This is a genomic window from Bifidobacterium choladohabitans, assembly GCF_016102005.1.
In the GTDB taxonomy this organism is placed as follows: domain Bacteria; phylum Actinomycetota; class Actinomycetes; order Actinomycetales; family Bifidobacteriaceae; genus Bombiscardovia; species Bombiscardovia choladohabitans.
In genome coordinates, this window is record NZ_JACFPL010000002.1 from 173,015 (window position 1) to 619,257 (window position 446,243).

Here is a 446,243-nt window from a genome sequence, read left to right on the forward strand (position 1 = left end):
GGAAGGAAGCGATGTCCTTGGTGGGGATGCCGGTCATGATGGCCAGCTCCCGCAGTCCGGCCCGGGGACCCACCCAATATTCCCCGTACTGGGCGGACCGGTAGTAGTCGCGAGTGGACTGGTCGGCCCGGGGATGGACGAAGAGCTCAGGGGTATGGGTCAGGCCCTTGGCGGCCTCAGGACTGTCGGGGTCCACCGGGTCCAGGACCAGGATGGCTCCGGGTTCATAGTCCTCGCCCAGGCCCGTGTAGTAGGCGAAGGTGGTATCTGGGCGAAAGGCGTAATCGTTGTCGTTGTTACGGGTCTTGTAGGAACCGGCGGGAATGACCAGGCGTTCGCCAGGGAAGCGTTTACCCAGTTCACGCAGACGGCGCTCGGTGTATTTGCTGGACTCCAGCGGCTCGATCTGCGGCTCCTGGGCCTGCCAGCCGGTGGTCATGAACTTCTGGAAGGCGGGGGAGTTGGGGCGCAGGGTGCGGTTGTTGACCCGGTCCTCCATGTTCTGCTCATCCAGGTCCACGTTCTTGGGATCGGTGTCTCCTTGTAGATGCTCCTGAGCGGATGCGGTCACGTCCAGCCTCCTTGAAATTCCGGTGCTTACTATGTTGGTTCCATGGTAGTGCGTTCGGCCGATGTGACAGTCGGCTGTTTCGGCCTTCAATCGGGGTCGGTCGCGCATAGAATGGGCGGGAAGCATCCACAGCCAGCAGGAGGCGCAGGCAGAATATGTCATTCGAACACCCCAACAGCAAGGGTCAGAATATTCGCGATGTCGAGCGGGCCATCATGGCGCGTCCCGCCGAGCATGACAGCCCCAATCTAGACTTGGACAGGATGGGGATGATGCTGGACCTGCTGGGCCACCCTGAGCACAGCTTCCGGGTCATCCACGTCACCGGGACCAACGGCAAGGGGTCCACGGCGCGGATGGCCGAGGCTCTGGTGAGGGCCTATGGTCTACGCACCGGGCTCTATACATCGCCCCACCTGGAGCGGATCAACGAGCGGATCGCCATCGACGGCAAGGAGCTTTCAGACGAGGACTTCGTAGACCTATACCAGCAGATCGAGGATTTCATCGCCATGGTGGATGACCGCTTCGCCCGGCAGGGCAGGGCTCCCATGAGCTTCTTCGAGGTCCTGACCGCCATGGCTGTCTGGGCCTTCGCCGACGCCCCCGTGGACGTGGCCATCGTCGAGGTTGGGATGGGCGGCCGCTGGGATGCCACCAACGTCCTCGACGGGGATGCCTCCATCATCGGGCCGGTGGACATGGATCACATGCAGTGGCTGGGGGATACGGTCGAACAGATAGCGGGGGAGAAGGCTGGGATCATCAAGCCCAAGTCCACGGTCATCGTCGGCGCCCAACCCCATGAGGATGCCGTCATGCCCATCATCGAGCAGGCTGTACGCGAGCAGGGAGCCCCAACTCTTTTAAGGGACGGCAACGAGCTGGAGGTAGTCTCCCGCATGCCCGCAGTGGGCGGTCAGGTGGCCACCTTGCGCACGCCTCAGGGACTCTACAAGGATGTGCCCATCGACAAGTTCGGCGAGCATCAGGCCCACAACGCCCTTGCAGCCCTGGCCGCGGCCGAGACGGTCATCCCCGTCAACGGGGCCCTGGACCAGGATCTGGTGGCCGAGGCCTTGAGCCAGGTGCGCATCCCCGGACGGATCGAGCAGGTGCGCACCTCGCCCACCATCATCATCGATGGCGGGCACAACCTGAACGCGGCCCAGTCCCTGCGCTCGGCCATCGAGGAGAACTACGACTTCAAGCAGCTGGTGGGCGTGATCTCCATGATGGCCGACAAGCAGGTGGAGGACTATCTGGGCATACTGGAGCCCGTGCTGGACAGCGTCGTGGTCACCGAGAACTCCTGGAAGGGCCGGGTCATGCCGGCCGAGGATCTGGAGCGGGTCGCCGTGAGGGTATTCGGGCCAGACCGGGTGGTCCGGCGCGACCGGATGCCCGACGCCATCCAGACCGCCGTCGACATGGTCGACAGCGAGGACCAGACCGGCGTGGGCTATGGCCGGGGGGTGCTGATCTGCGGCAGCTTCGTCACTGCCGGCGACGCCCGCACCCTGCTGGCCGAGCGTCCCAATCCCGATCTGGCCAAGCCTAAGGCGGAGCGCGCCTGATGTATCTCAAGGAGCTGACCCTCAAGGGCTTCAAGTCCTTCGCCTCGGCCACCACCCTGCGCTTCGAGCCGGGCATCACCGCTGTGGTGGGCCCCAACGGATCAGGCAAATCCAATATCGTCGACGCTCTGGCCTGGGTCATGGGCGAGCAGGGGGCCAAGAGCCTGCGTGGCGGATCCATGGAGGACGTCATCTTCGCAGGCACCTCCTCCAGGCCGCCGCTGGGCCGGGCGCAGGTCACCCTGACCATCGACAACACCGACCGGACCTTGGACATCGACTACACCGAGGTGACCATCAGCCGGACCATCTACCGCAACGGAGGATCCGAATACGCCATCAACGGGTCCGACTGCCGCCTGCTGGACATCCAGGAGCTGCTCAGCGACACCGGGCTGGGCCAGCAGATGCACGTGATCGTCGGCCAGGGGCGGCTGGATGCCATCCTTCGGGCTGATCCGGCCGGCCACCGGGCCTTCATCGAGGAGGCGGCCGGCATCCTCAAGCACCGCAAGCGCAAGGAGCGGGCCCTGCACAAGCTGGCCAACACCGAGGCCAACCTGTCCCGCCTGGACGACCTGATCGGCGAGATTCATCGGCAGCTGGGGCCGCTGGGCCGCCAAGCCAAGGTCTCCCGCCGTGCCGACATGATCCAGGTCAGCCTGCGGGACGCCCAGGCACGCCTTCACGCCGACGACGCCCTGACCTCGCAGAAGAAGCTGGAGGATCTGCGCTCGCGGATGGTTCAGACCCGTGGGCGGCTGGCCAGGGGGCAGGAGGACCTGACCAGGGTCAAGCTGCGCATCGAACAGCTGGAGGGGCTGGACCGCCAGTCCAGCCCGGCCCTGGAGGCGGTCAACCAGCAGTGGAACGACCTGACCAAGCTGGCTGAGCGGGCCGGGTCCCTGGCATCCTTGGCCAGGGAGCGCAGCCGTTCGCTTGAGGCCGGCATGGTGGCCGACCAGGGACAGGACCCCGGGGTGCTCAGGCGGCGGGCCGACGAACTCAAGGGCCAGGCCGACCAGGAGGAGGGCCAGGTCGGAGCCGACCGGATCGCCCTGGATGGCTGCGTCCAAGCCCGTGCGGATCTGGAGAGGCGGCTGGCCGCCCACCGGCAGACCATGACCGAGCTGCGGCAGGCGGCCAGAAAGCGGCAGGCTAGGCTGGGCGACCTGGCGCAGTTGGTGGCCAAGGAGGAATCAGCCCTGGAACTTTCCAGGCAGCGCGAGCGTGACCTGATCCGCCAGCAGGATCAGGTAAGGGAGGGTCTGGAGCGTGCCAGAAACCGGGTGCGGGACCTGGATGACCGGGAGGAGAGCCCTGACCAGGACGGCAGACAGGCCCTGGACCAGGCGGGCCAGGTTAGGGATCAGGCCCGCGGCAGTCTCAACGATCTTCAAGAGCGGGAACGTCGCATCCAGTCCGATGCCATCTCGGCCCAGGCCAAGGCTGATGCCCTGGCGGACACGCTGGACCATCGCGGCGCCGGCGAGGCCCTGTCCCAGGCTGGAGACCCAGCCCTACTCGGTCAGCTGACCGACTTCGTCCGCGTGGAGGAGGGCTGGGAGGAGCCCCTGGCTCAAGCCCTGCACGACTATGCCTCGGCCCTGGTGGCCAAGGATGACCAGACGGTCGACCAGGCCCTGGAGCGGGCCCGCCGGGACCGTCTGGGACGCGCTGCGCTGATCTCGGCTTCAGGCCCGCTCAAGGGGGCGGACATCAAGCCCGGAGACGACCAGTGGAGGTCGGCCGCCGACCTGGTTGCCCTGCGGGAGCATCCTGCCGATCCTGACCGGGCCCAGGGGGTGCTGGCGGCTGTCCGCAGCCTGCTGGCCTCCACAGCTGCCGTCGATGACGCTGGCCAGGCCCGCCGTGCCCTGGAGGACGGATGGCAGCAGGCGCTGACCCGCTTTGGCGACCTCTATGACCGGATCGGTGCTGTTGGCGGATCCGCCCCGGCCACCAGCGACCTGGCTTTGACCGCACGCAGGGACAAGGCCCTGGCGCAGGTGGAGGCCCTCCAGGAGGAGTCGCAGACCCTGCAGCCGCAGATGGAAGCGGCCCGTGCCGCACTTGAGCAGGCCGAGCAGCAGCTGCAGGAGGCGCGCAATCAGTGCACCGAGGCCCGGGTCAAGGCCGAGCAGGCTGCCCGGGAGCTGGCCGCTGCCCGCAAGGAATCGGATCGGGCACAGGCCGGGGTCAAGGATCTGGATGACCGGCTGGCCCAGGTGCGCGACCAGGTGCGCACCCACGAACTCAAACTGGAGGATCTCAGGGCCGGCCTGGCCCGCGCCCAGGAGGACGGAGGGTCGGACCCTGACGACCCGGAGGGCATGGAAGACCGGCAGCATGAATTGGAGACGGCCTTGGACCAGGCCCGCACGGCCGAGATGGAGGCCAAGCTGACCTGGACCGAGAGCGACCGGCGGCACGCCTCCCTGCTGCGTCAGATCGATCTGCTGCGGGATCAGGCCGACCAGGCCGAACGCCATCGTCAGCGAGTTGGAGAGGAGAACCGTCGTCGCAAGGCCGGCATGGCCTCCCTGGGACTGATCGCGCTCAGGGCCGACCTGCTGGCCCAGCTGATCAAAGGGAGGATGGAGCACGCCGCCCGCCGCCGGGAGCAGCTCAGGGCCAAGGCTTCGGCCCACGATAAGGAGCTGACCGATCTGCGGGCAGACAGGGACGCTCTGGAACCCAAGGTAGCCGGTCTGCGCCAGGATGAGCACGGCCTGGATCTGGAGCGGGAGCGCCTGGCCGGTGAGGACGGCCGCCTGCGTCAGCGCATCCAGGATGACCTGGGCATGGAGCCCGAGGAGCTGATCCGCGAATACGGCCCCGATCGTCCGGTGCCCGTCCTGGACGACGAGGGCAACCCGGTGCCCCTGGACCAGGAGGGGACGGAGGAAGACGGGGATACGCCAGCCTTCAAAACAGTGCCTTACCAGCGCGGTGAGCAGGAGAAGCGGCTGGCCAAGGCCAAGCGGGACCTGGCCGCCCTGGGCAAGGTCAACCCTCTGGCCACCGAGGAATACGAGGCTCTGGAATCCCGCAACCGCTACCTGCACGAGCAGCGTCAGGATGTGATAGGTTCCCGGGACGATTTGATGGCCCTGGTCAAGGATCTGGATTCGACCATGGTCACGGTCTTCAAGGAGGCCTTCGACGACACCGCCCAGGCCTTCGAACGCATCTTCGCCACCCTCTTCCCCGGCGGGCGCGGACGGCTGCGGCTTGAGGACCCGGACGACCTGCTGACCACAGGCGTTCTGGTCGAGGCCAGTCCGGCCGGCAAGAAGGTCCGCAGGCTCTCCCTGCTTTCGGGTGGTGAGCGCTCGCTGACGGCCCTGGCCCTGCTCCTGGCCATTTTCACGGCCCGGCCCAGTCCCTTCTACGTCATGGATGAGGTCGAGGCCGCCCTGGACGACGTCAACCTGACCCGGCTGCTCAAGGCCTTCGAACAGCTGCGGGAGCATGCCCAGCTGATCATCATCACCCATCAGCAGCGGACCATGGGCATCGCCGACGCCCTATACGGGGTCACCATGCGGGGGGACGGGGTGACGGCCGTCATCTCCCAGCGGTTGAAGGATCCGGATCGTTCCGGTCGCGAAGAGCCCGAGCCCGATCAAGGGTGACCTGCGCCAAAACGGCCTGGGAGTCCACGATGGGCAGCTGCGGCATGGGGTAGGCCTCGTTGAGCACCGAGAGCTCGGTGCAGCCCAGCAGGACCGAATCGCAGTGGTAGTCCTTCAGGAAGGCATCAAGGACACCCAGGTAGCGGTCCCGGTCCAGTCGACCTTCCTTGACGTCGTCGTAGATCAGTGCGCTCACCCGGTCCTGCAGGGCCCGGTCCGGGTCCACCAGCCGGTAGCCGGCGCTGTCGGCCGGGCCCTGGTAGATGGCGGCATGGCGGGACCCCTCGGTGCCCATGTACCCCATGCGCGGATGGGTTTTCGCCGGATAGTGCCGATCGGCCCAGTCGATGGTGGCCTGGGGCATGCTCAGAATTGGCACCGGGGTCAGGGCCTGGAGCCTGGGCAGAATCTGATGGGCGGTGTTGCAGGCCATGACCATGAAGGAGGCGCCCATGGCTGTGGCCTGGCGCACGTCCTCGGCCAGGTAGGGGAAGGGGTCATCCTTGCTGCGGCCCAGGATGAAGTCGGTGCGGTCGGGCACGGTGGCGTGGTTGAAGACCACGTAGTCCAGAAAGTCCTGGTCCCGGTGCGCCCCGGTCAACCGGTCCAGCACCCGTACGAAACTCTCGGTGGCCAGCGTGCCCATGCCACCCAGGACGACGAAGAAGTTCCTCATGCCAGTGTCCTCTTGTCACGGAAGTAGCGCCGGTACCGACGCCGGTAGATTGCGAACATGTGTCGGATCAGCAGCCAGCGCTTGAAGTTGCGGTCCTTGCCGTACTCCAGGGTGGTGCCCCAGTCCCCGCGGCGGATCATGGCCATGGCCTGTCGCTTGTCCTCGGAATCGGCGCAGTATTTGCGGAAGATGTCCTTGGGGATCTCCATCCAGAGGCGATGTCCCCGACCGAAGACGGTGCGTCCGTTGAAGGGGGTGTCCAGGACCAGGTCGTCCACGAAGTAGCGGGCCAGGTTGAAGCCGTTCAGGGTGACCACGTAGCTGCTGCGGCCCTGGCGCAGATTGATCTCGAAGAGTTTGTAGACGCCGTCGCGCGGGTCGTACTTCATGTCGAAGTTGGCAACCCCGCTGTACTTGATGTCCTCGAGGAAGGCCTTGATCCGGTCGAAGATGTCCTGGTTGTAGTCGGGGATGATGGCCGCGTAGTTGCCCACGGCCTCGGGCGCGGGATCCTCCAGCAGGGGATGGCCCAGGAACATCATGCGCACCCGGTGGTGACGGTCCACGTAGGCGTTGAGCACCCTCATATTGTCATCGCCCCCGGGCACGAAGTCCTGGATGACCATCTGCGAGGTGTACCCGGCCTGGTAGGACCTGCGGATCATGGTGTCCAGCTCATCCGGGTTGCTGAAGATGAAGGCCTTCTTCCGCCCGGGGAAGTCGATGCCCAACCACTCGTCGCTGTCCGCGGGCTTCATGGCCACCGGGTAGTCGAAGGGCAGGTTGCGGTGGCGGCCGGCTTTGACGTCATCGGCATCCACCGAAATAGTCTTCGGATGGGGCAGGTCATAGCGGTCACAGAGTTCGTAGAAGGAGGATTTCAGCGAGAGGGACCGGTTCAGTTCCTTGTCGATGGCGTTGAAGACGAATCGTTCTCGCAGGGGCTCGCCGAACTCGTCCAGCAGGTTGGCGTAGGTGTCCCCGCAGGGCAGCAGGAGCAGGGTGGACCCAGGGTGGTCCCGGTGATAGGCATCGGCCCAGTCGTTCAGGGTGGACACGAAGACCTCGGGATTGGTGAAGTCGTGGACCAGGTGCAGGTCCAGGATCCTGCTGTACTTGGTGGGGGAGAGCTGGTAGTGGCCGAATGCGGTGGAGACCAGGCCGTAGGCCTCGTGGAAGGCTCGCGCCATCCCGTAGGTGTTGATGTCGGTGCCCAGTATGACCGGTTGGAATTCTTTCATGTTTCTGAAACCACCTACCATGTGCTCGTGCGCCCCACCCTGCAGCGGGGCATTCGGCTTTCCATCTTAGAAACCTGTCGGGATCGTCAGACCTTGGCTGCGCCGGTGGCTCCCAGGTCGTAGCTTTTTGTGCCCAGCAGACGTGCCACCACGTGGTCGTCGCCCTCGTAGGGCACGTGGCGGCCTTTGTTCTTGAACCAGCGTTCCTCGCCCTTGCCGGTGACCAGAATGATCCGCAGACGATCCCCCGGCTGGCCTGGTTGGCCAAGACCCTGTTCGATGGCCTGGGTCCTGTCCAGCACCATGCTGGTCTTCAGGTTGGCGTTGGTGACGAAACTCAGCATCTCCTGGTCCACATGTTCCGAGCTTTCCTCGTTTTCGTCGTCAGCGGTCAGGATGAGCCGATCGATACGGTCCTGGGCTGCCTGGACGATGCCCTTTCGGCGGTCGATTCCCCTGCCGCCGGTTGCTCCGCAGACCAGGGTGATCTCAGGTTTGCGCTCGCCGTAGCGCTCATCCACAAAGTCCAGAAGGGCCTTCATAGAGGCGTAATTATGGGCGTAATCGACATAGACAATCCGGTTGTCGGCTTGGAAGCATTCCATCCTGCCTGCGATGCGGATCTTCTCCATGGCGTGGAGTGCATCGGCATCGGGTTCCAGCCCCAGCCGGTTCAGCATGGCAAAAGCGGCTATGGCGTTCAGGGCGTTGAAATCACCGGCTATGGACAGGCTGATCGGGGTCATGGGACCACTGGAGGGGCCGATCAGATAGTCGTTGCCCTTGCCTGGAGCCTTGCGAGCCACGAAGTCGGCCTCTTGTTGGCCGAATCCGAAGGTGGTCACTGGAATGCCGGCGGCTCTCGCATCCTGACGGATCAGGTCGGCCCTCTGGATGTCGGCTCCCATGACCAGCTGCCTGCTGTTGTAGGCTATGCGGCGCTTGCAGTAGAGGTAGTCCTCGAAGGTGGGGTGCTCCATGGGACTGACGTGGTCCGGGGAGATGTTCAGGAAAGCACCCAGGTCAAAGGTCAGTCCATAGACACGATCCACCTTGTAGGCCTGGGAGGAGACCTCCATGACCAGGTAGCGCATGCCGTCATCCACTGCCTGGCGCATCATGCGGAAGAGGTCCAGCGACTCGGGCGTGGTCAGCTGGGATTCTACGTAATGGCGGCCGTCCAGGCAGTTGTCCACCGAGGAGAACAGGGCCGCCCGACCTCCGGAGAGTTCGCCCAGCATGGCGTGCAGGTAATAGGCGGTGGTGGTCTTGCCCTTGGTTCCGGTGATTCCCACCAGGGTAAGCTGGTTCTGGGGGTAGCCGTAGAAGGCGGCCGAGAGCAGGCTCATGGACTTGCGCACGTCATTGACGATGATTCCCGGGGCGCTGGTGTGAGCGGACAGGTCCTGCTGGGCCACGTAGGCCGCCGGACCTTCGGGACCACAGGCATCCATGTACTCGGGCAGGAAATGCCCCTTGCAGAAGAGCAGGCTGCCGGGTCCCGCCTGGCGGGTGTCGTAGGTGACGTCGGTGAAGGGCTTGAGCAAATGGTGATCCGCGGGCTGATCCAAGGTCCATCGATCACCCTGAATTACCTCGCGCAGCTGATCGTGTTTGCGCAGCAGCTCCAGGGCCGAAGCCATCGTCAGCGCCATGCCGTCTTCCTCCTCGTCTGATGGGATTCTTTCAGCCCGACTGCAATCCGGTCAAGGCCAGGTCCAAGTCTATAGTCCCGGCCAGGCAGGCACAGAGGAGTCCTGCCACCCCTTGACCGAAAATATACATATGCCTCGGGTCCCATACAGGAAGTGACCGGGTCCGGTGATGAAGGCTCAGAGCCAGGAGTCGGTGACCGGGCGGCGGCCCTGGGAGATCAGGTGCTGGTTGAAATGTTCCCGCCACTTGGCCTGTGCCTGCCGCTGCCAGTCCATGAGGGAATCCATGGTGATCCGGGCCACCTGGGGGAAGAGGGTGGTCATGGGCTTGATCAGGTCCACGGCCGCCACCGTATCCGCCGTGGCATTGTGGAAGTTGCCATGGGGGATGACGCCGTAGTACTCGCTGGTCAGACCCAGGGTGCGGCGGCCGGACCGGTGGGAGATCTCCCTGTCCAGGACCAGAGGGTCCACCACCAGCAGATCGCCCTCGCTCAGGGGCTTGACCGAACCCGCGCACCAGCGGGCGATGTCTCCGTCCAGCATCTGCACGTCGAAGGGGGCGTTGTAGGCCAGCAGGGGAATGCGCTTGTCCTGGGCGCGGGCAATGAACCCGGCCATCTGTGCTGTGGCCTGCTCAGGCTCCATGCCTTCGGCGGCCAGCTGCTGATCGGTGAACCCGTTGACCCGACTGGCCCCCTTGCTGATATGCCGGTGCGGATTGACTATCCAGGTGGCTACCGCATCCCCTGAGTAGCCCTTGGCCGGGTCGCGCAGAACCAGGCTGGCCGAAACAATGCCGTCCTTGCCCGGTCTGGTGCCCGTGGTCTCGGTGTCGAACCCCAGAAGCCAGGAGTCCCCCAGGCGTGTCGACCCCTCCTGCTGCGGGGCGGACGCAAGCGCCTGCTCCATGCTTGTGTGCTCGGTGTTTTCCATAAGCGATTTCTCCTCTGGCATTATGGTAACCGAGGAGCGACCTGCCCGCGACCGGGTCGGAACCGCAACGGGCGAGGGGGGATGGCACAATAGGGGTGTGGCAGATACCAGCGAACTCGAAAGCAGAAAACGTCAATTCGAGGCCCTGGCCATGCCTGCGGTGGATGTGCTTTACCGACAGGCCATGCGCCTGACCAACAACCCGGACGACGCCCAGGATCTGGTCCAGGACACTTTCGAACGCGGATTCAAGGCCTTCGACCGCTTCCAGCCCGGCAGCAACTTCGAGGCCTGGATGACCACCATCGAGCGCAATGCCTACTTCAACCAGTACCACAAGGCCAAGCGGCGCCCGCAGAGGGCCAACGACTCGACCGGCGAGTACAACGACTGGGACATCTATTCGGCCTCTGAACATGGGTCCGAGGGGCTCAAATCCGCCGAGCAGGAATACATGGAGACCTTCGCCCCCGAGGAGATCATGGCAGCCCTGAACCGGCTCAGTCCAGAACGCCGACGGGTCTTCATCGACGCCGCCATCGACGGCAAGAGCTATCAGCAGGTGGCCGATGAGGAGGGCATCAAGATCGGCACGGTCATGAGCCGGCTGAACCGTGCGCGCTCGCAGCTACGCCAGGAGCTGGAGCGGTATGCCCAGGAGCGCGGCTACCAGCAGGGGCGCGGTGCTGCAGGCAAGCCCTCAGCGGAACAACATGGTGCCGGTGCTGCCAGGCCTAGTATAAAAAAAGAGATCAGCAGCAAGGGGCACTGAGGGCCCCCGAAGATCGGGTATCAGGAAGCGGGCAGGAGCATGGACGGACGCGTGGAGATGAGTCACTACGCCTACGATAACGGCGGCTCCGTCAGGGTGTCCCATACCAGCCTGCGCATCTACCAGGATGCCTCCTGCGTGGATCCCAACGACTGCTTTGATCCGGAATCCTGCTGCGACGAGCGGGAGCGCATGGTCATCGAGGAGCTGCGCCGGTATCTGCGTCCCGAATGCGCGCCGGACTGTCTGCTGGATCGGCTCAGGCACATGTTTGATCAGATGGATGAACTGGAGCAGGGGACACCGGATCGCGCCACGGACAAGTAGATAACGCCAAGCAGGCCCGGTCGGCTTCTTGGTAGAGCAACGGTTCTGTCCGGCTGTCTCGGTAGTAGCAGGAACCAGGGTCATGCCTATGCAGCCATGGTTTTCTTTTTTATGTATATATGCAAAACCCCGGCACCGTTGGTGCCGGGGCAGACGATCAGGTGTTCGGCCTCTTGCCGTGATTGGCGGCCTTCTTGCGGCGATCCCTGCGCTTGCGTCCGCGCATGCCCATGATTGGACTCCTTTGCTACTGATGAACCTATAAGCCTTGCCGATTATCGCACACCGGGCTGACCTTTGTCGACCAGCCAGGCTGCTCAGACCTCTTGCGCCCGGTATCCCACCTGGGTGGTGTAGACGGCGGCAGGCTGCAGAATGACCAGGTTCCGACCAGTTCTGAAGGCGTTGGCATAGGCGGTCATGGGTTCCACGGCAACGCCGGCCGGACGCATGCCTGCGTCGAAGCCTGTCCCGGTGCAGACCTGCCAGGAGGTGATGGTTTCATCGCCCCAGAGCTGAATGCGGATGCCATCCGGCCGGGTGAACCAGGCCGAGCAGGTGCCGTCATCGTCCCGCTCCACATCGGTCCAGGCATCGTCGAATTTCGCATCCTCGCCCAGCACAGGGCCCTGGCGCAGATCGGTCCGTCCCTGGACGGGTTCGGTGCCGGTGGGCAGCAGCCTGTCCGGATCGACCACCACGTGGGTGCGGCAGGGGATGGACAGGGTGCAAGGGGCGTTGTCCTTCTGGATCTGGTCACCGACGCCCTGCTTGCCATTGGCCAGCCAGGGGTGGATGCCGAAGGCCCAGGGTGCGGCTTCGTCGCCCAGGTTCAGGGCCCGGGTGGTCATGGTCAGCCCCTGGTCGTCCAGGGTGTAGGTGACGGTGACCACCACGTCGAAGGGGTATCCGCCCATGTCCGGTACCCGCCAGGAGAGGCTGACGGAGTCCTCGGTCAGGGCCTGCAGCCCCCAGTAGGCCCGGTAACCGTAGCCGTGGATGGCGGTGTTCCGGTCGTGCTCGTCGATGGGCAGGGTGTAGGTGTGGCCCTGGAAGTCGTAGGTGCCGTCCTCGATCCGGTTGGGGAAGGGGACCAGCACGTTCCCGTTGCTGCAGGGTACGGTTCCATCCGGGTCGAATGAGGCCAGCAGGTCCTTTCCCCGGTATTTCAGGACGCGCAGGATGGCTCCCAGCTCGGTCACCACCGCCTCGTAATCCCCGTGACGGATGCTGTACTGCTGTCCTGTCCGGGGCACGGCCCCGCCCATCATCTCGTTCGTATGCATGCTCCCACTTCCATAGTGCCGTTGATGCTTGGTACGTCACCATCCTAGCGCCTGGACGGTCTTGGCTTCTTGGTGAAAGAGTGGCGGATGGACTACCGGGGGCCGCTCCGGCTTTCTACCATGGACTTGCAGCGTCCGGGATTGTCCGGATTGACATCGATAAGGAGCGGCAGTGGCAGGATTTCGGACCACCGTGTGCGAACAGCCGACCCCGCAGGGGCATGGGCGGGTCATCCTGGCTGATCCACGCGGGTTCTGCGCGGGGGTGGACCGAGCCATCCAGACCGTGCAGACCATCCTGGATGCGGACAACCCCCACCAGGATCAGGGTCTGCCACCGGTCTATGTGCGCCGGCAGATAGTCCACAACCGGCATGTGGTCGAGGACCTGTCCCGGCGGGGGGCCGTCTTCGTGGACGAACTGGACCAGATTCCCGACCAGGCCGTCCGTGCCGGGGTGCCCGTGGTCTTCTCGGCCCATGGAATCGCCCCCTCGGTCGTCAAGGAGGCCCAGCGGCGGGGGATGCGCGTGGTCGATGCCTCATGCCCACTGGTCAGCAAGGTCCACCGGGAGGTCCAGCGCTTCGTTCGTGACGGCTACTCGATTATCTACATAGGCCACCGTGGGCACGACGAGGCTGTGGGAGTCATGGGGGAGGCCCCGGACCGGGTTCACCTGGTCGAGCATGAGGCCGATATCGAGGCCCTGGACTTCGGGCCCGACACCCCGCTGGTCATGCTGACCCAGACCACTCTGAGCCTTGATGAGACCGCCGACCTGGCCGCGGCCCTGCGCCGACGCTTCCCCTGGATTCAGGAGCCACAGGGTTCAGACATCTGCTATGCCACCCAGAACAGGCAGCAGGCGGTCAAGCTGGTGGCCGGTCAGGCGGACTGCATGATTGTGGTGGGGTCGGCCAACTCCTCCAACTCGGTGCGCCTGGTCGAGGTGGCCCGTCAGGCCCTGGATACCCGGTTTCCCGGTCAGGGCGAGCAGAGGGCCCATCGGGTCGACGATGCCGGTGAGCTGGACCCGACCTGGCTGCAGGGCATGGACTCGGTAGGACTCACCTCGGGTGCCTCGGTTCCTGAAAACCTGGTTCAAGGGGTGCTGGAGACCCTGGCTGCCCGAGGGTTCACCCAGGTGACCCGGGCCCGGGCGGTCGACGAGCACATGCACTTCGTCCTGCCTGCCGCCCTGCGCCCCGCACGGGCATCCAGGAAGGTTCCACAGCCGCAGGGCTAGACCCCACGCTAAAATCTCTCAGTCGGTGGCCAGAGGGGCGGTCTTGGCCTTGAGAACGCGGATCAGATCCCGAGGGTCCAGGCCCAGGCTGATGCCGCGCTTGCCGCCGGAGACCATGATGGTGTCGAATTCCAGGGCGCCCTGGTCCAACACGGTGATATGTGCGGTGCGTTGGCCGAAGGGCGATATGCCGCCCAGGACGTACCCGCTCTCACGCTCGGCCTGGGCCTTGTCGGCCATGCGGGCCTTCTTGGCGCCCACGGCCGCCGCCAGGTGCTTGAGGTTCAGGTGGCCGGTCACCGGCACAATGCCGATGACCCGCTCCTTGCCCGTGTCGGCCATCAGGGTCTTGTAGACCGTGCGCGGGTCCAGGCCCAGCTTTTTGGCTGCCTCGATACCGTACCCCTGGTCCATGTGGTCCGCGTTGTGATGATACTCGTGGATGGTGAAAGGAACCCCCAGACGCTTCAGCTGGGCCATGGCCGGAGTCGAGGCATCCGAATCCGGCCGATTCTTCTTGCTCATGACTCCATGCTAAGGTACTGACCGTTTAGGGAGGCTGAGGGGTGTCTTTGGCGCAATCGCGCGGAAAGGGTGGTCCATGACCGCTGTCAATGCCTGGCTGCTCGATGCGGTGACGGGCGGCTGGGGGCTGGCTGTGCTGTTCCTGGCCGCCTTTCTGGATGCCCTGATCATCCCCATACCCACGGAGCTGATGGTCCTGGCCACGGCTTCGGCCTTCCGGGCCACAGGAAGACCCCTTCCCGTCCTGGTCTTTCTGGTATGCGCCCTGGCCTTCGCAGGCGGCGATGCCTGCACCTATGGGCTGGGACGGCTGGTCCCGCTGAATCGTCTGGCCGTCTTCCGAGGTGCCGCAGGCAAGGCTGTGACCTCGTGGGCCCATCGGGCCCTGCTGCAGGGGGGTGGCTTCTTCACACTGGCCTCGCGCTTCGTGCCCTCGGGCCGGACCGTGGTCAATCTGACGGCCGGCGCGGCGCGGTATCCGCTGAACCGTTACCTGCCCCTGGCTGCCCTCGCCGGCCTGCTTTGGTCGATTTATATGTGGACCCTGGGGTATCTGGCCGCCTCCTGGCTGGAAAACAATCCTCTGGCCGTCATGGCCTTCGGCTTTCTGGCGGGGATGGTCGTCGGCCTGGTCTGCGACCTGGCCATGCGGGCGCTCACCCGGAGGCGCTGATTACAAACAAGGGGCCCGCCCCACGTAGGGAACGGACCCCGAAATCGTTATGGCCGGAGGAGCCGGTCGGATGCTCAGTCGCCCAGCTTGGCGAAGTAGAGCAGGGTGCGGATCATGTTGCTGGTGAAGCCATACTCGTTGTCGTAGAAGGCAACGGTGCGGACCAGCTGGTCGTCACCGTGGGTGTTGACATCGGTCTGCGTGGGATCGAAGATGCCGCCGTGGGTGTCGCCGATCACGTCGGAGGAGACGATGCCCTCGTCGTTGTAGCCGTAGTAGTCCTTGCCCTCGAAGGCCTTCTTGGCGGCGTCGTTGATCTCGTCGACGGTGACCTTCTTGTCCAGGACGCAGGTCAGCTCGGTGACGGATCCGGAGGGAACGGCCACGCGCTGTGCATGGCCCTGCAGCTTGCCGTCAACGGAGGGAACGACCTTGCCGATGGCCTTGGCGGCACCGGTGGAGTGCTCGATGGTGTTGATGGCGGCGGCGCGGGTGTTGCGCGGCTTGTTGCCCTTGGGGCCGTCCAGCAGCATCTGGGAGCCGGTGTAGGCGTGGATGGTGGTCATGTAGCCGATGCGGATGCCGAAGTTGTCATCCAGCATCTTGACCATGGCGGCCAGGGAGCCGGTGGTGCAGGATCCGGCGGAGATGATCTTGTCGGAGGACTTCAGGGTCTCCTCGTTGACGCCGTAGACCACGGTGGGCGTGGTGTCGTCCTTGGCGGGGGCGGAGATCAGAACCTTCTTGGCTCCGGCGTTCAGGTGGGCCTGGGACTTCTCGGCCGAGGTGTAGAAGCCGGTGCACTCCAGCACGTAGTCCACGCCGTCGTTCTTGACCCAGGGGATGTTGTTGGCGTCCTTCTCGGCATAGACAGGGTACTCCTTGCCGTCCACCACGATGGCGGTGTCGGTGGAGGTGACCGAGACAGGGGTGCCGTCGTCGTGACGGAAGGTGCCCTGAGTGCTGTCGTACTTGAGCAGATAGGCCAGAATGGCCGGGGTGGTCAGATCGTTGATGGCGGCAACCTCGATGTTGGAGGCGTCGCCGCCACGGGCCTGGAGCTCAAAGATGCGCCGGAAGGCCAGACGACCGATGCGTCCGAATCCGTTGATGCCAATCTTTACTGTCATTCAATTCTCCCTTGGAGATTGGCCGTATACAGCACAAAAATTACCGGACCGTATATGGCCGATTACTGATAACATCTCATAGTTTATAGAACCCTGTGTACTTATAGCAAGCGATTACGCGGGTTCTGCCAAGGAAAAAACGAACAAAAAAATTGGTAGGTTTTGTTGTTTGTTTGCGCAACAAAACGATCAGGAATTGTGAGGATTTTCGTTCGTATCGGCCAGCCAATCCTTCCACTGCTGCTGGTGGAATCCGACCAGGACATGCCGGCCGTCCAGCAGGATGGGACGCTTGACCAGCATGCCGTCGGTCGACAGCAGTTGCAGAGCCTGCTCCGTATCCATCTGCGGCAGGCGCTTGCTCAGGCCCAGGCTGCGATAGGCCTGACCCGAGGTGTTGAAGAATCGCCGAACGGGCAGGCCGCTCATGTTCAGCCATTCGGTCAGTTCCTCCTGGGTGGGTCGGTCCCCCTTGATGTCTCTCTCGGCGAAGTCCACATTGTGGTCACGCAGCCAGGTGCGGGCCTTGGCGCAGGTGGAGCAGCGGCTGTAGCAGATGAAGAGCGGGTGCTCGGCTGTAGGTGTTGCTGTCATAAATTTTCCTTTCAAGGTAGGGTTTTCAAGTCAAACGAGGCTCAGGCCAGCCGTCGGGAAGGCCGGGTCTCCAGGGAGCCCAGGTCGGCCTTGGGCACCAGGCTGGTGCTCCAGATCGGCTCGGGCGCCGAAGCGGGGTAGGTGACGAACACAATTCCCTGCTTCAAGGCTATGTGTGCGGGCTTGCCGGGCAGGAACTCGTTGCTGACGCCGGTCACCTGCTGGTTGGTCATGGTCATGCCGTCCGTCTGGTATTTGAGACCCTGCTCGACCACGCCCAGGGCCTGGTCGTCGGCAGCCAGGACGGAGACCATGGACCTGGGCGGGCAGTCCCAGGCGGGGAAGTCCAGACTTCCGGGGCCAAGTGCCGTGACCAGCATCCCCTGGCCCCAGAGTTCGGCCCGGCCCCCGCTGGCTGCAATCAGATGGATCAGATTCAGGTTGGCCAGTGTGTGGTCCATACGCCCGCCCAGGCCACCATATATAAGGAATCGTTGGCAGCCTCGCTGCCAGCCCACCTTGACCGCAGCCAGCAGGTCCGTGTCGTCTTTTTCAGCAGGCAGGACCCGGCGGGGGATGTCTGCACGTAGCTTTCGGCTCCCAGCGGGCAGGGAGTCGAAGTCACCCACGACCAGGTCGGGCTCGTCACCATGCTCTAGGGCCGGCTCCAGTCCTCCGTCCGCCGCGATGACCAGGGCCTGTCCTCCGCGTGCCACCTCTTCGCCAAAGTATTGTCCGGCGCCCCAGATCCGGCAGAGCGGTGCCTGAACAGACTGACCGTCATCCTGCATAAGACTCTTCTTTCTGCGCTCGCCCATCGGACGCGCCCCCATCATCCCAGACCAACCAGACCGACCAGGAAGGCCAGCCAACCCTGCACCAGGGCCATGTAGGTCAGGGTCCCGCAGGCGATGCTGACCATCATGTTCCGCCAACGCAGGTGAACCAGGGCCGTGACCAGCAGGGCCAGGGCCTCGTAGAGCCCATGGTCGCCTCCCATCAGGTTGGTGTGCCTCAAGGAATAGACCACCAGCAGTCCCATGACGGCGGCGGGCAGCAGACGTCCCAGCCGGGTCACCAGTGCCGGCGGCCGACGCCCCTCCGGCCAGATTATGAAGGGCAGGAATCTGGTGGCCATGGTTCCCATGACCACAATGCCTATGGTGATCAGTTGCTGTGCAGTGGTCATGAGGCCTCCCTCTGGCTGTGGAAGTCCAAGAGGATGAAGATGGCCAGGATGACCACCATGGACGGGATGATGAACCGGTCGGGTCCGAAGACCAGCAGGCAGGCCAGGGAGGCCAGCAGACCGATAAGGGCCGGCACGCGGGCTTCGGCCTGCCGCCACTGCTCCAGAAAGAGGACCAGGAACATGGCGGTCAACACGAAATCCAACCCCTTGGTGTCGAAGTTCGCCAGGTTGCCCAGCACAGCGCCCAGGGTGGCGCCGCCTACCCAGTAGATCTGGTTGAGCAGGGTGACGAAGAAGAGATACCAGCCCTTGTCGGTCCCGGCCGGGTGGGGGTCGGCGGACTCCAGGGCGAAGGTCTCATCGCACATGCCGAAGATCAGGTAGGGCTTCTTTCGGCCCGTCCCTCGGAAGACCGGCAGCATGGCCAGGCCGTAGAAGAGGTGCCGCGCATTGACCATCAGGGTCAGCATCAGCGCGCCCCAGGGATTGAAGGTGGACATGAGCAGGTCCACGGTCACGAACTCCATGGACCCGGCATAGATCAGGGCACTCATGGCCAGCGGATAGATCACCGGGAATCCGCGGCTGGTCATCAGAAAGCCGTAGGAGATCCCCAGCACAAGGAATCCGGCCATGATGGGCAGGGTCCTCGGGAAGGCCGCAGCCAGGGAGCCCAGGATGGTCCCGGAGGACCCCGCATCTTCGTTCACCTCTTCCTGCGTTCGCTGCATGACCCGCCTCCTGGCCTCGTTTTGGAGATGGTCATATGATAATCGCCGCTTGCGCCGCATGGGCAAGCCGGTCGACAATGTGAGAAGGCTGTCAAGAGGCGAGGGTGGCGGAATAGGTGCTCTCCGGCTCCTGTTGAACCTAGCGATAGGCACCGGCATGTGAGGAGGAATCATGGACAAGAACAAGATTTCAACCAACAACCCGGCCACGGTCGTCCTGGCGGGGGGTTGCTTCTGGGGCATTGAGCGGTTCTTCCAGGAGGTGGACGGAATCATCGACACCCAGGTGGGATACGCCCAGTCCACAGTGCCCAACCCCAGCTATGAACAGGTCTGCAGCGGTGTCACCGATGCCGTGGAGAGCGTGCGGCTGACCTATGATCCCCAGACGGTCAGTCTGCGGACCCTGACCCTGCTTCTGCTGGATGTGATCGACCCCTTCTCGGTGGATCGGCAGGGCAACGACCGGGGCAGGCAGTATCGCAGCGGCCTCTACTGGAATCCCGAGCATCGCGAGCAGGAGGAGCCCGTCTTCCGGCGCGCCCTGGAGGAGCTGGAGCGCAGGACAGGCCGTCATCCCGCTGTGCAGGTGGAGGCCCTGATCAACTTCTATCCGGCGGAGGAGTCCCACCAGGACTACCTGCTCAAGAACCCCGGCGGTTACTGCCACATCCCGCTGGAGGCCATCGCCAACGCCGCCTCCCGCCAGCGCTACATCGAACGCATCTGGTCCCTGGACCCCGAAAGCTACGAGGTCACCCAGCATTCGGCCACCGAACGGCCCTTCACCAACGCCTACGACGGCGAGTTCCGCCCGGGCATCTATGTGGACGTGGTCAGCGGGCAGCCGCTCTTCTCCTCGGCGGACAAGTACGACTCGGGCTGCGGCTGGCCCGCATTCACCAAGCCCATCGATCCCCGACTGCTGGTCAACCGCAAGGACTACAAGCTGCTGGGTCGGCCCCGGATCGAGGTGCGGACGGCACAGACCGGCATCCATCTGGGACACGTCTTCGACGACGGACCAGCTGACCGTGGCGGGCAGCGCTACTGCATGAACTCCGCAGCCCTGCGGTTCGTACCGCGGGATCGGATGGAGCAGGAGGGCTACGGCGACTACCTGCCCCTGGTGGACGGCGCGACCTCCTGACGGGGCCTGGTCCTGAGGGCTGTGCTATACTGCTACTCGGCTTGAGAAATCAAGAAAGCGGATGATCCCACCTGGGAGCCTTCCATGGCTTCGGGTTCGACCTGCACCGGTGACGGTTGGCCGTCATCATATACGGTACAGGCATTGGTTGTTGCGTTGCCATACGGCTGCGACGGTCATGTTCGAAACCTATGGGTTCTTCGCCGGGCAGTGGATGTTGTGGTATTTGAGAAGGAGTCATCATTAGCGACGAACCAAGGATTAACGACGATATACGAGTGTCTCAGGTACGCCTGATCGGGCCCAACGGCGAGCAGGTGGGAATCATTGCGACCTCCGTCGCCCTCAACCTGGCCAAGGAGGCCAACCTTGACCTGGTCGAGGTTGCACCCAAGGCCAAGCCTCCGGTCGCCAAGCTCATTGATTACGGCAAGTTCAAATACAACGAGAAGATCAAGGCTCGTGAGGCGCGCCGCAACCAGAGCATGTCGGAGATCAAGGAGATCCGCTTCAGATTGAAGATCGACGATCACGACTTCGAGGTCAAGGAGGGGCACGTGCGCCGCTTCCTGTCCGCCGGAGACAAGGTCAAGGTCACCATCATGCTGCGTGGGCGCGAGCAGTCCCGGCCCATCGGAGGCGTGGAGCTCCTGCGCAAGCTGGCTGACGACGTCGCGGATCTGGGCTCCATCGAGTTCGCCCCCAAGCAGGAGGGGCGCAACATCATCATGACCCTGTCGCCCAAGGGCAAGAAGGTCCACACCCAGTCCGAGCAGCGTCGGCGGGGCGGCCAGGCCCGTGCCGAGCGCAAGGCCCGCCAGGCGGCCCATCTGGCTGCCAAGGCCGACAACAATACTTCTCCCAAGCAGATGAAATCCAAGGAGGGCAGCAATGCCGAAGATGAAAAGTAACTCCGCCGCATCCAAGCGCGTCCGGACCACGGGTTCGGGCAAGCTCATGCACGCCGGGACCGGTATGCGCCACAATCTGGAGCACAAGTCGGCCAAGAAGCGTCGTCACCTGTCCACTGACGAGGTGCTCGCTCCGACCCAGTCCAAGAACATGAAGAGGATGCTGGCCCGCTGAGCGGGTGCAGTCGCGTCGAGTGAGATTTTAGAAAGCTGAGGAATATCTATGGCACGAGTCAAGCGGGCAGTCAACGCGCATAAGAAGCGTCGGGTCGTCCTGGAGCGGGCGTCAGGCTACCGTGGCCAGCGCTCCCGTCTCTACCGCAAGGCCAAGGAGCAGCTGCTCCATTCATATACATACAACTTCCGGGACCGCAAGGCCCGCAAGGGTGACTTCCGCAAGCTGTGGATCCAGCGCATCAACGCCGGATGCCGCGCCCAGGGAATCACCTACAACCGCTTCATCCAGGGTCTGCGCCTGGCCGGGATCGAGCTGGACCGTCGTGCCCTGGCCGACCTGGTCGTCAACGACATCGACACCTTCAACGCCATCGTGGCCGAGGCCAAGAAGGCCCTGCCTGCCGATGTGAACGCCCCGGTCGCTGCCTGATTCACTGACCTGAACACCGTATTGCAGGAACCCCGCCTTTCGCGGGGTTCTTTGCATATTTGACCATTCCTCGGCGGGACGGTAAGTTGATTGACGACAACGATGCCGGGAGCCGCCATGAACGATGATCACAGCGTAGACGCATGGGCTGTCTCGGCAGAATCGGCGGATCAGGTCAGTCCATCATCGGGCAGCGGCACTGCCAAGCGGGCCGGATTCAGTCAGCCGCGCCCTATTTTGCGGTCGCGGGTTTTTCTCTATGTGACGGAGTTCTTCTCGGGTATGGCCGTCATGGCCGCCGAGCTGGGGGCCTCCCGCCTGCTGGCTCCTTACTTCTCTTCCTCCCAGATCGTGTGGACCATCATCATCGGGACCATCATGATCGCCCTGGCCCTGGGCGCCGTGGTCGGCGGCCGCTGGGCCGACAGGAACCCCGACCCGGACAGGCTCTACCTGTGCATTATGGCCGCGGCCGTCTGGATCGCCCTGATCCCCCTGGTCGGCAAGTATCTGATCATCCTGATCTCGGGACTGCTGATCGTGGCCGTCTCGACCAACTTCCTGGTCCTGGCGGCCTTCATCTCCTGCCTGATCATCTTTGTTCCGCCCCTCTTCCTCCTGGGCACCATCACCCCCGGCCTGGTCAAGAGCGCCACCGATTCCCTGGACGACAACGCTTCGGTGGTCGGTCGGCTCAGCGCCTGCAACACCGTGGGGTCCATCCTGGGCACTTTCCTGCCCACCTTTGTGACCATCCCGGCCGTGGGGACCTTCGTCACCTTCCTAATCTTCTCCGGGATACTACTCCTGGTGGCCTTGGTCTACTTCCTTTCCTCCCATGCGCACCGCCTGGCCTGCCTGATCGCCACGGTGGCCTTTGTGGTCTCGGCCGCCCTGTCACCGATGACGGGGTTCGCCTTCTGGGAGAAGGGCCTGGCCTACGAGGGCGAGTCCATCTACAACTACCTGCAGGTCAAAACCCTGGCGGACAGAACCATCCTTTCCACCAACGTCCTCTTCGGCGTTCAGTCGGTGACCATGAAGCACCCTGGGATGACCGGCATGTACTACGACACGGCCCTGGCGGCGCCGCTCATGGCCGATCAGGCCCGCTCGGCCCTGATCCTGGGCATGGGGACGGGGACCTACGCCCGGCAGCTGAGGCGGTACTATCCTCGGATGGCAATCCAGGGGGTTGAGATCGATCGGACCATCAGCGACCTGGCCATCAAGTATTTCGTTCAGCCCAGCGATATTCCGGTTTCCACCTACGACGGGCGAGCCTGGCTGGCAGCCAGCGCTCAGCGCTATGATCTGATCATGGTCGATGCCTATCAGGACATCACCATACCCTTCCAAATGAGCTCCACCGAGTTCTTCAACCTGGTCAGGAAGCACCTGAATCCGGGCGGGGTCATGGTGGTCAACATGAACATGATCGACGACGGTCAGGGGTCCATCAATGCAGCCCTGACCAATACCATCACCAGGATCTTCGGATCCGATGCCATTTTGACGGCCGACGTGCCACAGACCACCAACCGCGAGCTCTTTGCTCGTCGCCCAGTTTCCGAGGCTTTTGCGGAATCTGGGGGACTCAAGAAGGCAGCGATGCGGGACTATCCTGGTTCTGACCTGCTGGCAGAAGCTGCCTCCAGGGTCAGTCCTGATCCGGATCTGTCCCAGATGATGGAGCAGGTCAGCTTCCGTTTGAGCACGGTTGGGAATGCAAAGGGGAGGGTATTGACCGATGACAATGCGCCGGTGGAGCTGCTGGGCATGCACGCCATCGACGGCATCATCAGCAGGGAGGCCGGCCCCTACCGACGGATTCTTCAGCAGGAGGGGATTCAAGGGCTGATCCGGGAGGTCTCCTGAGTGTTCGCCCCAATCCCAAGCGCGTTGGAAGCATGGAAACAGGGGATCATAGCGTTAGACTATGGCCTGAGACCAGCACTGATGAAGAGAACCGGAGGTTAAGCGGTAGTGGACGGTGATCATCAGGAGGGGCTGACCGCATTGTTGGATCAGTTCCTGGCCTACACCGGTCTGGAGCGGGGTCTTGCACCCGCCACGGTCAAGGCTTATAAGTCCGATCTGACCATGTATATCAACTGGTTGTCCGGCCGCGGCATCACCAGCCTGGAGCAGATCCAGACCGCCGATGTGGAGGGCTTTTTAGCCCATCTGGCCGATGAGAGCCCAGCCAGCCGCTCGCGGAGGATGGCCGCCGTCCATGAATGGCACCGGTTCGCCCTCAAGCAAGGGGTGACCGACCAGGATGTCTCCCGTACCGTCAAGGCTCCCAAGGGAACCTCGGCCCTGCCGGATGTGCTGGACGTGGACCAGGTGACCCGGCTGCTGGATGTGGCCGCCATGGGCGGGTCCAAGGATCCGGTGGTCCTGCGGGACAAGGCCCTGCTGGAATTCATGTACGCCACTGGCTGCCGGGTCTCGGAGGCCGTAGGCACCAACCTTGAGGACATGGACCTGGATGAGCGGGTGGTCCGTTTGACCGGCAAGGGCGACAAGCAGCGTCTGGTGCCCATGGGATCCTATGCATGCCAGGCCATGCAGACCTACCTGAATCTGGGACGGGCCAGCCTGTGCAATCGGGCCACCAAGGGCAGGGAATTGCGGGCTGTCTTCCTCAACAAGCGCGGCAAGCGGCTGACCAGGCAGACGGTCTGGCAGGTGGTCAGGGATGCCGGTCGCCGTGCGGGCCTGAACAGGCCCCTGCACCCTCACACCCTGCGGCACTCCTTCGCCACTCATCTGCTGGAGGGAGGCGCCGATGTGCGTTCGGTCCAGGAGCTGCTGGGCCACGCTTCGGTGACCACGACACAGATCTACACTCATGTAAGCCCCCAGGCCCTGATGGAGACCTACCAGACGGCCCATCCTCGCGCTCGCTGACCCGCCAACCCGCGAATGCGGTCGGAAACTTGATAGGGTAGAGGCATGCCTACGGATTTGTTAGGGCGCGAGTATGAGACGTTCGCTGCCCCGGAGCCTTTGAAACAGCACGGCCCGGCCCGTGTCCTCGCCATGTGCAACCAGAAGGGCGGCGTGGGCAAGACCACCTCATCGATCAACATCGCCGGGGCCATGTGCCAGTATGGGCGACGCGTGCTGATCGTGGACTTCGACCCCCAGGGCGCGGCCACCGTGGGCCTGGGCATCAATGCCAACAGCGTGGACAACACCATTTACACCGCCATGTTCGACACCTCCCTGGATGTTCACGAGGTGGTCAGGCACACCCGTTTTGACGGTCTGGACATCATACCGGCCAACATCGATCTGTCGGCCGCTGAGATTCAGTTGGTCACCGAGGTCGGCCGGGAGCAGGCCCTGGCGGCAACCATCCGGCCCCTGCGGCAGGAGTATGACGCCATCATCATCGACTGCCAGCCCTCGCTCGGTCTGCTGACCGTCAACGCGTTGACTGCTGCGGACGGGGTCATCATTCCTGTGGCGGCCGAGTTCTTCGCCCTGCGTGGCGTGGCCCTGCTCATGCAATCCATAGAGAAGGTCCGCAGCCGCATCAACCCCGACCTGCAGATCTACGGGGTGCTGGTCACCATGTACACCAAGACCCTGCATTCGGACGAGGTGCTTCAACGCATCTACGAGGCCTTCAAGGGCAAGGTCCTGCACTCCATCATCAGCCGGTCCATCAAGCTGCCCGACGCCACGGTGGCCGGCGAGCCCATCACCATGTTCGCTCCCGAGCACAAGACCGCCAAGGAGTATCGGGAGGTCGCCCGGGAGCTGATCGCCCGCGGCATCGTGGCGTGAGCGGATCAGCGGACGGCTTCGCCGTCGACCTGGATGTCTACCAGGGGCCCTTCGACCTGCTGCTGGGCATGCTGGCTAACCGGAAACTCTCCCTGACGGAGGTTTCGTTAGCCTCCATCACCGGGGAGTTTCTGGACTATGTGCGCACCTTGGACTTCAGTCAGGGACTGGACCAGGCCAGCGCCTTCCTGGATGTGGCCTCGGTGCTGGTGGAGGCCAAGAGCGCCGCCCTCCTGCCTGTGGAGGACGAATCCATGCGCGACCAGGCCTCCATGGACGCCCTTCGGGAGCGTGATCTGCTCTTCGCCAGGCTGTTGCAGTATCGGGCTTTCAAGCAGGCTGGACAGGACTTTCGAGCCAGGCTGGCCGCCAACTCGGGCCGCTACCCGCATCCCGGCCATCTGGAGCCCCAGCTGGCTCATTTGCTACCTGATTTGGTCTGGACCTTGAAGCCGGAGGATCTGGCCCTGCTCTGCGCCAACGCCCTGGTCAACGCTCCGGCCTCAGAAGTTCGGCTGGACCAGCTGCACGTGCCTTTGGTTGATCTGAACAAGGAGGCTGACCAGGTTCGCCAAGCCTTGCTGGCAGAGCCCGGTCAGCCTGTGGCTTTCGCCGATCTGGTCGCTTCCTCCAAAGGCCGGGCGCAGGTGGTGGCCCGATTCCTGGCCGTGCTGATTTTCTTCAGGCAGGAATTGATCCAGTACCGTCAGGATGGTCCATACCAGCCGCTCTACCTGCGCTGGATAGGGCCGACCCAGGAGCCGGAAAAGGCCTTGATCAGTGAGGGGGACTTCGCATGAGCCAATCCTCGGCTCCCGACACCCGTCCCGAATATGTGGACTTCGATGTGCAGGACTTTCCCGGCGGGCTGGCCGCCTGTCTGGAGGCCATTCTGGTGGCCACGGACCGGCCGCTGACCGCAGAGGACTTCTCCCGGGTGCTGGCCGTGGACCCGGCACCTGTCAATGCCGCCCTGGAATCGCTGGCCGAGTCCTACAGCGACCGAGGATTCGAACTGCGTCGGACCGCCCGGGGCTGGCAACTGACCAGCCGGGCCGCCTACCAGCCCGTTGTGGCGGCCTTCGTCAAGGACGGTCAGACGGCACGTCTCTCCCAGGCGGCCCTGGAGGCCCTGGCCATCGTGGCCTACCGCCAGCCCATGACCCGTGCCCAGGTGGGTCAGATCCGCGGGGTCAACTCGGACGGGGTCATCCGGGCCCTGCTGGTGCGCGGCCTGGTTCGCGAGGAGGGCCTGGACGAGCAGACCCATGCCGCGCTCTTGGTCACCACCGACCTCTTCCTTGAGCGGATGGGTCTGCAATCCTTGGAGGATCTGCCCTCCCTGGCCCCCTTCCTTCCCGACGAGGACTCGGCCCTGGCCCAGGCCCGCCAGGAGTTGTCCGGCCAGCTTCAGTCCCCGGATCCGGCCCAGGGTTCGCCCCAGGGCAAGGAGCAGTGATCGTCTGTCACACAAGGCGGTTACACTTGTCTCTGTTTGTCCAATTCCTGGACCACGCCAACCGGCAGACAGGCCGGTGGGGGCATGGATAGCATTCACGAGAATGAGGTTTTGATGGCGGTACGCGGCGATATACGAAATGTGGCGATTGTGGCACACGTTGACCACGGCAAGACCACCCTGGTCAACGCCATGCTGCAGCAGTCGCACGTCTTCTCCGAGCGGGAGGAGGTGCCCGACCGGGTCATGGACTCCAACGACCTGGAGAAGGAGAAGGGCATCACCATCCTGGCCAAGAACACCGCCGTCAAGTACACCGGCCCCCTGGCAGCCAAACTGGGCCAGCCCGACGGCATCACCATCAACGTGGTGGACACCCCCGGCCACGCCGACTTCGGAGGCGAGGTGGAACGCGGCATCTCCATGGTCGACGGGGTGGTCCTGCTGGTGGACGCCTCCGAGGGGCCCCTGCCCCAGACCCGCTTCGTCCTGCGCAAGGCCCTGGAGGCCAAACTGCCCGTCATCCTGGTCATCAACAAGACCGATCGGCCCGATGCCCGCATCTCCGAGGTGGTCTCCGAGTCCACCGATCTGCTCCTGGGTCTGGCCCAGGACGTGAGCGAGGAGGGAGTGGACCTGGACCTGGATTCCCTCCTGGACCTGCCTGTGATTTACTGTGCAGCCAAGGCCGGCAAGGCCTCCGTCAATCAGCCCGCCGACGGCGCTGTGCCCGACAACGACGATCTGGAGCCCCTCTTCGAGGCCATCCTGAACAACATCCCCGCCCCGGAGTACGAGGAGGGCGCCCCCCTGCAGGCCCACGTGACCAACATCGACGCCTCCGACTACCTGGGCCGTCTGGGCCTGGTGCGCATCTACAACGGCACCCTGATCAAGGGCCGCCAGTACGGCCTGTCGCGCGTGGACGGATCCATCGAGAACTTCAAGCTGACCGAGATTCTGCGCACCAAGGGCCTGCAGCGTTCCCCGGTGGACGAAGCCGGCCCCGGCGACATCGTGGCTGTGGCAGGTGTGGAAGACATCATGATTGGCGAGACCATCGTCGACCAGGACGATCCCCGCCCCTTGCCTCTGATCCATGTGGACGACCCGGCTGTTTCCATGACCTTCGGCACCAACGATTCGCCCCTGGCCGGCACCGAGGGCAAGGACCACAAGCTGACCGCCCGCATGCTCAAGGACCGTCTGGACCGCGAGCTGATCGGCAACGTCTCCATCAAGGTGCTGCCCACCGACCGGCCCGACGCCTGGGAGGTTCAGGGCCGTGGCGAGCTGGCCCTGGCCATCCTGGCCGAGCAGATGCGCCGCGAGGGCTACGAGCTGACCGTGGGCCGCCCCCAGGTGGTCACCAAGACCGTGGACGGCAAGCTTCAGGAGCCCATGGAGTCCGATACCATCGACGTGCCCGAGGAGTACATGGGCGCGGTCACCCAGCTCATGGCCGATCGAAAGGGCCGCATGGAGACCATGACCAACCATGGCTCCGGCTGGGTCAGGATGCAGTTCACCGTGCCCTCCCGTGGCCTCCTGGGCTTCCGCACCGCCCTGCTGACCGCAACCCGCGGCACCGGCATCTCCTCGTCGATCTCCGCAGGCTATGCCCCCTGGGCGGGCGACATCAAGACACGGCAGAACGGATCCATGGTCTCCGACCGCTCGGGCAAGGCCAGCCCCTACGCCATGCAGAAGCTCCAGGCCCGCGGCGAGTTCTTCGTCAAGCCCCAGTCGCCCGTCTACGAGGGGCAGATCGTGGGCATCAACAACAAGCCCGGCGACCTGGACATCAACATCACCCTGGAGAAGCACATGACCAACATGCGTTCCTCCACCGCCGACGTGCTGGAGACCCTGACCCCGCCCATCGACATGAGCCTGGAGGAGTCCCTGGACTTCGCCAACGATGACGAGTGCGTGGAGGTGACCCCCGAGTCCATCCGCGTGCGCAAGATCATCCTGGACAGGGATGCCTGGTACAAGTGGAACGCCCGTCAGCGCAGGGCCAACAAGAAGTAAACCTTCCCTCATAATCGGTCTTGGTCCGACCCGGCCGCCCCACGGTGACCGGGTCGGACTAGTCTGGAACCCATGAAGTCTCAGGTTTCCAAATCCAAGGACCAAGCCCCCTCCCGTTCGACGGGGGAGTCTGGCAAGGCCAGTGCCTTTCGTTGCCTGCTGGGCCTGCCCATCGGCCTGGCGGTGGGGGTGCTGGGGACCCTGGTCCAGCGCTCCGGGGCCGCTCAGGGTCTGCCTTGGGGGATGGTCCTGGCCTATCTGCTGGTGGCCCTGGCCGCCTGGTGGGTCCGTTGCGACAGCGGCACCATGGGGCTGGCCCTGCATCTGGTGGCCTCGACGGTCACGGTCTGGCTGCTCTCCATGAGGGGGCCGGGCGGCGACGTGCTCATGCCCTATGCCAACTTCCCTACATTCTTTGCCAAGTATGCGGTCTTCCTCTGGATGGGCGGGCTGGTCCTGATACAGACCCTGGCCATCTGCCTGCCGGCCTCCTGGTTTGCTGACGGCCCCCTGCGTCGTCAGGGGCGATCGGCATGAGCCAGGTTCCGTCAGTATCACCTGTGACTCCGCCCGACCGTATTCCCCTGCACTTCCTGGGTCCCGAGGGGACCTTCACCCATCAGGCCGCCCTTGAGGCCGCCAACCTCATGGCGACAAGGCTGGGTTGCCAGACGGATCTTAAGCCCTGCACGGATGCGGCTGCCATTGTGGAGGCCGTGGAGGAGGGCCGAGGCTGGGGGGTGCTGGCCTGGGAGAACAATGTGGAGGGCCATGTGGTGCCCAACATGGACGCCCTGATCGACGCTCAAGCGGTGGCGGGCTTCGGCATGGTCCGCCTGCCCATCGTTTTCGATGCCTTCGTCCGGGCCGACCATGGCCCCCTGCGCCAGGTCGGCGCGCATCCCCACGGACTGGCCCAGTGCAAGGGCTTCATCAAAGAGACCGGTCTGAATCCGGTGACAGCCAACTCCAACGCCGCTGCCTGCCGTGATCTGGGCCCCGATCAGGTGGCTCTGGGTCCGGGCATCTGCGGGAGCCTCTACGGGCTGGAGACTTACCGGCGCGAGGTGCAGGACTATCAGGGGGCCCGCACCGACTTTCTTATGCTGGCACCCCGGGATCAGGCAGCCCGGCTGGCACGCCGCCTGGCGCCGGGCGGGGATTTCGAGTCCATCGTCACCTTCATTCCCCTGAATACCGGGCCGGGCGTGCTGGCCAACCTGCTGGACCGTCTGCGCGATGCGGGCCTGAACATGACCTCATTCATGTCCCGGCCCATCAAGGGGCACGACGGAACCTACAGCTTCGTAGCCAGCATCGACGCCGCACCGTGGCAGAAGGGTCTGCATCAGGTGCTGGCCGACCTGCTGGAAAGGGGGGACTGGCTCAAGACCCTGGCGGTCCATCCGCGCACCCCGCATCCAGCGCCCCCCATCCGTGAATGGATGCTGCCCAGGGCGGGGGCCTTCCGGGGTGAGGACCCCGATTCCGAGACAATCAGCAAGGAGTTGTTATGGTAGATGAATCCGCGCCCTTCCCACACATGGATCTGTCCGGGCCCGAACACATGCACCCGATAGCGGGCATGGCCGCCTCACCGGTGCTGACCTCGGCCCACAAGATCGCCGTTGCGGGACTGGGTCTGATCGGGGGATCGTTGGCCCGCCGCCTGGCCGCCCGGGGTCGGTTCGTGATCGCCTGGAACCATAACGACCGTCCCTATGAGCAGGCCCGCAGCCAGGGAATCCATTGCGTGGACACCCTGGAGGAGCTGGCCAAGGGCAAGGCAGACGTGCTGGTGCTGGCCACCCCCTTGCGGGCCATGCCCGACGTGCTCCAGGCCCTGGCCCCGGTACTGACCCGTGGCACCACCCTGACCGACGTGGGCAGCGTCAAGGGACCTGTCCGCAGGCAGGTCGAACAGGCCGGTCTGGCCGATCGTTATGTAGGCGCCCATCCCATGGCCGGCAGCGAGGGCTCCGGCTATGAGGATTCGGACCCGGCCCTCTTGGAAGATGCCGTCTGGGCCCTCTGCGTCGATGAGCATACGGATTACAGCCGCTTCCTGACCGTGGCCGATATGGTCACCCAGGGGCTGGGCAACCGGCTGATCGCCCTGGACGATGCCACCCACGACCGGGCTGCGGCACTGATTTCGCACATGCCCCATGTGGTGGCCACCGCCCTGGCCAATATGCTGACGAGGTCGCCCGACCGTCGTGTGGCCTCGGCTTTGGCGGCCGGGTCCTGGCGGGACATGACCCGTGTGGCCCTGACCGATCCGGAAAGGACCCGGGCCATGGTGGAGGAGAACGCCGACCAGGTGGCCGACCTTCTGGATGCCCTGGTCGAGAATCTGCAGGGCATGGCTTCCCTTCTGCGGGACCAGGAGCCGGAGGCCGACGAAAAGCGTCGGAGCTTCTTCCTCCAGGCGGACCCCTTCCGACGCTACAAGGCTGCCCTGGGCGACCGGGAGCAGATGCCCACAACTGATCTGGAACTGGATCCGCAGGGGGGCAACTGGCGGCAGGAGCTGATGGATTCGGCCCTGCGTGGCGAGCAGGTCTCGGCCTTCCTGACCACCAGCCGGGCCCGGGTGCTGCACCCGCCTGTCATCGACTGAAATCAGGAGGGTCCGGTCTGGGCGAACGGCGTTCCGGGACGGGCTTCAACGCCACCATGTCTGCCGCCTTAAGGGTCACGCGCTCCCCGGGACGCGACCCATTGGCCGCCGGATCCCTGTCCAGAATCAGCCGATGCCCGTCCCAGTCGACCACATGCCCTACGTAGTCGCGGAATTTGGGCCTTCCGTCTTCCGGGTCCTGTCCCAGGTCAATCCTGACCACCAGCCGTGCCCCGGCCGGTATGGTTGCTGGCAAACGCATGGCCATCCACCTCCTGGGTCAGTATCGCCTGTGGCTGCGACGAGGGTGTAAGCGCCTAGACTGTATTGCACAGCCAAGTGAAGGGAGTGCCCGTAGTGGACCAGGATCTGCAGGACTTCACCGACTATCTTTCCCGGGTGGCAGGCAAGAGTCCCAACACCGTGCGTTCCTACCGGGCCGATCTGGCGGGCTTTCTGCACCTGATGCACCTGCATGGCATCGATGACCCAGCGCAGATCGACCTGGCCACCATCAGGTCCTGGCTGGCTCACGAGGCAGCCACTCACGCCCGCTCGACCATGGCCCGGAAGACGGCCGCACTGAGGTCCTTCTTCGGTTGGCTGAGCAGGCATGGCCGGATTGAGACCGACCCCACCCTGGCCCTGAGCAGTCCCAAGCAGTCCGAGCACCTTCCACGGATCCTGACGCACGACCAGGCCCGCACCCTGATGGATACTGTCGACCAGGATCCGGTCGAGCACCGGGAGGACGAGAAAGTTCAGGCGGCCCTGCAGGTGCGGGACGCGGCCATGCTGGAGCTGCTGTACGCCACGGGCATGCGTGTGGCCGAGCTGTGCGGGCTGGACCTGGATGACGTGAACAGGCGCAGCCGCACTGTAAAGGTCCTGGGCAAGGGTTCCAAGGAGCGGGTCCTGCCCTATGGCCTGCCCGCCGATCGAGCCTTGGATCGCTGGCTGGGGGAGGGGCGGCCGGTCCTGGCGGGCGCAAGGGCCAAATCGGCCCGCAAGGCAGGTCAGGCCCTCTTCCTGGGTCAGCTGGGCGGCAGGGTTGGCCAGCGCCAGGTCCGCAAGGTGGTCCACCAGGCGGCCGGTCAGGCCGGTGTGCCCGACATCGCCCCCCACGCCCTGCGGCACTCGGCCGCCACGCATATGCTGGATGGGGGAGCCGACCTGCGCGAGGTTCAGGAGATGCTGGGCCACTCCTCCCTGCGAACCACCCAGCGCTACACCCACGTCTCCATCGAGCAGCTGCGGGCCCGGTACAGGCAGGCGTTTCCCCGGGCCTGAGATTCGGCAAGTGAGACGAGACCTGTCCTGTGAAACATACTGGTATCAGAGTGTGGCGTATCGCAGCCTACACGTCGGTCAAGCAACGGCGGTCAAGAACCTTCCAAGTGTATGCGCGAGAATGAGAATCGGCTAAAGGGGAGCAGCAGCAATGAAAAAGGGATCACAGCTTACGCTCGTATCCGCGACCATCTGTGCCTTGGTGCTCTTGGCAAGCGGCTGCGGCAGTGGCAGCGGCACCAACACCGAGGGCGCCGAACAGTCGTTCGGCAGCCAGGCCAGCAACAACGCCGTGGTCTCGGTCCACGGCTGTGAGCCCGCCCAGCCGCTCATTCCCAGCAGCACGGCGGAGAGCTGCGGCGGGCAGGTCGTAAACGCCATCAACTCCAGACTGGTCCGCTTTGACGACCAGGGCAAGGCCCGTAACGATCTGGCCTCGGAGATCAAGGGCAACGACGACATGTCCCAGTACAAGATCACTCTGGCTGACGGGCGCAAGTTCTCGGACGGCACCCCCATCACGGCCAAGTCCTTCACCAGGGCCTGGTCCTGGAGCGCCAACGTGACCAACGGCCAGCTGAACGCCAGCTTCTTCGCCAACATCAAGGGCTTCGACGACCTGCAGAAGCAGGGTGTGCCTGCGGATGCCCAGTTCTCCGGATTGAAGGTCGTCGACGACAAGACCTTCATCGTGGACCTCAGCTCGCCCTCGTCCACCTTCCCCATCCAGGTGGGCTACATGGCTTTTGCGCCGCTGCCCGGGTCCTTCTACAAGGACCCCAAGGCCTACGGGGAGAACCCGGTCAGCTCGGGCCCCTACAAGTTTGAGTCCTGGCAGCACAACGGCATGATCAAGCTCCGCAGGAACAGCGACTACGAGGGTGAGGTCAAGGTCCAGAACGGCGGCATCGACTACAAGGTCTACACCGACCTGGGTTCCGCCTATTCGGATGTGCAGGCGGGCAACCTGGATGTGATCGACAGGATTCCCACCTCTGCCGTCAAGACCTTCATGACCGACAGCATGGTGCAGAGCTACAACAAGCCCGGCTCCGGCCTGCAGATGTTCACCATCCCCACAGCCATGGAGCACTTCGGCCAGGATCAGGAGGGTCATCTGCGCCGTCAGGCCATCTCCATGGCTCTGGACCGCAGGATGCTGATTGACAAGGTCCTGGGCGGTCTGGGCGTGGAACCAACGGACTTCACGGCACCTACCATCCCCGGCTACTCCAAGAACCTCAAAGGTTCGGACAACATCAGGTACAACGCCAAGAAGGCCAAGGAGTACTGGGCCAAGGCCGACGCCATCAACCAGTGGCCGGCTGACAGGACTTTCAGGATGCTCTACAATGCAGACGGCGGTGCCAAGGACTTCTATGACGGCATGGCCAACTCCATCAAGAACACACTGGGGATCAAGGCCGAGGCCACCCCCGTGCCCACCTTCAGCGAGTTCCGTGGCAACATCAAAAAGCGCCTTTACAATGATGCGGCCTTCAGATCATCCTGGTCGCCCGACTACCCATCGCCTGAGACCTACCTGATGAGCAACTTCGCCAGCTCGGCGGCCGACGGCAACGGGTCCAACGACGGCGACTACAAGAATCCCAGGTTCGACGCCTTGCTGCAGCAGGCCGCCAAGGCCCAGGACACCGATGAGGCCAACAAGTTCTTCCAGCAGGCTGAGGAGATCCTTCTGCAGGACATGCCGGCGGTGCCGCTCTACTACGCCAACAACACCGGCGCCTCCGCCAAGAGGGTCCACGGTATGCGTCTGGGCTGGGACGGCTTCCCGATCTTCGCGGAGCTGTCCAAGGACCAGTGATGTCAAGCAGCTGCGGGTTCCGAGACCGGCAAATGAGATGAGACTTGCTTTACGAAACATCTTCGTACCAGAATATGGCGTATTGTGGCTTACACGTCGGTCAGGGATCCTTGAGGTTCGGTCATCCCGGTGTCCTTGGTTGCAGACGTGACGTTGACACTCAGTAAATATTATAAAAAGGGAGCAACAGCAATGAAGAAGGGTTCACAGCTTACGCTCGTGTCCGCGACCATCTGTGCCTTGGCGCTTTTGGCCAGCGGTTGCGGTGGTGGTTCAGGCACCAAGGGCGCACAGCAATCGTCCAGCAGCCAGTCGGGCAACAATACCGTCGTTTCGGCCCATGGGTGTGAGCCGGCCAAGCCGCTCATCCCCAGCAACACAGTCGAGAGCTGTGGCGGGCAGGTGGTGGACGCCATCAACTCGAAGCTGGTCCGCTTCGACAATCATGGCAAGGCCCACAATGATCTGGCTTCGGAGATCAAGGGCAACGAAGACATGGATCAGTACAAGGTCACCCTGGCTGATGGGCGCAAGTTCTCGGACGGCACCCCCATCACGGCCAAGTCCTTCACCAAGGCCTGGTCCTGGGCGGCCAATGTGAACAATGGTCAGCTGGGATCCAGCTTCTTCGCCAATATCAAGGGCTATGACGATCTGCAGAAGCAGGGCGTGCCTGCGGATGCCCAGCTGTCCGGCCTGAAGGTCATCGATGACAAGACCTTCACCGTGGATCTGAGCTCGCCCTCGTCCACCTTCCCCATCCAGGTGGGCTACACCTCTTTTGCGCCGCTGCCCGAGTCCTTCTACAAGGACACCAAGGCCTTCGGGGAGAACCCGGTCAGCTCGGGTCCCTACAAGTTCGATTCCTGGCAGCACAACACCATGATCAAGCTTCGCAAGAACACCACCTACAAGGGTGATATCAAGATTCAGAACGGCGGCATCGACTACAAGGTCTACACGGATGTCGCCTCGGCCTACGCCGATGTGCAGGCAGGCAACCTGGACGCAATCGATACCGTCCCCACCTCGGCCCAGAAGACCTTCATGAAAGACAGTCTGGTCAAGGGCTACAACGAGCCCGGCTCCGTCCTGCAGATGTTCACCATTCCCACCACCATGGAGCACTTCGGCCAGGACGAGGAGGGTCATCTGCGCCGTCAGGCCATCTCCATGGCTCTGGATCGCAAGATGCTGATCGACAAGGTTCTGGGCGGTCTGGGCGTGCAGCCCACCGACTTCACCGCACCGACCATCCCTGGCTACTCCAAGAATCTCAAGGGGTCCGATAACCTGAAGTACGATGCCAAGAAGGCCAAGGATGCTTGGGCCAAGGCCGATGCCATCAGCAAGTGGCCCGCTGACAAGAGCTTCCAAATGGTCTACAACGCCGATGGTGGTGCCAAGGACTTCTATGACGGCATGGCCAACTCCATCAAGAACACACTGGGGATCAAGGCCGTGGCCACCCCTGTGCCCACCTTCAGCGAGTTCCGTGGCAACGTCAACAAGCGCGCCTACAAGGATGCGGCCTTCCGGTCGGCCTGGTCGCCCGACTACCCCTCTCCTGAGAGCTACCTGCTGAGTAACTTCGCCAGCTCGGCGGCCGACGGCAACGGGTCCAACGACGGCGATTACAAGAACCCGAAGTTCGACGATCTGCTGAAGCAGGCTGCCAAGGCCAAGAACACCGACGAAGCCAACAAGCTTTTCCAGCAGGCCGAGGAGATCCTCCTGCAGGACATGCCGGCTGTGCCGCTCTACTACGCCAACAACAAGGGTGCGTCAGCCAAGAATGTGCAGGGATTGACTCTGCGCTGGAACAGCTACCCGAACTTTGCGGAGTTGTCCAAGAAGCAGTGATGATCGTGCCGGAAACGGCATAATCCGTCGTCGCTGACCCGGACGGATCCGCACCAAAGCGGATCCGCGCCCGGGTCTTATGCACTGGCGGCGGATTCGGGAAACCAACCAAAGGAAAGAGCAGTATATATGAAGAAGCAATCGGCCCTGACCATTGCTGGCGCCGGACTGTGCGTCATGGCGCTCACGCTGGGCGCCTGCGGGGGATCCGGCGGATCCGACTCCTCTGCCAAGGGGACCAACGGCAGCAGCTCGAACGCCGTCATCTCGGTCTTCAACCCTGAGCCGGCCAATCCACTCATTCCCAGCATGACCAACGAGGTGGGCGGTGGCAACCCCATCGACGTCATGTTCTCCAAGCTGGTCCGCTTCGACGACAAGGGCAAGCCAGCCAACGAGATCGCCAAGCAGATCAAGGCCAACGAGGACAACACCCAGTACACCGTGACCATCAACGACGGCTGGAAGTTCTCGGACGGCACCCCGGTCACCGCACAGTCCTTCACCAAGGCCTGGTCCTGGGCGGCCAACATCGCCAACAAGCAGCTGGGGTCCAGCTTCTTCGCCAACATCAAGGGCTATGACGACATGCAGAAGGAGGGCACACCTGGCGATGCCCAGCTGTCGGGCCTCAAGGTCATCGACGACAAGACCTTCACCGTGGATCTGACTTCGCCCTCGTCCACCTTCCCCATCCAGGTGGGCTACACCGCCTTCGCACCCCTGCCCGAGTCCTTCTACAAGGACACCAAGGCCTTCGGCGAGAAGCCGGTGACCGTGGGACCCTACAAGTTCCAGTCCTGGGAGCACAACAAGTCCATCAAGCTGGTCAAGGATCCCGCCTACAAGGGCGGCATCAAGGTCAGGAACGGCGGCGTTGAGTTCCGCGCCTACACCGATGCCACCGCAGCCTACCGCGACGTGCAGGCCGGCAACCTGGATGTGCTGGACACCCTGCCTGCCTCGGCTCGCAAGACCTTCCAGACCGACAACACGGTCCAGGCCATCAACGACCCGGGCTCGGTCATCCAGATGTTCACCATCCCGACCTACATGAAGCACTTCGGCCAGGATCAGGAGGGCAAGCTCCGTCGTCAGGCCATCTCCATGGCCATCGACCGGCCGACCATCATCAAGAAGGTGCTGTCCGGAACCGCCAAGGAAGTCCACGACTTCACCGCCCCCGTCATCCCCGGCTATTCGACCAGCATCAAGGGATCCGACGTGCTCAAGTACAACCCGTCCAAGGCCAAGGAGCTCTGGGCCGAGGCCAACAAAATCTCCCCCTGGGGCGAGGGCGACACCTTCAAGATCGCCTTCAACGCCGACGGCGCCCACAAGGAGATCTACGACGCCGTCACCAACTCCATCAAGAACGCCCTGGGCATCCAGGCTGCGGGCAACCCTCTGCCCACCTTCAGCGAGTTCCGCTCCAACGTGCAGAACCGCAAGTTCACCGACTCGGCCTTCCGCTCCGGTTGGCAGCCTGACTACCCCTCGCCCGAGAGCTACCTGTCCAGCAACTTCGCCAGCTCGGCAGCCAATGGCAACGGGTCCAACGACGGTGACTACAAGAACCCCGAGTTCGACGGCCTGATGGACAAGGCGGCCTCCGCCAAGAACATCGACGAGGCCAACAAGATCTACCAGCAGTCCGAGGAGCTGCTCTTCCGCGATCTGCCCGCGGTCCCGCTCTACTACCAGAACTCCAACGGCGTGGCCGCCAAGAACATCAAGGGATTCTCCTTCACCTGGAAGGGAACCCCCGCCTACTACAACCTCAGCAAGTAAGGTGACGGGAGTCTGAATCCCGCACCTTAAAACCGACACCGCCCGGGCCGGCGCGGAGTGGATTCTTCCGCGCCGGCCTTGGCGTTCTTGCACCCCTGTTGAGGTGTGCTGGTAGACTCAAACAAGAATTTTTGCGGCGGCCCCGATCCCATGCCGATCCCGGTCGCGGATGACAAAGGAGAATAGCCGATGGGAAAATATCTTCTGCGACGTATTCTGCAGATGATCCCCGTCGTTCTCGGCACGACACTGCTGATATACGCGCTGGTCTTCGCGCTCCCTGGCGACCCTGTGGCCGCCATGTTCGGAGACAAGCCGGTCAACCAGGCCGTTGCCGCACAGATACGCTCGGAATACAATCTCGACAAGCCCTTCATCGTGCAGTACGTGCTCTTCCTGAAGAATGCGCTGACCCTGAACTTCGGCAACACCTTCGCCGGCCAGCCCGTGATCAGCGTGATCGGCAGGGCCTTCCCGGTGACCATCAAGCTGGCCCTGATGGCCTTCGTCTTCGAGGGCGTCTTCGGCGTGATCTTCGGCATCATCGGCGGCCTGACCAAGGGCAAGTGGTCGGACAACATCATCCTGGTCCTCTCACTGCTGCTGATTTCGGTGCCCACCTTCGTCACCGGCTTCATCCTGCAGTACCTGTTCGGCGTCAAATGGCATCTGCTGCCAGCCACGGCCGGGGCCAATCCGGGCTTCATTGACCTGCTCATGCCGGCCATCGTGCTGGGATCGGTTTCCATGGCCTCCATCATCCGGCTGACCAGGACGGAGATCACCTCCAACATTTCCGAGGACTACGTGCGCACGGCCCGGGCCAAGGGCATGAGCAACCGGTCCGTCATCGTACGGCATGTGCTGCGCAACTCCCTGATCCCCGTGGTCACCTACCTGGGCGCCGACATCGGCGGGCTGATGGGCGGGGCCATGATCACCGAGCGCATCTTCAACATCCAGGGTGTGGGCAACACCCTCTACCAGGCCATCCTCAGGGGCGAAGGCACCCTGGTGGTCTCCATCGTGACCATTCTGGTCCTGATCTTCGTCATCACCAGCCTCCTGGTCGACCTGCTCTACGCAGTGCTCGATCCGCGGATCCGGTATGCGTGAGGGAGAGGGACCGACTATGAGTGAAACGGCAATGAACGAGTCAAGCGAACAGAACGAAAGCCAGGCCCGCGTCTACTTCCCCGACCCCTTGCCGGGGCAGGAGCGGTTCGTGGCCCCCATCGACGAGACGCCCCTGCGCGAGGTGGACTCGGTGGATGAGGACGTGCCGCCCACCAGCATGTGGGCCGATGCCTGGAAGACCCTGAGGCGCAACCCGCTCTTCATCATCTCCGCAATCCTGGCGATTGTGGTCATCCTGGTGGCCCTCTTCCCCAACTTCTTCGCCAAGCAGGACCCCATGGCTTGCAGCTTGTCCAACTCCCTGGAACCGGGCAGGGCCGGTCATCCCTTCGGCTTCGACCTGCAGGGCTGTGATGTCTACAGCCGCGTCATCCACGGGGCCCGGACCTCGGTGGCCATCGGCATCATGACCACCATCCTGGTCACAGTCTTGGGCGGCCTCGTCGGCGCAATCGCCGGATTCTTCGGGGGCTGGGTCGACGCTGTGCTCAGCCGCATCACCGACATCTTCTTCGCCATCCCCATGATCCTGGGCGCCATCGTGCTCCTGCAGATGTTCCGTACCTCCACCTCACTGTGGAAGATCATCCTGACCCTGACCCTCTTCGGCTGGGTCAACATGGCACGTATCACCCGAAGCGCCGTCCTGGAGGCCAAGAACCTGGAGTTCAACACCGCATCCACGGCCCTGGGCTCCACGCCCCTGCGCAACCTCTTCCGGCACATCATCCCCAACTCCCTGGCCCCGGTCATCGTCATGGCCACCATGTCGCTGGGCACCTACATCGTCTCTGAAGCCACGCTGAGCTTCCTGGGCATCGGACTGCCCTCCACCGTGGTCTCCTGGGGCGGTGACATCTCGACGGCCCAGAATCTCCTGACCACCAACCCCTCGGTCCTCTTCTATCCCTCCGCAGCCCTGGCCATCACCGTGCTGGCCTTCATCATGATGGGCGACGCGGTCAAGGATGCATTGGATCCCAAGAGCAGAACGGCCTGAGTGGAGGAAGCATGACTGAAGCAGACAAGAACATGACCACCAATCAGGAGAATCAACCCCTGCTCGACGTTCGGGACCTGCAGGTGGATTTCACCGCCGATGGGCGCACCGTCCACGCGGTTCGCGACGCCTCCTTCAACGTCTACCCCGGCCAGTGGGTGGCCATCGTGGGGGAGTCCGGCTCGGGCAAGTCCACCTCGGCCATGGCTGTGCTGGGTCTTCTGCCCGGTACCGGCAAGGTGACCGGTGGCAGCATCCGGCTCAAGGGCCGCGAGCTGGTGGGCCTGGACCGCAAGGACTACGAGGCGCTGCGAGGCTCCCAGGTGGGCCTGGTCCCGCAGGACCCCATGAGCAATCTGAACCCGGTCTGGCGCATCGGCTCCCAGGTCAAGGAGGCGCTGACCGCCAACCACATGGACGTCTCCCGGGAGAAGCGCTCCCGGCTGGCCAAGGCCCTGGCCGGCGACGAAGAGGTGAAGGTAAAGAAGTCCGACGACGAGCTCTTCATCTCCTCAAAGGACCTGCCCGGTCTGCTCGAGGCCGCCCGTCAGGCCCTGAGCGATGCCGGGGTCGCCGACGTGGACAAGACCATGGAGGCCATGAAGGCCGAGTGGGATGTGGGCTCCGAGACCCGCTGGGGCGTGGCCAAGTCCCTGATCGACGCCGGTGTGGATGACGACGCGGCCTGGGCGCTGGCCAAGGAGCATGTGACCGGCTCGGATATGGACGACCGCATCGCCGGCCTGCTGTCGGAGGCCGGGCTGCCCGAGGCCGCCACCAGGGCCCGGCAGTATCCACACGAGTTCTCCGGCGGTATGCGCCAGCGTGCACTGATCGCCATCGGTCTGGCCTCCCGGCCCGACCTGCTGATTGCGGATGAGCCCACCAGCGCCCTGGATGTGACCGTCCAGAAGCGGATTCTGGACCACCTGCGCAGTCTGACCGAATCCCTGGGCACCGCCGTGCTCTTCATCACCCACGACCTGGGCCTGGCGGCCGAGCGCGCCCAGCACATCGTGGTCATGTACCGGGGCCAGGTGGTGGAGTCAGGGCCCAGCCTGGAGGTCCTGCAGCACCCCCAGCATCCATACACCAAGCGGCTGGTTCAGGCTGCTCCCTCGCTGGCCTCCCAGCGCATCATCTCCGCCAAGCAGCGCGGTCAGGATGCCGAGGGCCTGCTGGAGCACCACGTCAAGGGTGAGAGCACCCTGGAGCGCAGCGAGCATGTCATTACCGTGGAGCACCTGACCCGCGAGTTCAGGCTGCCCCGGCGCAAGGAGATGTTCAAGGCCGTGGACGACGTCTCCTTCTCGGTCAAGCGGGGGACCACCCTGGCCATCGTGGGGGAGTCCGGCTCGGGCAAGTCCACCGTGGCCAACATGGTCCTGCACCTGCTCAAGCCCACCTCGGGTCGGGTGACCTACGAGGGCCAGGACATCGCCGGTTTCGGCAGCCGTCAGCTCATGGAGTTCCGCCGGCACGTGCAGCCGGTCTTCCAGAACCCCTACGGCTCCCTGGACCCCATGTACTCCATCTACCGTTCCATTGAGGAGCCCCTGCGCATCCACAAGATCGGCAACGCCAAGTCCCGGCAGAAGCGGGTCAAGGAGCTGCTGGACATGGTGGAGATGCCCGAGTCGGTCATGGGGCGCTACCCCAACGAGCTCTCCGGCGGACAGCGTCAGCGCATCGCCATCGCCCGGGCCATGGCCCTGAATCCGGATGTGATCATCTGCGACGAGGCCGTCTCCGCCCTGGACGTGCTGGTCCAGGACCAGGTGCTGCGGCTGCTCAACGACCTGCAGGCCGAGCAAGGGCTCAGCTACCTGTTCATCACCCACGATCTGGCCGTGGTCAGGCAGATCGCCGACGAGGTGGTGGTCATGCAGCACGGCCGGCTGGTGGAGCATGCCACCACCGACGAGGTCTTCGACCACCCCCAGCGCCAGTACACCAAGGATCTGCTGGACGCCATTCCCGGCGGTAAGCTGCGCCTGGGTCTTGACTAGTCATCCTTTGCACAGACTCACAAGGAAATGAGGCATCATGGGATTGTTCGGTTTCGGCAGGAAACGCGCCAAGCAGCGGGCCGAGGAGGACCTCGAGGATCAGAAGGACCAGTCCAAGAAGCTCGACGAGTCCGAGGGCGCTGAGAAATCCGACCAGACTTCGCAGACCTCTCAGGAGGACCGCGATGAGACGGCTGCGGAGCAGGACGAGGCCGAGCAGAGCGGGAAGGGTCCCTGGGACAGCCTAGATCCCGAGGCCCCCGACACCGATGAGTACCTGGACATCGGCGCCCTGATGCTGCCCTTCCTTGAGGGCAGCGAGCTGAGGCTCAAGGCGAATTCGCAGACCGGCGACGTGCTGGGAACCACCATCACCTACAAGTCCTCCAGTCTGGAGCTGGAGCCCTTCGCGGCACCCAAGTCCCTGGGGCTCTGGGATGAGGTCCGGGCCGATCTGCTCAAGGCCAACCCCTCCTGCAAGGAGGTGGACGGCGTCTTCGGCAAGGAGCTGACCCTGCCCGTCAAGGTCAAGGGCAAGAACCTGCTGACCCGGGTGGTGGGTATCGATGGACCCCGCTGGATGCTGCGAGGCATCTTCTCCGGCCCGGCAGCCAAGGGCGGCAAGGAGAAGGATGTGCTCGACGGCTATCTGGCCGACCTGGTGGTGGTCCGTGGCGATGAGCCCCTGGCCCCCCGTGACCTGGTTCCCATGCATGCGCCCATCACCCCCAACCAGCGCCGGGGAGAAGCCGAAGACTCGGAGTCCAAGGACCATGAGGGAGCCCAGATCCCCGGCAGGCCCGAAGGCCCCTTCGACTCGGACCAGCAGACCGAGGTGAAGACCACACTGTCGCGCGGACCCATGTTCTCGGAGGTCCGCTAAGGCAGTGAAGCAGAAGCATTCCGGGCTGGCAGCGCTGGCCGATGACGATTTCTCCGTCATGGAGGCCATCGGCGGATGGCGGGGGATCGTCGAGTCCCTGCTGCCAGGGCTGGTATTTCTGGTCTTCTTCCTGGTGACCGGCCGTCTGGGGCTGACCGTGGCGGTTTCGGCGGCCCTGGCCCTGGTGCAGCTGATGATCCGCCTGATCCAGCGGCAGTCCTTTCTGGGGGCGCTGACCGGCCTGCTTTCGGTGGGCATCTGCCTGGTGGCCGCATGGCTGACCCGGGATGCCCGCAACTATTATCTGCCAGGATTCCTGACCAACGGATTCTGGATCATCGTGCTCGCCGCCTCGCTGCTGGCACGGATGCCCGGCATCGGCCTGCTGGTGGAGTACCTGCGCCGGCCCGTCGTCTCCGGGTGGAGGCAGTGGCTGGACTCTTGGCGCAGTGAACCGGACCTGGTCCGGGCCTATACCCAGGCCACTCTGGTCTGGATCGCCGTCTTTGCGCTGCGCCTGCTGGTTCAGGTGCCGCTCTACCTGGCCGGTTCCGTAGGGTTGCTGGGCGCCGCACGCCTGATTTTGGGCCTGCCCCTGTTTGCTCTGGGCATCTGGATCAGCTGGCTGCTGATCGGCGGCCCCTACCATCGTCGCCAGGCCGACCAGGCTCAGACCGACCAGGAGGTCCATACCGATCATGACTGAAACCAGGGTTCGTCTGCGCATCGAACGCTACGCCGACCAGGGCCGTTGCGTGAGCCACCTGGAGGACGGCCGGGTGGTCTTCGTCCGCTTTGCCCTGCCCGGGGAGCTGGTGGAGGTCCTCTTGGATGAGCCTCACGGCCGGGCCGGCAGATTCGCCATGGGCGAGGTCACCCAGGTGCTTGAGGCCAGTCCTGACCGCCGCCAACCCGTCTGGCCTCTGGCTGGACCCTTGGCCTGGGGAGGAGGCCTGGGCGGGGCCGATCTGATTCATGTCAGCCTGCCCGGTCAGCTGACCTGGAAGGCTGATCTGATCAGTCAGCAGATGTCCCGCCTGGGCGGGATGGACGTCCAGGTGCCGGTGGCCCGGGTTCCGGGTGATGAGGAGCTGGGCGGCCTGCACTGGAGGACCCGAATCGAGCTGGTGGCCGACGAACAGGGCCGCCCCTCCATGCGCCGTCGGGGTTCGCATGACCGCCTGCCGATCCAGACCATGCCCCTGGCCACCCAGGAGCTGCTGGACCTGGCCGACGACCTGGGCATCTGGGAGGGCGGCCTGCCCGCCGGTGCCCGCATACGCCTGGCCGTGCCCCAGCCGCGCGACGGGGGACCGGTCGGCGACAACTACGCCCTGCTGGTGGAAGGCCGCCTGAGCCAGGGGAGCCGCCTGCTGACGGAGCGGCTGGAGGCCGGAGCAGGACCTGTCTACCAGGTTCGGGCCGACGGATTCTGGCAGGTCCACCGCCAGGCACCGGTCGTGCTGACCAAGGCGGTCCTGGACCAGGCCAGGCAGGCCCTGGACGGGGTCGCCGAACCGGTCATCTGGGACCTCTACAGCGGATCAGGACTCTTCACCCTGCCGCTGGCCGCTCTGGCTGATGGACGTGCCCGGCTCCTGGCCGTGGAGGGGTCCGCCGGAGCCCTTGCCAGCGCGAAACACAACGTGAAGCAGGCCGGACTGGACCGGGTGGTCCTGCGTCGAGGGGACGTGGCCAAGGTCCTGGCTGGCGGTGCGCCCAAGGGGCTGGGCCATCCCGACCTGATCCTGCTGGATCCACCCAGGGCCGGCGCCAAGGCTCAAGTCTGCCGACTGCTGGCCGCCAGCGGGGCGGGGACCATCATCTACGTGGCCTGCGACCCGACCAGCCTGGCCAGGGATACGGCCACCCTGATCTCCCTGGGTTACAGCCCCAAGCATCTTGAGGCCTTTGACATCTACCCGATGACCCACCACGTGGAGACCGTGGCGGTCTTCACCCGCACGGCGGGAAGGCAGCGCTGACATGAGCCGCGCCGGGCGGATCGTGGCAGTGGTCAGGCGGCTGGCGGGTCTACTGCTAGCGGTCGCCCTGCTGGCGTGCCTGCCCATGCTGACCGGTTGCGCCCCCAAGGACAGGGCTGTGGGCGACTCCTGGCACGAGGGCACCGTGCCCCACGACGGCGTGGATCGCTCCGACACACTCGTGGCTTTGATTGGCTGCCCGCAGAAGGGCGAGAAAGACCCGGATGCCGGTCTGGACAGCCGCATCCTGGCATCCTTGAAGGCCGAGCGCATGAAGGGCTATTTCTCCTCAGCGCAGTCCACCAGCGATCAGCAGGATGGGGTGCAGGATGCCATCAACCGGGGTGTCAGCCTGATTCTGATCCGTCGGCCCGGCGCCGGCGACTGGACCCCCGCCCTGAAGGCAGCCCGGAAGGCGGGCATCCCTGTGGTAGAGTTCGCTCAAAGCGCCAAGGCTTGGACCCCTGACCCAGGTAGGCTCTACTATGCGGCTACGGTCCACCCGGTGGATCCTGCCGGGCATTCGCATACGCCCTTGCTGGCCGATGCCCTGCAGACCATAGTGGACGACGGACCGCATGCCAGGATCATGGCCGTGCGCCTGAGCGCCGACTGAGAGGGGGCCGAGAATGAGCACAGGAAGTGAGCAAGAGCAGACAGCGAGCACAGGCTTTCCGGACACCGACCGGCCGGGGCTGAGCCCCCAGGAGGTGGAGCGGCTGAAGGCCCAGGGCCTGGTCAACGTCTCCCAGGACCAAACCTCCCGCAGCCTGGGCCAGATCATCCGCGACAACGTCTTCACCCTCTTCAACGGAATCATCCTGACCGCCATGGTGGTGGTCCTGCTGACCGGGCAGTGGAAGGACGCGGTCTTCGGCCTGATCATCATCATCAACACCGGCATCGGCGTGGCCACCGAGCTCAAGGCAAAGCACACCCTGGACGGGCTGTCCATCCTGGTGGCCTCCGACTACACGGTGCGCAGGGATGGGCGCAACCTGACCGTGCCCCACGATGCCATCGTCAAGGGGGACCTGCTCTGGATCCGCTCCGGGGACCAGGTGCCCGCCGATGCGCAGATCATCGACACCTACGGCCTGGAGCTGGACGAGTCCATGCTGACCGGCGAATCGCGCACGGTCAAGCACAAGCCGGGGGACCAGGTCTACTCGGGCTCCACGGCCGTGTCGGGCATGGCCCTGGCCCAGGTAACCGCCGTGGGGGCCGACTCCTACGCCGCCACGCTGACGGCCAAGGCCAAGGTCTACAAGAAGGTCCGCTCCGACCTGAACGAGGGCATCAACACCATCCTCAAGGTCATGACCGTGGTGGTCATCCCCCTCTGCCTGCTGCTCATCTTCACGCAGATGCGGACCGTGGGCGGCTTCCAGACTGCCTTGGCCACCGGAGCCTGGCGGCAGGCCGTGGTGTCCGCCGTGGCCGGGGTGGTGGGCATGATCCCCGAGGGTCTGGTCCTGCTGACCTCCCTGAACTTCGCCCTGGCCGCCATCCGCCTGGCCCGGCATCAAACGTTGGTCCAGCAGATGGAGTCCGTGGAGACCCTGGCCCGGGTGGATGCCCTGAATCTGGACAAGACCGGCACCATCACCGACGGGGGCATCGTCTACGACGACCTGCACCCGCTGGCCGAGAATCTGCCGGCCCAGCAGATGCGGCAGGCCCTGGTGGACGTCTGCGCGGAGGAGAGCCCCAACGCCACCGGCCGGGCCATCCTCAAGGGGATGGACGACCTGCACCCGGGCAGGGCCGTCAGCCGCCTGCCCTTCTCCTCGGCCCGCAAGTGGAGCGCCGTGGCCGACCAGTCCGGCAGAATCTGGTACTTCGGCGCCCCGGAGGTGCTCCTGGCATCCCAGGCGGGCAGCTGGCCCCGGGTGGACCGGCAGGTGGCCGACCTGGCCGACCGCGGCTACCGGGTGCTGATGCTGGCCGCCCCCGACGGGTACCCGAGCACCGACCAGCCTGACTACTTCACCGGCAGCCCCGACCTGCCCGGGAACCTGAAGCCCCTGGCCCTGATCACCTGCTCGGAGCACATCCGCGACGACGCTGCCGAGACCCTGGCCTGGTTCCGCCAGCAGGGCGTGCGCTGCCGGGTCATCTCGGGCGACAACCCGGCCACGGTGGCGGCCATCGCCAACAAGGTGGGCCTGACCGGCGACCGGGCGCCCCGGGCCATGGATGCCCGCCAGCTGCCCGAGGACACCGCAGCCCTGGCCGAGGTCCTGGAGGACGTGGACGTGCTGGGCCGGGTCCTGCCCGACCAGAAGAAGGCCATCGTCCAGGCCCTGCACCTGAAGGGCCACACGGTGGCCATGACCGGCGACGGGGTCAACGACTCCCTGGCCCTGAAAGAGGCTGACCTGGGCATCGCCATGGGCAATGCGGCGGCCGCCACCAAGGCCGTGGCCCAGCTGGTCCTGGTGGATTCGCGCTTCTCCCACCTGCCCGACGTGGTGGCCCGGGGCCGGCAGGTCATGGCCAACATGGAGCGTGTGGCCGGCCTCTTCCTGGTCAAGACCGTCTACTCGGCCCTGATCTCCCTGGGCGTGGTCCTGACCGGCATCCCCTTCCCCTACCTGCCCCGGCACATCACCTACATCGGCGCCCTGACCATCGGCACGCCGGCCTTCTTCCTGGCCCTGGCCCCCAACACCAGGCGCTACCGGCCCGGCTTCCTGAAGCGTGTGGTCACCTTCGCCCTGCCCTCGGGCATCGCCACGGCTTTGATTGTGCTGGCGGCGGCCTGGAGCCTGCCCGGCCTGCTGGGACTGGACCTGGCCCGACCCGTCGACCTGGGGCGTTGGCGTTCGGTCTGCGCCATCGTCCTCTTCTGCATGGGCGTGCTGGTCCTGACCCAGGTGGCCCGGCCCCTGCGCTCCTGGAGGGGCCTGCTGGTCCTCTTCTTCGGCGCAGCCGGGGTGATCGGGGCCCTGATTCCCGTTGTGGCGCGGTTCTTCGCCATCAGCCTGCCCACCGGTCCGGCCCTGGCCGCCACCGTGGCCTTCGCCCTGGCGGGTGCCCTGCTCATGGTCCTGGCCGTCCTGGGCTATCCGGCATGCGCACGTTACATAGGCCAGGTAACACATAGGCGCTAAGAATGAACCTCACAAGCACAGATAAGCGTCACTGACGGCCTGGGGTCCTCCCGCCGCCGGTCCACATGGGCGCAAGGGCAGTGCCTGAGCGTCCAAGGAAGGGGTGGTGCATGTCAGAATCCGCACAAGATGCCGGTCGTTCCAAGCTCAAGGTGGGCTCCGAGGAGTTCGAATACTACCGGATCAGCGACCTGCCGGGCATCGACCACCTGCCATACAGCCTGCGCATCCTGGCCGAGAATCTGCTGCGGCACCAGAACGGGACCACGGTGACCCGGGACCAGCTGGACCAGCTTCTGGACTGGGACCCCAAGGCCCAGCCCGACAGGGAGATCCAGTACAGTCCCGCCCGGGTGCTCATGCAGGACTTCACCGGCGTGCCCTGCATGGTCGACCTGGCCACCATGCGCGATGCCGTCAAGGCCCTGGGCGACGACCCCTCCCTGGTCAACCCGCTCATCCCCGCGCAGATGGTCATCGACCACTCCGTCCAGGTGGACAGCTCCGGCGTGCCCGGCGCCCTGGAACACAACATGGACATGGAATACCGGCGCAACAGTGAGCGCTACCGCTTCCTGCGCTGGAGCCAGCAGGCCTTCCGGAACTTCCGTGTGGTGCCCCCGGGCACCGGCATCATCCACCAGGTCAACCTGGAGTACCTGGCCCAGGTGGTCATGCGCAGGGACAGGACCAAGGGGGAGGGGCCGGCCCTGGTCTACCCTGACTCCTGCGTGGGCACCGACTCGCACACCACCATGGTCAACGGCCTGGGCGTGCTGGGCTGGGGCGTGGGCGGCATCGAGGCCGAGGCGGCCATGCTGGGCCAGCCCATCTCCATGCTGGTCCCACAGGTCCTGGGCTTCAAGCTGACCGGATCCATCCCCGAGGGGGTCACTGCCACCGACGTGGTGCTGACCGTGACCCAGATGCTGCGCGAGGTGGGCGTGGTCGGCAGGTTCGTGGAGTTCCACGGCAAGGGCCTGGCCCAGGTCCCCCTGGCCAACCGGGCCACCCTGGGCAACATGAGCCCCGAGTTCGGCTCCACCTGCGCCATCTTCCCCATCGACCGAATCACCCTGGACTACCTGCGTCTGACCGGCCGTAGCGACGAGCATGTGCGCCTGGTGGAGGCCTATGCCAAGGCCAACGGCCTGTGGATGGACCCGGAGGATGCCGACTGCCCCGAGCCCGAGTATTCCCAGGTGCTGGAGCTGGACCTGTCCACGGTGCGTCCCTCCATTGCCGGCCCCCGGAGGCCCCAGGACCGCATCCTGCTGGACCAGGCCCAGCAGACCTTCCATCGGGACCTGAAGGATTACAGCGACCAAGGCAGGGACGCAGACGGCCAGGCCGTGCCGGTCAGGAAGGCCGACGGCAGCGAGTTCAGCCTGCGGGACGGGGATGTGGTCATCGCGGCCATCACCTCATGCACCAACACCTCCAACCCCTCGGTCATGGTGGCCGCCGGTCTGCTGGCCCGCCAGGCCCGGGCCCGGGGCCTCAAGCCCAAGCCCTGGGTCAAGACCTCGCTGGCTCCTGGCTCCCAGGTCGTGACGGACTATCTGAACCGGACCGGCCTGAGCAAGGACCTGGACGCCCTGGGCTTCGAGCTGGTCGGCTACGGCTGCACCACCTGCATCGGCAACTCCGGACCCCTGGACCCGGCCATCCACCAGGCCATCGCCGATCACGACCTGACGGTGACGGCCGTGCTCTCGGGCAACAGGAACTTCGAGGGGCGCATCAGCCCGGACGTGAAGATGAACTACCTGGCCTCGCCGCCCCTGGTGGTGGCCTACGCCCTGGCCGGCAGCATGGACTTCGACCCCTGGAGCGACCCCCTGGGCCAGGACAGCCAGGGCAAGCCGGTCATGCTGGCGGACATCTGGCCCTCCCAGGAGGCCATCGAGTCCGTGGTGGGCACCGCCCTGGACCGGGACATGTACCTGCGCGACTATGCGGACGTCTTCGGCGGGGACGAGCGCTGGCGGAAGCTGGAGGTGCCGGAGGGCGAGCTCTTCCACTGGGATCAGGATTCCACCTACATCCGCCGCCAGACCTTCTTCGATGGCATGAAGGCCCAGCCCGACCCCCTGGAGGACATCCACGGGGCCCGGGTGCTGGCCCTGCTGGGGGATTCGGTCACCACCGACCACATCTCGCCCGCAGGGGCCATCAAGGCCGACGCACCGGCCGGCCGCTACCTGCAGGAGCATGGCATAGCCCCCAGGGACTTCAACTCCTACGGCTCCCGGCGCGGCAACCACGAGGTCATGGTCCGGGGCACCTTCGGCAACATCCGCCTGCGCAACCAGCTGCTGGCCTCGGTGGGACTGGATGTGCACCCGGGAGGGTTCACCTACGACTTCCTGAACGGCCAGGAGACGACCATCTTCGAGGCGGCGCAGGACTACGCCAGGAAGGGCACGCCCCTGGTGGTGCTGGCCGGCAGCGAGTACGGCACGGGCTCCTCCAGGGACTGGGCGGCCAAGGGCACCCGGATGCTGGGCGTGCGGGCCGTCATCGCCAGGTCCTTCGAGCGCATCCACCGCAGCAACCTGATCGGCATGGGCGTGCTGCCGCTGGAGTTCCCAGCGGGTCAGTCGGCCCAGAGCCTGGGGCTGGACGGCCAGGAGACCTATGACCTGGTTGGCATTGATGAGCTCAACAGCTCCCTGCCCGAGCAGGTCCAGGTGCTGGCCCAGCGGCCCGACGGCAGCAGGGTGGAGTTTGCGGCCAAGGTGCGCATCGACACCCCTGGCGAGGCTGAGTACTACCGAAACGGCGGCATCCTGCAGTACGTGTTGCGCGGGTTGCTGGCCAGGGCCGACCAGGAGGCCTGAAGATATAAAACATCCCCGCTTACAAGGTCAGGGGCGGGGATGTTCTTTTATCAGTTGCGATCGCCGACCAGGTTCAGGATGTAAAGGAAGAGGTTGACGAAGTCCAGGTAGAGGTTGAGGGCGCAGAGGATGGAGACCCGCTTGATGGCCTCCGGCCCCTGGCTGCGGTAGGTGGCGAAGATGACCCTGGTCTGCTGGGCGTCGTACATGGTCAGCCCGGCGAAGAGGATGATGCCGATGGCCGAGACCACGCGCAGGGCCGTGTCGGAGGGGGCCAGGAAGAGCATGACCACCTGGACCAGGATCAGCATGAGCAGGCCGGCCATGAAGATGGACCCCATGCCCAGCATGTTGCGCCGCGTGGTCAGCCCCAGCATGCTGAGGACGAAGAAGAAGCCCGCGCTGATCACCAGGGTCAGCATGATGGAGGGCAGTGAGTAGGTCATGAAGATGGTGCTCAGGGTGAAGCCCATCAGGGCCGCATAGAGGTAGAACATGACCCGGGCGGTGGAGGTGCGCATGCGCATGACCCGGACGCTCAGAATCATGGCGAAGGCCACCTGGACCACGGCCATGCCGATCCAACCCAGGGCGCCCGTGGCCTGCATGAAGGCCAGGAGCAGTCCGGTCCGGGCGGTCAGGTAGGCCGTCAGGGCGGTGACCAGCAGGCCGACCGCCATCTCCGCATAGGCGCGGGACATGGAGACCCGCTCCGCCTTTTCAAAGCTGTATGCTGCGTTGTTGTCGATGGGCGAACCCATACCGTAGGGCTCACCACCCTGCATGGTCGGCATCGGCTGCTGTGTGTACTGACCGTATGGGGCCTGCGGCCGCGGATTCCCGTTGAAAGCCATCTGCTCCTCCTTGTCTTCCCGCCTGTGGCGGATGGTCGTCTTGTTCAATTCTACATGGCCGATTTGGCGGTATAAAGAGTGTTTGCTCTGGCTGGAATCAGGCAGGGACGGCCGCCATGGTGGGGTGGTTGCATGCCCACATCCCGCCGTGGCGGTTGCCCCCTCTCCTGATGTGCCGTCCAGACTTTGCAGGCTGGGCGGAGTGTGGTGGGGGTGCGGGAGGGAAGTGTCGGCTCTCTTGGGGTTTGAGCCTTGATTGGCACGTTTCCTCCCTGCTCCCCCTAGGTGGGCCGGGGGCGGGGGGATTGATACGCCGCCCGGCCGCTCTTACTCGTGCGAAGCGTATAGCAGTTGGTGTTGTTCCCTGCGGTGGCGGCGGGATGCGAGGACCCCGCCCATGCCGGTCATGCCGGTGGCCAGGGCGAGCAGGATGCCCTCCCCTCCGGCCTTGGGGAGCACGCCTGCAGGCAGGTATGTGTATCTGAGGGAGGTGTCGGTCAGGATGCGTCCTGCGCCGCCCATCGCATAGTCGACGCTGACTGTGACCGTACCTGGCTGGTGTGCGGGTGTAAGCACGGTTACGCTGTTACCGTTGCTGACAGGAGCCAGGTTCGTGCCTGGGTCGGTGTCGAATCTGGCTGCAGTGATCACCGGCTGCAGGTTGAACAACACTGACACAGGAACGTTTGAGTCGTCGGTAGTGCCGTCGCCGAGCTGGCCATAGCTGTTTTCTCCCCAGGCGTATGCGTATCCGTTGCTGCCCACGGCCAGCGAATGATGGTCTCCGACGCTGAACCGTGTGGCTTGTAGCCCTTTGCTAGCGTCGGCTGGACTGGTGGGGTCGCGTACTGGCACAGGAACACTTGAGTTGCGGGTAGTGCCGTCGCCGAGCTGGCGATACAGGTTCCATCCCCAGGCGTATGCGTATCCGTTGCTGCCCACAGCTAGTGAGTGCTCGCCTCCAGCGTTGATCGCTGTGGCTTTGAGCCCTTTGCTCGCGTCCTTGGGGCTGGTGGGGTCGCGTACGCGCACAGGAACTGTCGAATCTACTGTGTTGCTGTTGCCGAGTTGGCCATAGTTGTTTAATCCCCAGGCGTATGCGTATCCGTCGTCGCCCACGGCCAGCGAATGAGAGTATCCGGCGCTGACCTGTACGGCTTTCAGTCCTTTGTTTGCGTCATTGGGGCTGGCGAAGTCTCGCACGCGAACAGGAAAAGACGAAGCGTTTTTGTTGCTGTTGCCGAGTTGGCCATAGTTGTTTAATCCCCAGGCGTATGCGTATCCGTCGCCGCCCACGGCCAGCGAATGGTGCCATCCGGCGCTGACCTGTACGGCTTTGAGTCCTTTGTTCGGGTCAGTGGGACTGGCGGGGTCGCGTACGCGCACGGGGAAAGATGAATCTGCTGTGCTGTTGTTGCCGAGTCGGCCATTGTCGTTCCATCCCCAGGCGTAGACGTATCCGTTGCTGTCCAAGGCCAGTGAATGCTCGTCTCCGGCGCTGACCTGTATGGCTTTGAGTCCTTTGTTCGGGTCATTGGGGCTGGCGGGGTCGCGTACACGCACAGGAACAGAGGAATACGTTGTGGTGTTGTTGCCGAGCTGACCATGCTGGTTGCTGCCCCAGGCGTATACGTATCCGTCGCTACCCACGGCCAGCGAATGCCATTTTCCTGCGCTGACCTGCACATAGGTGAAGTTGGTCGGCACGCCTGCAGGTTTCCTCACTATGTTCGGCGTACTCCGGCTGTTAGTCGTTGCGTCGCCGAGCTGACCATAGGTGTTGTCTCCCCATGCGTAGGCTTTCCCGTCGCTGCCCACCGCCAAGGAAAAAACATAGGTATAGTATTTTGCTCCGCCGACCTGGCTGAACCTGATACCGCTGGTGCTGTCTGGCGGGGTGATGGTGGTGGTTTCGTGGCCGAGCTGGCTGCCCTTGTCGGGGTTGATTCTCCAGGAGGTGTTGGGGGTTTTGCTGGTCCATTTGGCGGTGAGGGTGAGATTTTCGGTGACGGGCTTGCTGAAGTCGTAGGCGACTTCGTTGATAAACCATCCGTCGAACTGGTAGCCGCTGCGGGTTGGGTCGGGTGAGGGCCGTTGGACTCTCCCGTAGGGATAGGTAACTTGCTGGTCTCCGGGTTTGGGGCTTCCTCCGTATGTCTTGAAGGTGACCGTGGATGTGGAACTCTGTCGGATGTCCTTCAGAAGCGTTTGGTCTACCGTGTAGTTGAAGCTTCGGGTGAAGGGCTGGCCGTCCTGCCTGCCAGTCAGTGTGATGGTGACTGGTCCGGGCTGGCTTGCGGGCATTTCCGCCTGCCAGGAGCCGTCTGTTTTGTTGAGTGTCAGCGGCTGCCCGTCCAGGCTGGCTGATTCGAGAGTGGCCGCCTGGGTGGTGTTGACTTTTGCTGGCTTGTCTGGCTGGCTCTGGGTGTTGATGCTCCACTGGTATAGGCTGCCCTGCCTGTCTAGGGCGGTGATCCTGCTGCCTGTAATGGCGGCCTGTGTGTAGGGCTGGCTCCCCTTGTCTGCGCGCGTGGGTGTTTCTCCGGGCTTCCAAGTCCAGATGTGGCCGTCCGTGCCGGTGATGACGGCCTGGTTCTTGTTGGCGGTGATCCGGCTGGCTTTCATGTTTTCCGACAGGCCGGTGGTTGCGAGGCTTGTCTTGCCGTCGGCCAGGTAACAGGCCTGCCCGGTTGCGCCCAGGAGGAGACCCTGGTTGAGGGCTTGGGCTTGGGTGATGCGCATGCCCTGGTCTTGTCTGATGCGTTCGGGCTTGACGTTGGCGGTCTTGCTTGTGTTCCAGGTCCAGGCCTGCCCGTCCGCGTCCAGGGCGAGGGTCCGGCTGGGGGAGGCGACGGCCAGTGTTGCCTGGGCCTGTCCGGGCAGGACGGTCGTGGCTTGTTCCGTCAATTTTTCGTTCTGGCTGTCGGTCTGGCTGGCCTGGAAGATGTGGACATGTCCCTGCCGGTCCACGGCCAGCAGCAGGTCGTCGTTCATGCTGATGCTGGTGAACCTGGTGTTCTGCTTGGTGTCGAGGATGGTGGGCGTTGTTTGTCCGTTGGTCCAGGTGTAGATCTGCTGGTCGGATCCTATTGCGGCCTGCCATTGGTCGCCGGTTGCGGTCTGCTGGTAGCGGAACCCGTCGGGGGCATGGGCGGGGGAGGGAACCTGCTTGGGTGTGCCGTCCTGTGCCCAGGTGTAGATGCGGCCGTCGCCGGTCAGACCGGTAAACTGGTCCCCTGCGGCTTGGACGCTGACATAGTAGGGCTCTTGCAGGCTGGGTGGGCTGATGGTCACCCGGGTGCCGGAGGCGGGTCCGTGGTCCGGGCTCAGCGTCCAGTCCGTGGCTTTGCTCCATTTGGCTTTCAGGGTTGTGTCCTGCAGGATGGGGGTCTGAAAATCGAAGGGTTGGCCGTCACGTGTCCACCCGTCGAACCGGAAACCCTCACGTTGCGGGTTCTTTTGCGGAGGTGAGGCAAGCGTCCCGGCTTTCACGGTCGCCTGGGTAGGAGTGTTGCCGTCGTCTGGGTCGAAGCGCACCGTGTGCGAAGCTTGACCGTCCGTCTTGCCGGATGGCTTGGCTGTAGAGGAGCTTGTGCTGTTGGTGGCGTCCTTCGGCGTTGACGGGACTGGGCTTGGTGCCGTGGGGTTCAGGGGTGATGCGGTTTGCAGCGGCGAGGGTGAAGGCAGGGGAGTGCTGGTTGCGCTGTTGGGGAGTGTGCCGGGGGTTTGCTCAGCTACGCGAGGGATCTGACGACCCCCCCCCCCCCGCTAAATACAGGAGTGTCCGCCGGACTGGCGGACACGACATCGTCCGCGTTGGCGGACGCGACACCCAGGCCTGCCAGCAGGCCCAGCAGGACGATCGCCGTCGCCGATGCGCGACGCAGATGAGTACCCAGATGCATGAAATCAATCCCCTTCACCAATGCCAAGCGGTATCAAGGCCTCCTGCCTATCAGCATTAACGTCTTTCAAAGTTGATGAACCGACGCTACTGTGGGCGTTAATCGCCCATAAAGTAGAAGCCAGCTATCTCCCAACAACCCCAATTTTCACTTTACCACCAAGCCAACAGAGAACGCACGAAATGCAGAAGCGCGACGGTAGGCCTTAAACAAGAGCTGATCCCATCTTGCCTGGCAGATAGAATGAACACACAACACGTCACGGCCGTTGATTGGCCGATAAGGAGCATGACTATATGACAGGAAACGTCACCGACACCGTCATCACCCTCAACAATGGGGTCAGCATTCCCCAGCTGGGTCTCGGGGTCTTCCAAACACCTGATGGCGAGGCCACCAGCCAGGCCGTCACCTGGGCCCTGCAGGCGGGCTATCGCCATATCGACACCGCCATGATCTACGGCAACGAGCAGTCCGTGGGGGAGGGTCTGCGCCGCTCCGGGGTTGACCGGCGGGATGTTTTCCTGACCACCAAGCTCTGGAATGACGACATCCGTGCGGGGCGGACCAAGGAGGCCTTCAAGGAGAGCCTGGACCGGCTGGGCGTGGACTACCTGGACCTCTACCTGATCCACTGGCCCGCCCAGGGCTGGCAGCAGGCCTGGGAGGACATGGAGGAGCTCTACACCCAGCGACGGGTGCGGGCCATCGGGGTCTGCAACTTCCAGAAGCACCACCTGGACGAGCTGCACACCATCAGCGGCACCAAGCCGGCCGTTGACCAGATCGAGTCCTCGCCCCAGTTCGTCAACGACGACCTGATCGACTACTGCCACGGCACCCTGCGTGTGGACGTGGAGGCTTACAGCCCCTTGGGCGGCACCGGCGGCAACCTGCTGGCCGACCCCAGGCTCAAGGCCATGGCCGAGCATTATGACCGCTCCCCGGCGCAGATCGTGCTGCGCTGGCACCTGCAGCGCGGGGTCATCGTCATCCCCAAGTCCACCCACAAGGAGCGGATCGAGCAGAACGCGCAGGTCTTCGACTTCGAGCTGAGCGATGAGGATATGAAGGCCATCACCGCCATGAACAGGGACGAGCGCACCGGTGCGGATCCCGACAACTTCGACTTCTAAGGGATGGTGGTACAGGAGGAGACCCGACCTTGAAGGCGAAGCCTCCTCCTGGGACCCGGCGGAAGCCCCAACCCTTCCACCTGGCCTGGCTTCTATGGTAAAGGATTTGTGATGATTCAGCTAATCGGCATTGCCGCTGATGGCTTCGTCGTCGGCCTCCTGCTCCTGGGGCGAACCTGAGATGTCGCGGTGGATGGACTGCATCTGCACCTCGATGTTCTGCAGGGAGCGGGCGCAGTCCAGCAGGGTCTGCGAATGCTCGGCCAGGCGGGCGTCGGGCAGGTCGGACTTGTAGCGCAGCTGGTGCTCCAGGGAGGCCCAGTAGTCCATGGCGATGGTGCGGAACTGCACCTCGACCGGCGTGTAGTGGGGGCCCGAGGTCAGGAAGACCGGCACGGCGTAGATGACGTGCAGGCTGCGGTAGCCGTTCATCTTGGGGTTGCGGATGTAGTCCTTGACCCTCAGCACCTGGATGTCCGACTGGTCGGAGAGGTAGCGGGAGACCGAATAGACGTCGTCCCGGTAGTTGCAGATGACGCGCACGCCGGCCACGTCGAAGATGTGATCGCGCACCGAGGGAATGGTGACGGGCAGGTTCTTGCGGTGCAGCTTGCCGATCAGGGAGTCCACGCTCTTGAGCCGGCGCTCCATGTGGTGGATGGGGTTGTGGCTGAACCGGACCTGGAATTCCGTGTCCAGCACGTCCAGCTTGGTCGAAATCTCGTACATGGCCCCCTCGTAGGTCTGCATGAGATTGACGAATTCCGTTATCTCGTCGATGTCCAGCTTGGGACGGTCCTTTTCGTCCAGGTCGGACAGTCGCTGCTTCATTTCGGATGCGCTCATGGCACTGTTACGGTCGAGTATCACATGAACCTCCCATGCCGCCGTTCGTAACCATGACTTATGGTACGCACAGGCCCCGATGGCCGCGGGACCCGACCTGCGCATACAATCAGGGTTTATGGAAGCAGGCGAGGGCATGAGCGTGACCGCTCAGCGTAAGGACAGCAGGGGTGTCTACTATGTGCGGACCCTGGGCTGCCAGATGAACGAGCACGATTCCGAGCGGATCGCCGGGGTGCTCCGGGCCCAGGGCTACCAGCAGGCCACGCCCGAGCAGGTCCGCGCGCGCGAGGTGGACGTGATGGTGCTCAACACCTGCGCCGTGCGCGACAACGCCACCCAGCGCATGTACGGGACCATCGGGCGCTGGCACAGGTTCAAGCAGCACAAGCCCGACACGCGCATCGCCGTGGGCGGCTGCATGGCCCAGAAGGACCGGGAGTGGATCGTGAAGGCGGCACCCTGGGTGGATGCGGTCTTCGGCACCAGGGACATCGGCTCGCTGCCCGGGCTTTTGGACAAGGCCCGCAAGGACGGGCGGCCCCAGGTGGGGGTTACGCAGGAGCTTCGGGATCTGCCCGGGCGGCTGCCGGCGGTCAGGGCCTCGCGCTCGCAGGCCTGGGTATCCATATCGGTCGGCTGCAACAACACCTGCACCTTCTGCATCGTGCCCTCGGTGCGCGGGCGGGAGCGGGACCGGTCCATGGACGACATCCTGCAGGAGGTTGAGGACTGCGTGCGATCCGGGGCCCGCCAGGTGACCCTGCTGGGGCAGAACGTCAACTCCTACGGCTGGTCCACGGGTGACCGCTACGCCTTCGCCCGGCTCCTGCGCGCCTGCGGACGGGTGCCTGGGCTGGAGCGGATCCGCTTCACCTCGCCCCATCCGGCGGCCTTCACCGACGATGTGATCGCCGCCATGGCCGAGACGCCCACGGTCATGCACCAGCTGCACATGCCCCTGCAGTCGGGCTCCGACCGGATTCTGCGGGCCATGCGGCGCTCCTACCGGTCCCAGCGCTTTCTGCAGATCCTGGACAAGGTGCGGGTTGCCATGCCCGATGCCCTGATCACCACCGACATCATCGTGGGATTCCCCGGGGAGACCGAGGAGGACTTCCAGGCCACCATGGATGTGGTGCGTCGGGCGCGCTTCTCGTCGGCCTTCATCTTTGAGTATTCTCCCAGGCCCGGCACGCCGGCCGCCCGCATGCCCCAGCTGCCCAAGGCCGTGGTCCAGGACCGGTTCGAGCGGCTGCAGGCCCTGCAGGAGTCCATCACCATGGAGCATATGCAGGACTTCCTGGGCAAAGAGGTGGAGGTGCTGATCGGCGACGGGCACGGCCGGCACGACGGCAGCACCCACCGGGTGACCGGGCATGAGCGCACCGGTGTACTGGTCCACGTCGGGGTCCCCCAGGGAATGCCTGCGCCAAAGCCCGGGGACCTGGTCACCTGCACCGTCACCCAGGCCGGGCCCCACTATTTGATTGCCGATCCGGATCCCCGGGCGGGGCAGGTCTATGACATCCGCTGAACCCCGCATCGTCTCCATCGTGGGTCCCACAGCCTCGGGCAAGACCGCCCTGGGCGTGGCCCTGGCACAGGCGCTCCAGGCGCGCGGGCAGGAGGCTCATATCGTCAATGCCGATGCCTACCAGATGTACCGGGGGATGGATGTGGGCACGGCCAAGCCTTCGGCAGGGGAGCGGCAGGCGGTGGTCCACCACCTGATCGACATCATCGAGCCGGAGGAGGCCATGAGCGTGGCCCGCTTCCAGGCCATGGCCCGGTCCCTGATAGCCGACCTGCGGGCGCAGGGAATCCGGCCCATTCTCGTCGGCGGCTCCGGGCTCTATACCCGGGCGGTCATCGACGATCTGTCCTTCCCCGGCACCGACCCGGCGGTCAGGGCCAGGCTGGAGGAGCGGGCCCAAGAGGAAGGCCCCGGGCTGCTTTTCCGCCAGCTGCAGGAGCGGGACCCGGAGGCTGCGGCCCGGATGGATCCCCGGAATGTGCGGCGGACCGTGCGGGCCCTGGAGGTCATGGAGATCACCGGACGGCCCTATTCGGCCAGCCTGCCCCGATACCGCTACCTCTTGCCCGCCCTGCAGCTGGGGCTGGATCTGCCCCGGGAGGAGCTGGACCGTAGGATCGACCAGCGCACCCAGGCCATGCGCGACCAGGGGCTGGTCGGCGAAGTGAGCAGGCTGCGAGACCGCCTGGGGACCACGGCTTCACGCGCCCTGGGCTATCAACAGATTCTTGACTATCTGGACGGCCGCACCGATCTGGATGACGCCTTCGAGCTGATAGCGCAGAAGACCAAGCGCCTGGCCCGCAAACAGATGGGCTGGTTCGGCCGGGATCCGCGCATCCACTGGTTGAACGCCCTGGCCCCGGACCTGGCACAGCAGGCCCTGAATCTGGTGGACCAGGCCGACCAAGGCCGCTTCGACCAGGCGGATGCCCAGGCCGACCAATCGGACCAGGGGAGGGTGACCAGACACTATCTGGGTGCGCTTTGACTTCAAGTACTTGAAGTTCCTAGGCTGGACGGGTATGACCACCATCATGCAGCCCCAGGCTGAAACCCAGACCGCCCAAACCCAAGCCGACCAGGAATCCGGGCCCTGGTACACCATCCGCCAGGCCTCGCTCATGTCGGGGATGCCGGAGACCACCCTGCGCTACTACGAGACCATCGGCATCATTCCGCCCGTCGCCAGGGACCCCTCGAGCGGCCACCGTTGCTACAGCCAGGAGGATCTGGACCTGCTGGAGACCATCTCCTGCCTGAGCGCCACCGGTATGTCCCTGGAGCACATGCGGGAGTATCTGGGCAACCGTGCCGGGGGAGCCGAGGCCGCCGGACGGCAGATCGAGCTCCTGGCCGAGCAGGGACGACGGCTGGACCAGCGGATGGCCGACCTGCGGGCGCGGAAGCGGTATGTGGAGCTCAAAATACAATACTGGGGGCACGTGCGCGACCACGACCAGGCCGGGGCGACAGAACTGATCAGTCAGAGTGCCCAGATCATCCAGGATGCTAAGCGCAGCGGCAACGAGCGGCTGGCCAGCTGAGACTGTCGGGCTGAGGCTGTCGGCTCAGTGGGCTGGACCTTGGTCCCATCCGGCTATCAGAAATATTCTGGTTGGGTTGACCGGGCGGACCATGCCTGCAATCAGGGCCTGCAGGTCGTCGGTCTTGCCCCGGAGCGCTTGCTGAATGGCCCGGCGGTGGGCGGTCGGATCGGCGCGTCCCCAGTCCAGGTCCCAGCCCGCATCGTGGGACAGGCGTGAGAGGAAGATGCGCAGGGTCATGCCGTCGCAGTCGGCAAAGGGATGCAGGTAGGAGAGCTCGTCGTAGTAGTGGGCCAGACGGTCAACGAAGACCGGACGGTCCAGGCTGGCCAGGTTGCGTTCGGCAGCCAGCTCCTGGCCGATGGCCGCGGCTCCCTGCTCCAGCATGGCCGCCGGATACAGGCTGGCCTCGTCCCCCGGTTGAGGTCGCCGCAGCACCCGCTCTTCCGGCAGGCTGGGCAGCAGCCGGCGGTGGATGGCTTGCAGCTCTTCAAGATCGCCCTCGGTCGCCCAAGGCCGCTGACAGATCAGGATGGTCCGCAGAAAGAGGGCATCCACATTGGCGTTCGTACTATTGCTCTGGGCTTCCAAATGCCGGGCCTGGTCGGACAGTGCTTCGGCCTGCCTTCTGCCCGCCATAAAGTCGCTTGCCGCCTGCAGGGCCGGAGGGCCGGGCTGACGGTCATCAAGAAGCAGGTTGCGCAGGGCGAAGGCTACGGCGCTCTGACGTTCGGCTGGTGTCATGCCAACGATGCTAGCCCTGGCGGCCCCCGTCTGAAAGAGTTGTGCACACTGACCCGGCAGGCCCGATGCGGACCGGGGTTTTGGGTAGGCTGAAAGGGTTATGACACGTAAGCAGCAAGCAGACGCACGCGGTCGCGGCCGGACCGCATCCAAGGACAGTCAAGACCCGGAACCCTTCTGGCACAAGGCCCTGCTGGCCCTGCCCCGGGGCCTGGGATCCCTGGTACGTGCCGTGGCCGGCAAGAACGGCGACGACTCCGCCTACCGTAAGGACGGGCTCTGCTTCGTGCTGGTCATCCTGGCCGTGCTCTTTTGTGCCAGCGAATGGTTCCGTGTGAACGGCTTCCTGGGGCGGGGACTGCACGCCATGGCTGCGGGCGTTCTGGGGCTCTGCAGCATCATCCTGCCGGTGGTTCTGCTCTTTGCGGCCTTTCGGCTGGTCTGCTACACAGGGCGCGAGGCGGGCAACCTGCCTGTGGTGGGCGGCCTCATGGTGGTGCTCTGGTCGGTCTGCTCCATTCTGGATGTGCTCATGGCCTCGGATTATCGCGGCTTCGACATGAAGGCCATCAGCGACTCAGGTGGCCTTTTGGGGTTCTTTCTGGGTTCGCCCCTGGCCTGGGGGCTGTCCAAGGTCTTCGCCGTCATCATCTTCGTCCTCGTGGCCATTTTCGGCCTCTTCATAACCTTCAGATTCCATATGAGCGACCTCATGGCCTGGTTGCGCGGGAAGAGGACCCATGCCGCCAGCTCGGCTTCGGCGCAGACCGCCCCCAACGAGGTCCGGCTGGGGGACGACACCCTGCCCTTGGCGCCCGGCGTGCCAACACACGAGGAGCAGGACCAGGAGGATGCCCAGAACCCCGGCAAGGGCGGGGTGGCCGGCTGGTTCAGTCGGCTGCTGCATGGCCGCATCGGCAAGGATACGGACACCCATCTGGAACGTTACGAGGCTGACGAGCCATTCTCCCAGGCGGCTTCTCTTGAAGGGGCTGACCAGGGTGATCGGTCGGCGCAGGATGCCGAATCTGACCAGGTGTCCACGCAGAACATGCCTGCGGTGGAGGCCCCGGCCACGGCCGCTCTCCTGGATGCCAGGGAGCAAGGACACCCCAAGGTGGATCCAGCTGCCCTGTCCGGCGTGGGGGCTTCGGACCCCTGGGCCGCTGCCGCAGCTGCGGCGGACACTGTGCAGATGGATGCCCAACCCGCTCCGGGAGCAGGTAATCACACGGCCGGAGCCCAGGGTACCGACGCCTCAAGCTCCTCAGATGATCGCGAGGTGGACGAGAGCCGACCCTATGTGCTGCCCAGCACGGATCTGCTGGTCAAGGGCAAGCCCCACGCGGTCAGGACCTCGGCCAACGACGCGGTCATCAAGGCCCTGCAATCGACCTTTCAGCAGTTTGACGTGGACGCCAAGGTGGTGGGCTTCCTGCGCGGCCCTTCGGTCACCCAGTACGAGGTGGAGCTGGGCCCGGGTGTCAAGGTGGAGAAGGTAACCAACCTTCAGCGCAACATCGCCTACGCGGTGGCCAGCTCGGATGTGCGCATCCTGTCTCCCATCCCCGGCAAGTCGGCCATCGGCATCGAAATTCCCAATGTGGACCGCGAGATCGTCCACCTGGGCGACGTGCTGCGCTCCGACAAGGCCCAGCAGGACGACAACCCCATGATGACCGCCGTGGGCAAGGACGTGGAAGGCCACTATGTGACCGCCGACCTGACCAAGATGCCCCACCTGCTGGTGGCCGGCGCCACAGGTTCGGGCAAGTCCAGCTTCATCAACTCCATGCTGGTTTCGCTGATCATGCGGGCCACGCCGGAACAGGTCCGCCTGATCATGGTGGACCCCAAGCGTGTGGAGCTGAGCGCCTACGCCGGCATTCCCCACCTGCTCACGCCCATCATCACCGAACCCAAGAAGGCCGCCCAGGCCCTGGAATGGGTGGTCAAGGAGATGGACTCCCGCTACGACGACCTGCAGTTCTTCGGATTCCGGCACATCAAAGACTTCAACAAGGCTGTCCGCGAGGGCAAGGTCCACGCCCCCGCCGGCTCCAACCGCAAGGTGGCCCCGTACCCCTACCTGGTCGTGGTGGTCGACGAGATGGCCGACCTGATGATGGTGGCCAAGAACGACGTGGAGAGCTCCATTCAGCGGATCACCCAGCTGGCGCGTGCCGCCGGCGTCCACCTGGTCCTGGCCACCCAGCGACCCTCGGTGGATGTGGTCACCGGCCTGATCAAGGCCAATATTCCCTCCAGGCTGGCCTTCGCCACATCCTCCTCGACGGATTCCCGGGTCATTCTGGATGCCACCGGAGCCGAGACCCTGATCGGCCAGGGCGACGCCCTCTTCCTGCCCATGGGCCAGGCCAAACCCACCCGCGTCCAGGGCGCCTGGGTCTCCGAGTCCGAGATCCGCAAGGCCGTGGATTATGTGCGCACCCAGCGCAAGCCCCACTACCGTGAGGACATCGAGCAGATGGCCGACAAGGCCGACCACAAGAACGAGATCCAGGAGGAGATCGGCGACGACATGGACGAGCTGCTCCAGGCGGCCGAGCTGGTGGTGACCACCCAGTTCGGATCCACCTCCATGCTCCAGCGCAAGCTGCGTGTGGGCTTCGCCAGGGCAGGGAGGCTGATGGACCTGCTGGAGTCGAGGGGAATTGTGGGGCCGTCGGAGGGTTCCAAGGCCCGCGAGGTGCTCATCCAGCCGCCGCAGCTGCAGCAGGCCCTGGCCTTCATCCGAGGCGACGCCACCTCCATGGATCCCGCCCCGGATGAGCAAGCGCAGGGCTGAACATCGGCCCAAAAAGCTGGGCCTGGTCTACCGTTATGATGAAACTGCCGCCCGGCATCTCTTGTTGGACGGCCCGAGCGCACGAGTATCGCGTATAAGGAGTGGCAATGCAGGAGCATGCCGAGTCAGAGACCGGTCGTGAGAGGCGCAGACTTCTCGAAGGATGGAATTCACCCCCAAACCTGGTCACCTACACCCGTATCCTCCTGGTCCTGGTCTTCATCGCCCTGGATCTGATGGCCGGTCCCTGGGGCGAACGCAGGCCTGGCATGCGTTGGACCGCCGCCGTGCTCTTCGTCCTCGCCGCCTCGACCGATAAGCTGGACGGGTGGCTGGCCCGCCGGTACAACCAGGTGACCGAGCTGGGCAAACTCATGGACCCCATCGCCGACAAGCTGTTGATCTGTTCGGCGCTGATTGTGGCCTCCGTCTTCGGCGAGCTCTGGTGGTGGGTCACTGTGCTCTTCCTGGTGCGGGAACTTGGCATCACCCTGCTGCGGGTCCTGGTCATCAACAAGCAGGGCCGGGTCATCGCCGCCTCCCAGGCTGGCAAGTACAAGACCTTGTTTGAGTGCATCGGCCTGGGCATGCTCATGGTGCCTTTGTCGACGGTCTGGCCCTGGTACCTGGTGGCCACCCGCGTGGTCATCCTGGTGGCCCTGGCCCTCTGCCTCTACTCGGGAGCGGAATACGTGATGGGGATGCGGCGATGATCGGCAAGAGCGTGCAGGGCCGTTGCGACGACCTGGCTGGACGGATCATCGACACCTGCCGTGATTCGGGCCTGTTCCTGGCCGCCGCCGAATCGCTGACCGGGGGGCTGTTGGCCGATGCCTTCGTCAGGATCCCCGGGGCCTCAGACGTCTTTCTTGGATCGGCCGTCACCTACGACATCGCTGCCAAGGCCGCCATCCTCAAGGTGGACCAGGACCTGCTGGCCACCCAGGGCGCGGTCCATCCACGGGTCGCCCAGGAGATGGCCGAGGGCACGGCCAGGCTCTACACCAGGCCGGGGCACGAGGACACGGTCATCGGCATGGCCACTACCGGTGTGGCCGGTCCGGGCCCTGACGGGGACGATCCTGCCGGGCTGGTCTACATCGGTCTGGCCCTGCCTGTTCGTGTGCTGGGTCGACGTATAGAGACCGGCCTTCAGTCCCATGCCTACCGCACCTATGCCTATGAGCTGCATCTGGACGGCGATCGCGAACAGGTGCGCCGGGGTACGGTCATGCGGATTCTGGACCAGCTGGATCGGGCCCTGCACTCGCTCGGCTGACGGCCTGATGCGGTGAGTCGCTTCTACTAACCGCTGTCGGCCTTGCGCATACGTGACCTTGGTCACAAAGCAGGCCTTTCGGGTTCCTCCCCTGGAATAATCCAGCGGCCTGTCTGTTGGTCACTGTGTAAGAAGTTGAACACGATAATGGCGAAAGGGGCTGCTATGGCCAGCACCGAGACCGTGATGACTCGAACCAACGATACCTATGATGTCAAGCCGGCCGCACCCGGAGTGGAGCGCAACGCGCGGGTTCGTGATCTGACTCCCGCCCAGCGTCGTGCCGTCGTCTTCGCCCAGCAGCAGGTGATCCGTGCCAAGGCCGCCAAGAAGGCCAAGGAGGAGCGCCAGGCCAACCTGAACAAGATGTGGATGGAGGAGGACGGCATGGAAGCCAGCCGTCAGCGGGCAGCCTCCAACAACGACGGCCGGGCCGTCACCCATACCGTCTCCCTGCGCGAGGCCCTGGGCCACGTGCTGCGCGAGCTGAGGACCAACGATCACAAGACCCTGCGTGAGGTCAGCGAGAAGGCCGGTGTGTCCCTGGGCTACCTGTCCGAGGTGGAACGCGGCCAGAAGGAGGCCAGCTCCGAACTGCTGAGCTCCATCGCCGACGCGCTGGGCCTGGGTGTGCCGCAGACCCTGCGGATGGTGGCGGACTACCTGGAGTCCACTCAGGAGTAAGCATGTCAGGTTCCGCCGGTTGAATCGGCGGACCGTTCTTGAGGGCGTCCGGTTCTGAGGAACCAGGCGCCCTCTTCTGCTGACTGTCGGTTGCTACCGTAGAAGGGGTGTGACAGGGTGGGTCTTGGACGAAAGGTGATGTCGGGTGCGTGAACGGGAATTCTGGCAGCTGCTGGAGGAGGTCTTCGGCCGGGTCTACGGACGCAGTCTGGCCCGTGACCAGAGGCTGACCGCCCTGGATGCCATGACCGTAATAGAGGCCCTGGATGCGGGTGTGGAGCCGCGCGTGGTCTGGAATGTGCTCTGCGATCAGATGGAGATTCCCGACTCCCGGCGCTGGGGGAAGGACCACAATGCGCCGCCCCTGCCGGCAGCCTGATCGGCGGGTTTTATCCTCCGCGAATTTATTGCCCATTCCAGGTGATTTTCGAACATTTGTTCGCATAGTCGGGTATACTGATACCCATGGTCCGGTGACCATCGGCACGTTCGACCACATCGGGCGCCGGGACCGCAGACGGGTTCCGACGGCGGATAGGCTGTCAATCGTGAGGTCATCAATCAGGATGTCGTCATCGTGAGGTCGGTTACGAAGAAGGAGAGCCATATGGCACGTCAGAGCAACAGTGGCAAGGCGAAGAAGGAAGAGGAGGGCGGGATTGATCCCCGTCGCCAGGCAGCCTTGAACACGGCCCTCGCGCAGGTGGAGAAGAGCTTTGGCAAGGGTTCGGCCATGCGTCTGGGTGACAAGCCCGCCCAGGACGTGGAGGTCATTCCCACCGGGTCCCTGGCCTTGGACATGGCCCTGGGCATCGGCGGACTGCCCCGCGGCCGCATCGTCGAGATCTACGGTCCCGAATCCTCGGGCAAGACCACCCTGGCCCTGCATGCGGTGGCCAATGCACAGGCCGGTGGTGGAGTGGCTGCCTTCATCGATGCTGAGCACGCTCTGGATCCCGAGTACGCCAAGAAACTGGGCGTGGACACGGACTCCCTGATCGTCTCCCAGCCGGACAACGGCGAGCAGGCGCTGGAGATCGCCGATATGCTGATCAGGTCGGGTGCCCTGGATGTCATCGTCATCGACTCGGTGGCCGCCCTGGTGCCCAAGGCCGAGATCGAGGGTGACATGGGCGACAGCCACGTGGGTCTGCAGGCCCGTCTGATGAGCCAGGCCCTGCGCAAGATGACCGGTGCCCTGTCCCAGGCCAACACTACGGCCATCTTCATCAACCAGCTCAGGGAGAAGATCGGCGTCTTCTTCGGCAGCCCGGAGACCACCACCGGCGGCAAGGCCCTGAAATTCTACGCCTCGGTCCGCTTGGACATCCGCCGTATCCAGACCCTGAAGAACGGCGACGAGGCGGTGGGCAATCGCACCAAGGTCAAGGTGGTCAAGAACAAGATGGCTCCGCCCTTTAAGGTGGCCGAATTCGACATTCTCTACGGGGAGGGCATCTCCAAGGAGGGTTCGGTTCTGGACATGGCTCTGCAGACCAACATCGTCAAGAAGTCGGGCTCCTGGTTCACCTACGAGGGCGATCAGCTGGGTCAGGGCAGGGAGAACGTCCGTCAGTTCCTCAAGGACAACCCCGGCCTGACCAAGGAGATCGAGGACAAGGTCAAGGTTGCCTTCGGCCTTATTCCTGCTCCCTCCGAGGACGACAAGGCCGATCAGGCTGAAGCTGGCCAAGACAGCAAGGAAGACGACTCGGCTCCTGTAGATATCGACAGCACTGTGCCCACGGCCCAGGCTGCATGACCCGATGATCTCGGCCGAGGACTTCCTCAAGGAAAATCCGGTCCGACTGGCGCAGACCGAGGATCCTGCCGACTCCATCACAGAATCGGTCGATTCCCGGTCGGACCGGTTCCAGGCAGAACCTGCTGGTGCGTCTGCTCCAGCCAACTCGAGAGGGTCAGTGAGTATTGGAACGGCTTTTGATTCCGCTACTGATTCGCGGTCTGCCTCAGGCTCTCCGCATACCTTAACCTCTCTGCCAACTACGGATGTTCGCCCAGCTGCTATCCAGAAGGATGGCAGCTACAAGGAAGACAGCCGCCCGGTGCAGGCCGCTGCCCTGGGTCTGGGACATGGCGCCCAGTTCGGAGGCAGTCTGGAGGATATTGACAGTCATGCCAATGCTGATATGGGTGAGGATTCCCTGGCAGGTTGCCATTCCCATGGTCGCCGTTCTGCCCGGGGTTCCGACAGAAGGACCCGCCGCCGTGGCCGTCGTCCACGTGCTGGCGGCTTTGGCGGAGGTTCCGCGCCTGCAGCCCCTCGAGCGGATGCGGATGATGCGGATGCTTGCCGGGAGGCTGCCCTGACCCTGCTGGATGCAGCGGCCCGTTCCAGCGGAGCCCTGGCCCGTCGTCTGGTCGACAAGGGGTTTGACACGAACGTGGTCGATCAGGTGATCGATCGGTTGACCAAGCTGGGCCTGGTAGATGACCAGGCCTATGCCCAGGATCTGCTGCGTTCCTGCCTGCATCGCACCATGGGGGAGCGCGGCGTGCTCTCGGAGATGACCCGTAAGGGACTGGATCCGGGACTGGCTGCACAGGTAGTGGCCCAAGCCTCTCGTGAGGGACTCTTCGTAGACTCCGCCTACGAGCTCGGTCGCAAGGTGGCCCGGAAGACAGCCGGACTTGATCTCAAGGTGCGCAAACGGCGATTCTGGAGTGCTGGATCCCGCAAGGGCCACTCTCCCGGCCTCCTCAACCAGGTGGCAGCAGACCTTTTCGTCTCTGACGACCCTCTCGATTGAGCCGATCGCTGTCAAGGAACCACGTGATAAAGGGGAAGAAAATGAGACCTCTCATATACCCCGGGTTCTGTCATCGACCGGATGAAAATCCGGACGACGGATGGCCATCCATCTCGACCTGACGTTGCCGCCAGGCTCTAGCGGCCTACCCGAAGGCGGGACGAGCAGCCCCTGAATGCCTTCTGCTTGGCCTTGCTCCCGATGAGGCTTGCCATGCGGTCGGCGTTACCGTCGACCCGGTGGTCTCTTACACCGCCGTTTCACCCTTGCCCACCTTTACCAGGCGAGCGGTCTGTTCTCTGTTGCGCTATCTCTCAGGTCGCCCTGGGCGGACGTTATCCGCCATCGTGCTCTGTGGAGCCCGGAAGTTCCTCAGCCCTTCCCAGGAGGAGGGGCCGCGGCCATCCGAGAGGTCTCGGGGATACAGCATAGCGGAACTGAACGACCTGACCAGCGGATAGGAACCCGCTCTGGCCTCAAGCTCAATCAGTGAGTCAGCCCTGCTCTTCGGATACAATCGGAAGCACAGTCGATGGTGACCAAGTCCGCCATCGCACAAGCGGTTCATCCGCTCACGAGTGCAAGGAGATTCCCATGGAGATCGTCATTACCGGTCGACATACCCAAATCAAGCAGCGGTTCCGCGATGTTGTGGACAGCAAGATGAACAGGGTGACGGCCATCGCCCCCGATGCCCAGCGCATCCAGGTCGTTCTGACACATGAAGGCAATCCCCGCCAGGCTGACAGCGCCAAGAGGGTGGAGCTCACGGTCCAGGCCGGCAAAACCGTAATCCGCGCCGAGGCTTCCAGCGCCGACGAGTTCAGTGCACTGGATATGGCCTTGGACAAGTTGACCCAGCGTCTGCGCCGGGTCCGCGACCGCCGCAAGGACCACCGCCGTGGACTGGAGCATCCGCCCCTGCCCGCCGATTTGCCCGTGGATGAGCAGGCAGGCGATGAGGGCGATCAGGGCCAGGAGTCCAACCCGGACAACAGCGCCCAGAGCGCCGTGGCTTCGGACCTGGCACCGGGTCAGTCGGTCGAAGTGCAGGTGGGAGACACCCCCATCGTCATCCGCCGCAAGCTGCACATCGCAGAGCCCATGAGCATCGACGAGGCCCTCTACGAGATGGAGCTGATCGGCCACGACTTCTTCCTCTTCGTCAACAAGGAGACCCAGCGGCCGTCGGTGGTCTACCGTCGGCACGGTTGGAGCTATGGCGTCTTCGAGATTGATACGCCTGAGCATGTGGGCCAGAAGAAGTAACAGTAAAACGGATATTGAACTGCGGGGCGATTCCCCGGCGGCAGGTTGGCCTGGCCTCCGGAGGATTGCCCTCTTCAATGCCCGGTCCGGCTGCCAAGGCCGCAGCCGGGTTTGCGGAACCATCGGTTTCGAGAAAATCGGTGCATTCGCGTAAGATAATCAAGGTCTGGGCCTACGTCAGCTGAGGGCGTGCTAGGGCCATAAAAGAACGGTAGGGAGCGCAACGTGGTAGCAGTCTTGGACAAGGTCCTCCGTATGGGCGAGGGTCGTCAGATTCGCAAGCTTCAGGGGGTGGCCAAGGCGACCAACGCCTTCGAGGATCAGATCTCGGCCATGAGCGACGAGGAACTCAAGGGTCAGACGCCTAAGTTCAAGCAGCGACTTGAGAACGGCGAATCCCTCGATTCCCTGATGCCAGAGGCCTTTGCCACGGTTCGCGAGGTTTCCAAGCGCACCCTGGGCCAGCGGCACTTTGACGTCCAGCTGATGGGCGGCGCGGCCCTGCACTGGGGCAACATCGCCGAGATGAAGACCGGCGAGGGCAAGACCCTGGTGGCCACCCTGCCCAGCTATCTGAATGCCCTGGAGGGCAAGGGCGTGCATGTGGTCACGGTCAACGACTACCTGGCCTCCTACCAGAGCGAGCTCATGGGGCGCATCTTCCGCTTCCTGGGCATGAGCGTGGGCTGCATCATCACCGACCAGCGCCCAGCCGAGCGCCGCAAGCAGTACCAGGCGGACATCACCTACGGCACCAACAACGAATTCGGCTTCGACTACCTGCGCGACAACATGGCCTGGGACAAGGACGAGCTGGTCCAGCGTGGCCACCACTTCGCCATCGTGGACGAGGTGGACTCCATCCTGATCGACGAGGCACGAACTCCTCTGATCATCTCCGGACCCGCCGAGGGCGACGTGACCCGATGGTACCGGCAGTTCGCCAAGCTGGTCCCCAGGCTCACCAGGGATGAGGACTATGAGGTCGACGAGAAGAAGAAGGTCGTTGGCATCCTGGACCCCGGCATCACCAAGGTGGAGGACTACCTGGGCATCGACAACCTCTACGAGCCCGCCAACACCGCCCTGATCGGATATCTGAACAACGCCATCAAGGCCAAGGAGCTCTTCCTGCGCGACCGCGACTATGTGGTCCAGAACGGTGAGGTCCTGATCGTGGACGAACATACCGGCCGTCTGCTCAAGGGCCGCCGCTACAACGAGGGCCTCCACCAGGCCATCGAGGCCAAGGAGGGCGTGGAGGTCAAGGCCGAGAACCAGACCTTCGCCACCATCACCCTGCAGAATTACTTCCGCATGTACGACAAGCTGGCGGGAATGACCGGAACGGCCGAGACCGAGGCCGCCGAGTTCATGAACACCTACAAGCTGGGCGTGCTGCCCATTCCCACCAACAAGCCCATGATCCGCAAGGATCAGCCGGATCTGATCTACCGCACCAAGAAGGAGAAGCTGACCGCCATCGTCCGCGATGTGGCCAAGCGGCATGCCAAGGGCCAGCCCATCCTGCTGGGCACCGCCTCGGTGGAGTCCTCCGAGGTGGTCTCCTCCCTGCTGGACGTGGCCGGCATCGACCATCAGGTCCTCAACGCCAAGCAGCATGCGCGCGAGGCTGCGGTCGTGGCCGTGGCAGGGCGCAAGGGGGCTGTGACCGTGGCCACCAACATGGCAGGGCGTGGCACCGACATAATGCTGGGCGGAAACGTGGAGTTCCTTGCCGATCAGAAGCTCAAGGAGCAGGGTTACTCCTCCGACGACACTCCTGAGGAGTATGAGAAGCGCTGGCCCAAGATGCTGGACTCCGTCAAGGAGCAGGTCAAGGACGAGCATGAGGAGGTCGTCAAGCTGGGTGGCCTGTACGTACTGGGCACCGAGCGGCACGAGTCCCGCCGTATCGACAACCAGCTGCGCGGCCGCTCAGGCCGTCAGGGCGATCCTGGCGAGTCCAGATTCTACCTGAGCCTGGAAGACGATCTGATGCGCCTGTTCAATACCGGGATGGTGGCTCAGCTCATGTCCAAGAGCCTGCCCGAGGGTCAGCCCATCGACAAAAAGAGCGTCTCCAAGGGTGTGCGCAACGCACAGAAGTCCGTGGAATCCCGCAACTACGAGATCCGCAAGAACGTGTTGAAGTACGACGATGTGATGAACAAGCAGCGTCAGGTCATCTATGGCGAGCGTCAGGCGGTGCTCAAGGGCGAGGACATCCACGAGGACATTCTCCGCTTCATCAGCGAGACCATCACCTCATACATCCGGGGTGCACAGAAGGGCTCGGACAAGCCCGAGGACTGGGATGCCGACGGGCTTTGGAAGGCGCTGGCCTCCGTCTACCCGGTCAGTCTTGACCAGGATGAGACCATGGACTCCCTGGAGGGTCTGAAGGGTGACAAGGCCGTCAAGGCTCTGGCGGACAAGTTGGTGGAGGATGCCGATTCCATCTACCAGCAGCGTGAGGACGAGCTGGGCGAGAAGGGCTCCAGGCAGCTGGAGCGCCAGGTGGTCCTCTCCGTCCTGGACAGCAAGTGGCGTGAGCACCTCTACGAGATGGACTACCTGAAGGACGGCATCGGCCTGCGCGGCATGGGTCAGCGTGACCCCCTGGTCGAGTACCAGCGCGAGGGCTACCAGATGTACAACTCCATGATCGACGCCATCAAGGAGCAGACCGTGCAGCTGCTCTTCAACGTGGACCTCAAGCAGATCGCGGCCAGCCAGGAGAACGAGCGGCGGGCCCGCGAGGAGCGTAAGGAGAACGAGGAGAGCCAGTCCGAGCCGGTCAACTACCAGGCACCTGAAGAGCCTGATGCCGAGGACGAGACCACCGACATCGACGAGACTGCCGAGGAGCATGACGAGGGTGCTCCGGCTGGCAGCATCCAGGAGGATTCAGAGGAGGATGCCTCTGAGGATGCCGCTGACGAGGGTGCTCCGGCCCCGGTCGGGCCTGCCCCTATCAGCCATGCCGAGGGCAAGGTCCCTGCCAACAAGAGGCCCAAGGCTGTAGAGGATCACTCGCCTTGGTCTGATGGCCGCACCTTCCCGGGCACGCCCCGCAACGCCCCCTGCCCCTGTGGTTCCGGACGCAAGTACAAGATGTGCCACGGCCAGAACGAGAAGAAATGACAGGTTCGCATAATCACTAGCGGCTTCTGCAGATAAGGTTGCCGATACATTTAGGGTTGCCGATCTGACTGACGGCCATCGCTCATAAGGGCGGTGGCCGTTTCCATATATTGGATTGCTTACTTTCATATATTGGTAGCAAAGTGACCAGAATATGGGATTGCCTTGTGCAGGGGAGGGGCAGGGCAGTAAACCTAGAGCAAACAGCGGGGCATCCAGCCCCGCTTCTTCAAAGGAAAAGAGTCATCATGCGGCCACTTAGCTGGAAATCCGTCCTGAACTCCTTGGTGTCCGGTCGGCACCTGAGCGCGGATGAGGCCGAGTGGTGCATGAACGACCTGATGGACGGAAATGCCGACCCGGTGCAGGTGGGCGCCGTCCTGTCCATGCAGTCCACCCTGGGGCTGACCAGCCCAGAGGTCGAAGGGGCTGCCAAGGCCATGGTGGGTCATGCGGTGCCGCTGAAGGTCAGGGGTGACGTGACCGACATCGTCGGCACCGGCGGCGACGGGGCAGCGACAGTCAACCTGTCGACCATGGGTGCCATCGTGGCTGCCGCAGCAGGTGTCAGGATCGTCAAGCACGGCAACCGAGCCGCATCCAGCAAGAGCGGCACCGCCGACTGTCTGGAGCAGCTGGGCCTGCCTCTGGATCTGCCGCCGCAGGAGGTGGCTGCCATGGCTGACCGCTACGGCATCACCTTCGTCTTCGCCAAGACCTTCCACCCTGCCATGCGATTTGCAGGCCCTGTCCGCTCGTCGCTGGGCATCCCGACCGTCTTCAACCTGCTGGGACCCCTGACCAACCCGGTCAACCCGCGATATGTGGCCATCGGATGCGCCCAGCGCCAGCTGAGTCCCATGATGGCCCAGGTCTACGCCTCACGCGGCCAGGAGGGCATGGTCTACACCTCGGTCGAGGGCCTTGACGAGATGGCTCCGACCGGCCCGGTCTCCATCTGGGAGATCCACCAGGGCAAAGTGGAGGAGCGGTCCTTCGATCCGACTCGTGAACTGGGTCTCGACCCGGTTGATTTGGATGACCTGCGCGGTGGCGATCCCGCCTTCAATGCCAGCGTCGTCAGGGATTTCCTGGCTGGAAAGTCGGTTCCCTCCCGTTCCACGGCCCTGCTCAATGCCGCCTCGGCCATCGTGGCCGACGGCACACGGATTGACGCCGGTCCCGAGGCCGATCTGAGCGTCCGGTTTGCCCAGGCCTACCAACTGGCTACCGAGGTTGTGGACCAGGGCAGGGCCGCCGACCTGCTGGCAGCCTGGATTCACGGAGCCCAGGAAGCGCAGTCCCGCTGTCAGCAGGAGGAACGGACACGCCGTCCGGTCCTGGTCTAGATTCGCGGCTGCCAAACCTGTTCGGGCCCCACTGGCTGATGTTTCCTGCCAGTGGGGCCCGAACGTATCCTCGGCTTATATATGGCGGCACACGACATCATCGCCGGTAGTGCCGTTCGTCGTCATCGAAGAGTCCACTTGAATCGTCGTGGAAATTCTTCCGATCGATGATCAGTCCCGCGATGCCTATCAGCAGGAGCAGTCCCGCCAGCAGGCCGGTCAAGCCGGACCAGCGGGGAATGAAGATGGTCAGGAAGAAGCAGACCAGGCCCAGCACCGTCATGATCATGAAGGCCACCCGCCTTCCGCCCAGGTCGCTCAGGTCAGGGTTGGGCGGCACAAAGTTCGACGACTGGTCCATGACCTGGTCGGTGTCCAGCCAGCTGCTGCCTTGGAAGTCGCGAGGTCCGGAGCCGCCGACGAAGGAGTCCCGCTTCAAGTCCTCGGCCCTCAGCGCCGCCTTCTTCTCGGACTTTCGAGCCTTCTTTTCGAATTCCTTGGCCGTCCTGGACGATTCCAGGGAACCCAGCTCGTCAGCGTGCGAATTCAGGAAGTCCGCCCACTCCTCGTCCCCCTGTGAGGGCCCGGTTCCCGCCTCGCTGTTATACTGATTCCCGGCGTCGTTATGCTTGTGCTCGGTCATAGAACCATCGTAACCTCGGCCGCACGCATTCGCTACCAAGGAGTCTCTGTGCTGTACTGGTTCTTCGTCAAACTGCTCGGTCCGTTGGCGCGTACCTGGTTCAAACCGACCGTTGAAGGCACGGAGAACATTCCCAAGCAGGGGGCTGCCATCATCGCCTCCAACCATCTGGCCGTCATCGACGACGCCCTCCTGCCCATCACCTGCCCCAGGATGATCCACTTCATGGGCAAGGCCGAGTACTTCAACGGCAAGGGGATAAAGGGCAAGTTCAAGAAATGGTGGTTCAGCTCGGTCGGAGTCTTCCCCGTGGACAGGTCGGGTGGCTCCAAGTCGCTGGGGGCCATGGAAACGGCGCGCTCCATCCTTGAGCACGGTCACATCTTCGGCATCCATCCGGAGGGCACGCGCAGCCCTGACGGCAGGCTCTACCGGGGGCACACCGGGGCGGCGCGGCTGGCCTTCGAGACCGGAACGACAGTGGTGCCCACCGCCATCATCGGCACCCGGCAGCTTCAGGAGCCCGGGCATGTGCTTCCGCATAAGGGCAGGACCAAGGTCATCTTCGGCAAGCCCATTACCGTGCCCTACGTGCCGGTCAACAGCCTCACCCATGAGGAGATCCGCAACCTGACCGACAGGATCATGCAGGAGATCCAGGAGATGAGCGGGCAACGCTACGTGGACGTGTATGCCCAGGTCATCAAGGCGCACGAGAACAAGGAAGAACTGGGCTGACGACTTCAGACCACAGTCAGGGTCACGACGGCCGGTGAACCGTCATCATTGACCACCTTGACCTGGGTACCGGGGTTGGGGTCCTGGATTCGCACCGTGTGGGTCAGGTTGCCCAGCGGCGCGGAGATGTTGACCTTGAGTCCGTATCCCTGCAGGATCTGGGTGGCCTCGTCCTGGCTCTTGCCCTTCACGTCGGGCATGCTGATGAATTGCGGCCCCTTGGAGATGACCACGTTGACCGCATCGCCCCAGTGCAGCTGCTTCTGGGCCTGGTGGGAGGCGGAGATCACCTGGTTGCGGGGCACCGTGTCCGACCAGTCTTCGCTGTAATTGACCTTGAGCCGGAGCGCCTCCAGGGCCGCCTTGGCATCGTCCCTGGCCTTGCCGATGATGTCGGGCATGGCCACCGGCATCCGACCCTTGGAAAGGACCAGGCTGACCTTGGTGTCGTGCCGGGTCCTGGTCCCTGGGGCCGGCTCCACCGAAATCGCCGCTCCCTCGGGTATGTCCATGGAGTACTGGTCCTTGGAGGAGTCATGGTCGATCTTGTCGAACCCAGCCGCCTTCAGGGCTTGCACGGGGTCCTTGCCGTTGGAGGTGTCCGGCGTGAGGATGTCCTTGGGCACTGTGGCCTGGCGAATCCCCTTGGAGACCGTCAGGCTGAGGCTGCCGCCCCGCTTGCTGATATGGGCTCCGACGGTGTCGGGATCCGCGGCCATGATGGCCCCCTTGGGTACCTGGTCGCTGAAGTCGTAGCCGGTGTGGACATCGATGCCTGCGACCTTGAGCGTGCTGGTGTACTTGGAGTAATCGGCGCCGATGACCCTGCACTCCTGATTCTCGGGGCAGGAGATGTCATCCGGCTTGGGCAGGGCGATATAGCTGCCCGGACCCAGGTAGTACCACCAGGCACCACCGCCGCCTCCGGCCAGGGCCAGCACCAGCAGAACCACCAGCGCGATGATCAGGCCCCGATGCCGGTGCTTGGGTTTGGCCGTTTCGGCACCTTGCTGCATGGTCTGGGCGGAAGCCGGAACGAGGCCTGCATCAGCGGGGGATGCTGTCGGGTCCTGAGGTTGCAGGACGGTTGTGGTTTCTGCCCGTGAGGGGGTGTCCACGTCGTTGAGCCGATAGCGCCTGGTCGCTGCGTCCGCATCGGTTTCGGGCGGGGCGGGCACATTCAGGACCGTGTCCGAATCCTCCGGTTCGGGTGCTGCAGCGATGGTCTGTGTGGCTGCGTCTTCGGCATCGTCGCTGGGTGCCGTGGCTGCCTGCCTTGGCGGTTCGGGCATCTCAGGGTCGTGTCCAGAGGTTCCGGCGATGTCAGACTCGGGCTGTCCGCTGGCTGAGGCTGCTGCAGCCGCTGTGCCTGTCGCAGGCAGCACGTAGTCCATGGCCTGCCGGTCCAGCCCCCTGACCACCTTCCTCAGGCCCTCCAGGGCCTTGCCTGCGTCGTCCGGGCGGTTTTCGGGGGAGCGGTCGGTCAGCCCGGAGACCAGTGCGGCCACGGATGGGTCGATTCCCGGGCAGACGCTGGCCAGGGAGGGGACATCCTCGTGGACGTGTTTGAAGACGATGGTCACCGGATTGTCGCTGGCGAAGGGGACCGTGCCGGTCAGCATCTCGTAGGCGATGATGCCCACGGCGTAGAGGTCGCTCTGGGGGGAGGCCTCATTGTTCTCGATGGTTTCGGGGGCCAGGTAGGCGGCCGTGCCCATGAGCATGCCCGTCGAGGACAGGGTGGCCTGGGCGGCGGCGCGGGCCAGGCCGAAGTCGGTGATCTCCACGTGGCCGCGGTCGTTGATGAGGATGTTTTCCGGCTTGATGTCGCGGTGGATGACGCCGGCTCGGTGGGCGGAGGCCAGGCCGTCCAGTATTTCGCCCACGATCCGTAGGGTCTCCTTCAGGGGATAGACGCCCTGCCGGGCCATGTCCCGCCGCAGGCTGATTCCGTGGACATACTCCATGACCAGGTAGTCCAGCCCCTGATCGATGCCGGTGTCGTAGACCTGGACGATGTGGGGGTTGGCGATGGCGGCCGCCGACCTGGCCTCCCGGCGGAAGCGCTCCTCGAACTGGGCCCTGTGCGGCCCCTGGGCCAGCATGGTGTGCATGATCTTGACCGCCACATGCCTGGACAGCCGCAGATCCAGGGCCTCGTAGACCGTGGCCATGCCACCTTGCGCAATCTCGCGCAGAATGCGGTAGCGCCCGTCAATGATCCGGTCGCTGGTCCTCTCGTCCGCTTCACTCATGCTCGTCTTGTCCGGCCCTCTGCACCTCGGAGGCCTGACCGGCCTCGGCATCAATGGAAGATACACGTTTATGATACCCGGCGGTGGTGGCAAGCGGGAGGAAGCGTCGGCAGGCATTCAGGAAGATGGTTCGGCCCTCTGTCGACAGCTGCAGATCATCGGCCAGGGCCTGGGCTCGTGCCTGGGCTCGGGAGGACAGGCCGGCAATGCGTCGACGACTGGCTTCCACGGCCCCGCAGGAGCGCATCAGGTCACGGACCATATTTACCTGGGCGTCCTTGCGGCGTTCGGTCGGGGAACCGTAGAGTCGGCGGACCTCCTTGGCCTGGTCAGGATCGGCCATGGCCAGGGTGTCGGCCAGGAGGACGGTTCGCTTGCCCTCACGGATGTCGCCTCCCACAGGTTTGCCGGTGTGGCGGTCGTCGCCTGTCACATCCAGCAGATCGTCCTCCAGCTGGAAGGCCAGACCCAGATCCAGGCCCAGGGTGCGTACCGAATCTTTGTGCCCTTCCAGGTCCGTTCCGGCAGCCAGCAGGCCCAGGGCCAGGGGGGCCATGGTGGTGTAGGAGGCGGTCTTCCAGGCCATGGTGTGCAGGGCCTGACTGCGCAGGCGTTTCGGATCGTCCAGTGGAGCCTCTTCCATACCCATGTCCAGGATCTGGCCGGTGACCACGGCCGTCTGCATGGCTTGAAAGGCTCTGCCGATGGCCGATTCCTGAGGCAGGCCGGCAGCCGCCTGGAGGGCCATGGTTGTGCTCAGTGATGCCAGCAGGTCGCCAAGGAGGATGCCCAGGCCGGTGCCACGGGCATCGGGGCCTGCGGGGAGACGGTCGCTTGGATCGTTTCCGGCGGCCGACCGGCTCAGGGCCAGATGGGCGGCAGGACGGCCCCGACGACGGGGGGAGCCGTCGATGATGTCGTCGTGGACCAGGGCGCTGGTCTGATAGACCTCCAAGGCGCAGGCAAGGTCCACTGCCGCCTGTTCACGGTCCGGATTCTGCTCGGATTCCAGAGCCCGCCAGACATCGCAGAGCAGGAGGGCGCGCAGTCGTTTGCCGCCACGGCCTGCCTCGATTGCCTGGTGGATGACCTCCTGCAAAGCCCCCTGTGAGGGGTTCTGATCCAGGGGATGGTCAGGTCCGGGCTCTGGAGCAGTCAGGTGGTCGCATTGACTCCGGAGCAGTTCCTCCATGCGTTGTTCGACCCGTGCTGCAGTCACGCTCTTCATGTCTTAGAGCCTATCCGCATATCTGCCCAGCAGGCAGGCTGCAAGGCCCCTGGTGGATGGGTGACCCCACTTGACCACATGATCGGCTGTGGCCTTCCTAACGGTTCCAGCTGGTTCAGGATGGTGCCCAGGCTCCCCGGACCACAGACCGGGAGCGGATGGGAGGCGATGACGGCATGAACGATTCATATGAACACGGCATGACAAAACTGGTGGAGAACTATCGAGAGGGTCGACGACGATGGGGCGTGGAAGATGCTGACAGGCGATGGCTCCAGCAACCCTTGACAGACTGGACTGTCGGCTTGAGGGGTCGGCAGCAGGCTCACCCGCCTCTGGACTCCGACTCGGCGGACCGTCTGGCTGTGGCCATCAAGGAAACCCTGGCCATACGCGACGGGCTGATTCTGTCAATCCTGGCGCCTGAGCCTGGTCTGCACGCTGACCGGCTGCTGGACCTGTGTGTGCGTCCCAACGATGCGTCCAATGTGACGGTGCTCTGCAACATTCTGGATGCGGTCTTCAAGGACCCTGCCACGCGGCCGGACCATCCGCGTTGCCGGGCCGGGCTGGCCATGCTTGAAGCCATAGCTGATCAGGTTCCGCCGGGGTTTCGGTCCCAGCCCCTGGCGGTCGCGGCCTACGTCGACTGGTGGAGTGGGGGATCCCGGGCATCCGGGTTCGCCGAGGAAGCTCTTTCCGACGACCGCTCATGCAGTCTGGCCGCCATCGTCCTGGCTTTGATCGGCCGCGGCATCGAACCGGCCTGGAGGCAATCGGGCTGAATCGGGAATAATCGTCCCCCTGGGGTGGTTCACTTAGTGAGTCTAAGATTTGACCTTGCCATAGCTGTGCCTTGAAAGCAGTGTCGGCGGGTGGGATGATCCAGGAGGAGAATTTGGCCACGAAGGACACCAAGTCAGCCAAGACAGCCGCAGTGGATACCGGGAAGGGCCGGACCAGTTCAACCGCCGGCAAGACCAAGACCGCCACCAGGTCCAAGACCAGCAGCAGCAAGGCGTCCCGCAAGACCGCAGCCCGCAAGACCGCAGCCCGCAAGACCGCCACTGCCAGCACTTCGACGGCCAAGACCAACCGTCGCCCGGCCTCCAAGACCAAGAAGAAGGTCGAAGAGGAGCCCATCCTGCAGCCGGAGGAGCAGGAGCCCGACGAGGACCTGCTCAAGGACCAGGAGGACGACGACCAGCTGGACAAGAGCGAGGATCAGCTGGAGGACGAGCCCGACGAGGATGATCAGGAGGAGGACGAGGCCCACCAGGTCGAGGATGAGGCCGAGGAGGACCGCAAGGCCGCCCATGCCCTCGCCGCCAAGGTCAAGGGCGCCTTCGTCGTCGACGATTCCGATGACGATGAGAATGTCACTCCCTCAGGCAACCCCAAGCGTCGTGTGGTCACCGCCGGCGCCACTGCCGATCCCGTCAAGGACTACCTCAAGCAGATCGGCCGCGTCAGCCTGCTGAACGCCGAACAGGAGGTGGACCTCTCAGAGCGTATCGAGGCCGGCCTCTATGCCCAGCATCTGCTGGACACCGAAGGCGAGGGCATGGACTTCAAGCGCCGCCGCGAGCTCAAGTGGGCCGCCAACGACGGGAAGAAGGCCAAGGACCATCTGCTGGAGGCCAACCTGCGACTGGTGGTCTCCCTGGCCAAGCGATACACCGGCAGAGGCATGCTCTTCCTGGACCTGATCCAGGAAGGTAACCTGGGTCTGATCCGTGCGGTGGAGAAGTTCGACTACACCAAGGGCTACAAGTTCTCCACCTACGCCACCTGGTGGATTCGTCAGGCCATCACCCGTGCCATGGCCGACCAGGCCCGCACCATCCGTGTGCCCGTTCACATGGTCGAGGTCATCAACAAGCTCTCCCGCGTCCAGCGTCAGATGCTGCAGGACCTGGGTCGCGAGCCCACCCCCGACGAGCTGGCCCGTGAGCTGGACATGCCCGTCGAGAAGGTCCAGGAGGTCCAGAAGTACGGGCGCGAGCCCATTTCCCTGCATACCCCTCTGGGCGAGGACGGTGACTCGGAGTTCGGCGATCTGATCGAGGACACCGACGCCATCGCCCCCTCGGATGCTGTGGCCTTCTCCCTGCTGCAGGAGCAGTTCCAGCAGGTGCTTGAGACCCTGAGCCCCCGCGAGGCCGGCGTCATCAAGATGCGTTACGGCCTGGAGGATGGGCAGCCCAAGACCCTGGACGACATCGGCCGCGTATACGGGGTCACCCGTGAGCGCATCCGCCAGATCGAGTCCAAGACCATGTCCAAGCTGCGGCATCCTTCGCGCTCGCAGACCCTGCGTGACTTCCTGGATCAGTGACCTCTGCGCCCGGCGGGGAGGTCCGGATGCTGTCGAGGCCTCCTTGCTAGAAATGGTCATCGGTGCGTAAGCGACCGCCCATGCGAGGACCCGTGTCCCCTGGGCGCCAAGAGGTGAACGGCGAGGAAAATGGTGGCGAAAAAGCCTGAAAAGGGAAAGTCCTATGGTGCCGGCAGTCTGACGGTCCTGGATGGCCTGGACGCAGTGCGCAAACGTCCAGGCATGTACATCGGGACCACGGACAGCCAGGGGCTCATGCACTGCCTTTGGGAGATCATCGACAACGCCGTGGACGAGGCCCTAGCCGGCCAGTGCGACCACATCAAGGTCATTCTGCACAAGGACGGCTCCATCGAGGTGGACGACAACGGCCGAGGCATCCCCGTCGATATTGAGCCTCGAACCGGGCTGACCGGCGTGGAGGTGGTCCTGACCAAGCTTCACGCGGGCGCCAAGTTCGGCAACTCCTCCTACACGGCCGTGGGCGGCCTGCACGGCGTGGGCTCTTCGGTGGTCAACGCCTTGAGCTCCCGACTGGACGTGGAGGTGGACAGGGATGGCAAGACCCACCGGATGCGCTTCCACCAGGGTCATCCCGGCACCTACCAGGACCCAGATCCGGAGCGGCCCTCGCCTGACTCGCCCTTCAAGCGCACCAGGAAAAACCGGCCTACACCCCTGGAAGTAGTGGGCAGCGTGCCCAAGTCCCGGACCGGGACCAGGGTGCGCTACTGGGCCGACCCAGAAATCTTCAACCCCACGGCCCGGTTCAGCTACGCCCAGCTGATCGACCGGGTGCGCCAGACCAGTTTCCTGGTGCCCGGCCTCAAGATCACCGTGATTGACGACCGCATCCCCGCCACAGGAAGCGCCGAACAGGACCTGCGCCTGGAGGTTGACGGCGAATCCGCTGCGGAGCCGGACAATCAGAACGTTCAGGACGATCAGGAAAACCTTCATGGATCTTCCAACAGCGACGATCTCTCTGAAGAAGGCACCGAAGGCGAACGTGCCGAGGACGCGCAGCCGGATGATGCCGACCTTTCGGCCACCGAGCGGGCCGACCGGGCCATGCTGCAGCCGGAGGACGAGTCCGGCCATCAGCGCGTGGAGGAGTTCCTGCACACCGGCGGGGTGACGGACTTCGTGGACTTCCTGTCCAAGGGCGAGCCGGTCAGCGACATCTGGCGGATCAGCGGCCAGGACACCTACCAGGAGGAGACCCAGCGGGTGGGCTCGGACGGTGAGTTGCACGCCGAGCAGGTGGAACGCGTCTGCGGGGTGGATATCGCCCTGCGCTGGGTCAACGATTACGATTCAGTCGTTCGCAGCTTTGTCAATGTGGTGGAGACGCCCGGCGGAGGCATGCATGTGGACGGGTTCATGAACGCCATGACCCGCCAGGTGCGCAAGGCCGTGGAGGCCAACGCCCGCCGCCTCAAGGTCAACCTCAAGGATTCCCACACCAAGGTGGAGCGAGACGATGTCCTGGCCGGGCTGGTGGCCGTGGTCACCGTGCGTATCGCCGAGCCGCAGTTCCAGGGCCAGACCAAGGACGTGTTGGGTACGGCCCAGGTCAAGCCCATCGTCACCCGGATGACCGACGACCAGTTCGGCCAGATGATCAGCGGCTCCAAGCGTGGCTTCAAGGAGCAGTCCGGCCAGGTGCTGGAGAAGATCGTGGGCGAGATGCACGCCCGCGTCCAGGCACGCAAGACCAAGGAGGTCACCAGGCGCAAGAACGCCCTGGAATCGGCCTCCATGCCCTCCAAGCTCTCGGATTCCATGCCCGGCAATGACGACATCGCCGAACTGTTCATCGTCGAGGGCGACTCCGCCCTGGGTACGGCCAAGGCAGCCCGAAACTCCATGTTCCAGGCCCTGCTGCCCATCCGTGGCAAGATACTCAACGTGCAGAAGGCCTCCCTGTCCCAGATGCTGACCAACAAGGAGTGCGCCTCCATCATCCAGGTGGTCGGCGCCGGCTCGGGAGCCAGCTTCGACATCGACCAGGCCCGCTACAACAAGGTCATCATGATGACCGACGCCGATGTTGACGGCGCCCACATCCGCATCCTGCTGCTGACCCTCTTCTACCGTTACATGCGCCCCCTGATAGAGAACGGACGGGTCTACGCAGCCGTGCCGCCCCTGCATCGAATCGCCCTGGCAGGCAAGAACAAGGGGAAGTTCATATACACCTATTCGGACGATGAGCTGGAGGGCAAGCTGGCCGACCTGCAGGCCAAGCACATCGACTACAATCCCGATGTGCAGCGCTACAAGGGTCTGGGCGAGATGGATGCCGACCAGCTGGCCGACACCACCATGGATCCCCGGACCCGCATGCTGCGCCGCATCCGCATGGAGGATGCCGCTCAGGCGGCCGGCATCTTCCCCCTGCTCATGGGCGACGACGTGCCGCCCCGCAAGCAGTTCATCGTGGACAATGCCGACGATTTCGACCGGAGCAAGATCGACACCTGATCGACCTTCAGCCAGGCCCAGAATGGGGGAGAGGAGTATGGCGCATATGGGCGATCCCCTGGGTAATTTCTCCCCGCAGACGGCAGACTGGTTCCGCCGGACCTTTCCCGAAGGGTCCACGCCGACCCAGGTGCAGGCCTGGCCGGCCATCCGCTCAGGCGGCGATGCGCTGATCATTTCGCCCACCGGGTCGGGCAAGACCCTGGCCGCCTTTCTTTGGGCCATCGACGAGCTCATGACCAGGCCCCAGCGATTTCGGAAACCTGGGGTCGCCGTGCTTTACATCTCGCCCATGAAGGCCCTGGGGACGGATGTGGCCCGCAACCTGCAGGCTCCGCTGGACGGCATCGCCGAGCGATTTGAACAACAGGGACGAAAAGCACCCAAGGTCCGGACGGGCGTCCGCACCGGAGACACCGACGCCCGCGGCCGCAGGGCCCTGGCCGCCCATCCCCCGGATATTCTGGTCACCACCCCCGAATCCCTCTATCTGATGTTGACATCCAAGATGGCCAGCACGCTGAAGAATGTGCAGACCGTTATTGTGGACGAAATCCACGTTTTGGCGGGCAACAAGCGCGGTGCCCATCTGGCCCTGAGCCTGGAGCGGCTGGACGACCTGGTCGGAGGGCCCGTGCAGCGGATCGGCCTGTCGGCTACGGTCCGGCCGCCCGAACAGGTGGCACGTTTCCTGGGTGGCAGCCGTCCGGTCAGCTTGATCCAGCCCAAGTCGGCCACAGCCATGGACCTGCGGCTGATCGAGCCCCTGGAGGACATGGGCGATCTGACAGCGCCACCCGGCGAATCCGGCGAAGAGGGTCAGGGGGGCGACCAAAGAAGCGGGTCCATCTGGCCTGCCGTCGAGCGGGCCATTCTGGACCAGGTCCTGTCCCACCAAACCACCCTGGTCTTCGTCAACTCACGAGGTCTTGCCGAGCGTCTGACCGCCCGGTTGAACGACCTGCACCAGTCCGATCTGCAAGCGTCCAACCACCGTAGCCGAGGCAGCAGTGGGCAGGACCAGCCAGGGTCACGTCCTGAAACAGACCAGTCCACGGGCAGGGTTGCGCAGGCCAGGGAGCCCGCTCACTACGATTCGGCCACCGGGTCCACCTCCGAGAGAACTTCCGGCCTGATTCTCGACCGACCCATTGCCATGGCCCACCATGGTTCGGTGTCCAAGGAGCGCCGCCGCCAGGTGGAGGACGACCTCAAGGCCGGCAGGCTGCGGTGCGTGGTCGCCACCTCCAGCCTGGAGCTGGGCATCGATATGGGCTCGGTCGATCTGGTCATCCAGGTCAATGCTCCGCTGTCGACAGCCTCGGGACTGCAGCGGGTGGGCCGGGCCGACCACCAAGTGGGCCGGGTATCGCAGGCCAGGCTTTTTCCCCTGACCCGCGAGCAGATCCTGGAATGCACCGCCAGCATAGAAAGCATGGTCCAGGGTGATATCGAACCCACCGTCATGCCCAGCAGTCCCTTGGATGTTCTGGCCCAGCAGACGGTGGCCGCGGCCGCCATGGGACCGCTCAAGGAGCAGGATTGGCTGGCCACGGTCAGACGGGCCGCGCCCTTCGCCCACCTGGACCAGCAGGTCTACCGGGCGGTGCTGGGCATGCTCAGCGGCGCCTACACCTCGCAGGACTTCACCGCCTTCCGCCCCATCCTGGTCTGGGACCAACAGACAGGCACGCTGACGGCCCGCCCCGGCGCGCAGCGACTTGCGGTGACCTCCGGAGGCACCATTCCCGACCGCGGCTCCTATAGTGTGGTCATGCCCTCGGAGGCCGCCGGCGGCAAGCCCCGCCGAGTGGGGGAGCTGGACGAGGAGATGGTCTACGAGTCCCGCAAGGGGGATGTGATCACCCTGGGCACCACCTCCTGGAGGATCCAGCAGATCACCCGCGACCGTGTGGTGGTGGTGCCCGCTCCGGGACGCTCAGCCAGACTGCCCTTCTGGCACGGGGAGGGCACCGGTCGTGACCCCGCCTTCGGCCGTCGTCTGGGCAGGCTTGCCAGGGAGTTGTCGCAGGGCCTGATACCGGCGGTCCAGACTGCCTCCGGTCGGCCGGGCTTCACTCAATCCGTCTGTTCTCGTCTGTTGGAGGACGGCCTGGACCGTCCTGCCATCAACAATCTGGCCGCCTTTCTGGCCGAGCAGCAGGCCTCCACCGGCCGGGTGCCCGACGATCGACACCTGGTGGTCGAGCGTTGTCCCAACGAGGAGGGCGACCTGAGGCTGATCCTCCATTCGCCATACGGTCGCAGGGTCAACGAGCCCTGGGCCCTGGCCATAGCCGCCCGGCTCTCCCGCGAGCGCGGCTACGACGGTTCCGTCTGGGCTGGGGAGGATGGCATCGTCGTGCAGATCCCGGGCACCGATGCCTTCCTGGAGGATCAGCGGATATTCGGATTCACCCCCGATCAGGTGGAGCGCGAGGTCCGACGGCATCTGGTTGGCTCTGCGCTCTTCCAGGCCCGTTTCCGCCAGTGCGCAGCCCGCTCGCTCTACATGCCCAGGATGGAGCCGGGCCGCAGGGTTCCGCTCTGGCAGCAGCGTCTGCGGGCCTCCCGTCTGCTGGACGCGGCCCTGAAGGAGGATGACTTCCCCCTGGTTCTGGAGACCATGCGCGAGTGCCTGCAGGATGTCTACGACATGCCTGCCCTGCGCGAGCTTATGGCCGATCTGGAGCAGGGGAGCGTCCGTCTGGTCCCGGCCTCCACCAAGACCCCCTCACCCATGGCCTCAGGACTGCTCTTCGGCTACCTGGGCACCTTCATGTACCAGTACGACATGCCCAAGGCCGAGCGCGACGCCGCCATGCTGGCCATCGACTCCGACCTGCTGGAGCAGATGGTCGGCCGGGTGGACATGGCTGACCTTCTGGACCAGGAGACCGTCAACCAGGTGACCGCGGATTTGCAGCGGCTTTCGCCCAGGACCCGGGCCAGGGGTGCCGAAGGACTGGCCGACCTGCTGCGCACCCTGGGTCCCATGGATCTGGCCGGGATTCGTCGGCGCATGCGTGGTCAGGAGGACGAGCCGGTGACGCAGGCACAGGTCCGGGCCATGCTCAAGCAGCTGCAGGCCCAGTCCAGGGTGGTCCAGGTCAGACTGGGCACCCGCGACTGCTGGGTATGGGCCGGTCAGGCGGGGCGGCTGACGGCGGTCCTGGGGCCCGGCATCATCCATCCATCCGCCCAGCCGACAAAGCAATCGGAATCGGACAGCGAGGCCTTCGACCAGCTGGTCAGGCAATACGCCGCAGTCCATGGGCCCTTCACCACCGAGGACCTGGCCGGCCACCTGGGACTGGGCAGTGCTCTCTTGGAGGACAGGCTGCGTTCCCTGGTCGCACGCGAGCTGCTCATGACCGGGGTCTTCCCCCGTCCCGACCTGACAGTCTATGACGAGCCCGGATGGGAGGGAGGTGAACCCCGCCGAGGATGGCTGGATCCCGAGGTCTTCCGTCGGCTGCGCTCGCGGTCCCTGGCCAAGGCCAGCAGGGCCGCCAGTCCCGTTGCCGGTCATGTCTACAGCGACTTTCTTCTTCATCGACAGGGTCTGGCGCCTCTGGGTCAGGAACCCTTGATGGGCACCGAGGGACTGCTGGAGGTCGTTGCGCAGCTGGAAGGGCTGGCTCTGCCGCCCGAACTCTGGGAGTCGGCCATTTTCCCGGCCAGGGTGCGTGATTACGGTCCGGCATTGATGGACGATCTGCTGGCCTCGGGTCAGGTGGTCTGGGTGGGGTCCGACCAGGGGGAGGGCCCGCTGGGCGCCATGACTTTTTATCTGGCCGAGGACCTGGACGAGGAGCTTCCAGCACAATTCGCCGGCCCTCCGTCAGTCACGAATGGGGTCGGCAAGTCGGGCAACCCGGGCAAGGCGGGTGATCTGGAAGCGACCCTGCTGGGTGTTTTGGCAGATGGGGGAGCCTACCGCTTCGATCGGCTTCTGCGCGCCTGTGCCAGTCGGGGCAGGGGCGACATCGAGCCCCCTGTTTCTGAGGCCCCCGACCAGGAGGCCATGGCCCGGTCGCTCTGGGGCCTGGTCAGGCGTGGACTGGTCACCAATGCCTCCCTGGCTCCGGTTCGGCGCCTGGTCCGAGGATCAGGCTCACAGACCTCGGGTAGGACGCGCCGTTTGCCCCATGGTCTACGTGGACGCGGCAGGCCCTTGAGTCGCGCGGCCTTGACGCGGACGGCCGGCTCATCAGCGCTGTCAGCGGCGACGGAGGGATTCTGGACTCTGGTTACGGATGAGCGCGGAGCAGCGGGGATTGGCATGGCCGATTCAAGCGACAAGCCCAGAAGCAGCCAGGACGATGACCGGCAGCGGACCGTCCGCCTGGTCCACCAGGGGCGGGCCATCCTGGACCGTTATGGGCTCCTGGCCCCGGTCCTGCCCGAAGTGCGGTCACTCCCTGGTGGGTTCTCGGCCCTCTATCAGGTCTGCAGACGCATGGAGGAGGCCGGCCAGCTGACGCGTGGAGTCATCGTGGACGGTTTCGGCGGCGCCCAGTTCGCACCCCGGGAGGTGATCGACCAGCTCAGAGACTTCCAAGAAGGTGAGCGCAATGATGATGGTGAAGGCGGATCGAAGCAGCGGCCGCCCGAGCCCGTGCTCATGGATGTGACCGATCCCGCCAACCTCTATGGTACGGCCCTTGCCTGGCCGACCACATCAGGGGATGCCGGCGGTCGTCCCATTCGGCGGATGGGGAACCTCCTGGTGCAGAATCGAGGCCGCGCCCTGGTCTATGCGGCGCCCAAGGGTCATCATCTGCTGGTCTTCGGTGAGCCCGAACGTGGATTGCTGGAGGCCGCCTTCGCCCAGCTGGCCTCATGGCTGAGGCGGGGCGGGCAGGGGCGCATCCTCTTCAGTGATGCCAATGGCCGGCCCCTGACCATGCGCGAACCGGTGGGCATGGCCCTGGCCGCCGCCGGATTCACGGCCGGACCAGGCGGCATGGCCCTCTACTGAGTCTTTGTTGAGCGCCCTCAGGCCACGAAGGCGATGGGCGCTGCCAGCTCCTGGCCGGAGGCATCCCGACGCATGTCCACATCGGGCAGTTCGACCGGGGAACCGGCAGCGGTGCTGGCGTGCAGGGGCCAGGCGCCCACCCGGGCCAGCAGCAGGGTGTCCTGTCCCTTCAGGAAGCGTTGGGAGCGCACGCCTTTCGCTCCACGGCCCTTGACCGGATACATCTCCAGCGGGGTCAGCTTGGCCGAGCCGTTCTCGGTGCCGGGCAGGGCCTCGGAGTCGCCGGCCACGGTCAGGACCACGGCCCCGGCCTGGGTGCTCATGCCATCCTCTCCGGTCTCCTGGTAGGTCCAGCCGATCTCCCCGGCTGGCACGACCGCGAAGGTGGCGACCTGGCAGCCCTGGGCCAGACGGATGCCAGCCATGCCTGCCGCATTGCGGCCCTGGGGTCGGACCTTGTCACCTGTGAAGGTCAATAGGCTGGAATCCGAGGAGATGAGCACCATGCGGTCCCCGTCCTGGCAGGGGGCTGCGAAGACCACCTGGTCGTCATCCTTCAGGTCGATGACCGACCAGGAGTCCATGGTGGTAGGGGACTCGCGGTTCCAGCGCTTGACCGTGCCCAGGCGTGTGCCCAGGGCCAGAGGTCGGGAGTCGGCCATGTCGATGACGGTGACGGCGTGCTCGTCGGCCTGGGGTTCGGTGCTGGCGGTTCCGCCCAGGAGTTCGTCGGCCACGATGCCCCCGCCCAGGTTGGGGTTGGCGGTGGCCGGGATCAACGGCAGGTCGGCCACAGGTGCGGTGATCAGCCGTCCAGCCGTGGTGACCAGGCCGTAGGTGGCCAGGGTGGTGGTGGCGAATATGGCGATGATCTGGTCGTCGCGCCCCCGGTCCTGGTTGCGCGGGCGGGACCGCCAGGCATCCAGGGCGCCCGGGGTGCTGCGTGCCAGCAGGCCGGTGGCGCTCATCATGACCGTGCAGGGCTTGTTCTCCATGTGCAGGTCGCCGCCGTCGCCACCGCTGCCGCTTCCTCCGCCGGCCAGCAGCGCAGCCTGGGAGCCAGCACCCACTTTGCCTGAGGTTTGCTGAGTGGTCTGCTGATCGCCGGCCGCCGACTGCACGGGGGCCAGGTCACCGGAGGGCTCCTGGTCCAGGATGACCGTGCGCCTGGGCGTGCCCCACTGGGCCACCGCCTGATCCATCTCCTGGATGACGACCCGGTCCAGCTCGGCCGAGGAGCCCAGAATCCGCTCCAGTCCCTCCAGCTGCTTGTTCAGGTCGTCACGCTCGCCCTCCAGCTCGATCCGGCTCATCTTGGTCAGCCGCCGCAGCCGCAGGTCAAGAATGTACTGGGCCTGGATCTGATCCAGGTCGAAGACCGCCATCAGCCTGGTCTTGGCCGCATCCGCATCCTCCGAGCTGCGAATGACCTGGATGACCTCGTCGATGTCGACCAGGGCCAGCAGGAGCCCCTCGACCAGGTGCAGACGCTCCAGGGCCTTCTTGCGGCGGAACTCGCTGCGCCGATGGATGACCGTGCGCCGGTGCTCCACCCAGACCTCCAGCAGCTCCTTGAGCCCCATGGTTCTGGGACGTCCATGGACCAGGGCCACGTTGTTGATGGTGAAGGAGTCCTCCAGGGGCGTGTACTTGAAGAGCTTGCCCAGGACCTTAGCTGGGTCGAATCCCGTCTTGATCTCGATGACCAGGCGGGTCCCGTTGTGCCGATCGGTCAGGTCGATGGCGCTGGAGATGCCCTCCAGCTTGTGGTTGCGCACCCCATCCGAGATGCGTTCCAGAACCCGCTCTGGGCCCACCATGAAGGGCAGTTCGGTGACCACGATGGCCTTCTTGCGGGCGGTCACGTTCTCCAGGTGGGTGACGGACCTGGTCACGAAGGCACCCCGGCCGTGCTCGTAGGCCTTGCGGATGCCGTCCCGTCCCACGATGATTCCGCCGCCGGGCAGATCCGGACCGGGTACGTAGCGCATGAGCTCGTCCAGGCTTGCGTCCGGGTGGGCCATCAGATACTTGGCGGCGGCCACCACTTCGCCCAGGTTGTGGGTGATCATGTTGGTGGCCATGCCAACGGCGATGCCCGAGGCCCCGTTGACCAGCAGGTTGGGGATGGCCGAGGGCAGGACCTGGGGCTCCTTGAGCTTGTTGTCGTAGTTGGGGGAGAAGTCCACCGTGTCCTGGTCGATGTCGGCGTTCATGCCCAGAGCGGCCGGGGCCAGCCTGGCCTCGGTGTAGCGGGAGGCCGCCGGTCCGTCGTCCAGGGATCCGAAGTTGCCGTGGCCGTCGACCAGGGGCAGGCGCATGGCGAAGGGCTGGGCCAGGCGGACCATGGCCTCGTAGATGGATGAGTCGCCATGGGGGTGCAGCTTGCCCATGACCTCGCCCACGGCCCTGGCGGACTTCATGTAGGGGCGGTCGGGGTTGAGGTTCATCTGACCCATCTGGTAGATGATTCGCCGCTGGACCGGCTTGAGTCCGTCACGGGCGTCGGGCAGGGCCCTGGCGTAGATGACCGAGTAGGCGTATTCCAGGAAGGACTTGCTCATCTCCTCGTTCAGAGGGGTTTCGACGATGTGCTCCTTGACCTGCCTGGGGTCGTACCCCGCCGCCTTGCTCCTGCGATGAGTTGCCATGCTCCAGCTCCTGCTCCTTCACGTTCCGCCTTATGATAACCGGACGGTCCGCCAAAGCATTCACAGCAGGGATGCAGTGTCGGCCTGGGGTCTGACCGTGCTTGAATGGAAGGCATGGGTCTGGATACACCTGACATGAAGGAACTGCTGCGGCCGAGTCCGCCTATCCGATACGGGGACCGGGCGGGGGACAGGCAGGTTGGCGGGGCCAGGCATCTGTCCGCCGTCCTGCCCGCCCTGAGCGCCTGTCTGGGAACGCCCGTGTCCACTGACGTCCATCCGTCTGCCAAGACCCTCCAGGAGGCCCTGGGACTGCCGGAAGCCCGGTCGGTGGTCGTCGTCCTGGTGGACGGCTTGGGATTCTGGAACCTGGTCAGCCGCCAGGGCCATGTGCCCTACCTGCGCTCGCTGCTGTCCGAGCCCATCAACCAGCGTCCCCTCTACACCAGCCTGCCCTCGACGACCGTGGCGGCCATGGGGGTCTTCGGCACCGGAACCAGCCCTGGACTGACCGGCATGACCGGCTACACCCAGCTGAATCCGGACACCGGCCAGCTGGGCCAGATGATCCAGTTCAAGGGGGCTCAGGATCCCGAGCGTCTGCAGCGCCGCCCCACGGTCTTCGAGACCCTCCAGGCGCAGGGTGTCCGGGTGACCTCGTCGGGTATGCCGCGTTTTCGTAATTCCGCCCTGACACGGGCTGCTCTGCGCGGCGGGGAGTACCTGGCCCACAACCACTCCCGTCAGCGTCTCCTGGCCGCCTGCGAGGCTGCCCGCAAGCCGGGGCTGACCTACCTCTATATCCGCGATGTGGACAAGGTGGGCCACCACAGCGGTTGGGAGGGCGAGGAATGGGTGGCCGCCCTCGAAGTGACCGATGCACAGCTGGCCGAGCTTCATCACCGCCTGCCCGCCGGGACGCTGACGGTGATCGTGGCCGATCATGGCATGGTCGAGGCTGATCCGGACCAGCGCATTGACATCGCCCAGGACCCGGAGCTGAACCGGGATGTGCGACTGGTGGGCGGTGAGCCCAGGGCGGTCATGCTCTACCTGGACCAGGGGGCGGATCCCCAGGTGGTGGCTGCACGCTGGCACCAGCGTCTGGGGGAGCGGGCCTGGGTGCTGACCCGGGATCAGGCCATACAACGGGGCATCTTCGGCCCTGTGGACACCCGGGTTCGACCCATGATTGGCGACCTTCTGGTTCTGGCCGGCGACCGGGTCACCCTGGTGAATTCTGCAGATCAGACTGATGCCGCAACCAGACTGCCTGGTGTGCATGGCTCATGGACCCGTCTGGAGACGCAGATCCCCTGCCTGATCGATCTGGTCTGACTGCTTGCCTCTGACTACTTGCCGAAGAGGATCTCGTCCCAGCTGGGTACGGCCGACCGCCCGGAGTGCTTTTTGGCCCGCTTGCTGCGGCGGCCCTCCCTGGGCTCGTCCTCCTGCTCGTCCTGATCGGCATCATCGTCTTGTTCCGGCTGCTGGCTCTGCCCATGGTTCTGTACGGGCAGGACCATGGTGGATTCATTGTCTCGGATGGGAGGATGCTCGGCCGTGTCGGGGTCCTCGGTCAGTTCCGCACTGGGGTGGCTGGGCTTTCGCTCGGCTGTCCGCTCCTGGCCTTCCTTGGGCTTGCCATAGAGCCAGGCTGTGAGTGCCGCTTGGCGCTCGCCGTCCTCCTGGTCGTCCGAGCTACGGTCCTCTTCCTCGATTCGGGCAAGGGCATCCTCCTGGTTTGGAGGTCGCCTGTCGGTCTGGTCGTCGATCTCTTCGGCGGGACCCTGGTCCCAGCCGGGACGCTCCTGGCCATGGTCGTCTTCGGAATCGTCCAGCAGCATCCTGGCCGCCCCGTTCATGCAGGTCACGGTGTTGTCATGCATGTTCCAGGCCCAGCGGGCGTTGAAGATCCGCTTGTCCAGCGTAAACACGCCGTTGATGTTCCAGGGTTCGTACCCTCGTCTGGTGGCCTGCCAGGAAACCTGTGACAGGCTGACCCCGGCACGGGCCAGCACCTTGCCGATCAGTTCCTGGTAGTTTCGCCCGCCCGACCCCTTGGGCGCCGGCATGGTCAGGAACTGCTCGATGGCGTACTTCTTTTCGGTCTCCACAGGGGCCGCGAAACGCCGTACCAGCGCTTCGTTGACAGCGTATTGCTGAGCCACCTGCTCTGGGCGGGCGCCGGCGCGCACAGCAGCCTGAATGGCTGATACAGGCAGTGGCTTGGACTTGCCGGTCTGGGGGTCCACGTCCTCTTCCTCCTTGACCTGCTTGGCCTCAAGAATGGCGCGATCAAGCGCATCGTCGACCCTTACGGCGAAGTGCCGGTGGTCACAGACGAAGACCAGATCGCCCCTGTCGTCGACATGGTCAAAGCTGGCCACCCTGGTCCCATTCTCAGACATGCACGCCCCTATCCTCTTACGGTTCCTTTACACGGCCTTAGGTATTTCCATTGTGCCCTACGGTTGGTATTTTACGTGCTTTTGAAATCGTGTATCCTATGCGCAGTACATATCGTGTGAAATGACCGGCATACGAGGTGGCTGGTCGAACAAGGAAAGGGTACACGATGGCACAGGATTACGATACCCCGCGCGACAAGGACGAAGACGAGGAATCCCTGCAGGAGCTTGGCAAAAACGGCCAGGATGCCGGGGCTGACCTTGACGACGACGAGAACGCCATCGCCGAGGACTACGAGCTGCCTGGCGCCGACCTGAGCAATGAGGACTCTTCGGTGACCGTCATCCCCATGCAGGGCGATGAATTCATCTGCTCCAACTGCTTCCTGGTCAAGCACCGGAGCCAGCTGGCCTACACCACCCCCGACGGCAAGCCCGTCTGCAAGGAGTGCGCCGCCTGATGGCCTATGACGAGTCCTACAACGAGCCCGAAACGGTCGAGGTCCTGTTCCAGTCCCTGGATGGGGCCGAGGTGCCGGAATACGCCATGCCCGGCGATGCGGGGGCCGATCTGCGAGCCAGTGTGGCTGTGGATCTGGCCCCCTTCCAGCGGGCCTTGGTACCCACGGGAGTGGCACTGGCCCTGCCCAACGGCTACGTCGGCCTGGTTCATCCACGCTCTGGGCTGGCGGTCAAAATGGGGGTGACCGTGCTCAACGCGCCCGGGACCATCGATGCCGGCTACCGGGGCGAAATCAAGGTGCCGCTGATCAACCTGGATCCGCATGAGTCGGTCCACTTCGAGCCCGGGGAGCGCATCGCCCAGCTGGTCATCCAGCGCTACGTGCAGGCCCGTTTCGTGCCCGCCGAACGCCTGCCCGGCTCGGTGCGTTCGGATGGCGGATTCGGCTCGACCGGCCGTTGAGGCACCCTTCGGACACGGGCGGCCTGAATGGGCCAGGCGCAAGTGTAGGATTGGTGCATTATATCAGGACATTGGAGGCTTGAATGGTCACTCAGGAGGGCAGCGTCTGTAGCAATGATGTCGGCGATCAGGCCCCTTCCGGCCTGTCCTCCAGAGCCTTGGGCTGCGAGGTCAGCGACGACCCGCTCAACCCCCTGATGCCCATCTGGGAGATTTGCTCCGCCCATCATCCCGGTGAGGATCTGTCCATGCTTCAGCGCGCCTATGACCGGGCCGTGGTTCAGCATGCCGACCAGAGGCGCAAGTCCGGCGAGCCCTACATCATCCATCCACTGGCTGTGGCCCAGATTCTGGCAGACCTGGGCATGGGGCCCACAGTGGTTTCGGCCGGTCTGTTGCACGACACCGTGGAGGACACCGACTACACCCTGGAGCAGTGCAGGGACGAGTTCGGCGACACGGTGGCCGGTCTGGTGGACGGGGTCACCAAAATATCCAAGATGGACTACGGCGATTCGGCTCAGGCCGAGACCATCCGCAAAATGATCGTGGCCATGAGCCGGGATGTGCGCGTTCTGGTGGTCAAGCTGGCCGACCGGGTCCACAACGCACGCACCTGGCGCTACGTCAAGGCTTCATCGGCCCAGCGCAAGGCCCGCGAGACCCTGGACGTCTATGCGCCCCTTGCCAACCGGCTGGGTATGAACGCCATCAAGACCGAGCTGGAGGAGCTTAGCTTCAAGACCCTCTATCCCAAGATCTACAACGAGATCGTGGTCCTGGTCTCCCGCAGGGCCGGCCAGCGGGAGGTCTACCTGAAGCAGATCCTGGACGAGATCCACGAGGATCTGGACGCCCAGGGCATCAAGGCCCAGGTGACCGGGCGGCCCAAGGACTACTTCAGCATCTACCAGAAGATGATTGTGCGCGGGCACGATTTCGCCAACATCTACGACCTGGTCGGGGTGCGCATCATCGTGGACACCATCCGTGACTGCTATGCGGCCCTGGGCGCCGTCCATGCCCGCTGGAGCCCGGTGCCCGGGCGGTTCAAGGACTACATCGCCATGCCCAAGACCAACCGCTACCAGTCCCTGCACACCACGGTGGTGGGCCCGGGCGGCAAGCCGGTCGAGATTCAGATCCGCACCTGGCAGATGCACCGTCGTGCCGAATTCGGGATCGCCGCCCACTGGAAGTACAAGGAGAACGGTTCCGCCGGCCGCGAGCTCTCCCAGCCCGACAAGTCCGATGTCAAGCGTGAGCGCCAGGAGGGGGAGCTGAGCCAGGAGGACAACCTGACCTGGATCCAGCAGCTGGCCGACTGGACCAGCGAGACCCCGGACTCCAATGAGTTCCTGGGCTCCCTGAAGGACGATCTGGGTTCGGCCGAGGTCTACGTATTCACGCCCAAGGGAAAGATCATCTCCCTGCCGGCCGATTCCACGCCGGTGGACTTCGCCTATGCCGTCCACACCGAGGTGGGCCACAGAACCATGGGCGCGCGCGTCAACGGCCGCCTGGTCCCCCTGGACACCAAGCTGCGCAACGGGGACACGGTGGAGATCCTGACCAGCAAGTCGGACACCGATGGACCCTCGCGCGACTGGCTGAGCTTCGCCAAGAGCCCCCGTGCCCGCAGCAAGATCCGTCAGTGGTTCAGCAAGGAACGCCGTTCGGAGACCATCGAGGAGGGCAAGGACGAGCTGATCCGCGCAATGCGCAAACGGAACCTGCCCGTGGCCACCCTGCTGACCCCCGAAGCCATGGTGGGAGCCGCCGACGAACTCAACTATCCCAACGAGAAGGCGGTCTACGCCGCCATCGGCGACGGACAGGTCTCCACCCAGAACGTGATCTCGCGCCTGGTCCATGACGCCGGCCGGTCAGCCCTTGAGGACGAGGTTGAGCAGGAGGCCATTCCCCTGCAGCGGGTGGCCAAGTCCAGTCGGCCGGAGACTTCCCAGGGGATCTCGGTCAAGGGCGTGGACGATGTCTGGGTCAAGCTGGCCCGTTGCTGCACCCCAGTACCGGGAGACCCCATCACCGGGTTCATCACCCGCAACCAGGGCGTTTCGGTCCACCGGTCCGACTGCCAGAACCTTCTGGAGCTGCGCAAGAAGCAGCCTGAACGGATCATCGAGGTCTCCTGGACGGGCAAACAGGGCACCTTCATGGTCCAGATCCAGGTGGAGGCCCTGGACCGGCCCCATCTGCTCTCGGACATCACCCAGGTGTTGTCCGACCACGGCGTCAACATCCTGTCGGGCAGCCAGTCCACAGGCCGGGACCGGGTGGCGGTCAGCCAGTTCGTCTTCGAGATGGGTGACCCCCAGCATCTGAATACCCTCCTGTCGGCCGTCAGGAAGATCGACGGGGTCTTCGATGCCTACCGGCTGACAGGAGCCAAGGGTTCGGCCAGTCCCCATATGCGGGCCATCTGACCTTCCCCTGGAACCACCACTATGTGTGCTTTTCCTCCAGAGTGTTGCGACGGCATCCTCCCCGCTGTTCCGTCGAAGTGATCACTTGCTTTCAGCCCTGAAAATTCGCCGGGCCAAGGTCTGAGAAGACGGTCGTCAACGGTGGTTACAGAAGGACCCTCGGTGGCCAATGACCAGCCCGGGGGTCCTAGCGGGAACGGCTGCGATCAGCGCACCGCGTTCATCCACTGCTCCTTGGTGGCCTTCTCGGCCTCCAGTTCCTGCTTCTTGGCTGGATCCTGCTCGGCGGCGATACGACGATCCAGGTCCTCGAGCTGGGCGGCCAGCTGCTGCTCGAAGCTGGAGACTCGGGCATCGGCCTCGGGGTCGGACTGGTTCCAGGCCGCATCCTCCACGGCCTTGATCTGCCGATCCACGGCATCCATCCTGCCCTCGATCCGGCGCACGTCGTCACGGGGGACGAAGCCGATGGCATCCCATTCCTCCTGGATCCTGGCCAGTTCCTGCCGGGCCTGCTTGGCGGCCTTGGTGTCCTTGACGGGCAGCAGGGCCTCGGCCTTGGCCACCAATGCCTCCTTCTTGGTCAGGTTCTCGCGCTCGTTGACCGAGGTCTTGTCACGGTCGGCCTGACGGGCGTTGAAGAAGACATCCGCGGCCTGACGGAACCGAGCCCAGAGGGCGTCGTCATCCTGGCGTCCCGCCCGTCCGGCCTGCTTCCAGCGGTCCATGAGCTCGTTGAACTGGCGGGATGTGGGTCCCCAGTCGGTGGAGTCCTTGATCTGCTCGGCCTCGGCGATGATCTCCTCCTTGATCCGCTTGGTCTCGGACCGCTGGGCGTCACGCTGCTGGGCCCACTTGCGGTGTGCCTGGTTGAAGGTGGTGCGGGCGGAGGAGAAGCGCTTCCAGAGCGCGTCCGCGTCGGCCTTGTCGATGCGGATGGTGGTCCGCTGGTGGTGCTGCCACTGCTCGAAAAGTGAACGGAACTTGTCCGAGGTGGAACGCCAGTTAGTGGAGTCGCCCAGGGATGCGGCCAGTTCCTCGGCCTTCTCCACGATGGCGGTCCGCTCCTTGATGGCCTTGGCCATGGCGTCCTTGCGGGCCTGCGCCAGCTCAGCCTTGCGGGCCTGGCCCTGTTCGGCCAGCTGGTTCAGCTGCGTGCGCAGGGCGGCCAGGTCGCCCACGGCCTCGGGCTGGCCGGTCTCTTCCTTGAGTGAGGCTATGGACTCGTCTATCTCGTGGGCCTTGATCTTGGGGCTGCGCAGCCGGGTTGCGAAGAGGTTCAGCTTCTCCTTGAGGTCCAGGTATCGGCGGGCGTAGAGGTTCAGGGCCTCCTTGGCATCAGCGTTGGGGAACTGGCCTACCTGGCGATCCTGGTCGCCCTCGCGGACGAAGACGTTGCCCTGCTCGTCAACCCGGCCAAAGGCTTCCGCCTTGTCGATCTCCTCCTGGCTGTAGGTGGGAGCGGCCGGAGCGGCCTTGACGTGAGGGGCCTTGTGGGCCAGAGCCGCAGGGGAGGGAACCGCCTTGGGCTTGGGCGCGGCAGGCGCTTCGGCAGTTGCAGGCTTTGGCTCAGCCGGTACCGGTGTGCTCTGTGTCTGCGCGTCCTCGGTTGAAGCGGTCTGTCCGGGGGCAGCCTGTTCCTGTCCGGCTTCGGGTGTCGTCGCAGCGGCGACCTGGCCCTCCGCGTCCGCGGTGTGTTCCTCCTGCGGTGTCGAGGTGTTCTCGGGTGTGATGGCGGTGTTGTCGGCCATGGCCAGCTCCTTAGGCTTGTGTGTTGGAGAGATCGCAAAATATGGCAATACCATTTTCCTTGACCTCCTATAGTATAGGTTCTTATGGCAAAAGGCACATCTCTATCCGGTTTCCCTGAATGGCTTCCTTCACAACGAGTGGTGGAGCAGCGCATCACCGACACGCTCCGCAAGGTCTTCGAATTGAACGGCTACATCGGCATTGAGACCAGGGCCGTAGAAGAGGGATCCAGCCTGCTCAAGAAGGGGGAGACCAGCAAGGAGATTTACCTGCTTTCCCGTCTTCAGGACCTGGGGCAGGAAAAGGATGTGCCGGTGGAGCGCCGGCTGGGCCTGCATTTTGACCTGACCGTGCCGCTGAGCCGCTACGTGGTGGAGCACAGCAACGATCTGACCTTCCCCTTCAAGCGCTGGCAGATCCAGAAGGTCTGGCGTGGGGAGCGCCCCCAGGAGGGACGGTTCAGGGAGTTCGTCCAGGCTGATATCGATGTGATCGGCAACGGTGAGCTGCCCGACCACTACGAGGTCGAGGTGCCACTGGTCATGCTGAGCGCCTTGGAGCAGCTGCGGGCCTTCGGCCTGCCCAAGCCCACCGTGCACGCCAACAACCGCAAGCTCTCCGAGGGATTCTACCGGGGTCTGGGCTTGGAGGACGTGGAGGGTGTCCTGCGCGAGATCGACAAGCTGGACAAGATCGGCCCTGATGAGGTGGCCAACCTGCTGGTCGGTGAGTGCGGCGCCAACCAGGACCAGGCCAGGGCCTGCCTGGATCTGGCCGAGCTGACCGCCGACGATGGCAAGCAGCTGCGCCAGCGGTTCGACGCCCTGGTCGACAAGGTTGGCATCGACAAGCAGTCTCCTTCCTACGCTCTGGCCATCGAGGGGCTGGAGACGCTGGCCATGATCATCGACGAGGCCGCCCGCATCCGGCCAGGTTCGGTCATCGCCGACCTGAAGATCGCCCGCGGTCTGGATTACTACACCGGCTCGGTCTACGAGACCTTCCTGGAGGGGGCGCAGTCCCTGGGCTCCATCTGCTCCGGCGGCCGCTATGACAACCTGGCCAGCCAGGGCAACCGCACCTATCCCGGTGTGGGGCTGTCCATCGGGCTTTCACGGCTGCTCTCCTACCTGCTGGCCCAGGGGGTCCAGGCCTCCCGTGTCTCCCCGGCGGCGGTCATGGTCGCTGTCTGGGACGAGGAGGATCGCACCGCCAGCAACCACATCGCCCAGGACCTTCGGGCCAGGGGGATCGCCGCCGACGTGGCTCCCACCGCAGCCAAGATCGGCAAGCAGATCCGCTATGCCGACCACCTGGGGATCCCCTACGTCTGGTTCCCGGCCAAGGAGGGCCAGCAGGAGGGCGACCAGGTCAAGAACATCATTACCGGCGAGCAGATTCCGGCTGATCTGGTGTCGTGGACGCCGGATAGCCTGTATGCCCGGCAGAGTGTGGAATACCAGGCCTGACGCAGGGGCAGGCCGAGCATTATGGAGGTACAGGAAAGCATGGGCCAGTCGGCTTACAGAACGAGCTACGCCACGGATGTCACGCAGGATATGGTCGGTCGCCAGGTGACGGTGGCCGGATGGGTGGATCGCCGCCGGGATCACGGAGGCGTGGCCTTCATCGATCTGCGTGACCGCTCCGGTCTGGTCCAGATCGTCATCTACGACGAGGAAGAGGCCCGGCCCCTGCGCAGTGAGTACGTGATCCAGGTCACCGGCAAGGTTCGCGAACGCCCCGAGGGCAATGACAACGAGCACCTGTCCACCGGGCACATCGAGATCGTGGCCGACAAGATCGAGGTTCTGGCCAAGTCGGCCGCCCTGCCCTTCCAGGTGTCCACTGCCCTGGAGAACGAGGCCGAGAACAAGCTGCCAGGCGAGGATGTGCGGCTGCGCTACCGTTATCTGGACCTGCGTCGCCCCTCCATGCAGCGCAACATCCGCCTGAGGGCCGCCATGAACAGGGCCGCCCGTGCCGCCCTGGACAAGATGGACTTCTGCGAGATCGAGACGCCGACCCTGATCAAGTCCACCCCCGAGGGCGCCCGCGACTTCCTGGTGCCTGCCCGCCTGGTGCCCGGATCCTGGTACGCCCTGCCGCAGTCCCCCCAGCTGCTCAAGCAGCTGCTGATGGTGGGCGGCTTCGAGCGTTACTACCAGATCGCCCGCTGCTACCGCGACGAGGACTTCCGTGCCGACAGGCAGCCCGAGTTCACCCAGCTGGACATCGAGATGAGCTTCGCCTCCCAGGAGGACGTCATGGCCATGGCCGAGCAGGTCATCGCCGAGGTCTGGAAGGCTGCGGGATTCGAGGTCACCCTGCCCATCCCCAGGATCAGCTGGCAGGAGGCCATGGACAAGTACGGCTCCGACAAGCCCGACCTGCGCTTCGGCAACCCAATCGTCGAGCTGACCGAGTACTTCAAGGACACCCCCTTCCGGGTCTTCCAGGCCCCCTACGTGGGTGCCGTGGTCTACCAGGGCGCGGCCAACCTGCCCCGCCGGCAGTTCGATGCCTGGCAGGAGTGGGCCCGCCAGCGGGGTGCCAAGGGTCTGGCATACGTCCAGTTCACCGGCGACGGCACCCTCAAGGGACCCGTGGCCAAGAACCTGTCCGATGCCGAGCGCCAGGGCCTCAAGGAGGCCGTGGGTGCCTCGGACGGGGATGCCGTCTTCTTCGCAGCCGGACCCCGCGAGGCCTCGCAGACCCTGCTGGGTGCGGCCCGTGTGGAGATAGCCCGCCGCCAGGGGCTGCTCAAACCCGACGAATTCGCCCTGACCTGGGTGGTGGACTTCCCCCTCTTCAAGCCCACCGACGACCCGGATGACGACGATGTGGCCGTGGGCCATTCCAAGTGGACCTCCATGCACCACCCCTTCACCATGCCCTCGGCCGACTGGATCGACCGCTTCGACAAGGATCCCGAGCACGCCATGAGCGACTCCTACGACATCGTCTGCAACGGCGAGGAGATGGGCGGCGGCTCGGTGCGTATCCACCGTGACGACATCCAGGACAGGATCTTCAAGGTGCTGGGCATCGGCCCCGAGGAGGCACAGGAGAAGTTCGGCTTCCTGCTGGATGCCTTCAAGTACGGCGCTCCGCCCCACGCGGGCATCGCCTTCGGCTGGGACAGGACCGCACAGATCCTGACAGGGGCCGATTCCATCCGCGATGTCATCGCCTTCCCCAAGTCCGGCGGCGGCCAGGATCCCATGACCGGTGCTCCTGCGCCCATCTCCGACCAGCAACGCGCCGAGACCGGCGTGGACTGGGTGCCGGATCAGGAGGATGCCGACTGAGCGCATTCCGTCACTGATCGGCGAGAGACTACAAGGGCTGGAATCCTGCGGGGTTCCGGCCTTTATTGTTTATGACCTCTAATGTGCTGCGGACCGACCGGCTAGGGTTGGCCCTTGCATCTGCTTTCCAAGAGAACCGTTTCTATGGCCGTTCCGCAACAAAGGATGAGTAAACTGCCCAATATGAGCGAAACAACCAAACATCCGTCGGAGCGGATTCTGCCGGAGAAACCGGCCTCGGATCGCCCCGTCAAGGACAAGTCCGGGCCGCTGGTAGAGCTGGCCCACGTCGAGAAGCATTTTGGCAGCCTGCACGTCCTCAAGGACATCAACCTGCAGGTCGACACCGGTGAGGTGCTGGTGGTGGTCGGACCCTCAGGCTCGGGCAAGTCCACCATGTGCCGGACCATCAATCGTCTGGAGTCCATCGACTCGGGTGTCATCAGGATCGAGGGGGAGCCCCTGCCCCAGGAGGGACGTGACCTGGCCCGGCTCAGGGCCGAGGTGGGCATGGTCTTCCAGTCCTTCAACCTGTTCGCCAACAAGACCATCCTGGAGAACATGACCCTGGCGCCCATCAAGGTGCGCCACATGCCCAAGAAGGATGCCGAGGACCTGGCCATGGACCTCCTGGCCCGGGTGGGCGTGGAATCCCAGGCCTCCAAGATGCCCTCCCAGCTCTCAGGCGGCCAGCAGCAGCGTGTGGCCATCGCCCGCGCCCTGGCCATGCAGCCCAAGGTCATGCTCTTCGACGAGCCCACTTCGGCGCTGGACCCGGAGATGGTCAACGAGGTGCTGGACGTCATGATCCAGCTGGCCCAGGAGGGCATGACCATGATCTGCGTGACCCACGAGATGGGCTTTGCCCGTCAGGCCGCCGACCATATCGTCTTCATGGCCGATGGGCGCATCCTGGAGAAGGACGACCCCGACGACTTCTTCGACCATCCCCAGACCCAGCGGGCCGCCGACTTCCTGTCCAAGATTCTGACCCACTGAAGCAGGAGGGAGGCATATCCGCATGAATGCAAGCATGCATGGCATGGGCCGGCCGCTGAAACGGCTGGTCAGGAATCTGACTGCAATCCTGTGCGCCCTGGGTTGCCTGGTCTCCCTGGCGGCCTGCGGTTCTGACAAGGAGGCAGGCAAGATCCGCGTGGGCATCAAGTTCGACCAGCCCGGCCTGGGCTTCAAAAAGGCCGGGACCTATGTGGGCTTCGACGTGGATGTGGCCACATACATCGCAGGAAAGCTGGGCTACAGCGCCGACGACATCGTCTGGAAGGAGGCCCCCTCCAAACAGCGTGAGGCCATGCTCCAGAACGGCGACGTGGACATGATCCTGGCCTCTTATTCAATAACCGACGAGCGCAAGCGGGCCGTCTCCTTCGCCGGACCCTACATTGTGGCCGGCCAGGACCTCCTGGTGCGCAAGGAGGACCATCATATCCGCGGCCCCGAGGACCTCAACGGCAAGAGGCTGTGCTCGGTGACCGGATCCACCTCGGCCGTCACCGTCAAGAAACGGTTCGCCAAGGAGGTCCAGCTGATGGAGCAGCCGGGCTATGCCGAATGCGCCACCGCCCTCTTCTCCGGCATCGTCGATGCAGTCACCACTGACGACATCATCCTGGCCGGGCTGGCCTCCGCCTCCCGTGGAAGGCTGCGGCTGGTCGGTAAGCCTTTCACCCAGGAGTACTACGGCGTGGGCATCAAGAAGGGCAATACCGAGCTGGCCCACAAGATCAACGCTGCTCTGGCTGAGATGGAAGCCAACGGCTCCTGGCAGCGGGCGTTGGAGAACAACACCCGGGGCACCCACTACAAACCCGATCCGCGCTACAACCCGCCCAAGCCCAAGGAAGGGGAGTGAGATGTCAACCATCATCGAACTGTTTTCCGACTACGACATCCCGGCGGCCTTCTGGGTCAATATCCAGCTGACACTCTGGTCGGCCCTCTTCTCGCTGATCCTGGGCATCATCCTGGTGATCATGCGCATCTCGCCCATCTCCTCCCTGCGGGCCGTCGGCCGGGGGTATGTGGAGTTCTTCCAGAACATGCCTTTGACCATCATCATGGTCTTCATGGTCTTGGGGGCCTTCGCCCAGCTCAAGATCAGCTTCTCGCCGGAATTCTCCGTCAACTTCTTCTGGCTGGCGGTGACGGGCCTGTCCCTGTATACGGCGGCCTTCGTCTGCGAGTCCCTGCGCTCTGGCATCAACACGGTGCCTCTGGGCCAGGCCGAGGCGGCCCGTGCCCTGGGGTTGAGCTTCTTCCAGTCGGCCTCGCAGATCATTCTGCCCCAGGCCTTCCGTGGGTCGGTGGCGCCCCTGGGCAACACCTTCATCGCCCTGCTGAAGAACTCCACCGTGGCTGCAGCGGCCTCCGTGGCCTCGGAGAGCTCCTCCCTGATGAGCGAGATGATCGAGTTCCACGCCAACGCCATCGTGGCCATCTTCCTGATCTTCGCTCTGGGATACGTGATCCTGGTGCTGCCCATCGGGGCGCTGACCACGTACCTGTCCAACAAGCTGGCAGTGAGGAGGTGAGCGGCCATGGCACAGGACAATGAGAGCTCGCTGCTCTTCGATCAGCCCGGTCCCAAGGGCCGGCGCACCATACGAATCGTCAACTGGATAGCCGCTGTCGTCTTCGCCATAGTGGTCATCCTGGTGCTGATGCGACTGCACAACCCCCCGGACGGTGAGAACCAGCTGAGCTGGGAGCTCTGGCGCCCGGCCCTGGACTATGAAGCCTGGTCGGACTTCTACCTGCCCGGGCTCTGGCTGACCATCAAGGCATCTGTGGTTGCTGTGATCGGCTCGGTCGTCTTTGGGTTCATCTTCGGCATAGGCCGTCTGTTGCCCAACGGGCTGGTCAGGGCGGTCTCAGGCGTCATCGTGGAGTTCTGCCGGGCCGTCCCGGTGCTGATGATGATGATCTTCTTCTGGCGCTGGTTCGCCTTTGCCGGAGTCAGTCAGGCCTCCTACTGGGCCGTCGTGCTGGGCCTGATCCTCTACAACGGCTCCGTGGTGGCCGAGCTGATACGTTCGGGCGTGGGCAACCTGCCCAACGGCCAGCGCGAGGCCTCCCTGGCCCTGGGACTGACCAGGACCCAATCGCTGATGCAGATCGAGGTTCCCCAGGCCGTCTATGCCATGTTGCCGGCGGCCGTGACCCAGCTGGTCGTGGTCCTCAAGGACACGGCTCTGGGCTCCATCATCATGTACACGGATCTGCTGCAGGAGTCCCGTCGTCTGGGCTCCATGTACTTCAACATCCTGCAGACCCTGGTGGTGGCCTCGGTGGTCTACTTCTTCGTCTGCTTCCTGCTGTCCCACTTCGCCCGCTGGCTGCCCAAGAAGATGCAGGAGCGCACCGCCGCCCCCGCCGACTTCGTGGAGCCGGCCGCACCCGTGGCCATCATGGATCCCTCCAATGTCAACCAGATAGCCGTGGCCAAGGAGGTGGACGAGGACCGGTACGGCGGCGCGCCATTGCAGTACCACGCCCACCACCGTGGATCCAACGCCTCCATCCAGCACTGGAGGAAGACCCGTTACATCCAGGGCTATGACCGGACCCAGCCCGACACGCTGGTCGATCCACACAAGGCGAGCCTGGAGATTCCGGACTTCCTCAAGCCCGGCCGTGGCAGCCGCTCCGGTGGCGATCAGAAGGCCGAGGGCAAGACCAGGAAGGATAAGAAAGGCGGCAGCGACAAAGACGGCAAGAACAGGAGCTGACAAAGATCTCCCGGCTGCTTTGTTGCCCGGCCGCTTGTCCGTTTTATGGACTTAGGCGTTAGGTGACGAAGCCAGTCTCCGGCCGGACTTGTGTGCCTGGCCGGATAGACTGGTGGACATGGTCCAAGAACATGCTGATTCCTCAACCGCCTCAACCGACCGGCCAGTCTCCCTGGGCGACCTGGTCCCCGAGGCGGGAGGCCCCCGCAACCTGACCGAGGATCAGATCTACGACCGTTTCTTCTCCTGGGTGGCTTCCCGGGGCATCACCCCCTGGCCGCACCAGGAGGAGGCTGTCCTCTCCCTGGTTTCAGGCGACCATGTGATCCTGTCGACCCCGACCGGCTCGGGCAAGTCCATGGTGGCCCTGGCCATGCACTTCATTGCCCTGTGCACCGGACGGCGCTCCTACTACACAGCCCCAATCAAGGCACTGGTCTCTGAGAAGTTCTTCGACCTGGTCTCGGTCCTGGGCCGCGACCGGGTGGGCATGATCACCGGCGACACCCACATCAACACGGATGCCCCGGTCATCTGTTGCACGGCCGAGATCCTGGCCAACCAGGCGCTCAGGGAGGGCAGGCATGCCGACATCGGCTGCGTGGCCATGGATGAGTTCCACTATTACGGGGATCCGGACCGAGGCTGGGCCTGGCAGGTGCCTCTGCTGACCCTGCCCGATGTGCAGTTCCTGCTTATGTCGGCCACCCTGGGCGACGTGGATCAGATCGCCGTGGACCTGGAGCGCAAAACCGGGGTGGGTGTGGACATCGTCGCCGACGCCCCACGACCGGTGCCTCTGGACTACCGCTATGTGGACACCCCCTTGCCCAACACCGTGGAGTCCTTGCTGGCCGATGGTGATTCGCCGGTCTACATCGTCCACTTCTCACAGGATGCCGCCCTGGAGACGGCCCAGGCCCTGTCCAGTACTGGGGTCTCCGACCGGGGCCAGCGCGACCGGATCAAGGAGGCCATGGCCGGCACCCGCTTCACCACGGCCTTCGGCAGGATTCTGCAGCGGTTGCTGCGCACCGGGGTCGGGGTCCACCATGCGGGCATGCTGCCCAGGTACCGGCGCCTGGTGGAGCAGCTGGCCCAGGATGGCCTTCTGCCGGTCATCTGTGGCACGGATACCCTGGGGGTCGGCATCAATGTGCCCATCCACACGGTCCTGCTGACCGGGCTGACCAAGTTCGACGGCTACAGGATGCGCCGCCTGCGGGCCCGGGAATTCCACCAGATCGCAGGCAGGGCCGGACGCATGGGTTTCGATACCAGCGGGCTGGTCGTGGCCGAGGCCCCCGAATACGAGATAGAGAACGCCAGGGCCGTGGCCAAGGCCGGCAACGACCCCAAGAAGCTCAAGCGGATCAAACGCAAGAAGCCCCAGGAGGGGTTCGTCACCTGGGGCAAGGGGACCTTCGACAAGCTGATCGAGGCCCGTCCCGAGACCCTGACGCCGCACCTGAAGATCTCCCACGCCATGGTGCTCAACGAGGTCGACCAGGGCGGGGATGCCAGGAGACGGGTCGAGGACCTGATCGAGGACTCCCGTCAGACACCTCAGCAGAAGGAGCATCTGCAGGACCGGGCCGACGAGATCTTCCAGACCCTGACCGACACCGGGGTCATCGAGACCGAACGGAATCCCGACGGCGGCCTGGACTACTTCACGACCGTGGACCTGCCCGAGGATTTCGCCCTGGACCAGCCCCTCTCGCCCTTCCTGCTGGCCGCCCTGGAGCTGCTGGATCCCGAGGACCCTGACTACGACATGAATCTGCTCTCCATGGTCGAGGCCACCCTGGAGGATCCCCGGCAGATTCTCAAGGCCCAGCAGCGGCAGGCCCGTGACGCGGCCATCCAGCAGATGAAGGAGGATGGCCTGGAGTACGAGGAACGGATGGAGCGTCTGCAGGAGGTGACCTGGCCCAAGCCCCTGGAGGAGCTGCTGGGGGAGGCCTTCGACCGCTACCGTCGGGATGTTCCCTGGGCCAACGACTATGAGATCCACCCCAAGTCCGTTCTGCGGGACATGATCGAGACGGCCTCGGACTTCAACGGCTACATCGCCCGCTACGGAATATCCCGGTCGGAGGGGACCCTGCTGCGCTATCTGTCCGATGCCTATCGGGCGCTCAGCAGGACGGTTCCCGAAGAGTTCATGGATGAGCGGCTGGAGGACATCCTGGCCTGGCTGGGACTTATTGTGCGCTCGGTGGATTCCAGCCTGGTGGATGAGTGGGAGGCCGCGGGCAGGGCTGAAAATGGCGAAGCCGCAAGCGGCCTGGATGCCGCTCCGCCCAAGGTGGAAAACCAGGTGGTGGCGGACCGGCGTGGGTTGACCCTGCTGGTGCGCAATGCCATGTTCCAGCGGGTGGAGCTGGTTGCCGCCGACCGGCCGGAGGCCCTGGCCGAGCTGGATGCGGACTGGGGCTATGGCCTGCGGGCCTGGAGCGACGCGCTGGACGACCTCTACGAGGCTCATGAGCAGATTCTGACCGATGCCCAGGCCAGGTCCTCGGACTTCTTCAGCCTGGATGACCGTGACGAGTACCAGGGGCACACCTGGCGGGTCCAACAGATCTTCGACGACGTCGAGGGGGAGCGCGACTGGGGCATCGCAGGCATCGTGGATCTGGATGCCACCCAGGAGAGCGGCCAGGTGGTCTTCAAGGAATACCGGGTGGGTCCCATCGAGGAACTGATGGAACTCTAGCCCCGAGGCGTTACAGGACCTTGGAGAGGAAGGACTGCAGCCGAGGGCTCTGCGGGTGGCCGAAGATCTGTTCGGGCGTGCCCTCCTCCTCGATGATCCCGGCATCGGTGAAGATCACCCTGGAGGAGACCTCCCGGGCGAAGGCCATCTCGTGGGTGACCAGAATCATGGTCATGCCACCCTCAGCCAGGGAGCGTATGACTTCAAGCACGTCGCCCACCATCTCCGGATCCAGGGCCGAGGTGGCCTCGTCGAAGAGCATGATGTCCGGGTGCATGGCCAGGGCGCGGGCGATGGCCACACGCTGCTGCTGCCCGCCTGACAGATCCGTGGGCCGCGCGTCCGCCTTCTCCTGAAGCCCTACGGTCTCCAGCAGGTCCAGGGCCTGCTGCCGGGCATCCTCCTTGGGCGTCTTGTGTAGCATATGAGGGGCCAGCATGATGTTGTCGGCCACACTCATGTTGGGGAAGAGGTTGAAGTGCTGGAAGACCATGCCCACGTGCTCGCGCAGCTTGTCGATGTTGGTCTTTGGATCGGAAATGTCGATCCCGTAGACGCTGATGGTGCCCGAGGTCGGCATCTCCAGGGCGTTGATGCAGCGCAGCAGGGTGGACTTGCCCGCGCCGGAGGGGCCGATGATGGAGATGACCTCGCCCGGCTTGACCTCCATGTCGATCCCCTTGAGGACCTCGGTGTCGCCGTAGCGCTTGTGGAGGTCGCGGATGGATACGGCCATCTGGGACTCTCCCTGGTTGCGGCGACTTTGGTTCTGGCGGATGCGACGGGTCAGTCGTCTGGTGTCCATGTCCGGGTCCTCGAAGTTCATCGATGCAGCCTCCTATCGAGCATATTGGCCATCCAGGTCAGGGCGCTGATGGCGACGAAGTAGATGACGCCCACCATGAACAGGGTTTCGGTCACGCGGAAGTTGGCCGCGTAGATCTGCTGTGCCTGGTAGAGCAGTTCGCCGAAGCCGATGGCCAGCAGCAGGGAGGAATCCTTGAGCATGATGACCAGCTGGTTGATGATGGAGGGCGTGGCGAACCTTACGGCCTGGGGCAGGATGACCCGGCGCAGGGCCATGCGTCGGGTCAGTCCCAGGCTGCGGGCCCCCTCCATCTGCCCGACGTCCACCGAGTCGATGGCCCCGCGCACGATCTCCACCAGGTAGGCTCCGGAGTTAAGGGACAGTGTCAGCGCGCCGGCCAGCCAGATGCTGATGCGGTGGCCGATCAGCTGGGGGACACCCAGGTAGAAGAAGAAGGCCCAGACCAGGACTGGTGTGCCCCTGAAGACCGCCACGTAGATGCGGGCAATCCAGGACAGGATCCGGTTGGGGCTGATTCGCCACAGTCCCAGGATGATGCCGATGGCCAAGGCGATGACAAATGATATGGCTGTGATGGCCAAGGTGTTGCGCAGGCCCAGCATCAGGGAGGGGAAGGCCTGGCGGACCAGCTCGAAGAATCCTGGCCGGGAGGCGGGGGCACCCTTGCTGGAGTGGCCCACATAGGAATCGACCAGCTTCTTATAACTGCCATCGGCCTTCATCTTGGCCAGGCCCTCGTTGAAGGCGGCCACGAACTCCTTGTTCTCGCCCTTGCGGACGGCCGCCCCGTAGGAGGCGCCAGGCTCCTTCTTGGTCACGGTCTTCAGTCCGTTGCCCTGGGCGATGCCGTAAGCCAGGACCGGGTAGTCGTCGATGACCGCCTGGGCATTGCCGGACTTGACCATCTCATACATGGTGGAGGACTGGTCCACCGCCTTGACCGTGAAGCCGTATTGGGCCGCACGCTGCTTGGCGAAAGCCTCGCCCTCGCTGCCCGTCTTGACGGCCACTACCGTGCCTTGCAGATCCTTGTAGCTGTGGATCTGGTCGTTGTCCTTGGCGATGGCCATCTGCACGCCGGAGTCGAAATAGGGGTCGGTGAAGTCGTAGACCTGCTTGCGCTGGTCGGTGATGGTCATGCCGGCTATGACCACATCGGCCTGCTGTGAGTTCAAGGCCTGGAGGGCGGCGTTGAAGCCCAAGGACTGGATCTGCACCGAGAACCCCTCGATGTCGGCGATCTTGCGGATCAGATCCATATCGATACCGACCAGCTTGCCGGAAGAATCCCTGAATTCGAAGGGGGCAAAGGTGGTGTCGGTGGCGACACGAAAGGTGCGTCCATGGACCGCTTGAGCGGCGGGGGAGTCCTCGGCCGCCTGCGCCGGCGTGGCCAGGGGGGCGACGATCAGGGCTGAGAGCCCCAGGACCAGGGCGAGCAGGCCAATGGCCCACCTGCCTGGACCCGATGTCCATCCCTGGCGAACATGCTTGGCGATCACTGGCGATTCTCCTTATTGTTCCGACTGTGCCGGTCCCGGTTTTTTTAGGCGGCAGGCCTTGCTGCCGTCCATGGGCCTACCTGAAGATATTCAGGCTGATGACCAGTAAACTGTACACAAACCGTGTTTCCGGGACCCAACTACGCGCTGGGCGATACGGCCATATGGGTTTCCAGTCTAGCGCGTTCGTCCTGCTGTTTGTGGCAGGCACAGGCCTATGCTGGTGAGGGCAGGGAGCCACAGGGGCCCCGAGGAATGAGGTAGTGCATATGGTTGATGATCTCTTCCAGGCGGCGGATCCCCCCGAGGAGCACACCCTGCCCTTGGCGGTCAGGATGCGGCCCAGAAGCCTGGACGAGGTGGTCGGCCAGGACAAGGTCACGGCTCCTGGAACCCCCTTGGAGCGACTGGCCCGTTCGGACCCGAACAACCGTCTGACGGCTCCCAGCTCGGTCATTCTTTTCGGCCCTCCCGGGGTGGGCAAGACCACCTTGGCCTACATCGTGGCCCGACAGTCCGGGCGGCATTTCGAGGAGCTTTCGGCCGTCACCTCGGGGGTCAAGGAGGTGCGGCAGGTCCTCGCCCAGGCGCGGGAGCGGCTGGTCAGCCAGGGGCGGGAGACGGTCCTCTTTATCGATGAGGTCCACCGCTTCTCCAAGTCCCAGCAGGATGCCCTGTTGCCCAGCGTGGAGAACCGGGATGTGACGTTTATCGCAGCCACCACGGAGAATCCCAGCTTTTCGGTCATCTCGCCCCTGCTTTCGCGCTCGGTGGTGGTCAAGCTGGAGGCCCTGGACGACCAGGACCTGGCCAAGCTGGTCCGCAGGGCCGTCAAGGACCAGCGTGGGCTCAAGGACCAGGTGCGGCTGGCTCCAGAGGCCCTGGAACAAATTGTGCGCTTTGCCGGAGGTGACGCCCGTCGGGCCCTGACCATTCTGGAGGCTGCGGCCGGGGCGGTCACCGAGGACGGGTCTCGCGCCAAGGGTACGCGTCGCCCGCTGATCAACGCCAAGGTGGTCTCCTCGGTCATGGACGTGGCCACCGTCCGCTATGACAAGAAGGGCGACGATCACTACGATGTGGCATCGGCCTTCATCAAATCCATGCGGGGGTCCGACGTGGATGCGGCCCTGCACTACCTGGCTCGGATGATCCGGGCCGGCGAGGATCCGCGCTTCATCGCCCGACGCATCATGATCGCCTCCGCCGAGGAGGTGGGCATGGCCTCTCCTGAGGTGCTGGAGATCACGGTCGCGGCTGCCCAGGCCGTGGCCATGGTGGGCATGCCTGAGGCCCGTCTGATTCTGGCCGAGGCGGTCATCGCCGTGGCCACCGCACCCAAGTCCAACGCGTCTTACCTGGCCATCAACCAGGCCCTGGAGGACGTGGACGCCGGGCATATCGGTCAGGTTCCCCTGCATCTACGCAACGCTCCCACCAAGCTGATGAAGGCCTGGGGCAACCACGAGGGCTATCAGTATGCCCACGATGCGCCGGATGCAGTGGCACCCCAGCAGTACATGCCGGACGAACTGGTCGGACGGCGCTACTATCACCCCAATGATCGGGGCTATGAGCGTCAGCTGGGCCCACGTCTGGAGGCGATCAGGGCCATCCTGGACAGGGCCGTCGGGCCGGATGGAAACGCCGGGTCTGGGCAATGACCGTCCGGACTCCTATACTGGTCACCCAATAGACGTTGAGTAGCCACACAATGACCGAAACGCCGCAGGGTCCAGGCCTTCCATATTGACGGTCGCCATGCTCCCAGAAGGAGCCTGTCGCCGTCGGCAGGTCTGGCATGGACGCATGGGGCATGCCTGCCTCATACACGGGCGCGAGGGTGACGATGTCGACAGCGGTCATTGACAATGCAGACATATCCGAACAATCCAAGAATCTTGGCATGGCCGAGGACGACCTGGCGGTCCGAGAGATTACCCGGCGAGTAGACAATGCTCGTGAATCGGCTACTTTTTATAAGATCGTGGCCCTGGTAGCCGCGGGAATGCTCATGGACAGCATCGATGTCTATGTGGGCAGCGCAGTAGCCAGTTCGGCATTGAGCACGGGATGGTCCACGGTCGCCCAGAATTCCCTCTTCCTGTCGGCCGGTTTCCTGGGGCTCCTGGTGGGCTCGCTGCTGGCCGGTTTCATCGGAGACCTGCGGGGGCGCAAGACCGCCTATCAGATCAACCTGCTGCTCTTCGGAGGCTTTACCCTGCTGGGCGCTTTGGCGCCGAACATGGCTGTCCTTTCAGTCTGCCGGCTGGGGGCCGGCCTGGGGCTGGGCGCCGAGATTGTCACCGGATTCTCCATGGTCAACGAATTCGCTCCCATCAGGCACCGCGGCCGCTGGAGCGCCATCGTCTCACTGGTGGCCAACACCGGAGTGCCCCTGGCCATGCTCCTGTGCGCCTGGATCATTCCGCGCTGGTCCTGGCGGCCGCTCTTTGTCGGCATTGGCCTGGCGGCGGCGCTGATCTGGTATCTGCGGCGTGACATCCCCGAGTCCCCTCGCTGGCTGGCCCTGCATGGGCGGATGGACGAGGCCATCCAGGTGGTTGAGCTTCTGGAGGCCGGCAATGGTCGGCGAGGGTCAAGCTCCGATTCTGTCAGCGGTTCCGCACTTGCTGGCAAGGATGAGGGCCTTGAGGCACCCGCCAAGGCATCGGGTAGCGTGGTTCGCGGACTGATTGTGGCCACCGTGGCGGTCTCGGCCACCAACGTCTGCTCCTACGCCTTCACCTCCTGGGTGCCCACCATCCTGCTCAAGCGGGGCATAAATCTGAGCGGATCCCTGTGGATCAGCACCCTGATGATGCTGGGCGCCCCACTGGGCTGCCTGATCGGATCCCTGCTCCTGGACCGGATCGGCCGCAAGCGGATCATCGTCACGGCCTTCCTGCTGACGGCGGTCTTCGGCCTGCTCTACGCAGCGCAGACCAGCCAGGTCATGGCCATTCTGGTGGGCATCCTGCTCATGGCCAGCCTCTATGTCCTCATGTCTTCGGTGGTGGCCGTCTACGCCCCCGAGCTCTTCCCGACCACGGTCCGCTTCCGCTGCGTGGGCATCGCCAATGCCGTCGCCAAGCTCTGCAACGTGCTCATGCCAGTGTTGATTGGTGCCATGCTCAGCCAGTGGGGGAGCACTTCGATCTTCGTCACCATCAGCCTGGTGGCCCTGGCCTCCATGCTGGTCGTGGGCCTGATGGGCTGGGAGACCTCCGGTCGTTCGGTGGGCTGATAGAGGCCGATCCAAGGTCGCAAGGAATCTGAAGATCAAGGGGCCTGGCCTGAGCCTGGAGCCGTCCAAGGGCGGCGAAAGGTTCGGCCAGGCCCCTTTCTCAGTAAGAGATATCAGAGCTGGTTGGCCAGCAGCCGGTTGTAGACGCAGCGCAGTTCGCTCTGGAAGGTCTCGGGGTCGATATCGGGATTCTGCTTGAACAGATCGATCCACCAGTTGTTGACCGACCTGATTCTCCTGCGGGCTATGTCAGCGCCCGACCTGGTCAGGGCGATGATGTTGACCCGGTGATCGGCGGGGTTCTGTTCACGGCTGACCAGACCCTGGGCCTTCAAAGCCTTGAGATCCCGGGCCAGCAGACTGGGGTCTACACATAGGTCCCGGGCTATCTGGCGCTGGCTGAGGCCGGGATGGTCATAGAGGTATATAATCAGATCACCCTGGGTGCCTCGTAAGGTGGTTTCGCCTATGTACCGGCTGGCATCGTTGCGTGCATGCCGGTAGATTCCGGCTATACAGCTGCTCAGGTTGTGGTAGTGGCTCTTCTTCAACATCGCTGCTGCCCCCTAGCTGGTAAGGAAGATCAAAGAGTTCGGCGGGCATGATTGACCGCATGGACCCCTTCGGCGCCGTTCCCCTTCCAGGCCTGTTTCCGGCAACTCCCTAGCCTTGGCCCGGCACGGACGACGCATTTTTCATCATATCAATACCGTCGACACCATGGGTATCGTCCACGATCCAGACATGGGCCGGGCAAGCCATGATTTCTGGTGCCGATTCGGCTCGAAGTCTTTCATCGTCGATTGTGCAGGGATTCTCTGCCTACTTCAGGCCTGTGCTCAGGCTTATGGGCTTAAGGGAATTGTCTTGTTGCCCTGCCAAGGTCGCGGACTATCACCGTCATTGCTCCACGGTATGCTAAGATGTTCCCTTTTCGTGACGGGACCTGGAAAGGATTGGCATGCGGGTACTGGACTTCGACGGCACCATCTACGATGGCGAGAGCCTGCTTGACTTCTACCTGTTCACTGTCCGCAAGGATCCGCGGGTGCTGCACTACCTGCCGGTTGCCCTCTTCTATGCCGTCCGCTACCGTCTGGGCCGGGTCACCCTGGAGCAGCTGGATTCGGCCATGCGTCGGGTGGGCTCGCGCTACCTGCGTCGACTGACCTCGCGTCCCGGCTTTGACATGGATCGTCTGGTCAGCCAATTCTGGGATGCCAACATGCACAAGATCATGGATTGGTACACGCCTCAGGCCGACGACGTGGTGGTGACCGCCTCCTTCGATCTGGTGGCGGGGGAGGCCTGCCGACGACTGGGCATCACCCGCTGCATCGGCTCCACCCTGGATTTGGAGTCCCTGACTGTGGGCTACCTCAACTTCGGACCCGACAAGCCCCTGCATTTTCAGCGGATCCTGGGCCGGGAGACGGCCATCGACGCCTTCTACACCGATTCGGCCTTCGACCTGCCCATGATCGATCTTGCCCGGCGGGCCTACCTGGTCGAGCATGGCAGGGTCCGCCGCATCAAATAGGCAGGCTGGTCACCATGGCTTTTATCTACAGCTTTTATCTGCTGGTTCTCGATTCAAAGGGAAAGACCAACCCCCACTGGTGGCGCAGGGAGTCCATGAGCTCCATGATGCGCATGGTGTCCTTGTGGGGCATCTGGGCGCACTCGGTCTTGCCGTCCAGGATGGCCTGTGCGGAGCTGGCCACCTCGTACTCATAGCCGGTCAGCTGGTCGGGGATGGGGTAGCTCTTCCTCAATTTATGGTCCCCGTCGTACAGGTCTATGGACTCCACGTTGTTGATATTGACGCACTGCAGGTAACCCTGGTCTCCCCAGATGCTGCCGGTCCGGTCGCTGTCCGAAACCATGGAGCTGGTCGCTTCCCCCACGGATCCATCCTCGTAGAAAATGGCTGTGGAGTTCTGGCTGTCCACGCCCTCCGGGCTGCGGACCCAATCCGTGCAGACCCGTTCAATGGGCTTGGGTCCCATGACCATGTCGATGAAGTTGAGAGGGTAGACGCCCACGTCGAGCAGGGCGCCGCCGGCCAGGGCCGGGTCGGTCATCCTGGCCTTGCCCACGGTTACATATCCCAGGTTGGCGGTCACGGTCCTGACGGTGCCGATTGCCCCCGAGGAGATGATGCCGTCGATGATGGAGCGCGAGGGCATGTACCTGGTCCAGATGGCCTCGGTGCAGAGTAGGCCGGTGTTCTCGGATGTCTCCATGACCTGCCTGGCCTGATCGGCGTTGGCGGCGAAGGACTTCTCGACCAGCACGTTCTTTCCAGCCTTCATGCAGGCGATGGCCTGCTCGGCGTGGAGGCTGTGAGGCGTGGCGATGTAGACCAGATCCACTTGCGGATCATCCAGGAGCTCCTGGTAGGAGCCATAGGAATGTGCGAACCCATATTTTTCGGCGAAGGCGGCTGCGCGATTCCCGTCCCTGGCTGCCACGGCGTAGGGGGCCACCAGGTGGCTGTACTGCGGGTCTTGTGCCATCATGACCACGGTCTTGGCCAGGGCGTTGGCTATCCGTCCGGCACCGAGAATGGCGAAGTTGACCCGCATGCCCTTCTGCTCAGCCTCTTGCCGCTTTCCGTTCAATCTGCTCATCCTTGACTCCTTCGTTTGGATCGCCATCTGCGGTGATGGCCTTATACAATCTCTGCAGGGTTTCCTGGGCGTGGCGGGCATCCAGCTGACACTCCCAGACTGTGAAAACCCGCCAGCCCATGGCTTTCAGTTTTTCGCCCTGTTCCTTATCCCGCAGACGGTTCCTTGTCAGCTTTGTGGTCCAAAACTCCACATTGGATTTGGGAAGGGAGAATTTGGCACAGCCCTGATGCATGTGCCAGAAACAGCCATTGACGAACACCATGGCCCGCCACTTGGGCAGGACCACATCAGGATGGCCCGGATATCTCTTGTCGTTCTTGCGAAAACGCAGACCGCGAGAGAAAAGGTAGGATCGGACCCGGCGTTCTATTGATGTTTCCGTGCCCCTGATCCGGGACATGGTGTAGCTGCGTGTGCCGGGCTGGAATCTGCTGGGTGTCTTTTTCGAAACCATCCCCGGCACGGCTCAGAGGACTTCGATGCTGTTGATGAAGACCGGCTCAAGGGGACGGTCGCCCGAGTCGGTGGCCACGGCATCCAGCTTGTCGACCACCTTCCGGGAATCCTCATCGGCAACCTGGCCGAAGATGGTGTGGTGCCCGTTCAACCAAGGGGTGGGCACGGTGGTGATGAAGAACTGTGATCCGTTGGTGCCGTGGGTCTTCCCGGTGGCGGGGTCCCGGCGCAGCCCTGCATTGGCCATGGCCAGCTTGTAGGGTTCCTCGAAGGTCAGGGAGGGGTCGATCTCATCGTCGAACTCGTAGCCGGGGCCGCCTGTGCCGGTGCCCAGCGGGCAGCCGCCCTGGATCATGAAGTCCTTGATGATCCGGTGGAAGGTCAGCCCGTCATAGAAAGGATCCTGACGCTTCCGGCCCGTCTCGGGATCGGTCCAGTCCTTGCGGCCGGCGGCCAGGTCCAGGAAGTTGGCCACGGTTTCGGGGGCCTTGTCGTCAAAGAGGTCCAGGCGAATGTCGCCTTCTGAGGTATGCATGATGACTGTGCTCATATCCCAATCCTTTCATAAGACGGCGACGCGCACCGAGGATCCGAAGGGCATCAGGGCCAGGCGGGCCATCTTGAAGGCCTGCAGGCCGAAGGGTATGCCCACCACGGTCAGCATGGTGACCAGTCCGGCCGCCAGATAGGCCAGAGCCAGCCACCAGCCGCCCAGGATGATCCAGAGCAGGTTGGCCAGCCAGGATCCCAACCCGCCTCCGTAGATGACCTGTCGGCCGAAGGGGGTCAGGGTCAGTCTTGCCATCTTGAGGGCCTGGACGCCCAGGGGGATGCCTACCACGGTCAGGCAGAGCACGATGCCCACCAGGGTCCAGGCCAGTGCGATGACCAGTCCTCCCAGCAGCAGCCAGCAGATGTTGCCGATCAGGCGCATGTGGGTCCTTCCGTCAGTGTGGCGGTGACGGCCTTGGCGCAGGCGGTCACTTTCTCGATGATGATGGTCAGTCGTTGCTGTCGTTGTTCGGGGGCAAGCCCCTGGTCCATGGCATCGATCAGTCGCATGCCGGATTGGACGATGCCCCGCGTCACCTCCACGCCCATGGCCGGATCTGCTGGCCGCAGGGCTGTCCAGGCCTGGATCAGCGGCTGGTTGACCTGCCGGTGGAAGTCCAGCAGGGCTTGGATCTGCCGGTCTGTGGACCGATCGCTCCCTGGGGCGGGCTCGTGGGGATTCGAAGGGCTGCCGTAGATCAGGGCCTGGCGTAACTGCTCGTCGTGCTGCTCGGCGTAGAGGTTCATCAGCCAGCCGTGTCCGTGCAGTCCGGCCTGCTCCAGATTGGTGCGGGTCCAGACCTCGATCGTCCGCCTCGGGTCGTCTGTCCTACCCAGGGCCTGGTCCAGGGCCTGACCCCAGTCGGGCAGGTGTCGCTCCATGACCATGTCGCAGAGCTGGTCGGCATCCCGGGCGTAGCGGTAGAGGGAGTTCCGGGCCATCTTGGTGCGTCGGGCCACCTCGGCCATGGTCAGCTGGTCGCGTCCGCCGGTGCGCAGGATGGCCTCGGCGGCGGCGATGATCTGGTCCACGGTTTTGGCGCGGTGCTCCTGGAGCGTGGATTCGCGGATCCTGGGCATGGTCCTCCTTGGTCCGGCCGCCTAAGTGCAGCCCTGGTGAATCGAGCCCGACCGGTCATGGGGCATATGATATGGCCTATTCGCAGCAGAGCCAAGCCGCGAGGGCCTCTTTAGCCCGCGGCTTGTCCGCGCAGAGTGAACTTGCCTGATGGGTTTTCGCGACGTATAGTCGCAAAAAATTCGCAGACCAGGGTGAGGGGGAATCCGATGACCGGATCGACAAGTATGGATGTGAAGAAGGGCGGCCAGACAGGCAGCCAGGGGTCTCAGGAGGCTGCGCCGCCCTGGCGTGCCCTCTGGGTGCTGGCCCTGGGTCTGGCCATGATTGTGCTGGATTCGTCCATCGTCAACGTCTCCATACCCTCCATCATCGCTGCCATCCATATCAACCTGGCTCAAGCCCAGTGGGTGACCGCCCTCTACAGCATCGTCCTGGCGGCTCTGCTCCTGCCCTCCGGCCGTCTGGGGGACATGATCGGACGCAAGCGGATCCTGCAGGTGGGCACGGTCATCTTTGTGCTGGGTTCCGTCTTTGCCGCATCGGCCTCCTCCGGCACACTGCTGCTTCTGGCCCGGCTTGTTCAGGGAATCGGCGGCTCCCTGGTCATGCCATCCACCCTGTCCACCGTGTCCGCCACCTTCCGGGGTCGGCACCGGGCCACTGCATTCGGCATCTGGGGGGCCGTCATGTCGTCCGCTGCGGCGGTCGGCCCCTTCCTGGGCGGGGTTTTCACCAGCACCATCGGATGGCGGTGGATCTTCCTGGTCAATCTGCCCCTGGGATTGATCGTCCTTGTGAGCAGTGCGGTCTTTGTGCCCGAGACCAAGTCAGCGCCCCGGCAGACAGGTGATAGGTGGGGGATGCTTGCCGACTGGAAGGGCATACTCCTTTCGGCCCTGGGTTCGGCCCTGGTGGTCTTTGCACTGATCGAGGGGCAGACCTACGGCTGGTGGCATCCCCGCGCCACACTTGAACTAGGCCCACTGCACTGGTCTGCATCGGCGCCCCTGTCACCGGTCCCGGTCAGTCTGATTCTGGGACTGGCCCTGCTGGCCGTCTTTGCGCTGACCGAGCTGGTCAGGGCGCGCAGGGGCAGGATGGTCATCCTGGACGTGTCCATGTTCGCCATCGGCACCTTCGGATGGGGCAACCTCACGGCCGCCATCGTCAACGCCGGTCAGTTCGCGGTCATGTTCATCCTGCCTCTCTATCTGATCAACGCCAGAGGCCTGAGTCCCCTTGGGGCCGGATCCATCCTGGGCGTCATGGCCCTGGGATCGGTCGTGTCCGGCGGTTTGGCCCGGGTGGTTTCAGCCCGTCTGGGGGCCGGCGGCACGGTGCAGACGGGTCTCTTGATGGAGATTGTCGGCGTGGCCCTGTCCATTCTGCTCATGCGTGGGTCGGTGCCGGTCTGGCCCATGACCCTGACTCTGATTATTTACGGTGCTGGTCTGGGCTTTGCCTCGGCACAGCTGACCAGTCTGGTGCTCTCCCGTGTCCCGGTGGCACAGTCCGGCCAGGCTTCGGCCACCCAGTCCACCATCCGTCAGTGGGGGACCGCCCTGGGCGCCGCAGTCTCCGGTTCCGTCCTCTCCCTTGCTCTGAGCCTGGTGCTGCCAAGACATCTGACGGCCCTCAAGGGGATCTCGGCGCGGATGGCCGATGGCCTGGTCAGATCGGTTCAGTCCTCTGCCGGAAACGCCATAGTCGGTCTGCGTGCTGAGGGTACCCGAGGTCGGCTGGGAGCACTGGGTCCTCAGGTGACCAAGGCCTTGACCGCGGGATTCTCCCAAGGCGCCCAGTGGGCCATGGGTTTCGCGGTTCTGCTACTCCTCCTGGGTCTGGTCGCCTCGGTGCTGGTACGCCGGGCCGCCCGCAAGGCTGGTGCTGATAAGGTCTGAGCCATCCGCAATCCAGTCTTCTCTGTAGCGGTCCCCACTCGGGACTGTCTGCCCGTGGGCCGACCCTGGCACGGTTTAGAATCATGGGTATGGGCATACAAGAGGAACAGCCGCGGCGGGATGGCGATCTGCTGGTGGCTCTGGCTCAGATCGACACCTGTGTGGGCGATCTTGACGGCAACGCCGACATCATTATGGACTACTCCCGAAAGGCGGCTGAGCAGGGGGCCACGCTGGTCGTCTTCCCGGAGATGAGTCTGACCGGTTACCCGATTGAGGATCTGGCATTTCGTGCCAGCTTCCGTCGGGCCGCCTGGTCTCGGGCCGACCGTCTGGCCGGGGAGCTGGAGGAGCAGGGTCTGGGCCATCTCTATGTGATCGTGGGAACCGTCGGCACCGACACGGATCAGGATAGGCCCCGCAACCGGCTGGTGGTCCTGCACCAGGGTCGGGTCGAGGCCGGCTACGACAAGCACTTCCTGCCCAACTACGGGGTCTTCGATGAGTACAGGATTTTCACCCCGGGGGATAGGACCGTCGTCCTGGAGGTGCAGGGGCACCGGATAGGGCTGGCCATCTGCGAGGACATCTGGCAGGAAGGTGATCCCATCAGCGACCTGGCTGGCCGGGACATCGACCTCCTGGTGACCATCAACGGCTCCCCATTCGAGGAAGGTAAGGGGCACGTCCGTTACGAGCTGGCAACCCGCCGGGCCAAGCAGGTCGGTGCGCCCCTGCTCTACCTGAATCAGGTGGGTGGTCAGGATGATCTGGTCTTTGACGGCGGCAGTTTCGTGGTGGACCAGGATGGCACCCTGCTGGAGCGCTCGCCCAGGTTCGTCCAGGATCTGTCCACGTGGACCCTGCCTGCACGAGGGAAGCGCCCGCTGCCCAGCGAGTCCTGCATGGCCGAAGAGATGCCTGGGGACGAGGAGGTCTATCGGGCCTGCGTGCTGGGTCTCAAGGACTATATGGCCAAGAACCACTTCACGGGCGTCTGCCTGGGGCTCTCAGGAGGGATCGACTCGGCCCTGGTGGCCACCATGGCCGCCGACGCCTGCGGGGGAGAGCATGTGCGCGGCATCTCCATGCCCAGCCGCTACTCCTCGGAAGGCTCCAAGGATGATGCCGCCGATCTGGCCCAGCGTCTGGGCGTGCGTTATGTGGTCCAAGCCATAGGCCCTGAGTTCGACGCCTTCCAAGGGCAGTTGCATCTGGAAGGGGTCGCCGAAGAGAACCTGCAGGCCCGGATACGCGGGGTCATCGTCATGGCCTATGCCAATGCCGAGGGGCTTCTGGCACTGGCAACCGGCAACAAGTCCGAGCTGGCCTGCGGCTATTCAACGATCTATGGCGATGCGGTCGGTGGCTACGCGCCCATCAAGGATCTGCTCAAGACCCGGGTCTGGCAGCTGGCCCGCTGGCGCAACGCCCAGGTCCAGGCACGGGGTGAACGTGAGCCCATCCCGGTCAATTCCATCGTCAAGCCGCCCTCGGCCGAGCTGCGCCAAGGGCAGAAGGACTCTGATTCCCTGCCTGACTACAGCCTGCTTGACAAGGTCCTGGAGGCATACATCGAGCATGCGCATGGTCGGGCCGACCTTCTGGCCGACGGTTTCGATCCCGACACGGTCGACACGGTCATGCGGCTGGTGGATCGGGCCGAGTGGAAGCGGCGCCAGTACCCGCTGGGGCCCAAGGTCACCTCCCTGGCCTTCGGCCGTGACCGCCGGCTGCCCGTCACCAACGCCTTCAAAGAGTGATTGCCATGGATCCCCAAGAGGAGCAACCGGCCTGGTACTTCAACACCGTCACCGGCAGGCCCGAGCAGGGCAAGCTGTCTCCGCAGGACAGGCGGATGGGCCCTTACCGCAGCAGGCAGGAGGCCCTTGATGCCTGGAAGATCGCCAAGCGCCGCAACAAGGAATGGGATGAGGAAGACCGCCGTTGGCGGCAGGCCTGGGAGGGTGATCCCGGGCAGGGACAGTCATCAGCTGACAGATGAAGCTCCCGCTGGATCGCCCACTATCTTTGGCGATCAATCGGCCATACCGTCAGAACGGATCGGGACTCAGGCGGTGTGCCGGGTCTGCTCGCAAGATATTGTTGTGACGCCCATTGCGGGTCTTCGTGCAGTGTGATATAGCTCACGTCGCGATTCGGTTTCCCGTGGTAACGCGCCCCCTATACTTGAAAGTGACAGTGGTGTGAGGAAGCGCCATTGACCATATCAACAAGGAGTTGACTATGACAGCAGTTGAGACCAATACCGTCTCTCCCGCAGAGCTGCAAGCCAAGGCTTGGAAGGGCTTCAAGGGCGAGGACTGGAAGAAAGACATCGACGTTCGCGACTTCATCCAAAAGAATTACACTCCGTACACCGGTGACGAATCCTTCCTGGCACCGGCCACCGAGAAGACCAAGTTCCTGTGGAACTACCTGGATGACAATTTCCTTGCCGTAGAGCGCAAGCAGCGCGTCTACGACGTGGACACCCACACTCCGGCGGGCATTGACGCCTTCCCGGCCGGATACATTGACGGCAAGCCTGCCGGCGAAACTCAGGACGACGTGATTGTCGGCATTCAGACCGATGTGCCCTGCAAGCGCGCGATGATGCCCTACGGCGGCTGGCGTATGGTTGAGCAGGCCCTCAAGGAAGCCGGCAAGGAGCCCGATCCCGAGGTCAAGAAGATCTTCACCCGGTATCGCAAGACCCACAACGATGGTGTCTTCGACGTCTACACCAAGAGGATCAAGCTGGCCCGCCACAACAAGATTCTGACCGGTCTGCCCGATGCTTACGGCCGCGGCCGCATCATTGGCGACTATCGTCGTGTGGCCCTGTACGGCATCGACGAGCTGATTGCCCGCAAGAAGGCCGACAAGGATTCGATTCCTTACCGCAACGATTTCACCGAGGAAGAGATCGAGCACTGGATTCGCTTCCGTGAGGAGCACGCCGAGCAGATCAAGGCTCTGAAGCAGCTGTTGAACCTGGGCAAGGAGTACGGCCTGGATCTGAGCCGTCCTGCCATGAACGCCAAGGAAGCCGTCCAGTGGACCTACATGGCCTACCTGGCCTCGGTCAAGAGCCAGGACGGCGCCGCCATGTCCATCGGCCGTCTGTCCGCCTTCTTCGACGTCTACTTCGAGCGTGATTTGGCCGCTGGCCTGATCGACGAGACCGACGCCCAGGAGATCATCGACAACATCGTGATGAAGCTGCGCATCGTGCGCTTCCTGCGGACCAAGGACTACGACAACATCTTCTCGGGCGATCCCTACTGGGCCACCTGGTCCGACGCCGGCTTCGGCGACGACGGCAGGCCCATGGTCACCAAGACCTCCTTCCGTCTGCTGGCAACCCTGACCCTGGAGCACCTTGGACCCGGCCCCGAGCCCAACATCACCATTTTCTGGGATCCGAAGCTGCCCGAGGGCTACAAGCGCTTCTGCGCCCGTATCTCCATCGACACCTCCGCCATCCAGTACGAGTCCGACAAAGACATTCGCGCCCATTGGGGCGATGACGCCGCCATCGCATGCTGCGTGTCCCCCATGAGGGTCGGCAAGCAGATGCAGTTCTTCGGCGCCCGTGTCAACTCCGCCAAGGCCCTGCTCTACGCCATGAACGGCGGCCGTGACGAGATGACCGGCATGCAGGTCATCGACAAGGACGTAATCAAGCCTGTCACCCCCAAGGAAGACGGTTCTCTGGACTTCCAGGAGGTCAAGGACAACTACGAGAAGGCCCTGCAGTGGCTGAGCGAGACCTACGTCGAGGCTCTGAACATCATCCACTACATGCACGATAAGTACGACTACGAGTCCATTGAGATGGCCCTGCACGACAAGGAGGTCTACCGCACCCTGGGTTGCGGCATGTCCGGCCTGTCCATCGCCGCTGACTCCCTGTCGGCTATCAAGTACGCCAAGGTCTACCCGATCTACAACAAGGATGCCAAGGGCACTCCTGAGTATGTCGAGGGCGCTGACGACGACCTGATCGTCAACTACAAGACCGTCGGTGAGTTCCCGATCTACGGCAACGACGATGATCGCGCCGACGATCTGGCCAAGTGGACCGTGTCCACCGTCATGGGCCAGATCAAGCGCCTGCCTGTCTACCGTGGCGCTGTGCCGACCCAGTCCATCCTGACCATCACCTCCAACGTGGAGTATGGCAAGAACACCGGGTCCTTCCCCTCCGGCCACAAGAAGGGCACCCCGTACGCTCCCGGCGCCAACCCCGAGAACGGCATGGATTCGCACGGCATGCTGCCCTCCATGTTCTCCGTGGGCAAGATTGATTACAACGACGCCCTGGACGGCATCTCGCTGACCAATACAATCACCCCTGACGGCCTGGGCCGCGACGAGGATGAGCGTATCAACAACCTAGTGGGCATCCTGGATGCCGGCAACGGCCACGGGCTCTACCACGCCAACATCAACGTCCTGCGCAAGGAGCAACTGGAGGATGCTGTCGAGCACCCCGAGAAGTACCCGCACCTGACCGTGCGCGTCTCGGGCTACGCCGTCAACTTCGTCAAGCTGACCCGCGAGCAGCAGCTCGACGTTATCTCCCGCACCTTCCACCAGGGCGCGGTGACCGACTGATCGCCCTTGTGCGATAGTCAACCGTTGATGAGACGGTGAATCATGGGGCGGGGCGCACCAAGGCCCTGCCCCTTTTCGTCTTTTTCAGGAGGATCCGATGACGGAGACCACCACCTTCCATACCACACACCCGCACATGCTCAAGGAATCCAAGGTCTACCAGAGCCAGACGCTGATGGGCGGCCTTTCGGGGTTTGAATCGCCCATTGGACTGGACCGGCACGACCGCATGAATGCCCTGCGCACGGGCGACATCGGATTTGTTCACTCCTGGGACATCAACACTTCGGTGGACGGGCCGGGTACAAGGATGACCGTCTTCATGAGCGGATGCCCCCTGCGTTGCCAGTACTGCCAGAATCCTGACACCTGGAAGATGCGTGATGGCCAGCCCGTATACCTGCAGGCCATGATCGACAAGGTGGCCCGCTACCAGGACCTCTTCAAGAGCACGGGCGGAGGAATCACCTTCAGCGGCGGCGAGTCCATGATGCAGGCAGCCTTTGTCTCACGTGTCTTTCGAGCCGCCAAGGAGATGGGCGTCCACACCTGCCTGGACACCTCGGGTTTCCTCAATCGCAACTACACCGATGCCATGATTGACGATATCGACCTGTGCCTGCTGGATGTCAAATCCGGCGACGAAGCCACCTACAAGAAGGTGACCGGCGGAACTCTGGCCCCTACAATCGAATTCGGCAAGCGTCTGGCTGCCCGTGGCAGCAAGATCTGGGTTCGCTTCGTGCTGGTGCCTGGGCTGACCGACTCCGAGGAGAACGTCGAGAATGTCGCTCGGGTGTGCGAACAGTTCAAGGATGCCATCGAGCACATTGATGTGCTGCCCTTCCATCAGCTTGGACGGCCCAAGTGGCATGAGCTGCGCATTCCTTACCCGCTGGAGGATGCCAAAGGCCCCTCTGCGGCTCTGAAGGATCGTGTCAAGAAGCAACTGGAGGCCCACGGCTTCGTGGTCTACTGAGCCTTGGAATCCAATCCGGTTCCTGGGCGGACCTAGGAGAAATCCGAATATCTTGTGTCACTCCCCATGGCGGATGTCCTGGGGAGTTTTGTTTGCTCGGGCGAAGGCCAGCAGCCCAATCAGCGAATGACCCACTTACTGAATGACCGGCACGCTGAATGACCGGCTTCGTGAATGGCAGATCCTGTGAATCAATAAACTGTCGACGAAGCCTGCTCAGTAAGAATTATCAGCGGGTTGAGGCCATGGACTATGCTTTCAGGCGTGTGTTTTCCGGGCCGGTCGGTCCGGTGGCGTGATGGAAGACAAACTAAAAAAGAGGTTGAGCGCAGGTGACCACGGAACCTAAGACGCAGCTGCTTTCAGAGCCCGCCCAGGGTGTGCCGTCGGTCATCGACGATATGGCCGGATATCGCCGGGCCTGTCGAATGCTGTCCCGAGGGAGCGGTGCGTTGGCCGCCGATGCTGAAAGGGCCTCTGGTTTCCGCTATGGCCACGACGACTACCTGGTCCAGTTCAAGCGCCAGGGGGCGGGGATATTCCTGCTGGATCCACCGGCTTTGACGCAGGCGGGCTGTGACTGGTCGGAATTCAATAAGGCTGTTGATGGGGCCCAGTGGATCATTCACGACTCCCCTCAGGATCTGCCTGGCTTCCATGCATTGGGCATGAGGCCCTCATCGCTCTTCGATACTGAGCTTGCAGCCAGGATGCTCAACCTGGGTCATTACGGCCTGTCTGCAGTGACCGCGCATTACCTGGGGCTGACGCTGGCCAAGGAGCACTCTGCCGCAGACTGGTCCTACCGCCCACTGCCGCGTGATTGGCGCAATTACGCTGCCTTGGACGTGGAGCTGCTGGATCAGGTGCGGTCGCACGAGCTGGAGGACCTGCGCCGTCACGGCAAGGATGAATGGGCCAGGCAGGAATTCGCCTGGCTGCTGGAGCAGGGCAAAATCCCCAAGCCGGAGCCTGAACAGCCCTGGCGGCATATCTCGCATATCAACGCCCTGCACAACGACCGTCGAGGCCTGGCTGTGGCCCGCTCGCTGTGGACCGCTCGAGACCAGCTGGCCCGCCGCAACGACATCGCTCCGACGCTCCTCCTGCCTGACAAGGCCATCATCGAGGCCGGCAGGCTCAAGCCGCACAACAACGCTCAGTTCCGGGCCATCCGGTCCTTGAACGAGCGGGTCAGGATTCACACCGGCGGCGAGCAGGACCGCATGTTCGAGCGCTACGCGCCCATTCAGCGCCGGGTGAGGCCCTCGGTCTGGAAACAGGCCATTCTGGAGGCGCTGAGTCTGCCCCCCGAAGAGTTGCCGGTGCCTCCCAAGCCGCGGTGTGAGGAGACCAACGCCCCCAAGTCCATGCAGGTCTGGCGGCACCGCCACCCGGACCGGTTCGCCAGGCTGGAGGCAGCACGCAAGGCGGTGGCCGAAGTGGGACGCCGGACCAACACCCCCGACGAGATTCTGATCAAGCCCCGTTACCTGCGCAACCTCTGCTGGACCGACGAACCGGAGAAGCGGGATGTGGCCGACTTCCTGCGTCAGGAGGGCGCCCGCCCCTGGCAGGTTTCACTCCTGTCAGAGTCCCTGACTCGCGCTATCATGTAACGGTTGCCTTACTGGCAGATCAAACGGTTTGGATGAATTGGAGCGCAGCGTGAAAATCAGCGTCAGAAACCTCGAGCCCACCAAGGTCAGGCTCACCATCACCGTCGATCCCGATGAGCTGAACCCCTACCTGGATCAGGCCCGTAAGGAGATCGGCAAGCAGGTGACCATCCCCGGCTTCCGCAAGGGCCATGTCCCCGGACCCATCATTGATCAGCGCGTGGGCTTTGCCAGCGTGGCGGGCGAGGCCGTCAACGCCGGCGTGCCCGAGCTCTACTCCAAGGCTCTGGAGGAGAAGCAGCTGCACGCCATGGCGCAGCCGCAGATCGATGTCAAGGACATTCCTTCCTCGGCCAAGGACGAAACCAAGCTCAAGTTCACCGCAGAGGTGGAGATTCGTCCCAAGTTCGAGCTGCCCGACATCGAGGGCATGGAAATCGAGGTCCCCAAGCCCGCCGTCACCGACGAGGACGTGGACAAGCGTCTGGACAACCTGCGTCAGCGTTTTGGCACCCTGGTCAGCGTGGATCGCCCCGCATCCAAGGGTGACTATGCCAACATCGACCTGGATGCCGTCATCGACGGTGAGTCCGTGGATTCCCAGCAGGGGGTCAGCTACGAGCTGGGTTCAAACACCATGCTGGACGGCCTGGATGAGGCCCTTGACGGGCTGTCCGCCGGGGAAGAGACCACCTTCGAGGGCACCTTGGAGGCCGGCGAGCACCAGGGCGAGAAGGCCCAGATCAAGGTCAAGGTGAACTCGGTCAAGGCCGAGGAGCTGCCCGACCTGGACGACGAGTTCGCCAAGGAGGCCTCGGAGTTCGAGACCCTGAAGGAGCTGCGCGAGGACGTGCGCAAGCAGTGCCAGGTGGATGCCGAGGGTCGGCAGGCCACTGACGCCCGCGACGCCTTCATCGCCAAGCTCCAGGACGGCCTGGACATCCCGGTGCCAAAGGGCATCAAGCAGTCCATGGTGACCGATCAACTCAAGAACACCGGCAAGGACCCGGACAAGGCCAGCAAGGACGAGAAGGCCGAGGCCGAGGAGAGCGTGGAGAAGGAACTGCGCGACCAGATGACCCTGGACGCCCTGGCTGAGAAGCTGGGCATCACGGTCAGCCAGGCCGATGTGACCAACTTCCTGGCTTCCATCGCCCAGCAGTACGGCATGGATCCCAGCGCCTTCATCAACGGTATCGTTCGCAACGGCCAGCTGGGTTCGGCCGTGCAGGAGGTCGGCCGCTCCAAGGGCATGCTGGCCGGCATGCGGGCCGTCACCTTCAAGGACCCCGATGGCCAGGAGGTGGACCTGAGCCGCTTCCTGGGCGAGGATGAGCCCGAGGCCCAGGAGGAGCAGGACGAGAGCGTCCAGGCTGCCTCCGCCGCTGCTGAAGTGGCCGACCAGCTCTCCCAGGATCAGGAGTAGCTCACAAGTCGCAACGAACAGGGCCGCACCCAGTGGCGAAACAGCCTGGGTGCGGCCCTGTCGTAGCGGTTGCGCAAAGAGCGGAAAGACCACGGCCGCGTCGATTGCGGGGGCTACTCTCAATACAGATACGTTTATCGAAGGAGACAGGGTGAACAACTCATTGGCAACCAGTCCCGTGATGGAGGAGGGGGAGGCCCCTACGCCGACCGATCCCATCTTCAACCGACTGCTCAAGGACAGGATCATCTGGCTGGGGGACGAGGTCAAGGACGCCAACGCCAACGTCATCTGCGCACAGATGCTGATGCTGGCGGCCGAGGATCCCAAGAAGGATATCTGGCTCTACATCAATTCGCCTGGTGGCTCCATTACGGCGGGCATGGCCATCTATGACACCATGCAGCTGATCGAGCCCGACGTGGCCACGGTCGCGGTCGGGATGGCTGCCTCAATGGGCCAGTTCCTGCTCTCTAGCGGAGCCAAGGGCAAGCGCTTCGTCACCTCCCATGCACGGGTGCTCATGCATCAGCCCTCGGGTGGCGTCGGAGGCACGGCCACCGATGTCAGGATCAACGCCGAGCTGATCATGGACATGAAGCGCACGCTCTCCCAGCTGACGGCCGAGCAGACCGGCCACACCCTGGAAGAAATCTACCGGGACAATGAATACGATCACTGGTTCACGGCCCAGCAGGCCCTGGAGTACGGCTTTGTCGACCGGATCGTGACCACCCACGGCACTATGACCGCGGATCAAGGGAAGTGAGCACTCCACATGGCATCTGAAGAAGCGCAATTCGTAGCACGGGCCCGTCGATTGGCTGGCCCTCGTGGCCTGGCCGCCATGCCCACCGACCGTTATGTGCTGCCGCAGTTCGAGGAGCGCACCCCCTACGGCTACAAGCGCCAGGACCCATACACCAGGCTCTTCGACGACAGGATCATCTTCATGGGCGTCCAGGTGGATGACACGTCCTCGGACGACATCATGGCCCAGCTCCTGGTTCTGGAGAGCCAGGATCCCAACCGCGACGTGATCATCTACATCAACTCGCCGGGGGGATCCATGACGGCCATGACCGCCATCTATGACACCATGCAGTACATCAAGCCCGATGTGCAGACTGTCTGCCTGGGCCAGGCTGCCTCGGCTGCTGCCGTTCTGCTGGCCGCCGGCACCAAGGGCAAGCGCCTGATTCTGCCCAACGCCCGTGTGCTCATCCACCAGCCGGCCATGGAGCAGGACTTCGGCAAGGCCACCGAGATCGAGATCCAGGCCAAGGAGATGCTGCGCATGCGCACCTGGCTGGAGGAGACACTGGCCAAGCACACCGGCCAGGATGTGGAAAAGATCCGCAAGGATATCGAGGTGGACACCATTCTGACCGCCCAGCAGGCCAAGGATTACGGGATGGTGGACGAGGTCCTGGAGCACCGCGATTAGCTCCGGTGACTGCGCACATGATTGATCGTCCGGATGGCGGCGGGCCCCTGGGGTCTACGGCCTCCGGACGTTTTTGGCATCATGGACGATGCCGCTCAAATATGATTTCGGCGATTCTTGCGGATTCTCCGGGAAGGGAGAGCCATGGGCCGTGTGGTCAGCTACAATGACGGACTGAATCGCTGCGAGTTCTGCGGCAAGGACGAGCATCAGGTGCGCCGTCTGGTCAAGGGACCTTCCTGCGCAATCTGCGATGAATGCATACGCCTATGCGCACAGATCATCCAGGAGGATATGGCCAAGGATGCCGCCGATCAGCGGGTGTCCCTGCCTGCGCCCTCAAAGATATTCGCCTATCTGAACCGGTACGTCATCGGCCAGGAGGCTGCCAAGCGCACACTGTCGGTTGCTGTCTACAACCACTACAAGCGCGTGAACATGGACCTGGGCGACCGTGGCCGTATTGCTGACACTACGTTTGAGAGAAAGAATGCTGCACTACGCGTCCAGGTGGACAAGTCCAACATCCTGCTCATGGGTCCCACCGGCGTAGGCAAGACCTACCTGGCACGAACCTTGGCAACCATCATGAACGTCCCCTTCGTCATTGTGGATGCGACCAGCCTGACCGAGGCTGGGTATGTGGGCGAGGATGTGGAATCCGTCCTGCAGGGGCTGCTCCAGGCCGCCGACGGCAATATGGACCTGGCCCAGCGGGGGATCATCTACATCGACGAGATCGACAAGATCGCCAGAAAATCCGGGGAGAACACCTCCATCACCCGTGACGTGTCCGGCGAGGGGGTCCAGCAGGCCCTGCTCAAGATCATCGAGGGCACCCAGGCCCGTGTGCCGGTACAGGGTTCGCGGCGGCACGGCGATGTCCGCACGGTCGTCATGGACACGGCCAACATCCTCTTCATCTGCGGCGGCGCCTTCGTCGGTCTGGAGGAGATCGTCCGTCGGCGGTTGGGCCTGCGGGAGAGCGGATTCTCGGCTACTCAGGGCAGCGATAGGGTGCCCGACGACCGGGTCATGAGTCAGGTCAGGTCCGAGGACCTGGAACAGTTTGGCCTGCTTCCCGAGTTCGTGGGGCGGTTGCCGGTCATCTCAACACTGGAGCCGCTGGGCGCCGATGAGTTGCGGCGGGTGCTGACCGAACCGGACAATGCCCTGGTCGACCAGTACCGGCGCATGTTCCTGGATGACGGGGCCGATCTGGTCTTCACCGATGCCGCCCTGGACCGTGTTGCCGCCATCGCCCTGGAGCGCAAGGTCGGCGCCCGAGGGCTGCGTGGAATCATCGAGCACACCTTGGAGGCGACCATGTTCGAGCTGCCCGACAGGACGGATGTCTCCCGTGTTGTGGTGGATGCCGATGCCGTGGAAGGGACCGGATCGCCCCGGTATGAGACCGGGCGAGGCATGGCCGAGGCTGCTGGTCGTCGTTTGGCCTGACCCCGCCGCGATGAGCGCCGCTGTTGGCCGGGCCCGATAGGATGATCATTGTTGCCGGAAGGGAGGCCCCATGGGTGCTCGTAGCGCTGTCGTGGTCACGCACAGCCGGGTCCGGGCAAGCGGCCACCTGGTTGACGAGGTCGAGGAGCAGCTGCGCCGGGACGGATTTCGCGTCTCGATTGTCGACAACATCGCCGCCCCGGAATTCGGCAGTCCCAGCCAGAAGGTGGCCGACGACACCGAGATCGTCATCGTCCTGGGCGGCGACGGGACCATTCTGCGGGCTGCAGAGCTGGTCAAGGGCACCGAGGTGCCCATCCTGGGTGTCAATCTGGGTCACGTGGGGTTCCTGGCCGAGTTCGAGAGCTTCCAGATAGGGGAGGCCATTCGCCGGGTGGCCGATCATGACTATTCCATCGACGAGCGCATGGTGGCCCATGTGGACCTGTGGATACCCGGAGCCGATCGACCACTGAGCGACTGGGCCCTTAATGACATGACCCTGGAACGATATGATCGGGGCAAGATGATCGAGGTATCGGTCCGAGTGGACGATGTGGAGATGAGCTCCTTCGGCTGCGACGGCATGATCGTGGCCACCCCGACCGGATCGACGGCCTATGCCTTTTCGGTGGGCGGGCCCATCGTCTGGCCGGATGCACAGTCGCTGCAGATGGTGCCCATAGCTGCCCACGCCCTCTTTGCCAGGTCCCTGATCATCGGCCCCAAGTCGCAGTTCACCCTGGATATTCTGGGTGATTCCCAGTCGGCCGGCTGGATCTGCAACGATGGGCGCCGTCAACGGCCTGTGCCCAAGCGGTCCCGCATTGTGGTGCGACAGTCCCGCGACATCCTGCGTTTGGCCAGGCTGTCGGGGGTGCCCTTCACCAGACGGCTGGTCTCCAAGTTCGACCTGCCGGTGGTCGGCTGGAGGGAACAGCATCGCCCCTCTGCAGCTGTGAACGGGCAGGACCAGGGGGAGCCGCCGGAGTCGAACAAGGAGCATTGATGCTGGAAGAGCTGGAAGTACGAGACCTGGGTCCCATCCACCATGCCCTGCTGCGCCCTGCTGCTGGCATGACGGCCATCACCGGGGAGACCGGGGCTGGCAAGTCCATGCTGCTCAACGCCATCAGGCTGATCTCAGGGTCCACCGCCCGTCCGCAATTGGTGTCGCCCGGAGCACACGAGTCCTGGGTCCAGGGGATTTTTGACGCTGGCTCGCCGGGAGCCGAGAATCCAGTGACCGCTGTCATAACCGGGGCTGGCTTGCCCTTGGAGGATGAGGGGCAGATCTTCCTGGCGAGGGCCATGCCTGTCAAGGGGCGTTCCCGTGCCGCTCTGAACGGCAGAACTGCTCCTCGAGGCCTGCTGCAGGAGGTGGCTGGGATGCTGGTCACTGTCCATGGCCAGGCGGATCAGATGCGTATGGCCAGCCCGGCCCGGCAGCGTGAATTTCTGGATGCCTACGCTGGTGACGGTCCGCAGCTGGAGGCTTTTTCCAAGGCCTTCAGGCAGTACCGACAGGCCCAGGACCATCTGGAGGAGCTGCGTAACCAGCAGTCCGGCGCTATGGCCCAGGCAGATTATCTCCGGGAATCCATCGCCCGGATCGACCGGGTCGACCCGCATTCCGGCGAAGATCGTGAACTCAAGGCTCAGCGGGACAGGATCGAGCACGCGGCCCAGATCAGTCAGGGAGTCATGGCCGCACTGTCCGCCCTGGACTCCGGCCAGATCGACCCGGATGCCGATGCACCTTCGGCTACGGCCTTGGTGGAACGGGCCATTGCCGCCCTGGAGGGCATCGGCGTGGAGGGGGTCTTTCAGGAGTCGGCCCAGCGGTTGCGGTCGCTGAATGCCGACCTGTCTGACCTGGTCTTCACCCTGAGCAGCCAGCTGGACGACGAGGGCCAGGAGGGCGACCTGGACAAGATCAACGCACGCATTCACGATCTGGATGAGCTGACCCGACGCTGGGGGCCGGACATCGACGACGTTCTGGCCTGGCGCAAGAAGGCTGCATTTGAACTTGAGGACATGGATGCCTCACCCGAGAAGCTTGAGGAGCTCCAAGGGCAGGTTGAGCAACTTCGCGGAAGCGCTTTGAAGGCCGCTCGGAATCTGTCTGTGTCACGGGGCAAGGCTGCACGAAGGCTGAGCGAACTTGTCGACGGTGAATTGCACTCCCTGGCCATGGCGGGTGCCGGGCTGGAGATCCGCGTCAGACCACGTCAGGACCAGGACATGGATGTGCATGGTCTGGATCAGATCGACTTTCTCTTCAGGCCGTATCCGGGTTCGGACCTGCTGCCCATGGGCAAGAGCGCCTCTGGCGGCGAACTCAGCCGACTCATGCTGGCCCTGGAGCTGGTGGCCGCCGAAGGCCGGACATCATCGCGGCCTGACGGGTCTGGCCATGGACATGCTGGCCGTGATTCCCAGGTCGGCGACTCGACGATGACCTTCATCTTCGACGAGGTGGATGCTGGCGTCGGCGGTCGGGCAGCTGTAGAACTGGGTCGTCGTCTGGCCCGGCTGGCGGTCACCGCCCAGGTGATCGTGGTCACACACCTGCCGCAGGTGGCTTCCTGGGCTGATCGACAGTTCGTCGTGGCCAAAGGGAGTGAAGGCGGCGATGCCGTAGAGACCCTGGTTCGCCAGGTGGAGGGCGAGGACAGGGAGCGGGAGATTGCCCGGATGCTGGCCGGCAGCGAGTCCACGACCTCCCTGAAGCATGCCCGAGAGCTTCTGTCCTCCAGCAGGCTCCAGGTCCGATAGGTCTGGTTGTAGCCTCAACCTTGCCATGCCAAAGTTCGTCGATTCAGCGACTTTGAGAAGGTTTGCCGACTTTGTTGCGGGCGACTTTGCTGCCTTTGTGGCCGTGCCGCTGCTTGATTGACATCTGTCATTCTGTTGCTTTTTCATTCTGTTGCCCTGACAGCAGGCAATCGGCTGTAGATGACCGTGTGGTAACACCCGTGCTTGATTTTCGTTGATGACACCGTATCCGCCCTTGGCATGTGCAATGCGGCAACGACCTGGTCAACATGGATTTTGTCCGAAGCCTTGATTGGTCGGGATTTCAGCACTGCAGCGCCGTTTCTATGGAATCTGTGAATCACGTCCTGAGAAGATCGGCGGCAAAGTTTGTCTTCATGATCAAACTGTTATAGTGTATACATGAACACCGGTACAGCTCAGCCAGGGTCGTGCCGACCATCAATGAAAGGGGCTTGGATGAAGCTGATCATTTCATCCCTGTCCGGACAGCCGATTTATCGGCAAATCGAGGACCAGATACGTTCGGCTATCCTGACCGGAGACCTGAAAGCAGGGGAGGGACTGCCCTCTCTGCGACATCTCTCGCAGGAGCTCAGGGTGTCCGTGCTGACCGTGACCCGTGCCTATACCGAACTCGCTCAAGAGGGTTTGGTGGAGAACATCCAGGGCAAGGGGACCTTCGTGGCCGACAGCGGCGACCAGGTCATGCGGCGGCATCTGGAGGACCGCGTGCAGTCCCTGCTGGGCGAGGCGGTCGATACGGCTCGTCGGGCCGGTATGGAGCCGGACCGAATTCGCGGCCTGCTCGACGGTCTGCTGGGGGACAAGGGTTCTGCGCCAGCGTCCGAAGAAGGAAAGGAATAGCAGCATGTGTGCATCACCGCCGATGACGACTTCTGGTGAAGATGTCGACTATGCCCTGCGCGTCAGCGACCTTGGGAAAAGCTACGTCAAGGCTGACGGCACAGGTTTCCGCCTGCACCAGGTCACCATGGACCTGCCCATGGGCTACATCATGGGATTGATAGGCCCCAACGGTGCAGGTAAATCCACCCTGATCCGGCTCTTGCTGAATATGACTCGCCGAGACAGCGGAGAAATCAGCATTCTGGGCCGTGATCCCTTGAGTCAGGAGGAGGAGGTCAAAGCAGACCTGGGTGTGGTCTTCGATTCCATTTATTTCCTTGAGGCGTGGAAGGTCAAGGCCGTCGAGCCAGTGATGGCACCCATGTATCCCTCTTGGGACAGTGATCGCTATCATGACTATCTGCGTCGGTTCGGTCTGCAGGAAAACCGCAGAATCGGCAAGCTTTCCCGTGGCATGCAGATGAAACTGATGCTGGCCGTCGCCCTCAGCCACGATGCAAGGCTCTTGATTCTGGATGAGCCCACCAGTGGTCTGGATGTCCTGGCCAGGGACGAGCTCATGGATATTCTGCTGGACTACATCGGCGACGGTCGTCACTCGGTGCTTTTCTCCACGCACATCACCGCGGATCTTGAACGGGTGGCTGACTTCGTCACCTACATCAATCGAGGATCTGTCTTCTACACCGGCCCCAAGGACGAGTTGATGGAGGCTTTTCATATAGTGAGAGGAGGGCCGGACGATCTGTCTAGAGCACAAATGCCGCATCTGATGGGCTTGCAGCGTTCCGCCACGGGTTTCGAGGCTTTGGTGCCCACTGAACACTTGAAGGATTTTCTGGCATCGGCTTCCCCTGCCGCCGTGGAGCCTTCGGATGGCCGCTACCTGGTGGAGTGGGCCGACTTTGACAACATCATCAGACTGACCGCGGGCTCACCTGCCGCGACCGACAGGAATAAGGAGGTGGAGTCATGAAGGCGATAGCCAAGCAGATCAGGTTGGACATGCAACGTTTCTCAGGAGCAGGGAGAACCTGTGTCGGTGTGCTGATTTTCATGTCCGTGCCCCTCATCGGAATCCTGTTGAACCTAGTCATGGCCCTGACAGGCAATGACGGGGAAGATGCACGGACTGCGTTGACGGGGGCAGTAACCAGCATGGGAATCGGACTGCTTGTAGGCCTGGTATTCGGTATGTTCGTCGATTTCAGCAATACGGCAATTCGCTTGAACGGTCTGCTGCCCATAACACGTGATCACCAGGTATTCGGACGCTATGCTGCTGTAATTCTGCTGGTCCTAGTTCAGTCTTGCGGCTATGCAATATTCTTCTTCTACGCTACTGATTCATTTTTGCATGGTCAGGACCATTGGCGCGACACTGTCTTGTTTGCTTCGGGGTTGTTCCTGTTGGAGTCTTTGCTCTTTGCGGTAGCTACACCCTTGTTTTATTGGCTGGAGCCAGTTAAGGCAATGATAGTCTTCCTGGCGCTTCTTGGTTTGGTGCCAATCATGGCCCTTATCGGCAGTTTGCTGCCCTTGGACTGGGGGACCCTCTGGAATTCAATCATGCGATCTTTGACTTCCGACCTGTGGCGGCCGATGGTCCTCGGGCTGGCCTTGATTCTGGCGGTTGATATGGTTTCGATAGTCATATCTCGCAAGGTCTATGCCAGGAAGGAGATCTGAGCCAATTTGTCCAGGTTTCAGGACTGCATGACCGCGTGGCGGACGTAGTCGGACATCTCCCTGGGATCGATGCAGTCCTGAAAGCGCACAGGTGCGCTTTCCAGGGCGCGCAGAGCCTTGGGAGGCCTGGTGTTGGTGGCCTCGGCCAGGATGTCCATGCAGCCGAAATCGCTGTCCGGGGTCTCCAGACCCAGGGATTGGCAGACCACCCGGGGGAACTTGTAGGGGCTGGCCGTGGACAGCAGCACCCGGGGTACGGCAGGATTCCTGTCGGTCTGCCCGGTCATGACCTGGTAGCCGCAGGCCGTGTGCGGATCGATCAGGTATCCACGGTCCTCCCAGCAGCCGCTGATGGCTGAGGCCACCTGGTCCTCGTCGGCCCAGCCACAGGAGAAGAGCTCGCGGATTCTGGTCATCAGGGCTTTGGGCACCTGGTAGCGTCCAGTGGACTCCAAATCGGCCATAAGCGAGGCAATCAGTTTGGTGTCGCCGTCGGCCATGTAGTAGAGCATCCGTTCCAGGTTGGAGGAAATCAGGATGTCCATGCTGGGGGAGGTGGTGGTGTAGAAGGGGCGGTTGCGGTCATAGACGCCTGTGGTCAGGAAGTCGTTGAGGACCCGGTTGCGGTCCGAGGCCACGGTCAGGCGGGCCACCGGAAGCCCCATCATCTTGGCGTAGTATCCGGCCAGCACATCGCCGAAGTTGCCGGTGGGCACGCAGAATTCGACCGGATCCCCGGGTCTGATCACCCCTCGTTCCATCAGGGACCCGTAGGCCCGGAAGTAGTAGACGACCTGCGGAGCCAGGCGGCCCACGTTGATGGAGTTGGCCGAGGAGAGGACGGTCGAGGCCTTCTCCTCCAGTTCACGAGCCAGATCGGTGTCGGCGAAGATGGACTTGACTGCGGACTGGGCATCGTCGAAATTGCCCCGAACCGCACAGACCTGCAGGTTGCCGCCCTGCTGGGTGACCATCTGCAGGCGCTGAATCTGACTGACCTTGCCCTGAGGATAGAAAACAGTGATGCCCGTGCCCGGCGCGTCTGCGAATCCGGCCAGCGCCGCCTTGCCCGTGTCTCCGGAGGTGGCGGTGAGCACCATGATCCGTTCGCCATCCTCCCCGGCCAGGGCCATCAGTCTCGGCAGAAGCTGCAAGGCCACATCCTTGAAGGCCGAGGTGGGCCCGCGGAAGAGCTCCAGTACGAAGTCGTTGCCGCCCAGGTCCACCAGAGGGGTTATTGCCGGATCGGACCACTGTTCTCCGTAGGCTGCGTCCAGGCAGGAGTCCAGCTGAGCGGAAGAGTAATCGCTCAGCAGTCCCGAAAGGACCAGTTTGGCCGTGCCCCTGTAGTCCAGGCCGGCAACCGTGGCAGGGTCGATGGTCAGTGCGTCCAGTCCATCGCTGACGTAGAGTCCGCCGTCAGGGGCCAGGCCCCGTCTGATGGCCTGCTTGGACTGCAGCTGCTCCCTGTCGCCTCGGGTGCTGTGGTATGTGCTCATGGTTGCCTGCCCCTCCGCCATGTCGCCGAACTCATCATTACCAAGGCATTCTACCCCGTGCAGGGGTCCGAACCATTGCACTGCTCGGCTCGCGGAGGAAACTGTCTGTGGACGTCAGGGCCTGCCAGGGGCCGGCATGGCGTACAGTATTGCCCACCAGCCCTGTATCCGAGGCTGTATGTCAAAGACAAAGGAGCGACCCATGGTCGAAGAGAACCCGGTACAGCAATCCTACGATGTCCTGAACTCTTCGATCTCGCAGGTGGATCCGGAGATCGCCGCACTGCTGGATGGGGAGTTGGAGCGTCAGCGCGGCGGCCTGGAGATGATCGCCTCTGAGAACTTCGTGCCCAAGGCCGTCCTGCAGGCCCAGGGATCCGTGCTGACCAACAAGTACGCCGAGGGCTATCCCGGCAGACGCTACTACGGCGGATGCGAGTGGGTGGACCAGGTCGAGAACCTGGCCCGGGACCGTGCCAAGGCCCTGTTCGGCGCCGAATATGCCAACGTCCAGCCCCATTCGGGCGCCCAGGCCAATGCCGCCGTTTACCAGGCCCTGATTAAGCCCGGCGACACCGTGCTGGGACTGGCCCTGGACCATGGCGGCCACCTGACTCACGGAATGAAGATCAACTTCTCCGGACGCTTTTATCATGCCGAATCCTACGGGGTCGATCCGGACACCTTCCGCATCGAGCCCGAGATTATCCGTCAACGGGCCCTGGAGACCCATCCGGCCTTAATCATCGGCGGGTGGAGCGCCTATCCGCGCATTGAGGACTTTGCAGCCATGAAGGAGATCGCTGACGAGGTGGGGGCCAAGTTCTGGGTGGATATGGCCCACTTCGCGGGTATGGTGGCAGCCGGTCTGCATCCCAGCCCAGTGCCCTATGCCGATGTGGTCTCCTCCACGGCCCACAAGACCCTGGGCGGACCCAGGTCCGGGTTCATCCTGGCTCGTCAGGAGTATGCCAAGAAGCTCAACTCCTCGGTCTTCCCCGGCAACCAGGGCGGACCGCTCATGCATGTGATCGCCGCCAAGGCCGTGGCTTTCAAGCTGGCCGGCACGCCTGAATTCAAGGAAAGGATGGAGCGCACCCTGGAGGGCGCCAAGATTCTGGCCGAGCGTCTGATGGCCAAGGATGTGGCCGACAACGGCATCACCGTGCTCACTGGAGGTACGGACGTCCACCTGGTCATGGTGGATCTGCGCAACAGCGAGATGGACGGCCGTCAGGGGGAGGACCTGCTGGCCAGGATCGGCATCACCGTCAACCGCAATACGGTGCCCTTCGATCCGCGCCCGGCATCTGTGGCCTCCGGTCTGCGCATCGGAACCTCCGCCCTGGCCACACGCGGATTCGGCCCGGCTCAGTATGAGGAGGTGGCCGACGTGATCGGCACTGCGCTGGCCCAGGGTCCCCAGGCGGATCTGGATGCCCTCAAGGCCCGGGTGGACCGGCTGGTCGAGGCCTTCCCGCTCTATCCTGAGCTGGACCAGACCCACTGAACGGCCCTTATAGGAGGGAGGCGCAGCAATGCCCTCCCTCCTCCTGTCGTCATTGCCCCCGCAGAGGGTTACAATCGGTACAGAATATGGGTCTGGCGGACACGCCAGGGCGAAAGGATCTGACGAACATGAGTGAAAACGAGAACTCCGATCGTCAGGATGTGTTCGATCGGGTCTGTGCCATGGCTGATGCGGCGGCCGCCGCACAGGCAGGTCTGGCGGGCATGACCGGTCAGGCCAGGAATGCCCTCCTGCTGGCCCTGGCCGATGCGTTGATCGACCAGGCCGATCAGATTGCCGCAGTCAATGAACAGGACTGCACCCAGGCTTTTGAAGAAGGGATGAGCGCCGGTCTGATCGACCGTCTGCGCCTGGACAAGGTTCGTATCGCTGATGCCGCCCGGGGCGTGCGCATGGTGGCCGGGCTGACCGATCCCCTGGGCGAGGTGGTTCGCGGCCATGACATGCCCAACGGCATGCGGCTCAATCAGGTGCGGGTTCCCCTGGGCGTGGTGGCCATGATCTACGAGGCCCGGCCCAATGTCACCATCGATGTGGTGGCCCTCTGCCTCAAGTCCGGCAATGCGGCCCTCCTGCGAGGGGGTCACGCGGCCCAGCGCACCAATCGCGCCCTGGTGGAGCTGATAGGCGGGGTGCTTCGTGAGCAGGGGTTGGATTCGGCTCTGGTGGCTTCCGTGGACCGATACGGTCGCGAGGGGGCCCAGGCCCTGATGAAGGCACGCGGCCACGTCGATCTGCTGGTGCCCAGGGGTGGCCGAGGGCTGATCCGCAGCGTAATCGAGCAGGCCACCGTACCCACCATCGAGACCGGGGCTGGCAATGTCCATATTTATGTGGACCGCTCGGTGGACATGGATCAGGCCATTCCCATCATCGTCAACGCCAAGACCCAGCGGGTGGGCGTCTGCAACGCCGCCGAAAAACTGATCGTCCACCGGGATGTGGCCGATGAATTCCTGCCACGTGTGGCGCAAGCGCTGACCCAGGCCCAGGTCGAGCTGCACCTGGATGCGGTCTCCATGGACATCCTTGCCGGACATGGTCTGCCCGAAGAGCTGCTGGTCCGCGCAGAAGAGGATGACTGGGATCGTGAGTATCTGGACCTGAAGATGGGGGTACGTGTGGTGGACTCCCTGGATCAGGCCATCGAGCACATCAACCGTCACTCCACCGGCCATACCGAGGCCATCCTGGCCCGGGACTACGAGGCTGTGGAGGAGTTCTCCCGCCGGGTGGATTCGGCTGTGATCATGGTCAATGCCTCAACCAGATTCACCGATGGTGGCATGTTCGGCATGGGCGCGGAGCTGGGCATCTCCACCCAGAAGCTGCATGCCCGAGGACCCATGGGTCTGCAGGAGCTTACCACCACCAAATGGATCGGCTACGGCAGGGGGCAGGTGCGGCCGTGAACGAGAAGATCGAAGAGCTCTTCCAACGCGAGCACGACAATCCGCGTATCTGGCTGAGGGTGGCTTCAGAGCGGCTGAGCCTGCTGCGGTACGTCTTTCTGGTCCAAATCGAGGACGGCATCCCGGATGCGGACCAGCGTTCCTGCCTGGAGTACGCCGATGCGGTCCTGATTGGCTGGCCTGATGAACATGCCGATGATGTGCATGACCTGGACCAGGACCAGCTCAACCAGGTCAGGCAGGACATCACCGTCATGGAGGAGCGTGTGCCGGTCTTCCGCAAACAGGAGCAGGAGGGTCGCATCGCCGACCTGTCCGATTCATTGGTAGCCATCACCGGATGCGTGGCCCAGGTCCGTCGGGCCTACCAGCCGGGCTTCCCCCTGCCCACCTACTCCGAGATCCGCCGCGTGGTCCAGGAGGAGTGGAATGCCGACATGGAGCGGATCGATCCTGACCGGGTCAACCCCAGCGCCGAGCAGATGCGCCAGGAGGCCGAGTCCGAGAACGAGGAGAACGCCTCGGAAGCCAGACGGGAGGGCGAGCAGGCGTGAACCGGATGATGTCTGAACTGTCCAAGGAGGGAGAAACCGGACAGGAGCCATCGGATATTGACGGGTCCTGTAGGCCTGCCCACCATAACCGCCGACCCCGGGTGGGGATCATGGGCGGCACCTTCGACCCCATTCACAATGGCCACTTGGTGGCTGCCTCGGAGGTGGCCTGGGTCTACGACCTGGATGAGGTCATCTTTGTGCCCACCGGCCGCCCGGCCTTCAAACTGAACAAGACGGTGACCAATGCCGAGGACCGCTATCTGATGACCGTGATCGCCACGGCCTCCAACCCCAAGTTCACGGTCTCCCGGGTGGACATCGAGCGTCCTGGCATCACCTATACGGTGGACACCCTGCGCGACATCAAGCGGATGCGCCCCGACAGCGACCTCTTCTTCATCACCGGGGCGGATGCCGTGGCCGAGATCATGCGCTGGAAGGATGCCAACCGGATGTGGGATCTGGCCAAGTTCGTGGCCGTCTCCCGACCCGGCTACTCTTCCAGCCTGGACGACCTTCAGGTGCCTGCCCAGCGGGTGGATACCCTGGAGATTCCGGCCCTGTCCATCTCGTCCACGGACGTGCGGCGTCGTTCGGCCCGGGGCATGCCGGTCTGGTACCTGGTCCCGGACGGGGTGGTGCAGTACATCAACAAGCACGGGCTCTATCGCTCGGCTTCCTGAGCTTCGCATACCGTCGGACTCGCCAACACGGACTGTCCGGCTGTGTCAGCGCGCGCCATTATTATGGGGGCTGTCCGCTTCAGCGAAAACAACGTTTGGAGATATGGTGAGCGCGATACTCAAAGGCAGACCAGGAAAAAATCTCATACTTGTCACAGGCCGGGCCCATCCCAGACTCGCGGCGGACGTGGCCGATCAACTCGGCATTGACGTCCTCGAGACGACAGCCTACGACTTTGCCAACGGTGAGATGTATGTGCGTTACACGGAGTCGGTGCGCGGTGCGGATGTCTTCGTCCTGCAGACCCACTCGGACCCGGTCAACAAGTCCATCATGGAACAGCTGATCATGATCGACGCCCTCAAGAGGGCTTCGGCGCGATCCATCACCGCTGTCTGCCCGCTCCTGGGCTACTCCCGTCAGGACAAGAAGCACCTGGGCCGCGAGCCCATCTCCTGCCGGCTCATGTTCGACCTGCTCAAGGCGGCCGGTGCGGACCGGATCATGTCGGTCGACCTGCACGCCGCCCAGTCCCAGGGCTTCTTCGACGGGCCTGTGGACCACCTGATCGCCATGCCGGTGCTGGTGGACTATGTGCGCGACCGTATGGACCTGTCCAAGGTGGCCGTGGTCTCGCCAGATGCCGGCCGCATCCGGGTGGCCGAGCAGTGGGCCCAGCGCCTGGGAGGCGTGCCCCTGGCCTTCATCCACAAGACCCGTGACATCACCCAGCCAAACAAGGCTGTGGCCCACCGGGTGGTGGGCGACGTGCGCGGCCTGGACTGCGTGCTGGTGGACGACCTGATCGACACCGGCGGCACCATTGCCGAGGCCTGCAATGTGCTGGATGAGGCCGGCGCCAACTCCATCACCATCGTGGCCACCCATGGCGTCATGTCCGGGCCTGCCGTGGAACGGCTCAAGTCCTGCAAGGCCAAGGAGGTCATCCTGACCGACACGGTCCCCATCCCCCAGGAGAAGCGTTGGGATGGCCTGACCGTGCTGTCCATCGCGCCCCTGCTGGCCTCGGCCATCAAGGCGGTCTTCGAGGACGGTTCGGTGGCCCGGCTCTTCGACACCTATCCGGCCCATCACGGCCAGGGCTTCCTCTTCGCTTGACGCCCTGCCTGCGCGGCATGGCGTGGCGTAATCGTCCGGCTGTGGCATAATGAACCTGGCGGTGCCTGAAGGGTTCCGCCTTTCCCCCATGGTGTAAAGGCAGCACACGGGTCTTTGGAACCCTTAGTCTTGGTTCGAATCCAGGTGGGGGAGCTTACGCTCGCCGATTCCGGTCGGAGACGGCCTCCTTGGGGTCGGTGACCAACCGAAAGGAACTGTCTTGGCAGTCAAGAAGATCGAAACCTGGCTCACCGACATGGACGGCGTGCTGGTGCACGAGAACACGGCCCTGCCCGGAGCTGCCGAATTCATCGACACCCTCAAGCGCAACAACCGCCAGTATCTGGTACTGACCAACAACCCCATCTACACTCCTCGTGACCTTTCGGCCCGCCTTGGCCGTTCGGGCATCGACGTGCCCGAGGATCGGATCTGGACCTCTGCGCTGGCCACTGCCGACTTCGTATCCCGGACCATGCCCCGGGGATCGGCCTATGTGATCGGCGAGGCCGGACTGACCACGGCCCTGCACGAGGCCGGCTTCATTCTTTCCGACATCAAACCGGACTACGTGATCCTGGGGGAGACCCGGACATACTCCTTTGAGTCCATCACCACAGCCATCCGCTTGATTCTGGGTGGCGCTCGCTTCATCTGCACCAACCCTGACGCCACCGGTCCCAGCGAGAACGGCGTCCTGCCGGCAGCCGGCGCGGTGGCGGCCCTGGTGACCAAGGCCACCAACCGCGAGCCCTACTTTGTGGGCAAGCCCAATCCCATCATGTTCCGCACGGCCCTGAACAGGGTGGGCGGCCACTCCGAGACAACGGCCATGATCGGCGATCGGATGGACACCGACGTGGTGGCCGGAGTCGAGGCCGGCCTGAACACCTTCCTGGTGCTGACTGGCATCACCACACGACCCGAGGTGGAAACCTTCCCCTACCGTCCTGACCAGGTGGTGGACTCCATTCAGGACCTGATCGGCATCGCCGAGAGCGGGGTGGTGGAGTTTTGAGCGGCGGGCAGACGCTGACCGCCGGCATCATTCTGGCCGCAGGCGAGGGCACCCGCATGCACTCGGCCCATCCCAAGGTTCTGCACACCCTGGCAGGCAAGACCTTCCTGCAGAGGGTCATGACTTCGGTTACCGCCCTCAATCCCGAGCTGACGGCCGTGGTGGTTCATCATCAGGCCGATCTGGTGGCACAGGCTGCACGCTCCTATGATCCCCAGGTGCGCATCGTGCGTCAGGATAGCCGACCGGGAACGGGGCGTGCGGTCCAGTGCGCCGTAGACCAGCTGGACGGGGAGCTCCGGCACGACGGCCAGGTGCTGATCGTCGCCTCGGACATGCCCCTGCTGGATGCGGACACACTGCACAGTCTGCTCGACTACCATGTCAGCTCCGGCGACGGGGCCACCGTGCTGACCGTCAATCTGGACGACCCCACTGGATATGGCCGCATCATCCGTGACCAGGATGGACGGGTACTGCGCATCGTCGAACAGCGGGACGCCACCGGTACCGAGCTGGCCGTCAAGGAGGTCAACACCTCCGTCTACGTCTTCGAGACTGATCTGCTGCGACAGGCGGTCCGCGGTCTGGACGACAGCAACGCCCAGGGGGAGTTCTATCTGACCGATGCCCTGGAGACGGCCCGCCGTCTGGGTAGGGTGGGGGCCTTCGCCGCGCCTGATCCGCTCAAGGTCGAAGGCGTCAACGACAGGATTCAGTTGGCTGATCTGGCCAAGGCCCACAACCTGAGGGTCTGCCAGGAGTTCATGCGCCAGGGCGTGACCATCCTGGACCCGGCCACCACCTGGATCGAGGACGACGTGGTCATCCAGCAGGATGCCGTCATTCTGCCCGGATGCTTCCTGCAGGGTCATACCGAGATCGCCTCGGACGCGGTCATCGGCCCCTATACCACCCTGATTGACGCCATCGTCGAGCCGCAGGCCAAGGTGGAGCGTTCCCGCGTGCAGGAGACCCGAATCGGGGCCAGGGCCAACATCGGTCCCTGGACCTACCTGAGGGCTGGCAACATCCTTGCCGAGGACACCAAGGCCGGGGCCTTCGTGGAGATGAAGAAGGCCACCATCGACCATGGGACCAAGGTGCCCCATCTTTCCTATGTGGGGGATGCCCATATAGGCCACGACAGCAACGTGGGAGGCGGGTCCATCACGGCCAACTATGACGGCGTGCACAAGAACCGCACCGAGATCGGCTCGGAAGTGCATGTGGGCGCAGGGAACCTCTTCGTGGCACCCGTCCAGGTGGGCGACGGGGTTACGACCGGAGCAGGATCGGTCATCCGCCATCCGGTCGAGGACGGGGCCATGGTCTATTCCACCAACGACCAGCATGAGGTTCCGGACTGGAAGCCCGCCTGGGAGCGGTAACCTTGACAGCATCTGCTTCACAACAAGGAAAGGCGTGACAAGTGCCAGCATTGCAGGAATCCATCGACGCGGTCCGGGTGGCCGCTCGGGCCGCCAACGATGTCAAGGCCATGGACGTAGTGGCCTTCGACGTCTCCCAGCCCATTGCCATCACCGACATCTTCATGGTGGCCACGGGCAGCAACGAACGCCAGGTCCTGGCCATAGCCGAGGAGGTGGAGAAGCAGCTCCATCTGCAGAAAAACCTGGATCCGCGCTCGCGGGAGGGCGTCCAGGAGGCCCAGTGGGTTCTGCTGGACTACGGTGACTTCGTCATCCACATCATGCACAAGCAGGCCCGGGCCTACTACGACCTGGAACGGCTTTGGAAGGACTGCCCCCAGATCGACCTGCAGCTGGAGCACCCCTTCACCCTTAAGGATGATTACCCGGACGGCCAGCTGGCCTCCAAGGCGGACGATCTGAATGGGGATGATCTGCGCAGCCGTTTCGTTGACCCACAGGAAAACCATGACTGACTCGGATACAGCCGTGCAGGATGGACGGCATGTGCGCTCCATGACCGTGGTCCGCCATGGGCAGACCTCATACAACGCAGGGCACCGGATGCAGGGTCAGATCGACATCCCCCTGAACAGCGTTGGCCGCTGGCAGGTGGAGAGGACAGCCGAAGAGCTCCGCGCTGAGTATGTGGACGGCGCACCCCAAGACCGTCACCTGCTGGTGGTCTCCTCCGACCTGGGCCGGGCCGCAGCTACCGCTCATGCCTTCGCCGACCCCTTGGGCCAGACGGTCCATCTTGATCCCGGGCTGCGTGAACGCGGCTTCGGCGAGTGGGAGGGAGCCAGCGCCGAGGAGGTTCGTCAACGTTGGCCTGAGGATTACGAATCCTGGTCCCGGGGCGCCGGGGGAGAGCTGCTCCACGGTGCCGAGACCAAGGCCCAGGTGGGCAAACGAGGCCTGGAAGCCCTGAACCGGTGGATCCACCGTGCTGGCCCGGACACGGATCTCATGGTCTTCACCCATGGGTCCTTCATCGCTGAGGCTCTCCAGGCCTTGCTGGGCATGGCCAACGCATATCCTGAATATCTGGGCCTGGTCACCATGCGCAACGCCCACTGGGCGCGATTGATGCCACGGGATCTGCCGGACGGCGGTCTGCGCTGGTCCATGATTGATTACAATCGCGGTCCGGCCATCGCCATGCGGGGGGACTGGGACAATCCCCGGGGGGTGGTCCAGACCGACTGAGGTCCTTGGGCGGTCGGACGACCATCACAGTATCGCCATGACCACCAGCTACCATAAGAGCGCAGCAACCAGCCGTTGGATCAAAAGGGGTCGGAGTGAAGCAGTTCTTTCATGACATTTCCTGGGCGCAGATCATCGCCGGCGCTCTTGCAGCCATGACCTCCTTCTGGCTTGCCGCCAAGATCGGAGTGGCGGGATCCATCATCGGCGTGGCCATCGGTTCCATCGTCTCTGCCGTGGCCTCGCAGATCTACAAGAATGTTCTGGAAGCCTCTGGCCAGAAGCTGCAGGAGTCCGTGGTCGGCGGTGCTGACCAGGACGATGACGACTCCAGGGCTGACTCGGATGCCGATTCGGGCGCCGATGGGCAGACCACCACCTTGCCTGCCCAGGGTAAGGGTCATTCGGACAAATCCAGCGATGCTGCCGACGGATCCACCCAGGTCATGGCCCCGGTGGATGGATCCACCCAGGTCATGCCCCCTGTCGGTGACGAAAAGTCGGCAGCCAAGACCGGCAGGACCGTTTCGTCCAGCAATGGTCCACGGACCCATGCGGCCTCCATGACGGCAAACAGTAGGAAGAAGCTGGATCAGCGCCGTCGCAACGTCATCATCGTCTCCGTGGTCAGCGCCCTGGTGGCCGTACTGCTTTCCGCTCTGGCCATCAATGCCCTGACCAAGGGCGAAGGCACCGACAAGGTGGTTCGCAACGTGGTCAGCCCGCCGACCAGCCAGACGGTAACCCCCAGCGAGGAGGAGACCCCCTCCAAGCCAGCGCGGCGCACAGAGGAGCCTGAATATCAGACGACCCCGAGTGCCCCTCAGAACCAGCCCTCTGGCTCGAATCAGAACCAAGGCAGCGAACAGGGATCCGGGCAGAGTCAACCGCAGGGAGGGAACCCCACGAGCTCGCCTTCGCCGTCTGCCGACGCGACCAGCTCCACGCCAAGTCCCTCAAGCACGGCTCCTACGCCACAGTCGTCACCGACGAGCACGACCAGTCCATCTCCTCGTAACTGACCTGTCAGTCGGCGCGGCACACCCATCCCACCATGTAATGTGACTAGGGTCACTTTCGGGCGGTCCAAGAGGCCCGTCCCTAAGGATCTGGTCCCGAAGGCGGGATCAGCGATGAGAAAGGTGTGTATATGCGTAAGGTTCTGTGCTCTCCAGGCTCCTATGTTCAGCAGGAGGGCGCCATGGGAAAGCTGGCCGGAGAATACGCGGCTCTGGGCACCAAGGGCGCCCATCTGATCGTCGATCCGGTCATCGACGGGCTCTACCACGACGACATCGTCGCCTCCTTTGAGCACGATGGGATCCCCTACGAACTGATGAAATTCGGCGGCGAGTGCTCCATGGAGGAGATTGACCGTCATCGTGACCATTTGGGCGGCAGTGACGCGGTGATCGGCATCGGCGGCGGCAAGACCCTGGATACCGCCAAGGCTGTGGCCCACTTCGCCCACCTGCCGGTCATGATTGTGCCCACGGCGGCCTCCTCGGATGCGCCTTGCTCAAGGCTGTCCGTACTCTACACGCCTGAGGGTGTCTTCGACCGTTACCTGCCCCTGCCCGCCAATCCCAACGTGGTCCTTATGGATACCGACGTGATCGCCAAGGCTCCGGTGCGCTTCCTGGTATCAGGGCTGGGCGATGCCTTCGCCACCTATTATGAGGCGGCCGCCTGCGTCCAGTCGAACGCGGTGACCATGACCGGGGGGCACGCCACCATGGCCGCCTTCGCCCTGGCCCGTCTCTGCCGCGACACCCTGCTGGAGGATGGGGTCAAGGCCGTGGCCGCTGCCAAGGCCGGTGTGCGCACAGCCGCCCTGGAGAAGATCATCGAGGCCAACACACTGCTGAGCGGTCTGGGCTTCGAGAGCTCCGGCCTGGCTGCAGCCCACGCCATTCATGACGGAATGACCGCCCTGGAGGGCACCCACTCCATGTTGCACGGCGAAAAGGTGGCCTTCGGTACCCTGGCCCAGCTGGTCCTTGAGGATCGGCCCCTGGAGGAGACCCGCAAGGTCTACGACTTCTTCCGGAGCGTGGGTCTGCCCACCTCCCTGGAGCAGATCGGCATCGGTCAGGCCAGCGAGGAGGATCTGCTCAAGGTCGGCGAGCATGCCTGCGGTCCTGACGAGACCATGGGCAACATGCCCTTCGAGGTGACTCCGACTGATGTGGCTCACGCGCTGCGTGCAGCCGATCAGCTGGGCAAGCAGATCTGAATTCTCTTGCTCTGATCCCTCTTCGAGATGCCAGGCGACCGTCGGCATGCAGTCGGCGGTCGCCTGTATTTGGCTTGGTTTACATTGGCCCCTCCTGCAGGGAGGCAGCAGCCTTTCGTATGGCTTGTTCATCTGGGCATGTGGCTGGACCTGGCTGCGTAGTGGAAAGGGCCCCTGCGCAGTTGGCCAGTGTCAGCGCCTCTTCGATGGGCAGGCCCTGGAATATGCCCGCACAGAGGACGCCCGAGTGTGCATCGCCGGCACCGTTGGTGTCTATGGCCTGGACCTGTGGGGTGGGAATGTACTTGATTTGCCTCGCATCCTTGGGCTGGCAGTACCAGGCACCACGGGCGCCGGCCCTGAGAACCACCGGACTGTCCAGTCTCAGCGAAAGCGAACGGCAGACGGATTCCAGCCCGGTTGTGTCGCCGGTTTCGGGTTGGCATCCCAGACGTTGCGCCAGGATTGGTCCCTCGCGTTCATTCAGCGACCAAATCGGATGCAGTCCGTTGACAGCATCAAGCACATCCAGTGCAATATCGGCCACCATGGGTCCCAGGTCGAAGAGCACAGGGAATCCTTCGTCCTGGTGCAAGTGCGCGAATCCGACCAGGCTCCGGGTGTTGTCCTTGTGGCAGAAGGAATACCCGCTCAGGTAGACGACATCGCCGGGAACCAGGTCCATGCCTTCGTAGGTGCCCTCCGGTACGCGGGTCTCTGCGCCCCTTGCCGACACAAAGGTGCGTTCGCCCGAGGGCTCGATCATGGCTACCGAGTATCCGGTATCACAGTCATCCAGCACAGGCCCCTGGGCGGGGACCCGCAGGGCTGCAAGGGCTCCACGGGCCATGTCCGCCATCGGACCTGTGCCGATCGCCCCCATATAGGCTATCGGCGCCCCCATCTGCCTGGCTGCGCGAATCACGTTGTACCCGCCGCCGACGTTTATGGCGCTTCGCCTGGCGAAAATATCCCCTCCGCGCTCCGGTAGATGGTCGATGTCCATGCTCAGGTCAACCACCACCTGACCGAGATGGAGGATCCTTGGCTCAGTCATCGCCACTGCTCCTCACCGCCATGGAATCCTTGGAGAGGACGTGCAGAATGGCGTAGAGAATTCCTCCCAGCAGGAGGGAAACCAGCCATGCCAGGCCGTTCCTGCCCAGGAAGCTGTCGGCCAGCGGTCCCGAGAACCAGACCTCGTCCTTGGAGACCTGGGCCGTCACGAACAGGAAGCCGACGACTATTCCGACCAGCCAGCTGATGATGGCTGGGAGGTTGACGCCGTGCCAGTACCAGTAGGGGGAGTCGGCTCGAAGGTTCAGAAGGCCGTCGGAATCGTAGCGCTTGCGGAAGATCATGTCTGACAGGAAGATGCCTGCCCAGGTGCTCAGCGGCACTGCCAAGAGGGAGATGAAGGTGACGAAGGGGCCGTAGAACCCGTCGGAACCCAGTGTGAAGTACAGGGCACCGCAGGTTGTCACCACCACGTCGACCACGACCGCGTAGACGCGGGGGATTCTGATGCCCAGGGTGATGGTGGTCAGGCCGGCAGAATATACGGAAAGGTTGTTGGACATGAGCAGCCCGGCGAATGCGGCAATCAGATAGGGGATTGAGACCCAGGCGGGTAGGGCGCTTCGAACCGCGGCGACCGGATCGGCGGCGGAGGCAATGGTGGAGTTGCCAGCTGTAAGGACCGACCCCAGGCCGATGACGACCACCAGTGGAATGCCGGCGCCCGCCGCTGCAGTCAGGACCAGAGAGCCGGATTTCACCGAGGTCTTCTGGTAGCGGGCCATGTCTGCGCCGGAGTTGACCCAGCCGATGCCCGTCCCCGCGGCTATGGTGCCGACACCGATCAGGAAGGCGCTGGCTGAGCCGGGGGCATTGCCGATGAAGGAGGACCAGTCGACGGTCGTGGCCAGATAGATGGCCACCAGGAGGGTGAGGGCGCCGAATATCCAGGTGGCCCACTTCTGCACGGTGAGAATAAAGGCGTGACCGGCGGCCGAGACCACCACGGTCAGGGCCACGAAGACGGCGATGCAGACGAAGGTCAGGAAGGGGGAGCGCCTGGCATCGGCCGAGGTGCCGAAGATGATGGCGATCAGGGAGAGCAGCGCAAAGGCGCCGGTCATCGTGTTCACCGTCTCCCAGCCCAGTCTGGACAGCAGGGCCACCAGGGTGGGGCCCGCATTGCCTCTGACGCCGAAAATGGCCCTGGACAGGGTCAGCGTGGGGGCGCCGCCCCTTCTGCCGGCTATGGAGATGATGCCGACCAGGGCGAAGGATCCGAAGGCTCCGATGGTCGTGGCGAGCACGGCCTGCCAGAGGTTGAGGCCCTGGGCAATCAGGGTAGCTCCCAGAGGGATCCCCAGAATCGAGATGTTGGCGGCGAACCAGACCCAGAAGAGCTGGCCGGGCGACCCGTTCCTCTGGTCCTCGGGCACGGGCTCGATGCCCCTTTGCTCCACCCTGGAGAGGATGGTGCCCTCTTTTGGCGCAGTTGACATGGATTGTCTCCTTTGACTCAAGATGTACCGAATGTAGTGATGGATTGCCTGGACTCTACATTTTTGTATTCCCGACTGATTCAGTCTTATCAGTTTTACGCTTTACTGCCTTAGGGCAATCAGGCCTCGAGCTGTATGTTGCAGGTCGAGGTGGGATACCGAAGCCACCTGGGAGCAGAGTGCAGGGTCGAAGACCTCAAGGCCGCTGCATGCGCCGGTCATTGCTCCGGTCATGGCAGCGATCGTGTCCGTATCGCCGCCAAGGTTGACTGCGGCCAACAAAGCCGATTGCGGATCGTCGGCAAACCTCCAGGCCAGGGCAAAGGCGGCTGCCACAGACTCATTGGCCTCGACCGAGGTACCACAGTCCTCAATGAGGTGGTGTTCGAAGTCGGTCTCATCGCTGAATTCTTCGGACAACTGTATTGCCTGGCGGGCGCGTGCGGGAACCGATGCCTTAGGAGTCCAAGCCCCTGAGGTCTCCATGGCGGGTACCAAGCGCAGGGACTCTTTCAACGCCTGGCGAACGGTCATTCCTTCAAGTCCTAGACTGACTGTCGTGGCGATCAGCGCGGCACTTTGGAAGCCTGCGACTGTGTCGTGGGTGACCTGACAGGACTCGTAGATGCGATTGGCCAGTAGTCCGGCGTCCTCGGGCCTGTTGGCTATGCCAACCGGAGTGACTCGCATGGCGGCCCCATTGGTGGTGCCGGTCCTTCCCGTGGTCATGATGTCTGCGCCGCGGCGAACCTGTTCCAGGGCCAGCTTGGTGGAGGGCCCCAGCAAGTCCAGCGATCCGCGCGACTTCATGTCGTCCTCCCAGGACAGAAGGCGCTTGGCGAATTCCTTCGGATCAATGTGTCCCTTGCCCTCGATGATCAGTTCCGCCACGATCAGTGCCTGCTCGGTGTCGTCGGTCACAGACCCCGCAGGCATACCGGGGGCTATGGGCTGTTCCGCAATGGCATCACGAAGGGTGTCAACCCTGCCGTAGACCTTATGGATGGCTGCTGGACTCATGCTCTGCGTGGGCATGCCCAGCGCGTCCCCTAAGGACAGCCCGGTAAGCGCGCCCAGTGCGCCCCTTTCAGTTCTGGTCATTGTTGTGCAAGCCTCCGGAGTCGTTGCGATGGGTCTATCAATCTGTCTGTAGATGGATTGCGAAATTTTTGATCAGAATCATTGTATGCCCTTGGAACATTGTCGGCACAGGCGGTGAAAGATGCCTAACTTGCAACGGAGAATGAGAATCTGATTGAGTTCCACCTCTGTGAAGTGGGAGATAAAACAGTGCAGGCACATCAAGGTTACAGACTTGATCAAGGCATGGGTTCTATAGAGCGTGACGACAATTGGCTGAGTTTGCCGCTGTGTCTTAGCCCAGACCCTCGCGGCTGCAGAGGCGCTGGATATAAAAAAGAATCCCGAGGTGACCTCGGGATTCTACCTGTGGAGCTAGGGGGATTCGAACCCCCGACCTTCTCCATGCCATGGAGACGCGCTACCAGCTGCGCCATAGCCCCGTGCTTGCCTTGCTTGGTGAAGCCTTGCTTATAGTACACCGGGATTGGCGAATGGAGCAACTCAGTGTGTTGCACCGGAATTGCAGGGATTGTGAGCTAATTGATGGATTTTATCCTCGAATGGTCTTGAGTCATTCCTGAGCTTGCAAGTGCGCTAGCATGATGAACAAGGGGCGACCAAGGGGGTCGGCAGCAACGGAAAGGCGGCGGACCATGACCGGCAAAAACGATGTCGAAGTACGGGCTGAAAAGCGGAACGAGAACCATCCTGGGGACCAGCTCATCATCAACTGCCTGCCCTTGGACCAGAGCGAACGACAGGAATTCCTCCAGGCGGCTCCAGGCGTTCATCAGGAGTTCATTGTCGACACGGACATGCGGCAGAGCATGCATTGGCTCATCGATGTCCCTCAATCCCTCCGATCGGAGGCTACGATCATTTTGGGTAATCCGCCGGCCGAGCAGGTGGTTGCCTGCAGTAACCTGGTCTGGCTGCAGACCAGCAGCGCGGGTGTGGATGCCTACATGAAACCGGGGATTCTGCCTCCGGACGCCATATTGACCAGTGCCTCAGGCGCTTATGGGCAGTCGGTCTCCGAGCACATGTTCGCCATGATGTGGGCTCTGATGAAGGACCTGCCGGCCTATCGGGACAATCAGCGTTTGGGCCGTTGGGAACCTCGCGGGGCTGTCCTTTCACCGCGCGGTTGCCAGGTTCTGGTTTTGGGCACGGGGGATATCGGAGCCTCCTTCGCTCGTCTGGCCAAGGCTGTAGGCGCTCGGACCATCGGTATCAGGCGGCATCCCGACCAGCCGGTGGAGGGGTTCGACCGTCTGGCTGGTTTTGACGATCTGGATGCCCTGCTGCCTGAGATGGATGTAGTGGCTCTGGCCCTGCCTTCAACGCCGCAGACCAGACACATCATCGACGGCCGCCGTCTCGAGATGATGAAGTCCACCGCCGTGCTGATCAACGCGGGCAGGGGAGATGCCGTGGACTGCATGGCTCTGGCCCAAGCCCTGGATAAGGATGGCATTTTCGGTGCAGGGCTGGATGTGACCGAACCGGAACCTCTGCCTGAAGACCACCCACTCTGGAGGCAACCACGCTGCCTGCTCACCCCGCATGTGGCCGGGGGAGCCTATCTACCCTCCAACATGGACAAGGTTCGGGAAATTTGCCTGGATAATCTTCGTCGGTTCATGGATGGCAGACCCCTTCGCAACCGGATGAGGTGACCGCCGTGCCGACAGAGCAAAGCCGTAGCGGCAACAGTCGTGGGCGGACGACTGTTCTGCGGTGGGTGGCCGTTCTGCTGGCGCTTGCTTTGATTGTGGCGGGCTCCTTGGCCTTGGCTGGCAGGTTGATGGGTGTCGGATCTGCTCGCCATGATAATCAAAGTTCCTCTGCAAACGGCCGCAAGACCGCTTCCCATAGCCCTCCCGGGTATTCTCCTGAGCAGACTGCGGCCCATTCGCTTCTGATCTCGTCTGTGGACTACAACCACGACGGTGTGGACGATTACACGGCTATGGTGCGTGGAGCCCATCAGGAGGCACGCATCCATCCACGTTATGACAGCGGCTACTATCAGGGCGGCTATCCGCCCGATGACCGGGGTGCCTGTACCGATGAGATCTGGAGGGCTTTCCGACAGGCCGGCTACGATCTCAAAGCCATGGTCGACGCTGACATCGCCTCGTCTCCTGGGGCCTATGCCGGAGTCATCAGCAGGCCCGATCCGAACATCGACTTCAGACGCACCAATGTCCTCGGCGTATTCCTGTCCCGGCACGCCCAGCGTCTGACCAACGACACCGCGGCCACCGACCAGTGGCAGCAGGGCGACATCGTCATCTTCGACACCTCCTGGCATATCGGCATGGCCTCGGATAAAAGGGACAGCCGGGGCATCCCTCTGCTTCTGCACAACATGGGTCAGCGCGCCAGGGAGAACGACTACCTGGGATCGCCCGGTCATCGTCCCATCACCGGCCATTTCCGATTCGATGCCTCCAAAATCCAACCCGCCGTCCTGCGCCCATGGAGGGGGTGACCCGGGACTACCCTGCGAAATTGAGCACGGCGGCAACTGGTTATCTGCTACTATCGGTTCGGCCAGACACGTCGGCCAGATTCGAGCACGAGAGGCGGTGATGGCGATGATGAGAGTATTCAGCACCATGAACGGGCAGATCGAGCAGATCGGCAAGGCTTCCAAGGGCTCATGGATATGCTTATCGGCGCCCACCGATGTCGAGCTGGCCAACGTCTCGCAGACCACGGGCATAGACCTGGCTGACCTGCGTGCCCCCTTGGACGATGAGGAGCGCTCGCGTGTGGACGTGGAGGACGAATACACCATGGTCATCGTCGATATTCCCCGGGCCGAGGAGCGCGACGGCCGGGACTACTACGAGACCATCCCTCTGTCCATCATCGTCACCGAGGATCTGATCGTCACCGTCTGCATGCAGGACACCGTCCTGCTCCATCCCTTCATGGAGGGCACCATCCGGGGGTTCAACACCTTCATGAAGTCACGCTTCATCCTGCAGATCCTTTACCGCAACGCCACCCTCTACCTGCGCTATCTGCGCATCATCGACCGCGAGTCGGACCGGCTGGAGCTCAAGCTGCGCCATTCCATGCAGAACCGGGAGATCCTCATGCTGCTGGAGCTCAACAAGACCTTGGTCTACTTCGCCACCAGCCTCAAGTCCAACGAGATCGTCCTGGAGAAGCTGACCGGGCTGGAGCGGATCAAGCGCTATCCGGACGACGAGGACCTACTGGGCGATGTGATCACGGAAAACAAGCAGGCCATCGAGATGGCCAACATCTACTCAAGCGTGCTTTCGAACATGACCGACGCCTTCGCCTCCATCGTCTCCAACAACGTCAACAACGTCATGAGGATCTTCACCATCATCTCCATCAGCCTGTCGGTGCCCACGCTGATCTTCTCCATGTATGGCATGAACTTCAACCAGGGCATGTTCGGCATGCCTTTCACCGACAAGCCCTGGGGCTTCGCGGTCGTGGTGATTCTGTCAGGCCTGGTGACCGCCCTGGTGACCTGGTTCCTGACGCGTTCGAGAATGTTCAAGTAGGGGCCGATCATGTTTGCACGCAGGATTGCGGCGGCTCTGCTGGCACTGGTTCTGGCGGTGCCCCTGAGCGGGTGCGGCCGCCAGGAGGATCGCTACCGGGCGGGTTCCATCGGGCCCAAGATCAGTGTGGGCATCTCCTTCGACCAACCCGGGCTTGGATTCGCCCAGTCCGGACAGTACCGGGGGCTGGATGTGGATGTGGCCCAGTACGTGGTCCACGAGCTTGGATACGCCGAGTCGCAGATCGTCTTCCGCCAGGTGAAGCCTGCGGATCGCGAGCGCATGCTCGAACAGGGCCAGGTGGACATGGTCGTGGCCGGCTACTCCATCACCCAGGATCGGCAGAAGCTGGTGGATTTCGCCGGGCCTTATCTGGCTGCCGGGCAGGATCTGCTGGTTCGCCGCACCCAGAACGATATCGCCGGGGTGGAGGATCTGGCCCAAAAGCGGGTCTGCGTGGCAGCTGGGTCCACCTCCGGGGCCCTGGTGCGCTCGCTGGCCCCCCAGGCCCAGGTCCAGGAGCGGGAGGAGTTCCCCGAGTGCATCACGGCCCTGCTCAGCGGGGACACTGATGCCGCCAGCGGCGACGACTTCGCCCTGGCCGGCCTGGCTCATGTTCGCGGCGGCGGCCAGCTGCGCCTGGTCGGCAATCCCTTCTCCCATGAGCGGTATGGCATAGGCGTGCCCCGCGGGGATCCGGAGCTGGTGGGCGTCATCGACCAGGCCCTGAAGAGGATGATGCGGGACGGATCCTTCAAGGCCGCCCTGGGCCGGGCTTCCCGCTCAATCGGCTTCTCCATCGATGCCGCCGCCCGCACCCTGCACCCCGGCGACCACTGAGCACGGCTCCCGTAAGGACGACGGATGCTGGACATCGGCCCGGCCGTGTCCATGTGAATGGCGATAATTCACCATATGAACGCGAACGAAGACAGGGATCATCAGCAGACCCAGGAATCCGATCAGCCTCAATTCCGCTACGATGCCGCCATGGCGCAGACCATCGAGGAGCACTGGCAGCAGCGCTGGGACAAGGAGGGCACCTTCTGGGCCGCCAACACCAAGGGTGACTTGACGGATGCCCACGGAGATCACGCTGGAGGCCGCAGTCCCTACTTCGTCATCGACATGTTCCCCTATCCTTCGGGCAAGGGCCTGCATGTGGGCCACCCCCTGGGCTACATCGCCACCGACGTGGTCAGCCGCTACCACCGGATGAAGGGCGAGAACGTCCTGCACGCCATGGGCTACGATGCCTTCGGTCTACCCGCCGAGCAGTATGCCGTCCAGACCGGCCAGCACCCCCGGGTCACCACCGAGCAGAACATCGCCAACATGCGCTGGCAGCTGCACCGGCTGGGACTCAGCTTCGACGACCGTCGCTCCTTCGCCACCATCGATACCGACTACGTGCGCTGGACCCAGTGGATCTTCTCGCGCATCTACGAGTCCTGGTACGACCCTGACTATCGCCGTGCCGACGGGGGGACGGGTTCTGCCAGGCCCATCAGCGAGCTTGTCGAGGCCTTCAAGTCCGGAAGCAGGCCCATCCCCGGCCATGCCGACGCCTCCTGGGAGGACCTGGACGAGGCCGAGCGCTCCGAGGTGCTCAACGACTTCCGCCTGGCCTACATCTCGCGTTCGCCGGTCAACTGGTGCCCCGGACTGGGTACGGTCCTGGCCAACGAGGAGGTGACCGCCGAAGGACGCTCCGAGCGTGGCAACTACCCGGTCTACCAGCGTGAGCTCAAGCAGTGGTCCATGCGCATCACCGCCTACGGCCACCGGCTTCTGGAGGATCTGGACATCCTGGATTGGCCCGAAAAGGTCAAGCTCATGCAGCGCAACTGGATCGGGGAGTCGCACGGGGCCTCGGTGGAATTCACCGTGCCCGGCCCCGACGGGGACCAGACCATGGAGGTCTACACCACCCGTCCCGACACGCTTTTCGGTGCCACCTTCGCCGTGGTTTCCCCCGAGCATGACCTGCTCCAGCACCTGCCCCAGGAGTGGCCTGAGGATGTGCCTGATCAGTGGAAGGGCGGCTATGCCAATCCTGCGGAGGGTGTGCAGGCCTATCGCAGGGCCGCCGAGGCCAAGACCGCCAAGGATCGCGTGGATGAAGGCGGGGCCAAGACCGGCCTGTTTACCGGGCTGTACGCTCTCAACCCCATCACCGGGGCCAAGCTGCCCATCTTCACCGCCGACTATGTGCTGATGGACTACGGCACCGGAGCCATCATGGCTGTGCCCGGCGGCGATCAGCGTGATTACGACTTCGCCGTCAAGTATGGCCTGCCCGTCGTCTACACGGTCAGCCCTCTGCCTGAGTCCGGGCAGACATTGGACGATTACCGGGGCAAGGCGCCTTTTGTCTCACACGACGGCATTGTGGTCGACTCTTCGGTCCAGGCCACCCAGGCCGCCGGCGATCCTCTCAGCCTGGACGGCCTGCGGGTTGACCAGGCCATCGAGAAGGTCACTGCCTGGCTGGAGTCGGCCGGGGTGGGCCATGGGACGGTCTCCTACCGGCTGCGCGACTGGCTCTTCTCCCGTCAGCGTTACTGGGGCGAGCCCTTCCCGGTGGTCTATGACGACCAGGGCCTGCCCCACCTGCTGCCCGACGACCAGCTGCCGGTGGCCCTGCCGGACGTGCCCGACTACTCGCCCAAGACCTTCGACCCCGAGGATGCCCAGTCCAGCCCGGAAGCACCGCTGAGCCGCAACCAGGACTGGGTGAACGTGACCCTGGACCTGGGCGACGGCCCCAAGGTCTACCACAGGGACACCAACACCATGCCCAACTGGGCCGGCTCCTGCTGGTACTACATGCGCTACATCGACCCCAAGGACGACCGGCACATGGTTGATCCGGAGGAATACAACTACTGGCTTGGGCCCAAGCACAATGCCACGGCCGGGGAGTCGGGCGGTGTCGACCTCTACGTGGGCGGCGTGGAGCACGCGGTGCTGCACCTGCTCTATGCCCGCTTCTGGCACAAGGTCCTCTACGATCTGGGATACGTCTCGTCCAAGGAGCCCTTCCACAAGCTTTTCAACCAGGGGATGATCCAGGCCTACGCCTACACGGACCAGCGCGGTCAGTACGTGCCTGCCGCCGAGGTGGAGGAGCATGAGGAGGGCGGCAAGGTCAGCTACACCTGGCAGGGGCAGTCGGTCAACCGCGAGTTCGGCAAGATGGGCAAGAGCCTCAAGAACATCATCACCCCGGACGATATGTACCGCACCTATGGGGCCGACACCTTCCGCCTCTACGAGATGAGCATGGGTCCCCTGGACGAGTCCAGGCCCTGGAACACGCGCAACGTGGTGGGTGGCATGCGCTTCCTGCAGCGGCTCTGGCGCAACGTGGTGGACGAGCAGACCGGCGAGGTGGTCCTGGACGAGGGCGAACCCGACCAGAAGACCCTGAAGCTGCTCAACACCACCATCCACGATGTGACCGTGGAGATGGAGGCCATGCGGCCCAACACGGCCATCGCCCGGATGATCGTGCTCAACAACCATCTGACCGGACTGGATCCGACGCCCAGGGCAGCCATCGAGCCCCTGGTGCTCATGCTCTCGCCCATCGCCCCCCATATTTGCGAGGAGCTCTGGAGTCGTCTGGGCCACAAGGAGTCCCTGGCACATGCCCAGTGGCCGACCTGGGATGATCGTTATCTTGGCGAGGACACGGTCACCGCCGTCGTCCAGGTCAAGGGCAAGGTCCGCGGCAAGTTGCAGGTCAGCCCCGACATTGCGCCCGACCAGCTCAAGGCCATGGCTCTGGCACTGCCCGCCGTCCAGGAGCGGCTGGGCGGCAAGGAGCCACGGAAGGTCATTGTCAAGGCCCCTAAAATCGTTTCGGTCGTGCCAGCCTGACACTGCACTGACCGCAGCCAGGCCAGGCTGTGGACAGGCGGTGACCTTCGACCACATAGCCCTCCGACCTCATATCGGGGGGCTCTTTCGTGTCAGGCTGGGCTCATGAGCATCAACATCACCCAGCCGCCGGCGCCGCCCCTCCAGGCACTGGCCATGAATCAATCGCTGAATCAATCGATTCGGTCGGAGCAATCAGCCGAAGGCACGGCCAAGTTACAGGTCCGACGGAATCGGCCTGTCTGGTCGTTTACGCCACTTCAGGCCTTGACGGCCATCCTTATTCTGGTTGCTGCTCTTGCCCTAAGTCTGACCCTGCTGGCCCAGCAGGGACGTGCCCTGGCCACAGGAGTGGCTGTCGACGGATCCGAGGCCAGGTCGTCGGCTTCGGCGGGCAGTAATGTGAACAGCGCTGCACACCATGGCAAGCAGGCCTCGGGAAACGATCACAGTCGTGATACTCAGGGTGAAGCGGGCAGTGAGCAGGCCGGTCCTGCGGTTTCTGGCTCAGCCCGATCTGCCGAAAAGGCCGGTAACGTCCCTGCTGCTCCGTCCTCCAGTGCCTCCTCGGGGACGGCTGATCAGGCGGGGCGCGTGAATCTCAACAGCGCCAGCCAGCAGGATCTGGAGAATGTCAAGGGGATCGGTCCGGTCAAGGCTGCGAAAATATTGGAACATCGGCGAGCCATCGGCGGCCGCTACACCTCGGTAGACCAGCTCCTGGATGTCCCCGGCATCGGTGCCAAGACCCTGGCCCGATTACGCCCATATCTGGTGGCGCAATGATGGCCGGTCGTTCAAGAGCCCACAATGGGGCTCACGATGAGGTTGATCGGGAGAACGGCAGCCGCAATTTTCGGATGCTCCCCGCTGCTTGTCTGGCCTGGGCGGTTGCCCTGCTGGTCCCCTGGCTTCTGGACCTAAGCATGGGCGGATCGGCTGCAGGATCAGCCAAGGACGGTGACTGGGCCAAATCGGTGGGAGAATCCAGAGGCGGCATGGCCGGTGGAAGTACGGCCGGTGGAGGCATGGGTATGACGGTCTGGATGATGCCGCTTGTCCTGGCGCTTCCATTACTCCTTGCAATGATCCTGCTTGCCGTCAAGCTCGTCTGCTTGGTCGCCAGAGAGGTCCCCAATCGCAGGAGTCAGTTTTTTCGTCGGCCCCATCGCTTGGTGTCCACCTGGTTTGATTCTCGTAGGCTGCCGACGCTGGCCGTCCTGGCTGCCGTGGCTCTGACTGCAGCATTGTCTGCCGCGGTAGGTCATGAGTCGGTGCGCAGCGGGCCGGCAGCACGTCAGATCCGTCAGGGAAAGGCGATGGCCGAGGTGCGTGGTCTGGCTCTAGGACCTATGAGCGCATCCTCTCGGCGAGGATGGGACTGTCAGGTGGAATTAAGGCTGCACCGGGTGACTGTGGCCGGTGTGCGCATGCCTTCCGATGAACGGATTGTACTCTTCGCCCGTGGCCGGTCATGTCTGCTGCAGCAGGGCGGACTGTATCGTGCGCGTGGCCTCTTGGGACCCTCCGTTTACGGTCGTCCCATGCCCTGGCTGACCGTGGAGGATGGCTTGAAACAAGTCAGGCCGCCAGGACCTGGTAGACGCTTGATAGTTCGTATGCAAAATGCCTTTCTCGAACAGACCGGCAAGCTGGACGACCAGGGGCGGATCCTGGTGCCGGGATTGACCATGGGCATCCTGGGCAACCAGGCCCTGCCCGGTTCGGGCGGGTCCCTTGGCAGACCTGCAGTGGAGCCCGCCTATGCCACCCGTCTGATCCAGGATTTCCGTGCATCGGGCATCCTTCATCTGATGGCTGTCTCCGGTGGGCACTTCATGATCCTGGCCTCGCTGCTGGTTTCAATCATGCGGGCCCTGCGCTCGCCGCCCCTGCTGATGGCCCTGGTTTTGTCCGCCGCCTATCTGGGCTTGGGCATGCTGATGGTCCCAGGGGATTCGGTCTTGCGAGCCCAGGCCATGGGGCTTCTTTCAGCTTTGGCTCTGGCTGCCTGCCGGCCTGCCCAGTCCTTGAATTCCCTGTCCTGGTGTGTGCTGTTGGTCCTGATTCTGCGGCCTTCCATGGCCGCAAGCTTCGGCTTCGCGCTCTCCTGTGGTGCTGTGCTTGGCATAGGTCTGGGAAACCGGCGGTTGACGGTCCTCCTTGAAGACCATCTTCCGGCATTTCTGGCACGTCCATTGGCCACGACCCTGTGTGCTCAGGCTGGCACGCTGCCCGTGCAGGTGCTGATGAGTCCCGGACTGCCTCTGCTGGCACCGTTGGCCAATTTGCTCGTCACTCCTGTGGTCGACGTTGCCACCGTGACCGGCCTGCTGGCCCTGCTCACCTCCTGGCTCTGGCCGCCATTGGGGCTCTTGCTGGCCCGGTTGACCTCCCTGGGTACTGCAGTCATGGCTTTCGCCGCCACATGGCTGGGCGAGGCGGCTGCTCCGGCGGGCTGGCCTTCGGGGCCAGTCGGCAGCGCCTGCCTTGTAGGCCTGGGTCTCATGGCCGTGATTGACCATCGGTTGGTTCGACTGATTCGTGCCCGGAGTCGGGACCCTTTATGGCCGGCTGTGACAGCCCAGGATTCGGGGGTTCCCTTTCGGCCATCCGCTTGGGGGTCAATCAAGGTCTGGTTGCAGCAGACCTATGGCCTTCTAGCCCAGTTGGTCTTCAAAAAACGACCGAGGTTAATGTCCAGTGATGAAGGGAGATTTGAGTCATGACCAAAGCTCAGCAGGAGAACCCTTCCGTCCATCTGGTGGTCGGCGGCGATCCCTTCCTCAACGGTCAGCGCGTCAAGGACCTGTGCGCACAGGCATGTGCCGCCCACCCGGACAGCGAATACATAGAGATGGATGCGGCAGACTGCGACGCTTATGCCTTTCAGGAGGCGGTCGGACCCTCCCTGCTCAGTCAGACGGCCGTGGTTCTTCTGGATGATTTGCAGGCGGCCGATGAGGCCTTGACTCAGGCCTTGGTGGACTTCTGCCACGAGCCGGTAGGTTCCGAATCCAGCATTGTCATCGCGCGTCATGACGGAGGCAACCGGGGCCGCAGGCTTCTGGACCAGATGGAACGTGCCGGGGCAGTCATGGAGCGTATGCCGGATCTGAAGAAGTTTGATGACAAGGTCGATTTCGTCTATGGGCAATTCAAAGCTCATCAGCGTCACATCCAGCCGAGGGCGGCCCAGCGTCTGGTGGATGTCCTGGGTGAGCGCACTCCGGAACTTGCCGCCATGTGCTCCCAGCTCTGCTTCGATTTTGACCAGGATCCCATGACCTTGGGGATTGTCAACCGATATTTGACCGATAACCCGGCTGTGTCGGGATTCGCCGTGGCGGACAGGGCCCTTGCCGGCAGGCCGGCCCAAGCCGTCGTCGCCCTACGTTCAGCTCTGGAACAGGGCAACGAACCAGTATCCCTTATCGGAGTATTGGCCCTGAAGCTACGGACACTGGGTAAGGAGGCGGCCATCGAATCGGGATCCATCACGACAGCCGAGGCCAAGGCCGCCTACTGGCAGTTGCGTGAGGCAAAGCGACAACTGCATGGATGGACCTCCTCCGGTCTGGCGGCCTGCATCGAGGCCTTGGCACACGCTGATGAGGTCAGCAAGACCAGCAGCGGCGACGCCCGCTATGCTCTGGAACGGGCAGTGGAGCTGATCGCCGCCAAGGGAAGGACGTTGGCATGAGCCTGCAGGACAGTGCCGGGCAAAAGGATGGATTTGAGCTGGCCGTGCCAACGGGCGAGGACATGCGGCGCCTGGGCAGAAACCTGGCCTCAAGTCTGCAAGGCGGGGATGTGATCCTCCTGTCCGGACCTCTGGGGGCGGGCAAGACCACGCTGGCCCAGGGGCTGGGCAGCGGACTTGGAGTGGACGGTCCTGTGGTCTCGCCCACGTTCACCATCGCAAGAGAGCTGCATGGCCATCTGTCCGACGGCTCGCCGGTCACCCTGATCCACGTGGATGCCTATCGGTTGGGCGGACAGGACTATCTGCCTGGCGAGGATGCTGTGGATCGGCTCCTGGACGAGCTGGAGTCCCTCGGTCTGGACGAGGAGTTGGAGGATCCGGGCCAAAGCACCATCATCCTGATGGAATGGGGTGAGCAGATGGCCTCGGCACTGGCCGATCAACGTCTGGAAGTGAGCATCTCCCGACCTGTGGATCCTCGGGAAGATCCTTACGCGCCACCCAGCTCCCAGGGTCAGCGTATGGTACGTCTGCGTGGAGTGGGTCCTTGGTGGGCCACCAGACTGGAGCAGTTGAGAAAGGCGATGACGGCATGAGCGGGAGCGATACGCCCCTTTTGGTGATCGATACCTCATATGGCTCGACTGTGGGATTGCCGGGGCGGGAGCCTTGTATCGAGACCGACTCGCGCTCGCATGTGGAACGTCTCCAGGTCAACATCGCCAAGGTCATGGACCAGGCCGGGCTGTCTGCAGACGATCTGAGGACCATCGTGGTGGGACTGGGCCCTGCACCTTTCACCGGTCTGCGGGCAGGCATCGTAACCGCCAAAGCCCTGGCCTTTGCCACCGGTGCCCGTCTGCTGGGACAGGACATCCTGGAACCACAGGCCCGCTATGCCTACAGCCGGTTCAATCTGCAGGAACAAGGCCATACCCGGTTGCTGGTTCTGGCCGTCAATGATGCTCGACGTCGGCAGCTCTATTACCGTCTGTTCGGCGACTTTGGAGACGTGGAAGCCCCGGCCCGGCCGCTGACCGAAATGAGCATCGACTATCCAGCTGCTATCTGTGAGAGAATCACGGCCGTTGCAGAGGAGAGTGGGTCTGTGGATCAGGGCCCTGTCACTCTGGTCATCAGCGGCCACGGAGCCGGTCGCTACGCTGACCAGTGGGAGCGTCTGGATAAGCATCCGGAAATACGGGTGATACTGGACGAAGGATCCTTCCTGGAGGATCGGACCCAGGGGACAGCTCTGATGGCGGCTTGTGCATGCAGACGTGCCCGGCAGGGGCTGATCGACCCGGTGGAACCGCTTTACCTTCGTCGGCCGGACGTCTCGGTGCCCAATCCGCTCAAGCACGTGGCTGTCCAGTCATGATTCGCAGGGCGGCCTTGGGGGACCTGGACCAGCTTGTCAATCTGGAGAAGTGCGTCTTCGGCGACCAGGCCTGGAGCCGGCAGGAGCTGCGGTTTGAGTTGTCTGCGCCCTCCCGCACCTACCTGGTTTGGGAGGACCAGGGAACCGTCCTGGGCTACGGAGGTTATTGGTCGGGCGAAAGGGATGCCGAGCTGATGACCATCGGGGTGCTGCCGGAAGCCCGGCATCGCGGTATTGCAGGATCCCTGCTGGCCAGGCTTATCGCCGGAGCAGATCGCAAGGGTCTGCAAGGCATGAACCTGAAAGTGCGCATAGACAACCCGGCGGCCATTGGCCTCTACAAAAAATTCGGTTTCTCAAGGACGGGTCTGTGCAGGGGCTACTATCAGCCTCAAGACGTGGATGCCTGGGCCATGACCAGACCTTTGAGCTCGGTCGGGCCGGGTCCGGTGGGATTTGTCGGCAGCAACTTTTTAGAAGGACAGGAAAGGATCATCGACCATGAGTGAGCCTCTGGTGCTTGGCATCGAATCCACCTGCGACGAGACCGCGGCCGCCCTGGTGCAGGGCAACCGGCTGCTGTCCAACGTGGTGGCCTCCTCCATGAACGAGCACGCCCGCTATGGGGGCGTCATCCCTGAGATCGCCTCGCGGGCACACGCTGAGTCCTTTGTACCGGTCGTCTCCAAGGCCCTGAATGATGCGGATATGGACTTGTCCCAAGTGGATGCCATAGCGGTCTCGGCTGGTCCCGGACTGGCTGGTTGCCTGGCCGTAGGCGTTTCCGGTGCCAAGGCGCTGGCCTGGGCAGCGAAAAAGCCCTTGTATGGTATCAACCACGTCATCGGCCATATAGCGGTCACCCAGCTCCAATTCGGACCTTTCCCTAAAAATGCCCTGGCCCTGATAGTCTCCGGCGGCCACACCTCATTGCTGCATGTGGATGATCTGGCGAAATCGGTCCAGGTGGTGGGCACCACCCTGGATGACGCGGCGGGGGAGTGCTTCGACAAGATCGCACGTCTGCTGGGCTTCCCCTATCCCGGCGGCCCCCACATCGACCGCCACGCCCGGGTGGGCGACCCTCACGCCATCGCCGTGCCCCAGGGGCTGACCAAGGGCCGGGCCGGAGCAGAGCATCCCTATGATTTCAGCTTTTCCGGGGTCAAGACCGCCGTGGCTCGATGGGTCGAGCGCAGACAGCAGGCCGGGCTCGACATTCCCGTGGATGATGTCTGCGCCTCCCTGGCTGATTCCGTGGCCACCGTCCTCTCCCGCAAGGCCATGGCCGCCTGCCACAGATTCGACACGGGTACCCTGATTGTCGGCGGCGGGTTCTCGGCCAACTCGCAGCTGCGCGGCAAGCTTGAAGAGTTCGGCGAGCAGGATGGCGTCAAGGTTCGCATTCCGAAAATCAACCTGTGCACGGACAACGGCGCCATGGTGGCCATGCTGGGCGTCAATCTGGTCCAGGCGGGACGGGCTCCCTCTGCTCCCGACTTCTCCATTGATTCGGCCATGCCCCTGGACAGGATCCTCATGTAATCGACACGCCAAGTTGTCGGATACGAGAGTTCTGACTATAGTATGGTAATTGTGTTCAGCGAGAGTTGAACGGGACATTCCCGCATAGCTCAGTTGGCAGAGCGTTCGACTGTTAATCGAAATGTCGCTGGTTCAAGCCCAGCTGCGGGAGCTCTCAACCGCCGGTCCTCCGGCGGTTTTCTTTATCTGCCAGGTTTCTTTGCATTGTGCAATCTGCCAAGCAACCCCCCCCCCTCCACCTATCTCGAATGCTCCCGGTTGTTGCAAATATGGGTGTCGGGATGCTCAACCGACTGAATTGATGAGATGTTCCTGGCTCAAGGACTGATGCTGTCGGCTTGTTTTGAATATTCTCATCTCTCGTGTGAGGTGATTATGCAGCCTGTCGTTGGATACTGGGACAAGCATATTTGTGATTGCTCTGTGCCGCATGGGGCGACAGACGGGTGGCTTGCCGAATTCACAACGTTGTACTATTCAGATGTTCCATAGTTTCAACATGGACGAGAATCATGGACGATACAGTCAGAACGAAGGAGTCGGACAGTGACGCAAGGGCAGCAGAATCACAGGGGCAGGGCACAGTTCAGGGTGGATGAGGAGCAGGAGTCCACGCCCATTGACGATCGCCTCTTCGGATCCTTCGTGGAGCACCTGGGCAGGGGAATCTACTCGGGCATCTATGAGCCGGGTCATCCGACAGCAGACGAACAGGGTTTTCGCCGGGATGTCATGGATCTGGTCAAGGAACTGGGCGTGACCACCATCCGATACCCGGGCGGCAACTTCGTCTCGGGCTATCGCTGGGAGGATGGCGTGGGACCGCGCGAGAGCCGTCCCCGTCGTCTCGATCTGGCCTGGCACTCCGGCGAAAGCAACGAGTTCGGCCTGCACGAGATGCGCGACTGGCTGGACAAGCTGGGCGGCAACGAGCTCATGGAGGCCGTCAACCTGGGCACCAGGGGTATGCAGGAGGCCCTGGACCTGCTCGAATACTGCAATGTCCCCTCGGGCACCGAGCTGTCGGAACGCCGTCGTGCCAACGGCCATGATCGCCCCTTCGACATCAGGATGTGGTGCCTGGGCAACGAGATGGACGGCGACTGGCAGATCGGCCATAAAAGTGCTGAGGAATACGCCGATCTGGCCAACCGGACGGCTGTGGCCATGCGGATGATCGACCCGGACTTGGATCTGGTTGTCTGCGGATCCTCCTCACACACCATGCCCACCTTCGGCCTCTGGGAGCGCACCGTACTGGAGCGCTGCTTCGAAAATGTGAACTTCCTCTCATGCCATGCCTATTACGCGCCCAGGGATGGGGACATGGCCAGCTTCCTGGCTTCAGGCGTGGACATGGACAGTTTCATCACCGACGTGGCGGCCTCCATCGCCGCCTCGCGTGCCCGGCTGGGCAGTGATCATCAGGTTTTCATCTCCTTCGACGAGTGGAATGTCTGGTACCAGGATGCGGAGGCCAGCAGATCGCCCGAAGGCATCGGCAATTGGCCTGTAGGCGCGCCGCTCCTGGAGGATGTCTATTCGGCGGCGGATGCCGTGGTGGTGGGCGACCTGCTGATCACCCTGCTCAGGCATGCCGACGTCGTTCATGCGGCCAGCCTGGCCCAGCTGGTCAACGTCATTGCCCCCATCATGACCGAGCCCGGCGGCCCGGCATGGAGGCAGACCATTTTCTACCCCTTCGCTCTGACCGCCCGTTATGCGCGGGGAGCCAGCGTGCTCAAGAGCCTGCAGAGCGGCGACACCTATGAGACATCCCGCTATGGCCAGGTGCCGATGACCGATTCGGTGGCCGTCAGAGGTGCCGATGGCTCCCTCAGCATTTTCGCGGTCAACCGCAGCCTTGACCGTTCTGTTGATTTCAGCATCGCCCTGCCCGAGCAGGATCGACATCGGCAGGCCACGGTCAGTACCCTGCACGAGGACAACCCCTCGGCACGCAACACGCTTGAAGACCAGGAACGAGTCGTCATGCATGCCCGGAAAGACTTCAGGATGGATGGGGACGCCTTGGACCTTCAACTGCCTCCCGTCTCCTGGACGGTCATACATCTGGCTTAAACAGGCCGCCAAAGGCATCTAGGTTGGGGAACCCATAGGGGATTTGCGATTACGGTGCCTTTACGGTCCATGTGGATGTGGACGATCACATATTCGACCACATGCCTCCTTCCGGTTCACGTGGCTTTGGCATCCAATCCATCATGATGGTGGACGCTCAATCGGGCGTCCACGTTGACGGAATGAAGGTGCGACCATGGCCTGTGCGCGTGACCATAAGAACAAGGGCATCAGGCGGGTTACCGGCCGGATGCCCATCATGCCTTCCGGCTGTCGGCCCCCATGGTTTCCCGGGACCCTGCTGGTGTTGATACTGGCACTGGTCCTGTCGGTTGCGGGGCCTACGGCAACCGTCACGGCTCAGCCTGCGCCGATCCTGCCTTCGGCTGCAGCTCCGGCGCAGAAGGGTCGAGTTGCCTCGTCGATCACAGCCTGTCGCCGGGGTTGGCTGTGGCCCCTTGAACCTCTGCCTGGCGGTAAGACCGCACCGCAGGTTACGAGTCCCTTTGATCCTCCGGATCGTCCATGGCTGAGCGGTCATCGCGGGATGGATTTGGCGGCGGAGCAAGGCAGCAGTATCCGTGCACCGGCAGACGGTGTCATCGACTTTGCAGGCTCCGTAGCAGGCAAGGACGTGGTCTCCATACGTCACGGCGACCTGGTCTCCACCTATGAACCTGCACAGAGCTCTCTGCCGGTAGGGACCCGGCTGCAGACCGGTACAGTCTGGGGAAGGGTGCAGGGAGCCTCCGACCACTGTGCCCAGGAGTGTCTGCACTGGGGCCTGAAAGACGGTCAAGGCCGTTATCTGGATCCCGGTGCCAGGGTCGGATGGCATCGTATTCGTCTCAAGCCCCTGTAGGAATGTGGGGTTTGCTTGCAGGACTCGCGCGTTTGCAGACCGGGTATATCGCCAGCCCGGGGGAGCGGTTAGAATCGTTATGCATAACGCCGTTTCAGCAGGGAGTGGTCATGCAGAACATGCAGCAAGAATTCACGCGTCCGCTTGAGGAGCCGATAGATGCTGATGCCAGCGTCTTTTCCCTGCTTGAGGACAGGGTGGAGCGCCTCGGCGACGACCCTTTGATCGAATACCGGAGCGGACGTGAGTGGAAGGCCATCACGGCTTGTGAGTTCCGGGACCGCGTTGTCTCGTTGGCCAAGGGGCTTATGGCCCGGGGTGTCGGGCGTGGGGATTCGGTGGCCATCGTCTCGCACACCCGATGGGAGTGGACTGCCCTGGACATGGCCATCCTGTCCATCGGAGCGGTGACGGTGCCGGTCTACGAAACAGATTCTCCAGATCAGATCCGGCGCATCTTCAACGACTCCCACGTAGGCATGGCCTTTTTGGAGGATGACAACATGAGGGCGCGTGTGGACGCGGTTCGTTCCCAGTGCGCCTATCTGAACGACCTGTATGTGATCACCAGGGGAGCGCTAACCACCATGACCGCCTACGGACGGGCGGTGGACCAGGCGGACTTCCAAGTCCGGGCCGACTCGGTGCAAGGCTCCGACCTGGCCACCATCGTCTACACTTCAGGCTCCACTGGCAAGCCCAAGGGCATAGAGCTCAGCCACAGCAACATCGTATTCACTGTGCGGTCGGGCGCTCAGGCAGTCCCTGACATCTGCCTTGGTGGGGGCAGACGGCTTCTGCTCTGCCTGCCCCTGGCCCACGCATTCGCCCGTTGCCTGCAGTTCTTCGCCATCGCCACGGATCTCACCCTGGGGCTTACCGGGTCCATCCGCAATCTGCTGCAGGACATGCAGACCTTCAAGCCCACCTTCATCCTGGCTGTCCCGCGAATCTTCGAGAAGATCTACAACGCCGCCTCCCAGCGGGCCGGCACAGGCGCCAGGGGCAGGATTTTCCTGGATGCTGCAGGTGTGGCCAGGCAGTGGTCCCGTCATCAGCAGACCGGCAGCCGGGTTCCCATGTCGCTGAAGACCAAGCACCTCATGTACACGGGCACCGTCTACGACCCCATCCTGGAGGCCTTGGGTGGCCGGGTCAAGTATGCCATTTCGGGCGGCGCCCCCCTGGACAGGGACATTGCGGACTTCTTCAATGGCATAGGCCTGCCCCTGCTGGAGGGTTACGGCATGACCGAGACCATGGGTCCTGTGACGGTCAACCCCACCGAGGGCTATCGGCTGGGCACCATCGGCCTGCCCATGCCCGGCATCACCGTGGGCATCGACCAGGAGGGCCAGCTATGTGTCAAGGGCCCCGACGTCTGCATGGGCTACCACAACCATCCAGAAATCACCACCAGGCAGATTCGTGACGGCTGGCTCCTGACCGGCGATCTGGGCAGCCTGGACGAGGACGGGTTCGTCCGGCTGACCGGCCGACGCAAGGAGATCATCATCACTGCCGGTGGCAAGAACATCTCGCCGGCGCTGCTGGAGACGGCTGTAGAGCGTTCGCCCCTCATCAGCCACTGCATGGTCATCGGGGACCGCAGGCCATTCATCTCGGCCCTGATCACCCTCAATCCCGATGAGGTCGACCGATGGCTGCGGGACCAGGGCGCCGAGCCCTTGAAGGATGCCGCTGCGGCCGGGGAGAACCCCATCATCCGCACCGAGGTCGACCGTGCCGTGGACGCGGCCAACGCTCAGGTATCCCGGGCCGAGGGCATCCGCCGCTATCTGATTCTGGACCAGGACTTCACTCGTGAAAACGGATTGCTGACCGCATCATACAAGCCCCGCCGTCAGGAGGTTCTCAAGCGGTACGAGGACCGGATCGAGCAGGAGATCTATGCTCAGAGACCCGCGTCGGCTGGCTTGATGTAGCCTGTATCGATCAGCGCCGCTTTGAGGTTGGAGGCCGAGACCGCGACCAGGGGTCTTGATAGGCGACGCAACTGTTTGCCGTTCTGGTCGATGGTCTGGACCGTATCCATGGCCGGCACCTTGCCTTGGCTGTTGAGGCCGACGCAGGCCTTGGCGATATCAGCTGCGATCCCCAGCCTGTCCTCCAGACCGGTCATCCACTGACGTCCGTCAACGATTTGAGGGATGTTGTCTACGTAGGCGCCATATCCGCTGATGATGGGCCAGGCAGGGTGGTCGTCCGAGGGCGTGGAACCTTCGGTCTTGCCCGTGGTCTGCTGTGAAGGATCCGCATCCGACCCTGTCGGATTCTGGGTTGCAGGGCTCTGGGCGGGTTTGGGCACCCGCTGCCGATGCAGATCCTGGCGTCCGGCCATGGACCCGACAATTCCAGATATGGAGATCTCCGGGTTGACGTCCGCTGACGTACCCCGATAACCCAGATCCCCGAGCTCGGAGACCACACCGGAAACAATGAAGTCGTTCATGGCCAGAATGCCGTCCACCTCGGTATGGGTCTTGGTGTCATCGTTCATGGACAGGCGGGTCGCCAGCTCTTTGCCTGTAGCCGAGGCATCCTTGCCTGGGTCAAAGGCGACCGCCTGCCAGTCCTTCTCGGTGCTGTCCGCCTTCAGACGCCCCGAGGGGCTGACAGCCCGCCCATCCTTGAAGTAGGGACCCAGCACCTGCCAGATTCCGACGAAGGACTGCGCGGGGAAAGAACTCTGCTCATCCTGTTCCTCATGTCGTTCCTGATTGGCCTGGCCGGTTTCAGCATCCTCGTCAGCAGAGGATGTATCCGAGGATGACGCATCAGAGGAGGATGTCTCGGCTGTGCGGTTCGGCAGCAGAACCTCGATGCGGCAGGGGTTGTTCTTGCTGGCCTTGTCCAGCTCCAACTTGCTGGCCAACTTGTTCGCCTGCATCTGCCCAATGGCCCGAGCATCGGACAACTGCACGAACAGATCCGGGTGAATGCCCGGCACCTGATTGGCCAGCAGCACCACATGCATGCCCGCGCCCGCAGCAAGGCGCAGAGACGAGACCAGGCGTGCGCTCGCCTTGTCTTCGGCATCGGCATCCAGTGACTTGCTGATGTAGTCGCCATACTGGCGGGTAATGGAGTCTGGCGAGGTCATGGGTGCCACCACCAGTGTGGTCGGCTCTGAGGTCTTCCCGGCCTTGCGCTCCGAAAGGCGGTTGACCACATAATCCTGCAGTTCCTTGCTTTGGTCCTCCAGATTCCCGCTGGTGTAGGCATCGATGCGCTTACCGGAAAGATGCTCCTTGGTCAGTGCCGCCTTGAGCTCTGGAACCAGGGCGGCCCACTTGTTGATGGGCGTGTGCTGGGAGAGGGTGATGCCGTCAGAGGGAGTGAAAATGGCCACCCGACCGGGCACTTCGGCAGCTGTCGTGGAGGTCGCCGGGCTCTGCGGGGCGCTCGGGTATTGTTTCCCCCCGCCCATGGCCGGATCGCAGGCGCCTGCCGATGCCACCATGACCAGGCATGCCAGCAGGGCCAGCAAGCCGGACAGATGCCGTGCAAAGCCGGTCTTCTTCACATTCGCTCCTTCGTTCCGACAGAGCCCGACTCTGGCCGGGTCCCGAGCAACCATTGTATGGGCTCTCGGGCAGGAGCGTATGGAGTCTCCCCGCTTTTGCGCACAAGCTTCTCGCCAAGTGGCAGACGGTCAAGGCCGAACCGGACAGATCAGCGGCCTGTTCTGGCCAGGGAATGATACCCTGTCCAATCGGTTAGTCCGCCTTGTGTTCTGTGGCCTCTGTCGCAGCTGAAGCCATATGCGCGGCAAGGGCCTGATCCAGGGCATCCATGAACCCTTCGGTGTCGAGCCAGGGCTGGTCAGGACCGACCAGGCTGGCCAGATCCTTGGTCATGCGGCCGGAGCGCACGGTCTCGATGACCACTGACTCCAGGGTTTGTGCGAACTGGGCCACCTTGGGCGTATCATCCAGCCGCGCCCGCTGTTTGAGTCCGCCGGTCCAGGCGAAAATGGAGGCGATCGGGTTGGTGGAGGTGGTTTCCCCCTTGAGCCAACGCCGGTAATGCCTGGTCACGGTCCCATGGGCGGCCTCGGCCTCCACCGTCTGCCCGTCGGCCGTCATCAACATGGAGGTCATGAGGCCAAGGGAGCCGAACCCTTGAGCTATCGCATCGGACTGGACATCGCCGTCGTAGTTCTTGCAGGCCCAGACATAGCCGCCCTGCCACTTGAGCGAGGAGGCCACCATGTCATCGATCAGCCGATGCTGGTAGGTCAGCCCCTCCTGCTCGAACCGACTCCGGTACTCCTGCTCATAGACCTGGGCGAAAATATCCTTGAACCGGCCGTCGTAGGCCTTGAGGATGGTGTTCTTGGTGCTCAGGTAGACCGGGTAGCGCCTCTGCAGGGCATAGTTGAAGCAGGAGCGCGCAAAGTCGCGGATGGAGTCGTCAAGGTTGAACTGCACCTGGGCCACGCCCGGACCTGGGTAGACGGTTACTTCCCGGGTCATCGGGTCGCCCCCGTCCCCGGGGGTGAAGGTGACGCTCAGCTTTCCCGGCCCGGGCACGGTGAAATCGGTGGCCTGGTATTGATCGCCGAAGGCATGGCGGGCCACCACGATGGGCTTGGACCATCCGGAAACCAGCCGGGGGATGTTGTCGATGACGATGGGTTCGCGGAAGATGGTTCCGCCAAGAATGTTGCGAATGGTGCCGTTGGGCGACTTCCACATGCGCTTGAGACCGAATTCCTTCACACGGGCCTCGTCCGGGGTTATGGTGGCGCACTTGACGCCCACATGCTCGCGCTGAATGGCCTGGGCCGCCTGCACGGTTACCTTGTCGTCGGTGGCGTCCCTGTTGCGGATGCCCAGATCGTAATAGTCCAGGTCCACATCCAGATAGGGCAGAATCAGCCGTTCCTTGATCATTTTCCAGATGACCCGGGTCATCTCGTCACCGTCGAGCTCGACGATGCGTCCCTTCACGGCGATCTTCTCCATGGCGGCCTCCTAACAGTGGGCGGGTCGGGGGCCGGATCCTGCTCCCGGTGCCGCAGTTGCGCTCGCGAACAGTTCTATCCCAAGTTTGTTACTCTCTGTTCCCTGGCTCGTAACCCGTTCGTAGCAAGCCGGAGCGTCATCATGAGGCGCTAGGCTGGCAGACATGACACAGGAAATCGAAATCGGTCTCGGCAAGAAGGCCACGGTGGCCTACACGCTCGATGATGTCTCCATACTCCCATCAAGAAGGACCAGGGATCCCCAGGATGTCTCCACGGCCTGGCAGGTGGATGCCTACGAGTTCGACCTGCCCCTGCTGGCGGCGCCCATGGACTCGGTGACCAGCCCGGAGACGGCCATCGCCCTGGGTCGGTTGGGCGGACTGGGCGTGCTGGACCTGGAGGGGCTGTGGACCCGCTACGAGGATCCGCGCCCCCAGCTGGACCGGATAGCCCATGCCACGCCGGAGCAGGCGACCCAGGTCATTCAGGAGGCCTACCGGGAGCCGGTCAAGGCGGAGCTGATCACCCGCCGTCTGCAGGAGATTCGCAAGGCCGGGGTCACGGTGGCCGGGGCCCTGTCGCCCCAGCGCACCCAGGAGTTCTACACGACGGTGGTCGATGCAGGTGTGGATCTGTTCGTGATCCGCGGCACGGCGGTATCGGCCGAGCATGTCTCCACCAGCCATGAGCCCTTGGATTTGAAGAAGTTCATCTACGACCTAGACGTTCCGGTCATCGTCGGCGGGGCCGCCACCTACCAGGCTGCCCTGCATCTGATGCGCACGGGTGCCGCCGGGGTGCTGGTCGGGTTCGGCGGGGGAGCCTCCTCTACCGACTCCGCCACCATTGGAATTCAGGCTCCTATGGCCACGGCCATCTCGGATGTGGCGGAGGCGCGTCGTGACTACCTGGACGAATCCGGCGGCCGCTACGTTCAGGTCATCGCCGACGGGGAGACCGGCACCTCGGGGTCCTTTGTCAAGGCCTTGGCCATGGGGGCCGACGCGGTCATGCTGGGCACGCCCCTGGCCAAGGCCACGGAGGCTCCCGGTCAGGGCATGCACTGGGGGGCCGAGGCCCATCACCCTGAGCTGCCCAGGGGTCGCAGGGTCCAGGTCGGCCAGGTGGGGAGTCTGGAGCGCATACTCTTCGGACCCAGTGATCGCACCGATGGCAGCCTGAACCTGATCGGGGCCCTGCGCCGGGCCATGGCCTCCACCGGCTACGTGGATGTCAAGAACTTCCAGAAGTGCCGCGTGGCAGTGACTCCCGCCCCTCGCTGCTGAGCAGGTATTTATCCACAATCCGTATCAAGGCCGGTTCAGGTTGACCACATTCCTGAACCGGCCTTTACATTGCCTCAGGGCATTCTTACTCTGGACGTAATCGCTGTCGTTGCGTCGGTCACCCAGTGCACCTCGCCGGCATGAGAGGGGGAAGCAAACAAGCACATCGAAGTGCGAGGGGAGAAGTATGACGGAGTATATGGATCTGGCGCCGACCTGGGATGGGGATCGTGCAATCAGGGACTCGGCAGGACAGGACGTCGGCGGCTGGTGGCCGTCCACCTGCGTTCAGGTGCCGCTGGGACTTGGGGGCATCAACCTGACAGTGCGAACCGTCAACTTCGTTCGACCGGCGGATGCGGCCGGGCATGAGGGTCTGACGGGGGATCTCAAGCGAATTCTGGTCAACCTGTGCGCCCTGGCATCCAGGGTCTTTGATGTGCTGCGGGGTCGTCTACCGATGAAGGGCCTGGACCGTGTGCTCAACCGCGTCTGCGTGGAACGGCTGGCTATGCTGGCCCGGCTTATGCGTGATCGGCATCTGGGCATGGTCCGCACGTCGGATCATGTCGGCCTGGCCTATCTGCCGCTGGTTCCTAAACTGGTCGAGCTCTACCGGGTGGACTGCGACCGTTACGAAACCACCATCGGATTCCTGGTCGGCGAGCGCACGGTGCTGGCCAACCTGATCGTCGCCAGAAGCGGTTCGCGCTGGCTCTGTGTGCGCTTCGACATGGGCTAGGCGTCGGCTTTGGCGGGTTGACCCATATGATGGTGGGTATGTTGCGTGAATATACGGTCGAGCTTCAACACCCGACGACGGACAAGGACACCATCTATTCACTCCTGGCAAAACGCACCGCCCGCGACCCTGAGGAGCTGGTTGCCCAGTGGCAGGATCCCATGACCAGAAACTGGCATGATGTCAAGGCCGGGCAGATGTCCGCACGGGTTCGCGCCGTGGCCAAGGGCATGATGGCCTTGGGCGTGGAAAAGGGCAGCACCGTGGTCATCTATGCCTCCACCAGCTATGACTGGGGGGTCACGGACTTCGCCTGCGCCGCCATCGGGGCGGTCTCGGTGCCCATCTACGAGACCGACTCGCCCAGCCAGGCCCAGAAGATCGTTCAGGATGTGGACTGCGTCCTGGCCTTCGCCGGCGACTCGGAGCATGCGCAGATCCTGGAGCAGGTCCGGGGATCCTCGCCCAAGCTCAAGTATGTCTTCAACTTCGAGGCCGGGGGCCTGAACGCGGTCAGCGAATTCGGCCAGGGGATCGACGACGAGCGCCTGGATCAGGCCATTGCCCAGGTCAAGGCCGACGATCTGGCCACCATCGTCTACACTTCGGGCTCTACCGGTGAGCCCAAGGGCGCCATGCTCTCCAACCGGAATTTCGTCCACATCGTCTTCGTGGGCTGGGATGTGCTCTACCACATGCTGGCAGCGCCCTCCCGCCTGATGCTCTTCCTGCCCCTGGCCCACTGCTTCGCCCGCTACATCCAGTACGTGGCCATCGGTGCCCAAGGTGTGGTCGGATACGTCTCCAACGCCAAGCACCTGCTGACCGACCTGCGCACCTTCCGGCCCACCTATCTGCTGGGCGTGCCCCGTGTCTTCGAGAAGGTCTACAACGCCGCCTCCCAGAAGGCGGGCACAGGTCTGGCCGGCAAGGTCTTCGCCAAGGCCACCAGGCACTTCATCAAGTGGTCCAAGGATGAGCAGGAGGGGCGCGGTCACTCGCCGCTGACCCGCCTGGCCCATGCCTTCTACACCAAGACCGTCGGCAACACAATCGAGTCCGCCCTGGGCTCCAACCTGAGTTACCTGGCCTGCGGCGGCGCGCCCATGAATGCCGACCTGGCCCACTTCTTCAACGGGATCGACGGGATCACCTTCATTCAGGGCTATGGGATGACCGAGACGGCGGCCCCCTGCATCGTCAACTTCGAGGATGCCAACGAGGTGGGGTCGGTCGGCCGACCAGGCTCGGGCATCACGGTCAGGCTGAGCGACGACGACGAGCTTCTGGTCAAGGGCCCCAGCGTCTTCATGGGCTACTACCACCAGCCCGAGCTGGATTCCACCGTCCTTGATAAGGACGGCTGGCTGCACACCGGTGATCTGGCCCAGATCGACGACCAGGGCTTCGTCTTCATCACCGGCCGCAAGAAGGACGTCATCATCACCGCTGGCGGCAAGAACGTCAGTCCGGCTCCCCTGGAGGATGTCATCAGCACCTGCCCGATTGTCTCCCAGGCCGTGGTCGTGGGCGACGGCAGGCCCTTCGTCGGTGCCCTGGTCACCCTGGATGCCGGTATGCTCAAGTCCTGGCTGACCTCCCAGGGTCTGGACGCTGACATGAGCATGGAGCAGGCCAGCCGTAACGATGCCATCCATGCCTTCATCCAGCAGTATGTGGACAAGGCCAACTGCAACGTCTCGCGTGCCGAGTCGGTGCGCAAGTTCCTGGTGCTGGACAAGGATTTCAGCCAGGAGGACGGCACCCTGACCCCCAGCCTGAAGGTCGTGCGCCCCGAGGTGCTCCGCCAGTACGCCGAACTCGTGGACAAGGTCCTCTATGCGCCCAGGACGCCGGCCAAGCCCGCCGCCAAGGAGAACGACATCGTCAGCAGGGCACGGACCACCATGAGTGATTCCCTGGCCAGCATGACCGGACGCAAGCGTGATGGCCGCCAGGAGGAGGAAGCGGCCCCAGAGGACGAGAAGGACGGCCGCGACGGCCGGGATGACGAGGAGTAAGCAGTGGCGATTCGTACAATCAGAGTGGTTCCCGATCCGGTTTTGCGCACTCCCTGCGATCCTGTGACCAGCATCACCCCGGCTGTGCGCAGTCTGGTGCGTGATCTGGTGGACACTGTCGACGATCCAGGCAGGGCAGGCCTGTCGGCCAACCAGATCGGCGTGGGCCTGCGCGTCTTCTCGTATAACATCGGCGGCAAGGTGGGCTACATCATCAATCCGGTCATCGACAAGACCTCAGGCGAGCAGTATGGCGAAGAGGGATGCCTGTCCCTGCCCAACCTCTGGTATCCGACCAGGCGGGCCGATTACGCCCGGGCCCACGGCATCGATCTGGATGGCAAGACGGTGACCCTCGAAGGCCATGGCATCATGGGGCGGATGATCCAGCACGAGTGCGATCATCTGGACGGCCATGTCTATGTGGATCGGCTGGAGAGCGATGTTCGCCGTAAGGCCATGCAGCAGCTGAGATCAGCCAGGTAGGCAGAGGGTGAACATGATACCCGAGGTCATTGGGCTCGGGTATCATGGTAATTCGGCGTGTCATTGCGCAGGTCCGCTGTCACGGGTGGGCAGGCGCGCCAAGAGTATTCCCGAACACACGCCGCGAATTCGCGCCATGTCCGCGACGTCCTGTGTCGGTCGGCTCCCCGGAGTTGCACGCAGGTGCACATGGCCAGGCAATAACCGACAATGAAAGGTACGGACATGGCACAGATCACCATGAGCGAAATGCTGAAGGCCGGCGTCCACTTCGGACATCAGACCCGTCGTTGGAACCCCAAGATGAAGCAGTACATCCTGATGGAGCGCAACGGCATCCACATCATCAACCTCTTCAAGTCGCTCGGTCTGATCGACCAGGCCTATGACTTCATCAAGCAGACCGTGGCCCACAACGGCACCGTGCTCTTCGTGGGGACCAAGAAGCAGGCCCAGGAGGCCATCAAGGCCCAGGCCACCCGGGTGAACATGCCCTACGTCTCCGAGCGCTGGCTGGGCGGCATGCTGACCAACTTCCAGACCGTGACCAAGCGGGTCGGCCGCTTGAAGGAGCTGGAGGAGATGGACTTCGACGACGTGCACGGCTCGGGGCTGACCAAGAAGGAGCTCCTGCTCCTGCGGCGCGAGAAGGACAAGCTGGAGCGTCAGCTGGGCGGCATCCGCAACATGAGCCGCACCCCTTCGGCCCTGTTCGTGGTCGACATCAACAAGGAGGCCCTGGCGGTCTCCGAGGCCAACAAGCTGGGCATCCCGGTGGTGGCCCTGGTGGACACCAACACGGATCCTGAGCTCGTCACCTACCCCATTCCCGCCAACGACGATGCCATTCGCGGCGTCGAGCTGCTGACCCGGCTCATGGCCGATGCCGTGGCCGACGGTCTGCTGGAGCGCTCCGGCAAGGCCGCAAAGACCGAGGAGGCCTCCGACCAGCCCATGGCCGAGTGGGAGAAGAACCTGCTGGAGAACAAAGACGGACAGCCTCAGGAGCAGGCCCAGGATGCCGCCCAGGCTCCCCAGGCCGAGCAGCCCGCGCAAGAGCAGCAGGAGACCCCCGCTGCCGATCAGGCCGCCTGAAATCTGACGTCTAGATAGGAGAGTTTCATGGCAAAAATCACCGCTGCACTGATCAAGGAGTTGCGTGATCAGACCGGCGCCGGCATGATGGACGTCAAGAAGGCCCTGACCGAGGCCGAGGGCGACATGGCCCGCGCCAAGGAGATCATCCGCGCCACCGGCATCCAGGCCGCAGGCGCCCGCGAGGGCCGCAAGGCTCAGGAGGGCCTGATCGCCTCCACCGTCGTCGAGGGCGGACAGGGCCAGATCGGCTATGCCGTCGAGCTCAACTCCGAGACCGACTTCGTGGCCAAGACCCCTCAGTTCGTCGAGTTCGGCCAGGAGGTCATCGACGACGTGGCCAAGGCTGATGCCTCCAACGTCGAGCAGGTCGATGCCGCTCCGTCCAAGTCCGGCACCGTCAAGGAGACTGTGGAGGAGGCAGGCGCGCTCTTCCATGAGCACGTCAAGGTCGGCCAGGTGGCCCGGGTCGAAGGTCCCCGTGTGGAGATTTACGCCCACCGCAAGTCCGTGGAGATGCCCCCCTCCATCGTGGCCATGATCGCCACTGATGAGGCCGGCGCCCAGGTCGCCCATGAGGTGGCCCTGCAGATCTCCGCCATGAGCCCCAAGTGGCTCAGCCGCGAGGATGTGCCCGCCGACGTGGTGGAGTCCGAGCGTCGTGTGGCCACCGAGAAGTCCCAGGCCGAAGGCAAGCCCGAGAAGATCATTCCCAAGATCGTCGAGGGGCGCCTGAACGCCTTCTTCAAGGAGACCGTCCTGTTGGAGCAGCAGTACGTCAAGGACAGCTCCAAGACCATTGGCGACCTCTTCAAGCAGGCTGGCGGCAAGGCTCTGGCCTTCGCCCGTCTCGAGGTCGGCAAGGGCGACGAGGAGTAGTGAGCAGTCCGGCAATGTCGTGGGTCGTCTCGCCCGATCCTGTCTGAGGGATGGGCAGACGGCCGGCACTGATGGCAGGGGAGTGGCCTTCGTGGTCGCTCCCCTTCCTTTGTCCTGGGTCAATTCCCAGGGCCTGCTCAGGTAGGGGTTGTCGCCCAGCCCCGATACCCTATTAGCGGCGTATTCCGCCCGTCATCATGTCTGGAGAAAGGGCTTTTATGACCGGATCCGATTCAGCGCAAAACCCAGCAGCGCCTCGTCGTGTGCTGCTCAAGCTCTCCGGAGAGGCCTTCGGGGGAGGCGAGGTCGGCATCGACGTGCAGGTGGTCAAGCGCGTGGCCAAGGAGATCGTCCAGGCGGTGCAGAGCGGCGTGCAGGTCGCCATCGTGGTTGGCGGAGGCAACTTCTTCCGCGGAGCCGAGCTCAGCCAGGCCGGAATCGAGCGTTCGCGCGGCGACTACATGGGCATGCTGGGCACGGTCATGAACTGCCTGGCCCTGCAGGACTTCCTGGAGCAGGACGGTCAGGCCACCAGGGTGCAGACAGCAATCACCATGGGCCAGGTGGCCGAGCCCTACATCCCGCTCAAGGCCATCCGCCACCTGGAGAAGGGGCGTGTGGTCATCTTCGGTGCAGGATCAGGCATGCCTTACTTCTCCACTGACACGGTCTCCATCCAGCGGGCCTTGGAGATTCATTGTGTCGAGGTCCTGATGGGCAAGAACGGTGTGGACGGCGTGTACACGGCTGATCCGCACAAGCAGGCTTCTGCGCGCATGTTCACCAACCTGAGCTACCAGCGGGCCCTGGTCGACAATCTGGCCGTCATGGATGCGGCAGCCCTGTCCATGGCCCGTGACAACGACATGCCCATCCGAGTCTTCGGACTGGAGGGTGAAGGCAACGTGACTGGAGCGCTCAAAGGCCAGCGCCTGGGCACCCTGGTCCACGGCGGTCCCGATCGCACCCTGTGACCGGTAGCGGGCACACCCCGCGCCGCTTGGCCCCTGTGGCCCCATGGCCGTAGAGTATAAGAATGACGGACCTCGCGCGCACAGGCGGATGGGTCCATACAGCAAGGAGCAGATCATGACCACAGTGGTGGACCAGGCCGGAAGGCAGATGGACAAGAGCATCGAGGCGACCAAGGAGAACTTCTCGGGGATCAGGACCGGGCGTGCCAACCCCTCCTTCCTCAACGACATCATGGTGGAGTATTACGGCACTCCCACACCCATCAAGTCGCTGGCATCCATCGGCGTCCCAGAGCCCCGCACCCTGGCTGTCACCCCCTTCGATCCCTCACAGGCAGGCGCAGTCGAGAAGGCCATCCGCGACTCGGACCTGGGCGTCAACCCCAGCCGTGACGGCAACGTCATCAGGGTCACGATGCCCGAGCTGACCGAGGAGCGCCGCCGGGACTACGTCAAGCTGGCCAAGAACAAGGCCGAGGAGGGCAAGGTGGCCGTCCGCAACATCCGGCGCAAAGTCAAGGAGGAGCTGGAGGCCAAGGTCAAGGACGGCGACCTGGGCGAGGACGAGGGCAACCGGCTGCAGAAGGAGCTGGAGACCGTCACCAAGCAGAAGAACGACACGATCGACCAGCTCCTGGATGCCAAGGAGAAGGAGATCCTCGAGGTCTGATCCCGCCTGGGGAGGATCCACACTTCATGAGTACCAAGGAAAGCTCTGCCGAGAATGCAAGTCAGGATGCCGTCGCAACCCTGAACAAACGAACCGGACGCAACATGCCGCAGGCGGTGGCCACCGGCGCGCTTCTGGTGGTCATCATCCTGGCCTGCATCCTGGTGCGCATCGACGCATTCATCTACCTGATCGTGATCTTCATGACCTTAGGGCTCTGGGAGCTCAGGGTGGACTTTGCCACGGCGGGCCTGCATATACCGGTGGTCGAGCTCTGGGTCTGTTCGGCGGCCACCATGCTGGCCTCCTTCTACGCGCCTGACCATGTGGCGGTCATGACCGCTGGAGTTCTGGTCACCGCCCTGGTCGGGGCTCTTGCGGCCACGCGCAACCATCATCTGGGCGATCGGCTGGCCAAGGCGGTGAACGCCAAGCTGTCGGGCAAGGACGCGCAGACCATGGCCGATGCATCCTACGGCACCGCAGAGGGGGAGCCCCGTTCAAGCAGCCTGGCCAATGTGGGCGTCACCCTCTTGACCGTTGTCTACATCACCCTCCTGGCCTGTCTGATAACCCTGCCCACCACCTTCGGCGGGCATCCTGCCGCACACGCCTTCATGGTGATTTTCCTGCCTGCCTTGAGCGATATCGGCGGACTGCTCTTCGGCTCGCTCTTCGGCAAGCACAAGATCTCGCCCCGTATCTCTCCCGGCAAGTCCCTGGAGGGGCTGGCAGGCTCCATGCTCTGCTGCCTGATCGGCGCCCTGGTCATCTTTGCGGCCACCTACCCCATGGCGGATTGGGGACGGATCTGGTGGGTCGCCCTGCTCATGGGCATCATGGTCGGAGCCACAGGCACCCTCGGGGACCTGAGCGCATCCTTGATCAAACGCGACCTTGGGATAAAGGACATGGGCCACCTGCTCAAGGGTCACGGCGGGGTACTGGACAGGGTGGATTCGATCCTCATGTCCGCGCCATTCATCACACTGGTGCTTTTGATCACCGGCCTGTGACCGGAATTGATGGTCGGATGACTGATACAGGATGAGGTAGAGGTATGACAGATGTCGATTTGACCGGTGTCGAGCCTGAGACCGGCATCACCCCGGGAGGCAGGGACGGCGCCTTCCGGGACGTTCTGGCGGTCGACCATGCCCGACGGGGCAAGCCGCCGCGCCACTTTACCGACATGGACCAGAAGGAGCGCCAGGAGGTCTGCGCCCAATTGGGCCTGCCTAAATTCCGGGTCTCGCAGCTGGCCAACCATTACTTCAATCATCTGTCCACCAACCCGGACGACTTCACGGACTTTCCCTCGGCCAGCCGCCAAGAGGCCGCACACCGCTTCTTCCCTGAGCTGATCACCCCGGTCACCGTTCAGAAGGCGGATCAGGGGACGACCATCAAGACCCTCTGGGAGCTCTTCGACGGGTCCAGGATCGAGTCCGTGCTCATGCGCTACCCTTCCAGGGCCACACTCTGCATCTCCAGCCAGGTCGGCTGCGGCATGGGTTGCCCCTTCTGCGCTACAGGTCAGCTTGGGTTGACCAGGAACATGTCGACCGGCGAGATTCTGGAACAGGTCAGGGCCGCCTCCCGGATGATGCGGTCCGGACAGGTTGCCGGAGGTCCGGGGCGCCTGAGCAACATCGTCTTCATGGGGATGGGCGAGCCCATGGGCAACTACCGGGCTGTCCTGTCCGCAGTCAGGCAGATCAGCGCCCTGCCGCCCAAGGGATTCGGCATCTCAGCCAGGAACATCACCGTCTCCACGGTCGGCGTGGTCCCCGGCATTCGCAAGCTGACCCGAGAGGGAATACCGGTCCGTCTGGCCGTCTCCCTCCATGCCCCCAGCGACAAGCTGCGCGACGAGCTGGTTCCCATGAACCGCCGCTTCAACACCACCCAGGTCCTGGACGCGGCCCACGACTACTATCTGGCCAGCGGCAGGCGGGTCAGCATCGAGTACGCCCTGATGCGCGGCATCAACGACCAGGCCGAGCATGCCCGCCTCCTGGCCAAGCGCCTCAACCACTACGGGGACGACTGGGCGCATGTCAACCCCATACCCCTGAATCCGATTGAGGGGTCTCGCTGGACTGCATCCAAGCCCGAGGACGAGCAGCGCTTCCTGGACATCCTCCACAAGGCCGGCATCACTGCAACCATGAGGGACACCCGCGGATCTGACATCGACGGTGCCTGCGGGCAGCTGGCAGCCAAGGCCGTCAAGCTTCAGGCCTGATTCAGCGTTATGCAATGTGGTCATGCCATAGTGTGGACATGTCATGGTCTTCGGACACTGCAGAAGCTAAGGTCGTGACTCAAACAAATCGGTTCAGGCAGGAAGGCAGGTCGCATGACGGTAGCGGTTCGTGTCATTCCCTGCCTTGATGTCGACCAGGGCCGTGTGGTCAAAGGCGTCCACTTCAAGAATCTGCGCGATGCGGGTGATCCGGTCGAACTGGCTTCGGCCTACTACCGCCAGGGAGCTGACGAACTGACCTTCCTGGATGTGACCGCTTCAGGCAGCGGACGGGCCACCATGGTGGACCTGGTCAAGAGCACCGCCGACCAGATCTTCATTCCGCTGACCGTCGGCGGAGGCGTGCGCAACCCGCAGGATGTCGATACCCTCCTGCGGTCAGGCGCCGATAAGGTCGGCATCAACACGTCAGCCATCGCCAATCCGCAGGTCATCGGCGACATCGCCCAGCGGTTCGGCCGCCAGGTTCTAGTCCTTTCGGTCGATGCCCGTCGATCTGATGCGCAGGGCATTACCTCAGGATATGAGGTGACCGCCATGGGTGGCCACCAGTCCACCGGCATCGATGCCATCGATTGGGTCAAGCAGGCCCAGGAGCTCGGGGCCGGTGAGATACTCCTCAATTCCATGGATGCGGACGGCACCCGTCAGGGCTTCGATCTGGAGATGATCGCCGACGTGCGCAAGGTCGTATCACTTCCGCTCATCGCCAGTGGAGGGGCAGGCAAGGCCGCCGATTTTCCTCCTGCTGTCAAGGCCGGGGCCGACGCGGTTCTGGCGGCTTCCGTCTTCCATTTTGGCCAGGTTTCCATCAAGGACGTCAAGCAGGCGCTTCATACGGCCGGGTATCCGGTTCGATGGCAGGCCTGAACCAATCCCGCAGATAATTTCGGCACCGCACGGTGCTTGGCATTTGTAAGCCCTGTCGGCAGCCATCGGGGAACCATACCCATACCATAGACAATCAACCGACAAGGTCATGTCGAACAAATCAGGAGAACGAGGATCAATGTCACAGTCTTCGAAGGACCGGGAAGCACGTTTGGATCCGAGCATAGCGACCAGGCTCAAGAAGGATGCCAAGGGACTTGTGGCCGCTGTGGTCCAGCAGTATGACAGCCGTCAGGTGCTCATGGTCGGGTACATGGATGAGGAGGCCTTGAGACGGACCCTGACCACGGGTAGGGTCACCTTCTGGTCCCGCTCCAGGCAGGAATACTGGCGCAAGGGAGACACCTCCGGGCACGTCCAATACGTCAAGGGAGTCAGCATCGACTGCGACGGGGACGCGCTGCTTATCGAAGTAGACCAGGTGGGGGCGGCCTGCCACACCGGACACAGGTCGTGTTTCGAGGCCGGAGGACCCTTGCCGGCGGTGCAGGGCAACCGTACGCAGGCACAAATGCAGAGCGAGGAAGGGTAATCCAGTGCAGAAAGACGCTAAGGTTGTGGCAGGGAATATACAGGAAACTGGAGGGAAGGGCTCTATGACCGTCTTGGATGAACTGGTGGCCGGCGCCGTGGAGGATGCCAGGGGCCGGGTACAGAAGATTCCCTTGGAAAGCCTCAAGCAACAGGTCAGGAGTATGAAGCGCAAACCCCTGGATGCCGGCCGACTGCTCAGGGAGAGCGTCGGCATTCCGATCATCGCGGAAATCAAGCGCGCCTCGCCCTCCAAGGGGTATCTTGCCGACATCAAAAATCCCGCCGCACTGGCCCGGCAGTATGCCAACGGGGGTGCCTCTGCCATATCGGTGCTGACCGAGGGCAGACGCTTCCTGGGGTCCTTGGAGGATCTGCGGCAGGTCAGGCAGGCCGTGGGCATTCCCGTGCTCAACAAGAATTTCATTGTCTCCGACTACCAGGTCTGGGAGTCCAGGGCCAATGGGGCCGATATGATCCTGTTGATTGTGGCGGCCTTGGATGACACCCGTCTCAAGCACCTGCTCGACCTGGCCGGGAGACTGGGCATGACCGCTCTGGTCGAGACGCATGATCGACAGGAGATCGAGCGGGCCATTGCGGCCGGCGCCAGGGTGATCGGCATCAACGCCCGGAATCTGAAGGACCTGAGCGTCGACATCGACCAGTATGCCCGGCTGGCCTCCAACCTGCCCAAGGACGTGGTCAAGGTGGCCGAGTCCGGAGTGTTCGGCACGGTCGAGCTGGAGCGGTACGCCCGTGCCGGGGCCGATGCGGTCCTGATAGGAGAAGGACTGGTCACCTCCCAGGACCGGGAGGGCACCGTCCGCTTGCTGGTTCAGGCCGGTCACCGCTTCAAGGCCGCCGAGGCCAGGCCCCTGTCGACCCATGACGGGCCCTATTTCGGCCCATATGGCGGACGTTTCGTACCTGAGGCCCTGGTTGGTGCCCTTGACGAGCTGGAGCGCGTCTACAAGGAGGCCAAGGCCGATCCGGCCTTCCGCGAGGAGTTGAACAGGCTCAACCGGGTCTATGTGGGGCGTCCCTCGGCTCTGACGCCGGCTCCCAGCTTCGCCAAGCTGATCAGCGATCGGGTCGGCGGCCAGGTCAGGGTATTCCTGAAGAGGGAGGATCTGAACCACACGGGCGCCCACAAGATCAACAACGCCCTGGGCCAAGGGCTCCTGGTCAAGCGTATGGGCAAGACACGCGTCATCGCGGAGACCGGAGCCGGTCAGCACGGCGTGGCCACGGCTACGGTCTGCGCCCTCCTGGGCTTCAAGTGCCGGATCTACATGGGCCAGATCGACGCCCGCAGGCAGGCCCTGAACGTGGCCAGGATGCGGATGCTGGGGGCCGAAGTAGTGGAGGTGACCACCGGGACCAGAATTCTCAAGGACGCCATCAACGAGGCCCTGCGCGACTGGGTGACCAACGTGGAGTCCACCCACTATCTGCTGGGCACGGTGGCCGGCCCCCATCCCTTCCCGACCATAGTCAGGGACTTTCAGAAGATCATCGGCGAAGAGGCCTCCGCACAGCTTTCCGCATATGGCATCGACCATCCTGACGGGGTTGTGGCCTGCGTGGGCGGAGGCTCCAACGCCATCGGCATCATGAACACCTTCCTGGACGATCCCCGGGTCTCCCTCTACGCATACGAGGCCGGTGGAGACGGCCCCAGCTCGGGCAAGCACGCCATCCGCCTGTCGCCAGACACAGGACAGGTCGGCGTCTTCCAGGGGACCAAGTCCTATCTGCTGGAGGACGACCAGGGCCAGACCATGGATACCTACTCCATCTCCGCCGGCCTGGATTACGCCTCGGTGGGGCCCGAGCACGCCTGGTTGCACGACATGGGCCGGGTCAAGTACGACTATGCGACCGACAAGGAGGCCATGCAGGCTTTCAGCGACCTCTGCCGGACCGAGGGCATCATCCCTGCCCTGGAGTCCTCGCACGCCTTGGCCGGAGCCAGCAAGGCGGCCACGGACCTTCTGCGCAAGGGAATCAGGAATCCTGTCATTCTGATCAACATCTCGGGCAGGGGCGACAAGGATGTGGCCACGGCGGGTAGATGGTTCGGCTACCTGTCCGAGCAGGAGGCCAGCGCTCTGGAAGCCCAGGCCGGGCACGGCAAGAGCGATCAAGCAGAAGAGGAGGCCCGTTGATGGTCAACCAGCAATGGCAATGGCAGAAAGCCCCCGTCCAGCCCGTTCAACCCGTCCAACCCAAGGGGCTCAGTCGCACGGCCAGTCCGGTGGCGTCCACGCTGCAGGCCCTCCGCCAGCAAGGCAGGCCGGCCTTCATCGGTTACTTCCCCTATGGATTCCCCGACGTGCCCACATCGCTGGAGGCCATGCGGGTCATGGTGAAAAGCGGGGTCGACATCGTCGAGATCGGACTGCCCTACAGCGACCCGGTCATGGATGGTCCGGTCATTCAGGCGGCCAGCAAGTGCGCCATCGACAATGGCGTCAAGGTGGAAGGCGTCTTCGATGCGGTCCGTCAGGTCCAGGCGGACGGTGCAAGGGCTCTGGTCATGAGCTATTGGAATCTGATTCTGCATCACGGCGTGGCGGATTTTGCACAGCGCATGGCCGAGGCAGGCGGGTCAGGTCTGGTCACCCCGGATCTGATCGTCGACGAATCCGGGGAATGGATAGAGCAGTCGGACCGCTATGGCCTCGATCGGGTCTACCTGGTCTCGCCAGACTCCACCGATGCGCGTTTGCAACTCACCTCCCGAGCCGCCAGGGGCTTCGTCTACGCGACCTCCCGGATGGGCGTGACCGGCGAACGGACCAGCATGTCCAACTCGGCTCAGAACCTGGTGGCGAGAGTCAGGCATGCGGGAGCTCCGTATGTGTGCGTGGGCATCGGGGTTTCGACCGCCCAGCAGGCCTCCCAGGTCGGCGCCTACGCGGATGGGGTCATCGTCGGCTCGGCCCTGGTGCACTGTCTTCTGGATGACGAGGGCAGGCCGCGGAAGGACCGCAGAAAGGCTCTGGAGGCCCTGGCCGAGATCTGCTCCGACCTGCGCTGGGGCATATCCCAGGCCAGGAAGTGAGTGGGGCTGTAAGGCCCAGGGGCTAGATTGGAGCTTTATGACGCTTGCCTACATTCCATCGCCGGGAATATCCAGCTTTCAACTGGGGCCGGTCACCATCAGGTTCTATGCGCTGACCATGCTCCTGGCCATCATCGTGGCTGCCTGGATCACGGCCAGGCGCTGGAAGAAGGAGGGTGGCCGGACCGACCAGATTCTGGACATCGCCATCTGCGCGGTACCGGCCGGCATAGTCGGCGCAAGGCTCTACCACGTCATCACCACTCCGGAACGCTACTTCGGAGCTGATGGCAACCCAGCGGACATCCTGCGCATCTGGCGTGGGGGTCTGGGCATCTGGGGTGCCGTCCTCCTGGGAGCCCTGGCGGCCTGGGCCTGGTGCCGTCACAAGAATTATCCGACGGCCCTGCTGGCCGACAGCGTGGCTCCGGCCCTTCTGGTTGCCCAGGCCATCGGGCGACTGGGCAACTGGTTCAATCAGGAGCTCTACGGGGCTCCCACCACGCTGCCCTGGGGTCTGAAGATCGATGCGGCAGGTTCCGCCATCGGCAGCAGCGAACAGTGCTACGACGGGTCCACCTGCCCGACCGGCACCCTCTTTCAGCCCACATTCCTATACGAGATGATCTGGAACCTGATCGGCGCGGCCCTCCTGGTCTGGATCGGCCACAAGGCGGTGAATGTGCTCAAGGCCGGATCCCTCTTCGCCCTCTATGTCATGTGGTACACCCTGGGGCGCACCTGGATCGAGGCCCTTCGCATCGACTTCGCCCACGAATTCCTTGGGGTCAGGATCAACGTCTGGGTTTCCATGACGGTCTTCTTCCTGGCGGCTGCGGCCTTCGTCCTCATAATGCGCAAGGGCAAGCCGACCTCCCTGCTGTCCGAAAAGCTGAGGACCATCACCGAGCTCGAGGTGCGTCAGGAATCCGAGGCCCGGAGCAAGTAGGACAGGGGTCGGCCATCCAAGGGTCGGGACCTGTGCAATTGAGCCACAAACCGGCGCCACCGGTCTTCCGTACAACATAGAATAATCTCCATGAGCATTCAGATAGCACCCAGCATTCTTTCCGCCGATTTCGCCAACTTGGAGCGGGATCTCAAGGCTATTGCCAATGCCGATATGGTCCATGTGGATGTGATGGACCATCATTTCGTTCCCAACCTGACGCTTGGCGAGCCCGTGGTGGAGCGCATCTGCCAGGTGACCGACCTGCCGGTGGATGTGCATCTGATGATCGAGGACCCCGACCGCTGGGCCCCTGAATTCGCCAAGCTGGGTGTCGCCTCCGTCACCTTCCACACCGGAGCCGTCCATGCCCCGGTCCGTCTGGCCCGCCAGCTGCACGACATGGGGGTCAAGGCCTGCCTGGCCGTGCGCCCCGCCGAGCCTGTGGAGCCCATTTTCGATATTCTCGATGAATTTGACATGATTCTGGTCATGACCGTGGAGCCGGGCTTCGGCGGCCAGAAGTTCCTGGACAATCAGATGCCCAAGACCCGCCGCCTGCGTGACCAGATCACCGCCCGCGGCCTGAAGACCCACATTCAGGTGGATGGCGGGGTAAGCCCCACCACGGCTCCCATAGTGGCAGAGGCTGGGGCCGATGTTCTGGTGGCGGGCTCTGCGGTCTACGGTGCTGACGACCCGGCCAAGGCCATTGACCAGATCAGGCAGGCCGCTCAGGTAAGCTACAAGGACTGACAGGTTTCGCAGGAAGAATGGAGATAGCCAGATGAAGACCTTCGACGGGTTGTTTGAGGAGCTGACGACCAAGGCCAAGGAGCGCCCGGAAGGATCCCTGACCGTTGACGAGCTGGACAAGGGCACGCATTTCATCGGCAAGAAGATCAATGAAGAGGCCGGAGAGACCTGGATCGCTGCTGAGTACGAGGGCAAGGAGCGGACCGCCGAGGAGATGAGCCAGCTGCTGTATCACATCCAGGTCATGATGATCGATCGGGGCATCACCCTGGAGGATGTCTACAGGTATCTGTGACCCCCGTTCCCATCCCGCTGTAGATTCGCTTCCGCAATTAGGAGGTTACCGTGTTGAAGGTCGCGGTGCCCAATAAAGGCATGTTGTCCCAGCCCGCATGGAGGCTGCTGTCAGAGTCCGGCTATCGTCTGCGTTCCAACGAACGGCAACTGGTGGTCGATGACGTCGACAACGACATCCAGCTCTTTTACTTAAGGCCCAACGACATAGCGGTCTATGTCGGCCTGGGAACCATCGATCTGGGCATCACCGGACGTGATCTTCTGCTCAACTCCGGTACCGGTGCCGTCGAGGTCACGCAGCTGGGATTCGGCGCTTCCACCTTCAGGTTCGCCGCTCCGGAGGCCAGCTCCATCAGCACCTTGTCGGACGTGGACGGCAAGCGGATCGGAACCACCTTCGACCGGCTTCTTGAGGACTACCTGACCAGCAAGGGGCTCAAGGCCGAACTGATCCACCTGGACGGGGCGGTGGAGTCGTCGGTTCAGCTGGGAGTAGCCGACCTGATCGCCGATGTGGTCTCCACCGGCACCACCCTGCGCAACGCCGGGCTTCGGGTCTTCGGTGATCCCATTCTGAAGTCGGAAGGGATTCTCATCAGGTCGCCACGCCTGGATCCGAATGATGAACGGTTGGCAGTCATGTCCCGTAGGCTGGAGGGTGTGCTGACAGCCCGCCGCTATGTACTGATGGATTACGACATCCCGGTCGAGCGTGTAGCCATGGCTGTAGGCATCACGCCCGGGTACGAGTCGCCGACGGTCTCCTCCCTGCACGACAAGCAGTGGGCGGCTGTCAGGGCCATGGTCCCCAGGGACCAGGTGAACAACCTCATGGACCGGCTCTATGAGATTGGTGCGCGTGCCATCCTTGTAACAGCCCTTCAAGCTTCTAGAATGTAGTCGGATGGCACTGATCGATCGAATTTCACGCAGCAGGTACAGCCCTGAGCCGCGGTCCGTGATTCTCACGGTACCCAATGTGATCAGCATGCTCCGTATCCTGTCCATACCCCTTATTGCCTACCTGGTGGCCAATCGCCATCTGATCATCTCCCTGGTGGTCATGCTGATTTCGGCCCTGTCGGATGGGGTGGATGGGATCATTGCCCGTAGGTTCAACCAGGTCAGCAAGCTGGGGCAGATCCTGGATCCGGTTGCCGATCGCCTGCTCATTCTCTGCTCCGTCCTTGCCCTGAGCATCGCCTCCATACTGCCCTGGTGGCTTCTGGCCCTGGTCGGTGCGAGGGATGTGCTCATGGGCCTGCTGGTTCTGGCGCTGGCCCAGCACGGCTATGGCCCTCTGCCGGTCCACTTTGCTGGCAAGACCGGGACGGCCGTGCTCATGCTGGCTATACCTGCCCTTATCTTTGCGGATGTGGGCACTTCGGCCTTCTTCCGCTTCTTCCATCTTGTGGCTCTTGCGGCCGTCATCTGGGGTGTGGCGCTTTACTGGCTGGCGGGGCTGATCTACGCACGTCAAGGTATTGGACTGCTTCGTCGGGACGGCCATCATGACTGAGCCACAGATGACGCCTGAATCCTTCCCCGTGCCGCCCGACCGTGCCCTGATTCACCGCCGGGCGGCTTTTTCACATTCCACCGCTGGTCTGGACCGTCACTATGTGGATCAGGAGAGCTCCGAACCCGCCCAGGAGTCCATTCGTCGTCGCATGGCCGATGAGTCCCTGAGGCTGATCGATGATCTGACCAACCGTCCCATGGATCCCATGTTCGAGGATGCCCGCCTGCTGCCCGCTGAGCGCAGGTCGCCCCTGAGCGTCTGGATCAACAGGATCCTGGTCTTCGTCATCTGTGTGCTGGTCGGATTGGCCGGCACGGGCATTGTTCAGGTGTTGCACCGGGACCCACGTCAGAAGGTGCGCGAAAAGCTGATAACCCAGGTGGAAGCGGTCAGCAAGCGTGCCAACGACCTTAACGGGCAGATTTCAGACCTCAACGGCAATATCGACACACTGTCGGGTCAAGTGGGCGGCCAAGGCCAGAACAGCACCCAGACCGCCGATGATCTGACCAATGGTACCAGCAAGGTGCAGGGCCAGGGCATCGTCATCACCCTGGCCAACCCGATAGCCTCCAAGGATTCCCGGGACAACGCTGATCAGATCAAACTGGTCACGGACCAGGACCTGCAGTGGTTCCTGACCAAGCTCTGGTCTGCGGGAGCCGAGGCCATCGCCATCAACGGCAATAGAATAGGAACGCAGACCTCCGTGCGCACGGCCGGTCAGACCATCCTGGTGGGGACTGCCTCCATCGAGGCACCCTACAAGATCGAGGCCATCGGCGACCAGAGTGCTCTGTCTGATCTGATGGCTCGCAGCGATCTGCAGACTCGCCTGCGTGACCTGAAGAACGCGAACATCACCGTCAATGTGACCAAGCAGCGGCGCCTGAACCTGAACGCTGTAGGTCTGCCCAATCTGTCCTATGCCGGAAGGAGTCATTGACATGTCGGCAATTCTCGGCCTGATCCTAGGTGTGGTGGCGGGCATCTTCCTCAAGCCCGACATTCCCATCGTCCTGCAGCCCTACCTGCCCATCATGGTGGTGGCGGCCCTGGACGCGTTGATGGGCGCGGTCCGTTCCTACTTCGAGCGCAGCTTCTCGGACCGGGTCTTCGTGGTCTCCTTCATCTCCAACGTGATCACCGCCACTCTTCTGGTCTTCCTCGGCAACCAGCTGGGTGTGGGCTCCCAGCTGTCCACGGCCGTCATCGTGGTCCTGGGTATCCGCATCTTCTCCAACGTCTCCGCTATCCGACGGTTCATTTTCAAGGGGTGAGCACATGAGACACACCCTCAGGAAAAAGCGCGATGAACAGATGCCCGAGAGCATTCCGCCCAGGCGGCCTGGACGGGTCAGGGCTCCATCCGACGACACGCAGACCGGTGCTTTCCCGGTGGTTCGTCGGCGGCCTCTGCGCACACTCAACTCCAACGCCACCAGGGTCAGGCTGGTCACCAGCGTCCTGGTGGCCCTTATGTGCGCCCTGCTGGGCTTCGGGTACGCGGTCCAGGTGCGCAATAATCAGTCCTCCTACCAGAGCCTGTCCGAGGAAGAGCTGGTGCGGGTGCTGGACGAGACCAGCAACCAGGTCGACAAGCTGGAGGAGCGCAAGAGCCAGCTCAACCAGCAGCTGACCTCCATCAAGTCCGCCGCCGACAAGCAGAAGGAGGCCGCCCGCATCGCCCAGCAGAACGAACAGAGCAGCGGCATCCTGTCCGGACGGCTGCCGGCCCAGGGCAGGGGAGTGGTCGTAACGGTCACTGAGGACAGCGACCGCGTGGATGCCTCGACCATGTTCAACCTTATCGAGGAGTTGCGCAATGCCGGGGCTGAGGTCATATCCTTCAACGATGTCCGGGTAGTCACCAACACCTATCTGCTGGATACCCGCACCGGCCTGCAGTGCGACCACGCCAAGCTGCACAGCCCCTATGTCGTCAAGGCCATCGGGGATCCGGACAGCCTGCAGAATGCCATTCAGATAGCCGGGGGAGTAGGCTCGCGGATCAAGGTGCAATTCCATGCATCCGTATCAGTGGACCAGTCCGATAGTGTCAAAATCGACCAGGTTCGACGCGTGCAGGATTATCAGTATGCAAAGCCTGTAGAATAGGCAGTTATGACAGAACCTATTCCCACTGCGGGCGAGACGACCATCATCGGCATGCCGGCCCTGAATATTCCAGTCACCTCCAACGGTGACCGTCCACTGACCAAGGACGACCTGGAGACCATGGCCCGATTGCCTGAGGGTACAGCCCTACTGATCTCTACCAGGGGAGCGGTGTCGGGATCGCGCTACCTGCTGGACGAGGATCAGGTCAGTGTGGGGCGCGATCCGAAGGCGGACATTCTGTTGGACGACTCGACGGTCTCCCGCGCGCACGCCATTTTCGTTCGGACCGATCATGGCTTCCGTGTCGAGGACACGGGCAGTCTCAACGGCACCTACGTCAACCGTGAACGCGTGGACCAGGCCGACCTGCACAACGGCGATGAGATCATGATCGGCAAGTTCAGGCTGGTCTACTTCGATAATCGGGCAGTCATCTCCAAGAACTGACAGGGGGCTTGACATGGCCGAAGAGGCGCCGACGCTGGTCCAGGGTGAGCTCTTTTCGCCTGAGCAGGCCGAGGGCACGACCCGGGGCTACCGAGGCACGGTCGCGGCCAAGGTTGCCGGCATCACCTATCGGCAGCTGGATTATTGGGCTCGCAAACGGATTGTAGAGCCATCCATCAAGGCCTCGCACGGTTCAGGCTCACGTAGGCTTTATTCCTTCAAGGATGTGGTCATCCTGGCTGTCCTCAAGCGCCTCCTGGATGCCGGTGTCAACCTGGTCAACGCTACGAGCACTGTGGCTTATCTTGAGCGTCGGACCGTCGGCCAGCTGGAGCACGTGACCGTGGTCTGCGACGGCGACGAGGTCACCGAATGCTCAGGCCCCGATCAGGTATTCGCCTTGATGCAGTCCGGGCGTGCCGTCTTTGCTATCTCTGTGGGCGCAATCTGGCATCGCATGGATCTGGAATTGCAGACCTGCGACCATGTGGATTTGACTACCGGACAGCTGACACCGGGAATACCTGAGCGGCCCATCGATGAACTGACGGCCATGCGCCTGCGCCAGCGTCTGGAGCACCAGCATGAGCAGCGTCAGCGGGCTGCATGAATCGACGAGGACAACATTGGCGAACAGCGTATGGCGAGCTAAATAGGGGAGAAAAACAATAAATAATATGACATAACGTACATTATCGGCTTACTAGGTCATGATTTCGATTTTGCCGTTTTCCGGTGATTTTCCAGCGATTTAATGGTCTCTTTATTATGGTCGTCTCGGTGACGTTGCAAGAGCATCGCTCACAATTATCAAGGGCCACCCGGGTGATCTCGGGTGGCCCCCTGAAGCATAAATGTGGTTCTATGCAGTTCTGGCCGACTCAGTGCTGGGTATGGTCGTTGTCGAAGTAATCATCGACAGCTTGGCACAGCTGGTCAACCTGCTCGATGATTCGGTAGCATCCGTGAGATTCCAGTTCTCCGGGTTCGGCATAGCCCCAGCGGCATCCTAGGCAGTCCAGACCGGTTTCCAAGGCGCCATCGGCATCGGTCCAGCGGTCACCGACCATAAGGGCCCTGTCGCCGGGTTTTGCATTGAAGCCAAGCTGCTCAAGTGCGTAGGTGATGACCTGGGCTTTGGTGATCCGTGTGGAGTCCTTGCTGGCTCCATAGACACCATCCACCAGTGGTGTCAGCCCGAAGTGGTCGCAGACCGGCAGAGCCTGATACTCGGGTTTGCAGGTGGCCACAGCCAATGTCAGACCGTGTTCGCGCATACGACTCAGCTGTTCGGGGATGCCGTCGAAGACCTTGGCGAGCAGTCGTCCAGGGACCTGTTGCCCAGGATGCTCGGGATCCTCGAATGCTGCTATCTCGCTATAGTAGTGCCGGTAGATTTGAACGCCCCTGTCGACGTCTTCCTCTCTGATGCCGTTGTGGCGCAAGGACACTTCGATAGCTGGTCCGATGAATCGTCGAAGCGCGCTCTCATCGGGCACAGGATGACCAAGCTCTTTGAAAGTTTGCATCACAGAGGCGATAATGCCCGGATGAGAAGCTGTCAGGGTGCCGTCCAGATCCAACAGAACCAGGCGGCGCGGTGATTTACTCATAGTCGGGGAACCATCCTTCGCGGTGCATTTTCAGGCGCTTGTCCAGCACAGCCTTGAGCTCGTCTTCGGACCGACGCTCCAGCAGCATGTCCCAGTGGGTCCTGGTCGGCTTGCCGGTCTTGCCGGACTCCTGCTCGTCATGTCCCTCAAGGTGAGCGATCTGCCCGCAGCGGCACTCCCACTCCTGCGGCACTTCTGCACCCTCAGCCAGCGGCAGAATGGTCCGATGGCCCTTGGGGCAGATGTAGGCGACCTCGCTGCGTGCCGCGAAGTCCACATTCTGATCGGATTCCAGGGACTTCGCCCCAATGCTCATGCCGCGAAGACTGCGCTCTGCCATGATTCCTCCATACTCGTGTCCGTCACTGCCTCCAAGCTACAGAACAGTGTTGACCTGAAACTTATTCCCTGATTGGGCCCGTGTTCACTCCACGCCGGTGTATGCCACAATGCCGCGATTGACCTGGTCGGCGGCGATGCTGGCAGTCCTGGCCAGGTGATGCCCTCCCCTGCCCAGGTAGGGTTCCACCTGGACGATCTGGGTGAGCACGTCGGACAGGCGCTTGGCGTTGCGCACGAAGTCCCCCGCCGTCAGATCGCTGTCACGCAGGATGGTGGTCAGCGAGTCGCCGCAGGCCCAGTCGTAGATGGTCGGCCCCAAGCCGAAGTCGAGTTCCGGGGGCAGCTCCAATCCGGCCTGATCGCAGCGTTCCTGCACCTGGGACCACTGACGCTTCATATCCTCCATGGCTTCGACCAGTCTGGGAGCCCGGTATCCGGCCCTCTCCCCCGGCTGCTCCCCTACCCCACGGCGGGATTCGTAGACCAGTCCGGAGACTGCGGCCGCCAGCTCGGGGGGCTCCAGATCGTCGAGGATGCCCCGATCCAGAATCTCGGCAAGGCTCAGATCCTGTTCGCTGTATATTCGCCGAAGCAGTTGGCCCTTCCGGGTCAGTCGGCAGTCGTCGGGATCCACAGCCCGGGTGTAGCGCAGGTCGGCCAGAATCTGGCAGATCCTGTCGAACTGGCGTGAGACCGACCCCGTTTTGGATTCGTACTGCTCCCGGGTGCGCTGCAGCTCCTTGTCCATGCGGATCCACCGGTTCCCCCAGCGCAGGTGCTTGGGCAGGTCCGGGCACTGGCGGCAGGGATGGTTGCGCTCCTGCTCGCGCAGCTGGTCGATGTGCCGATCAAGGTCGCGGAATGCCCGGTCGCGGGCCTTCTCGCTGGTGAATCGCTGACGCTTCAGGCGGCGGCGATCGTTCTTCTGGGCCGAGGATAGGGCCGCACGGATGCGCATGAATTCGATCAGATCGCCACGGCTGCATTGGGCGGCTTTCCTGTAGTCCTCCAGGCCGCTGGTCAGGGTCTCGATGCGCTCCTCCAGCTCCGAGGCTGATCGGTTGGCCTCCCACTGCGCAAAGGAGTGGTCCAAGGTGTCCCGGGCACGCGTGTAGCTGGAGGAATTGAGCAGGTTGACGGCCATATTAAAGGTAGGTCGGAAGCTGGAGTGCAGCGGGTAGACCCTCCTGCTGGACAGGGCCGCCATGGTCTTGGGGCTGAAATCCCGGTGGTCGACCACCACCACATGGCCGATGTCGTCGATGCCGCGCCGGCCCGCCCGACCGGTCAGCTGGGTGAACTCGCCGGGTGTCAGGGCTACGTGACCTGTGCCGTCGAACTTCTCCAGCTTCTCGACCACGACGCAACGGGCGGGCATGTTGATGCCCAGGGCCAGGGTCTCAGTGGCGAAGACCACCTTGAGCAACCCTAACTCGAACAGATGTTCGACTATCTGCCGGAAGAGAGTGACCACACCCGCGTGATGGGCGGCGAAGCCCTGCTCCAGCGCGAAACGGAACTGGGAGAATCCCAGCGCCTTGAGATCCTCCTTGCTGAGCTGTCCGGCTGCCATGGAGTCCACGATGTGCCGTATACGGCGGGCCTCCTCGTCGGTGGTCAGCTGCAGCCCTGCCCGGATGCACTGTTGGACGGCCTGGTCGCAGCCGGTGCGGGAGAAGATGAAGTAGATGCCGGGCAGCATATCCATGAAGTCCAGCTCATCGACCACGTCGGCCCGGCTTGGACGATACCGCTCCCCCATCCGTCGCTCCGGCCTGCCGCCTCGGCCATGGCGATGATGATGCCCCTTGTCGCGGGCCTGGACGCGCTCTTGTCCGGCCTTGTCCAACTGGGCCAGCCGCGAGACCAGACGTGGGTTGATTTTTGGTGTCTGCTTTCCAGATCCATCATGCCGATACAGGTCCAGGATCTCGGGCTCGGTGTGTCTGTCGGCCTGGACCAGGACATGCTGCTCCAGCGGCACGGGTCTGCGCTCGGAGACCACCAGATGGGTGCGTCCACGCACCGAGGAGATCCAGTCGGAGAATTCCTCCACATTGGACACGGTGGCAGACAACCCAACAATGCGGGTGGAGGCCGGAAGATGGATGATGACCTCCTCCCAGACCGGCCCCCGGAAGCGGTCGGCCAGATAGTGGACCTCGTCCAGAATCACGTACTTCAGGGCCGTCAGGGTGGAGGACCGTTCATAGAGCATGTTGCGCAGGACCTCGGTGGTCATGACCACGATGTCCGCCTCGGAGTTGATGGAGGTGTCGCCGGTCAGCAGACCCACCCGGTCCTCGCCATAGCGGTCGACCAGGTCATGGTATTTCTGGTTGCTCAGCGCCTTGATGGGGGTGGTGTAGAAGGTCTTGACGTTCTGCTCCTGGGCCAAAAATACTGCGAAATCGGCCACTATGGTCTTGCCGGCGCCGGTCGGAGCGGCCACCAGGACGTTGTCGCCATCCTGCAGGGCGGTGATGGCCTCCAGCTGGAAGTCATCCAGGGGGAAGGGCAGCTTGGACTGAAAGCGTGCCGGCGCCCCGGTCATGCGTTTGCGGTGACGACTGAAGCGGGCGTAGCGTTCCGCCGGCCCCGGTTCGGATGCTGATGAATCCTGTCCGTGGTGACGATGACCTGACATGTTCCTCCAAGAACTACCTATTGAACTGCTTCCACCGCAGCCAGATGCGGCCGTGGTTCCTTCTGCGCTGCTCCTTGCGCTCCAGCACCAGGGCATGGGCCTGGCTGTATCGCTCGGTTGACTGCGACAGGGGCAGCGCGAAGGCCGGACCTTTGGTCCTATCCGGTGCCTGGGACTGCCCCGGCGCCGGAGGTTGTGGCATGTGACGGTTCAGATCGTCCGAGACCCGCCCTATGGAGCGGCTGGCTGCCATGGCGTGGCGGATGGCGTAGACGGCTCCCCCGATCAGCATGGCCAGCATGAAGATCACCAGAAGGATCCAGATCCATCCAGGCATGGGACTCCTCTCCGACCGGGACTAGTGCCGGTCCTGCTCCTTGTCGTGAGCGTCGCTGATGGTGATCTCGCGCTGGGCACGGGCCAGGATCATGGTGCGCAGGGTCTTGGGTGCCACTGCAGTGATGTGTTTGGCGTGGGCGATGCAGAAGGCCACGAACCAGGAGTCCGAGGAGACGGTCAGGTGGACCTTCTGTCCGGATCCGCAAGGCTCCACAGAGGCGCCCGGAAGGGACTTGATGTAGGGCAAATCCGGCCGGTCGGTGATGAAGACCGCAGCCGTGCCGTTGTCAAAGGACCACTTGCGTAGTTCGCTGACCGGCACATCCGGGAACTCCACCTTGTGGCTGGGCTTGACGATGGTCGCATGCTCGATTCTGGCGATTCGCAGAACCTGCCACTGTCGGTTGCGCCCGGTGCCATGCTTGAGGTGGCGGCTGGAATCAGAGGGGGCGTCCGCGGCCTCGGTGCCCTCTGCTGCATCGCCAATATCGGTCCAGGCGGCAACATAGTAGACGCCCTCATCCACGAAGATCTTGGCAGGGGCCACCACCTTGCGACGGGTGCGTCCGGCAGCGTCCGTGTACTCCATGTCCAGAAGTGATTCGGTCTTGATGGCCCGGCGGACCACCGAGAAACTCTTGGGCTCGGTCTCATACCCGGTAAGGGAGAGCCAGGGTGTCTCGCCCGGCCCGACATGCGTGCGCAGGCGCTGGTAGAGTGACTCGGCCTGGCTGCGGGACTGCTCGGGCAGCAGGGGCGAATGGGCCAGGTAGTTGAGCGAAGCGGTCAGCATGCTCAGGTACTGGGGGGAAATGCCGGCCAGCCGCTCCAAGCCCAGTGAGTTGGTGGCCGAGACGATGCCGCTGTCGTCCAGCAGGGACCAGTCGATGTCGAAGAACTGGCTGCCGGCCATCTCCCCGTCGTCCGAGACCGTGGTCAGGGTGTTGATGTCCTTGTGGATGGTATTGACGTACTTGCGCAGCTCTTCCTTGCTGTTGGGGTGGCCGATGAAGCGATCGGCCAGCTCGGCCAGGGAGAATTCCTCGCCCAGGTGTGCGGACAGGAAGAGCATGAGACGCAGGCGGCGATCCACCTCGGACCCGGTCTGGAATGAGGATGCACTGGCCCGGCGGGCGTGGCGGAGGTCGGCATCGTCGTCGCTTAGGTCACTGGCGAAATGCTCGACGCTGGTCCGGGCAATCTCCGGGGAGATGACCGTTGCCGCGCCGGGGCTCTGCGACTCGTCGGCCAGCTTGAAGTGGGTGGCTGCATCCAGACGGCGCCGGAAAGCATCCGCGGCCTCCTGCGGGCTGACGATGGAGGCATCGGGGTGCTCCAGGACGAACATGGCCAAATCGTCCGAGTCGGCATAGGCCACGTTCAGGTTCTCCCCGTCCACGTCCACCGTGGCGGCGAAGCGACGGGAATCGATGACCTTGACCAGGTTGTCGGGAATGCGCTGAGTACCCAGCCCAGGGGCTATGGAGTCCAGACCCAGGCCAGGGATGGGCACCTGCGGCACGCGGGGCGTGGTGCGCGAGACCGGTCGGGTCGGCTCCTCGCAGGCCTCCTGGGACATGGCGATTGATCGTGCGAGGTAGTTGGCTGCAGCCAGCACCGGCATGTCCTCCTGATTGAAGTGCATGCGGATGCGCGGCTCATCCCCCAGCTGCAGACGGTAGGAGGCGAAATCCTGCCCTTCGGACTTGGAGGAATACTCGGGTTGACGGGATTCGATGGCTATGCCCATGGCCGCCAGCTTGGCCCGGTCACGCTGGAACTGCTTGGCGAAGGCGGCCTTGGCAGCCTGGTCGGCCAACTCGCCGTAGGAGTCGGCATAGGCCTTCACCCGCTGTGCTATTTGCCGTGATGTAAGCCATTGCGGGAAAGCGGACGATAAGACGGCTAGGACATCGAGTTCGTGCTTGCCCCACTTATCCGAGAAACGCCGTCTTCCGTTCGTGCCTTCTGCCATCAGTCCTCGCGTATCGTTAAAATTTATGTATCAGTGCGCCTAACGCACGTCTACCTATCATAGATTGATTTTCAGGACCGTGGGAGCCAAACACCCAAATATGGTCCCTTTTCTTGACAGGCTGAACCCTGTTGCGCCCGGCCTTAGACCCACTCGTCCGGTTCGATGCCCTGAGGTCCCACATACTGACCATTGGGCACGTATGAGGAGCGCCCCTGGTCGCTCAGATGGGCATCCGCATACAGGGTCACATCCCTGCCGAAGGTCCAATCCCCCTCGATGGTGACCGAGTTGGCAGCCGCCAGGCTGGGAACCCCGTAGGGGAAGCGCTCGTCGAAGTCGGCGATGTACTTGTAGTAGCGTTCATCCAGCTGGACGTTGGGGAAATCGTAGTTGCCGTCCTCCATTTCATAGGAGTCGGTCAGGTGGAAGCGGTCGGAGCGCATGATGAACAGGTCGTCGGTGGTCTTGACCGGCAGGAAACGCATACGGTCCACCTGCACGCAGATGGCCCCCTCGAAGAGCGTGGCGGCAGAGCCCATGGCGGTCTCCAGCTGCACCACGGGGCGGGTGGAAGGATCGGTGGGGTCGACGGTCTTCCGGTTCTCGATGATGGGCAGGGGCAGCACGCCGTCGTATTCAGTCAGCTTGTCGCGCAGGGCATCGACCCTGACCCAGATGCTGTTGGTGTTGAAGTAGGGATGCTTGCGGATGGACATGGCCGAGCTGCGGTCATGCGGGTCCACCTGGGACATCTCCCGCAGGATGAGGCGTCCGCTGGCCTTGTCGATGACGATGTGGCCGCCCTTGCGATCAGCCTCGGTCCGCTTGGCCACCTCGATCATGAAGGGCGCTCCGGATTGGGCGAAATAGCCGGCCAGGGTCCTTGAAGGCCGGGCGCCCAGATTGTCGGAGTTGGAGATGAACAGGTAGTCGATCCCCTGCTCCTTGAGTGTGTCCAGCAGACCGGTCTCCCAGATGGTCGAGAAGATGTCGCCGTGGCCGGGAGGGCACCATTCCAGGTCGGGCTTGGCCGGGAAGTCGACCGGACGGCCGGTGTCGGCGTCGATCTTGGGCTCGATGTGCTGAATGATCTCCATGGGCACGCCGTTCTGGACGAAGCGACGGTCCTGCTTGACCACGCGCATGGTGTCGCGCGATGTGCGGAATGAGTTCATGAAGATCAGCGGCAGGGGCACCCCTTGGCGCTTGCGGGCCGTCAGCACCTGGCCCATGATGATGTCCAGGAAGCGCATCCGACGGGCCTTGTGGCGACGGATGGGCAACAGGGACTTGGCCTTTTCCAGGCCCATGGAGGTGCCAAGCCCACCGTTGAGCTTGATGAAGGCGGTGCGGGAGAATGCGTCCAGGGCCATGTCCATGTCCATGGTGTCGTGGATGTCTTTGGTGCGGGGCACGTCCTTGAGCGGGACGACGTCCTTCTCGCGCACGCAGGCCTTGGCATCTCCCCGTTCCCAGGTTTCGTAAAGGTGCCTGAACTGGTTGATGGAGACTTCGCTCATGCCCTTGTCGCGCATCTTTGCGGCCGAAAGGTCGAAAACGTCTGTGCTCATGGAACCCCTTCCGGGCTGGAACGACTCGCGGCCGACGCGGGTTGCGCCGACCGTCCAGAATCATGATAGCAAGTCGATCATGTACCCGGTCTGTCCGGACTGGTCTGCCAGGACTCGCCGGACCGTTGTCGGCCCGGTGACGCTGTGCTACTATCTCTACTCGGTGCTGATGCACCGTCGGGCCGTAGCGCAGTTTGGTAGCGCACTTGACTGGGGGTCAAGGGGTCGCGGGTTCAAATCCCGCCGGCCCGACAAAGTTATACAAGTTGCCAAGGTTCTCGAAATTTAATGTCCTATTTGTTTTGCTCTGGTGACATATATGATAAAAACTGTATTTCTGATTATCCGTCTCTTCGGTATGACAAATTATGTGCTATGTATTCGTTAATGACGCGGGGCTCCTCACTTTCTTACAGGCATGCACATATATAAGGTATATAAATTAAGGTATATAGATAGAATTCTATTACGCTACACTTTAATATCGCTACGAGAGGTTTTATAGAGGCAAGCTTGGCAAAAGCTATATTTTCTTCGGTTGAAGAGATGACTTTCGTTCTGTTTGTTCTGTAATCTGAATAATCAATGTAAGTGACAGTATACAGAGAGCAAAAAAAAGAAAAACACAAATCCATGCAAGATTTCCTTGCGACTCATCAAATTGGTTATAAAGGCTGGGGTGTTCGTCACTGTAATACCCAATCTGAATCTGCATGTATAATGTGACAACTAATCCCACAAGACTCATTACATTTATAAATATCGCGACGACCTTCATAAACACCTCTTTGAACTATGCTGCTCGCCAGGCCTGGAATCAAAGCGGTTGTGAGCGCTGGCATCGAGCGGGAACCGAAACGAACAGTGCCAAACGATCTGGGTCGCACATCGACAGTTGCTTTACCGCTCTTTTCGTCCTTCATGGGTTTCTTCTTTGATAAGCTCAAATCAGGACCGGTCGACCTGAATGAGCACCAGAATAATGTAAAGCAAGCTTTACGTCAAGTCAATTTGACACCCATTATCTTGGTCTTGTTTACCAAGCGTCTTTTGTCGCCACATTGACAGTGGATCTCGAGACTGTTTTCGGTCTTACGGTCGTTGCGAAACCAGGCTGTTGGCGGAAAGCCATTCACAGCTATAAGCAAAAGATCTATCGTTCAAAGCGAATTTGGGAACACCTTTGCTCCCTGTTATTGTAGAAATATTCATAGGTTCACGCGTCAACCAAAGAAGATGGATGTGTTCGCTTTAACCAAGACTCGATGCATGGAAGGTCTCGTGACTTCATAATGATGAGAAAAGTGCTGTCTATACCGTTATATATAGGATTTTGTCTACTACTGATAGTGGCTATTTCCTGGGCGATAGGAAGACCTTGGAAGGACGTTGTAACAAGTCCTTACACGATAATTGGTTTAACCTGCGGAACGATAACATATTGTGCCATTATGTTTGGTGTACCCTGGTTGCGCAGAAAGCTTGACGGTAATTGATGGCGCAAGTATTGCCGCACTTAAGGTTTTGTCATGTTAATGGCACAGGTGACTATTAAGATGTCGGCCTGCTCGTCGTGTTGCCCGAGATACCTTTGTTGCTTGTAGTTTGCCTTTTTGTTTTCTCTGAACTTGTGTGTCCGTTGAAGACACCTGTCGTCTTTTGTATCAGCAGAGGAAAGTCTGATCGCATTTGACTCTAGTTGTCATTAAACGCGCTTGCGACAATCGCCAATCTATAGCGTTGTTTTACGGTTTCAGCAGGACTTGATTTAGGCCTACGAAGTAGGTAAACCCAAGGATGCTTAACTATGCTATGCATTGCTCATATAATTATTGCTTCATTATTCTTTATGTTATAGATACAGCTTAAATGTGCATGACCGTGGCCTCTTCCTAAACGCAATACATAAGTTGGTTTCGGTTTAATCCCTGTAGCAAGCCAAGCAGAACTATGCTAATCGTTCTAAATAAACGATATTGACTGCTGCTATTTGGTGCAGCCATGTCAGCAAACATTGAGACATTCTCATGATTCTTTTTAAGGAGTCCAATCAGTTTATAAAGACAAGTTCGAGGAATATCCCAAGTAGCCGCTGTTTACTATGAGGCATGAACGCAACGGATATTCTCGAAAGAAACATTGATGGGCAGCCCTATGTGCCTGACAGGTACTCCTTTGGCAACAGACAAATCCCACAAGGTGAGGTTGATTCGCCTGTCTTTTTACGGCAGTCCGAAATCGGTCGACGCCGATATTGTCATTCCCATATACAACGACGAGGTTCAGCTGGCAGACTCCGTATCCACCTTATGCAGTTTTCTGGATCGTCACTCCAGAGATCTGGCACCCTTCAGCTGGAATATCGTGATTGCAGACAACGCCAGCACACACGCCAGTTGGCAGATTGCCAAGTCCTTGTGTGACTGGTGCCCCAATCAGGTACGCGCTTTGCACCTCGCCAGAAAGGGCCGTGGGTACGCCCTGAAACAGGCCTGGCTCAGCTCCAGGGCGGCAGTCATGGCATATATGGATGTTGATCTATCCACCGACATCGGCTTTACGGGCAGCCTTATTCTTCCCCTGCTCCAGGGCGGGGCCGACATCGCCTTTGGCTCGCGTCTTGATGCCACAGTCTCAGGTCACCCGCTCCCCCAAACGTGAATTCATTTCGCGCACCTACAACCTCATGCTCCGCTCATATCTGGCTGTCTCCTTTCATGATGCCCAGTGCGGTTTCAAGGCCATTACTGCCCAAGCTGCGCGTGCCCTGCTGCCTCACGTGAAGGATGACGAGTGGTTCTTCGATACGGAGCTGCTTGTGCGAGCCCAGCAGGCTGGGATGACCATGCTGGAGCTTCCCGTTCGCTGGGTGGAGGATGCCGGATCGACGGTCGATATTCCAGACACGGTAAAGAAGGATCTGGAGGGCATGCATCGGGTCAGGGAGGGCATGGAGGCCCGCGCGGTCGAGCAGCTTCGCGTCGACCTGGACTCCCCTGCCGTCTGGGATCAGATCCGCCAGTATGAGTTGCGCGGATCCCTCTTGCCTGCCAAAGAGGAGGATTCGCGTTCACGTATGCAGAATCCAGGCAAAGAGATTGCCGCTTGTTGAGCGGCTGGCAGCAAACGAAATCTCATACAGAAAGAGCAAACTTCACCTATCATGAACGCTTCATTGGCTTCTCACAGCAGCTATGGCTTCTCCACGCATTCACAGACTTTCACTTCGCCACGATCAACAAGCGCAGGTGCAGTCGCTGATGAGCACTCTTCCCGCGCATATATTCTGCCTCGACGGACTTGTGGAGACTGGGTGGCACTGGGTGTCATGCTGCTTGCGGCCTGCGCAATATTCTTTATCAACCTTACGGCTTCTGGATACGCCAACGAGTTTTATTCGGCTGCAGCCCAGGCTGGCTCGGTCAGCTGGAAAGCCTTTCTCTGGGGGGTCTCTGGACTCGGGTAATGCCATCACCGTGGACAAGCCGCCGGCAGCCCTCTGGCTGATGGCGCTTTCCGTGCGCATCTTTGGTCTGAATTCCTTTGCCGTCCTCCTGCCGGAAGCGCTTATGGGCGTGGCAACCACCTATCTGCTCTATGCCACCGTGCGTCGATACTGGGGCAACTGGGCGGGCATTGTCACCGGTTTCATCTTTATGCTCACTCAGGTAGCCGCGCTCATGTTCCGCTTCAACAACCCCGATGCCTTGCTGGTGCTATTGATGACCGGTGCCACTCATGCGCTCCTCAGATCTCTGGAGTATGCCAACCATCCTTCTGGCAATCGAAAGCGCACATGGTGGATGGTCCTGGCCGGGGCTCAGATCGGGTTTGGCTTCCTTGCCAAGCAACTGCAGGTGCTGCTCGTACTGCCTGGCTTTGCCCTGGCTTTTCTTCTTGCATCGACGACAGGCATAGTTCGTCGCATTCTGGATTCACTCGCTGCCATTGGTTCTATGATCGTCGCCGCTGGCTGGTGGGTACTGCTGACGGTCATCGTGCCAGCCAGCGACAGACCTTATATACGCGGCTCCCAGCGCAACTCCTTCCTTGAGCTTACCTTTGGCTACAACGGTTTTGGACGCTTGACCGGCAGCGAAGAAGGATCCGTCATACCTGGCCACGGCCATGAAGGAGGCGGCATGCCGGCTGGCGGCGGTCGCGGTGGTGGCATGTGGGGCCAGACTGGTCTCAATCGTCTGTTCAGCGGCGAGTTCGGCACGCAGATTTCCTGGTTGGCTCCTTTGACTTTCGCAGGCATTGTCATCAGCTTGCTGGTTATCGGCAGGGCCGTTCGCATTGATGTGCGCAGAGCCAGTGTCATTGCTTTCGGAGGTTGGCTGACCGTCACCTGACTCGTTTTCAGCTTTATGGCGGGCATTTTCCACCAGTATTACACCGTGGCTCTGGCTCCTGCCCTAGCTGCCTTGGTGTCCATCGGCGCATTCAGTCTGTGGATTGCCCGGGACAAGCGCTGGGCCAGGATCGTCACGCCGATTCTTGTCGCCTTCACGGCCTTCTGGGATTTCAGCCTGGCAGGTCGCTCCCAGTGGCTCCCCTGGCTCAAGTGGGCCATTCTCATAATCGGTCTCATGGGCGCCCTCGGTTTTGCCCTGGCTGGACTCTTGCGAATACGACGACTCGCTCTTGCAGCCCTCATTCTCTCAGTCATAGGGCTTATGGCAGGCCCTGCTGCATGGACGCTGTACACCGTATCCCGACACATGGGATCAATCGTCCTGGCCGGCCCCAGTCTGACTTCAGGGAGCATGGGTGGCGGCCCCGGTGGTATGCCCGGGGGTGCTCCTGGTGGTGGCCAACCCGGCGGTGGCCAGGCGGGCGGCATGGCACCTGGCAATATGCCACAGCAAGGTAAGCCTGGAGGTGACGGCGGTCACATGGGCTCATATCAAATGGGCCAAGACCCGATGAGTCAGCAGGGTCAGTCACGCAAGCAGGGCCAGATACCTGGTGGCGATTCGAATAGTCAACAGGCTCCCAGCATGGGTTCTCAAGGACCAGGTCCCATGGGCCAGGATTCTTCAGGGCCACAAGGGGAATCCAGCTCTTCGGGTGCGCCCTCCATGCACTCACAGCGCAGGGGCAAATCTGGATTCCATGGTGGATCAGAAGGAGGAAGGATGAAAGGAGGAGGTCTGCTTGGTGGAGGCCGGTCCAGTTCCAAGGTCGTCGCCATGCTGGAAAAGTCATCTGACTCCTACCGATGGTCCGCGGCCACAACAGGATCCCAGCAGGCGGCGGGCTATCAGCTGGCTTCTCAAAAGCCGGTCATGGCCATTGGCGGGTTCAATGGTTCCGACCCCTACCCCAGCTTGGAACAGTTCAAGCAGTACGTGAAGGATAAGCAGATTCATTACTACATAGCTGGTGAGATGGGTGGCCATCAGATGGGAGGTTCCGACACTGCCACGCAAATCTCACAGTGGGTGGCCAAGCACTATACCGCAACCACGGTTGACGGCGTCACTGTGTATGATCTGAGCCAGCAGCAGGCCAGCTGAGCGCAAAGAGGGCCGAACTATCCAAAAGCTACTCCCTCCGTTTGCGGTTACAGGATAAAGACGAGACGAGCTACTGACTTCTAATTTGTCGGTTGCGAGTAGTTTCCTCGTTTGCGCGTTGAAAAAGTGCAAAGCAGCTAAGAGCTAAGCAGTGAGTGGATTGGAACTATCCCAGCCCGCTCATTTCTTATTGATCAATACAGGATGGTATTTGTGTCCGATTAGAGCAAGACTAGTTATTGCAGACCAAGGCACTTCAGGTCAAACTCAATAGCGTTATTGATTTCATTACGCTGGTCTGCGTTGCATTGGTTTGCAATGCACGGTAGTAGATAATCCTTACAAATGGAAGGATTTCTAAGTGTGTTCCCCGCATCCGCGGGGATGATCCCTCATCGCCTGGCTCCAAAAAACCATGGTCGTGGTGTTCCCCGTATCCGCGGGGATGATCCCACGCATAAGCCATCACAGGTCGCAAAGCTCACGTGTTCCCCGCATCCGCGGGGATGATCCGCCTTCTGGAATGATCGTCTTCCGAAGGTGTAGTACATATCCAATATATGGACAGATATTGCCAAAGTGACAATTCTCTATCATAATTCTCTTATGCACAAATCGTGCATTTTGTTGCGACGGCAAAGGAACCGCCATGACACATATATCTTTGAAACAAAAGCTATTTTCTGACGCGAATGGCTGGGTTCGTGTTGGCGATGCAGTTGCTGGATGCCTTTTCTGATGTCCAATAAACCAATAGATATTGCTGTCAGCTTTTTCGGACTAGCGTTAGTCCTTGCCCATATTATATCGTTTGTTACTGATTCACAGTTCTGGGCTTTATGCACTTATCCAGTGGCTTGGGTGGCGATGATTATCTTTATGGCAATAGAACGCCGAGGGAAACACGATAAAGACTAGCGTCATTTGAAGATGCTGAAATGTGTGAGTTGGGCGAACTGCCACATGTTTTATAGTTCGCCCTGTTCGCTTTTCCTTATGTGCTCTAATTCGTGGCCAAAGCACTCCATATACAGTTCCTCTGGATATCCTAAACCGCTGTGCGATCTCGTTGACAGTGACGCTTTTGGACGCGTAGAGCTGTCGGACCATGGCCTCATCGCTCTTGCTGAGTTTGTGGCGCCGGCCACCAACCCTACCTCTCGACCGGGCAGCCTTCAGACCAGCATTTGTCCGTTCACGTATCAGGTCTCTCTCGAACTGAGCCATGGCCGCAAACACATTGAACACCAAGACGCCGCCAGGTGTTGTGGTGTCCATCTGCTCTGTCAGCGACTTGAAGCCGACCCCCATGTCCTGCAGTCGGTTCATGACATCAACCTGGACACTGCGCCCCAGACGGTCAAGCTTCCACACCACCAGCACATCACCCTCCCGAAGGACCTCAACCATCCGATCGAGCTCCGGCCTGCTGGCCTTCGCACCTGAAGCGTGATCCACATACCATCGCTCACACCCTGCAGATTTCAAAGCATCGACCTGCAGGTCCTCATTCTGGTCCAATGTGCTGACCCGGGCATATCCAATCAGCATGAGCACGACCCTCCCCCGCACGAGTTCTCTGTGGCCTCTATCCGCAAGTGTTTCAAAACTCATCCTTCATCAATTAAATATTACATTGATTTTTAGACGAGTTTTGAAACACTTAAACAAATGAAACACCTCTCTGGAACCTGCACCTCACTAATTGTGCCAAAAACGAACCATTCTCAAACAATCATCGGCTAATAAGATTCTGACTACCTCTGCCATGTGAATAGGAGGACAAATACTTACAAACAGCCAATTACGGCATTGCATACCAATTAGTCGGCCTGGCTTCAGAGCTGTAAAGTTTATAGTTATACAAACAGACAATGGGGTGCCGATCAGGGAGTGAAATGTCCGAAAATCCGGGCGGGACAAAGCCCAAACGCAATTGGAGGCGGGTCCTTCTTGCCCTGGCAATAGTACTTGTTCTTGTCATGGCAATCATTCTGCCGGGGGCTTCCATTTTGGTCTATGAGGACACCTTCGGAAAACGGTATAACACTCCCGGATGGATGCGTTATGCGCTCGCAGACTTTCCCGGCTTGCGCATGAAGCGGTGCGTCTTCCGGTCCAAGGACGGTAAGGAACTGGCGGGATATCAGTATTCAAGAAATAATCCGAACCAGCGAGAGGACAAGGCTGAGGGCCTGGTGGTCATTGCTCATGGTTTCGGCGGCGGACAGAATACCTACATGGATGTTGCCAACTATTTCACCGCCCAGGGCTTCCTGGTCTTCGCCTATGATGCCACCGGCAACGATGAAAGCGCCGGCAAGTCCGTCAGGGGCCTTCCTCAAGGGGTCGAGGATCTAGACCAAGCTCTTCGTTTCGTGGAGGGTGAGCAATCATATAAGGGCCTCCCTCTTTTCCTGTTCGGACAGAGCTGGGGAGGCTATGCCGTCGGCGCTGTTCTCAACCTTCACCCAGAGGTCAAGGCCGCGGTCATGGTTTCTGGGTTCAATCGCTCGATCGATATGATGCGTCAGCCCGGCAGAAAAATCGCTGGCCCTGCCGTCTCGCTCATCATGCCCTGCGTGAGCTTGTATGAGCATGTAAAGTTCGGGAAGTTTGCTGGCTATACCGCTTTGGGTGGCTTGAAGAAATCCAAGGCGGGAATTTTCATCACTCAGAGCCGGGACGATCAGGTGGTACCGGTCAGATATAGTTATGACCTCTTCCGTGAGGAATTTCAGTCCAACCCACGATTCCGGTTCCGTGAATACCAGGATCGCGGGCACGCCTATGTCTACTATTCCCAGGACTCGGTGCGATACCGAAAGCAATTCGACCAGGAATACAAGGAGCGCATGAGACAACTGGGTCAAAAGCCTTCTAACGAAAGCTATAACGCATATTCGGCCAAGCATTTCGACAAGTCGAAGGGCTACGAGCTGGATGTGCCGTTGATGAACCAAATGGCGGACTTTTATCGCCAATATATGGATTAAGCCGTAAAGATACAGCCGGATGCAGCCCTCTTCCATCTACGGATAAGCCCGCTTGCATTCAGTGCCATTCAGTGGTTTGCAATGTTGGCTTGATACCAAAGGACGGCGATGTTGATCCGGTCCCTGACTTTGAGCTTTGCCAGTATGCGGCTGACGGTCTTTTTGACCGAGTCGGGCTGCAGCTGGAGGCGCTCGGCAATCTCCGCATTCGTCAGGCCTTGGCTGACCAGCGAAGCGACCTCAAGCTCGCGTTTGCCCAGCTGGGCGAATTTGTCGCGAGCCTTAGACTCATCACTGGCTTTTGGCCTTGGAACTCCTTTCCTGATCACTTCGGCCGTGATGCGCGGCGTAAGAATGGCATCGCCTGCATGCACCGCATGGATGGCTCTATTCAGATCGGCTGTCTTGACATCCTTGAGCAAGAAGCCGGAGGCGCCTGCTCCTAAGGCTGTGAAGGCATAGTCGTCCTCGTCGTAGGTGGTCAGAATAAGAATGCTCATTTCAGGGTGGAGCTTTTTGATACGGCTGGTGGCATCCAGCCCGTCCATGACCGGCATTCGCACATCCATCAGAATCACATCAGGCAGGGGTTGCTGATTTTCGGTGGCTGTGGCCAGCTGATCCAGAGCATCTTGGCCGTTGGCCGCCTGTGCTACGACATGCAAGGTTGGATCCTTGGCGACCATGAGTGCCAGTCCCATGCGGGTCGGGCGCTGGTCGTCGACGATCATGACAAGGATCATGCACTTTCCTCCTTACCCTTGTTGTCAGCTGCCGTAGCAGCTAGCGAGGGTATACGAGCCTGCAAGATCCAACCGTCAGGACCAGGACCAGAATGGAAGCTGCCCCCATGAGCTTGCAATTCGGCTCCTAACCTGGCAAGGCCTGTACCGTTGCTACCGTTGTTGTCAGTATAGTTGTTCAAAAGTTGGCCATCATCACGAACGGTAATGTTTGTGCCGCCCTGGCTGTCGTGATCCCAGGAAACCACAATATGATCGACTCCTTGTCCGTGGCGGAGAGCGTTGGTGATCGCCTCCCTGGTCACAGTGAAAGCAAGATTGGCCTGCCTGGGATCTTGTGGTCGACGGCCTGTCTCTGTCAGGGCAGTGCTGATTCCGGCTTGGCGGGCGTGGTTGAGAATGGGTTTGATGTCATTCCAGCCATGCTCCTCCCCTATGGACTGCGCTGGGTCGTTTTCAGGTCCTGCCTTTGATTGCAGGGTTTTTACAGCTGTTCGGGTATCGTCCAATCCCTGCCGTGCCAGGTCGTTGATCATAGAGATGGCCTCATCGATTTCCGGCTTACCGCTGGCATGATCCATCCCCTCGGATAGGGCGATGATGGCGGTCAAGTCGTGACCCACGCTGTCGTGCAAATTGGCGGCGACCCTGGACTGATACATGGCTTGGTCCCGCTCGCGGGCCAGGGTCTGGGCATGCGAGCGCTCCTCCTCCAGCGCCTGCTCCGACATGCGTGACTGCCTTGCTGAGCGTGAGAAAAAGGCGGCTGTCAGACACAGGGCGAATGCCAGACCAGTCGGATATAGAAGGTCAGTGAAGTGGACATCATGATGCCAGTTGGTAGAGAGTGCAATGCTGAGCAGACCCAGAATGGTGGAACTACACAGTCCAGCTGCCAATGATGCCATGCTTTTGGCTTCTACAGCGCAGGCGTAGAGGTTGACGAGCCAGGGAATGATCAGGTAGGTGCATCCCGAGCCATAGATTGCGGCAGTCAGGGCAAGCAGGCCACTGAAAACCAGTAGGGTCGCCATAGGATATAGGCGGCGCAGGCATAGGGTGACAAGTGCGACAAAAATAATGACCACGAACAGGGGCAAGCCCCAGCTGTCAGACTTCAAAATCTGGTAAAGGGTTCGATTGGCACTGCTCGGGGCGAGAATCAGCCTGGTCAGCATCATCGTCTCGTAGATGGCGCAGAGAAAGACTGCCACGAAGGCCGTGTATGGCCGGTTCCATAACTGAATCCAACCTTGAGTCTTCTTGTCTGCCCTCATCGACGAGCCTCTTCCTGGTAACTGCTGGTAGTCCATTATGCTGTCAGACACTGAAATGTGCGACCTTACGAGTGCTGCATCCTCTCTTCATTGACTCTGCATCAAAATTAGACTGCTCTGCGGGCCTCGTGCCGGAATATAAGGAGGCTGATCAGCACCCAGAGGATTGCCGTCATGCACGAAGCCGCCATAGAGGCAGTAGACGCGATATTGCCCATGTCACGGGCTGCGGATGCAGTGGTGATCAGGGCCAGCGGATAAGGCAGTGCCAAGGCAGGTGCGGCAACCGACAGCACACAGCCTGCAAGGGTGAGCAGAAACATGATGCTCATGGTTGAGGCAAAGGATTCGGCTCTGGCAGCTATGGCTTGGGTCAGAGTCATAATGGCCCACACTGCCAACGTCATCGGTGCGCCACGCATAAGATAGGGACCGAGTTCCGCTGGGTCGAAGCCTCCTACCAGAACACCTACGAGTATGGATTCGGATTCGAAGATGGCGACGGTAAGGAGGGATGCCAGCAGTCCGTGCAGCATTTTCCCGACTATGGCAGTCCCGACCATGCCGGAGGCGTTAAGGCGCTGCCAGTTGCGTCCCTTGTGCTCGTTGGCTTCAATCTGGGCTGCAAAGGCTGCGACCAGGACTGGTATGAAGACCATACTTGGCAGAAGGATCGCCTGTCCCCAGACCGCAGCCCAGGTCACTCCTTGAGCCTGGAAGTCCGGTCTGTAGCTCTGGTACTGGTCCCAACCGTTGAATATTCCTATGGCGTCGAAGAGCACTGTGGCCAGCCAGTACCAAGTATTGCCGGCCTTGCGGATCTCCCATCTGAAGGCGGCAGTGATCGATGGCCTAGGGCGATTCATCGGGCTAATGGTTATGGTGTTTGTCGAGTACTGTCTGTTCATCGGTCTGACTCCTTGACCTTGACGACGAATGCTGATATTCCCGACCAGATAATGCAGGCCAGAAGGCTGGTTAGGACCTTCATCCACGGGTTGGCGACCAAGGTCATTCTGGCAAAACCATCAGAGCTAGCTGAAAATAGGAACGGGCTGGCCGCGGAACTGATCCCGGCTGGGAAGAGCCAGCCCAGAGCCGGCATATTCATCGGGCCCAGTCCAGTCCCGATCAGACCGGCTATCACACCCAGACCCAGGCCTATGGCCTGCCTTTCGATAGTCAGGGAGAGGGCGAGTTGTATGGCCGTGACAGCCATGGATGAGAAGCAGGCAATCAGTGCCGGAAGGAGTATGTATTCGGCCAGACTGCCATCGAGATGGAACCCTTGTGCTGAAGCTGCCAGCGGTATACACGCCAGAGGAATCACGAAGCATAGCGAAATCACACACCCCGCAACTACGAGCTTGGCAAGAAACCTCCCAGTCGCACTCTGGCCTAGGGATCGCCATTTGAGATCCATGCGCTCGCTGCTCTCCATGACGGCAAGCCGGCTGGTCAGCAGAGCCGCGAGGATAGGAGCCAGCAGGCCGACAGTTTGGAATATCTCACCTTGAGCAAGAGCTACGGTACGAGTGGCGGGGTTCACAGACTCAGCTCGTTTCATGAAGGCCAAGCCCGACCATGCCGAAACTAGAGCAATCATGCCCAAGGCCATCCACCAGAATGAGGAGCCTTTCAACTTGCGAAGCTCCATCGAAAGCAGAACAAGCAGCCCTCCTGGATGGGATGAGCGTGGCGGTTTTCCCGATCGAAATTCTTTGGGCCGCATGGAGAATGATTCGACAGAGCTCATCGTGCGCTCCTCTGTTTATGACCGGACGGCTTCACAGGACCCTGCGCTACATGGTTCTGCGGGTTTTCCACTAGTTCAAGGAAGGCCTCTTCCAAGCTCTTGCGTTCGGATGCGACACGGTATACCTGCAGACCATGCGATACCAGTCGAGTTACCAGCGACCCGATTTGCGGATCTGGTATCTCGGGAATGCGCAGGGTTGCGCTCTTCCTGATATATTCGTGGTGAATGCCTTGAGTTTCGAGCATCTCTGACGCGAGCCCAGGATCGGACACCCGTAGATCGATATGAACCTCTTCCCGCAGGTTTTTCAAAGTTCCCTGGTAGAGCAAATGACCATCGGCAATGATGCCAACCACCGGAGCCATCTTTTCAATCTCCGACAGGATATGGCTGCTGATGATGACAGTGACCCCCTCCGAGGCGGCCAAGTCCATAATCATTCGTCGCACCTCGACCACTGCCTCGGCATCCAAGCCATTGGTGGGCTCATCCAAGAGCAGGAGCTCCGGATGCGAGATCAGCGCCATGGCGATGCCCAGCCGTTGCTTCATCCCCAGAGAGTAGGCGCCCGCCTTCCTCATCTCGTATCCCCGCAATCCAACCTTGGTGAGCACTTCTGAGGCAGCCGAAACTGGCAGATCCAGATAATCGGCTACCATGCGGCAGTTATCGAGACCTGATAGGCCTGGATAAAAGCTGGGTCCTTCAATCATGGAGCCCACACGGCCCGGCTGGATCCTGCTCTTCTTTCCGACCTGCTGTCCAAGCATCCATATGCTTCCAGCAGTCGGTTTTGTCAATCCCAGGAGGAGTTTCATGGTGGTCGATTTTCCGGCTCCGTTTGGTCCCAGCAGTCCGTAGACCCCGCCTGCCGGCACACGTAGATTCAGTTCATCCACGGCTTTGAATCCGCCATAGGCCTTGAACAACCCCTGTGTGGACACAGCCAGTTGCGGGTCGTTGTTTCCGTCCGTATATGCCATTGCGCCTCCCCTTCCAATCGGAATTCAACTGATTCCTATGCAAGTTCGACGGGCGCAATCCTTCAACGCGGGAAAAGAAACTGTCCCCTGCAGGGGACACGTCGCTGCTGACGAGGCTAATTTGCACCCATGGGAAAGGAGTCACGCTGGATTTAGTCGTTTTCATAATCGGGGGGGGGGGGGGGATACTTCGCAAACAAGCAGGATCAAAAGCATCCTCCTCAAGAACCTGTTATTGGGGCGTTTGGGGCCGGTGTGTGCATGCACTGCCTCATCCATCCCCAGGAAACAATTGATTTGACCTTGACATGATGGCAGGGTTTAGGGTCAAGGCATGACACGTGAGAGCGAATTCAGTGGCGAAGGCAGCAAGAGCGGCTTGAGCATCGGTCAGATGTCTGAACTTACAGGGGTCAGTAGGAGAATGCTGCGCCACTGGGAGGAGGAAGGACTGATCTCTCCCATTCGTGGACTGTCGAATTACCGGCAATATATGCAGGATGACGTCGCACGGCTGGAGCGAATTGTGACCTACAGGGAGATGGGATTCAATGCCAGACAAATCAAGGCATTGCTCGATTGCAAGACACCGCTTGCTTTGGACGAGTTGCAGGGACAGCGCTCACGTATTGAGGAGAAAATCCAGCTTTTTAGGAAAGCTGCGGATCGTCTGGACCGACTCATAGCCCTTGCCGAGGGAAAGTCAGGTAATGATTCAGTTCCTACGAAGATCGATCAGGAGGACCGCTACTTTTCGGAAGCATACGAACGCTGGGGTGCTAGCAGACAGTGGCTTGAGTATGCGGAGCGAAAAGCTTCCCGCTCCGAACAAGAACAGAAAAGGGACATGACCCGGCTTAAAGACGTGGAAAGTGAGCTTGCACAAGCCAAACGAAAAGGTCTGGCTCCGACATCAGATAAGGTTCTCGAACTGATTGACGAGCATCGGCAGGCTTTGTCATGGTTCCATGTGACGCCGTCCATGCATGTCATTCTGGGGCGAATGTATGTGGCCGACCCGCGTTTCAGGCGCCATTACGAACAACTGGAACCTGGATTGGCGAAATGGATGCTGGTTGCAATCGAAACTGCAGCGCGTGCAAACGGGATAGATCCGGCAACCGTCAAATGGGAGTGATGCAGTCAGTATCTTCCGTCTACGTATCACGTTTTCTGTTTGACTACCCAATTCAAAACACTTCAATTAAGGAACGAGGTAGCCATGGACAACCATGACCAGCCCAAAGCTTCTGCTTATGCAGGTGCAGGCATAAGTCCCGTGCCGGAGCCGGGGAAGGATGCGGAACCGCCGGAGCCTTATAGGGGCATCTATCTCATGCCCATGTTCATGTGCCTGTATAGCGACGATCTAGATGAATCAGAGGTTTTCTGGACGCAGGGATTGGGCTTCATCAATTTATGCACCATACCGGGCATGATGATTCACTTGAGGCGCTGGGCCTTTCAGGATGTGCTGATTCGTAAGAGTGGTTCCAATACTGGCGACTCTGATACGGATATGGAGTCCATAGGAAGCCTGAGCGTAGCAGTCACGGAAAAGCAGATCAGCAAGATTGTGGATGCGTGCGAGCGCCTCCGTCCTGGCTCCACTTCAGCTCCATTACGTAAGCCGTGGAACTCACTCGAAGCCAGGATTCACACTCCGGAAGGCCTGATTCTTATTCTGACAGCCGCTTTGGCTGTCGACAAACAGAAGGCTCAAGTTTATCTGAACTCGCACGGTCAATGAACAAAGATGAAGTACCTCCCCTACTCGTGATTTGATTGAAAGAGCAACGATTAGATGTCTCGAACGGCCGGTGGATCAAAACATGAGGTCTGCATCTTTTTGCAGATAGTTGTTGGTTCCGTTCTTGATGGTCGGCAGAACATGGTGGTAAGAAGAGGCATTCCAACTGCGCTGCCAGCCAGTTGAAGAGCACAGTGGTAGCAGAATGTAGATGCATGTCCGGCAGGTTGCTCTGGCCCCGGTGAGATCAGATTGGCTACCTGGAGAAAACAGGCCGCAAAGCTCTGTAAAACCGGTTTATTTTGGGGCGTCGCAGACCGAGAAGGCGAAACTCATCAGAGTTCCTACTGACTTACTCTTATCTGATTTTAATGTTTCAATACTTTTGAGATGCTCATTGTCCTGTACCTGGTTCAGTGCGTACTGTTCACCATCTGAGGTGGTAAAGCGGAGGATGGGGTCTCCCTGCTTGCTGAGCTTGCATGACACGGTGCCCTCATCAACTTTAAGAGGCCAGGTGTGACCCAGTTCTTCTTTCGAAATTGTTTGCGGGTTACTGGTGGCTGCAACCTTATTGCTTCCATCAGTGGAATACTCCTCAGGGTGCTTCATGCCATCAGTGCAGCCGACAACCCCCACTGTCAGCATAATTGTGGCGCATATAAGCAAAATGGTTCTGAGGCTCTGCTTGAGTCGCTTTATGATCATTCGACCTTCTTTCATACTTGAGTATTGGGTGTTCTTGCGTAGGAGGCGGTTTCTAGCGCTCGCTGGCCAAAGCCATATATCCGTCCTCAAGATTGGGCGCAGTTTCTACAGAGCCTGCGGGCGGTGTATCGGTAACTATGCGGTATCTTGTCCCCTGTGGGGTGGGTTCCGCGTTGATGATTGTGACATTATTCGGTGGGGCCGCGATGGGAGGTGTGATCCAGGTATGACCGGCAGCTTCATGGATCAGCCCCTCTGTTGGCCCGTCATACTGGTTGCGCCCGCAACGTAATACACACACCCAGGGGCAGGTTTGTGCAACATCATCGAGTATGTGGGTGGAGAGGATAACGGTTCGATCCTGCCCCAGCTGGGCAAGGAGCGTGCGGAACCGCATGCGCTCTTCGGGATCCAACCCCGCTGTGGGTTCGTCGACTACCAGTAGCCGGGGGTCGCCCATAAGTGCCTGTGCGATGCCTACCCTGCGCCTCATACCCCCGGACAACCCTCCGATAGGTTGGTTCATCACGTCTTCCAATCCCACCTGTTCCAGGAGGGTATGTGCCTGCTCCTGCCGTGCACGTTTATTCTCGATCATTTTCAAGATGCCGATATAGTCAAGGAATTCAAGCGGGGACAGGTTCTCGTAGGGGGTGATGTGCTGTGGCAGATAACCCAGGTGCCGTTTTAGATTTCGCCTGTTGGCCGGCGAAGACAGGTCTTGTCCATCAATAAAAATTTTACCTTTAGTCGGTTTGATTATTCCGGTGAGAATACGCATGAGGGTTGTTTTGCCGGCACCATTTGGTCCTATGAGCCCTATCATGCCCTGTGGAAGATCGACGGTCAGATCGTTCAAAGCGGCCGGTCTCCCCCGAAAATCCTTGGTCAGATGGTCAATCGAGATAAACATGTGAGTAATTCCTTTCAAAGTCAGATGAAAGTCAGACCCGAGCTTTTATGTGGTTGGAGGCTATGTTTGCACCGGTGAAGAGGAGGAGGATGATACACACCTGCCAGAGCAGGGATATGACCCCAGATTGGACGGTAAAGGGGCCGTTCGCTGGTACGTACATAGGGTTGGTGTGGAACCATCCCTGCGCAATGGGATCGCCGATGACTGACAGGGGGCCGCCATTGAGTGTTGGAAGTGGTAAGAGTGGGGTATAGAAAGCCAGCCAAGCCCATGCCAGGACGGCGAGAATTCGGGCCAGGATTGTGGGTAACAGGGCTCCCAGCAGGGCGGATATCCCCATGGCAATCAGCATTGACGGTGAGAGTATGACAAGCGCTACTGCCAGGGCCGCAAGCATTGCCATACCGTTGCCGCGGAAGATTTGGTAGACCGCGATCAATACTAGGAAAAGCAGGGATGATGATATGCAGATAACCCATGCTCCCAGGACATGAGCTGAGCGGATGGCTGCCATCGGTAAAGGGGAGGTGGATTCAAGCTCGTCCATTCCTGTCCGCCTACCGGCAGTCATCAGGTTGCTGAATGATGCTGCGTATGCCAACGAGGTGAATATGGCAAGAACCTGTCCGGTAAAGACAAGACCATGTATATTGCTGAATCCAGGTGACATGGGAGAGGCATAGGCTAAAAAGAGGGCGAAGAGCGCCAGCGGTATGCTGGCTATCCACAAGGCTTTGTGCCGATAAAACATCAGTAGCGTGATGCGTACAAGGCTCAGCATCCTCATAGGGCTGCCACCTTTGCAACATTGCGCTCCGCATCACCGCACATGTTCCATCCGAAGATTGCGCCTGCTGCTGCAATAAACAATGGAATGAGTCGTTGCCGGACCGGATCGGTTATGTATGGATCCCATATAAAACATAAAAACAGCCAAATAGCCATGGAAGCCAGCGACGAGGTTGGCTTAGACATGGTAAATACGGCTATAAGGAAAACCAGACAGTTGACAATGAATATACTGCCAACCGGGGAAATGATGCTCACCCATCCCATGTCACGTGGCCAAAGTCGCATCATATGCAAGCCGATGAAAAGAAGGCCCGCGGCAGCAAGAAATGCCCCGGTAATGATAAGCAGCCTGGTCACTTGAACCTTCCGCCATCCAGTTGGAGTTGACTCAGTAAGTTCAACGATTGGGTCATCATTGAGCACAAAAGCTGTAGATAGGCCAGCAGCAATTACTGGCACCTGAGTAAGAACCATCATAACCGGCCGTATGCGGCTCAATGACCAGATGCCCTCCAGTACGAAGCCCGCAAGAAGAATACCTGCGGTCAGTATGAATGGCAGTAATGCCAGCCTATAAAGCCTCTTGAGCTGTATACCTACGAAAGCCAACCTCGTCCACCTTCCTCATATCTGGTTTTGGCCTTGGCTGCCGCCAGACATTGCTCGCTACTCGTTCCGTCTGCTTAGTTAGTAGCGAGAGAGGATGGAAAGGTTCATTAATTTTTATCTCCACCGGCGAGTCGAGTATGCCAGGCAAGAGGGGCTGTAAGGATAACAGCAGATAGGAGTCCCACTGTAACGAGGATGAACCCTGCCCAGGCTGCGGCGGTAGTGGGTGCCGAATTGACCCATGCCGGTAGGAAAAATGATGACCTAAAGTTCTGCAAAGTTCTCAATAGTGGTGCAAGTACCCCTAGGAGCAGTGCAATCCAAGAGCATTGCCATATGCATAAGAGGGCCACAATATTCGCCAGGAGTGTTATGGGGGCTATCGTTTGGGCAATAACCGACAGGGGCCTTATTCCAGGGTTAATCGCAGTGACAATCAACAAGGCTGCTCCCCCGACGACAATATTGGAGATAAAGGCCAGGAGCAGTCTAGTAGCTACTACAACTTGAGGTCCTAGGGGCATACTGAGCATTAACTCACGATCGTCTTTAATGGAAAAAACCAGGATTATTGTCAACGCCATGTTGAGCATGAGCATATTTGAAAAGATATGCGTACCGAGACTGCCATACCGTGCACCTTGCATAACGTTGCTAATTAAAACCGCGCATGTTGCTATCGCAATTTCCACCAGTAAGATATATCGCGGTATGAGACGGAATTGGGCTCGGACAAGTGGGCCACAGGAACGCACTCGACGCATGAATGGTATTGGTTGATCCGTTGCCAGCGACGGCTTCTGGTGGATGGCCTTCATTACGCTAGTAAAAGCTGGAACTGCCGGCTGTGCATTCTGCTCTTTTTCCCTAAGCGCCTCTTGAACTTCACCCCGGTATTCTTCGGTGACTGGGCCTGTGCTGTCTGGGCTGGTGCTCTCATATCGGTCTGCCATAATCACCCCTTCAATTATCTCTGGCTCTGCAGTTTATGGGGTTTGACTGGAGCGAGGTCGGTCAACTGTGGGCGCAGGATCTGCCTTGCCCGAGCAATACGAGACTTCACAGTCCCAACCGGGACGTCGAGCAGGGAGGCTATTTCCGTGTAGGGTAACTCGTGGAGCCAAGCCAAGGTTACCGTATATGCCATTTCTGCTGGGAGTGCATCAATCCTTTGCCGTATTATTTCCATCGTCAGATCCTTATTGACCAGTTCTACAGGCTCCAACTGATCATCGGTTATCGAGTCAAGTTCCACCTGATCCATTTGGTCAGGTGGTTTCGGTTTGCGACGTATCATATAGATTTGCCGGCGAGCAATGCTGAGTATCCAGGTAATCACCTTGCTGTCTGCGCGGAAGGTTTTTGAGGAACGCCAGCAGCCCAGCCATGTGTCAGCAAAAACTTCACCGGCATCCTCCTCGTCGGATATTCGCAGGGAAATAAAGGCTTGGACGGTATGAGCATACTTATTGTAAAGTGCTTCAAAGGCCGATTCATTTTCGTCAGCCACCATCTTGATCAGCCTTATATCATCAGTATCTGGATCAATGCGAGATCGTTTCACTGATGATGTCCTTCTCCGTATTGTCTACATCCCAGATATCGTCTTGCGTACTGCTATGCAAGCGGTTATCGCGGTTATGCTTCATTGCTATTACGAATATGCTGAGATGCTGCTTCTGGGGTCACCCATACTGTGAATCTGGTCGCATGGCAACCCATTACTGTCTTGTATGAAACTGATTCTTTTCAGGTATCCTAGCGCTTATTTGCGCCCCTTCAAGTACTTCCGTATCTTCTTCAGGGCCCAGTCGTAATGGCTGGAGGTTGAAGAGATGAAGGCAGAGCCCAAGGTAGAGTTTCCTGTCCATGGGAGGGCGCCCTTGGTGAATAGCTGCTCGTTGGTGAACGATTGCGCCAGGGCCATGACCTTCTTATGGGATTCGATAAACAGGTTCAAGGCCTGATCATAGGTGGTGTCATCATGCTTGTCCCGCAGCTTCACATTCATCTCGCCGTAATTGCGCCAGTTGTAGCCGTCAGGAAGAAAGTCGTGGGTCCTGCCCTGCTGGTTGTCCTCCACCCAGTTCAACAACAGCTGATGCCACTCGTAGAGATGGACGAGCACATCCTTGATGTTCCTGTCGCGTGCCCAATGGGCCCCCTTCTCCTTGCTCAGATCGAAGGAAAAGCGGCCATTGCGTTCTTCAGGTGTCAGTGGCTCAAGCAGCGCCAGGAGTTTGTCGAAGCCATCATCAGCCGTCTTGATGAGTTCTTCCTTGGTAGTAGGTCGCGCCATGACGGTCCTCCGTTTGTCTCTGGTCGACAAGATTTGACTGGTTGATTGTCACCGGTCTCGGTTTGCCATCGACTGTACCCTATATGGGCCTTGCAAATGCTCGTGTGTAGGAAATCGTCGCATACTCCTGTGTTTACCTGTATTGGTGGAAAGCCATCAAGTGCTCACAGTTGTATCTACCAATTAAATTCATCAAGCCGAGCGCTGCATATACCGACTTAATTTATTTAACAATAGACATGGAGGAATGACAGAGGTCGGCAGGCCCGCTGTGGCTCAAATATGTATTCGCGTGCATGCAGCGAGGCTTTATTATTCGCCGATGGCATGAGATATGACACTGACTGAGTTCTCGAACCTGGTGGTCAGAGCTTGGATTCCTGTGGCTGCGGCACCAAGCAGGGATACGATGAGCACCACTACGATCCATGCGCCCCATTGCACGCTCATCTGTGCTTTGCCCATGAAGCGTGAGAGCATGAAAGTCAGGGATGAGGTGCAGAGCAATGTGATGACCAGGGAGAACAGTGTGCTGGTAATCATAGTGATGATGCCGTCAAGCGCGCCCAATACTCTGAGCTGGCCGATTCCAGCACCTGATACGTAGGTCAGCGCCAGATCAAGTCCTCTGCCTTTGGAAGTGATCAAGGTGCCTGCAATTGCACCTGTTATCGCGATGATTATTGGCGGTCCAGTGAGCGCCAAGAGACTCGCAAACATGTCTGTGGTCGCCGGAACGCTGCCTGGTGTGTGGGGAAAAGCGACTAGCAAGGTGGTGATCATTGTGCTCAACCCTCCGCTGACGGTCATCAGCAATGATAGACCCGCAGTCATCGGGATTATCGTCGCTCCCTGGCGCTGTATGCTGCCGACAGCCTGTTGGCCTGCCAGCCTCCAGGTTCTGGATGGCAACGCTACAATACGCGTCCATATCGCCGTGAAGCCGGGCAGGAGATATGGCGCGAAAGCTGCCAGCGAAAATATCAGGAGGAACATGCCGCCCATGGCGAAGGCGAGAAATACCGTCATCCGATCTGGAGCGGCAGCGCTGCTCATCTGACTGGCACGAGGGTTAGTTGCAAGTGCAAAAGCTGGAATCAGCAACATGCAGCCAGCACCAATCAAGCATACGATTCCCAGGAGGAAGCGGAAGACGCCTATCCGCTTTGGAGGGTCCTGGGATTGCCTGAGGGCTTCCATTGGTCGTATTTTCGAGAGCGAACGGATAGTCAACAAGGTGCTTATGAAGATGGGCGCAGCGCTGAAAGCGAGGCCTTTGCCTAGCGAATCGAACAGGTGGCTGCCGGCATAGGTCAAATGCAAATCAAATGGATTTGTCACCATGGCGAAGGTCAAGGGCGTAATCACCGGCAGCAAAAGGCAGGTGGCTGCAATGGACAGGATGAATAATCCCATGACTATCAGCAGATTCCAGGCCAGCAGTTGCCAAGGCAGAGCGCCTTGCAAAACCATGAGCGCCAGTTGATGCCGGCGTTGATTCAGTGCTGAATTCATGACCCATAGCAGCACAGCTATGGTGATGATCACGCTGAATGCCAAGGCGGGACCAGTGTATGTGGATCCAAGCACCTGCTCCGGGCCCTGATAGTCCTGATCAATGATCGTGGCGATCGCGATGAGGGAGCAGATGACAGTCTGGGATACGACCATGGCCAGCAAGACGGCGCTCCAGACCATGGGCGCTGCTTTGAGTTCGGACAGAGCGCCTCTCATGCCATGGGCGCTTTCGCAGAGAATGACTGGCTGATACGGCCATCGCGCACGGCAAAAAGCCGATCGCACTGGCCTGCCACCTCATTGTTATGCGTCACCAGTACGATGGTTTTCTTTTCGTGGTTGGCAAGTTCCTTAAGCACCGATATGACCTTTTCTCCGGATTCCTGATCCAGGGCGCCAGTTGGCTCGTCCGCGAATACCACGTCTGCGTCGGATAACAGAACCCGGGCCAGGGCAACACGTTGCTGCTCGCCGCCTGACAGTAGGGTGACGCTTTTCTTTTTCTGATCGATCAAACCAAAGTACTTCAAGAGGGAATCCGCCGTCTTTCTGGGAAAGCGGGATCCGCGAAGGGTGAATGGCAGAGCCAGATTCTGTTCGACTGTCATGCTGGTGATCAGGTTGTAGGACTGGAATACGAAGCCTAGATGCTGGCGTCTGAACTTAGTCATGGCCGACAGCCCCAGACGAGTTATGTCCTTGCCCAGCAGAAGCACAGTGCCGCTAGTGGCCTTCTCCAGCCCAGCCAGGCAGTACAGCAGCGTCGATTTGCCGCTGCCTGACGGCCCTATGATGCCGGTCATCTCCCCCGGATACGCAGTGAATGCTATGTCATTGAGAATGGTCAGTGAATCGCCGCGGCGCGGGGAGACCACCATGGACAGCCCCGTAGCTTCAATCGTTGGTGTCGGGCCTCTGCTTTCGCTTACGTTGGGGTTATTCATAGTTGCATCTTTCCCTTGGATGATCATCGACGACCTTCCAGACCAAAGTATCTACGCTCAGTAATGCTGATTCGCCTCGCAGATGTCATGTGCCCTCGTTCGTCGCTTGACCCTGTATGACGGTCATCCTTGTCGTCATCAGTCACTTCCATTAATATCAGCGAAAGAAGGGATGAAATACCCTGATTTACCCTGAATTATCCCTGACTGGGCCCTGATTTTTTCGAAATAACGGACATGTTCGAGCAGCTATGCTTACGCGCCGCCACTGGCAAAGTCAGTAGCGGTGGGGATCAGCTGATTATTATCGCAGCCTCATTCGCTAATAAGCACTAGGGATTTGATGGCGGTGCGCTGGTCCATGGCCTCATAGGCTTCCTGGATGTGATCCAAGGCAAAGCGCTGGGTGAAGACCTTGCCTGGCTGGATGCTGCCCTTGAGCACCTGGTCAAGCAGCAGATGCCTGTCATATGTGGTGACCGCGGCCGTGCCTCCTCGCAGCCCAACATTGCTCCAGAACAGCTTAGAGGTGTCCATGGTGGCCTGCTGTGGCACACCCACCCTGCCGACTACTGCGCCGGGCCGGGCCACCCTGATCGAGGTGTCGGTGGACAGTTCGGTGCCCACGCATTCCAGGACGGCATCGGCTCCGGCTCCGTCGGTGAGGGCCATGACCTGCTCCACAGCAGCGTCTCCGCGTTCAGCCACAATGTCAGTGGCCCCGAATTCACGCGCCAGCTTCTGGCGGTCCTCATGCCGGCTCATGGCGATGATGCGTTCGGCCCCACGCAGCTTGGCTGCTATGACTCCGCACAGACCCACCGCCCCATCGCCCATGACCACGACCGTGTCGCCCGCCTTGGCCTGGGCGGTGGCGGCTGCATGATAACCGGTGGCCATCACGTCGGAGAGGGTCAGCAGAGAGTCGAGCATGTCGTTGTCGTAGTCCTCGGGCTGGCCTGGAATCCGCACCAAGGCCCAGTCCGCGTTGGTGAATCGCAGATACTCACTCTGGTAGCCGCCGCTCCCCCGCCTGTCCGGATCAAGGCAGTCACCGTCGAAGCCGGCCCTGCAGGCCGCGCAGTGCCCGCAGCCATGGGTGAAGGGCGCGATGACGAAGTCGCCTGGCTTGACGTGGGTGACTTTGGAGCCCACCTTCTCGACCACTCCGATGGCTTCGTGCCCTACATAACTGCCTGAGGGCATTGAGGAAATTCCCCGGTACCACCACAGGTCGGATCCGCACACGCAGGCCCGGACGACCCGAATCACGGCATCTTTGGGCTTTTCGATGGTCGGCATCGGCGCTTCCTCCAGCTCGATGCGGCCCGGCTTTACAAACTTTGCTGCTTTCATGCTTCTGCTCCCCATTCTTCACCACCTGGCGTATTTGCCTGCCAAGTACGCGGATGAAACATAGTCTACGGAGTTCAATCCGCTTGAAGTCAAGTCAAAGCTTCCTTGTGCGCGATTCACAGAGGTGCGGACAAGATTGTTACACGGGAATACGGTCATAAGATTCAGACATATATCGGTGCTTTATAGGGGTGCCATATAGGAGTTGTGACGGGTAGGGGTGAAGGGTAGAGGAGGCGTCTTGAGGTATTGTCTCGTCAAATGCCTGGTGACGGATTGTTTGCAACCCTGCATGCACCTCATAGTTCAAGCCGCATCGATTCGACTCACTGGGAAGCGCTTTCAGGGCCGCCAAGTTCCTTAAGAAAGGCGGCATAGGCCTGTGGATTGCGATGGTTTTTACCCGCTTGGACGATCAACCCATGGTATTCGCGTAGATCGTTGAGCGCCCATTGATCGACCTTGATAAAATCCGCCTCGTACTCTTCGCCCTCCTGGTATGACCGCAAGGAGGCCCACCCCAGACCGTCCAGCAAACGGCGTGCATAGGCATCCCAGACGAAACAAGGCTGGCCGAAGGCATAGAGTCGTATGACATCCGCAGTCTCGCGCCCGACCCCGGCAATGGTGAGCAGGTCGTCACGCAGGCCTTTATCCGCGCAGTCCTCCACATCGGCCGTGCGAATGCCATGGGCCAGCAGCCACTGAGCAAGGGCCTTGCAGGTGCGCGCCTTGGCCTTCATGAAGCCGCTGGACCTGATCAATGCCGTCAAAGTCGTCAGGTCGACCTCGGCCATATTGCAGGGGTTGAGCAAATCGGCCTTGCGCAGCTGCTCGATGGACATGGCCGCGTTCCCCCAGGCTGTATGCTGGACCAGCACCGCTCCGATCATCATCTCGAAGTCGGTCTCTGCCGGCCACCAATTCTGCAATCCCAGGCGAGCGAGCAAACGTGAATACAGCCACTTTGAGCAACCGGCATTTATCCTGCCTGAATTGCCCATAACGCCTCCATAAAGTTCCTGCCGTTTTCATGGTAACAGCTGGCTCCTGTAGGTGCGGAGCGAGTCAGAGAATGGCAGGCGCCTGGGCGAAGTCAGTGATAGCGCCATCGGCCTCGGAGCGAATGGAATCCCAATCCTTGGCCGAGGACTTGTCGTACATGGCCCAGACCTTCATTCCAGCGCGCTTGGCCGAATCGACGGCGACCAGAAGATCCTCGAACACTGTGCAATGGTCAGGCGCAACGCCCAGCATCCGTGAAGCCAGCAGGTAGATTTCCGGCTCCTCCTTACCGATGCTTTTGGCGTCATCCACGCTGCAGACCTGGTCGAAACTCTCGGTCATGCCTGCGTGTTTCAGAGCAGCCTGTCGCAGGCGCGGAGGGAGGCTGGTCGCCACAGCCAGAGCGGCACCGCTGGCCCTCAGAGCTCGCAGGTAATCGAGTGCATGCGGCTTGGGCTGCACGGCCGTGGCGTAGAGCAGGAGCGCGTCCTGGTTCCACTCCTCCACCAAATCCTCTGGGCGCTCGTCAAGGTGGAAGCGGTCAATGGTGTATCTGGCGATGGCGCCGGTCTGCATGGAGGCCACTGCAGAGGCGTAATCGTCTGGCATGGGGATGTTGCGGCGAGCGAAGAAACGTTGGTCGATTTGCTTCCAGACTCCCATGGAATCCAGAAGTGTGCCGTCGAGATCGAAGATGGCGGCCTTGCCAATATTGACTTTTGTTCCATTTTCGCTCACGCCGCAAGTTCTCCTATTCGTCGAAGTTATTCATAGTAGCATGACCTCAGTTCACGTCCGGACCGGCGGCCTGGAGCCAAAGCACTGTCCAATCGGCCTTGGCTTCAAAAAAGTAGGTATGTTCAACAGTTTAATGTTGCTGCACAATGCATCAATCCCGGCGCTTGTCAAATATTTTGCGCTCAGTGAGTGAAAAGCGCATAAAAGTTGAAGAAAATATACAATATTGATTGAAACAATGTTAGCATGCAAATACTAGAGAAAATCATCGAAAAAGGAGTCTTATGGCTATTCAAGAAACAACAGCGGCTCTGGCTGATCCCCTGCGTCGTCGTGTGATGGATCTTTTGGAGCAGGGCGGCATGGAGGCTGGACGCCTGGCCGAAAAGCTGGGAATGACGCCATCCAAGCTGTCCTATCATCTGCGGAAATTGAAAGAAGCAGACCTGATTGTCGGCCACAAGCAGGGCACCAGGGTCATCTACGAACTCAATCTGAGTGTGCTGGACAGCACTATTCAGTGGCTCTACCGCCTGCGGACCAGCACCAGTGACAAGAGAAGTGTATCTGAGCCGCGGACTGTGAGCAAGGAAACTGGTTCGACGTCAGTTTCCGAGTCCTAAGGAGACTCTCATGGCGGATGGCGGCAAAGCGGGTCGGTTCGTCCCGACCCTTGTCGCGGCTCAGTGGTTGCCGGGGATGATCATGCTGGGCGTAAGCCGCATAGTGGTCAATCGTCTGCCGAATGAAAACGTCCCGCTTCATTGGAATGCACAGAACCAGGTGGACCGCTGGGGCTCTCCCCAGGAGCTGATTTGGATGCCCTGTCTCTGTCTTGTCATTGCGTTGATTTGGACCATCCTCATGCTCGTCCTGCGCGCATATTTGATTAAACGTGGTGATGAAGCGGGACAAACCTTAACCGTTTTTCTGCTGGGTGGGCTAGGCATGCAGATTGTTTTCGCGGTTATAGATACGTTCTCCATAGCCGCTGCCGATCCTCATTGGGACTGGTGGCCGACGGATTTCGGCATCAATAAGGTCGCCATGCTATTGACAGGTCTGATTCTCATAGTCATCGGCAATCTTGCTCCTAAAATCAGACCCAACGGCATCAGCGGTTTTCGAGTGCCAGGTGCCTACTCCAGCCGCGAGGCTTGGCGCCGTTGTCAGCAATTTGGCGGGGTGCTCTCCATGATTCTGGGCGTGGTCATGATCCTGGCTGCCCTGGCTTATAGCGGAGTCAGGCTCTATCGGACCTGTGGAACGGCTCTGGCAATCGTCCTTGTACTCATATTTACCTATGGTTCGTACGCTGGCAGAAAGTATGCCGGCCAGGGCGGACCCGTCTCCCACGGTTAGTTCCTGTATGTCATGCGTGGACTGAATGAGACCGTAATTGTCAGATCAGAATACAAGTAAGAACTTCCATAATTCGCTGGAAGGATGTCGAAGCTGATTTAGATCAGATCAAGTATCCGGCAACATGGTGCTTGATCGGCGGCGTCAGTACAAGAGTCAAATTCGACAGTCCGACCAGTCATCAGCTTTCACGCTGAAGGCTCTACTAGTGGCCATGGCGCACAGCCTGTATTTCATGGAAACCAGCCTGTCGAAAACCAAGGATTAAAGCCAGCGCACTTCTGTCGTGGATTATTGAGGAAGTAAGAGCATCCCCGGTATCTTGCTCGTCTGACTAATCCAAGAATGACTGGATACACGCCCAACAATCACCCGCACGTTCACCCGCTTGAACTTGCATAGCTGTCCAGTCAGTTTAGATTCCAGGGAAGTTCGTACGTCCTATTACCGATCCATAGTCTTGCTTAAATTACGGAATTCATATACGCCATCGTTCGATTTTTGCATTTTAGAACCCGTTATTTTAAATCCTGCGCCCTGATAAACTTTAATTGCACGTTTATTGAAGCTGGCTACTGAAAGAGCAATAATTCTATAATTAAAATTATTCTGTATGAATTCTTCGATTCCTTTGACGAAATTTAATCCCAATCCGTGTCCAGTCAAATCCGGTCTCAATCCTAAACCAACTTCTACTTTTTCCTCTGATAGCCTTTCCAAGCAAAAATAACCAACCAGTTCATCTTGATCATCCACAACCTGGTAATACTTATCTCCACGCAACTTCGGAGTGATTATCTCTTCAAGATCCTCTAGATCATTTTCCATATCATAAAAGCTGTATTGGCCACCATAGTGCCATTTTCTAGCGATCTGGTCTGCATTTGCCTGAGTTAAGTGTGCTATTTTCTTAAATATCATATTTACTCCTTACTCAATGTGCAGACTCCGAATTAATATCGGTAGTAATAGTCAAGAGATCTTGTTTAAGTGACCCAAAGGTTAATCAATAAAACCCGAACTGGGGGACAGACACAAATACTGTCAGCCAAGTTTGCATTGCGAGGCTATTGGAGTGAGATGATCGATGTGCTGCGCCCGAGCTGCGGGGTTATGGAAAGGTCCCTGGGCCGACTCAGGAGCCGGGCCAGGGACCTTCTCTATTTGCGCTTCTTCTTCTCGCGGACGTGCACGGAGATCTGGATGGGAGTGCCCTCGAAACCGAACTCTTCGCGCAGACAGCGTTCCAGATAGCGGCGGTAGCCGTGCTCAAGGAAGCCGGTGGCGAAGATCACGAAACGCGGCGGTCTGGTGGAGGCCTGGGTGGCGAAGAGGATCCTCGGCTGCTTGCCGCCCCGCAGAGGATGCGGGTGTGCAGCCTGAACCTTGCCCAGGAAGGAGTTGAGCTTGCCGGTCGGTATGCGCTTGTCCCATGATTCCAGAGCGGTGCGCATGGCTCTGGCCAACCGGTTGGTGTGCCAGCCGGTCTTGGCGGACAGGTTGACCCGCTCAGCCCAGGTGACCCGGTCGAACTCGGTCTTCCAGAGCCGCTCAAGACGCTGACGGCCAAAGTCGTCCAGCAGATCCCACTTGTTGAAGACCAGGACGATGGCCCTGCCCGCATCAACGGCCTGGCTCATGACCTTCAAGTCCTGGTCGGCGATGGGTTGGGAGGCATCGAAGAGGATCAGCGCCAGCTCCGAGCGTTCGATGGCCGCCTGGGTGCGCAGGCTGGAGTAGTACTCGGCACCCGAAATTTTGTGCAGGCGACGCTTGATGCCGGCGGTGTCGATGAAGAGCCAGTCCTCGCCGTCCACCTGGACCACCTCGTCGACCGGGTCGCGGGTGGTGCCGGCCACATCGTGGACCACGGCGCGCTCCTCGTGGGCCAGCTGGTTGAGCAGGGAGGATTTGCCCACGTTGGGCCGGCCGACCAGGGCCACCCGTCGCAGACCCTCCGGGGTGAGGAATCCCGAGGTCTTCTCGGCCTTGCTGAGCTGTTCCAGAGCGGCGTCCAGCAGGTCGCCTATGCCACGCCCATGCATTGCGGAAATGGCATAGGGTTCTCCCAGGCCCAGCTTCCAGAATTCGGAGGCGGTGTAGTCGGCCATCCGGTCATCCAGCTTGTTGACGGCCAGGACGACCGGCTTACCGGCGGCCCGCAGCATGGTGACGATCCGCTCGTCGCTGGCGGTCAGCCCCACCTGGCCATCCACGACCAGAATGACGGCATCCGCCAGGGATACGGCGACCTGCGCCTGGGAGGCGATGGCGGATTCGATGCCCTCCACATCGCTCTCCCAGCCGCCGGTGTCCACCAGCTTGAACTGGGTGCCGGCCCACTCGGCCTCGTAGCTGACCCGATCCCGGGTCACGCCGGGGGTGTCTTCGACCACGGCTGCACGACGGCCGAGAATCCTGTTGACCAGGGTGGACTTGCCCACGTTGGGTCTTCCCACCACGGCCAGCACGCCTACGGCCTTGGGGCCCTGGTCCCGGTCATCCTGGTTTTCGGAGCCGCCCTCCAGCAGAGCACGGTCCTCCTCGTCCAGCTCATAGTCGTCCAGGTTGCGGGCGTACTCGTCGTAGGAGTCCTCCTCCATAGCTGTGGAGACCAGATCGATCAGGACCTGCAGGGTCTGATCGAAGGTCAGATCGGAGTTGTCCACGGTGGTCACCCCGTCAGCGGCGCTCATGAAGGAGGTGACCTTGGAATCCCGGGCATCCCGGGCAGCCAGATCCTCGGCGCCAGCCGACCCTGAGTGTGCCTGGCCGCTTCGGCGAGCCTGACGGACCTCCTCACGGGCTGTCAACAGCACACGTACCTGGGCATCCGGGGCCACTACCGTGGTGATGTCCCGTCCTTCGGCCACCACACCGCGCTCCTGGTCGGCTATGATGGCCCGCTGGGCGGCGATGAGGACATGGCGCACGGCTGGAATTGAAGAGACCACGGAGACGTGTTCGGAGACCCTGGTGGAGCGTATCGCTTCATCCACGTCACGGTCGTCCAGGCTGACTCTGGGATGTTCGGGGTCCAGTCCCATGATCAGGTGGCCGCCGGTGATGGAATCGGCCACGGCCTCGGTGATCGCCTCCTGGTCGGGCTGGTCCGCGTCCAGGTCCAGCCCGCGGTCCATGCACCAGAGGGTGACCGCCCGGTACATGGCGCCCGTGTCCAGGTAGGCCAGGCCGAAATGTTTGGCCAGGGCCCGCGAGGTGGAGGACTTGCCCACGCCTGCCGGGCCATCGATGGCGACGGTGATCACAGTCCGACCTCCTTATCCAGGGCCTTGATCTCGGCGGCGGAGAGCACCCGGTAGGAGCCCGGACGGATCTCGCCCAGTCGGATGGGGCCGATCTGGGTGCGCACCAGCCGGTTCACCGGGTAGCCGATGGCACCGAAGATGCGCCGGACTATCCGGTTCTTGCCCGAATGCAGGACCACCTTGACGATGGTGTGCTCGCGGTTGTGGTCGATGATGGCGCAATGGTCCAACCGAATCAGGCCGTCGTCCAGCTCGACACCCTGGGTGACCAACCTCCGGCAGACGTTGCCGCCGATGTGACCACTGAGCGTGGCGATATAGGTCTTCTCCACCTCATAGCGCGGGTGCATGACGTGCTGGGCCAGCTCCCCGTCATCGGTCATGAGAATCAGGCCTTCGGAGTCGTAGTCCAGCCTGCCCATGTGGAAGACCCGCTCGTAGCGGTCCCCGATGATGTCGCGCAGGGTGAACCGGCCCTTGGGGTCGTCCATGGTCGAAAGAACCTTGCGGGGCTTGTTCAGGGCCAGCGTGACGTGTTTGTCGTTCAGATGGATGCGGGATCCATCCACGCGGATTTGCTGGTGGGAGGGGTCAACCCGGCTGCCCAAGGTGGTGACCAGCTCGCCGTCGACCTCGACCCTGCCCTGGGTGATGATCTGTTCGCATTTGCGACGAGAGCCGAATCCGGCCTGGGCCAGCACCTTCTGGAGGCGGATGCCTTCCTCCCCCTGTTCGCGCGCTCTGATCGCCTGTGTGTATGGATGTGGCATCGTTCTCCCAACGTGGCCTGATAGATATGTAACGGATGACGTTCTGGGCGACCGCAGCCGCCGAAAGGTCATATCATACTATATCGGAGCCTAGGGAAGTGTTGTTGGCTTGCTCTAAGCTGGAAACTGTTGTTGTTCATTGTCGTCGAAGGGATTGCAAGGTGGGGAACATGACTATGGAAGCAAGTGCTGAGCCGGTCCTCGAAAAGGCCGACGGGCAGGTTGCCGCAAAGCCCGTCCGCAGGCGGATCAGGGCCCGTGATGTTCGCTGGATTCGTGCGGCCGCAGAGCTGGCGGGCACCTTCCTGATCTGCGCGGTCATCTACCTGTCCTACAGCTTCGGCCAGCTGGTCATGGGCCAGCCAAGCGTGGTGCTGCCGGTTCTGGGAACCGCCCTGACCTACCTGGTCGTGACGGCCATGCTGGGTGGCGTCTCCGGTGGACACTTCAACCCCGCCGTGACCGTGGCCGCCATGTTCACCTCACAGATCAGCATGGTGGATGGGCTGATCTACATCGTCGCCCAGGTGATCGGCGCTATTGGCGCTGGCGCACTCGCCGTCGCCCTTGTTCCGGTCAGCAAGTCCGTGCCGGACAGGACCTGGCTCATGTTCTCGGTCAACGGTTTTGCCGGTGGCTCGCCCGCTGCAGCCACCCTGGGCCAGCAGCACATCGCCTTCGGGGCGCCCATGGCCATCGTGGTTGAGCTGATCGGCTGCATGATCGTGGTGGCTGCAGCCATCACCACCCTGCGTTCCGACGGCCGCGCCCGTCGCAACCATGCACTCTATACCGGGCTGGCCTATGGCGTCGGCGTGCTGGTCACTTACCCCATCACCTGCTCGGGACTGAACCCGGCTCGCTCAACGGGCATCGCCATCTTCGCCCAGTCCAAGCACATGGCCGTCAGCCCGATCTCACAGCTCTGGCTCTTCTGGATCTGCCCCCTGCTGGCTGCATCCCTGGTGGCCCTGGTCATCATCGTGACCAGCATCATCACCGACAACATGGCCATGCGCGCCATGGGCGCTGCTACTGATGCGCAGCTAGTTGTACAAATGGATGCAGATGCTCAGGCACAAGCACAAGCTGATGCTTTTGCCCCCGGTGCCCAGGCTCAGGCGGGCCCGGATGCTCAGGCTGAAGCCTTTGCTCCTGCCGGTGCCCAGGCTCAGGATCAATCGGCCCAGGCATCTCCTGCTCCGGTTCAAACCCCTGTTGCTGATACAACTGACACGGTCGCCCCTGCAGACAACAATGCTCAGACCGTCGATGTATCGTCTCTATCCGATTCCGATGCAGGTCAGAATACTGATGCTGGAGAGGACACTGTTGCCCCTGCTGAGGCAGGAACCATTCCTGATCTGCAGATCGAGCCCCTTCACACCACTTCCGAAGACGAAGACGGTGACACTCAATCCGAAGACAAGCCTACTGAAGACTGAACTACCAAGGATCGAAAGCCCGGAAGGGGGTCACAGTCACAGCAACAGCTGAATGCTGAAGTAGGTGACCAGGAGGCCGATGCTCAGGGCGATGCTGATGAAGGCGTCGAAGGGCACCGACCGCACCTTCCAGGGGCTGCGATCCTTGAGAATCAGCCGCAGGGCGCCGCAAACAAGGGCCGCGATGGACACCAGTCCAGTCGCGGCCCATGTGTATCCACAGAAGGCCACGAGCGCGGCGACCAGCACCACCGTAAAAATGATCCCCTCGCATACAGGACGGCCTTCCTGGGCCTCAGAGACGAAGGGATGACCCCGGCCTGATGTCTTGGGCGGCTGCGGGGGCTTGAGGTCCGGGTTCTCGGCCTTATCTGCGTCTGTCATGCTCACCTGCCTCTGCACTTGCTCTGCAGGTTCGAGCCTACCAGCGCTGCAGACGCAAAGCGACCGTACCGCCATCGCCCTTGGACGATGATGGCACGGTCACTGTTCCAACAAGGAGCCAGAGCTGTCCGATCAGTTCTTGTGCTGGAAGATCAGATGCTCGTTGGCGAAGGTGTCGAAGCCCAGGCTGTAGAGCTCGCGGCCATAGCCGGAGTTCTTGATGCCTCCGAAGGGCAGCTCGGGCATAGTCACCCAACCGCCGTTGATGAAGGTCATGCCGGTCTCGATGCGACGGGCCAGGGCATCCGCATGCTCGGTATCCGAGGAGAAGACCACACCGCCCAGGCCGTAGCTGGAGTCGTTGGCCAGCTCGATGGCCTCATCCTCGTTGGCCACCTTGTAAATGGAGGCCACGGGGCCGAACATCTCCTGGTTGTAGACAGGGTTGTCACGGTCGATGTCCGTCAGAACCGTCGGGGTGAAGAAGGCCCCCGGCGAATCGTAGGGCTTGTTGCCGTAGACGACCTTGGCTCCACCGGCCACGGCCTTTTCGACCTGCTTGGCCAGGTTGTCGCGGGCGGAGACCATGCACATGGGGGCCAGCGTGGTTTCGGGGTTGCTGGGATCGCCAAGAACCGCGTGCGAGAAGGCGTCGACGATGAGCGAGACGAAGTCGTCGTAGCGGTTCTCCGTGACGATGAAGCGCTTGGAGGAGGTGCAGACCTGGCCGGCGTTGGTCAGCCTGGCGCCTGGGGCCACTTTCTTGAGCAGATCCCAGTCAGCGTCATCCAGGACGATGAAGACGTCGTTGCCGCCCAGCTCCATGGAGGACTTCTTCAGGTTGGCTCCAGCCGACTTGGCCACGGAGGCGCCGCCGCGCTCCGACCCGGTCAGGGCCACGCCAGAGACGCGGGGATCGGCGATGGCACGGTCCACCTGGTCATAGTTGACGAAGAGGTTGGTCAGGCTGCCCTCGGGGGCTCCTGCTTCCTTCACGGTCTGTTCGAAGGCCACAGCCGAACCCGGCACGTTGGAGGCGTGCTTGAGGATCATGGGGTTGCCCAGAATGAAGTTGGGGGCGAACACGCGCATGATCTGGTAGTAGGGGAAGTTCCAAGGCTCAACCATGAACACGATACCGGTGGCCTGCTTGACGTAGTAGGCCTTGCCGGCGGGGTTGTCCAGGGGGACGGGAGCCAGCAGCTCTTCGGCGTGGTCGGCGAAGTAGTCGGCGATGTCTGCGCACAGCTCCACCTCGGCGCGGGCCTCGCCCACCAGCTTGCCCATGTCCAAGGTCAGGTTGGCTGCCAGGGTGTCCTCGTTCTGACGGAAGAGCTTGGCGACCTGACGCAGCTGTGCGGGACGGTCACCAGGGCCCTCCTGCTTGCGCCAGGTCTTGTAGAGATCATGACCGCGGGCCAGGGCATTCTCCAGGTCCTCGTCGGTGGCATCGGGGTAGGTTTTGACAAGTTCATTATTAAAGGGATTGACAGTCTGATAGGTCACAATATCTCCTTCGAATGATTGATAACCAGTCAGCATCTTCGCTGGTCAGTTCATTCAGCATATCACCGCATTGGACCCCGCGGTCAAGGAATTTGTCGCAGGGCGACATTCGACCGCGGGGTCCGGTTTCATCAGTGGAAGAAGTGGCGGGTTCCGGTCAGATACATGGTCAAATCAGCGTCCTGGGCGGCCTTGATCACCTCGGGATCACGGATGGATCCTCCCGGCTGCACCACTGCCCTGATGCCGGCCTGGATCAGATACTCCAGACCGTCTGCGAAGGGGAAGAAGGCGTCGGATGCGGCCACCGAGCCCTTGGCGCGGTTGCGGCCCTCGTCCAGGGTGTTGGCCCGCTCCACGGCCAAATGGCTGGAGTCCACCCTGTTGACCTGGCCCATGCCGATGCCCACAGTGGCTCCCTGGTTGGCCAGGAGCACGGCGTTGGACTTGACCGAGCGGATGGCCCGCCAGGCGAAGGTCAGATCATCCATGGTCGCCTGGTCGGCAGGGTTGCCGGAGACCAGACGCCAGGTGGAGGGATTGTCTCCCGGGGCGTCGATCAGGTCGGACGTCTGCACCAGGGCTCCCCCGTCGATTTGACGAATGACCGGACGCTGACGCGGGCGGCGTTGCACAGACAGGATGCGCAGGTTCTTCTTGGTCCGCAGCAGATCCAGGGCCTCGGGCTCATAGCCCGGCGCCACGATCACCTCGGTGAAGACCGGCTTGATCTGTTGGGCCATGGCCAGGGTGACCGTGCGGTTGGCGGCGATGACCCCGCCATAGGCGCTCATGGGGTCGCAGGCGTGGGCGCGGCGGTGGGCCTGGGCGATGTCCTCCCCCACAGCCAGACCGCAGGGGTTGGAGTGCTTGACCACGGCCACTGCGGGCAGGTCGGGGAAATCCCAGACCGAGCGCCAGGCGGAGTCAGCGTCCACATAGTTGTTGTAGCTCATTTCCTTGGCCCCGTCCAGGTGCTCTGCCGCGGCGAAGCCGTCCCGGTCCAGCGGGTCCAGGTAGAGGGCGGCCTCCTGGTGGGGGTTCTCGCCGTAGCGCAGCTGGTTGGCCAGACGCCAGGTGCGAGTCAGTGCCGGGGCCGATTGCTGATCTTCGGTCTTGTCATGCTTGTCGTCGACCCATGTGCGTGCAGTCCACTCGGCGATGGCCGCGTCGTAGGAGGCGGTCAGGGCGAAGGCTTTGGCAGCCAGGCGTCCGCGCTCGGGTAGGCTGAACCCGGTGCCGGAGGCGATGCGCTCGGCGGCTAGGGCATAGTCTTCCGGGTCGGTGATGACAGCCACGCTGGCATGGTTCTTGGCGGCGGCCCGGATCATGGCAGGGCCGCCAATGTCGATGCGCTCCAGGCACTGGTCTGCGTCGGCGCCCTCAAGGACGGTCTGCTCGAAGGGGTAGAGGTTGACCACCACCAGGTCGAAGGGGGCAATGCCCAAGTCTTTGAGTTGCTGGACATGGTCGGGGTTGGTCATGTCGGCCAACAGCCCGGCGTGGATGTGCGGATCCAGGGTTTTGACCCGGCCGTCAAGGCTCTCGGGAAAACCGGTGACCTTTTCCACCGGGGTGACCTGGACGCCCAAATCCTGCAGCTTCTTTGCGGTGCTGCCGGTGGAGACGACCTCGGTGCCTGCCTGGCGGAAGGCCGATGCCAGGGATTCGAGGCCCTGCTTGTGGTAGACCGAGACCAGCGCCCGGTTGATGGTTCGATTCGTGGTGACCATGGAAACTCCTACTCCTATGCTTGATTGCCGAGGCGCCCAGCCACCTTCGGACCTACTTGCCTGGTCTGCGGGTGGACGAGACCTGTCGTGGTGTGTCTGCTCGGTCGGTTGCCTTGGGCTCCTTTCCCTCCTGACCGCGTGATTGGTTGTGTTTTTTCTTGTTTTCCGCTTTGGCGGAAGTCTTTTTGTCTCCTGCCTGGCGCAGATAGACGACCAGGGCATCCTTGATGATGACCAGTGCGGCGATGATGAGGGCCAGTAACCATACGCCCAGCAGGCCGACCCCCAGGGAGGTCCCGATCATGCGCAGGGAGGAGGCTATGGGCACGCCCACCCCGGCCAGTCGCTGGCGGCCCAAGGCCCCGTTGGAGAGTTGGAAAAGCAGGGCAAGGCCGAGCAGGGTGACCAGCCAGGCCAGGGCCATGGCCAGGGTTGCCATCAGGAAGCAGACTGCCGTATCCCGGGACTTCAGCCCTGCTTGGCGCACGGCAGCGTGAATTCTGACCCCCCATGGCCCGGTCAGCAAGAGAATGCCGGCAACCACGCCGGCCAGCAGAGGCAGGTTGAGCAGGAGCATACGAACCCGCTGCCGGGAGACCGGCTCTGGGAAAAGCCCGAAGAGAGGCAGCGAGGGCAGACTGGAGGCATGGCCTGACCAGAGGGTGAAGGTCGCCAGCCCGCCGATGTTGAAACCGTTTCCGAAGAGCCAGGAGGCGGCCCATATGATCAGATTGGGCAGCCAGGCAAGGGACGCCAGGCTGGTCGTCACAGCCGAGGCGGTGCCCATACGTGTCAGTTTGAACAGGCGGCCCACGTCTCCGTGATAGAGAGCGATCCAGACAATCAGGGCGATCAGGCCGGCGGCCAGCATGGCGGCCAGGAGGATCAAGCCGGCCGTGAGGCCAAGCCGGATGGTCCTGCGGACCTGGACCGGCAGAGCCTGTTTGATCCGCTTGCTGAAAGCCTGGCGGAAAGGTTCGGAGCGGATACAGGCCCAGCCGTAACCCAATAGAAAGACCAGGCTGGTCCGCAGAAGAATGACCGGGGTGGTGTCGACCTGCATGGTCTGGCTGCCCTGCATGAGAATCAGGTTGCACAGCACCCAGACGACCAGGCCGGCAATGCAGCCGCCGACGGACACACCCATGCGGCCGACCAGGGTGCGGATCACCCAAATCAGCAGGCCGGTCAGCAGTAAGGGGATGATGGTCAGGGTCAGGGCCCCGGCTGTAAACCCGCAGCCTTGGGTGAGCAGGGTGATGGTTTCCGTCAGGGCCACAGTGGCCATGGACAGTGATGGCCCACCCTCCTCGATGGAAATGATGAGCAGGAGCAGGGCCATGCAGGCGCCTAGGGCGACAGTGTAGATAAGCATGGCTAGGAAGGCCTCTAGGGCCCCCCGGAGCCATACCTTCACCCTGTCGGTCATATGATGGCATGCTCCCGCAGCAGGTCGCGGGTCAACCTGGCCGTCTCACCGGGTGTGGTGCCCACCTTGATGCCGACGGACTCGAGCACTTCCTTCTTGTCTGCCGCCGTGCCCTTGCCCCCCGAGATGATGGCTCCGGCGTGGCCCATCTGCTTGCCCTCGGGTGCGGTGAAGCCGGCGATGTAGGCCACGATGGGCTTGGTCATGTGGGTGGAGGCCCAGTGTGCGGCCTCCTGTTCAGCCGAGCCGCCGATCTCGCCGATCATGACGCAGGCCTTGGTTTCAGGATCGCGGTTGAAGGCCTGCAGAGCCTCCAGCATGGTGGTGCCCACAATGGGGTCTCCGCCGATGCCCAGGCAGGCGGTGAAGCCGATGGAGGACAACTCCCCCATGAGCTGGTAGGTCAGGGTGCCGGACTTGGAGACCAGGCCAAGCGGACCGCGACCGGCGATGCCCTGGGGGATGATGCCCAGATCCACGCCGACGCCGTTGGGCCGGTCGGACATGGTCATCAGTCCCGGGCAGTTGGGGCCTACGATGCGGCAGCCGCGTTCCCTGGCCAGGGCTACGCAGTATGCGGTATCGGCCACGGGAATGCCTTCGGTGATGACCACGATCAGGGTGACGCCGGCCTCGATGGCTTCGACCATGGCATCCTTGGCGAATCTGGGCGGCACGAAGACCACGGAGGTGCGGGCTCCGGTCGCCTGACGGGCTGCTGCGCAATCGGCGTATACGGGCACATGACGGACCTGGCCGTCCGGACCGTCGAAGTCTACCGTCATTCCGGCCTTGCGGGCATTGACCCCGGCCAGGATGTTGGTGCCTGCCGCCATCATGCGGGCCGTGTGGACCATGCCCTGGTGACCGGTCATGCCCTGGACCATGACGGGGGCGCCGTCTTCAACGAAGAGGGTCATCGTCCCGTCTCCTTTCCTGCATGAGCGGCCAGAGCCACAGCCTGGTCTGCCGCCTCCTCCATGGTGCGGGCCACCTTGAGCCGAGGCTGTCGGGCCCTGGCCAGCAGGTCCAGTCCCTCGGCAGCCTCATTGCCGTCGAAGCGGACCACGATGGGCTGGTCGTCGTTCTGATCCTGCTCGCCCGCAGCGCTCACGGCGGCCAGGATGCCCTGGGCCACCTGCTGACAGGAGGTGATGCCCCCGTAGACGTTGACCATGACCGAACGGACCTTGGGGTCGGAGAGGACCACGTCCAGGCTGGTGCGCATGACCTCGGGCGAGGCTCCGCCGCCGATGTCAAGGAAGTTGGCGGGTCCAACAGGAACGCCCTGCCTGCGTCCCGATCCGGCGACCGCATCCAAGGAGCTCATGACCAGACCTGCGCCGTTGCCGATGACGCCCACCTGGCCGTCCAGATGGACGTAGTGCAGGCCTGCGGCCTTGGCTTTGGCTTCCAGTGGGTCGACCTGCCCCGGGTCTGCGAACCTCTTCCAGCCGTCGTGCCGGAAGGCTGCGTTCCCGTCCAGGGAGATCTTGGCATCGAGGGCATCCAGATGCTTGGTGGCCTCGTCGTCCGGGTCGCCCACCTTGGCCAGAGGGTTGATCTCGACCAGGGTTGCATCGCTGTCCTGGAAGGTGTGCCACATACCCAGGAGTATCTGCGCAGCCTGCTCCAGATCAGCGTGGTAGAAGCCGATGCGCTCGGCCATTGTGCGGGCGGCCTGCCTGTCGAAATCCTCCAGGGGGCCGATGTGCAGGCGCCGGACTGATTCGGGGTGCTCACGGGCGATGGTCTCCACCTCTGTGCCGCCGCTGGCCGTGGCCAGGACATCGTAGTCCCGGGAGGTGCGGTCCACCGAGATGGACAGGTAATACTCGTGCAGGATGTTGCGGGCTTCCGTGACCAGAATCCCGCTGACCGGATGGCCACCGATGTTCATGGGCAGGATGGCCTGGGCCAAAGCCACGGCCTGATCGTGATTCTCGGCTCGCTTGACGGCTCCTGCCTGTCCCCTGTGGCCGATGGTGGCCTGGCCCTTGATCATGCAGGGGTAACCGATGACGTCGGCTGCCTGACCGGCCTCTTCTGCGGTTGAGGCATAGACGGCCCTTGGCTGGGAGATGCCATGTTCGGCGAGCAGCTGCCTGGCCTGGTATTCGTACAAATCCATGGTGAAGGTCCCCCAATCGAGCTCAGGCGGGCATGTTCATCAGGCAGGTGACCGGGTAGTCGCCCAGGGCCTTGCGGCCGTCCAGACCGTTGAGTTCCATGACGAAGCTGAAACCAGCCACCCGGCCTCCAGCCTGCTCCACCAGATGTGCAGCAGCCTGTGCGGAACCGCCGGTGGCGATCAGGTCGTCGACAATCAGGACTCGCTGGCCGCGGCTCAGGGAGCCCTGCTCGATTTCGATTCGGGCGTTGCCGTATTCGAGGGCGTATTCCTGGCTGTAGGTGGGCTCAGGGAGCTTGCCGGCCTTGCGCATGGGCAGGAAGCCCTTGCCAAGGTCGCAGGCCAGCTGGGGGCCGATCAGAAAGCCGCGTGCCTCAAGCCCGGCCACCAGGTCGAAGTCCTCTGGCTTGACGGGCAGGGTGCGCTTCATGGCGTCGAGGATGATGGCCAATCCCCTGGGATCCGACATGGCCGGGATGAAGTCCCTGAAAAGGATCCCCTTCTTGGGAAAGTCCGGAATGGTACGGATCAATGAGATCAGATAAGCGGCGTCATCATCGCCCACCTGCTTAAGTTCTCCAACCTTGATATCGTCCGATTGAGCCATGATCTTCTTTCTGTTTTGCTCCTTGGAAGTGGTTGCCGGGGCCATCATACGCGCGCCGCGTTTCCGTTCAGAGTCAGCCCGACGGAAGGTGTGGCGCGCGTATAAGTTTCAGGACTTGGCAGAAGTCGAATCCGAAGCCTCGGATTCTTTGGATTCGTCGGAATCCTTGGACGCATCCGAGTCGGCGGAGTCTTCGGAGTTCTCCGCATCCTTGGCCTTGTCCGACTTGGATTCAGCATCATCCTTGCCCTCTGAGGCGGCAAAGTTCTGTGTGGCGGTATCGTCAGCGGCGGTTTCTTCGCCATCGGCATTGTCATCGTCTTCGGCGGCGGCGACCTCGGCGGGGGCATCCGCCTCCTCGGGCAGGGGGTTGCCGTTTTCGTCGACCTCGTCATCGTGGACGTAGGCCGGGACGATGGGCGGCTGGGTAATGGCCTGGATGCGCCAGCGTGACTGCGAACCCTCGGAGTCGATGACCACCTGTTCCTTCTCCAGGTCAACGGAGACGACCTTGCCCAGAAGGCCCGTGGTGGTGGCTACCTCGTCACCGGGCTGCAGGGACTGGCGGAAGTCCTGGACGGCGGCCTGCTGTTGCTTGCTCTTGCGGGAGCTTCCCCACATCATGGCGATCATCAGGGCGATGATGACGATCATGAAAATCATGGATCCCATGGCTGTTTCCACTCCTTGTTTCGGCGGGTATCAAACGGCGATATGCATTGCTGCGAAGACCCCAGTCTAGAACAGCTTCATGACATCCTCGGGCGGTTTGCGGCCCAGGTGCTCCCAGGCCTTGGAGGTGGCCACACGCCCCTTTGGGGTGCGTACCAGGAAGCCCTCACGCACCAGGTAGGGCTCACAGACCGTCTCCACGGTCTCGGCCTCCTCGCCTACCATGGCGGCCAGGTTGTTCAGGCCCACGGGTCCGCCGTCGAAACTGTTGACGATGGCCTTGAGGACGGCCAGATCCAGACGGTCCAGCCCCTCGGAGTCGATCTGGTAGAGGGACAGGGCCTGCTTGACGTCATCAGGGCCGACCTGGTCAAGATCGTGGACTATGGCCCAGTCGCGCACACGGCGCAGCAGGCGGTTGGCGATCCTGGGCGTGCCTCGGGAGCGCAGGGCCAGCTGATGGGCGGCATCATCCTGCAAGACGATGCCCAGGACCTTGGCCGACCGCTCGACCAGCTTCTCCAGCTCCTCCTCCGGGTAGAAGTCCAGATGGGCGGTGAAGCCGAAACGGGCCCTCAGGGGCGAGGGCAGCATGCCTTCACGGGTGGTGGCGCCGATGACCGTGAACCTGGGCAGGGTCAGCGGAATGGAGGATGCTCCGGGACCCTTGCCCACCATGACATCCACGCGGAAGTCCTCCATGGCGATGTAGAGCAGCTCTTCGGCGGCCCTGGGCAGGCGGTGGATCTCGTCGATGAAGAGCACCTCGCCGGCCTCCAGGGAGCTCAGGATGGAGGCCAGGTCGCCGGCATGCTGGACAGCCGGCCCCGAGGTGACACGGATGGGCACCTCCAACTCGTGGGCGACGATCATGGCCAGGGTGGTCTTGCCCAGGCCTGGAGGGCCTGCCAGAAGGATGTGATCCGGGGCCACATCCCGCTTTTTGGCGGCCTTCAGGAAGAGGCCCAGCTGGGCTTTGAGCCGGGGCTGTCCGATGAATCCGTCCAGGGTTTCCGGCCGCAGCTCCTCGTCGCTTACCGGCTCGCCTTCGATGGGCCGGGCCGAGACCATCCGCAGGGATTCCTCCTGGGCGTCGCCATTCTGGGAGTCGATGTACCCCGTGGACATCTGCTTGTCAGCCATGGGTCAGCGCCCCCTGTCCAGCCGGGTCAGGGCCTGCTTGAGGACCTTGGGAATGTCGGCCGACTGAAGGGGCAGGGAGTAGCCGCCCTCTCTGCAGGTCTGCTCCACGGCCTGCTCGGCATCACGTTGCATCCAACCCAGGGAGATCAGCCCCTCCACCACCTGATGGGCGCCATCATCGGTCTGGGCGGGTCCCTGCCTGCCTGTGCCGGCATCCAGATCCAGCTTGCCGGAGAGTTCGAGGATGATCTTCTGAGCGCCCTTTTTGCCCAGGCCAGGCGCCCGGGACAGGGCCGCAGCATCGCCGTCGGCCACGGCCTGGGCCAGCTGGTCCGAGTTCAGAGTGGCGAGGATGGAAAGGGCCACGCGGGGCCCGATGCCGCTGACCTTCTGCAGCTGGGCGAAGAGGGATTTGGAGGTGCGGCTGAGGAATCCGTAGAGGGTCAGTGCGTCCTGGGTCAGGGAAAGGGCGGTGTAGACGGTGACCGTGGACTCGGCCCGCATGGAGGCCAGGTCCGACTGGGGCATGCGCACCTCGAAACCCACTCCCGAAACATCGATGACGGCGGAGCCCGTTTCGATGGCGGCCACCCGCCCGGTCAGCATTGCCAGCACTTGATCACCCCTCGATGGAACCGAACGTCTGTTCGAATCAGCTTACATGTCTCGCTGGACTCCCCGATGCTTGCCGTACTTGGCGGAGGCCTGTGCCCACTGGCGTTGGGCCTGGGTCAGATGCTCCTCGCGTTCCCCGCCCTGGATGGCCCCGGCAGGCCGTAGGGCATGGCAGATGGCCTGGGCAAGAGCATCGGCGGCATCGGCGGGCTTGGGCAGCTGGTTGAGCCCGAGAATGCGGGCCACCATCCGCTGCACCTGGATCTTGTCGGCCTGGCCGTTGCCGGTCACGGCCATCTTGGCCTCGGTAGGGGTATGCAGGGCCACGGGAATCCCACGCTGCGCCGCCCCCAGCATGGCCAGCCCGGCCGCCTGGGCGGTTCCCAACACGGTGTTGTGGTTGGACTGGGCAAAGACCCGCTCGATGGAAACCACGTCGGGGCTGAAACGGTCCAGGGCGGCCGTCAGCCCCTGGTAGATGGTCAGCAGCCGCAGGTCCTGGCTCTGTTCGGGGTCCGAGCGCACGACGTCCACATGAACAAAGGAAAGCCGGCGCGATGCACCGGCTTCAATGACGCCAACGCCGCATCGGGTGAGCCCCGGGTCGACGCCGAGAACGATCATAGGGTCACTCGTCGTCCAACTGGGCCATGACCTCGTCGGGGGCGGTCCAGTTGCTGTAGATCTCCTGCACATCGTCCAGGTCGTCCAGGTTGTCGATCAGCTTGGAGACCTTGCGGGCGGAGTCCAGGTCCAGGGTGACCTCGCTCTTGGGGTTGAGGACCAGGTCGGCGGAGTCGTAGTCCATGCCCGCATCCTGCAGGGCCTTGCGGACGTTGACCATGTCGCCGGGGGCAGTCAGCACGGTGTAGCTCTCGCCGTTGTCCTGCACATCCTCGGCACCGGCCTCGGCGGCCTTTTCGAAGACCGTATCGTAGTCCAGACCCTCCGAGGGGACGATGATCTGGCCCTTGCGCTCGAAGTTGAAGCTGACCGACCCGTTCTGGGCCAGGGAGCCGCCGCCCTTGGTCAGGGTGGAACGGACCTCGGCGGCCGCGCGGTTGCGGTTGTCGGTCAGGCATTCGATGATGATGCCCACGCCGGCGGGAGCATAGCCCTCGTAGACGATGCTCTCGTAGTTGGCCGCTCCGGCCTCCTCGCCCGAGCCGCGCTTGACGGCCCTGGTGATGTTGTCTGCGGGCACGGAGGACTTCTTGGCCTTGACGATGGCGTCGTAGAGGGTGGGGTTGCCGTCGGGGTCACCGCCGCCGGTGCGGGCAGCGATCTCGATGTTCTTGATCAGCTTGGCGAAGAGCTTGCCACGCTTGGCGTCGATGGCTGCTTTCTTGTGCTTGGTGGTCGCCCACTTCGAATGCCCTGACATATGTCTCCTGACGGTACGAATGCGTAAACGAATGGAATTCTAGTTCCGCTCTTCGACAATTTTACGGGTTTTCAGGCCCTTCCGTGGGGGCTTCATCGTAAGGAGAACCAGCCCGGCGGCCCACCAGCCTGCCCAGCAGGCCACGGCGATGGTCGGGGCGGGCCGCCAGGGCACGGGCATAGACATCCAGAACCTGGTCGGTGACCCGCTCCCAGTCGTAGTCGCTGGCCCGGCGCATTCCGCACGAGGCCAGTTCCAGGCGCGTGGGTCGGTCGTCCAGCAGTTCAAGGACCGACCTGGCGCAGTCCTGGGGGTCTTCATTGGCGAACAGACGTGCGCTGTGGCCGTTCTGGGAGACATCCTTGAAGGCTGGCAGGTCCGAGGCCACCACCGGGCAGCCTGCCGCCATGGCTTCGACCAGCACGATGCCAAAGCTCTCTCCCCCGGTCTGCGGGGCCACATACAGGCCCAGGCTGTGGTAGAAGGAGGCCTTGTCCTCGTCGCTGATCCGGCCCAGGAAGGTGAAGTGCCGGGCCAGTCCGGGATCGACGGCTTCGAGCAACTCCCGCGCCTCCGTTTGGCCGTCACCGGCACAGAGGAAGCGGGCACCGGGCACGCGCCGAAGAATGGCGGGTGCGGCCTGGGCCAGAATCCTGAACCCCTTGCGCTCCTCCTTCATCCGGCCCAGGAATCCGATGGTGGGTTCCCGCTCGCTCCCCTGCCATTCCGGGCGCGGCCGGGCATTGCACAGGGCTCTGGTCTCGATGCCGTTGGGGATGATCTGGCTGGGTATGCCCGGCTCCAGCAGATTCTGGGCATTCTGCATGGCCGATGGGCTGACGAAGATGGCCTGGCTGATGTTGGCCAGGTATCGGCGCAGGTAGCGTCTGGTCAGCCTCAGGGCCAGCGGGGTCGAATCGAAGGCCGCATGGAAGGTGGCCACATAGGGGCAGGGAATGAATCCCGGCCGCAGGGGCTTGTGGCTCAGGGAGGGCACCTCGGGCTCGTGCAGGTGCAGGATGTCGAAGTGGCCCTGTCTGACCCACTGCCGGGTCTTGTGGCCGGCCACGCCGAAGTAGCTCAGGTTGGCCACGGATCCGTTGTAGGGAATGGAGAAGGAGGAGCCGGTGGTCTGCACCCAGAGGGGCATGTCCTGGGTGCGTCGGCCCGGGGCCAGAACCTGCACCTGGTGGCCGCGCTCCATAAGATGCCTGGCGAAGTCGCGGATGTGCAGTTGGACGCCGCCCGGGGTCTCGAAGGAGTAGGGCGAGATGATCCCCACCCGCAGAGGCGCCTTGATGGCGGCCCGCTCCGGCTCCCGCTCAGGCCTTTGTTCGGGTGCCTTCAAGCCCGTCACCTCCCTTGTTCTCGGATGCCTGGGCCAGGATGAAGTCCGGTAGGTCGTGCATCCGGGAAAGATCCAGATCCTCGAGGAAAATCGGCTGGAGCATGTGCCAGTCCTCGGGATGCTCGCGAATGCCCTGGGCCCACTGGTCCACCCAGGCCTGGGTCAGGTCGTTGATGGCCTGCTCCCGGGGCATGTCCAGGTAGGGCTCGATGGCGATGGGCCCGTCCACCTGGCAGACATAGCCGTAGGGGGCCTTGGCCTGCCGGCGGCGCTCCCCCGTCAGCTTTTCCCTGTGCATGTTCACGGTATACAGGGGCAGACGGGCATCCAAGGCGATGACGGCAGGACCTGCGGCCACGCGAATCCAGGAGTCGAAGGCCTTGACGAAGACGCCTCGGCGGCTCAGGTCGCGGTCGGCCAGCAGGGGCACCACCTGGTCAGGCTTCCGCAGCAGGGTCGTCAGACGGCCGGTGATGTCCGGCTCGCCGGTCAGCAGGATGTTCATGCCCAGGCGGCGACGGATGTCCGCAAAGGTGTTCAGCATGCCCTGGTCCCGCAGCCGCTCGGCCACCGTGGTGACCTGGCCGACCGTGGAGCAGGCCCAGAAGCCCGCGTAGTCCCAGTTGCCCTGGTGGCCCATGCCGATGGGCAGGGAGCGCAGGCCGATGTCGGTCCTGGCCGGATCCGGGTAGGCGCTGCCGCCGCCGTGTATGCGCGCCAGCAGCTGCTCCTTGGTGCGGGCGCCCACGGTCAGAGCCTCGACGAAGTAGACGAAGTAGGAGCGCATGCCCTGGCGTGAGGTGCGCCGCAGGCTGCGACGGTCGGCCTCCGGCATGACATGGGCCAGGTTGCGCTCCAGCTGTCTGACGCCGCCTATCCGGAATAGCCAACACAGGTCGGCCGCCGCCAGGAAGAGGCCGCGCAGCAGCCCCTCGGGCACCAGACGCGCGTGCTGCGCCAGAAAAATGAGCAGTCGGTCCGGCATAGGCTCACTCGTTGTTGGGATTGGCGGGCTGCGGGTTGCGGCCCATGTCCTTGGCGACGTGGCTGATCCGCTGCCAGACGGTGACGATGCCCAGCAGGGCCAGCAGGATCAGGAAGCAGCTGAGCACAGCCAAGGGCAGCCCGGCACCGGTCAGGGCCATGCCCACCAGGATGATGACCAGCCGGTCCGACCTGGTGGCGATGCCGTTCTTAGCCTCGAAGCCCTCGGCCTCGGCCCGGGCCCGGGCGTAGGAGGTGACGAAGGAGGTCATGATGGCGAAGAGGGCTGCAGCCATGCCCACCTGGGCCCAGATGTCGGGACCCTGGTGGCTGCCATCGGCCACCCAGGCCAGCTCATGGCGGCGCAGGTAGATGATGACCCCGGCCAGGACGGCCCAGTCGGCTATCCGGTCAAGGGTGGAGTCCAGGAAGCCCCCGAACTGGGTGCCACCGCCGGTCAGCGCGGCCACGGACCCATCCAGGGAGTCGAAGGCCACCAGGATGGCCAGGACGATGGCCCCGGGCAAAAGCCAGCCGGTGAACCCGGTCGCGATGGCGACCAGGGTGGTGCCTACGGCTCCGCTGATGGTGACACCGTTGGCGCTCACGCCCAGACGAACCAGGCCGCGGGCGATGGGGGCGATGATGCGCTTCCAGGGGCGTCGTAGATGCTCGAACATTGGTCAGTCCTGACTGCAGGAGGTGTTCGCTCGGAAGTCGTCCGCCGAGTTGATCTGGGCGCGGACCTTGATGGCCTCGTTGATCCAGGCGCGGGCCTGCTCCACGGGCACCCCGTTGAGCTGGCTGCCGTCGCGGAAGCGGAAGGAGACCGCGTTCTTGGAGACGTCCTCCTCGCCGGCGATCAGGATGAAGGGGGCCTTGGACTTGGCCGCGTTGCGGATCTTCTTGCCGAAGCGGTCGTCGGAGCGGTCGATCTCGCAGCGGACCATGTCATCGCGCAGCTGGTCCAGCAGGTGCTCCAGGTGGGGGGCGAACTCGTCGGCAACGGGCACGGCCTGCACCTGGACCGGGGCCAGCCAGGCCGGGAAGGCGCCGGCGTAGTGCTCCAGCAGGATGGCGAAGAAGCGCTCGATGGAGCCGAAGAGGGCCCGGTGGATCATGACCGGCCGCTGGTGGGAGCCGTCGGCGGCGATGTACTCCAGCTGGAAGCGCTCGGGCAGGTTGAAGTCCAGCTGAATGGTGGAGACCTGCCAGGTGCGCCCGATGGCGTCCCGGGCCTGCACGGAGATCTTGGGCCCGTAGAAGGCGGCGCCCTCGGGGTCGTCGACCAGCTCCAGCCCGGAGTCCTTGGCCACCTCGGCCAGGGTGTCGGTGGCCTCCTCCCAGACCTCGTCGGAGCCGACGAACTTGTTAGGATCCTTGGTGGACAGCTCCAGGTAGAAGTCGTTGAGGCCGAAGTCCTTCAACACCTTGAGCACGAACTGGAGCAGGTTGGTCAGCTCCCCCTTCATCTGGTCCCGGGTGCAGTAGATGTGGGAGTCGTCCTGGGTCAGGCCGCGCACGCGGGTCAGGCCGTGGACCTCGCCGGACTTCTCGTAGCGGTAGACGGTGCCGAACTCGAACAGCCGCAGGGGCAGCTCCTTGTAGGAGCGCTGGCGGGACTTGAAGATCAGGTTGTGCATGGGGCAGTTCATGGGCTTCAGGTAGTAGTCGAAGCCCTGGCGGGTGACCTTGCCGTTGGCGTCCTTCTCCTCGTCCAGGTGCATGGGCGGGTACATGCCGTCCTTGTACCACTGCAGATGGCCCGAGATCTCGTAGAGGTGGCCCTTGGTGATGTGCGGGGTCTGCACGAAGGAGTAGCCGTTGCGCCGGTGCATTTCACGGGAGTAGTCCTCCATGGCGTTGATGACGGCCGCGCCCTTGGGGTGGAAGACGGGCAGGCCGGGCCCGATCTCGTCCGGGAAGGAGAAGAGGTCCATCTCGGCGCCCAGCTTGCGGTGGTCGCGGCGGGCGGCCTCCTCCAGACGGGCGGTGTAGGCCTTCATGTCGTCCTTGTTGGCCCAGGCGGTGCCGTAGATGCGCTGGAGCATGGGGTTCTTCTCGTCCCCGCGCCAGTAGGCGGCGGCCGTGCGCATGAGCTTGAAGCTGCGGATGTAGCGGGTGTTGGGCAGGTGGGGGCCCCGGCAGAGGTCCTTCCAGACCGTGTTGCCCTCGCGATCCAGGTTGTCATACATGGTCAGCTCGCCGCCGGTGGCCACCTCGGTGGCCTCCTCGCTGTTGATCTCGGCCTCCTTGGCCCCGATCAGCTCCAGCTTGTAAGGCTGGTCGGCCTCCTCCTTGCGGGCCTCCTCCTCGGTGACCACGCGCCGGCGGAAGCTCTGGGAGGACTTGATGATCCGCTTCATCCGCTGTTCGATCTGCTTGAGGTCGTCGGGGGTGAAGGGCTTGTCCACGTCGAAGTCGTAGTAGAAGCCGTCTTTGATGACCGGGCCGATGCCCAGCTTGGCGTCCGGGCGGATCTCCTGGACGGCCTGGGCCATGACGTGGGTGGCCGAGTGTCGCATGATGGCCAGCCCCTGGTCGCTCTCCAGGGTGATGGGCTCGACCTTGTCGCCCTCGTGCAAGGGTGTGTAGAGGTCGCGTGGCTGCCCGTTGAGGTTGACGGCGATGATGTCCTTGTCGTCAGCAAAAAGCTGGACGCCAGTCTGATCCGCCGCCACCTCCTTCCGTTCGCCCTTGACGATGATGGAGATGCTCGACTGTGTCATGAATGCCGTCCTTGCTATCGGAGCCCGCGTTACAGGGTGCAGGCTGGACATGGTTATCGAGCCACAGCCTAGGTCGTCACTCAGACAAGGAGGGGCCTTTGTTGCCCATGGAGCGCAGGTAATCCTCGGCTTCCCGGACCAGCTCTTCGGCGGCCGGCTCGTCCACCTGGGCCTGGTCGACATCCATCTCCAGACGGTGGACGTAGTTGGCCAGGTCGTCGTTGCAGCGCAGGAGCATGCCGGCCTGGGCCTTCCACTCGGCGGCCTTGCGTGGCAGCTCCCCCTCGTCAAGGTGGACGCCAAGCATGGCCGAGAGCCTTTGCAGCAGCTGCAGGGTGCCCTGGGCGCACTCGTCGCTGCCCAGGTACTGGGGCACGGAGACCCAGATGGACTCGGTGCTGTAGCCGTCCTGGGTGGCCAGGGCGTCCAGAACGGTGGGGATGCCTATGGGGCCGGAGTGGCCGTCGGTGTCGGTCTTGGGCTGGTCGCCGGCCAGGTCGTCGATGGGCAGGGGCCTGGTGTGGGGGCAGTCGGCGAACATGGCGCCCAGGGTGATGATGGCCTCGGCCTCGTCGTCTTCGGCCCAGTGGATGCTGCGCCGGCAGAAGTCGCTCCAGTGGTAGTTGGGCTCCGGGCCCATCTCCAGCAGGAGGGTGTGGGTGTCATCAATCCGCACCCGGTAGATCTTGGCGGAGGGCCAGATGATCCGCCGCCGACCCTGCACGTGGCAGAGCATGGGCCGTGACATCTGGTAGTCATAGAACCCGTCGCCCGGAATGCTGCCGATCTCGTGGGACTCGTAGACGTTCAACAGGTGGCGGATGACGTTGGTCGAGGCTGAGCACGCATCGTTCCAGCCATCGAAGGCGGCCACCATGGTGCAGTGCTGCCTGGCTTCTTCACTCATACCTCTCACCCTACCGGTAGGAAGCCTTGTATTGCGCGGCTTTGCCATCAGCGGAGGGTGGCTCTATGACGCGGCGACACGCGCTTTTTGCCAAGTGCGGAGGTCTACGCTACAGTAGTGCAACGTGCTTCGGCAGTCACCACCACGGTGAAGGTTGAAAGTGCGGGCATAGCTTAGTTGGTAAAGCGCGACCTTGCCAAGGTCGAGACCGCGGGTCCGAGTCCCGTTGCCCGCTCGAGGTTTCGAGCAGTTTAACCAATACGGTGGGTTAGCCAAGCGGTTAGGCAGCGGCCTGCAAAGCCGTATAGACGAGTTCGACTCTCGTACCCACCTCTCTCTCGAAACGAGAATGACCCGGGCGGTTGGCGCAGAGGTAGCGCACTTCCCTGACACGGAAGGGGTCACTGGTTCGAATCCAGTATCGCCCACGAGGATCACTTCGGTGGTCTTTCCCAATCCGGGCGATTGGCGCAGCGGCTAGCGCACTTCGTTCACACCGAAGGGGTCGCAGGTTCGATTCCTGCATCGCCCACCTGGATTTTCCCCTCTCCCCTATTCTCCATCCACTAACAGTTCTCAGTCAGCAATCGGCAGTTTATAAACCTTCTGAATTGTCAGTGATCGAATCCCCAATGATTCCTGGCTAATGATTCCTGGCTAATGATTCCTTCATCGGAAATTCAGGTAATAAATTATTGTTAGCAGACCAGCCGAGATTTATTTTTCGGGCTTGCTTTAGGCAGCCGACTCCGCTGAATTATGCACAAACCGCCCCTGCAATGCCGGTTGTCATGGCGGATGGCGAACGGAGTGTTGAGCATGTCCGGGACCTTGTGATAATTTGCTCTTAGCAACAGGTCGGGGGACCTGCCAGAAACGGGAGTACCTGATGCATCCTTGAAGAGGTGATAGTATGAAGAAAGGCCTAGGCCAATGAGGGCACGTTACTAGCCTGGCTGATTCTGCAATGCATCACAGCTTGAGGAAACTGTGGGCTCCCTGTTTTACCTATGTCATACTTGCGTGGTCTGTCTGTGTGGCCACGTCCCGGTTGTCGCCAGTGGCGGCGGCCGTGCTGTAAAGCTCCTCCGGCGGCACAGAAATATACCCCCCTCTCCTGCCGCCGGAGGTTTTACTTTTTAGGCCCTATTTGAGGGCCTGCAGGTACCGGTAGAGGGTGGGGATCGAAATCTTGAGCTCGGGGGCGACGATGCCTACCGCGCCCTTGATGAGGAAGATGCCCCGGTCCTTGATGTTGCGGATGATGTCCAGCCTGTCCTGCTTGGTCAGCTTGTCCATGGGGATGTTGAACTGGCGGACCTCATCCCTGGTGATCCTGCGGATGTTCTCGGCAGGCTCCTCGCTCACGTGGCGGCGGGAGGTCTCGGTTGAGATCTGCACATCGTTGGAATCGATCGAGGACAGGGTCTGCAGCACATGCGCCGCCTGCTGCAGCTCGGTGATGTTGATGCTGATGCAGAGCAGGCCAATGACGGTCTGCTCCCGGTTGCGGATCAGGTAGGAGGAGACGCGGAACTCATGCTTGTTCAGGCGGCGCCCACGGTAATCGGAGACGAAGTCGGCCCCGTCCTGGTCGGCCCGTATGGCCAGCTGGAGCGTCTGGTCCGTAATCCCGTCGCCCAGTGAGCGTCCGGAGAGCTGGCCGTTGCGGATGAAGACGATGGAATTCTCCGGGCGGGTGATGTCATGCACCACAATCTCGGCCATGGGACCGAAGGAATCGGCTATGAATTCTGCCAGGGGAAATACCTCTTCAAGGTTGTCTACTGTGAAATGCATGGCTGATCCTCAACATCCTAACAGGGCGGCTTGTAGCCACCGGTTGGTGCTGCGGGAAGCGAAAGGCATTGGATGGCGTGATATGGTCCATCACCTCCATACCAGCCAATCGGCCTCCTCTACTCCCGTATATTAGACCTTCTTTTGCGCACTTCTGTCCGTTGCATACGGCCTATCGAGGCCGCAGGAGAGCCGAAGTACCGAAGGAGTTTTCATGGTAGCGCACGAAAGCGGCTGAATCTTGCTTTTCGCAAACCCGGCCAGTCGTAACGGACGCAGCGTTGTAGCGAAGCCGCTTCCCACCTATCCTGCAGGACAGGATGAGAGCGGACACCTGGTAATCAAGGGGAACCGAGTGATTCAGAAGCTGAGGATAAGTACCTGTAGCGCGCCTAGGACAAAGTGCATGAACAATGTGAGTCTGGTCACGTATTTTGGGATCGGCTGGATTTGAAGACGACTTTGCCAAAGAAGTTGAATAGGTTGATACGACACATGTCTGAATGGGTAAACAGCGGCCTGGCCGTTGTTTCCTCCTCTTCCAGGCGGGGGTGGGGGCGTGCATGCCTGTCCTCGGCTGTTGCCTGCGGAAGTGTGGTGGGGGCGCGGGAGGGAAGTGTCGGCTCTCTTGGGGTTTGAGCCTAAAGTGGCACGTTCCTCCCTGCTCCCCCTATGTAGGGCCGGGGGCGGGGGGATTGATACGCCGCCCGGCCGCTCTTACTCGTGCGAAGCATGTAGCAGTCGGTGTTGTTCCCTGCGGTGGCGGCGGGATGCCAGGACCCCGCCCATGCCGGTCATGCCCGTAGTGAGGGCGAGCAGGATGCCTTCCCCGCCGGCCTTGGGGAGTACGCCTGCAGGCAGGTACGTGTATCGAAGGGAGGTGTCGGGCGTTTGGGGTGTGCCGCCCAGCGTGTAGTCCACGCTGACGGTGACCGGGCCCGGCTGGTGCGCGGGCGTAGTCACGGTGACGCTGCTGCCGTCGCCGCGCGTCAGCCCTGATGCGGCGGTCTGGTCGAACCTGATGCCGGTGATCACCAGCTGCAGGTTGAACGACACCGGCACAGGAGCCGACTTGCGGCTGGTAGTGCCGTCGCCGAGCTGGCCATAGTTGTTGTATCCCCAGGCGTAGGCGTTGCCGTCGCTGCCCACGGCCAGCGAATCATGGTATCCGCCGCTGACCTGTGCGGCTTGCAGTCCTTTGCTCTTGTCGGTGGGGCTGCTTGGGTCGCGCACGCGAACAGGAACAACAGATGAGCTGCCGCTGCTGTTGCCGAGGTTGCCATACAAATTGCATCCCCATGCCCAGGCGTACCCGTCGCCGCCCACGGCCAGGGAATGATCGCCTCCGGCGCTGACCTGCACGTAGGTGAAGTCCGCTGGCAGATCCGGGTACGTGTTGCGGTCGGGCGTCTTCACCCTGACCGGCGCATTCCGGCTGTTGCCTGTCCCGTCGCCGAGCTGGCCACCGCCGTTCCATCCCCATGCCCAGGCGTTCCCGTCGCTACCCACGGCCAGGGAATGAGAAGCTCCGGCGCTGACCTGCAGGTAGGTGAAATCCGCAGGCAGGTCCGGGTACGTCTTCCGGTCGGGCGTCTTCACCCTGACCGGCGCATTCTTGTCGGTGCTCGTTCCGTCGCCGAGCCGGCCATAGCCGTTGTATCCCCAGGCGTAAACGTTGCCGTCGCTACCCACGGCCAGGGAATGAGAAGCTCCGGCGCTGACCTGCAGGTAGGTGAAATCCGCAGGCAGGTCCGGGTACGCCTTGCGGTCAGGCGTCTTCACCCTGACCGGCGCATTCTTGTCGGTGCTCGTCCCGTCGCCGAGCCGGCCATAGCCGTTGTATCCCCAGGCGTAAACGTTGCCGTCGCTACCTAGAGCCAGGGAATACCAGTTTCCGGCGCTGACCTGCAGGTAGGTGAAATCCGCAGGCAGGTCCGGGTACGCCTTGCGGTCAGGCGTCTTCACCCTGACCGGCGTATTCTTGTCGGTGCTCGTCCCGTCGCCGAGCTGGCCATAGTCGTTGTATCCCCAGGCGTAGGCGTTCCCGTCGCTGCCCAGGGCCAGCGAATGATCGTATCCGGCGCTGACCTGCACGTAGGTGAAATTCGCAGGCGCGCCTGCAGGTTTCCCCACCATGACCGGCGTGGTCTGTCTGGTGCTTGTAGTTCCGTCGCCGAGCTGGCTGTTGTTGTTGTATCCCCAGGCGTAGGCATTCCCGTCGCTGCCCACAGCCAATGAAAAACCACCGTCCTCATTTTCTGATCCGCTGATTTGGCTGAATCTGATGCCCCGGCTGGCGCTGTCGGGCGGGGTGATGGTCGTGGATTCCCTGCCCAGCTGGCTGCCCTTGTCGGGGCTGATGCTCCACTTGGTGTTCCTGCCTGCGGGCGTCCAGTGGGCGGTCAGGGTCAGGTCCTTGCCGACGGGCCTGCTGAAATCGTAGGCGACATCCCCGGTGAACCACCCGTCGAACAGGAAGCCATCGCGCGCCGGGTCGGGGGAGGGGCGCTTCACCCTCCTGTACGGGGCGGAGACATGCTGGTCTGCTGGTGTGGGGCTTCCGCCGCCTGTGTCGAAGCGGGCCGTGAACGCGGATCCTGGCTCCGCAGCCCGTGCCAGCGGCTGGCCGACCGTGTACCTTAGGCTCCTGGTGAACGGCTTGCCGTCCTGCCTGCCAGTGATGAGGATAGCGGCCTGTCCCGGCTGGCGGGCGGGCATGACCGCCCGCCAGGCATTGTTCTTCGCAGTGAGGCTGAGCGGCTGGCCGTCCAGGCTGGCTGATTCCAGGATGGACGCCTGCGTGGTGTAGATTCTGGCTGACTTGCCGGGCTGGCCCTGCTTGTCCAGGCTCCACTGGTGTAGGCCGCCCTGCCTGCTGATGGCGGCGATCCCGCCGCCGATGCTTGCAGCCCGCACGTACTGCTGGCTCCCGTCGTCCGCGCGCTTGGGGGCTTCGCCGGGCTTCCAGACCCAGACAAGACCATTGGAATCAACCAACGCTGCTTGTGTAGCGTCACTGCTTATTGCTGCGACGGCAGAATGGTCGGGCATAATCAGCAATTCTGGCTGGGTTTGTCCGTTGTTCAGATAACTGGTCTGGCCGGTTGAGTCCAGAAGCACAAAGCCATGATCCGTGGCTGATATCTGAACAATTCGGTGAGCAATCTTGACGTGTTGGATCTGAGCGGTATCAACGGCATCCGGCTTCCAAGCCCAGATTTTGCCCTTGCTGTCCATGGCGAGCAGGCGATCAGCATTGCCAGCCACCTTGATTGCTGAAGCCTGCTTGGGCAGGCTTATGGCCTTTCCTGTCATCTCCCCCTTGATGCTCCATGTGCGTATACGACCATCCTGATTCACTGCTACGAGGTGGTCGGCAGCCATGTCAATGCTGGTGTACGTCGTGGAATCTGCGTCAAGCAAGGCAGGCGTATCCCCACCTTTGCTCCAGGTGTAGATGCGGTGGTCCCTGCTCAAGGCTGCAAAGCCGTTATGGCCAACTATTCCAGTCACGAATCGCACGTCACCGGGTTCGCCCTGCGGCGATGGCACCTGAACAGGCATTTCAGCGTTTGATGTCCAGATGTACAGGCGGCCATCGCCGGTCACGCCGATCAGCTTGTCGTCATGGGCTTCCAATGCGCTGAACGATGGTGAGTCTGCACTCGGGGGTGTGATGGTGATGCTGGTGCCGCCGGAAGTCGGACCATGGTCGGGGCTGAGCGCCCAATCAGTCACCGGGGTCCACTTGGCCTTCAAGGTGATGTCCTTGGTGATCGGGGTGCGGAAATCCATCATCGCGTCATGCTCGGACCAGCCGTCGAAACGGTAGCCGTCGCGCTTCGGATTATCGGCAGGAGGCGAAGCCAAAGCGCCATCCGGCACAGTTACACCTTCCGCTTTGCTTCCATCGGCAGGGTCGAACACCACAGTATGAGAATCAGCAGCAGACTGGGTCCCAGTAGGTGAATAAGAGCTGGATGGCGAGATTCCAAGGGATTGGGAAGATCCTGTCGGGGTTTGAACAGGAGAAGAAGCAGACGACGCCTTCAGCGGCGAGGGGGAAGGCAGACTGGTCGGTTGTAGATCGCTCAGGGAACCGTTATCTACCTGAGCGGTATAACGACCCCCCCCCCCCGTTGACATCTGAGCTGGAGGCGAAGACGGTGCCGGTGGCCATGCCGGTCAGCAGCAGGGGTATCAGCACCATTGCTGACATGAGCGACCGCAGGCCAAACCTATGCGTACGAGAATCGGCAGACGTCGACGACGAAACCACAACAAACCTCCCCAAAGGATTCAAACGCTTGGCTGACCCAGTCCCCCGCAACCATGGGCAGCGCATGAGCAAATCCTATCACGCAGCCATCCGAGCGTCGAATCCCCCGGCAGTTCACTAAGGCTCAGCTGGCCGCTACGCCGCCTACTGCGGGCAGGGCGCCGACCATGAGCATGATGGCCACGAAGATGGCCAGGCCGATCCGGTAGATGACGAATCCCCGGTAGGAGAAGCGCGAGACAATCTTCAAAAAGGCGATGATGACGATGTATCCCAGCAGGAAGCTGACCACGGTGGCGCAGATGGTGGCCCCCCAGCCGGGGAAGGCGGCGTCCGCGTTGATGTTCTTCAAGGATTTTACCGTCTCGAGGATGCCGGCGCCGAAGACGGCGGGGATGGCCATGAGGAAGCTGACCCGGGTGGCGGACTCGCGGGTGTAGCCCAGGGCGCGGCCGAAGGTCATGGTGCCACCCGAGCGGGAGACCCCGGGGATCAGGGCCAGCATCTGCCCGATGCCGAAGAGCAGGGCGTCGCGGGCGCTCATCTGGCGGATCTCCTTGTTCTGGCGGCCGTGGCGGTCGAAGTAGTCCAGCAGCAGGCCGAAGACGATCAGCACCACCACGGTGATCCAGAGGTTGCGCAGCTTGGTCTCGATGATCTTCTGGAAGAGCAGGCCCGCCACCACGATGGGCAGGGTGCCCAGAATGATGTACCAGCCCAGGGCCGCGTCATGGTCCTTGGAGCCCATCCGCTCACGCCAGGAGGAGCCGTCCTTGCCGGCCAGGCAGCGGAACCAGTGGGTCAGTATGCGGGCAATGTCATGCCGGAAGTAGAGCAGGACCGCCAGCTCGGTACCGAATTGGATGATGGCTGTGAAGGCCGCGCCCGGGTCCTGGCCCAGCAGGCCGCCCACGATGCGGATATGGGCGCTGGATGAGACGGGGAAATACTCCGTCAGGGCCTGCACCAGGCCGAACAGAATGGCTTCGAAGAAATTCATGGACCCCTCTTGCTATGTCGGACAACAATGGCAAGCATAGCCACCGCGCAGGGCAGGCAGAGCCAAGGGCCGGGCATGTCTCGCAGAATGCCCACAATGGGTCTTGTCGGAATCGACGACTCGACGAATAGGGGTGTGGATCATCATGGCCAAGACCTACAGAAAATCCAGGGGCGGGGCCCCGGCGGGATTCTTCGAGTGCGAGGGGCGCGGGCTGCAATGGCTGGGCCAGGCCCAGGCGCAGGGCGGTCCCCGGGTGGTGGACGTCTACGACTGGGGCCCGGACTACCTGGACATCGAGGAGGTGACCTCCGCCTCCCCCACGCCCGGCGCGGCCTACCGCTTCGGCGCTCAGCTGGCCCATATGCATGATGCCGGGGCCGACCACTTCGGTTCCGCGCCCGAGGGCTACACGGGCACCTGCTACTTCGGACCCCTGCAGGATCCGCTGCCCATGGACGTGGGTGCCTGGGACGACCCGGCCACCTACTGGGCCAAGGGGCGGCTGGAGCCCATGGTGGGCATGGCCATGGATCGGCGCGCCCTGAACCGCGATGACATGAAGATGACCGAAGAGGTGATCCAGGCTCTGCCGGAGCTGCTGGGCGCTGCCGCCAATGACAAGCCCGCCCGGGTCCACGGGGACCTCTGGAGCGGGAACGTCATGTGGACCAGGAACGACGGGAACACCCAGGCCGTCCTGATCGACCCTGCGGCCCACGGCGGCCACCGCGAGGAGGACCTGGCCATGCTGCAGCTGTTCGGCATCCCCTACCTGGGGCAGATTCTGGACGGCTACCAGAGCGTGCACCCGCTGGCGGCCGGCTACCAGAACCGGACCACGCTCTGGCAGCTCTACGCCATCGCCGGGCACTGCGCCTTCTTCGGCGGCGGCTATGTGAGCGAGTACCGGTCCATGTGCCGGTCGCTGCTGGGCTGACTCAGCCGCCTCAGCTGAAGATGTCCTTGAGCTTGCCGAAGATCCCCTTGCGGCCCCCGACTCCGGCAGGCTTGGCGCTCTGCGGGACCTGCTTGGCCTCTGAGTCGTGGCTGTTGGCGAAGTCTTCAATCAGGCGGCGCTGATCGTCGTCCAGCTTGGTGGGGATCTGGACCAGCACGTGGACGATGATGTCGCCGCGCTCCTCCCGGTTGCCCAGTCTGGTGACGCCCAGGCCCTTGATGGTGATCTCCTGGTCAGGCTGGCAGCCGGCGGGGATATCCACCTGGCGCTGGCCGTCGAAGGTCTCCAAGTCGACCTGGTGGCCCAGCACGGCCCAGGTCATGGGCACGGCGATCCAGCAGTGCAGGTCCTGCCCGCTGCGGGTGTAGTGCTTGTCGGGCTTGATGGTGATGTCCACATACAGGTCGCCTGCGGCACCGCCGCCCTCGCCCACCTCGCCCTGGGAGGCCAGCCGCAGCCGGGAGCCGTCAGCCACGCCTGCGGGCACGTTGACGCCCACCTCGCGCCGGGTAGGCACACGGCCGTGGCCGTTGCAGACCGGGCAGGGGTGCTCGATGATGGTGCCGTGGCCCTCGCACCGCTCGCAGGGTGCCTGGCTCATCATCTGACCCAGCAGGGTCCGCACCACTTTCTGGGCATAGCCCTTGCCGTTGCAGACCGGGCAGGTCACCGGGGAGGTCCCCTTCTGGGCCCCCGAGCCGCCGCACTCCTGGCAGAGGCCGTAGGTGCTGATGGGGGCGCGTACCACGCCGCCGAAGATGGCTGTCTTCATGTCCACGGAGACCTGGGCCAGGGCGTCCCGGCCCGGCTGGGTGCGCGGAATGGGCCCCTGGGTGGTGCCTCCGAAGCCGCCGCCGAAGAACTGGTTGAAGACGTCTCCCATGTCGAAGGGGCTGCCCCCCTGGGAGGCCTGGGGATCGTTGGGGTCCACGCCCGCGTCGTACATGCGCCGCTTCTCGGGGTCGGAGAGCACTTCGTAGGCGCTATTGACCTCCTTGAACTTGTCCTCGTATTCAGGCCCGGCGATGTCCGGGTGGTACTTGCGGCTCATCTTGCGATAGGCGCGCTTGATGTCCTGATCGCTCGCGCCGCGCTCGACTCCCAAAACCTCGTAGTAATCTGCCACCGATCATCCTTTTCGTTTGATGCCCTCTCGACCCATAGTTGCATGGGCCCACGATACCTATGACTTATGCTGCTGCCCTGACGGTCACGGCTCCCCGTCGCCGGCCAGGAAACCGGTCAGATAGGAGGCCACGGCACGAACCGCGCTCATGGTCGCCGGATAGTCCATATGGGTCGGGCCGATGGAACCCACGAAGGCCACGGGCTCGTCCGCTTCGGAGCCGTCGGTCTGCCTGGACCGGGCATGCCCGTATCCGCTGGTCACCACCGAGGCGTGGGCCAGCTCCGGGGTCCGGGTCTCGGTGCCGATGGCCACGCTGACTCCGTTGCTCTCGCGCGAGAGCTCGCTCTGGGCCCGCATGAGCCGCATGAGCACCACCTGTTCCTCCAGGGCGTCCAGCAGCGAGCCCAGATCCCCCAGGGAGACGGCCTGGCTGTGGGTCAGCTGGGAGGTGCCGGCCATGTAGAGGCCGCTGGTCTGTTCCCGGGTGGCCATCTCGTCGAAGACCGTGGCCACCAGGCGCAGCATGGACTTGTCTCGGCCCTCGGTGAGGGAATCGGCCAGCATGCGGCAGCGGTCGGCGGCGCGGTCCAGGGGCAGGTCCTGGCACTGTCGGTTGATCTTGTCGGACAGGTCCGCCAGGGCGTTCGGGTCCTCCTGCAGGGGCCCGTGCAGGGTGCGCTGGACCACCCGGCCGGTGTCGGTGATGACCACCATAAGTACGGTCCCCCGGCTCAGTCCTATAAGCTCGGCCCGGCGCAGGTTCGAGCTGGCCAGGGAGGGCGAGGCCACTACGGCGATCTGCCCGGTGATCTGAGCCAGAAGCCGGGCGGCGTGCTGCAGGGTGTCCTCCAGATTGACCGACCCGGACAGGAAGGCGTTGATCCCACGGCGCTGGGCGGCGGACAGGGGCACGATGGTGGCCAGCCTGTCGACGAAGTAACGGTAGCCCTTCTGGGTGGGGATGCGGCCGGCCGAGGTGTGGGGCTGGACCAGGTAGCCCTCGCTCTCAAGGGCCGCCATGTCGTTGCGCACGGTGGCGGAGCTGACTCCAAGCTGATGATTTCTGGTGAGCGAACCTGACCCTACCGGCTCGCGAGAACGAATATAGTCCTCGACGACCGCGCGCAGCACCAGCATGCGTCTGGTATTAGGCAATGTCGCTCCTTCCGTCATGGTTTCATTATTAGCACTCGGGCCATGAGAGTGCCAAAACGTCGTGCGAAGAGCCGAATTGTGTCGTCTCAAACCGATACGATGGAAACGCATTGTGAAGGTAATCGAACATTTTCGACACAAGTCGAACATGAAGACCTCTAGATTGGAAGGAAAGCAGCACCATATGGCAGATTTCACATGGTCCGAACTCGATGAGCGGGCTGTCAAGATGGCCAAGGTCCTCTCGGCCGACGCGGTCGAGAAGGCCGGAAGCGGCCACCCCGGCTCCCCTATTTCGCTGGCGCCCATCGCTTACGCGCTCTACCAGCACTTCATCCGTCACGACCCCAACGACCCCGACTGGGTTGGGCGTGATCGGTTCATTCTCTCCGGCGGCCACGCCTCGCTGACCCAGTACGTGCAGCTCTACTTCTCCGGGTACGGACTGACCCTGGACGATCTGAAGCGCTTCCGCACCGCCGGCACCAGGACCCCCGGCCACCCCGAGTACGGCCTGACCCCCGGCATCGAGATGACCACCGGCCCACTGGGCCAGGGTCTGGCCTCGGCCGTGGGCTTCGCCTATGGTCAGCGCTACGAGCGCGGTCTGCTGGATCCGGACGCACCCGAGGGGCAGTCCCCCTTCGACCATAAGGTCTGGGTCATCTGCGGCGAGGGCGACGTCGAGGAGGGCGTCTCCTCCGAGGCCAGCTCCCTGGCCGGCGACCAGCGCCTGGGCAACCTGACCGTCATCTTCGATGCCAACCACATCCAGATCGAGGGCGACACCCGCATCGCCCTGGGCGAGGACATCCTCAAGCGCTACCAGGCCTACGGCTGGTACACCGACGAGTTCAGCTTCATCCAGCCCGACGGCTCCTACAAGGAGGACGTCGAGGGCCTGGCTGCCGTCCTGGAGAAGGCCGAGCAGGTCACCGACCGGCCCAAGTTCATTAAGGTGGACACCCTGATGGCCTGGCCCACCCCCGGCAAGACCAACGATCCTTCAGCCCACGGCTCAGCCCTGGGCGCCGAGGCCGTCGCCGGCCTGAAGAAGACCCTGGGCTACGACCCTGAGCAGAGCTTCCAGATCGACGAGGAGGCCCTGGCCCACGCCCGCGAGGTCGCCCAGCGCGGCCTGGCCGCCCACAAGGACTGGGACGAGAAGTACCAGGCCTGGCGCAAGGCCAACCCCGACAAGGCTGCCCTCTACGACCGCATCCATGCCGGCAAGCTGCCCGAGGGCTTCGATAAGGCCCTGGACGACTTGGAGGCTGGCTTCGAGCCCGGCTCCAAGGTGGCCACCCGCAAGGCTTCAGGTGCAGTCATCAACGCCCTGGCCCCCATCATGCCCGAGCTCTGGGGCGGATCCGCCGATTTGGGCGGCTCCAACAACACCAACATCAACGGTGCCGTCTCCTTCGCCCCCGAGGCCGACAAGACCGTCCAGTGGCCCAAGACCAGCAAGTACGGCCGCCAGCTGCACTTCGGCGTGCGCGAGTTCGGCATGGGCGCCATCACCAACGGCATCCTGCAGGGTTCGGACACCAGGCCCTACAACGGGACCTTCTTCCAGTTCAGCGACTATGAGCGCCCCTCGGTGCGCCTGGCCGCCCTGATGGACATCCCCAACCTGTATGTGTGGACCCACGATTCCGTGGCCCTGGGCGAGGATGGCCCCACCCACCAGCCCATCGAGCACCTGACCGCCGTGCGCGCCATCCCCCAGATGGAGGTTGTGCGCCCCGCCGATCAGTACGAGACCGCTGAGGCCTACCGCGCCTTCTTCGAGAAGGACAACACCCACCCCACGGCCATGATCCTGACCAGGCAGGGCGTGCCCACCCTGGAGGAGACCAAGGCCAAGGCCCGCGAGGGTGTGCGCAAGGGCGCCTACGTGCTGGTCGACACCGAGGGTCAGCCGGATGTGCTCATCATGGCCACCGGCTCCGAGGTGCAGCACGCTGTGGCAGCCTCCAAGACCCTGGCTGAGCAGGGCGTCAAGGCCCGCGTCATCTCCGTGCCCTCGATGGAGTGGTTCGAGGAGCAGGACGACGAGTACAAGGAAGCCGTTCTGCCCGCCTCCGTCAAGGCCCGCGTCTCCGTCGAGGCCGGACTGGCCACGCCCTGGTACAAGTACCTGGGCAGCTATGGCAAGCCCGTCTCCATCGAGCAGTTCGGCCTGCAGGGCAGCGGCGACGAGAACATGCGCGACCTGGGCATCACCGCCGATCATGTGGTCGAAGCAGCACAGGCCTCCCTGGAGGAAGTCCGTCGGGCCCGCTGAACCCGGCACCGTGATCAATCGGGGGCCGTCCGCGACGCCGGCCCCCTCCCCTGCAGGCACGCCCGAAACGCGGGTCTGCGGGAATACAGCAACAGACTTCCCGGTAGTGCATAGTGAATGTGATTCCATCGGGAACCCAAATAAGGAGTGACAAGATGGCAGAAAATGCAAACACCCAGCGCACCAGCGATTCAGGTGTCTCGATCTGGTTGGACGATCTGAGCCGCACCCGCATCGAGTCGGGCAATCTGCAGCAACTGATCGCCGAGCGCAATGTGGTGGGCGTGACCACCAACCCCTCGATTTTCCAGAAGGCCCTGAGCCAGGTGGGTCCCTATGACGAACAGCTCAAGCAGCTGGGCCGCATCCCCGTTGAGCAGGCCGTCCGCGAGCTGACCACCACCGACGTGCGCAACGCCACCGACATCTTCCGCGAGGTTGCCGAGAAGACCGACTATGTAGATGGACGCGTTTCCATCGAGGTCGATCCTCGTCTGGCCCACAACACCGAAGAGACCGAGAAGCAGGCCGAAGAGCTTTGGAACAAGGTCGATCGTCCCAACGCCATGATCAAGATCCCCGCCACCCTGGAGGGCCTGCCTGCCATCACCGCCACCCTGGCCAAGGGCATCTCGGTCAACGTGACCCTGATCTTCTCCCTGGAGCGCTACAAGCAGGTCATCGATGCCTTCATCGAGGGCATGGTCCAGGCCGACAAGAACGGCCATGACCTGAAGCACATGGGCTCGGTCGCCTCCTTCTTCGTCTCCCGCGTGGACACTGCGGTTGACAAGCTGCTGGAGGCCAACGGCTCTGACGAGGCCAAGTCCCTGGAGGGCAAGGCTGCTGTGGCCAACGCCCGCCTGGCCTACGAGCTCTTCGAGAAGGCCTTCGACAGCGATCCCCGCTGGGCCGACCTGGAAGCCAAGGGCGCCAAGCGTCAGCGTCCGCTCTGGGCCTCCACCGGCACCAAGAACGCCGCCTACTCCGACTGCAAGTACGTGGACGAGCTGGTGGCCCCTGACGTGGTCAACACCATGCCTGAGAAGACCCTGAACGCTCTGGCCGATCACGGCAACGGCGCTCCCTCGGTCAAGGGCACCTACGAGGAGAGCCACCAAGTGATGCAGAAGCTGGCAGACCTGGGCATCAGCATCAAGGATGTGACCGACAAGCTGGAGGCCGATGGCGTCGCCGCCTTCATCGACTCCTGGGATTCGGTCCTCTCTGACGTGCAGAAGGGCATCGACCGCGTCAACGGCTGAGCGCCTGACTGACAGTCGCTGACTGACACTCGCTGCCAATAAAGATTGTGCCCCCGTCCGGCTCAAACCGGACGGGGGCACAATTTGTATCAGTTACTCGGCCTTGGTCTCCTCGACCACCTGCTGCAGGATGGCAATCAGGGCTGGGCTGTCGTTGGGCATGTTCAGCCTGGTCAGGGTGCCGCCGGCGGACTCGATGGCCTTGGCCAGCTCCATGTCCACGTCGTAGCAGATCTCCAGGTTGTCGGCGATGAAGCCGATGGAGGCGGAAACAATGGTCTTCATGCCGCTCTTGGTGATCAGATCCTTGGCCACGGTGACGAAATCAGGCCCGATCCAGGGCTCCTGGGTGCGGCCTGCCGACTGCCAGGCCAGTACGTACTGGTCCTCATTGAGACCGGCTGCCCGGGCCACGGCATTGGACAGACCGATGACCTCATCCTTGTAGGGGTCCCCTCCCTGGATGATGCGCAGGGGCAGGGAGTGGGCGCTGAAGATCACCTTGGTGTCCGGCCGGTCGGTCAGATCCTTCTTGGCCACCAGCTGGTCGCTCCAGAAGTGGATCAGCTCCTGGTGGTTCCACCAGGACCGGACCGGCAGGTACTCCATGCCCGGATGGGCCTCGATGGCCTTGCGGGCGCGGTTGTGGTAGTCCTCGCTCGAATAGGAGGAGTACTGCGGGGCCAGCGGCAGGCCGATCACCCTGGTGATGCCATCGGCGGCAATCTGGTCGACCGCATCCTTGATGAAGGGGGTGATGTACTTCAGCCCCTCGTAGACCTTGTAGGCGCCGGGATGTGCCTTGTCCAGCGCAGCCTGGAGGCCGTCGCGCTGTGCCGTGGTGATCCTGGCCAGGGGCGAGGGCAGACCGATGGCCTTGTAGCGGCCGACCAGCTGGTCCATGAGCGGCTTGGGGGGCTCCTGCCCATGGCGGATGTTGGTGTAGTACCCCCTGATGTCGGACTCCTGGTAGGGGGTGCCGTAAGCCATGAGGAGGACTGCTGTAGGTTCAGTCATCAGCAACTTCTTTCTGTGAAAATGGAATGCAGTATGTCAGGCCGATATTGACCAGGGCTATGACGATGACCACCAGGAACATGTTCCTGTAGGAGGCCAGACCGGCCTGTCCGCCCACCTTGCCCAGCTCAATGGCCGAGGCGAAGAGCAGGGGGGCGATGGTGGTGCCGATCTTCTTGCAGGCCGACAGCCCGCCGATGGCCTGCATGCGGTTCTCGGGCCCGGCCAGCCTTCCGGCGATGACCTGGAGCGGCGAGGACATCATGGAGCCCATGCCGACCCCCATCAGGAAGGACAGGACCATGAAGAGCTGCAGGTTGTGCAGGGTCAGGGTGATCACCAGGGCCATCAGGCCTATCAGCGACGACGAAAAGACGAGCGTGGTCCGGTAGCCGAACTTGTCGACCAGGAGCCCGCCCAGCCAGGACCCGACCACGGAGCCGAGCCCGACGCCGACCATGACCATGCCGGCCGAGCGGACCGGGAGTCCGAAGACGGAGTGGACATAGGTCGGAATGTAGACGAAGAGGGAGAAGAACATGCCTCCCAGCGTTCCCAGCAGCAGTGTGAGCCCATAGGAGGGCAGCTTGAGCAGGCGGATGGGCAGGAAGGGCATGGTCTCGCTTGAACCGCCAAGATTGCGCTCATGCACCAGGAAGATTGCACCGGCAACCACGGTGACCAGGAGGCATCCAATGATCAGGGCCAGATAGGTCGTGCCGTACTGGAGGAAGGTGATCGCCACCATCAGCAGGGCCAGAGCGATACTGAAGGAGCCCAGGCCCAGGTAGTCGGTCTTCCAGGCGCGGTCGGTCTTCGAGTCGCCCATCATGAACCAGGCCAGAACAAACAAAATGGCCAGGAAAGGCAGCATCATGAAGTAATAGGCCCGCCATCCGTGGGTGATGCCCAGGAGCATGCCCGAAAGGACCGGGCTGACCATGGCGGAAAGGCCGGCGATGATGCCCACCGTGGAGACCTTCCTGCCCTGGTTGTTCCTGCGGGCTCGCTGCAGCAGGACGTTCATGGACAGGACCATGATGCCGCTGTCTCCCAGGGACTGGATGAACCGGCCCAGCAGCATGACCGCATAGTTGGGCGAGACCGCCGTCATCAGACATCCAAGGAACCAGAAGGCCAGCTCCCAGAGGAAGACCTTCCTGGTCCCGTGGGCGTCGGAGAGGTTGGAGGTGATGGGGGTGCCCACCACCAGGCCCAGGGTGTAGAGTCCGACCACCCAGGAGGAGCCCATGGTGGTCAGGCCGAAGGTCCGTGTGATGGACGGCAGCATGGTCGGCACCGCTCCCCCATCCAGCTGGGTGATGAAGACGATGACCATGAAGAACCATATGGGCGTGGAAAGGATCGATCTTCTCTCTCTTGTCGACATGTGTTACTGTCCCAACTGGTCCGTGAGCAGCCTGTCGATGCGCTCGGGATCGGTCCGGGTGCCCACCAGGAAGTAGGGGAATTCGCCGTAGATGGAGCTGGCTTCGATGTAGCGCATCTCGGTGACGATCTTCTTGAATTGGACAGGGTCGTCGGCGAAGAGCGTGACGCCCCACTCATAGTCGTCCAGGCCGATGGAGCCCGTCAGGATGATGGAGACCTTGCCGGCATAGGAGCGACCGATCTTGCCATGGTCGTGCATGTAGGCCTTGCGCTGGTCGTAGGGCAGCGTGTACCAGTTGGCGCCGGGGACGCGGGTCTTCGACATGGGATAGAAGCAGATGTAGGGCTTGTCGGGCGTCTTGGGATGCAGGCTGGCGTTGACGTAGGACCAACCACGGTCTGTTGTCGGTTCGCCCGAGTAAAGGCCCACCTCGGTGACCGATACATAGGAGATGGTCGGCTTCAGATAATCGGAGAGAGGCAGCTTCTCCAAGGAGGTCTCTACCTCCTGCAGCTGGTCCAGGGTCTCCCTGAGAACCATCAGGCCCAGGTCGGCCTTTTGCCCATTGACCTGGCACCAATAATGGCTTCCCTTGCCCTGGGACTGGACCTCGTCCAATTGTGCGGCCAGGGTCTTGAACCCATCCAGGCATTCCCGGCGCTCGTCCTGGGGCACCCGGCGCCACTTGCCCCAATCGATCTTCCAGAAGAGGTGGAGGCAGAACCAGCCCTCCAGGCTCGGTGCAGCTTGCTCAGCCATGAGCACATCCTTTCGCTTGCTTAGCTTGCACGACAACGTGTAATATGCCGCTGATTCGGCACACAGTTACCCACTCTATCCGTCAACCGGCTGAATCGCTGGATTATCCATGCATTGTGAATGACATATTGTGGTAATAGTCAAGGACTAGGAGCATTGCACCAAAGTGGTCCGGATATGGAAAAACCCCGGTCGATGCCGGGGTCAGGTATTTTAGATATTGGTTGTCGGAATCAGGCCAGCTTGTACTTGGCAATGAGGTCCAAGGCGATGATGATGGCCACCCAGATCAGGGCCACGATAATGGTCAGCCTGTTCAGGTTCTTCTCGGCTGCGCCCGAGGTACCGGCATTGGAGCCGATTCCGCCACCGAACATATCGGACAGGCCGCCGCCCTTGCCCTTGTGCAACAGAATCAGCATGGTCAGCAATATGCTGGCGAGGATGACGACGACTTGAAGCACAATCTTGACAATGGTCACGGCACATACCTCCATGTAAGGAACTGGGAACAAGTATACATACACCCGTCGAAAAGCGCATCAGCCCTTGGCGGCCAGTCGCACAATACGTGCGAACTCCTCCACATCCAGGGAGGCGCCGCCCACCAGGAAGCCATCCACGTCCGGCTGGGTGATCATCTGGGAGGCATTCTTGGAGGTGACCGAACCGCCGTAGAGGATCCGTACCGCTTGGCCGGCAGACTCTCCGAACTTGCTTGAAATATGGTCGCGGATGGCCCGGGCGGCCTGCTGGGCGGTATCCGGGGTGGCCACCATGCCGGTGCCGATGGCCCAGACCGGTTCGTAGGCCACGATCAGGTTTTCCATGTCCTCCTTGGCCAGGTCTCGGGTGACGTCGTTGACCTGACCCACGGCGAAGTCCAGCTGGATGCCCTGGCGACGCTCCTCATAACTCTCCCCCACACAGAGGATGGGCTTCATGTCCGCAGCCAGGACGGCCCGGACCTGGTCGACGATGTTGGCATCGTCCTCAGGATGGTACTTGCGCCGTTCGGAGTGGCCCACGATGACGTAGCTGCAGCCCAGCTGAGCCAGCATATCCGCGGACACATCCCCGGTGAAGGCACCCTGGGCGGTGACGGAGACGGCCTGGGCCCCATACTCGATGGGCAGGTTGTCGGCCTCCACCAGCACCTGGACGGAACGCAGGGCGGTGAAGGCGGGCATCAGAGCCACCTGGCAGCGTCTGCGGTCGAAGTGGGCGTCGCGCAGGAGCCAGGCCAGCTTCTGTACGAAATAGGTGGCTTCCAGGTGGTCGAAGTTCATCTTCCAATTGCCGGCCACCAGGGGAATGCGTGCCATACCAGACCTTTCCATCCGCGCAACAACAACAATGCCGGGCCGCCGGATGCGAAACCCGGTGACCCGGCATTGCACGTCTGTATGCCGATTTTACTCCAGCACCTTCAGGCCCGGAAGCTCCTTGCCCTCAAGGAACTCCAGAGAGGCGCCGCCGCCGGTGGAGATGTGCGAGAAGCCGTCCTCGGGGAAGCCAAGGTTGCGCACGGCCGAGGCGGAGTCGCCGCCGCCGACGATGGTGAAGGCTCCGGCCTTGGTGGCGTCGACCAGGCCCTGGGCCACGGCACGGGTGCCATCGGCGAATGCCGGGAACTCGAAGACGCCCATGGGTCCGTTCCAGACCACGGTCTTGGAGTCCACGATCTTGTCGTGGAAGAGCTTCTGGGAGTCGGGACCGATGTCCAGACCCATCTTGTCTGCGGGGATGCCGTCGGCAGGGACCACCTGGTGGGGCGAATCCGCCTTGAACTCGTCAGCCACCACGATGTCGGTGGGCAGGACCAGCTCCACGCCCTTCTCGCGGGCGGTGGCCATGTAGCCCTTGACGGTGTCGACCTGATCCTCCTCCAGCAGGGAGGAGCCGACCTCATAGCCCTCGGCCTTGAGGAAGGTGAAGACCATGCCGCCGCCGATGACCAGCCGGTCGGCCTTGCTGAGCAGGTTCTCGATGACGCCCAGCTTGTCGGAGACCTTTGAACCGCCCAGGACCACGGTGAAGGGCCGTTCGGGGTTCTCGGTCGCCTTGGACAGGGCCTTGACCTCCTTCTCGACCAGCAGACCGGCTGCGGAGGGCAGGAACTTGGCCACGGAGTAGTTGGAGCCCTGGGCGCGGTGGACCACGCCGAAACCGTCGGAGACGAAGACATCGCCCAGGTCAGCGATCTTGCGGGCGTAGGCATCACGCTCGGCCTCGTCCTTGCTGGTCTCCTCGGGGTTGTAGCGCACGTTCTGCAGCAGGACCACGTCGCCGTCGTTCATGGCGGCCACCTTGGCATGGGCATCGGGACCATAGGTGTCCTCGGCCAGAGGAACCTGCACGCCCAGCAGCTCGCCCAGGCGGGCGGCCACGGGGGCCAGGCTCAGCTCGGGAACGACCTTGCCCTTGGGGCGACCCAGGTGGGCCATGAGGATGACCTTGGCGCCCTGGCCACGAAGCTGCTCGATGGTTGGCAAAGCGGCGCGGATGCGGCCGTCGTCCGTGATGGTGGTGCCGTCCAGCGGCACATTGAAGTCCGCGCGGACGAGCACGCGCTTGCCCTTGAGATCACCGAGGCTCTTCAGTGTTTTCATGCGTATCCTTTCTGACTGCGGGTCCATGCGCCCGCTCCCCTGCCATGGTACTCAGGCAGACCGACCTGTGTGAGCTATCTCACTCTTGTTTGGCCTCTTCCTCGGCCCTCTTCTTTTCGACCTTGGTGGCCAGCTGCAGCAGACGGCGGATGCGTCCGGCGATGGCGTCCTTGGTGACCGGCGGATCGGCCAGGCGGCCCAGCTCTTCGAGGGAGGCCTCGCGGTGGTCGAGACGGAGCTGGCCGGCTGCACGCAGGTTCTCGGGGATGTCGTCGCCCAGAATCTCAAAGGCCTTGGTGACCTTGGCGCTGGCCTCGACGGCTGCCTTGGCCGACCGGCGCATGTTGGCATCGTCGAAGTTGGCCAGGCGGTTGGCCTTGCCGCGGGACTCGCCGTCGCTGCGCTTGCCGGTCCACTCACGGGAGGACTTGGGGGCGCCCATCAGGTTGAGCATGCGTTCGATGACGTCCGGATCGCGCAGGGTGACGCGCTCGGAGCTGCGCACCTGGCGGGCCTTGGCGTTGATGCCCAGACGGCGGGCGGCGCCCACCAGGGCCAGGGCGGCCTCGGATCCGGGGCAGACGATCTCCAGGTAGGAGGCCTTGCCCGGGTCGGACAGCTCGCCGTGGGCCAGGAAGGCCCCTCTCCAGGCGGCCTTGACCTGGGCGATGTTGCCGGAGACGATGTCAGCGGGAAGACCACGAACCGGATGCTTGCGGCGGTCCAGCAGACCGGTCTGCAGGGCCAGGGCACCACCCGCTCTCAGCACGCGGACCGAGTAGCGGGTCAGGTTGCCGGTGGGGGCCTGACGCTTGACCTGGATCAGATCGGAATCATGTCCGTAGACGTCCCTGATGGTGTTCTGCAACCACTGCGCTGCCGGCAGGGAATCGAATTGCGCTTCCACCACGATGTGACGCTGAATGATGTGCAGACCGCCGCCGAAGCGGATCATCGCCGCCGATTGTGCTTTCTTGGCAGAGGGGGGTTCGTTGTCAATCGCGGCCAGCTCGCTTTTGACATCATCAAGTAGGGCCAAGAGCCGTCCTCCTACGAAAAAATACTGAAAAATGAATACTTCCAGGCCGCGCGACACACCTGCCGTGCAAACCACCGGATTACTGTGATACCGAATATCTTGGACAAATTGCGCCTTTGGCTATCCGCGGGAACGGTGCGGCAGCTCGCGGGCCGAGACAGTCACCTCCATTCCCCGGGACCGCAGACGGGCGGCCAGAGCGTCGGCCATGGCCACCGAGCGGTGCTGTCCGCCAGTGCAGCCAAAGGCGATGGTCACATAGTGCTTGTCCTCGCGTGCATAGCCGCTGAGCGCGGTCAGAATGGCCGTGGTATAGGCATCAAGGAACTCCTTGGCACCCTTGCTGGCCATCACGTAGTCACGGACCGGGCCGTCGTGGCCGTTCAGGTCGCGCAGCTCGGGGACCCAGTAGGGGTTGGGCAGGAAGCGTACATCGGCCACGAAGTCGGCATCGATGGGCAGGCCGTACTTGAACCCGAAGCTCATGATGTGCACGCCCACGGTGGTCGGGCCGGAGCCCAGGACCATTTCGTACAGGCGGGTGGAGAGCTGATGGATGCTCAGGTTGGAGGTGTCGATGACCATGTCGGCACGTTCCTTGAGCCCGGCCAGCAGGCGGCGCTCCTCCCGGATGCCGTCGATCAGGCGGCCCGAGCCCTGCAGGGGGTGGGGACGGCGGACGGACTCATAGCGCTTGACCAGCACCTGGTCGGAGGCATCCAGAAAGAGGATGCGGCAGCGCACGCCCAGGTCGTCCAGGTGGCTGAGCACGGCCGACAGGTCGTCGAAGTAGGAGCGGGAACGGACGTCGATGACGGCGGCCAGGCGGTGCAGGGAGCTCCCTGCCGAGGTCATCATGTCGACCAGGGGCACCAGCAGGCGCGGGGGCATGTTGTCGACCACATACCAGCCCATGTCCTCCATGGAGTCGGCGGCGCGGGAGCGGCCTGCGCCGGACATGCCCGTGATCAGCAGCACCTCGAAGCCTGCGAAGGGCGGTTTTTCCGTCGTCATCGTCATGCCTCCCTCAAGGCTTGGTCCATCGCGGTCACCGGAACAGCGGCCAGGGGTCGGTCGGTCATCAGCGCCACCTGACGCACGGCTTGATAGAGCAGCATCCGTTCACCACTCATGGCCCGGGCGCCCGGCCGGCGGCAGAAGGCCTTCATGAGCGGGGTGGGCCGGGGGTCATAGACCACATCCAGCAGGACCAGGCCCATGCGACCGTCGTCATCAGCCGTATTGAGCAGATCGGCCAGGGGGTCGGCTGCACCCGAAGGCAGGGTGGAGACGACAATCCGGGCACCGATCAAGGCCTTTTCGGCTGCCTCGACCTGATCCATGGCGGTGACGGTGGGCTCAGGCAGGTCCAGCCGGGAGGCGAGATCCAGCATGTGGTCGCAGTGCTTTGGGTTGCGGGCCAGCAGGTCCACACGTTCGATCCCCAGCACCTTCAAGGCACAGAAGGCGGACTCGGCTGTGTTCCCGTTGCCGATGACCAGGGCCCGCGCTCCCCCATACGGTTGGTCGGGAAGCTGGTCCTGTCGCCCCTGACCGGCTGCCTCCAGCAGGGCGGCCAGATCATCAGGGTTTTCATCGGCCCGGCAGCGGTCGGCTGCCTCCAGCAGGGCGGCAACAATCCCCTCCACATCGGTGTTGTACAGGGACAGCCCATTGGCGGGGCCGCCCTGCCCAAAGACTGCGGTGTTGGCTACGCCCAGGGTCCTGGACCAGTGGTCGCTAAAACCACCCAAGGGGCCGACAGCGCTCTTCAAGGGCATGGTCAGGCTGAGACCGGACCAGGAGGGGTCCAGGCCATGGATAAAGTCCGCCAGGCCGTCAGCGTCCATGCGTACACGGTCGTAGCGCCAGCCGTCCAGACCCAGTGCGGCATAGGCTGAGCGATGCAGGAGGGGCGAAAGGGAATGGCTGATGGGGTCGCCCAGGACGGCACAACGACGATCAGGCCCATTCATATCTGCAATCACGCACCAATCAAGATCAGGGCATGGCCCTTTGCCAGCCTCCCGAGCCATTTTATCGCTGGCTGTCCCCGGCCTGATCCTGGTCGCTGTGCAGGGCCTGGTAGATGGCCTCGGCCTTGGCGGAGCCGATGCCCTTGACGGCCTCCAACTCCTCCTGGGTGGCCTGGCGCATGCGCTTGACCGAACCGAAGTGATTGAGAAGCTTCTTCTGATAGGTGGGGCCAATGCCCGGAATCTCGTCCAGGGCCGACCGGAGGGCACCCTTGCGCCGGGTCTGCCGGTGGTAGGTGATGGCGAACCTGTGGGATTCGTCGCGCACCCGCTGCAACAGGTACATGCCCTCGGACTGGCGCTTGAGGATGATGGGATAGTCGTCGTCAGGCACCCAGACCTCCTCCAGGCGCTTGGCCAGCCCGCACAGGGCCACATCGTCCACCCCGCAGTCGTGCAGGGCCCGGGCTGCGGCGGTCACCTGCGGCTTGCCGCCGTCGACCACGACCAGGTTGGGCTTGTAGGCGAAGTGGCGGGCGGCGGTGTTCTGCTGGACAATGGCCCCCTCCTCCTGCTCCACCAGCTCGGGTGCCTTGTCGCTGGCCTTTCGCTCGGCCTCCAGGCTGTCGCCGCTGTCACCCGCAATGTTGCCGTGGCGGAAGCGCCTGGTCAGGGTCTCGTAGATGGCGCTCATATCGTCCACAGCGCCCTTGCCGTCCTCGCCGCGGATGGCGAATCGACGGTATTCGGACTTCTTGGGGACCGCGTCCTCGAAGACCACCATGGAGGCCACCTGGAACTGGCCGCCCACGGTGTTGGAGATGTCGTAGCACTCGATGCGCAGCGGGGCTCGGTCCAGGCCCAGTGCCTTGGCCACGTCGTTCATGGCCTGGGTGCGGGTGCCCATGTCGCTCATGCGGCTGAGCTTGCTGCGCTGCAGGGCCTGGCGGGCGTTGGCGTTGGCCCGGTCCATCAGGGACTTCTTCTCCCCCCGGCTGGCCACTCTGATAGTCACCGAGGATCCGCGCAGCTCCCGCAGCCACTCCTGCAGGTCGCCGGTCCGGTCGGGCTGGATGGGGACAATGACCTCCGGGGGCACCGGCGAGATGGGGGCCAGCAGGTCGGCACGTCCGGTCTGGTCCTGATGGCGATGCCGGCTCCTGGTGGCCTTGGCCCGCGCTTCGGCATCCAGGGCCGTGACCTTCTGGGTGGAACCCATGGCGTCCCTGTCCTGGCTGATGGAGACAGGGATGTCGGAATTCTCTGGAAGCTTGTGTAGCTCGCTGTCATTCTCATTCATAAGATCCGAGTAGACCTGCACCAACAGGTCGCTGATCAGCTCGCTGTCGGAGACGTCCTCGACCCGCTCCACGCTCCAGTTGCGTTCGCCGCGGATGGCTCCCGAGCGCACGAAGAAGGCATGGACCGAGGCCTCCAGTTCGTCCGAGGCCACACCGAAGACGTCCACATCCACGTTGGAGGCGAAGGCCACGGCATTCTGCTCGATGACCGTGTCCAACATGGCGATCTGGTCGCGCAGGCGGGCGGCCTTCTCGAAGTCCAGCTCCTTGCTGGCCTTCTGCATGCTCCTGGTGAGCCCGGCCCGGTAACTTTTGCCCAGCCTGCCGGTGATGACCCCGGTCAGCTCCGTGCACAGACGCCGGTGGTCGCTGGCGCTGATCCGGCCCACACAGGGTGCCGAGCACTTGCCGATGGAGGCCAGCAGGCAGGGGCGGCCGCTGAGCTTTGCCTTGCGGAAGACGCCGGGGGTGCAGGTGCGCACCGGGTAGGTCTTGAGCAGGGCGTCCAGGGTGTGCTTCATGTCCCAGACCTTGGCGTAGGGGCCGAAGTAGCGGGTGTCGTGCCGCTTGCGCACGCGAGTCATCCATACCCTGGGGAACTCCTCCCCCACGGAGACGGCCAGGTAGGGGTAGGTCTTGTCGTCGCGCAGCTTGACGTTGAAGCGGGGATCGAACTCCTTGATCCAGGTGTATTCCAGGGTCAGGGACTCCAGGTCGGTGCCCACCACGGTCCACTCCAGGCTCCGGGCCGTCAGCACCATGGTCTGGGTGCGCGGATGCAGGTTCTCCAATGGCTGGAAGTAGTTGGTCAGACGGTTGCGCAGGTTCTTGGCCTTGCCCACGTAGATGACCCGGCCGTCGCCGTCCCGCCACTTGTAGACCCCAGGCTGGGCGGGGATGTCCGAAGTCTTGGGGCGGAAGAGGTCACGGCTGTCTCCCAGCAGGGGCGCGCCGTTCTTGTTGACGCCCGTCGTGGTGCCGGTGGCGGACTCCTCCTCCAGAGCCTGGGCGGTGCGTCGCCATACCTGCGGCGTGTGCCGCTCGAAGCAGCTGCGGGTCATGATCGAGTGGCCCTGGCTACCTTGGCGGGATCCAGCATGGGCTTCAGATACTTGCCGGTCCAGCTGTCCGGATTGGCGGCCACCTGCTCGGGAGTGCCCTGGGCCACCACGGTGCCGCCGCCGTCGCCGCCCTCGGGGCCCAGGTCGATGATCCAGTCAGCGGTCTTGATCACATCGAGGTTGTGCTCGATGACGATGACCGTGTTGCCCTTGTCGACCAGACCGTGAAGGACCTTGAGCAGCTTGCGCACATCCTCGAAGTGCAGGCCCGTGGTGGGCTCGTCCAGGATGTAGACGGTCTTGCCGTCGGAGCGCCGCTGCAGCTCGGTGGCCAGCTTGACCCGCTGTGACTCGCCTCCGGACAGGGTGGGTGCCGGCTGGCCAAGACGGATGTAGCCCAGGCCCACGTCAACGAGAGTGTCCAGATAGCGGGCGATGGAGGGATAGGCCTTGAAGAAGTGGGCGGCCTCCTCGATGGGCATATCCAGCACGTCCGAGACGGTCTTGCCGTTGTAGGTGACCTCCAGGGTCTCCCTGTTGTAGCGCTTGCCGTGGCAGGTCTCGCACTGCACGTAGACGTCGGGCAGGAAGTTCATCTCGATCTTGATGGTTCCGTCACCGTGGCAGGTCTCGCAGCGGCCGCCCTTGACGTTGAAGGAGAAGCGGCCCGGACCATAACCGCGCACCTGGGCCTCGGGGGTCTTGGCGAAGAGCTGGCGGATCTTGTCCCAGACGCCGGTGTAGGTGGCCGGGTTGGATCGCGGGGTGCGGCCGATGGGGTTCTGGTCCACGTGGATGACCTTGCGCACCTGGTCCACGCCCTCCACCCGGGTGTGCTTGCCGGGCACGATGCGGGCGTTATTGAGCTGGTCGGCCAGGACCGGATAGAGGATGGAGTTGACCAGGGTGGACTTGCCGGAGCCGGAGACGCCGGTGACCAGGGTCATGACCCCCAGTGGGAACGAGACCTTGAGGTTCTTCAGGTTGTTCTCGCGAGCCCCCACCACGGTCAGCTGCCGGGTCTTGCTGGTCTTGCGGCGGCGCTTGGGCACCTCGATGGAACGGCGACCGGCGATGTAGTCGGCGGTGATTGAGCGGGAGGCCTTGACCAGGTCCTGCGAGCGCCCTGAGAAGATGACCTCGCCGCCATGCTCGCCGGCCCCCGGGCCGATGTCGACCAGCCAGTCGGCCTGGCGGATGGTGTCCTCGTCGTGCTCGACCACAATCAGGGTGTTGCCCAGGTCGCGCAGCCGCTGCAGGGTCTTGATCAGCCGGTCGTTGTCCCGCTGATGCAGGCCGATGGAGGGCTCGTCCAGCACGTACATGACGCCCACCAGGCCCGAGCCGATCTGGGTGGCCAGGCGAATGCGCTGGGCCTCGCCGCCGGAGAGGGTGGCCGCCGCCCGGGACAGGGTCAGGTAGTTCAGGCCCACGTCGTTGAGGAAGCGCAGACGGGCGCGGATCTCCTTGAGGACCTCCCCTGCGATCTTGGCCTGTGCGCCCTCCATGTGCAGGCCCTCCACCCACTTCAGGCTGGCGGACACGGCCATGTCGCAGACCTGGGCGATGGACAGGCCGTCCACGGTCACGGCCAGGACCTCGGGCTTCAGGCGCTTGCCCTGGCAGACCTGGCAGGGCACCTCGCGCATGTAGGACTCGTAGTACTGCTTCATGGGCTGCGAGTCGGTCTCGTCGTGGCGGCGCATCAGGGTGCGGACCACGCCCTCGAACCCGGTGGTGTACTCGCGCAGGCGGCCCCAGCGGTTCCGGTAGGAGACGTCCACCTTGAAGTCGTGCCCGTACATGACGGCATGGCGGACGTCCTTGGGCAGATCCTTCCAGGGGGTCGAGGTGGAGAAGCCCATCTCCTTGGCCAGGCCGTCCAGCAGGTGGCCGTAGAAGCGCTGCTGGCTCTTGGTGCCGCTCCAGGGCTCCACGGCCCCGTCCTTGAGGCTCTTTTCCGGGTCGGGCACCACCAGCTCGGGGTCGATCTCCAGGTTGAATCCCAGACCGGTGCAGGCCGGGCAGGCTCCGTAGGGGGCGTTGAAGGAGAAGGTCCTGGGTTCGATCTCGTCCAGCTCCAGCTCGTGGCCGTTGGGGCAGGAACGCTTTTCGGAGAAGGGCTGGCGGCGCTCGGGATCCTTGGCATCCAGATCCACGAAGTCGGCCACCACAGTGCCCTTGGCCAGTCGCAGTGCGGTCTCCACGGAGTCGGTCAGGCGCTGGCGCATGCCCTCGCGGATGACCAGCCTGTCCACCACCACCTCGATGGTGTGCTTCTTCTGCTTGGTCAGCTTGATGGAGTCGGACAGCTGGTGCATGTCCCCGTCGATGATGGCCCGGGAGTAGCCGTCGGAGCGCAGGAGCTCAAGGGTCTCCACGAACTCGCCCTTGCGGCCCTTGACGATGGGGGCCAGCAGCTGGAAGCGGGTCCCCTCCGGCCTGGACATGAGGGTGTCGACGATCTGCTGCGGCGACTGGGCGCGCACCTCGGCCCCGCAGACCGGGCAGTGGGGGATGCCTGTCCTGGCGAAGAGCAGACGCAGGTAGTCGTAGACCTCGGTGATGGTGCCCACGGTGGAACGGGGGTTGCGGTTAGTGGTCTTCTGATCGATGGAGACGGCAGGGCTCAGGCCCTCGATGAAGTCCACGTCGGGCTTGTCCATCTGGCCCAGGAACTGGCGGGCATAGGCGGAGAGGGACTCCACGTAGCGGCGCTGGCCCTCGGCGAAGAGGGTGTCGAAGGCCAGGGAGGACTTGCCGGAGCCCGACAAGCCGGTGAAGACCACCATCCGGTTGCGGGGTATGGACAGGTTGACGTTCTTGAGGTTGTGGGCCCGGGCGCCTTGGATGACGATCTTGCGGTCGTTGGGCACCATGGACAGGTCCGCCACCAGGGACCCCTTGGATTCGATCATGCGCGGGTTTTCGATGGCCGCGTCCACTGTCGACTTAGGCTTGTTCTGCTGCTTCACGTGCTTCCCATCCGCTTCCCTGAAGACCCATGGCCAAGGCTGAGGCCAAAGCCTGACCATACTATCGCCGGGACCGAATAATTCGAACAGGTGTTCGATGACGGCTTAGATGGACGGGCCGGGCGAATCCAGGGGCGGACGGCCGCAGCCGTTGAGGAAGCAGTCGTGCTGGTGGTCGTTGATCATGCCGGCCGCCTGGAGGAAGGAGTGGACCGTCACCGGTCCCAGGAAGCGCAGGCCCAGGTCGCGCATGTCCTTGCAGACGATGGCCGACAGGTGGTCGTAGCGCGGTATGGAGGGATCGTCCGGATAGTCATGGTTGATGGTCTGGCCGCCGGTGAAGGACCAGCAGTAACGGTCGAATTCCTCCCCAGGAAATTGCCGGGCGATCAGGGCGGCATTGGCCACGGTGGCTTCAATCTTGCGTCGATTGCGAATGATGGCCGGGTCGGCCACGAGACGGTCGATCCGGCCTGCGTCGAAGGCGGCGACCGCTTGAATATCAAAGTTGTCAAAATCCTTGAAGAGGGCCTGGCGGCGGTGCAGGACCAGCTGCCAGCTGAGCCCGCATTGGAAGATCTCCAGGGAGAGCATGGCGAAGAGCCTCTGGGACCCATGCAGAGGGCGGCCCCACTCATGGTCGTGGTAGCTGCGCATGAGCGGGTCGTCCACCTGTGCCCAGTCGCATCGATATAAGGGTTCGGTCATTCGCACTCCCCTATCCAGTGTTTGGGTTCAGGCTAGCACCGACGGACGCCCGGACCGGGTGGTCAATACCACTGAGTCGGGTGGGCCGATTTAGAGTTGGAGCAGAGGCCGGTCGCCCATGCCCGGGGCAATCCCCACGGCGGCAGTACGGTTGCGGCCGGCAAGGAGAGGAAGCATGTGCTATGACTGACAAGGACAATCCGCGCAGACTCTGGACCGACGACGAGGACCCGGTCGAGAGGGCCAAGCGCACCTCCCCTGCCATGCAGGGCAGCCGGTCGAATTCAGATTCGTCGTCCAAGTCTTCCACAGCGGCAGGGTCGGCAACGGCAGCTGGGAATTCGGGGAATAGCAGTTCGGCATCTTCGGCTCCAACAACTCCAAATTCATCCAACTCAAATTCATCCAGCTCAGGTTCATCGCCTTCGGGTGCCGCAACCAAGCAGTCCGGTGATTCGTCGAAGAAGTCGTCGGCTGGGGATACCGGTGCCGAGGAGACCGCCAACGGAGGCGGGACTCGTTCTGATCACAGCGGCAATGAAAATGAAGCAGCGCAGGAATCCTCCAAGGGACGCGGCTGGAAGCTCTTCGAGGACATCCTGCTCTGGGTGGCCTGGGTGGCCATGGTGGGCTTCAACGGCTATGCGGAGGTCTACCACTTCAATGGCACGACCGTGGGCGGCCTGGCCCGCAAGGTCGACCTGTGGATCATGCCTGCCGGATACGTCTTCGCCATCTGGGGTGTCATCTACATCGCCCTGGCCATCTGGCTCTTCCGCTTCTGCCTGGCCGGCCCCAGCCGCAAACGCCTGGGCTTCCTGCCCTTCACGCTGAGTGGACTGCTCTTTGTAGCCACCTGCTGCCTGAACATCGCCTGGCTGGCCCTGTGGCACATGGAGCGCAACTTCTGGGCCCTGGTCATCATCCTCATTCTGACCGTGCTGGCCTGGATGCTCTACGCCCTGGTGCGCAGGGATGCCACCGAGGCCGGGACCCCCACCGCCGCCAAGGCCCTGGACTGGATTCCGCTGTCCATCTACGCCAGCTGGCTGAGTGTGGCAACTCTGGTCAACGCCGGATACATGGTGGTCGCCGGGCATAGGGTCGGCAATGCCGTCCAGGGATTCGCCACCATCATCGTGGTCGGCGCCCTCCTGGCTGTCGCCTACCTGATGAACAGGCACGGCAAGGACTGGGTCTTCGGCCTGGTGGTCATCTGGGCCTGCCTGGGCATCGGCATCAGGATCTTCTCCTTCGCGGCCGCCATGGGCGTGCTGGTCATCGCTCTGACCGCCGTGGGCGCCTTCCTGGTCTACTTCCCCTGGAGCAGGTTCAGGCTGGTCCGCCGCTGATCCGTCCATGATTCATTCTTTGCCCCGTCAGCCGAGACGCACTGGCGGGGCTTGCTTCTTGCTACCATGGTCCCTTGCAAGTTTTGAATCCAAGAGGAAAGCGGGGTCGGAGGCGGCATGGCTATTGAGGCGCAGGGACTTGAGATCCGGATAGGTGCCCGACTAATCCTGCAAGCCACCGACTTCCACGTGACCAAGGGTGATCGGATCGGCCTGGTGGGCCGCAACGGCGCGGGCAAGACCACACTGACCCGGGTCATTACCGGCGATATGCTCCCCTCGGCCGGCAAGGTGCGGGTGACCGGACAGCTGGGATACCTGCCCCAGTCAACCCATGCGGGAGACTCCGAGCAGAGCGCCCTGGACCGGGTCATGAGCGCCAGGGACATCGCCTCCATCATCCAGCGGATGCGCAAGGCCGAGACCGAGATGACCAGTCCTGATCCCAAGATCATGGAAAAGGCCATGAAGCGTTACGACAAGGCCCAGCAGGACTTCGAGAACGCCGGTGGTTATGCGGCCCAATCCCAGGCCATCGTCATGGGCGAGAGCCTGGGGCTGAGCCAGGAGACACTGCAGCAGGCACTGGGCACCCTCTCCGGCGGTCAGCGCCGACGGGTCGAGCTGGCCAGAATCCTCTTCTCCGATGCCGACACCCTGATTCTGGACGAGCCCACCAACCATTTGGATGCCGACTCCATCGAGTGGCTCAAGGGCTACCTGCGCAGGTTCGAGGGCGGCTTCCTGATCATCTCCCACTCCACCGAGCTGTTGGACGAGACCGTCAACCGCATCTGGCACCTGGATGCCCAGCGTTCCTGCATCGACATGTACACCATGGGATGGAAGGCCTATCTGCGCCAGCGGGTGGTCGACGAGGAGCGCCGGCGCCGTGAACGCGAGGTGGCCGAGAAGAAGGCCGACCGCCTGATGCGGCAGGGCATCCGCCTGCATGCCAAGGCCACCAAGGCCGTGGCCGCCCAGAACATGATGCGCCGCGCCCAGCGCCTGCTGGCCGACACCCAGGAGGCGGAAAAGGCCGAAAAGGTGGCCGACCTGCGCTTCCCGGATCCTGCCCCCTGCGGCCGCACGCCCATCATGGCCGAGGATCTGTCCAAGGCATACGGGTCCAACATCGTCTTCGCCGGAATCAACCTGGCCATCGACAAGGGCTCCCGGGTGGTCATCCTGGGATACAACGGCGCCGGCAAGACCACCACCCTGCGGCTGCTGGCCGGCATCGAACAGCCCGACACGGGCAAGGTGACCTTAGGGCACGGGGCCAAGATCGGCTACTTCGCCCAGGAGCACGACACCCTGGATAACGATGTCAGCGTTCTGGAGAACCTGCAACATGTGGCCCCTGATCTGGACAACACCCAGGCGCGGACCATCCTGGGCTCCTTCCTCTTCTCAGGGGACGACGCCATGAAGCCCACCAAGGTGCTTTCGGGCGGCGAGAAGACCCGTCTGGCCCTGGCCACCCTGGTGACCAGCCGGGCCAACGTCCTTCTGCTGGACGAGCCCACCAACAACCTGGACCCCGCCTCGCGCGACGAGATACTCAAGGCCATCGCCAAGTACGAAGGGGCCATCGTGCTGGTCACCCACGACGAGGGGGCCGTCAAGGCGCTCAACCCCGAGCGGGTGCTGCTCATGCCCGACGGTGATGAGGACCTCTGGAGCGACGACTACCTGGATCTGGTTGCCGAAGAGTAGGTAGCCACAATGGCGAAAAGCGGGTCAGTCGTCCTCCCCCAGGACCTCCACCCCTTTGACCCCTGGAGTCTGACCTATGGATTCGACCAGCTCGGTCACGTCCCCCTTGCCCAGCAGGTTGACGGTGACATCGGCGCCCTTCCAGGCATCCCGATGCAGCTCATGGATGGTCAGCACCCGGGATTCGAAGCCCATGCGGGTGGCCAGCAGCAGGGATTCGCGCAGACAGCCGTGGCCGTCCTGATATACGATGCGCAGGACCGTGTTCTGACGATTGCGCAGGAACCACTTGAGGATGGGCGCGATGACCAGGACAGCCAGAAAGTAGAAGACGACGGCCAGGATGGCGATGGCGAAGAGCTGGACCCCGCAGGCCATGCCCACGGCGGCGGCCACCCAGATGGCGCTGGCCGTCGTCAGACCCTTGACCGAATCATGGTTGAAGAAGATGACTCCGGCGCCGATGAAGCCGATGCCCGAGGCCACCCCGGCCGCGATTCGCGAGGCATCCCAGGAATAGTTGCCTACAGCGGCCTGGATGCCGTAGAGGGAGACCATGGTGAACAGGCAGCTGCCCAGTCCCACCAGAATGTGGGTGCGGATGCCAGCGTCGTGTTTGAGGAACTCGCGCTCGAAGCCGATCAGGCCACAGAGCACCACCGTCAGGACCACTGCCATAATCTGGCCTTGATTCGGCATCGCGAATCCCTGCATGATTTCCTTTCCTGCCCTCGTAAATAGGCAGACCTTATAACGCTTGCAGGACAAGGCCATCGGATAGAGTGGAGCCAGCACGTGGCCGGTCGCGCCGCCGCCGCACGTGGACCTTTTGAATGAGGGGTGTGATGCCATGAAGCCGTCACCAGATGAACGCCGCGAAGCCCGGCGGACCCTGGCCACCAGCGCCTATTCCGCCGACATGATCCGATCCCTGGAGCAACCGTTTTTGGACGACGGGGTGCCCCTGATGCGCATTGCCGCCGGATCCCTGGCCTCCGTGGCCGACGTCATGCTGACCCAGGCCGGGATGGAGCCGGCAGAAGCCAGAATCGTCCTGCTGGCAGGGGCCGGCAACAACGGCGGCGACGGGCTCTATGCCTCGGCTGACCTGGCCGGGCACGGGGCCGACGTGACGGTGGTGGCGACCGGGCGGAGCCTGCACCAGGGCGGATTGGATGCCCTTCTGCGCGCCGGCGGAGTGGTCACGGCCTTGGACCCCCAGGCGGCCATCCCCGGTTGCGAGGCGCCGACAGGACCGGACCAGGCCTCAGAGGAGCTGGACCAGGCCCTGGACCTGTGCCGGCAGGCGGATCTGATCATCGATGCCATGACGGGCATCGGCCTTAAAGGTGCATTGCGCGGCATCCCCGCCGCTCTTGCCGCGGAACTGGGCATGGAGAGCGGTCTGCCCGACAGGCCAGCCTGGCACGACCCCGCCGGTCAGGACGGGCCCCTGGTGCTGGCCGTGGATACTCCCTCCGGCGTGGACATTGATGAAGGCACCCTGCCCGGGGCCTACATACCGGCGGATGTGACCGTGACCATGGGGGCCATGAAGCCCTGCCTGATGCTTCCCCCGGCCGCCTACGTCTGCGGAAGAGTCGTCCTGGTGGACTTCGGCTTCGACACCTCGGCCCTGGTCCCCAGCGTCTCCTGCATGAGCGTTGAGGACTGCGCCGGACTTTTGCGGGCGCCCAGGGTGGATGACACCAAGTACACCAGGGGCGTGGTCGGTCTGGTCACCGGGTCCGCCCTCTACCATGGCGCGGGGCTGCTCTCCAGCAGAGCGGCGGCCAGCGGCAACGTGGGCATGATCCGTTACTGCGGCCCCGAGCAGGTGGGCGACCTGATTCTGCAGGAGCTGCCCGAAACGGTCCTGGGCCGTGGACGGGTCGAGTCCTGGGTGCTGGGTTCGGGCGTGCCCACCCGGCAGGCGCAGGAGGCCGCCGGTCCTGAAGGCCAGGACGGTCAGCGGGATCTGATTGCCGACATACTCAATCGACAGGCCGCGGACCTGGATGAGGACGAGGCAGCAGCCGATCCACCGGTGGTGGCCGATGCCGGAGCCCTGGATCTGCTGCCGGACCGGCTGGGACCGCGCACCGTACTGACCCCGCACGCCGGCGAGATGGCCGCCCTGCTCAACTCGCACGGTGAGAACGTGGACGGCGACCAGGTCATGGCCGAACCCCTGCGCTGGGCTGTCCGCGCCTGCCAGCTGACCGGAGCCACCATTTTGCTCAAGGGAGCCATCACACTGGTCGTCGGCGAGGACGGCACCGACCGCCCCCGGGTCATGACCACCGGCTTCGGCCCGGCCTGGCTGTCCACGGCCGGATCAGGGGATGTACTCTCCGGCACCATCGGAGCCATGCTGGCCCAGAACGCCGGACCAATCCAGGATGATGCCACGCTGATGGTGGATCTGACGGCTGCTGCGGCCTTCCTGCATGGACTGGCTGGCTCCTTGGCCAGTGGCGGCAGGCAGACCGGCTGGGAGCAGCCTCTGATCTTCGACCCCCGCAAGCCCCAGGACTTTGCGGATCTGGTAGCCGAGGACAACCAACCGGAGGGCCAGGGGACTGTTACAGGACGCATGGGGCAGCCGATCCGTGCCGGGCAGGTGGCTGATGCCCTACCCAAGGCCATAGGGCTGGTCATGTCCAGAGCCGAGGGGGCTGCTGAACAGATCGATCAATCCATCCAAGATGGGGACGATGCCTCTCAGTTCTTCGAAAACAGCTCGCTCTGGTTCTAGAGCGTCATCAAAAAGGAGTCGATTCGATGACCTCGCAGCTCATCGTCATGCGTCACGGGGAAAGCGTCTGGACCCAGAAGTCGGTCAACCGTTTTGCCGGTTGGGTGGACGTGCCCCTGACGGATCGTGGACTGGACCAGGCCCGTCATGCCGGACAGCTGCTCAAGGAATCAGGCCTGCTGCCTGACCTGGTCTTCACCTCCCTGCTGACCCGCAGCATCGTCACCGCCAACACGGTGCTGGACCTGGTCGATCGGGCCTGGATTCCGGTGGAGCGTACCTGGAGGCTGAACGAGCGCCACTACGGTGCCTTCCAGGGACAGACGCGACCGGCCATGCTGGAGCGATACGGCCAGGAGCAATTCAATATCTACCGACGTTCCTATGATGTTCGGCCGCCTGCCATCGAAACCGATTCACCATACTTTCAAGGACAGGATCCTCGCTATGCCCCGGCCATGGGCGACGGGCTGGACAGCCGGAATCCGGCCGAGATCCGCGCCGAATGCCTCAAGGATCTGCTGATTCGCCTGAATCCCTTCTGGCGCAGCCGGATAGCCCCCAATCTGGCCTGGGGCCGGACTGTGCTCATCGTCACCCACGGTTCTGTGGTCCGTAGCCTGATCAAGGTCCTTGAAGATATTGACGACAAGGACATCCGATCCATCAACGTGCCCACCGGCGTGCCCATGGTCTACAGCTTCGGGACCGACGAAGACGGCAACCCCCAGGTCCAGGGTCCGGGTCGTTATCTGGATCAGCAGGCCGCCAACCAGGGTATGGCTGAAACCGCGGCCCTGGGCCGATAGGGCCTTGGGTATAGATTGGCTTGTATGACACTGCTCCAACTGCGCTACATCGTCAAGATTGTCGAATGCGGCTCGATGAACGAGGCCTCGCACGAGCTCTACATCTCCCAGCCGGCACTGAGCTCTTCGGTCAAGGAGCTGGAGAACGAGCTGGGCATCGAGATCTTCACCCGCCACTCCCAGGGGATCGCCCTGACCGTGGACGGGGCGGAATTCCTGACCTACGCCCGGCAGATCCTGGACCAGACCGACCTGCTGGAGGCCCGCTACCGGCAGGTCAGACCCCGCAAGCAGCTTTGCCGGGTCTCCACCCAGCACTACATGTTCGCAGTCGAAGCCTTCGTGGAGATGATCAACTCCATCGATTCGGACGAGTACGAATTCACCATACGGGAGACGCGCACCAGGGACATCATCGACCAGGTGGCCACCCTCCAGTCCGAGATCGGCATCATCTACGAGTCCGACTTCAACAAACGGGTGCTGTCCAAGATGCTCCGGGAGAAGCACCTGGACTTCCATCCGCTCTTCAGGGCGGACCTGCATGTCTTCATCGCACGAACCAACCCCCTGGCTGATCGGGCCATGGTGACCATGAAGGACCTGGAGCCCTACCCCTTCCTGCAGTACGAGCAGGGCGAGGAGGGTTCCTTCTACTTTGCCGAGGAGGCGGTCTGGCCCGACTACTCCCCCAAGCAGATCACCGTGAGTGACCGGGCCACCATGCTCAACTTCATCGTCGGGCTGAACGCCTACACGGTCTGCACCGGCATCGACAACGAGGACCTGAACAACGAGAAGATCGTCAGCGTTCCCCTGGAGTCGGACGAATCCATGCTGGTTGGCTGGATCGTCAACAGCCGGACCAAACTGTCCCATGCCGCCGAACTCTACTTGGACAAACTGCGTCAGGTGGTGTCCAACCACGGATATTCGCTGATTGAACAGGGGTCAGGCAAGTAGCAGCCAGGCAAGCAACAGCTGAATGGGTGTCATCTGAACCGGACCGCTGATGCTCCAGCGGCGATTGTTGGACTTCGCTGCTGGCCGGCAATCGATTGGTAGTCGCGGTTTACTGTACTTTCAACGCCTTCCCTTGGGCTCCGATGGAGGGCATCTTACCCTGGTGGCCCACATCCTGTGATTTGAGTCCCAAGGCTTTGAGCAGGGCCCGATCCAGATGTTCCAGGCCTCCCTGGCTCTTTGCCGCTGCGGTCAGATCCCAGACCTTGCCATTGATCATGATGGTGGGTGTCGAAAACTCCCCCTTGGCATCCTTGGCGTCCTTGCGGGTGATGGCGTAGGCGTTGACCTTGTCCACCCATGGCCTGTAAGTACCCTGTGCGAAGCGGTCTGCCAGGGACCTGGGCACGCCTACCCCCACAGCCTGGTCGGCCAGGCGTGCGTCGGAGACGGCCTGATAGGAGCTTTCATCGGGCTGGAAGTCGGCGGCAAAGACGGCGGCGGCAAAGGCCGGCAGATGATCCGGATCCTCCTGGGCCACCATGGCCAGGGCGTTGTCCACGCGGCTGGAGTACTGGTCGCTTGAGGCTGAATCCAGGAAGTTCAAAAAGTTGTAGGTGACGTTGATCTGACCGGCGCCGATCATGCGCTGCAGCTGGGGATCGATGACCCGGCCCACCTTGCCGCACCAGGGGCACATGGGGTCCATGAAGATCTCAAGGGTCGGCGCATCGGCAACCTTCTTCCTGCTGCCGATCCCCTTGGCTGAAACAGTCAGCCCTCCCTGGTCGTCTGCCACCGATGGCGTGACGGTGACCTCTTGCAGGGCCTTGTAGGCCTTGGCATCCCCGCTGGGACCCTGACTGACTTGTGCGGTCGAGCCTGTGGATGAAGGCTTTTGGGCAGACTGGTTGCCTGCTGAATGATCTGCCCACAGCATGTATATGCCTGCCGCAAGCACCAGCACAAGAGCCACCGCCACCAGTACCAACGGCAGCCTCCGTGAGCGCTGTGCAAGCGCAGTTTCTTCAGGCTCGCTCACCTGAGGCTGGCCTGTCTCTGCCGGCTTCTCCTCAGTCGAAATTCGCCCGCCCGCAGGCTCCGCGGTATCCGAAGATTTCACCGTGTCGGTTCTTGTGGCCGAGACGGCAGGCTTGGCCGCATCCACCGCGTCGACCCCAGTCTGGTCCGGTTCCTCATGACCGTTCTGCTCCAGCGGTTTCGTCATGATCCATGGCCTTCCTTGCGATGATGATCCGTCGGCCTGCCCGTCGGACCTTTACCAATCTACACGAGGGTCGGCCGACAGAATGGCCGTCCGCAGAATGTGCGCCAATGTGGCCTGCATGCACAATCTGCACGCTGAATATGAGCCGGTCCCTTGTCTAGGCCCCGTAACGCTCCAAGTAGTCCCTGGCGGCATCGGCCGTGCGCTGATCCAGAATGGGCGACCCGTCCGGGCCCTTCATGGAGGCAGCGGCATCGAAGATCTGGCGGACATTGACGATGCTGATGACCGGGAAGTGGAATTCGTCCATAATGGATTCGACAGCCGAGCCTTGGCCCTGTCCGGTACGCTCCATCCGATCCACGGAGAGCACCAGGCCGACGATGGTCACCTTGGCCTGGGACATGATCTTGGGCACCACCTGGCGGACCGCGGTCCCGGCGGTCATGACGTCATCCACCAGCAGCACCCTCATGCCATCCCTTAACTGGGTGCCGACCATGAGCCCTCCGTCGCCGTGGTCCTTGACCTCCTTGCGGTCAAAGGTGTAGCCGACCGGCATGCCGTGCGCCCCGCTCAGTGCGATGGCGGTGGAGACGGCCAGGGGAATCCCCTTGTAGGCCGGACCGAAAACCGTGTCGATATCGACGGGCAGGGTCCCCTGCCTCACAGCCTGCACAATGGTCCGGGCGTAGAACTCCCCAAGCAGGGCGATCAGCCGTCCATCGTTGAAGGCCCCGGCGTTGATGAAGTAGGGCGAGCGCCGCCCCGACTTCAGGGTGAAGTCACCGAACTTGAGGGCTCCGCTCTGGAGGAGGAAGCTGGTGAAACTCTCCTGGATGCGGCGGGTCTGCTCCTGGGAATCCCCGTCACGCTCGGCCTTGTTTTCTGCTGCGGATGCGCTCATCGCCAGCACTCCCCTTTCTTGAGCAAATCGGCCAGCTCGGGCCGCTCGTCCAACAGATCATCCAGCTCCCGGGCCACCCTCATTGGTGCCACAGGGTCCACCAGGGCCGCAGCCCCCACCTCGACGGCGTTGGCCCCCGCATAGAGGAATTCCAAGGCCGTGCGTCCCGAATCGATGCCCCCGATACCGATGATGGGAATGTCGGGAAGTGCCCGGCGCACCCGCCAGACGAAGGACAGAGCTATGGGCAGGATGCAGGGGCCGGAGACGCCGCCGGTGCCCTGGGCCAGGATGGGCCTGCCTGTGTTGATGTCGATGCGCATGCCTACCAGGGTGTTGATCAGGCTGAGGGCATCCGCTCCCCCATCGACCGCCGCCTTGGCCACCTCCACGATATCGGTGACGTTGGGGGTCAGCTTGACCACCATGGGCTTGTCAGTCAGTCCCCGCAGCCTGGTGATCAGCCGGTTCAGGGCCTTGGCGTCGGTGCCCACGGACATCCCCCCATGTGAGACGTTGGGGCAGGAGACGTTGATCTCCAGCATGTCGGCCGGGGAGTCGGCCAGCTGTTCCACAACGATGGCGTAGTCCTCGTCGCTGTGGCCGGCCACATTGGTGACCACGTTGGCCCCCAGGGCCTTGAGCCTGGGCAGTTCGTCCACCAGGTAATGGTCCACGCCCGGGTTCTGCAGGCCCACGGAGTTGACCATGCCGGCGGGGCTCTCGGCTGTCCTGGGCGTGGGGTTGCCTTCCCAGGGCACCGGCGAAACCCCCTTGGTGGAGATGGCGCCCATCTGGGAGACGTCGTAGTAGTCCCCGCAGGCATCCAGGTTGAAGGTGCCCGAGGCCGTGCCCACCGGGTTCTTCCAGGGCGTGCCGGCCACAACGGTGCCATGCCGCCAGGCGTGCGGCTCCAGAGGGTCCATGATTGTCAGCCCGCTCATCGTGTCTCCTTCTTGTCCTCGCCTGCATCCCAGATCAGACGGTCGGCAGCAAAGACCGGGCCGTCCTTGCAGACCTTGAGCCTGCCGTCCACGGTGTCGACCACGCAGGCCACGCAGGTGCCGTAGCCGCAACCCATCCGCGACTCCATGCAGCACTGGGCAGGCAGGCCGGTCTTGCGGGCCCAGGCGGCCACGGCCCGCATCATGGGCAGGGGGCCGCAGGTCAGGATGATGGTCCGTCCCGGGTCGATGTCGCCGCGAACCCGATCCAAGAGGGTTATGACATCCCCGGAGGCATTGTCGATGGACTCCAACCGGTCGGTCAACGGGCCCATGATGGCATCGGCGAACCGATGGTCCCGGTAGCCCAGCAGGGCGGTGGTGCGCACACCGGACCGGCCTTTCAGGCACTGGGCTGCACGGATCAGCGGAGGGACGCCCAGGCCGCCGCCCACCAGCAGATAGTCAGCCGGCTTCCCCATGTCGAAGCCATGGCCCAGGGGTCCCAGCAGGTCCACAGCCATGCCTGGCTGCAGGCGGGAGAACTCATAGGTCCCCTGGCCCACGACGGCGAAGATGATCTCGATCTGCTCGCCCTCCAGAACCCGACTGATGCCGAAGGGTCTGGGCATCATGGTCATGCGATCGGCCGAATAGAGGTTGATGAAGGCTCCTGCCGGAGCGTGGGCTGCCAGGTAGGGGTCGCAGATGGTCATCCGCCAAACCTGCCGGTCCAGGGGCTCCATGCCGGTGACCTGGGCCGTGCGGCGTCCGGGCATGCGGCCTGCCTGTCGGGCCTGCTCCTCCACCCGGCTGGTGGATATGAAGAGGTTGGGTTTCATCGGGCCTCCTTGATCGCCTGATTGAGATCGTCCTTCATGGCCTGCGCGGCTCGGCGGGCATCGCGGGTGACCATGCCCAGGGCCGCCTGAACGCTGAGCTGCGGGCTGTAGTCCGGATCCTTCCGCCAGGCCGCGATGATTCCCCGGGAGGAATTGACCACAGCACCGCCGCCGGACCGGTCGAACATGGGCGCCACGTCGGCTGCGGAACCGCCCTGGGCTCCATAGCCGGGGACCAGGAAGAAGGTATGGGGCATGGCCTGACGCAGAAGGGCCCCGTCCTCGGGGTGGGTGGCACCGACTACGGCTCCAAGCCTGGAGTATCCTGATTCGCCGATGGAGGGCTGCCCCCAGGTTTCGACCAGGCCACCCAAGCGCTGATAGATGGTGCCGCCGCCTGAATCTGGGTCCAGGCCAAGTTCCTGGATCTGGCTGCCCGAGGGGTTGGAGGTGCGCACCAGGGCGAAAAGGTCACCCTGGATATGCTCGGCCGCCTGCAGGAAGGGTTCCACACCGTCGGAGCCCAGGTAGACGTTGATGGTCAGGGCATCCTCATACCAGGGGAACCTCCCGCCTGCCCGGGCCGGCCCATCCACTGGCTGCCCCGGGGCGAAGGACAGGGGAAGCCCGTCCAGGTGGGCGGCGTAGGCCTCGGCCGTGGAACCGATGTCCCCGCGCTTGACATCCCCGATGACGTAGAGTCCCCGGTCGGCTGAGGCCCGGCAGGTACCGGTGTAGGCCCTGATGCCCCAGGGTCCCAGAGCCTCGTACATGGCGATCTGGGGTTTGACTGCAGGCACCAGATCGGCCACGCCTTCCAGGATGGCCAGGTTGAAGCGCAGATAGGCGCGGGCCAGGTGGTCCGCCCAGACGGCCTGGGCCTGCTCGCCCTCGGTTTGCTGCGGGTCCTTGGGGTCCAGGCCCATCCGGGCCATGCTTCCGGCGGCGCGCTGCCTGGCCTGCTCGATCAGCTGGCCGGGCAACAGTTCCGGTCGCGGATCCAGGCCGACCACGGTCGGATTCTGTTTGTCCTGAATGAGCGCGGTCAGTCGGTCCATGCACGGATCCTTTCCCTGGTGATGACACGGCTTGCGGGCAGGCGGGAGAAGACCAGACGCCCATCCCTGATGGTGGCCATGACCCTTCCGGTCAGTTCCGTCCCGGCAAAGGGGGTGTTCCTCGCCTTGGAGTGGAAGCGGCTGGGATCAACCTTCCACCTGGCCTCAGGGTCCATGATGACCAGGTCGACGGGTGGCTGGCCGGCATCACTGTGCTGATCGGACTCCAGCCGAGGATGATCCGTGTTGTTTGCCTTGTGCGAGGGCAGGTTTTCAGGCAGGAGCCGATGCATGCCCATGAGCTCGGCTGGAGCCAGGGACATGAGCTCAATCAGACGGTCATGACTGATGAGCCCGCTTTTGACCAGGACCTGGTTGCAGACCGCGTAGGCAGTCTCCAGGCCGATGATGCCGTTGGGGGCATCCTTGAGCCCCAGGGCCTTCTCAGCGGCGGTGTGCGGGGCGTGGTCGGTGGCGATCATGTCCACAGTGCCGTCGGCCACGGCTTCCAGGGCCGCCTGCTGGTCGGCGCGGGAGCGCAGCGGAGGGTTCATCTTGGCCATGCTGCCGCTGCGCAACAGGTCCTCGTCGCATAGGGCCAGATAGTGGGGCGCGGTCTCGCAGGTGACCGACAGTCCGCGGGCCTTGGCGCGGCGGACGGCATCGAATCCCCCGGCGGTGCTGACATGCTGCAGATGCACCCTGGTGCCGGTGCGTTCCGCCAACTCGATGTCGCGATGGATGATGGCGGTCTCGGTCGAGGCGGGAATCCCCTCCAACCCCAGTTGACGGCTGACAGTGCCAAGATTGACCTGACCGTGCTCGTGGTGTTCGCAGTGGTCCAGGATGGGCAGATCGAATTCCCGGGCGTTGGCGGCCACGTCCTCCAGGGTTTGGTCGGTCACGGCCGAGCCGTCATCGCTGATGGCCACTACAGGGTGTACCCATCCGTGACCAGGCAGGTGCCCCGACCAGTCGTCTGGGTTTGAGGCCTGACGGCCGGCCCGGTCCAGAGTGGCCGCCACGCAGAGGGCGTAGTCCACCGGCAGATGTAGTCCGTGGTCCCGCTCATAGGATTCCAGATAGTCGATGACCGTGCGCCCATTGGCCATCCGAGCTCGGCCGTCCATGGCGGGCTGGGTGTTGGGCATGAGCAGTATCAGCCCGTAGCCTCCGGCCGCTGCGGCAGCTGTGCCGGTCACCATGTCTTCCTTGTCGGTCTGTCCAGGGTCGCGCAGGTGGACATGGGGGTCGACCAGGGCCGGAGCCAGCACCAGCCCCGAGGCGTCTATCTGATCGACCTCTGCCGACATGGCGCCGGTCTCGTCAATCAGCGCGCTGTCGGCGGCCTGGGGAAGCACCAGATCGACCGGCCTGCCGCTGCGCCAATCGGTCAACCCCAGCAGCCGCATGTCAGTCTTCTGCCTTCTCGTCGCAGTAGTCGCAGCGGTAGACCCCGGCAGCGTCCAGGTGGAAGCGCTGGTCCACGCCGGTCTCCACCGTGGTGACGCAACGGGGGTTGACGCAGGTGATGACGTTGACCAGATGGTTGGGGCGGTCCGGCTGATGCTTGCTGACGATCCTGCCCTGCCGGACCACGTCGACGGTGGCCTCGGGGGCGATGAACCCCAAGGCTGTCAGGTCCAGATCCCCGGTCTGCTCGATCTTGATGATGTCCTTGGATCCGTACTTGCGGCTGTCCGTATTCATGATCAGGGCCAGCCGGGTCTTCGCCGGGTCCACGCGCAGGTAGTGCAGGACCTTCAGGGCCGTGCCCGCACGAACGTGGTCAATGATGATGCCGTCGACAATGCTGGTGACCTTCATGCCGCCACCTCCTTCTGCTTGCGGTAACCGGGCAGCTCGTCGCCCAGCAGGGCGCTCTCCAGGGCCATTCTGACCAGCATGCCGTTGCGGACCTGCTGGAAGTAGGCCGCACGCGGATCATTGTCCACCTCCACGGCGATCTCGTTGACCCTGGGCAGCGGGTGGAGGATGGCCATGTCGGGTCGCGCAGCCCGAAGCTTGTCGGCATCCAGAATGTAGGTGTCGCGCAGGCGCAGGTAGTCGTCCTCGTTGAAGAAGCGCTCCTGCTGGACACGGGTCATGTAGAGCACGTCCAGGTCGCCGATGACCCCGTTCAAGTCCCCGGTCTCCCGGTAGGTGCAGTCGGCCGAGGAACGAATCCTCTCCAGGACGTATTCGGGGGTGCGCAGCTCGTCGGGGCTGATCAGGACGAAATCCACGTGTCCCAGGCGGCAGAGGGTGGCGATCAGGGAGTGGACGGTGCGACCGAAGGTCAGATCCCCGCACAGGCCGATGGTCAGGTGGTTCAGCCGACCCTTGCGGGCGCGGATGGTGGCCAGGTCGGTCAGGGTCTGGGTCGGGTGCATGTGTCCGCCGTCGCCGGCGTTGATGACCGGGACCGTGGCTGCCTGGGAGGCCACCAGGGCGGCACCCTCCTTGGGGTGGCGGATGGCCACGATGTCGGCATAGTTGGAGACGGTCTTCAGGGTGTCGCTGATTGACTCCCCCTTGGAGACGCTGGCCAGCTGGGCGCCGGCGAACCCGATGACCTGGCCGCCCAGACGGAGCATGGCGGTCTCGAAGCTGAGCCGGGTGCGGGTGCTGGGTTCATAGAAGAGCGTGGCCAGGACCCGGCCGTCGCAGGTGTGGGCCACCTGACGGCGATGGGTGTCGATGTAGGCCGCCCGATCCAGAAGGTCCAGGATCTGGGTCATGGGAATGTCGTCGAGGGTTACCACACTTCGCCCACGAAGAGGAACGACGTCGGAAGAGGTTTTGGATGCGTGATCAACTTGTTGGGACAACGGCTCACCTTCCTCAAGGTGGCCACCTTATGTGACCTGAACAAGCATACGACGCCGGATGGACCCGGGGTCAGCCTCCGTAGAAGAGCCGTTCCATGACCTGCCTGCAGCGGCGCATGGCCGCCAGCAGCTCGTTGACGAAGTGCTGGCCCCGGTGGGCCGGGTAGCCCAGACAGACCGCGATGCCTCCCAGAACCTGACCGTCGTCCGGCAGGATGTCCGCCTGTAAGACCCTTCCGGACCAGAGGAAGTTGGCGTTGCGGGCTGCGGTGCAGAGCACCCAGCTGCGGCGCAGGGCCCCGGCATCCTTGGTCTCTATGAGTCCCGCAGCCTCCAGGGCGTCCAGGGCAGTCAGCGTGCCGGTGACCTGCAGCTCAGGCAGATCGTGGGCGTAGCGCAGCTGGAGGAGCTGAACCGTCCACTCCACGTCAGACAGCCCTCCCCGACCCAGCTTCAGATGCCGGTCCCGACGCACCCCGCGCGGCAGCCGCTCCGCCTCCATCCTGGCCTTGAGACGGCGGATCTGCCCCAGCTCCTCCTCATTGGGCTGCTGCGCGGGGTAGCGAAGCGGATTGGCTATGCCCTCCAGGAAGTCATCGGCCAAACCGGCATTCCCGGCTGCAAATCTGGCCCGGATCAGTGCCTGATGTTCCCAGGTATCTGACCAGTCGCGGTAGTAGCGCTGGTAGGAGTCCAGGGAACGCACCAGAGGCCCCTGGCGTCCTTCGGGGCGCAGGTCGAAGTCCAGGTCGATGCCGGGCTCCAGACTGGCCCGTCCAGTCAGGACGGCCCGCAGGTCGGCGGTCACTCCACGTGCGAATTCGGCCGCCTGGTCCTGATCAGCGCCCGATGCGGGACGGTAGACCAGCATGATGTCGGCATCTGAGTTGAAGTTGACCTCCCTGCCCCCGTAACGCCCCATGGCGATGAGGGCCATTTCTGCCGGCGCACTAGTTTGTTCCAGACGGTGATCCACGGCCCAGTCCAGGGCGGCATCGATGGCGGCATCGTAGACATCCGACATCCCGGACAGGCAGGCCTGCTGATCGTCCACCCCGCTCATCCAGCCCAGCCCGATCCGCTCGATCTCCTGTCGGCGCATGGCCCGCACAGCGGTGGCGAACTCCTCCAGTGAGTCCGCGTGCCGGGTTCGATAGGCAGCAGCGCGCTTGTCCAGGGTGGCCCGATCACGGGGGATCATGTCCTGGTCATGGCCCAGCCAGGTCACCGACTGAACGGACCTGGCCAGAGCGCCGGACAGATAGCGGGAGTTGGACAGGACGTGGCAGAGGCGGCGGGCGGCCGAGGTGGAGTCCCGCAGGAAGCCCAGGTAGGTGCTCTTGCCGCCGAAGTGCTCCTCAAGGGTTCGCCAGCCCAGAAGACCCATGTCCGGATCCTGCCCCTCCCCCAGCCATTGGAGGACGGCTGGCATAAGAATACGGTTGATCCTCCCCGACCGGGTGACCCCTGTGGTCAGTGCCGTGACGTGGCGGATGGCTGCATCGGGGTCGGCAAAGCCGATGGATGCGAACCTGGCGCGGGCCGCCTGGGGGCGCAGGCTGACCTCATCCTCGTCCACCTGGGCGTTGATGGGCAGCATGGGACGGAAGTAGATGGCCTGGTGAAGGTTGCGAACCTCGATTCTGGTGGCCTGGTATCGGGCCAGCATCTGGTCGGCATGCAGTCCGAAGGCCCGGGCCAGCCGCCGCAGATCGCGGTTGTTCTCCAGCTCCTCCAGACTGGGCGGCCGTTTGCCGGGGGTGCCTGAACGGTTGATTTTCGGGAAGAGGTGGGTGCGGCGCAGCTGCCACATCTGCAGACGATGTTCCATGACCCGTTCGAACCGATAGTCATGGTCCAGCTGGTCGCCGTGCTTGCGTGAAATGTAACCGCCACGGGACAGGGCCTGCAGGGCATCCAGGGTGGCCGGACAACGCAGATCGTCGTCGCTGGAGCCGTGGACCAGCTGGAGCATCTGGACGGTGAATTCAACATCCCGCAGTCCGCCCTGGCCAAGCTTGATCTCCCGCTCCTTGCGATTCTCGGGTATCAACCTCTCCACCCGCTGGCGCATCCGCTGGCAGTCGTAGACGAAGTTGGGTCGCTGGCAGGCACCCCAGACCAGGGGCTCGATCATGGCAGAGTAGTCCTGTCCCAGGGCCTTGTCGCCCGCAACCGGACGGGCCTTGAGCAGGGCCTGGAACTCCCAATTCTCGGCCCATTGGGCATAGTAGTCAGTGTAGGAGGCCAGACGACGGACCAGGGGACCGTCACGTCCCTCGGGCCTAAGGGCGGTATCAACCTTCCAGAGCGGCGGCTCGGTCGAACCGGGGATGACTGACTGGCAGACCCGCTGCAGGAGGACGGCCATGGCAGTGCCCACGGCGATGGGATCGGACTGACTGGTGTCCGTCCCCGAGGCCGGCTCCACCAAGTACATGAGATCCACATCGGACACGTAGTTGAGCTCCTGGGCACCCAGCTTGCCCATGCCGATGACCGCCAGACGACATGAATCCGCATCGGGAACCTGACGGCAGGCAATGCTCAGAGCCCCTTGAAGCGCAGCGTCGGCCATGTCGGACAGGGCCCGGCTGATTGCTGGCTCCAGCTCCAGAGGATTCTTGGCTGCCAGATCCCGGGCCATGACTGCAGCCAGCTGCAGCCGGTATTCGAACCGCAGCGCATCGGCGTAGGCCGCCAGCGAGGGCAGGGATTCTGAATTCTTCTCCACCCCATCCAAGGCGTCCAGGATACGCTTCTGTCTCGTTTCCGCCGGACAGGCAGCCAAGTGATCCGGATCCAGGGCAGCCGCCTCTACCAACTCCGGCCGCGAGCGCATCAGTCGGCCCATGGCCTCCGAGGCCCCCAGCACCCTGATCAGCGACTGGGCGGCCTCTTGGTTTTCCCGTGGGGACCCGGAAAGAAAGTCCGGCCTGACTCCCTGTGGATACTGTTCGAGAATTCGTGTCAGCCCCGCAAGGGCTTCGTCCGGATCGCAGGCCTGTCCCAGGGCTTGGACCAGGGTTTGCGCCAGAGTCTGGTCGTCCACCAGACGGGCAAGCCGATCCAGCCGAACCCGGGCCTTGTCCAGGTCGTGCAGCCCAAGGTGGATCAGGGTCGAAGTGGTCGGTCGCACCGGATCTTCCATGACTTATCCCCTGCCTTTCCTCAGGCCCGCAACGGCTCTGATGTCTGCGGAACCGGTACAGGCATTATAGGGGTGACGGGTCGTCAGCCCTTGCGGCCCTCCCGAAAGGCGCAGACGGCACAGTATACGGTGACCACAGCTAAGCAGACGGAGAAAATCATTGTAGGCCATGTCAGCAGGCTGCCGTCCCGCACAGCCTCAGCCAGAGATTGGACCAGCCAGATGGCGCAGGCCGCAGCAGTCAGGCCATACATCCGAGAACGAGCCTTGCCGGTGATACGCACGATTGTGCTCCTTTTTATCTATGTTCCGAAGATAGTTGATTGGCATGAGGGGCGACGGAAAGCGCCCGTCCCTCATGCCAATAATTGGTTAGCTCTTGCGGCGCTTGGACATGACGTCAATGGCCACGGCCAGGAGGAGCACCAGCCCCTTGATGGTCTTGACGATGGCCGTGTCCACGCCCATGATGGACAGCCCCTGGTTGATCACGCCCATGACGAAGGCTCCGACGACAGCCCCGGGAATGGTCCCGATGCCGCCGGTGACAGCCGTGCCACCGATGAAGCAGGATGCGATGGCGTCCATTTCAAACTCCATGCCAGCCTGGGCAGTGGCCGAGGCCAGTCGTGAAAGCATGCAGATGGCCGCCACAGCGGACAGGAAGCCCATGTGGACGAATAGCGTGAAGTCCACCCGTTTGGCGTTGATGCCCGAGAGCACGGCAGCCTTGCGGTTGCCGCCCACTGCGTAGACATGCCGGCCGAAGACGGTCCTGGTGAGGATGAAGTTGTAGATCAGGACCAATACGGCCACGATGACCAGCATTATGGGCGTTCCGCCCTGGTTCTCATTACCGGAGGAGGCCAGCAGGTAGGTCACGAAGAGGATGACGACTGCGGCCACGATGATCTTGCCGGTCATCAAGGCCTTGGGCTCGGGAACCAGACCTACAGCCAGGGTCTTACGACGACGGGCAATCTGCGACCAGGCGTATGCCAGGATGCAGATCAGGCCCAGCACCACGGTCAGGCCGTCGAAGGGCCCCCACCATCCCAGGATGTTGGGCAGGTAGTCGCGGGCGATCCCTCTGAACTGCGCGGAGGTAATGGGCACGGACTCACCGACGATGACTGTGGCCAGACCACGGAAGATCAGCATGCCGGCCAGGGTGGTGATGAATCCTGGAATGCCGATGACGGCGACCCAGAATCCCTGCCAGATGCCGATCAGCAGACCCACTATCAGGGACAGGCCGATGGCCACGATCCAGTTGACCCCCATATGCTCCATAAGGATGGCGCACACGCCTCCGATGAAGGCCACCAGAGAGCCCACCGACAGATCAATGTGGGTGGCGATGATGACCATGACCATGCCGATGGCCAGGATGATCACGTAGGCGTTCTGCTGGATCAGCGAGACGAAGCTGTTGGGCTTGAGCAGCACCCCCTTGGTCAGTATTTCGAAGACGACCACGATGACCACCAGGGCGCCGACGATGCCATACTGCCGGGCATTGCTGGCCAGGGAGGCCAGAATGCCAGGTCCTGCCTGTTCTTGTTCCACCGCCTGGGCGGTGCTCTTGTTGCTGTTGGGCGAGCTCATCTGGCTGCCACTCCCTTCTTTTCCTGGGTCATGCCCTTCATCAGATATTCCTGTGAGAAGTCCCGGCGCTCCACGTCGTTGGTGATGACCCCCTGGCTGACCGTATAAATACGGTCACAGATGCCGATCAGCTCTGGCAATTCCGAGGAGATGACCACCACAGCCTTGCCCTGGTCGACCAGCCGGTCGATGATCTCGTAGATCTCGTACTTGGCTCCCACATCAATGCCTCGGGTGGGCTCGTCCAGGATGAGCACATCAGGATCCGAAATCACCCACTTGGCCAGCACCACCTTTTGCTGGTTGCCGCCGGAAAGGGTGGAGACGGGTACATCGATGTTGCTGCACTTGATGTTGAAGTCCTTGCGGTACTCCTCCACCCGTGCCCTCTCAAGGTTCTCGTTCATGACTCCATGACTGCTCATTTTCTTGAGCGAGGCCATGGAGGCGTTTTCCCTGATGTTCTGAAGCAGGTTGAGTCCGAAGACCTTGCGGTCCTCAGTGGCGTAGGCCAAGCCCGAATCGATGGCCGACTGGACGTTCGGCAGCTCGACCTGACGACCATGTATCTCGATCCTGCCGCTGATGTGGCTGCCGTAGGACCGCCCGAAGATGCTCATGGCCATCTCGGTGCGGCCCGCACCCATGAGTCCCGCCAGTCCGACGATCTCACCCTGGTGAACCACCAGATTGGCATGATCGACCACGGTGCGGGAGGGATCCTGCGGGTGATGGACAGTCCAGTCGCTTACCTTGAGCACCTCCTTCCCGATGTGTGGCACGTGCTCTGGATAAAGGTTGGTCAGCTCGCGGCCGACCATCTTCTGGATGAGCAGATCCTGATCCAGAGGGTGGTCCGCGTCGATTCGCATACCGCCCACCGTGGAGCCATCCCGTAGAATGGTCACCCCATCCGCAATCTGCCCCACCTCACCCAGCTTGTGGGTGATGAGGATGCTGGTCACTCCCTGCTCGTCACGCAGCTGCCTGACCAGGTCCAGCAGATGATCGGAATCATCGTCGTTCAAGGCGGCTGTGGGCTCATCCAGAATAAGTAGCCTGACATGCTTGGACAGCGCCTTGGCGATCTCCACCAGCTGCTGCTTGCCCACTCCAAGATCCATGACCCTGGTGTCGGGATTCTCGTTCAGCCCTACACGCTCCAACAGACGCGAAGCCTTGGCCCTGGTGGTGTCCCAGTCCATTACGCCATTGTGGGCCTGCTCATTGCCTAGGAAGATGTTCTCCGCAATGGACAGGAAAGGGCTCAGCGCCAGCTCCTGATGGATGATGACGATGCCGTCGTCCTCCGAATCATTGATGGTCCGGTAGCGACAGGGCTTGCCATCGAACAGGATTTCGCCGGTATAGCTGCCGTGTGGATAGACCCCGGACAGCACATTCATCAGGGTGGACTTACCGGCCCCGTTTTCCCCACAGATGGCATGGATTTCGCCCTTGCGTACGTCCATGTCGACATTGGACAGGGCCTTTACCGGACCGAAGGTCTTGGTGATTCCCTGCATTCGCAACAAGATGTCCTCGTCGGACATACTTTCACCTCCTGTGCGCCGACCGTCCCTCCCCTTGACCGGAAGCGGGACGGTCGGGCGCGACTGTGATGCCAACCTCACTTGGTCAGCTGATCGAATCGGTCCTGGGTCAGGTATTTCGCCTTGACCAGATCGGTCAGGTTGTCCTTGGTGATGGCCTTGGGGTCCAGCAGCTTCGAAGGCACCTTGATGCTGTTGTTGTCAAAGGTGCCGTTGATACCGGTGACCTTCTTGCCTTGGGCGATTTCAATAATCATGTCGTAGACGGCCTGGGCCAGCTTGTTGACGTCCTTGAAGACGGTCTGGCCCTGCAGTCCCTTGGAGATGTTGGCCACGGAGATCTCCATGGCGTCCTGCCCGGTGATCTTGGGCCAGCTGTCGGTATTGGGCTGGATGTCGGGCCTCTTGGACTGGATGGCGTTGATGACTCCCTGGCTGATGCCGTCATAGGGGCTCAGCACCGCATCCAGCCGCTCGCCGTGGGAGTAGGTGGAATCGAGGATGGACTCCATGTCCTTCTGGGCCTGTTCGGTCTTCCAGGACTGCACCGAGATCTTCTGCCAGTCGGAGAGCTTGAAGTCCTTGGTCACACCGCCGCCATGCTGGGAGGGGCTGACCAGAACGCCTGACTGGAAGTAAGGCTGCAGCAGCTCCCAGGCCCCCTTGAAGAAGTACTTGGCGTTGTTGTCGTCGGGAGAACCGGTAAAGAGCTCAATGTTGAATGGACCCTTGGCTCCGTTTTTGAGCCCCAGCTGGTCAATCAGCCAGTTGGCCTCCAGCACGCCGGTGCGCTCAAGCTGGAAGGTCGCATAGTAATCAACGGCCTTGGTGTTCATGATTAGCCGGTCATAGGCGATGACCTTGGCCCCGGCATCCTTGGCCTTCTCGACAGCCGGTCCTACGGCGGTGCCGTCCTTGGAGGCCACCACCACGATCTTGGCGCCCTTGTTGACCATGTTCTCGATGTCGGCGTTTTGCTGGGCGGGCTTGTCGTCCGCAAAGGAGAGCACTACCTTGTAGCCTGCCTTCTCCAGTTTGCTCTTGAGGTTGTTGCCGTCCTTGTTCCAACGCTCCTCGGACTTGGTCGGCATGGACACACCGATGGTGGCGCCTTTGCTGATCGCCCCTCCCTCCTGGGAGGAACTGGAGGCACGTGATCCTCCACAGGCGCCCAGTCCGGTCAGCATGGCGACGCCAATGGCCGCCGCCATGGCACGTTGCATCATCTTCATGAAGACTCCTTCATCCTTGAATTCTCTGGCAGGCATCTCCGTCTGCCTGGGCCCCTTCATTGCAGGCCCAGTGGTCAGCATACCCAATTGTGTTAACTTTATCAACTCAATAAAGCACATTTTCCGATTGTCTGTTTTGTATATGAATTTAATAATTCACTCGAATCGTTCACTGCCATCGGCGAAAGGGCAGCTATTGGCGGGGGCAAGCCACGATCTTGGCTACACTGGAACCTATGGCACATCGATTGTTCGGTTCACAGTCCTCATTGCGTGAGGCCAACCGTGCACTACTGCTGGATACGATCCGAAGATTCGGCGCCATGACCCAGATCGAATTGGCTGAAAATACCGGGCTTTCAACAGCAACTGTATCCAACCTGGTACGTCTAATGGGCGATCAGGGACTTCTGGAGACATCCTCAACCACCAGAAACGGCCGTCGCGCCACCCTGGTCATGCTGGCCCGCCGCAAGGGCCTCGGAGTCGGGCTCTACATCGGCCGTCACGAGATGCGGTTGGAAGTGGTCGACGCCAGCCATGCCATCCTGGCAGAGCATGATATGGCTCTGCCACGCCAGCACAAACCGGACACCACCCTGGAACGGGCCATGATCCTGATCAAGGAAACGTTGACCTCCATCGGTGCCCAATCGGACGAGCTTGTCGGTCTGGGCTTGGCCATGGGGGCCCCAGTGGACTGCAGAACTCACCGGCTGGCCATTCCCGGCATCCTGCGAGGCTGGGACAAGGAGGATTTGATAGGCACCTTCCACGAGGCTTTCCAGGTGCCGGTCCAAGTGGACAACGATGCCAACTTCTCGGCTATGGCCGAGCTGAGAATGGGAGCAGCAGTCGGCAGACGAAACTTCGTTTACATCCACGCCAACGACGGTGTGGGCGCGGGAATCGTCATCAACGGCGAGGTATGGCGGGGCACCACCGGGCTTGCCGGCGAGATAGGCCATGTTCAGGTGGATCCCCTAGGCGATATCTGCATCTGCGGCAACCGCGGGTGCCTGAATACGGTGGTCGATGAGAGCCGCCTGGTCTCCTTGCTCAGCGTGACCCACGGGAACATGACCCTGGAGGATCTGGTGGCCAATGCCGTCAAGGGGGACCCGGGCTGCAGACGGATTGTAGGAGATGCGGCCATCCGCATCGGCAATGTAGTAGCCGATCTTTGCAACGCCGTGGATCCCGAAGTGGTGGTCCTGGGAGGCATCCTGAGTACAACCGAAGAGGTCTTTCTGGAACCCCTCCAGGAGACTCTCCAGCGCATGCTTTTCCCTGATGCCATGGTTCCCATGGAGGTTCTCCCTGCCCGCTATCCGATTACCGGTTCCGCTCTGGGGGCGGCTATGATGGCTGTCGATAGCGTCAACGAACACATTGATGTGTCCACCAAATCCGCAGGTCGATCATCGTAGAGGAGGTGACCTGGATTGCATGAAACCTCTGTCTTGATGCAGATGGAAGACCTCTGCATCAGGTTCGGGTTCGTTGAGGCCCTCAAACATATAAACCTGGATATTCGTCAGCACGAAGTGCTCGCCGTTGTGGGCGACAATGGAGCGGGCAAGTCCACACTGGTCAGGATTTTATCCGGCTTGATCCGACCCGATCAGGGTACGCTGCTCTGGAAGGGCCGACCGACCAGCATTCCCTCGATCAGAGTCGCCAACCAGTTGGGCATTGCAGCCGTCTTCCAAGGGCAGGACTTCTGCGACAACCTGGATGTCTCCTCCAACCTCTTCCTGGGCAAGGAGCTGCGCGATCGTCACCATCGCCGTGATGACGAAGCCATGCGTCGGCGCACCCGTCAGGTCCTCCAGTCGCTGTCCTCCCCCATCCGCGTGGGACAACCCATGGCTACCTTGTCTTTGGGACAAAAACAGACCGTATCAATCGCAAGGACTCTGCTGGACGATCCCGAGCTGATCCTGCTGGACGAACCGACGGCCTCCTTATCCGTCATGCAGTCCGCCGAGGTGCTCAACTACATCAAGCGCATGCGTTCCGAGGGCCGCAGCATCCTGATGGTCTGTCACGATCTGCCGGACGTTTTCGCGGTTTCTGACCGCATAGCAGTCATGCGCCAGGGACGTCTGGTAGGAGTCCTTCCTACGGCCAAGACATCTTATGAAACTGTAATAGCGTTGATTTCAGGCATTGATCCCGAGGATGTCATACAGGACCAGGAGCAGCTGGATGCCATGGCCAGAGCCAACGCCCGCGTCCACGCCCTGCGCGGCACCAGAAAGGCCTCGCCCGAGCAATCATGAAAGAAGGAACCCTAGAATGCACTTGACCGATACCCTCCTGACAATCGTGTGCGCCCTGATAGGGCTGGCGATAGGACTGATCTATGGACTTCTGCCGAAGAAAAACGACAGAATGACCGATTCTCAGCAACGCTGGATACCGGTCCTATCCTTGATCGGCCCCGGCCTTGTGGTAGTCATGATTCTGCTGGGACATGACCTGGCCTCCTGGTTGACCATAGGAGGGATGATCCTCGGTCTGTTGATTGGCATGATACCGCCGCTGAACAGGGCTGCACTCAAGGTCTGGCCATGGCTGAGGCCCCGCACCGACAATCAGGGCCAAAAGCGTCGCTGAAAGCTGGCGATCACGCTTTTGCCGTCATCGGTGCGGGGCCTCCCCCGCTTTTATGCAGTTATTTTTGGCTGCTGACCGGCTCCTCCTTGGCACCCACCTGACGGAAGAGGTGACGGACGTTGTGCCAGATGCGCCGGGTGACACCGGAGTGGTTCATGGAGTAGAGATGGATGCCGTCCACCCCATGAGCCACCAGGTCGGCAATCTGTTGAGAGGCGTAGATGATGCCCGCCTCGCGCAGGCTGGCCCGGTCGTCGCCCCAGCGCTCCAGGATGGACTCGACAGCCGCCGGGATCCGCGCCTTGCAGACCTCGCTCATGTGCCGGACCTGGCCCTCGTTGGTGATGGGCATGATGCCGGCCTCGATGGGCACCTGGATGCCGGCTGCCCGGGCCCGGTCCAGGAAGTCCAGAAAATCGGCGTTGTCGTAGAAGAGCTGTGAAACCAGGTGGTCCACACCGGAATCCACCTTGATTTTCAGATTCTCAATGTCCTCCTCGGGCGAGGCGGCCTCCGGGTGGGTCTCCGGATAACAGGCTCCGTATATCGACAGGTTGGGCCGACGCGACCGGATGTAGGCGGCAAGGTCGCTGGCGTGGTCGAAGACTCCGGCGGGCTCACGGCCCTCCACGCTGTCGCCGCGCAGGGCCAGTACCGCTGCCACCCCGGCGTCGTCGAACATGTCCAGGGCCTGGTCGATCACCTCGCGGTCCGCATACTGGGCCGTCAAGTGCGCCACGGCAGGGATGCCGTACTCGGTATGGATGGTCTTGGCTATGCGGGCCGTGGCTGTGCGGTCCGAGCGCCGACCGGTCCCGTAGGTCACCGAGATGAAGTCGGGCATCAGCCCTTCCAGCCCATCCAGGGTGTCGTAGATGGTGCCCACCGGGGCATCACGCTTGGGGGGAAAGACCTCCAGGGAAAAGATAGGCTCATGCATGATCCGACTCCTGACTGGACGATAGTTCCGCACGCACCTGATGGGCGGCGGCCACCATGTGCTCCAGGCTGGGCCAGGTCTCCTTGTCGCCTCGGGTCTTCAACCCGCAGTCGGGGTTGATCCAGACCTTGGCCGCGTCCAGCTTCTTGAGGATGGCGTGGATCCGGTCCACGATCTCCTCTGTGGAGGGGATGCGCGGCGAGTGGATGTCGTAGACTCCGGGGCCCGCCTCGGTCTCGAACCTGGCCTCCTGGATGGCATCCAGGACGGTCAGGTCGGAGCGGGAGGCTTCGAAGGAGATCACATCGGCGTCCATGGCATCAATGTCCTTGATGATGTCGTTGAACTCCGAGTAGCACATGTGGGTGTGAATTTGGGTAGTGGGTTTGACGCCGGAATGCACCAGCCGGAAGGCGGGGATGGCCCAGTCTAGGTATCGACTGTGCCAGTCGGAGCGCCGCAGCGGCAGCTTCTCGCGCAGGGCGGCCTCGTCGATCTGGATGATCCGGATGCCCGCGGCCTCCAGGTCCAGGACCTCGTCTCGGATGGCCAGGGCCAGCTGACGGGTCTGCTGCTTGTGATCGATGTCCTCGCGGGGCCAGGACCAGTTGAGAATGGTCACCGGACCGGTCAGCATCCCCTTGACCACATGGTTGGTGCGGGACTGTGCATAAGAGGACCAGCGCACGGTGATGGGCCGGGCGCGGGAGATGTCCCCCCAGACGATGGGAGGCTTGACGCAGCGGGTGCCATAGGACTGGACCCAGGCATTCCGGGTGAAGAGGTAGCCCTTGAGGTTCTGGCCGAAGTACTCGACCATGTCGTTGCGCTCGAACTCGCCATGGACCAGCACATCCAGGCCGATCTGCTCCTGGTGGTCGATAACCTGATCGATCTTCCGGGCGATGAAGTCGTCGTAGTCCTTCTGACTGATCTCCTTCTTGCGCAGGCGGGCACGCTCGGCGCGGACCTCGGCGGTCTGGGGGAAGGAGCCGATGGTGGTGGTCGGCAGCAGGGGCAGACCCAGCTCCTGTGCCTGGATCCTCTGGCGCTCGGGCCGGGCCGGGGTACGCACAAAGTCCTCGTCCTTAAGGCCGGCCAGGCGCTGCTGCACCTGGGGGTCGGGCTGGACGCGGCTGCCGTCGAAGAGCTTCTGGTTGTCGGCAAGGGCCTTACTGGAGCGGCGCTGGTCCTCGTCGGCATCGGCCAGCCGGGCCAGGTCGTGCAGCTCGCCCAGCTTCTCCAGGGCAAAGGCGAAGTGAGGGCGCACGGTGTCGGCATCCAACCCGTCCTCGTCGGCCACGGTATAGGGCACGTGCAGCAGTGAACATGCGGTGGACACCACCACGTTCGGGGTCACCTGGTGCAGGGCATCCAGCAGGCCCAGGCTGACTGCATAGTCGTTGCGCCAGATGTTGCGGCCGTTGACCAGGCCGGCGAAGATGGTGGTTCCCTCCGGCACGCCGTGCTCCTTGAGGGCGGCCAGGTTCTCATCCCTGCCCTCGACCAGATCCAGGCCGATGCCGTCGAAGCCCAGGTCAGCCAGCCGGGCATAGCAGTCGCCAATATGGCCGAAGTAGGTGTTGAGCAGGATACGGACCTTGCCCTGGCCGCTCTGGCGGGCCTTGAGAATGGGCCCATAGAGGGTATCGAAGAGGTCCTGGTCGCCCGGTTCCTTGTCCAGGACCAGGTAGGGCTCGTCCAGCTGTATCCAGTCGGCGCCAAGGCCGATGAACCGCTCCAGTATGGTCGCATAGGCCTTGGCCAGGTCCTGGACCAGTGCCGGGTCAGGATCCAGCAGCTCGCCCTGGGGGCCGCGTGCCAGCTTGAGGAAGGTGTAGGGGCCGATCAGCACCGGCTTGGTGGCGATGCCCTGCTCGCGTGCCTCCTGGAACTCCTTGAACGGCTTGTCGCCCTCAAGGGCGATTTTGGTATCCTGGTCGATCTCGGGCACCAGATAGTGGTAGTTGGTGGTGAACCACTTCTTCATGGGCAGGGCGGTCACATCACCCTGCTCCCCCTGGTAGCCGCGGCCCATGGCGAAGAGGGTGTCCTCGGGGCCCAGTCCCAGCTTCCGATAGCGCCCGGGTACGACGCCCAGGAGGATGGACGTGTCCAGGACCTGGTCGTAGTAGCTGAAATCGTTGACGGGAATAAGGTCGACGCCGGCCTGCTGCTGAAGCTGCCAGTGCCTGGCCCGCAGATCGGCGGCCGTGCGCCGGACCTCGTCCAGATTCCGTTCGCCCTTCCAATAGCCCTCGATGGCCCTCTTGAGTTCGCGGTGCGCGCCAATGCGCGGGAATCCGGACACGGATGTAATCGCTGCCATGAAACCTCCCAGTTTCGTCCTGATGTCTTTGGTCAGCCTATCAGCGGCGGGGGGAGGCGGGTAATTGGTGCAAATAAGGTGTCGCCATAACCTGAATCGATAACGACATGACAACAGCCACGGGATTACTGGTCGCTAAGACTGCCTAAGGAGGATTGTCAACGGCTTGTTCTGCCGGTCAGTCTTCAAGATCCTGGGGGCCCAGAATGCCAAGCAAACGGGCCTGGTGGGTCCCCCAGTCGGTCAAGGGCCGCTCGGAGCCCAGCAGAACCATGGTGGCCGGGGGCAGTCCAAGATTGAGCAGGTCCAGAAGGTCGGGATCGGAGTTGTCCTCGGCCAGCCATTGTGAGCAGATAGACATGGTGGGCTCATGACCCAGGATGAGGACCCGGCGGTCACGGTCCTCGGTCTGCGCCAGCTCGTCGAAGACCGCCTGCATCCCGGATTCATAGAGGGATTCCCGGTAATCCACACGCGGTCCGTCCCCCAAGGGCTTGAGCATGCCGTCCAGGGTCTGACGGGCCCGGGGTGCGCCCGAGCAGATGATGCGGTCAGGCACCAGGCCCAAAGCGGTCAATCCACGGCCCATGATCCGGGCCTGCCGCTGGCCACGGTCGGTCAGCTGGCGGCTGCGATCGCCCTGTGACCCCTGGCGTTCGGTCTTGGCGTGACGCATGAGCATGAGGGTTCGGCTGCACCGCCGCAGATCCTCGGCCTTCAGACCCTTTCGCAAACCCATTCATGCTTCCTTTCCCGACGATCTCATCAGTCGCCCTTCCCATTATGACAGAGCCCAGTGGATACGCCGGTCATGGGTGATCAGTCTTCCTGATCCTGTCCGCCCTGCAGAGTGCGCACCTGATGGTCCAGGTCACGCAAGACCTTGCGCAGCTTGCGATCGGAGACACGGCGCAGCTCCAGATCCTCGAGATCCTCCAGGTCCACCATCTCCCGCTCATGACCCAAGCCGCTGCTCTTGGCTGATGACCGGCCCTGATCCACGTCGGTCTGGTAATCCTTGGTGGCCCGGACGTGCTTGCGCAGAGCCTGCTGGCCAGGAGCCATGGCCCTGCTGGTCAAGAGGAAGCCGGTGTGCCCGATCATCTCATGCTCGGGTCGGACCGCCAGGCCGTCGGCCTTCCAGGAGCGCTCCAGGCTCTCCATGATCTCGGGCTCGGTCCACCGCCCGTCGGCACGCAGGACCTCGGCCAATCGGCTCAACTGGGTGGTGGTGGTCACGTAGGCGGTCAGCACGCCGCCGGGAGCCATGACCCGGTAGGCCTGCTCCAGACGGTTCCAAGGGTCCAGCATGTCCAGAACAATACGGTCGAATCCGTCCTTGGGCAGGTCGGCGGCAACGGTATCGAAGTCGCCGGTACGCAGGTCCCACTGGGCAGGGCGCTGTCCAAAGAAGACGGTGGCATTGCCCATGGCCACCCGTGCGAACTCCTCCCGTCGCTCGATGCTGGTCAGCTTCCCCTCCGTGCCGATGGCATCCAGCAGGCCCAGACTCATGGCCCCTGAGCCGGCTCCCGACTCCAGCACCCTCATGCCGGGACGGATGTCGCCCAGGAGGATGACCCTGGCCACATCCTTCGGGTACATGATCTGGGCGCCGCGTGGCATGGAGAGTATGTAGTCCTCCAGCCGTGGACGCATGACTGTGAAGGCCCATCCCCCTATGCTTCGCGAGGACTTCCAGGGCTTGGCCCTGTCATCCTCCTCTGCGCCAGTGCCGGCATCCTGCTTGTGACGCATCCGCCGCCACTTGTCAGCAGAAATCGTGACGACCACGGATCCCTCGGGCAGGCCAATCATGGCCTCGTGCGGCAGGAGCCCGTGGTCGGTCTGGGTCAGGCCGCCCGGCTCAAGCATGACCGTCAACCTGCGGCCACGCCTGTCGGTCAGCTGGACCCGCTCCCCTACGCTCAGCGGACCGTGTCTAAGGCTCATGCCCCCTCAGTCCTCCTCGCCCTTGGTGAACTGGGAGTTGTAGAGGGAGGCATAGGCACCTCCGCGCTCCAGCAGCTGGTCGTGGGTGCCCTGCTCGACCACCGAGCCGTGGTTGACCACCAGGATCAGGTCGGCGTCGCGGATGGTGGACAGCCTATGCGCGATGACGAAGGAGGTCCTGCCCTTGCGCAGGGTGTTCATGGCCTGCTGGACCAGCAGCTCGGTCCTGGTGTCCACCGAGGATGTGGCCTCGTCCAGGATCAGGATGTCCGGGTCGGACAGGAAGGCCCGGCAGATGGTCATCAGCTGGCGTTCACCCTGGCTGAGTTCGCTGCTGTCCTCGTTGAGGACGGTGTCATAGCCCTGGGGCAGCTTGCGGATGAACTCGTCCACGTGGGTGGCCTTGGCGCCATCGATCATGGTCTGCTCGGGGATGGTCTGCCCCTCATCCAGCCCGTAGAGCAGGTTGTCGCGGACGGTCCCGTCGAAGAGCCAGGTGTCCTGCAGAACCATGCCGAAGTGGCTGCGCAGGTCGTGACGGGTCACCCTGGAGGTATCCACGCCGTCGATGGTGATGTGTCCGCCCTGGATCTCGTAGAAGCGCATGAGCAGGTTGACCAGGGTGGTCTTGCCCGCCCCGGTGGGTCCCACGATGGCGATGGTCTGCCCGGGCTTGGCCTCGATGGACAGGTCCTTGATCAGCGGCTCGGCCGGATCGTAGGAGAAGCGGACGTGGTCGAAGCGGACGTGGCCCTCGACCTTGCCTCCGGTCTCCTGGCCCAGATGGTCGGGATGCTCGATGTCCGGCACCTCCTCGGCCTCGTCCAGGAAGTCGAAGACCCTGCGGCAGGAAGCCAGGGAGGACTGGAGCATGGTGCCCATTGAGGCCAGCTGGCCGATGGGCTGGGAGGCCTGACGGGTGTACTGGGTGAAGGCCTGCAGGCCGCCCAGGCTCATGCTGCCGTTGAGCACATGTACGCCGCCGACGATGACCACGATCACGAAGCTCAGGTTGCCGAAGAAGGTAGACATGGGCGTGACCAGTGCCGAGAAGAAGGAGGCCTTGAAGCTGGCCTGGTAGAGCTCCTGGTTGCGCTCCTCGAACTCCTTCTCCGCCTCGCGCTGGTGACCGAAGGCCCGGACCACCATGTGGCCGGAGAACATCTCCTCCACGTGGCTGTTCACCTGGCCGGTGCGGATCCACTGCCTGGTGAACTGCGGCTGGGTCTTCTTGAGGATGACGCCCGCGCACAGGGCCATGACCGGGATGATGATGAAGGCGATCAGGGTCAGCAGGGGCGAGATGGTCAGCATCATGATGAAGGCGCCGATGATGGAGAAGACGGAGAAGATCAGCTCGCCCAGGATCTGCTGCAGGGTGCCCGAGATGTTGTCGATGTCGTTGGTGGTCCGGCTCATGACCTCGCCGCGCGGGGTCCGGTCGAAGTATTGCAGGGGCAGCCGGTCCAGCTTGTCCTCGATCTGCCTGCGCATGGTGTAGACCGCGTCGGAGACCAGCCGGGTCATCAGGAAGTTCTGCACCAGCCTGACCAGGATGGAGATCAGGTAGATTCCGATGACGAACATGAGGATGGTGCCGAAGCGCCCCCAGTCGATGCCCACGCCCACCTGGACGTTCATGGAGTCGATCATCCGGGCGAACTTGTCCTGCCCACGGGACTGCAGGTAGGTGACCACAGCCTGCTTGGGGGTGCCTGGCTTGGCGCCCATCTTGACCAGCATCGACCCCAGCAGACCCTCGAAGAGGACGTTGGTGGCCTCGCCCATGACCTTGGGGCCGATGACGATCATGGCCACGGCGGTCATGCCGGCGAGGACCATGACGATGACCCTCCAGGGGCTGGCCAGCAGATAATGGACCAGCCGGCCCACGGTGTGACGGCGGCCGCCCACGGCCTGCGAGCCTGTATTCGTGCTCAAGTCCTTGGCCATCTACTCGGCCCTCCCCTCGTCAATGCTGAGCTCTTCCACGTCGGGACCCTGCCCGCCCTGGGACTGGACGATCTCCTGGTAGGTGGGGCAGTCCTCCATGAGCTCGTCGTGGGTGCCCCGGCCGACGATGCGGCCGCGGTCCAGGACCAGAATCTGGTCGGCCTGGCGGATGGATGCCGCCCTCTGGGCCACGACGATCTGGGTGGCCTCGCGGGTGACCGGGACCAGGGCCTCGTGCAGGGCCCGGTCGGTGGTCATGTCCAGCGCGGAGAAGGAGTCGTCGAAGGTGTAAATGCGGGGGTTGCGCAGGATGGCCCTGGCCATGCAGAGACGCTGCTTCTGCCCGCCGGAGAAGTTGGTGCCGCCCTCGGCCACGCGGGCATCCAGGCCCTCGGGGATCTCCCGCACGAAGTCCTCGGCCTGGGCGATGCGCAGGGCCTGCCAGATGCGGTCGTCGTCGGCGTCGGGGTCCCCGTAGTGCATGTTGTCGCGGATGGTGCCGGTGAAGAGGATGGCCTTCTGCGGGACGGGCCCGAAGATCAGGGCCAGCTGGTCGGGGTCGTACTCGCGCACGTCGTGGCCATCCACCAGGACCTGGCCGTCGGTGACGTCGAACATGCGGTTGGCCAGCCGGATGATGGTGGACTTGCCGGATCCCGTGGCCCCGATGATGGCCGTGGTGGTGCCCGGCCGGGCTGTGAAGGAGATATCCGAAAGGACCGGATCCTGGGCGCCCGGGTAGCTGAAATCCACGTGCTTGAACTCCAGCAGCCCCTGGGGGTGCTCGTTGCGGTAGGGGTGCTCGGGAGCGGCGATTTCGCTGGTGGCCTCCAGGACCTCGTTGATCCTTCGGGCGGCCACAGCGGCCCTGGGCAGCATGACCGACATCATGGCGGCCATCATCAGGCCTGACAGGATGATCATCAGGTACTGGATGAAAGCCTGCAGGGCGCCGATCTGCATGGCACCGGAGTCGATGCGGCGTCCGCCGAACCACATGATGGCCACGTTGGACATGTTCAGCAGGAACCACATGAGCGGCACCATCATGCTCATCAGCCTACCGGTGGAGATCAGGACGCCGTAGACGTCGCGGTTGGCCTTGTCGAAGCGGGCTGCCTCGGTCTTCTCTCGGACGAAGGCACGGATGACCCGCACGCCGGAAATCTGTTCGCGGACCAGACGGTTGACCGAGTCCAGCATGTTCTGCAGGCGGGTGAACAGGGGTCCCATCCTGCCCATGAGCACCAGGGCCACCACCAGGATCAGGGGGACAATGACCGCCAGGGACCAGGTCAGGGGGCCGTCCTGGCGCAGGGCCAAAACCAGCCCGCCGATCAGCATGACCGGGGCCTGCAGGATGATCATCAGGGTCTGCATGGTGGTCATCTGCATCTGCTGGACGTCGTTGGTGGTGCGGGTGATCAGGGAACCGGCCGAGAAGCGCTCGATCTCGTTGAGGCTGAAGCCCTCCACTGAAGCGAACAGGTCCCTGCGCAGCTCGTAGCCCATCCTCATGGACAGCCGGGTGGCGCAGTAGACGGCGACCACGTTGGCCACAATCTGGATGGCGGTGATGCCCATCATCTGCCAGCCGATCCGATAGATGGCATCCTGGTCGCCTACGGCCACGCCCTTGTCGATGATGTCCGCCTGCAGGTTGGGCAGGTAGAGGTTCAAGGCCGTCTGCGCCACCTGAAAGAGCACCAGAACGGCCACCTGGAGCCAGTAAGGCCGCAGGTAGCGAGTCCATATTTTGATCACGTCAACATCCTTCACGCATACAGGTCTGCCGCGGTCCCCGGGCAGACAAACCACCACAGTCTATACCTGCGTCTGGGCTGATGAATTTGCTATTCCTTGAGCTGATACGGGCATGTCAGAACAGGTCCGCAGGCATTGGCGTTCAGACGGCGAAGGCACCCCAGCGGCCGTCGCGGTGGACCACGGTCAGGTCCAGGCCGAAGAGCTCGCTCAGTCGCGGACCGGTCAGTCCACCCTCCAGCGGCCCCTGGTAGACGATGGTGCCCGGATCCGGGTCGCCGGTGTCTGCAGTGTCGGCAGGACGCCGGCCCATCATCGCTATCCGATCGAACCCCAGAGGTATCTCCTCAAGCCGGTGGGTGACCAGGATGACCGTACGGTCCTTGTCTTCACGGCCGATGTCGCTCAGGGCCCTGAGCACCAGCTCCCGACCGCCCAGGTCCAGCCCGGTGGTCGGCTCGTCCAGGATGAGCAAATCGGGATCGGCCATCAGCGCCCGGCAAATCAGCACCCGGCCACGCTCCCCCTCGGAGAGCCGGTACATACGCTTGCCCTTGAGGTAGGCGATGCCGAACCGGTCCATCAGGGCCAGGGTGGCCTCCTCCTGTTCGGCAGTGAAGGTCTCCCTCCAGCGGCCGGTGGTGTCACTGAAGGCGGTCAGCACCACGTCGTAGGGATCCTCCTGGGGACTGATGGTCTTGGCCAGGCCGGCCGAGGCCAGACCTATCCGATGCCGGTAGGAGAAGACATTCACCTTACCCAGCCGGTTGCCCAGAATCTCCACGCTGCCGGTGCTGGGGAAACCCCGGGTGCTCATCATGGCCACCAGGGTTGATTTGCCCACGCCATTGGGCCCGAAGAGCACCCACTTCTGCCCCTGGCCCACCTCAAGGTTGACATCGTCCAGTATGACCCGGCCCTGACGGCGGAATCCCACGTGCTGCATGAGCACGGCCTGCTTTTCTGCCACGCTTTCGCTCATGGTCACAGGGCCGTTCCGTATGAGTCCAGACGGGGATTGTCCCGGTTGCCTCCCACCAGGAAGAGTCCCAGCACACCCAGGCAGAAGACCGCCGCGATGGCGATGGTGGCCCAGATGGGAACATGAGGCAGCCACATGCAGACCAGGAAGGCCAGGCCTGAGCAGATGATCAGGGCCCAGACCAGGATTCGCAGCCACTGACGCAGGCCGCTGGGAGCCTTCAACAGACGGGGGTTGCGGTCGTTGGGATCCACGGAGTCCTTCTGCACCAGGTCATCGGTGTGCCCGGTGGGCTTCCACTCGGCTCCCTGGCCAGCCTCCAGCCGACGGGAGCGCTCCTGCAAGGCCCGTTCGTCCATCACTCCGGCCCTGCCCTTGGCCGTCATCCTCCGGTCATCACTGCCGCCACGGCGGCTCCGCTTGGCCTGCGCCCTACGTTCAGCGCGGTTGGTCATATCCCACTGCCTCCATCCCTTCGATCGGCACCATTCCTTTTCATATTAGCGTGGGTACCGGTCGGCCGCTGGCAGGGTCATCGCGCGCTCATCGGCTCGAATGGGGGCGGGCAGTTCGGTGGCGCCTGTCAGATACCGATCCACGGCCGCAGCGCAGGAACGACCCTCGGCCAGGGCCCAGACCACCAGGGATTGGCCGCGTCCGGCATCACCGCAGACGAAGATACCGTCGCGGTCGGTGGCGTAGTCGGCATCCCGGGCCACGTTGCCGCGAGGGTCCAGGCCTATGCCGGTCTGTCCGGTCAGGGTAGCCGTCTCCGGATGGGCAAAGCCAATGCTGATCAGCACCAGGTCGGCGGGCAGGACCCGCTCGGTGTCGGGATGGGGAATGATTCGGTCCTGGTCGTCCCGGCTGACGTCCACCACGCGAACACCGCGCACCCGTCCCTCATGATCCCGATCGAAGCCGGTGGGGGCGCTGGTCTGATCCAGGTTGATCCGGTCATCGGAACCGTCGCCCAGGTACTCCAGGCTGTCCACCGCGTACTCGTAGCGGCCGCCTTCCTCCATGGAGGAGGTGGGATTGTAGAGCCGGGCGTAGGTCGGCCAGGGCCGGTTATCGGGCCTGGAAGAGGGCTCCCGGGGCCGGATTTGCAGGACGGTGACCGACTTGGCACCCTCTCGCAGGGCCGTGCCCAGGCAGTCCGACCCGGTGTCTCCACCGCCGATGATGATGACGTCCTTGCCGGCCGCATCGATGTTGTTGATGGGCTCGCGGCCCATGAGTTTGCGGGTGGGGTCGGGCAGGAAGTCCATGGCGTAGTGGATGCCCTTGAGCTCCCGTCCTGGCAGGTCGACCCGACGGGGCTCGGTGGAACCGATGGCCACCACCAGGGCGTCATAGCGGGCCCGCAGCTGATCCCAGCCCAGGTCTCGGCCGATTTCGACACCGGTACGGAATCGGGTCCCCTCGGCCTCCATCTGCTCCAGCCGGCGGTCCAGCAGGGACTTCTCCAGCTTGAAGGCGGGAATGCCGTAGCGCAGGAGCCCTCCAATGGCATCGGCGCGCTCGTAGACCACGACCGTGTGCCCTGCCCGGGTCAGCTGCTGGGCGCAGGCCAGCCCTGCGGGACCGGAACCGACCACGGCCACGGTCATGTCGGTCAGCCGCTGCGGAGGCCGGGGCTTGACCAGACCCAGGGACCAGGCCTGGTCGATGATGGTCTGTTCGTCCAGCTTGATGGTGGTGGCCGGCTGGTGGATGGAGAGCACGCAGGAGGACTCGCAGGGAGCCGGGCAGATCCGTCCGGTGAACTCCGGGAAGTTGTTGGTCAGGCTCAGCCGCTCGTAGGCCTCCTCCCAACGGCCTCGGGACAGCAGGTCATTGAACTCGGGGATCAGGTTGCCCAGGGGGCAGCCGGTCATGCAGAAGGGGGTGCCGCAGTCCATGCAACGGGCGGCCTGCTCGGCGGTCCAGGGCCCGGGGCCAGTGGTCTGGTGCACGTCCCGCCAGTCCTTCAGGCGTTCAGCGACCGGGCGCTCGGCGAGCTCGTGCCGGGTGCGTACCTTGAGGAATCCCTTGGGGTCGACCATATCAGTGCGCTCCTTCCATGACCTGGGCGTAGGTGGCGTCCCAGACACCGGGCGCGTTGAAGTCCACCTGCTCGCGTTCGGCCTCTTCCATGGCCTTCTTCATGGCCAGATAACGACGGGGAACCAGATGGGTGAACCGGGCCAGCGCGCTCGGCCAGTCCTCCAGCAGCCCGGCCGCAGCCTTTGACCCGGTCAGCCGGACATGCTCCCCTATGAGTTCCTTGAGCATGGCCGCCTGGTTCTGGTCGGGCTCCAGGGCCAGCAAGGAGCCGTCATTCCAGGCTTCAGGATTGAGCCGGGAGGTGTCCATGTCCAGCAGGTAGGCATCCCCTCCTGAGAAGCCGGCGCCGAAGTTGCGCCCTGTGGGACCCAGAACCACTACCAGGCCGCCGGTCATGTATTCGCAGCCGTGGTCGCCCAGGCCCTCGACCACGAAGCGGCCGCCCCCGTTGCGCACGGCAAAACGCTCCCCGGCCCGGCCCGCCACGAACATGTCGCCCGAGGTGGCGCCGAATCCGGCCACATTGCCGCAGATGACAGTCTGATGCGGATCGTAGCGGACGCCCTTGGCGGCGTGGAGGACCAGACGACCACCGGACAGACCCTTGCCTGCATAGTCGTTGGCCTCGCCGATCACCCGGATGGTCTCGCCCCTGGGGATGAATGCACCCAGGGATTGACCGGCCGAACCTGTCAGCGTGATGTCCACGGTGTTCGGAGGCAGGCCGGCCGCACCGTATTCGCGGGTGATCCTGTAGCCCAGCATGGTGCCCACGCTGCGATTGACATTGCGCACGGTTGTTTTGATGGCAACCGGCCGACCCTCGTCCAGGGCGTCGACAGCCTGGTTGATCAGGTCCACATCCAGGGACTTGTCCAGTTCGTGATCCTGGGCCTGGGTGTGGTGCAGCACCGTGCCCGGGGTGGGGCCCGGCTTGCGCAGGATGGCATCCAGGTCGATGCCCTGGCTCTTCCAGGTGCGCACGGAAGGGTCCCGGCGCAGGCACTCCACGTGGCCGACCGCCTCCTCCAGGCTGGCGAATCCCAGGGAGGCCAGGATCTCCCGCACCTGGCGTGCCATGAGCATGAAGAAGTTGATCAGATCCTCGGGCCGGCCGGTGAAGCGCGAGCGCAGCTCCGGATCCTGGGTGGCTATGCCCTGGGGACAGGTGTTCTTGTGGCAGGCCCGCATCATGACGCAACCCTCCACCTGCAGCGCCGTGGTGGCGAAGCCGAACTCCTCGGCCCCCAACAAGGCCGCTACGACCACGTCGCGGCCGGTCTTGAGCTCCCCGTCGCATTGGACCACAATCCGCGAGCGCAGATCGTTCATGACCAGGGTCTGCTGGGTCTCGGCCAGGCCCAGCTCCCAGGGGGTGCCCGCGTGCTTGATGGCGTTGAGCGGGGCCGCCCCTGTTCCGCCGTCCTGGCCGGAGATGAGGACCACGTCGGCATGACACTTGGCCACGCCTGCGGCCACGGTTCCCACCCCGTGCTCGGAGACCAGCTTGACGTGGATACGGGCCCTGGGGTTGGCCATCTTAAGGTCATGGATGAGCTGCTTCAAGTCCTCGATGGAGTAGATGTCGTGGTGGGGCGGAGGCGAGATGAGTTCAACCCCGGGTGTGGAACGCCTGACCTGGGCGATCCAGGGCGGAACCTTGGCGCCGGGAAGGTGGCCGCCCTCCCCCGGTTTGGCTCCCTGGGCCAGCTTGATCTGCAGATCGGTGGCCGAGACCAGGTAGTCGCTGGTCACCCCGAACCGTGCCGAGGCCACCTGCTTGATGCGGCTGGTCCGGGCCGGGTCTGCAATCCGGTCCGGGGATTCACCGCCCTCGCCCGAGTTGGACCTGGCCCCCAGCCGATTCATGGCCAGGGCCATGGTCTCATGGGCCTCCTGGGAGATGGACCCGTAGCTCATGGCGCCGGTGGAGAAGCGGGTGACGATGGACTCGGCGGGCTCAACCTGATCCAGCGGTATGGGTGCCCTGTCGGAGTGCAGCTCCATGAGGCCGCGCAGGGTCATACCGCGCTTGGCCGCCGCGTTCACATGGTCGGTGTAGGCCCTGAAGAGTCCATAATCCCCGCGCTTGGTGGACTGCTGGAGCAGGAAGATGGACTCCGGGTCGTTCAGGTGGTCCTCTCCGGTGCGACGCCAGTGGTAGTTGCCGCCTGTCTCCAGGTCATGTCCGGATCCGGCGGTCCACTCGATGGGGTAGGCCACCCGATGGCGCTGGGCCACCTCGGCGGCGATCTCGTCCAGGCCTATGCCGCCCACCAGGGAGGTGGTGCCGGTGAACCAGCGGTCGATGACCTCACGGCTCAACCCAACGGCCTCGAAGAGCTGGGATCCCCGGTAGGACATGATGGTGCTCACACCCATCTTGCTCATGATTTTCAGGACCCCGGTGCTCAGGGCCCGGACCAGGTTGGCGGAGGCCTTTTTGGCATCCACGTGCAGGTCCCCGCTGTTGGCCAGGTTCTCCACCGACTCCAGGGCCAGGTAGGGGTTGACGCAGGCGGCTCCGTAGGCAATCAGCAGTGCCACATGGTGGACCTCGCGCACATCGCCGGCCTCCACTGCCAGCGAGACCTGGGTGCGAGTGTGCCGACGGAGCAGGTGGTGCTGGACGGCCCCGGTCAGCAGCAGGGAGGGTATGGGCCCCCAGATGTGGTTGGAGTCCCGGTCGGACAGGACGAGTACATTGCAACCCTCTTCAATGGCCTGATCCACCTCCCCTTCGATGGCCTCCAGACGCTCCTCAAGGGCCTTGCCGCCCCCGGCCACCTGGTAGAGGCCGCGGATCAGACGGGGGCGGAAGCGGCCTTCCAGGACCGGTGCCCGGTCCAGGCGCTTGATCTGGGCCATCTGCACGGAATCCACCACAGGCAGGTCGATGTGGATCTTCCAGGCGTGCTCGGGGGTGTCCTCCAGAAGGTTGGGCTCGGGGCCGATGGCCGAGGCGATGCTGGTCACCAGCTCCTCGCGCTCCCAGTCCAGGGGCGGGTTGGTGACCTGGGCAAACTTCTGGGTGAAGTAGTCGAAAAGCATGCGGGACCGGCGTGAGAGTACGGCGATGGGTGCGTCATTGCCCATGGATCCGATGGGCTCGCCGCCGGTTTCGGCCATGGGCCCCAGCAGCATGGTCAGGTCCTCCCGGGTGTAGCCGAAGGCCTGCTGTCTGCGGTGGACCGAGATGCGCGAGTAGTTGACATGCTCGCGCTCGGGCAGGTCGTCCAGACGGACGGTCCGCTCCGAAACCCACTTCCGGTAGGGGTGCAGACCAGCCAGTTGGTGCTTGATCTCGCTGTCGGGCACTATCCGGCCCTCTTCGGTATCGGCCAGGAACATGCGTCCCGGCTCCAGCCTGCCCTTGGCGACAATGGACTCCTGGGGCGTATCCTCCAGGACGCCGGCCTCCGAGGCCAGGACCAGGTGGCCGTCCTCGGTCAGCTGCCAGCGACCCGGGCGCAGGCCGTTGCGGTCCAGCTGGGCGCCCACCAGGGTCCCGTCGGTGAAGACGATGGCCGCCGGGCCGTCCCAGGGCTCGATCAGGGCGTCGTTGTACTGGTAGAAGGCCTTCAGGTCCGGGTCCATGTCCGGATCCTGCTGCCAGGCCGGAGGCATCATCATGGAGACGGCGTGGGGCAGGGACCGCCCGGCCAGGTGGAGCAGCTCAAGGGTCTCGTCGAAGGTGCCCGAGTCCGAGGCTCCGGGGGTGTTGACCGGCAGCAGCGGGGCCATGTCGCCCAGCAGCTCCGAACTCAGCTTTCCCTCGCGGGCCGACATCCAGTTGCGGTTGCCCTGGATGGTGTTGATCTCCCCGTTGTGGGCGATCATCCGGAAGGGCTGGGCCAGAGGCCAGGAGGGGAAGGTGTTGGTGGAGAAGCGGGAGTGGACGATGGCCAGGCGGGCCTTCATGGCCGGATCGCTCAGGTCGGGGAAGAAGCCCTGCAGCTGCTTGGTGGTCAGCATGCCCTTGTAGGTGACGGTCCTGCAGGACAGGGAGGCAAAGTAGACGCCCAGCTCGTGCTCGGCCCGCTTGCGGACCCGGTAGCCCAGCCGCTCGAGGTCCAGTCCCCCTCGGCCTTGAGGCCCGGCGTCGCACATGATGGGCATGAGGAAGCGGGGCATGGAGGCCAAGGCCTGCAGACCCAGTCCGTCAGGATTGGTGGGCACCGCCCGCCAGGCCAGAACGCGCAGCCCCTCCTGGCCCGCAATCGAGGCGATGGCCTCCTCCTGGCTGGCAGCCTGTGCCGGATCCCTGTCCAGAAAGGCCATGCCCGCCAGATAATGGCCGGCTTCAGGCAGATCCCGGTAGACACGGGTGCGCATGAACTCGTCAGGCATGGAGAGCATGATGCCGGCACCATCGCCGGTGTTGGGCTCGGCACCCACGGCTCCTCTGTGGTCCAGGTTGACCAGGACGCGGATGCCCTGCTCGACGATCAGTCTTTCATCCCGTCGGTTGAGGGTGGCCACCATGCCGAAACCGCAGGCATCGTGTTCCGTATCAGGGTCATAGAGCCCTTGCGGGCCGTGAACGTGCAGATCGAGAGGGGCCGTGAATGACACCGCAATCACCTCATTCGTGGACGCGGGCGGGGCCGGCATGCTCCACCCATGAAGAGCCTGGTCATTGGTGACTCAACAGGATAATGCATCCACAGGTGACATCCGTGTAACGTTCCGCGGTGTCTAACGAATTCCTACCGCCTCCAGGACCTGATCGATGACCAGATCGTTGAGCAGGCGGCCCCGACGGGTCACCTGGATTCTGTCACGCACGGGCAGTAGGAGGCCCTGGTCGACCAGATCCTCAAGGATCTTCGGGTCGGCCGGACGGCCCGCCTGTCTGGTCAGCCGGTCCAGCCCCAGGCCTTCGGGCAGTCGCAGGGCCAGCATGACCGTCTCCTCCAGGTCCTGCCTCCAACCCAGAAGCTCCGCATCCTGCCAGGGCACGTGTCCGGCATCCATGGCGGCGGCCCAGTCCCTGGGGTGGGCGATGTCCCAGGAGCGAACGGCCCGGGCGTGCCGCTCCCCCGGACCGGGCTCCGGCGAAAGCCACCAGTGTGCCCCGGAATCGGCCTCCTGCGCTGCCGCTGTTCCTGTGGCCCTGAACCCGGGCGAGACGGAGCGACCGGGCTCCTGCTCCCGGGCCTCTTCCACCGGCGCCATGCCTGTGTCCTGGCCGTCCAGGCCCCGATAGTGGGAGTGGGCGCCGGGCCCGATGCCGGCCCAGTCCACGTTGTGCCAGTAGCCCAGGTTGTGACGGCTCTCCTGGCCGGGGCGGGCCCAGTTGGAGATCTCGTACCAGTTGAGACCTGCCTGGGAGAGCATGTCGTCGGCCATCTCGTACTTGGCCGCCTCGTCATCGTCATCGGGGGCGGGCAGCTGGCCCCGGCGCACGGCTCGGCCCATCTTAGTGGTCGGTTCCAGGGTCAGGGCATAGGCGGAGACATGGTCCACGCCCAGGTCCAGGGCCGCCTGCAGACTGGTCCGCCAATCCTCGAGCCGCTCCCCCGGCGTTCCGTAGATCAGGTCCACACTGGTCCTGAGCCCCAAATCCTGGGCGGCGGCCACATCAGTGGTCACATTGGCTGGAGTGTGGGTGCGGTCCAGGGTGGCCAGGACGCTGGGCACCGCCGACTGCATGCCGAAGGACACCCGGTTGATGCCGCCCTTGAGCAGCTGCTCCAGGTAGGCCCGATCCACGGTGTCGGGGTTGGCCTCGGTGGTGACCTCGGCCCCAGGGGACAGACCCCAGAGGTCGGCCACGGCCTCGACCATGCGCACCAGATCCCGGGCAGGCAGAATGGTGGGCGTGCCTCCGCCGAAGAAGATGGTGGACACGGGCGGCTCTATCAGACCTCGGGAGGTCTGCCAGTCGCGGACCATGCGCATCTCCTGGATGGCCAGGTCGGCGTAATGCTCCCGGCTGGCGCCCCCGCCCAGGTCGCGGGCCGTGTAGGTGTTGAAGTCGCAGTAGCCGCAACGGCGCATGCAGAAGGGCACATGGATGTAGACCTGGTAGGATCCCACCCGTTCAGCCCTCCTTCTTGGCGGCGGCCCGGATCTTGTCCTTGGTGTCCCGATCCTGGGTCTGGCCAGTGCTCAGGGCGGCGATGAAGGCCTCCTGGGGCACTTCGACATGTCCCAGCATCTTCATGCGCTTCTTGCCGGCCTTCTGCTTCTCCAGCAGCTTGCGCTTGCGGGTGATGTCGCCCCCGTAGCACTTGGCCAGCACGTCCTTGCGCAGGGCGCTGATGGTCTCCCGGGCGATGATCCGCGACCCTATGGCGGCCTGGATGGGGATCTCGAACTGCTGGCGGGGGATCAGCTTGCGCAGCTTCTTGGTCATCATCACCCCGTAGGCGTAGGCCTTGTCCTTGTGGACGATGGCAGAGAAGGCATCGATCTTCTCCCCCTGGATGAGGATGTCCACCTTGACCAGGTCAGCGGACTGGGTGCCGTCGGGCTGGTAGTCCAGGCTGGCGTAGCCCTTGGTCCGGCTCTTCAGCTGGTCGAAGAAGTCGAAGACGATCTCGGCCAGAGGCATCCTGTAGTGCATCTCGACGCGCTCGGGACTCAGATACTCCATGGTCCCCATCTGCCCGCGATGGTCCTGGCATAGCTCCATGACCGGTCCGATGAACTCCTTGGGGGTGATGATGTCGGCGCTGACCACAGGCTCCAGAATCCGGCGAACCTTGCCGTCGGGGAACTCGCTGGGGTTGGTCACCGTGTGCTCGCTGCCGTCCTCCATGGTCACCTGGTAGGTGACGTTGGGGGCCGTGGCGATCAGGTCCATGCCGAACTCCCTGCTCAGGCGTTCGGTGACGATCTCCATGTGCAGCAGTCCCAGGAATCCACAGCGGAATCCGAAGCCCAGGGCCACCGAGGTCTCCGGTTCATAAACCAGGGCGGCATCGTTGAGCTTGAGCTTGTCCAGGGCATCACGCAACTCGGGGAACTGGGCGTTGTCGATGGGGAAGAGCCCGGAATAGACCATGGGCTGGGGGTCCTGATAGCCGGGCAGGGGTTCCTTGGCCGGGTTGGCCTCGGTGGTGACGGTGTCGCCCACCTTGGATTGGCTGACGTCCTTGACGCCGGTGATCACGTAGCCGACTTCCCCGGCACCCAGGGCCTTGGTGGGGGTCATGTCCGGGCTGATCACCCCCAGCTCGATGGGGTCGTGCACGGTCGCCCGGCCCATCATGCGGATCTTCTGCCGCGCCTTGAGCTCGCCGTCCACCATCCGGATATAGGTGACGATTCCCCGGTAGGAGTCGTAGACCGAGTCGAAGATCAGGGCGCGTGCCGGAGCCTTGGGGTCCCCCTTGGGGGCCGGCACCTGGTCCACGATGCGGTCCACCAGCTCGCGGATCCCCTGGCCGGTCTTGCCTGACACACGGAGCACCTCGTCCGTGGAGCAGCCTATCAGGTTGGCGATCTCCTCGGCGTGCTTGTCCGGCTCGGCCGAGGGCAGGTCGATCTTGTTGAGGACGGGGATGATGGTCAGGTCATCCTCCAGGGCCATATAGAGGTTGGAGAGGGTCTGCGCCTCGATGCCCTGGGTGGCGTCCACCAGCAGAACCGCGCCCTCGCAGGCCTCCAGGGCCCGGGAGACCTCGTAGGTGAAGTCTACGTGGCCGGGGGTGTCGATCATGCCCAGGGTGTATTCGACGCCGTCCTTGACCCAGGGCAGGCGAACGGCCTGGGACTTGATGGTGATGCCGCGCTCCTGCTCGATGTCCATCCTGTCCAGGAACCGGTCGTGCATCTCACGCTTGGGCACGATCCCGCTCAGCTGCAGGATCCGGTCGGCCACCGTGGATTTGCCGTGATCGATGTGGGCGATGATGCAGAAGTTGCGGATCAGCGATTGGTCGGTGAATCCTGGTTGGTTCTTGGCTTCCTGCACCGGTCTGCTCTCCTCACGTACGTCTGGTCTAATGATTCTAGACGATGCCCTGGGCCGAAGCGCCCGCCCCTGGCGGATTCTTCTCCCGGTCGGGTGCTACTATGGTGGGTTGTCTGTACAGATACATTCATCGTTTGGAGCAACATTGGCAAACATCAAGTCGCAGAAGAAGCGGGTCATCACCAACGAAAAGGCGCACCTGCGCAACAAGGAGGTCAAGAGCGCAATCAAGACCTCCGTGCGTTCCGTGCGCAAGGCCGTGGATGCCGGTGACAAGGAGGCCGCTCAGGCTGCCTACCAGGTGGCCGCCCGCCGTCTGGACAAGGCCGCCGGCAAGGGCGTGATTCACCGCAACCAGGCCGCCAACCGCAAGTCCGGTCTGGCCAACGCCGTCAACGCCCTCTGAACCGGGGTGCCCCACAAGGGCCGGTGATCCAAGCGCTTGGGTCACCGGCCCTTTTTGGTATCCGTGTCCTCGTCGTCGTGCTTGATGGTGACGCTGATGTCGGACCGGCCACGCATCAGGTGACGGATGGCCCTGGCCAGCTGGGCGTCGTTGAGCGGCAGCCGGGCCGAGCGCCGGTCCATCGCCCCTGGCACGAGGATGTCGAATTTCACCGAGATGATGCGCAGGACGACCACCAGGGCCACGATGGCCAGGTCCAGGATCATGTCGACACGGGCCGGATAGAGTCCGTGCTGCTGGGCGCGCGTGGAGACCAGGGTCAGCAGGCATCCGATCAGGGAGGGCAGCGCGTACCAGTGCTGGTCCTGGATGACCGCAGGCACCTGGTTGAGGAGGATGTCTCGCAACAGGCCGCCGACCAGGGCCGTGGCCATGCCCATGAAGATGGCCGTCATGCCGCCGGTTCCGCACATCAGAGCCTTGGCGGTCCCGTTGACGGCGAAGGATCCCAGCGCCATGGCATCGGTGACCAGCATGGACCAGGTCATCCTGCTGATTTCGGGATGGGCGACGGCCACCACCAGGCCGGATGCCAGGGTGACGATGACCGAGCCCTTGTCGGTGATGCCACTGGGCGGCACCTGACCCAGCAGGACATCGCGGACCACCCCGCCTCCCAGTGCGCTGATCCAGGAGACAAGCAGGATGGCGATGATGTCGTAGCCCTTGCGCACGGCAGCCAGACCGCCCGAAAGCCCGCAGCTCAAGATGCCCAGGTATTCAATGACCATGAAGATCAGGTTCCCCTCCAAGGCCGTCTTCATCCCGCGCTTCTCCTCCCGGAATCGTCCCGCACTCAAATCTGTCTATAGATTAGCCAACCCCAAGGCTGAACAGGCCGGGGATGTGTCCAAGGCCACAAAGATGAGGGAAGGCGGCCCAGGGCAAAAAGTTGCCCTGAAGCCGCCTTCCTTTCAAGACCTGTCAGGCAGGAATGGGGTCAGTGCTCAGCAGACCTTCCACATCCAATCGTGCGGATCCTCGATCTCGCCCAGCTGGATGCCCAGGAGCTCGTTGCGCAGGTCCATGGTGACCTTGCCTGAACCACCGTCGGCCACCTGGACGTCGAAGTTCTCGGACTTGAAGCGCCCGATCGGGGTGATGATGGCAGCGGTCCCGCAGGCGAACACCTCGGTGACCTCGCCGGAGCGGATGTCGTCCAGCAGGGTGTCCAGACGGATCATGGTCTCCACCACGTCACGACCGTGGTCCTGGGCCAGGGCGATCAGGGAGTTGCGGGTGACGCCGGGCAGAATGGTCCCGGTCAGGCTGGGGGTCTCCAGGTGGCCGTCCTTGTGGACGGTGAACATGTTCATGCCGCCCAGCTCCTCCAGGTAGGTCTTGGTGGCCGCGTCGACGAAACAGACCTGCTCGCAGCCATGCTCGGCACCTCGGTTCTCACCAAGCAGGGAGGCCGCATAGTTGCCGCCGCACTTGGCGAAGCCGGTGCCGCCGGGGCCGGTGCGGAACCACTTGTCCTCCACCCAGATGCTGACCGGCTTGACACCGCCGGCGAAGTATGGTCCCGAGGGCGAGGCGATGACGCAATAATCCACTGCATGCGGGGCGCGCACGCCCAGGAAGGGTTCGGAGGCGAACATGTAGGGGCGCATATAAAGCGTGTATTCACGCCTCCTGGGCACCCAGGCCGCGTCACGGCGAACCAGGGCCGCGACCGATCCTAGGAAGTCATCGGGCTCCAGCGGGGGCAGGGCCAGACGCTTGGCTGAGTTGTAGAAGCGCTGGGCGTTGGCATCGGGCCGGAAGAGCCAGATGGAGCCGTCGTCGTGGTAGTAGGCCTTGAGCCCCTCGAAGGCCTCCTGGGCGTAGTGAAGCACCGAGGCCCCCGGATCCAGGCTGATCGGTCCGTAGGGCTCAACCCTGCGATCCTTCCAGCCGTCATCCGAAGTCCATCCCATGTGGGTCATGTTGTCGGAGAAGAGCTGGCCGAAGGCGGGCTTGTCAATCAGCCGGGCACGTTCCTCGTCAGAGGCGGGATGATCGTTGGGAATGACCTTGAAAGCGTCCGCCAACTCATTGAGTGCCTTCGGGTCGTGATGTGATTGCTCTGCCATTGTCTACCACTTCTTCTTGCTACTGTATTTGGTTGCTCGGGTGCAATGCTTATGGCGATGCCCGGTACCCGAACTATCGCATAGGCAGGCGCCGACCTGTTCATCCCATTTCGCATAGTGACCGTCATACGCAAAAAGGCCACAGGATCCTGATGATCCCATGGCCTTGTAGAGCGGAACCCTGGGTTCACTCGCTCTGGGCGTCGGCCTCCGGAGCGGCTTCCGCATCGGCCTGCTCGGTCTCCTCGGTGGGGGTCTCCAGGCTCTCCTCCTTGGGGATCTCGACAGAGACGATGGATTCCTCCATATCGTCGATGACCAGCTCCGAGCCCTCGGGCAGCTTGATGTCCTTGGCCAGGATCTTATCGCCCTCGGCCAGGCCCTCCACGCTGATGTCGATGCGCTCGGGCAGGTTGGACACATCGGCCCGGACCTGCAGGTTCTGGGTGTCGATCAGGGCCACGGCGGCGCCCTTGGTCTCGCCGCTGACGAAGACAGGCACCTCCACAGTGACCTTCTCGCCGGCACGGACCTCATAGAAGTCGATGTGCTCCACCTGGCGCTTGACCGGGTTGCGCTGCACGTCCTTGACCACGGCGGTCTTGGTCTGCCCGCCGAAGCTGATGGAGAAAAGGGCGTTGGCGCGGCGCAGGGCCAGTGTGGTCTCGCGCATAGGCAGCTTGATGTAGTCGGGCTGGGCGCCGCCGGCGTAGATGGTGGCGGGAATCTGCTGGGCCACGCGCATGCGGCGTGCCGCTCCCTTGCCGAATTGGTCGCGGACTTCGCCCTCGAGCTTAATTGTGTTGGCCATGTTGGCTTCCTTCCTTGTCTGGTTCCTCAAGACCGACCTGGGCCGGTCCTGGCGCATCGCCGCGTCGGATTCCGGACCGCCCATAAGGAATGGCCGCCGATGATCCAGCCGAGTCGATAACGGAGGCCGTGAAGCCTCCCTCGCCAAAGCAACGTGCCCACTTTAGCACCGGGCCCGCCCTTCTCCAAGTAGGCGGCTATTCTGGACATATCCCGCGATTATTGAAGGAGACAACGTGTCGTTACTAGCATCGGTCAAATCTTTTGTGGCACACCAGGTGGGTCATGGGGAGGGACCGACTGGCGAGGAGAATGAGGATCCGTCGCAGGCTACCCCCCGGGCCGCCGAGGAGTCACTCGCCCTGCCCAACACGCATTTCTGGTCTGCCGATTACGCCACCACCACGCGCATGGATCCGGCCTCGGGACTGCTTTCGGCCACCACCGCCGGCATGGGACCGGTGCCAGACGACATGACCGTCTATGACATCTACGCCGACCGGGCCCGCCGCACCCCCGATCAGCCGGTTCTGCACTTTGTGGAGAACGGCAGCTGGACCTACCGGACCGGCCGGGAGATCCTGCACGACATCAGGACCACCGCCAAGGGCTTCCTGCACTACGGGCTGAAGAAGGGCGATGCCGTGGCCTTCATGTGCAGGACCAGCTACGAGTGGGACATCGTGGATGCCGCGGTCCTGTCCATCGGCGGGGTCATCGCCACCATCTACGACACCGATTCGGCCGAGCAGATCCGATTCATCGTCAACAACTCCGATGCCAGGCTGCTGGTGGTGCAGACCGCTGAGATGCGGGCCAAGGCCGAGGGGGCCGACAAGGAGTGCCCCACCCTGGAGCGGATCGCCTGCCTGGAGTCCGGGGCCCTGCAGGAGCTGCAGGCCTACGGGGAGTCGGTCAGCGACGCCGAGCTTGACGAGCGGATCAACTCCATCCATAAGACCGACCTATGCTCCATCGTCTACACCTCGGGTTCCACAGCGGCGCCCAAGGGCGTGGAGATGACCCATGAGCATTACTGCCAGCTGGCCAGGAACCTGAACGCCTTCATCCCCAATCTGACCCACGACCCGGATGGATCCATCCTGCTCTTCCTGCCCCAGGCCCACACCTTCGCCCGGGCCATCAGCTACGGGGTCGTCTACGGGACCATGCATGTGTACATCTCCTCCGGACTGGCCACCCTGCTGTCCGACCTGCAGGAGTCCAAGCCCACGGTCATCATCGGCGTGCCCAGGGTTTTCGAGAAGGTCTACAACGCCGCCTCCCAGAAGGCCGGGCACGGCATCAAGGGCAGAATCTTCAACGGGGCTGCACGGGCGGCTCGCGCCTACATGGAGGACATCTCACGCCAGGGCTGGCCGACCAGGCGCAGCGCCCTGCGGCGTGCTCTCTACGACCCGCTGGTCTATTCTTCTTTGCGCCAGGTCCTGGGCGGACGGGCCAAGTGGATCGTCTCAGGAGGCGCTCCCCTGGACCCGGAGCTGCTGGGGTTCTTCCGCGGATCCAATGTCCCGGTCTATGAGGGCTACGGCCTGACCGAGACCACTGCACCCTGCGCCTTCAACCCCCTGGGCACCCCCTACCACAGAGGCTCGGTGGGCATCCCCTTCCCGGGATTCACCATCCGCATCGCCTCGGACGGCGAGGTGCAGATCAAGGGTGTCTGCGTATTCCACCGCTACCACAAGAACGAGGAGGCCACCCGCGATTCCTTCACCGAGGACGGCTGGTACGCCACAGGTGACCTGGGGCGGCTCTCCCGTGACGGGTTCCTCTTCCTGACCGGGCGCAAGAAGGATCTGATCATCACCGCCGGCGGCAAGAACGTCTCCCCCAGGCCCATCGAGGAGGTCATCGAGCGTTCCGAGATCGTCTCCCAGGCCCTGGTTCTGGGCGATAAGCGGCCCTTCATCTCGGCCCTGGTCACCCTGAACGAGTCCGCCCTGCGGCCCTGGCTGGCCTCCAAGGGACTGGATCGCAACATGTCCCTGCAGGAGGCGGCACAGAACGCCGTGGTCCGGGCCGAAGTCCAAGGGTACGTGGACCGGGCCAATGAGGGCGTCTCCCGGGCTGAGTCGGTGCGCAAGTTCATCATCCTGCCCGAGGAGTTCACCCAGGACAACGGGCTGATGACACCTTCGATGAAGGTCATCCGGCCCAAGGTCATCGAGCGTTACGCCGACCTGCTGAACAGCCGGATGTACACGGCCAAGCGCACCCCGGCGCCCCGCCGCTGAACAGGATCAGAACCCCAGGCGCTCCAGCTGCTTGGGGTCGGTCTGCCAGTTGCGGGCCACCTTGACGTGCAGATCCAACCGGACCTTGCGACCCATGGTCCGGTTGACGGCGGTGCGCAGCTTCTTCTTCACCCGCACCAGGTGCTCGGCCCCACGCCCGATGACGATGGGCTTCTGGGAGTCGCGCTCCACATAAATACCTATATGGACCGTATCGCGCCCGCCCTCCGGATCCGGCTCGATGGACTCCACGCGGACGGCCAGGGAGTGGGGCAGCTCGTCGTCGAGCTCCTCCAGATAGGCTCCGCGGACCATCTCGGCGATCATATCCTCAGGGCGCTCCTCGGTCAGCTGGTCGTCGGGATAGAGCTGAGGTCCCTCGGGCATGGCATCGATCAAAACCTGTGCCACCTCGTCCACGTTATCAGCCTCCAGGGCACTGACCGGAACAATCTGGGAGAAGTCGGCAAAGGCACCAATCTCCAAGAGCTTGTCCACCAGCTGGCCCTTGTCCAATTGGTCGATTTTGGTCACTACGGCAATCAGGGGCTTCCGCCAGATCCATTTGCCGTCCTTGTCCTTGCGGGCGAAGTCGGACCGTAGCCGACTGAGAATGCGGCGGTCTCCGGGGCCGATGGCCTGGTCGGCGGGCAGCAGAAACGCAATGGCGTCCACGTCCGACAGGGAGGCCTCGACCACGTCGTTGAGCCGTTGGCCCAGCAGGGTGCGCGGACGGTGGATGCCCGGGGTATCCACCAGGACCACCTGGGCCTCAGGGCGGGTCATAATCCCCCGGATGGCCTTGCGGGTGGTCTCCGGCCGGGAGGAGGCGATGGCGATGGGCCTGCCAACCAGGGCGTTCATGAGGGTGGACTTGCCCACATTGGGCCGGCCCACTACTGCCACAAACCCCGATCGGTGGACCGGCACCTTGGCGTCGCTGTGTTCTTCCTTGGTCATGAATTCTCCTGACTGTCCTGCTCGGGTTGTTCCCCGTCGGTCTGTTGGTCTTCCTGCTCCACACCGTCCTCCAGGGCGATGCTGGATCCGTTGGCCGGCTCGACCACGATGGTGGCGATTTTCTTGCGGCGGCCAACCGCTTCGCCCGCAGTCAGCCTGATTCCCCGGGTCACCGCCGATGAGCCTGAGACCGGCACGGAACCCAGCAGCTTGGTCAGCAGGCCGTAGACCGTATCCACATCGTCCTCGTCGATGGTTATCTCGTAGAGCTCCTCCAGGTCGGCGATGGGCGTGCGGACCGGCAGCTGCCAGGTATGCGGGCCGATCTGCTTGGGCTCGTCGTGCTGGACCCGGTCATGCTCGTCCTCCAGCTCTCCCACGATCTGCTCGATGGCGTCCTCAATGGTGACCAGGCCTGCGATGCCCCCGTACTCGTCCACAACCACGGCCAGGTGGTGGCGGGAGCGCTGCATGTAGTGGAAGAGGTCGTCCACCGGCTTGGACTCAGGCACCAGAACGGGCCGACGGATGATGGAGGCGACCGATCTGTCGCCCTTATGGCTGAAGGCCAGGGCCCGGACCACATCCTTCAGGTAGACGATGCCGACCAGGTCATCCACGTCCTCCCCAATGGCGGGTATACGGGAAAATCCCGACCGGGAGAAGAGCTTCAGGGCCGAATCGAGACTGGCGTCTTTGGAGATGCAGATCATGTCGGTGCGAGGGACCATGATCTCTCGGGTCAGCGTGGTCGACAGGGTCAGCACGTTCTTCAGCATCTCGGAGATCTCCGGATCGAAGGCGCCGGCCTCCACCAGCTGGTCGACCATGGCACGACCCTGCTCGATCTGGATCTTCTCCAGCTCCTCGTCGTCGGAAAGGTCACCGCGATGGTTTATGCGGGAACGGGCTTGGGCCTGCCGCCGACGCTTGAAAGGCGTCAGGAGGACAGCCAGCCCGACCAGACGGACGTGCTTGAGCAGTGCTTCCATGGGCTGGCGGGAGCGGCCATGAGGACCCAGGGTGACGGAGACGGCGGCCACCAGGATGGCCATGACCACTCCGCACAGCAGTTGCTCCCAGAAGGGCAGGCCGCCAAGAGCAGCCATGCAGGCCACCAGGACGCCGACCATGATGTCGCAGATGATGCGGAAAAAGGCACAGGCGCTTCCGGTCACCTGCCGTTGGGAAATCAGGCTCTGGGCCCGGTGGATGCGGTCAATCCGCTTCATCCTGGAGAACTGGCTGAGTTCCTGGTCGGTCTGCAGGCCCAGGATCAAATTGTTGAGACTGGATCGGGTCACCCGGTTGAGCGCCCCCTGGGCCTCGGCAAGCGCCAGGGAGAGCACGACCAGGGCGATGACGGCCAGAGCCATGACCACCAGGGCGGCGATGGTCCGCTCACTCATGGGATCTGCCTCTCCGGTGGGCATCACGGCCGTACCGCTCGTAGATTTCCAGCGCATTGGTGGCCCCGGCCGGCAGCGCGGCATCCGCAATGGGCCCCTGGCGCAGCGCCAGGAAGGTCAGCAGGAGTTGGCGCTGCAGTCCGAACATCTGCGCCTCCTGCTCCCTGCTGGCATGGTCGTATCCCAGCAGGTGCAGGGTGCCATGGATGGCCAGCAGCAGCATCTCCTCCATGGTGGAATGACCGGCAGCCAGAGCCTGCTGTGCCGCCACCCAGGGGCAGATGACGATGTCGCCCAGGATGCCCTCCTGCCGATGGTTCTCGTCCCCGGGGCGCAGCTCGTCCATGGGAAAGCTCATGACATCGGTTGGCCCGGCCAGGTTCATCCAGCGCTCGTGCAGCACCGCCATGGGCTCGGGATCATTGAAGATGATGGTCATGTCGGACTGGGTGCTCACCCGCATCTGGTCCAGCACCCACACACCCAGGTCGGAGAAGGTCTTGGCGTCGATCAGCCACTGGGTCTCGTTGGTCACTTCTACGCTCATGCCTGCTCCCGTCCCCGGTTGCGGGCTTGATCGGCACGGTCGTAGGCCCGGACAATCTGCCCGACCAGCCGATTGCGCACCACGTCGGCCGCCTGCAGGTGTACGAAGGCAATATCGTCGATGCCGTGCAGCACCTGTTCGATGGTGGCCAGACCGGATGCAGGCCCGCCCAGATCCACCTGGGTGACGTCGCCGGTGATGACCATCTTGGTGTTGAAGCCCAGACGGGTCAGGAACATCTTCATCTGCCTGCGGGTGGTGTTCTGCGCCTCATCCAGGATGACGAAGGCATCGTTCAGGGTGCGCCCGCGCATGTAGGCCAGCGGAGCCACCTCAATGGTCTCATCGGCCAGAAGTCGGTGGAACCGCGAGGTGCCCAGCATGTCAGCCAGGGCATCGTAGAGGGGCCGCAGATAGGGATCGACCTTCTCATTGAGGGTGCCGGGCAGGAAGCCCAGGCTCTCTCCCGCCTCCACGGCAGGCCTGGTCAGAATGATTCGCCCGATGCGCCCGGCCCGGAATTCCTGAACGGCCTTGGCCACCGCCAGATAGGTCTTGCCTGTGCCGGCCGGACCGATGCCGAAGGTGATGGTATGCGTTTCAATGGCCGCCACATAGGCGGACTGGCCAGCCGTCTTGGGCCTGATCGGACCCTTGGAGGCCTGGGTCAGGGGGCGGCGACGAACTGCAGCAGGAGCTGCCTGACCCGGATACTTGGTGTCTTCTATGGCCTTGGCCCTCTCCGGCTCTGCAATGGCTCTTCCCCGATGATTGCGGTCTACAGAAGTACTGTCTGTCGTATTGCGATCCTGCGATTTGTAGTTTACGAAGGTTTGGTATGGCGTATTGCTGCCCGTGATTTTTTGCTCTGCTGGACGGGAGTAATCGGCTGCGTCGACGGCCCCCAAGCGACGGTGATCCAGTATTCGCCCCACCTGATCGGCATCCAGGGGAACCTGATCGGCGGTCTGCATGAGTTCGGTCAGCAGGTCCCGGATCTGGGCCGCCTGAACATCGCCCTTCCGGTCCTGGGCCCGCAGCACGATCCGGTTGCCCCGAACCAGGATGGATACTGCCGGGAAGGCGCGCTCGATCCTGTCGATGACTGCATCCTCCGGCCCCAGCACCTGAACCGGGTCGATCCCCTCCGGAATCTCCAGGGTTCGCGTAGTTACCGCCACGGGTTCACTTCCTGCACGATGACGATGGTGAACATGAGCCTCACTCGGGCAGCACCTGTCCGGTCAGGACATGGGCGTGGACATGGAAGACCGATTGGCCGGCATCCTCCCCCGTGTTGAAGATCAGTCGGTAGGCTCCGTGGAAGTCCTGGTCGGCGATCTGCTGCGCCACCTGGACGATGTGGGCCAGAGTCTCAGGATCAGCCTTGGCCAGTTCGGCCACCGATGCGTAGTGGCGGCGCGGGACGATCAGGACATGGACGGCGGCCTTGGGGTTGGCATCCTTGAAAGCATAGACGGTCTCATCCTCATAGACCTTCTCGCTGGGGACCTCCCCTGCCACGATTCTGCAGAAAATGCAGTCCTCCTGTCGATCGTCATCGCTCATGACCACTCCTTACCGTTTGCCGACATGGCTGTTTTTGGCGTTTTCGCTGTTTTCCATCTTATTGTCGAGGTCGTATATTGCGCGCGACTTCATGCGCTAGGCTCAGGGGCTTCGCAGTGCCAACGACCCAGCATGTCCGCCAGCAGGGTCAAAGCCACAGGTCCGGCAAGAGCGGCCCGGAGGATGTTGCCTCCCAACCGGATCGGCAGAGCCCCCTGCCTCATCATGGCCTGAATCTCCTGATCGGCGATCCCGCCCTCGGGACCCACAACCACGGCGATCGATGAGCTCGTTCGAAGCTTGTCTGTGCGTTTACGGACCGCATCCCATCCAAGGTCGGCATCCTGGTGAAGGACCAGGACCAGGCATCCCTGATCAGTCGCCTTCCGGCACCAGGAGGCAAGACCACGGCTGTCCAGCTTGTCCAGCAGTCGAGGACGGTAGGCCCTCCGGCTCTGCTCAGTGGCTGCATCCAATGTGGCCTGCCAGTGCCGGTCGTTGCGGCCCGGCCTCCATTTGGCTATGGACCGATCAGCCTGCCAAGGCATGACCTGATCCACCCCGATCTGCGTGGCCATGTCGATGGCCTGCTCGTCCCTGCCGCCCTTGGCCAGGGCCTGAACAAGAATCAGTTCCTTCTCGGGAGGCGCCTGCCGCCCCACAGCGGTGACCTCCACCAGGCCGGTCGAGGCGTCCCTTACCAGGGCGCTGATGCGCAGTCCGCCCCCGTCAGAAAGATCCAGCTGGTCCCCATTCTTCAGCCTCATGGAGCCCAGGGCATGGCGACGAATGTGCTCGGGCAGGGTCAGGCGCCAGCCGGTATGGAGCTCATCGCTGGCCAATGGGGAATCATCGTGGTCGGGATCCAGCAGGAAGAGGGGTGCGGTCATGGTGTTAGGCTACAGCCCGCCGCCGAAAAGCACTCACTGCGACGACACGCTCCCCTGATCGCCCAGTGCACGATGTCGCCTAAGATGCTATGATTGTCTCCGTTGCGATTACGCACCTGTCCGGGTGGCGGAATGGTAGACGCGCTAGCTTGAGGTGCTAGTGCCTATATATATACAGGCGTACGGGTTCAACTCCCGTTCCGGACACTCGATTCCACATCGTTGGGGGCTTCTACGATTCGTATCTTCCCTGCTTTCCGTATTTGATCAACATGGCTCTTTCTGACCTGTTATCCACACTCTCCGTCGAAAATGACTCATGTTCGGTTTTCGGTTGCTTTGCCTATGCTGTTGACAGAACCAGAAGGAGGTATGGCAGACGTGCTCAAGGTGAGAATCGGCTCCATCGACGATGACAGGATCGAGGCCTACACCAGGCTGACCGAGCCGCAGCTGCGCAATCGTCTGGAACCCGCCAAGGGCCTGTTCATCGCCGAGTCCCCCAAGGTCATCGCCCGCGCCCTTGATGCCGGGGTTGAGCCTATCTCCTTCCTGGTGGAAGAGCCCTGGCTGGAGGGAATGCGCTCCATGTTCGACCAGGTGGACGCAGCCTTCGGACCCAACATTCCCGTCTACGTGGCCAGCCCAGCACAGCTCAAGACCATCACCGGCTACCGGCTGCATCGGGGCGCACTGGCCGCCATGAGACGCTGGCCGCTGCCCACCGTGGAGCATATCTGCCGCTCGGCAAAACGGATAGCCGTCATGGAGAACATTGTCGACCACACCAACATCGGCGCGCTGATGCGTTCGGCGGCAGCCCTGCAGGTGGATGCGGTCCTGGTCACCCCTTCCTGTTCCGACCCCCTGTACCGCAGGGCCGCACGGGTCTCCATGGGCACGGTCTTTCAGGTTCCCTGGACAAGAATCGGCGGCGACGATGTCCACGCCTGGCCCGACCAGGGCATGAAGCAGCTGCATGATTTGGGTTTCACCACGGCGGCCATGGCCTTGAACCGGGATGCCATCAGCCTGGACGAGCTATCTGAGCGTCTAGGGCACGGGCCCGACCGGATCGATCGCCTGGCCCTGATATTCGGTACCGAAGGGGACGGACTGAGCCACAGGACCATCGCCCGGGCGGACCTGACCGTGCGCATCCCCATGAGCCACGACGTGGACAGCCTGAATGTGGCTGCCTCGAGCGCCGTGGCCTTCTACGCGACCAGACCCGAACACGCTGGCTGAGCCTTGCCGGCTGCACAAACAGGCAAACCTTGGCATCAGGCATCTTCGAGTATCGGTCGGGCAGCCACGGAAGGCCGGACGAACCTGACGCAATCAGCCCTCTTTTGAGACGGCCTGCGAATCCTCATGGATGTAGTCGTCCGGGTCGATGGTTCCACGCCAGCGGCCGATGGCCTTGAGGCCGTGGTACATGACCAGCGTTGCCACAGAGCCGATGGCGATCCCGTTGAAGCTGACCCCGGCAACCGCGAAGGTGAAGTCCGCGATGCCCACGATCATGACGACGGCACCCACGGTCATGTTGACGGACTTGCCGAAGTCCACCTTGTTCTCCACCCAGATACGGATACCAAGCATGCCGATCATGCCGTAGAGCATGGTGGTGACCCCGCCGAGAACGCCGGTGGGAATGGTGTTGATGATGGCCCCGAACTTGGGGCAGAGGGAGAGCAGGAAGGCGAAGATTGCGGCGCACCAGTAGGCGGCCGTGGAGTAGACCTTGGTGGCGGCCATGACACCGATGTTCTCCGCGTAGGTGGTGGTGCCCGAGCCTCCGCCCAGTCCGGCCAGAGTGGTGCCCAGTCCGTCGGCCATCAGGGCGGTGCCGATCTGATCGTCATAATCGCGTCGGGTCATCAGGGCCACGGACTTGACGTGACCGATGTTCTCGGCCACCAGGACCAGGACCACGGGGATGAACATGGCCAGGACGGACGGGTCGGCCTGAGGGGTGTGGAAGTGAGGCAGACCGAACCAGGCGGCCTTTTCCACAGCTGCGAAATCTACCTGGCCCTGGGTGACCGCAAAGATATAGCCGACGATGACTCCCAAAAGGATGTTGAGTCGGCCGATCAGACCTTTGAAGAGCACGGCTATCAGCATGACGGCCACCAGGGTGACCAGGGCGGTCAGCGGGGCCGATTTGAAGTTCTTCCAGGCCGAGGGGGCCAGATTGAAGCCGATGATGGCCACGATGGCACCGTTGACCACCGGCGGCATGATCATATCGATCCATCGCGAACCGGCGAAGTGGACGATCAGGCCGATCAGGAAGAGCAGGGCGCCGGTGACCATGATCCCGAAGGAGGCCACGGCCAGACCCTTGTGGGCGGTGGTCACTGCCAGGACCGGGGCGATGAAGCCGAAGGAGCTGCCCAGGTAGGAGGGCAGACGGTTGCGGTTGATCAGCAGGAAGAGGGCCGTGGACATGGCCGTGAAGAAGAGGGTCGTAGAGGGGTCGAATCCGGTCAGAATGGGGACCAGGAAGGTGGAGCCGAACATGGCTATGACATGCTGGGCACCTATGCCAGCCGTACGTGGCCATGTGAGTCGCTCATCGGGTTCCACCACTTCGCCCGGAGCCAATGTTTTCCCGTCGCCGTGCAGTTTCCAGCCCATGGACAATGCCATTTCACTGTGCTTTCTCTCGTGCGCCGTGCCGGTCACGGCGGACCGGAATCATCAGTATATTCGCATGGGAGGACCCGAAATGGCCTACAGGACGGAATGCCTCACTGATAGGTGGGCATGTTCTCGAAGTTGAAGCCGATGGCAGCCAGCTGCTCGCGACCCTCAGGAGTGATCATGTCCAAGGTCCAGCGCGGCGACCAGGTCCAGTCGATGCGGAACTCTTCGACCAGACCCGCCAAAACGCTGGCACACTGGTCCTCGATCAGGTCAGTCAGCGGGCAGGCCGGCGTGGTCAGGGTCATGGTGATGATGGCCCTTCCCAGTTCGTCGATTTCAATGCCATAGACCAGCCCCAGGTCGACCACATCGATGCCCAGCTCGGGGTCGATGACCTGGTGCAGGGCCTCCCTGACATCCTCCGCGGTGGCCCGGCCGATGTCGTCGACGGCCTTGAGAGGGATGGCCTCCTCAGCGGCAGCCTCAGCATCAGCGGCATTCTGGGCCGCGGTTTCCTCGCTATCTGCGACCGGCTCGCTGCCCGAGGTGTGGTCATTCGAGCCCTGGTCCGCTGACAAACTTTCAGGGGTGACTTCAGGGGCGTCTTGGTCGGCAGGCTGATTGTCAGACTTGGCCAAACCGGACTTCTTGTCCGCCTGACCGTCGACCTGCCGCATGGAACCGCCCTCGGCCGACTTCAGAACCGTTTCCGCGCCCAGGGGATTGCTGGCCAGAGCCTGTGCCGTGCCAGGATCGCTGATGGCCCTGCCCACCGAGGCCAGGATGGAGTCCTGGGGTTCGGGCACCAAATTCGTATTGCCACTCATACCTGCTCCTCCTTCTCACCTTTGTCGCTCTCTCGCCCAGCTGACAGGGCCTGGGCCACCGAGGCCTTCATACCCTCCCAGCCCAGCAGGGCGCACTTGATTCGCATGGGATACTTGGACACGCCCTGGAAGACCATGGCATCACCAAGGGCGTCCCGCGCCTTCTCGTCCTCGATTCCAGCGCCGCGCGATTCCATAAGCTTACGAAAGTCGGCGGCCAGATCCATGGCATGGTCAACGGTCTGCCCCTGGACCAAATCCACCATGATGGACAGACTGGCCTGGCTGATGGAGCAGCCTGAACCCTGCCAGACGATTCGCTGGATGAGGTCGGGACCTCCCTGCTCGCCAGGCGCCACCTCCACATGGATGGTGGCCTGATCCCCGCAAGTGGGATTGAACTGGTGGGACTCGGCAGCCAGGCAGGCCTCGTGCTCCACCCTGATGGTCACGCCGTCACCGTCAGAGTCTTCTCCCCCATCAGCCTGATCCCCTACACGCCCGTGAGGATCGCGGGCTGCGTCCAGGATCACCTCCTGGTACATCTGCTCCAGTTCCTCGTCATCCATCCCGAAATCCGCCATGTCCTTAAACCTACCAGTATGTCTTTGTCAAAACCGTCAATGTGCTTCAGGTGAAGACTCTCAGGCCACCCGGAAGAACTTGCGGACTCCGGAGACGGCGTCCAGCAAGGCATCCGTGTCGGCCACGGTATTGTACACGCCGGTCGAGGCCCGGTTGGAGGCCATCAGACCGAAGTGTCGATGGACCGGCTGAGCGCAGTGGTGTCCAACGCGGATGGCAATGCCGCGCGAATCCACATACTGGCCCACGTCATGGGGATGGACCCCCTGCACGTCGAAGGCGACCGTGCCGATCCGGCCCTCGGGAGTGGTCGGCCCGAGGATGCGTACCCCGTCCAACGCCCCCAGCCTCAACAGACCGGCGGTGATGGCTTTCTCGTGTTCGGCTACGTTCTCCATGCCCAAATCCATCAGCCAATCGGCAGCTGCGCCAGCACCTATCATCTGGGCCACCGGCTGGGTGCCGGCCTCGAACCGGGCCGGAGGATCCATATAGCTGGCCGGACGGTCCAGATAGGCCAGTTCCACCATGGATCCGCCGAACGATGCCGGAGGCAACGCCTCAAGCAGTTCTCGGCGGCCATAGAGGAAGCCCACGCCGGTGGGGCCATACATCTTGTGCGCACTCCAGGCGGCGAAGTCCACATCCATGGCGTGCAGATCGATAGGCAGGTGAGGCACCGACTGGCACACATCCAGCACCACCAGGGCACCCACCTGATGGGCACGGCGGACGATGGGCTTGATGTCAGTGATGGCACCTGTCACATTGCTGACGTGGGTGACGGCGACCACCTTGGTCCGCTCGGTGATGACCTGGTCGGCGGTATCGGCCAGAATACGGCCCTCCGGGTCCAGATCGAAGTACTTGAGGACTGCTCCGGTCCGGTAGCAGAGCTCCTGGAAGGGCAGGAGGACCGAGTGGTGCTCGGCCTTGCTGACCACCACTTCGTCGCCAGGCTTCAGGGCGAACCGACGTGCCGCCTTGCCTCCGCGGCCCAGGCTGGCGTTGCCGAAGGCGGTGGCCAGCAGGTTCAGAGCAGCTGTGGCCCCGGCGGTGACGACGATCTCCTCGCCGCCCTCCTGGCCCTCTGCGCCGACCAGGGCGGCCACGCGTGAGCGAGCATGCTCGAAGGCCATGGTGCTGCGGGCGGCCAGTTCGTGGGCGCCCCGGTGCACCCCGGCGTTGTCCTTCAGGTAGAAGTCCCGAACGGCATCGATGACCGCCAGTGGCTTCTGGGCAGTGGCAGCCGAATCCAGATAGACCAGGGGGTGGCCATGCACCTGCTGGTCCAGAATCGGAAACTGCTGCCGAATGCTGTCATCAATGACCATTACGGACCTCTTCCCTTATCCTCAGGCCAGGGCTGATTCGGAATCGGCGCCCTCGGGCAGGTACTGGTCGTACCCGGTTTCCTCCAGGGTGTCAGCCAGCTCGGGACCGCCGGTCTTCACGAAGCGACCGTCGGCGAAGACGTGGACGATGTCAGGCTTGATGTACTTGAGGATCCTGGTGTAGTGGGTGACCATGAGCACGCCCATACCGGTGTTCTCCTTGGCCCTGTTGACCCCCTCGGAGACGATGCGCAGGGCGTCTACGTCCAGACCGGAGTCGGTTTCGTCCAGGACCGCGAACTTGGGCTTGAGCAGCTCCAGCTGCAGGACCTCGGCCCGCTTCTTCTCGCCGCCCGAGAAGCCCTCGTTGACGGAGCGCCGGGCGAACTTGGGATCCATGCGCAGCCGCTTCATGGCATCGTTCAGATCCTTGGTCCACTGGCGGATGGCCGGGGCCTTGCCGTCGACCTCGGTCTTGGCGGTACGCAGGAAGTTGGTCATGGACACGCCGGGCACCTCGACCGGGTACTGCATGGCCAGGAAGAGCCCGGCCTTGGCCCGCTCGTCCGGGGTCATCTTGAGCAGATCCTGCCCATCCAGCAGGGCCTGGCCCGAATCCACCTCATACTTGGGATGGCCGGCCAGCGTGTAGGCCAGGGTGGACTTGCCGGACCCGTTGGGCCCCATGATGGCGTGGGTCTCGCCGGAGTGGACGGTCAGCGTGGCCCCCTTGAGGATCTGCTTGCGACCCTCCTTGGTCTCCACTGAGACGTGCAGATCCTTGATTTCCAATGTGGACATGTCAGTTCTCCTCCAAAACGTGCTGCATCTCTTGATCCTCGCCGGCCGCCAGCCTGCGGTCGATGACCCCCATCAGGTGCCCGGAGACGCTGGGGACGTCGATCTCCTCCACCAGTTCGCCGAAGAAGCCTCGAACCACCAGCTTGCGGGCCTCCTGCTCGGGGATGCCGCGGGACTGCAGGTAGAAGAGCTCCTCGTCGTCGAAGCGTCCGACCGAACTGGCATGGCCTGCCCCGATGATGTCGCCGTTCTCGATCTCCAGGTTGGGCTCGGAGTCGGCGATGGCCCCAGGGGTGAGCACCAGGTTCCGGTTGAGCTCGTAGGAGTCGGTTCCAGGCGCGGTGGGCTGAATGAGCGCGTTGCCCACCCAGGTGGTGTGCGCGCCGATTCCGTCCAAGGCCCCCTTGTATACCACACGGGACTTGCAGTTGGGATGGTTGTGCACCACCATGGTCCGGTGCTCCATGTGCTGGCCGGGATCGACGAAGTAGATGCCCAGCATGTTCAGGTCGCCCTGCTCGCCGCCGAAGTCCTGGTCCATGCGCAGCCGCACCACATCGCCGCCCAGGCTGACCACAGAGTGGCGCAGGGAGGCCTCGGCTCCCAGGTGAATGCGGTGGTTGCCTACATGCTTACTGCCCTTGTCCCACTCCTGGATGAAGGTGGTCGACATCCGCGAATTGTCACCGATGTCGATTTCAACGCCCTCGGCAAGACGCGCCTGACCCTGGTGCTCGACCACCAGATCGGCCTTGGTGCCCGCCTCTGCCTTGATGACCAGGTGGAAGGCATCCAGCTCGGGGCCACCGCCGATGACGCGAACCAGCACGGGCTGATCCAGAGTGCCCTTGAGGTTGACCACGGTCGCCTGCTTGCCGCTGGCCCACTCCACAGCCGCTGCTCGGTCGCTGGGCTTGAGGACGGTGCCACAGGGAGCCTGATCCATGGGAATCCGGCTGAAGCTGACCTGATCCGCGGGCGGTTCGGACCCGTCGATCATGGTGACTGAGACCTTGGTCAGACCGCTGGGTTTGAAGACGGTGAAGAACTCCTCCATCCGGTCGATGGGGGTGAACCGCCAGTCATCCTGCTTGCGGGTGGGCATGGGGAAGTCCTCAGGATCGAAGGAGCGGGGCTCCTTGTCGGCGCTGGACGGCATGGTGGCCGGGAAAGCATAGGGATCATTGGGATCCGCGTGCGGAATGGTTACTTCGCTCTTCTGTGACATCAGCCTACCGAACCCTCCATCTGCAATTCGACCAAGCGGTTGAGCTCCAACGCGTACTCCATGGGCAGCTGCCGGGAGATGGGCTCCACGAACCCGCGCACTATCATGCCCATGGCCTCCTTCTCCTCCAGGCCGCGGCTCATCAGATAGAAGAGCTGGTCCTCGGAGACCTTGGAGACGGTGGCCTCGTGGGCCATGGAGACGTCGTCCTCGCGAACATCTACATGCGGGTAGGTATCCGAGCGGGAGTAGTCGTCCACCAGCAGAGCGTCGCAGACCACCGAGGAGGAGGACTTCTCGGCGCCCTTGATGATCTTGACCAGGCCTCGGTATGCGGCCCTTCCCCCGTTGCGGGAGATGGACTTGGAGACGATGGTGGAGGAGGTGTGGGGTGCCAGGTGGATCATCTTGGCGCCCGTATCCTGATACTGGCCCTTGCCGGCGAAGCCCAGGGAGAGGGTCTCGGCCTTGGCATAGGGCTCGGCCAGGATGCAGGCCGGGTACTTCATGGTGGCCTTGGACCCGATGTTACCGTCCACCCACTCCATGGTGCCGCCCTCACGTACATAGGCGCGCTGGGTGACCAGGTTGTAGACGTTGTTGGACCAGTTCTGGACCGTGGTGTAGCGCACACGGGCGTGAGGCTCGACCACGATCTCCACGTTGGCCGCATGCAGGGAGTCGGTGGAATAGATGGGCGCCGTGCAGCCCTCCACGTAATGGACGTAGGAACCCTCGTCGGCGATGATCAGCGTGCGCTCGAATTGGCCCATGTTGGGCGTGTTGATACGGAAGTAGGCCTGCAGGGGGATGTCCACATGGACCCCCTTGGGCACGTAGACGAAGGAGCCGCCCGACCAGGCCGCCGTGTTCAGGGCGGCGAACTTGTTGTCGTCCGGAGGGATGACCGTGGCGAAGTACTTGCGGAAGAGGTCCGGGTACTCCTTGAGGGCTGTATCCGTATCCAGGAAGATGACCCCTTGCTTGCGCAGGTCGTCGCGGATGGAGTTGTAGATGACCTCGGACTCGTACTGGGCGGCCACTCCGGAGACCAGCCGCTTCTTCTCGGCCTCGGGGATGCCAAGCCGGTCATAGGTGGTGCGGATGTCGTCAGGCAGGTCCTTCCAGTCCTTGGCCTGCTCCTTCAAGGGCTTGACGTAGTACTTGAAGTCGTCTGCATCGAACCCGCTCAAATCCACGCCCCACTTGGGCATGGGCTTCTCCATGAAGGCCCGATAGCCCTTGAGACGCATCTGCAGCATCCAGTCAGGCTCGCCCTTGTCGGCCGAGATGGCCCGGACCACGTCCTCGTCGATGCCCTTGTGGGCGTTGCGCCCGGCATCGTCGGAGTCGTGCCAGCCATAGGTATAGTCGCCGAACTCGGAGATGATCTGGTCGTCTTTTTTGATTTTCTCTTCATTGACGCGGGAGCGGTCGGCCACATACTGGCTCATTTCCACATCCCGCGATGTGTCTGTCCGCTGCGAGGTGCTGTCCACGAGCTGAGACCTCCTAACACACGCATGGCCGCCATATGCGGCCGATCACACCATTACAGGATAACCGGGGCACTGGTGAACCGCCAGACCCGGGCTTACGCTCTCTAAGGAATCCGACCCCTCCTCTTGACAAAGCGCCGATATGGACAATCGCCCGCCTCCCTATGAGAGGGAAACGGGCGATCATAGCGAAAGAGTACGCAAGGAATCGACCTCAGGCCGCCTCCTGGCCTCCGTGCTCCAGGCTGGCCTTTACCAGGCCGGTGAAGAGGGGGTGCGGCTTGGTGGGCCGGGACTTGAACTCCGGGTGGGCCTGGGTGCCCACATAGAAGGGGTGCTGGTCCTGGGAGAGCTCCACGAACTCGGTCAGCTGCCCGTCCGGGCTGGTGCCCGAGATGTGCAGGCCGGCCTTGTCCAGCCGCTCCTTGTAGGCCACGTTGACCTCGTAGCGGTGGCGGTGACGCTCGGAGATCTCGGTGGAGCCGTAGAGCCGGGCCACCAGCGAATCGGGCTTGAGCACTGCCGGGTAGGCGCCCAGCCGCATGGTGTGGCCCATGTCGCCATGGCCGGCGACGATGTCCTTCTGCTCCTCCATGGTGGCGATGACCGGGTTCTCGCAGTCGGGCTCGAACTCAGAGGAGTTGGCGTCCTCCAGCCCCAGGACGTGGCGGGCGAACTCGATGACCATGGACTGCAGTCCCAGGCAGAGACCCAGGGCGGGCAGGCCGGTCTCACGGGCGTAGCGCAGGGCGCCGATCTTGCCCTCGATTCCGCGGATGCCGAAGCCTCCGGGGACCACGATGCCGTCGACACCCTCCAGGGCCTTGCGGGCACCATCCATGGTCTCGCAGGTGTCGGCCGCCACCAGCTTGACCTGGACCTGGGACCAGTTGGCGAAACCGCCGGCCTTCAGCGCCTCGATGACCGACAGGTAGGCGTCGGGCAGGTCGATGTACTTGCCCACGATGGCGATGGCCACCTTGGTACGGGGGTTATGGACCCGGTCCAGCAGGTCCTCCCACTCGTTCCAGTCGACGTCGTGGAAGGGCAAACCCAGCTTGCGCACCACGTAGGTGTCCAGACCCTCCTTATAGAGGATCTTGGGCACGTCGTAGATGCTGGGCGCATCCACGCAGTTGACCACGCCCTCGGCATCCACGTCGCACATCAGGGAAATCTTGTCCTTAATGCCCTGGTTGAGCGGCCGGTCCGAGCGCAGCACCAGGGCATCGGGGGCGATGCCCAGCTGGCGCAGGGCCATGACCGAGTGCTGGGTGGGCTTGGTCTTGAGCTCGTGGGCGGCGGCCACGTAGGGAACCAGGGAGACATGGACGAACATGCAGTTGTCCGGGCCGATGTCCCGACGCACCTCGCGGGCGGCCTCCATGAAGGGCTGGGACTCGATGTCTCCCACAGTCCCGCCGATCTCGGTGATGATTACATCCACGTCGTCGCTGGCCTGGGCCCGCATGCGGCTCTTGATCTCGTTGGTCACGTGAGGAATGACCTGGACACACTGGCCCAGGTACTCCCCCGCCCGCTCTTTGCGCAGCACGGACTGGTAGATCTGGCCGGTGGTCACGTTGGCCTTCTGGGAAAGGAAGACATCGGTGAAACGCTCATAGTGGCCGATGTCCAAGTCGGTTTCGGCCCCATCCTCGGTCACGTAGACCTCGCCGTGTTGGAAGGGGTTCATGGTCCCCGGATCGACGTTGATGTAGGGATCCAGCTTCTGTTGAAGAACGCGGATTCCGCGGCTTCTCAGCAGTCGGCCCAGAGATGATGCGGTAAGTCCCTTGCCCAGTGAAGAGACCACGCCGCCGGTGACGAAAATGTGTTTGGTGATATGCCCTTGCGAATTTCCATGTTCTCTGACCATGGAACTTCAGCCTATCAGGCAGGAGCGACCAGAAACCGGCCAACACTCGAGAAGGAAGGTCGGATTCAGGGACGGTTCAGATGCAGGTGGTCGGCCAGGTAGCGGCCGGTCACCGAATCCGGGTTGCGGGCCACGGATTCAGGGTCGCCCTGGGCCACGATTCTTCCGCCCCGATCACCGCCCCCCGGGCCCATATCGACCACATGGTCGGCGTTGGCGATCATGTCCAGATCGTGCTCGATGAAGACAACCGTGGCCCCCTTGCTGACCAGACGTTCCAGCACTCCGATCAGGACGCGCACATCCAGGGGATGCAGGCCGGTGGTGGGCTCGTCCAGGACGAACATGGAGCCATTCTGCCTGCGGCCCAGCTCGTTGGACAGCTTCAGCCGCTGGGCCTCCCCGCCAGACAGGGATGGGGTGTCCTCCCCCAGGGTCAGATAGTCCAGACCCAGGTCCTTCAAGGTCTGCAAGCCTCGGCGGATGGCTGTGTACTCGCGGCCCTGTGCGAAGACCTCCAGGGCCCGGCCCACCTCCATGGCCAGCAGATCGGGCAGGCTCAGCGGCTCCTGGTGGGACGGCGTGGACAGGCGATAGTGCTCGGCCTCCGGACGGTATCGACGACCCTGACAGCTGGGACAGGTGATGGGGATGTCGGGCAGGAACTGCACGTCCAGGCTGATCTGCCCGGTTCCGTCGCACTGTGGGCAGCGCAGGGATCCGGTGTTGTATGAGAATGCCGAGATGCCGAGCTTGTCCTTTTTCGCCTGGTCAGTGGCTGCAAAGAGGCGGCGCAGCCGGTCCATGAGCCCCGAGTAGGTGGCCACCGTGGAGCGCACGTTGATGCCGATGGGCGAGGAGTCCACCAGGCGAACCCTGTCGATGCCCGCCGGATCCAGGCTATGCACATGCTTGGGCATGGGGTGGCCTTGGATGCGGGCCTGAAGGGCCGGGACCAGGGACTCCAGGATCATGGTGGTCTTGCCGGAGCCGGATACGCCGGTCACAGCCGTCATGCACCCACGAGGAATGGCCAGATCCAGAGGGTGGACCGTGTGAATGGGTCCTGACTGCATGCGGATCCACTCATTCCCTGCAGGCATGGGATGCCGGTCCCGTACCAAAACGGACTCGCGGCCATCCAAAAAACCGGCGATGCGTGAATCCTGATCAGCGGCGATTTTTTCAGGGGTCCCCTGGGCAAGTATCCTGCCGCCGCGCTCCCCTGCTCCGGGACCCATTTCGATCAGATAGTCGGCTGATTGCAGAACCTTGACGTCGTGGTCGACGAAAACCACCGAATTGCCGTCGGCCAGCAGGTCGCGCATGACCCCTATCAGCCCCTCAAGGTTGGCAGGATGCAGGCCGGTCGAGGGCTCATCCAGCACATAGAGCACGCCGGTTGTCTCGTTACGCACGGCCCTGGCCAACTGGGCCCGCTGCCGCTCCCCTGTGGACAGGGAGGCGCTGGAGCGGTCCAGGGTCAGGTAGCTCAGTCCCAGCTGGATCAACCGCCTGCCCATCTCGTCCAGGGTCTTGCAGAGGGCCGAGGCCATGGGCCGCATGGGTTCGGGTAGCATGGGCGGCAGCTTCCGACCCCAGTCCAGCACCTTATCCAGGGGCCATGAGGTGACCTCGGCCAGGTTGTCCCCGTTGATCTCGGGCAGACGCGCCCGCTGGTTGAGCCGGGTACCCTTGCAGTCCGGGCAGGTCCGTTCGGTCAGGAACTTGGCGACCTTGGCCAGGCGCTTGTCGTCGTTGGCCCTCTTGAGCTCCTCGGTCACCGTCAGCCGTGCGTTGCGGAAGGTGAAGTCCAGCTCGTGGACACCCTTGATCGAAGTGATGGTGATGTGCTTCTTCTCGGCCGGCCCCTCGAAGACGATCTTCCGCTCCCGATCGGTCAGATCCCGCCAGGGCACGTCGGTGCGGACTCCGAATTCGCGAACGATGTCGGGCTGTACGTTGAAGCCGAAGGTCCGCCAGGGCACCACGGCCCCCTGGTCGATGGTCAGGCTGTCGTCGGGAACCAGGGTGGCGTCGTCCACCTCGCGCACCGTCCCGGTCCCCTGGCAGGTGGGGCAGGCTCCCAGGGAGTTGAAGGCCAGCTCCTCGGCGCTGGGAGGCTCCACCGTAGCACCGCAGATCGGGCAGGTGATGGGCATCTCGGCCGCCACAGCCAGGGTGGGCTCCTGGCGATGGCCATTGGGGCAGACGTGGCTGGCCAGCCGGGAGAACATCAGCCTGAGCACGTTGAGCAGCTCGGTGGCGGTGCCGAAGGTGGAGCGCATGCCGCCCACGCCCGGGCGTTGACGCAGGGCCAGTGCGGGGGGCAGGAAACGCACCGAGTCCACCTGTGGGCGCTGGGCCTGGGTCATCCGCCTCCTGGTGTAGGTGGACAGGGATTCCAGGTAGCGCCGGGAACCCTCGGCATAGAGGACCCCCAGAGCCAGGGAGGACTTGCCGGAGCCTGAGACACCGGCGATGCCCACCAGGCGGTTCAAAGGAATGTCGACATCCAGATTGCGCAGGTTGTGGACCCTGGCGCCGCGGACAAGGATGGCCTTGGGCGGTGCGGGGAGTTTCCTGCCGGTCTCCCCGCTCTCACTCATGCGTTCTCCAGCAGGTGGGCCACAGCTTCCAGGGCCAGCCGGTAGCCGTAGAAACCCAAGCCGGTGATGGTGCCGGTTGCCACCGGCGAGATGACGCTGCGTCGGCGGAAGGCCTCCCGGGATGAAGGATTGGAAATATGGACCTCCATCAGCGGCAGCCCTGCCTGGGTGACCTGGACGGCGGCATCGGCAAGCCCATAGCTGTAGTGGGTGAAGGCGGCCGGGTTGAGCACTACGGCACTGCCTTGGTCCACGGCCTTATGCATCCAACGGATGACCTGGCCCTCGTCATCCGATTGCAGCACCTGGACATCCAGACCCAGCTGCCGACCCCAGTCTTCGCAGTCCCGGGTCAGCGTCGCCAGATCCTGACGACCGTAGACATCGGGGTCGCGCACACCCAGCCGACCCAGGTTGGGTCCGTTGACCACCAGAACCTTCCGCCTGCCCTTGTCGGCATCCGCCATCTGTCATCCCTCCTTGCGTATGGCCTGGAAGGCCTCCTTGAGCGCCGAGACCGGCGGGTCGTCCAGGTGGGTGGGTTTGCCCAAACCATCAAGAATGATAAACCGCAACTTGTTGCCACGGGCCTTTTTGTCCCGATGCATGAGGGCAAGCACCTGGTCGAAGTCTCCCCCATTCCACCAGGTTCTCAGTCCCAGCGAAGACAGAAGCCGCCGATGATAGTCGACCGCCTCCTGATCCAGGTGGCCGGTGATCCTGGCCAGCTCGGCTGCGAAGACCATGCCCACGGACACGGCCTGACCATGCCGCCAGGTGAAATGTTCGATCTTCTCGACGGCGTGGCCCAGGGTGTGCCCATAGTTGAGGAACTCCCGCAGGCCGGACTCCTTGAGGTCCACCGAAACGTGCCGGGCCTTGACCTCGACGGTGCGTTCGATCAGATCCTGGACCACCGTGCCCAGCCATTGGTCGGACTCCTGACCGTCAAAGGCGCGTAGGGATTCGGCCCGCTCCTCCAGCTCGCGCAGGATGCCGCCGTCCATGATGAAACCGGACTTGGCCACCTCGCCCAGCCCCTCTACGAAAATCTCATTGGGCAGGGTCCGCAGGGTCCGCAGATCAGCCAGGACGCCGGCAGGAGTGTAGAAGCTGCCGACCAGATTCTTGCCCTGCTCCAGGTTGATGCCGGTTTTGCCGCCGGTGGAGGCATCTACCATGGCCAGTAGGGAGGTGGGGCAGTTCACATAACGGATGCCCCGCATCCAGGTGGCGGCGATGAACCCGGCCTGGTCTGTGGCCGCTCCCCCGCCCAGCCCCACCACGGCGTCGGAACGGGTGAAGCCTTCGGTTGCCAGGCGCTCCCAGATGCCCTGGCTGACCTGGATGGTCTTGCCGGCCTCCGCGTCGGGAATGGTCAGATCCACCACCTGATACCCGGCCTGGCGGAGCAGGGCCCGGGCATGGTCGGAATGGCGCTGGACAGGCTGGGTATGAATCAGGGCCACCCTCATGGTCTGGTCGCCAAGCAGCTCATGCAGTCGCCCGGTCACCCCGGCGCCGATCCTCACATCGTAGGGGTCGGGACCGCTGACGTGAACCACCCGCTCAGTCAGGGCATCGGCCAGCCGTCTGGCCAGGGCACGGGGGGTGGTGTTCCTGGATTTGAGGGTGATGGTGGCCAGCTCCTGATAGACGCTGCGGCGCTCGCGATAGAGAGCCATCCAGCGCTCCGATGCGCCGCCGCGAAGAAGGGGGCGATGATCCGACCGTGCCGCCCGGCTGACCCCCTCCTCCGGGTCGATCTGTAGGTAGACCACAGCACCGCCTGCCCGCCGATAGTCCTGCAGCGCCTGGAAGACCTCGGTGCTCATGGGAGCCCCTCCCCCCAGGGACAGGATGCCGCCGGGGAAATCCTTCAAAAGGTCCTGGATCGCCCGGGTCTCCATTTCACGGAAAGCCTGCTCGCCCTGAGTGTCGAAGATCTCGCTGACCGACCGACCTGCTTCTTGTTCGATGCACTGGTCGGTATCCCGGAAGGGCGCCTTGATCAGGGCGGCCGTCTCCCTGCCCAGCCGGGTCTTGCCCGCACCCGGCATGCCGATGACGACGGCCCTGGGCATACTGCTGCTTTCAATCATGCGATTCCGCCCCTCACCGCAGATGCTCGGGCCAGGACTTGAGGTAGGCCTGGGCGTTGCGCCGAACCTCCTCGAGCGAGTCACCACCGAACTTCTCCAAGGCGAAGCGCGCCAGTGTCAGGTTCATCATGGCTTCGCCGATCACCGCGGCGGCAGGCACGGCGGTCACATCGGAACGCTGATGGATGGCCTGGGCAGGCTGGCCGGTGGCCACATCCACCGTGCGAAGGGCCCGGGGCACCGAGGAGATGGGCTTCATGGCGGCCCTGACCCTGATGGGCTGGCCATTGGATGTGCCACCCTCCAGACCGCCTGCATGGTTGCTGAGTCTGCGGATGGTACCGTCAGGACCGGGCTCCATCTCGTCATGGGCCTGTGATCCCGGGCGGTCAGCCTCCCTGAATCCATCGCCGATTTCCACGCCCTTGATGGCCTGAATGCCCATGAAGGCGCTGGCCAGGGCCGCATCCAGACGTCGGTCGTCCTCCACGTAGGTGCCCAGCCCCGCAGGCACACCATAGGCAATGACCTCGAAGACCCCGCCGGCGGTGTCGCCGTCCTTCTTGATCTGGTCGATTCTGGCCATCATCCGCTTCTCGGCATCCTTGTCCAGGGTCCTGACCGGAGAGGCATCTAGGGCGGGTCCGTCCTCAGGGCCGGGCGTGACCTCATGCCCCTCCAGGCCGACCCCGGCTATGGAGATGACATGGGAAACGGTCCGTATCCCCAGGGCCTGCTGCAGGAAGTCGGCGGCCACCGATCCCAGTGCCACTCGGGATGCGGTCTCCCTGGCAGAGGAGCGCTCTAGGACCGGACGCGCATCCGTAAACCCGTACTTGCGCATGCCGGTCAGATCGGCGTGGCCGGGCCTGGGCCTGGTCAGGGGGGCGTTGCGACCGGTCGCCGGGGACTCCTGATCGGCGGGCAGCTCGTCCACGCTCATGATGCGCTCCCACTTGGGCCACTCCGTGTTGCCGATCTCGATGGCCACCGGTGAACCGAGCGTCCGTCCATGCCTGACCCCGGTCAGCAGACGCACCTTGTCCTGTTCAAAGCCCATCCTAGCCCCGCGACCATAGCCCAGCCGACGACGGGCCAGGGCCGATTCGATATCCTTGGTGGATACGGCGACTCCTGCGGGCAGACCCTCCATCATGGCCACCAGGGCCTCTCCGTGGGATTCCCCTGCCGTCTGCCAGCGTAACATATTCAAGCTCCTCGTTCGTTCCTCGTTTGCCAGGTTAGGGCTACCTATGATTATCTTAGAAGATGGTCTACCTCATCCCAGCGCCGGGACTGCTGACCGCCCTCCTCCTGGCCCTGATCGACATCCGCTCCCGGCGAGTCCCACGTCTTCTGGTGCTCTTGGGACTGGTGCTGCAGGCTGTGACCCTGCTGGGCTTCTCCCTGATCCAGGGTCGTCCTATGCTGCTGGTGCAGTGCCTGCTGCTGACTCTGGCATGTACAGGCCTTCAGCTCCTGCTGGCCCTGGTCCGACCCGGCGCCCTGGGACTGGGCGATGTGACGGCAACGGGTCTGGTGGCCCTGAGCCTGTCTGTTCTGGGATGGACGGCCATCCTGGTCTGGTGGCTGATGATGGGCCTGCTGGGGCTGGCCGCCCTGGCTCTGGTCTGGTTGGCCCGTCGCCGCGGGTCGGTCAGGACAGACGACCCTCTCTCGCTGGCCTACGTCCCGGTCATCCTGGCCGCAGCGGTGGTGGCCCTGATCATCGAAGCCCTCTAGGACCGGCAACTGGGATCCAGGGACAAGGCGCTACCTGCCCTGCTCGTTGTGCTGGGACTCCCAGGCCTTGTACTCCTTGACGTCGCGGTTGAACTGATCCGGGTTGTCGCTGAACCTGGTCTCTCCCGTGTCCATGTTGACGGTCACGAAATAGAGCCAATCGCCTGACTCGGGGTGCATGACCGCCTGGATGGCCTCGTCTCCCGGGCTGCCGATGGGGCCTGGTGGCAGACCCTGATGGACCCTGGTGTTGTAGGGGTCGTTGGCATTCTTCAGCATGGCATCGGTCAGCTTCAAGGCGGAGACATTGTTGGAGTAGGCCACGGTGCTGTCCATGCCCAGGGGCATTCCCTTGGCCAATCGGTTTTCGATGACCCGGGCCACCTTGCTGTAGTATTCCGACTTGTTTACCTCGGCCTCGGTGATGGAGGCCGTGTTGAGTATGGTCTGCCGCTCCTGGCCACCTGGCACGCCCAACTGGTCCAGGTGCTCGATCCGCTTGGAGACCAGGTTGCCCAGGATGGCCTTGGCCGAACCTGCCTTGCGTACGTCGTACTCGCCAGGCTGCAGCCAACCCTCGAAGTTGCCCTGCGCCTCCTGGGGCAGGATGTCCTCGCCCTTGGCCTGAATCAGGGCGTCGAATTCGCTCTGCGGAACCCCGGAGAGCTGGGCGGCCCGGGCGACCACATCGCGGACCCGCTCGCCGGCCCTCACCTGCAGGAAGCCTCCGGCCTTGCTTCGGTCGGTCAGAATGGCCACCACGTCAGAGGCCTTCATCCGCAGACGCAGATCGAAGGTGCCGGGCAGGAGCCTGGATTCGGACTGTGCGCTGGTGATGGCGTGCAGGAAGGCAGCCGTGGATTTGACCACCCCGGCCTTGACCAGGTTGGCACCCACCTGATCAGCCCCCTGGCCACTCTCGACCGTGAACTCCAGGGGCTGTCCGCCCGGGCCTGGATAGTCGGGGGCGACCTCCTTGGTGGCTACGATCCGTGGGGCGCCATGGCGCAGTCCGCCCACCAGGATCACCACGCAGGAGGTGGCCAGCACAACAGCCAGGGTGACGATGACGATCATGATCTGCTTGCGATGTTTGCGTCTCTCCCGCCGACGGCGCATCTCACGACGTGAACGAGGAGGACGCGGCGGCATAGCGGAAACCGGGGCCTGCCCGTCGGCAACCCACTGGACCTTGTCCTGGAAGAAATCCTGCATGTCGTCGGCCAATTAGCACTCCTTGTCGGCACGTTGGTCGTCCAGGGCCGACTGCAACAGCACAACAGCGGACTGCTGATCGACCACGGGACGATGTCTTCGCCCGTCCACGCGGGCATCATACAGCTGACGATGGGCGCTGACGGTCGTCAGTCGTTCGTCTCGCAATACTACACTGGGCAGCTGCTCAGGGGCAATGTCGGCATCGTATGCATCCTCCTGCAGACGACTGGTCAGGGCACGCACCCAACGGGCCGCCTTTTTGGCGCTGCGACCAGCCTGGCCGCTCAGAAGCAGGGGGTGTCCGACCACGACTCGGGACACGCACTTGTCCATAATCAGGTCTTCCACCTGGTCCAGGGCCTGAAAGTAGTCGCCCTGAACCCTGATGTTGCCAGCGGGAAAGGCCAGGGTCAGCTCCGGGTCCGACAGGGCCAGACCCACCCTGGCTTCGCCAAGATCCACCCCCAGCCACACGGCTGTCTGTGATCCCACGGGAGAGCTCAGCCCTCTCGGACCTGATCACTCAGGTCTTTCAAGGCCCGATCGATGGCCGAAGCATCCTGGCCGCCGCCCTGGGCGAAGTCAGGCTTGCCGCCGCCTCCTCCTCCCAGGACCCTGGAGGCCGTCCTGACCAGGTCGCCGGCCCTGAGACCGCGGTCACGGGCCGCCTGGTTGGTGGCTACGAAGATGACTGGCTTCTCATCCTCGCTGACTCCGGCCAAGGCGACCACAACGGGATATTCATCGCCCATGCGGGCCCTCAGGTCTGTCACTGCCTTGCGCAGGGCATCGACCGAGCCGAAATGCCCCATATTCCGGGATGCGATCTTGACTTCGCCCGGAGCATGCAGGGCCTGGCTGGCCAGCTCGGGCACTGCCTGGGCCATCTGCTGCTCATAGGTGGCCGCCAGTCGGCGGTCGGACTCCTTGAGCTTGGCCAGCAGGGCAGAGATCCTGGACTCAAGCTCGTCAGGGCGGGCGTTGAGCTTGTCGGAGAGCTGAGAGACAAGGGCGTGCTCACGGGCGTTGTATTCGTAGGCCCCCTGACCCACCACGGCATCGACACGACGGACGCCGGTGCCCACCGAGGCCTCGGACATGATGGAGACCGCGCCGATCTTGCCCACGTGGTCCACATGGGTTCCCCCGCAGAGCTCACGGCTCCAACCGTCCTCGCCGATCGAGACCACACGGACCACGTCGCCGTACTTCTCCCCGAACAGGTGCATGGCACCCAGGGCGATGGCGTCGTCGTATTTCATCTCCTGAGCGGTCACGGCCAGGTTGTCCCGCAGACGATCGTTGACACGGGCTTCCACCGCATCCATGGCCTGACGGCTGGGGGCCTGCGACCACTGGAAGTCGAAACGCAGCCTGTTGGGTGCATCCTCGGAACCGCGCTGCGTGGCCTGGGGGCCCAGTTCCTCTCGCAGGGCCTTGTGGACCATGTGCGTGGCGGTGTGCGAGCGGGCGATGGCACCGCGCCGGTTCCGGTCGATGGTGGCCGTGACCTTGGCCTGCAGGGTCAGCGTTCCTTCGGTCAGTCGGCAGCGGTGGATGGTCAGCCCCTTGATGGGCCTCTGCACGTCGTCCACTTCCAGTACGGCCCCATCGTCGGTCAGGATCTCCCCCTGGTCGGCCAGCTGGCCGCCGGCCTCGGCGTAGAAGGGAGAGCGGTCCAGAATCACCTCAACCTGGGCGGGCGCCTTGACGGCCGGAACCGCTCCCTTGCCCTCCTGGATGATGCCCAGGACGGTCGAGCGGCTGGAGAAGTCGGTGTAACCCAGGAAGACCTGAGGCTCGTCAAGGTTCTTGCGCATATCGTCGTAGACGCTCAGGTCCACGTTGTGCCGCTTCTTCATGGCATCGGCGCGGGCCCTGGACTTCTGCTCGTTCATGAGCTTCCGGAACTCGTCCTGATCCACCTTGACGCCCTGCTCGGAGGCCATCTCCAGAGTCAGTTCGATGGGGAAGCCGTAGGTGTCATGCAGGGTGAAGGCATCCTTGCCGGAGACCTCGGGTTCGCCCTTCCCGCTCTTGGCCTTGTTGACGGCCGTATCCAGAATGGTGGTTCCCTTGTCCAGGGTCCGACGGAAGGCCAGCTCCTCGCCATAGGCCGATTCGGCCACCTCGGAGAAGGTGTCGTTGAGCTCTGGGTAGCTGGGGGCCATGGCATCCTTGGAGACCGGGAAGAGCTGGGGCAGGACCTCCTGGTCCACACCCAGCATCTTCATGGAGCGGATGGTCCGGCGCAGCAGACGGCGCAGCACGTAGCCACGGCCGACGTTGCTGGGGCGGACGCCGTCGCTCATGATCATCAGGGCCGAGCGGACATGGTCGGCCACCACACGGAAGCGTACGTCATCCTGGGCATCGTCGCCGTAGTGCCGGCCAGACAGGCTCTCGGCAGCCTGGATGACGGGATAGACCTCGTCGGTCTCGTAGATGTTCTGCTTGCCTTGAAGCAGGTAGGCCAGGCGCTCCAGGCCGGCGCCGGTGTCGATGTTCTTGTGCTCCAGCTCCCCCACGATGTGCAGGTCGGTCTTGGAGCGTACGTTGTCCACCTCGTAGTTCTCGAAGACCAGATCCCAGATCTCGATGTACCGGTTCTCGTCGGCCGAGGGGCCGCCCTCCTTGCCATAGGCAGGGCCGCGGTCCACATAGATTTCGGAGCAGGGGCCGCCGGGGCCAGGGCCGCCGGTGGTCCAGAAGTTGTCCTCCATGCCCAGGATCTCCATGTGCTCGGGGTCGAAGCCCTCGTTCTTCCACAGGGAGCGGGCCTCGTCATCGTCGGTGTAGGTGGTCACCCAGATCGTTTCGGGGTCGAAGCCGTAGCCGCCCTGGTCCTGGGGCTTGGTCAGCAGGTCCCAGGCATAGTGGATGGCCTCCTCCTTGAAGTAGTCCCCGAAGGAGAAGTTGCCCAGCATCTGGAAGAAGGTGCCGTGACGGGTGGTCTTGCCCACCTCGTCGATGTCCAGGGTGCGCACGCACTTCTGGTTGCTGGCCATCCGGCTCCTGGGCGGGGTCTGCTCCCCCAGCAGGTAGGGGATGAAGGGGACCATGCCGGCGATGGTGAAGAGCGTGGTGGGATTGGGCGAGATCAGGGAGGCGGAGGGAACCACCAGATGATCCTTGTCCTGGAAATAATCGAGGAAACGCTTGGCGATTTCCGATGTGCGCATGCTGCTTCTGCTCCTTCAGACCCGGTGAACGCCGAGGGGATAACGGGTCGTCCAAATGACTCGGTTGTCCGGGGTGCGAACAGGTCGCCCGCACTCCGGACTCTTAGCTGAATATGGTGATTTTACACCGGCCAGGCGCATCTGTCCTGGCCTGTCCGCCCCAGGCTCAGCCCTGGAAACGGTCCAGATAGCGGCGGTCCAGCTCATCCTGCCGCTGGTGCATGGTCTGGGTGAACTGGCGTACCAGGCCGGACAGGGTCCGTGAGGCCACCTGGTCCTGGTCCTCGCCCAGCACGAATTCCCTTGCACGCTTGGGGGTATTGGCCCTGACATAGGCCTCGGCCTTGGTCACCAGGACTACGCCTGCCGTGACGCCCAGGCCCATCCAGAAGATCCGTTTGAACATCAGCGGGTACCCCCCTCGTTCCCTTGGCCGTCATTGGCCTTTTTTGCTGTGGAGGACTTGGATTCGGCGCTGTTGCGGCCACCAGAAAGGAATGACGAGATCGTCTTGCGCAGGGCATAGAGGAAGGCTGCCACTTTGATGACCGGCTTGCCCAGCATCGATCCGTACAGGTCGGTCAGGGCGCCGAGGTTGCCTGCCGTGGTCGAGGCCGCTGCGGAGATGCGATTGACGTCGGTCAGGGTCTGGTTGAGCTGGGTGACCGTGCTGGTGGACTCGTCCAGGGTGGGCACGACATGGTCGCCCGCCTGCTTGATGGTCTGTGCCAGCTGGTCGAAGAGCTTCCCTAGACGAATCAGGGGATAGATCAGAAACCCTGCCAGGATAGCGAAGGCAATGGCCGCTATCAGGCCGGCAATCTGTCCTACGTCCATCTGCTACCTCTCTTCCATTGGTACGATACTGGGGACAACGCTAGCACGCGCCGTCTATCAGACCAGGCCATGACCGGCCGGTTGAAGCCGGTTCAACGGTTGAAGGACCGAACCTGCAGGGCGCGCTCAAAGGGGGCCTCCGTATCGAAGTCGAATATGGTGACGCTTCCGTTGCTCGGGCGGCTGCTGGTGTCATAACGCCCGCCGCCGAATCGGTTGACCAGACTGAGCAGGGTGTTGCCGTGCGAGATCAGCAGGACACGGTCGCCATCTTTCAGATGCGGGTCAGCGGCAATCAGTGCGAATCCGCCGGCAATGCGCGTCCAGTACTCGCTGTCGGACTCCGCGTCACCGAAGGGATCGGCCTCCTTGAGGAAGTCCCTGGTAGCCGCAAGGCCGAACTGATCCACAATCTGCTGGTAGGTTCCCGCCCCATGAGGCGCGCCTGCGGCCCACCAGGCCATGGCCATGTCCTGCCCCTCGAAGTAGCCGTAGAACTGCTCGCGGAAGTGGCTGTCGCTGACCGGCTCAGGCTTCTTCTCCGACTGGTTCTGGTCCAGGATTCTGCGGACTGTCTCCTGGGCGCGTGTGGTGTCCGAGCAGTAGGCGGCAGCAAAGTTCACCTTGCTCAATTTATGGCCCGCACGGTCGGCATCCTCCAGCCCCGATGCAGTCAGCGGCGAGTTGGACCAGCCTTGAAGACGGTTGTAGCGGTTGAAATAGGTCTGCCCATGGCGGACGGCATACAGATGGAGCAACATGCCCCCATTATCCCACCCATGTCCCAGCAGGCTCGGCAGATCCTGACATGCAAAAGGCCCCGGACGGACCGGGGCCTCAAAGTTACTAGTGGAAGTTCCTAGTGGTCAGCGAGCGTAGAACTCGACCACGTACTGGATGTTGATCTGAACCGGGATCTCCTCCGGCTCGGGCTTGCGGACCAGGCTGGCCTTCAGGGAGGCCAGGTCCACGTCCAGGTAGCCGGGGACTGCGGGCAGCACATCCCGGTGGACGCCTTCGGCGGCGATCTGGAAGGGGACCATGGTCTGGCTCTTGGGCTTGACCTGGATGGTCTGGCCGGGCTTGACCCTGTAGGAGGGACGGTCCACGATGTTGCCGTCGACCAGGATGTGGCGGTGAACCACGTACTGACGGGCCTGGGCGGTGGTGCGGGCGATGCCGGCGCGCAGGACCAGGTTGTCCAGGCGGCACTCCAGCTCGCGAAGCATGGCGGCACCGGTCTGGCCGGACTCATGGGTGCCCCGCTCATAGGCGGCACGCAGTTGCTTCTCGGAGACGCCGTACTGGGCGCGCAGCCTCTGCTTCTCGCGCAGACGGACGGCGTAGTCGGACTCGGTGCGACGGCGGCTGCGGCCGTGCTCGCCGGGGCCATAGGGGCGCTTCTCGAACAGGCGCTGGGCCTTGGGGGTCAGGGCGATGCCCAGAGCGCGGGACAGGCGGACCTGGCGACGCGCACGCTGAATGTTAGTCATTGATGCAATCCTTACTTGCTTCTGTCGTTATCTGAACGAAGACGGCCGGAACCGTCGAGTCAGGCCTCTCCAATGCTTCACCGTGCCAAGCACGAACGACCTTGCGGCCGCCGACCCATTGATGGGCTGAGACTCCAGATAGGTCCGCGCACAAATGCGCAAACCAAGTGTTCATTAAACCACATGAGCCCGACCGGCGACAGTAGGTATGTTGTGATATATTCATACCAACGGTCGGTATGATATTCAGTCAAGGCTGGCTGACTCCCCCCAACCGATCAGCGACGACTCGTCTCAGCGACCTGAAAGGAAAACGGCCATGGCCCGCAACGCACATCCTGAGCTGACGCAGGAACGAATCATCAAAGCCGCCACGGAGCTCTTCACCCGTCAGGGCTACGACAAAACCAGTATGCAGGACATCATCGATGCGACCGGAGGCCTGAGCAGAGGGGCCGTCTACCACCATTTTCGATCCAAGGAAGACCTCTTCGACGCCGTGGCCGACAGGTTGATGAAGGCGATGAGTGAGACGACCGGCAAGAACCATGCTCGCTCGAAGCAAGGCACGGCTTTGGAGCAGCTGCAGTCCCTCTTCTCCACCAAGCGAGCGCAAAAGAGACTGGATGCCGCGAATCTGATGTTCCGCAAATTCAACCCAAAGGCCAATCCCAAGATGATCGGCATGGAATTCACCGCCTTGGTGGACGAGCGGGACGACTTTGTCGACCTGATCACACAGGGCAATCAGGACGGATCAATGCATGTGAACCAGGTCGAACAAGCCGCGGAGATCCTCCGCCTGCTGGCCAACATGTGGCTGCTGCCCTTCTTTCGCCAAGGCACGCAAGCTGAGCTGCGCACCAGAGCCGCCTGTTTCTTCACGATCATGCAAAGCTTGGGCATCCCCCTGCAAGATCAGGGATTCTCGGACCTTCTGGCATCCTTCGGCACCGACGCCAAAAGCAACGACCATGAGAAGACTGAAAGCGAAGTCGCGATATGAACCCGCCCGCTCACGACCAAGCTCCAAGTAGAGACCGCTCCAAGGGCAGAGGGCTGCTGACACTGCCCTTCATTGCTCTTCTGACGACTGAGATTCTCTCCAATCTGGGGCAAACATGTTTGGTCTTCGCCCTTCCGCTTCACCTGCTCAACATCTCAGGATCGGCATCCCTCTATGGCATGGTCTCTGCTCTGGCGGTCCTTCCATCCATACTCCTGACCCCCCTGGGCGGAGCTCTGGCCGACCGGCTGCACAAGCAGTCCACCATGGCGGTGCTGGACATTCTGTCAGCATTGACCGCCTTCTTGTACATCCTGATAAGCCAGAAGATTGACCCGGTTTTTTTGACCGTGGCCTGCATGATGCTGGTCAATGCCTACAGGGCCTGTTACAGCCCAACCGTGCAAGCAGCCCTTCACTGCCTGGCGGACAGCAAAGACCTGACCCGCGCCTCAGCCCTGGTTTCCCAGGCGATCTCCCTGGTGGGAATGATCGGGCCAGTGTTGGCTGGCATGGTCATGGGCTTCTTCGGAATCATGCAAGTGGTCGGGGTTGCCGCCTTGGTCTGTCTTCTCTCTGCCGTCTGGATCAGAATTGCCGTCAGGATTCCTGAACCAGCACAGGACACCTCCCAAGGTCCGAGAGCACTGGTGGGCCATCTGGTCGCGGACACCAAAGCCGCTGCACAATTTCTGGTCAGGCACAGCAACCTCAAAGTGGTCATAGGACTCAGCCTGGCGGCCAACCTGATCTTTGCCTCGTACATCAACGTGGCCCTGCCATATATGATCACTCGGACACTGGGTCTGAGCAATGCCATGCAGGGGCTGGCCGAAGGGATACTGGCCTGCGGGAGCCTGCTTGGAGCCATCCTGGTGTCCATCCGCCCAACCTGGTTCTATCTGCAACGGATACCCATGCTGCTCTCGGGCAGCGCCCTGGTCCTCCTGCCCATTGCAGCAGGACTGCTTCTGCATTTGCCGACTTATGTCCTCTTCGCCCTGGTAACCGGATGCATGGCTCTGGCTGCGGGAATGGTGCAGACGGTCAACATCACTTCCATGTCCTACGAGCAGATTCATACCCCTGCAATGCTGATAGGCAAAGTAATAGGGCTGACCAACAGTCTATGCATGTGCGCGATTCCGCTGGGACAGGCCGCCTTCGGCCCGCTGATCGACCACTGCCCCATGACCCTGATCATCACTGGGGTGGTCACGGTGACACTACTGACATGTCTGATTGCCAGACTGGCCATGAAGCCGGATGAATGATCAACGAAGTGAAGGCCTTTTGAATGCCGCGCCGGCGCTTTTTCGCCATTGACGACCAGGGACCCATCGCTTAGCGACATAGACACAAAAGCGTCTCAATAAGGCTGACAGGCCTTACTTTGCTGAGGGGACTGTCTCGCAAATCCTCCGAGTGAAGGCGTCGCGGCGTTCAGGTGTATCAATCTTCGAATCTATGCAGCCCAGAATGCTGGCCCCGGTGAATTTGATACCGCAGAATTTCAGGATGGAGTACTTCCATCGGGTCACGGTGGAGCCATACATCTTGGAGACGAAGGCCGGCCCATGGCTGCTACTGATAATTTGCGCCGTCTTGCCTCTGAGCAGCCCCTCCGACTTAAGGCTGCTCTCATATCTGTAGGCAAATTGGGGCGTGAGTACCCTATCCAGCCAGCCCTTGAGGATGGCCGGTTCGCCCGCCCACCAAATGGGGAAGACGAAGACCAGATGATCGGCTCGTGCAACCATGTTTTGATAACGCTTAGGCGCTGATTCGTCCTCCATGTGCTTGACATAGCCGTAGCGAAGCACTGGGTCAAAGTCTTCCTGGCTGAGGTCGATCATTTCGACCGTGTGGCCTTTACGCCGGGCAGCTTGTGCATAAGCCTGGGCGTTGGTGTGGCTGAAACTACCTCCATAGGGTGATCCTTGAATAACGAGTATGTTCATATCATTTACTTCTTCAGTTGTGCTGCATTCGGTTTTGGCTCTATTCTCCAAAATTATTTTATATTCGGTAGATTACCATAAGCAAAACCGTTGACAGAAAGATGATATGAATGCGGAAAAACTACCCGATCATGCTGGGGTCGGAACTGACAGGAGCGACCAGGGTGGCCCGCGTGCGCATCAGGCGGGAGACCATGAGACCGAGGCAGGCATAAGCCAGTGCAAACAGTGCGACCACGGTCAACGGAAGACCCCAGGAGGCCGGACCTGCTGCGCTGGAATCCATGATTGATTGGACTGCTGTGTTGTACCACCAGCCCGGCGTCAATTTGCCGATGGTCTGCATGACCGGAGGCAGGGGGCCTCCCGAACTTGACCCGGAGGTGAACATAACCACCAGGCCGAAGATGACCCCTACCGAGTTTATGAGAGAAGAGGAAGGATTGAACTGAGCAAGCATGAATCCAAAGGAGGCCGCCGACACAGCGAATATCAGCATGACGAAAAAGCTCAGCAGCACCCTCCCCCAGCCAAGCGAAACCAAGGACACCCCTGACGCCGCCATGCTGAAAGCGACGAGTGCCACGTAGTATAACCAGGAGAAGCCCGCCAGGATGAGGGCTGCTGTGAGCTCCTGTCCGTTCAGGCTGCTTGATCGCATTGGAGAGGCAAGCAGGCGGCGATGTCGGTCGGGAGAACTGAAGGCTCCGAAAAGCGTAGCAACACAGACCGTCAGCGCTGTCATCAGGGGAAAGGCAGCCAGGCCGACGGTGGTGGCGAAGCCTTCCAAGAGGGCGCCATGGTCATCATCCTTTGGGCTGGCATGGATGCCCACATGTGGCTGGCTGCTGGCATAGTGCGATACTGCATAGGCAGCCGCATCCTCGATCGCTGCAGACGAATGCAGCTTCATGGGACCGTTTTGACCCAGATCTGGTAGCAGAGCAGTGCGAAGAGCATCGAAATAACTGTCCACCTGCAGTTGTGCCAAACTGCCGCGGCTGGAATTATAGGAGGCAGCTGTTTCAACTTTAGGGAGATCAGTGGCTTTGCTACCGCTGTGAGCTTGGGCAGCAGTATCTTCAAGCGCATCAAGAAAGCGTTGGCCATATCCCGCTGGAATGATGACGGTCAAATCGCTTTTGCCGGATACATTGGCGTCCTGCAGGGCTTGAGGCTTATCTTCGACTGTCACCAGTTGGGCCGACTTGCCCAGGTACCGCTCCAGACCTTGGCCCAGCTCACAACCGACCTGGTTGCCACGGTCCCTGTTGATAACGACTATTTTCGCCTTCGCGGGTTCAAAGCGCCCAACCGAGCTTGAGGCATTGGCACGTACCGCGGCCTGCATGTTTGTGGAACCGATGACAATCATGATGAGGCTCATCCCCACCAGGTACAGGAGGAGGTAGAACTTATGCGCCCAGATGACGCGCAGTGCCGTTTTACAAGTATTCATAACGTTGTTTCCTTAGGAACAGACCACAGATGGCCAGAAAGACGGCGGTCATGATAACCAGGATGCCGCAGGTCCGGGTGAAGGGTGCCAGGCTGTCGTAGTAGACGATGTCGTAGAAGAGGTTGGAGACCTGCTTGACGGGGTTGATCAAGTGAAGGATCGGAGCGTGCTCCTGGATGGCGTTGTTGAGGTCCATAGCCAGGCTGCCGTAGAGACCGATGAAGGCGCTCAGCGTGCAGTCGATGCCTATGACCAGGCCAACCTTCGTTTCGGTGGAAAGTTTGGGAATGGCGCCCATCATAGAACCGAAAGCAGTGGCCATGAAGGTGCCCACGGCGATGGCTATGAGAGCTATCGGGTCACGGCCGCCGGTTTGCACGCCGCAGACTGTGCGGACGAAGATGTAGGCGACCAGGAGGCTGACTGCGGAGAAGAGCCAGGAGGCCAGGAAGGCACCTGCTGCCTGCCGCCACTTGGGGCTGGGAGAACTGGCCCGTCGGGCTCCCAGGGCTGAAAGGTTGGGCTGGGTCCTGGCAATCATCTCTGCTGCGGTGCTGGCGCCGATAAGGCAGGCCATAGCGAGCACGGCAAAGAAGTAAGGTGCGGTCATCGAAGGATTGATATGGGTCAGACGGATTTGCTTAGTGTAGGTCTGTTGGCCGGATTGCAGCAGTATTTGAGTATTTGGCAAGGCCAAGGTTGAGCTTGCCGAGTTGGCCTGATTGAAGCTGACTAGCGAGGCGGAGAGAATAGAGACCGTTATGCCTTCTGAGGCAGTTGAGTCGGATTGGATGTTGGCGGCTTCACGATCGGACAGGACCATGTTGACCCGTCCGTCAGAACCCGCGTACAGGTAGCCGATGTCCTTCTGACTATCCAGACGTGTGTCTGCTTCGGCCCTGGAAGCCACTGTCGTCGGGATAAGCAGCTGAGTCTCATCGGTCCCTGCCTTGGGTTTCTTCGATAGTGATGAAACCAATTCGTCAGCGCCCAGGCTGGCTTTCCAGTTGGCGTCAGAGACTATGGCGAAATGTTGCGCCTCGGCAGAGTAACCGTCTTGCAGGTTGCCCATGATGCCCAGCATCAGAGCGGCCAATATGACTGGAAATGCCAGTACCCAGAAGAGGGAGGAGGTGTTGCGTATCGAGGTCTTGACGTTGATCAGGAATGAGTTCCACATGAATAGGTGCTCCTTACGGCAATTGAGCCTGGGACCGCGCTCAGTCGCGCAGTTCCTTGCCGGTCAGTTCCAGAAACACGTCGTTCAGGGATGGCGGACGGCTGGTCAGGTGGCCGTAGCTGGTCTGGGTGGATTCCAGGACCGTCAGCACATCCTGCAGGTTGTGCTCGCCCTGCCGGCAGTGGATGACCAGCTCCTTGCCGTCATAGTCGACGGACTGGGTCAGAGGCAGGGCGCGGATCTTGGCCAGAGTGGACTCCTGCAGGTCCAGGGTCTCGACGGTGACCTGCTCGCCGGCCTGGACCATGCCCTTGAGTTTCTCAGCAGTGCCCAGGGCGATCTGTCGGCCGTGGTCCATGATCATGATCCGCGTGCAGATCTGCTCCACCTCCTCCATGTAATGGCTGGTGTAGACCACGGTGGCCCCCTGGGCGTTCAGCCGCTCGATGCCTTCCAGGATGGCGTTGCGGCTCTGGGGATCCACGGCGACGGTGGGCTCGTCGAAGCAGATGAGGTCGGGCTGATGGGCGATGCCACAGGCGATGTTGAGCCTGCGCAACAGACCGCCCGACAGCTTGCCGGGACGGAACTTGCGGAAGTCGCCCAGCCCTACGAAGTCTATGGCCTGTTCCACCAGCTCCTTGCGGTCGGCCTTCCTAGGCACATAGAGGGAGCAGAAATAGTCAATGTTCTCCTGCACGTTCAGTTCATTGAAAACAGCCACATTCTGTGGAACCACGCCGATATGACTTTTGAGGTCATAGGAGGTCGGGGTCATCTCCTGCCCGAATATCCGAACCGTCCCCGATTCATAGCTGAGCAGTGCCAGGATGCAGTTGATGGCGGTTGACTTGCCTGAACCATTGGGGCCGAGCAGTCCGAATACCTCACCACGACCGACTTCCATATCGAAGTGGTCCAAGGCCACCATGTCACCGTAGCGCTTCACCAATGCTCTGACCTGCAAGGCCGGCTCTTGCTCACGTGAACTGTTCATGATTCCATCATCCCAGCTATGGCTGGCCCAACACCGTGACAGCCGTCATCGATATTGTGGATGTTCGAATCAGACCTATTACATTTGTCATGGGTACTCCCGCATGCGGATAGGCGCAGGAAGGGGTAGCCCGCCAATTATTATTTGAGACAGTAGGACAACAGGGCGAGGAGACATTCATGGGCAGGATAGCTGGTTGGCTGGTCCTGCTTGCTTTGGGGACCTTATGCGGATCATGGTATGGTTCAGGGGTTTCAGCAACCCTGATCGCCGGCCTCCTGGCCTCTCTAGCCGCAGGGGCCCTGTGTGAATGGCTGCTGCCGGCGCCAGGTTCCATGTGGGGCGGCGCTCTGGTGTCGCTTTTGGCAATGTTCATACCTGTCTGGCTTTTCTTCTTGCCGGCTCTGGCCTTCGAGGCGGGAGTCGGACTCGGAACCATGGTTCCAGCTACCGGATCAGCCGACTTTAAAAACACCCAGGCCAAGGACTCTGTGCTGGCCTCCCTCAGGCAGCTCTTGGCCTTGCTGCCTGCATTCTTTTGGCTGATACCTGCCATCACTGACCTCATACTGTTCAGAGGCCTCACCCAAGGCTATGCGCTGCTTGCTTTGTTGACATCAGCACTGACGCAAGGCGGCGGACTGGCATGTGCGCACTTGGCCGTGGCTAAGGGTCGTGAATGGCGGATTGAAGACACCGAGCGCTACCGGATTCGCCAATTGCACGGCCGCATCAACGACCTGGACGAGGAGCGGGCCCAGGCAACCCGGATGGCGCATTTATCCGAGCGAACCCGGATCGCCCGAGATATTCATGACAATGTGGGCCACCAGCTCACCCGCGCCATCATGCAGATCCAGGCTGGCCGTGCGGTGGCTGAAAGCAAGGGCGATCAGGCTACCGAGCATATGCTGGATGATGTCGGCAAGACCCTGAATGAGGCCATGACCACAATTCGTCGTTCGGTGCATGACTTGGAGGATGAGGGCACCGACTTCGCATCCCAGATGGAGGAAGCCAGCTCCGAGGCTTCTATGGGGCGGCTGAAGGTCGATCTGAACAACGGCATCGAGACAGCGCCTGCACCAGTGTGCCGTTGCCTGGCCACCATTGTTCGTGAGGCCCTTACCAATACGATCCGCCATTCTTCAGCCAAGTCAGCGCAGGTGGTTCTGCGCGACCTTCCGGCCTTCTGGCAAATGGTGGTGCAGGATGACGGCGGGAGTCAGCAGTCGCAGCCTGACGGCACGCACCCAAAGGAGCCAGAGCTCCAGCGCGGCATGGGGCTGGCTGATATGGAGGCCAGGGCCAGAGCCTTGGGCGGCACGGCCAACAGCGGTCCCAACCGACAAGGATGGAAGGTCTTCGTATCCTTGCCCAAGGAGCCCTGGTCCAGCCACAGCACAGATGAGCAAGTAGAGGATAAGAAGGTCATGGCATGAAAGTCGCTATCGCTGATGACGATCCGATTGTCTGCTCATCCCTGTCAACGATTCTGACGGCTACCGGTACTGCAGACGTGATCTGGACAGCCAATGACGGCCAGTCAGCCCTTGAGAGTTTTCAGGCCCCTGGCGGCAGGCCTGACGTGCTGCTGCTTGACGTGCAGATGCCGGGCATGGATGGCCTGGAGGCGGCCGAACGCATCATCGCCATGGATTCGGCTGCCCGTGTGCTCTTTCTGACCACCTTTGCAGACAAGGAATATATTTCCCGCGCCCTGGCCCTGGGAGCCAAGGGGTATGTGATCAAGCAGGACGTGGCCTCGGTGGTGCCGGCCCTCCAGGCCGTCATGGCCGGGCAGACGGTTCTCGGAGCCGAGGCCGTGGCTAATCTGTCGCTTGGTAAGCAGGAGGAGCAGACGCGAAAGGACCCGTCCAAGCCTGTTCCCCGGCGCTTCCAAACCTTGACCGACCGCGAACGTGAAATCGTCGCTCTGGTGGCCGATGGCCTCGATAACCAGGCCATCGCCAGGCGGCTTTGCCTCAGCGAAGGCACCGTCCGCAATCACATCTCCGCCATCCTGGCCAAGACCAACCTGGCCAACCGCACCCAGCTCGCCGTGGAATGGCTGTCCTCGCAAGAGTCATGAACGCATAGATTCTGTGGTCCCGTCCGTGGGTAGGTCCTGATTCTCGATCGTTCAGAGCTTTTCGATCGGCGCCAAGCGCAGCATCAGCCTCTTGGTCCCCTCGGAGCCGAAGTCCACGGTCAGGACCGAGTTGTGCCCCTTGTCCTGAATATCGACCACCTTGCCCAGGCCATACTGGTCGTGGGCCACCCTGTCCCCCAGGGAGAAGTCCTGGATGGACAGGCCATTCGACTTGGGCTGGGCCGAGGCCCTGCCAGCGTGTGAGGTTGACGATGAGCCTGTCGTGCTCCGCCGGGTCGTGACCCTTCCATTTCTGGAGGAGGAACCGAACGGCCGCTGCGAGGAGGCCCGCGAGCGCCCGTACCCATTGCGGGAAGAGCCGAAGCCGGAGCCGAACCCGCCGAATGAACGATGGCCGAATGCACGGCCGTCGCTTTCATCCTCGAAGCCGCCGAATTCGTCCTCATCATCACCCAGGTCCCAGCCTGTGCGCATCCGCTCGTTGCCTGCCTGCCTACGCTTCCAGTCGATCAGCTCATCAGGGATGTCATCCAGGAACTGGCTGGGCAGCATCTCATTGACCTGCCCCCACTGGGAGCGGACGGCCGCCCGGGTGAGGTAAAGACGCCGCTTGGCACGGGTCACGCCCACATAGGCCAGTCGACGCTCCTCCTGCATCTCGTCGGCATCCTCCAGGCAACGTGAGTGTGGGAAGGTTCCCTGCTCCATGCCGGTCAGGAAGACCACCGGATACTCCAGACCCTTGGCCGTGTGCAGGGTCATCAGCGTCACCTTGCCCGAGTCATCGCCCAGGCCCGGCAGCTGGTCCGAGTCTGCCACCAGTGCCGTGGTCTCCAGGAAACCGGCCAGCGTGGCGTCGGGAGTCTTCTGCTCGAACTCGGCTGCCACGGACTGCAGCTGGCCAAGGTTCTCCAGCCTGGAGGCATCCTGCGGATCGACTGACTTGCGCAGCTCATCCAACATGCCGGACTCCTCCAGAACCTTCTCAACAATCTGGGACGGCTTGGTATCGTGCTCTGCGGCAAAGCCGGTCAGGGAGGTGATCAGATCCCTGAAGGCCTTCATCCGCTTGACCATCAGCGTGGAGGCCCCGGGTACCTCCTCGATATGCTGCACCCCCTGCCAGAAGGAGACCTGATGCAGATCGGCATAGGAGGTTGCCGCCGCCTCGGCACGTGCGGCCAGGCCGCGCTTGGGCACGTTGAGTATTCGCCGCATGTTCACGTCGTCCTGGGGATTGGCGATGGCGTGCAGGTAGGCCAGGGCGTCCTTGATTTCCTTACGCTCGTAGAAGCGGGTCCCGCCCACCAGCTGATAAGGCAGACCGGCGTTGATCAGCCCCTCCTCCAGGGCGCGGGACTGGGCGTTGGCCCGGTACATGATGGCCATGTCGGAGTAGGGAATGCCCTCCTCGCTGCGCAACCGGGCGATCTCGGTGGCGATCCATGCGGCCTCCTGCTGGGCGTTGTCGGCTGCATAGCCCACGATGGGCTCCCCCTTGCCCAGGGCGGTCCAGAGTTTCTTGGGCTTGCGCCCCTCGTTCTTGACAATGATTGCGTTGGCCGCATCCAGAATGGTCTGGGTGGAACGGTAGTTCTGCTCCAGGAGTATGGTCCGGGCTCCGGGGAAGTCCTTCTCGAAGTCCCTGATGTTGCTGATGTCGGCCCCTCGGAAGGCATAGATGGACTGGTCCGAATCGCCCACCACGGTGATCCAGGCCTGGTCCTGCTTGCCGGCATCGGCACCGGCCAGCTCACGCATGAGCACGTACTGGGCATGGTTGGTGTCCTGGTACTCGTCCACCAGCACGTAGCGGAAGCGATGGTGGTAATACTGCGCCACCATCGGGGACTGCTGGAGCAGCTGGACCGTGCGTACGATCAGATCGTCGAAGTCGACCGCGTTGGCCTGAGCCAGCCGGTGCTCGTACTCGGCGTAGACCACGGAGTAGAGCTCTTCCTCGTTACCGAAACGGGCGGTGATCTGCTGGCCACGCTGACCGGGCCGGTAGTCGGGGGCGTACTCCTGCAGCTGCGTGCGCCAATCCTGCAGGTTGTTCTTGTAGTCGGAGATGTGGCTCAGAATGTTTCTGGGGGTGTAGCGCTTCAGATCGATGTTCAGATCCTTGCCGATCAGCTTGATCAGGCGCTCGGAATCGGCCGTGTCATAGATGGTGAAGCCTGATCGCAGGCCGATCTCCTTGCCATCCCGCCTCAGAATGCGCACGCAAGCCGAGTGGAAGGTAGACACCCACATGCGGTCGGCCACGGGCCCGATCAGCCGGCGCAGACGCTCGCGCATCTCCGATGCTGCCTTGTTGGTGAAGGTAATGGCCAGAATCTGGCTGGGCCAAGCGCCGAACTGGCTGAGGATCCAGGCGATTCTGCGGGTCAGCACCCTGGTCTTGCCCGAGCCTGCACCTGCACCGATCAGCAGGGCCGGCCCCTGGTATTGCACTGCCTCGGCCTGCCGATCGTTGAGTCCCTTGAGCAGCTCCTTGGCGCTGCGCTGGATCAAGTCCGGTTCCTCGTTCACAAGCCACCTCTTGCCATCTGGTCTCCGTCACCATCACAGGCCGGATGGCGCACACCCGGCAAAGAACCATTTCTACCACAAAGCGGTGTCATCGATCTTGGCTCATGGGTTAGCCAGCAAGCATACGAACAGAAATAAAGACCCCGTCCGCCTTAGATAGGGAAGGCGAACGGGGTTTAGTCGGGGAAGTCGAGATGACCCAGTCAGTTGCGCACTTGGTCCTTGGCGTTGTTGACAGCCTCGGTGGCGCCCTGCTCAGCCTTGGCCTTGCCGACCTTGGCATCGGCCTTGGCCTGGTCCATCTTGTCGGAAGCGGCGTCCTTGGCGTCGCCCATCTTGTCCTGGGCAGCGTCCTTGGCGTCGCCCATCTTGTCGGCAACGGCGTCCTTGGCATCGGATGCCTTGTCCATAACGGTGTCCTTTACATCGCCAGCGACATCGGAAATCTTCTCGCCGGCAGACTTCATGGCATCCTTTGCATCATCCAGAATCCCCATATGGTCCTCCTTAGGTCCTTGAACGCACCGTGACGATGCGTGACCATTGCGGTCAATTTTCACTGTAACAGTCAGGGCCTTGAATCCGCGGATTGACGGGCTGACACGCCAGGAAGACACTCCAATCCGCTGGAGGTGAAACCTGGCGGATCAGGGCGGCCGGACAACAGTCCCAGAACCGGGTTATCTTGGTGTCTATCCGTCGGGACCATAGGGGCCCCGCATTCATGACGACAAGGACGATGACATGCAGGAACTTGAGGAGCGAATCCGCCGCCAGGGCACGGTCAAGCCTGGCAATGTACTCAAGGTGGACGCCTTCCTCAATCATCAGTGCGACGTGCGGCTCTTCGACCACATGGGCGCTGAATGGGCCCGCCTGTTCGCCGGTCACCGGATCGACAAGATTCTGACCATCGAGGCATCCGGCATCGGCATAGCCTGCCTGGCCGCCCGCCACTTCGGGGACGTGCCGGTGGTCTTCGCCAAGAAGACCCAGTCCATCAACCTTGACGGCGACCAGTACACGGCCCGCATCTACTCCTTCACCAAGCAGCGTGAGTACCCCGTCATCGTGGCCAAGCGCTTCCTCAAGGAGGGCGAGCATGTGCTGATCCTTGACGACTTCCTGGCCAAGGGCAACGCCCTGCACGGTCTGATCGACATCTGCCATGATGCCAAGGTCGTCATCGAGGGCATCGGCATCGCCGTGGAGAAGGGCTTCCAGGAGGGCGGCCGCACCCTGCGCAAAGAGGGCTACAACCTCAAGTCCCTGGCCATCGTGGAAAGCATGGACCCGGACCAGGGCACCATCACCTTTGCTCCCAATCCTGCCTGAGTAGGTCGGCACCCGGTCCGGGTCGCATAAACGATGGACTCAGTCCACCTGATGCTCGCTGGTGCCGCCCTCAAGAATGGTCTTCACGTCGTTCAGCGAGATGTTGACCATGGCGGTCACGGCGGCATCGGTGTAGAAGCCGATGTGGGGCGAGACCTCGACATTGGGCATGGCCTTGAGGGTCTCCAGGGCCTGGTTGTCGACCTTGGTCCCGCTCAGGTCCTTTTCGAAGATGCCCGCCTCCCCCTCAATGGTGTCGATGGCGGCACCCGCGATGGACTTGGTCTGCAGGGCCTTGATCAGGGCCGGGGTGTCCACAATGGGGCCGCGGGCGGCGTTGATCAGGAAGGCCGAGGGCTTCATGGCATCCAGGGCCTGCGCGTTGATCAGATGGTGGGTGGTCTCGTCCAGCGGCGTATGAACGGTGACGATGTCGGCCCGCTTCAAAAGCGTGGGTAGATCCACGTAATCCAGGGTGTCTGCCAGCTCGGGGCGGTGAACCGGATCGTTGGCGATGACGGTGGAGCCCAGGGCCCGGAAGATCCTGGCCACGGCGGATCCGATCTTGCCAGCTCCGATGATTCCCACGGTCAGGTTGTGAATCTCATGGGCCTGAAGCCCAGCCCAGGTATAGTCGTCCTTTGACTCGCGAGCGCTGGCCTCCCCCAGATGCCGGACCAGACGCATGACCTGGGCCAGGACCAGTTCGGAGACCGATCGAGGCGAGTAGGCAGGCACGTTGGTGACGACCAGCCCGTTCTCCCGAGCGGCCTGCAGGTTGACGATGTCATACCCCGTGATTCGCAGGGTCAGCTGCTTGAGGCCATAGTCCTTGAGCCGCTGGTAGAGCTCCGGCTCGGGCAGGGCCGCGTGCTGCTGGATGACGATGCCGTCGTATCCCTTGATCATGTCCACGGTCTTCATTCCCAGATCGTGGTCGGTGGTGTCCACCTGAATGTCATTGGCTTGCGCCCAGGCCTGAATGGCCTCCTGCTCGTCGGGGCGCACTGAATACATGAGAATACTGGTCATTTTCTAGTCCTTGGTAACTGTCTTCGTTGATTGTTGCTAGATGATGGTTGTGATGATTGCCGAGTGAATCGCCGGAGGGATCAGCCGCGATTTTGAGCGCGCATATAGTCGCCGATCCGCTCCACGGCGGTATGCAGATCCTCCATGGAGGCGGCATAGGAGATGCGGACGTAGCCTTCTCCCCCAGGCCCGAAGCTTGCTCCGGGGATTACCGCCACCTTGGCCTTTCGAGCCAGGTCGTAGACGAAGCTCCAGCTGTCGCGCATACCCTCGGGCAGCCGGGCGAAGATATAGAAGGCCCCCTTGGGATCGATGACGTCCAGACCCACCTCTGGCAGGGCCTTGACCAGATAGTCCCGCCGCTTGCGGTAGGCCTCGCGCATCGGATCCGTGTCGTTCATGCCCTTGGTCAGAGCCTCCTGGGCCGCATACTGGGCATTGGTGGTCACCGAAGTGATGGTGAACTCGTTGACCTTGCTGATCTGATCAATGACGTCGGCCGGGCCAGCGGCGATGCCGACCCGCCATCCAGTCATGGCATGGGACTTGGAAACCCCGCCAAGAACGACCGTTTGTTCGGGCAGGATGGTGCCCATGGACACATGGGTGCCCTGATAGGTCAGCTCGGCATAGATCTCATCGCTGAGCACGAAGAAGCCGTGCTTGCGCGCCACCTGGGCCAGTGCTTCCAGATCCTCACGGGCGTAGGTCACCCCGGTGGGGTTGGTCGGATAGTTGAGCACCAGGGCCTTGACCGGACCATCGCTGTTTTCGATGGCGGCCTCCAGCTTGTCCGGCTTGAGAATGAAGCCGTCATCGGAGGTGTCGACGAAGACGGTCTTGGCACCGCTCAGCTGGGCAATGGGGATGTAGAGCGGGAAGATGGGCGTGGGCAGGATGACCGTGTCGCCCGGGTTGATCATGGCGGTCAGGCCCGAGAAGATGCCCCCCGTGGCCCCGGCCGTAATCACCATTTGCGTGTCAGGGTCGTAGTCCAGTCCATACTTGGCGTGTAGATAGTCGGCCGCCGCCTTGCGAAGGCTGGGCATGCCGCGGCTTTCGGTGTAATGACTGTGGTTGTCCTGGATGGCCCGGATGCCCGCCTGCTTGACGTGCTCGGGGGTGAAGAAGTCAGGCTCCCCCAGGGTCAGCTTCACGATGCCGTCTATTCCGGCGATCTCCTTGTTGAACTCGAGAATGTCGCTCGGTGCCAGGGCTTTGACCCTGGCATTCATATGATCCGCCAATGTCATTGGCTTGTCCTTTCCCATGCGGTTACTACAACCATTGTCGCTGGTGCCGCCCTACCGACTATGCGGTGACGATGCACGGGAAATGCTGTCGACGACTGCAGGGCCGGTGGGTTCCGATCCATGCAACCGTTCCTACAAGGCACGCGGCGTCACAGATCGAATCCGTGCCACCAATAGGTAAATCGTGTGCCCTGCATGCTGAAACCTCCTGCGGAATCTACAATCAGCATTGTTGATAAGCATACTGCGGAATTTCAACAATCATATGAGCGTGACCATTATTTGACCAGTCTCTTCCATTTTGCGGACGCGACTGGCATGCAAAACACGTGTTTATAGCAGGTGACACAATGCCAGACCAGATTGATCTTGAAATTTCCGGGATCTATCTTGACATTCCCTGGAAGGTTTCCTCGAATCACCCATTCACCCGGCTGGCATATCGCGGCCTGCGAATCTTTATCAGCACATTGAGAGAGCTCCACCCTCATCCACACATAAGCTCTCATCTCATTCCATTCCATCCCATTCCATCCCAACCCACGCATTGATCGGTTGCGTGCTGAGCGCAATCTTTTCGCTATGATCGGCAAGAACGAATCAGGGTGATGAACCATATCTAAGTAGTGTCGTACTGCCAAACTTGATCACGACACCGACCTTGTCTGACTGTCAGGCCTCTGCTTTGGGATCTCTGTCATATACTTTCCTTCAAAGACAGGCAAGAAAAGAAACTCTTGGATGTCGGTCAAAAGGGGTGAGGTAATGACCAATCGAGTAGCGCTGGTCACTGGGGCAACCAGCGGCATCGGGTACGAAACCGCTCGAATGCTCGCCGATCATGGATACCGGGTATATGCGGCAGGACGACGAGTCGAGCGACTGAAGCCACTGGCCGACAAGGGGGTGACGGCCCTGCAGATGGACCTGACCGACTCTGCCTCCATCGAGAAGGCAGTCGGTCGAATTCTGCAGAAGGAGAAGCGGGTCGATCTGCTGGTCAACAACGCCGGCTACGGGTCCTATGGGCCGGTCGAGCAGGTCTCCATTGACGAGGTCCGTCGACAATTCGAGGTCAACCTCTTCGGACTTGCCCGATTGACCCAGCTGGTGCTGCCTGCCATGCGCCGAGCCAGACACGGCCGAATCGTGAACACCTCATCCATGGCAGGCCGAATGGTCACCTATATGGGTGCCTGGTACCATGCCACCAAGTACGCCCTTGAAGCCTTCAGTGACGCATTGCGTATGGAGATGCGGCCCTTTGGCATCGACGTGGTCCTGATCGAGCCGGGGGCCATCGCCACCAATTGGGGCGCGATTGCCGCCAACAATCTCCAAACAGTCACCCGCAAAAGCGCCTATCAAAAGGCAGGCTTCCGTGCTGCTGCCGGACTGCGCAGGCTCTACTCCAGCAGGCATTTGACCCAACCAACAACCATTGCCAAGGCCATCGTTCGTGCCTCGACGGTACGCTATCCCCGCCCACGTTACCTTCTGGGCTTCGGCGCCAAACCTCTGGTTGCCCTTCATGCCCTGCTCCCCACCCGTGCCTGGGACTACCTGATGGTCCATGCCAAGGACCTGTAAATGAAGGTACAGGCTATTTCCAAGCCGAAACGAAAAGGGGAGTTTTATACTCTACTTGCGTAGAGAAAAATCTTTTATTTCTTATAAATCAATATTGATGATCTATAAATAGTTAAATAGAATTAGAATTTTCTCTATGATACACTCTAGTTTTAATGCCAAAGAAACTGTATCCATACAAGTAGCTTGACAGTCATAACCGTAATCTCAATTGTTGCGACTCAAAAGTTCCATATAGTAACCATACGGCATGTAGACCAAAAGTTGATGCCTATCAAACGATTAAGAGTGCCGATATAATATTTCGCAAAATAAGAAGTAACTCCAGTAATTTTCATTAAAAGATAAAAAGAGAGTAACGGACACAATTGCTGTCTGAACGCGAACAAGGCAAGCCCATTACTGACGACCTGCTCCTCAATAGTGCGGTCTATCAGCTTGATTATTCGTTGACCGGCTGAGTTCCGGCTTACTCTTCCGCTCCAAAACAGTATTGGCACCCCCATCAGGAACAGCCAAGCGACCATGTCGACAGAAAGAAACAAGGAAATGAGTGGTTCATCCCTGCAGCAAGCAAGTCACAATCACTCCACCCGGGCATCTATTGGTACCTGGCGGATGGCCTATGAAAGTATGGTCAAGTCCAGTTCCAGTCTTGAAAAAGATGGATGGGCGCGCGATGCTGTGGAAATGCTGATTCAAGAGGTTGAGTCCAACCCGGATTACACCTCCGTCGGTTATGGAGCCTTGCCCAACCAGGAAGGCATGATGGAGGTGGATGCCGCCTTCATGGACGGGAACAGCATGGCCTTGGTCGCAGTGGCCGGCATTCAGCATGTACTCCACCCACCCCATATCCGTGGCCAGACAGCTGAGCTGACGCCATACCAGTAGTTTCTTGGTCGGCACGGGGGCAACTCGCTATGATCAGGTCAGCAGATTCAAAATGCGCAATATGCTGACAGACAGGCCAGAAGACGCTGGAAGCTGCCAAGGCTGCAAGACCGGAGTCTGCCGGCCCCTACCGAGGGCACGATACTGTCGGGGCCATCTCCTTGGATATGCAAGGGGTCGATGGCTGCCGGCACATCGACATCTCGGCTCTTTTTAAGCAGCCAGGCAGAGTATGTGATTCTCCCCTGCCCGGCTCGGGCTTCTATGTAGACAGCGCCATCGGAGGAGCGGCCGCTACCAACGTGAAATTCGCCTTTTGCACAGCCAGAGAAGGCGAGCAGATACAAATACTCAGGACCCACCCGGATGGCGAGGGCAGAACACAAATCGAGCCGGTGACAAAGGAATGGCTGCAGAAATATGAGCGCTCACTAAAGGCGCCCATCAAATGACCATTTTCAATATATTGGGCGCAGGGACGGCAATGTTGCCTGATGAAAGCCATAAGTTTGAATAAACTCATTTTTTAATTTATGCATGCTAAACATGTGATTTTAAAATCAATAGCCTCAGGCAGGCCCGTCCAATCGTCACCGCCGACTGTTGGAGGGGGGGGGGCATGCCGATCGGCTATGCGAGTGTGAGCGCACTTGAGCAGAATGAGGATCTGCAGACCGACACTCTCAAGAAGGCGAGGCGTGAGAGGATCTACGTCGATTATTCCTCAGGGGCCAAACGCCAGCCGTCCGCAGCCCGACCGAGCAGACGGATACCGCCATGCCTGATGAGATGTTGGTCTTCAACATGTTCTCCGGGCTGGTATCGACATTCCAGAGTCCGACCATTTTGCTGCTTTCCGCTTCCTTAGTGAATTTCATGAGCTTGTCGTGCTCATCATCGTCTTACCAGCGTCTCTCGGCAGGCCGATTCTCGGGGTGGTTGCAGACGAAGGACGGCACCCTGACATCGGGGTTGGCTTTGGCCATCTCATACTCCTCATGCGTGTAGCTCCTGTCCTCGCCGGGAGTGAGGGTGCCGTACCTGCCGCCCAGAAGCAGCACGTAGATGTCGGTGTCATTGAGCCTTTCACGGATGTAGTCGAACTGGCTACTGTTGGAGGCCATGAAGTTCTTCATGGAATATAGCCTCCCCGACACAGTTGCGCGAATATCCTTCATATCCTCGAAGGTCGAGCTGACGAACACCGCGTAATGTTTCCGTTCCGCCTGTTTCGCTTGTGTTTTGCTCTGCTGGTGTACTTGCGGATCGTGCCCGTTGTCTAGCGTGCCTGCTTGCGATGTGGCACGAAAGACCTGGAAGATTTGGGTATCCAAGGATCTAGGCGGCAAGGGGAAGTCCGCCTCGGCTTTTCCGCCACGTTGACCCATGATGGCGAAACGGAGGAGGTACCGAGAAGTGGGGAAGCAGTCGGCTCCTCCGCGCATCATCCCGCCCACGTCAGCCAGAACGCGGACGGGAAGAATCATTGCCGATCCGGTGCAGGACCGGAGGATTGAGGATGCAGCCGGCGGCGGGAAGGCAGCCCGTCCGCCGCTGCATCCGGATCATCCCTGGCAGGGGATGACTGCCCAGCCAGGCTGAGAAATAGAGGCAACCAAAGAAGCAGGCGGCCGACAAAGAAGCCCGGATGGGAAGCATCGCAAGGAAGGGGCCGCACCCCTTTGCAGGGGTGCGGCTCGGATACCGTCAGCGGGGCTGCTCGTCCTGCTGGCCTTCAGGCTCCGGCGCCCCGGCCTGGGCCATGACCTGCTCGCTGAACGCGAGGGCCGCCTCATGGTTCTCCGCACGCCGACGACGCATCCAGCCTCCGCCCTGGACGGCCACATAGCCGCCCAGGAGCATCAGCCCGGCAGCCAGGACGGCCAGGGCGATCTGTGAGCCCGTGGCGGGCAGGGCCGGAGGCTCGACCTTGCCGTTCCAGTCGTCGGTGTTGGACTCCACGGTGGTGTCCCCACACAGGGCCACCCCGTCGACCATGACCGCATCCTTGGGCGTCTCCTGGACGGGCTTGGCGTCGGGGTCCTTCGGGTCGAAGGGCTTGTCGTCGCCGGGGACCACGCAGGGGGCCATCGGCCGGCCGGTCACCTTGGCCCGGTCGGTGTGGTGACCGGTGACGCCCTTGAGGGTGCCGTGCACATCCACATACTTGCCGGGCTTGAGCTGGTAGCCGGACCACCCGTCCGGATACTTCCAGTCCACGACCTGGCCGTCGCCGGCCACGGTCCTGTCCTCCAGCTTCAGGTCCCGGCCCAGGAAGACGTCCCCCCGGCCCGTGTCGGGATCGACGCCAGACTCGTTGTAGATGCGCACCGTGATGTCGGTGTCGCCGTCCACCGTCAGGGCCTGCTTGGGGTCGTTGCGGTCGCCCTGGGGTAGGCCGCTCCTGGTGTCGAATTTGACGATCCTCAGCCTGGGGGTCATGTCCGGGGTCCGGGTCCACACCACGTTCGAGGGGTTCACCTTGTCGTTGTAGCGTTCGGTGAAACGGTTCTCGTGATGCTTGGTGACGGCCAGACGCTTGCACTGGATGTAGGCGCGCCAGCCGGCATCACGGTCGCCGGACGCGGACACCAGCGCCAGGTAGGCGGGCGTGGCCTGGATGGTCACCTTGCCCGACCGGTCCTGCTCCAGGGTGAACAGCTCGCCCAGCTTCGGGGAGTCGAACCCGGAGCCGGCGATCCGGTCGCCCTTGCCGGCCAGCACCTTCCCGCCCTGGTACAGGTCGCGGGTGGCGTACACGGCCCACTGGCCCGTGTACTGGTCGAACTTGGGATCCAGCTGGTCCTCGATCAGCCAACGGTCGGCCTGGGCGTATGCCCGGTTGGCCGGCAGGATGCTGCTGTCCAGCTGGTAGAGGAAGAGCCGGTCCTCGTAGATGCTCCTGCCGTTCGTGCTCTCCCCGTTGACCTTGACCACCACATCCTTGCTCGGGTTGATCGGCTTGAGCGGGTTGGACACCTGGTTGGTCTGCTTGCGCAGGTCGTTGATGACCTGCGTGGCCTTGTTCTTCACCACGTAGCCGTCCTTGACCTTGATGACCCTGTAGGGAAGCACCAGGTCATAGGTGCGGCCCAGCAGGCCCTGGTCGATGGCCGGCTCGAGCAGCGGGTTGTGGCTCCTGGCGGCGTAGGCGGCCAGGTCGGCAGGCTGCGGGTCGCCCTTGAGGATCTCCCCGGTCGCCGGCACCCTGGTGTCCACGGTCCGGGCGAACGCGTAGACGACACCGTCCTTGACCTGGATGTTGAACTTCTGGGTGTAGTCCTTGCCGTCCGAACCCTGCACCTCGATACCGGAGGGGTCGATGGACAGGTACTCGTCGTCATAGTCGTCCACCAGGCCCAGCCGCCACACGGCGTACGCCTGGTTGGTCTGCCTGGCGTCCAGGGTGACCCGGTAGTAGCCGGTGTCGCCCAGCAGGAGGGTCTTCCCGTCGATGCTGACGCTCTGGTCCTTCGAACTGACGTCCTTCTTGACCGGGTTGAAGTCCGGCGGGGTGTTGAACACCTCGTTGGACGGGGTCAGGCTGTTGTTCAGGGTCAGCATCCACTGGTTGTTCACCCTGTGCCCGGCAGGGGCCTGAGCATCGACGGTGCCCTCGAACCGCAGCTGGATGCGCGGATTCCCGCCTGCCCTCCACTGGCCGATCAGCGCCTGGTCGGTGAAGACGACCTGCACCAGGTGGTGAGCGTCATCCCACTTCGTGCTGTACCGGCTCTTGGGGATCACCCGGCCCGCGTCCAGGTCCATCAGCTCCAGGGTCTGCTTGTCGACCTTGAGCCACTGGTCGTAGGTGTCCGTGAGGATCACGCGGGACACCCCGTAGGCCAGGTCGGCGGGGAGCTTGGGCTGGGTGAGCAGCTGGTATTCGACCTTCTGGCCGGGGTAGACCAGCTTGCCGTCCACGCTGTCCTGGTCGCCGCCCTGGCTGGCCTCGGACACCACGTCCTTCTTCACCGGCGGCACGTACCCGCAGATCTTCGGCTCGTTGGTGGCCACCTTGTGGGTGTTGACCTGCTCGTAGGCGCTGTTGGTCAGGTCCGCGCCGGAGGCGCCGGGCTCCTTGCAGAAGGTCAGCTCGTCACCGGGCTGCCTGCCGAAGTCCCTGCGCACCTGGGCCGCGCCCTTGCCACGGGCGAAGCTGATCGACCCGGGGACGAGCATCGTCACCTGCAGGGGGTCCGCCATGCCCTTCAGGCCACGCAGGTATGCCGGCTTGGCCTTGGCCACGGCATGCGTGCCTTTCATGGTGATGTCGAACCGGTCGGTCACATCCTGGCCCCGGTTGGCGATGTCGCTGACCGAGGAGGCGCGGTCGGTGCCGGCCTTGGCCTGGTAGACGCGGATCTTCGACACGTCGTCCGCCTTGAAGAGGTAGGACGCCTGTGACCAGTCGTCCCCGATCTCGAGCCGGGCGGGCGCCTCGATCAGGTCGGCCGCCACCGTGGCGTTCACCACCGACGCCACCCTGTCGCCATCGAGGAACTTCGCATTGTCGGCGCCGGTCGTGTCCGTGCGGGACGGGTCGATGACCGCCGCCCACTTGCCCGTCGACGGGTCCTGCCTGATCCAGGACTTGTCGGGCTGGGGGCGCCACGTCGGGAACTCCTTGGCCCCCGTGTCCACGGCCGGCCGCTTGTTCCAACCCACCGTCGCATGGTCGCTGACCTTGCTGAAATCAGGCTTCGACACCCGCACGTCGAAGGACAGCTCGTACTGGTGCTCCAGCGGCATCTCCCCCTTGTCGGGGGTCCGGTCGGCCGTCAGCAGGCCCGTGGCCTGGTCCCAGACGACTTTGAACTCCCCGGCCACGTCACGGCCGTCGGTCAGATCCCGCAGCCTGATGTTCTCAACCGAGTACGGGACACCATGCGGGTCGATCTGCTCGCGGAAATGCAGCTCATAGCCGCCACGGCCCGTGCCGGTCGTGATCGTCGTGCGGTTGACCATCCGGTCGGCCGAAGTGCCCTTCTGGATCTTCTTCACCGGGGCCGGCGGGGGAACCGAGGAGACGCTGAACACCTCACGCGGATCACGGTCCGGGGTGTCCACCGCACCATCCATGCGACCCTGCTGCGGCACCTGCACATCGAACCAGTACCGGCCCTCCTGCCAATGGGCCAGGCCGAAATCGGCCGGGGTGAACCCGACCCGCGCATCGCCCTGGTTGGGCAGAGCGGCGTTCTTCACCGCCTGCTTCGCGCCCACATACCCGTCAGGCTGGCCATCGTAATGCATGACCACCGTCGCATTCACATTCTCCCGGATCGGGGAACCCGAAGCATCCGCATGGATCACGTCCTGGACCTCATCGGTGCCGCCGACCACCATGGCCGTCGGCGACTGCTGATCCGTGGACACCTGGAGACGATAATTCGCAGGCTTCGGCTCATACTGGTTGAGCATGATCACCACAACCGAAGTATGCGTGGCATCGCCCGCATACTCGTCGGCTAACCTATCAACCGTGGTGCCAGGCTGATCAGAAAAAGGAGTATTAGTCATATAGCTAGCCCCGTGGTTGCTGAATGTCTTGCCCACCACGGTGTCTGCCCAATGGTTCATCCAGATGTCATGGCTGGCGCGGTCCAGGCCCTGATACACCTTGCCCGGGGTGGTGACCATGCCCACGCCCACCGTGCGGCACTGGCCATAGCCCGCCTGGTCGGGATTCGCCTCATTGAAACGCGCCAGGCAGTTCATGTTGGCCTCATTCAGGGCCTTGTCTATGGACCCCCACGCCTGCTCGTCGCGGATAGTCACGCCCATCTCCGCCATCGCAGCCATGACCGCAGCCCGGTCGGCGCCGCCGAACCCGCCGTCCTCATTGTCCCGGTAGGCCCAGGATTGCGCAAACTTGCCCGAATGCGAGTTGCTGGTGTTGTCGCCGCCCGATCCGGCGCCGCCGGCGGCGACAGCCGGCTGGACGCCGATCAGCAGCGTGGCCCCGGCAGTGGCTATGGCCACCGCCTTGCCCGCCCATCCGGAGCGCAGGCGCAAAAGCCGACACGCCCAGCGTCCGATCTTTCCTGGAGTCATCATTTATGTTTCCCTTCCACTATCATGAAGGGGACGGCCGATATGGTCGCCCACAAACAACGCCAGCGGGATAGGAGACCTTCCAAGAAACCGGTCCCGCTGGCAAATTCTCAATCAATCAGCCAATACCACAAGAACCATCCGGATTACAACCATGCATTGAAGTATCCGGACGATTTAGTCTGTCGCGCCAATTAGATCCACCGCCTTGTGGGGCTGATGGGGCTGCCGGCGCCTGCGAGGATCCGCCGCCTCCGCCGCCTCGATTGCCGGAAGGCCGGTAGGTGGGTCGGCGGGTTTGCGTGGAACCTCTCCTCCCACTGTTGGAGGAGGCCTGACGGCGCTGGGTGGTGCCCTGCCGTTGCGCCGGCTGCTGCTGTGCGGCCTGGGTCTGCGCCTGGGCTGCGGCCTGCTGGTCGGCCTGGCTCTTGGCCTGCATGGAGGCGTTCACCCGGTCGATGGCCGCCTGCAGGGCGCCTACCGCATTACGGTAGGCCTTCGCCTTGTCGCCCTCGGCCTGGCCGGCCTGGTCGATGGCCTGCTGCAGGCCGTCACGGGTCGCATTGTCGGCCACCTTCCCGTCCGAATCAGCCAGCAGCCTCGACGCCTCGCCCTTCTTCCCGTCCAGGGCGGTCCTGGCATCATCCAGGGCCTTCGCATCCCTGGACGCGAGCACAGCCTTGGCAGCCCTGGCCACAGCCGCATATTTGCCGTCGATTTTTCCGGCCTGGCCGGCCGCCGCGTTCAGATCCCCAGTGGACATGGAGGCCTTGCACTGGATTGTCTGCTGCCTGATCCCCTCGGCGTCCTTCACGCTGCGCGCCATGGCCACCACAGTGCTTGTGTCCTTGACCTGATCGGACTTTATGCCAGCCGCCTCGCGGTACTGCGTCAACCGGTCCGAACGGGTCTTGTCCTGCAGGGACTTGACCGCCTGGCTGCAGGAGTCCAACGCCGCATCATGCCGGCGGGATTCCACCACGCGCCAGCCCACAAGACCAGCCACGACCACCACCACCACGACCACGGCGACAACCACCGGCACCAGCCACTTCGGTCGTGGCTTGCCCGGCGGATCTCCCCCGTCCTCCGGCACGATCGCCGGCGGCGCTTGGTCTTCCCCCTCGGCTTGATCGGACACACTATGCAGGTCCATAGTCCCCTCATCTTCATGATCCGCCATGAATATCCCTCTTCTCATCTACGCGGATTACTGGTGTATTCTTCCATCGTAACCGCGCGCGCAGCGTTAAAGTAAATTCCTGTACTTAAACCAGTCATCCTTACTTCAGAACCCTGACGGCGTAAACCGCAGATAAATTTTGGCTGACAAGTCTCAGGTTCGCCAAGGGGCTGGATATGCATCCCCCCAATCAGGCCGGGGGTCTTCTTTTCCCCGCCGTCCTTCCCGCGAACGAGGGATCGACGCACGTACTTGGCCAACGTGCCGCGCCCGCAGCCCAAACTGCCAGCGCACCAACAATACGGTTTGCCCCCGCAGGACATCCTCGGTCACCAACACCAACGACTGTCACCTGCACTGCACCCCCTCTCCTCATGTAGGCGTAAAACATGTCGGCTCATCTTCGCATCCACAAAAATCCCATGGATCCCCACGCCATAGCCGGCTGCAATCCAGACTCCGACCGCAGCCGTTACGCCTTCTTCAATACAGAATACACCAAAATTCTCATATTCAATAAATACGATGACATATAATGCTGTAATTCTGGTATTCCAGAGGATAAACAGAGAATTTCCCCAACTTGTTGAAGAAGGGCCTGAGACGTGATCTCCATTGTCCGAAAAAGGCTTGCCTGTGCCGTAAACTGGCTTCTGATGAAATCTAGCAGATGGCATCAAGCCGATAAGGAGTCGGTCATTTTGATCAAGAGCTGGCTCAACGAAAAGGGTTCCGACACCTCGATCACTGACCTGGCGGAACTCTTAGGCTTTTCTGCCGCAAAAATGTACAGCATCATGCACCTGACCGGCGTGCCGCTGACCATTGCGGAATTCGCCATCGTATGCAAGCACTTCGGCAAGGATCCAACCGAGCAGTGCATGAACATCTTCGACAAATGCGGGTACGACCTGAATCCGGAGCATGCAACCCTGCTGAAGGAGGCCTCCGGCGGCCGGCGCCTCGGCCAGCGCATACAGGAAGCCCTAACCGCCTACCTGCGGGAAACCGATCATCAACAGGAAGAGACCCACTCTCCCGCGACGGAACGGATAGGAAGGCATAGCCGGAAGAAATGACACTTTTCCGCAGGCCGCGCACACCGCGGCGGCGGGACATGACGTTTCTGGCGTATATTTGCAGGCAGGTAAGAATTACCACCGTCCGACAATCCTTGGACGGGGTCCAGACTCGAAAAGCTTCACGTCGCAAAAGTACCCAAAACCCGAGCGTCAAAGCTTTACAACACAGCGGCACAGACTTCGGCAATCGACGACAAACGGATGCGACCTGTTGTAAAAGCAATACCAAGGGGCAGTATACATCGCAACGGAGAACGACGCGACTGACCAGCCGACCAGTGAACAATGGCAGCAGCTCAATGCACAGAACCGGGGTCTACATCATGCGCAATCCCACCGGAAGCGATTACAAAGCGTTCAGATGCCAGCTCGATGCCGTCAGCGCCATGCAGATCCAAGTCATCGGGGACTCGAGCACTAAGGACCAGTTTGCGCGCCGCACAGACTCACTGACCATCTCGCAGGAAAGCTACATCTCCTGGAGAAGGGACGAATGCGGGAACAGTCCGTCGCGAACCAACACCCGAGCACCTGCAAAGACAAATCGTCAACGAGAACAACGAAAGATCGTCATGTGAAGGAAGCACAAGCGTCTCCCAGGCGGCGGGAGCCGTTCATCGCGGCCCAAGGGGCTTCCCCCGTCCGCGTCACCAAATGTTGCGCCCCCTTGAAGCCATCAAATGTTTAATTTTTAATGTAAAACATAAATATTTTACCTCAATGATTCCGGGCCCGCGAAAGAGCAGAACACCGAACCTTTAGGCAGGGTAAACATTCTAGCTGCATATGATATATGAAAAGGTTTAATTTAAACATTACATAGTAAGCATGCTAACCTTAAACAGGCGTGCTGTCCGAAGGACTCGGAAGGAGCGATGATTGCAAACGTCATAGCCTGGGCCAACACCAAGGGGGGCGTCGGCAAGACCACCAGCATCCCCCGCAGAACTCGCGCTTACGGATTTGATACCACTCCGGCGCTCTCGCCAATCCCGTCGATTTTCTCCTTCGTTACCGCCTCTTCAGCTGAGTGCGTTCAGATCGGCGTCGGGGCTTTGACGACGACTCTCACAGCTGAATGATAGAAGTGGTCAACACTTCAGCGGCCAGAAAATAAGCACCAGGAACTTTGAGAGGAAAAGCCATGAGCTTGACGAATGACAACAATCCGAGGGTTGAAGTCACAATGATATTTGCTGACTGCGAAGACCCGATGGCTACTGCAGTGGAATGGGCTCAAAGCATCGCTACATCTAGGGGAATAGATCCCAGCAAGGATCAAGTTGTGTTCATCCGTGAACTCAGGCGTGCGGAGCCGAGTCTAAGTCTGAAATCAGCCGTGTATCTTGCCCAGATGACAGCGCGAGCTTACCGAACTGAAGGCAACACAGATGGTACAGGCATCAAGAGTCTGCCTGACACCAACTGCAATATTCCGTGAGCCCTTCCAGTCCCAATCAAACGAACTGGACATATAGGTATGCCTCAAAGTCATCCAATTGACTACATATCGAGCCCGTCGTGATTGGGACCGTTTTGTTTCGGTATGTCTTCTCCCTCAATAAGATAATGCTTCTCGCTTTCTCAGCTATTTTATGGAGATGAGCCATCTGTCCCCCCGTCCGGGTGTAACACCAGTGCGGCCATACTCCAGTCTTGATGATGCTAAGAGCCCTTCCCGGAACGCCTGCGTGGATAGCTGAAGATCTCGATCATACTTATTTGGCTTGGACCGCTTCTCTAACCTTGCCCATCACATTAATCAGAGCCGATGAAGCGCTCTCTAATTGCGTTATAGAAGACTTCCAGTCATCGCGTACTTTTCCTGCGGTATTTATCTCATCAGCAATTATATTGACTTTTTCTGCGGATACTGCACGGCTAAGCCATTTGGCATACATGTCAACCACAGGAGATTGATATGCGGTCAAAGAAAACACAAGCTACTGGCCCTAGTACCAAGAAGCGCGTCAGCGGCACTGATGTTGGTGTTGCTAAAACAGCTAGCGCCCCAGAACTCACTACAACTGCACAGAAGCCAATAATTGAACACTCTCAAACTAGAGAACATGTCCCCCAATGTAATGTTGAAAATAATTGGTATTTGACTGCCTAATACGGCAGTATTTAAGCTGATTTATGCTCTGAGCATTTGCAATTCTGGCAAGGATTGACACTAAAAATGTAGGCAGTCGCCAACTTTACGTGTAATTAAAGTGCGTCGAATAAATCCAAGAAGAGACGCGGAGCGGTTTCGGCCTTCACCCATAGATATCTGGATTGGCAATATCATCCTTAGTGGCGTTGAGGGGCGATATTTACACTGATCTTTCTCGTTGTAACCTTATTTTGCAAAACTACGCATGCTAGTTCAACAATGCCCGTGAATACCCAGCTGGTATTCGTATTACTGATCGGTTCCTTGGAACCCTGGATATTTTCATTCAATCAAAAAACAGAACACAGAAAGTCCTTTAGGGCCAGCAGTGTCATTGAGATTCGTAATTATTACACTGGTTATCACTCCCTCCTATCACAATCTTCATGCTCGGATGGGGGCCATCTTCATGGCTTTTAATTCTTGTGTTCATTACGGGTAGCTTAGCCAGCGAATTACTATTCCCAGCACCGGCAGCTTCAAAAAAGAAGGAACGATGATTATGAGAATAACTACCATTTATTATTCTTGACTGTTTAGTCAAATAATGCTATCTTGGCGAGCATGGGTCGAAAGAGAAGTTTCGATGATGATGCAGTACTTGCACGTGCCCGCGAGGTTTTCCTGGAACATGGCTATGAGGGTACGTCAATTGATGCTCTCGTCAAAGCCACAGGTCTGCTCCGGGGCAGTCTCTACGGTGCCTTCGGCAGCAAGCGTGGGATGTTCCTGGCTGCGCTTCGCGATGCAACGGATTCGGAGTGGCACGATTCAGGAGTGCTCAATCTGGTATTGGTGGCACTCATGGAGCTGTCGGATCATGATCTAGAGGTTCGCAGACTGGTCAGGGATTACCTTGTAAAGCTGTCCAACTCGGGATCTGACGATACCAATGCTGTGACCGTTGATGTCGCCACGCTCCTTGGCGAGACGCTGCTGCAGCGTGCACATATTCGGTTTCAGTCTGATAATGAAAGAAGCAAGTCATGAACAACAGGGTGGCAATTGTCGGGCGGACGCTGGAAGTTGAACCGCAGGGCTTGGATAAGATGTGGTCGTTCAAAGGGAAACTGGTGGTGCCGCTCGAGCATGTTCTGGGTGCGAGCGAGGATCCGGGCATTCTTGATGATACCAAGGGGCTGCGTGCGCCCGGCCTTCATGTCCCCGGTAAATGGGCTGGCACATACATTGAGCATGGGGAAAAGACATTCTGGAATGTCACCAGACCTGAAATTCCCATTGTCATCCAACTCAAGGACGAGCACTATGACCGGCTGGTGCTCGGGGTGGAGCAACCCCGCGAGCTGGTCAATAGGATCAATGCGGCCATTCCTAAGCAATAAACAATGAACTGAATGAAGTGCAGGACCTGAGCTCCTTTATCGACTATCGACATTTAATATCCCGAGAGCCAGATAACTGGGCCGACAAGTCATATGCGACAATACCGTCTTCGACGTATCGCCGTATGGCTTGTCGGCCCGGATGCTCACTCCCACTCGATGGTTGCCGGAGGCTTCGAGGTGCAGTCCAGGACCACGCGGTTGATGCCCGGGCACTCGTTGGTAATGCGTGTGGAAATGGTGGCCAGCACGTCGTAGGGCAGACGCGTCCAGTCAGCAGTCATGGCGTCCTCGGAGGAGACCGGACGCAGCACAATCGGCGAGCCATAGGTACGCTCGTCGCCTTGCACACCTACTGAATGCACATTGGCCAGCAGCACGACCGGGCACTGCCAGATCTGTCGATCCAGCCCAGCCTTGGACAGCTCTTCACGGGCAATCGCATCGGCCTCACGCAAGGTCTCTAAACGGTCCTGAGTGATCTCCCCGATGATGCGGATGCCCAGACCGGGGCCCGGGAAAGGCTGACGCCAGACGATCTGGTCAGGCAGGCCCAGTTCGGTACCGATGGCCCGGACCTCATCCTTGAAGAGGGTGCGCAGGGGCTCGATCAGCTTGAACTTGACGTCCTTGGGCAGACCACCCACGTTGTGGTGGGACTTGATATTGGCCGCTCCATCTCCGCCGCCAGACTCGACCACGTCAGGGTAGAGTGTGCCCTGCACCAGGAACTTGACCTCCTTGCCCGTCTTGCCGGCCTCCTCTATCACCTGCCGCTGGGCTTTTTCAAAGGTGCGGATGAACTTCTCCCCGATAATTTTGCGCTTGCGCTCAGGCTCGGAAACGCCCTTGAGGGCGGTCAGGAAGTCCTGCGAGGCATCCACGGCGATCAGCTTGATGCCAGTGGCGGCCACAAAATCATGCTTGACCTGCTCGGCCTCCCCCTTGCGCAAGAGCCCATGATCCACGAAGACGCAGGTCAGCTGGTCGCCGACGGCCCTGTGAACCAAGGCGGCCGCCACAGCTGAATCGACGCCGCCCGACAGGCCGCAGATGACCTGGTCGTCACCCACCGTGCCACGGATCTTCTCCACCTGCTGCTCGATGATGCCCGAGGCGTTCCAGTCCGACGGCAGTCCGGCACACTGGTGCAGGAAGCGTTCAATCAGGTCCTGCCCCAGAGGGGTGTTGGTCACCTCGGGATGCCACTGGACCCCGTACAGCCCCCGGGAAGGATCCTGCATGGCCGCCACCGGAGCACCCTCGGTATGCGCCAAAACCTCAAAGCCTTCGGGCGCACGGTTGACGGCGACGCCATGGCTCATCCATACATCCTGCCGCGCCGGCGAATCCTGCAGTATTCCCTTGGCGCTGTCGATGAAGGCCTCGGTCTTGCCGTACTCCCCCAGTGCCGCCTTGTCCACCTCGCCGCCCAACTCATGGGCCATGACCTGGAAGCCGTAGCAGATGCCCAGCACAGGCACACCCGACTCGAAAATCCTCTTGTCGATGGTAGGCGCCCCGTCCACGTAGACGGAGGCCGGGCCGCCTGAAAGGATGACCGCCTTGGGATCCTTGGCCAGCATCTGATCCAGACTCATCGAATGAGGCACCAGCTCGGAGTAGACCCCCGCCTCCCTGACTCGACGAGCGATTAGCTGGGCGTACTGCGCACCGAAATCGACCACCAGGACGGGACCCTGTGCCATAAAACTCCTTATATATATGCTGTATCTGCCGTGGATGCCCGAGAGCGACGAATCAACGCACGCGGACAAGTCCAGTATGGTTCCAGTTTTCGACAATGCTACCGTGATTGAGCCCTCACCGGCACCCCCGGCGGAAATTCCTGTCTGCAAGCAGACAATTCCCTCGCATTTTCTCACAAGAGCGAACACACACTGCAAGAAAACGTTCAGAAAAGTCTGCTCGTTCACGTACCATGTAGGCATTGGGTACGAACCCGACGGATGCCTGAAATGACACCGTACGAGCCCGTAACCGAAGTAAATAAACAATCGCACTATAGTGCAGGAGTACACATGACGAATCCTGTTATCGGCACCCCTTGGGCGAAGCTGGAGACCCCAATCGCCGAGGAGACCCTCGAGGCCGTCGACAAGTATTGGCGGGCGGCCAACTATCTTTCCATCGGACAGATTTATCTTCGCAGCAACCCCCTGATGAAGGAGCCCTTCACTCGGGAGGATGTCAAGCATCGTCTGGTCGGCCACTGGGGCACCACCCCCGGCCTGAACTTCCTGCTGGGCCATATCAACCGTCTGATCGCCGACCATCAGCAGAACACCGTTATCATCATGGGCCCCGGCCACGGCGGACCCGCCGGCACCTCGCAGTCCTACCTGGACGGCACTTACAGCGAGTACTACCCCAAGATCACCAACGATGAGGCTGGCCTGCAGAAGTTCTTCCGCCAGTTCTCCTACCCGGGCGGTATCCCCTCCCACTTCGCCCCTGAGACCCCCGGATCCATTCACGAGGGCGGCGAGCTGGGCTATGCTCTCTCCCACGCCTACGGCGCCATCATGAACAACCCCAGCCTCTTCGTGCCCTGCATCGTGGGTGACGGTGAGGCCGAGACCGGCCCTCTGGCCACCGGCTGGCAGTCCAACAAGCTGGTCAACCCCCGCACCGACGGCATCGTCCTGCCCATCCTGCACCTGAACGGCTACAAGATCGCCAACCCGACCATCCTCTCGCGCATCTCCGACGAGGAGCTGCATGAGTACTTCCATGGCATGGGTTATGAGCCCTTCGAGTTCGTTGCAGGGTTCGACGACGAGGACCACCTGTCCATCCACCGTCGCTTCGCCGACATGCTGGAGACCGTCTTCGACAAGATCTGCGACATCAAGGCCCGGGCCGAAACCGACGACATGACCCGGCCCTTCTACCCCATGATCATCTTCCGCACACCCAAGGGATGGACCTGCCCCAAGTTCATCGACGGCAAGAAGACCGAGGGATCCTGGCGCGCCCACCAGGTGCCGCTGACCTCCGCCCGCGACACCGAGGCCCACTTCCAGATCCTCAAGAACTGGCTGGCCTCCTACAAGCCCGAGGAGCTCTTCGACGAGAAGGGCACCCTGCGCCCCGAGGTCACCAGCTTCATGCCCAAGGGCGACCTGCGCATCGGCGAGAACCCCAACGCCAACGGCGGGCGGCTGCTCAAGCCGCTGGAGCTGCCCGACATCCACGACTACGAGATTGACATCAAGAAGCACGGCCACGGCTGGGGCGCCACCGAGGCCACCCGCGTCCTGGGCTACTACACCCGCGACGTGCTGGCCAAGAACCCCACCGACTTCCGCATCTTCGGACCTGACGAGACGGCCTCCAACCGTCTGGCCGCCGCCTATGAGGTGACCAACAAGCAGTGGGATGCCGACTACCTGTCGGAGCTGACCGACGAGCATATGGCCCACACCGGCCAGGTCATCGAGCAGCTCTCCGAGCACCAGATGGAAGGCTTCCTGGAAGGTTACCTGCTGACCGGACGCCACGGCATCTGGAGCTCCTATGAGTCCTTCGTGCACGTCATCGACTCCATGATCAACCAGCACGCCAAGTGGCTGGAGGCCACCGTCCGCGAAATCCCGTGGCGCAAGCCCATCGCCGGACTGAACCTCCTGGTCACCTCGCACGTCTGGCGTCAGGACCACAACGGATTCTCCCACCAGGATCCCGGCTTCGTCGACATCCTGCTGAACAAGAACTTCAACAACGATCACGTGGTCAACATCTACTTCCCCGCCGACGCCAACATGCTGCTGAACGTGGGCGAGCGTTGCTACAAGTCGACCAACTGCATCAACGCCATCTTCGCCGGCAAGCAGCCCGCCGCCACCTACCAGAGCGTGGACGAGGCCGCCGCCGAGCTGGAGAAGGGGGCCGCCCGCTGGGATTGGGCCTCCAACGCCAAGAATGCCGAGGATGCTGATGTCGTCATCGCCACCGCAGGCGACATCCCCACCCAGGAGGCCCTGGCCGCCGACGACATGCTGCAGAAGCTGGGCGTGAAGGTCCAGTTCGTCAACGTGGTCGACCTGTTGAAGATCCAAGACACCGAGGAGAACGATCAGGCCCTGTCCGACGAGGAGTTCACCGAGCTCTTCAGCAAGGACAAGCCGGTCCTGTTCGCCTTCCACGCCTACCCCGGCTCCATCTACCGCCTGATTCACGGACGTCCCAACCACGACAACTTCTCCGTGCACGGATACGAGGAGCAGGGCTCCACCACCACGCCGTTCGACATGGTGCGCGTCAACGACATGGATCGCTGGTGCCTGGCCGCCTCCGCCCTGAAGCTGGTGGACGCCGGCAAGTACGCCGACCAGATCGACAAGTGGACCAAGTTCCGCGACGAGGCCTTCCAGTTCGCCGTGGACAAGGGCTACGACCACCCCGATTACACCGATTGGGTCTGGCCCGATGCCAACCGCGCCGGCCAGGAGACCATCTCCGCCACCGCCGCGACCGCCGGAGACAACGAGTGATACGCTGATCCGACCCTTGAACCGCCCGTCATGCGCAGCCCGCATGGCGGGCGGTTTCTGTATACTGGACAAGGTTGTGCACAAAGCAGTCATCAAGGCAACCACGTCCGGACAGGAGAAGACACAGTGAGTCTTGCAAGCATCACCATCATCAGCCCAGAAGCCGCCAACGGTCGCAATGTCGTGGCCTACGGCCTGACCAAGGCCTTGAGCGCCAAGGCCAAAACGGCGGTATTCAGACCAATCGCCTGCAGGAAGCACCCGTTGACCCCGGAACTGGTTGCAGCCAGCTCATTCCCTGACACGGACCCTGAAATCTGCCGTGGCAAATGTCCTGGGCACGCCACTGAGGACCCCATGCAGACCCGGGCCGATGTCCTCAATGCCTATGACGGGCTGATGGAAGCCACTCACCCCGAGCGTGTCCTGATCGTGGGCAGCGATGCCTCGAAACTCTTCGACCCCGGCCTGTTCGCTCTGAATGCCCAGATTGCCGCCGACCTGAGGTCCCCGGTCATGCTGGCCGTCTGCACCATCGGCAGGGAACCCGGCCAGGTCATGAAGACCGTGGCCGCCTGCCGCAGAACCATCGAGGCCCAAGGAGCCGTGCTTGCCGGAGTCTTCATCACCGGATGCCAGCCAGAGCAGAAGGCGCCTCTTACCCAGGCCTTCCAGGAGTACGACCTGCCGACCTGGACCGTCTCCAAGATGGATTTCGACACGGCTCCGTCCGCCGATCAGGCCCGCCAGGCCACCAGCCAGACATTCCAGCAGGAGGTGGATGTCGACCAGGTGCTGAAAGCCGCCGAAGCCGCCAGGCCCAAGGCCACCACGCCTATAGCCTTCCAGAATGATCTGCTAGCCAAAGCCAGGGCCGACAAGAAGACCATTGTCCTGCCCGAAGGCGGAGAGGACCGCATCATCAAGGCGGCCGACTACCTGCTGGCACGCAACATTGTCGACCTGATCATTGTGGGCGACAAGGATTCCATTCTGGCGCGCGGCAAGGAGCTTGGCCTCAACAACCTGGACAAGGCCTCCTTCCAGCCCATGGATGACGAGCAGGTACTGGCCCCCATGGTCGATCGCCTCTGCCAGCTGCGTGCCAAGAAGGGCATGACCCCGGAGCAGGCGCGCAAGCAGTTGGCCGATCCCTCCTACTTCGGCACCATGCTGGTGGTGCTGGGCAAGGCCGACGGCCTGGTGTCCGGCTCCATCAATTCCACCGCCAATACGGTCCGCCCAGCCCTGCAGGTAATCAAGACCAAGCCGGGCGCCTCGCTGGTATCCGGAGCCTTCCTCATGTGCTTCCCCGACCATGTGGCGGTCTTCGCGGACTGCGCCATCAATCCCAACCCATCGTCTGAGCAGCTGGCCGACATCGCCATCCAGTCGGCTCAAACGGCCCGCTCCTTCGGCGTGGATCCGCGCGTGGGCATGCTCTCCTACTCCACCCTGGGATCAGGCAAGGGCCCGGATGTCGACCTGGTCGAAGAGGCCACCCGCCTGGCCAAGGAGAAAGCGCCGGACCTGCCCATCGTAGGCCCCATCCAGTTCGACGCGGCCTGGTCCCCCACTGTGGCAGCCACCAAGGCCAAGGGCGATCCGGTCGCCGGGAAGGTCAACGTCTTCGTCTTCCCCAGCCTGAGCGCCGGCAACATCGGCTACAAGGCCGTACAGCGCACCTCGGGCGCCCTGGCCATCGGACCGGTCCTGCAGGGTCTGAACAAGCCCGTCAACGACCTCTCCCGCGGCGCCCTGGTGGCCGACATCATCAACACCGTGGCCCTGACCGCCGTCGAGGCCCAGGACTGATCAGCGTCCCTGAAACGTCCCTATAAACCTCAGGGGCTGTTGCTGGTTCATATCTCCAAAATGGATCCAGCAGCAGCCCCAAAACCATGTCAGCCCGGTAATATACCGCGCCTTGTAAGGGCCGACGAGTAATCTTGAAGACTGATTGAGGAGCGCAGGCTCTATACAAGCACATCAGGAGGATGCCCCAATGGCGAAAACCGTCCTAGTCATCAATTCGGGTTCAAGCTCGATCAAGTACCAGCTGGTCGATCTGGAGACCAGCCAGAGCTTGGCCTCGGGTCTGGTCGAGAAGATCGGCGAGCCCACCGACGGCCATTACAAGCACGAGGTCAACGGCGAGAAGCATGAGCTTGAGGAGCCCATCCACGATCATGAGGTCGGGCTCAAGCGTGTCCTGGGCTTCTTCAAGGAGTATGGCCCTGATCTGGACAAGGCCGGCATCATCGCCGTAGGCCACCGTGTCGTCCAGGGTGGAGCCATCTTCCCCAAGCCTGCCCTCCTGACGCAGAAGACCCTGAGCCAGGTCAAGGATCTGGCCGTGCTGGCCCCCCTTCACAACGGGCCCGAGGCCGAGGGCGCCGAGGTCATGAGCCGGCTGATGCCGCAGACCCCGCAGGTCTTCGTCTTCGATTCCTCCTTCTTCTTCGAACTGCCCAAGAAGGCCTCCACCTACGCCCTCAACAAGGACATCGCCAAGCAGTACCACATCCGTCGCTACGGCGCCCACGGCACCAGCCACCAGTATGTGGGCCAGCTGGTTCCCGGCCTGCTGGGCAAGCCTGCAGAGGGCCTGCGGCAGATCGTACTGCACATCGGCAACGGTGCTTCCGCTTCGGCGCAGGTCTCCGGGCATCCGGTCGAGACCTCCATGGGCCTGACCCCTCTGGAGGGTCTGGTCATGGGCGGCCGCACCGGCGACATCGACCCGGCCGTTGTCTTCCACCTGATCCGCAACGCCCACATGAGCGTGGATGAGCTGGACACCCTCTTCAACAAGCGTTCCGGCATGACCGGCCTGACCGGCCATGGCGACATGCGTGAGGTCCATAAGCTGATCGCCGAGGGCGATGAGGACGCCAAGCTGGCCCTGGACATATACGTTCACCGCATCGTCGGCTACATCGGCAACTACACGGCCCAGATGGGCGGCCTGGATGCCATTACCTTTACGGCAGGCGTGGGCGAGAACGACGAAATCGTGCGTCGCCGGGTGATCGAGCAGCTGGAGCCTTTCGGCGTGAAGCTGGACCAGGAGAAGAACGACCAGCGCTCCAAGGAGGCCCGGATCATCTCCACCCCCGACAGCACGGTAGCCGTCTGCGTCATCCCCACCAACGAGGAACTCTCCATCGCCCGTCAGGCCGAGGTCGTCGCCAGCCAGGGCGATGCCTACGGCAACAAGTTCCAGGCCTGACCGCTGACTTTACTTATCCTCTCAATCTCACTAATGGTTGAAGGATGGATGATTGTGATTGAGTCTTGGTTCTAAGAAGTTGGTCTTAAGAACGAAGAAGGTCGGTGACCACAGTAATGTATATGGTCACCGACCTTCTTGTATATGTCAATCCCCCAGGGCCGCCAAGGCCTCCTTGTGCAGAAGACCATTGCTGGCAAGACCATTGCCACCCCAGGGACCCGGGTTGCCCGCCAGGTCAGTAAAGCTGCCACCGGCTTCGGTCACGATGGGAACCAGCGCACCCATGTCATAGAGGTCAAGTTCCGGCTCGGCCGCCAGGTCAATGGCTCCCTGGGCCAGGAGCATATACTGCCAGAAGTCGCCGAAACCACGCAGGCGCCAGATCCGATCGGTCAAGTCAAGAAGCCGCTCCCGACGTCCTATGGCCTTCCACCCAGTCAGCGACGATATGGACATGGATGCGTCTTCCATCCGGTTCACATTTGATACGTGGATGGCCTTGGGGGCTTCGCCCTGGCGAGCCATGTAGGCTCCCTGACCCCGCGCGGCGTACCAGCGGGTACCCAACATGGGAGCCGAGACCGCACCAACCACTATCTGGTGGTCTGCCTCCAAGCCGATCAGGGTCGCCCAGACGGGGACTCCGCGCACATAGTTCTTGGTCCCGTCAATCGGATCGACGATCCACCGTCTGCCGTTGGACTCCTGCTTTCCCAGCTCCTCGGCATAGATGGTATCGTTGGGCCTTGCTCGGGCCAAAACACGACGAATCACTGCCTCCGCCTCTTTGTCTGCCTGGGTGACCGGGGTATTGTCCGGCTTGCGTTCCACCTTAAGATCTGGCGACTTGAAGTAACCCACGGTGACCTGATCGGCCTGGTCGGCCATGGCGATGGCCAGATCCAGATCCTCCTGCCAGGTCTGCCTTTCATCCTCGATGCTCATAACACGGCTCCTTTCGCTCGAATCGCTGTAGCTCAGCCTTGAACTTCGCCTGCCAGCATTCGCTTCCACATACCCGGGAAGTCAGGCATGGTCTTGGCCGTGGTACCGATGTTGCGCACCCGGATGCCGGGTATCTTAAGACCAATCATGGCGGCGAAAGTAGCCATGCGATGGTCGGCATAGGTCTCCATGACAGCCTCATGCATACTATGCACAGGCATGGGCTCTATGGCCAGGCCATCGTCCAGCTCACTGGCCTGGCCGCCTATTCTGCTGATTTCGGTGGCCAGCGCCTTCAGTCGGTTGGTCTCATGACCACGCAGGTGGCCAATGCCGTGCAGGCGACTGGGCCCGTCCGCAAAAACCAGGATGGCTGCAATAGAGGGCACAATCTCCCCCGCGGGAGACAGATCGAAGTCGCCAAGTCCATGGATGGCTTCCCCGCTGGTCACCCTACAGGTGGCGCCACCCTGACCGTCGGGAACCATGTCTACCTTCGCGCCCATAGTCTTCAGATACCCGGGCAGCAAGCCACCTGGCTGTGTTGTCCGATCTGGCCAGTTGGGCACGCTGACTTGTCCGCCACCTATCAGGGCCGCTCCCAGGAAGGGGGCCGCATTCGACAGGTCGGGCTCCACCCGGACCCGATCGGGCAGCTGCGTCCCAGCAGATCCCCTGCCTTCAACACTCCACCTGCAACGGTCGAGATTGGCCTGAACCTGGACTCCGGCCTGACGCAGATCCTCAACAGTCATGGCGATGTGCGGAAGACTGGGAAGATGCTGGCCGGAGTGGACGATGGTCGTCGGGCCATCAGCCCTGGCCGCCAGCAGCAGGAGGCCGGAAATGAACTGCGAGGATGCCGAGGAGTCTATGGTCACCTCTCCGCCCACCAGGCGGTCCGGCGGTGTGAGCACAAAGGGCAGGAAACCTTCCTGGCCCAGGTAATCTATCTTGGCTCCCAACTGGGTCAGGCCGTCCAACAGGGGCCTCATAGGTCGCCGATAGGCCTGCTGGTCCCCGTCGAAGTGTGTGGGACCATCAGCCAGCATGGCCAGACCCGGCACGAAACGCATAACGGTTCCAGCCAGTCCGCATTCTACCCGGGCGCCGCCACGGAAACGTCCGCCTGCCGGTGGAGCAACTGCCACTTCTGTGGGACTGTTCGGGTCAACCCGACAGCTCACGCCAAGGGCCTCCAGAGCCTGAATCATCAGGTCCGTATCACGCGACCTGAGCAGACCAGTCAGCCTGACGGGTCGACTTCCCAAGGCCGCCAGAATCAGATACCTGTTCGAGAGGGACTTGCTCCCTGGTATAGTCACCGTTGCATCCAAGGGGCCACCCGCCTGCGGCGCCGCCCATGTCTCTTCCACTGTCATGGTCACCATGGTAACCGCAGGCGCAGAGCTGTTCCCACTCCCTGTTCACCCGCCAAGGGTCCAGCGGGGACCTGGCCCTGTGCTATATTGATACATTGTGCTCATACGTTGATACTTATGAGCGCCGGGCTATAGCGCAGCTTGGTAGCGCGCCTGCTTTGGGTGCAGGATGTCGCCGGTTCAAATCCGGCTAGCCCGACTTTTGCTTTCGTCCCATTTCGGGAGTCGGATCCTTGGCATTCATGCCCAGCAATCCTGTAAGGAGAATCGTAAGAGCCAGAAGGCCCGTCAGACTCGCATAAATCGACATGGTGATGGCGATGCCGACCAGATTTCCCAGCGTTAGAAAAATCATCTGCCCCAGAGGCGCCCCTATCATCATGACAGTCTGTACCACTCCCATAGTTGCAGCCAGGTGGTCCTCGCCCACTGTGCTGATGAGCATGGTCATGAACCGGGGGTTGATCTTGCCCAAAAGATAGTTCATGACCAGGAGCGGGAGGAACAGCAGGGCAGGCATGTGCAGCCATACCAGGTTGATCCCTACCATGGCGGCTGCGGCCATGACTCCGGTCAGCAAATGGGCCATGGACAGCCGCCTGAGCGGATCTGCGGCAAGGAGTGCGCCAAGGATAAGTCCCAGCGAGGAGATGCCGTTGATTACGGCTATGGTTGTGCCGTAGCTTCCCCACCAGACCTCGGGCATGGAAATCAGCCCCAGATTGAGCAGGGGCTGCAGAGCCGTCCCCAGAAGGTTGACCAGACAGCCGAAGCCCACCATCAGGACCATGAATGTAGAGCTGCGGAACTCCCCCAAGGCCATACGGAGACTGGAAGACAGGCCCACATGCTTGCCCACAGGTGAACCATTGCCTGTGACCTCCGCCCTGGCGAATGCCTTATAGCCAATGGCCACCAAAATTCCCGCCAGCAGAAAGGTGGCAGCATTGATCAGCGCGAATACAGCGAATCTGTTGCCCAGGATAGCGATCAACACCGCACCTCCGCCTGCACTGATGACAGCCGCGACATTGGATGCAGCGGAGGTGATTGAGGTCGCCTGATGGAGCTGGCCTGGCTGGACCAGGTGTTTGAGGACCGGCATCCACAGACTTCCTGCATATCCCTCCAACATGGAAGATGTCATGTCCATGCCTACCAGCAGCAGAAAGACGGGCAAACTCTTGGACCTGCCGATTGTCATGGCCATAGCCAGGTAAATACACACCTGAATCAGCTTGATCACAACTTGCATCCGCGTCTTGTGCGCGGTCCTGTCGGCCAGGTATCCGGTCAGGATGGCCGTCAGAGCTGGAGCCACCCAGGCAATTGAGGCTACGGAGACGGCCAGTCCGGCAAAGGGCATGGTCTGGGCATAGACAATGAAGACGATGTTGAAGAGCTCGCCTCCGACCGTATTCAACAGACTGGCCAGAACCATGGTCACGAAAGGCTTGTTCTTCAGAAGTTCCTGCATGGTCGGCAGCCGTTCAGGGCAGTTCGATCTTCATGAGGGTCCGATGAAGCAGCCACCAAGCCGGCAGGGAAGCCAGGAAGATGATCAAAAGCACCAGCACCGACAGCAGCGGGGAGAGGGAGAGCAGGTTGCCCACCACAGCGTCCAGCAGGAGCAGGACCCCAAACATGATGGGCAGCGAACGCTTCCAGAAGCCTATAGAGAGGGCGATGCCAACCAACCCCACCAGTCCGGCAAGGCTGGTAACCAGCATGAGGAGAACCAGTTCAAGCAGACTGCCTGGCGAGCCCGTTCCAAGCGAACCCACAAGACGGTCGATTAGTAGCATGACGGTCAGGGTGATGGCCGTCCCAGCCAAGTAGGAGAGCGCAGTGAAGAGGCCGACGAAGATCAACTTGGCCAGCAGGATTCGGCTTCGCGATATGGGGAATGAGAGGGTGAGCGCCAGGTTCCTCCCCATATAGGGCTCAATGAAGACCAGGTTGCAGAGGGCAGCAGCCACCAGGGAGAAGCCCACCAGAAGGATGACCATGGCCATCTGCAGCACGAAGGCCAGGCTTGACAACCGAGGATCTGACCGTCCGCTAGTATGGCCAATGGCCAGGAACATGCCTCCGATGGCCAAGGCTGCGGCCACTACTGCCAGCCCTCCGAAGATGCAGGGCCATAGCCTGGTCTTTTTCAGTTCTAATTTCAGCAGCGTCTTCATATCAGCCCTCCATGGCCTTGACCAGGGTTCGCTCGGCGACCTCCTGGCCCTGATTGAGGAGCTCCGGCACGCTGGCCCGCAGGCTGACTCTGCCGTCCGCCACGACCATCACGTGGTCGGCCGTGCGCAACACTTCGGAGAGAATGTGGCTGGAAAAGAGGATTGCACTCCCCTGAGCTGCCAGGCTGCGCAGGCTATCTCGCAGCTGTCCGATGGCCACAGGATCCAATCCGTTGAGCGGCTCATCCAGTAGGTAAAGGTCAGGATGATGGCCCATGCACCTGGCCAGGGCCAGCCTCTGCCTCATGCCCATGGAATACCTGCCGACAGGCGTGGCTGAATCGGCGGCCAAACCGACCTTGTCCAAAAGTTGGCTGATCCCGGTAGGCTCGGCATCCCTATGCTCCCGGTCTGCCAATGCCAGGTAGGTCAGGTCAATCTCAAGATTCTCCCTAGCGCTGAGGGACTCATAAAAGACCGGCTCGTTGATGAACACTCCCATCCTGGCCAGATTGCCCGGGTAGTCTTCGCTCAGAGGCCTCCCCAGAAAACAGACTCTGCCGCCGACAGGCCTCTGCATTCCAGTCAGAATCTTCAACAGCGTGGACTTGCCAGCCCCGTTGGCACCTAGCAAGCCCAGAATCTCGCCCTGCTCCAATGACAGGTCCAGCCCAGCCAGCACCTCCCTGCCTTCAAACACTTGGACAATTCCGTCTGCCTTCAGCACCTGCATAAAACTCCTTTCAAAAATACCGATGGTATGTTTGGTGGAAACAAAAACCATTACTCGTTGAGTGCCCGAATCTTGCTAGTAGACAGAGCCCTTTTGACCTTAAGATATCTATCGGCTCTAAGAGACCCCTTGATCCTGATTCTTGTCAGATTCCTCTTGCGTGGACTCCCCGCTGGTGGCAGTCAAAGGATTGCTCTTCAGATGTGCGTGCAAATGCACGGCCGCACGAATAACCCGATCATCGACGACAGGTGCCCCGATCCCCTTGAGCATATCGGCCAACAGAGTGAACTTGGAAACCACTTGGTCCCGAGTCATGGTCGAGAACCGGATCCCTATCCACATGTTGAGCAGGATATAGAGCACCTGGGCCAAATCCTCGGGATTGCAAGGGGCAATGGAGCCGTCCTCCACGCCTTCTCGAACGTAGGGGGTGATCACGTCCACAATCCTGTCCATGGATTTCAAGTACATCTCCCCGACCATGCGGGGGCTCTTCAACAGGGTTCTGGCTGAAAAGGTCACATCGAGACGCGAGTAAGCCGACAAGGAAGCAATCAGCTCGTTGCGCAGTTTGTCAAGGCCAGTTTTTCCGGGCCATTCCCCCAGCCAGTCCCCCTGGGATGAGGACGAAGCCATACGCTCGGTGACCGCATGGAAAATGGCCGTCTTGGAAGGAAAATGGTAGTAGACAGCTCCCTTGGTCATACCGCCCAGACCATCGACGATGTCTTGGATGCTGGTCCCGTCGTAGCCCTTTTCCAGGAAGAGCCGCTGGGCTACATCAAGGATCTGATTGCGATGCCCTTCTGGATCCTTCGGCGTACCCATATGGCGCTCCCTCCTTGTCAATGCATCGATGTCTAACCATCCTGGCCCGACGATCTCTTCTGACAGGAAGCTATCATACCACTGGTATGTTATGTCTACCTATTCATAGCACTTGCCAACTCGACATTAATTCTTCTGCAGGCGACGGATGGCCTCATGCTGAATGGCCACCACTGCCTTGGCATCGGCGACTCCCGCTGCACAAAGCTCCTGCCAGGAGACCCAGGCCGACTGGATATGCTCGCCCGGGTCGAAGTCGGTGGATCCTTGATGCCAGCGACGCAGATGCAGGACCACGATGTGGCCAAGCTCGTCGCTCATCCCCAGAGAGGAGTAGACATCGGGAGCAGCATCGATCCAACCGTCCTCCGGATCCAGGTGGCTTTCTGAGCCCGGCGCACCCTCAGGCCCGGGAACCAGACCCGTCTCCTCACGCAGCTCGCGCAGGACGGCCTTGACCGGGCTCTCCCCCGGGTCGATGAAGCCGGCTGGCAGGCCGAATACGTAGGCCTGGGCGCCCACCCGGTACTCGCGGGTCAGCAGATAGGCATCGGAAGCGCAGTCGTGCACCAGCATGACCACACAAGGGGCGTGACGGATAAGCTGCCGGTCGATGGTTTCCTTGGAACCATCACGCCGGAACATGGCCACCTGCTGCTGGTCAATAACGAATATCGGGCCCCGGAAGACCTCCCTGTCATCCACCAGCTCGGGGGCGCGGGTCATGTCGATGCCCTTGGGCCCCTGGCCATCCCGGTCTGCCAGTCTGGCGGCCAATCGTGCCTGCAGATCCTGCGCTTCATCGCTCATGAAATCACTCCTCCTCAACCATCAATCCTCAGCCGTCAACGCACCACCATGGTCCAGGGATCGGTGACGATGGACGAAACCCCCACCTGCGGGCGAACACTGGTAGCCGTCTCCAGGGCCCTGGCAATGTCTCCCTTGGCGTAGCGGAACCAGAGGCTCTCAATTGCCGAGTGCGGGGTGTTGATCAGCATGGGTCTGGGCTGATTGGGCTGACCGGCCATCTGGGCCTCATAGAGGGCTTGCTGGTAGGCATCCGTGGCAGGGTGATGGCGCAAATCGCTGGTGATGTAGACATCGGCCCCCGTGGACCGGACCAGGTCGAATTCGGAGTCCCCTGAGCCGGGCAGCAGGGCGACTGTGGAGACCATGGCCTCGGACGGACCGACCGCCTGAACACCCAGAGCCGTCCTGGGCAGGAGGCCCGCCACGGCATGGACCAGATCCTCAAATGGTACGGGCCTCGGAAGCCGGCCCCAACGACCCAGGCCTACCTGAATTCCCTGATCGGCGTGCAGGTCACGGTTTGAGAGCGGCTGAGGGGCCAGTGGTCGTGCATCCTGCAGGTCCAGGGCATCGGCAGCCGCCTGGGCCACACCACGGTAGGCGGCATCAGCGTTGGTATGCCCCACCCAGAGCCCGCAGTGGCCCTCGATCAGCCTGGTTATCATGTCCCCCCGGAAGTCCAGGCCGGAGACCTGGTGGACCGACCTGAAGAAGAGCGGATGATGGGTGATCAGCAGGTCGGCCTTGTGATCCAGAGCCTCCTGAACCACATCGGGCCGAGGGTCCACAGCGCACCAGATCCGCCTGACCGGCCAGGACGGATCCCCCGCCACCAGGCCTGGATGGTCCCAGTCCTCCGCGTAGTCCAGAGGATAGAGTCCCTCAAGCAGATCAACCACCTGGCCCAGGGGCACCGAAGACCTCTGAACCTCATTCTGTTCATCAGGCATGACGATCCCTCCTCGGATCCTGCTGGGCCCAGTCCACTCCATGTCAGGTCAGTGAGCAGCCAGCTCCCAGTCCTGGCCGATGCCGGTGGACACGTCCAGGGGCACGGCCAATTCAACGGCATGTTCCATGGAATCCTTGACCAGCTTAGTGGCCTTGTCAGTCTCTCCGGGAGCGATCTCCACCAGCAGTTCATCGTGGATCTGCAGGGAGATGCGGCTCTTCAGCCCCTGGTCGGACAAGGCACGGCTGGCCTTGATCATGGCGATCTTCATGATGTCGGCAGCCGACCCCTGGATGGGCGCATTCAGAGCGGCCCTCTCGGCGGCCTCACGGGTGGGACGCCGCTTGGAGCGCAGCCCAGGGAAGTAGCGCCGCCGCCCGAACATGGTCTCGGTGTAGCCCTTCTCCCGGGCATCGGCCACCAGGGACTCCAAGTACTCATGGACCTTGCCAAAGGTGGCGAAGTACTTGGCGCGCAGCACATCAGCCGCGGCCGGACTGATCTTGAGCTGCTGGGCCAGGCCATAGGTGCTCAGTCCATAGGCCAGGCCGTAGCTCATGGCCTTCACATGGGAGCGCTGGTCCCCGGTGACCTCCTCCATGGGGATGTCGTAGACCAGGCTGGCCACGTACCGGTGGAAGTCGGCACCCGACTTGAAGGCGTCGATCAGGGCCTGGTCCCCGGAAAGGTGGGCCATGATCCGCAGCTCCACCTGGGAGTAGTCCGAAGAGAGCAACGCCTCATACCCGCTGCCAGGCACGAAGGCCGAACGGATCTCACGGCCCCGGGCATCCCGGTTGGGGATGTTCTGCAGGTTGGGATCGACCGAGCTCAGCCGACCAGTGGCGGCCACGGTCTGCTCGTAGGTGGTGTGCAGCCGCCCATCCCGGGGGTTGACGGCCTCTCGCAGGGTCTGCACGATCTGTTTGAGCTTGTTGGTCTCCCTGTGTTTGAGCAGGGCGCCCAGGAAGTCGTTGGCCCGCTCGTTGTTGACTGATTTGATGTAGAGATCCTGCAGGACCGAGACGTTGGTCGAATAGGACCCGGTCTTGGTCCTGTGGGTGGGCACCAGGCCCATGTCATCGAAGAGCACCTTGCTCAGCTGCTTGGGGCTCTGCAGGTTGACACGGCTGCCGGCCCTATCCCAGGCGATTTCCTGAGCCTGGCGGGCCTCGGCGGCGAACCGGTCGTGCATATCCTTCAGGCGGGCATCGTCCACCTTGGCGCCCTCGGTCTCCATCTGCGCCAGGACTGCGGAGGTGGGCAGCTCTATAGTGCGCAGCAGGCCGTATTGGTGGCGCTCGTCCATCAACTCCTGCAGACGCTCGGAGACCATCATGACGTACTGCGCCTGGCGAAGGATCCGAGTCCCACGCCTACGTTCGTCCTCATCCTCTCGCCCGTCCAGGGCCAGGGCTCCCTGTGTGGCCTCGGGCTCCTCCTCTATGGGGATGGCCAGGAAATGGGCGACGGCCTGTTCCAGATTGTCGGCATGGAAATCAGGCTCAGCCAGATAGCCTGCCAGCTTGGTGTCGAACAGGGGCAGGGGCATGTGCAGCCCCTGGCTCTCCAGGAAGTGCAGATGCTCCTTGTAGCCGTGGACCACGCAGGTGCCGATCCGCTGGTCAATCAGCTCCTGGATGGCCACACGCATGTCTTCGTCAATGTCTTCCGCCATGAGGACCAGACCGTGGCCATCCATGGCGAGAATGGACAACTCCTCCAGGCCGTAGTCGCCGTGCTTGGCCCAGCCGATGGCGTGAAGTACCCAGTGCTCCTTCATGGCCTCACTGCAACGCATGGCATTCTGGTCGGTGTCGCCGATGTCCTTGATCTTGTCCAGGGAATCGGCCATGGCCTTGACATGGTCCGCCGAGCGCCGACAAAGGGCCTTATCCGGCAGATGCCTCTCACACCAGTCCCGCAGCTGGTCGGCGGAATCCGCCTTATCGCGCTCAGGCTGGGTGAACTCCTCCTGCTTGTTGCTGACATCGACCAGTGCCGAGGCTGAAGAGTAGTCATAATCGGCGACCGTGTTGAATCCGCGTAGGATCTTCTTGCGGGTCTGCGGTCCGAACTGCAACTGCTCGAATATGGGCAGGACCTGATCTGTATGGATGGTGCCGAAACGCAGGTCCTCCACCTTCACGCCCAGGTCCAGGTCGCGTACCAGAGCGTTGACCTTCCGGTTGAGCCGCACCTGGTCGGCGTTCTCCGCCAGGGCCTGACCCTTCTTGCCGCCGATCTCGTCGGCGTGCTCCAGAATGGAATCCAACGATCCGTACTTGTTGATCCACTTGGCGGCATAGCCGTCGCCCACGCCCGGCACACCAGGAATGTTGTCGGCTCCCTCGCCGCGCATGGCGGCCAGATCCGGATACTGCTGCGGGGTCACCTTGTAGCGGTCCATGATGGCCTGGGGCGTCATGTGCTTGAGGTTCTTGAAATGGTGGCCCGGGTAGAGCACGGTGATCTCGTCGTCCACCAGCTGGAAGGCATCCCTGTCCCCGGACAGGACCAGGGTCTTGAACCCTGCCTGCTCCCCCATGGTGGCCAGTGTGCCGATGATGTCGTCGCCCTCATAGCCGGGTTTTTCAATATAGGTGATGCCCAGGCCCTTGAGCAGGTCCTGGATCAGGGGTAGCTGGGTCAGCAGTTCCTTGGGGGCGGCTTCACGGGTACCCTTGTACTGGGGCAGCATGGTGTTGCGGAAGGTGCCGCCCTTGACATCAAAGGCCACGCCCATATGGGTGGGCTTCTCCTTGGCCATGACATCCGCCAGCATGGTGGCAAAGCCCCATACCGCGTTGGTGGGCTGCCCGGTCGAGGTGGTGAAACTTTCGACGGGAAGGGCATAGAAGGCCCGGAAGGCCAGCGAATGTCCATCGACGACCAGCAGGGTGCGGCCGTCCTTGTCCTGCTTCTTCGTCTGGTCTTCCATAGGCGGGCTAACGGTCGTTCTGGTTGGCCACGTTGTTGATGACCACGTCGGCCACCTCCTGCATGGTCAGCCTGCGGTCCATGGAGGTCTTCTGAATCCAGCGGAAGGCCTCGGACTCGGTCATGCCCATGCTCTCCATGAGCAGCCCCTTGGCCCGGTCCACCCGCTTACGGGCCTCGAAACGGGCCTTCATGTCGGTGACCTCGTCCTTCAGGGCGTTGATCTGGTCAAAGCGGGAGATGGCCACCTCAAGGGCCGGAAGCAGCTTTTCCGGAGCGAAGGGCTTGACCACGTAGGCCATGGCTCCGGCATCGGCCGCCTTCTCGACCAGGCTTTGCTGGGAGAACGCCGTCAGCATAACCACCGGGGCCAGATTCTCCTTGCCGATCTCAGTGGCGGCGGTAATGCCGTCGGTGCCGGGCATCTTCACATCCATAACGACTACATCGGGTCTCAGCTCGCGGGTCAGATCAATGGCCTCCTGGCCGCTGGCCGCCTGGCCGACCACGTCATAGCCGGCATCCTCGAGAGCTTCGACGGTATCGAGCCTGATCAAAGCCTCATCCTCCGCCACAACCACGGTCCGCCCCTCGGGAGAATCGCTGCGGTTCTTACTCTCTGAAGCCACTTTCAACCTCGTTTCCTGAAAGTCCATCCGAGCTTCACCGGAAATCGATGAGGGACGGCTGGGGTTCGCTTTATCGTGCCCCCGGTGAGACTCGAACTCACACTGCACGGATTTTGAGGCCGTTTCCTCTACCAATTGGGATACGGGGGCTTTTCATCACCACAGAGAATCTACCATACTTTGGCGACGACGCAAGGTTATTCGTGTTGAATCTGCCCTAGAATGAAGACAGTTATGTATACAGGCACATCAGCAGTCGAAGGAGAGCATGATGACCACTCATATCTATCGACGGTTCGATCCTTGGCGCACCTCCCCCGTCCAGGAGAAGGCCCGCAAGCAAATTATGGACAGCCACTACTTCAGCGTCGACAGGGTCACCTTTGAATCCAGTGACAATCAGACCTTCGACCGCAGCATCGTCAGCGAGAAGCACGGAGACACCATCGCGGTCCTGGCCATCACCGACGACGGAAGGATACCCCTGGTCGAGCAGTACCGACTCCCAACTCACCGTTGGACCCTTGAGCTGCCGGCCGGCCATCCGCTCAACGACAAGGAGGCCCCCATCGATGTCGCCACCAGACGACTGCGCGAGGAGGCCGGATACAAGGCTGCCTCCTTCAACCAGTTCGCCAGGTTCATCAACACCCCCAGCTTCTCCACGCAGCACACCACCCTCTTCTATGCCGAGGGCCTGACCCCGGTCCAACCTGCCAGCCTGGCACCGGAGACCCCCCACCAGAATGTGCGGCTCTTCACCGTGGACGAGGCCTATGACATGGTGATCGCAGGGACCATTCTGGATGCCAAAACCACCATCGCCATCCTGCGGGCCAAGATTGGACTGTCGGACCTGCACTGAGGCAAGAACCCTCGCATAGCGAACCGGTGGCCTCTCCCTGCCTTGGCAGGCGGGAAAGACCACCGGTTCCTTGCTCTATCAGTGCCGAATGAACCTGACGGCCACCTGCCCGGCTGACTCAGTCGACAGCCAGGCGGCAGTCCGGAGAATCAGTCGTTGGCACCAACCGTATGCACGTAGATGCAGTCGGTGTTTCCTGGCTCATACTCGCCCTGGGCGCTGCTGAGCACCACCAGGCAGTCGCCGTCGGAGACCTTGCCCTGCTTCTTCAGGGTGGCGTCCACGAAGGCCATGAGACCCGCGCGGTTGAAGTCGTGGTAGTCCTGCTCGCACATGAAAGCCTCGGTGCCCCAGCTCAGGGCCAGCCAATGATAGGTGTGCTCATCGGTGGTCAGCGCATAGATGGGGGCGGCCGGACGCTCACGGGAGACGCGGTGCACGGTGTTGCCGGTCTGGGTGAAGGCCACGATGGCCTTGGCGTTGATCTTGTCGGCCAAATCCACAGCGGCGGAGGAGACGGCACCGGAGTTGGACATGTCCAGGTCGTGCATATCCGGGATGCGGTCGAACCCGTGGGTGGTGGCGTACTCGGAAATCCGGGCCATGGTGGAGACCGTGGTGTCGGGGTAGTCGCCCACGGCGGTCTCGTTGGAGGTCATGGTGGCATCGGCACCGTCCAGGACGGCGTTGGCGCAGTCGGAGGCCTCGGCGCGGCTGGGGATGGGCGAATGAACCATGGAGCCCAGGACCTCAGTGGCGACGATGACCGGCTTGGCATACTGACGGGCCAGTTCGATGCAGCGCTTGGTCACCAGGGGGACCTGCTCGAAGGGCATCTCCACGGCCATGTCACCACGGGCCACCATGATGCCGTCGAAGGCCTTCACGATCTCCTCCAGGTTCTCAACCGCCTGGGGCTTCTCGATCTTGGCCACGATGGGAATGCGGCGACCCTCCTCGTCCATGATCTCATGAGCGCGGTCGATGTCAGTGGCGAAGCGGACGAAGGACATGGCGATGATGTCGGCGCCGGTGCGGATACCCCAGCGCAGGTCCTCCTCATCCTTGGGGGTCAGTGCCGGCAGGCTCACGGCCACGCCGGGCAGGTTGATGCCCTTGTGGGAGGAGACCGGACCAGCCACGACCACCTTGGTGTGGACCTGGTTGCCCTCGACCTTGGTGACCTCCAGACGGACCTTGCCGTCATCGATCAGGATGGGATCGCCGGGGTGGCAATCCCCGGGCAGACCTTTGAAGGTGGTGGAGGTCATGTGCTCGTCACCCTCGACATCGTCGGTGGTGATGGTGAACTCCTGGCCCTCCTTGAGGATGACCTTGTCCTCGCCCTGCTCGTTCTTCTTGAACCAGCCACAACGAATCTTGGGACCCTGCAGATCGACCAGGGCCGCCACGTTGCGTCCGGTCTCCTTGCTGGCCTGACGCACGTTGTTGTAAACCTTGAGGTGATCTTCGGGGGTGCCGTGGGACCGGTTGAGCCTGGCCACATCCATGCCGGCCTTGACCAGCTTGGTGATGTTTTCCAGCGACTCCGAAGCCGGCCCGATGGTATCGACGATCTTGGCTTTGCGCATATGCTACCTGCCTGTTCTTTTTCTTACTTACCGTTCTATTGTACAGACTCAGGCCGCAGGGAACCACTATTTCCCGTTAGCGCTAACAACCCTTGTGCTTCAACGCTTCCCTTATTGCTTTGCTCCCTGGGGAGCGGCTGCAGAGGACATATGGCGGCTCTTGAGCACCGAAGCCAGGGCCGCGATGCCCACGGCCAAAACGATGACGAGCAGAGATGCCCAGGTCGGTATTTCCGGCACTGCTTCCAGGGGCCGCCCGCCGTTGATGAAGGGCAGCGTGTTGCCGTGCAGAGCCTCCATGATCAGCTTGACCCCGATGAAGGCCAGGACCACGGCCAGCCCCAGGGGCAGATACTCCAGCTTGTCCAGCAGGGATCCCAGCAGGAAGTAGAGCTGCTGAAGGCCCAACAGGGCGAAGACATTGGAGGTGAAGACGATGAAGGGGTCCTTGGTCAGTCCGAAGATGGCCGGAATGGAGTCAAAGGCGAACATGACATCGGTGGTGCCGATGGCCAGAAAGACCACCAGCATGGGCGTGAAGTAGCGCTTGCCCTCAAAGGTGGTCCGCAGGCGCTCACCGTCGTAGTGGCTGGTGATGGGGATGACCCGACGCAGGACCCTGATCAGCCCGTTCTCGTGGTACTCCTCCTGCTTGCCTCGGCTGGAGACCATGTTCCAGGCGGTGTAAAGCAGGAAGAAGCCGAAGATGAAAAAGACCCATGTGAAGCGGGTGATCAGCGCCGTTCCAGCCAGGATGAAGACCCCGCGCAACAGCAGGGCGATGGTGATGCCGACGCTGAGCACATAGCGCTGAAGCCGCAGGGGTACGGCAAAATTGCCCATGATGATGACGAAGACAAAGAGGTTGTCGATGCTGAGCGAGTACTCAGTCAGCCAGCCCGAGTAGAACTCGATGGCCGGCTTGGAACCTGCCACCTTCCAGATCAGCGCCCCGAAAATCAGGGCCATGACCACAAAGAAGCCGATGTGCCTCACGCATTCGCCGGTCGAAGGGACGTGCGGCCGCCGTCCGATCACCAAAAGATCGACCACGAAGAAGACGGCCAGTACAACCAGGCTCACAACCATGAACGGCAGAGGTGTTTCGGACATATCACCTGACTTTAGCGGCAAGATATGACGTGCTCATCTGCCCCCTCTGCATATCAGAACACCCTCACAGAGAGTTGTCTGCTGGTCCGGCCTGTGATGACTTGCCTCGCATCACAGGCCCGCAACATGCATGGTCGGGGTTGGGACCACCGGCCAAAGGCCAGACTTACTTTTTGGCCTCGGTCATCTGTCGCAGCTCTTTCTTCAGGTCCTTGATTTCGTCGCGCAGACGGGCTGCGAGCTCGAACTGCAGCTGTTGCGCAGCCGTGTGCATCTGGTCGCTCAGCTGACGGATCAGGTCGGCAAGGTCCTGCGCCGGCAGACCGGCCTGGAGGATCTCCTGATGCCGCTTGTCGGCCTCCTCCTTGTCGTAGAGGGGCACGCCCAGGTGGGAGTTGCCGGCCTTGTTGGCATTGCGGTAGCCGCCCGCCAGCAGGGTCTGGGTGTCCACATCCTCCTTGGCCAGCATGTCGTTGACATCACTGATCTTCTTGATCAACGGCTTGGGGTCCACCCCATGCTCCTTGTTATAGGCTATCTGCTTGGCACGGCGACGGTTGGTCTCGCTGATGGCCTTCTCCATGGAGTCGGTGACCTCATCCGCGTACATGATGACCTTGCCGGACACGTTCCTGGCCGCACGGCCGATGGTCTGGATCAGGGAACGGTAGGAACGCAGGAAGCCCTCCTTGTCCGCATCCAGTATGGCCACCAGGGAGACCTCGGGCAAGTCCAGCCCTTCACGCAGGAGGTTGATGCCCACGATGACGTCGATCTTGCCCTCGCGCAGCTCCCGCAGGAGCTCCACCCGCCGCAGGGTGTCCACATCCGAGTGCAGATACTCCACCTTGATGTCGCGCTCCAGCAGGTAGTCGGTCAGGTCCTCGGCCATCTTCTTGGTCAGCGTGGTCACCAGAACCCGCTCGTGACGGGCCACCCGGGCCTTGATCTCGTCCAGGAGGTCGTCCACCTGGCCCTTGACAGGCCTGACCTCCACCTCGGGATCCAGCAGACCGGTGGGGCGGATGACCTGCTCCACCACCCCGTCTGACAGACCCATCTCATAGTCGCCGGGTGTTGCCGACAGGTAGACGGTCTGGCCCACCTTGTCCAGAAACTCGGGCCACTTCAGCGGACGGTTGTCCATGGCCGAGGGCAGACGGAAGCCGTGCTCGACCAGGGTCCGCTTGCGGCTGGCATCCCCCTCGTACATGGCTCCGATCTGGGGAACGGTCACATGGGACTCGTCGATGACCAGCAGGAAGTCGTCGGGGAAGAAGTCCAGCAGGGTGTGGGGCGGCGTCCCGGGCTCGCGCCCGTCGAAATGGCGGGAGTAGTTCTCCACTCCCGAGCAGGTGCCGATCTGGGTGAGCATCTCCAGGTCGTAGGTGGTGCGCATGGTCAGCCTCTGGGCCTCCAGCTCCTTGCCCTGCTTGCGCAGCTGGCCCACACGCCAGTCCAGCTCCTCCTTGATGGTCTTCAGGGCGCGCTCCATCCGCTCGGGACCGGCCACATAGTGGGAGGCGGGGAAGATGTGCACGGAGGTCTCGTGGGCTATCTCGTCCCCGGTCAGCGGGTGCAGGGTGGAGATGCGGTCGATCTCGTCGCCGAAGAACTCGATGCGGACGGCCAGCTCCTCATAGACGGGGATAATCTCGACCGTGTCGCCGCGCACGCGGAAGGTGCCTCGGGTGAAGGCGATGTCGTTGCGCTTGTACTGCATGTCCACGAACTTGCGCAGCAGGTCGTCCCGGTTGATCCGGTCCCCCTCGTGCAGGAAGAGCATGCGCCCGGCGTACTCCTCGGGTGTGCCCAAGCCGTAGATGCAGGAGACGGTGGCCACCACCACGCAGTCGCGCCTGGTCAGCAGGTTGGCCGTTGCGGCGTGCCGGAGCCGCTCCACATCGTCGTTGATGTTGGAGTCCTTCTCAATATAGGTATCCGTCTGGGGGATGTAGGCCTCGGGCTGGTAGTAGTCGTAGTAGGAGACGAAGTAGGAGACCGCGTTGTCGGGCATGAGCTCGCGGAACTCGGCGCAGAGCTGGGCCGCCAGGGTCTTGTTGGGTTCCAGAATCAGGGTGGGCCGCTGCAGGCGCTCGATCAGCCAGGCCGTGGTCGCGGTCTTGCCGGTGCCGGTGGCGCCCATGAGCACCACGTCGTTCTCGCCGTTCTCGATCCGCGTGGCCAGTTCCTCGATGGCCTCTGGCTGGTCGCCGGAGGGCTTATAGGGGGACTTGACCACGAAGGGCTTGTCGGTCCGCTCAATGTTGAACCCCATGAAACTCCCTTCCAGGATGCGTCATTCGCCCAAGGCCCCTCAGTCGCTGTGCGAGGATCCCCGGGCCAAGGATTTCAGCTCTTCATATATTCTATCAACAGACTCGAACATTTGTTCGATAGGCTGGGACCCGTCCACCAGCAGATCGGCCTGAGCGCGTCGCGAACTGCTGCTGGTCTGGGAACCGATACGCTCAACAGCCTGGCTTTCAGTCATATGCCGCTGATTCACCATACGCGCAATCCTCACCTGGCTTGGTGCCTCCACCAGCAGCACCCTGTCGAAATGAAAGGGAATGGCCGACCCAACCTCGGTCAGCAGGGGCACCTCATGGACCACCACCTCGGAACCCTCCAGCCAGGGCTGCTCGGCCTTGGAAGCCAGGTCATAGACCAGCGGATGGATGATCTCGTCCAGGTCCCTGCGATCCCGGTCGGCCGTCGGCCCGCCGAAGACCCTTGCCGCCAAGGCTGACCTGTCCACACCACCATGACCGTCCCCGCAGTCCGAACCGAAGCGCTCCAGGACCGGTCCCACGCCGGGTCCGCCCGGGACGATGACCTCATGGGAGAGCCGGTCGTAGTCGATGACCCTGGCCCCGTCCTGGGCCAGCCGAGCCGCCACCGTGCTCTTGCCAGCCGCTATTCCGCCGGTCAATCCCACACGTATCATCCCGACCTCCCGCATATACCTTATGGCAGCAGATACAAATGGAGGGGCCCGACCGAGGCCGGACCCCTCCATTCACCGCTTGATGCTCACTTCTTTTCCTTGAGCAGCTGCTCGCGCAGAGCGGCCAGCTGGTCGTCGGAGGCCAAAGTGCCCTCGGAGCTGGACTCCGAGCTGTAGTTGGTGGTCTCCTCGGAGCTCTGACGACGAGAGCGCGAACCGGAGGCGGGCGCCTGGGAGGACCGGCTGTCCTCGGCGGCCGAAGCCTCGGCGTTCTCCAGCTCCTTGGCCACGAAGGCCTTGTGCTGCTCCCAGAGGTCGTGGGCGGCCGCATACTGGGACTCCCACTCCTCCCGCTGCTTCTCGTAGCCGGCGATCCACTCGTTGCTCTCGGGGTCGAAGCCCTCGGGGTACTTGTAGTTGCCCTCCTCGTCGTACTCGGCGGGCATGCCGTAGATGGCCGGATCGAAGTCCTCGGAGGTCGGATCGACGGAGTCGTCGGCCTGCTTGAGGGACAGGGAGATACGGCGGCGATCCAGGTCGACGTCGATGACCTTGACGAAGATCTCCTCGCCCTGCTTGACCACGGTCTCGGGGTTCTCCACGTGGCGGTTGGCCAGCTCGGAGATGTGGACCAGGCCCTCGATGCCGTCCTCGACGGAGACGAAGACGCCGAACTGCACGATCTTGGTGACCTTGCCCTTGACGATCTGTCCGGGCACGTGAGTCCGGGCGAAGCGCTGCCAGGGGTCTTCCTGGGTGGCCTTGAGGGACAGCGAGATGCGCTCGCGGTCCATATCGACATCCAGCACCTCGACGGTGACCTTGTCGCCCACCTTGACGACCTCGCTGGGGTGATCGATGTGCTTCCAGGAGAGCTCGGAGACGTGGATCAGGCCGTCCACACCGCCCAGGTCGACGAAGGCGCCGAAGTTGACGATGGAACTGACCGTGCCCTCGCGGATCTGGCCCTTCTTGAGCTGGGCCATGAAGGTCTCGCGCACCTCGGACTGGGTCTCCTCCAGGTACTGGCGGCGGGAGAGGACCACGTTGTTGCGGTTCTTGTCCAGCTCCAGGATCTTGGCCTTGATCTTCTGCCCGATGTAGGGAGACAGGTCGCGTACGCGGCGCATCTCGACCAGGGATGCGGGCAGGAAGCCACGCAGGCCGATGTCGACGATGAGTCCGCCCTTGACGGCCTCGATGACGGTGCCCTCAACGACGCCGTCAGCCTCCTTGATCTTCTCGATGTCGCCCCAGGCGCGCTCGTACTGGGCGCGCTTCTTGGACAGGATCAGACGGCCTTCCTTGTCCTCCTTGGTGACGACCAAGGCCTCGATGGTGTCACCGACCTGGACCACATCGTCGGGATCGACATCCTTCTTGATGGAAAGCTCGCGGGAGGGAATCACGCCCTCGGTCTTGTAGCCGATGTCCAGCAAAACCTCGTCATGGTCGATCTTAACGACCGTCCCCTCGACCAGATCCCCATCGTCGAAGTTCTTGATGGTGGAATCGACTGCCTTGATGAAGTCTTCCTCGGACCCGATGTCATTGACCGCGACCTGGGGGACTTCCTTCTTGTTCTCTGCCATTAATTGAATTGTTTCTTGTATAGTTGGTGGATATTTTTTCCGTATTGAGTTATGCGTTCCCGCCGGCAGGCGCGAACATTCTCCATGATAGGAGACACCACGGTCATTGTCGCCGGGAGACCTCGGGCGTGTCGCAGGCAGGGATTCCGGCGGCCCGCTCGGCGGATTCGACCACATTGACCAGGAGCATGGCCCGGGTCATGGGCCCCACCCCGCCGGGATTGGGCGTGTAGGCGGCTGCAGACAGCCTGGCGGCCGGATCGATGTCGCCCTTGATCCGCCAGCGCCCCTCCTGCTGATCCCAGATCCGGGAGACGCCTACATCCATCAGGACGGCACCCTGGCGAACCTGGTCCGGGCCAACCAGCCCGGCTCGTCCCACGGCTGCGATGATCATGTCAGCCCTGCGCAGATGGGCATCGATATCCCTGGTGTGGGTATGGCAGAGGGTCACGGTGGCATCCACCCCGCGGTTGGTCAGGAGCAGTCCGATGGTGCGGCCCACGGTCAATCCCCGGCCCAGCACGCAGACCTCCTTGCCGGCCAGGTCAATCCCGTAATGGTCCAGCAGATACAGGATCCCCCGTGGGGTGCAGGGCAGTGGGGTCCGCACCCGGCCGTCGGTATGCAGGACCAGCTGGCCCAGGTTGTATGGATGCATGCCATCGGCGTCCTTGGCCGGATCGATACGATCGATGATCTCAGTGGGATCCACGCCCTCGGGCAAGGGCAGCTGGACGATGTAACCGGTGCAGTCGGGATCCTGGTTGAGCTGATCCACTGCAGCGAGAATCCGCTCCTTGCCGGCATCGGCGGGCAGATCAATCCTGATCGACCGGATGCCCACCTGGCCGCAGTCCCGATGCTTGCCCTCGACATATTTGAGCGAGCCGGGGTCCTCCCCCACCAGGATGGTACCCAGGCCGGGAGTGCGTCCCATGGCCGTCAGCTTCGCCACGCGAGCGCGCAGGTCCTCTTTGAGTTCCGCAGCCGCCGCCTTGCCGTCCAATTTCACTGCAGTCAATACATCTCCATCATTCAAGCGGGCGCAAACCCTTGTCGAAGTCGTCTGGGCCAGCCTAGCGCAGATTCCTCCCCGACCGGAAGCTCCGTCCAAGGGCCGGTACAGGAGGACTCGACTGCTGAAGTTGCGCGCTGTCCCCTCCCCAACAATAATGAGAATCATGCTCAATAAGAGCAGGTTCACCTTGTGAGCCCTTGCAGGAAAGGAAGCCATGGATATGGACACGGACAGCACATCCACGCAGGCCTGCATCGTCTTCGACCATGCCGCCATCCGCCGATCCGGGCGGCTGATCTGGTCGGAGGGGACCTTCACCATTCCTGCAGGGACCGTGACAGCCATCGTGGGCACCAACGGCACCGGCAAAACCAGTATGATGCAGGCAGAGCTTGGTCTACTCCCCCTGGATGCAGGAAGTCTGCAGGTCCTGGGGCAGCCGGCCGGCCAGGCCAACGACCGCATCGGCTACGTACCCCAGAGCTACACCTCTGACATCGACTCCAACCTGACGGCCGAGCAGTCCGTCCTGCTGGGGCTGACCGGCACCCGCTTCGGCATCCACCCCGTCACCCGGCAGGACCGCGAGCGCGCCGGAAAGGCCATGCGCTTCGTCGGTGTGGAGGACAGGGCCCACCTGCGCCTGTCCCAACTCTCCGGCGGCCTGCGACAGCGGGTGGCCATCGCCCAGGCCCTGGTCTGCGATCCTGACCTGCTCATGCTGGACGAGCCCCTGGCCAATCTGGACCTGGCCGGGCAGCGCGCCACCGTTCACCTGCTGGCCCAGCTCAACAGCCGTCTGGGCATGACCATCCAGGTGGTGGCCCATGACCTGAACATGCTGCTGCCTGTGCTCACCGGGGCGGTCTACCTGCTGGACGGGCATCCCCACTACGCCCGCATGGACGACGTACTGGACTCGGATCTGCTCACCCACCTCTACGGCACCAAGGTGGAGGTGGTCACCACTCCCCAGGGGGACATGTTCGTGGCCCCCGATATGGATGAGCCGATCGGACCCGTCCACAATCGCTACCAACCCAGCCAGGTGGCCCGCCTGCACGGGGCGGACCAGGAAAGGACCTCATGACAACACCAGTCTTCGACCCCCATTGGACGGAGATCCTCGCCGCCCCCTTCATGCGCAACGCCATGGTGGCCGGATTGTGCATCGCCGTGGCCGCCGGAGCCATGGGCTATTTCACCATTGCCAGGCACTCCACCTTCGCCGCCCATGCCCTGGCCCACATCGGTCTGCCAGGCGCCACAGGGGCCGTCCTGCTGGGGCTGCCGGTCTCTGCCGGCATGGGTCTGTTCGCCCTGGGCGGGGCGTTGGTCATCGGAGCCCTGGGCAAACGGGCCTCCCAGAGGGAGATCGCCACGGGCACGGTCCTGGCTTTCGCCACCGGTCTGGGACTCTTCTTCGCCAGGATGTCCAGCTCAGCCTCCCAGCAGATGCAGGCCATCCTCTTCGGATCCATCCTGACCATCACCCGGGGCCAGGTCGTCGGCTTCATAATCTTCGATGCAATCCTGCTGATCCTGCTGGCCCTGATCTACCGGCCCCTGCTTTTCAGCTCCCTGGATGAGCAGGTGGCCCAGGCCCGTGGCGTGCCCATCGGGCTGATGAACCTGACCTTCATGGCCATCATGGCCGGGGTCATCACCATCGCCGTGCCGGCAGTGGGAACCCTGCTCATCTTCGCCCTGGTCGTCACCCCGGCGGCCACGGCCAACATCCTGGTGGCCTCTCCCCTGCGGGCCATGCTCCTGTCGGGACTGATCTGCCTGGCTTCCATCTGGGGAGGCCTGGTGATTTCGGCCATGGTGCCAGCCCCTCCAAGCTTCGTCATCGTGACCCTGTCCACCCTCTTTTGGGCTCTGGCCAAGGGATGGGCCGCACTGCGCGCCTGATGCCGGTCAGTCCACCAGGGCGGTGGCCATGACAGCGATGCCCTCGTTGTGACCGGTAAAGCCCATGCCATCAGTGGTGGTTGCTGTCAGCCGAACCGGTGCGCCAACAGCCTGGCTCATAGCCTGCTGGGCCAGGTGACGACGGGAGGAAATTCTGGGACGCTGTCCGACGATGATCAGGGAGGCGTTGAGCAGCCTGCGACCGTGTTCATGCAGGCAGTCCATGGTCTTCTCCAGCATGTCCGCCCCATGCATGCCCGCTCCGGGGGACTGTGATCCCAGGCCGAACAAGGTGCCGATGTCGCCCAGGTCGGCGGCTGACAGGATGGCATCAATCAGGGCATGGGCGGCCGCATCGCCGTCAGAATCGCCCAGCAGGCCGGGGGTTCCGTCATTCCAGGACAGGCAGGCCAGCCAGAGGCGACGCCCGCCGGTCGGGTCGAAGCGATGGGCGTCAAAGCCCAGTCCGACGCTTGGATGGCCCATGACCGGATCCGGCCTCAGCGCTTGGCCTTGGTCTTGCCCTTGGCCTTGTTCTTGGCGGCTTCCTGGGCCACCCGTGCCAGGGTCTTGGAAGCCGGCTCCTTGGGGGACTTGGTATGGTGCTTGTCGTCGCCGGGCATGGGCTCCGCATAGCCCAGGTTGACGTCCAGCAGACGCTGGGCCTCGTCCTCGTCCAGCTTCTCGGACAGGGCGATCTCGGAGGTCAGAATCTTGCGGGCCTTGATCAGCATCCGCTTCTCGCCCGCCGAAAGTCCATGCTCGTCCACGTCACGCTGGGAGAGGTCGCGCACGACCTCGGCGATCTTGTTGACCTCGCCGGTGGCGATCTTCTCCACGTTCAGCTTGTAGCGGCGGGACCAGTTCATCTCCTTCTCCTCGACCACCGGGGTGCGAAGGATCTCGAAGACCTTGGCCACCGCCTTGGCGTCGACGATGTCCCTGACGCCCACCTTGGCCGCGTTCTCGACGGGGACGTTGATGACCAGCCCATCAGAGGAGAGCACGGAAAGCTGCAGGTACTTGCGGGTGACGCCCTTGACGGTCCGTTCGGTGATGGCATCCACCCTGGCGGCCCCATGACGCGGATAGACGACCATGTCACCGACCTTGTAACCCATATGTCCTCCAGAACGAGTCGATAAAATACCATATAATAATGTCATTGCGCATGGACTTGCCGACGGGGCTCGGAGGCGACGCGATTCTCTGCGAGCACACTTCCCCTGGAGGCTCTGAAGACTATTCTGGAAGAAACGACGGTGGTGGAACGAATGTCGGCAAGGCTCCACCCCGCATGACGAGCATCGTTTTGCGGATCAGTGATCGAAGACAGAGGTAGGCATGATCAAAAACACAAGCCGCTACACTACACCCAGCACCATCCTGGTGGTTGAGGACGAACCCACCCTGGCCACCGCCATCGCCCAACGCATCACCGCCGAAGGGTGGACGGCACGGGTGGCCTCGGACGGTGCCAGCGCCGTGCAGGCCGCATCCCAGATCAAACCCGACCTGGTCATCATGGACATCATGCTGCCCGTCATGGACGGACTGGAGGCCACCAAGCGGATCGTGGCCGAGCGGCCGGTGCCGGTGCTCATCCTGACCGCCCGGGACGACGAGGCCGACAAGGTGACCGGTCTGGGCGCCGGGGCCGACGACTATATGACCAAGCCCTTCTCCATGCGCGAGCTGATCGCCCGCTGCAAGGCCCTTCTGCGCCGGGTGGAGCGGGCCAAGGTCATCGCCAAGAACTCCGAGAACGAGAAGGTGCTGGACTTCGGATCCCTGGTCATCGACCCGGCCCAGCGCATCGTGACCCTGCGCGGGGAGCAGATCCACCTGACCCCCACCGAATTCGACCTGCTGGCCACGCTGGCCCGTCGGCCCAAGTCCGTGCTCACCCGCGAGAAGCTGCTGGAGGAGGTCTGGGACTGGGTGGATGCCTCGGGCACCAGGACGGTGGACTCCCACGTCAAGGCCCTGCGCCACAAGCTGGGTTCACAGATGATCCGCACCGTGCACGGAGTGGGCTACGCCTTCGAACCGCCCGAGGACCAGGAGCAGGAGAAAGATCAGCGGTAGCGACCGCGGATGTACGCCATGAACAAGGACGGCAAAAGCCGACGCAAGGGGCCCGGTCTGAGTGCGCGGGTGGACCGCGAACGGCCCATCGGATCCTTCGCCTCACTGAAGGTGGAGCTGAGCGTCCTGATCATCATCTCCACAGCCATCGCCTTCGTCATGGCCTGGTTCCTGCTGAAAATGGGCTGGAGCGGCTGGATCGCCATGCCGCTGACCCTGGTGGTGGCCCTGGGGATCACCTACTTCTTTTCCCGAGGGCTCACCGCCCCCCTGCGGCAGATGCGGGATGCGGCCGAAGCCATGGCCGACGGGGACTATACGGTCCGGGTCCACGCCACCACGACCAGCCATGACGAGGTGGGGCTCCTGGCCCAGTCCTTCAACGAGATGGCCGAGGAGCTCCAGCATGCCGACCAGATGCGCCGGGACATGGTGGCCAATGTCAGCCACGAGCTGCGCACCCCCGTCTCGGCCCTGCAGGCCATGGTGGAGAACATGGCGGACGGGGTGACCGAGCCCACGCCAGCCAACCTGGAGGGGATTCTGGAACAGACCCACCGGCTGTCCGACCTGATCGCCTTCCTGCTGGACCTGTCGCGGATGGAGGCCGGTGCCGCCAGCCTGCAGATCGAGGACTTCGACTTCGGGGATTTCATCGACGAGACCCTTCAGCCCCTGGCCATAGCCGACGCCGGGCACGCCCACGACATCCAGGTTGATCTGGAGAAGGGTCTGAGGATGGAGGGCGACCAGGACCGGCTGCGCCAGCTCTTCACCAACGTCATCAGCAATGCACTGAAGCACTCGGCCGACGGCACCACGGTGCTGATCCAGGCCCACGAGGACCGGCAGCAGGAGGCCATAGTCACCAACGTAGTCAACTTCGGCTCGCAGATACCCCCCGAGGCCCGTACCGACATCTTCCGGCGCTTCGTCAAGGGCAAGGCCGGGCCTGGTACGGAGTCCGGCGGCACCGGGCTGGGGCTGTCCATCGCCCGCTGGGCGGCCCAGCTGCATGGAGGCCAGGTACAGGTGGTGGACGATCCGCGCGGAGCGGACTTCGAGATCACCCTGCCCAGATATCACCGCGAACCCGACGAGGACGAGGGGAACGGGAGCCGCTCCGGCGGTTCCGACGCGCCGCATTGACGGGGAGGCGCACTTCGGCTCATAATGAAATCGAACATTTGTTCGAATGCCATCGAGTTCGAGGTGTGCCATGGTCGCTACCATTCATGGGTCGCCGGATGCGGCCCCTGCTTCCCTGCCGGAGTGCCGGGTCAATGCCCTGAGCCTCTTCCGAGGACACCCCAGCCCTGTCCCCCAGGCCCTGGAGGCCGTCCACGCCGGCTTCCCCTCAGTGGCCCAGGACTACTTCAGCGGCGACTTCAGCTTCGACCAGAACGTCATCGTCCACCCCGACTCCACCTTCATCATCCATGTGGCCGGCGATTCCATGACCGGCGCCGGCATCTTCGATGGGGACCTGCTGGTGGTCGACCGTTCCCTGGAGCCGCGCGAAGGGGACATCGTCATCGCCATCCTGGACGACGAGCTGCTGGTCAAGCGTCTGGCCAGGCGCAAGGGAAGGACCATGCTGCGGGCCGAAAACCCCGCCTACCCCGACTTCATGCCCCAGGAGGGCGAGGAACTGGTCATCTGGGGGGTGGTCATCGGCAACTACCACTGGCAGCGGGTGGATACCAAAGGCGAATCCCGGAGCGGCTCTCCCCTGCCTCAGGTCACCTATCCCGGACACACCCCGCACGGACGCGGGCGCACGACGGGAGGTCAAGGCCGGAGGCCCGTCTACCCTTCCACGGGCTGGGGCTCGGCATGAACGCGCAGAGACCGGCCGATCCTGCAGCCGGGACCGCTCTGACCAGTCAGGTGGTCCTGGCTGATGCCAACTCTTTCTTTGCCTCCTGCGAGGCTGTCTTCGACCCCTCCCTGGCTGACCGCCCGGTGGTCGTGCTGTCCAATAACGACGGCTGCGTGGTGGCCCGCAACCGCCCGGCCAAGGCCCTGGGCATCACCAACGGCACACCCTGGTTCACCATTCGCGAACGGGCCCTGCAGGACGGGGTGGTGGCCCGCAGTTCCAACTATGAGCTCTACGCCAGTCTCTCCAGGCGCATGATGGCCATCATGGCCCATTTCCTGCCCAACCAGGAGGTCTACTCCATCGACGAGTGCTTCATGGACAGCATCTGGAACGACAAACGCACCGTCGAAATCTGCCGGGAGCTGCGCGCCGCGGTCCTGCGATCGACCGGCATCCCCGTCAGTGTGGGTGTGGCGCCCACCAAGACCCTGGCCAAGGTGGCCAACCACTGGGCCAAGGACCATCCCTCGACCGAAGGGATAACCCTCTGGAGCCAAGTAGAGGCCCAGTACGGCGATCAGGCTCTGGCATCAGTGCCCGTCGACCAGGTCTGGGGGGTGGGCCGACGGCTGACCGGCAGGCTCATGGGCATGGGCATCACCACCGCCCTGGACCTGCGCGATGCCGACCCCTCACTGATCCGTCACCGGTTCTCCGTCATGCTGCAGCGCACCGTGCTGGAATTGAGGGGACGGCCCTGCATCGAGCCCGAGACGGATGCCGCCAGGGGCGTGCGCACCAATCAGATTCTGTGCTCGCGCATGTTCTCCCACCCCATCGAGGGCTACGCCACCCTGGCCCAGGCATTGAGCATCTACGCCCAGAAGGCCTGCCGCCGCCTGCGTCGGCAGCATGGTCTGTGCGGAAAAGTGCAGGTCTTCTGTTCCACCAGCCCTTATGCACCCCAGCAGTTCTGCGCAGCCAGCAGGACCGTCGTCCTGGAGGATCCCAGCGACGATCCCCTGGTCATCGCCGGCGCAGCAAGCCGGGCGCTCAAGGGCCGTGTGGATCCGCACGCCCGCTGGATCCGGGCCGGGGTGGTTCTACTGGACCTGACCGATGCTGACCACTTCCACACCCTGGAAGGTCTGGACGCAGCCCGGGACACCCATGGCCTGGGGGACGTCCTGGAGGATGCCACCCGCCGTTTCGGTCCCTTCCGGGTAGGCGTAGGCTACGGTGGCATCCGCGGCCAGGGCCGGGGCGATGAGGATACGGGTGCCGACTGGGCCATGAACCGGGGCATGCTCTCACCCCGGTCCACCACCCGCTGGGATGAGATGGCCGTGGCCCAGGCCCGCTAGAGATCCTCGTGACCTGGAGGAACGGCCGCCAGAGCCAGGGCGGCCAAGGGCAGGGCGCCTGCGGCCTCCAGGGCACGAGCGCACTGGCGGATGGTGGATCCCGTGGTGATGATGTCGTCCACCACCAGGACAGGAAGGCCGACCAACCGCGATGAATCCGCAACTGTAATCCGGCCTGCCAGCCGACGCGAACGGTTCCGGCGGCCGCCCGCCTGGACAGACTTGGTTCTCACGGAGTCCATGATCAGTGCCGGCTCCGCCCGGGCGTCCAGACCCTGCCGCTGCAGGGCCTGGACCAGAGACAAAAGGATCGGCTGCAGATGAACCCTCCCCCGCCTCCGCAAGGAGGCAGCCGAGGAGGGGGCGGGAACCACCAGAATCGCCTTCGCGGGCTTGGACCGGAGCAGGGGATCGATCAGCCTGGACAGGACCGGAGCCAGTTCGGCCATGACCTGGCCCAAGGGTCCATCCAAGGGCCGGTTGTCATGGTCCTTCCATGCCAGAATGATTCGCCGGACGGGTCCGCGATATGGAGCGCATGCCAGGGCCAGACCAAGGGCATAGGCGGGCGCAGGCACCCACAAGGGCCGGAAGAGCAGAGATCTGCAAGAGGAGCAGAGCAGAAAGTCAGGGCGATCGCAGCCGGCACAGGCCCGAGGAGCCAGCAGGTCCAGGGCCGAGCTGGTCACGGCTGAGGCAACAGCACAAACCGCCTGTCGGAGTCGGACGGATGCCAATGAAAGGTTGCGCATATAACCCAGCCAACCCTCAAGTGCAGAGGATAGGCAAGCAGGGGAAGGCCATGTGCATGAACGTGCCAGCTGTTCACAGAATCGCTGTTCACAGAATTGTCTGCAGACAGGTTCAGGCCAGGTCAGCCTCCAAGGCCCGGATCAGGTCCAGTGCATCGGCCGGATTGTGCACACGCAGAGCCATGGCCCCGGCCTCAGCTGCCGGATAGTCGTTGCCGTCCGGATCCATCCGGTCGCCCACGAAGGCGATCTGGCCGACTTCCACGCCCAGTATCCTGGCCAGGGAGGTCATGGCATAGGCCTTGTCGATGCCCTTGGCTGAGATGTCCACGCTGGTGGAGCCGCCGGAGCGCACCTGCAGGTGGGGCAGATCGGCGGCCACGGCCCGGGCCAGGGCATCCTTGCGGCTGTTGTCGGGATCCCAGGCCTCCTTGGCTTCCACGGGCGCCTGCTGACCCAGGGCGGAGAAGGTTATCTGGCTGCCGCGATCCTCGATGCGAGGCCCCCAGACCTGATCCTCCCAGTCGCCCAGCTGCTTGGCCCTGCGCTCCAGACTGGCCTCGGCGGCCTGCCGGTCCTGGGCACTCAGGTCGTGCGCGTAGACGCAATTCCAGCTTCCGTCCTGCCATCGGTAGTAGCGGGTGCCGCTGGTGGGCATCAGATGCAGCTGATCGAAACGGGTATCGTCGGGCAGGGCATCCAGCACCTGGTCGCGGAACTGGCTGAACCGTCCGCCTGAGACGATGGCCACAGGCCGCAGCCGGGTCAGGGCGGCGAAATGGACGGCCATGGTCTGGTCCATGCGGGTCTTGGACAGCGCCAGGGTGTTGTCCAGATCGAAGGCCAGCACCCGTGCCCGTGCGCAGATGGACCCTATGTCCTGGCTGCCCCACCAGGCCACGTTCATCGCACCGTCCTCCGCCATGATTGCTCCCATCCGCTTGTCGATCATCGCTCCATGCTACAAGACACCCTGAATCGAAACTGCCACCGAGTTGAGGGGCTATGGTGAGTGTCATGATCAACGATCAGCCGCCTTGGGCCCGCACCGTCTACCGGGACAGCCATGGCCGGGGGATTCGTCGGCCCACATTCGGCACCCGCCTGCCCCGGTATCGCACCAGATGCGGAATCTTCGACGATCTGACCGCAGCCCAGATCCGGCGGCTGGGCGCCGGCTGGCCTCAGCTGGTCAAACCTGTCCAATTCGCGGTCGAGGATGTGCCACCCTCCGACCCCACACCCTGGGAGGACCGGTCCGACCTCTTCTCACGCAGTTTCCCGGCAGGACGTGGCATCCCCGCCAGGATTGTCCTGTACCGGATGCCAATCCAAAGCAAGACCCGGGACCGCACCGAGCTGGAGCTGATCATCCGCGACGAGCTGGTCCTGCAGCTGGCAGACCTCTACGGGCGCGACCCCGAGGAGATCGACCCCATGTGGGGACGCTGAGGGCCGAATCTCAGGGCAGGACGGTGGAGTCGGGGCCGGAGCGGATCACGGTGGTGGTGGGCATGAGCCCGTCAGAGACCATGACCGCCAGACCGGCCAGGCCAGCCTGGTTGACCGCGTCCACACTCAGGCGGGCGTTCCAGATCAGCCGTGAGGAGCCATGCCCAGATTCCTCATTCAGCCGCACGGCGGCCACCTGATCGCCCAGATCGTGAGTCGAAAGCTCGCTGGCTCGACCCGCCTCAACAGTCAGTGAGCGCTCTTCCAATTTGTTGCCCTTGTCATCGAATCCAACCAGTTCGGCCTTGACCGGATTCGCCGATGGGTTGACCAGGGTCAGCGCAGCCTGGGCAGGCTGGGATATGGTCAGGGCCGAGGATGCTGCAGCAGTCCCCGCAGGAATCAGAGCCAGGTCGGACTGCGACTGGTCCTGACTGCCCTGGCCGGTCACCTGCAGGACCGCTCGCACAGGCCGGTCGGCATGCACGTGCAGAGCCAGCTTGCCATCGGGCACGCCGCCAAGATCCACCGCCGTGGCCTGAGAACCCTCCAGATCCACCCGTCGCAGGGATTGCTGACCGCCTTCATCCACCCAGGACAGGTCCACCGCCGTGGCATGGGAGCCCTGAAGAAGCAGGGTGGCCTGGTCAGCACCTCGTAGGCCGGCAATGACCAGATCACGGCCGGGAGCCGGCAAGGCAGTCATCTGATCCGACCCGCGTGGATCAAGCCCCGACATGACATTGACGGAGACCGACATGGCCACCGGGGCCTGGGAGCTGCGAGCCCGGACGTAAATGGCCTGCTGGCCAGGAGCCGCCGCAGACAGATCGTATGAGGCATGGCCGCCGGGAGCCACGGTCATGGTCTTCCCTGTCTCCAGGGACAAATGGCCCGAGGAGTGCGAACCCTGGACCTCAATACTGATCACCGTGGCTTTGGATGACGGATTGTAGGCCACCAGCCGTTGGGTGGTCCCTCTGCTGGTGGCGGGCAGCAGGAAGTCCGCATTCATGACGGCCCGGGGGCAGGCCAGCGCCTGAATCCCCCTAAGATCGCCCTTGGTGGCCCATGAGACCATGCCGACGGCAGCCCCTGTGCCCGGCTGGGACTTGAGCATCCGGGAATCGAAGGCTGTTGCCGAGGCACCGGGATCGAGCGATGCGGCCATGGCCTTCTGCCCGTCCAAGAGATCAGGATCAGTCACCGTGGTGCGTTGCCCACCCCCCATTGGAGTCAGGCTGGAACCGCCGATGGATCCGAAGGCGGCAGCAGTGACACGTGAGCTCAGATCGCCCTCCGATGCCTTGAACTGGTCATCGCCGACCTTGTCCTCGTCCGCTACCGCCAGGCGGGCCGGACAGTAGGCCGCCACCTCCCGCTGGCTGACCCGGCTGGCTACGACAGTCGAGCCCTTGGCCCCATCGGCCAGGGAGGCAGGAGGCGTCCAGATCAGCAGCGCTGCAATCAAAACCGCCACCAGGGGTGCCGTGACCAGAGCGGCCACCAGGGATCCCTTGCTTCGTCCACTCATAATTGCTCCCCTCCGAAATAGCCCGGACGCGGCAGCGCCACCAGGCAGTATCCCAGCAGGATCAGACCCAGGGTCCACAGCCAGACCCTCCTCCAGGTGCTGGCCTCTGCTTGATCGACCCCGGCCATATCAACGCCCACATCCTTGCCGGACTGCGAGCTCAAACGGAAATAGGTTCCCTGGGCGTTGGCCACCACCAGCTGCGCGCCATCGCTGGCAGTGATGTTGGATACCAGGTCATCGTTGGGCGTGGACCCCAAGCCCGCTGCCCCGGAACGGTCGACGGGCACGTAGATTCCGCCGAAGCCCAGGTCGGTCACCGCGGCTACGGCCTTGGAGTCGGCATTGGCCATCAGAGACGCCGCCGAATGCGAGAGGACATCCTCGCCGGTCATCCGCCCGCCGTTCACCCGCTGGGCACGCAGGGCAGGCGAGGCATCGATCAGATCCCCTCGTGAAGTGTGCAGACCGGTGTAGGCCACGCGGCCATGGGAGGGCGAGGTCAGCACCAGCACCCGGTGGGATGGATCCTTGTCAAGGTAGTCCACCGCGACTGCCGGAAGCTGTCGGCCGTCAGCCGACAGGGGCCCGCCGGCAGGCGCAGCCAGACCGGCCACCGCCACGCCTGCAGTGACCAGGGTCAGGAGCAGGCCCAGGAGGAGCCTTAAAACCCTTCCGCCACCACCGACTGCAACCGCTGACGTCGGGGATGACTGCGCAGGAGGCAGGGGCGGACGATCGGCATCGTTGTCGGGGGCCTGGTCATGCCCGGGAGCAAGGGGCGAGAAGGGACGGACGGCCCTGCCTGCCAGGAGGCCCAGACAGGTCAGCAACCCCATGAAGGCCATCATCACACCGGGCAGGACCGAACCAGCCACTGGACCTGTTTCATCCAGACCTGTGCAGACCGCCTGCGAGACCAGCGCCAGGACCAGACCCAGCAGTACCGTGATCCACAGAATCCTGGCCGCCTTGAGCGCCCGAGGCACAACCAGGGCAACAAAGGCCAGCAGGGCAACCGCCAGCAGACAGCAGACCAGCGTGGCCGGCCGCCAGAGTTCAGCCCGCCACCTGATAGGCCACAGGGCCGAAGTATCCAGGCCCAGCAGGCGGGCCAGCAACTCCCCGAGGCTCCCGGTTCGAGGCTGGCCAGTCAGGTCTGCCGAAGGAACCATCAGGTCTGCGAAAAGCTGCCTCCAAAGCCCATCCTTGGCATGATGCAGGGAGTTGACCAGGGTGGGCGCCAGGGCCAGCACCGAAGGCAGGGGCATCAGCAGCAACATGATCCGATGGGAGGGCACCAGGCAGATCGCCATGATGAAGAGCGGAATCATGGCCAGTATGAGCTGAGGTTCGGCTGCCAGGACCGGCAGAAAGCAGATGGAGGCCAGAGCCGCCTGCTGCACCGAAGCCTTGGGGTGCACGGGAGCCTCGGTCTGATACAGCCCCACGGCCTTGAAAACGAAGGCAAAGGCAGCGGGCATGAAGGCCATGACCGTCAGCATGGGCAGCTGCAGACCATCCACCATGCCCAGGGCGAATGCCAGGCTAGCCCAGAGCAGCCCCAGCAGGACGCGGATGGGATTGGACCTGGTGACCACGCCGACCAGCGCCCAGAAAGACAGAGCGGCCAGTCCCGTCTCTGCCAGGAGCATCAGGGCCATGGCCTGGGCCACATGACCGCCGGTGAGCAGCGCGAAGGGCAGAAGGACCAGAAGGAAGGGGGCAGGAACTGCGGGCTGTCCCACGCCCCCGGCCCAGGACCAGGAGGTGGTTGCCGCCTCCAGCAGGCGGGACCAGTCGGCTCCCGACGAGGGCAGGGAGGGCGCATGGATGGCCCCTCCTGAGAAGATGGCACGACACAGGGGCCAGTGGGTGGCCACCAGGGCCACCAAGACCGCCAGGGTCATGCCTGTCGCCCAGGCCAGGCGACGCAGAAACTGCTGGCGCAGATGGGCCAGGGCCAGGTGGCTGAGCATGGGATGCTCCTGCTGGTCGCGGAAGGCCTGCCTGCGCTGCCGCCACTGCCGGATCTGCTGACCGTTGGCCTGAAGAACGTCCAATCGACGGGGACCGCCATGGCAGGCGGAAGTCAGACGGCGACGCATGGTCAGCAAGGCTGCAGGACGAGCCAGGATCCGCCAGGGCGCACACAGACGGCAGAGGGCCCTGTAGGGCCGCTTGCCGATAAGATCAACGGCCGTGAACCACAGTGCCGCCAGGACCTGCCAGAGCCAGACCAGCAGCCACCAGGGCAGGGCAAAATCGGTCAGCAGGTAACGCTCCCGAGCCAGTATGGGGCCCATGGAGGCATCCAAGCGGTGGTCGGGCTGCACCGGCCGTCCATTCCGGTCGCGCAATCCGCTCAACCGGGCGCCGGCATGGGCCATCCGGGCGCCGGGCGCCACCACCACACGTCCGCCTGACAGGCAGATGCGGCGGCAGAGATCGTCGGCCTGGCCGAAAGTGCCGGCCCAGGCACCCGGTCCGCCCAGGTCCTTCATGGTCTGCATGGGCACCAGGGCGCCGGCCAGGCTCACCGCGAAGACATCCTGGCGCGCGTCATACTGCTCCTGATCGGGCTCACTGTCCACTACCAGGCCAACCGTCCGGTGACGGTAGGCATACCGACCCACGTCCCGCAGGCCCTCGCCCTGCCAGTCGTACTGCTTGGCGCCCAACAGGGAGGCGGTGGGATTGCTGTGCCAGGTGTCCACCAGCTTGTCCAGGCAATGATTGTCCAATGGACGGCAGTCGTCGTGCAGAAGCCAGAGTGCGCGAACCCGACCAGGCAGACGGGCATAGCCAAGCGCCTTGTCCACGGCATCGCCGAAGGAGGAGGCACCCCGGGCGCGAACCACCTGCACCTCCATCCGCGCGGGCCCCTCCACCGGGAACTGCGCATAGAGAGGCTCCACAGTGGTCCCCGAGCAGTCCGCGATGATCAGAAGGCGCGGCAAGAGGCTCTGTCGCATGAGGGCACGCAGGGTGTCAGGCAGGTAGGTCAGGTCATGCTCGACGGTGATTACCGCCGCCACCGCATCCTCTACATGAGGGCTGGCGGCAGGCGAACATTCGTTCATGACTGCAGAGAGTACCTGCCGGACATCCTGGGCTTGAGGCGCGACGAAACTCATGCGTTCCAGTCTACGCAATCCAGGTCACCGGATGCCTCGCTCGGGCACCTGCGGCGATTCAGACCTGACGCTGCGCGCGCATCCTCTTCTTGTAACGGCGGCGCTCCCGTTCGCTCATGCCGCCCCAGATGCCAAAGCGCTCGTCGTGTTCGACCGCCCAGTCCAGGCACTGCTTGCGGACGGTGCAGTCGGCGCAGACCCGTTTGGCCTCCTGGGTGGAGCCTCCCTTGCCCGGGAAGAACGCCTCCGGGTCGGTCTGTGCACAGAGCGCCTCGCTCCGCCAGGATGGTCCGATGTTGACCTCGAACCATTGCATCAGCGGCGTCAGCCTGTTTTTAGTTGTATTGCTGTATCGAGTGTCTACAAAACCACTCATAGCGACCCCCCAGTCCCTAGTGTGTTTACACACTTTTATTACAGACACTGCCGGGGTCTTCTGTCAACCCCTAAATGCCTGCAAGCGCAACTAAGCGACACGTTGAGGGATTCGTATCGCCCCAAGAGGAGCTGCGGATGGGGGTCAGACTATACTATGACTGGTTCAAGCACGCGCCAGCGCCATCCTGGTTCTTCCCGCCGGAATGGCCCCTACAGCGACAGCCGATGAGGAAGGCATACCATTGACGTCCCCAACCAGAAAGATGGGTCTGCCCAACATCAAGGCGGGCAGGAACGGCAAACCCCAGCACAGCGACGGGTTCCGCAGCAGCCACTCCCTGCGCACGGGCATCTGTCTGGCCCTCACCTTCGTTCTTTGCTTCCTGGCCTCGACCGTGGCAGCCTTCTGGACAGACATCAATGGGCATATGCACGTGCTCGAGCCCATCAACCTGACCCAAGCCCACAAGGCCCCGGAAGACATCTACAAGGGCAAGACCCTGAACGTCCTGGTACTGGGCCAGGACACCCGCGACGGCAAGGGCAATTCGGAGGTGGGCGGCAGCGGGGACGGCCTGGAGGAGAACCACCAGTCCGACACGGCCATGGTGGTCCAGATCGCCGCCGACCGCTCCTACGTGAACGTGGTCTCCATCCCCAGGGACTCCATTGTGAACGCCCCGGCCTGCGTCACCAGCAAGGGCGAGACCATCCCGGCCCGCCGACAGGTCATGTTCAACTCCATCTTCGCTGAGGGCTACAACCAAGGCGGCGATGCGAATTCGGCCGCCAGCTGCTCCCTTGCTGCGGTCCGCTCCCTGACCGGCCTGGACATCCAGCAGTTCGTGGTGGCCGACTTCAACGGATTCAAATCCATCATCGACGCCCTGGGCGGGGTCGACGTATGCATCCCCAAGGACACCAAGGACAGCTACACCGGCATTGATCTGAAGCGCGGCCTGCACCATCTGGACGGGACCCAGGCCACCGAGTACGCCCGCATGCGCCATGGCACCGGCGCCGACGGATCGGACATCATGCGCACCACCCGCCAGCAGTACCTGATCAAGAGCCTGGTCAACGAGGCCAAGAACGTCGACATTTATTCAGACCTTCCCAAGGCCTACCGCCTGGCCACCACCTCCATGTCCACCCTGCAGCTGAGCGAGGGCCTGGGCAGCTTCCAGACCCTGCTGGGCCTGGGCAACTCACTCAAACATATCGACACCGCCCACATCTACGCCCGGACCATTCCGGTCAAGGAATGGTCCCAGGACCGGTATCGGGTGGTATGGACCGAGCAGGCCGAAACCATCTGGCGCCTGCTTCGCCAGGGCAAGCCCTTGACCCAGGCCAATGAGGAGGCCGCGGAGGCCTCCCTGCCAAGCACCTCCTCGTCAGCCGCCTCCTCGCCTGATAATCAGACCCAAGGCACCCAAAGGGAGCAGGGCAGGACTCAAAACCGGAGCAGGAGCTCTGAAACCCGGTCCTCCACCCAGACCCCCTCTGCCTCCGCCACTGCCCTGCCCGATCCGGATCCGCGCACAGGACTGATTACCATGCCCAATAAGACCCTGATTGATCCGAGCACAGGCGGAATCGTCGATCCGAACGACGGGACCATCAAGGACGCGAACACCGGACAGTACATCGGCATGGCCGACCGCTATCTGTTCGCCACGGTCTGTGCGGTTCCGGCGCAGAGATAGCCGTTCAGATCCCTCGGGTCGTTCAGGCATGCTATTGCTTGCCTAGTCGGTCAAAGCTATGGAGGTTGAAGGCATGCGGACTGGTTCAGACCAAGGCGGACAAGAGCAGGAGCCACCCAGCTTCATGCCCTCCAGACATCGTCGTCCCGAAACCGCTGCCAGCGCTCCCGCCGCCCCGGCCAGGCACAGCCGCAGACAGCAGGAACCTCCCAGCTTCTCGCCCTCCTCAAGGGGCGCACAGCCGGCGCAAGTCGGCAGGCCCCGAGCAGCCAGACGCACCAGCGGCTCCTCGCGGACCACGCCCATGCCAGCCGCCCAGGCAGCTCCCAGCGGGAATGGCTGGGGCAATGGCGGCAACCGAGGCCATCGGGTCAACCGTGGTCTGCGGTCCGGCAATGCCCTGGTACGCAAGCATCCAGTGCGCAGGTTCATAGGCATACTGCTCCTGGTCATCCTGATGGCCTTGGTCGTACTGGCAGGAGGCGGATGGTTCTGGATCAATGCCAGGCTCAACCGCGAGCAAATGCTGACGGACGCCCCAGGCTCCGGGGCCACCACCTGGCTGCTGCTGGGGTCGGACCAGCGTGACGGCTCCCCCGGGGCCGGCCAGGACACCAGCATCACCGGTTTCCGGACCGACACCATACTGGTGCTGACCAAGCCCCGGCACGGAGCTGCTTCACTGATTTCAGTCCCCCGCGACTCCCTGGTCAAAGAGGACGGGAGATACATGAAAATCAACGCCGTGGCCTACACCTCGGGCTACCGGTCCCTGACCAGCCAGATCGAGGACATCACGGGCCATAAGGTCGACCATGTGGCTCTGATCCGCTTCGGAGGCCTGAGCAAGGTGGTCGATGCCATGGGTGGCGTCAATCTCTGCTATGATGCCGATGTCAACGATCCCAGATCAGGCATGGTATGGTCCAAGGGCTGTCATCAGGCCGATGGCGGCATGGCCCTGGCCTTCACCCGCATGCGCTACTCGGATCCCAAGGGTGACTTCGGGCGGGCCGAGCGGCAGCGTCAAGCCATCTCGGCTATCACCTCCAAGGCCCTGCAGCCTTCGGTCCTGCTCAATCCCGTCACGGCCGGCAAGGTCCTTTCGGCAGGTCTGGATTCCCTGGTGGTGGATGAGCGGGCCAACGCCATAGATCTGGTGCACATGGTCCTGGCCTTCCGCAGCGCCAGCGGCCCAAAGGGCGTCACCGGAAGCCTGTATTGGACCAACCCCAACTACTTCCCCAACAGGCGCGTCGGCTCCACCGTTCTGTTGGATCAGGCCCGCAACACCGAGCTGTTCGACCAGTTGGTCCAGGGCAGTCACGAGCCGGGCACCGTCGGGGGCGTCTGACCGCCCAATTCGGCAGGCGCCATCCACATTCGACCACATGCCAGGTTCGCCCTGGCATTAAGGCACCGGTCCTTTCATGCTGGAAGCATGACCAAGGCCCATTCGATAGCAACTGCGCCCCCCTCATCGGGGGCGGTCGGCCCCGAGCCTTCGACCGAGACCGAGGATGGCAATCCACGCTCTGCCAACACGGGTAGGTTCCAGGTCATTCTGACCCTGGTTGCCCAGACGGCTCCGGCCCTAGCCCAGGCGGGCATGATCTGGTACGTGGTCGGCCAGGGCCGTTGGATGCTGCTCCTCCTGCTGCTGCCCAGCCTGACCGGCACCCTGGCCATGGTGCTTTTGAGCCTGCTGCGAGCGCATCGCCAGCCATTGACTGCACCTTCTGCCCGCGCGCAATTGGGATACGGCGCAGCATCGGATCGCGCATCCCTATCTACGACCACAGAGGACCGGACCCGGCAGGACTTGACGGAGCTGGCTGCTGACCCAGGCCCTCGGCTTGAGTCCCGGCTGTCAGGATCAGGGGCCTCGGGAGCACATGGTCAGCTCTGGCAGGGCATCGTCCATGCCTGGCTTTCAACATCAGGTTCTGCAGCCCCGGCAGTCATTGGTATCCGTCCTGATCACGGTCCGCTGACCATCGATCTGCCACGCGACGGACCCCACGCCCTGGTGGCAGGCACCACCGGATCAGGCAAATCGGTTTTTCTGCAGACCTGGTGTCTGGCCCTGGCCGCCAGCCAGCCGCCGGACCGGCTCAACCTGGTCCTGCTGGACTTCAAGGGTGGTGCCGGTTTCGGCCTGCTGGCCCGACTACCGCACACCGTGGGCTGCGTGACCAATCTGGATCTGGACCGGGCCGTGCGCGCGCTGAACGGCCTTCAGAGGGAGCTGGAACGCCGCCAGCGCCTGGTTGCCAGGGCAGGGGTCGAGGACGCTGCCCTGATGGCCGACCCACCAGCGCGCCTGGTGGTGGTCATCGACGAATTCCAGGCCCTGCGCCAACTCCTGCCCGACTATCTGGACAGGCTGACCTCGCTGGCCTCCCAGGGCAGGTCCCTGGGTATGAACCTGGTGGCCTGCACCCAGCAGACCATGGGGCAGGTCAGCGCCCAGATGCGGGCCAACATGAACCTGGGAATCTGCCTGCGGGTACGTGACCCCCTGCAGTCCAGGGAGCTGCTTGGGTCCTCCTGCGCCACGGCGATCGACCCGGCCTGTCCAGGTTTGGGCTTCCTGGAGCAGGGCCGGGGCCCCCAGGCCTTCCGTACCTGCCCAGCGGCTGATCCGCAGGCCCTGGTGGAACAGATCATCAAAGCCGGTCGCTTCTGCGGCTGCCGTCCACCGGCACCACTCTTCTCCCCTCCCCTGTCCGAGCACGATCCGGCCTGTGGAAAGATCCTCTGGCGGTCAGGACGGCCCCTGATACCCCTGGGGCATATGGATGACGGGGTCCTGCTCCACCTCTATCGCCTGCCGCTCAAAGGACATACGGCCCTGATCGGACCACCAGGACGAGGCAAGAGCACCCTACTGGCCCTGCTGGCTCGTTCCCTGCTCCCCCTAATGCAGCCGGGGGCCCGACCAGAGCCCTGCTTCGACCTGCGTATCACGCGTCGGACAGGCCATGGCTACAGCAGCCGGGACTTCCCAGGTCCGGTGCCGGCACCGCCTCATGACCGTCAAAATAGCAACCTTGGCAACCGTAGGCTGGTCTGGATCCTTGACGATGCCCAGGATCTGCTGGATCCGCTCTGCCGAGATCCTCTGGCCCCGCTTCTGCAGGAGGCTCTGGGGCAGGAGGGAACCACCGTGGTCCTGGCTGTGGATACGGCCAATGCCCTGCGCAGACCGGAGCGTTTCAGCCGCCGTCTGGTGTTCCCCTGTGGCGAACGGGGGGCCGACCTGGCAGCTGGCATCCCCGCCGATCAGCTGGCCACCCTATCCACCCGGGTCAGCGCCATTCCTGGACGGTGTCTGATCCTGGAGGCAGGTCTCGCCATTCCGCTACAGGTGTTCTCTTTAGCCGTAAAACGAATGAACCCTTGAAAAAAGTCACTCATCGTGCTTATCTTGCATAGGGTAGTGATAAAGCACCGATAAAAACTTCTTGGAGGCTTAGGTAGATGAGTAATGCGTTCGATTGGCGCGCCAAGGCTGCTTGCCGAGACAAGGACCCTGAGCTGTTCTTCCCCGTCGGCAACACAGGTGCAGCCTATCAGCAGATCGAGGAGGCCAAGGCTGTCTGCCGGACCTGCAAGGTCATCGACGCCTGTCTGAAGTGCGCCTTGGACACCAATCAGGATTACGGCGTCTGGGGCGGACTGAGCGAGGACGAACGCAGGGCTCTGAAGCGCCGGGCCATGCGTGCACGCAGGTCCCAGGCCATGCAGATGCAGTCCTGAATCTTCTTGATTGCGCCAAACAGCAGAGGGGCGATGGCTCGATGCCATCGCCCCCTTCTTTTTTTCCGAAAAGCACTCCTCGCAAAAGGAGTCCGGACTGTAAGGTGTACGGGTTGCAAGATGCCCGGTATCACACGTCCTGGGCAACGCGCAGCTTGATGTTGATGACCACCCGGGTGCCGCCATCCCGGCGGGGCTCCCACTTGACCGTGCCGCCGAAGTCGTTGGTGACGAAGGTGTTGATGATCTGCGTGCCCAGTCCGGACCCGGTGGAACGAGCCTGGCCCTGATCCGACTCCGTGCTGTAGCCGTTGCCGTCATCCTCGACCACGACATTGAGGTTGTTGCCGCCCCGGCCTACCGATATGGTGATATGCCCCTCGTCACGGCCCTCAAAGCCGTGTTCGACAGCGTTGTTGACCAGCTCGGTCAGCACCAGGGACAGTGGCGTGGCATCCTGGGCGGGCATCATTCCGAACTTGCCCACGTAGGAGATGGTGATGTGCTGGTCGCTGGTGGTGGCCAGGTCCACGCTCATCTTCAGCAGGTTGGCGATCACCTTGTCGAAGTCCACAATCTCGTCGGCGGTCTGACTGAGGCCCTCGTGAACCACGGCGATGGTCTGGACGCGGCGCTGGGCCTCCTCGAGCTCCTTGCGGACCTCGTCGGACTTGGTCCGCCTGGCCTGCAGCCGCAGCAGGGCCGACACGGCCTGGAGGTTGTTCTTGACCCGGTGGTGAATCTCGGAGATGGTGGCATCCTTGGTCTGTAACTCCTTCTCCCGGCGGCGCAGCTCGGTCACGTCCCGGCAGAGCACGATGGCGCCCGTCCTTCCCTGCTTGCCGTACAGGGGCAGGGAGCGCATGGAGACGGCCGACCCGTTGGCGTCCAGCTCCGAGTCCACAGCCGCCTTGCCCGACAGGACCAGCGGCAGGGAGTCGGGCACCGGATCGTTCTCCTTGAGCAGGGAGGTGCCGATCTCGCTCAGATACTGGCCGATCATGGTCTCCACCGAGCCAAGCCTGCGGAAGCAGCTGATGGCGTTGGGCGAAGCGTAACGCACCACGCCGCTTGCCGTCAGCACAAAGAAGCCGTCGGCCACCCTGGCGTTGTGCCGCTGGTTGAGCACCGAATCCGCATAGGGGAACTCGCCGCGGGTGATCATCTCGAAGAGTTCCTTGCCCGCGTTGATGCTCTCGCTCTCGTAGCGACCGTTGGACTCGCGGGTGGCCATGTTGGTCTCGCGGACCACCAGGCCCAGGGTTTTGCCCTGGTGGCGGATGGGAGCGTAGACATCGCAGACCGTGGCGCGGCCGATGGTGCGCAGCTTGTTGGACCGCAGCACACCCTTGGACCGCATGGCTGCTTCCAGCTCCTCACGTTGGTCCGCCGGGAAGTGCTCCCCCACCACATCCTCGGTGCGCAGGGACATGACCGTAGAGGGCCGGCACTGCTCGGCCACGGTGAACTCCCCTTCACCCGTGCGCAGCAGGAGCAGCAGGTCGGCAAAACTCAGATCGGCGATGACCTGCCAGTCGGCCACCAGGTGGTGGAGCCACTCGCGGTCCTCCTCATTGCAGTCGTCACAGGATGCCAGAATCTCGGAAAAATCAGCCATGCACTCCATCATACAAAGGGCCCTCGGAAGCAGACAGGCGGGTCATGCCAAGGGCGATGATGACATGCGCGCCCAATACATAGGTCTGGGGTAGGGTGGTTCACGGATGTTTCGCCCCGGCGACCGGACCCGACAGGCCCGGACCAGCCAAGGGGCCAAGGGAGGGCCATGGCAACCAGGACCAGCGAGAACGGCGGATCGCCCGAGAATCAGGAGGTCGATCCCGATCTCGAACGCCGCCGCCAGCAGCGCCGCCAGGAGCTGACCTACCTGCGCCGGGACGCGGAGGTGGCCCACGAGGCCCATCTGCAGGCCAGGGCCGACGCTGTGCGCGCCAAGGCCAAGGCCAAGGCTGCACGGATCATGACCAAGGCGGAGATCAAGGCTTCGCGGATCGAGGGCATCCCCGACATGGAAATCGAGCGCAAGGTCCGTCTGGACGTGCACGGACGCCCCAAGCCACTACTGCGCGGCTGGATCCACGCCGTGGCCGCCCCCCTGGCCCTGGCCGCCGGCATTGTGCTGATCTGCCTGGCCCACGGCACTGGGCTCAAGCTGGCCTGTGCGGTCTTCATGGTCGCCTCGCTGGCCCTCTTCGGCAACTCCGCCCTCTACCATCTGGGCGACTGGACCCCGGGGACCACGGACGTGCTGCGCCGCCTGGACCACGTCAACATCTTTCTGCTCATCGCCGGCACCTACACGCCGATCTCCTTCGCGCTGGACCCCTTCTGGCGGCGGATCATCATCCTGGGCATGTGGGGGGCCAGCCTGGTGGCCATGATCGTCCACGTCTTCTGGATCGATGCTCCCCGCTGGCTCTACACCCTGGTCTACGTGGTCTTCGGGGTTTCGGGTGTAGGCTTCCTGAAGCTCTTCTGGGACTCCCCCATGGCCGGTCCGCCGGTGGTTTGGCTGATTGTGGCCGGCGGCCTGGCCTACATCCTGGGGGCGATTGTCTACGGTCTGCGACGGCCGGACCCCTGGCCACGGGTATTCGGCTTCCACGAGATCTTCCACTGCGGCACGGTCATCGGCTACGCCTGCCACATCGTGGCCATCTACCTGGTGGTCTGCAACCTACGCTGAGCAGATTGGCAGCCTGACGGTCTTTTCATCAGACACCACCCAACTGAGATCGGGGGCTATAGGAACTAAACGCGTTGTTTATGTTGGGGGTTTGGCCTTGTGGCTGTAAGCGTGTTGGGTGGTTGTTAATAGGTCGGG

Annotated in this window: 374 protein-coding genes, 11 tRNA genes, 1 other RNA gene and 2 pseudogenes (1 of these 388 cut by a window edge); 196 read left to right on the top strand and 192 right to left on the bottom strand. The window is 62.6% G+C overall.

Going from position 1 to position 446,243, the window contains the following annotated elements; all coding sequences use genetic code 11:
- A protein-coding gene (locus H3S97_RS04215; protein WP_332468272.1) for an aminopeptidase P family protein crosses the window boundary here: on the bottom strand, positions 1-520 show its 5' end (the start). Its footprint begins 1,031 nt before the window's first position; 520 of the gene's 1,551 nt are visible here — the first part of the coding sequence; it begins with the start codon at positions 518-520; the stop codon falls past the left edge of the window.
- A gap of 206 nt (positions 521-726) precedes the next feature.
- Between H3S97_RS04215 and H3S97_RS04220 the strand changes: the two genes are divergently transcribed.
- A complete protein-coding gene (locus tag H3S97_RS04220; RefSeq protein WP_198219751.1) occupies positions 727-2,148 on the top strand; it encodes a bifunctional folylpolyglutamate synthase/dihydrofolate synthase in 1,422 nt (473 codons plus the stop codon).
- Positions 2,148-5,786, top strand: coding sequence for a chromosome segregation protein SMC (gene smc / locus H3S97_RS04225; protein WP_198219752.1), 3,639 nt, complete (start codon positions 2,148-2,150; stop codon positions 5,784-5,786). Before H3S97_RS04220 ends, smc begins: the two co-directional genes overlap by 1 nt.
- Here the strand turns inward: smc and H3S97_RS04230 are convergent.
- The 4 genes from H3S97_RS04230 to H3S97_RS04245 form a co-directional block, all read right to left on the bottom strand.
- Complete coding sequence (locus H3S97_RS04230) at positions 5,719-6,462, bottom strand: aspartate/glutamate racemase family protein (protein ID WP_198219753.1); 744 nt, start codon at positions 6,460-6,462, stop codon at positions 5,719-5,721. The genes smc and H3S97_RS04230 overlap by 68 nt on opposite strands.
- A complete protein-coding gene (locus tag H3S97_RS04235; RefSeq protein WP_198219754.1) occupies positions 6,459-7,703 on the bottom strand; it encodes a carboxylate--amine ligase in 1,245 nt (414 codons plus the stop codon). The genes H3S97_RS04230 and H3S97_RS04235 overlap by 4 nt, the downstream gene beginning before the upstream one ends.
- A gap of 86 nt (positions 7,704-7,789) precedes the next feature.
- Positions 7,790-9,358, bottom strand: a complete 1,569-nt coding sequence (locus H3S97_RS04240; RefSeq protein WP_198186953.1) for a Mur ligase family protein — start codon at positions 9,356-9,358, stop codon at positions 7,790-7,792.
- Between the two features lie 177 nt (positions 9,359-9,535).
- The gene (locus tag H3S97_RS04245) at positions 9,536-10,294 is read right to left on the bottom strand and encodes an exonuclease domain-containing protein (protein ID WP_198219755.1); all 759 of its coding nucleotides are present in this window, start codon (positions 10,292-10,294) and stop codon (positions 9,536-9,538) included.
- A 151-nt stretch (positions 10,295-10,445) separates the two neighbouring features.
- On the opposite strand from H3S97_RS04245, the gene H3S97_RS04250 reads away from it, so the two are divergent.
- Both H3S97_RS04250 and H3S97_RS04255 read left to right on the top strand, forming a co-directional pair.
- Positions 10,446-11,066, top strand: coding sequence for a sigma-70 family RNA polymerase sigma factor (locus H3S97_RS04250; protein ID WP_052690825.1), 621 nt, complete (start codon positions 10,446-10,448; stop codon positions 11,064-11,066).
- A gap of 39 nt (positions 11,067-11,105) precedes the next feature.
- Positions 11,106-11,393 carry a hypothetical protein gene (locus H3S97_RS04255; RefSeq protein ID WP_232356271.1) on the top strand — a complete coding sequence of 96 codons (288 nt, stop codon included), beginning with the start codon at positions 11,106-11,108 and terminating at the stop codon, positions 11,391-11,393.
- Between the two features lie 157 nt (positions 11,394-11,550).
- Here H3S97_RS04255 and H3S97_RS08590 read toward each other — a convergent pair whose 3' ends face one another.
- Together H3S97_RS08590 and H3S97_RS04260 are read right to left on the bottom strand one after the other, a co-directional pair.
- Complete coding sequence (locus H3S97_RS08590) at positions 11,551-11,625, bottom strand: 50S ribosomal protein bL37 (RefSeq protein ID WP_099327425.1); 75 nt, start codon at positions 11,623-11,625, stop codon at positions 11,551-11,553.
- 85 nt (positions 11,626-11,710) lie between these two features.
- Positions 11,711-12,679: an aldose 1-epimerase family protein gene (locus H3S97_RS04260; RefSeq protein ID WP_198219756.1), complete on the bottom strand. Its 969-nt coding sequence runs from the start codon at positions 12,677-12,679 to the stop codon at positions 11,711-11,713.
- 172 nt (positions 12,680-12,851) lie between these two features.
- Between H3S97_RS04260 and H3S97_RS04265 the strand changes: the two genes are divergently transcribed.
- On the top strand, positions 12,852-13,925 hold the full coding sequence (locus H3S97_RS04265) for a 4-hydroxy-3-methylbut-2-enyl diphosphate reductase (RefSeq protein ID WP_198219757.1): 1,074 nt from the start codon (positions 12,852-12,854) through the stop codon (positions 13,923-13,925).
- An 18-nt stretch (positions 13,926-13,943) separates the two neighbouring features.
- Here the strand turns inward: H3S97_RS04265 and ybaK are convergent, their stop codons facing one another.
- Positions 13,944-14,450, bottom strand: coding sequence for a Cys-tRNA(Pro) deacylase (gene ybaK / locus H3S97_RS04270; protein ID WP_198219758.1), 507 nt, complete (start codon positions 14,448-14,450; stop codon positions 13,944-13,946).
- 76 nt (positions 14,451-14,526) lie between these two features.
- Here ybaK and H3S97_RS04275 point away from each other — a divergent pair, with 76 nt between their 5' ends.
- Complete coding sequence (locus tag H3S97_RS04275; RefSeq protein ID WP_052690707.1) at positions 14,527-15,123, top strand: DedA family protein; 597 nt, start codon at positions 14,527-14,529, stop codon at positions 15,121-15,123.
- A 74-nt stretch (positions 15,124-15,197) separates the two neighbouring features.
- Here the strand turns inward: H3S97_RS04275 and gap are convergent, their stop codons facing one another.
- The 5 genes from gap to H3S97_RS04300 all read right to left on the bottom strand — a co-directional run bounded on the left by gap (position 15,198) and on the right by H3S97_RS04300 (position 18,770).
- A complete protein-coding gene (gap, locus tag H3S97_RS04280; RefSeq protein ID WP_015021610.1) occupies positions 15,198-16,253 on the bottom strand; it encodes a type I glyceraldehyde-3-phosphate dehydrogenase in 1,056 nt (351 codons plus the stop codon).
- Between the two features lie 189 nt (positions 16,254-16,442).
- Positions 16,443-16,847 carry an arsenate reductase family protein gene (locus tag H3S97_RS04285; RefSeq protein ID WP_198219759.1) on the bottom strand — a complete coding sequence of 135 codons (405 nt, stop codon included), beginning with the start codon at positions 16,845-16,847 and terminating at the stop codon, positions 16,443-16,445.
- A gap of 41 nt (positions 16,848-16,888) precedes the next feature.
- Entirely contained in the window at positions 16,889-17,638 is a 750-nt protein-coding gene (locus tag H3S97_RS04290) for a thiamine diphosphokinase (RefSeq protein WP_198219760.1), read from the bottom strand.
- 41 nt (positions 17,639-17,679) lie between these two features.
- Positions 17,680-18,036 (bottom strand): branched-chain amino acid transporter permease, encoded by a 357-nt coding sequence (locus H3S97_RS04295; RefSeq protein WP_198219761.1) that lies wholly within the window; start codon positions 18,034-18,036, stop codon positions 17,680-17,682.
- The gene (locus H3S97_RS04300) at positions 18,033-18,770 is read right to left on the bottom strand and encodes an AzlC family ABC transporter permease (RefSeq protein ID WP_198219762.1); all 738 of its coding nucleotides are present in this window, start codon (positions 18,768-18,770) and stop codon (positions 18,033-18,035) included. Before H3S97_RS04300 ends, H3S97_RS04295 begins: the two co-directional genes overlap by 4 nt.
- A gap of 169 nt (positions 18,771-18,939) precedes the next feature.
- Between H3S97_RS04300 and msrB the strand changes: the two genes are divergently transcribed.
- The 13 genes from msrB to H3S97_RS04365 all read left to right on the top strand — a co-directional run bounded on the left by msrB (position 18,940) and on the right by H3S97_RS04365 (position 31,355).
- Entirely contained in the window at positions 18,940-19,920 is a 981-nt protein-coding gene (gene msrB, locus H3S97_RS04305; RefSeq protein WP_408610434.1) for a peptide-methionine (R)-S-oxide reductase MsrB, read from the top strand.
- A gap of 239 nt (positions 19,921-20,159) precedes the next feature.
- The gene (infC, locus tag H3S97_RS04310) at positions 20,160-20,831 is read left to right on the top strand and encodes a translation initiation factor IF-3 (RefSeq protein WP_029676114.1); all 672 of its coding nucleotides are present in this window, start codon (positions 20,160-20,162) and stop codon (positions 20,829-20,831) included.
- The gene (rpmI, locus tag H3S97_RS04315) at positions 20,812-21,006 is read left to right on the top strand and encodes a 50S ribosomal protein L35 (RefSeq protein ID WP_015021617.1); all 195 of its coding nucleotides are present in this window, start codon (positions 20,812-20,814) and stop codon (positions 21,004-21,006) included. Before infC ends, rpmI begins: the two co-directional genes overlap by 20 nt.
- A 48-nt stretch (positions 21,007-21,054) precedes the next feature.
- Complete coding sequence (gene rplT, locus H3S97_RS04320) at positions 21,055-21,438, top strand: 50S ribosomal protein L20 (RefSeq protein WP_015021618.1); 384 nt, start codon at positions 21,055-21,057, stop codon at positions 21,436-21,438.
- Between the two features lie 117 nt (positions 21,439-21,555).
- A complete protein-coding gene (locus H3S97_RS04325; protein WP_232356272.1) occupies positions 21,556-23,316 on the top strand; it encodes a spermidine synthase in 1,761 nt (586 codons plus the stop codon).
- 108 nt (positions 23,317-23,424) lie between these two features.
- Complete coding sequence (xerD, locus tag H3S97_RS04330) at positions 23,425-24,354, top strand: site-specific tyrosine recombinase XerD (RefSeq protein WP_198219764.1); 930 nt, start codon at positions 23,425-23,427, stop codon at positions 24,352-24,354.
- 45 nt (positions 24,355-24,399) lie between these two features.
- A complete protein-coding gene (locus H3S97_RS04335) occupies positions 24,400-25,239 on the top strand; it encodes a ParA family protein (RefSeq protein WP_015021621.1) in 840 nt (279 codons plus the stop codon).
- Positions 25,236-26,039 carry a segregation and condensation protein A gene (locus H3S97_RS04340; RefSeq protein WP_198186966.1) on the top strand — a complete coding sequence of 268 codons (804 nt, stop codon included), beginning with the start codon at positions 25,236-25,238 and terminating at the stop codon, positions 26,037-26,039. The genes H3S97_RS04335 and H3S97_RS04340 overlap by 4 nt, the downstream gene beginning before the upstream one ends.
- Positions 26,036-26,698, top strand: a complete 663-nt coding sequence (scpB, locus tag H3S97_RS04345) for an SMC-Scp complex subunit ScpB (RefSeq protein ID WP_198186967.1) — start codon at positions 26,036-26,038, stop codon at positions 26,696-26,698. Before H3S97_RS04340 ends, scpB begins: the two co-directional genes overlap by 4 nt.
- Before the next feature lie 114 nt (positions 26,699-26,812).
- Positions 26,813-28,732 (top strand): translational GTPase TypA, encoded by a 1,920-nt coding sequence (gene typA / locus H3S97_RS04350; protein WP_045935231.1) that lies wholly within the window; start codon positions 26,813-26,815, stop codon positions 28,730-28,732.
- Between the two features lie 72 nt (positions 28,733-28,804).
- Positions 28,805-29,269: an alcohol dehydrogenase gene (locus H3S97_RS04355; protein ID WP_198189485.1), complete on the top strand. Its 465-nt coding sequence runs from the start codon at positions 28,805-28,807 to the stop codon at positions 29,267-29,269.
- Positions 29,266-30,252: a prephenate dehydratase domain-containing protein gene (locus H3S97_RS04360; protein WP_198219765.1), complete on the top strand. Its 987-nt coding sequence runs from the start codon at positions 29,266-29,268 to the stop codon at positions 30,250-30,252. Before H3S97_RS04355 ends, H3S97_RS04360 begins: the two co-directional genes overlap by 4 nt.
- Before the next feature lie 65 nt (positions 30,253-30,317).
- Complete coding sequence (locus H3S97_RS04365) at positions 30,318-31,355, top strand: prephenate dehydrogenase (protein ID WP_198219983.1); 1,038 nt, start codon at positions 30,318-30,320, stop codon at positions 31,353-31,355.
- Here H3S97_RS04365 and H3S97_RS04370 read toward each other — a convergent pair.
- Positions 31,345-31,617 carry a DUF6725 family protein gene (locus H3S97_RS04370; RefSeq protein ID WP_198219766.1) on the bottom strand — a complete coding sequence of 91 codons (273 nt, stop codon included), beginning with the start codon at positions 31,615-31,617 and terminating at the stop codon, positions 31,345-31,347. The genes H3S97_RS04365 and H3S97_RS04370 overlap by 11 nt on opposite strands.
- A gap of 95 nt (positions 31,618-31,712) precedes the next feature.
- Between H3S97_RS04370 and H3S97_RS04375 the strand changes: the two genes are divergently transcribed.
- From H3S97_RS04375 to acnA, 13 genes are all read left to right on the top strand, one after another.
- The gene (locus H3S97_RS04375; protein WP_198187482.1) at positions 31,713-32,645 is read left to right on the top strand and encodes a tyrosine recombinase XerC; all 933 of its coding nucleotides are present in this window, start codon (positions 31,713-31,715) and stop codon (positions 32,643-32,645) included.
- A 151-nt stretch (positions 32,646-32,796) separates the two neighbouring features.
- Positions 32,797-34,473, top strand: a complete 1,677-nt coding sequence (locus tag H3S97_RS04380; protein WP_198219767.1) for a peptide ABC transporter substrate-binding protein — start codon at positions 32,797-32,799, stop codon at positions 34,471-34,473.
- Between the two features lie 192 nt (positions 34,474-34,665).
- Complete coding sequence (locus H3S97_RS04385) at positions 34,666-36,336, top strand: peptide ABC transporter substrate-binding protein (RefSeq protein WP_198219768.1); 1,671 nt, start codon at positions 34,666-34,668, stop codon at positions 36,334-36,336.
- Between the two features lie 129 nt (positions 36,337-36,465).
- The gene (locus H3S97_RS04390; protein WP_198219769.1) at positions 36,466-38,127 is read left to right on the top strand and encodes a peptide ABC transporter substrate-binding protein; all 1,662 of its coding nucleotides are present in this window, start codon (positions 36,466-36,468) and stop codon (positions 38,125-38,127) included.
- Positions 38,128-38,316: 189 nt separating this feature from the next.
- Positions 38,317-39,243: an ABC transporter permease gene (locus tag H3S97_RS04395; RefSeq protein WP_024627150.1), complete on the top strand. Its 927-nt coding sequence runs from the start codon at positions 38,317-38,319 to the stop codon at positions 39,241-39,243.
- A gap of 31 nt (positions 39,244-39,274) precedes the next feature.
- Positions 39,275-40,264 carry an ABC transporter permease gene (locus tag H3S97_RS04400; protein ID WP_045935237.1) on the top strand — a complete coding sequence of 330 codons (990 nt, stop codon included), beginning with the start codon at positions 39,275-39,277 and terminating at the stop codon, positions 40,262-40,264.
- Positions 40,265-40,275: 11 nt separating this feature from the next.
- On the top strand, positions 40,276-42,273 hold the full coding sequence (locus H3S97_RS04405) for a dipeptide ABC transporter ATP-binding protein (RefSeq protein ID WP_198219770.1): 1,998 nt from the start codon (positions 40,276-40,278) through the stop codon (positions 42,271-42,273).
- 37 nt (positions 42,274-42,310) lie between these two features.
- On the top strand, positions 42,311-43,156 hold the full coding sequence (locus H3S97_RS04410) for a DUF3710 domain-containing protein (protein ID WP_198219771.1): 846 nt from the start codon (positions 42,311-42,313) through the stop codon (positions 43,154-43,156).
- Positions 43,157-43,160: 4 nt separating this feature from the next.
- A complete protein-coding gene (locus tag H3S97_RS04415; protein WP_198219772.1) occupies positions 43,161-43,862 on the top strand; it encodes a DUF3159 domain-containing protein in 702 nt (233 codons plus the stop codon).
- Positions 43,855-45,141: a class I SAM-dependent RNA methyltransferase gene (locus tag H3S97_RS04420; protein WP_198219773.1), complete on the top strand. Its 1,287-nt coding sequence runs from the start codon at positions 43,855-43,857 to the stop codon at positions 45,139-45,141. Before H3S97_RS04415 ends, H3S97_RS04420 begins: the two co-directional genes overlap by 8 nt.
- Position 45,142: 1 nt before the next feature.
- Positions 45,143-45,757 carry a substrate-binding domain-containing protein gene (locus tag H3S97_RS04425; RefSeq protein WP_198219774.1) on the top strand — a complete coding sequence of 205 codons (615 nt, stop codon included), beginning with the start codon at positions 45,143-45,145 and terminating at the stop codon, positions 45,755-45,757.
- Positions 45,758-45,770: 13 nt separating this feature from the next.
- The gene (locus tag H3S97_RS04430; protein ID WP_198219775.1) at positions 45,771-48,257 is read left to right on the top strand and encodes an HAD-IC family P-type ATPase; all 2,487 of its coding nucleotides are present in this window, start codon (positions 45,771-45,773) and stop codon (positions 48,255-48,257) included.
- Between the two features lie 110 nt (positions 48,258-48,367).
- Positions 48,368-51,100, top strand: coding sequence for an aconitate hydratase AcnA (gene acnA / locus H3S97_RS04435; RefSeq protein ID WP_198219776.1), 2,733 nt, complete (start codon positions 48,368-48,370; stop codon positions 51,098-51,100).
- Between the two features lie 50 nt (positions 51,101-51,150).
- On the opposite strand, the gene H3S97_RS04440 is transcribed toward acnA, so the two are convergent.
- Both H3S97_RS04440 and H3S97_RS04445 read right to left on the bottom strand, forming a co-directional pair.
- Positions 51,151-51,954, bottom strand: coding sequence for a Bax inhibitor-1/YccA family protein (locus H3S97_RS04440; RefSeq protein ID WP_198219777.1), 804 nt, complete (start codon positions 51,952-51,954; stop codon positions 51,151-51,153).
- 327 nt (positions 51,955-52,281) lie between these two features.
- Entirely contained in the window at positions 52,282-55,491 is a 3,210-nt protein-coding gene (locus tag H3S97_RS04445; protein WP_198219778.1) for an RCC1 domain-containing protein, read from the bottom strand.
- Positions 55,492-56,155: 664 nt separating this feature from the next.
- On the opposite strand from H3S97_RS04445, the gene H3S97_RS04450 reads away from it, so the two are divergent.
- Positions 56,156-56,995 (top strand): aldo/keto reductase, encoded by an 840-nt coding sequence (locus tag H3S97_RS04450; protein WP_198179156.1) that lies wholly within the window; start codon positions 56,156-56,158, stop codon positions 56,993-56,995.
- 120 nt (positions 56,996-57,115) lie between these two features.
- Here H3S97_RS04450 and H3S97_RS04455 read toward each other — a convergent pair whose 3' ends face one another.
- Positions 57,116-57,826, bottom strand: a complete 711-nt coding sequence (locus H3S97_RS04455; protein ID WP_045924161.1) for a GTP pyrophosphokinase — start codon at positions 57,824-57,826, stop codon at positions 57,116-57,118.
- A 133-nt stretch (positions 57,827-57,959) separates the two neighbouring features.
- On the opposite strand from H3S97_RS04455, the gene miaB reads away from it, so the two are divergent.
- The 3 genes from miaB to H3S97_RS04470 are packed head-to-tail and all read left to right on the top strand — an operon-like array spanning position 57,960 to position 60,925.
- Entirely contained in the window at positions 57,960-59,378 is a 1,419-nt protein-coding gene (gene miaB, locus H3S97_RS04460; RefSeq protein WP_232345382.1) for a tRNA (N6-isopentenyl adenosine(37)-C2)-methylthiotransferase MiaB, read from the top strand.
- A complete protein-coding gene (miaA, locus tag H3S97_RS04465; RefSeq protein WP_198219779.1) occupies positions 59,365-60,369 on the top strand; it encodes a tRNA (adenosine(37)-N6)-dimethylallyltransferase MiaA in 1,005 nt (334 codons plus the stop codon). Before miaB ends, miaA begins: the two co-directional genes overlap by 14 nt.
- Before the next feature lie 34 nt (positions 60,370-60,403).
- Positions 60,404-60,925, top strand: a complete 522-nt coding sequence (locus H3S97_RS04470) for a MerR family transcriptional regulator (RefSeq protein WP_198219780.1) — start codon at positions 60,404-60,406, stop codon at positions 60,923-60,925.
- A gap of 24 nt (positions 60,926-60,949) precedes the next feature.
- Here the strand turns inward: H3S97_RS04470 and H3S97_RS04475 are convergent, their stop codons facing one another.
- Positions 60,950-61,669 (bottom strand): Fic family protein, encoded by a 720-nt coding sequence (locus H3S97_RS04475; RefSeq protein ID WP_198206422.1) that lies wholly within the window; start codon positions 61,667-61,669, stop codon positions 60,950-60,952.
- A gap of 100 nt (positions 61,670-61,769) precedes the next feature.
- Between H3S97_RS04475 and H3S97_RS04480 the strand changes: the two genes are divergently transcribed.
- The 7 genes from H3S97_RS04480 to H3S97_RS08365 all read left to right on the top strand — a co-directional run bounded on the left by H3S97_RS04480 (position 61,770) and on the right by H3S97_RS08365 (position 69,212).
- Positions 61,770-64,478, top strand: coding sequence for an FtsK/SpoIIIE family DNA translocase (locus H3S97_RS04480; protein ID WP_198219781.1), 2,709 nt, complete (start codon positions 61,770-61,772; stop codon positions 64,476-64,478).
- A gap of 107 nt (positions 64,479-64,585) precedes the next feature.
- Positions 64,586-65,191: a CDP-diacylglycerol--glycerol-3-phosphate 3-phosphatidyltransferase gene (pgsA, locus tag H3S97_RS04485; RefSeq protein ID WP_198176588.1), complete on the top strand. Its 606-nt coding sequence runs from the start codon at positions 64,586-64,588 to the stop codon at positions 65,189-65,191.
- On the top strand, positions 65,188-65,757 hold the full coding sequence (locus tag H3S97_RS04490) for a CinA family protein (protein ID WP_198176587.1): 570 nt from the start codon (positions 65,188-65,190) through the stop codon (positions 65,755-65,757). Before pgsA (H3S97_RS04485) ends, H3S97_RS04490 begins: the two co-directional genes overlap by 4 nt.
- Before the next feature lie 165 nt (positions 65,758-65,922).
- A complete protein-coding gene (locus H3S97_RS04495; RefSeq protein WP_372338668.1) occupies positions 65,923-66,441 on the top strand; it encodes a helix-turn-helix domain-containing protein in 519 nt (172 codons plus the stop codon).
- A 145-nt stretch (positions 66,442-66,586) separates the two neighbouring features.
- A complete protein-coding gene (locus H3S97_RS04500) occupies positions 66,587-66,820 on the top strand; it encodes a DUF3046 domain-containing protein (protein ID WP_024627845.1) in 234 nt (77 codons plus the stop codon).
- A gap of 228 nt (positions 66,821-67,048) precedes the next feature.
- Positions 67,049-68,203, top strand: a complete 1,155-nt coding sequence (gene recA, locus H3S97_RS04505; RefSeq protein ID WP_198179180.1) for a recombinase RecA — start codon at positions 67,049-67,051, stop codon at positions 68,201-68,203.
- Between the two features lie 4 nt (positions 68,204-68,207).
- Positions 68,208-69,212, top strand: a complete 1,005-nt coding sequence (locus H3S97_RS08365; protein ID WP_232356274.1) for a regulatory protein RecX — start codon at positions 68,208-68,210, stop codon at positions 69,210-69,212.
- Between the two features lie 39 nt (positions 69,213-69,251).
- On the opposite strand, the gene rnpB is transcribed toward H3S97_RS08365, so the two are convergent.
- An RNA gene (rnpB, locus tag H3S97_RS04515) (RNase P RNA component class A) lies at positions 69,252-69,629 on the bottom strand.
- Between the two features lie 177 nt (positions 69,630-69,806).
- Between rnpB and hpf the strand changes: the two genes are divergently transcribed.
- From hpf to trpD, 4 genes and pseudogenes are all read left to right on the top strand, one after another.
- Positions 69,807-70,481, top strand: coding sequence for a ribosome hibernation-promoting factor, HPF/YfiA family (gene hpf / locus H3S97_RS04520; protein ID WP_198179188.1), 675 nt, complete (start codon positions 69,807-69,809; stop codon positions 70,479-70,481).
- A 225-nt stretch (positions 70,482-70,706) separates the two neighbouring features.
- Positions 70,707-73,206: pseudogene (gene secA, locus H3S97_RS04525) on the top strand (preprotein translocase subunit SecA); the annotation flags it as partial.
- Between the two features lie 236 nt (positions 73,207-73,442).
- Positions 73,443-73,628: pseudogene (locus H3S97_RS08625) on the top strand (SEC-C metal-binding domain-containing protein); the annotation flags it as partial.
- Positions 73,629-73,876: 248 nt separating this feature from the next.
- A complete protein-coding gene (gene trpD, locus H3S97_RS04530) occupies positions 73,877-74,977 on the top strand; it encodes an anthranilate phosphoribosyltransferase (protein WP_198219783.1) in 1,101 nt (366 codons plus the stop codon).
- 97 nt (positions 74,978-75,074) lie between these two features.
- Here the strand turns inward: trpD and H3S97_RS04535 are convergent, their stop codons facing one another.
- The gene (locus H3S97_RS04535) at positions 75,075-75,620 is read right to left on the bottom strand and encodes a hypothetical protein (protein ID WP_198219784.1); all 546 of its coding nucleotides are present in this window, start codon (positions 75,618-75,620) and stop codon (positions 75,075-75,077) included.
- Positions 75,621-75,668: 48 nt separating this feature from the next.
- Here H3S97_RS04535 and H3S97_RS04540 point away from each other — a divergent pair, with 48 nt between their 5' ends.
- The gene (locus H3S97_RS04540) at positions 75,669-76,358 is read left to right on the top strand and encodes a lysophospholipid acyltransferase family protein (RefSeq protein ID WP_198219785.1); all 690 of its coding nucleotides are present in this window, start codon (positions 75,669-75,671) and stop codon (positions 76,356-76,358) included.
- A 5-nt stretch (positions 76,359-76,363) separates the two neighbouring features.
- Here the strand turns inward: H3S97_RS04540 and H3S97_RS04545 are convergent, their stop codons facing one another.
- Positions 76,364-78,613 (bottom strand): Stk1 family PASTA domain-containing Ser/Thr kinase, encoded by a 2,250-nt coding sequence (locus tag H3S97_RS04545; RefSeq protein WP_198219786.1) that lies wholly within the window; start codon positions 78,611-78,613, stop codon positions 76,364-76,366.
- Positions 78,606-79,841 (bottom strand): polyprenyl synthetase family protein, encoded by a 1,236-nt coding sequence (locus H3S97_RS04550; RefSeq protein WP_198219787.1) that lies wholly within the window; start codon positions 79,839-79,841, stop codon positions 78,606-78,608. Before H3S97_RS04550 ends, H3S97_RS04545 begins: the two co-directional genes overlap by 8 nt.
- Before the next feature lie 176 nt (positions 79,842-80,017).
- Between H3S97_RS04550 and H3S97_RS04555 the strand changes: the two genes are divergently transcribed.
- From H3S97_RS04555 to H3S97_RS04570, 4 genes are all read left to right on the top strand, one after another.
- Positions 80,018-80,626, top strand: a complete 609-nt coding sequence (locus tag H3S97_RS04555) for a DUF4192 family protein (RefSeq protein ID WP_198179212.1) — start codon at positions 80,018-80,020, stop codon at positions 80,624-80,626.
- A gap of 113 nt (positions 80,627-80,739) precedes the next feature.
- Entirely contained in the window at positions 80,740-82,179 is a 1,440-nt protein-coding gene (locus H3S97_RS04560; protein ID WP_232356276.1) for an RNA polymerase sigma factor, read from the top strand.
- A 129-nt stretch (positions 82,180-82,308) separates the two neighbouring features.
- On the top strand, positions 82,309-84,666 hold the full coding sequence (locus H3S97_RS04565; RefSeq protein WP_198219788.1) for a DNA gyrase/topoisomerase IV subunit B: 2,358 nt from the start codon (positions 82,309-82,311) through the stop codon (positions 84,664-84,666).
- Between the two features lie 46 nt (positions 84,667-84,712).
- Positions 84,713-89,650, top strand: a complete 4,938-nt coding sequence (locus tag H3S97_RS04570) for an ATP-dependent helicase (RefSeq protein ID WP_198219789.1) — start codon at positions 84,713-84,715, stop codon at positions 89,648-89,650.
- A gap of 17 nt (positions 89,651-89,667) precedes the next feature.
- On the opposite strand, the gene H3S97_RS04575 is transcribed toward H3S97_RS04570, so the two are convergent.
- A complete protein-coding gene (locus H3S97_RS04575) occupies positions 89,668-92,301 on the bottom strand; it encodes a DNA gyrase/topoisomerase IV subunit A (protein ID WP_198219790.1) in 2,634 nt (877 codons plus the stop codon).
- 114 nt (positions 92,302-92,415) lie between these two features.
- On the opposite strand from H3S97_RS04575, the gene H3S97_RS04580 reads away from it, so the two are divergent.
- A complete protein-coding gene (locus H3S97_RS04580) occupies positions 92,416-93,639 on the top strand; it encodes an alkaline phosphatase family protein (RefSeq protein ID WP_198219791.1) in 1,224 nt (407 codons plus the stop codon).
- A gap of 14 nt (positions 93,640-93,653) precedes the next feature.
- Here the strand turns inward: H3S97_RS04580 and sepH are convergent, their stop codons facing one another.
- Positions 93,654-94,712 carry a septation protein SepH gene (gene sepH, locus H3S97_RS04585; protein ID WP_198219792.1) on the bottom strand — a complete coding sequence of 353 codons (1,059 nt, stop codon included), beginning with the start codon at positions 94,710-94,712 and terminating at the stop codon, positions 93,654-93,656.
- A gap of 167 nt (positions 94,713-94,879) precedes the next feature.
- On the opposite strand from sepH, the gene H3S97_RS04590 reads away from it, so the two are divergent.
- From H3S97_RS04590 to H3S97_RS04600, 3 genes are all read left to right on the top strand, one after another.
- On the top strand, positions 94,880-95,173 hold the full coding sequence (locus H3S97_RS04590) for a DUF4193 domain-containing protein (protein WP_154313601.1): 294 nt from the start codon (positions 94,880-94,882) through the stop codon (positions 95,171-95,173).
- Positions 95,173-95,637, top strand: a complete 465-nt coding sequence (dut, locus tag H3S97_RS04595; protein ID WP_154313602.1) for a dUTP diphosphatase — start codon at positions 95,173-95,175, stop codon at positions 95,635-95,637. Before H3S97_RS04590 ends, dut begins: the two co-directional genes overlap by 1 nt.
- 83 nt (positions 95,638-95,720) lie before the next feature.
- Positions 95,721-98,081: a RelA/SpoT family protein gene (locus tag H3S97_RS04600; protein ID WP_232356277.1), complete on the top strand. Its 2,361-nt coding sequence runs from the start codon at positions 95,721-95,723 to the stop codon at positions 98,079-98,081.
- Positions 98,082-98,287: 206 nt separating this feature from the next.
- Here H3S97_RS04600 and H3S97_RS04605 read toward each other — a convergent pair whose 3' ends face one another.
- Positions 98,288-99,832, bottom strand: coding sequence for a DUF349 domain-containing protein (locus H3S97_RS04605; RefSeq protein ID WP_198219793.1), 1,545 nt, complete (start codon positions 99,830-99,832; stop codon positions 98,288-98,290).
- 84 nt (positions 99,833-99,916) lie between these two features.
- On the opposite strand from H3S97_RS04605, the gene hisS reads away from it, so the two are divergent.
- From hisS to H3S97_RS04640, 7 genes are all read left to right on the top strand, one after another.
- Positions 99,917-101,302: a histidine--tRNA ligase gene (hisS, locus tag H3S97_RS04610; protein ID WP_198219794.1), complete on the top strand. Its 1,386-nt coding sequence runs from the start codon at positions 99,917-99,919 to the stop codon at positions 101,300-101,302.
- A gap of 39 nt (positions 101,303-101,341) precedes the next feature.
- Positions 101,342-103,144, top strand: coding sequence for an aspartate--tRNA ligase (gene aspS / locus H3S97_RS04615; protein ID WP_198219987.1), 1,803 nt, complete (start codon positions 101,342-101,344; stop codon positions 103,142-103,144).
- Positions 103,145-103,327: 183 nt separating this feature from the next.
- On the top strand, positions 103,328-104,143 hold the full coding sequence (locus H3S97_RS04620; protein ID WP_269420626.1) for an amino acid ABC transporter ATP-binding protein: 816 nt from the start codon (positions 103,328-103,330) through the stop codon (positions 104,141-104,143).
- A 43-nt stretch (positions 104,144-104,186) separates the two neighbouring features.
- Positions 104,187-105,017 carry a glutamate ABC transporter substrate-binding protein gene (locus tag H3S97_RS04625; protein WP_198219988.1) on the top strand — a complete coding sequence of 277 codons (831 nt, stop codon included), beginning with the start codon at positions 104,187-104,189 and terminating at the stop codon, positions 105,015-105,017.
- Between the two features lies 1 nt (position 105,018).
- Positions 105,019-105,696: an amino acid ABC transporter permease gene (locus H3S97_RS04630; protein WP_024627819.1), complete on the top strand. Its 678-nt coding sequence runs from the start codon at positions 105,019-105,021 to the stop codon at positions 105,694-105,696.
- A 6-nt stretch (positions 105,697-105,702) separates the two neighbouring features.
- Positions 105,703-106,893, top strand: a complete 1,191-nt coding sequence (locus H3S97_RS04635; protein ID WP_198219795.1) for an amino acid ABC transporter permease — start codon at positions 105,703-105,705, stop codon at positions 106,891-106,893.
- 118 nt (positions 106,894-107,011) lie between these two features.
- Complete coding sequence (locus H3S97_RS04640) at positions 107,012-109,615, top strand: DEAD/DEAH box helicase (protein ID WP_232356278.1); 2,604 nt, start codon at positions 107,012-107,014, stop codon at positions 109,613-109,615.
- Between the two features lie 10 nt (positions 109,616-109,625).
- Here the strand turns inward: H3S97_RS04640 and H3S97_RS04645 are convergent, their stop codons facing one another.
- Positions 109,626-110,351, bottom strand: a complete 726-nt coding sequence (locus tag H3S97_RS04645) for an amino acid ABC transporter ATP-binding protein (RefSeq protein WP_045936082.1) — start codon at positions 110,349-110,351, stop codon at positions 109,626-109,628.
- Between the two features lie 86 nt (positions 110,352-110,437).
- Positions 110,438-111,946: an amino acid ABC transporter substrate-binding protein/permease gene (locus H3S97_RS04650; RefSeq protein WP_198219796.1), complete on the bottom strand. Its 1,509-nt coding sequence runs from the start codon at positions 111,944-111,946 to the stop codon at positions 110,438-110,440.
- Positions 111,947-112,215: 269 nt separating this feature from the next.
- On the opposite strand from H3S97_RS04650, the gene H3S97_RS04655 reads away from it, so the two are divergent.
- The gene (locus H3S97_RS04655; protein WP_198219797.1) at positions 112,216-113,610 is read left to right on the top strand and encodes a replication-associated recombination protein A; all 1,395 of its coding nucleotides are present in this window, start codon (positions 112,216-112,218) and stop codon (positions 113,608-113,610) included.
- A 242-nt stretch (positions 113,611-113,852) separates the two neighbouring features.
- The gene (locus tag H3S97_RS04660) at positions 113,853-115,193 is read left to right on the top strand and encodes an MFS transporter (RefSeq protein WP_232356279.1); all 1,341 of its coding nucleotides are present in this window, start codon (positions 113,853-113,855) and stop codon (positions 115,191-115,193) included.
- A 113-nt stretch (positions 115,194-115,306) separates the two neighbouring features.
- Here the strand turns inward: H3S97_RS04660 and H3S97_RS04665 are convergent, their stop codons facing one another.
- A complete protein-coding gene (locus H3S97_RS04665; protein ID WP_198219799.1) occupies positions 115,307-115,747 on the bottom strand; it encodes a MarR family winged helix-turn-helix transcriptional regulator in 441 nt (146 codons plus the stop codon).
- Positions 115,748-116,154: 407 nt separating this feature from the next.
- Between H3S97_RS04665 and H3S97_RS04670 the strand changes: the two genes are divergently transcribed.
- Positions 116,155-116,733 carry a haloacid dehalogenase-like hydrolase gene (locus H3S97_RS04670; protein WP_198179255.1) on the top strand — a complete coding sequence of 193 codons (579 nt, stop codon included), beginning with the start codon at positions 116,155-116,157 and terminating at the stop codon, positions 116,731-116,733.
- A 34-nt stretch (positions 116,734-116,767) separates the two neighbouring features.
- Here H3S97_RS04670 and H3S97_RS04675 read toward each other — a convergent pair whose 3' ends face one another.
- The 5 genes from H3S97_RS04675 to H3S97_RS04695 are packed head-to-tail and all read right to left on the bottom strand — an operon-like array spanning position 116,768 to position 119,917.
- A complete protein-coding gene (locus H3S97_RS04675) occupies positions 116,768-117,826 on the bottom strand; it encodes a Gfo/Idh/MocA family protein (RefSeq protein WP_198219800.1) in 1,059 nt (352 codons plus the stop codon).
- On the bottom strand, positions 117,792-118,283 hold the full coding sequence (locus tag H3S97_RS04680; protein ID WP_198219801.1) for a very short patch repair endonuclease: 492 nt from the start codon (positions 118,281-118,283) through the stop codon (positions 117,792-117,794). The genes H3S97_RS04675 and H3S97_RS04680 overlap by 35 nt, the downstream gene beginning before the upstream one ends.
- A gap of 12 nt (positions 118,284-118,295) precedes the next feature.
- Positions 118,296-118,835, bottom strand: coding sequence for a peptidylprolyl isomerase (locus tag H3S97_RS04685; protein ID WP_198219802.1), 540 nt, complete (start codon positions 118,833-118,835; stop codon positions 118,296-118,298).
- 12 nt (positions 118,836-118,847) lie between these two features.
- Positions 118,848-119,219 (bottom strand): YccF domain-containing protein, encoded by a 372-nt coding sequence (locus tag H3S97_RS04690; RefSeq protein ID WP_198206476.1) that lies wholly within the window; start codon positions 119,217-119,219, stop codon positions 118,848-118,850.
- The gene (locus tag H3S97_RS04695) at positions 119,210-119,917 is read right to left on the bottom strand and encodes a TetR/AcrR family transcriptional regulator (RefSeq protein ID WP_198219803.1); all 708 of its coding nucleotides are present in this window, start codon (positions 119,915-119,917) and stop codon (positions 119,210-119,212) included. The genes H3S97_RS04690 and H3S97_RS04695 overlap by 10 nt, the downstream gene beginning before the upstream one ends.
- Before the next feature lie 207 nt (positions 119,918-120,124).
- On the opposite strand from H3S97_RS04695, the gene H3S97_RS04700 reads away from it, so the two are divergent.
- The 15 genes from H3S97_RS04700 (at position 120,125) to H3S97_RS04770 (ending at position 138,711) form a co-directional block, all read left to right on the top strand.
- The gene (locus H3S97_RS04700; RefSeq protein WP_198219804.1) at positions 120,125-121,819 is read left to right on the top strand and encodes an MFS transporter; all 1,695 of its coding nucleotides are present in this window, start codon (positions 120,125-120,127) and stop codon (positions 121,817-121,819) included.
- A gap of 83 nt (positions 121,820-121,902) precedes the next feature.
- Positions 121,903-123,582, top strand: coding sequence for an NAD+ synthase (locus H3S97_RS04705; protein WP_408610428.1), 1,680 nt, complete (start codon positions 121,903-121,905; stop codon positions 123,580-123,582).
- A 5-nt stretch (positions 123,583-123,587) separates the two neighbouring features.
- Positions 123,588-123,824 (top strand): hypothetical protein, encoded by a 237-nt coding sequence (locus H3S97_RS04710; RefSeq protein ID WP_110412718.1) that lies wholly within the window; start codon positions 123,588-123,590, stop codon positions 123,822-123,824.
- A gap of 242 nt (positions 123,825-124,066) precedes the next feature.
- The gene (gene pflB / locus H3S97_RS04715) at positions 124,067-126,442 is read left to right on the top strand and encodes a formate C-acetyltransferase (protein WP_198176556.1); all 2,376 of its coding nucleotides are present in this window, start codon (positions 124,067-124,069) and stop codon (positions 126,440-126,442) included.
- A gap of 97 nt (positions 126,443-126,539) precedes the next feature.
- Complete coding sequence (gene pflA / locus H3S97_RS04720) at positions 126,540-127,421, top strand: pyruvate formate-lyase-activating protein (protein WP_198176555.1); 882 nt, start codon at positions 126,540-126,542, stop codon at positions 127,419-127,421.
- A 332-nt stretch (positions 127,422-127,753) separates the two neighbouring features.
- On the top strand, positions 127,754-129,040 hold the full coding sequence (locus tag H3S97_RS04725) for an HRDC domain-containing protein (protein WP_198219806.1): 1,287 nt from the start codon (positions 127,754-127,756) through the stop codon (positions 129,038-129,040).
- 49 nt (positions 129,041-129,089) lie between these two features.
- Positions 129,090-130,466 (top strand): trigger factor, encoded by a 1,377-nt coding sequence (gene tig / locus H3S97_RS04730; RefSeq protein WP_198179275.1) that lies wholly within the window; start codon positions 129,090-129,092, stop codon positions 130,464-130,466.
- A 181-nt stretch (positions 130,467-130,647) separates the two neighbouring features.
- Positions 130,648-131,235: an ATP-dependent Clp protease proteolytic subunit gene (locus tag H3S97_RS04735; RefSeq protein WP_029678947.1), complete on the top strand. Its 588-nt coding sequence runs from the start codon at positions 130,648-130,650 to the stop codon at positions 131,233-131,235.
- A 9-nt stretch (positions 131,236-131,244) separates the two neighbouring features.
- The gene (locus tag H3S97_RS04740) at positions 131,245-131,913 is read left to right on the top strand and encodes an ATP-dependent Clp protease proteolytic subunit (RefSeq protein ID WP_198187005.1); all 669 of its coding nucleotides are present in this window, start codon (positions 131,245-131,247) and stop codon (positions 131,911-131,913) included.
- A gap of 144 nt (positions 131,914-132,057) precedes the next feature.
- Positions 132,058-133,371 carry an ATP-dependent Clp protease ATP-binding subunit ClpX gene (clpX, locus tag H3S97_RS04745; RefSeq protein WP_198219807.1) on the top strand — a complete coding sequence of 438 codons (1,314 nt, stop codon included), beginning with the start codon at positions 132,058-132,060 and terminating at the stop codon, positions 133,369-133,371.
- Between the two features lie 70 nt (positions 133,372-133,441).
- Positions 133,442-134,380, top strand: coding sequence for an NAD kinase (locus tag H3S97_RS04750; protein WP_198219808.1), 939 nt, complete (start codon positions 133,442-133,444; stop codon positions 134,378-134,380).
- On the top strand, positions 134,380-136,152 hold the full coding sequence (locus tag H3S97_RS04755) for a DNA repair protein RecN (protein WP_198219809.1): 1,773 nt from the start codon (positions 134,380-134,382) through the stop codon (positions 136,150-136,152). The genes H3S97_RS04750 and H3S97_RS04755 overlap by 1 nt, the downstream gene beginning before the upstream one ends.
- A gap of 459 nt (positions 136,153-136,611) precedes the next feature.
- A complete protein-coding gene (locus H3S97_RS04760) occupies positions 136,612-137,019 on the top strand; it encodes a GntR family transcriptional regulator (protein WP_045924206.1) in 408 nt (135 codons plus the stop codon).
- A gap of 22 nt (positions 137,020-137,041) precedes the next feature.
- Complete coding sequence (locus H3S97_RS04765; protein ID WP_408610435.1) at positions 137,042-137,998, top strand: ABC transporter ATP-binding protein; 957 nt, start codon at positions 137,042-137,044, stop codon at positions 137,996-137,998.
- Positions 137,995-138,711, top strand: coding sequence for an ABC-2 transporter permease (locus tag H3S97_RS04770; protein ID WP_198219811.1), 717 nt, complete (start codon positions 137,995-137,997; stop codon positions 138,709-138,711). Before H3S97_RS04765 ends, H3S97_RS04770 begins: the two co-directional genes overlap by 4 nt.
- Positions 138,712-138,728: 17 nt before the next feature.
- Here the strand turns inward: H3S97_RS04770 and thrC are convergent, their stop codons facing one another.
- Positions 138,729-140,210 carry a threonine synthase gene (gene thrC, locus H3S97_RS04775; RefSeq protein ID WP_198219812.1) on the bottom strand — a complete coding sequence of 494 codons (1,482 nt, stop codon included), beginning with the start codon at positions 140,208-140,210 and terminating at the stop codon, positions 138,729-138,731.
- A gap of 202 nt (positions 140,211-140,412) precedes the next feature.
- On the opposite strand from thrC, the gene glyA reads away from it, so the two are divergent.
- From glyA to H3S97_RS04835, 12 genes are all read left to right on the top strand, one after another.
- Complete coding sequence (gene glyA, locus H3S97_RS04780) at positions 140,413-141,720, top strand: serine hydroxymethyltransferase (protein ID WP_045935291.1); 1,308 nt, start codon at positions 140,413-140,415, stop codon at positions 141,718-141,720.
- Positions 141,721-141,848: 128 nt separating this feature from the next.
- Entirely contained in the window at positions 141,849-143,153 is a 1,305-nt protein-coding gene (locus tag H3S97_RS04785) for a glutamate-5-semialdehyde dehydrogenase (RefSeq protein ID WP_198184397.1), read from the top strand.
- Positions 143,150-143,707, top strand: coding sequence for a phosphoribosylglycinamide synthetase (locus H3S97_RS04790; RefSeq protein WP_198219813.1), 558 nt, complete (start codon positions 143,150-143,152; stop codon positions 143,705-143,707). The genes H3S97_RS04785 and H3S97_RS04790 overlap by 4 nt, the downstream gene beginning before the upstream one ends.
- Before the next feature lie 5 nt (positions 143,708-143,712).
- Entirely contained in the window at positions 143,713-144,393 is a 681-nt protein-coding gene (gene nadD, locus H3S97_RS04795) for a nicotinate-nucleotide adenylyltransferase (protein WP_110412731.1), read from the top strand.
- Between the two features lie 103 nt (positions 144,394-144,496).
- A complete protein-coding gene (locus H3S97_RS04800) occupies positions 144,497-145,513 on the top strand; it encodes a ribose-phosphate diphosphokinase (protein ID WP_154313630.1) in 1,017 nt (338 codons plus the stop codon).
- An 82-nt stretch (positions 145,514-145,595) separates the two neighbouring features.
- Positions 145,596-145,666, top strand: a tRNA-Gln gene (locus tag H3S97_RS04805).
- A 67-nt stretch (positions 145,667-145,733) separates the two neighbouring features.
- Positions 145,734-146,531, top strand: a complete 798-nt coding sequence (locus tag H3S97_RS04810; RefSeq protein WP_101432244.1) for an HAD-IIA family hydrolase — start codon at positions 145,734-145,736, stop codon at positions 146,529-146,531.
- 14 nt (positions 146,532-146,545) lie between these two features.
- Positions 146,546-147,922 (top strand): bifunctional UDP-N-acetylglucosamine diphosphorylase/glucosamine-1-phosphate N-acetyltransferase GlmU, encoded by a 1,377-nt coding sequence (glmU, locus tag H3S97_RS04815; protein WP_269749250.1) that lies wholly within the window; start codon positions 146,546-146,548, stop codon positions 147,920-147,922.
- A gap of 41 nt (positions 147,923-147,963) precedes the next feature.
- Positions 147,964-148,440, top strand: a complete 477-nt coding sequence (gene rsfS / locus H3S97_RS04820; RefSeq protein ID WP_198219815.1) for a ribosome silencing factor — start codon at positions 147,964-147,966, stop codon at positions 148,438-148,440.
- Positions 148,433-149,173, top strand: coding sequence for a histidine phosphatase family protein (locus tag H3S97_RS04825; RefSeq protein WP_198176539.1), 741 nt, complete (start codon positions 148,433-148,435; stop codon positions 149,171-149,173). Before rsfS ends, H3S97_RS04825 begins: the two co-directional genes overlap by 8 nt.
- Positions 149,174-149,268: 95 nt before the next feature.
- Entirely contained in the window at positions 149,269-150,195 is a 927-nt protein-coding gene (locus H3S97_RS04830) for a hypothetical protein (protein WP_198219816.1), read from the top strand.
- A 128-nt stretch (positions 150,196-150,323) separates the two neighbouring features.
- Positions 150,324-151,409: a glycerol dehydrogenase gene (locus H3S97_RS04835; RefSeq protein ID WP_198219817.1), complete on the top strand. Its 1,086-nt coding sequence runs from the start codon at positions 150,324-150,326 to the stop codon at positions 151,407-151,409.
- Between the two features lie 79 nt (positions 151,410-151,488).
- Here the strand turns inward: H3S97_RS04835 and H3S97_RS04840 are convergent, their stop codons facing one another.
- The 4 genes from H3S97_RS04840 to H3S97_RS04855 all read right to left on the bottom strand — a co-directional run bounded on the left by H3S97_RS04840 (position 151,489) and on the right by H3S97_RS04855 (position 155,448).
- Entirely contained in the window at positions 151,489-152,466 is a 978-nt protein-coding gene (locus H3S97_RS04840) for a PfkB family carbohydrate kinase (protein ID WP_198219818.1), read from the bottom strand.
- Positions 152,459-153,925, bottom strand: a complete 1,467-nt coding sequence (locus H3S97_RS04845; protein WP_198219819.1) for a purine-cytosine permease family protein — start codon at positions 153,923-153,925, stop codon at positions 152,459-152,461. The genes H3S97_RS04840 and H3S97_RS04845 overlap by 8 nt, the downstream gene beginning before the upstream one ends.
- Before the next feature lie 102 nt (positions 153,926-154,027).
- Positions 154,028-155,026, bottom strand: coding sequence for an ADP-ribosylglycohydrolase family protein (locus H3S97_RS04850; protein WP_198219820.1), 999 nt, complete (start codon positions 155,024-155,026; stop codon positions 154,028-154,030).
- A 349-nt stretch (positions 155,027-155,375) separates the two neighbouring features.
- A tRNA-Ala gene (locus H3S97_RS04855) sits at positions 155,376-155,448 on the bottom strand.
- A 213-nt stretch (positions 155,449-155,661) separates the two neighbouring features.
- Between H3S97_RS04855 and H3S97_RS04860 the strand changes: the two genes are divergently transcribed.
- The 16 genes from H3S97_RS04860 (at position 155,662) to H3S97_RS04935 (ending at position 173,969) form a co-directional block, all read left to right on the top strand.
- Positions 155,662-156,687: a D-2-hydroxyacid dehydrogenase gene (locus H3S97_RS04860; RefSeq protein WP_232356281.1), complete on the top strand. Its 1,026-nt coding sequence runs from the start codon at positions 155,662-155,664 to the stop codon at positions 156,685-156,687.
- A 5-nt stretch (positions 156,688-156,692) separates the two neighbouring features.
- A complete protein-coding gene (locus H3S97_RS04865; protein WP_198219821.1) occupies positions 156,693-157,505 on the top strand; it encodes a DUF1287 domain-containing protein in 813 nt (270 codons plus the stop codon).
- A 106-nt stretch (positions 157,506-157,611) separates the two neighbouring features.
- The gene (locus tag H3S97_RS04870; RefSeq protein ID WP_024627661.1) at positions 157,612-158,562 is read left to right on the top strand and encodes a magnesium transporter CorA family protein; all 951 of its coding nucleotides are present in this window, start codon (positions 157,612-157,614) and stop codon (positions 158,560-158,562) included.
- Positions 158,563-158,571: 9 nt separating this feature from the next.
- Entirely contained in the window at positions 158,572-159,402 is an 831-nt protein-coding gene (locus H3S97_RS04875; protein ID WP_198219822.1) for a glutamate ABC transporter substrate-binding protein, read from the top strand.
- Between the two features lie 75 nt (positions 159,403-159,477).
- Positions 159,478-162,447 (top strand): leucine--tRNA ligase, encoded by a 2,970-nt coding sequence (gene leuS / locus H3S97_RS04880; RefSeq protein ID WP_198219823.1) that lies wholly within the window; start codon positions 159,478-159,480, stop codon positions 162,445-162,447.
- Between the two features lie 105 nt (positions 162,448-162,552).
- Positions 162,553-163,233, top strand: a complete 681-nt coding sequence (locus H3S97_RS04885; RefSeq protein ID WP_198219824.1) for a ComEA family DNA-binding protein — start codon at positions 162,553-162,555, stop codon at positions 163,231-163,233.
- Between the two features lie 74 nt (positions 163,234-163,307).
- On the top strand, positions 163,308-165,176 hold the full coding sequence (locus H3S97_RS04890) for a ComEC/Rec2 family competence protein (RefSeq protein ID WP_198219825.1): 1,869 nt from the start codon (positions 163,308-163,310) through the stop codon (positions 165,174-165,176).
- Positions 165,173-166,150 carry a DNA polymerase III subunit delta gene (holA, locus tag H3S97_RS04895; RefSeq protein WP_198219826.1) on the top strand — a complete coding sequence of 326 codons (978 nt, stop codon included), beginning with the start codon at positions 165,173-165,175 and terminating at the stop codon, positions 166,148-166,150. The genes H3S97_RS04890 and holA overlap by 4 nt, the downstream gene beginning before the upstream one ends.
- Positions 166,147-166,749 (top strand): tRNA (adenosine(37)-N6)-threonylcarbamoyltransferase complex ATPase subunit type 1 TsaE, encoded by a 603-nt coding sequence (gene tsaE, locus H3S97_RS04900; protein ID WP_198219827.1) that lies wholly within the window; start codon positions 166,147-166,149, stop codon positions 166,747-166,749. Before holA ends, tsaE begins: the two co-directional genes overlap by 4 nt.
- Complete coding sequence (gene tsaB, locus H3S97_RS04905; protein ID WP_198219828.1) at positions 166,746-167,534, top strand: tRNA (adenosine(37)-N6)-threonylcarbamoyltransferase complex dimerization subunit type 1 TsaB; 789 nt, start codon at positions 166,746-166,748, stop codon at positions 167,532-167,534. Before tsaE ends, tsaB begins: the two co-directional genes overlap by 4 nt.
- Positions 167,531-168,043 (top strand): ribosomal protein S18-alanine N-acetyltransferase, encoded by a 513-nt coding sequence (gene rimI, locus H3S97_RS04910; RefSeq protein ID WP_198219829.1) that lies wholly within the window; start codon positions 167,531-167,533, stop codon positions 168,041-168,043. The genes tsaB and rimI overlap by 4 nt, the downstream gene beginning before the upstream one ends.
- The gene (gene tsaD, locus H3S97_RS04915) at positions 168,036-169,079 is read left to right on the top strand and encodes a tRNA (adenosine(37)-N6)-threonylcarbamoyltransferase complex transferase subunit TsaD (RefSeq protein WP_198219830.1); all 1,044 of its coding nucleotides are present in this window, start codon (positions 168,036-168,038) and stop codon (positions 169,077-169,079) included. The genes rimI and tsaD overlap by 8 nt, the downstream gene beginning before the upstream one ends.
- A gap of 78 nt (positions 169,080-169,157) precedes the next feature.
- Positions 169,158-169,230: transfer RNA gene (locus tag H3S97_RS04920), tRNA-Asn, on the top strand.
- 395 nt (positions 169,231-169,625) lie between these two features.
- Positions 169,626-171,161 (top strand): arabinosylfuranosidase ArfA, encoded by a 1,536-nt coding sequence (arfA, locus tag H3S97_RS04925; protein ID WP_198219831.1) that lies wholly within the window; start codon positions 169,626-169,628, stop codon positions 171,159-171,161.
- A 547-nt stretch (positions 171,162-171,708) separates the two neighbouring features.
- Positions 171,709-172,023, top strand: a complete 315-nt coding sequence (locus H3S97_RS08370; RefSeq protein ID WP_232356282.1) for a M23 family metallopeptidase — start codon at positions 171,709-171,711, stop codon at positions 172,021-172,023.
- A gap of 119 nt (positions 172,024-172,142) precedes the next feature.
- Positions 172,143-173,969, top strand: a complete 1,827-nt coding sequence (locus H3S97_RS04935) for an AMP-dependent synthetase/ligase (protein ID WP_198219992.1) — start codon at positions 172,143-172,145, stop codon at positions 173,967-173,969.
- Here H3S97_RS04935 and H3S97_RS04940 read toward each other — a convergent pair.
- Complete coding sequence (locus tag H3S97_RS04940) at positions 173,939-175,570, bottom strand: substrate-binding domain-containing protein (protein ID WP_288804593.1); 1,632 nt, start codon at positions 175,568-175,570, stop codon at positions 173,939-173,941. The two genes, H3S97_RS04935 and H3S97_RS04940, sit on opposite strands and share 31 nt — an antisense overlap.
- A 193-nt stretch (positions 175,571-175,763) precedes the next feature.
- A complete protein-coding gene (locus H3S97_RS04945; RefSeq protein WP_198219832.1) occupies positions 175,764-177,014 on the bottom strand; it encodes an NADP-dependent isocitrate dehydrogenase in 1,251 nt (416 codons plus the stop codon).
- A gap of 163 nt (positions 177,015-177,177) precedes the next feature.
- Between H3S97_RS04945 and H3S97_RS04950 the strand changes: the two genes are divergently transcribed.
- From H3S97_RS04950 to H3S97_RS05065, 24 genes are all read left to right on the top strand, one after another.
- On the top strand, positions 177,178-178,302 hold the full coding sequence (locus tag H3S97_RS04950) for a GuaB3 family IMP dehydrogenase-related protein (protein ID WP_198219833.1): 1,125 nt from the start codon (positions 177,178-177,180) through the stop codon (positions 178,300-178,302).
- Between the two features lie 187 nt (positions 178,303-178,489).
- A complete protein-coding gene (locus H3S97_RS04955) occupies positions 178,490-179,044 on the top strand; it encodes a hypothetical protein (protein WP_198219834.1) in 555 nt (184 codons plus the stop codon).
- Positions 179,045-179,082: 38 nt separating this feature from the next.
- Positions 179,083-181,065 carry an AMP-dependent synthetase/ligase gene (locus H3S97_RS04960; protein ID WP_198177837.1) on the top strand — a complete coding sequence of 661 codons (1,983 nt, stop codon included), beginning with the start codon at positions 179,083-179,085 and terminating at the stop codon, positions 181,063-181,065.
- A 3-nt stretch (positions 181,066-181,068) separates the two neighbouring features.
- The gene (locus H3S97_RS04965) at positions 181,069-181,551 is read left to right on the top strand and encodes a peptide deformylase (RefSeq protein ID WP_015021747.1); all 483 of its coding nucleotides are present in this window, start codon (positions 181,069-181,071) and stop codon (positions 181,549-181,551) included.
- Between the two features lie 225 nt (positions 181,552-181,776).
- On the top strand, positions 181,777-182,646 hold the full coding sequence (rpsB, locus tag H3S97_RS04970; RefSeq protein WP_198219835.1) for a 30S ribosomal protein S2: 870 nt from the start codon (positions 181,777-181,779) through the stop codon (positions 182,644-182,646).
- Positions 182,647-182,673: 27 nt separating this feature from the next.
- Positions 182,674-183,525, top strand: coding sequence for a translation elongation factor Ts (tsf, locus tag H3S97_RS04975; RefSeq protein ID WP_198219836.1), 852 nt, complete (start codon positions 182,674-182,676; stop codon positions 183,523-183,525).
- Between the two features lie 218 nt (positions 183,526-183,743).
- Positions 183,744-184,499: a UMP kinase gene (gene pyrH, locus H3S97_RS04980; RefSeq protein WP_198184115.1), complete on the top strand. Its 756-nt coding sequence runs from the start codon at positions 183,744-183,746 to the stop codon at positions 184,497-184,499.
- A 115-nt stretch (positions 184,500-184,614) separates the two neighbouring features.
- Positions 184,615-185,169, top strand: a complete 555-nt coding sequence (frr, locus tag H3S97_RS04985) for a ribosome recycling factor (protein WP_110412761.1) — start codon at positions 184,615-184,617, stop codon at positions 185,167-185,169.
- Between the two features lie 26 nt (positions 185,170-185,195).
- A complete protein-coding gene (locus H3S97_RS04990) occupies positions 185,196-186,185 on the top strand; it encodes a phosphatidate cytidylyltransferase (RefSeq protein WP_198219837.1) in 990 nt (329 codons plus the stop codon).
- 44 nt (positions 186,186-186,229) lie between these two features.
- Positions 186,230-187,417 (top strand): 23S rRNA (adenine(2503)-C(2))-methyltransferase RlmN, encoded by a 1,188-nt coding sequence (gene rlmN, locus H3S97_RS04995; RefSeq protein ID WP_198219838.1) that lies wholly within the window; start codon positions 186,230-186,232, stop codon positions 187,415-187,417.
- A 114-nt stretch (positions 187,418-187,531) separates the two neighbouring features.
- Entirely contained in the window at positions 187,532-188,308 is a 777-nt protein-coding gene (hisF, locus tag H3S97_RS05000; protein WP_198219839.1) for an imidazole glycerol phosphate synthase subunit HisF, read from the top strand.
- A gap of 139 nt (positions 188,309-188,447) precedes the next feature.
- Positions 188,448-188,861 carry a phosphoribosyl-AMP cyclohydrolase gene (gene hisI, locus H3S97_RS05005; protein WP_198177830.1) on the top strand — a complete coding sequence of 138 codons (414 nt, stop codon included), beginning with the start codon at positions 188,448-188,450 and terminating at the stop codon, positions 188,859-188,861.
- Positions 188,862-188,925: 64 nt separating this feature from the next.
- A complete protein-coding gene (gene trpB, locus H3S97_RS05010; protein WP_198219840.1) occupies positions 188,926-191,031 on the top strand; it encodes a tryptophan synthase subunit beta in 2,106 nt (701 codons plus the stop codon).
- On the top strand, positions 191,031-191,930 hold the full coding sequence (gene trpA, locus H3S97_RS05015; RefSeq protein WP_198219841.1) for a tryptophan synthase subunit alpha: 900 nt from the start codon (positions 191,031-191,033) through the stop codon (positions 191,928-191,930). The genes trpB and trpA overlap by 1 nt, the downstream gene beginning before the upstream one ends.
- 37 nt (positions 191,931-191,967) lie before the next feature.
- Positions 191,968-192,879: a prolipoprotein diacylglyceryl transferase gene (gene lgt, locus H3S97_RS05020; RefSeq protein WP_198177827.1), complete on the top strand. Its 912-nt coding sequence runs from the start codon at positions 191,968-191,970 to the stop codon at positions 192,877-192,879.
- A gap of 90 nt (positions 192,880-192,969) precedes the next feature.
- Positions 192,970-193,635, top strand: coding sequence for a ribulose-phosphate 3-epimerase (rpe, locus tag H3S97_RS05025; RefSeq protein WP_029678892.1), 666 nt, complete (start codon positions 192,970-192,972; stop codon positions 193,633-193,635).
- A 31-nt stretch (positions 193,636-193,666) separates the two neighbouring features.
- Positions 193,667-193,930 (top strand): phosphoribosyl-ATP diphosphatase, encoded by a 264-nt coding sequence (locus H3S97_RS05030; protein ID WP_046322855.1) that lies wholly within the window; start codon positions 193,667-193,669, stop codon positions 193,928-193,930.
- A 50-nt stretch (positions 193,931-193,980) separates the two neighbouring features.
- Positions 193,981-194,832, top strand: coding sequence for an ATP phosphoribosyltransferase (gene hisG, locus H3S97_RS05035; RefSeq protein WP_198219842.1), 852 nt, complete (start codon positions 193,981-193,983; stop codon positions 194,830-194,832).
- 4 nt (positions 194,833-194,836) lie between these two features.
- Positions 194,837-195,451, top strand: coding sequence for a CDP-alcohol phosphatidyltransferase family protein (locus tag H3S97_RS05040; protein ID WP_198219843.1), 615 nt, complete (start codon positions 194,837-194,839; stop codon positions 195,449-195,451).
- Positions 195,444-196,400: a DUF881 domain-containing protein gene (locus H3S97_RS05045; RefSeq protein ID WP_198187040.1), complete on the top strand. Its 957-nt coding sequence runs from the start codon at positions 195,444-195,446 to the stop codon at positions 196,398-196,400. Before H3S97_RS05040 ends, H3S97_RS05045 begins: the two co-directional genes overlap by 8 nt.
- Position 196,401: 1 nt before the next feature.
- Positions 196,402-196,734 (top strand): small basic family protein, encoded by a 333-nt coding sequence (locus H3S97_RS05050; protein ID WP_015021764.1) that lies wholly within the window; start codon positions 196,402-196,404, stop codon positions 196,732-196,734.
- Between the two features lie 4 nt (positions 196,735-196,738).
- Positions 196,739-197,572 carry a DUF881 domain-containing protein gene (locus tag H3S97_RS05055; protein ID WP_198179559.1) on the top strand — a complete coding sequence of 278 codons (834 nt, stop codon included), beginning with the start codon at positions 196,739-196,741 and terminating at the stop codon, positions 197,570-197,572.
- A 6-nt stretch (positions 197,573-197,578) separates the two neighbouring features.
- Complete coding sequence (locus tag H3S97_RS05060; protein WP_015021766.1) at positions 197,579-198,022, top strand: FHA domain-containing protein; 444 nt, start codon at positions 197,579-197,581, stop codon at positions 198,020-198,022.
- A gap of 13 nt (positions 198,023-198,035) precedes the next feature.
- Complete coding sequence (locus H3S97_RS05065; protein WP_198219844.1) at positions 198,036-198,632, top strand: MerR family transcriptional regulator; 597 nt, start codon at positions 198,036-198,038, stop codon at positions 198,630-198,632.
- Between the two features lie 271 nt (positions 198,633-198,903).
- On the opposite strand, the gene H3S97_RS05070 is transcribed toward H3S97_RS05065, so the two are convergent.
- The 6 genes from H3S97_RS05070 to H3S97_RS05095 all read right to left on the bottom strand — a co-directional run bounded on the left by H3S97_RS05070 (position 198,904) and on the right by H3S97_RS05095 (position 206,512).
- Complete coding sequence (locus tag H3S97_RS05070) at positions 198,904-199,635, bottom strand: HAD hydrolase-like protein (protein WP_198219845.1); 732 nt, start codon at positions 199,633-199,635, stop codon at positions 198,904-198,906.
- Complete coding sequence (locus tag H3S97_RS05075; protein WP_045935333.1) at positions 199,628-199,975, bottom strand: RNA polymerase-binding protein RbpA; 348 nt, start codon at positions 199,973-199,975, stop codon at positions 199,628-199,630. The genes H3S97_RS05070 and H3S97_RS05075 overlap by 8 nt, the downstream gene beginning before the upstream one ends.
- An 84-nt stretch (positions 199,976-200,059) precedes the next feature.
- Entirely contained in the window at positions 200,060-202,624 is a 2,565-nt protein-coding gene (locus H3S97_RS05080; protein ID WP_198219846.1) for a DEAD/DEAH box helicase, read from the bottom strand.
- A 13-nt stretch (positions 202,625-202,637) separates the two neighbouring features.
- Positions 202,638-202,961 (bottom strand): hypothetical protein, encoded by a 324-nt coding sequence (locus tag H3S97_RS05085; protein ID WP_198219847.1) that lies wholly within the window; start codon positions 202,959-202,961, stop codon positions 202,638-202,640.
- A gap of 21 nt (positions 202,962-202,982) precedes the next feature.
- Positions 202,983-204,938: a helix-turn-helix transcriptional regulator gene (locus H3S97_RS08630; protein WP_198219848.1), complete on the bottom strand. Its 1,956-nt coding sequence runs from the start codon at positions 204,936-204,938 to the stop codon at positions 202,983-202,985.
- A 143-nt stretch (positions 204,939-205,081) separates the two neighbouring features.
- Positions 205,082-206,512, bottom strand: a complete 1,431-nt coding sequence (locus H3S97_RS05095) for a UTP--glucose-1-phosphate uridylyltransferase (RefSeq protein WP_198219849.1) — start codon at positions 206,510-206,512, stop codon at positions 205,082-205,084.
- A gap of 178 nt (positions 206,513-206,690) precedes the next feature.
- Here H3S97_RS05095 and H3S97_RS05100 point away from each other — a divergent pair.
- From H3S97_RS05100 to H3S97_RS08390, 6 genes are all read left to right on the top strand, one after another.
- A tRNA-Pro gene (locus tag H3S97_RS05100) sits at positions 206,691-206,764 on the top strand.
- Between the two features lie 576 nt (positions 206,765-207,340).
- Positions 207,341-207,577 carry a hypothetical protein gene (locus H3S97_RS05105; RefSeq protein ID WP_198219850.1) on the top strand — a complete coding sequence of 79 codons (237 nt, stop codon included), beginning with the start codon at positions 207,341-207,343 and terminating at the stop codon, positions 207,575-207,577.
- A 1,110-nt stretch (positions 207,578-208,687) separates the two neighbouring features.
- A complete protein-coding gene (locus H3S97_RS08375; RefSeq protein WP_232356283.1) occupies positions 208,688-209,173 on the top strand; it encodes a glycosyltransferase in 486 nt (161 codons plus the stop codon).
- Entirely contained in the window at positions 209,136-209,624 is a 489-nt protein-coding gene (locus H3S97_RS08380) for a glycosyltransferase family protein (RefSeq protein WP_232356284.1), read from the top strand. The genes H3S97_RS08375 and H3S97_RS08380 overlap by 38 nt, the downstream gene beginning before the upstream one ends.
- 364 nt (positions 209,625-209,988) lie before the next feature.
- Positions 209,989-210,867 (top strand): ArnT family glycosyltransferase, encoded by an 879-nt coding sequence (locus H3S97_RS08385; RefSeq protein WP_332468266.1) that lies wholly within the window; start codon positions 209,989-209,991, stop codon positions 210,865-210,867.
- A 15-nt stretch (positions 210,868-210,882) separates the two neighbouring features.
- Positions 210,883-212,034 carry a mannosyltransferase YkcB-related protein gene (locus H3S97_RS08390; protein ID WP_232356285.1) on the top strand — a complete coding sequence of 384 codons (1,152 nt, stop codon included), beginning with the start codon at positions 210,883-210,885 and terminating at the stop codon, positions 212,032-212,034.
- A gap of 837 nt (positions 212,035-212,871) precedes the next feature.
- Here the strand turns inward: H3S97_RS08390 and H3S97_RS05120 are convergent.
- Entirely contained in the window at positions 212,872-213,648 is a 777-nt protein-coding gene (locus H3S97_RS05120; RefSeq protein WP_408610430.1) for a recombinase family protein, read from the bottom strand.
- A gap of 368 nt (positions 213,649-214,016) precedes the next feature.
- Here H3S97_RS05120 and H3S97_RS05125 point away from each other — a divergent pair, with 368 nt between their 5' ends.
- Entirely contained in the window at positions 214,017-215,030 is a 1,014-nt protein-coding gene (locus H3S97_RS05125) for an alpha/beta hydrolase (protein WP_198219851.1), read from the top strand.
- A gap of 68 nt (positions 215,031-215,098) precedes the next feature.
- Here H3S97_RS05125 and H3S97_RS05130 read toward each other — a convergent pair whose 3' ends face one another.
- The 5 genes from H3S97_RS05130 to H3S97_RS05150 form a co-directional block, all read right to left on the bottom strand.
- On the bottom strand, positions 215,099-215,773 hold the full coding sequence (locus H3S97_RS05130) for a response regulator transcription factor (protein ID WP_198219852.1): 675 nt from the start codon (positions 215,771-215,773) through the stop codon (positions 215,099-215,101).
- On the bottom strand, positions 215,770-216,987 hold the full coding sequence (locus H3S97_RS08500) for a sensor histidine kinase (protein ID WP_198219853.1): 1,218 nt from the start codon (positions 216,985-216,987) through the stop codon (positions 215,770-215,772). Before H3S97_RS08500 ends, H3S97_RS05130 begins: the two co-directional genes overlap by 4 nt.
- A gap of 170 nt (positions 216,988-217,157) precedes the next feature.
- Positions 217,158-217,916 (bottom strand): ABC transporter permease, encoded by a 759-nt coding sequence (locus H3S97_RS05140; protein ID WP_232356286.1) that lies wholly within the window; start codon positions 217,914-217,916, stop codon positions 217,158-217,160.
- A 38-nt stretch (positions 217,917-217,954) separates the two neighbouring features.
- Positions 217,955-218,806, bottom strand: a complete 852-nt coding sequence (locus tag H3S97_RS05145; protein ID WP_198219855.1) for an ABC transporter permease — start codon at positions 218,804-218,806, stop codon at positions 217,955-217,957.
- Positions 218,803-219,792 (bottom strand): ABC transporter ATP-binding protein, encoded by a 990-nt coding sequence (locus tag H3S97_RS05150; protein ID WP_198219856.1) that lies wholly within the window; start codon positions 219,790-219,792, stop codon positions 218,803-218,805. Before H3S97_RS05150 ends, H3S97_RS05145 begins: the two co-directional genes overlap by 4 nt.
- A gap of 334 nt (positions 219,793-220,126) precedes the next feature.
- Between H3S97_RS05150 and H3S97_RS05155 the strand changes: the two genes are divergently transcribed.
- Both H3S97_RS05155 and H3S97_RS05160 read left to right on the top strand, forming a co-directional pair.
- The gene (locus H3S97_RS05155) at positions 220,127-220,930 is read left to right on the top strand and encodes a MerR family transcriptional regulator (protein ID WP_198219857.1); all 804 of its coding nucleotides are present in this window, start codon (positions 220,127-220,129) and stop codon (positions 220,928-220,930) included.
- 84 nt (positions 220,931-221,014) lie between these two features.
- Entirely contained in the window at positions 221,015-221,542 is a 528-nt protein-coding gene (locus H3S97_RS05160; RefSeq protein ID WP_198219858.1) for a hypothetical protein, read from the top strand.
- Positions 221,543-221,839: 297 nt separating this feature from the next.
- Here H3S97_RS05160 and H3S97_RS05165 read toward each other — a convergent pair whose 3' ends face one another.
- The 12 genes from H3S97_RS05165 to H3S97_RS05220 all read right to left on the bottom strand — a co-directional run bounded on the left by H3S97_RS05165 (position 221,840) and on the right by H3S97_RS05220 (position 232,400).
- Positions 221,840-222,190 carry a DUF2511 domain-containing protein gene (locus H3S97_RS05165; RefSeq protein ID WP_232356287.1) on the bottom strand — a complete coding sequence of 117 codons (351 nt, stop codon included), beginning with the start codon at positions 222,188-222,190 and terminating at the stop codon, positions 221,840-221,842.
- A gap of 112 nt (positions 222,191-222,302) precedes the next feature.
- Positions 222,303-223,163 (bottom strand): ABC transporter ATP-binding protein, encoded by an 861-nt coding sequence (locus H3S97_RS05170; RefSeq protein WP_198219859.1) that lies wholly within the window; start codon positions 223,161-223,163, stop codon positions 222,303-222,305.
- 31 nt (positions 223,164-223,194) lie between these two features.
- Positions 223,195-223,953: a murein hydrolase transporter LrgB gene (locus tag H3S97_RS05175; RefSeq protein ID WP_198219860.1), complete on the bottom strand. Its 759-nt coding sequence runs from the start codon at positions 223,951-223,953 to the stop codon at positions 223,195-223,197.
- On the bottom strand, positions 223,950-224,567 hold the full coding sequence (locus H3S97_RS05180; RefSeq protein ID WP_198219861.1) for a hypothetical protein: 618 nt from the start codon (positions 224,565-224,567) through the stop codon (positions 223,950-223,952). The genes H3S97_RS05175 and H3S97_RS05180 overlap by 4 nt, the downstream gene beginning before the upstream one ends.
- A 107-nt stretch (positions 224,568-224,674) precedes the next feature.
- Positions 224,675-225,520 carry a hypothetical protein gene (locus H3S97_RS05185; protein ID WP_198219862.1) on the bottom strand — a complete coding sequence of 282 codons (846 nt, stop codon included), beginning with the start codon at positions 225,518-225,520 and terminating at the stop codon, positions 224,675-224,677.
- A 14-nt stretch (positions 225,521-225,534) separates the two neighbouring features.
- A complete protein-coding gene (locus H3S97_RS05190; RefSeq protein ID WP_198219863.1) occupies positions 225,535-226,131 on the bottom strand; it encodes an RNA polymerase sigma factor in 597 nt (198 codons plus the stop codon).
- 201 nt (positions 226,132-226,332) lie between these two features.
- Entirely contained in the window at positions 226,333-226,866 is a 534-nt protein-coding gene (locus H3S97_RS05195; RefSeq protein WP_144177066.1) for a ClbS/DfsB family four-helix bundle protein, read from the bottom strand.
- A 312-nt stretch (positions 226,867-227,178) separates the two neighbouring features.
- Positions 227,179-228,564, bottom strand: coding sequence for an ABC transporter permease family protein (locus H3S97_RS05200; RefSeq protein ID WP_198177810.1), 1,386 nt, complete (start codon positions 228,562-228,564; stop codon positions 227,179-227,181).
- Positions 228,565-228,596: 32 nt separating this feature from the next.
- The gene (locus H3S97_RS05205) at positions 228,597-229,355 is read right to left on the bottom strand and encodes an ABC transporter ATP-binding protein (RefSeq protein WP_198216133.1); all 759 of its coding nucleotides are present in this window, start codon (positions 229,353-229,355) and stop codon (positions 228,597-228,599) included.
- A gap of 288 nt (positions 229,356-229,643) precedes the next feature.
- Complete coding sequence (locus H3S97_RS05210; RefSeq protein ID WP_198219864.1) at positions 229,644-230,684, bottom strand: zinc-dependent alcohol dehydrogenase family protein; 1,041 nt, start codon at positions 230,682-230,684, stop codon at positions 229,644-229,646.
- Between the two features lie 326 nt (positions 230,685-231,010).
- The gene (locus tag H3S97_RS05215; protein WP_198219865.1) at positions 231,011-231,616 is read right to left on the bottom strand and encodes an endonuclease III domain-containing protein; all 606 of its coding nucleotides are present in this window, start codon (positions 231,614-231,616) and stop codon (positions 231,011-231,013) included.
- Positions 231,617-231,752: 136 nt separating this feature from the next.
- Entirely contained in the window at positions 231,753-232,400 is a 648-nt protein-coding gene (locus tag H3S97_RS05220) for an HAD family hydrolase (protein ID WP_198219995.1), read from the bottom strand.
- 311 nt (positions 232,401-232,711) lie between these two features.
- Between H3S97_RS05220 and H3S97_RS05225 the strand changes: the two genes are divergently transcribed.
- A complete protein-coding gene (locus tag H3S97_RS05225; protein WP_198219866.1) occupies positions 232,712-233,050 on the top strand; it encodes a metalloregulator ArsR/SmtB family transcription factor in 339 nt (112 codons plus the stop codon).
- Positions 233,051-233,060: 10 nt separating this feature from the next.
- Positions 233,061-233,789 carry an SdpI family protein gene (locus H3S97_RS05230; RefSeq protein WP_198219867.1) on the top strand — a complete coding sequence of 243 codons (729 nt, stop codon included), beginning with the start codon at positions 233,061-233,063 and terminating at the stop codon, positions 233,787-233,789.
- Positions 233,790-234,233: 444 nt separating this feature from the next.
- Here the strand turns inward: H3S97_RS05230 and H3S97_RS05235 are convergent, their stop codons facing one another.
- From H3S97_RS05235 to H3S97_RS05245, 3 genes are all read right to left on the bottom strand, one after another.
- On the bottom strand, positions 234,234-234,710 hold the full coding sequence (locus tag H3S97_RS05235) for a GNAT family N-acetyltransferase (RefSeq protein WP_198219868.1): 477 nt from the start codon (positions 234,708-234,710) through the stop codon (positions 234,234-234,236).
- A 239-nt stretch (positions 234,711-234,949) separates the two neighbouring features.
- Positions 234,950-237,058, bottom strand: a complete 2,109-nt coding sequence (der, locus tag H3S97_RS05240) for a bifunctional cytidylate kinase/GTPase Der (RefSeq protein ID WP_198219869.1) — start codon at positions 237,056-237,058, stop codon at positions 234,950-234,952.
- Entirely contained in the window at positions 237,055-237,828 is a 774-nt protein-coding gene (locus tag H3S97_RS05245) for a pseudouridine synthase (protein ID WP_198219870.1), read from the bottom strand. The genes der and H3S97_RS05245 overlap by 4 nt, the downstream gene beginning before the upstream one ends.
- A gap of 170 nt (positions 237,829-237,998) precedes the next feature.
- On the opposite strand from H3S97_RS05245, the gene H3S97_RS05250 reads away from it, so the two are divergent.
- Positions 237,999-239,273 (top strand): MIP/aquaporin family protein, encoded by a 1,275-nt coding sequence (locus tag H3S97_RS05250; protein ID WP_198219871.1) that lies wholly within the window; start codon positions 237,999-238,001, stop codon positions 239,271-239,273.
- A gap of 36 nt (positions 239,274-239,309) precedes the next feature.
- On the opposite strand, the gene H3S97_RS05255 is transcribed toward H3S97_RS05250, so the two are convergent.
- The 17 genes from H3S97_RS05255 to H3S97_RS05335 form a co-directional block, all read right to left on the bottom strand.
- Positions 239,310-239,657: a DUF3017 domain-containing protein gene (locus H3S97_RS05255; RefSeq protein ID WP_232356288.1), complete on the bottom strand. Its 348-nt coding sequence runs from the start codon at positions 239,655-239,657 to the stop codon at positions 239,310-239,312.
- A 132-nt stretch (positions 239,658-239,789) separates the two neighbouring features.
- Positions 239,790-241,163: an NAD-dependent succinate-semialdehyde dehydrogenase gene (locus H3S97_RS05260; protein WP_198219872.1), complete on the bottom strand. Its 1,374-nt coding sequence runs from the start codon at positions 241,161-241,163 to the stop codon at positions 239,790-239,792.
- 131 nt (positions 241,164-241,294) lie between these two features.
- Positions 241,295-242,896 (bottom strand): bifunctional phosphoribosylaminoimidazolecarboxamide formyltransferase/IMP cyclohydrolase, encoded by a 1,602-nt coding sequence (gene purH, locus H3S97_RS05265; protein WP_198219873.1) that lies wholly within the window; start codon positions 242,894-242,896, stop codon positions 241,295-241,297.
- Positions 242,897-242,948: 52 nt separating this feature from the next.
- Positions 242,949-244,325: a cell division protein PerM gene (locus tag H3S97_RS05270; protein ID WP_198219874.1), complete on the bottom strand. Its 1,377-nt coding sequence runs from the start codon at positions 244,323-244,325 to the stop codon at positions 242,949-242,951.
- Positions 244,322-245,245, bottom strand: a complete 924-nt coding sequence (sucD, locus tag H3S97_RS05275; RefSeq protein ID WP_198219875.1) for a succinate--CoA ligase subunit alpha — start codon at positions 245,243-245,245, stop codon at positions 244,322-244,324. Before sucD ends, H3S97_RS05270 begins: the two co-directional genes overlap by 4 nt.
- Positions 245,242-246,456, bottom strand: a complete 1,215-nt coding sequence (gene sucC / locus H3S97_RS05280) for an ADP-forming succinate--CoA ligase subunit beta (protein ID WP_198219876.1) — start codon at positions 246,454-246,456, stop codon at positions 245,242-245,244. The genes sucD and sucC overlap by 4 nt, the downstream gene beginning before the upstream one ends.
- Positions 246,457-246,478: 22 nt before the next feature.
- On the bottom strand, positions 246,479-247,063 hold the full coding sequence (locus H3S97_RS05285; RefSeq protein ID WP_198177795.1) for an adenine phosphoribosyltransferase: 585 nt from the start codon (positions 247,061-247,063) through the stop codon (positions 246,479-246,481).
- Between the two features lie 108 nt (positions 247,064-247,171).
- On the bottom strand, positions 247,172-247,735 hold the full coding sequence (locus tag H3S97_RS05290) for a preprotein translocase subunit YajC (protein WP_198219877.1): 564 nt from the start codon (positions 247,733-247,735) through the stop codon (positions 247,172-247,174).
- 66 nt (positions 247,736-247,801) lie between these two features.
- On the bottom strand, positions 247,802-248,878 hold the full coding sequence (gene ruvB / locus H3S97_RS05295; RefSeq protein WP_232356290.1) for a Holliday junction branch migration DNA helicase RuvB: 1,077 nt from the start codon (positions 248,876-248,878) through the stop codon (positions 247,802-247,804).
- Between the two features lie 3 nt (positions 248,879-248,881).
- Positions 248,882-249,493 (bottom strand): Holliday junction branch migration protein RuvA, encoded by a 612-nt coding sequence (ruvA, locus tag H3S97_RS05300; RefSeq protein ID WP_198219878.1) that lies wholly within the window; start codon positions 249,491-249,493, stop codon positions 248,882-248,884.
- A gap of 42 nt (positions 249,494-249,535) precedes the next feature.
- Positions 249,536-250,117 (bottom strand): crossover junction endodeoxyribonuclease RuvC, encoded by a 582-nt coding sequence (gene ruvC, locus H3S97_RS05305; protein WP_110412913.1) that lies wholly within the window; start codon positions 250,115-250,117, stop codon positions 249,536-249,538.
- Between the two features lie 4 nt (positions 250,118-250,121).
- Positions 250,122-250,877 carry a YebC/PmpR family DNA-binding transcriptional regulator gene (locus H3S97_RS05310; protein ID WP_045935369.1) on the bottom strand — a complete coding sequence of 252 codons (756 nt, stop codon included), beginning with the start codon at positions 250,875-250,877 and terminating at the stop codon, positions 250,122-250,124.
- Positions 250,878-250,938: 61 nt separating this feature from the next.
- Positions 250,939-252,225, bottom strand: coding sequence for a glycosyltransferase family 4 protein (locus tag H3S97_RS05315; RefSeq protein ID WP_198219879.1), 1,287 nt, complete (start codon positions 252,223-252,225; stop codon positions 250,939-250,941).
- Positions 252,200-253,210, bottom strand: a complete 1,011-nt coding sequence (locus H3S97_RS05320) for a phosphatidylinositol mannoside acyltransferase (protein WP_198219880.1) — start codon at positions 253,208-253,210, stop codon at positions 252,200-252,202. The genes H3S97_RS05315 and H3S97_RS05320 overlap by 26 nt, the downstream gene beginning before the upstream one ends.
- Before the next feature lie 4 nt (positions 253,211-253,214).
- Positions 253,215-253,889, bottom strand: coding sequence for a phosphatidylinositol phosphate synthase (pgsA, locus tag H3S97_RS05325; RefSeq protein WP_198219881.1), 675 nt, complete (start codon positions 253,887-253,889; stop codon positions 253,215-253,217).
- Positions 253,890-253,892: 3 nt separating this feature from the next.
- The gene (gene thrS, locus H3S97_RS05330) at positions 253,893-255,938 is read right to left on the bottom strand and encodes a threonine--tRNA ligase (protein WP_198219882.1); all 2,046 of its coding nucleotides are present in this window, start codon (positions 255,936-255,938) and stop codon (positions 253,893-253,895) included.
- Between the two features lie 76 nt (positions 255,939-256,014).
- Positions 256,015-256,845, bottom strand: coding sequence for a PAC2 family protein (locus H3S97_RS05335; protein WP_045924425.1), 831 nt, complete (start codon positions 256,843-256,845; stop codon positions 256,015-256,017).
- Between the two features lie 162 nt (positions 256,846-257,007).
- Between H3S97_RS05335 and H3S97_RS05340 the strand changes: the two genes are divergently transcribed.
- From H3S97_RS05340 to H3S97_RS05355, 4 genes are all read left to right on the top strand, one after another.
- A tRNA-Gly gene (locus H3S97_RS05340) sits at positions 257,008-257,080 on the top strand.
- 27 nt (positions 257,081-257,107) lie between these two features.
- Positions 257,108-257,178 (top strand) — tRNA-Cys (locus H3S97_RS05345).
- A 23-nt stretch (positions 257,179-257,201) separates the two neighbouring features.
- A tRNA-Val gene (locus H3S97_RS05350) sits at positions 257,202-257,273 on the top strand.
- Between the two features lie 31 nt (positions 257,274-257,304).
- Positions 257,305-257,377, top strand: a tRNA-Val gene (locus H3S97_RS05355).
- A 614-nt stretch (positions 257,378-257,991) separates the two neighbouring features.
- Here H3S97_RS05355 and H3S97_RS05360 read toward each other — a convergent pair.
- The 3 genes from H3S97_RS05360 to H3S97_RS05370 form a co-directional block, all read right to left on the bottom strand.
- A complete protein-coding gene (locus tag H3S97_RS05360) occupies positions 257,992-258,645 on the bottom strand; it encodes a helix-turn-helix transcriptional regulator (protein WP_198219883.1) in 654 nt (217 codons plus the stop codon).
- 717 nt (positions 258,646-259,362) lie between these two features.
- Positions 259,363-262,530, bottom strand: coding sequence for an RCC1 domain-containing protein (locus tag H3S97_RS05365; protein ID WP_332468267.1), 3,168 nt, complete (start codon positions 262,528-262,530; stop codon positions 259,363-259,365).
- A gap of 518 nt (positions 262,531-263,048) precedes the next feature.
- Positions 263,049-263,924 carry an undecaprenyl-diphosphate phosphatase gene (locus H3S97_RS05370; RefSeq protein WP_029678827.1) on the bottom strand — a complete coding sequence of 292 codons (876 nt, stop codon included), beginning with the start codon at positions 263,922-263,924 and terminating at the stop codon, positions 263,049-263,051.
- Positions 263,925-264,069: 145 nt separating this feature from the next.
- On the opposite strand from H3S97_RS05370, the gene H3S97_RS05375 reads away from it, so the two are divergent.
- Positions 264,070-264,864 (top strand): fructosamine kinase family protein, encoded by a 795-nt coding sequence (locus tag H3S97_RS05375; RefSeq protein WP_198179650.1) that lies wholly within the window; start codon positions 264,070-264,072, stop codon positions 264,862-264,864.
- A gap of 10 nt (positions 264,865-264,874) precedes the next feature.
- Here the strand turns inward: H3S97_RS05375 and dnaJ are convergent, their stop codons facing one another.
- Positions 264,875-266,011: a molecular chaperone DnaJ gene (dnaJ, locus tag H3S97_RS05380; RefSeq protein ID WP_198177784.1), complete on the bottom strand. Its 1,137-nt coding sequence runs from the start codon at positions 266,009-266,011 to the stop codon at positions 264,875-264,877.
- A gap of 84 nt (positions 266,012-266,095) precedes the next feature.
- Positions 266,096-267,169, bottom strand: a complete 1,074-nt coding sequence (gene hrcA, locus H3S97_RS05385; protein WP_144085722.1) for a heat-inducible transcriptional repressor HrcA — start codon at positions 267,167-267,169, stop codon at positions 266,096-266,098.
- 184 nt (positions 267,170-267,353) lie between these two features.
- Here hrcA and tkt point away from each other — a divergent pair, with 184 nt between their 5' ends.
- Positions 267,354-269,456, top strand: coding sequence for a transketolase (gene tkt / locus H3S97_RS05390; RefSeq protein WP_198219885.1), 2,103 nt, complete (start codon positions 267,354-267,356; stop codon positions 269,454-269,456).
- 155 nt (positions 269,457-269,611) lie between these two features.
- Entirely contained in the window at positions 269,612-270,721 is a 1,110-nt protein-coding gene (gene tal / locus H3S97_RS05395) for a transaldolase (RefSeq protein WP_198219886.1), read from the top strand.
- Between the two features lie 93 nt (positions 270,722-270,814).
- On the opposite strand, the gene hemH is transcribed toward tal, so the two are convergent.
- The 12 genes from hemH to H3S97_RS05455 all read right to left on the bottom strand — a co-directional run bounded on the left by hemH (position 270,815) and on the right by H3S97_RS05455 (position 285,562).
- Entirely contained in the window at positions 270,815-271,738 is a 924-nt protein-coding gene (gene hemH, locus H3S97_RS05400) for a ferrochelatase (protein ID WP_198219887.1), read from the bottom strand.
- Positions 271,731-273,128: an MFS transporter gene (locus H3S97_RS05405; RefSeq protein ID WP_198219888.1), complete on the bottom strand. Its 1,398-nt coding sequence runs from the start codon at positions 273,126-273,128 to the stop codon at positions 271,731-271,733. Before H3S97_RS05405 ends, hemH begins: the two co-directional genes overlap by 8 nt.
- A gap of 3 nt (positions 273,129-273,131) precedes the next feature.
- Positions 273,132-273,890: a hydrogen peroxide-dependent heme synthase gene (gene hemQ, locus H3S97_RS05410; RefSeq protein ID WP_198219889.1), complete on the bottom strand. Its 759-nt coding sequence runs from the start codon at positions 273,888-273,890 to the stop codon at positions 273,132-273,134.
- 233 nt (positions 273,891-274,123) lie between these two features.
- Entirely contained in the window at positions 274,124-274,372 is a 249-nt protein-coding gene (gene secG, locus H3S97_RS05415) for a preprotein translocase subunit SecG (protein ID WP_198177778.1), read from the bottom strand.
- 60 nt (positions 274,373-274,432) lie between these two features.
- On the bottom strand, positions 274,433-275,215 hold the full coding sequence (tpiA, locus tag H3S97_RS05420) for a triose-phosphate isomerase (protein WP_198177777.1): 783 nt from the start codon (positions 275,213-275,215) through the stop codon (positions 274,433-274,435).
- Between the two features lie 90 nt (positions 275,216-275,305).
- Positions 275,306-276,502 (bottom strand): phosphoglycerate kinase, encoded by a 1,197-nt coding sequence (locus H3S97_RS05425; RefSeq protein WP_024628061.1) that lies wholly within the window; start codon positions 276,500-276,502, stop codon positions 275,306-275,308.
- A 79-nt stretch (positions 276,503-276,581) separates the two neighbouring features.
- The gene (whiA, locus tag H3S97_RS05430) at positions 276,582-277,541 is read right to left on the bottom strand and encodes a DNA-binding protein WhiA (protein WP_198219890.1); all 960 of its coding nucleotides are present in this window, start codon (positions 277,539-277,541) and stop codon (positions 276,582-276,584) included.
- A 120-nt stretch (positions 277,542-277,661) separates the two neighbouring features.
- Positions 277,662-278,555, bottom strand: coding sequence for an RNase adapter RapZ (gene rapZ / locus H3S97_RS05435; protein WP_155805045.1), 894 nt, complete (start codon positions 278,553-278,555; stop codon positions 277,662-277,664).
- A 2-nt stretch (positions 278,556-278,557) separates the two neighbouring features.
- A complete protein-coding gene (locus H3S97_RS05440; protein ID WP_198219891.1) occupies positions 278,558-279,517 on the bottom strand; it encodes a shikimate dehydrogenase family protein in 960 nt (319 codons plus the stop codon).
- 61 nt (positions 279,518-279,578) lie between these two features.
- Complete coding sequence (uvrC, locus tag H3S97_RS05445) at positions 279,579-281,879, bottom strand: excinuclease ABC subunit UvrC (protein WP_198219892.1); 2,301 nt, start codon at positions 281,877-281,879, stop codon at positions 279,579-279,581.
- Entirely contained in the window at positions 281,876-284,797 is a 2,922-nt protein-coding gene (gene uvrA, locus H3S97_RS05450) for an excinuclease ABC subunit UvrA (RefSeq protein WP_198219998.1), read from the bottom strand. The genes uvrC and uvrA overlap by 4 nt, the downstream gene beginning before the upstream one ends.
- Positions 284,798-284,959: 162 nt before the next feature.
- Entirely contained in the window at positions 284,960-285,562 is a 603-nt protein-coding gene (locus H3S97_RS05455; protein ID WP_198187088.1) for a DNA-3-methyladenine glycosylase I, read from the bottom strand.
- A 182-nt stretch (positions 285,563-285,744) separates the two neighbouring features.
- Here H3S97_RS05455 and H3S97_RS05460 point away from each other — a divergent pair, with 182 nt between their 5' ends.
- Together H3S97_RS05460 and H3S97_RS05465 are read left to right on the top strand one after the other, a co-directional pair.
- A complete protein-coding gene (locus H3S97_RS05460; RefSeq protein ID WP_198219893.1) occupies positions 285,745-286,914 on the top strand; it encodes a TspO/MBR family protein in 1,170 nt (389 codons plus the stop codon).
- A gap of 117 nt (positions 286,915-287,031) precedes the next feature.
- Complete coding sequence (locus H3S97_RS05465; RefSeq protein ID WP_198219894.1) at positions 287,032-288,633, top strand: ABC-F family ATP-binding cassette domain-containing protein; 1,602 nt, start codon at positions 287,032-287,034, stop codon at positions 288,631-288,633.
- Between the two features lie 24 nt (positions 288,634-288,657).
- Here H3S97_RS05465 and H3S97_RS05470 read toward each other — a convergent pair whose 3' ends face one another.
- The gene (locus tag H3S97_RS05470; protein WP_015021846.1) at positions 288,658-289,347 is read right to left on the bottom strand and encodes an MgtC/SapB family protein; all 690 of its coding nucleotides are present in this window, start codon (positions 289,345-289,347) and stop codon (positions 288,658-288,660) included.
- Between the two features lie 136 nt (positions 289,348-289,483).
- On the opposite strand from H3S97_RS05470, the gene H3S97_RS05475 reads away from it, so the two are divergent.
- From H3S97_RS05475 to H3S97_RS05485, 3 genes are read left to right on the top strand one after another with little or no spacing between them, the layout of a single operon-like run.
- Positions 289,484-291,391: a bifunctional ADP-dependent NAD(P)H-hydrate dehydratase/NAD(P)H-hydrate epimerase gene (locus H3S97_RS05475; protein ID WP_198219895.1), complete on the top strand. Its 1,908-nt coding sequence runs from the start codon at positions 289,484-289,486 to the stop codon at positions 291,389-291,391.
- 26 nt (positions 291,392-291,417) lie between these two features.
- Positions 291,418-292,200 (top strand): 2,3-bisphosphoglycerate-dependent phosphoglycerate mutase, encoded by a 783-nt coding sequence (locus tag H3S97_RS05480; protein ID WP_198219896.1) that lies wholly within the window; start codon positions 291,418-291,420, stop codon positions 292,198-292,200.
- A 24-nt stretch (positions 292,201-292,224) separates the two neighbouring features.
- Positions 292,225-293,163 carry a LysR family transcriptional regulator gene (locus H3S97_RS05485; protein WP_045935392.1) on the top strand — a complete coding sequence of 313 codons (939 nt, stop codon included), beginning with the start codon at positions 292,225-292,227 and terminating at the stop codon, positions 293,161-293,163.
- Between the two features lie 109 nt (positions 293,164-293,272).
- Here H3S97_RS05485 and H3S97_RS05490 read toward each other — a convergent pair whose 3' ends face one another.
- From H3S97_RS05490 to H3S97_RS05550, 13 genes are all read right to left on the bottom strand, one after another.
- The gene (locus H3S97_RS05490) at positions 293,273-294,391 is read right to left on the bottom strand and encodes a DsbA family protein (RefSeq protein WP_198219897.1); all 1,119 of its coding nucleotides are present in this window, start codon (positions 294,389-294,391) and stop codon (positions 293,273-293,275) included.
- Between the two features lie 157 nt (positions 294,392-294,548).
- The gene (gene pyrE, locus H3S97_RS05495; RefSeq protein WP_232356291.1) at positions 294,549-295,298 is read right to left on the bottom strand and encodes an orotate phosphoribosyltransferase; all 750 of its coding nucleotides are present in this window, start codon (positions 295,296-295,298) and stop codon (positions 294,549-294,551) included.
- Positions 295,295-296,242 carry a dihydroorotate dehydrogenase gene (locus H3S97_RS05500; protein ID WP_198219898.1) on the bottom strand — a complete coding sequence of 316 codons (948 nt, stop codon included), beginning with the start codon at positions 296,240-296,242 and terminating at the stop codon, positions 295,295-295,297. The genes pyrE and H3S97_RS05500 overlap by 4 nt, the downstream gene beginning before the upstream one ends.
- A complete protein-coding gene (locus H3S97_RS05505; protein WP_198219899.1) occupies positions 296,239-297,084 on the bottom strand; it encodes an iron-sulfur cluster-binding protein in 846 nt (281 codons plus the stop codon). Before H3S97_RS05505 ends, H3S97_RS05500 begins: the two co-directional genes overlap by 4 nt.
- On the bottom strand, positions 297,081-298,142 hold the full coding sequence (gene pyrF, locus H3S97_RS05510) for an orotidine-5'-phosphate decarboxylase (RefSeq protein WP_198219900.1): 1,062 nt from the start codon (positions 298,140-298,142) through the stop codon (positions 297,081-297,083). Before pyrF ends, H3S97_RS05505 begins: the two co-directional genes overlap by 4 nt.
- On the bottom strand, positions 298,130-299,554 hold the full coding sequence (locus H3S97_RS05515; protein WP_198219901.1) for a dihydroorotase: 1,425 nt from the start codon (positions 299,552-299,554) through the stop codon (positions 298,130-298,132). The genes pyrF and H3S97_RS05515 overlap by 13 nt, the downstream gene beginning before the upstream one ends.
- A 1-nt stretch (position 299,555) precedes the next feature.
- The gene (locus H3S97_RS05520) at positions 299,556-299,969 is read right to left on the bottom strand and encodes an aspartate carbamoyltransferase regulatory subunit (RefSeq protein ID WP_015021856.1); all 414 of its coding nucleotides are present in this window, start codon (positions 299,967-299,969) and stop codon (positions 299,556-299,558) included.
- On the bottom strand, positions 299,966-300,973 hold the full coding sequence (gene pyrB / locus H3S97_RS05525) for an aspartate carbamoyltransferase (protein WP_198219902.1): 1,008 nt from the start codon (positions 300,971-300,973) through the stop codon (positions 299,966-299,968). Before pyrB ends, H3S97_RS05520 begins: the two co-directional genes overlap by 4 nt.
- A gap of 70 nt (positions 300,974-301,043) precedes the next feature.
- Positions 301,044-304,124 (bottom strand): bifunctional [glutamine synthetase] adenylyltransferase/[glutamine synthetase]-adenylyl-L-tyrosine phosphorylase, encoded by a 3,081-nt coding sequence (locus H3S97_RS05530; protein ID WP_198219903.1) that lies wholly within the window; start codon positions 304,122-304,124, stop codon positions 301,044-301,046.
- Between the two features lie 83 nt (positions 304,125-304,207).
- Positions 304,208-304,408: a carbon starvation protein gene (locus tag H3S97_RS05535; RefSeq protein ID WP_198220007.1), complete on the bottom strand. Its 201-nt coding sequence runs from the start codon at positions 304,406-304,408 to the stop codon at positions 304,208-304,210.
- Positions 304,409-304,496: 88 nt separating this feature from the next.
- On the bottom strand, positions 304,497-305,732 hold the full coding sequence (gene mmsB, locus H3S97_RS05540; RefSeq protein ID WP_024627987.1) for a multiple monosaccharide ABC transporter permease: 1,236 nt from the start codon (positions 305,730-305,732) through the stop codon (positions 304,497-304,499).
- Positions 305,729-307,285: a sugar ABC transporter ATP-binding protein gene (locus H3S97_RS05545; protein WP_198219904.1), complete on the bottom strand. Its 1,557-nt coding sequence runs from the start codon at positions 307,283-307,285 to the stop codon at positions 305,729-305,731. Before H3S97_RS05545 ends, mmsB begins: the two co-directional genes overlap by 4 nt.
- A gap of 77 nt (positions 307,286-307,362) precedes the next feature.
- On the bottom strand, positions 307,363-308,517 hold the full coding sequence (locus H3S97_RS05550; RefSeq protein ID WP_198184202.1) for a substrate-binding domain-containing protein: 1,155 nt from the start codon (positions 308,515-308,517) through the stop codon (positions 307,363-307,365).
- A 236-nt stretch (positions 308,518-308,753) separates the two neighbouring features.
- On the opposite strand from H3S97_RS05550, the gene H3S97_RS05555 reads away from it, so the two are divergent.
- The 3 genes from H3S97_RS05555 to H3S97_RS05565 are packed head-to-tail and all read left to right on the top strand — an operon-like array spanning position 308,754 to position 311,139.
- Entirely contained in the window at positions 308,754-309,947 is a 1,194-nt protein-coding gene (locus H3S97_RS05555; protein ID WP_198184203.1) for an ROK family transcriptional regulator, read from the top strand.
- Between the two features lie 36 nt (positions 309,948-309,983).
- A complete protein-coding gene (locus H3S97_RS05560) occupies positions 309,984-310,802 on the top strand; it encodes an ATP-binding cassette domain-containing protein (protein WP_232356293.1) in 819 nt (272 codons plus the stop codon).
- A 16-nt stretch (positions 310,803-310,818) separates the two neighbouring features.
- The gene (locus H3S97_RS05565; protein WP_198219905.1) at positions 310,819-311,139 is read left to right on the top strand and encodes a hypothetical protein; all 321 of its coding nucleotides are present in this window, start codon (positions 310,819-310,821) and stop codon (positions 311,137-311,139) included.
- A gap of 58 nt (positions 311,140-311,197) precedes the next feature.
- On the opposite strand, the gene metF is transcribed toward H3S97_RS05565, so the two are convergent.
- The 12 genes from metF to lepA all read right to left on the bottom strand — a co-directional run bounded on the left by metF (position 311,198) and on the right by lepA (position 331,033).
- A complete protein-coding gene (gene metF / locus H3S97_RS05570) occupies positions 311,198-312,079 on the bottom strand; it encodes a methylenetetrahydrofolate reductase [NAD(P)H] (protein ID WP_121914689.1) in 882 nt (293 codons plus the stop codon).
- Positions 312,072-314,408: a 5-methyltetrahydropteroyltriglutamate--homocysteine S-methyltransferase gene (gene metE / locus H3S97_RS05575; RefSeq protein ID WP_198219906.1), complete on the bottom strand. Its 2,337-nt coding sequence runs from the start codon at positions 314,406-314,408 to the stop codon at positions 312,072-312,074. The genes metF and metE overlap by 8 nt, the downstream gene beginning before the upstream one ends.
- Before the next feature lie 178 nt (positions 314,409-314,586).
- Complete coding sequence (locus tag H3S97_RS05580; RefSeq protein ID WP_198219907.1) at positions 314,587-315,147, bottom strand: SixA phosphatase family protein; 561 nt, start codon at positions 315,145-315,147, stop codon at positions 314,587-314,589.
- Between the two features lie 80 nt (positions 315,148-315,227).
- A complete protein-coding gene (locus tag H3S97_RS05585; RefSeq protein WP_198219908.1) occupies positions 315,228-316,361 on the bottom strand; it encodes a tRNA (adenine-N1)-methyltransferase in 1,134 nt (377 codons plus the stop codon).
- Between the two features lie 6 nt (positions 316,362-316,367).
- Positions 316,368-318,314, bottom strand: a complete 1,947-nt coding sequence (locus H3S97_RS05590) for an ABC transporter ATP-binding protein (RefSeq protein WP_198219909.1) — start codon at positions 318,312-318,314, stop codon at positions 316,368-316,370.
- Positions 318,315-320,078, bottom strand: coding sequence for an ABC transporter ATP-binding protein (locus tag H3S97_RS05595; RefSeq protein ID WP_198219910.1), 1,764 nt, complete (start codon positions 320,076-320,078; stop codon positions 318,315-318,317).
- Between the two features lie 142 nt (positions 320,079-320,220).
- Positions 320,221-321,060, bottom strand: a complete 840-nt coding sequence (locus H3S97_RS05600; RefSeq protein ID WP_198179717.1) for an ABC transporter ATP-binding protein — start codon at positions 321,058-321,060, stop codon at positions 320,221-320,223.
- Positions 321,061-321,062: 2 nt separating this feature from the next.
- Positions 321,063-321,515: a tripartite tricarboxylate transporter TctB family protein gene (locus H3S97_RS05605; protein ID WP_198177753.1), complete on the bottom strand. Its 453-nt coding sequence runs from the start codon at positions 321,513-321,515 to the stop codon at positions 321,063-321,065.
- A gap of 45 nt (positions 321,516-321,560) precedes the next feature.
- The gene (locus tag H3S97_RS05610; protein WP_198179719.1) at positions 321,561-323,108 is read right to left on the bottom strand and encodes a glutamate synthase subunit beta; all 1,548 of its coding nucleotides are present in this window, start codon (positions 323,106-323,108) and stop codon (positions 321,561-321,563) included.
- Position 323,109: 1 nt separating this feature from the next.
- Positions 323,110-327,684: a glutamate synthase large subunit gene (gltB, locus tag H3S97_RS05615; protein WP_198179721.1), complete on the bottom strand. Its 4,575-nt coding sequence runs from the start codon at positions 327,682-327,684 to the stop codon at positions 323,110-323,112.
- Positions 327,685-327,807: 123 nt separating this feature from the next.
- The gene (gene hemW, locus H3S97_RS05620; protein ID WP_198219911.1) at positions 327,808-329,151 is read right to left on the bottom strand and encodes a radical SAM family heme chaperone HemW; all 1,344 of its coding nucleotides are present in this window, start codon (positions 329,149-329,151) and stop codon (positions 327,808-327,810) included.
- Positions 329,152-329,155: 4 nt separating this feature from the next.
- A complete protein-coding gene (lepA, locus tag H3S97_RS05625; RefSeq protein ID WP_198219912.1) occupies positions 329,156-331,033 on the bottom strand; it encodes a translation elongation factor 4 in 1,878 nt (625 codons plus the stop codon).
- A gap of 145 nt (positions 331,034-331,178) precedes the next feature.
- Between lepA and rpsT the strand changes: the two genes are divergently transcribed.
- Entirely contained in the window at positions 331,179-331,439 is a 261-nt protein-coding gene (rpsT, locus tag H3S97_RS05630; RefSeq protein ID WP_015021872.1) for a 30S ribosomal protein S20, read from the top strand.
- A 41-nt stretch (positions 331,440-331,480) separates the two neighbouring features.
- Here rpsT and H3S97_RS05635 read toward each other — a convergent pair whose 3' ends face one another.
- From H3S97_RS05635 to H3S97_RS05645, 3 genes are all read right to left on the bottom strand, one after another.
- Positions 331,481-332,263: a trimeric intracellular cation channel family protein gene (locus H3S97_RS05635; RefSeq protein WP_198180550.1), complete on the bottom strand. Its 783-nt coding sequence runs from the start codon at positions 332,261-332,263 to the stop codon at positions 331,481-331,483.
- Positions 332,264-332,446: 183 nt separating this feature from the next.
- A complete protein-coding gene (locus tag H3S97_RS05640) occupies positions 332,447-333,574 on the bottom strand; it encodes a branched-chain amino acid aminotransferase (protein ID WP_045935416.1) in 1,128 nt (375 codons plus the stop codon).
- A gap of 187 nt (positions 333,575-333,761) precedes the next feature.
- Positions 333,762-334,385 carry a 50S ribosomal protein L25/general stress protein Ctc gene (locus H3S97_RS05645; RefSeq protein ID WP_198177747.1) on the bottom strand — a complete coding sequence of 208 codons (624 nt, stop codon included), beginning with the start codon at positions 334,383-334,385 and terminating at the stop codon, positions 333,762-333,764.
- Positions 334,386-334,620: 235 nt separating this feature from the next.
- Here H3S97_RS05645 and H3S97_RS05650 point away from each other — a divergent pair, with 235 nt between their 5' ends.
- Positions 334,621-336,642: an AMP-dependent synthetase/ligase gene (locus H3S97_RS05650; RefSeq protein ID WP_198179729.1), complete on the top strand. Its 2,022-nt coding sequence runs from the start codon at positions 334,621-334,623 to the stop codon at positions 336,640-336,642.
- 6 nt (positions 336,643-336,648) lie between these two features.
- Here H3S97_RS05650 and era read toward each other — a convergent pair whose 3' ends face one another.
- The 6 genes from era to H3S97_RS05680 form a co-directional block, all read right to left on the bottom strand.
- A complete protein-coding gene (gene era, locus H3S97_RS05655) occupies positions 336,649-337,602 on the bottom strand; it encodes a GTPase Era (RefSeq protein ID WP_198219913.1) in 954 nt (317 codons plus the stop codon).
- The gene (locus H3S97_RS05660) at positions 337,599-339,011 is read right to left on the bottom strand and encodes a hemolysin family protein (protein ID WP_198177744.1); all 1,413 of its coding nucleotides are present in this window, start codon (positions 339,009-339,011) and stop codon (positions 337,599-337,601) included. Before H3S97_RS05660 ends, era begins: the two co-directional genes overlap by 4 nt.
- Positions 339,004-339,558, bottom strand: a complete 555-nt coding sequence (ybeY, locus tag H3S97_RS05665) for an rRNA maturation RNase YbeY (RefSeq protein ID WP_198177743.1) — start codon at positions 339,556-339,558, stop codon at positions 339,004-339,006. Before ybeY ends, H3S97_RS05660 begins: the two co-directional genes overlap by 8 nt.
- The gene (locus H3S97_RS05670) at positions 339,555-340,739 is read right to left on the bottom strand and encodes a PhoH family protein (RefSeq protein WP_198219914.1); all 1,185 of its coding nucleotides are present in this window, start codon (positions 340,737-340,739) and stop codon (positions 339,555-339,557) included. The genes ybeY and H3S97_RS05670 overlap by 4 nt, the downstream gene beginning before the upstream one ends.
- Positions 340,740-340,779: 40 nt before the next feature.
- Positions 340,780-341,127: a histidine triad nucleotide-binding protein gene (locus tag H3S97_RS05675; RefSeq protein ID WP_198177741.1), complete on the bottom strand. Its 348-nt coding sequence runs from the start codon at positions 341,125-341,127 to the stop codon at positions 340,780-340,782.
- Between the two features lie 89 nt (positions 341,128-341,216).
- Complete coding sequence (locus H3S97_RS05680; protein WP_198219915.1) at positions 341,217-342,017, bottom strand: 16S rRNA (uracil(1498)-N(3))-methyltransferase; 801 nt, start codon at positions 342,015-342,017, stop codon at positions 341,217-341,219.
- Between the two features lie 118 nt (positions 342,018-342,135).
- On the opposite strand from H3S97_RS05680, the gene H3S97_RS05685 reads away from it, so the two are divergent.
- Positions 342,136-342,224, top strand: a tRNA-Leu gene (locus H3S97_RS05685).
- Positions 342,225-342,389: 165 nt separating this feature from the next.
- On the top strand, positions 342,390-343,265 hold the full coding sequence (locus tag H3S97_RS05690; protein ID WP_232356294.1) for a TrmH family RNA methyltransferase: 876 nt from the start codon (positions 342,390-342,392) through the stop codon (positions 343,263-343,265).
- A 93-nt stretch (positions 343,266-343,358) separates the two neighbouring features.
- Here H3S97_RS05690 and H3S97_RS05695 read toward each other — a convergent pair whose 3' ends face one another.
- The 12 genes from H3S97_RS05695 to aroC all read right to left on the bottom strand — a co-directional run bounded on the left by H3S97_RS05695 (position 343,359) and on the right by aroC (position 358,743).
- Positions 343,359-344,675 (bottom strand): uracil-xanthine permease family protein, encoded by a 1,317-nt coding sequence (locus tag H3S97_RS05695; protein ID WP_198219916.1) that lies wholly within the window; start codon positions 344,673-344,675, stop codon positions 343,359-343,361.
- Positions 344,676-344,776: 101 nt separating this feature from the next.
- Complete coding sequence (locus tag H3S97_RS05700; RefSeq protein ID WP_198219917.1) at positions 344,777-345,499, bottom strand: metal-sulfur cluster assembly factor; 723 nt, start codon at positions 345,497-345,499, stop codon at positions 344,777-344,779.
- Positions 345,496-346,083 (bottom strand): Fe-S cluster assembly sulfur transfer protein SufU, encoded by a 588-nt coding sequence (sufU, locus tag H3S97_RS05705; protein ID WP_198219918.1) that lies wholly within the window; start codon positions 346,081-346,083, stop codon positions 345,496-345,498. Before sufU ends, H3S97_RS05700 begins: the two co-directional genes overlap by 4 nt.
- A gap of 60 nt (positions 346,084-346,143) precedes the next feature.
- Positions 346,144-347,418 carry a SufS family cysteine desulfurase gene (locus H3S97_RS05710; protein ID WP_198219919.1) on the bottom strand — a complete coding sequence of 425 codons (1,275 nt, stop codon included), beginning with the start codon at positions 347,416-347,418 and terminating at the stop codon, positions 346,144-346,146.
- A 21-nt stretch (positions 347,419-347,439) separates the two neighbouring features.
- Positions 347,440-348,219, bottom strand: a complete 780-nt coding sequence (sufC, locus tag H3S97_RS05715) for a Fe-S cluster assembly ATPase SufC (RefSeq protein WP_198177736.1) — start codon at positions 348,217-348,219, stop codon at positions 347,440-347,442.
- Between the two features lies 1 nt (position 348,220).
- Positions 348,221-349,447, bottom strand: coding sequence for a Fe-S cluster assembly protein SufD (sufD, locus tag H3S97_RS05720; protein ID WP_198219920.1), 1,227 nt, complete (start codon positions 349,445-349,447; stop codon positions 348,221-348,223).
- A complete protein-coding gene (sufB, locus tag H3S97_RS05725) occupies positions 349,447-350,901 on the bottom strand; it encodes a Fe-S cluster assembly protein SufB (protein ID WP_081581024.1) in 1,455 nt (484 codons plus the stop codon). The genes sufD and sufB overlap by 1 nt, the downstream gene beginning before the upstream one ends.
- 259 nt (positions 350,902-351,160) lie before the next feature.
- Positions 351,161-352,825: a CTP synthase gene (locus H3S97_RS05730; RefSeq protein WP_198219921.1), complete on the bottom strand. Its 1,665-nt coding sequence runs from the start codon at positions 352,823-352,825 to the stop codon at positions 351,161-351,163.
- Between the two features lie 65 nt (positions 352,826-352,890).
- Complete coding sequence (locus H3S97_RS05735) at positions 352,891-355,434, bottom strand: excinuclease ABC subunit UvrA (protein WP_198219922.1); 2,544 nt, start codon at positions 355,432-355,434, stop codon at positions 352,891-352,893.
- The gene (aroQ, locus tag H3S97_RS05740; protein ID WP_198219923.1) at positions 355,431-355,901 is read right to left on the bottom strand and encodes a type II 3-dehydroquinate dehydratase; all 471 of its coding nucleotides are present in this window, start codon (positions 355,899-355,901) and stop codon (positions 355,431-355,433) included. Before aroQ ends, H3S97_RS05735 begins: the two co-directional genes overlap by 4 nt.
- A gap of 3 nt (positions 355,902-355,904) precedes the next feature.
- Positions 355,905-357,536 (bottom strand): bifunctional shikimate kinase/3-dehydroquinate synthase, encoded by a 1,632-nt coding sequence (locus tag H3S97_RS05745; protein ID WP_198219924.1) that lies wholly within the window; start codon positions 357,534-357,536, stop codon positions 355,905-355,907.
- Positions 357,537-357,549: 13 nt separating this feature from the next.
- A complete protein-coding gene (aroC, locus tag H3S97_RS05750; RefSeq protein WP_198219925.1) occupies positions 357,550-358,743 on the bottom strand; it encodes a chorismate synthase in 1,194 nt (397 codons plus the stop codon).
- 62 nt (positions 358,744-358,805) lie between these two features.
- Here aroC and H3S97_RS05755 point away from each other — a divergent pair, with 62 nt between their 5' ends.
- The gene (locus tag H3S97_RS05755) at positions 358,806-359,279 is read left to right on the top strand and encodes a peptidase A24 (RefSeq protein WP_198219926.1); all 474 of its coding nucleotides are present in this window, start codon (positions 358,806-358,808) and stop codon (positions 359,277-359,279) included.
- A 30-nt stretch (positions 359,280-359,309) separates the two neighbouring features.
- On the opposite strand, the gene mltG is transcribed toward H3S97_RS05755, so the two are convergent.
- From mltG to rpsD, 7 genes are all read right to left on the bottom strand, one after another.
- The gene (mltG, locus tag H3S97_RS05760) at positions 359,310-360,506 is read right to left on the bottom strand and encodes an endolytic transglycosylase MltG (protein WP_198219927.1); all 1,197 of its coding nucleotides are present in this window, start codon (positions 360,504-360,506) and stop codon (positions 359,310-359,312) included.
- Complete coding sequence (gene ruvX / locus H3S97_RS05765; RefSeq protein ID WP_198219928.1) at positions 360,507-360,989, bottom strand: Holliday junction resolvase RuvX; 483 nt, start codon at positions 360,987-360,989, stop codon at positions 360,507-360,509.
- Positions 360,990-360,997: 8 nt separating this feature from the next.
- Positions 360,998-363,679 carry an alanine--tRNA ligase gene (gene alaS, locus H3S97_RS05770; RefSeq protein WP_198219929.1) on the bottom strand — a complete coding sequence of 894 codons (2,682 nt, stop codon included), beginning with the start codon at positions 363,677-363,679 and terminating at the stop codon, positions 360,998-361,000.
- A 166-nt stretch (positions 363,680-363,845) separates the two neighbouring features.
- Entirely contained in the window at positions 363,846-364,085 is a 240-nt protein-coding gene (locus H3S97_RS05775; protein ID WP_024627396.1) for a hypothetical protein, read from the bottom strand.
- The gene (locus tag H3S97_RS05780; RefSeq protein ID WP_198187135.1) at positions 364,085-364,516 is read right to left on the bottom strand and encodes a DUF948 domain-containing protein; all 432 of its coding nucleotides are present in this window, start codon (positions 364,514-364,516) and stop codon (positions 364,085-364,087) included. The genes H3S97_RS05775 and H3S97_RS05780 overlap by 1 nt, the downstream gene beginning before the upstream one ends.
- A gap of 92 nt (positions 364,517-364,608) precedes the next feature.
- Complete coding sequence (locus H3S97_RS05785) at positions 364,609-365,277, bottom strand: histidine phosphatase family protein (RefSeq protein ID WP_198187136.1); 669 nt, start codon at positions 365,275-365,277, stop codon at positions 364,609-364,611.
- A gap of 105 nt (positions 365,278-365,382) precedes the next feature.
- The gene (gene rpsD, locus H3S97_RS05790) at positions 365,383-366,009 is read right to left on the bottom strand and encodes a 30S ribosomal protein S4 (protein ID WP_015021916.1); all 627 of its coding nucleotides are present in this window, start codon (positions 366,007-366,009) and stop codon (positions 365,383-365,385) included.
- A gap of 319 nt (positions 366,010-366,328) precedes the next feature.
- Here rpsD and H3S97_RS05795 point away from each other — a divergent pair, with 319 nt between their 5' ends.
- Positions 366,329-367,015, top strand: coding sequence for a TetR/AcrR family transcriptional regulator (locus H3S97_RS05795; RefSeq protein ID WP_198187137.1), 687 nt, complete (start codon positions 366,329-366,331; stop codon positions 367,013-367,015).
- Positions 367,012-368,289, top strand: coding sequence for an MFS transporter (locus H3S97_RS05800; protein WP_198219930.1), 1,278 nt, complete (start codon positions 367,012-367,014; stop codon positions 368,287-368,289). Before H3S97_RS05795 ends, H3S97_RS05800 begins: the two co-directional genes overlap by 4 nt.
- 114 nt (positions 368,290-368,403) lie before the next feature.
- On the opposite strand, the gene H3S97_RS05805 is transcribed toward H3S97_RS05800, so the two are convergent.
- The 4 genes from H3S97_RS05805 to H3S97_RS05820 form a co-directional block, all read right to left on the bottom strand.
- Positions 368,404-369,027, bottom strand: a complete 624-nt coding sequence (locus H3S97_RS05805) for an NAD(P)H-dependent oxidoreductase (protein WP_232342432.1) — start codon at positions 369,025-369,027, stop codon at positions 368,404-368,406.
- Positions 369,028-369,097: 70 nt separating this feature from the next.
- Positions 369,098-370,435 carry an ABC transporter permease gene (locus tag H3S97_RS05810; protein WP_198219931.1) on the bottom strand — a complete coding sequence of 446 codons (1,338 nt, stop codon included), beginning with the start codon at positions 370,433-370,435 and terminating at the stop codon, positions 369,098-369,100.
- Positions 370,422-371,615, bottom strand: coding sequence for an ABC transporter permease (locus H3S97_RS05815; protein ID WP_198219932.1), 1,194 nt, complete (start codon positions 371,613-371,615; stop codon positions 370,422-370,424). The genes H3S97_RS05810 and H3S97_RS05815 overlap by 14 nt, the downstream gene beginning before the upstream one ends.
- Before the next feature lie 40 nt (positions 371,616-371,655).
- Positions 371,656-372,612 carry an ABC transporter ATP-binding protein gene (locus H3S97_RS05820; RefSeq protein ID WP_198219933.1) on the bottom strand — a complete coding sequence of 319 codons (957 nt, stop codon included), beginning with the start codon at positions 372,610-372,612 and terminating at the stop codon, positions 371,656-371,658.
- Between the two features lie 179 nt (positions 372,613-372,791).
- Here H3S97_RS05820 and H3S97_RS05825 point away from each other — a divergent pair, with 179 nt between their 5' ends.
- A complete protein-coding gene (locus H3S97_RS05825; RefSeq protein WP_198219934.1) occupies positions 372,792-374,054 on the top strand; it encodes a sensor histidine kinase in 1,263 nt (420 codons plus the stop codon).
- Complete coding sequence (locus H3S97_RS05830; RefSeq protein ID WP_198219935.1) at positions 374,051-374,704, top strand: response regulator transcription factor; 654 nt, start codon at positions 374,051-374,053, stop codon at positions 374,702-374,704. Before H3S97_RS05825 ends, H3S97_RS05830 begins: the two co-directional genes overlap by 4 nt.
- Before the next feature lie 51 nt (positions 374,705-374,755).
- Here the strand turns inward: H3S97_RS05830 and H3S97_RS05835 are convergent, their stop codons facing one another.
- Positions 374,756-377,260: a UvrD-helicase domain-containing protein gene (locus tag H3S97_RS05835; protein ID WP_198219936.1), complete on the bottom strand. Its 2,505-nt coding sequence runs from the start codon at positions 377,258-377,260 to the stop codon at positions 374,756-374,758.
- Between the two features lie 203 nt (positions 377,261-377,463).
- The gene (locus H3S97_RS05840; protein ID WP_045924523.1) at positions 377,464-377,757 is read right to left on the bottom strand and encodes a hypothetical protein; all 294 of its coding nucleotides are present in this window, start codon (positions 377,755-377,757) and stop codon (positions 377,464-377,466) included.
- A gap of 247 nt (positions 377,758-378,004) precedes the next feature.
- Between H3S97_RS05840 and H3S97_RS05845 the strand changes: the two genes are divergently transcribed.
- On the top strand, positions 378,005-378,595 hold the full coding sequence (locus tag H3S97_RS05845) for a xanthine phosphoribosyltransferase (protein ID WP_198219937.1): 591 nt from the start codon (positions 378,005-378,007) through the stop codon (positions 378,593-378,595).
- 39 nt (positions 378,596-378,634) lie between these two features.
- Here the strand turns inward: H3S97_RS05845 and H3S97_RS05850 are convergent, their stop codons facing one another.
- The gene (locus tag H3S97_RS05850) at positions 378,635-379,627 is read right to left on the bottom strand and encodes a D-2-hydroxyacid dehydrogenase (protein ID WP_198219938.1); all 993 of its coding nucleotides are present in this window, start codon (positions 379,625-379,627) and stop codon (positions 378,635-378,637) included.
- 80 nt (positions 379,628-379,707) lie between these two features.
- The gene (locus tag H3S97_RS05855; RefSeq protein WP_198219939.1) at positions 379,708-380,880 is read right to left on the bottom strand and encodes an aminotransferase class I/II-fold pyridoxal phosphate-dependent enzyme; all 1,173 of its coding nucleotides are present in this window, start codon (positions 380,878-380,880) and stop codon (positions 379,708-379,710) included.
- A gap of 765 nt (positions 380,881-381,645) precedes the next feature.
- Between H3S97_RS05855 and H3S97_RS05860 the strand changes: the two genes are divergently transcribed.
- The 3 genes from H3S97_RS05860 (at position 381,646) to H3S97_RS08605 (ending at position 383,816) form a co-directional block, all read left to right on the top strand.
- Positions 381,646-382,470, top strand: coding sequence for an oxidoreductase (locus tag H3S97_RS05860; protein ID WP_198219940.1), 825 nt, complete (start codon positions 381,646-381,648; stop codon positions 382,468-382,470).
- A 525-nt stretch (positions 382,471-382,995) separates the two neighbouring features.
- The gene (locus tag H3S97_RS05865) at positions 382,996-383,364 is read left to right on the top strand and encodes an isoaspartyl peptidase/L-asparaginase (RefSeq protein WP_232356295.1); all 369 of its coding nucleotides are present in this window, start codon (positions 382,996-382,998) and stop codon (positions 383,362-383,364) included.
- 86 nt (positions 383,365-383,450) lie between these two features.
- On the top strand, positions 383,451-383,816 hold the full coding sequence (locus H3S97_RS08605; protein ID WP_198220002.1) for an isoaspartyl peptidase/L-asparaginase: 366 nt from the start codon (positions 383,451-383,453) through the stop codon (positions 383,814-383,816).
- A gap of 450 nt (positions 383,817-384,266) precedes the next feature.
- Here H3S97_RS08605 and H3S97_RS08480 read toward each other — a convergent pair whose 3' ends face one another.
- Positions 384,267-384,851, bottom strand: coding sequence for a DUF4062 domain-containing protein (locus H3S97_RS08480; RefSeq protein WP_332468268.1), 585 nt, complete (start codon positions 384,849-384,851; stop codon positions 384,267-384,269).
- Here H3S97_RS08480 and H3S97_RS05880 point away from each other — a divergent pair.
- Positions 384,781-384,966 carry a hypothetical protein gene (locus H3S97_RS05880; protein ID WP_198219943.1) on the top strand — a complete coding sequence of 62 codons (186 nt, stop codon included), beginning with the start codon at positions 384,781-384,783 and terminating at the stop codon, positions 384,964-384,966. The genes H3S97_RS08480 and H3S97_RS05880 overlap by 71 nt on opposite strands.
- A 105-nt stretch (positions 384,967-385,071) precedes the next feature.
- On the opposite strand, the gene H3S97_RS05885 is transcribed toward H3S97_RS05880, so the two are convergent.
- Both H3S97_RS05885 and H3S97_RS05890 read right to left on the bottom strand, forming a co-directional pair.
- On the bottom strand, positions 385,072-389,421 hold the full coding sequence (locus H3S97_RS05885; RefSeq protein ID WP_232356296.1) for an LPXTG cell wall anchor domain-containing protein: 4,350 nt from the start codon (positions 389,419-389,421) through the stop codon (positions 385,072-385,074).
- Between the two features lie 118 nt (positions 389,422-389,539).
- Positions 389,540-390,604, bottom strand: a complete 1,065-nt coding sequence (locus tag H3S97_RS05890) for a hypothetical protein (protein WP_198219945.1) — start codon at positions 390,602-390,604, stop codon at positions 389,540-389,542.
- Between the two features lie 701 nt (positions 390,605-391,305).
- On the opposite strand from H3S97_RS05890, the gene H3S97_RS05895 reads away from it, so the two are divergent.
- From H3S97_RS05895 to H3S97_RS05915, 5 genes are all read left to right on the top strand, one after another.
- Positions 391,306-391,683 carry a hypothetical protein gene (locus tag H3S97_RS05895; protein WP_198219946.1) on the top strand — a complete coding sequence of 126 codons (378 nt, stop codon included), beginning with the start codon at positions 391,306-391,308 and terminating at the stop codon, positions 391,681-391,683.
- 878 nt (positions 391,684-392,561) lie between these two features.
- Positions 392,562-392,768 carry a ParA family protein gene (locus tag H3S97_RS05900; RefSeq protein ID WP_198219947.1) on the top strand — a complete coding sequence of 69 codons (207 nt, stop codon included), beginning with the start codon at positions 392,562-392,564 and terminating at the stop codon, positions 392,766-392,768.
- 62 nt (positions 392,769-392,830) lie between these two features.
- The gene (locus H3S97_RS05905; protein ID WP_198219948.1) at positions 392,831-393,127 is read left to right on the top strand and encodes a hypothetical protein; all 297 of its coding nucleotides are present in this window, start codon (positions 392,831-392,833) and stop codon (positions 393,125-393,127) included.
- A gap of 1,281 nt (positions 393,128-394,408) precedes the next feature.
- Complete coding sequence (locus tag H3S97_RS05910; protein ID WP_232356297.1) at positions 394,409-394,834, top strand: TetR/AcrR family transcriptional regulator; 426 nt, start codon at positions 394,409-394,411, stop codon at positions 394,832-394,834.
- Complete coding sequence (locus tag H3S97_RS05915) at positions 394,831-395,187, top strand: PH domain-containing protein (RefSeq protein ID WP_198219950.1); 357 nt, start codon at positions 394,831-394,833, stop codon at positions 395,185-395,187. Before H3S97_RS05910 ends, H3S97_RS05915 begins: the two co-directional genes overlap by 4 nt.
- A 146-nt stretch (positions 395,188-395,333) precedes the next feature.
- On the opposite strand, the gene guaA is transcribed toward H3S97_RS05915, so the two are convergent.
- Complete coding sequence (guaA, locus tag H3S97_RS05920) at positions 395,334-396,896, bottom strand: glutamine-hydrolyzing GMP synthase (protein ID WP_198219951.1); 1,563 nt, start codon at positions 396,894-396,896, stop codon at positions 395,334-395,336.
- A 333-nt stretch (positions 396,897-397,229) separates the two neighbouring features.
- Between guaA and H3S97_RS05925 the strand changes: the two genes are divergently transcribed.
- The 3 genes from H3S97_RS05925 to H3S97_RS05935 all read left to right on the top strand — a co-directional run bounded on the left by H3S97_RS05925 (position 397,230) and on the right by H3S97_RS05935 (position 402,936).
- A complete protein-coding gene (locus tag H3S97_RS05925) occupies positions 397,230-399,704 on the top strand; it encodes a phosphoketolase (RefSeq protein ID WP_198187157.1) in 2,475 nt (824 codons plus the stop codon).
- 126 nt (positions 399,705-399,830) lie between these two features.
- Positions 399,831-401,519 (top strand): phosphate acetyltransferase, encoded by a 1,689-nt coding sequence (gene pta, locus H3S97_RS05930; protein WP_332468269.1) that lies wholly within the window; start codon positions 399,831-399,833, stop codon positions 401,517-401,519.
- A 190-nt stretch (positions 401,520-401,709) separates the two neighbouring features.
- Complete coding sequence (locus H3S97_RS05935; protein ID WP_154313566.1) at positions 401,710-402,936, top strand: acetate/propionate family kinase; 1,227 nt, start codon at positions 401,710-401,712, stop codon at positions 402,934-402,936.
- 147 nt (positions 402,937-403,083) lie between these two features.
- Here H3S97_RS05935 and hisN read toward each other — a convergent pair whose 3' ends face one another.
- Together hisN and aroA are read right to left on the bottom strand one after the other, a co-directional pair.
- Complete coding sequence (gene hisN, locus H3S97_RS05940) at positions 403,084-403,884, bottom strand: histidinol-phosphatase (protein WP_198219953.1); 801 nt, start codon at positions 403,882-403,884, stop codon at positions 403,084-403,086.
- A gap of 32 nt (positions 403,885-403,916) precedes the next feature.
- The gene (gene aroA / locus H3S97_RS05945; protein WP_408610436.1) at positions 403,917-405,272 is read right to left on the bottom strand and encodes a 3-phosphoshikimate 1-carboxyvinyltransferase; all 1,356 of its coding nucleotides are present in this window, start codon (positions 405,270-405,272) and stop codon (positions 403,917-403,919) included.
- A 119-nt stretch (positions 405,273-405,391) separates the two neighbouring features.
- Between aroA and H3S97_RS05950 the strand changes: the two genes are divergently transcribed.
- Positions 405,392-405,465: transfer RNA gene (locus tag H3S97_RS05950), tRNA-Pro, on the top strand.
- Here the strand turns inward: H3S97_RS05950 and H3S97_RS05955 are convergent.
- The 9 genes from H3S97_RS05955 to H3S97_RS05995 all read right to left on the bottom strand — a co-directional run bounded on the left by H3S97_RS05955 (position 405,457) and on the right by H3S97_RS05995 (position 414,500).
- Positions 405,457-406,743: an MFS transporter gene (locus tag H3S97_RS05955; protein WP_198219955.1), complete on the bottom strand. Its 1,287-nt coding sequence runs from the start codon at positions 406,741-406,743 to the stop codon at positions 405,457-405,459. The genes H3S97_RS05950 and H3S97_RS05955 overlap by 9 nt on opposite strands.
- Before the next feature lie 13 nt (positions 406,744-406,756).
- On the bottom strand, positions 406,757-407,452 hold the full coding sequence (locus tag H3S97_RS05960) for an ABC transporter permease (protein WP_198219956.1): 696 nt from the start codon (positions 407,450-407,452) through the stop codon (positions 406,757-406,759).
- A 1-nt stretch (position 407,453) separates the two neighbouring features.
- Entirely contained in the window at positions 407,454-408,185 is a 732-nt protein-coding gene (locus H3S97_RS05965) for an ABC transporter ATP-binding protein (RefSeq protein WP_198219957.1), read from the bottom strand.
- Between the two features lie 117 nt (positions 408,186-408,302).
- Positions 408,303-409,016, bottom strand: a complete 714-nt coding sequence (locus H3S97_RS05970) for a TetR/AcrR family transcriptional regulator (RefSeq protein WP_198219958.1) — start codon at positions 409,014-409,016, stop codon at positions 408,303-408,305.
- 126 nt (positions 409,017-409,142) lie between these two features.
- Entirely contained in the window at positions 409,143-409,826 is a 684-nt protein-coding gene (locus H3S97_RS05975) for an NUDIX hydrolase (RefSeq protein WP_198219959.1), read from the bottom strand.
- A 35-nt stretch (positions 409,827-409,861) separates the two neighbouring features.
- Positions 409,862-410,779: a Nif3-like dinuclear metal center hexameric protein gene (locus H3S97_RS05980; RefSeq protein ID WP_232356298.1), complete on the bottom strand. Its 918-nt coding sequence runs from the start codon at positions 410,777-410,779 to the stop codon at positions 409,862-409,864.
- A gap of 48 nt (positions 410,780-410,827) precedes the next feature.
- Complete coding sequence (gene polA / locus H3S97_RS05985; protein ID WP_198184350.1) at positions 410,828-413,722, bottom strand: DNA polymerase I; 2,895 nt, start codon at positions 413,720-413,722, stop codon at positions 410,828-410,830.
- Positions 413,723-413,729: 7 nt separating this feature from the next.
- The gene (locus H3S97_RS05990; RefSeq protein WP_015021953.1) at positions 413,730-414,377 is read right to left on the bottom strand and encodes an ANTAR domain-containing response regulator; all 648 of its coding nucleotides are present in this window, start codon (positions 414,375-414,377) and stop codon (positions 413,730-413,732) included.
- A gap of 49 nt (positions 414,378-414,426) precedes the next feature.
- A tRNA-Leu gene (locus tag H3S97_RS05995) sits at positions 414,427-414,500 on the bottom strand.
- 121 nt (positions 414,501-414,621) lie between these two features.
- Between H3S97_RS05995 and H3S97_RS06000 the strand changes: the two genes are divergently transcribed.
- Positions 414,622-415,215 (top strand): NUDIX domain-containing protein, encoded by a 594-nt coding sequence (locus H3S97_RS06000; protein WP_198177861.1) that lies wholly within the window; start codon positions 414,622-414,624, stop codon positions 415,213-415,215.
- A 149-nt stretch (positions 415,216-415,364) separates the two neighbouring features.
- Here H3S97_RS06000 and pyk read toward each other — a convergent pair whose 3' ends face one another.
- The 6 genes from pyk to H3S97_RS06030 all read right to left on the bottom strand — a co-directional run bounded on the left by pyk (position 415,365) and on the right by H3S97_RS06030 (position 423,486).
- Positions 415,365-416,807 carry a pyruvate kinase gene (gene pyk, locus H3S97_RS06005; RefSeq protein WP_045935465.1) on the bottom strand — a complete coding sequence of 481 codons (1,443 nt, stop codon included), beginning with the start codon at positions 416,805-416,807 and terminating at the stop codon, positions 415,365-415,367.
- 111 nt (positions 416,808-416,918) lie between these two features.
- Complete coding sequence (locus H3S97_RS06010) at positions 416,919-417,920, bottom strand: TerC family protein (protein ID WP_045935466.1); 1,002 nt, start codon at positions 417,918-417,920, stop codon at positions 416,919-416,921.
- A gap of 166 nt (positions 417,921-418,086) precedes the next feature.
- Positions 418,087-420,198 carry an excinuclease ABC subunit UvrB gene (gene uvrB, locus H3S97_RS06015; protein WP_198219960.1) on the bottom strand — a complete coding sequence of 704 codons (2,112 nt, stop codon included), beginning with the start codon at positions 420,196-420,198 and terminating at the stop codon, positions 418,087-418,089.
- A 39-nt stretch (positions 420,199-420,237) separates the two neighbouring features.
- Entirely contained in the window at positions 420,238-420,885 is a 648-nt protein-coding gene (gene coaE, locus H3S97_RS06020) for a dephospho-CoA kinase (RefSeq protein ID WP_232356299.1), read from the bottom strand.
- A gap of 71 nt (positions 420,886-420,956) precedes the next feature.
- On the bottom strand, positions 420,957-422,462 hold the full coding sequence (rpsA, locus tag H3S97_RS06025; RefSeq protein WP_198177695.1) for a 30S ribosomal protein S1: 1,506 nt from the start codon (positions 422,460-422,462) through the stop codon (positions 420,957-420,959).
- Positions 422,463-422,565: 103 nt separating this feature from the next.
- Complete coding sequence (locus H3S97_RS06030) at positions 422,566-423,486, bottom strand: bifunctional methylenetetrahydrofolate dehydrogenase/methenyltetrahydrofolate cyclohydrolase (protein WP_198219961.1); 921 nt, start codon at positions 423,484-423,486, stop codon at positions 422,566-422,568.
- Positions 423,487-423,697: 211 nt separating this feature from the next.
- Here H3S97_RS06030 and H3S97_RS06035 point away from each other — a divergent pair, with 211 nt between their 5' ends.
- Together H3S97_RS06035 and H3S97_RS06040 are read left to right on the top strand one after the other, a co-directional pair.
- A complete protein-coding gene (locus H3S97_RS06035) occupies positions 423,698-424,573 on the top strand; it encodes an ABC transporter ATP-binding protein (RefSeq protein ID WP_198219962.1) in 876 nt (291 codons plus the stop codon).
- Complete coding sequence (locus H3S97_RS06040; RefSeq protein ID WP_045924561.1) at positions 424,570-425,397, top strand: metal ABC transporter permease; 828 nt, start codon at positions 424,570-424,572, stop codon at positions 425,395-425,397. Before H3S97_RS06035 ends, H3S97_RS06040 begins: the two co-directional genes overlap by 4 nt.
- A gap of 6 nt (positions 425,398-425,403) precedes the next feature.
- Here H3S97_RS06040 and H3S97_RS06045 read toward each other — a convergent pair whose 3' ends face one another.
- The gene (locus H3S97_RS06045) at positions 425,404-425,883 is read right to left on the bottom strand and encodes a 2-C-methyl-D-erythritol 2,4-cyclodiphosphate synthase (protein ID WP_198219963.1); all 480 of its coding nucleotides are present in this window, start codon (positions 425,881-425,883) and stop codon (positions 425,404-425,406) included.
- Between the two features lie 14 nt (positions 425,884-425,897).
- Complete coding sequence (locus H3S97_RS06050; RefSeq protein WP_198177690.1) at positions 425,898-426,518, bottom strand: CarD family transcriptional regulator; 621 nt, start codon at positions 426,516-426,518, stop codon at positions 425,898-425,900.
- 223 nt (positions 426,519-426,741) lie between these two features.
- On the opposite strand from H3S97_RS06050, the gene H3S97_RS06055 reads away from it, so the two are divergent.
- From H3S97_RS06055 to H3S97_RS06070, 4 genes are all read left to right on the top strand, one after another.
- Positions 426,742-427,485 carry a response regulator transcription factor gene (locus H3S97_RS06055; RefSeq protein WP_198219964.1) on the top strand — a complete coding sequence of 248 codons (744 nt, stop codon included), beginning with the start codon at positions 426,742-426,744 and terminating at the stop codon, positions 427,483-427,485.
- A gap of 9 nt (positions 427,486-427,494) precedes the next feature.
- Positions 427,495-428,634 carry a sensor histidine kinase gene (locus H3S97_RS06060; protein WP_408610431.1) on the top strand — a complete coding sequence of 380 codons (1,140 nt, stop codon included), beginning with the start codon at positions 427,495-427,497 and terminating at the stop codon, positions 428,632-428,634.
- Positions 428,635-428,704: 70 nt separating this feature from the next.
- A complete protein-coding gene (locus H3S97_RS06065; RefSeq protein WP_198219966.1) occupies positions 428,705-429,325 on the top strand; it encodes a LexA family protein in 621 nt (206 codons plus the stop codon).
- Positions 429,322-430,674 carry a Y-family DNA polymerase gene (locus H3S97_RS06070; RefSeq protein ID WP_198219967.1) on the top strand — a complete coding sequence of 451 codons (1,353 nt, stop codon included), beginning with the start codon at positions 429,322-429,324 and terminating at the stop codon, positions 430,672-430,674. Before H3S97_RS06065 ends, H3S97_RS06070 begins: the two co-directional genes overlap by 4 nt.
- On the opposite strand, the gene H3S97_RS08505 is transcribed toward H3S97_RS06070, so the two are convergent.
- Both H3S97_RS08505 and H3S97_RS06080 read right to left on the bottom strand, forming a co-directional pair.
- Positions 430,671-431,363 carry a ComF family protein gene (locus tag H3S97_RS08505; RefSeq protein ID WP_198219968.1) on the bottom strand — a complete coding sequence of 231 codons (693 nt, stop codon included), beginning with the start codon at positions 431,361-431,363 and terminating at the stop codon, positions 430,671-430,673. The genes H3S97_RS06070 and H3S97_RS08505 overlap by 4 nt on opposite strands.
- A 175-nt stretch (positions 431,364-431,538) precedes the next feature.
- Positions 431,539-432,378 (bottom strand): HAD-IIB family hydrolase, encoded by an 840-nt coding sequence (locus H3S97_RS06080; protein WP_408610432.1) that lies wholly within the window; start codon positions 432,376-432,378, stop codon positions 431,539-431,541.
- 65 nt (positions 432,379-432,443) lie between these two features.
- On the opposite strand from H3S97_RS06080, the gene H3S97_RS06085 reads away from it, so the two are divergent.
- Positions 432,444-432,878 (top strand): metallopeptidase family protein, encoded by a 435-nt coding sequence (locus tag H3S97_RS06085; protein WP_029678500.1) that lies wholly within the window; start codon positions 432,444-432,446, stop codon positions 432,876-432,878.
- Between the two features lie 10 nt (positions 432,879-432,888).
- Here H3S97_RS06085 and H3S97_RS06090 read toward each other — a convergent pair whose 3' ends face one another.
- From H3S97_RS06090 to H3S97_RS06100, 3 genes are read right to left on the bottom strand one after another with little or no spacing between them, the layout of a single operon-like run.
- Positions 432,889-434,412, bottom strand: a complete 1,524-nt coding sequence (locus H3S97_RS06090; RefSeq protein ID WP_198219969.1) for a DUF5719 family protein — start codon at positions 434,410-434,412, stop codon at positions 432,889-432,891.
- A complete protein-coding gene (locus H3S97_RS06095; protein ID WP_198219970.1) occupies positions 434,409-437,549 on the bottom strand; it encodes a glycosyltransferase family 2 protein in 3,141 nt (1,046 codons plus the stop codon). The genes H3S97_RS06090 and H3S97_RS06095 overlap by 4 nt, the downstream gene beginning before the upstream one ends.
- A gap of 58 nt (positions 437,550-437,607) precedes the next feature.
- Entirely contained in the window at positions 437,608-437,865 is a 258-nt protein-coding gene (locus tag H3S97_RS06100; RefSeq protein ID WP_029678496.1) for a WhiB family transcriptional regulator, read from the bottom strand.
- A 325-nt stretch (positions 437,866-438,190) separates the two neighbouring features.
- Here H3S97_RS06100 and H3S97_RS06105 point away from each other — a divergent pair, with 325 nt between their 5' ends.
- The 4 genes from H3S97_RS06105 (at position 438,191) to H3S97_RS06120 (ending at position 443,398) form a co-directional block, all read left to right on the top strand.
- Positions 438,191-439,636: an LCP family protein gene (locus tag H3S97_RS06105; protein ID WP_232356300.1), complete on the top strand. Its 1,446-nt coding sequence runs from the start codon at positions 438,191-438,193 to the stop codon at positions 439,634-439,636.
- A 73-nt stretch (positions 439,637-439,709) separates the two neighbouring features.
- Complete coding sequence (locus H3S97_RS06110; RefSeq protein WP_232345585.1) at positions 439,710-440,990, top strand: LCP family protein; 1,281 nt, start codon at positions 439,710-439,712, stop codon at positions 440,988-440,990.
- Positions 440,991-441,077: 87 nt separating this feature from the next.
- Positions 441,078-443,042, top strand: coding sequence for an FtsK/SpoIIIE domain-containing protein (locus tag H3S97_RS06115; RefSeq protein WP_198219971.1), 1,965 nt, complete (start codon positions 441,078-441,080; stop codon positions 443,040-443,042).
- Between the two features lie 77 nt (positions 443,043-443,119).
- Positions 443,120-443,398 (top strand): WhiB family transcriptional regulator, encoded by a 279-nt coding sequence (locus H3S97_RS06120; RefSeq protein ID WP_015021978.1) that lies wholly within the window; start codon positions 443,120-443,122, stop codon positions 443,396-443,398.
- Positions 443,399-443,528: 130 nt separating this feature from the next.
- Here H3S97_RS06120 and H3S97_RS06125 read toward each other — a convergent pair whose 3' ends face one another.
- Positions 443,529-445,016: a sensor histidine kinase gene (locus H3S97_RS06125; RefSeq protein WP_198177681.1), complete on the bottom strand. Its 1,488-nt coding sequence runs from the start codon at positions 445,014-445,016 to the stop codon at positions 443,529-443,531.
- A 168-nt stretch (positions 445,017-445,184) separates the two neighbouring features.
- Here H3S97_RS06125 and trhA point away from each other — a divergent pair, with 168 nt between their 5' ends.
- Positions 445,185-446,105 carry a PAQR family membrane homeostasis protein TrhA gene (trhA, locus tag H3S97_RS06130; RefSeq protein ID WP_198187176.1) on the top strand — a complete coding sequence of 307 codons (921 nt, stop codon included), beginning with the start codon at positions 445,185-445,187 and terminating at the stop codon, positions 446,103-446,105.
- The last annotated feature ends 138 nt before the right edge of the window (positions 446,106-446,243 follow it).

Excerpts from the sequence above, each read along its gene's own strand:
- H3S97_RS04220 (WP_198219751.1), top strand. The coding sequence starts at position 727 with ATGTCATTCGAACACCCCAACAGCAAGGGTCAGAATATTCGCGATGTC.
- smc (WP_198219752.1), top strand. The coding sequence starts at position 2,148 with ATGTATCTCAAGGAGCTGACCCTCAAGGGCTTCAAGTCCTTCGCCTCG.
- H3S97_RS04230 (WP_198219753.1), bottom strand. The coding sequence starts at position 6,462 with ATGAGGAACTTCTTCGTCGTCCTGGGTGGCATGGGCACGCTGGCCACC.
- H3S97_RS04235 (WP_198219754.1), bottom strand. The coding sequence starts at position 7,703 with ATGAAAGAATTCCAACCGGTCATACTGGGCACCGACATCAACACCTAC.
- H3S97_RS04240 (WP_198186953.1), bottom strand. The coding sequence starts at position 9,358 with ATGGCGCTGACGATGGCTTCGGCCCTGGAGCTGCTGCGCAAACACGAT.
- H3S97_RS04245 (WP_198219755.1), bottom strand. The coding sequence starts at position 10,294 with ATGGAAAACACCGAGCACACAAGCATGGAGCAGGCGCTTGCGTCCGCC.
- H3S97_RS04250 (WP_052690825.1), top strand. The coding sequence starts at position 10,446 with ATGCCTGCGGTGGATGTGCTTTACCGACAGGCCATGCGCCTGACCAAC.
- H3S97_RS04255 (WP_232356271.1), top strand. The coding sequence starts at position 11,106 with ATGGACGGACGCGTGGAGATGAGTCACTACGCCTACGATAACGGCGGC.
- H3S97_RS04260 (WP_198219756.1), bottom strand. The coding sequence starts at position 12,679 with ATGCATACGAACGAGATGATGGGCGGGGCCGTGCCCCGGACAGGACAG.
- ybaK (WP_198219758.1), bottom strand. The coding sequence starts at position 14,450 with ATGAGCAAGAAGAATCGGCCGGATTCGGATGCCTCGACTCCGGCCATG.
- H3S97_RS04275 (WP_052690707.1), top strand. The coding sequence starts at position 14,527 with ATGACCGCTGTCAATGCCTGGCTGCTCGATGCGGTGACGGGCGGCTGG.
- gap (WP_015021610.1), bottom strand. The coding sequence starts at position 16,253 with ATGACAGTAAAGATTGGCATCAACGGATTCGGACGCATCGGTCGTCTG.
- H3S97_RS04285 (WP_198219759.1), bottom strand. The coding sequence starts at position 16,847 with ATGACAGCAACACCTACAGCCGAGCACCCGCTCTTCATCTGCTACAGC.
- H3S97_RS04290 (WP_198219760.1), bottom strand. The coding sequence starts at position 17,638 with ATGCAGGATGACGGTCAGTCTGTTCAGGCACCGCTCTGCCGGATCTGG.
- H3S97_RS04295 (WP_198219761.1), bottom strand. The coding sequence starts at position 18,036 with ATGACCACTGCACAGCAACTGATCACCATAGGCATTGTGGTCATGGGA.
- H3S97_RS04300 (WP_198219762.1), bottom strand. The coding sequence starts at position 18,770 with ATGCAGCGAACGCAGGAAGAGGTGAACGAAGATGCGGGGTCCTCCGGG.
- rpmI (WP_015021617.1), top strand. The coding sequence starts at position 20,812 with ATGCCGAAGATGAAAAGTAACTCCGCCGCATCCAAGCGCGTCCGGACC.
- rplT (WP_015021618.1), top strand. The coding sequence starts at position 21,055 with ATGGCACGAGTCAAGCGGGCAGTCAACGCGCATAAGAAGCGTCGGGTC.
- H3S97_RS04325 (WP_232356272.1), top strand. The coding sequence starts at position 21,556 with ATGAACGATGATCACAGCGTAGACGCATGGGCTGTCTCGGCAGAATCG.
- H3S97_RS04335 (WP_015021621.1), top strand. The coding sequence starts at position 24,400 with ATGCCTACGGATTTGTTAGGGCGCGAGTATGAGACGTTCGCTGCCCCG.
- scpB (WP_198186967.1), top strand. The coding sequence starts at position 26,036 with ATGAGCCAATCCTCGGCTCCCGACACCCGTCCCGAATATGTGGACTTC.
- typA (WP_045935231.1), top strand. The coding sequence starts at position 26,813 with ATGGCGGTACGCGGCGATATACGAAATGTGGCGATTGTGGCACACGTT.
- H3S97_RS04355 (WP_198189485.1), top strand. The coding sequence starts at position 28,805 with ATGAAGTCTCAGGTTTCCAAATCCAAGGACCAAGCCCCCTCCCGTTCG.
- H3S97_RS04360 (WP_198219765.1), top strand. The coding sequence starts at position 29,266 with ATGAGCCAGGTTCCGTCAGTATCACCTGTGACTCCGCCCGACCGTATT.
- H3S97_RS04365 (WP_198219983.1), top strand. The coding sequence starts at position 30,318 with ATGGCCGCCTCACCGGTGCTGACCTCGGCCCACAAGATCGCCGTTGCG.
- H3S97_RS04370 (WP_198219766.1), bottom strand. The coding sequence starts at position 31,617 with ATGCGTTTGCCAGCAACCATACCGGCCGGGGCACGGCTGGTGGTCAGG.
- H3S97_RS04380 (WP_198219767.1), top strand. The coding sequence starts at position 32,797 with ATGAAAAAGGGATCACAGCTTACGCTCGTATCCGCGACCATCTGTGCC.
- H3S97_RS04385 (WP_198219768.1), top strand. The coding sequence starts at position 34,666 with ATGAAGAAGGGTTCACAGCTTACGCTCGTGTCCGCGACCATCTGTGCC.
- H3S97_RS04390 (WP_198219769.1), top strand. The coding sequence starts at position 36,466 with ATGAAGAAGCAATCGGCCCTGACCATTGCTGGCGCCGGACTGTGCGTC.
- H3S97_RS04395 (WP_024627150.1), top strand. The coding sequence starts at position 38,317 with ATGGGAAAATATCTTCTGCGACGTATTCTGCAGATGATCCCCGTCGTT.
- H3S97_RS04400 (WP_045935237.1), top strand. The coding sequence starts at position 39,275 with ATGAACGAGTCAAGCGAACAGAACGAAAGCCAGGCCCGCGTCTACTTC.
- H3S97_RS04405 (WP_198219770.1), top strand. The coding sequence starts at position 40,276 with ATGACTGAAGCAGACAAGAACATGACCACCAATCAGGAGAATCAACCC.
- H3S97_RS04410 (WP_198219771.1), top strand. The coding sequence starts at position 42,311 with ATGGGATTGTTCGGTTTCGGCAGGAAACGCGCCAAGCAGCGGGCCGAG.
- H3S97_RS04420 (WP_198219773.1), top strand. The coding sequence starts at position 43,855 with ATGACTGAAACCAGGGTTCGTCTGCGCATCGAACGCTACGCCGACCAG.
- H3S97_RS04425 (WP_198219774.1), top strand. The coding sequence starts at position 45,143 with ATGAGCCGCGCCGGGCGGATCGTGGCAGTGGTCAGGCGGCTGGCGGGT.
- H3S97_RS04430 (WP_198219775.1), top strand. The coding sequence starts at position 45,771 with ATGAGCACAGGAAGTGAGCAAGAGCAGACAGCGAGCACAGGCTTTCCG.
- acnA (WP_198219776.1), top strand. The coding sequence starts at position 48,368 with ATGTCAGAATCCGCACAAGATGCCGGTCGTTCCAAGCTCAAGGTGGGC.
- H3S97_RS04440 (WP_198219777.1), bottom strand. The coding sequence starts at position 51,954 with ATGGCTTTCAACGGGAATCCGCGGCCGCAGGCCCCATACGGTCAGTAC.
- H3S97_RS04450 (WP_198179156.1), top strand. The coding sequence starts at position 56,156 with ATGACAGGAAACGTCACCGACACCGTCATCACCCTCAACAATGGGGTC.
- H3S97_RS04455 (WP_045924161.1), bottom strand. The coding sequence starts at position 57,826 with ATGAAGCAGCGACTGTCCGACCTGGACGAAAAGGACCGTCCCAAGCTG.
- miaB (WP_232345382.1), top strand. The coding sequence starts at position 57,960 with ATGGAAGCAGGCGAGGGCATGAGCGTGACCGCTCAGCGTAAGGACAGC.
- miaA (WP_198219779.1), top strand. The coding sequence starts at position 59,365 with ATGACATCCGCTGAACCCCGCATCGTCTCCATCGTGGGTCCCACAGCC.
- H3S97_RS04470 (WP_198219780.1), top strand. The coding sequence starts at position 60,404 with ATGACCACCATCATGCAGCCCCAGGCTGAAACCCAGACCGCCCAAACC.
- H3S97_RS04475 (WP_198206422.1), bottom strand. The coding sequence starts at position 61,669 with ATGACACCAGCCGAACGTCAGAGCGCCGTAGCCTTCGCCCTGCGCAAC.
- H3S97_RS04480 (WP_198219781.1), top strand. The coding sequence starts at position 61,770 with ATGACACGTAAGCAGCAAGCAGACGCACGCGGTCGCGGCCGGACCGCA.
- pgsA (WP_198176588.1), top strand. The coding sequence starts at position 64,586 with ATGCAGGAGCATGCCGAGTCAGAGACCGGTCGTGAGAGGCGCAGACTT.
- H3S97_RS04490 (WP_198176587.1), top strand. The coding sequence starts at position 65,188 with ATGATCGGCAAGAGCGTGCAGGGCCGTTGCGACGACCTGGCTGGACGG.
- H3S97_RS04495 (WP_372338668.1), top strand. The coding sequence starts at position 65,923 with ATGGCCAGCACCGAGACCGTGATGACTCGAACCAACGATACCTATGAT.
- recA (WP_198179180.1), top strand. The coding sequence starts at position 67,049 with ATGGCACGTCAGAGCAACAGTGGCAAGGCGAAGAAGGAAGAGGAGGGC.
- H3S97_RS08365 (WP_232356274.1), top strand. The coding sequence starts at position 68,208 with ATGATCTCGGCCGAGGACTTCCTCAAGGAAAATCCGGTCCGACTGGCG.
- hpf (WP_198179188.1), top strand. The coding sequence starts at position 69,807 with ATGGAGATCGTCATTACCGGTCGACATACCCAAATCAAGCAGCGGTTC.
- trpD (WP_198219783.1), top strand. The coding sequence starts at position 73,877 with ATGCGGCCACTTAGCTGGAAATCCGTCCTGAACTCCTTGGTGTCCGGT.
- H3S97_RS04535 (WP_198219784.1), bottom strand. The coding sequence starts at position 75,620 with ATGACCGAGCACAAGCATAACGACGCCGGGAATCAGTATAACAGCGAG.
- H3S97_RS04545 (WP_198219786.1), bottom strand. The coding sequence starts at position 78,613 with ATGAGTGAAGCGGACGAGAGGACCAGCGACCGGATCATTGACGGGCGC.
- H3S97_RS04550 (WP_198219787.1), bottom strand. The coding sequence starts at position 79,841 with ATGAAGAGCGTGACTGCAGCACGGGTCGAACAACGCATGGAGGAACTG.
- H3S97_RS04555 (WP_198179212.1), top strand. The coding sequence starts at position 80,018 with ATGAACGATTCATATGAACACGGCATGACAAAACTGGTGGAGAACTAT.
- H3S97_RS04565 (WP_198219788.1), top strand. The coding sequence starts at position 82,309 with ATGGTGGCGAAAAAGCCTGAAAAGGGAAAGTCCTATGGTGCCGGCAGT.
- H3S97_RS04570 (WP_198219789.1), top strand. The coding sequence starts at position 84,713 with ATGGGCGATCCCCTGGGTAATTTCTCCCCGCAGACGGCAGACTGGTTC.
- H3S97_RS04575 (WP_198219790.1), bottom strand. The coding sequence starts at position 92,301 with ATGGCAACTCATCGCAGGAGCAAGGCGGCGGGGTACGACCCCAGGCAG.
- H3S97_RS04580 (WP_198219791.1), top strand. The coding sequence starts at position 92,416 with ATGGGTCTGGATACACCTGACATGAAGGAACTGCTGCGGCCGAGTCCG.
- sepH (WP_198219792.1), bottom strand. The coding sequence starts at position 94,712 with ATGTCTGAGAATGGGACCAGGGTGGCCAGCTTTGACCATGTCGACGAC.
- H3S97_RS04590 (WP_154313601.1), top strand. The coding sequence starts at position 94,880 with ATGGCACAGGATTACGATACCCCGCGCGACAAGGACGAAGACGAGGAA.
- dut (WP_154313602.1), top strand. The coding sequence starts at position 95,173 with ATGGCCTATGACGAGTCCTACAACGAGCCCGAAACGGTCGAGGTCCTG.
- H3S97_RS04600 (WP_232356277.1), top strand. The coding sequence starts at position 95,721 with ATGGTCACTCAGGAGGGCAGCGTCTGTAGCAATGATGTCGGCGATCAG.
- H3S97_RS04605 (WP_198219793.1), bottom strand. The coding sequence starts at position 99,832 with ATGGCCGACAACACCGCCATCACACCCGAGAACACCTCGACACCGCAG.
- hisS (WP_198219794.1), top strand. The coding sequence starts at position 99,917 with ATGGCAAAAGGCACATCTCTATCCGGTTTCCCTGAATGGCTTCCTTCA.
- aspS (WP_198219987.1), top strand. The coding sequence starts at position 101,342 with ATGGGCCAGTCGGCTTACAGAACGAGCTACGCCACGGATGTCACGCAG.
- H3S97_RS04620 (WP_269420626.1), top strand. The coding sequence starts at position 103,328 with ATGAGCGAAACAACCAAACATCCGTCGGAGCGGATTCTGCCGGAGAAA.
- H3S97_RS04625 (WP_198219988.1), top strand. The coding sequence starts at position 104,187 with ATGGGCCGGCCGCTGAAACGGCTGGTCAGGAATCTGACTGCAATCCTG.
- H3S97_RS04630 (WP_024627819.1), top strand. The coding sequence starts at position 105,019 with ATGTCAACCATCATCGAACTGTTTTCCGACTACGACATCCCGGCGGCC.
- H3S97_RS04635 (WP_198219795.1), top strand. The coding sequence starts at position 105,703 with ATGGCACAGGACAATGAGAGCTCGCTGCTCTTCGATCAGCCCGGTCCC.
- H3S97_RS04640 (WP_232356278.1), top strand. The coding sequence starts at position 107,012 with ATGGTCCAAGAACATGCTGATTCCTCAACCGCCTCAACCGACCGGCCA.
- H3S97_RS04645 (WP_045936082.1), bottom strand. The coding sequence starts at position 110,351 with ATGGCCGTATCCATCCGCGACCTCCACAAGCGCTACGGCGACACCGAG.
- H3S97_RS04655 (WP_198219797.1), top strand. The coding sequence starts at position 112,216 with ATGGTTGATGATCTCTTCCAGGCGGCGGATCCCCCCGAGGAGCACACC.
- H3S97_RS04660 (WP_232356279.1), top strand. The coding sequence starts at position 113,853 with ATGGCCGAGGACGACCTGGCGGTCCGAGAGATTACCCGGCGAGTAGAC.
- H3S97_RS04665 (WP_198219799.1), bottom strand. The coding sequence starts at position 115,747 with ATGTTGAAGAAGAGCCACTACCACAACCTGAGCAGCTGTATAGCCGGA.
- H3S97_RS04670 (WP_198179255.1), top strand. The coding sequence starts at position 116,155 with ATGCGGGTACTGGACTTCGACGGCACCATCTACGATGGCGAGAGCCTG.
- H3S97_RS04675 (WP_198219800.1), bottom strand. The coding sequence starts at position 117,826 with ATGAGCAGATTGAACGGAAAGCGGCAAGAGGCTGAGCAGAAGGGCATG.
- H3S97_RS04680 (WP_198219801.1), bottom strand. The coding sequence starts at position 118,283 with ATGGTTTCGAAAAAGACACCCAGCAGATTCCAGCCCGGCACACGCAGC.
- H3S97_RS04685 (WP_198219802.1), bottom strand. The coding sequence starts at position 118,835 with ATGAGCACAGTCATCATGCATACCTCAGAAGGCGACATTCGCCTGGAC.
- H3S97_RS04690 (WP_198206476.1), bottom strand. The coding sequence starts at position 119,219 with ATGCGCCTGATCGGCAACATCTGCTGGCTGCTGCTGGGAGGACTGGTC.
- H3S97_RS04695 (WP_198219803.1), bottom strand. The coding sequence starts at position 119,917 with ATGCCCAGGATCCGCGAATCCACGCTCCAGGAGCACCGCGCCAAAACC.
- H3S97_RS04700 (WP_198219804.1), top strand. The coding sequence starts at position 120,125 with ATGACCGGATCGACAAGTATGGATGTGAAGAAGGGCGGCCAGACAGGC.
- H3S97_RS04705 (WP_408610428.1), top strand. The coding sequence starts at position 121,903 with ATGGGTATGGGCATACAAGAGGAACAGCCGCGGCGGGATGGCGATCTG.
- H3S97_RS04710 (WP_110412718.1), top strand. The coding sequence starts at position 123,588 with ATGGATCCCCAAGAGGAGCAACCGGCCTGGTACTTCAACACCGTCACC.
- pflB (WP_198176556.1), top strand. The coding sequence starts at position 124,067 with ATGACAGCAGTTGAGACCAATACCGTCTCTCCCGCAGAGCTGCAAGCC.
- pflA (WP_198176555.1), top strand. The coding sequence starts at position 126,540 with ATGACGGAGACCACCACCTTCCATACCACACACCCGCACATGCTCAAG.
- H3S97_RS04735 (WP_029678947.1), top strand. The coding sequence starts at position 130,648 with ATGGAGGAGGGGGAGGCCCCTACGCCGACCGATCCCATCTTCAACCGA.
- H3S97_RS04740 (WP_198187005.1), top strand. The coding sequence starts at position 131,245 with ATGGCATCTGAAGAAGCGCAATTCGTAGCACGGGCCCGTCGATTGGCT.
- clpX (WP_198219807.1), top strand. The coding sequence starts at position 132,058 with ATGGGCCGTGTGGTCAGCTACAATGACGGACTGAATCGCTGCGAGTTC.
- H3S97_RS04750 (WP_198219808.1), top strand. The coding sequence starts at position 133,442 with ATGGGTGCTCGTAGCGCTGTCGTGGTCACGCACAGCCGGGTCCGGGCA.
- H3S97_RS04755 (WP_198219809.1), top strand. The coding sequence starts at position 134,380 with ATGCTGGAAGAGCTGGAAGTACGAGACCTGGGTCCCATCCACCATGCC.
- H3S97_RS04760 (WP_045924206.1), top strand. The coding sequence starts at position 136,612 with ATGAAGCTGATCATTTCATCCCTGTCCGGACAGCCGATTTATCGGCAA.
- H3S97_RS04765 (WP_408610435.1), top strand. The coding sequence starts at position 137,042 with ATGACGACTTCTGGTGAAGATGTCGACTATGCCCTGCGCGTCAGCGAC.
- H3S97_RS04770 (WP_198219811.1), top strand. The coding sequence starts at position 137,995 with ATGAAGGCGATAGCCAAGCAGATCAGGTTGGACATGCAACGTTTCTCA.
- thrC (WP_198219812.1), bottom strand. The coding sequence starts at position 140,210 with ATGAGCACATACCACAGCACCCGAGGCGACAGGGAGCAGCTGCAGTCC.
- glyA (WP_045935291.1), top strand. The coding sequence starts at position 140,413 with ATGGTCGAAGAGAACCCGGTACAGCAATCCTACGATGTCCTGAACTCT.
- H3S97_RS04785 (WP_198184397.1), top strand. The coding sequence starts at position 141,849 with ATGAGTGAAAACGAGAACTCCGATCGTCAGGATGTGTTCGATCGGGTC.
- nadD (WP_110412731.1), top strand. The coding sequence starts at position 143,713 with ATGATGTCTGAACTGTCCAAGGAGGGAGAAACCGGACAGGAGCCATCG.
- H3S97_RS04800 (WP_154313630.1), top strand. The coding sequence starts at position 144,497 with ATGGTGAGCGCGATACTCAAAGGCAGACCAGGAAAAAATCTCATACTT.
- H3S97_RS04825 (WP_198176539.1), top strand. The coding sequence starts at position 148,433 with ATGACTGACTCGGATACAGCCGTGCAGGATGGACGGCATGTGCGCTCC.
- H3S97_RS04835 (WP_198219817.1), top strand. The coding sequence starts at position 150,324 with ATGCGTAAGGTTCTGTGCTCTCCAGGCTCCTATGTTCAGCAGGAGGGC.
- H3S97_RS04840 (WP_198219818.1), bottom strand. The coding sequence starts at position 152,466 with ATGACTGAGCCAAGGATCCTCCATCTCGGTCAGGTGGTGGTTGACCTG.
- H3S97_RS04845 (WP_198219819.1), bottom strand. The coding sequence starts at position 153,925 with ATGTCAACTGCGCCAAAAGAGGGCACCATCCTCTCCAGGGTGGAGCAA.
- H3S97_RS04850 (WP_198219820.1), bottom strand. The coding sequence starts at position 155,026 with ATGACCAGAACTGAAAGGGGCGCACTGGGCGCGCTTACCGGGCTGTCC.
- H3S97_RS04860 (WP_232356281.1), top strand. The coding sequence starts at position 155,662 with ATGACCGGCAAAAACGATGTCGAAGTACGGGCTGAAAAGCGGAACGAG.
- H3S97_RS04870 (WP_024627661.1), top strand. The coding sequence starts at position 157,612 with ATGATGAGAGTATTCAGCACCATGAACGGGCAGATCGAGCAGATCGGC.
- H3S97_RS04875 (WP_198219822.1), top strand. The coding sequence starts at position 158,572 with ATGTTTGCACGCAGGATTGCGGCGGCTCTGCTGGCACTGGTTCTGGCG.
- leuS (WP_198219823.1), top strand. The coding sequence starts at position 159,478 with ATGAACGCGAACGAAGACAGGGATCATCAGCAGACCCAGGAATCCGAT.
- H3S97_RS04885 (WP_198219824.1), top strand. The coding sequence starts at position 162,553 with ATGAGCATCAACATCACCCAGCCGCCGGCGCCGCCCCTCCAGGCACTG.
- H3S97_RS04890 (WP_198219825.1), top strand. The coding sequence starts at position 163,308 with ATGCTCCCCGCTGCTTGTCTGGCCTGGGCGGTTGCCCTGCTGGTCCCC.
- holA (WP_198219826.1), top strand. The coding sequence starts at position 165,173 with ATGACCAAAGCTCAGCAGGAGAACCCTTCCGTCCATCTGGTGGTCGGC.
- tsaE (WP_198219827.1), top strand. The coding sequence starts at position 166,147 with ATGAGCCTGCAGGACAGTGCCGGGCAAAAGGATGGATTTGAGCTGGCC.
- tsaB (WP_198219828.1), top strand. The coding sequence starts at position 166,746 with ATGAGCGGGAGCGATACGCCCCTTTTGGTGATCGATACCTCATATGGC.
- rimI (WP_198219829.1), top strand. The coding sequence starts at position 167,531 with ATGATTCGCAGGGCGGCCTTGGGGGACCTGGACCAGCTTGTCAATCTG.
- tsaD (WP_198219830.1), top strand. The coding sequence starts at position 168,036 with ATGAGTGAGCCTCTGGTGCTTGGCATCGAATCCACCTGCGACGAGACC.
- H3S97_RS08370 (WP_232356282.1), top strand. The coding sequence starts at position 171,709 with ATGGATTTGGCGGCGGAGCAAGGCAGCAGTATCCGTGCACCGGCAGAC.
- H3S97_RS04935 (WP_198219992.1), top strand. The coding sequence starts at position 172,143 with ATGCAGCAAGAATTCACGCGTCCGCTTGAGGAGCCGATAGATGCTGAT.
- H3S97_RS04945 (WP_198219832.1), bottom strand. The coding sequence starts at position 177,014 with ATGGAGAAGATCGCCGTGAAGGGACGCATCGTCGAGCTCGACGGTGAC.
- H3S97_RS04950 (WP_198219833.1), top strand. The coding sequence starts at position 177,178 with ATGACACAGGAAATCGAAATCGGTCTCGGCAAGAAGGCCACGGTGGCC.
- H3S97_RS04955 (WP_198219834.1), top strand. The coding sequence starts at position 178,490 with ATGACGGAGTATATGGATCTGGCGCCGACCTGGGATGGGGATCGTGCA.
- H3S97_RS04960 (WP_198177837.1), top strand. The coding sequence starts at position 179,083 with ATGTTGCGTGAATATACGGTCGAGCTTCAACACCCGACGACGGACAAG.
- rpsB (WP_198219835.1), top strand. The coding sequence starts at position 181,777 with ATGGCACAGATCACCATGAGCGAAATGCTGAAGGCCGGCGTCCACTTC.
- tsf (WP_198219836.1), top strand. The coding sequence starts at position 182,674 with ATGGCAAAAATCACCGCTGCACTGATCAAGGAGTTGCGTGATCAGACC.
- pyrH (WP_198184115.1), top strand. The coding sequence starts at position 183,744 with ATGACCGGATCCGATTCAGCGCAAAACCCAGCAGCGCCTCGTCGTGTG.
- frr (WP_110412761.1), top strand. The coding sequence starts at position 184,615 with ATGACCACAGTGGTGGACCAGGCCGGAAGGCAGATGGACAAGAGCATC.
- H3S97_RS04990 (WP_198219837.1), top strand. The coding sequence starts at position 185,196 with ATGAGTACCAAGGAAAGCTCTGCCGAGAATGCAAGTCAGGATGCCGTC.
- rlmN (WP_198219838.1), top strand. The coding sequence starts at position 186,230 with ATGACAGATGTCGATTTGACCGGTGTCGAGCCTGAGACCGGCATCACC.
- hisF (WP_198219839.1), top strand. The coding sequence starts at position 187,532 with ATGACGGTAGCGGTTCGTGTCATTCCCTGCCTTGATGTCGACCAGGGC.
- hisI (WP_198177830.1), top strand. The coding sequence starts at position 188,448 with ATGTCACAGTCTTCGAAGGACCGGGAAGCACGTTTGGATCCGAGCATA.
- trpB (WP_198219840.1), top strand. The coding sequence starts at position 188,926 with ATGACCGTCTTGGATGAACTGGTGGCCGGCGCCGTGGAGGATGCCAGG.
- trpA (WP_198219841.1), top strand. The coding sequence starts at position 191,031 with ATGGTCAACCAGCAATGGCAATGGCAGAAAGCCCCCGTCCAGCCCGTT.
- lgt (WP_198177827.1), top strand. The coding sequence starts at position 191,968 with ATGACGCTTGCCTACATTCCATCGCCGGGAATATCCAGCTTTCAACTG.
- rpe (WP_029678892.1), top strand. The coding sequence starts at position 192,970 with ATGAGCATTCAGATAGCACCCAGCATTCTTTCCGCCGATTTCGCCAAC.
- H3S97_RS05030 (WP_046322855.1), top strand. The coding sequence starts at position 193,667 with ATGAAGACCTTCGACGGGTTGTTTGAGGAGCTGACGACCAAGGCCAAG.
- H3S97_RS05040 (WP_198219843.1), top strand. The coding sequence starts at position 194,837 with ATGGCACTGATCGATCGAATTTCACGCAGCAGGTACAGCCCTGAGCCG.
- H3S97_RS05045 (WP_198187040.1), top strand. The coding sequence starts at position 195,444 with ATGACTGAGCCACAGATGACGCCTGAATCCTTCCCCGTGCCGCCCGAC.
- H3S97_RS05050 (WP_015021764.1), top strand. The coding sequence starts at position 196,402 with ATGTCGGCAATTCTCGGCCTGATCCTAGGTGTGGTGGCGGGCATCTTC.
- H3S97_RS05055 (WP_198179559.1), top strand. The coding sequence starts at position 196,739 with ATGAGACACACCCTCAGGAAAAAGCGCGATGAACAGATGCCCGAGAGC.
- H3S97_RS05060 (WP_015021766.1), top strand. The coding sequence starts at position 197,579 with ATGACAGAACCTATTCCCACTGCGGGCGAGACGACCATCATCGGCATG.
- H3S97_RS05065 (WP_198219844.1), top strand. The coding sequence starts at position 198,036 with ATGGCCGAAGAGGCGCCGACGCTGGTCCAGGGTGAGCTCTTTTCGCCT.
- H3S97_RS05070 (WP_198219845.1), bottom strand. The coding sequence starts at position 199,635 with ATGAGTAAATCACCGCGCCGCCTGGTTCTGTTGGATCTGGACGGCACC.
- H3S97_RS05075 (WP_045935333.1), bottom strand. The coding sequence starts at position 199,975 with ATGGCAGAGCGCAGTCTTCGCGGCATGAGCATTGGGGCGAAGTCCCTG.
- H3S97_RS05080 (WP_198219846.1), bottom strand. The coding sequence starts at position 202,624 with ATGTCAGGTCATCGTCACCACGGACAGGATTCATCAGCATCCGAACCG.
- H3S97_RS05085 (WP_198219847.1), bottom strand. The coding sequence starts at position 202,961 with ATGCCTGGATGGATCTGGATCCTTCTGGTGATCTTCATGCTGGCCATG.
- H3S97_RS08630 (WP_198219848.1), bottom strand. The coding sequence starts at position 204,938 with ATGGCAGAAGGCACGAACGGAAGACGGCGTTTCTCGGATAAGTGGGGC.
- H3S97_RS05095 (WP_198219849.1), bottom strand. The coding sequence starts at position 206,512 with ATGAGCACAGACGTTTTCGACCTTTCGGCCGCAAAGATGCGCGACAAG.
- H3S97_RS08380 (WP_232356284.1), top strand. The coding sequence starts at position 209,136 with ATGCCACAGTCTCAGGTCACCCGCTCCCCCAAACGTGAATTCATTTCG.
- H3S97_RS08390 (WP_232356285.1), top strand. The coding sequence starts at position 210,883 with ATGGCGGGCATTTTCCACCAGTATTACACCGTGGCTCTGGCTCCTGCC.
- H3S97_RS05120 (WP_408610430.1), bottom strand. The coding sequence starts at position 213,648 with ATGAGTTTTGAAACACTTGCGGATAGAGGCCACAGAGAACTCGTGCGG.
- H3S97_RS05125 (WP_198219851.1), top strand. The coding sequence starts at position 214,017 with ATGGCAATCATTCTGCCGGGGGCTTCCATTTTGGTCTATGAGGACACC.
- H3S97_RS05130 (WP_198219852.1), bottom strand. The coding sequence starts at position 215,773 with ATGATCCTTGTCATGATCGTCGACGACCAGCGCCCGACCCGCATGGGA.
- H3S97_RS05140 (WP_232356286.1), bottom strand. The coding sequence starts at position 217,916 with ATGAATCGCCCTAGGCCATCGATCACTGCCGCCTTCAGATGGGAGATC.
- H3S97_RS05145 (WP_198219855.1), bottom strand. The coding sequence starts at position 218,806 with ATGAGCTCTGTCGAATCATTCTCCATGCGGCCCAAAGAATTTCGATCG.
- H3S97_RS05150 (WP_198219856.1), bottom strand. The coding sequence starts at position 219,792 with ATGGCATATACGGACGGAAACAACGACCCGCAACTGGCTGTGTCCACA.
- H3S97_RS05155 (WP_198219857.1), top strand. The coding sequence starts at position 220,127 with ATGACACGTGAGAGCGAATTCAGTGGCGAAGGCAGCAAGAGCGGCTTG.
- H3S97_RS05160 (WP_198219858.1), top strand. The coding sequence starts at position 221,015 with ATGGACAACCATGACCAGCCCAAAGCTTCTGCTTATGCAGGTGCAGGC.
- H3S97_RS05165 (WP_232356287.1), bottom strand. The coding sequence starts at position 222,190 with ATGCTGACAGTGGGGGTTGTCGGCTGCACTGATGGCATGAAGCACCCT.
- H3S97_RS05170 (WP_198219859.1), bottom strand. The coding sequence starts at position 223,163 with ATGTTTATCTCGATTGACCATCTGACCAAGGATTTTCGGGGGAGACCG.
- H3S97_RS05175 (WP_198219860.1), bottom strand. The coding sequence starts at position 223,953 with ATGAGGATGCTGAGCCTTGTACGCATCACGCTACTGATGTTTTATCGG.
- H3S97_RS05185 (WP_198219862.1), bottom strand. The coding sequence starts at position 225,520 with ATGGCAGACCGATATGAGAGCACCAGCCCAGACAGCACAGGCCCAGTC.
- H3S97_RS05195 (WP_144177066.1), bottom strand. The coding sequence starts at position 226,866 with ATGGCGCGACCTACTACCAAGGAAGAACTCATCAAGACGGCTGATGAT.
- H3S97_RS05200 (WP_198177810.1), bottom strand. The coding sequence starts at position 228,564 with ATGGTCTGGAGCGCCGTCTTGCTGGCCATGGTCGTATCCCAGACTGTC.
- H3S97_RS05205 (WP_198216133.1), bottom strand. The coding sequence starts at position 229,355 with ATGATCATCCAAGGGAAAGATGCAACTATGAATAACCCCAACGTAAGC.
- H3S97_RS05210 (WP_198219864.1), bottom strand. The coding sequence starts at position 230,684 with ATGAAAGCAGCAAAGTTTGTAAAGCCGGGCCGCATCGAGCTGGAGGAA.
- H3S97_RS05225 (WP_198219866.1), top strand. The coding sequence starts at position 232,712 with ATGGCTATTCAAGAAACAACAGCGGCTCTGGCTGATCCCCTGCGTCGT.
- H3S97_RS05230 (WP_198219867.1), top strand. The coding sequence starts at position 233,061 with ATGGCGGATGGCGGCAAAGCGGGTCGGTTCGTCCCGACCCTTGTCGCG.
- H3S97_RS05235 (WP_198219868.1), bottom strand. The coding sequence starts at position 234,710 with ATGATATTTAAGAAAATAGCACACTTAACTCAGGCAAATGCAGACCAG.
- H3S97_RS05245 (WP_198219870.1), bottom strand. The coding sequence starts at position 237,828 with ATGCCACATCCATACACACAGGCGATCAGAGCGCGCGAACAGGGGGAG.
- H3S97_RS05250 (WP_198219871.1), top strand. The coding sequence starts at position 237,999 with ATGACTATGGAAGCAAGTGCTGAGCCGGTCCTCGAAAAGGCCGACGGG.
- H3S97_RS05255 (WP_232356288.1), bottom strand. The coding sequence starts at position 239,657 with ATGACAGACGCAGATAAGGCCGAGAACCCGGACCTCAAGCCCCCGCAG.
- purH (WP_198219873.1), bottom strand. The coding sequence starts at position 242,896 with ATGGTCACCACGAATCGAACCATCAACCGGGCGCTGGTCTCGGTCTAC.
- H3S97_RS05270 (WP_198219874.1), bottom strand. The coding sequence starts at position 244,325 with ATGACCGACAGGGTGAAGGTATGGCTCCGGGGGGCCCTAGAGGCCTTC.
- sucD (WP_198219875.1), bottom strand. The coding sequence starts at position 245,245 with ATGACCCTCTTCGTTGAAGACGGCGCCCCCGTCATGGTCCAGGGCATG.
- sucC (WP_198219876.1), bottom strand. The coding sequence starts at position 246,456 with ATGGATTTGTACGAATACCAGGCCAGGCAGCTGCTCGCCGAACATGGC.
- H3S97_RS05285 (WP_198177795.1), bottom strand. The coding sequence starts at position 247,063 with ATGGCTCAATCGGACGATATCAAGGTTGGAGAACTTAAGCAGGTGGGC.
- H3S97_RS05290 (WP_198219877.1), bottom strand. The coding sequence starts at position 247,735 with ATGGGATCCATGATTTTCATGATCGTCATCATCGCCCTGATGATCGCC.
- ruvB (WP_232356290.1), bottom strand. The coding sequence starts at position 248,878 with ATGGCTGACAAGCAGATGTCCACGGGGTACATCGACTCCCAGAATGGC.
- ruvC (WP_110412913.1), bottom strand. The coding sequence starts at position 250,117 with ATGATCGTTCTCGGCGTCGACCCGGGGCTCACCCGATGCGGCGTTGGC.
- H3S97_RS05310 (WP_045935369.1), bottom strand. The coding sequence starts at position 250,877 with ATGTCAGGGCATTCGAAGTGGGCGACCACCAAGCACAAGAAAGCAGCC.
- H3S97_RS05320 (WP_198219880.1), bottom strand. The coding sequence starts at position 253,210 with ATGCCGGACCGACTGCTCATTTTTCTGGCGCAGCACGCGCGTCTGGTG.
- pgsA (WP_198219881.1), bottom strand. The coding sequence starts at position 253,889 with ATGTTCGAGCATCTACGACGCCCCTGGAAGCGCATCATCGCCCCCATC.
- thrS (WP_198219882.1), bottom strand. The coding sequence starts at position 255,938 with ATGACACAGTCGAGCATCTCCATCATCGTCAAGGGCGAACGGAAGGAG.
- H3S97_RS05335 (WP_045924425.1), bottom strand. The coding sequence starts at position 256,845 with ATGAGTGAAGAAGCCAGGCAGCACTGCACCATGGTGGCCGCCTTCGAT.
- H3S97_RS05360 (WP_198219883.1), bottom strand. The coding sequence starts at position 258,645 with ATGCATTTCACAGTAGACAACCTTGAAGAGGTATTTCCCCTGGCAGAA.
- H3S97_RS05370 (WP_029678827.1), bottom strand. The coding sequence starts at position 263,924 with ATGAATTTCTTCGAAGCCATTCTGTTCGGCCTGGTGCAGGCCCTGACG.
- H3S97_RS05375 (WP_198179650.1), top strand. The coding sequence starts at position 264,070 with ATGGCCAAGACCTACAGAAAATCCAGGGGCGGGGCCCCGGCGGGATTC.
- tkt (WP_198219885.1), top strand. The coding sequence starts at position 267,354 with ATGGCAGATTTCACATGGTCCGAACTCGATGAGCGGGCTGTCAAGATG.
- tal (WP_198219886.1), top strand. The coding sequence starts at position 269,612 with ATGGCAGAAAATGCAAACACCCAGCGCACCAGCGATTCAGGTGTCTCG.
- hemH (WP_198219887.1), bottom strand. The coding sequence starts at position 271,738 with ATGACTGAACCTACAGCAGTCCTCCTCATGGCTTACGGCACCCCCTAC.
- H3S97_RS05405 (WP_198219888.1), bottom strand. The coding sequence starts at position 273,128 with ATGTCGACAAGAGAGAGAAGATCGATCCTTTCCACGCCCATATGGTTC.
- hemQ (WP_198219889.1), bottom strand. The coding sequence starts at position 273,890 with ATGGCTGAGCAAGCTGCACCGAGCCTGGAGGGCTGGTTCTGCCTCCAC.
- tpiA (WP_198177777.1), bottom strand. The coding sequence starts at position 275,215 with ATGGCACGCATTCCCCTGGTGGCCGGCAATTGGAAGATGAACTTCGAC.
- H3S97_RS05425 (WP_024628061.1), bottom strand. The coding sequence starts at position 276,502 with ATGAAAACACTGAAGAGCCTCGGTGATCTCAAGGGCAAGCGCGTGCTC.
- rapZ (WP_155805045.1), bottom strand. The coding sequence starts at position 278,555 with ATGACGACGGAAAAACCGCCCTTCGCAGGCTTCGAGGTGCTGCTGATC.
- H3S97_RS05440 (WP_198219891.1), bottom strand. The coding sequence starts at position 279,517 with ATGAATGGGCCTGATCGTCGTTGTGCCGTCCTGGGCGACCCCATCAGC.
- uvrC (WP_198219892.1), bottom strand. The coding sequence starts at position 281,879 with ATGACCCGCAGCTGCTTCGAGCGGCACACGCCGCAGGTATGGCGACGC.
- uvrA (WP_198219998.1), bottom strand. The coding sequence starts at position 284,797 with ATGATCGAATCCAAGGGGTCCCTGGTGGCGGACCTGTCCATGGTGCCC.
- H3S97_RS05455 (WP_198187088.1), bottom strand. The coding sequence starts at position 285,562 with ATGACCGAACCCTTATATCGATGCGACTGGGCACAGGTGGACGACCCG.
- H3S97_RS05460 (WP_198219893.1), top strand. The coding sequence starts at position 285,745 with ATGACTGACAAGGACAATCCGCGCAGACTCTGGACCGACGACGAGGAC.
- H3S97_RS05465 (WP_198219894.1), top strand. The coding sequence starts at position 287,032 with ATGGCTATTGAGGCGCAGGGACTTGAGATCCGGATAGGTGCCCGACTA.
- H3S97_RS05470 (WP_015021846.1), bottom strand. The coding sequence starts at position 289,347 with ATGCAGGGATTCGCGATGCCGAATCAAGGCCAGATTATGGCAGTGGTC.
- H3S97_RS05475 (WP_198219895.1), top strand. The coding sequence starts at position 289,484 with ATGAAGCCGTCACCAGATGAACGCCGCGAAGCCCGGCGGACCCTGGCC.
- H3S97_RS05480 (WP_198219896.1), top strand. The coding sequence starts at position 291,418 with ATGACCTCGCAGCTCATCGTCATGCGTCACGGGGAAAGCGTCTGGACC.
- H3S97_RS05485 (WP_045935392.1), top strand. The coding sequence starts at position 292,225 with ATGACACTGCTCCAACTGCGCTACATCGTCAAGATTGTCGAATGCGGC.
- H3S97_RS05490 (WP_198219897.1), bottom strand. The coding sequence starts at position 294,391 with ATGACGAAACCGCTGGAGCAGAACGGTCATGAGGAACCGGACCAGACT.
- pyrE (WP_232356291.1), bottom strand. The coding sequence starts at position 295,298 with ATGAGCGCATCCGCAGCAGAAAACAAGGCCGAGCGTGACGGGGATTCC.
- H3S97_RS05500 (WP_198219898.1), bottom strand. The coding sequence starts at position 296,242 with ATGAGCGGGCTGACAATCATGGACCCTCTGGAGCCGCACGCCTGGCGG.
- H3S97_RS05505 (WP_198219899.1), bottom strand. The coding sequence starts at position 297,084 with ATGAAACCCAACCTCTTCATATCCACCAGCCGGGTGGAGGAGCAGGCC.
- pyrF (WP_198219900.1), bottom strand. The coding sequence starts at position 298,142 with ATGGACCGACTGACCGCGCTCATTCAGGACAAACAGAATCCGACCGTG.
- H3S97_RS05515 (WP_198219901.1), bottom strand. The coding sequence starts at position 299,554 with ATGCGGCTGCTGGGGTTGACCGATTGGCGCAGCGGCAGGCCGGTCGAT.
- H3S97_RS05520 (WP_015021856.1), bottom strand. The coding sequence starts at position 299,969 with ATGAAGGTCACCAGCATTGTCGACGGCATCATCATTGACCACGTTCGT.
- H3S97_RS05530 (WP_198219903.1), bottom strand. The coding sequence starts at position 304,124 with ATGGAAGATCCGGTGCGACCGACCACTTCGACCCTGATCCACCTTGGG.
- mmsB (WP_024627987.1), bottom strand. The coding sequence starts at position 305,732 with ATGAGCTCGCCCAACAGCAACAAGAGCACCGCCCAGGCGGTGGAACAA.
- H3S97_RS05545 (WP_198219904.1), bottom strand. The coding sequence starts at position 307,285 with ATGTCCGACGAGGACATCTTGTTGCGAATGCAGGGAATCACCAAGACC.
- H3S97_RS05550 (WP_198184202.1), bottom strand. The coding sequence starts at position 308,517 with ATGAAGATGATGCAACGTGCCATGGCGGCGGCCATTGGCGTCGCCATG.
- H3S97_RS05555 (WP_198184203.1), top strand. The coding sequence starts at position 308,754 with ATGGCACATCGATTGTTCGGTTCACAGTCCTCATTGCGTGAGGCCAAC.
- H3S97_RS05560 (WP_232356293.1), top strand. The coding sequence starts at position 309,984 with ATGCAGATGGAAGACCTCTGCATCAGGTTCGGGTTCGTTGAGGCCCTC.
- H3S97_RS05565 (WP_198219905.1), top strand. The coding sequence starts at position 310,819 with ATGCACTTGACCGATACCCTCCTGACAATCGTGTGCGCCCTGATAGGG.
- metF (WP_121914689.1), bottom strand. The coding sequence starts at position 312,079 with ATGCATGAGCCTATCTTTTCCCTGGAGGTCTTTCCCCCCAAGCGTGAT.
- metE (WP_198219906.1), bottom strand. The coding sequence starts at position 314,408 with ATGGCAGCGATTACATCCGTGTCCGGATTCCCGCGCATTGGCGCGCAC.
- H3S97_RS05580 (WP_198219907.1), bottom strand. The coding sequence starts at position 315,147 with ATGGGTTTGCGAAAGGGTCTGAAGGCCGAGGATCTGCGGCGGTGCAGC.
- H3S97_RS05585 (WP_198219908.1), bottom strand. The coding sequence starts at position 316,361 with ATGAGCCTTAGACACGGTCCGCTGAGCGTAGGGGAGCGGGTCCAGCTG.
- H3S97_RS05590 (WP_198219909.1), bottom strand. The coding sequence starts at position 318,314 with ATGGCCAAGGACTTGAGCACGAATACAGGCTCGCAGGCCGTGGGCGGC.
- H3S97_RS05600 (WP_198179717.1), bottom strand. The coding sequence starts at position 321,060 with ATGAGCGAAAGCGTGGCAGAAAAGCAGGCCGTGCTCATGCAGCACGTG.
- H3S97_RS05605 (WP_198177753.1), bottom strand. The coding sequence starts at position 321,515 with ATGACCAACCGCGCTGAACGTAGGGCGCAGGCCAAGCGGAGCCGCCGT.
- H3S97_RS05610 (WP_198179719.1), bottom strand. The coding sequence starts at position 323,108 with ATGGTCGACCCCAAGGGATTCCTCAAGGTACGCACCCGGCACGAGCTC.
- H3S97_RS05635 (WP_198180550.1), bottom strand. The coding sequence starts at position 332,263 with ATGAAGACGGCCTTGGAGGGGAACCTGATCTTCATGGTCATTGAATAC.
- H3S97_RS05640 (WP_045935416.1), bottom strand. The coding sequence starts at position 333,574 with ATGGCAGAGCAATCACATCACGACCCGAAGGCACTCAATGAGTTGGCG.
- H3S97_RS05645 (WP_198177747.1), bottom strand. The coding sequence starts at position 334,385 with ATGGCCAACACAATTAAGCTCGAGGGCGAAGTCCGCGACCAATTCGGC.
- era (WP_198219913.1), bottom strand. The coding sequence starts at position 337,602 with ATGACCAAGGAAGAACACAGCGACGCCAAGGTGCCGGTCCACCGATCG.
- H3S97_RS05660 (WP_198177744.1), bottom strand. The coding sequence starts at position 339,011 with ATGAGTGAGCGGACCATCGCCGCCCTGGTGGTCATGGCTCTGGCCGTC.
- ybeY (WP_198177743.1), bottom strand. The coding sequence starts at position 339,558 with ATGAGCGTAGAAGTGACCAACGAGACCCAGTGGCTGATCGACGCCAAG.
- H3S97_RS05675 (WP_198177741.1), bottom strand. The coding sequence starts at position 341,127 with ATGAGCGATGACGATCGACAGGAGGACTGCATTTTCTGCAGAATCGTG.
- H3S97_RS05680 (WP_198219915.1), bottom strand. The coding sequence starts at position 342,017 with ATGACCGCACCCCTCTTCCTGCTGGATCCCGACCACGATGATTCCCCA.
- H3S97_RS05690 (WP_232356294.1), top strand. The coding sequence starts at position 342,390 with ATGGCAGACGTGCTCAAGGTGAGAATCGGCTCCATCGACGATGACAGG.
- H3S97_RS05695 (WP_198219916.1), bottom strand. The coding sequence starts at position 344,675 with ATGGCATTGTCCATGGGCTGGAAACTGCACGGCGACGGGAAAACATTG.
- H3S97_RS05700 (WP_198219917.1), bottom strand. The coding sequence starts at position 345,499 with ATGAGTGGCAATACGAATTTGGTGCCCGAACCCCAGGACTCCATCCTG.
- sufU (WP_198219918.1), bottom strand. The coding sequence starts at position 346,083 with ATGGCGGATTTCGGGATGGATGACGAGGAACTGGAGCAGATGTACCAG.
- H3S97_RS05710 (WP_198219919.1), bottom strand. The coding sequence starts at position 347,418 with ATGGTCATTGATGACAGCATTCGGCAGCAGTTTCCGATTCTGGACCAG.
- sufC (WP_198177736.1), bottom strand. The coding sequence starts at position 348,219 with ATGTCCACATTGGAAATCAAGGATCTGCACGTCTCAGTGGAGACCAAG.
- sufD (WP_198219920.1), bottom strand. The coding sequence starts at position 349,447 with ATGTCACAGAAGAGCGAAGTAACCATTCCGCACGCGGATCCCAATGAT.
- sufB (WP_081581024.1), bottom strand. The coding sequence starts at position 350,901 with ATGAGCCAGTATGTGGCCGACCGCTCCCGCGTCAATGAAGAGAAAATC.
- H3S97_RS05730 (WP_198219921.1), bottom strand. The coding sequence starts at position 352,825 with ATGGTCAGAGAACATGGAAATTCGCAAGGGCATATCACCAAACACATT.
- H3S97_RS05735 (WP_198219922.1), bottom strand. The coding sequence starts at position 355,434 with ATGAGTGAGAGCGGGGAGACCGGCAGGAAACTCCCCGCACCGCCCAAG.
- aroQ (WP_198219923.1), bottom strand. The coding sequence starts at position 355,901 with ATGGCGGATGCCGACAAGGGCAGGCGGAAGGTTCTGGTGGTCAACGGA.
- H3S97_RS05745 (WP_198219924.1), bottom strand. The coding sequence starts at position 357,536 with ATGATTGAAAGCAGCAGTATGCCCAGGGCCGTCGTCATCGGCATGCCG.
- aroC (WP_198219925.1), bottom strand. The coding sequence starts at position 358,743 with ATGTTACGCTGGCAGACGGCAGGGGAATCCCACGGAGAGGCCCTGGTG.
- H3S97_RS05755 (WP_198219926.1), top strand. The coding sequence starts at position 358,806 with ATGGTCTACCTCATCCCAGCGCCGGGACTGCTGACCGCCCTCCTCCTG.
- alaS (WP_198219929.1), bottom strand. The coding sequence starts at position 363,679 with ATGCGCACATCGGAAATCGCCAAGCGTTTCCTCGATTATTTCCAGGAC.
- H3S97_RS05775 (WP_024627396.1), bottom strand. The coding sequence starts at position 364,085 with ATGTTCAAACGGATCTTCTGGATGGGCCTGGGCGTCACGGCAGGCGTA.
- H3S97_RS05780 (WP_198187135.1), bottom strand. The coding sequence starts at position 364,516 with ATGGACGTAGGACAGATTGCCGGCCTGATAGCGGCCATTGCCTTCGCT.
- H3S97_RS05785 (WP_198187136.1), bottom strand. The coding sequence starts at position 365,277 with ATGTTGCTCCATCTGTATGCCGTCCGCCATGGGCAGACCTATTTCAAC.
- rpsD (WP_015021916.1), bottom strand. The coding sequence starts at position 366,009 with ATGACTAACATTCAGCGTGCGCGTCGCCAGGTCCGCCTGTCCCGCGCT.
- H3S97_RS05795 (WP_198187137.1), top strand. The coding sequence starts at position 366,329 with ATGGCCCGCAACGCACATCCTGAGCTGACGCAGGAACGAATCATCAAA.
- H3S97_RS05800 (WP_198219930.1), top strand. The coding sequence starts at position 367,012 with ATGAACCCGCCCGCTCACGACCAAGCTCCAAGTAGAGACCGCTCCAAG.
- H3S97_RS05810 (WP_198219931.1), bottom strand. The coding sequence starts at position 370,435 with ATGAATACTTGTAAAACGGCACTGCGCGTCATCTGGGCGCATAAGTTC.
- H3S97_RS05815 (WP_198219932.1), bottom strand. The coding sequence starts at position 371,615 with ATGTGGAACTCATTCCTGATCAACGTCAAGACCTCGATACGCAACACC.
- H3S97_RS05820 (WP_198219933.1), bottom strand. The coding sequence starts at position 372,612 with ATGAACAGTTCACGTGAGCAAGAGCCGGCCTTGCAGGTCAGAGCATTG.
- H3S97_RS05825 (WP_198219934.1), top strand. The coding sequence starts at position 372,792 with ATGGGCAGGATAGCTGGTTGGCTGGTCCTGCTTGCTTTGGGGACCTTA.
- H3S97_RS05830 (WP_198219935.1), top strand. The coding sequence starts at position 374,051 with ATGAAAGTCGCTATCGCTGATGACGATCCGATTGTCTGCTCATCCCTG.
- H3S97_RS05840 (WP_045924523.1), bottom strand. The coding sequence starts at position 377,757 with ATGGGGATTCTGGATGATGCAAAGGATGCCATGAAGTCTGCCGGCGAG.
- H3S97_RS05845 (WP_198219937.1), top strand. The coding sequence starts at position 378,005 with ATGCAGGAACTTGAGGAGCGAATCCGCCGCCAGGGCACGGTCAAGCCT.
- H3S97_RS05850 (WP_198219938.1), bottom strand. The coding sequence starts at position 379,627 with ATGACCAGTATTCTCATGTATTCAGTGCGCCCCGACGAGCAGGAGGCC.
- H3S97_RS05855 (WP_198219939.1), bottom strand. The coding sequence starts at position 380,880 with ATGACATTGGCGGATCATATGAATGCCAGGGTCAAAGCCCTGGCACCG.
- H3S97_RS05860 (WP_198219940.1), top strand. The coding sequence starts at position 381,646 with ATGACCAATCGAGTAGCGCTGGTCACTGGGGCAACCAGCGGCATCGGG.
- H3S97_RS05865 (WP_232356295.1), top strand. The coding sequence starts at position 382,996 with ATGTCGACAGAAAGAAACAAGGAAATGAGTGGTTCATCCCTGCAGCAA.
- H3S97_RS08480 (WP_332468268.1), bottom strand. The coding sequence starts at position 384,851 with ATGATTCTTCCCGTCCGCGTTCTGGCTGACGTGGGCGGGATGATGCGC.
- H3S97_RS05885 (WP_232356296.1), bottom strand. The coding sequence starts at position 389,421 with ATGACTCCAGGAAAGATCGGACGCTGGGCGTGTCGGCTTTTGCGCCTG.
- H3S97_RS05890 (WP_198219945.1), bottom strand. The coding sequence starts at position 390,604 with ATGGCGGATCATGAAGATGAGGGGACTATGGACCTGCATAGTGTGTCC.
- H3S97_RS05900 (WP_198219947.1), top strand. The coding sequence starts at position 392,562 with ATGATTGCAAACGTCATAGCCTGGGCCAACACCAAGGGGGGCGTCGGC.
- H3S97_RS05905 (WP_198219948.1), top strand. The coding sequence starts at position 392,831 with ATGAGCTTGACGAATGACAACAATCCGAGGGTTGAAGTCACAATGATA.
- H3S97_RS05910 (WP_232356297.1), top strand. The coding sequence starts at position 394,409 with ATGGGTCGAAAGAGAAGTTTCGATGATGATGCAGTACTTGCACGTGCC.
- H3S97_RS05915 (WP_198219950.1), top strand. The coding sequence starts at position 394,831 with ATGAACAACAGGGTGGCAATTGTCGGGCGGACGCTGGAAGTTGAACCG.
- guaA (WP_198219951.1), bottom strand. The coding sequence starts at position 396,896 with ATGGCACAGGGTCCCGTCCTGGTGGTCGATTTCGGTGCGCAGTACGCC.
- H3S97_RS05925 (WP_198187157.1), top strand. The coding sequence starts at position 397,230 with ATGACGAATCCTGTTATCGGCACCCCTTGGGCGAAGCTGGAGACCCCA.
- H3S97_RS05935 (WP_154313566.1), top strand. The coding sequence starts at position 401,710 with ATGGCGAAAACCGTCCTAGTCATCAATTCGGGTTCAAGCTCGATCAAG.
- hisN (WP_198219953.1), bottom strand. The coding sequence starts at position 403,884 with ATGAGCATCGAGGATGAAAGGCAGACCTGGCAGGAGGATCTGGATCTG.
- H3S97_RS05955 (WP_198219955.1), bottom strand. The coding sequence starts at position 406,743 with ATGCAGGAACTTCTGAAGAACAAGCCTTTCGTGACCATGGTTCTGGCC.
- H3S97_RS05960 (WP_198219956.1), bottom strand. The coding sequence starts at position 407,452 with ATGAAGACGCTGCTGAAATTAGAACTGAAAAAGACCAGGCTATGGCCC.
- H3S97_RS05965 (WP_198219957.1), bottom strand. The coding sequence starts at position 408,185 with ATGCAGGTGCTGAAGGCAGACGGAATTGTCCAAGTGTTTGAAGGCAGG.
- H3S97_RS05970 (WP_198219958.1), bottom strand. The coding sequence starts at position 409,016 with ATGGGTACGCCGAAGGATCCAGAAGGGCATCGCAATCAGATCCTTGAT.
- H3S97_RS05975 (WP_198219959.1), bottom strand. The coding sequence starts at position 409,826 with ATGAGCGATGAAGCGCAGGATCTGCAGGCACGATTGGCCGCCAGACTG.
- H3S97_RS05980 (WP_232356298.1), bottom strand. The coding sequence starts at position 410,779 with ATGCCTGATGAACAGAATGAGGTTCAGAGGTCTTCGGTGCCCCTGGGC.
- polA (WP_198184350.1), bottom strand. The coding sequence starts at position 413,722 with ATGGAAGACCAGACGAAGAAGCAGGACAAGGACGGCCGCACCCTGCTG.
- H3S97_RS05990 (WP_015021953.1), bottom strand. The coding sequence starts at position 414,377 with ATGGACTTTCAGGAAACGAGGTTGAAAGTGGCTTCAGAGAGTAAGAAC.
- H3S97_RS06000 (WP_198177861.1), top strand. The coding sequence starts at position 414,622 with ATGACCACTCATATCTATCGACGGTTCGATCCTTGGCGCACCTCCCCC.
- pyk (WP_045935465.1), bottom strand. The coding sequence starts at position 416,807 with ATGCGCAAAGCCAAGATCGTCGATACCATCGGGCCGGCTTCGGAGTCG.
- H3S97_RS06010 (WP_045935466.1), bottom strand. The coding sequence starts at position 417,920 with ATGTCCGAAACACCTCTGCCGTTCATGGTTGTGAGCCTGGTTGTACTG.
- uvrB (WP_198219960.1), bottom strand. The coding sequence starts at position 420,198 with ATGGGGTTCAACATTGAGCGGACCGACAAGCCCTTCGTGGTCAAGTCC.
- coaE (WP_232356299.1), bottom strand. The coding sequence starts at position 420,885 with ATGCGGGAGGTCGGGATGATACGTGTGGGATTGACCGGCGGAATAGCG.
- rpsA (WP_198177695.1), bottom strand. The coding sequence starts at position 422,462 with ATGGCAGAGAACAAGAAGGAAGTCCCCCAGGTCGCGGTCAATGACATC.
- H3S97_RS06035 (WP_198219962.1), top strand. The coding sequence starts at position 423,698 with ATGGATATGGACACGGACAGCACATCCACGCAGGCCTGCATCGTCTTC.
- H3S97_RS06040 (WP_045924561.1), top strand. The coding sequence starts at position 424,570 with ATGACAACACCAGTCTTCGACCCCCATTGGACGGAGATCCTCGCCGCC.
- H3S97_RS06045 (WP_198219963.1), bottom strand. The coding sequence starts at position 425,883 with ATGGGCCATCCAAGCGTCGGACTGGGCTTTGACGCCCATCGCTTCGAC.
- H3S97_RS06050 (WP_198177690.1), bottom strand. The coding sequence starts at position 426,518 with ATGGGTTACAAGGTCGGTGACATGGTCGTCTATCCGCGTCATGGGGCC.
- H3S97_RS06055 (WP_198219964.1), top strand. The coding sequence starts at position 426,742 with ATGATCAAAAACACAAGCCGCTACACTACACCCAGCACCATCCTGGTG.
- H3S97_RS06060 (WP_408610431.1), top strand. The coding sequence starts at position 427,495 with ATGTACGCCATGAACAAGGACGGCAAAAGCCGACGCAAGGGGCCCGGT.
- H3S97_RS06065 (WP_198219966.1), top strand. The coding sequence starts at position 428,705 with ATGGTCGCTACCATTCATGGGTCGCCGGATGCGGCCCCTGCTTCCCTG.
- H3S97_RS06070 (WP_198219967.1), top strand. The coding sequence starts at position 429,322 with ATGAACGCGCAGAGACCGGCCGATCCTGCAGCCGGGACCGCTCTGACC.
- H3S97_RS06080 (WP_408610432.1), bottom strand. The coding sequence starts at position 432,378 with ATGATCGACAAGCGGATGGGAGCAATCATGGCGGAGGACGGTGCGATG.
- H3S97_RS06085 (WP_029678500.1), top strand. The coding sequence starts at position 432,444 with ATGATCAACGATCAGCCGCCTTGGGCCCGCACCGTCTACCGGGACAGC.
- H3S97_RS06090 (WP_198219969.1), bottom strand. The coding sequence starts at position 434,412 with ATGAGTGGACGAAGCAAGGGATCCCTGGTGGCCGCTCTGGTCACGGCA.
- H3S97_RS06095 (WP_198219970.1), bottom strand. The coding sequence starts at position 437,549 with ATGAGTTTCGTCGCGCCTCAAGCCCAGGATGTCCGGCAGGTACTCTCT.
- H3S97_RS06100 (WP_029678496.1), bottom strand. The coding sequence starts at position 437,865 with ATGCAATGGTTCGAGGTCAACATCGGACCATCCTGGCGGAGCGAGGCG.
- H3S97_RS06105 (WP_232356300.1), top strand. The coding sequence starts at position 438,191 with ATGGGTCTGCCCAACATCAAGGCGGGCAGGAACGGCAAACCCCAGCAC.
- H3S97_RS06110 (WP_232345585.1), top strand. The coding sequence starts at position 439,710 with ATGCGGACTGGTTCAGACCAAGGCGGACAAGAGCAGGAGCCACCCAGC.
- H3S97_RS06115 (WP_198219971.1), top strand. The coding sequence starts at position 441,078 with ATGACCAAGGCCCATTCGATAGCAACTGCGCCCCCCTCATCGGGGGCG.
- H3S97_RS06120 (WP_015021978.1), top strand. The coding sequence starts at position 443,120 with ATGAGTAATGCGTTCGATTGGCGCGCCAAGGCTGCTTGCCGAGACAAG.
- H3S97_RS06125 (WP_198177681.1), bottom strand. The coding sequence starts at position 445,016 with ATGGCTGATTTTTCCGAGATTCTGGCATCCTGTGACGACTGCAATGAG.
- trhA (WP_198187176.1), top strand. The coding sequence starts at position 445,185 with ATGGCAACCAGGACCAGCGAGAACGGCGGATCGCCCGAGAATCAGGAG.